Source organism: Burkholderia sp. S-53, assembly GCF_025560745.1.
GTDB lineage: Bacteria > Pseudomonadota > Gammaproteobacteria > Burkholderiales > Burkholderiaceae > Burkholderia > Burkholderia pyrrocinia.
Genome location: NZ_CP090483.1, coordinates 680,536 through 1,134,328, shown reverse-complemented (window position 1 = coordinate 1,134,328; position 453,793 = coordinate 680,536). Strand labels below are relative to the sequence as shown.

The 453,793-nt window shown below is 67.1% G+C and carries 417 protein-coding genes, 8 tRNA genes, 2 other RNA genes, 3 pseudogenes and 2 riboswitches (1 of these 432 cut by a window edge); of the genes and pseudogenes, 211 read left to right on the top strand and 219 right to left on the bottom strand.

Annotation, left to right across the window (positions count from 1 at the left end; translation table 11 throughout):
* The first annotated feature begins 166 nt into the window (after positions 1-166).
* Positions 167-874 (top strand): ArsR/SmtB family transcription factor, encoded by a 708-nt coding sequence (locus tag LXM88_RS10335; RefSeq protein ID WP_262541750.1) that lies wholly within the window; start codon positions 167-169, stop codon positions 872-874.
* Positions 875-1,036: 162 nt separating this feature from the next.
* Positions 1,037-3,589: a DUF6600 domain-containing protein gene (locus tag LXM88_RS10330; protein ID WP_262541749.1), complete on the top strand. Its 2,553-nt coding sequence runs from the start codon at positions 1,037-1,039 to the stop codon at positions 3,587-3,589.
* 105 nt (positions 3,590-3,694) lie between these two features.
* Here LXM88_RS10330 and LXM88_RS10325 read toward each other — a convergent pair whose 3' ends face one another.
* Together LXM88_RS10325 and LXM88_RS10320 are read right to left on the bottom strand one after the other, a co-directional pair.
* A complete protein-coding gene (locus tag LXM88_RS10325; protein WP_262541748.1) occupies positions 3,695-4,666 on the bottom strand; it encodes a thymidylate synthase in 972 nt (323 codons plus the stop codon).
* 41 nt (positions 4,667-4,707) lie between these two features.
* Positions 4,708-6,105 (bottom strand): sigma-54 dependent transcriptional regulator, encoded by a 1,398-nt coding sequence (locus LXM88_RS10320; RefSeq protein ID WP_262541747.1) that lies wholly within the window; start codon positions 6,103-6,105, stop codon positions 4,708-4,710.
* Positions 6,106-6,638: 533 nt separating this feature from the next.
* On the opposite strand from LXM88_RS10320, the gene LXM88_RS10315 reads away from it, so the two are divergent.
* Positions 6,639-6,941: a hypothetical protein gene (locus tag LXM88_RS10315; protein ID WP_262541746.1), complete on the top strand. Its 303-nt coding sequence runs from the start codon at positions 6,639-6,641 to the stop codon at positions 6,939-6,941.
* A gap of 250 nt (positions 6,942-7,191) precedes the next feature.
* On the top strand, positions 7,192-7,692 hold the full coding sequence (locus LXM88_RS10310) for a dihydrofolate reductase (RefSeq protein ID WP_262541745.1): 501 nt from the start codon (positions 7,192-7,194) through the stop codon (positions 7,690-7,692).
* 83 nt (positions 7,693-7,775) lie between these two features.
* Here the strand turns inward: LXM88_RS10310 and pmbA are convergent, their stop codons facing one another.
* Positions 7,776-9,146, bottom strand: coding sequence for a metalloprotease PmbA (gene pmbA, locus LXM88_RS10305; protein ID WP_152855396.1), 1,371 nt, complete (start codon positions 9,144-9,146; stop codon positions 7,776-7,778).
* Between the two features lie 127 nt (positions 9,147-9,273).
* Between pmbA and yjgA the strand changes: the two genes are divergently transcribed.
* Together yjgA and mog are read left to right on the top strand one after the other, a co-directional pair.
* Positions 9,274-9,879, top strand: a complete 606-nt coding sequence (yjgA, locus tag LXM88_RS10300) for a ribosome biogenesis factor YjgA (RefSeq protein ID WP_318654684.1) — start codon at positions 9,274-9,276, stop codon at positions 9,877-9,879.
* The gene (mog, locus tag LXM88_RS10295) at positions 9,860-10,471 is read left to right on the top strand and encodes a molybdopterin adenylyltransferase (protein WP_262541743.1); all 612 of its coding nucleotides are present in this window, start codon (positions 9,860-9,862) and stop codon (positions 10,469-10,471) included. The genes yjgA and mog overlap by 20 nt, the downstream gene beginning before the upstream one ends.
* Positions 10,472-10,505: 34 nt before the next feature.
* Here mog and orn read toward each other — a convergent pair whose 3' ends face one another.
* Entirely contained in the window at positions 10,506-11,126 is a 621-nt protein-coding gene (gene orn / locus LXM88_RS10290; protein WP_034183060.1) for an oligoribonuclease, read from the bottom strand.
* A gap of 117 nt (positions 11,127-11,243) precedes the next feature.
* Here orn and LXM88_RS10285 point away from each other — a divergent pair, with 117 nt between their 5' ends.
* From LXM88_RS10285 to LXM88_RS10275, 3 genes are all read left to right on the top strand, one after another.
* Positions 11,244-12,503, top strand: a complete 1,260-nt coding sequence (locus LXM88_RS10285; protein WP_262541742.1) for a M48 family metallopeptidase — start codon at positions 11,244-11,246, stop codon at positions 12,501-12,503.
* Positions 12,500-13,441 carry a ribosome small subunit-dependent GTPase A gene (gene rsgA, locus LXM88_RS10280; RefSeq protein WP_262541741.1) on the top strand — a complete coding sequence of 314 codons (942 nt, stop codon included), beginning with the start codon at positions 12,500-12,502 and terminating at the stop codon, positions 13,439-13,441. Before LXM88_RS10285 ends, rsgA begins: the two co-directional genes overlap by 4 nt.
* A 62-nt stretch (positions 13,442-13,503) precedes the next feature.
* On the top strand, positions 13,504-13,821 hold the full coding sequence (locus LXM88_RS10275; RefSeq protein ID WP_262541740.1) for a DUF2007 domain-containing protein: 318 nt from the start codon (positions 13,504-13,506) through the stop codon (positions 13,819-13,821).
* 68 nt (positions 13,822-13,889) lie between these two features.
* On the opposite strand, the gene LXM88_RS10270 is transcribed toward LXM88_RS10275, so the two are convergent.
* From LXM88_RS10270 to rpsP, 6 genes are all read right to left on the bottom strand, one after another.
* Positions 13,890-14,828 (bottom strand): CobD/CbiB family protein, encoded by a 939-nt coding sequence (locus LXM88_RS10270; RefSeq protein ID WP_262541739.1) that lies wholly within the window; start codon positions 14,826-14,828, stop codon positions 13,890-13,892.
* A gap of 120 nt (positions 14,829-14,948) precedes the next feature.
* Entirely contained in the window at positions 14,949-15,635 is a 687-nt protein-coding gene (locus tag LXM88_RS10265) for a CoA pyrophosphatase (RefSeq protein WP_262541738.1), read from the bottom strand.
* Between the two features lie 87 nt (positions 15,636-15,722).
* On the bottom strand, positions 15,723-16,115 hold the full coding sequence (gene rplS / locus LXM88_RS10260) for a 50S ribosomal protein L19 (protein WP_006753174.1): 393 nt from the start codon (positions 16,113-16,115) through the stop codon (positions 15,723-15,725).
* Positions 16,116-16,247: 132 nt separating this feature from the next.
* On the bottom strand, positions 16,248-17,042 hold the full coding sequence (trmD, locus tag LXM88_RS10255) for a tRNA (guanosine(37)-N1)-methyltransferase TrmD (RefSeq protein ID WP_262541737.1): 795 nt from the start codon (positions 17,040-17,042) through the stop codon (positions 16,248-16,250).
* Between the two features lies 1 nt (position 17,043).
* On the bottom strand, positions 17,044-17,721 hold the full coding sequence (gene rimM / locus LXM88_RS10250; protein ID WP_262541736.1) for a ribosome maturation factor RimM: 678 nt from the start codon (positions 17,719-17,721) through the stop codon (positions 17,044-17,046).
* A 42-nt stretch (positions 17,722-17,763) separates the two neighbouring features.
* Positions 17,764-18,018, bottom strand: a complete 255-nt coding sequence (gene rpsP, locus LXM88_RS10245) for a 30S ribosomal protein S16 (protein WP_006476550.1) — start codon at positions 18,016-18,018, stop codon at positions 17,764-17,766.
* 152 nt (positions 18,019-18,170) lie between these two features.
* On the opposite strand from rpsP, the gene LXM88_RS10240 reads away from it, so the two are divergent.
* Positions 18,171-19,310 (top strand): PQQ-dependent sugar dehydrogenase, encoded by a 1,140-nt coding sequence (locus tag LXM88_RS10240; protein ID WP_262541735.1) that lies wholly within the window; start codon positions 18,171-18,173, stop codon positions 19,308-19,310.
* A gap of 109 nt (positions 19,311-19,419) precedes the next feature.
* A complete protein-coding gene (locus LXM88_RS10235; RefSeq protein ID WP_262541734.1) occupies positions 19,420-19,887 on the top strand; it encodes a TM2 domain-containing protein in 468 nt (155 codons plus the stop codon).
* Between the two features lie 52 nt (positions 19,888-19,939).
* On the opposite strand, the gene LXM88_RS10230 is transcribed toward LXM88_RS10235, so the two are convergent.
* Both LXM88_RS10230 and LXM88_RS10225 read right to left on the bottom strand, forming a co-directional pair.
* Positions 19,940-21,118 (bottom strand): PA0069 family radical SAM protein, encoded by a 1,179-nt coding sequence (locus LXM88_RS10230; RefSeq protein ID WP_262541733.1) that lies wholly within the window; start codon positions 21,116-21,118, stop codon positions 19,940-19,942.
* Positions 21,119-21,205: 87 nt separating this feature from the next.
* Positions 21,206-21,694, bottom strand: a complete 489-nt coding sequence (locus tag LXM88_RS10225) for an Lrp/AsnC ligand binding domain-containing protein (protein ID WP_027783879.1) — start codon at positions 21,692-21,694, stop codon at positions 21,206-21,208.
* Between the two features lie 145 nt (positions 21,695-21,839).
* Here LXM88_RS10225 and LXM88_RS10220 point away from each other — a divergent pair, with 145 nt between their 5' ends.
* The gene (locus LXM88_RS10220) at positions 21,840-23,126 is read left to right on the top strand and encodes a D-amino acid dehydrogenase (RefSeq protein WP_262541732.1); all 1,287 of its coding nucleotides are present in this window, start codon (positions 21,840-21,842) and stop codon (positions 23,124-23,126) included.
* Between the two features lie 93 nt (positions 23,127-23,219).
* Here LXM88_RS10220 and LXM88_RS10215 read toward each other — a convergent pair whose 3' ends face one another.
* The 6 genes from LXM88_RS10215 to LXM88_RS10190 form a co-directional block, all read right to left on the bottom strand.
* Entirely contained in the window at positions 23,220-25,010 is a 1,791-nt protein-coding gene (locus LXM88_RS10215; RefSeq protein WP_262541731.1) for an acyl-CoA dehydrogenase, read from the bottom strand.
* 97 nt (positions 25,011-25,107) lie between these two features.
* Positions 25,108-26,043 carry an electron transfer flavoprotein subunit alpha/FixB family protein gene (locus LXM88_RS10210; protein WP_262541730.1) on the bottom strand — a complete coding sequence of 312 codons (936 nt, stop codon included), beginning with the start codon at positions 26,041-26,043 and terminating at the stop codon, positions 25,108-25,110.
* A 16-nt stretch (positions 26,044-26,059) separates the two neighbouring features.
* Complete coding sequence (locus LXM88_RS10205; RefSeq protein WP_047900131.1) at positions 26,060-26,809, bottom strand: electron transfer flavoprotein subunit beta/FixA family protein; 750 nt, start codon at positions 26,807-26,809, stop codon at positions 26,060-26,062.
* 228 nt (positions 26,810-27,037) lie between these two features.
* Complete coding sequence (locus tag LXM88_RS10200; protein ID WP_262541729.1) at positions 27,038-27,832, bottom strand: MetQ/NlpA family ABC transporter substrate-binding protein; 795 nt, start codon at positions 27,830-27,832, stop codon at positions 27,038-27,040.
* A 31-nt stretch (positions 27,833-27,863) separates the two neighbouring features.
* Positions 27,864-28,517 carry a methionine ABC transporter permease gene (locus LXM88_RS10195; RefSeq protein ID WP_006486982.1) on the bottom strand — a complete coding sequence of 218 codons (654 nt, stop codon included), beginning with the start codon at positions 28,515-28,517 and terminating at the stop codon, positions 27,864-27,866.
* Positions 28,507-29,541 (bottom strand): methionine ABC transporter ATP-binding protein, encoded by a 1,035-nt coding sequence (locus LXM88_RS10190; RefSeq protein ID WP_262541728.1) that lies wholly within the window; start codon positions 29,539-29,541, stop codon positions 28,507-28,509. The genes LXM88_RS10195 and LXM88_RS10190 overlap by 11 nt, the downstream gene beginning before the upstream one ends.
* Before the next feature lie 216 nt (positions 29,542-29,757).
* Between LXM88_RS10190 and LXM88_RS10185 the strand changes: the two genes are divergently transcribed.
* A complete protein-coding gene (locus LXM88_RS10185; RefSeq protein ID WP_262541727.1) occupies positions 29,758-30,678 on the top strand; it encodes an alpha/beta hydrolase in 921 nt (306 codons plus the stop codon).
* A gap of 31 nt (positions 30,679-30,709) precedes the next feature.
* On the opposite strand, the gene LXM88_RS10180 is transcribed toward LXM88_RS10185, so the two are convergent.
* Entirely contained in the window at positions 30,710-31,633 is a 924-nt protein-coding gene (locus LXM88_RS10180; protein ID WP_011351344.1) for a histone deacetylase family protein, read from the bottom strand.
* 169 nt (positions 31,634-31,802) lie between these two features.
* Here LXM88_RS10180 and mltB point away from each other — a divergent pair, with 169 nt between their 5' ends.
* A complete protein-coding gene (gene mltB / locus LXM88_RS10175; RefSeq protein WP_262541726.1) occupies positions 31,803-33,020 on the top strand; it encodes a lytic murein transglycosylase B in 1,218 nt (405 codons plus the stop codon).
* 67 nt (positions 33,021-33,087) lie between these two features.
* On the opposite strand, the gene cysM is transcribed toward mltB, so the two are convergent.
* From cysM to gyrA, 16 genes are all read right to left on the bottom strand, one after another.
* Positions 33,088-33,990, bottom strand: coding sequence for a cysteine synthase CysM (cysM, locus tag LXM88_RS10170; RefSeq protein ID WP_262541725.1), 903 nt, complete (start codon positions 33,988-33,990; stop codon positions 33,088-33,090).
* A gap of 214 nt (positions 33,991-34,204) precedes the next feature.
* Entirely contained in the window at positions 34,205-34,573 is a 369-nt protein-coding gene (locus tag LXM88_RS10165) for a ComEA family DNA-binding protein (protein ID WP_262541724.1), read from the bottom strand.
* Positions 34,574-34,646: 73 nt separating this feature from the next.
* On the bottom strand, positions 34,647-35,639 hold the full coding sequence (gene rfaD / locus LXM88_RS10160) for an ADP-glyceromanno-heptose 6-epimerase (RefSeq protein WP_047900124.1): 993 nt from the start codon (positions 35,637-35,639) through the stop codon (positions 34,647-34,649).
* 63 nt (positions 35,640-35,702) lie between these two features.
* Entirely contained in the window at positions 35,703-36,653 is a 951-nt protein-coding gene (gene rfaE1 / locus LXM88_RS10155; RefSeq protein WP_262541723.1) for a D-glycero-beta-D-manno-heptose-7-phosphate kinase, read from the bottom strand.
* A gap of 7 nt (positions 36,654-36,660) precedes the next feature.
* Entirely contained in the window at positions 36,661-38,061 is a 1,401-nt protein-coding gene (locus LXM88_RS10150; RefSeq protein WP_262541722.1) for a UDP-glucose dehydrogenase family protein, read from the bottom strand.
* A 90-nt stretch (positions 38,062-38,151) separates the two neighbouring features.
* Positions 38,152-39,324, bottom strand: a complete 1,173-nt coding sequence (gene lapB / locus LXM88_RS10145; protein ID WP_262541721.1) for a lipopolysaccharide assembly protein LapB — start codon at positions 39,322-39,324, stop codon at positions 38,152-38,154.
* A gap of 53 nt (positions 39,325-39,377) precedes the next feature.
* Positions 39,378-39,671 (bottom strand): lipopolysaccharide assembly protein LapA domain-containing protein, encoded by a 294-nt coding sequence (locus LXM88_RS10140; protein ID WP_012328123.1) that lies wholly within the window; start codon positions 39,669-39,671, stop codon positions 39,378-39,380.
* 209 nt (positions 39,672-39,880) lie between these two features.
* On the bottom strand, positions 39,881-40,204 hold the full coding sequence (locus tag LXM88_RS10135) for an integration host factor subunit beta (RefSeq protein WP_011544886.1): 324 nt from the start codon (positions 40,202-40,204) through the stop codon (positions 39,881-39,883).
* Between the two features lie 22 nt (positions 40,205-40,226).
* Complete coding sequence (rpsA, locus tag LXM88_RS10130; RefSeq protein ID WP_262541720.1) at positions 40,227-41,939, bottom strand: 30S ribosomal protein S1; 1,713 nt, start codon at positions 41,937-41,939, stop codon at positions 40,227-40,229.
* A gap of 142 nt (positions 41,940-42,081) precedes the next feature.
* Positions 42,082-42,768 (bottom strand): (d)CMP kinase, encoded by a 687-nt coding sequence (gene cmk / locus LXM88_RS10125; protein ID WP_047900120.1) that lies wholly within the window; start codon positions 42,766-42,768, stop codon positions 42,082-42,084.
* 13 nt (positions 42,769-42,781) lie between these two features.
* Positions 42,782-44,086 (bottom strand): 3-phosphoshikimate 1-carboxyvinyltransferase, encoded by a 1,305-nt coding sequence (gene aroA / locus LXM88_RS10120; RefSeq protein WP_262541719.1) that lies wholly within the window; start codon positions 44,084-44,086, stop codon positions 42,782-42,784.
* A 13-nt stretch (positions 44,087-44,099) separates the two neighbouring features.
* Complete coding sequence (locus LXM88_RS10115; protein WP_262541718.1) at positions 44,100-45,026, bottom strand: prephenate dehydrogenase; 927 nt, start codon at positions 45,024-45,026, stop codon at positions 44,100-44,102.
* Between the two features lie 185 nt (positions 45,027-45,211).
* On the bottom strand, positions 45,212-46,294 hold the full coding sequence (gene pheA / locus LXM88_RS10110; protein WP_262541717.1) for a prephenate dehydratase: 1,083 nt from the start codon (positions 46,292-46,294) through the stop codon (positions 45,212-45,214).
* A 33-nt stretch (positions 46,295-46,327) separates the two neighbouring features.
* On the bottom strand, positions 46,328-47,410 hold the full coding sequence (gene serC / locus LXM88_RS10105) for a 3-phosphoserine/phosphohydroxythreonine transaminase (protein ID WP_262541716.1): 1,083 nt from the start codon (positions 47,408-47,410) through the stop codon (positions 46,328-46,330).
* Positions 47,411-47,583: 173 nt separating this feature from the next.
* Entirely contained in the window at positions 47,584-48,183 is a 600-nt protein-coding gene (locus LXM88_RS10100; RefSeq protein WP_021157463.1) for a DUF2059 domain-containing protein, read from the bottom strand.
* Positions 48,184-48,266: 83 nt separating this feature from the next.
* A complete protein-coding gene (gene gyrA / locus LXM88_RS10095; protein ID WP_047900115.1) occupies positions 48,267-50,870 on the bottom strand; it encodes a DNA gyrase subunit A in 2,604 nt (867 codons plus the stop codon).
* 532 nt (positions 50,871-51,402) lie between these two features.
* On the opposite strand from gyrA, the gene ompA reads away from it, so the two are divergent.
* From ompA to ssrA, 4 genes are all read left to right on the top strand, one after another.
* Positions 51,403-52,074 carry an outer membrane protein OmpA gene (gene ompA / locus LXM88_RS10090; RefSeq protein WP_262541715.1) on the top strand — a complete coding sequence of 224 codons (672 nt, stop codon included), beginning with the start codon at positions 51,403-51,405 and terminating at the stop codon, positions 52,072-52,074.
* Positions 52,075-52,226: 152 nt separating this feature from the next.
* Complete coding sequence (ubiG, locus tag LXM88_RS10085; protein ID WP_174417755.1) at positions 52,227-52,925, top strand: bifunctional 2-polyprenyl-6-hydroxyphenol methylase/3-demethylubiquinol 3-O-methyltransferase UbiG; 699 nt, start codon at positions 52,227-52,229, stop codon at positions 52,923-52,925.
* A gap of 13 nt (positions 52,926-52,938) precedes the next feature.
* Positions 52,939-53,655: a phosphoglycolate phosphatase gene (gph, locus tag LXM88_RS10080; RefSeq protein WP_262541714.1), complete on the top strand. Its 717-nt coding sequence runs from the start codon at positions 52,939-52,941 to the stop codon at positions 53,653-53,655.
* A gap of 16 nt (positions 53,656-53,671) precedes the next feature.
* Positions 53,672-54,041: a transfer-messenger RNA gene (ssrA, locus tag LXM88_RS10075) on the top strand.
* A 275-nt stretch (positions 54,042-54,316) separates the two neighbouring features.
* Here the strand turns inward: ssrA and LXM88_RS10070 are convergent.
* The 3 genes from LXM88_RS10070 to LXM88_RS10060 all read right to left on the bottom strand — a co-directional run bounded on the left by LXM88_RS10070 (position 54,317) and on the right by LXM88_RS10060 (position 56,524).
* A complete protein-coding gene (locus tag LXM88_RS10070; RefSeq protein ID WP_262541713.1) occupies positions 54,317-54,670 on the bottom strand; it encodes a DUF4148 domain-containing protein in 354 nt (117 codons plus the stop codon).
* Positions 54,671-55,046: 376 nt separating this feature from the next.
* On the bottom strand, positions 55,047-55,316 hold the full coding sequence (locus LXM88_RS10065) for a hypothetical protein (protein ID WP_262541712.1): 270 nt from the start codon (positions 55,314-55,316) through the stop codon (positions 55,047-55,049).
* A 101-nt stretch (positions 55,317-55,417) separates the two neighbouring features.
* Positions 55,418-56,524, bottom strand: coding sequence for a helix-turn-helix transcriptional regulator (locus tag LXM88_RS10060; RefSeq protein WP_262541711.1), 1,107 nt, complete (start codon positions 56,522-56,524; stop codon positions 55,418-55,420).
* 131 nt (positions 56,525-56,655) lie between these two features.
* On the opposite strand from LXM88_RS10060, the gene LXM88_RS10055 reads away from it, so the two are divergent.
* Genes LXM88_RS10055 through LXM88_RS10040 form a run of 4 tightly spaced genes read left to right on the top strand, consistent with a single transcriptional unit; the run spans position 56,656 to position 61,958 of the window.
* The gene (locus tag LXM88_RS10055) at positions 56,656-57,156 is read left to right on the top strand and encodes an NAD(P)H-dependent oxidoreductase subunit E (protein ID WP_262541710.1); all 501 of its coding nucleotides are present in this window, start codon (positions 56,656-56,658) and stop codon (positions 57,154-57,156) included.
* Entirely contained in the window at positions 57,153-58,730 is a 1,578-nt protein-coding gene (locus tag LXM88_RS10050) for a formate dehydrogenase beta subunit (protein WP_262541709.1), read from the top strand. The genes LXM88_RS10055 and LXM88_RS10050 overlap by 4 nt, the downstream gene beginning before the upstream one ends.
* Before the next feature lie 17 nt (positions 58,731-58,747).
* Positions 58,748-61,699 carry a formate dehydrogenase subunit alpha gene (gene fdhF, locus LXM88_RS10045; RefSeq protein WP_262541708.1) on the top strand — a complete coding sequence of 984 codons (2,952 nt, stop codon included), beginning with the start codon at positions 58,748-58,750 and terminating at the stop codon, positions 61,697-61,699.
* A gap of 7 nt (positions 61,700-61,706) precedes the next feature.
* Positions 61,707-61,958 carry a formate dehydrogenase subunit delta gene (locus LXM88_RS10040; RefSeq protein WP_096472734.1) on the top strand — a complete coding sequence of 84 codons (252 nt, stop codon included), beginning with the start codon at positions 61,707-61,709 and terminating at the stop codon, positions 61,956-61,958.
* Between the two features lie 9 nt (positions 61,959-61,967).
* On the opposite strand, the gene LXM88_RS10035 is transcribed toward LXM88_RS10040, so the two are convergent.
* The gene (locus LXM88_RS10035) at positions 61,968-63,614 is read right to left on the bottom strand and encodes an FAD-dependent monooxygenase (protein ID WP_262541707.1); all 1,647 of its coding nucleotides are present in this window, start codon (positions 63,612-63,614) and stop codon (positions 61,968-61,970) included.
* A gap of 130 nt (positions 63,615-63,744) precedes the next feature.
* On the opposite strand from LXM88_RS10035, the gene LXM88_RS10030 reads away from it, so the two are divergent.
* Positions 63,745-65,583, top strand: a complete 1,839-nt coding sequence (locus LXM88_RS10030) for a tetratricopeptide repeat protein (protein WP_412524132.1) — start codon at positions 63,745-63,747, stop codon at positions 65,581-65,583.
* A gap of 84 nt (positions 65,584-65,667) precedes the next feature.
* On the opposite strand, the gene LXM88_RS10025 is transcribed toward LXM88_RS10030, so the two are convergent.
* Entirely contained in the window at positions 65,668-66,963 is a 1,296-nt protein-coding gene (locus tag LXM88_RS10025; protein ID WP_262541705.1) for an MFS transporter, read from the bottom strand.
* 663 nt (positions 66,964-67,626) lie between these two features.
* Here LXM88_RS10025 and LXM88_RS10020 point away from each other — a divergent pair.
* Complete coding sequence (locus LXM88_RS10020) at positions 67,627-68,271, top strand: hypothetical protein (protein WP_262541704.1); 645 nt, start codon at positions 67,627-67,629, stop codon at positions 68,269-68,271.
* 77 nt (positions 68,272-68,348) lie between these two features.
* Here LXM88_RS10020 and LXM88_RS10015 read toward each other — a convergent pair whose 3' ends face one another.
* Positions 68,349-69,038 carry a DUF2968 domain-containing protein gene (locus tag LXM88_RS10015; RefSeq protein WP_262541703.1) on the bottom strand — a complete coding sequence of 230 codons (690 nt, stop codon included), beginning with the start codon at positions 69,036-69,038 and terminating at the stop codon, positions 68,349-68,351.
* 115 nt (positions 69,039-69,153) lie between these two features.
* On the bottom strand, positions 69,154-70,329 hold the full coding sequence (locus LXM88_RS10010; RefSeq protein ID WP_262541702.1) for a gamma-glutamyl-gamma-aminobutyrate hydrolase family protein: 1,176 nt from the start codon (positions 70,327-70,329) through the stop codon (positions 69,154-69,156).
* A 279-nt stretch (positions 70,330-70,608) separates the two neighbouring features.
* Between LXM88_RS10010 and LXM88_RS10005 the strand changes: the two genes are divergently transcribed.
* From LXM88_RS10005 to LXM88_RS09985, 5 genes are all read left to right on the top strand, one after another.
* Positions 70,609-71,289, top strand: coding sequence for a GntR family transcriptional regulator (locus tag LXM88_RS10005; RefSeq protein ID WP_262541701.1), 681 nt, complete (start codon positions 70,609-70,611; stop codon positions 71,287-71,289).
* A gap of 7 nt (positions 71,290-71,296) precedes the next feature.
* Entirely contained in the window at positions 71,297-72,673 is a 1,377-nt protein-coding gene (locus LXM88_RS10000; RefSeq protein ID WP_262541700.1) for an amidase, read from the top strand.
* A 138-nt stretch (positions 72,674-72,811) separates the two neighbouring features.
* Entirely contained in the window at positions 72,812-73,324 is a 513-nt protein-coding gene (locus tag LXM88_RS09995; RefSeq protein ID WP_262541699.1) for a disulfide bond formation protein B, read from the top strand.
* Between the two features lie 627 nt (positions 73,325-73,951).
* Positions 73,952-74,956 (top strand): xanthine dehydrogenase accessory protein XdhC, encoded by a 1,005-nt coding sequence (gene xdhC, locus LXM88_RS09990; RefSeq protein ID WP_262541698.1) that lies wholly within the window; start codon positions 73,952-73,954, stop codon positions 74,954-74,956.
* An 18-nt stretch (positions 74,957-74,974) separates the two neighbouring features.
* Entirely contained in the window at positions 74,975-76,000 is a 1,026-nt protein-coding gene (locus tag LXM88_RS09985) for an adenosine deaminase (protein ID WP_262541697.1), read from the top strand.
* 19 nt (positions 76,001-76,019) lie between these two features.
* On the opposite strand, the gene LXM88_RS09980 is transcribed toward LXM88_RS09985, so the two are convergent.
* Entirely contained in the window at positions 76,020-77,111 is a 1,092-nt protein-coding gene (locus LXM88_RS09980; protein WP_262530515.1) for an IS630 family transposase, read from the bottom strand.
* A gap of 79 nt (positions 77,112-77,190) precedes the next feature.
* Here LXM88_RS09980 and LXM88_RS09975 point away from each other — a divergent pair, with 79 nt between their 5' ends.
* The 3 genes from LXM88_RS09975 to LXM88_RS09965 all read left to right on the top strand — a co-directional run bounded on the left by LXM88_RS09975 (position 77,191) and on the right by LXM88_RS09965 (position 79,869).
* On the top strand, positions 77,191-77,610 hold the full coding sequence (locus tag LXM88_RS09975) for a hypothetical protein (protein ID WP_262541696.1): 420 nt from the start codon (positions 77,191-77,193) through the stop codon (positions 77,608-77,610).
* Positions 77,607-78,926, top strand: a complete 1,320-nt coding sequence (gene guaD, locus LXM88_RS09970; protein ID WP_262541695.1) for a guanine deaminase — start codon at positions 77,607-77,609, stop codon at positions 78,924-78,926. Before LXM88_RS09975 ends, guaD begins: the two co-directional genes overlap by 4 nt.
* A 154-nt stretch (positions 78,927-79,080) precedes the next feature.
* Positions 79,081-79,202, top strand: a riboswitch (yybP-ykoY riboswitch).
* Positions 79,203-79,296: 94 nt separating this feature from the next.
* The gene (locus LXM88_RS09965; RefSeq protein WP_131948107.1) at positions 79,297-79,869 is read left to right on the top strand and encodes a TMEM165/GDT1 family protein; all 573 of its coding nucleotides are present in this window, start codon (positions 79,297-79,299) and stop codon (positions 79,867-79,869) included.
* Positions 79,870-79,923: 54 nt separating this feature from the next.
* On the opposite strand, the gene LXM88_RS09960 is transcribed toward LXM88_RS09965, so the two are convergent.
* Entirely contained in the window at positions 79,924-80,625 is a 702-nt protein-coding gene (locus LXM88_RS09960; protein WP_262541694.1) for a DUF4136 domain-containing protein, read from the bottom strand.
* 186 nt (positions 80,626-80,811) lie between these two features.
* Here LXM88_RS09960 and pepN point away from each other — a divergent pair, with 186 nt between their 5' ends.
* From pepN to LXM88_RS09925, 7 genes are all read left to right on the top strand, one after another.
* Positions 80,812-83,505, top strand: coding sequence for an aminopeptidase N (gene pepN / locus LXM88_RS09955; protein ID WP_262541693.1), 2,694 nt, complete (start codon positions 80,812-80,814; stop codon positions 83,503-83,505).
* Positions 83,506-83,784: 279 nt separating this feature from the next.
* Positions 83,785-84,798, top strand: coding sequence for a class 1 fructose-bisphosphatase (locus LXM88_RS09950; RefSeq protein WP_065500519.1), 1,014 nt, complete (start codon positions 83,785-83,787; stop codon positions 84,796-84,798).
* A gap of 209 nt (positions 84,799-85,007) precedes the next feature.
* A tRNA-Thr gene (locus LXM88_RS09945) sits at positions 85,008-85,083 on the top strand.
* Between the two features lie 168 nt (positions 85,084-85,251).
* Positions 85,252-86,061 (top strand): helix-turn-helix transcriptional regulator, encoded by an 810-nt coding sequence (locus LXM88_RS09940; protein WP_262541692.1) that lies wholly within the window; start codon positions 85,252-85,254, stop codon positions 86,059-86,061.
* A gap of 166 nt (positions 86,062-86,227) precedes the next feature.
* Positions 86,228-87,961 (top strand): FAD-dependent oxidoreductase, encoded by a 1,734-nt coding sequence (locus tag LXM88_RS09935; protein WP_262541691.1) that lies wholly within the window; start codon positions 86,228-86,230, stop codon positions 87,959-87,961.
* On the top strand, positions 87,958-88,170 hold the full coding sequence (locus LXM88_RS09930; RefSeq protein WP_262541690.1) for a hypothetical protein: 213 nt from the start codon (positions 87,958-87,960) through the stop codon (positions 88,168-88,170). Before LXM88_RS09935 ends, LXM88_RS09930 begins: the two co-directional genes overlap by 4 nt.
* 262 nt (positions 88,171-88,432) lie before the next feature.
* Positions 88,433-88,687 carry a GlsB/YeaQ/YmgE family stress response membrane protein gene (locus LXM88_RS09925; protein WP_027788093.1) on the top strand — a complete coding sequence of 85 codons (255 nt, stop codon included), beginning with the start codon at positions 88,433-88,435 and terminating at the stop codon, positions 88,685-88,687.
* A gap of 79 nt (positions 88,688-88,766) precedes the next feature.
* On the opposite strand, the pseudogene LXM88_RS09920 reads toward LXM88_RS09925, so the two are convergent.
* The 3 genes and pseudogenes from LXM88_RS09920 to LXM88_RS09910 all read right to left on the bottom strand — a co-directional run.
* Positions 88,767-88,976 (bottom strand): annotated as a pseudogene (locus tag LXM88_RS09920) (TlpA family protein disulfide reductase); the annotation flags it as partial.
* 119 nt (positions 88,977-89,095) lie between these two features.
* Complete coding sequence (locus LXM88_RS09915) at positions 89,096-91,459, bottom strand: TonB-dependent receptor (RefSeq protein WP_262541689.1); 2,364 nt, start codon at positions 91,457-91,459, stop codon at positions 89,096-89,098.
* A gap of 127 nt (positions 91,460-91,586) precedes the next feature.
* Positions 91,587-91,976 (bottom strand): DUF2946 domain-containing protein, encoded by a 390-nt coding sequence (locus tag LXM88_RS09910; RefSeq protein WP_262541688.1) that lies wholly within the window; start codon positions 91,974-91,976, stop codon positions 91,587-91,589.
* Positions 91,977-92,184: 208 nt separating this feature from the next.
* On the opposite strand from LXM88_RS09910, the gene LXM88_RS09905 reads away from it, so the two are divergent.
* A complete protein-coding gene (locus LXM88_RS09905; RefSeq protein ID WP_009690993.1) occupies positions 92,185-92,331 on the top strand; it encodes a hypothetical protein in 147 nt (48 codons plus the stop codon).
* Between the two features lie 223 nt (positions 92,332-92,554).
* A complete protein-coding gene (locus LXM88_RS09900; protein ID WP_262541687.1) occupies positions 92,555-93,148 on the top strand; it encodes a chorismate mutase in 594 nt (197 codons plus the stop codon).
* 37 nt (positions 93,149-93,185) lie between these two features.
* Here LXM88_RS09900 and LXM88_RS09895 read toward each other — a convergent pair whose 3' ends face one another.
* A complete protein-coding gene (locus tag LXM88_RS09895) occupies positions 93,186-94,313 on the bottom strand; it encodes an exonuclease domain-containing protein (protein WP_262541686.1) in 1,128 nt (375 codons plus the stop codon).
* Between the two features lie 141 nt (positions 94,314-94,454).
* Positions 94,455-94,658, bottom strand: coding sequence for a cold-shock protein (locus tag LXM88_RS09890; RefSeq protein ID WP_011351289.1), 204 nt, complete (start codon positions 94,656-94,658; stop codon positions 94,455-94,457).
* Positions 94,659-95,052: 394 nt separating this feature from the next.
* Between LXM88_RS09890 and LXM88_RS09885 the strand changes: the two genes are divergently transcribed.
* Together LXM88_RS09885 and LXM88_RS09880 are read left to right on the top strand one after the other, a co-directional pair.
* Positions 95,053-95,319: a hypothetical protein gene (locus tag LXM88_RS09885; protein WP_262541685.1), complete on the top strand. Its 267-nt coding sequence runs from the start codon at positions 95,053-95,055 to the stop codon at positions 95,317-95,319.
* A 498-nt stretch (positions 95,320-95,817) separates the two neighbouring features.
* Positions 95,818-96,960 carry a porin gene (locus LXM88_RS09880; RefSeq protein WP_262541684.1) on the top strand — a complete coding sequence of 381 codons (1,143 nt, stop codon included), beginning with the start codon at positions 95,818-95,820 and terminating at the stop codon, positions 96,958-96,960.
* Positions 96,961-97,043: 83 nt separating this feature from the next.
* On the opposite strand, the gene greB is transcribed toward LXM88_RS09880, so the two are convergent.
* Positions 97,044-97,604, bottom strand: coding sequence for a transcription elongation factor GreB (greB, locus tag LXM88_RS09875; RefSeq protein WP_262541683.1), 561 nt, complete (start codon positions 97,602-97,604; stop codon positions 97,044-97,046).
* Positions 97,605-97,735: 131 nt separating this feature from the next.
* Here greB and LXM88_RS09870 point away from each other — a divergent pair.
* The 3 genes from LXM88_RS09870 to LXM88_RS09860 all read left to right on the top strand — a co-directional run bounded on the left by LXM88_RS09870 (position 97,736) and on the right by LXM88_RS09860 (position 98,091).
* Positions 97,736-97,812 (top strand) — tRNA-Arg (locus LXM88_RS09870).
* 64 nt (positions 97,813-97,876) lie between these two features.
* A tRNA-Arg gene (locus tag LXM88_RS09865) sits at positions 97,877-97,953 on the top strand.
* Positions 97,954-98,014: 61 nt separating this feature from the next.
* Positions 98,015-98,091: transfer RNA gene (locus tag LXM88_RS09860), tRNA-Arg, on the top strand.
* A gap of 186 nt (positions 98,092-98,277) precedes the next feature.
* Here the strand turns inward: LXM88_RS09860 and LXM88_RS09855 are convergent.
* From LXM88_RS09855 to LXM88_RS09840, 4 genes are all read right to left on the bottom strand, one after another.
* Positions 98,278-100,644: a RelA/SpoT family protein gene (locus tag LXM88_RS09855; RefSeq protein WP_262541682.1), complete on the bottom strand. Its 2,367-nt coding sequence runs from the start codon at positions 100,642-100,644 to the stop codon at positions 98,278-98,280.
* Positions 100,645-100,707: 63 nt separating this feature from the next.
* The gene (rpoZ, locus tag LXM88_RS09850) at positions 100,708-100,911 is read right to left on the bottom strand and encodes a DNA-directed RNA polymerase subunit omega (RefSeq protein ID WP_006025620.1); all 204 of its coding nucleotides are present in this window, start codon (positions 100,909-100,911) and stop codon (positions 100,708-100,710) included.
* A gap of 58 nt (positions 100,912-100,969) precedes the next feature.
* Entirely contained in the window at positions 100,970-101,653 is a 684-nt protein-coding gene (gmk, locus tag LXM88_RS09845; protein ID WP_262541681.1) for a guanylate kinase, read from the bottom strand.
* A gap of 6 nt (positions 101,654-101,659) precedes the next feature.
* On the bottom strand, positions 101,660-102,583 hold the full coding sequence (locus LXM88_RS09840; RefSeq protein WP_262541680.1) for a YicC/YloC family endoribonuclease: 924 nt from the start codon (positions 102,581-102,583) through the stop codon (positions 101,660-101,662).
* A 173-nt stretch (positions 102,584-102,756) separates the two neighbouring features.
* Here LXM88_RS09840 and rph point away from each other — a divergent pair, with 173 nt between their 5' ends.
* From rph to LXM88_RS09795, 9 genes are all read left to right on the top strand, one after another.
* Entirely contained in the window at positions 102,757-103,497 is a 741-nt protein-coding gene (gene rph, locus LXM88_RS09835) for a ribonuclease PH (RefSeq protein ID WP_262541679.1), read from the top strand.
* Positions 103,490-104,116 carry an RdgB/HAM1 family non-canonical purine NTP pyrophosphatase gene (gene rdgB / locus LXM88_RS09830; RefSeq protein WP_262541678.1) on the top strand — a complete coding sequence of 209 codons (627 nt, stop codon included), beginning with the start codon at positions 103,490-103,492 and terminating at the stop codon, positions 104,114-104,116. The genes rph and rdgB overlap by 8 nt, the downstream gene beginning before the upstream one ends.
* A 34-nt stretch (positions 104,117-104,150) precedes the next feature.
* Positions 104,151-105,365: a radical SAM family heme chaperone HemW gene (gene hemW, locus LXM88_RS09825; RefSeq protein ID WP_262541677.1), complete on the top strand. Its 1,215-nt coding sequence runs from the start codon at positions 104,151-104,153 to the stop codon at positions 105,363-105,365.
* Positions 105,366-105,500: 135 nt separating this feature from the next.
* Positions 105,501-105,588, top strand: a tRNA-Ser gene (locus LXM88_RS09820).
* Between the two features lie 138 nt (positions 105,589-105,726).
* Positions 105,727-106,122: a hypothetical protein gene (locus LXM88_RS09815; RefSeq protein WP_047900070.1), complete on the top strand. Its 396-nt coding sequence runs from the start codon at positions 105,727-105,729 to the stop codon at positions 106,120-106,122.
* 210 nt (positions 106,123-106,332) lie between these two features.
* The gene (locus tag LXM88_RS09810; protein WP_262541676.1) at positions 106,333-106,626 is read left to right on the top strand and encodes a hypothetical protein; all 294 of its coding nucleotides are present in this window, start codon (positions 106,333-106,335) and stop codon (positions 106,624-106,626) included.
* Between the two features lie 349 nt (positions 106,627-106,975).
* The gene (locus tag LXM88_RS09805; protein WP_262541675.1) at positions 106,976-107,467 is read left to right on the top strand and encodes an energy transducer TonB; all 492 of its coding nucleotides are present in this window, start codon (positions 106,976-106,978) and stop codon (positions 107,465-107,467) included.
* Positions 107,468-107,758: 291 nt separating this feature from the next.
* Positions 107,759-109,069, top strand: coding sequence for an MFS transporter (locus LXM88_RS09800; RefSeq protein WP_262541674.1), 1,311 nt, complete (start codon positions 107,759-107,761; stop codon positions 109,067-109,069).
* 101 nt (positions 109,070-109,170) lie between these two features.
* Positions 109,171-109,350 carry a hypothetical protein gene (locus LXM88_RS09795; RefSeq protein WP_047900066.1) on the top strand — a complete coding sequence of 60 codons (180 nt, stop codon included), beginning with the start codon at positions 109,171-109,173 and terminating at the stop codon, positions 109,348-109,350.
* A 19-nt stretch (positions 109,351-109,369) separates the two neighbouring features.
* Here the strand turns inward: LXM88_RS09795 and waaC (LXM88_RS09790) are convergent, their stop codons facing one another.
* A complete protein-coding gene (gene waaC, locus LXM88_RS09790; RefSeq protein WP_262541673.1) occupies positions 109,370-110,368 on the bottom strand; it encodes a lipopolysaccharide heptosyltransferase I in 999 nt (332 codons plus the stop codon).
* A 171-nt stretch (positions 110,369-110,539) separates the two neighbouring features.
* Between waaC (LXM88_RS09790) and LXM88_RS09785 the strand changes: the two genes are divergently transcribed.
* Complete coding sequence (locus LXM88_RS09785) at positions 110,540-112,078, top strand: chloride channel protein (protein ID WP_262541672.1); 1,539 nt, start codon at positions 110,540-110,542, stop codon at positions 112,076-112,078.
* Between the two features lie 116 nt (positions 112,079-112,194).
* Here LXM88_RS09785 and LXM88_RS09780 read toward each other — a convergent pair whose 3' ends face one another.
* The 5 genes from LXM88_RS09780 to LXM88_RS09760 all read right to left on the bottom strand — a co-directional run bounded on the left by LXM88_RS09780 (position 112,195) and on the right by LXM88_RS09760 (position 115,495).
* Positions 112,195-112,596 carry a YXWGXW repeat-containing protein gene (locus LXM88_RS09780; protein ID WP_262541671.1) on the bottom strand — a complete coding sequence of 134 codons (402 nt, stop codon included), beginning with the start codon at positions 112,594-112,596 and terminating at the stop codon, positions 112,195-112,197.
* A gap of 158 nt (positions 112,597-112,754) precedes the next feature.
* Entirely contained in the window at positions 112,755-113,009 is a 255-nt protein-coding gene (gene minE, locus LXM88_RS09775) for a cell division topological specificity factor MinE (RefSeq protein ID WP_006486661.1), read from the bottom strand.
* A 12-nt stretch (positions 113,010-113,021) separates the two neighbouring features.
* Positions 113,022-113,837 (bottom strand): septum site-determining protein MinD, encoded by an 816-nt coding sequence (minD, locus tag LXM88_RS09770; RefSeq protein ID WP_034182973.1) that lies wholly within the window; start codon positions 113,835-113,837, stop codon positions 113,022-113,024.
* Positions 113,838-113,894: 57 nt separating this feature from the next.
* Complete coding sequence (minC, locus tag LXM88_RS09765; protein WP_262541669.1) at positions 113,895-114,674, bottom strand: septum site-determining protein MinC; 780 nt, start codon at positions 114,672-114,674, stop codon at positions 113,895-113,897.
* 158 nt (positions 114,675-114,832) lie between these two features.
* Positions 114,833-115,495, bottom strand: coding sequence for a GNAT family N-acetyltransferase (locus tag LXM88_RS09760; RefSeq protein WP_262541668.1), 663 nt, complete (start codon positions 115,493-115,495; stop codon positions 114,833-114,835).
* Positions 115,496-116,014: 519 nt separating this feature from the next.
* On the opposite strand from LXM88_RS09760, the gene LXM88_RS09755 reads away from it, so the two are divergent.
* On the top strand, positions 116,015-117,175 hold the full coding sequence (locus LXM88_RS09755; protein ID WP_262541667.1) for an alkane 1-monooxygenase: 1,161 nt from the start codon (positions 116,015-116,017) through the stop codon (positions 117,173-117,175).
* 114 nt (positions 117,176-117,289) lie between these two features.
* On the opposite strand, the gene LXM88_RS09750 is transcribed toward LXM88_RS09755, so the two are convergent.
* From LXM88_RS09750 to serS, 3 genes are all read right to left on the bottom strand, one after another.
* On the bottom strand, positions 117,290-118,825 hold the full coding sequence (locus tag LXM88_RS09750; protein ID WP_262541666.1) for a methyl-accepting chemotaxis protein: 1,536 nt from the start codon (positions 118,823-118,825) through the stop codon (positions 117,290-117,292).
* A gap of 374 nt (positions 118,826-119,199) precedes the next feature.
* A tRNA-Ser gene (locus LXM88_RS09745) sits at positions 119,200-119,290 on the bottom strand.
* 119 nt (positions 119,291-119,409) lie between these two features.
* Positions 119,410-120,708: a serine--tRNA ligase gene (serS, locus tag LXM88_RS09740; protein WP_262541665.1), complete on the bottom strand. Its 1,299-nt coding sequence runs from the start codon at positions 120,706-120,708 to the stop codon at positions 119,410-119,412.
* A 246-nt stretch (positions 120,709-120,954) separates the two neighbouring features.
* Here serS and LXM88_RS09735 point away from each other — a divergent pair, with 246 nt between their 5' ends.
* Positions 120,955-121,224, top strand: a complete 270-nt coding sequence (locus LXM88_RS09735) for a DUF2164 domain-containing protein (RefSeq protein ID WP_072436110.1) — start codon at positions 120,955-120,957, stop codon at positions 121,222-121,224.
* Between the two features lie 41 nt (positions 121,225-121,265).
* Here the strand turns inward: LXM88_RS09735 and LXM88_RS09730 are convergent, their stop codons facing one another.
* The 3 genes and pseudogenes from LXM88_RS09730 to LXM88_RS09720 all read right to left on the bottom strand — a co-directional run bounded on the left by LXM88_RS09730 (position 121,266) and on the right by LXM88_RS09720 (position 125,787).
* The gene (locus LXM88_RS09730; protein ID WP_262541664.1) at positions 121,266-122,576 is read right to left on the bottom strand and encodes a replication-associated recombination protein A; all 1,311 of its coding nucleotides are present in this window, start codon (positions 122,574-122,576) and stop codon (positions 121,266-121,268) included.
* Positions 122,577-122,741: 165 nt separating this feature from the next.
* Positions 122,742-123,389 (bottom strand): annotated as a pseudogene (gene lolA / locus LXM88_RS09725) (outer membrane lipoprotein chaperone LolA); the annotation flags it as partial.
* Positions 123,390-123,477: 88 nt separating this feature from the next.
* Positions 123,478-125,787, bottom strand: coding sequence for a DNA translocase FtsK (locus LXM88_RS09720; protein ID WP_262541661.1), 2,310 nt, complete (start codon positions 125,785-125,787; stop codon positions 123,478-123,480).
* Positions 125,788-126,187: 400 nt separating this feature from the next.
* On the opposite strand from LXM88_RS09720, the gene trxB reads away from it, so the two are divergent.
* From trxB to LXM88_RS09705, 3 genes are all read left to right on the top strand, one after another.
* Positions 126,188-127,150, top strand: coding sequence for a thioredoxin-disulfide reductase (gene trxB / locus LXM88_RS09715; protein WP_262541660.1), 963 nt, complete (start codon positions 126,188-126,190; stop codon positions 127,148-127,150).
* Between the two features lie 135 nt (positions 127,151-127,285).
* Positions 127,286-128,065 (top strand): Smr/MutS family protein, encoded by a 780-nt coding sequence (locus tag LXM88_RS09710; RefSeq protein WP_262541659.1) that lies wholly within the window; start codon positions 127,286-127,288, stop codon positions 128,063-128,065.
* Positions 128,052-128,675 carry a trimeric intracellular cation channel family protein gene (locus LXM88_RS09705; protein WP_047900052.1) on the top strand — a complete coding sequence of 208 codons (624 nt, stop codon included), beginning with the start codon at positions 128,052-128,054 and terminating at the stop codon, positions 128,673-128,675. The genes LXM88_RS09710 and LXM88_RS09705 overlap by 14 nt, the downstream gene beginning before the upstream one ends.
* 89 nt (positions 128,676-128,764) lie before the next feature.
* On the opposite strand, the gene LXM88_RS09700 is transcribed toward LXM88_RS09705, so the two are convergent.
* The 4 genes from LXM88_RS09700 to LXM88_RS09685 form a co-directional block, all read right to left on the bottom strand.
* A complete protein-coding gene (locus LXM88_RS09700) occupies positions 128,765-129,883 on the bottom strand; it encodes an ABC transporter ATP-binding protein (RefSeq protein WP_047900051.1) in 1,119 nt (372 codons plus the stop codon).
* A gap of 110 nt (positions 129,884-129,993) precedes the next feature.
* On the bottom strand, positions 129,994-130,851 hold the full coding sequence (locus LXM88_RS09695; RefSeq protein ID WP_226154311.1) for a carbohydrate ABC transporter permease: 858 nt from the start codon (positions 130,849-130,851) through the stop codon (positions 129,994-129,996).
* Positions 130,841-131,779 carry a carbohydrate ABC transporter permease gene (locus tag LXM88_RS09690; RefSeq protein WP_262541658.1) on the bottom strand — a complete coding sequence of 313 codons (939 nt, stop codon included), beginning with the start codon at positions 131,777-131,779 and terminating at the stop codon, positions 130,841-130,843. Before LXM88_RS09690 ends, LXM88_RS09695 begins: the two co-directional genes overlap by 11 nt.
* A 138-nt stretch (positions 131,780-131,917) precedes the next feature.
* Positions 131,918-133,165: an ABC transporter substrate-binding protein gene (locus LXM88_RS09685; RefSeq protein WP_262541657.1), complete on the bottom strand. Its 1,248-nt coding sequence runs from the start codon at positions 133,163-133,165 to the stop codon at positions 131,918-131,920.
* 432 nt (positions 133,166-133,597) lie between these two features.
* Here LXM88_RS09685 and zwf point away from each other — a divergent pair, with 432 nt between their 5' ends.
* The 3 genes from zwf (at position 133,598) to LXM88_RS09670 (ending at position 137,742) form a co-directional block, all read left to right on the top strand.
* Entirely contained in the window at positions 133,598-135,067 is a 1,470-nt protein-coding gene (zwf, locus tag LXM88_RS09680) for a glucose-6-phosphate dehydrogenase (RefSeq protein WP_262541656.1), read from the top strand.
* Between the two features lie 88 nt (positions 135,068-135,155).
* Entirely contained in the window at positions 135,156-135,836 is a 681-nt protein-coding gene (pgl, locus tag LXM88_RS09675; protein WP_262541655.1) for a 6-phosphogluconolactonase, read from the top strand.
* Complete coding sequence (locus LXM88_RS09670; protein ID WP_262541654.1) at positions 135,814-137,742, top strand: bifunctional transcriptional regulator/glucokinase; 1,929 nt, start codon at positions 135,814-135,816, stop codon at positions 137,740-137,742. Before pgl ends, LXM88_RS09670 begins: the two co-directional genes overlap by 23 nt.
* 100 nt (positions 137,743-137,842) lie before the next feature.
* Here LXM88_RS09670 and LXM88_RS09665 read toward each other — a convergent pair whose 3' ends face one another.
* Complete coding sequence (locus LXM88_RS09665; protein WP_262541653.1) at positions 137,843-139,060, bottom strand: Bcr/CflA family multidrug efflux MFS transporter; 1,218 nt, start codon at positions 139,058-139,060, stop codon at positions 137,843-137,845.
* A gap of 248 nt (positions 139,061-139,308) precedes the next feature.
* On the opposite strand from LXM88_RS09665, the gene LXM88_RS09660 reads away from it, so the two are divergent.
* The 4 genes from LXM88_RS09660 (at position 139,309) to LXM88_RS09645 (ending at position 143,012) form a co-directional block, all read left to right on the top strand.
* Positions 139,309-139,761 carry a hypothetical protein gene (locus LXM88_RS09660; protein ID WP_174387715.1) on the top strand — a complete coding sequence of 151 codons (453 nt, stop codon included), beginning with the start codon at positions 139,309-139,311 and terminating at the stop codon, positions 139,759-139,761.
* A gap of 186 nt (positions 139,762-139,947) precedes the next feature.
* Complete coding sequence (gene hemL / locus LXM88_RS09655; protein WP_262541651.1) at positions 139,948-141,231, top strand: glutamate-1-semialdehyde 2,1-aminomutase; 1,284 nt, start codon at positions 139,948-139,950, stop codon at positions 141,229-141,231.
* Positions 141,232-141,246: 15 nt separating this feature from the next.
* Positions 141,247-142,368, top strand: coding sequence for a bifunctional diaminohydroxyphosphoribosylaminopyrimidine deaminase/5-amino-6-(5-phosphoribosylamino)uracil reductase RibD (gene ribD, locus LXM88_RS09650; protein ID WP_262541650.1), 1,122 nt, complete (start codon positions 141,247-141,249; stop codon positions 142,366-142,368).
* 14 nt (positions 142,369-142,382) lie between these two features.
* The gene (locus LXM88_RS09645) at positions 142,383-143,012 is read left to right on the top strand and encodes a riboflavin synthase (protein ID WP_262541649.1); all 630 of its coding nucleotides are present in this window, start codon (positions 142,383-142,385) and stop codon (positions 143,010-143,012) included.
* Between the two features lie 91 nt (positions 143,013-143,103).
* Here the strand turns inward: LXM88_RS09645 and LXM88_RS09640 are convergent, their stop codons facing one another.
* Both LXM88_RS09640 and LXM88_RS09635 read right to left on the bottom strand, forming a co-directional pair.
* Positions 143,104-143,787, bottom strand: a complete 684-nt coding sequence (locus tag LXM88_RS09640; RefSeq protein WP_262541648.1) for a GntR family transcriptional regulator — start codon at positions 143,785-143,787, stop codon at positions 143,104-143,106.
* Positions 143,784-144,386, bottom strand: a complete 603-nt coding sequence (locus LXM88_RS09635; protein ID WP_262541647.1) for an O-methyltransferase — start codon at positions 144,384-144,386, stop codon at positions 143,784-143,786. The genes LXM88_RS09640 and LXM88_RS09635 overlap by 4 nt, the downstream gene beginning before the upstream one ends.
* Before the next feature lie 272 nt (positions 144,387-144,658).
* On the opposite strand from LXM88_RS09635, the gene LXM88_RS09630 reads away from it, so the two are divergent.
* The 5 genes from LXM88_RS09630 to LXM88_RS09610 all read left to right on the top strand — a co-directional run bounded on the left by LXM88_RS09630 (position 144,659) and on the right by LXM88_RS09610 (position 148,723).
* Complete coding sequence (locus tag LXM88_RS09630) at positions 144,659-145,177, top strand: DUF1993 domain-containing protein (protein ID WP_262541646.1); 519 nt, start codon at positions 144,659-144,661, stop codon at positions 145,175-145,177.
* 132 nt (positions 145,178-145,309) lie between these two features.
* A complete protein-coding gene (gene ribBA / locus LXM88_RS09625) occupies positions 145,310-146,452 on the top strand; it encodes a bifunctional 3,4-dihydroxy-2-butanone-4-phosphate synthase/GTP cyclohydrolase II (protein WP_262541645.1) in 1,143 nt (380 codons plus the stop codon).
* A 53-nt stretch (positions 146,453-146,505) separates the two neighbouring features.
* Complete coding sequence (gene ribH / locus LXM88_RS09620) at positions 146,506-147,024, top strand: 6,7-dimethyl-8-ribityllumazine synthase (RefSeq protein ID WP_011351235.1); 519 nt, start codon at positions 146,506-146,508, stop codon at positions 147,022-147,024.
* Entirely contained in the window at positions 147,021-147,458 is a 438-nt protein-coding gene (gene nusB / locus LXM88_RS09615; RefSeq protein WP_047900037.1) for a transcription antitermination factor NusB, read from the top strand. The genes ribH and nusB overlap by 4 nt, the downstream gene beginning before the upstream one ends.
* A 68-nt stretch (positions 147,459-147,526) precedes the next feature.
* Complete coding sequence (locus tag LXM88_RS09610) at positions 147,527-148,723, top strand: pyridoxal phosphate-dependent aminotransferase (protein ID WP_262541643.1); 1,197 nt, start codon at positions 147,527-147,529, stop codon at positions 148,721-148,723.
* Positions 148,724-148,850: 127 nt separating this feature from the next.
* On the opposite strand, the gene ltrA (LXM88_RS09605) is transcribed toward LXM88_RS09610, so the two are convergent.
* The gene (gene ltrA, locus LXM88_RS09605) at positions 148,851-150,221 is read right to left on the bottom strand and encodes a group II intron reverse transcriptase/maturase (RefSeq protein WP_412524130.1); all 1,371 of its coding nucleotides are present in this window, start codon (positions 150,219-150,221) and stop codon (positions 148,851-148,853) included.
* 449 nt (positions 150,222-150,670) lie between these two features.
* Positions 150,671-151,780, bottom strand: a complete 1,110-nt coding sequence (locus LXM88_RS09600) for a lytic transglycosylase domain-containing protein (protein WP_262541640.1) — start codon at positions 151,778-151,780, stop codon at positions 150,671-150,673.
* Between the two features lie 596 nt (positions 151,781-152,376).
* Between LXM88_RS09600 and LXM88_RS09595 the strand changes: the two genes are divergently transcribed.
* The gene (locus LXM88_RS09595) at positions 152,377-153,933 is read left to right on the top strand and encodes a UbiD family decarboxylase (protein WP_262541638.1); all 1,557 of its coding nucleotides are present in this window, start codon (positions 152,377-152,379) and stop codon (positions 153,931-153,933) included.
* 58 nt (positions 153,934-153,991) lie between these two features.
* The gene (locus LXM88_RS09590) at positions 153,992-154,660 is read left to right on the top strand and encodes a LysE family translocator (RefSeq protein WP_262541637.1); all 669 of its coding nucleotides are present in this window, start codon (positions 153,992-153,994) and stop codon (positions 154,658-154,660) included.
* A gap of 117 nt (positions 154,661-154,777) precedes the next feature.
* On the opposite strand, the gene LXM88_RS09585 is transcribed toward LXM88_RS09590, so the two are convergent.
* Positions 154,778-155,089 carry a hypothetical protein gene (locus LXM88_RS09585; protein ID WP_262541636.1) on the bottom strand — a complete coding sequence of 104 codons (312 nt, stop codon included), beginning with the start codon at positions 155,087-155,089 and terminating at the stop codon, positions 154,778-154,780.
* 275 nt (positions 155,090-155,364) lie between these two features.
* Here LXM88_RS09585 and LXM88_RS09580 point away from each other — a divergent pair, with 275 nt between their 5' ends.
* From LXM88_RS09580 to LXM88_RS09570, 3 genes are all read left to right on the top strand, one after another.
* Positions 155,365-155,511, top strand: coding sequence for a hypothetical protein (locus LXM88_RS09580; protein ID WP_262541634.1), 147 nt, complete (start codon positions 155,365-155,367; stop codon positions 155,509-155,511).
* 93 nt (positions 155,512-155,604) lie between these two features.
* Positions 155,605-156,534, top strand: a complete 930-nt coding sequence (locus LXM88_RS09575) for a Rossmann-like and DUF2520 domain-containing protein (RefSeq protein ID WP_262541633.1) — start codon at positions 155,605-155,607, stop codon at positions 156,532-156,534.
* 75 nt (positions 156,535-156,609) lie between these two features.
* Entirely contained in the window at positions 156,610-157,173 is a 564-nt protein-coding gene (locus LXM88_RS09570) for a YggT family protein (protein ID WP_262541632.1), read from the top strand.
* 39 nt (positions 157,174-157,212) lie between these two features.
* Here the strand turns inward: LXM88_RS09570 and LXM88_RS09565 are convergent, their stop codons facing one another.
* Both LXM88_RS09565 and crcB read right to left on the bottom strand, forming a co-directional pair.
* Entirely contained in the window at positions 157,213-157,563 is a 351-nt protein-coding gene (locus LXM88_RS09565) for a DUF190 domain-containing protein (protein ID WP_262541631.1), read from the bottom strand.
* A gap of 23 nt (positions 157,564-157,586) precedes the next feature.
* Positions 157,587-157,973: a fluoride efflux transporter CrcB gene (crcB, locus tag LXM88_RS09560; RefSeq protein WP_174379676.1), complete on the bottom strand. Its 387-nt coding sequence runs from the start codon at positions 157,971-157,973 to the stop codon at positions 157,587-157,589.
* 414 nt (positions 157,974-158,387) lie between these two features.
* On the opposite strand from crcB, the gene LXM88_RS09555 reads away from it, so the two are divergent.
* Positions 158,388-159,599, top strand: coding sequence for a S53 family peptidase (locus tag LXM88_RS09555; protein WP_262541630.1), 1,212 nt, complete (start codon positions 158,388-158,390; stop codon positions 159,597-159,599).
* Positions 159,600-159,635: 36 nt separating this feature from the next.
* Here LXM88_RS09555 and LXM88_RS09550 read toward each other — a convergent pair whose 3' ends face one another.
* From LXM88_RS09550 to LXM88_RS09540, 3 genes are all read right to left on the bottom strand, one after another.
* Positions 159,636-160,502, bottom strand: a complete 867-nt coding sequence (locus LXM88_RS09550; protein ID WP_262541629.1) for an SIR2 family NAD-dependent protein deacylase — start codon at positions 160,500-160,502, stop codon at positions 159,636-159,638.
* A gap of 212 nt (positions 160,503-160,714) precedes the next feature.
* Positions 160,715-161,095, bottom strand: coding sequence for a DUF4406 domain-containing protein (locus LXM88_RS09545; protein WP_262541628.1), 381 nt, complete (start codon positions 161,093-161,095; stop codon positions 160,715-160,717).
* Entirely contained in the window at positions 161,092-161,691 is a 600-nt protein-coding gene (locus LXM88_RS09540) for an NUDIX domain-containing protein (protein ID WP_262541627.1), read from the bottom strand. Before LXM88_RS09540 ends, LXM88_RS09545 begins: the two co-directional genes overlap by 4 nt.
* An 81-nt stretch (positions 161,692-161,772) precedes the next feature.
* Between LXM88_RS09540 and LXM88_RS09535 the strand changes: the two genes are divergently transcribed.
* The 3 genes from LXM88_RS09535 (at position 161,773) to LXM88_RS09525 (ending at position 163,833) form a co-directional block, all read left to right on the top strand.
* The gene (locus LXM88_RS09535; RefSeq protein ID WP_096472667.1) at positions 161,773-162,528 is read left to right on the top strand and encodes a DeoR/GlpR family DNA-binding transcription regulator; all 756 of its coding nucleotides are present in this window, start codon (positions 161,773-161,775) and stop codon (positions 162,526-162,528) included.
* 154 nt (positions 162,529-162,682) lie between these two features.
* The gene (locus LXM88_RS09530; protein WP_262541626.1) at positions 162,683-163,294 is read left to right on the top strand and encodes a chromate transporter; all 612 of its coding nucleotides are present in this window, start codon (positions 162,683-162,685) and stop codon (positions 163,292-163,294) included.
* A complete protein-coding gene (locus LXM88_RS09525) occupies positions 163,291-163,833 on the top strand; it encodes a chromate transporter (protein WP_262541625.1) in 543 nt (180 codons plus the stop codon). The genes LXM88_RS09530 and LXM88_RS09525 overlap by 4 nt, the downstream gene beginning before the upstream one ends.
* Positions 163,834-163,878: 45 nt before the next feature.
* Here LXM88_RS09525 and scpB read toward each other — a convergent pair whose 3' ends face one another.
* The 3 genes from scpB to LXM88_RS09510 form a co-directional block, all read right to left on the bottom strand.
* Positions 163,879-164,688, bottom strand: a complete 810-nt coding sequence (gene scpB / locus LXM88_RS09520; RefSeq protein WP_262541624.1) for a methylmalonyl-CoA decarboxylase — start codon at positions 164,686-164,688, stop codon at positions 163,879-163,881.
* The gene (locus tag LXM88_RS09515; protein WP_262541623.1) at positions 164,685-165,908 is read right to left on the bottom strand and encodes a CaiB/BaiF CoA transferase family protein; all 1,224 of its coding nucleotides are present in this window, start codon (positions 165,906-165,908) and stop codon (positions 164,685-164,687) included. Before LXM88_RS09515 ends, scpB begins: the two co-directional genes overlap by 4 nt.
* A gap of 61 nt (positions 165,909-165,969) precedes the next feature.
* Positions 165,970-167,292 carry an MFS transporter gene (locus LXM88_RS09510; RefSeq protein WP_262541622.1) on the bottom strand — a complete coding sequence of 441 codons (1,323 nt, stop codon included), beginning with the start codon at positions 167,290-167,292 and terminating at the stop codon, positions 165,970-165,972.
* Positions 167,293-167,462: 170 nt separating this feature from the next.
* Between LXM88_RS09510 and LXM88_RS09505 the strand changes: the two genes are divergently transcribed.
* Positions 167,463-168,392, top strand: a complete 930-nt coding sequence (locus tag LXM88_RS09505; protein WP_262541621.1) for a LysR substrate-binding domain-containing protein — start codon at positions 167,463-167,465, stop codon at positions 168,390-168,392.
* Between the two features lie 101 nt (positions 168,393-168,493).
* Positions 168,494-169,120, top strand: a complete 627-nt coding sequence (locus LXM88_RS09500; protein WP_262541620.1) for a LysE/ArgO family amino acid transporter — start codon at positions 168,494-168,496, stop codon at positions 169,118-169,120.
* Positions 169,121-169,123: 3 nt separating this feature from the next.
* Here the strand turns inward: LXM88_RS09500 and LXM88_RS09495 are convergent, their stop codons facing one another.
* The 5 genes from LXM88_RS09495 to LXM88_RS09475 form a co-directional block, all read right to left on the bottom strand.
* Positions 169,124-170,290 (bottom strand): enolase C-terminal domain-like protein, encoded by a 1,167-nt coding sequence (locus LXM88_RS09495; protein ID WP_262541619.1) that lies wholly within the window; start codon positions 170,288-170,290, stop codon positions 169,124-169,126.
* 282 nt (positions 170,291-170,572) lie between these two features.
* Entirely contained in the window at positions 170,573-170,917 is a 345-nt protein-coding gene (locus LXM88_RS09490; protein ID WP_176049364.1) for a cupin domain-containing protein, read from the bottom strand.
* 361 nt (positions 170,918-171,278) lie between these two features.
* Positions 171,279-172,355 (bottom strand): Imm72 family immunity protein, encoded by a 1,077-nt coding sequence (locus tag LXM88_RS09485; RefSeq protein WP_262541618.1) that lies wholly within the window; start codon positions 172,353-172,355, stop codon positions 171,279-171,281.
* Positions 172,352-173,824 carry a hypothetical protein gene (locus tag LXM88_RS09480; RefSeq protein WP_262541617.1) on the bottom strand — a complete coding sequence of 491 codons (1,473 nt, stop codon included), beginning with the start codon at positions 173,822-173,824 and terminating at the stop codon, positions 172,352-172,354. The genes LXM88_RS09485 and LXM88_RS09480 overlap by 4 nt, the downstream gene beginning before the upstream one ends.
* Positions 173,821-176,592 carry a type VI secretion system Vgr family protein gene (locus LXM88_RS09475; protein ID WP_262541616.1) on the bottom strand — a complete coding sequence of 924 codons (2,772 nt, stop codon included), beginning with the start codon at positions 176,590-176,592 and terminating at the stop codon, positions 173,821-173,823. The genes LXM88_RS09480 and LXM88_RS09475 overlap by 4 nt, the downstream gene beginning before the upstream one ends.
* 398 nt (positions 176,593-176,990) lie before the next feature.
* On the opposite strand from LXM88_RS09475, the gene LXM88_RS09470 reads away from it, so the two are divergent.
* A tRNA-Gly gene (locus LXM88_RS09470) sits at positions 176,991-177,065 on the top strand.
* A 239-nt stretch (positions 177,066-177,304) separates the two neighbouring features.
* On the opposite strand, the gene LXM88_RS09465 is transcribed toward LXM88_RS09470, so the two are convergent.
* The 5 genes from LXM88_RS09465 to LXM88_RS09445 form a co-directional block, all read right to left on the bottom strand.
* Positions 177,305-177,637 (bottom strand): hypothetical protein, encoded by a 333-nt coding sequence (locus LXM88_RS09465; protein WP_262541615.1) that lies wholly within the window; start codon positions 177,635-177,637, stop codon positions 177,305-177,307.
* Between the two features lie 387 nt (positions 177,638-178,024).
* Positions 178,025-178,492: a nucleoside deaminase gene (locus LXM88_RS09460; RefSeq protein ID WP_262541614.1), complete on the bottom strand. Its 468-nt coding sequence runs from the start codon at positions 178,490-178,492 to the stop codon at positions 178,025-178,027.
* A 23-nt stretch (positions 178,493-178,515) separates the two neighbouring features.
* Positions 178,516-178,851, bottom strand: coding sequence for a hydroxyisourate hydrolase (gene uraH / locus LXM88_RS09455; protein WP_059235698.1), 336 nt, complete (start codon positions 178,849-178,851; stop codon positions 178,516-178,518).
* A gap of 46 nt (positions 178,852-178,897) precedes the next feature.
* Positions 178,898-179,419: a hydroxyisourate hydrolase gene (uraH, locus tag LXM88_RS09450; RefSeq protein ID WP_262541613.1), complete on the bottom strand. Its 522-nt coding sequence runs from the start codon at positions 179,417-179,419 to the stop codon at positions 178,898-178,900.
* Positions 179,420-179,421: 2 nt separating this feature from the next.
* The gene (locus LXM88_RS09445) at positions 179,422-180,762 is read right to left on the bottom strand and encodes an MFS transporter (protein ID WP_262541612.1); all 1,341 of its coding nucleotides are present in this window, start codon (positions 180,760-180,762) and stop codon (positions 179,422-179,424) included.
* Positions 180,763-181,139: 377 nt separating this feature from the next.
* Between LXM88_RS09445 and LXM88_RS09440 the strand changes: the two genes are divergently transcribed.
* From LXM88_RS09440 to trmB, 3 genes are all read left to right on the top strand, one after another.
* Positions 181,140-182,078 carry a LysR substrate-binding domain-containing protein gene (locus LXM88_RS09440; RefSeq protein WP_262541611.1) on the top strand — a complete coding sequence of 313 codons (939 nt, stop codon included), beginning with the start codon at positions 181,140-181,142 and terminating at the stop codon, positions 182,076-182,078.
* Positions 182,079-182,227: 149 nt separating this feature from the next.
* Positions 182,228-182,755 (top strand): 2-oxo-4-hydroxy-4-carboxy-5-ureidoimidazoline decarboxylase, encoded by a 528-nt coding sequence (gene uraD / locus LXM88_RS09435; protein ID WP_262541610.1) that lies wholly within the window; start codon positions 182,228-182,230, stop codon positions 182,753-182,755.
* A 355-nt stretch (positions 182,756-183,110) separates the two neighbouring features.
* On the top strand, positions 183,111-183,878 hold the full coding sequence (gene trmB, locus LXM88_RS09430; protein ID WP_262541609.1) for a tRNA (guanosine(46)-N7)-methyltransferase TrmB: 768 nt from the start codon (positions 183,111-183,113) through the stop codon (positions 183,876-183,878).
* 107 nt (positions 183,879-183,985) lie between these two features.
* Here trmB and LXM88_RS09425 read toward each other — a convergent pair whose 3' ends face one another.
* The 3 genes from LXM88_RS09425 to LXM88_RS09415 all read right to left on the bottom strand — a co-directional run bounded on the left by LXM88_RS09425 (position 183,986) and on the right by LXM88_RS09415 (position 185,938).
* Positions 183,986-184,816, bottom strand: coding sequence for an undecaprenyl-diphosphate phosphatase (locus LXM88_RS09425; protein WP_262541608.1), 831 nt, complete (start codon positions 184,814-184,816; stop codon positions 183,986-183,988).
* 75 nt (positions 184,817-184,891) lie between these two features.
* Complete coding sequence (locus LXM88_RS09420; protein WP_262541607.1) at positions 184,892-185,473, bottom strand: DUF1439 domain-containing protein; 582 nt, start codon at positions 185,471-185,473, stop codon at positions 184,892-184,894.
* Positions 185,474-185,620: 147 nt separating this feature from the next.
* A complete protein-coding gene (locus tag LXM88_RS09415) occupies positions 185,621-185,938 on the bottom strand; it encodes a YkgJ family cysteine cluster protein (RefSeq protein ID WP_262542821.1) in 318 nt (105 codons plus the stop codon).
* A gap of 172 nt (positions 185,939-186,110) precedes the next feature.
* Here LXM88_RS09415 and hemN point away from each other — a divergent pair, with 172 nt between their 5' ends.
* The 4 genes from hemN (at position 186,111) to LXM88_RS09395 (ending at position 188,938) form a co-directional block, all read left to right on the top strand.
* Complete coding sequence (gene hemN / locus LXM88_RS09410; protein WP_262541606.1) at positions 186,111-187,502, top strand: oxygen-independent coproporphyrinogen III oxidase; 1,392 nt, start codon at positions 186,111-186,113, stop codon at positions 187,500-187,502.
* Positions 187,503-187,581: 79 nt separating this feature from the next.
* Positions 187,582-187,839, top strand: coding sequence for a hypothetical protein (locus LXM88_RS09405; RefSeq protein ID WP_262541605.1), 258 nt, complete (start codon positions 187,582-187,584; stop codon positions 187,837-187,839).
* A gap of 104 nt (positions 187,840-187,943) precedes the next feature.
* Positions 187,944-188,600: a protein-L-isoaspartate O-methyltransferase family protein gene (locus LXM88_RS09400; protein ID WP_262541604.1), complete on the top strand. Its 657-nt coding sequence runs from the start codon at positions 187,944-187,946 to the stop codon at positions 188,598-188,600.
* A 14-nt stretch (positions 188,601-188,614) separates the two neighbouring features.
* Complete coding sequence (locus LXM88_RS09395) at positions 188,615-188,938, top strand: rhodanese-like domain-containing protein (RefSeq protein WP_262541603.1); 324 nt, start codon at positions 188,615-188,617, stop codon at positions 188,936-188,938.
* Positions 188,939-189,045: 107 nt separating this feature from the next.
* Here the strand turns inward: LXM88_RS09395 and LXM88_RS09390 are convergent, their stop codons facing one another.
* Positions 189,046-189,201 carry a hypothetical protein gene (locus LXM88_RS09390; protein WP_262541602.1) on the bottom strand — a complete coding sequence of 52 codons (156 nt, stop codon included), beginning with the start codon at positions 189,199-189,201 and terminating at the stop codon, positions 189,046-189,048.
* 204 nt (positions 189,202-189,405) lie between these two features.
* Here LXM88_RS09390 and urtA point away from each other — a divergent pair, with 204 nt between their 5' ends.
* From urtA to ureG, 12 genes are all read left to right on the top strand, one after another.
* Positions 189,406-190,713: an urea ABC transporter substrate-binding protein gene (urtA, locus tag LXM88_RS09385; RefSeq protein ID WP_059235720.1), complete on the top strand. Its 1,308-nt coding sequence runs from the start codon at positions 189,406-189,408 to the stop codon at positions 190,711-190,713.
* A gap of 142 nt (positions 190,714-190,855) precedes the next feature.
* Complete coding sequence (urtB, locus tag LXM88_RS09380) at positions 190,856-192,475, top strand: urea ABC transporter permease subunit UrtB (RefSeq protein ID WP_262541601.1); 1,620 nt, start codon at positions 190,856-190,858, stop codon at positions 192,473-192,475.
* Between the two features lies 1 nt (position 192,476).
* Positions 192,477-193,664: an urea ABC transporter permease subunit UrtC gene (gene urtC / locus LXM88_RS09375; protein ID WP_262541600.1), complete on the top strand. Its 1,188-nt coding sequence runs from the start codon at positions 192,477-192,479 to the stop codon at positions 193,662-193,664.
* Complete coding sequence (gene urtD, locus LXM88_RS09370) at positions 193,661-194,518, top strand: urea ABC transporter ATP-binding protein UrtD (RefSeq protein WP_047900003.1); 858 nt, start codon at positions 193,661-193,663, stop codon at positions 194,516-194,518. Before urtC ends, urtD begins: the two co-directional genes overlap by 4 nt.
* 4 nt (positions 194,519-194,522) lie before the next feature.
* Complete coding sequence (gene urtE / locus LXM88_RS09365) at positions 194,523-195,215, top strand: urea ABC transporter ATP-binding subunit UrtE (protein WP_174420077.1); 693 nt, start codon at positions 194,523-194,525, stop codon at positions 195,213-195,215.
* A 142-nt stretch (positions 195,216-195,357) separates the two neighbouring features.
* Complete coding sequence (locus LXM88_RS09360) at positions 195,358-196,233, top strand: urease accessory protein UreD (protein ID WP_262541599.1); 876 nt, start codon at positions 195,358-195,360, stop codon at positions 196,231-196,233.
* Positions 196,234-196,470: 237 nt separating this feature from the next.
* Entirely contained in the window at positions 196,471-196,773 is a 303-nt protein-coding gene (gene ureA, locus LXM88_RS09355) for an urease subunit gamma (protein WP_006406310.1), read from the top strand.
* A gap of 8 nt (positions 196,774-196,781) precedes the next feature.
* Positions 196,782-197,087 (top strand): urease subunit beta, encoded by a 306-nt coding sequence (locus tag LXM88_RS09350; protein ID WP_034182910.1) that lies wholly within the window; start codon positions 196,782-196,784, stop codon positions 197,085-197,087.
* Between the two features lie 40 nt (positions 197,088-197,127).
* Complete coding sequence (gene ureC, locus LXM88_RS09345) at positions 197,128-198,834, top strand: urease subunit alpha (RefSeq protein WP_262541598.1); 1,707 nt, start codon at positions 197,128-197,130, stop codon at positions 198,832-198,834.
* 17 nt (positions 198,835-198,851) lie between these two features.
* Positions 198,852-199,475: an urease accessory protein UreE gene (gene ureE / locus LXM88_RS09340; RefSeq protein ID WP_262541597.1), complete on the top strand. Its 624-nt coding sequence runs from the start codon at positions 198,852-198,854 to the stop codon at positions 199,473-199,475.
* Positions 199,462-200,142, top strand: coding sequence for an urease accessory protein UreF (locus LXM88_RS09335; RefSeq protein ID WP_262541596.1), 681 nt, complete (start codon positions 199,462-199,464; stop codon positions 200,140-200,142). Before ureE ends, LXM88_RS09335 begins: the two co-directional genes overlap by 14 nt.
* 17 nt (positions 200,143-200,159) lie before the next feature.
* Positions 200,160-200,807, top strand: coding sequence for an urease accessory protein UreG (gene ureG / locus LXM88_RS09330; RefSeq protein ID WP_047899997.1), 648 nt, complete (start codon positions 200,160-200,162; stop codon positions 200,805-200,807).
* Positions 200,808-200,869: 62 nt separating this feature from the next.
* On the opposite strand, the gene waaA is transcribed toward ureG, so the two are convergent.
* From waaA to LXM88_RS09310, 4 genes are all read right to left on the bottom strand, one after another.
* On the bottom strand, positions 200,870-202,225 hold the full coding sequence (gene waaA / locus LXM88_RS09325; protein ID WP_262541595.1) for a lipid IV(A) 3-deoxy-D-manno-octulosonic acid transferase: 1,356 nt from the start codon (positions 202,223-202,225) through the stop codon (positions 200,870-200,872).
* Positions 202,226-202,262: 37 nt separating this feature from the next.
* A complete protein-coding gene (locus LXM88_RS09320; RefSeq protein WP_262541594.1) occupies positions 202,263-203,147 on the bottom strand; it encodes a Kdo hydroxylase family protein in 885 nt (294 codons plus the stop codon).
* Positions 203,148-203,172: 25 nt separating this feature from the next.
* The gene (waaC, locus tag LXM88_RS09315) at positions 203,173-204,168 is read right to left on the bottom strand and encodes a lipopolysaccharide heptosyltransferase I (RefSeq protein WP_262541593.1); all 996 of its coding nucleotides are present in this window, start codon (positions 204,166-204,168) and stop codon (positions 203,173-203,175) included.
* A 174-nt stretch (positions 204,169-204,342) separates the two neighbouring features.
* Positions 204,343-205,737, bottom strand: a complete 1,395-nt coding sequence (locus tag LXM88_RS09310) for a phosphomannomutase/phosphoglucomutase (protein ID WP_262541592.1) — start codon at positions 205,735-205,737, stop codon at positions 204,343-204,345.
* A gap of 245 nt (positions 205,738-205,982) precedes the next feature.
* Here LXM88_RS09310 and LXM88_RS09305 point away from each other — a divergent pair, with 245 nt between their 5' ends.
* Genes LXM88_RS09305 through LXM88_RS09285 form a run of 5 tightly spaced genes read left to right on the top strand, consistent with a single transcriptional unit; the run spans position 205,983 to position 211,419 of the window.
* A complete protein-coding gene (locus tag LXM88_RS09305) occupies positions 205,983-207,239 on the top strand; it encodes an oligosaccharide flippase family protein (RefSeq protein WP_262541591.1) in 1,257 nt (418 codons plus the stop codon).
* The gene (locus LXM88_RS09300; RefSeq protein WP_262541590.1) at positions 207,236-208,060 is read left to right on the top strand and encodes a glycosyltransferase; all 825 of its coding nucleotides are present in this window, start codon (positions 207,236-207,238) and stop codon (positions 208,058-208,060) included. Before LXM88_RS09305 ends, LXM88_RS09300 begins: the two co-directional genes overlap by 4 nt.
* 51 nt (positions 208,061-208,111) lie before the next feature.
* Positions 208,112-209,248 carry a glycosyltransferase family 4 protein gene (locus tag LXM88_RS09295; protein ID WP_262541589.1) on the top strand — a complete coding sequence of 379 codons (1,137 nt, stop codon included), beginning with the start codon at positions 208,112-208,114 and terminating at the stop codon, positions 209,246-209,248.
* A 14-nt stretch (positions 209,249-209,262) separates the two neighbouring features.
* Positions 209,263-210,285 (top strand): UDP-glucose 4-epimerase GalE, encoded by a 1,023-nt coding sequence (gene galE / locus LXM88_RS09290; protein WP_262541588.1) that lies wholly within the window; start codon positions 209,263-209,265, stop codon positions 210,283-210,285.
* A 27-nt stretch (positions 210,286-210,312) separates the two neighbouring features.
* Positions 210,313-211,419 (top strand): MraY family glycosyltransferase, encoded by a 1,107-nt coding sequence (locus LXM88_RS09285; RefSeq protein ID WP_262541587.1) that lies wholly within the window; start codon positions 210,313-210,315, stop codon positions 211,417-211,419.
* Between the two features lie 69 nt (positions 211,420-211,488).
* Here the strand turns inward: LXM88_RS09285 and LXM88_RS09280 are convergent, their stop codons facing one another.
* The 16 genes from LXM88_RS09280 to rfbB all read right to left on the bottom strand — a co-directional run bounded on the left by LXM88_RS09280 (position 211,489) and on the right by rfbB (position 233,524).
* Entirely contained in the window at positions 211,489-213,846 is a 2,358-nt protein-coding gene (locus LXM88_RS09280) for a protease pro-enzyme activation domain-containing protein (RefSeq protein WP_262541586.1), read from the bottom strand.
* Between the two features lie 337 nt (positions 213,847-214,183).
* Positions 214,184-216,064 (bottom strand): polysaccharide biosynthesis protein, encoded by a 1,881-nt coding sequence (locus LXM88_RS09275; RefSeq protein ID WP_262541585.1) that lies wholly within the window; start codon positions 216,062-216,064, stop codon positions 214,184-214,186.
* Between the two features lie 12 nt (positions 216,065-216,076).
* Complete coding sequence (locus LXM88_RS09270; protein ID WP_262541584.1) at positions 216,077-217,093, bottom strand: MraY family glycosyltransferase; 1,017 nt, start codon at positions 217,091-217,093, stop codon at positions 216,077-216,079.
* A 5-nt stretch (positions 217,094-217,098) separates the two neighbouring features.
* Positions 217,099-218,064, bottom strand: a complete 966-nt coding sequence (locus LXM88_RS09265; protein WP_262541583.1) for a UDP-glucose 4-epimerase family protein — start codon at positions 218,062-218,064, stop codon at positions 217,099-217,101.
* Between the two features lie 505 nt (positions 218,065-218,569).
* Entirely contained in the window at positions 218,570-219,760 is a 1,191-nt protein-coding gene (locus LXM88_RS09260; RefSeq protein ID WP_262541582.1) for a glycosyltransferase family 4 protein, read from the bottom strand.
* Positions 219,757-220,833, bottom strand: coding sequence for a glycosyltransferase family 4 protein (locus LXM88_RS09255; protein WP_262541581.1), 1,077 nt, complete (start codon positions 220,831-220,833; stop codon positions 219,757-219,759). The genes LXM88_RS09260 and LXM88_RS09255 overlap by 4 nt, the downstream gene beginning before the upstream one ends.
* A 253-nt stretch (positions 220,834-221,086) precedes the next feature.
* Positions 221,087-222,004 carry an NAD-dependent epimerase/dehydratase family protein gene (locus LXM88_RS09250; RefSeq protein WP_262541580.1) on the bottom strand — a complete coding sequence of 306 codons (918 nt, stop codon included), beginning with the start codon at positions 222,002-222,004 and terminating at the stop codon, positions 221,087-221,089.
* A complete protein-coding gene (gmd, locus tag LXM88_RS09245) occupies positions 221,982-223,022 on the bottom strand; it encodes a GDP-mannose 4,6-dehydratase (RefSeq protein ID WP_105393259.1) in 1,041 nt (346 codons plus the stop codon). The genes LXM88_RS09250 and gmd overlap by 23 nt, the downstream gene beginning before the upstream one ends.
* Before the next feature lie 12 nt (positions 223,023-223,034).
* On the bottom strand, positions 223,035-226,760 hold the full coding sequence (locus LXM88_RS09240) for a glycosyltransferase (protein ID WP_262541579.1): 3,726 nt from the start codon (positions 226,758-226,760) through the stop codon (positions 223,035-223,037).
* Positions 226,760-228,100: a methyltransferase domain-containing protein gene (locus tag LXM88_RS09235; protein ID WP_262541578.1), complete on the bottom strand. Its 1,341-nt coding sequence runs from the start codon at positions 228,098-228,100 to the stop codon at positions 226,760-226,762. Before LXM88_RS09235 ends, LXM88_RS09240 begins: the two co-directional genes overlap by 1 nt.
* Positions 228,067-228,297, bottom strand: coding sequence for a hypothetical protein (locus LXM88_RS09230; protein ID WP_262541577.1), 231 nt, complete (start codon positions 228,295-228,297; stop codon positions 228,067-228,069). Before LXM88_RS09230 ends, LXM88_RS09235 begins: the two co-directional genes overlap by 34 nt.
* A 142-nt stretch (positions 228,298-228,439) precedes the next feature.
* On the bottom strand, positions 228,440-229,885 hold the full coding sequence (locus LXM88_RS09225) for a mannose-1-phosphate guanylyltransferase/mannose-6-phosphate isomerase (RefSeq protein WP_262541576.1): 1,446 nt from the start codon (positions 229,883-229,885) through the stop codon (positions 228,440-228,442).
* 243 nt (positions 229,886-230,128) lie between these two features.
* Entirely contained in the window at positions 230,129-231,025 is an 897-nt protein-coding gene (gene rfbD, locus LXM88_RS09220) for a dTDP-4-dehydrorhamnose reductase (protein WP_262541575.1), read from the bottom strand.
* Positions 231,022-231,573, bottom strand: coding sequence for a dTDP-4-dehydrorhamnose 3,5-epimerase (gene rfbC, locus LXM88_RS09215; protein ID WP_262541574.1), 552 nt, complete (start codon positions 231,571-231,573; stop codon positions 231,022-231,024). Before rfbC ends, rfbD begins: the two co-directional genes overlap by 4 nt.
* Positions 231,558-232,451: a glucose-1-phosphate thymidylyltransferase RfbA gene (gene rfbA, locus LXM88_RS09210; protein WP_262541573.1), complete on the bottom strand. Its 894-nt coding sequence runs from the start codon at positions 232,449-232,451 to the stop codon at positions 231,558-231,560. Before rfbA ends, rfbC begins: the two co-directional genes overlap by 16 nt.
* A gap of 11 nt (positions 232,452-232,462) precedes the next feature.
* Complete coding sequence (gene rfbB / locus LXM88_RS09205; protein ID WP_262542820.1) at positions 232,463-233,524, bottom strand: dTDP-glucose 4,6-dehydratase; 1,062 nt, start codon at positions 233,522-233,524, stop codon at positions 232,463-232,465.
* Between the two features lie 700 nt (positions 233,525-234,224).
* Between rfbB and LXM88_RS09200 the strand changes: the two genes are divergently transcribed.
* Genes LXM88_RS09200 through LXM88_RS09175 form a run of 6 tightly spaced genes read left to right on the top strand, consistent with a single transcriptional unit; the run spans position 234,225 to position 240,936 of the window.
* Positions 234,225-235,778: an FkbM family methyltransferase gene (locus tag LXM88_RS09200; protein WP_262541572.1), complete on the top strand. Its 1,554-nt coding sequence runs from the start codon at positions 234,225-234,227 to the stop codon at positions 235,776-235,778.
* Positions 235,775-236,398 carry an acetyltransferase gene (locus LXM88_RS09195; protein WP_262541571.1) on the top strand — a complete coding sequence of 208 codons (624 nt, stop codon included), beginning with the start codon at positions 235,775-235,777 and terminating at the stop codon, positions 236,396-236,398. The genes LXM88_RS09200 and LXM88_RS09195 overlap by 4 nt, the downstream gene beginning before the upstream one ends.
* 26 nt (positions 236,399-236,424) lie before the next feature.
* Positions 236,425-237,516 (top strand): DegT/DnrJ/EryC1/StrS family aminotransferase, encoded by a 1,092-nt coding sequence (locus tag LXM88_RS09190; RefSeq protein ID WP_262541570.1) that lies wholly within the window; start codon positions 236,425-236,427, stop codon positions 237,514-237,516.
* Complete coding sequence (locus LXM88_RS09185) at positions 237,516-238,550, top strand: glycosyltransferase family 4 protein (protein ID WP_262541569.1); 1,035 nt, start codon at positions 237,516-237,518, stop codon at positions 238,548-238,550. Before LXM88_RS09190 ends, LXM88_RS09185 begins: the two co-directional genes overlap by 1 nt.
* Positions 238,547-239,584, top strand: coding sequence for a glycosyltransferase family 4 protein (locus LXM88_RS09180; protein WP_262541568.1), 1,038 nt, complete (start codon positions 238,547-238,549; stop codon positions 239,582-239,584). The genes LXM88_RS09185 and LXM88_RS09180 overlap by 4 nt, the downstream gene beginning before the upstream one ends.
* Positions 239,581-240,936: a glycosyltransferase gene (locus LXM88_RS09175; protein WP_262541567.1), complete on the top strand. Its 1,356-nt coding sequence runs from the start codon at positions 239,581-239,583 to the stop codon at positions 240,934-240,936. Before LXM88_RS09180 ends, LXM88_RS09175 begins: the two co-directional genes overlap by 4 nt.
* A 187-nt stretch (positions 240,937-241,123) precedes the next feature.
* Here LXM88_RS09175 and LXM88_RS09170 read toward each other — a convergent pair whose 3' ends face one another.
* The gene (locus LXM88_RS09170) at positions 241,124-241,873 is read right to left on the bottom strand and encodes an ABC transporter ATP-binding protein (protein ID WP_262541566.1); all 750 of its coding nucleotides are present in this window, start codon (positions 241,871-241,873) and stop codon (positions 241,124-241,126) included.
* Between the two features lie 10 nt (positions 241,874-241,883).
* Positions 241,884-242,666 carry an ABC transporter permease gene (locus LXM88_RS09165; RefSeq protein WP_262541565.1) on the bottom strand — a complete coding sequence of 261 codons (783 nt, stop codon included), beginning with the start codon at positions 242,664-242,666 and terminating at the stop codon, positions 241,884-241,886.
* Positions 242,667-243,156: 490 nt separating this feature from the next.
* On the opposite strand from LXM88_RS09165, the gene LXM88_RS09160 reads away from it, so the two are divergent.
* Positions 243,157-243,996: a symmetrical bis(5'-nucleosyl)-tetraphosphatase gene (locus LXM88_RS09160; protein WP_262541564.1), complete on the top strand. Its 840-nt coding sequence runs from the start codon at positions 243,157-243,159 to the stop codon at positions 243,994-243,996.
* A gap of 32 nt (positions 243,997-244,028) precedes the next feature.
* On the opposite strand, the gene LXM88_RS09155 is transcribed toward LXM88_RS09160, so the two are convergent.
* The 8 genes from LXM88_RS09155 to LXM88_RS09120 all read right to left on the bottom strand — a co-directional run bounded on the left by LXM88_RS09155 (position 244,029) and on the right by LXM88_RS09120 (position 250,639).
* Positions 244,029-244,886: a lysophospholipid acyltransferase family protein gene (locus LXM88_RS09155; RefSeq protein WP_262541563.1), complete on the bottom strand. Its 858-nt coding sequence runs from the start codon at positions 244,884-244,886 to the stop codon at positions 244,029-244,031.
* A gap of 19 nt (positions 244,887-244,905) precedes the next feature.
* Positions 244,906-246,195, bottom strand: a complete 1,290-nt coding sequence (locus tag LXM88_RS09150) for a dihydroorotase (RefSeq protein WP_262541562.1) — start codon at positions 246,193-246,195, stop codon at positions 244,906-244,908.
* Positions 246,196-246,247: 52 nt separating this feature from the next.
* Complete coding sequence (locus tag LXM88_RS09145; RefSeq protein WP_027783704.1) at positions 246,248-247,279, bottom strand: aspartate carbamoyltransferase catalytic subunit; 1,032 nt, start codon at positions 247,277-247,279, stop codon at positions 246,248-246,250.
* 74 nt (positions 247,280-247,353) lie between these two features.
* The gene (pyrR, locus tag LXM88_RS09140) at positions 247,354-247,869 is read right to left on the bottom strand and encodes a bifunctional pyr operon transcriptional regulator/uracil phosphoribosyltransferase PyrR (RefSeq protein ID WP_262541561.1); all 516 of its coding nucleotides are present in this window, start codon (positions 247,867-247,869) and stop codon (positions 247,354-247,356) included.
* Entirely contained in the window at positions 247,856-248,305 is a 450-nt protein-coding gene (ruvX, locus tag LXM88_RS09135; RefSeq protein WP_027788201.1) for a Holliday junction resolvase RuvX, read from the bottom strand. The genes pyrR and ruvX overlap by 14 nt, the downstream gene beginning before the upstream one ends.
* Complete coding sequence (locus LXM88_RS09130; RefSeq protein WP_006491354.1) at positions 248,302-248,880, bottom strand: YqgE/AlgH family protein; 579 nt, start codon at positions 248,878-248,880, stop codon at positions 248,302-248,304. The genes ruvX and LXM88_RS09130 overlap by 4 nt, the downstream gene beginning before the upstream one ends.
* A gap of 182 nt (positions 248,881-249,062) precedes the next feature.
* The gene (locus LXM88_RS09125; RefSeq protein WP_262541560.1) at positions 249,063-250,364 is read right to left on the bottom strand and encodes a hypothetical protein; all 1,302 of its coding nucleotides are present in this window, start codon (positions 250,362-250,364) and stop codon (positions 249,063-249,065) included.
* 104 nt (positions 250,365-250,468) lie between these two features.
* Positions 250,469-250,639 carry a rubredoxin gene (locus LXM88_RS09120; protein ID WP_004186709.1) on the bottom strand — a complete coding sequence of 57 codons (171 nt, stop codon included), beginning with the start codon at positions 250,637-250,639 and terminating at the stop codon, positions 250,469-250,471.
* A gap of 254 nt (positions 250,640-250,893) precedes the next feature.
* Between LXM88_RS09120 and LXM88_RS09115 the strand changes: the two genes are divergently transcribed.
* Positions 250,894-251,760, top strand: a complete 867-nt coding sequence (locus LXM88_RS09115; RefSeq protein ID WP_048251533.1) for a hydroxymethylpyrimidine/phosphomethylpyrimidine kinase — start codon at positions 250,894-250,896, stop codon at positions 251,758-251,760.
* A 187-nt stretch (positions 251,761-251,947) separates the two neighbouring features.
* On the opposite strand, the gene groL is transcribed toward LXM88_RS09115, so the two are convergent.
* Both groL and LXM88_RS09105 read right to left on the bottom strand, forming a co-directional pair.
* Positions 251,948-253,588, bottom strand: coding sequence for a chaperonin GroEL (gene groL, locus LXM88_RS09110; RefSeq protein ID WP_262541215.1), 1,641 nt, complete (start codon positions 253,586-253,588; stop codon positions 251,948-251,950).
* A 46-nt stretch (positions 253,589-253,634) separates the two neighbouring features.
* Positions 253,635-253,928: a co-chaperone GroES gene (locus tag LXM88_RS09105; protein WP_026044985.1), complete on the bottom strand. Its 294-nt coding sequence runs from the start codon at positions 253,926-253,928 to the stop codon at positions 253,635-253,637.
* 677 nt (positions 253,929-254,605) lie between these two features.
* Between LXM88_RS09105 and LXM88_RS09100 the strand changes: the two genes are divergently transcribed.
* The 6 genes from LXM88_RS09100 to LXM88_RS09075 all read left to right on the top strand — a co-directional run bounded on the left by LXM88_RS09100 (position 254,606) and on the right by LXM88_RS09075 (position 262,377).
* Positions 254,606-256,072, top strand: coding sequence for a carbohydrate porin (locus LXM88_RS09100; RefSeq protein ID WP_262541214.1), 1,467 nt, complete (start codon positions 254,606-254,608; stop codon positions 256,070-256,072).
* A 67-nt stretch (positions 256,073-256,139) separates the two neighbouring features.
* Positions 256,140-257,273, top strand: a complete 1,134-nt coding sequence (locus LXM88_RS09095; protein ID WP_262541213.1) for a hypothetical protein — start codon at positions 256,140-256,142, stop codon at positions 257,271-257,273.
* Positions 257,274-257,284: 11 nt separating this feature from the next.
* Positions 257,285-258,592, top strand: a complete 1,308-nt coding sequence (efeB, locus tag LXM88_RS09090; RefSeq protein ID WP_262541212.1) for an iron uptake transporter deferrochelatase/peroxidase subunit — start codon at positions 257,285-257,287, stop codon at positions 258,590-258,592.
* 71 nt (positions 258,593-258,663) lie between these two features.
* Positions 258,664-259,698: an iron ABC transporter substrate-binding protein gene (locus tag LXM88_RS09085; RefSeq protein WP_262541210.1), complete on the top strand. Its 1,035-nt coding sequence runs from the start codon at positions 258,664-258,666 to the stop codon at positions 259,696-259,698.
* Positions 259,699-259,700: 2 nt separating this feature from the next.
* Positions 259,701-261,299 carry an ABC transporter permease gene (locus tag LXM88_RS09080; RefSeq protein ID WP_262541209.1) on the top strand — a complete coding sequence of 533 codons (1,599 nt, stop codon included), beginning with the start codon at positions 259,701-259,703 and terminating at the stop codon, positions 261,297-261,299.
* A 28-nt stretch (positions 261,300-261,327) separates the two neighbouring features.
* Positions 261,328-262,377, top strand: a complete 1,050-nt coding sequence (locus LXM88_RS09075) for an ABC transporter ATP-binding protein (protein ID WP_262541208.1) — start codon at positions 261,328-261,330, stop codon at positions 262,375-262,377.
* Positions 262,378-262,413: 36 nt separating this feature from the next.
* Here LXM88_RS09075 and LXM88_RS09070 read toward each other — a convergent pair whose 3' ends face one another.
* From LXM88_RS09070 to LXM88_RS09030, 9 genes are all read right to left on the bottom strand, one after another.
* Positions 262,414-262,929: an SRPBCC family protein gene (locus LXM88_RS09070; RefSeq protein WP_262541207.1), complete on the bottom strand. Its 516-nt coding sequence runs from the start codon at positions 262,927-262,929 to the stop codon at positions 262,414-262,416.
* A gap of 44 nt (positions 262,930-262,973) precedes the next feature.
* On the bottom strand, positions 262,974-263,606 hold the full coding sequence (locus LXM88_RS09065; RefSeq protein WP_262541206.1) for a LolA family protein: 633 nt from the start codon (positions 263,604-263,606) through the stop codon (positions 262,974-262,976).
* Positions 263,603-264,022, bottom strand: coding sequence for a quinol oxidase (locus LXM88_RS09060; protein ID WP_262542819.1), 420 nt, complete (start codon positions 264,020-264,022; stop codon positions 263,603-263,605). The genes LXM88_RS09065 and LXM88_RS09060 overlap by 4 nt, the downstream gene beginning before the upstream one ends.
* A gap of 37 nt (positions 264,023-264,059) precedes the next feature.
* A complete protein-coding gene (locus tag LXM88_RS09055) occupies positions 264,060-264,842 on the bottom strand; it encodes an anti-sigma factor family protein (protein WP_262541205.1) in 783 nt (260 codons plus the stop codon).
* A complete protein-coding gene (locus LXM88_RS09050; RefSeq protein ID WP_096473149.1) occupies positions 264,839-265,354 on the bottom strand; it encodes a sigma-70 family RNA polymerase sigma factor in 516 nt (171 codons plus the stop codon). Before LXM88_RS09050 ends, LXM88_RS09055 begins: the two co-directional genes overlap by 4 nt.
* Positions 265,355-265,379: 25 nt before the next feature.
* Positions 265,380-265,739, bottom strand: a complete 360-nt coding sequence (locus LXM88_RS09045) for a COG4315 family predicted lipoprotein (RefSeq protein ID WP_262541203.1) — start codon at positions 265,737-265,739, stop codon at positions 265,380-265,382.
* 313 nt (positions 265,740-266,052) lie between these two features.
* Positions 266,053-268,518 (bottom strand): beta strand repeat-containing protein, encoded by a 2,466-nt coding sequence (locus LXM88_RS09040; RefSeq protein WP_262541202.1) that lies wholly within the window; start codon positions 268,516-268,518, stop codon positions 266,053-266,055.
* Between the two features lie 528 nt (positions 268,519-269,046).
* Positions 269,047-270,291, bottom strand: a complete 1,245-nt coding sequence (locus tag LXM88_RS09035; RefSeq protein WP_262541200.1) for an NAD(P)/FAD-dependent oxidoreductase — start codon at positions 270,289-270,291, stop codon at positions 269,047-269,049.
* A gap of 67 nt (positions 270,292-270,358) precedes the next feature.
* On the bottom strand, positions 270,359-271,138 hold the full coding sequence (locus tag LXM88_RS09030; RefSeq protein ID WP_262541199.1) for an ABC transporter substrate-binding protein: 780 nt from the start codon (positions 271,136-271,138) through the stop codon (positions 270,359-270,361).
* A gap of 382 nt (positions 271,139-271,520) precedes the next feature.
* Here LXM88_RS09030 and LXM88_RS09025 point away from each other — a divergent pair, with 382 nt between their 5' ends.
* The 5 genes from LXM88_RS09025 to LXM88_RS09005 all read left to right on the top strand — a co-directional run bounded on the left by LXM88_RS09025 (position 271,521) and on the right by LXM88_RS09005 (position 276,893).
* Positions 271,521-272,483 (top strand): ornithine cyclodeaminase family protein, encoded by a 963-nt coding sequence (locus LXM88_RS09025; RefSeq protein WP_262541198.1) that lies wholly within the window; start codon positions 271,521-271,523, stop codon positions 272,481-272,483.
* Positions 272,480-273,274 carry a helix-turn-helix transcriptional regulator gene (locus LXM88_RS09020; protein ID WP_318654683.1) on the top strand — a complete coding sequence of 265 codons (795 nt, stop codon included), beginning with the start codon at positions 272,480-272,482 and terminating at the stop codon, positions 273,272-273,274. The genes LXM88_RS09025 and LXM88_RS09020 overlap by 4 nt, the downstream gene beginning before the upstream one ends.
* 215 nt (positions 273,275-273,489) lie before the next feature.
* On the top strand, positions 273,490-274,221 hold the full coding sequence (locus tag LXM88_RS09015; RefSeq protein ID WP_262541197.1) for a DsbA family oxidoreductase: 732 nt from the start codon (positions 273,490-273,492) through the stop codon (positions 274,219-274,221).
* 136 nt (positions 274,222-274,357) lie between these two features.
* Positions 274,358-275,797, top strand: a complete 1,440-nt coding sequence (locus tag LXM88_RS09010) for a DHA2 family efflux MFS transporter permease subunit (RefSeq protein WP_262541196.1) — start codon at positions 274,358-274,360, stop codon at positions 275,795-275,797.
* 307 nt (positions 275,798-276,104) lie between these two features.
* Positions 276,105-276,893, top strand: coding sequence for a sulfite exporter TauE/SafE family protein (locus tag LXM88_RS09005; protein WP_047901150.1), 789 nt, complete (start codon positions 276,105-276,107; stop codon positions 276,891-276,893).
* Between the two features lie 120 nt (positions 276,894-277,013).
* Here LXM88_RS09005 and LXM88_RS09000 read toward each other — a convergent pair whose 3' ends face one another.
* The 5 genes from LXM88_RS09000 to LXM88_RS08980 form a co-directional block, all read right to left on the bottom strand.
* Positions 277,014-277,451 carry a hypothetical protein gene (locus LXM88_RS09000; RefSeq protein ID WP_262541195.1) on the bottom strand — a complete coding sequence of 146 codons (438 nt, stop codon included), beginning with the start codon at positions 277,449-277,451 and terminating at the stop codon, positions 277,014-277,016.
* On the bottom strand, positions 277,451-278,008 hold the full coding sequence (locus tag LXM88_RS08995; RefSeq protein ID WP_262541194.1) for a nucleotidyltransferase domain-containing protein: 558 nt from the start codon (positions 278,006-278,008) through the stop codon (positions 277,451-277,453). The genes LXM88_RS09000 and LXM88_RS08995 overlap by 1 nt, the downstream gene beginning before the upstream one ends.
* A 286-nt stretch (positions 278,009-278,294) precedes the next feature.
* On the bottom strand, positions 278,295-280,130 hold the full coding sequence (locus LXM88_RS08990) for a S10 family peptidase (protein ID WP_262541193.1): 1,836 nt from the start codon (positions 280,128-280,130) through the stop codon (positions 278,295-278,297).
* A gap of 615 nt (positions 280,131-280,745) precedes the next feature.
* Complete coding sequence (locus LXM88_RS08985) at positions 280,746-282,833, bottom strand: D-(-)-3-hydroxybutyrate oligomer hydrolase (protein WP_262541192.1); 2,088 nt, start codon at positions 282,831-282,833, stop codon at positions 280,746-280,748.
* 138 nt (positions 282,834-282,971) lie between these two features.
* Positions 282,972-283,337 (bottom strand): BON domain-containing protein, encoded by a 366-nt coding sequence (locus LXM88_RS08980; RefSeq protein ID WP_262541191.1) that lies wholly within the window; start codon positions 283,335-283,337, stop codon positions 282,972-282,974.
* A 398-nt stretch (positions 283,338-283,735) separates the two neighbouring features.
* On the opposite strand from LXM88_RS08980, the gene LXM88_RS08975 reads away from it, so the two are divergent.
* The 3 genes from LXM88_RS08975 (at position 283,736) to LXM88_RS08965 (ending at position 286,931) form a co-directional block, all read left to right on the top strand.
* Complete coding sequence (locus LXM88_RS08975; RefSeq protein ID WP_262541190.1) at positions 283,736-285,181, top strand: TAXI family TRAP transporter solute-binding subunit; 1,446 nt, start codon at positions 283,736-283,738, stop codon at positions 285,179-285,181.
* 94 nt (positions 285,182-285,275) lie between these two features.
* Positions 285,276-285,914 (top strand): DsbA family protein, encoded by a 639-nt coding sequence (locus tag LXM88_RS08970; RefSeq protein ID WP_262541189.1) that lies wholly within the window; start codon positions 285,276-285,278, stop codon positions 285,912-285,914.
* Between the two features lie 69 nt (positions 285,915-285,983).
* Positions 285,984-286,931 carry a LysR family transcriptional regulator gene (locus LXM88_RS08965; protein WP_262541188.1) on the top strand — a complete coding sequence of 316 codons (948 nt, stop codon included), beginning with the start codon at positions 285,984-285,986 and terminating at the stop codon, positions 286,929-286,931.
* A 16-nt stretch (positions 286,932-286,947) separates the two neighbouring features.
* Here LXM88_RS08965 and LXM88_RS08960 read toward each other — a convergent pair whose 3' ends face one another.
* Complete coding sequence (locus tag LXM88_RS08960; protein ID WP_262541187.1) at positions 286,948-287,349, bottom strand: nuclear transport factor 2 family protein; 402 nt, start codon at positions 287,347-287,349, stop codon at positions 286,948-286,950.
* On the opposite strand from LXM88_RS08960, the gene LXM88_RS08955 reads away from it, so the two are divergent.
* Positions 287,348-287,473, top strand: a complete 126-nt coding sequence (locus LXM88_RS08955; RefSeq protein WP_262541186.1) for a hypothetical protein — start codon at positions 287,348-287,350, stop codon at positions 287,471-287,473. The genes LXM88_RS08960 and LXM88_RS08955 overlap by 2 nt on opposite strands.
* A gap of 33 nt (positions 287,474-287,506) precedes the next feature.
* Here LXM88_RS08955 and xdhC (LXM88_RS08950) read toward each other — a convergent pair whose 3' ends face one another.
* The 3 genes from xdhC (LXM88_RS08950) to xdhA all read right to left on the bottom strand — a co-directional run bounded on the left by xdhC (LXM88_RS08950) (position 287,507) and on the right by xdhA (position 292,245).
* On the bottom strand, positions 287,507-288,124 hold the full coding sequence (xdhC, locus tag LXM88_RS08950) for a xanthine dehydrogenase accessory protein XdhC (RefSeq protein WP_262541185.1): 618 nt from the start codon (positions 288,122-288,124) through the stop codon (positions 287,507-287,509).
* A 188-nt stretch (positions 288,125-288,312) separates the two neighbouring features.
* Entirely contained in the window at positions 288,313-290,676 is a 2,364-nt protein-coding gene (gene xdhB / locus LXM88_RS08945; protein WP_262541184.1) for a xanthine dehydrogenase molybdopterin binding subunit, read from the bottom strand.
* Positions 290,677-290,694: 18 nt separating this feature from the next.
* Complete coding sequence (gene xdhA / locus LXM88_RS08940) at positions 290,695-292,245, bottom strand: xanthine dehydrogenase small subunit (protein ID WP_262541183.1); 1,551 nt, start codon at positions 292,243-292,245, stop codon at positions 290,695-290,697.
* A gap of 349 nt (positions 292,246-292,594) precedes the next feature.
* Here xdhA and LXM88_RS08935 point away from each other — a divergent pair, with 349 nt between their 5' ends.
* Positions 292,595-293,809: an MFS transporter gene (locus tag LXM88_RS08935; RefSeq protein ID WP_262541181.1), complete on the top strand. Its 1,215-nt coding sequence runs from the start codon at positions 292,595-292,597 to the stop codon at positions 293,807-293,809.
* Positions 293,810-293,919: 110 nt separating this feature from the next.
* Here LXM88_RS08935 and LXM88_RS08930 read toward each other — a convergent pair whose 3' ends face one another.
* Positions 293,920-294,810 carry a DMT family transporter gene (locus tag LXM88_RS08930; RefSeq protein ID WP_262541180.1) on the bottom strand — a complete coding sequence of 297 codons (891 nt, stop codon included), beginning with the start codon at positions 294,808-294,810 and terminating at the stop codon, positions 293,920-293,922.
* A gap of 136 nt (positions 294,811-294,946) precedes the next feature.
* On the opposite strand from LXM88_RS08930, the gene LXM88_RS08925 reads away from it, so the two are divergent.
* Positions 294,947-295,882 (top strand): AraC family transcriptional regulator, encoded by a 936-nt coding sequence (locus tag LXM88_RS08925; protein WP_262541179.1) that lies wholly within the window; start codon positions 294,947-294,949, stop codon positions 295,880-295,882.
* A gap of 57 nt (positions 295,883-295,939) precedes the next feature.
* Here LXM88_RS08925 and LXM88_RS08920 read toward each other — a convergent pair whose 3' ends face one another.
* Entirely contained in the window at positions 295,940-297,151 is a 1,212-nt protein-coding gene (locus tag LXM88_RS08920) for a pyridoxal-phosphate-dependent aminotransferase family protein (protein WP_174421147.1), read from the bottom strand.
* Positions 297,152-297,889: 738 nt separating this feature from the next.
* Between LXM88_RS08920 and LXM88_RS08915 the strand changes: the two genes are divergently transcribed.
* The 5 genes from LXM88_RS08915 to LXM88_RS08895 all read left to right on the top strand — a co-directional run bounded on the left by LXM88_RS08915 (position 297,890) and on the right by LXM88_RS08895 (position 303,531).
* Positions 297,890-298,873: a LysR family transcriptional regulator gene (locus LXM88_RS08915; protein ID WP_262541176.1), complete on the top strand. Its 984-nt coding sequence runs from the start codon at positions 297,890-297,892 to the stop codon at positions 298,871-298,873.
* Between the two features lie 30 nt (positions 298,874-298,903).
* Positions 298,904-299,902: a 2-hydroxyacid dehydrogenase gene (locus LXM88_RS08910; RefSeq protein WP_262541175.1), complete on the top strand. Its 999-nt coding sequence runs from the start codon at positions 298,904-298,906 to the stop codon at positions 299,900-299,902.
* 180 nt (positions 299,903-300,082) lie between these two features.
* Entirely contained in the window at positions 300,083-300,865 is a 783-nt protein-coding gene (gene bluB, locus LXM88_RS08905) for a 5,6-dimethylbenzimidazole synthase (protein WP_262541174.1), read from the top strand.
* A gap of 241 nt (positions 300,866-301,106) precedes the next feature.
* Positions 301,107-302,276 carry an MFS transporter gene (locus tag LXM88_RS08900; protein ID WP_262541173.1) on the top strand — a complete coding sequence of 390 codons (1,170 nt, stop codon included), beginning with the start codon at positions 301,107-301,109 and terminating at the stop codon, positions 302,274-302,276.
* 94 nt (positions 302,277-302,370) lie between these two features.
* On the top strand, positions 302,371-303,531 hold the full coding sequence (locus LXM88_RS08895; protein WP_262541172.1) for an MFS transporter: 1,161 nt from the start codon (positions 302,371-302,373) through the stop codon (positions 303,529-303,531).
* Positions 303,532-303,668: 137 nt separating this feature from the next.
* Here the strand turns inward: LXM88_RS08895 and fahA are convergent, their stop codons facing one another.
* Genes fahA through LXM88_RS08870 form a run of 5 tightly spaced genes read right to left on the bottom strand, consistent with a single transcriptional unit; the run spans position 303,669 to position 309,601 of the window.
* Complete coding sequence (gene fahA, locus LXM88_RS08890) at positions 303,669-304,973, bottom strand: fumarylacetoacetase (RefSeq protein WP_262541170.1); 1,305 nt, start codon at positions 304,971-304,973, stop codon at positions 303,669-303,671.
* The gene (hmgA, locus tag LXM88_RS08885; protein WP_262541168.1) at positions 304,970-306,304 is read right to left on the bottom strand and encodes a homogentisate 1,2-dioxygenase; all 1,335 of its coding nucleotides are present in this window, start codon (positions 306,302-306,304) and stop codon (positions 304,970-304,972) included. The genes fahA and hmgA overlap by 4 nt, the downstream gene beginning before the upstream one ends.
* A gap of 15 nt (positions 306,305-306,319) precedes the next feature.
* Positions 306,320-307,681 (bottom strand): MFS transporter, encoded by a 1,362-nt coding sequence (locus LXM88_RS08880; RefSeq protein WP_262541166.1) that lies wholly within the window; start codon positions 307,679-307,681, stop codon positions 306,320-306,322.
* A complete protein-coding gene (locus tag LXM88_RS08875) occupies positions 307,678-307,908 on the bottom strand; it encodes a DUF2783 domain-containing protein (RefSeq protein ID WP_021157152.1) in 231 nt (76 codons plus the stop codon). Before LXM88_RS08875 ends, LXM88_RS08880 begins: the two co-directional genes overlap by 4 nt.
* Positions 307,909-307,936: 28 nt before the next feature.
* Positions 307,937-309,601 (bottom strand): FAD-dependent oxidoreductase, encoded by a 1,665-nt coding sequence (locus LXM88_RS08870; protein ID WP_262541163.1) that lies wholly within the window; start codon positions 309,599-309,601, stop codon positions 307,937-307,939.
* A 364-nt stretch (positions 309,602-309,965) separates the two neighbouring features.
* Between LXM88_RS08870 and LXM88_RS08865 the strand changes: the two genes are divergently transcribed.
* The gene (locus LXM88_RS08865) at positions 309,966-310,769 is read left to right on the top strand and encodes an EAL domain-containing protein (protein ID WP_262541162.1); all 804 of its coding nucleotides are present in this window, start codon (positions 309,966-309,968) and stop codon (positions 310,767-310,769) included.
* Between the two features lie 172 nt (positions 310,770-310,941).
* Here LXM88_RS08865 and LXM88_RS08860 read toward each other — a convergent pair whose 3' ends face one another.
* Together LXM88_RS08860 and LXM88_RS08855 are read right to left on the bottom strand one after the other, a co-directional pair.
* On the bottom strand, positions 310,942-311,352 hold the full coding sequence (locus tag LXM88_RS08860; protein ID WP_262541161.1) for a GFA family protein: 411 nt from the start codon (positions 311,350-311,352) through the stop codon (positions 310,942-310,944).
* Between the two features lie 149 nt (positions 311,353-311,501).
* Complete coding sequence (locus LXM88_RS08855) at positions 311,502-312,293, bottom strand: IclR family transcriptional regulator (RefSeq protein ID WP_072436231.1); 792 nt, start codon at positions 312,291-312,293, stop codon at positions 311,502-311,504.
* Positions 312,294-312,456: 163 nt separating this feature from the next.
* On the opposite strand from LXM88_RS08855, the gene LXM88_RS08850 reads away from it, so the two are divergent.
* On the top strand, positions 312,457-313,644 hold the full coding sequence (locus LXM88_RS08850) for an acyl-CoA dehydrogenase (RefSeq protein WP_152861897.1): 1,188 nt from the start codon (positions 312,457-312,459) through the stop codon (positions 313,642-313,644).
* A gap of 147 nt (positions 313,645-313,791) precedes the next feature.
* Here LXM88_RS08850 and LXM88_RS08845 read toward each other — a convergent pair whose 3' ends face one another.
* A complete protein-coding gene (locus LXM88_RS08845; protein WP_262541160.1) occupies positions 313,792-314,430 on the bottom strand; it encodes a peroxiredoxin in 639 nt (212 codons plus the stop codon).
* A 318-nt stretch (positions 314,431-314,748) separates the two neighbouring features.
* Here LXM88_RS08845 and LXM88_RS08840 point away from each other — a divergent pair, with 318 nt between their 5' ends.
* The 3 genes from LXM88_RS08840 to LXM88_RS08830 all read left to right on the top strand — a co-directional run bounded on the left by LXM88_RS08840 (position 314,749) and on the right by LXM88_RS08830 (position 316,051).
* Entirely contained in the window at positions 314,749-315,051 is a 303-nt protein-coding gene (locus tag LXM88_RS08840) for a DUF883 family protein (RefSeq protein WP_026044969.1), read from the top strand.
* 123 nt (positions 315,052-315,174) lie between these two features.
* Complete coding sequence (locus LXM88_RS08835) at positions 315,175-315,564, top strand: phage holin family protein (protein WP_047899924.1); 390 nt, start codon at positions 315,175-315,177, stop codon at positions 315,562-315,564.
* A gap of 43 nt (positions 315,565-315,607) precedes the next feature.
* Positions 315,608-316,051, top strand: coding sequence for a DUF3318 domain-containing protein (locus LXM88_RS08830; protein ID WP_047899923.1), 444 nt, complete (start codon positions 315,608-315,610; stop codon positions 316,049-316,051).
* A gap of 54 nt (positions 316,052-316,105) precedes the next feature.
* On the opposite strand, the gene LXM88_RS08825 is transcribed toward LXM88_RS08830, so the two are convergent.
* The 7 genes from LXM88_RS08825 to glyA all read right to left on the bottom strand — a co-directional run bounded on the left by LXM88_RS08825 (position 316,106) and on the right by glyA (position 320,918).
* Positions 316,106-316,552 carry a type IV pilin protein gene (locus LXM88_RS08825; protein WP_262541154.1) on the bottom strand — a complete coding sequence of 149 codons (447 nt, stop codon included), beginning with the start codon at positions 316,550-316,552 and terminating at the stop codon, positions 316,106-316,108.
* Positions 316,549-317,022: a pilus assembly PilX family protein gene (locus LXM88_RS08820; RefSeq protein ID WP_412524137.1), complete on the bottom strand. Its 474-nt coding sequence runs from the start codon at positions 317,020-317,022 to the stop codon at positions 316,549-316,551. The genes LXM88_RS08825 and LXM88_RS08820 overlap by 4 nt, the downstream gene beginning before the upstream one ends.
* A 191-nt stretch (positions 317,023-317,213) precedes the next feature.
* Entirely contained in the window at positions 317,214-318,074 is an 861-nt protein-coding gene (locus tag LXM88_RS08815) for a PilW family protein (RefSeq protein ID WP_262541153.1), read from the bottom strand.
* Entirely contained in the window at positions 318,064-318,453 is a 390-nt protein-coding gene (locus LXM88_RS08810; RefSeq protein ID WP_262541152.1) for a hypothetical protein, read from the bottom strand. The genes LXM88_RS08815 and LXM88_RS08810 overlap by 11 nt, the downstream gene beginning before the upstream one ends.
* A gap of 17 nt (positions 318,454-318,470) precedes the next feature.
* Complete coding sequence (locus LXM88_RS08805; protein ID WP_262541151.1) at positions 318,471-319,034, bottom strand: GspH/FimT family pseudopilin; 564 nt, start codon at positions 319,032-319,034, stop codon at positions 318,471-318,473.
* A 153-nt stretch (positions 319,035-319,187) separates the two neighbouring features.
* Positions 319,188-319,667, bottom strand: coding sequence for a transcriptional regulator NrdR (gene nrdR / locus LXM88_RS08800; protein ID WP_006476792.1), 480 nt, complete (start codon positions 319,665-319,667; stop codon positions 319,188-319,190).
* Positions 319,668-319,670: 3 nt separating this feature from the next.
* Entirely contained in the window at positions 319,671-320,918 is a 1,248-nt protein-coding gene (gene glyA / locus LXM88_RS08795; RefSeq protein WP_047899919.1) for a serine hydroxymethyltransferase, read from the bottom strand.
* Positions 320,919-321,055: 137 nt separating this feature from the next.
* Positions 321,056-321,156, bottom strand: a riboswitch (ZMP/ZTP riboswitch).
* Positions 321,157-321,336: 180 nt separating this feature from the next.
* Here glyA and ydfG point away from each other — a divergent pair.
* The 9 genes from ydfG (at position 321,337) to LXM88_RS08750 (ending at position 327,898) form a co-directional block, all read left to right on the top strand.
* Entirely contained in the window at positions 321,337-322,083 is a 747-nt protein-coding gene (gene ydfG / locus LXM88_RS08790; protein ID WP_262541127.1) for a bifunctional NADP-dependent 3-hydroxy acid dehydrogenase/3-hydroxypropionate dehydrogenase YdfG, read from the top strand.
* Between the two features lie 109 nt (positions 322,084-322,192).
* Complete coding sequence (gene ybgC / locus LXM88_RS08785) at positions 322,193-322,678, top strand: tol-pal system-associated acyl-CoA thioesterase (RefSeq protein WP_262541125.1); 486 nt, start codon at positions 322,193-322,195, stop codon at positions 322,676-322,678.
* A gap of 130 nt (positions 322,679-322,808) precedes the next feature.
* On the top strand, positions 322,809-323,486 hold the full coding sequence (gene tolQ / locus LXM88_RS08780; RefSeq protein ID WP_034182824.1) for a protein TolQ: 678 nt from the start codon (positions 322,809-322,811) through the stop codon (positions 323,484-323,486).
* Between the two features lie 10 nt (positions 323,487-323,496).
* The gene (tolR, locus tag LXM88_RS08775) at positions 323,497-323,946 is read left to right on the top strand and encodes a protein TolR (protein ID WP_031399575.1); all 450 of its coding nucleotides are present in this window, start codon (positions 323,497-323,499) and stop codon (positions 323,944-323,946) included.
* On the top strand, positions 323,943-324,989 hold the full coding sequence (gene tolA / locus LXM88_RS08770; RefSeq protein WP_262541119.1) for a cell envelope integrity protein TolA: 1,047 nt from the start codon (positions 323,943-323,945) through the stop codon (positions 324,987-324,989). Before tolR ends, tolA begins: the two co-directional genes overlap by 4 nt.
* 111 nt (positions 324,990-325,100) lie before the next feature.
* Positions 325,101-326,396, top strand: a complete 1,296-nt coding sequence (gene tolB, locus LXM88_RS08765) for a Tol-Pal system beta propeller repeat protein TolB (RefSeq protein ID WP_096472561.1) — start codon at positions 325,101-325,103, stop codon at positions 326,394-326,396.
* A gap of 17 nt (positions 326,397-326,413) precedes the next feature.
* A complete protein-coding gene (gene pal / locus LXM88_RS08760) occupies positions 326,414-326,923 on the top strand; it encodes a peptidoglycan-associated lipoprotein Pal (protein ID WP_034182820.1) in 510 nt (169 codons plus the stop codon).
* A 19-nt stretch (positions 326,924-326,942) separates the two neighbouring features.
* On the top strand, positions 326,943-327,692 hold the full coding sequence (gene ybgF, locus LXM88_RS08755; RefSeq protein ID WP_262541114.1) for a tol-pal system protein YbgF: 750 nt from the start codon (positions 326,943-326,945) through the stop codon (positions 327,690-327,692).
* Between the two features lie 129 nt (positions 327,693-327,821).
* Positions 327,822-327,898: transfer RNA gene (locus LXM88_RS08750), tRNA-Lys, on the top strand.
* A gap of 185 nt (positions 327,899-328,083) precedes the next feature.
* Here the strand turns inward: LXM88_RS08750 and LXM88_RS08745 are convergent.
* The 8 genes from LXM88_RS08745 to LXM88_RS08710 all read right to left on the bottom strand — a co-directional run bounded on the left by LXM88_RS08745 (position 328,084) and on the right by LXM88_RS08710 (position 335,310).
* Positions 328,084-329,031, bottom strand: a complete 948-nt coding sequence (locus tag LXM88_RS08745; RefSeq protein WP_262541113.1) for a fatty acid desaturase family protein — start codon at positions 329,029-329,031, stop codon at positions 328,084-328,086.
* Entirely contained in the window at positions 329,028-329,645 is a 618-nt protein-coding gene (locus tag LXM88_RS08740) for a phosphatase PAP2 family protein (protein ID WP_262541111.1), read from the bottom strand. Before LXM88_RS08740 ends, LXM88_RS08745 begins: the two co-directional genes overlap by 4 nt.
* Positions 329,642-330,799, bottom strand: coding sequence for a hypothetical protein (locus LXM88_RS08735; protein ID WP_262541109.1), 1,158 nt, complete (start codon positions 330,797-330,799; stop codon positions 329,642-329,644). The genes LXM88_RS08740 and LXM88_RS08735 overlap by 4 nt, the downstream gene beginning before the upstream one ends.
* On the bottom strand, positions 330,796-331,545 hold the full coding sequence (locus LXM88_RS08730; protein ID WP_262541106.1) for a hypothetical protein: 750 nt from the start codon (positions 331,543-331,545) through the stop codon (positions 330,796-330,798). The genes LXM88_RS08735 and LXM88_RS08730 overlap by 4 nt, the downstream gene beginning before the upstream one ends.
* Positions 331,542-332,558: a hypothetical protein gene (locus LXM88_RS08725; RefSeq protein ID WP_262541104.1), complete on the bottom strand. Its 1,017-nt coding sequence runs from the start codon at positions 332,556-332,558 to the stop codon at positions 331,542-331,544. Before LXM88_RS08725 ends, LXM88_RS08730 begins: the two co-directional genes overlap by 4 nt.
* Before the next feature lie 50 nt (positions 332,559-332,608).
* Entirely contained in the window at positions 332,609-333,676 is a 1,068-nt protein-coding gene (locus LXM88_RS08720; protein ID WP_262541102.1) for a glycosyltransferase, read from the bottom strand.
* 139 nt (positions 333,677-333,815) lie between these two features.
* Complete coding sequence (gene yiaA, locus LXM88_RS08715; protein ID WP_262541100.1) at positions 333,816-334,259, bottom strand: inner membrane protein YiaA; 444 nt, start codon at positions 334,257-334,259, stop codon at positions 333,816-333,818.
* Positions 334,260-334,362: 103 nt separating this feature from the next.
* A complete protein-coding gene (locus tag LXM88_RS08710) occupies positions 334,363-335,310 on the bottom strand; it encodes a cupin domain-containing protein (RefSeq protein ID WP_262541098.1) in 948 nt (315 codons plus the stop codon).
* A 130-nt stretch (positions 335,311-335,440) separates the two neighbouring features.
* On the opposite strand from LXM88_RS08710, the gene LXM88_RS08705 reads away from it, so the two are divergent.
* The 3 genes from LXM88_RS08705 (at position 335,441) to LXM88_RS08695 (ending at position 338,000) form a co-directional block, all read left to right on the top strand.
* Positions 335,441-335,770 carry a carboxymuconolactone decarboxylase family protein gene (locus LXM88_RS08705; RefSeq protein WP_034182812.1) on the top strand — a complete coding sequence of 110 codons (330 nt, stop codon included), beginning with the start codon at positions 335,441-335,443 and terminating at the stop codon, positions 335,768-335,770.
* Between the two features lie 195 nt (positions 335,771-335,965).
* Positions 335,966-336,799 carry a class II glutamine amidotransferase gene (locus LXM88_RS08700; RefSeq protein ID WP_096473141.1) on the top strand — a complete coding sequence of 278 codons (834 nt, stop codon included), beginning with the start codon at positions 335,966-335,968 and terminating at the stop codon, positions 336,797-336,799.
* A gap of 388 nt (positions 336,800-337,187) precedes the next feature.
* Positions 337,188-338,000, top strand: a complete 813-nt coding sequence (locus tag LXM88_RS08695) for a mechanosensitive ion channel family protein (RefSeq protein ID WP_262541096.1) — start codon at positions 337,188-337,190, stop codon at positions 337,998-338,000.
* 86 nt (positions 338,001-338,086) lie between these two features.
* On the opposite strand, the gene LXM88_RS08690 is transcribed toward LXM88_RS08695, so the two are convergent.
* Positions 338,087-338,770, bottom strand: a complete 684-nt coding sequence (locus LXM88_RS08690; RefSeq protein WP_262541095.1) for a DedA family protein — start codon at positions 338,768-338,770, stop codon at positions 338,087-338,089.
* Between the two features lie 182 nt (positions 338,771-338,952).
* Between LXM88_RS08690 and mutL the strand changes: the two genes are divergently transcribed.
* Together mutL and miaA are read left to right on the top strand one after the other, a co-directional pair.
* Positions 338,953-340,941 (top strand): DNA mismatch repair endonuclease MutL, encoded by a 1,989-nt coding sequence (mutL, locus tag LXM88_RS08685; RefSeq protein WP_262541093.1) that lies wholly within the window; start codon positions 338,953-338,955, stop codon positions 340,939-340,941.
* Entirely contained in the window at positions 340,938-341,912 is a 975-nt protein-coding gene (gene miaA, locus LXM88_RS08680; protein WP_262541091.1) for a tRNA (adenosine(37)-N6)-dimethylallyltransferase MiaA, read from the top strand. The genes mutL and miaA overlap by 4 nt, the downstream gene beginning before the upstream one ends.
* A 21-nt stretch (positions 341,913-341,933) precedes the next feature.
* On the opposite strand, the gene tetR is transcribed toward miaA, so the two are convergent.
* Complete coding sequence (gene tetR / locus LXM88_RS08675) at positions 341,934-342,566, bottom strand: tetracycline resistance transcriptional repressor TetR (protein WP_262541089.1); 633 nt, start codon at positions 342,564-342,566, stop codon at positions 341,934-341,936.
* Between the two features lie 62 nt (positions 342,567-342,628).
* Here tetR and tet point away from each other — a divergent pair, with 62 nt between their 5' ends.
* Positions 342,629-343,822, top strand: a complete 1,194-nt coding sequence (tet, locus tag LXM88_RS08670; protein WP_262541087.1) for a Tet(A)/Tet(B)/Tet(C) family tetracycline efflux MFS transporter — start codon at positions 342,629-342,631, stop codon at positions 343,820-343,822.
* A 34-nt stretch (positions 343,823-343,856) separates the two neighbouring features.
* Here the strand turns inward: tet and LXM88_RS08665 are convergent, their stop codons facing one another.
* Positions 343,857-344,252, bottom strand: a complete 396-nt coding sequence (locus tag LXM88_RS08665; RefSeq protein WP_047899878.1) for a YybH family protein — start codon at positions 344,250-344,252, stop codon at positions 343,857-343,859.
* A 100-nt stretch (positions 344,253-344,352) separates the two neighbouring features.
* Positions 344,353-345,408 carry a phosphoribosylformylglycinamidine cyclo-ligase gene (gene purM, locus LXM88_RS08660; RefSeq protein ID WP_034182804.1) on the bottom strand — a complete coding sequence of 352 codons (1,056 nt, stop codon included), beginning with the start codon at positions 345,406-345,408 and terminating at the stop codon, positions 344,353-344,355.
* A 241-nt stretch (positions 345,409-345,649) separates the two neighbouring features.
* On the opposite strand from purM, the gene hda reads away from it, so the two are divergent.
* The 6 genes from hda to panB are packed head-to-tail and all read left to right on the top strand — an operon-like array spanning position 345,650 to position 350,746.
* Positions 345,650-346,390 carry a DnaA regulatory inactivator Hda gene (gene hda / locus LXM88_RS08655; RefSeq protein WP_279613270.1) on the top strand — a complete coding sequence of 247 codons (741 nt, stop codon included), beginning with the start codon at positions 345,650-345,652 and terminating at the stop codon, positions 346,388-346,390.
* Positions 346,391-346,401: 11 nt separating this feature from the next.
* Positions 346,402-347,079 (top strand): HAD family hydrolase, encoded by a 678-nt coding sequence (locus tag LXM88_RS08650; protein ID WP_262541086.1) that lies wholly within the window; start codon positions 346,402-346,404, stop codon positions 347,077-347,079.
* 5 nt (positions 347,080-347,084) lie between these two features.
* A complete protein-coding gene (gene pcnB / locus LXM88_RS08645; protein WP_262541085.1) occupies positions 347,085-348,626 on the top strand; it encodes a polynucleotide adenylyltransferase PcnB in 1,542 nt (513 codons plus the stop codon).
* Between the two features lie 35 nt (positions 348,627-348,661).
* On the top strand, positions 348,662-349,204 hold the full coding sequence (folK, locus tag LXM88_RS08640) for a 2-amino-4-hydroxy-6-hydroxymethyldihydropteridine diphosphokinase (protein ID WP_262541084.1): 543 nt from the start codon (positions 348,662-348,664) through the stop codon (positions 349,202-349,204).
* Positions 349,201-349,887, top strand: a complete 687-nt coding sequence (locus LXM88_RS08635; RefSeq protein ID WP_262541083.1) for a deoxynucleoside kinase — start codon at positions 349,201-349,203, stop codon at positions 349,885-349,887. Before folK ends, LXM88_RS08635 begins: the two co-directional genes overlap by 4 nt.
* Positions 349,888-349,930: 43 nt before the next feature.
* Complete coding sequence (panB, locus tag LXM88_RS08630) at positions 349,931-350,746, top strand: 3-methyl-2-oxobutanoate hydroxymethyltransferase (RefSeq protein ID WP_262541082.1); 816 nt, start codon at positions 349,931-349,933, stop codon at positions 350,744-350,746.
* A gap of 150 nt (positions 350,747-350,896) precedes the next feature.
* Here panB and LXM88_RS08625 read toward each other — a convergent pair whose 3' ends face one another.
* The 5 genes from LXM88_RS08625 to grpE all read right to left on the bottom strand — a co-directional run bounded on the left by LXM88_RS08625 (position 350,897) and on the right by grpE (position 357,302).
* The gene (locus LXM88_RS08625; RefSeq protein WP_262541081.1) at positions 350,897-352,831 is read right to left on the bottom strand and encodes a bifunctional anthranilate synthase component I family protein/class IV aminotransferase; all 1,935 of its coding nucleotides are present in this window, start codon (positions 352,829-352,831) and stop codon (positions 350,897-350,899) included.
* Positions 352,832-352,835: 4 nt separating this feature from the next.
* Positions 352,836-353,972, bottom strand: a complete 1,137-nt coding sequence (gene dnaJ / locus LXM88_RS08620) for a molecular chaperone DnaJ (RefSeq protein ID WP_262541080.1) — start codon at positions 353,970-353,972, stop codon at positions 352,836-352,838.
* Between the two features lie 265 nt (positions 353,973-354,237).
* Positions 354,238-356,190, bottom strand: a complete 1,953-nt coding sequence (gene dnaK, locus LXM88_RS08615; RefSeq protein ID WP_262541079.1) for a molecular chaperone DnaK — start codon at positions 356,188-356,190, stop codon at positions 354,238-354,240.
* A gap of 148 nt (positions 356,191-356,338) precedes the next feature.
* Positions 356,339-356,746, bottom strand: coding sequence for a thioredoxin family protein (locus tag LXM88_RS08610; RefSeq protein WP_262541077.1), 408 nt, complete (start codon positions 356,744-356,746; stop codon positions 356,339-356,341).
* A 10-nt stretch (positions 356,747-356,756) separates the two neighbouring features.
* Positions 356,757-357,302 carry a nucleotide exchange factor GrpE gene (gene grpE, locus LXM88_RS08605; RefSeq protein WP_047899866.1) on the bottom strand — a complete coding sequence of 182 codons (546 nt, stop codon included), beginning with the start codon at positions 357,300-357,302 and terminating at the stop codon, positions 356,757-356,759.
* A gap of 354 nt (positions 357,303-357,656) precedes the next feature.
* Here grpE and LXM88_RS08600 point away from each other — a divergent pair, with 354 nt between their 5' ends.
* Positions 357,657-357,818 (top strand): hypothetical protein, encoded by a 162-nt coding sequence (locus tag LXM88_RS08600; RefSeq protein ID WP_006476841.1) that lies wholly within the window; start codon positions 357,657-357,659, stop codon positions 357,816-357,818.
* Here LXM88_RS08600 and LXM88_RS08595 read toward each other — a convergent pair.
* The 3 genes from LXM88_RS08595 to hrcA form a co-directional block, all read right to left on the bottom strand.
* The gene (locus tag LXM88_RS08595; protein ID WP_047899865.1) at positions 357,790-358,197 is read right to left on the bottom strand and encodes an RNA-binding S4 domain-containing protein; all 408 of its coding nucleotides are present in this window, start codon (positions 358,195-358,197) and stop codon (positions 357,790-357,792) included. The genes LXM88_RS08600 and LXM88_RS08595 overlap by 29 nt on opposite strands.
* 84 nt (positions 358,198-358,281) lie before the next feature.
* Positions 358,282-359,346: a ferrochelatase gene (gene hemH / locus LXM88_RS08590; protein WP_262541069.1), complete on the bottom strand. Its 1,065-nt coding sequence runs from the start codon at positions 359,344-359,346 to the stop codon at positions 358,282-358,284.
* Positions 359,347-359,481: 135 nt separating this feature from the next.
* On the bottom strand, positions 359,482-360,504 hold the full coding sequence (hrcA, locus tag LXM88_RS08585) for a heat-inducible transcriptional repressor HrcA (protein WP_096472512.1): 1,023 nt from the start codon (positions 360,502-360,504) through the stop codon (positions 359,482-359,484).
* A gap of 131 nt (positions 360,505-360,635) precedes the next feature.
* Between hrcA and LXM88_RS08580 the strand changes: the two genes are divergently transcribed.
* Both LXM88_RS08580 and recN read left to right on the top strand, forming a co-directional pair.
* On the top strand, positions 360,636-361,538 hold the full coding sequence (locus LXM88_RS08580) for an NAD kinase (protein WP_262541068.1): 903 nt from the start codon (positions 360,636-360,638) through the stop codon (positions 361,536-361,538).
* Between the two features lie 19 nt (positions 361,539-361,557).
* The gene (recN, locus tag LXM88_RS08575; protein WP_262541066.1) at positions 361,558-363,207 is read left to right on the top strand and encodes a DNA repair protein RecN; all 1,650 of its coding nucleotides are present in this window, start codon (positions 361,558-361,560) and stop codon (positions 363,205-363,207) included.
* A 105-nt stretch (positions 363,208-363,312) separates the two neighbouring features.
* On the opposite strand, the gene glnE is transcribed toward recN, so the two are convergent.
* On the bottom strand, positions 363,313-366,114 hold the full coding sequence (gene glnE, locus LXM88_RS08570) for a bifunctional [glutamate--ammonia ligase]-adenylyl-L-tyrosine phosphorylase/[glutamate--ammonia-ligase] adenylyltransferase (RefSeq protein WP_262541065.1): 2,802 nt from the start codon (positions 366,112-366,114) through the stop codon (positions 363,313-363,315).
* A gap of 231 nt (positions 366,115-366,345) precedes the next feature.
* Between glnE and LXM88_RS08565 the strand changes: the two genes are divergently transcribed.
* From LXM88_RS08565 to aroG, 4 genes are all read left to right on the top strand, one after another.
* Positions 366,346-370,548, top strand: coding sequence for a YhdP family protein (locus LXM88_RS08565; RefSeq protein ID WP_262541064.1), 4,203 nt, complete (start codon positions 366,346-366,348; stop codon positions 370,546-370,548).
* 51 nt (positions 370,549-370,599) lie between these two features.
* Complete coding sequence (locus tag LXM88_RS08560) at positions 370,600-371,427, top strand: carbon-nitrogen hydrolase family protein (protein ID WP_262541062.1); 828 nt, start codon at positions 370,600-370,602, stop codon at positions 371,425-371,427.
* Between the two features lie 85 nt (positions 371,428-371,512).
* Positions 371,513-372,979 carry a metalloprotease TldD gene (gene tldD, locus LXM88_RS08555; RefSeq protein WP_262541061.1) on the top strand — a complete coding sequence of 489 codons (1,467 nt, stop codon included), beginning with the start codon at positions 371,513-371,515 and terminating at the stop codon, positions 372,977-372,979.
* Positions 372,980-373,424: 445 nt separating this feature from the next.
* Positions 373,425-374,498, top strand: a complete 1,074-nt coding sequence (gene aroG, locus LXM88_RS08550) for a 3-deoxy-7-phosphoheptulonate synthase AroG (RefSeq protein WP_262541059.1) — start codon at positions 373,425-373,427, stop codon at positions 374,496-374,498.
* Positions 374,499-374,572: 74 nt separating this feature from the next.
* On the opposite strand, the gene hmpA is transcribed toward aroG, so the two are convergent.
* Both hmpA and LXM88_RS08540 read right to left on the bottom strand, forming a co-directional pair.
* Complete coding sequence (gene hmpA, locus LXM88_RS08545; protein ID WP_262541057.1) at positions 374,573-375,781, bottom strand: NO-inducible flavohemoprotein; 1,209 nt, start codon at positions 375,779-375,781, stop codon at positions 374,573-374,575.
* Between the two features lie 94 nt (positions 375,782-375,875).
* Positions 375,876-376,427 (bottom strand): cob(I)yrinic acid a,c-diamide adenosyltransferase, encoded by a 552-nt coding sequence (locus LXM88_RS08540; RefSeq protein WP_262541056.1) that lies wholly within the window; start codon positions 376,425-376,427, stop codon positions 375,876-375,878.
* A gap of 136 nt (positions 376,428-376,563) precedes the next feature.
* Between LXM88_RS08540 and LXM88_RS08535 the strand changes: the two genes are divergently transcribed.
* The 6 genes from LXM88_RS08535 to proC all read left to right on the top strand — a co-directional run bounded on the left by LXM88_RS08535 (position 376,564) and on the right by proC (position 383,959).
* A complete protein-coding gene (locus tag LXM88_RS08535; RefSeq protein ID WP_262541055.1) occupies positions 376,564-377,973 on the top strand; it encodes an FAD-binding oxidoreductase in 1,410 nt (469 codons plus the stop codon).
* 41 nt (positions 377,974-378,014) lie between these two features.
* Positions 378,015-379,508: an FAD-linked oxidase C-terminal domain-containing protein gene (locus LXM88_RS08530; RefSeq protein WP_262541054.1), complete on the top strand. Its 1,494-nt coding sequence runs from the start codon at positions 378,015-378,017 to the stop codon at positions 379,506-379,508.
* A gap of 184 nt (positions 379,509-379,692) precedes the next feature.
* The gene (glcE, locus tag LXM88_RS08525; protein WP_262541053.1) at positions 379,693-380,781 is read left to right on the top strand and encodes a glycolate oxidase subunit GlcE; all 1,089 of its coding nucleotides are present in this window, start codon (positions 379,693-379,695) and stop codon (positions 380,779-380,781) included.
* Between the two features lie 285 nt (positions 380,782-381,066).
* Positions 381,067-382,293 carry a glycolate oxidase subunit GlcF gene (gene glcF / locus LXM88_RS08520; protein WP_262541052.1) on the top strand — a complete coding sequence of 409 codons (1,227 nt, stop codon included), beginning with the start codon at positions 381,067-381,069 and terminating at the stop codon, positions 382,291-382,293.
* A gap of 103 nt (positions 382,294-382,396) precedes the next feature.
* Positions 382,397-383,095, top strand: coding sequence for a YggS family pyridoxal phosphate-dependent enzyme (locus LXM88_RS08515; protein ID WP_262541051.1), 699 nt, complete (start codon positions 382,397-382,399; stop codon positions 383,093-383,095).
* 51 nt (positions 383,096-383,146) lie between these two features.
* Positions 383,147-383,959, top strand: coding sequence for a pyrroline-5-carboxylate reductase (proC, locus tag LXM88_RS08510; protein WP_262541050.1), 813 nt, complete (start codon positions 383,147-383,149; stop codon positions 383,957-383,959).
* Positions 383,960-384,159: 200 nt separating this feature from the next.
* Here proC and ubiA read toward each other — a convergent pair whose 3' ends face one another.
* The 8 genes and pseudogenes from ubiA to recG all read right to left on the bottom strand — a co-directional run bounded on the left by ubiA (position 384,160) and on the right by recG (position 393,310).
* Positions 384,160-385,023, bottom strand: a complete 864-nt coding sequence (gene ubiA / locus LXM88_RS08505; RefSeq protein WP_262541049.1) for a 4-hydroxybenzoate octaprenyltransferase — start codon at positions 385,021-385,023, stop codon at positions 384,160-384,162.
* Positions 385,024-385,276: 253 nt separating this feature from the next.
* On the bottom strand, positions 385,277-386,185 hold the full coding sequence (locus tag LXM88_RS08500) for a patatin-like phospholipase family protein (protein ID WP_262541048.1): 909 nt from the start codon (positions 386,183-386,185) through the stop codon (positions 385,277-385,279).
* Between the two features lie 352 nt (positions 386,186-386,537).
* A pseudogene (locus tag LXM88_RS08495) lies at positions 386,538-386,654 on the bottom strand (DNA starvation/stationary phase protection protein); the annotation flags it as partial.
* A gap of 120 nt (positions 386,655-386,774) precedes the next feature.
* Complete coding sequence (locus tag LXM88_RS08490) at positions 386,775-386,939, bottom strand: hypothetical protein (protein WP_262541046.1); 165 nt, start codon at positions 386,937-386,939, stop codon at positions 386,775-386,777.
* A gap of 110 nt (positions 386,940-387,049) precedes the next feature.
* Entirely contained in the window at positions 387,050-389,236 is a 2,187-nt protein-coding gene (gene katG / locus LXM88_RS08485; RefSeq protein WP_262541045.1) for a catalase/peroxidase HPI, read from the bottom strand.
* A gap of 119 nt (positions 389,237-389,355) precedes the next feature.
* A complete protein-coding gene (locus LXM88_RS08480) occupies positions 389,356-389,484 on the bottom strand; it encodes a hypothetical protein (RefSeq protein ID WP_262541044.1) in 129 nt (42 codons plus the stop codon).
* A 394-nt stretch (positions 389,485-389,878) separates the two neighbouring features.
* A complete protein-coding gene (locus tag LXM88_RS08475; RefSeq protein WP_262541043.1) occupies positions 389,879-390,838 on the bottom strand; it encodes a hydrogen peroxide-inducible genes activator in 960 nt (319 codons plus the stop codon).
* A 126-nt stretch (positions 390,839-390,964) separates the two neighbouring features.
* The gene (gene recG, locus LXM88_RS08470; RefSeq protein WP_262541042.1) at positions 390,965-393,310 is read right to left on the bottom strand and encodes an ATP-dependent DNA helicase RecG; all 2,346 of its coding nucleotides are present in this window, start codon (positions 393,308-393,310) and stop codon (positions 390,965-390,967) included.
* A 167-nt stretch (positions 393,311-393,477) separates the two neighbouring features.
* Between recG and queA the strand changes: the two genes are divergently transcribed.
* From queA to LXM88_RS08440, 6 genes are all read left to right on the top strand, one after another.
* Positions 393,478-394,545: a tRNA preQ1(34) S-adenosylmethionine ribosyltransferase-isomerase QueA gene (gene queA, locus LXM88_RS08465; protein WP_262541040.1), complete on the top strand. Its 1,068-nt coding sequence runs from the start codon at positions 393,478-393,480 to the stop codon at positions 394,543-394,545.
* 152 nt (positions 394,546-394,697) lie between these two features.
* A complete protein-coding gene (gene tgt / locus LXM88_RS08460) occupies positions 394,698-395,885 on the top strand; it encodes a tRNA guanosine(34) transglycosylase Tgt (protein WP_262541038.1) in 1,188 nt (395 codons plus the stop codon).
* Between the two features lie 233 nt (positions 395,886-396,118).
* Positions 396,119-396,442, top strand: a complete 324-nt coding sequence (gene yajC / locus LXM88_RS08455; RefSeq protein ID WP_174382411.1) for a preprotein translocase subunit YajC — start codon at positions 396,119-396,121, stop codon at positions 396,440-396,442.
* Positions 396,443-396,548: 106 nt separating this feature from the next.
* Positions 396,549-398,570, top strand: coding sequence for a protein translocase subunit SecD (gene secD / locus LXM88_RS08450; protein ID WP_262541036.1), 2,022 nt, complete (start codon positions 396,549-396,551; stop codon positions 398,568-398,570).
* Between the two features lie 18 nt (positions 398,571-398,588).
* Complete coding sequence (gene secF / locus LXM88_RS08445; RefSeq protein ID WP_034182770.1) at positions 398,589-399,539, top strand: protein translocase subunit SecF; 951 nt, start codon at positions 398,589-398,591, stop codon at positions 399,537-399,539.
* Positions 399,540-399,760: 221 nt separating this feature from the next.
* On the top strand, positions 399,761-401,311 hold the full coding sequence (locus tag LXM88_RS08440; protein ID WP_262541035.1) for a S41 family peptidase: 1,551 nt from the start codon (positions 399,761-399,763) through the stop codon (positions 401,309-401,311).
* A 19-nt stretch (positions 401,312-401,330) separates the two neighbouring features.
* Here LXM88_RS08440 and LXM88_RS08435 read toward each other — a convergent pair whose 3' ends face one another.
* The 4 genes from LXM88_RS08435 to LXM88_RS08420 form a co-directional block, all read right to left on the bottom strand.
* Entirely contained in the window at positions 401,331-402,608 is a 1,278-nt protein-coding gene (locus LXM88_RS08435) for an MFS transporter (RefSeq protein ID WP_262541034.1), read from the bottom strand.
* Between the two features lie 184 nt (positions 402,609-402,792).
* Positions 402,793-403,374, bottom strand: a complete 582-nt coding sequence (locus LXM88_RS08430) for a YceI family protein (protein ID WP_262541033.1) — start codon at positions 403,372-403,374, stop codon at positions 402,793-402,795.
* Between the two features lie 64 nt (positions 403,375-403,438).
* On the bottom strand, positions 403,439-403,999 hold the full coding sequence (locus tag LXM88_RS08425) for a YceI family protein (RefSeq protein ID WP_262541031.1): 561 nt from the start codon (positions 403,997-403,999) through the stop codon (positions 403,439-403,441).
* Positions 404,000-404,007: 8 nt separating this feature from the next.
* Positions 404,008-404,568, bottom strand: a complete 561-nt coding sequence (locus tag LXM88_RS08420; RefSeq protein ID WP_262541030.1) for a cytochrome b — start codon at positions 404,566-404,568, stop codon at positions 404,008-404,010.
* Between the two features lie 257 nt (positions 404,569-404,825).
* Between LXM88_RS08420 and LXM88_RS08415 the strand changes: the two genes are divergently transcribed.
* The 6 genes from LXM88_RS08415 to LXM88_RS08390 all read left to right on the top strand — a co-directional run bounded on the left by LXM88_RS08415 (position 404,826) and on the right by LXM88_RS08390 (position 412,511).
* Positions 404,826-405,500, top strand: coding sequence for a paraquat-inducible protein A (locus LXM88_RS08415; protein WP_262541028.1), 675 nt, complete (start codon positions 404,826-404,828; stop codon positions 405,498-405,500).
* Positions 405,497-406,126, top strand: a complete 630-nt coding sequence (locus tag LXM88_RS08410) for a paraquat-inducible protein A (RefSeq protein ID WP_262541027.1) — start codon at positions 405,497-405,499, stop codon at positions 406,124-406,126. The genes LXM88_RS08415 and LXM88_RS08410 overlap by 4 nt, the downstream gene beginning before the upstream one ends.
* Complete coding sequence (locus LXM88_RS08405) at positions 406,119-407,738, top strand: PqiB family protein (RefSeq protein ID WP_262541026.1); 1,620 nt, start codon at positions 406,119-406,121, stop codon at positions 407,736-407,738. The genes LXM88_RS08410 and LXM88_RS08405 overlap by 8 nt, the downstream gene beginning before the upstream one ends.
* Positions 407,735-408,457 (top strand): PqiC family protein, encoded by a 723-nt coding sequence (locus LXM88_RS08400; protein ID WP_262541024.1) that lies wholly within the window; start codon positions 407,735-407,737, stop codon positions 408,455-408,457. Before LXM88_RS08405 ends, LXM88_RS08400 begins: the two co-directional genes overlap by 4 nt.
* A gap of 472 nt (positions 408,458-408,929) precedes the next feature.
* Positions 408,930-411,053: a site-specific recombinase gene (locus LXM88_RS08395; protein ID WP_262541023.1), complete on the top strand. Its 2,124-nt coding sequence runs from the start codon at positions 408,930-408,932 to the stop codon at positions 411,051-411,053.
* A 156-nt stretch (positions 411,054-411,209) separates the two neighbouring features.
* On the top strand, positions 411,210-412,511 hold the full coding sequence (locus LXM88_RS08390) for a THUMP domain-containing class I SAM-dependent RNA methyltransferase (protein WP_047899833.1): 1,302 nt from the start codon (positions 411,210-411,212) through the stop codon (positions 412,509-412,511).
* Between the two features lie 59 nt (positions 412,512-412,570).
* Here the strand turns inward: LXM88_RS08390 and LXM88_RS08385 are convergent, their stop codons facing one another.
* Both LXM88_RS08385 and LXM88_RS08380 read right to left on the bottom strand, forming a co-directional pair.
* On the bottom strand, positions 412,571-413,035 hold the full coding sequence (locus LXM88_RS08385; RefSeq protein ID WP_262541022.1) for an SRPBCC family protein: 465 nt from the start codon (positions 413,033-413,035) through the stop codon (positions 412,571-412,573).
* Positions 413,028-413,360: an ArsR/SmtB family transcription factor gene (locus tag LXM88_RS08380; protein WP_034182758.1), complete on the bottom strand. Its 333-nt coding sequence runs from the start codon at positions 413,358-413,360 to the stop codon at positions 413,028-413,030. Before LXM88_RS08380 ends, LXM88_RS08385 begins: the two co-directional genes overlap by 8 nt.
* Positions 413,361-413,529: 169 nt before the next feature.
* On the opposite strand from LXM88_RS08380, the gene LXM88_RS08375 reads away from it, so the two are divergent.
* Together LXM88_RS08375 and LXM88_RS08370 are read left to right on the top strand one after the other, a co-directional pair.
* Positions 413,530-413,934 carry a VOC family protein gene (locus LXM88_RS08375; RefSeq protein WP_262541019.1) on the top strand — a complete coding sequence of 135 codons (405 nt, stop codon included), beginning with the start codon at positions 413,530-413,532 and terminating at the stop codon, positions 413,932-413,934.
* A 73-nt stretch (positions 413,935-414,007) separates the two neighbouring features.
* Entirely contained in the window at positions 414,008-414,694 is a 687-nt protein-coding gene (locus LXM88_RS08370; RefSeq protein ID WP_262541018.1) for a helix-turn-helix transcriptional regulator, read from the top strand.
* Positions 414,695-414,791: 97 nt separating this feature from the next.
* Here the strand turns inward: LXM88_RS08370 and LXM88_RS08365 are convergent, their stop codons facing one another.
* The gene (locus LXM88_RS08365) at positions 414,792-415,715 is read right to left on the bottom strand and encodes a carbon-nitrogen hydrolase family protein (RefSeq protein WP_262541017.1); all 924 of its coding nucleotides are present in this window, start codon (positions 415,713-415,715) and stop codon (positions 414,792-414,794) included.
* An 80-nt stretch (positions 415,716-415,795) separates the two neighbouring features.
* On the opposite strand from LXM88_RS08365, the gene LXM88_RS08360 reads away from it, so the two are divergent.
* Positions 415,796-416,716: a LysR family transcriptional regulator gene (locus LXM88_RS08360; RefSeq protein ID WP_262541016.1), complete on the top strand. Its 921-nt coding sequence runs from the start codon at positions 415,796-415,798 to the stop codon at positions 416,714-416,716.
* 87 nt (positions 416,717-416,803) lie between these two features.
* Here the strand turns inward: LXM88_RS08360 and LXM88_RS08355 are convergent, their stop codons facing one another.
* The 3 genes from LXM88_RS08355 to LXM88_RS08345 are packed head-to-tail and all read right to left on the bottom strand — an operon-like array spanning position 416,804 to position 419,732.
* Positions 416,804-418,258 (bottom strand): NAD(P)(+) transhydrogenase (Re/Si-specific) subunit beta, encoded by a 1,455-nt coding sequence (locus tag LXM88_RS08355; protein ID WP_262541015.1) that lies wholly within the window; start codon positions 418,256-418,258, stop codon positions 416,804-416,806.
* Positions 418,255-418,581: an NAD(P) transhydrogenase subunit alpha gene (locus tag LXM88_RS08350; protein WP_034182754.1), complete on the bottom strand. Its 327-nt coding sequence runs from the start codon at positions 418,579-418,581 to the stop codon at positions 418,255-418,257. Before LXM88_RS08350 ends, LXM88_RS08355 begins: the two co-directional genes overlap by 4 nt.
* A gap of 11 nt (positions 418,582-418,592) precedes the next feature.
* Positions 418,593-419,732: a Re/Si-specific NAD(P)(+) transhydrogenase subunit alpha gene (locus LXM88_RS08345; RefSeq protein ID WP_262541012.1), complete on the bottom strand. Its 1,140-nt coding sequence runs from the start codon at positions 419,730-419,732 to the stop codon at positions 418,593-418,595.
* A 286-nt stretch (positions 419,733-420,018) separates the two neighbouring features.
* Between LXM88_RS08345 and LXM88_RS08340 the strand changes: the two genes are divergently transcribed.
* Positions 420,019-420,528, top strand: a complete 510-nt coding sequence (locus LXM88_RS08340) for an NUDIX hydrolase (RefSeq protein WP_049030822.1) — start codon at positions 420,019-420,021, stop codon at positions 420,526-420,528.
* Entirely contained in the window at positions 420,525-421,673 is a 1,149-nt protein-coding gene (mnmA, locus tag LXM88_RS08335) for a tRNA 2-thiouridine(34) synthase MnmA (RefSeq protein WP_262541009.1), read from the top strand. The genes LXM88_RS08340 and mnmA overlap by 4 nt, the downstream gene beginning before the upstream one ends.
* A gap of 65 nt (positions 421,674-421,738) precedes the next feature.
* On the opposite strand, the gene LXM88_RS08330 is transcribed toward mnmA, so the two are convergent.
* Positions 421,739-422,113 (bottom strand): winged helix-turn-helix transcriptional regulator, encoded by a 375-nt coding sequence (locus tag LXM88_RS08330; protein WP_262541008.1) that lies wholly within the window; start codon positions 422,111-422,113, stop codon positions 421,739-421,741.
* 74 nt (positions 422,114-422,187) lie between these two features.
* On the opposite strand from LXM88_RS08330, the gene LXM88_RS08325 reads away from it, so the two are divergent.
* Positions 422,188-422,958 carry an NAD(P)H-dependent oxidoreductase gene (locus tag LXM88_RS08325; protein ID WP_262541007.1) on the top strand — a complete coding sequence of 257 codons (771 nt, stop codon included), beginning with the start codon at positions 422,188-422,190 and terminating at the stop codon, positions 422,956-422,958.
* A 191-nt stretch (positions 422,959-423,149) separates the two neighbouring features.
* On the top strand, positions 423,150-424,769 hold the full coding sequence (locus LXM88_RS08320; RefSeq protein WP_262541006.1) for an FMN-binding glutamate synthase family protein: 1,620 nt from the start codon (positions 423,150-423,152) through the stop codon (positions 424,767-424,769).
* A 105-nt stretch (positions 424,770-424,874) separates the two neighbouring features.
* Here LXM88_RS08320 and LXM88_RS08315 read toward each other — a convergent pair whose 3' ends face one another.
* The gene (locus tag LXM88_RS08315; protein ID WP_096473131.1) at positions 424,875-425,486 is read right to left on the bottom strand and encodes a glutathione S-transferase family protein; all 612 of its coding nucleotides are present in this window, start codon (positions 425,484-425,486) and stop codon (positions 424,875-424,877) included.
* A 185-nt stretch (positions 425,487-425,671) separates the two neighbouring features.
* Between LXM88_RS08315 and LXM88_RS08310 the strand changes: the two genes are divergently transcribed.
* The 9 genes from LXM88_RS08310 (at position 425,672) to LXM88_RS08270 (ending at position 434,919) form a co-directional block, all read left to right on the top strand.
* Positions 425,672-427,057, top strand: coding sequence for an aminopeptidase P N-terminal domain-containing protein (locus LXM88_RS08310; protein ID WP_262541005.1), 1,386 nt, complete (start codon positions 425,672-425,674; stop codon positions 427,055-427,057).
* Between the two features lie 40 nt (positions 427,058-427,097).
* Entirely contained in the window at positions 427,098-428,285 is a 1,188-nt protein-coding gene (locus LXM88_RS08305; RefSeq protein WP_262541004.1) for a UbiH/UbiF/VisC/COQ6 family ubiquinone biosynthesis hydroxylase, read from the top strand.
* A gap of 137 nt (positions 428,286-428,422) precedes the next feature.
* Positions 428,423-429,490, top strand: a complete 1,068-nt coding sequence (dusB, locus tag LXM88_RS08300) for a tRNA dihydrouridine synthase DusB (RefSeq protein WP_262541002.1) — start codon at positions 428,423-428,425, stop codon at positions 429,488-429,490.
* Entirely contained in the window at positions 429,487-429,720 is a 234-nt protein-coding gene (locus LXM88_RS08295; RefSeq protein ID WP_017333386.1) for a Fis family transcriptional regulator, read from the top strand. Before dusB ends, LXM88_RS08295 begins: the two co-directional genes overlap by 4 nt.
* A gap of 44 nt (positions 429,721-429,764) precedes the next feature.
* On the top strand, positions 429,765-431,330 hold the full coding sequence (gene purH / locus LXM88_RS08290; RefSeq protein ID WP_262540994.1) for a bifunctional phosphoribosylaminoimidazolecarboxamide formyltransferase/IMP cyclohydrolase: 1,566 nt from the start codon (positions 429,765-429,767) through the stop codon (positions 431,328-431,330).
* A 151-nt stretch (positions 431,331-431,481) separates the two neighbouring features.
* On the top strand, positions 431,482-432,024 hold the full coding sequence (gene ruvC, locus LXM88_RS08285) for a crossover junction endodeoxyribonuclease RuvC (RefSeq protein ID WP_096472469.1): 543 nt from the start codon (positions 431,482-431,484) through the stop codon (positions 432,022-432,024).
* Between the two features lie 156 nt (positions 432,025-432,180).
* Entirely contained in the window at positions 432,181-432,762 is a 582-nt protein-coding gene (gene ruvA, locus LXM88_RS08280; protein WP_006401679.1) for a Holliday junction branch migration protein RuvA, read from the top strand.
* 108 nt (positions 432,763-432,870) lie between these two features.
* Complete coding sequence (ruvB, locus tag LXM88_RS08275) at positions 432,871-433,941, top strand: Holliday junction branch migration DNA helicase RuvB (RefSeq protein ID WP_262540982.1); 1,071 nt, start codon at positions 432,871-432,873, stop codon at positions 433,939-433,941.
* 24 nt (positions 433,942-433,965) lie between these two features.
* Positions 433,966-434,919, top strand: a complete 954-nt coding sequence (locus LXM88_RS08270; RefSeq protein ID WP_262540980.1) for an oxygenase MpaB family protein — start codon at positions 433,966-433,968, stop codon at positions 434,917-434,919.
* 69 nt (positions 434,920-434,988) lie between these two features.
* Here the strand turns inward: LXM88_RS08270 and LXM88_RS08265 are convergent, their stop codons facing one another.
* Genes LXM88_RS08265 through tyrS form a run of 3 tightly spaced genes read right to left on the bottom strand, consistent with a single transcriptional unit; the run spans position 434,989 to position 437,371 of the window.
* Positions 434,989-435,651 carry a histidine phosphatase family protein gene (locus LXM88_RS08265; RefSeq protein WP_262540978.1) on the bottom strand — a complete coding sequence of 221 codons (663 nt, stop codon included), beginning with the start codon at positions 435,649-435,651 and terminating at the stop codon, positions 434,989-434,991.
* A 23-nt stretch (positions 435,652-435,674) separates the two neighbouring features.
* Positions 435,675-436,133 (bottom strand): D-aminoacyl-tRNA deacylase, encoded by a 459-nt coding sequence (gene dtd / locus LXM88_RS08260; RefSeq protein WP_011350959.1) that lies wholly within the window; start codon positions 436,131-436,133, stop codon positions 435,675-435,677.
* Complete coding sequence (gene tyrS / locus LXM88_RS08255) at positions 436,130-437,371, bottom strand: tyrosine--tRNA ligase (RefSeq protein ID WP_262540972.1); 1,242 nt, start codon at positions 437,369-437,371, stop codon at positions 436,130-436,132. Before tyrS ends, dtd begins: the two co-directional genes overlap by 4 nt.
* Before the next feature lie 142 nt (positions 437,372-437,513).
* On the opposite strand from tyrS, the gene LXM88_RS08250 reads away from it, so the two are divergent.
* Positions 437,514-438,662, top strand: a complete 1,149-nt coding sequence (locus tag LXM88_RS08250; protein ID WP_262540970.1) for an anhydro-N-acetylmuramic acid kinase — start codon at positions 437,514-437,516, stop codon at positions 438,660-438,662.
* 102 nt (positions 438,663-438,764) lie between these two features.
* Here LXM88_RS08250 and erpA read toward each other — a convergent pair whose 3' ends face one another.
* The 3 genes from erpA to rplM form a co-directional block, all read right to left on the bottom strand.
* Complete coding sequence (erpA, locus tag LXM88_RS08245; protein ID WP_034182738.1) at positions 438,765-439,136, bottom strand: iron-sulfur cluster insertion protein ErpA; 372 nt, start codon at positions 439,134-439,136, stop codon at positions 438,765-438,767.
* Between the two features lie 218 nt (positions 439,137-439,354).
* Complete coding sequence (gene rpsI / locus LXM88_RS08240) at positions 439,355-439,747, bottom strand: 30S ribosomal protein S9 (protein WP_006476904.1); 393 nt, start codon at positions 439,745-439,747, stop codon at positions 439,355-439,357.
* A gap of 10 nt (positions 439,748-439,757) precedes the next feature.
* On the bottom strand, positions 439,758-440,186 hold the full coding sequence (gene rplM, locus LXM88_RS08235; RefSeq protein WP_041490553.1) for a 50S ribosomal protein L13: 429 nt from the start codon (positions 440,184-440,186) through the stop codon (positions 439,758-439,760).
* Positions 440,187-440,497: 311 nt separating this feature from the next.
* On the opposite strand from rplM, the gene LXM88_RS08230 reads away from it, so the two are divergent.
* Complete coding sequence (locus LXM88_RS08230) at positions 440,498-440,803, top strand: DUF1090 family protein (protein ID WP_262540948.1); 306 nt, start codon at positions 440,498-440,500, stop codon at positions 440,801-440,803.
* Between the two features lie 421 nt (positions 440,804-441,224).
* Positions 441,225-441,689, top strand: a complete 465-nt coding sequence (locus tag LXM88_RS08225; protein WP_072436316.1) for an OsmC family protein — start codon at positions 441,225-441,227, stop codon at positions 441,687-441,689.
* A 70-nt stretch (positions 441,690-441,759) separates the two neighbouring features.
* Here LXM88_RS08225 and rnpB read toward each other — a convergent pair.
* The 3 genes from rnpB to pyrC all read right to left on the bottom strand — a co-directional run bounded on the left by rnpB (position 441,760) and on the right by pyrC (position 444,123).
* An RNA gene (rnpB, locus tag LXM88_RS08220) (RNase P RNA component class A) lies at positions 441,760-442,171 on the bottom strand.
* Positions 442,172-442,183: 12 nt separating this feature from the next.
* A complete protein-coding gene (locus LXM88_RS08215; protein ID WP_262540946.1) occupies positions 442,184-443,062 on the bottom strand; it encodes a DUF3025 domain-containing protein in 879 nt (292 codons plus the stop codon).
* Positions 443,059-444,123, bottom strand: coding sequence for a dihydroorotase (pyrC, locus tag LXM88_RS08210; protein WP_262540945.1), 1,065 nt, complete (start codon positions 444,121-444,123; stop codon positions 443,059-443,061). Before pyrC ends, LXM88_RS08215 begins: the two co-directional genes overlap by 4 nt.
* A gap of 214 nt (positions 444,124-444,337) precedes the next feature.
* Here pyrC and LXM88_RS08205 point away from each other — a divergent pair, with 214 nt between their 5' ends.
* On the top strand, positions 444,338-445,249 hold the full coding sequence (locus LXM88_RS08205; RefSeq protein ID WP_174421729.1) for a class II glutamine amidotransferase: 912 nt from the start codon (positions 444,338-444,340) through the stop codon (positions 445,247-445,249).
* A 639-nt stretch (positions 445,250-445,888) separates the two neighbouring features.
* Positions 445,889-451,144 carry an autotransporter outer membrane beta-barrel domain-containing protein gene (locus tag LXM88_RS08200; RefSeq protein WP_262540942.1) on the top strand — a complete coding sequence of 1,752 codons (5,256 nt, stop codon included), beginning with the start codon at positions 445,889-445,891 and terminating at the stop codon, positions 451,142-451,144.
* A 95-nt stretch (positions 451,145-451,239) separates the two neighbouring features.
* Here LXM88_RS08200 and ltrA (LXM88_RS08195) read toward each other — a convergent pair whose 3' ends face one another.
* Both ltrA (LXM88_RS08195) and LXM88_RS08190 read right to left on the bottom strand, forming a co-directional pair.
* Positions 451,240-452,607 (bottom strand): group II intron reverse transcriptase/maturase, encoded by a 1,368-nt coding sequence (ltrA, locus tag LXM88_RS08195; protein ID WP_262536617.1) that lies wholly within the window; start codon positions 452,605-452,607, stop codon positions 451,240-451,242.
* Between the two features lie 472 nt (positions 452,608-453,079).
* Positions 453,080-453,793, bottom strand: the 3' portion of a protein-coding gene (locus LXM88_RS08190) for an amino acid ABC transporter ATP-binding protein (RefSeq protein WP_262540941.1). The gene runs 12 nt beyond the window's last position; the window shows 714 of its 726 coding nt (coding positions 13-726); its start codon lies beyond the right edge, outside the window; the stop codon is at positions 453,080-453,082.

Here is a 453,793-nt window from a genome sequence, read left to right as displayed (position 1 = left end):
CCGCGTCCGGCCATTCTACGCGCGCCCCGCGCGAGGCCGCAGTCCGGTCCGCCGCATCGCCCGTGCCCGTGCCGGCGCCGCTGCATCCGACATTTCAGCCGGATCCGAAACATCGAATGCCGGCACCCACTACACTGCAGATCATCCCGCCAGACGAGACACGACGATGACCGATCAAGACGACCACCACTTTCCGGGCCTGAGCCGCATCGGCGCACTGATCGCCGACCCGGGGCGCGCCGCGATGCTGTGGGTGCTGATGGACGGCAGCGCACGACCGGCCGGCGAACTGACGATGATCGCGGGGCTGTCGCCGTCCGCGGCGAGCGCACACCTCGCGCGGCTGACCGATGGCGGCCTGCTTGCGCTCGACGTGCGCGGCCGACACCGCTACTACCGGATCGCATCGTCCGACATCGCGGCATCGCTCGAAGCGCTCGCGAACGTCGCCCGCGCGGCCGCGCCGCACCGCCCGGTTCCGCCGCCGTCGCGCACGGTGCCGGCCGAACTGCGCTACGCACGCACCTGCTACGACCACATGGCCGGCGAGCTCGCGGTGCGCATCTTCGACGGGCTCACTGCGCGCGGCTGGCTGCTCGCCAATGGCGACGCAATCGAGACCACCGAACTCGGCACCCAGGCGCTCGCGCAATGGGGCATCGACGTCGCCCAGCAGCGCGCGCGTCGGCGCCGCTTTGCGTGCGGCTGTCTCGACTGGAGCGAGCGGCGCTCGCATCTCGGCGGCGCGCTCGGCGCCGCGCTGCTCGACAGCTTCTGTGCGCACGGCTGGATCGAGCGTTCCGCACGGCCGCGCGTGCTGCGCGTCACCGTGCCCGGACAGCAGGTTTTCGACGGGTGGCTTACGTCCGCTTGACGCCAGTATTGCGGCTGCACGACAACGGCGCGCGACGGACAGGTTTTGTTACATCGCGTGCCATCCGGCTTACAAAACACCGAGCATTGAAACAGGCCGAGCGGATATTGTGAACTCAACGGCACGAATCGACGCGCCGCGATAACGACGAAGACGCTCACCATGGCCACCCTGTTCACGCTCAAGCGAACCACCCGCTGCACGCTGCTCGCGTTCGTCGCGCTTGCGGCACTGCCCGCCGCATTCGCGCAATCGGCCGATGCCCCGCCGTATGCGGCCGCGGCACGGCAACCGGGCGGCGATCCGCCGGGCCGCGTTGCACGGCTCAATTACCTGTCGGGCGCCGTGACGACCGAACCGGCCGGCACCGATACTTGGTCGTATGCCGCCGTGAACCGGCCGCTGACGACCGGCGACCAGCTCTGGAACGATGCCGGCGCGCGCTCGGAACTGCACATCGGCTCGACCGCGGTGCGGCTCGGCAATTCGACGAGCCTGTCGGTGCTGAACCTCGACGACACGACGACACAGCTGAAGGTCGGCCTCGGCACCGTATCGACGCACGTGCGCGCGCTGCCGGCCGGCAAGTCGTACGAAATCGACACGCCGAACCTCGCGCTCGGCATCACCGGCCCCGGCGACTATCGCGTCGATGTCGCGCCGGACGGCGCAAGCACGACGGTGACGGTGCGCAGCGGCAGCGCGACCGTCTACGGCAGCAACGGGCAGTACCCGCTGTCGCCCGGACAGCAGGTCGTATTCACCGGCACCGACCTGCAGGTCGCGCAGCAATCACCGGTGCCGGACCCCGATGCGCTCGACCAGTGGGGCGCCAGCCGCGACGCGGCCGAGGAGCGATCAGTGTCGGCCCGCTACGTGTCTCGCGACGTTCCCGGCTACCAGGATCTCGACGCGAACGGCACGTGGCGCGAAACCCCGAATTACGGCTCGGTATGGGTGCCGAACGACACGCCGGCCGACTGGGCGCCGTATCACGACGGCCACTGGATCTGGCAGGCGCCGTGGGGCTGGACGTGGGTCGACGATGCACCGTGGGGCTTCGCGCCGTATCACTACGGTCGCTGGGCGTACGTGGACGATAGCTGGGCATGGGTGCCCGGCCCGATGATCGTTAGCGAGCCGCCCGTCTATGCGCCGGCGCTCGTCGCGTTTGTCGGTGGCGGCGGCGGTCCCGACTGGAGCGTCGCGCTGACCGTCGGCGGCGTCGCCGCAGCCGGTTGCGCATGGTTCGCGCTCGGCCCGGGCGAGCCGTGGCACCCGGGCTGGGGCGGCTGGAGCCCGCACTACTACGACCGCGTGAACCGCAACATCGTGGTGAACAACGTCAACGTGAACGTGAACAAAACCGTGAACGTGACGAACATCACCAATATCACCAACATCAACAAGACGTACGTGAACTTCCACGCGCCGCACGCGATCACGGCCGTGCCGGCCTCCGCGTTCGTGCATGGTCAGCCTGTTGCGCACTTCTCGCAGCACGTCGATCCGCAGCAATGGCGCAACGCCCACGTGACGCCGGGTACGCCCGGCATTGCGCCGGTGCGCCAGAGCTTTACCGGCGGGCTGCGCAATGCCGCCTACCGTCCGCCGGAGGCGATCGCGCAGCACCCGTACGTCGCGACGCGCAATCCCGCGGTGCCGGCCGCGTATCGCGACCAGGCCGCCGCCCACCTCGCGCAACAAGGCGGGCGCGTACCGGGCGCCGGCGCCCCTGTCGTGAAGACGAACGTGCCGGCCGACTACACGGCTCGCCCGGTTCGTGTTCCGGGCAACCCGAATGGCGGTGCATGGGCGATGCACAACGTGCAGCTCGTGAATCCGCACGGTCCCGTCGTGCAGCCGTCACGCGCACCGCGTGAAGGCCAGCCGCCGGCCGTGCAGGCCGCCGGACGGCCGGGCGCACCGGTGCCGGTGCCGGGCGTGCCGAATGCCGCACGGCCGGCGAACGGCGAGAACCCCAATGCGCCACGCTTCGCCAACGGCGGCATGCCGCAGGCACCGGGCAACCCGGCGCCGCATCAGGCATTCGGGCCCGGAAACGGCGTCCCGCATCCGCCGGTGGCCGGCAATTTCCCGTCGGCCATCGGCAACGCACACGCAGCCGATGCGCCGTCGCCTGCGTGGATGCAGCCGCACGCGCCGATGGAGCGCCAGCGCCCCACCCCGCCTACCGCGCTTCACGCGGCCGGACAGAATGCGCTGCCGCCCGTGCGCAGCGCGGTGCCGGTACCGCATCCCGACGGCGCGCAGCCCGGCGGGCGGAACGAAGCGCCGCGCGCACTGCCGCAACCGCGGTTCGACAATACGGCGCAGATTCCGCAGCCGCGTCCGCGTCCCGATTTGCCGACGCCGGCCCAGCATGCGCAGCCGCAGCCGCAACCTGAACGGGCCGCCCCCGCGCCGCAGCCGCGCCCCGAATTCGCGCAACCGGCACCGCACCGCGAAGTCGCGCCGCCGCGCGTGAACGAGTACCGCCCGCCGGCCCCCGCCGTGCATGACATGCCGCGCCCGCAGCCGCAGGCGCCGCGCGTCGAGCCACGGCCGTCGATGCCCGCGCCGCACGTGGAACCGCGACCGTCGATGCCCGCGCCCCGGATGGAGCCGCGGCCGCAACCGGCGCCGCACGTCGAGGCGCCGCGCCCGAGCAACCCGCCGCCGCAAGGCGGACACGATGAGCGGCACCGCCAGTAAGTGCCGCAAACGTAAAACAAAAAAGGCCCGACCGGCATCAGCCGGTCGGGCCTTCGTTCCGTGGGGCCCGCGGGTCGGTAAACCCGCACGGCCCGCGCCGTGCGATCAGACCGCCATCAGCGCGGTCAGCGGCTCGTGGTGGCGGTAGCCGACGAGCGAGAAATCGGACGGCTCGATCTGCTCCAGCCACTCGGGCGCATAGACGCCCGTCTTCGCGTAGTCGGGCACGCGCTCGGCAATCTCGAGCCGCGGGCTTTCGTACGGCTCGCGCGTGAGCTGCTGCTGCAGCATGTCGAGCTGGTTCTCGTAGATGTGCGCATCGCCGACGAAATACGTGAACCAGCGCGGCGTGTAGCCCGTCAGCCGGCCGACGAGCGACAGCAGCGCGGCCCCTTCCGTCAGGTTGAACGGCGTGCCGAGCCCGACGTCGTTGCTGCGGATATACAGGCACAGCGAAATCTCGCGCTTCGTCGCGTTCGGCAGGAACTGGTACAGCAGATGGCACGCGGGCAGCGCGATCTGGTCGAGCACGGCCGGATTCCACGCGTGAAACAGGATGCGACGATCGGCCGGATTCTCCATGATCGTGTCCAGGCACTGACGCAACTGGTCGATCGACTTGTACAACAGCACCTTCGGCGCGCCGTCTTCGTCGAAACGCGTGACGATCCGGAAACCGCGGCGCGTCGCGTCGGCAATCTGCGCGTCGGCGCCCGCGTCGAGCACCTTGTAGCCCGGCCACTGGCGCCATTGCACGCCGTACACGTCGCCGAGATCGTCGACGCCCTGGCGATACGGATTCGCGAGCCACTGCGCGTTCTCGTTCGCGTTCGCATCCCACACCTTGCAGCCAAGCGCGCGGAAATCGGCCGCGCTGCGCGACGCGCGCAGGAAGCCGACCAGTTCGCCGATCGCGGACTTGAACGCGAGCTTCTTGGTCGTGACGGCCGGGAAGCCTTGCTGCAGGTCGAAGCGCAGCATCGCGCCCGGCATGCTGATGGTGCGGATCCCCGTGCGGTTCTCCTGCCAGGTGCCGGTATCGAGAATGGTACGAACGAGGTCGAGATACTGTTTCATGCGGGTTCCTTCGGCCGCGAGGGCGGCCGTACCCGCCAATTTTAGCAAGCGTGATGCGGAAGCTCCGGCAACGGCGCCGAAAACCCTGCCAGCGTGTCGCCGCGATCGCGCATTCCGTGCGCGCACATCAGCCGGTAAAGCGTGACGCGCGACACGCCGAGTTCGCGCGCGGCATCCGCGAAACGGCCGCGATGGCGCAGCAGCGCCTGCTCGATCGCCTGCCGTTCGGCCGCCTCGCGCGCCTCCAGCAGCGACACGGGCGCGAGCGTCGCGTAGTCGTTCAGCTCGAGATCGGCCGCGGTGATCATCCGGCCCTCCGACATCACGATCGCGCGGCGCACGCGATTGATCAGCTCACGCACGTTGCCCGGCCACGAATAGCCGTACAGCGAGGCCACCGCATCAGGAGAAAAGCCGCGCAGGCGGCGATGCGCATCGCCCTTGAAACGCTCGAGCATGTGGCGCGCGAGCACCTCGATGTCCTTCCCGCGTGCGCGCAGCGGCGGCTCCTCGATCTTCAGCACGCACAGGCGATGGAACAGGTCTTCGCGGAACCGCCCTTCGCGCAACGCCGTTTCCATGTCCACGTGCGTCGCGCAGATCACGCGCACATCGACCGGTACCGACACGTGCGCACCGAGCCGCTCGATCTTGCCTTCCTGCAGGAAGCGCAACAGGCTCGCCTGGCTTTCGAGCGGCAGGTCGCCGATTTCGTCGAGAAACAGCGTGCCGCTGTTGGCGGCCTCGACGCGGCCGATCTTGCGCTGGTTCGCGCCGGTGAATGCGCCGCGCTCATAACCGAACAGCTCGGCCTGCAGCAGCGTCGACGGGATCGCCCCGCAATTGATCGCGATGAACGGCGCCTGCGCGCGCGACGAGCGCTCGTGAATCGCGACCGCCGTCAGTTCCTTGCCCGTGCCCGATTCGCCGGAGATGAACACGGGCGCATCGGTCGCCGCGACGCGACGGATTGTTCTGAAGAGTCCGAGCATCGCATCGCAGGTGCCGACCATCTCGCCTTCGCTGCGCCCGGCACCGGCGGGCGGCGCAACGGGCTCGGTCAGCGCGACCATCCCGTGTGCATGACCGACGGTCTCGACGATCCGCGACATCTCGTACGGCATCGTCACGTAGTCGAAGCAATAGTCGCGAATGAGATGGCGCAGCGTGGCGTCCTGCAACTGGCCGCGACGCGTCGCGGCAATCCAGCCGATGTGCTGGATGCTCAGGCAGGATTCGAGTTCGCGCAGGTCCGAGGGCTTGAAGCCCGGCGAGAAATCGAGCAGCCCGGCCGTCGCAACGCCGTGCTGCACGACGCGCCGTACGTCGCGTACGGTCTCCGCAAGATCGACGCGCCAACCGCATTCGTCGAAATGGCTGCGCAACGCGTCGTTCGGTTCGCGCGAATAATAGATCACGTGCCGCTGATCGGCTCCCATATGCCCACCCCGTTCATCAACCATCTAACGATTGCTGCGCACGTCAAATCGCGTGCGAAAGGATCGAATCGGGTCAGCCAAAGGTGGCTCGATTCGCCATGCCGATGCGCGGCAACGACAAGGCCTCGCATGATGGCGCTTATCTCGCGTCCGTTTTTTTTGATCAAGACAGCTTAGTTATAGGCACTGAATACGACAAACCGATTTCAATGCCTCAGGCGATGCGGCCGAATCGCTCAGGAAGTCGACGCATGTCAATCATCTGCACATAGCACTTGCGCAGCGAAGTGTTCTTCATCGACACACGCGTCGATTTTCATCCTTGCAGCGTATCGATTGAATCCGCAGTATTCCCAAGCCCCTTCGTTTCAGGCCTGAAACATTTTCAAGCGTTTTCGGCCACAATTCTCAACGCTTGCGCGCGAATCGCAGTCTCGACAACGGTCCCGGCTCGATGGCATGTATTTCGCTGAATAGGGAATACATCGGAGACAGCGACCATGCGACAACATCATTTGCTTTCTTTCGTGCCGATGGCGATTGCGCTCGCGGCCGCCGGCCCGCCCGTGCCGGCGCACGCGGATGAAAACGTGAAGCTGGATCGCGCGATGCTGCTTGCCGAAAACGCGCCCGGCATGCAGTCCGGCAACGGGTTCAGCGTCTTGAACGTGTCGGCACCGCAACCGCTGCCGGCCGGCAAGACTTCGGTGACGCTGTGGGACGAGATCCCGCCTCCGCCCCTGTTGCCGACGCCGCTCCCGGCACCACAGCCAGGCGAGGTGCAACACGCGATGGAACGAAACACGCAAGGCAACACGCACCAATCCATTCGCTGAGGATTCCGTATTTATTCGCATCAGCCGTCCGACATCGATCGCGACCACCCTCACCGATCCCGCAACACAAAACGTTTCTGTGCTCCGTCCCCCGGCGGGCACTCTTTTTATTCAACCCGTCGCCGCGACGCGTTGCATCGCGCGTCGCGGCGCGCAGCACCGGAATGCCGACGCACGCGCGCGGAATCCGGCATGCACCGCCGTTCCGGTAGAATCGGCGCCATTCCGGCTTTCCTCTTTCCCGACCTTCATGACGACGTTGACCCTGATCGTCGCGCGTGCCCGCAACGGCATCATCGGCCGCGACAACCAGTTGCCCTGGAAACTTCCCGAGGATCTCGCGTTCTTCAAGCGCACGACGATGGGTGCGCCGATCGTGATGGGCCGCAAGACCCACGAGTCGATCGGCCGGCCGCTGCCGGGCCGCCGCAACATCGTCGTCACGCGCGACGCAACGCGCCGCTTCGATGGCTGCGACACGGTCACGTCGCTCGCCGACGCACTGGCGCTCGCCGCACGCGACGGCGTGCCCGAGGCATTCCTGATCGGCGGTGCGCAACTCTACGCGGAAGGCCTCGTGCTCGCGGACAAGCTGGTCGTCACCGAGATCGATGCCGACTTCGACGGCGACGCATCGTTCCCTGCGCCCGACGCCATGCACTGGCGGGAAGTCTCGCGCGATGCACACCAGGCTGCCGCGCCGAACACGTTCGGTTATGCGTTCGTCGTGTACGAGCGCAAGCGCGGCTGACGCGTCACGCACGATGAGAAAAGCCCGACCGGCTCGCGCCGGTCGGGCTTTGTCGTTTCGGGGCGGCCTGCGCCGCGCGCGGCTTACTGCCCTGCGATCGTCATCTGCTCGATCAGCACCGAGCCCGTTTCCTTCGTACCGCGCACGATCGAATCCGCACCGATCGCGACGATATGCCGGAACATCTCCTGCAGCGTGCTCGCGACGGTGATTTCCTCGACCGGATACTGGATCACGCCGTTCTCAACCCAGAAACCCGCCGCGCCGCGCGAATAGTCGCCCGTCACATAGTTCACGCCCTGACCCATCAGCTCGGTCAGCAGCAGACCGGTACCGAGCTTCTTCAGCATCGCGTCGAAATCGTCGCCCGGCTGCGTGTTCGAACTGCGCAGCGCGAGGTTGTGCGAGCCGCCCGCGTTGCCGGTGGTCTGCGTGCCGAGCTTGCGCGCCGAATAGGTCGACAGGAAGTAACCTTCGACGACGCCGTCCTTGACGACGCTGCGCGCGCGCGTACGCACGCCTTCCTCGTCGAACGGCGCGCTGCCCATCGCGCGCGGCACGTGCGGATCCTCGACGACCTGAATGTGCGGCGCAAACACCGGCTTGCCGAGGCTGTCGACGAGGAACGACGTCTTGCGGTACAGCGCGCCGCCGCTCACGGCCTGCACGAATGCGCCGAGCAGGCCTGCCGCGAGCGGCGCCTCGAACAGCACCGGTACCTTGCGGGTGTCGAGACGGCGCGCGCCCATCCGCGCGAGCGCACGCTCGGCCGCGTAACGGCCCACCGCTTCGGGTGCCGCGAGATCGATCGCGCTGCGCTTCGACGAATACCAGTCGTCGCGCTGCATGTGACGGCCGCTGCCCGCGATCGGCGCGCACGCGATGTAATGGCGCGAGTACGGGTAGCCGGACAGGAAGCCGCGCGACGTCGCGAGCACGAATTGCGAATGCTGCGCCGACACGCTCGCGCCTTCCGAATTGCGGATCTGCGGGCTGACCGCGAAGGCGGCATCTTCCGCGCGGCGGGCGAGCTCGACGGCCTCGTCGGCCGTCAGCGCCCACGGGTGATAGAGATCGAGGTCGCGCGGGTCGGTTTCGAGCAGCTCGGCCTCGGCGAGACCGGCCGCTTCGTCCTCGGCCGTGAAGCGCGCGATGTTGTACGCGGCGGCGACGGTATCCTTGATCGCGGCCGGCGAAAAATCGGACGTGCTCGCGTTGCCGCGCTTCTTGCCGATGAATACGGTCACGCCGACCATCTTGTCGCGGTTGTGCTCGATCGTTTCGACTTCGCCGCGGCGCACCGACACCGACAGGCCGTCGCCCTCGGAGATTTCGGTCGCGGCGTCCGTCGCGCCGAGTGCCTTCGCATGGCGAAGGATGTCCGACGCGATTTCTTTGAGCTGGTCCTGCGTGTGCGGGAAATAGCGCGCTTGTACGTCGAGATTGGCTGCCATCGTCTTGGTATCCGGTGGCGGGCGGGCGCCCGCATGTTCAAAATGTTGCGTATCCCGCGATCATAGCAAGGTCCGGGGCCGGGCACAGACAAGCTTGGGGTGTCCGCGCCGCGATACAATGCCGCCCATGACACGCAAAACCCGAATCCAGCCGATCGAGCATGCCGTCGAAAACGACGACAACGGCTACGATCGCCCCAGCAAATCCCAACTCAAGCGCGAGATGCACGAGCTGCAGGTGCTCGGCCAGGCGCTCGTCGATCTGCCGAAGGATGCGCTGAAGCGCATGCCGATGCCTGAAAGTCTCTCGGACGCCGTTCGCGAGGCGCGCCGGATCACCGATCACGAAGGCAAGCGCCGCCAGCTCCAGTACGTCGGCCGCGTGATGCGCTCGCTGACCGACGACGAGACGGCCGCGCTGCGCACCGCGCTCGACGCGCAGCGCGGCGTGAACAAGGCCGCGACGGCCCGCCTGCACTGGATCGAGCGCACGCGCGACCAGTTGCTCGCCAACGACGACGCGCTGACCGAATTCCTGCGCCGGCACCCCGAAGCCGACATCCAGGAAGGCCGCACGCTGATCCGCAACGCGCGCAAGGAAGCGCAGCAAGGCAAGCCGCCGCGCTACTTCCGCGAGCTGTTCCAGTGGATCAAGACCGCGAGCGGTACGCCCGGCGGGGATGACGAAGCGGCCGACGACGCCGGAGACGACCATGACGACGACGAAGCCTAACCACCCGGACGAGCTCGTCGTCGGTCTCGTATCGATCAGCGACCGTGCCAGCACGGGTGTCTACGAAGACAAGGGTATTCCGGCGCTGCAGGAGTGGCTCGCCGGCGCGCTGGTCTCGCCGTGGCGCGCCGAAACGCGGCTGATCCAGGACGACGCGCCGACGATCTCCGCCACGCTCGCCGAGCTCGTCGACGTCGCCGGCTGCGACCTCGTGCTGACGACCGGCGGCACGGGCCCGGCGCGCCGCGACGTGACGCCCGAGGCCACGCTGGCCGTGGCGACGAAGGAAATGCCCGGATTCGGCGAACAGATGCGGCAGATCAGCCTGAATTTCGTGCCGACCGCGATCCTGTCGCGGCAAGTCGCGGTGATCCGCGAGACGGCCGACCATGCGGCGCTGATCATCAACCTGCCCGGCCAGCCGAAGTCGATCCGGGAAACGCTCGAAGGGCTGCGCAATGCCGACGGCAAGTCAACCGTGCCCGGCATCTTCGCCGCGGTGCCCTACTGCATCGACCTGATCGGCGGTCCTTACATCGAGACCGACGCCGCGGTGGTCGCGGCGTTCCGGCCGAAAAGCGCGCAGCGCTGAGCGTGTACCAAGCGCTGAGCGCGTGCCGGCCCGCTCAGGCGGCCGGTGCGGACTCGCCTGCCGACGCCGGCGCGGCCGGGATCAGGAAATGCTCGCGGTAGTACTTCAGCTCGTCGATCGACTCGTGGATGTCCGCGAGCGCCGTGTGCATCGCGCGCTTCTGGAAGCCCTTGTAGATCGCGGGCTGCCAGCGGCGGCACAGCTCCTTCAGCGTGCTGACGTCGAGATTGCGGTAATGGAAGAATTTCTCGAATTCCGGCATCCAGCGCGCCATGAAACGGCGGTCCTGGCAGATCGAGTTGCCGCACATCGGCGACTTGCCGGGCGACACGTACTGCGCGAGGAACGCCTGCAGTTGCGCGGCGGCTTCCGCCTCGGTCACGGTCGACGCGCGCACGCGGTCGATCAGGCCCGAGCGGCCGTGCGTCGACTTGTTCCAGTCGTCCATTTTCGCGAGCGTTTCGTCGCTCTGGTGGATCGCGAACACGGGGCCTTCGACGGCAACGTCGAGCGTGGAATTGGTCACGACGACCGCGATCTCGATGATGCGGTCGTTATCCGGGTCGAGGCCCGTCATCTCCATGTCGAGCCAGACGAGGTTCAACTCGTTGCGCACGAGCGCGGGCTGGCTGGCGGAAGCGGCGGTATCGGTCATGAGTCATCCTGGAAAATGGCGGACGGCGCGCGGCGCCGCCCGGGCGGCCGGCATCGCATCAGCGGGCCCGGTCCGCAAGAACATATAATTCTCGCATAGAACCCTTTGGCGCCTTCGATGTCACCCTTTTCGTTCACCCTGCTGTTCGCGCTCTTCGTGCTCGCGATGGTCGTCACCAAGCTGTGGCTCGCGTCGCGGCAGATCCGCTTCGTCGCCGCGCACCGCAACGGCGTGCCCGCGCAGTTCAGCGCAACCATCCCGCTGAGCGCCCACCAGCGGGCGGCCGACTATACGGTCGAGCGTACCCGGCTGACGATGCTCGAGATCGTCGTCAGCGCGGCCGTGCTGGTCGGCCTCACGCTGCTCGGCGGCGTCGGCGCGCTCGACACGCTGCTGACCGGCTGGCTCGGCCGCGGCTACGGACAGCAGGTCGCGCTCGTCGCCGCGGTGCTCGTGATCACGGGCGTCATCGACGTCCCGTTCGAGTATTACCGCCAGTTCGGGATCGAGCAGCGTTTCGGCTTCAACCGGATGACGAAGCGGCTGTTCTTCACCGACATGCTGAAAAACTCGCTGCTCGGCGCCGCGCTCGGCCTGCCGCTGCTGTTCGTCGTGCTGTGGCTGATGAACCAGGCCGGCAGCCTGTGGTGGCTGTGGACCTGGATCGTCTGGGTCGCGTTCCAGATGCTCGTGCTGCTGATCTACCCGACCTTCATCGCACCGCTCTTCAACAAGTTCGAACCGCTGAAGGACGACGCGCTGCGCTCGCGCATCGAGTCGCTGATGAAGCGCTGCGGCTTCGCGGCGAAGGGGCTGTTCGTGATGGACGGCAGCCGCCGCTCCGCGCACGGCAACGCGTACTTCACGGGCTTTGGCGCATCGAAGCGGATCGTGTTCTTCGACACGCTGCTCGCGCGCCTGTCCGGCCAGGAAATCGAGGCTGTGCTCGCGCACGAACTCGGTCATTTCAAGCGCCGCCACGTGATGAAGCGGATGCTCGTGTCGTTCGTGCTGAGCCTCGTGCTGCTCGCGCTGCTCGGCTGGCTGGCGCAGCGCACCTGGTTCTATACGGGGCTCGGCGTCACGCCGTCGCTCGACACGAGCAATGCGGGCGCCGCGCTCGTGCTGTTCTTCCTCGCGATTCCCGTGTTCCTGTTCTTCGCCACGCCGTTCAGCAGCCTCACGTCGCGCAAGCACGAATTCGAGGCCGACGCGTTCGCGGCCAGCCAGACCGACGCGCAGGATCTCGTCAGCGCGCTGGTGAAACTCTACGAAGACAACGCGTCGACGCTGACGCCCGACCCCGTCTACACGGCCTTCTACTACTCGCATCCGCCTGCATCGCAGCGGATCGACCGCCTGATGCAGCACGCATGAGCCGGCCGACCTCCCGCAAGCCGGCCCCGCGCGCGTCGGGCGCGCAACGTGTCGAAGGCCGCGTGATCGCGGCGCACGGCCGCCACTACATCGTCGCGCCCGACGACGGCGGCCCGATGCTGCAGTGCTTCCCGCGCGGCAAAAAGAGCGACATCGCGGTCGGCGACCGCGTCGTGTACGAACACGCGTCGGCCGACCAGGGCGTGATCGTCGAGATCGGCGAACGGCGCAACCTGCTGTACCGTTCCGACCAGTTCAAGTCGAAGCTCTTCGCGGCCAACCTCGACCAGTTGCTGATCGTGCTCGCAACCGAGCCCTATTTCAGCGAGGACCTGCTCGGCCGCGCGCTGATCGCCGCCGAGGCGAACGAGCTGAAGCCGCTCGTCGTGCTGAACAAGATCGACGTCGAGGCCGCGCTGCCGGTCGCGCGCGAGCGCCTCGCACCGTACCGCGCGCTCGGCTACGACGTGCTCGAGCTGTCGGTGAAGGGCTCGCCCGACGACGCGCGCGCGCAACTGATGCCGCATCTCGCCGGGCATTCGACGATCCTGCTCGGCCAGTCCGGGATGGGCAAGTCGACGCTCGTGAACCTGCTCGTTCCCGATGCCGAAGCCGCGACGCGCGAGATCTCGGCCGCGCTCAACAGCGGCCGCCACACGACGACGTTCACGCGTCTCTACCCGCTGGAGGGCGGCGGTGCACTGATCGATTCGCCGGGCTTCCAGGAATTCGGCCTCTACCATCTGACGGAAGGCCGTCTGGAGCGCGCGTTTCCGGAGTTCCGGCCGCTGCTCGCGGACTGCCGTTTCTATAATTGCCATCATCTGCACGAGCCCGGCTGCGCGATTCTCGAAGCGGTCGACGACGGCCGCATCGCGCCGTCCAGGCATGCGCTGTATGCGCAGCTCGTGCACGAGGCGAGCCAGATCGTCCGCTGATCGCGCGACAGGCGCGCGGCGGCCGGTGCCGTTCGGGCCGGCCTTCACCGACAGGAGCCGCCATGCGTTTCAAGGCACCCAATCTTGCGACGGCGCAGCATTGGGCCAACGTGCTTCAGGTGGCCGGTATCGGCTGCGAGCTGCATAACTGCTACGCGACCGGCGCGCTCGGCGGCCTGCCCGCCGATGCGTGCACGCCCGAGCTGTGGCTCGACGACGAGCGCGACGATGCGCTCGCGCGGCGGCTCCTCGATGCCGCATCGAGCGGCCCGTCGGCCGGCGCTGCACCGTGGCGCTGCCGGCAGTGCGGCGAGGCGCTCGAGGCCCAGTTCACGGCCTGCTGGCAATGCGGCGCCGTGCGCGATCCGCTCGACGACTGACCCACAGCAAAAAGGCCGGCGTCGCGCCGGCCTTTGCCTTTCATCGGGCGCTGCGCCGCCCTGTCACGTCACGATACCCAGACGGCAAGCGTCAGCATCAGCAGCAGGATCATCCACAGGATCACCGCACGCCACACGAGGCCAACCGCCGACTGCAGCGTCCGCGGCGTGCAATCGTCACCGACCGTCAGCGGACCGCTGTCGCCGACCGCCAGCGCGTCGAGGCTCGACGGTTCCGCGAGCGGCCCTGCGAGACGTGCGCCGAGGGCCCCGCTGCCGGCCGCCAGCAGCACGCCGTCGTTCGGGTCGGGCCACTGGCGCGTGTGGTTGCGCCACGCGTAGATCGCATCCTCGAAATTGCCGACGATCGCGAAGCCGAGCGCGGTCAGTCGCGCGGGAATCCAGTCGATCACGAAGAACGCGCGCTGTGCGAACGTCGAGAAGGCGGCCGTGCGGTCGTCGCCCGGCGTCGACCAGCTACGTGCGAGGTATTCGGAAATCCGGTACAGCACGGCGCCGGCCGGGCCGATCGGCAGCACATACCAGAAGAACACGCCGAACACGTGGCGATGCGATGCGACAACCGCGTGAATCAGCGTGTGGCGGACGATTTCGCCGACCGGCATGTCGACCGTGTCGATGCCCGTCCACTCGCGCAGGATTTCGCGCGCGCGCGGCACGTCGTCGTTGTTGAGCGCGAGGTGGATGTCGGTGAAGTAGTGGCTGAACTGGCGGAAGCCGAGCGTGAAATACACGACGACCACGTTCCACAGGAATGCGAGCACGAAGCTCACCTTGTACAGCAGGAAATAGACCAGCGCGACGATCAGCACCCACGGCAGCACGACCGCGAGCCACGCGAGGATACCGTGCTTCTGCTTGCCGGCGTCGAGACCATGCGCGACGGTTTCCGCATGAAACTGGAACAGCGCGAACACCGGATTGTTCGGCGACAACGCGCGGACCTGTTCGATGATGAGGGCTAGGAGAACCGAAAAGAAAGTCATGCGTGGCGCCGTCTTCGGAGTTATGTCATTTTTTGCATAACGATAGCACAGCGTAAGCCCCGCATGGCTGCCGGCGCGGTTGCCCGGCGGCCGGCCGCACGCGCCGGCCGGTGTGCGCGCCTATGCGGCGGCCAAGAAGCGGTACAGATTGCGAAACATGCCGGCAGTTGCGCCCCAGATGAAGTAATGCCCGCCTGGTTCGCCGTTCGGATAAGGCATCGCAAAAAAACGACGCTCGCCGCCTTCCCAGCGAAACACGCGGACCTGATGGTTCGCGGGATTCATCAGGAACGCGAGCGGCACCTCGAAGATCTCGGCGACTTCGAACGTGTCGGCCTGCGTCGTGAACGGCGGATGCACGAGCCCGACCACCGGCGCCACGCGAAAGCCGGTGCCGGTCAGGTAGTCGGGCAGCGCGCCGAGGATCTCGACGCGTTCGGCAGCCAGCCCGATCTCTTCCTTCGCCTCGCGCAACGCGGTGGCGGTTGCGTCGCGGTCGAACGGTTCGCGACGGCCGCCGGGAAAGCTGATTTGCCCGGCATGGTCGTTCAGGTGGTCGGCACGCTGGGTCAACAGCACGGTGAGGCCCGACTCGCGGGCGACGAGCGGCACGAGGACGGCCGCACTACGCGGATCGACGCCTTCCTGCAGCCTCGCCTCTCCGGGCTCGACGCTCCAGTCGAGCGTGCGCGCGAAACGGTCGCGCAAGCCGGACGGCGTCATCAGGCCGGGATCGATGGCCGGCAGGCCGGCGCCAGTGCCTTCGACCGGCAGGACTTCGGGATCGATGATGGGGCGGCGATTCAATGGGGCTCTCGGGTTCGTGTCGTATCGAGCATATTGTCGCGCCAGAATGAAAAAAGCACCCGGGTGGGTGCTTTTTCCTTACAGCTCTTACTCTTGGGAAGCTGCTGCGGCGCGATCCTTCGACACCAGCTTTTCCTTGATACGAGCCGACTTGCCCGAACGCTCGCGCAGGTAGTACAGCTTCGCGCGACGCACGTCGCCGCGGCGCTTCACGACGATGCTTGCCAGCAGCGGCGAGTACGTCTGGAACGTACGCTCGACGCCTTCGCCCGACGAGATCTTGCGGACGATGAAGTTCGAGTTCAGGCCACGGTTGCGAATCGCGATCACGACGCCTTCGTAAGCCTGAACGCGCTTGCGGTTACCTTCAACCACGTTCACGTTCACGATCACCGTGTCGCCCGGGGCGAATTCGGGGATCGTCTTGCCGGCGAGCGCGCGCTCGATTTCTTCCTGCTCAAGTTTTGCGATGAGGTTCATCACTGACTCCGATTGCCATCATGTCGGCGTTTGCACCTGCCTGCTTCCAGGCCGGCCCCGATAGAGGATGGGTTCACATCAGGCGCCGCACACGCATGCACGGCACCGCCAATTCCCGCCCGCGACGCCGCCTCAGGAGGCGTCCTTCGCTTCGCGTGCGAGGTTCGCGAGCCATGCCTCGTCGGCACGGCTCAACAACTTTTCGCGCCGCGCCCGGACGATCAGGTCCGGCCGCTTCCGCAACGTATTCCTCAATGCTTCCTGCCGCCGCCACCGCTCGATCTCGGCATGATGCCCGCCGAGCAGCACGTCCGGCACGCGCACGCCATCGTATTCCTCGGGGCGCGTGTAGTGCGGACAATCGAGCAGGCCGTCGACGAAACTGTCCTGCACGGCCGACTGCGAATCGTTCAGCACGCCGGGCAGCAACCGCACGACCGCATCCATCATCGCCATCGCCGGCAACTCCCCGCCCGACAGCACGAAATCGCCGAGGCTGATTTCCTCGTCGACGCACCGGTCGAGCAGGCGCTGGTCGATCGCTTCGTAGCGGCCGCACAGCACGACGACACCCGGCTCCTGCGCCATCCGCACCGCTCGCTCGTGCGTGAGCGGCGCACCCTGCGGCGACATCATCACGACACGCGTGCTCGCGATGCCCTGCTCCGCCTGCGCCGCCTTCGCGGCGTCGATCGCGGCTTCGAGCGGCCTGGCCAGCATCACCATGCCCGGACCGCCGCCGTACGGACGATCGTCGACCGTGCGGTAGTTGTCCGTCGTGAAATCACGCGGGTTCCAGGTGCGCAGCCCGAAGCGCCCCTGCTTGACGGCCCGGCTGGTGATTCCCCAGTCGGTCAGTGCGCGGAACATCTCGGGAAAGAGCGTGACGACGTCGAACTGCACCGCGCTCTCGGTAACCTGGTTCATTTCAGTAATCGGCTTCCCAGTCGACGACGATGCGACGCGCCGCCTGATCCACCGTTTTGACGTAGACGCCGACAAACGGAATCAACCGTTCGTCGGTGGTCGGCTGACCGTCTTTGCCGGTCGCCGGATACTCGACACGCATGATCGAATGCACGCCGTTGTCGATCATCCCGCTCACCTTCCCGAGTGCCACCGATTGCTCGTTGACGACATCGAGACCGATCAGGTCGACCCAATAGAATTCGTCCGCGGCCAGTGCCGGGAAATCTTCCCGGCACACGAACACGCGAAAGCCGCGCATGGCCAGCGCGGCATCGCGGTCGCTGACGCCCGCGGGTTGCGCAACGACGGTGTCGCTGTGCGTCTTCGACTGCATGATGCGGACGGAAAGCCGCTCCGCACCGCGTTCCAGCCACCAGCGGCGCGCATTGAGCAGCGCGTCGCCGCCGCGACCGGCGTCGGCATGCGTCGCCACCTTGATCCAGCCCTTCAGGCCGTAGGCGTCGACCACCGCCCCGACCTCGACAGCATCGTCGGGCCAGGCTTGCGTCGCTTCGAGACTGCCCTGTTCGGCAGCCTGACCGGCGTTCGCGACAACGTCGCGCTCGACCGGCTTGCGGACGAATGCGCCGAATGACGCACGCCCGCGCCTTGCATTACCGGAATCGTGACCCGCCATCAATGCACCTCACAGCCGGCACGACCGGCACACCGTGCCATGTCAGGCAGCCGGTTGCGCCTTTTGCGCTTCCTTCACGAGACGCTGGACGGTCGGCGACAGTTGCGCGCCAACGCCTTGCCAGTACGTCAGGCGGTCCTGAGCGATACGCAGCGATTCGCCCTTCGTAGCGACCGGATTGTAGAAGCCGACGCGCTCGATGAAGCGGCCGTCACGACGGTTACGCGAGTCGGTAGCGACGATGTTGTAGAACGGGCGCTTCTTCGAGCCGCCACGAGCCAGACGGATGATAACCATATGATGTCCTTCGGAAAACCGGGTTCGAAACTACTGAAACACGCGATTATAGCCGGAAACCAGAGGTACAACAAACACTTACGCGGAAAAAATCCGCGGACGGCCTGTCTGCCGGGCATACAATCGTCGTGTCCAGGACGCTCCCGACCGTCATGCCGCTCCTTCGCGCCGCCCCGACGCGCCGCGCGCAGCACGGTTTCATCGCGCTGCTTGCCGGCCTTGCCTGCCTCGCGTCCGCAACGGCGTTTGGCGCGTCGTTGCCGGTCGACGAACTCGTCGTGCCGCCCGGCTTCCACGTGGACGTGCTGACCGACGCGGTACCGACCGCACGCGAAATGGCGTGGTCGCCGCGCGGCATCCTGTATGTCGGCACGCGGGAAGGCCGCGTCCACGCGCTCGAGATGCACGAGGGCCGGATCAGCGCGCACCACGTGATCGCGGCCGGGCTCGACATGCCCGTCGGCGTCGCCTACCGCGACGGCGCACTCTATATATCCGCCGTGTCGCGTATCCTGCGCCTCGATCATATCGAAGACCGGCTCGCCAAACCACCGTCCCCGGTGGTCGTGACCGACGCGCTGCCGACCGAACACCATCACGGCTGGAAATTCATCGCGTTCGGCCCGGACGGCAAGCTTTACGTGCCGACCGGCGCACCGTGCAACGTCTGCCTCGCCGATCGCGGCCGCTACGCGATCATTGCGCGCATGAAGGCCGACGGCAGCGGGCACGCGATTGTCGCCCGAGGCGTGCGCAATACGGTCGGCTTCGCATGGCACCCCGATTCGGGCGAGCTCTGGTTTACCGACAACGGGCGCGACATGATGGGCGACGACGTGCCCGACGACAAGCTGAATCGCGCGCCGCGCACCGGCCTCGACTTCGGCTTTCCATACTGCCATGGAGGCGACACGCCCGACCCCGAATTCGGCAGCGCCGACGTATGCCGCCGCTATGTACCGCCCGTATTGAAACTCGGCGCGCACGTCGCGGCGCTCGGCATGCGCTTCTATACCGGGCCGATGTTTCCGGCGTCGTATCGCAATAACGTGTTCATCGCCGAACACGGCTCATGGAACCGCAGCACGAAGGTCGGCTACCGCGTGATGCGCGTCGTCGTGTCGGCGGACGGCAGCCACGCGCGCCAGACCCCGTTCGTCACGGGCTGGCTGCGGCCCGACGGCACGGTATGGGGACGCCCGGCCGACGTGCTGCCGCTGCCGGACGGTTCGCTGCTCGTCAGCGACGACTACGCGGGCGCAATCTACCGCGTGACCTATGCGGCACCTTGACGCAGGCCGGGGGTGACCGGGCCCGACCGGGCATCGTAGAATGCGTGCCGGGCCGCGCGCCCGCGCCGGCCCGCCGGCCGCCCATGCCAACGACAATACGCCGCCATCCATGTCCAGCAGCACCGCACCGTCCCGCCGCTTCCGTTCCAAGACGCTCACCGCCGCCCTTGCCTTCCTGTTCGGATCGCTCGGCGCGCACCGCTTCTATCTGTACGGCTTTCGCGACGTGTACGGCTGGGCACACCTGCTCGCGACGATCGTCGGCATCCCGGGCTTCCTGCTGCTCGCCGCGACCCAGCGCAGCGCCGGCCTCGGCTGGTGGCTCGCGCTACCCGGTGCGATCTCGCTGCTGGCGGCGTTCCTCGCCGCACTCGTCTACGGGCTGCGCCCCGACGAAAAGTGGGACGCGCAATTCAACGCCGAGACGGGCAAGCACAGCCGGTCGGGCTGGACCGTGATCTTTGTCGTGATCTTCTCGCTGCTGATCGGTGCGTTCCTGCTGATGACCGCGCTCGCGCTGTCGTTCCAGACGTATTTCGAGTCGCAGGTCGAAGCGGCAAAGCAGATTTCGCAGTAAGCGCAACGAACGCGACGCACCGGCGCCGACGGGCACCGGTACGGCGCGCCGGTCAGAACAGGTTCAACTGCATGTCGTCGCGCGACTTCGCGCCGGCTGCGCGAACTGCAACACGCGGCGCCGACACCGCAGCGGCAGGCGCGCCGCGAAACTGCGACAGATCGAGGATGCCGTTCGTGCGTTCGTTCAGCCCGAGCCGCTTGACGGCTTGGCGGAAACGCTGCCGCAACAGGTCGGCCCAAATCCCCTCGCCCTTCATCCGTTTCGAGAAATCCGAGTCGTAGTCTTTGCCGCCGCGCATGTCGCGCACGCGGTTCATCACGCGCTCCGCACGATCGGGGAAATGCGCGGCGAGCCAGTTCTTGAACAGCGGCGCAACCTCCCACGGCAACCGCAGGATGATGTAGCTCGCATGCGTCGCGCCGGCTTCCGCGCACGCTTCGAGCACGCGCTCCATGTCGGGCTCGGTGACGAACGGAATCACCGGCGCAATGCTCACGCCGACCGGCACGCCCGCATCGCGCAGCGCGCGGATCGTGCGCAACCGGCGCGCCGGTGTCGCCGCCCGCGGCTCGAGCGTGCGCGCGAGATCGGCATCGAGCGTCGTGATCGTGACGGCCGCCATCACCTGTCCGCGCTCGGCCATCGGCGCAAGCAGGTCGAGATCGCGCTCGATCAGCGACGATTTGGTGATCGCCGCGAACGGCAACCCGCGATCGTGCATCACCTGGATCACGCTGCGCGTGATGCGCAGGTCGCGCTCGACCGGCTGGTAGGCGTCGGTGTTGACGCCAAGCGCGATCGGCTCGGGCACGTACCGCTTCCGTGAAATCTCGCGCTCGAGCAGTTCGGCCGCGTTGACCTTCGCGTAGATGCGGCTTTCGAAATCGAGCCCCGGCGACAGGCCGAGATAGCTGTGCGTCGGCCGCGCGAAGCAGTAGATGCAGCCGTGCTCGCAACCGCGATACGGATTGAGCGATACGCTGAACGGAATGTCGGGCGACTGGTTGTGCGTCAGGATGCTCTTCGCACGCTCCTCGAACACCTGCGTGCGCAGCGGCGCGGGGAAATCGGCATCGTCCGACTCGTGCGTCCAGCCGTCGTCGACCGCTTCGCGCTGCGCGATCTCGTACCGCCCCTGCAGGTTGTCGACCGCACCGCGCCCCTTGCGGGGCACGGGCGGCGCTATCGGAAATTCGTTGTCGGACCGGTCGTCCATATGCCCACCCATTCGCCAGCACCCAATACTGTATATTTATACAGTATTGGGTGCTGCGTGCCAAGGGCGGGATAAGGGGCCCGACAACGGGCCGGGACATCAGTCGCCGACCGCGATCGTCAGCGTCTCCTTGATTTCTTCCATCACGACGTAACTCTTCGACTGCACGGCGCCGGGCAATTGCAGCAGGATGTCGCCGAGCAGCTTCCGGTAGTCGGCCATCTCGCCGATCCGCGCCTTGATCAGGTAGTCGAAATCGCCGGATACCAGGTGGCATTCGAGCACCTCGTCGATCTTCATCACTTCCCGGCGGAATTGCTCGAACATGTTGCCGCCCTTGTGGCCGAGCGTGATCTCGACGAACACCAGCAACGCGGCACCCAGCTGGCCCGGGTCGACCCGCGCGTGATAGCCGGTGATCACGCCATCCCGCTCCATGCGCCGCACGCGCTCGATGCACGGCGTGACGGTCAGTCCGACCTGTTCCGCGAGGTCTTTCATCGCCATCCGGCCGTCGTCCTGGAGCAGTTTGAGGATGCGCCGGTCGAGCTTGTCGAGCGAGCGTACTGGCTGACGTTGCGTTCTCATTTTTTTATGCTGAAAACCTGAAAAATACGATAACAAAACCTGCACATTCGACAATACCATAGCGCAAAAAACTAGATCAGCTAGAGGTTACACGGAGCCGCGGGTGCATCCGGCCTCGATCTGGTCCCTTCCATCTGGAGCAGCTATGCGAGTCGTCATTCTGGGCAGCGGTGTGGTGGGCGTGGCAAGCGCGTATTACCTCGCGCGCGCCGGTCATGAAGTCACGGTGATCGACCGGGAAGCCGGCCCGGCGCTCGAGACGAGCTTCGCGAACGCAGGCCAGATATCCCCCGGTTATGCCGCGCCGTGGGCCGCGCCCGGCGTGCCGCTGAAGGCCGTCAAGTGGATGTTCGAAAAGCACGCGCCGCTCGCGATCCGTCTCGACGGCACGCGCTTCCAGCTCCAGTGGATGTGGCAGATGCTGCGCAACTGCACGGCCGAGCGTTATTCGGTCAACAAGGGCCGCATGGTCCGCCTTGCCGAATACAGCCGCGACTGCCTGCAGGCGCTGCGCGCCGATACCGGCATCCAGTACGAAGGCCGCACGGGCGGCACGCTGCAACTGTTCCGCACGCAGCAGCAACTCGACGGCGCGGCGAAGGACATCGCCGTGCTGCAGGAAGCGAACGTGCCGTTCGAACTGCTGTCGCCGGCCGACCTGAAGAATGCCGAACCGGCGCTCGCCGCCGTGTCGCACAAGCTGACGGGCGGCCTGCGCCTGCCGGGCGACGAAACGGGCGATTGCCAGTTGTTCACGACGCGCCTCGCGGCGCTCGCCGAATCGCTCGGCGTCAAGTTCCGCTACAACACGCCGATCGATGCGCTCGCGATCGCCGGCGGCAAGATCGCCGGCGTGCAGTGCGGCAGCGAGACGGTGCGCGCGGACGCGTACGTCGTCGCGCTCGGCTCGTACTCGACCAGCTTCATCTCGAACCTGATGAAGATCCCGGTCTATCCGCTGAAGGGCTATTCGATCACCGCACCGATCGTCAACGAAGCGGCCGCGCCCGTGTCGACCGTGCTCGACGAAACCTACAAGATCGCGATCACGCGTTTCGACCAGCGCATCCGCGTCGGCGGCATGGCGGAAATCGTCGGCTTCGACAAGAACCTGCGCGCGGCGCGCCGCGAAACGCTCGAAATGTGCGTGAACGACCTGTTCCCGGGCGGCGGCGACACGTCGAAGGCGACGTTCTGGACGGGCCTGCGCCCGATGACGCCGGACGGCACGCCGATCGTCGGCCGTACGCCGGTGTCGAACCTGTTCCTGAACACCGGCCACGGCACGCTCGGCTGGACGATGTCGTGCGGTTCGGGCCAACTGCTCGCGGACCTGATCTCGGGCAAGAAGCCGGCGATCCAGGCCGACGACCTGTCGGTGCATCGTTACCTGAAGGAAGTGGCCGGCCAGACGCGCCCGGCATACGCATAAGCCAGGCTGCCCGCAGCAATGCGGGCCGGCCGGCATCAGAAAGAAAGGCGCCCCTCGAGGCGCCTTCTTCGTTTCATCGGATACGTTGCGGAATCAGAACTGGTCTTCCGTCAACGCGAGCACGCTCTCGTTGCCCTTCGCGCCGACGATCGACGCTTCGAGCGCGCCGGCCTGCACGAGAATGTGCTCCGCATAGCATTGTGCGATCGCAATCTTCACGTCGAAGAACGCCGGGTCGCTCGCGCGGTTCGCCTGCGCCGCCACCAGCGCGCGTGCCATCTGCCACCCGCACAGCACCACGCCCGCCAGCTTCAGGTACGGCACGCTGCCCGCGAACACCGCGTTCGGGTCCTGCTTCGCGTTCGCCACCACGTAGTCCACCACCGCCGACAGCGCACGCGCGCCCTTCTCCAGCTGCACCTTCATCGATGCCGCCGCCGCGCCGTCCAGCCTGCCCAGCGCCGCCACCGTCGCGTCGATCTCCGCGATCAGCGCCTTCGCCACCGCGCCGCCGTCGCGCATCGTCTTGCGGCCCACCAGGTCGTTCGCCTGGATCGCCGTCGTCCCTTCGTAGATCGCCAGGATCCGCGCATCGCGGTAGTACTGCGCCGCGCCCGTCTCCTCGATGAAGCCCATCCCGCCGTGCACCTGCACGCCCAGGCTCGCCACGTCGTTCACCATCTCCGTGCTCCAGCCCTTCACGACCGGCACCAGATACTCGTAGATTGCCTGATGACGGCCACGCGTCGCCTCGTCCGAATGGCGGTGGGCAAGGTCGCTGTGCGCGGCTGCCACGTACGCCAGCGCCCGCGCGCCTTCGGTCAGCGCGCGCATCGTGCCGAGCATCCGGCGCACGTCCGGGTGATGGATGATCGTCACCGACTGCTTCGCCGAACCGTCAACCGGGCGGCTCTGCACGCGTTCCTTCGCGAATTCCGCCGCCTTCTGGTAGGCCCGGTCGGCCACGCCGATCCCCTGCATCCCGACCCCGAAGCGCGCCGCGTTCATCATGATGAACATGTATTCGAGGCCGCGGTTCTCTTCGCCGATCAGGTAGCCGATCGCACCGCCGTGGTCGCCGTATTGCAGCACCGCCGTCGGGCTCGCCTTGATCCCGAGCTTGTGCTCGATCGACACGCAGTGCACGTCGTTGCGCGCGCCGAGCGAGCCGTCCTCGTTGACCATGAACTTCGGCACGATGAACAGCGAGATGCCCTTCACGCCTTCCGGCGCGTTCGGCGTGCGGGCCAGCACCAGGTGGACGATGTTGTCCGCCATGTCGTGCTCGCCCCACGTGATGAAGATCTTCGTGCCGAACACCTTGTACGTGCCGTCGCCCTGCGGCTCCGCGCGCGAGCGCACCAGCGCCAGATCGGAGCCCGCCTGCGGCTCGGTCAGGTTCATCGTGCCGGTCCATTCGCCCGAGATCAGCTTCGGCACGTAGCGCTGCTTCTGCTCGTCGGTGCCAGCCGTCAGCAGCGCCTCGATCGCGCCGTCGGTCAGCAGCGGACACAGCGCGAACGACAGGTTCGATGCGTTCAACATCTCGATGCACGGCGTCGCGATCAGCTTCGGCAGCCCCTGGCCGTCGTACTCGGCCGGATGCTGCAGCCCCTGCCAGCCGCCTTCGACGAACTGGCGGAACGCTTCCGCGAAGCCCGGCGTCGCGGTCACGACGCCGTCCTTCCAGCTGCTCGGGTTGCGGTCGCCTTCGACGTTCAGCGGCGCCAGCACCTCGCCGCAGAATTTCGCGGACTCGTCGAGCACGGCCTGCGCCGTGTCGTAACCGGCGTCCTCGAAACCCGGCAACTGCGCGACGGCGTCGATGCCCGCGAGTTCCTTCAGCACGAACAGCATGTCCTTGACCGGCGCGACGTAACTCATGGTGTGTCTCCCCTGCTCTCTTGTGTCGATGGCGTAAAAAAAGGGGCGCTCGTCGCGCCCCTTTTCCGTGTGCTTACCGCTGAAGCGTCAAGCCGCGTCAGCCGAGCTCGGCCACGAGCTCCGGCACGAGCGCGAACAGATCGCCGACGAGGCCGTAATCGGCCACGCTGAAGATCGGCGCTTCCGGATCCTTGTTGATCGCGACGATCACCTTCGAATCCTTCATGCCGGCCAGGTGCTGGATCGCACCCGAGATGCCGACCGCGATGTACAGCTGCGGTGCGACGATCTTGCCGGTCTGGCCGACCTGGTAGTCGTTCGGCACGTAGCCTGCGTCGACTGCCGCGCGCGATGCGCCGAGCGCTGCCGACAGCTTGTCGGCCAGCGGCTCCAGCACCTTCGTGTAGTTCTCGCCGCTGCCGAGGCCACGGCCGCCCGACACGATGATGGTCGCCGACGTCAGTTCCGGACGGTCCAGCTTCGTCACTTCACGGCTCACGAACTGCGACTTGCCGGCATCCGCCGCCGCGTCGATCTTCTCGACCGCTGCGCTGCCGCCTTCCGCTGCCACCGGATCGAAACCCGTCGCGCGCACCGTGATGACCTTGATCGGGTCGCTCGACTGCACCGTCGCGATCGCGTTGCCCGCGTAGATCGGACGCTCGAACGTGTCGGCCGAATCGACGGCCGTGATGTCCGAGATCTGCGCGACGTCCAGCTTCGCGGCGATACGCGGCGCGATGTTCTTGCCGTAGGCCGTCGCCGGCGCGAGGATGTGCGAGTAGTCCTTCGCGATGTTCAGCGCGGTCGCTTCGACGTTTTCCGCGAGGCCCGCTTCGAGCTGCGGCGCGTCGGCCAGCAGCACCTTCGAAACACCCGCGATCTTCGCTGCTGCGTCTGCAGCCGCCTGTGCGTTGTGGCCCGCGACCAGCACGTGAATGTCGCCGCCGATCTTCGCAGCCGCTGCCACCGTGTTCAGCGTCGCGGCCTTGATCGACGCGTTGTCGTGTTCTGCAATCACCAGAATCGTCATTTCTTTCCGCTCCCTCTTACAGCACCTTGGCTTCGGTCTTCAGCTTCTCGACCAGCGTCTTCACGTCCGGCACCTTCACGCCGGCCGCGCGCTTCGGCGGCTCGACGACCTTCAGCGTTTTCAGGCGCGGCGCGACGTCCACGCCCAGGTCTTCCGGCTTCACCGTTTCCAGCGGCTTCTTCTTCGCCTTCATGATGTTCGGCAGCGTCACGTAGCGCGGCTCGTTCAGGCGCAGGTCGGTCGTGATCACCGCCGGCAGCGTCAGCGACAGCGTTTCCGCGCCGCCGTCGACTTCACGCGCCACCGTAGCCTTGCCGTCGGCGACCGTCACCTTCGACGCGAACGTCGCCTGCGGCAGGCCGGCCAGCGCGGCCAGCATCTGGCCCGTCTGGTTCGAATCGTCGTCGATCGCCTGCTTGCCGAGGATCACCAGTTGCGGCTGCTCCTTGTCGACCAGCGCCTTCAGGATCTTCGCGACGGCCAGCGGCTCGACGCTGTCGGTCGATTCGACGAGGATCGCGCGATCCGCGCCGATCGCCAGCGCCGTGCGCAGCGTTTCCTGCGCCTGCGTGACGCCCACCGACACCGCGATCACTTCGGTCGCGACGCCCGCTTCCTTCAGGCGCACGGCTTCTTCCACCGCGATTTCGTCGAACGGGTTCATCGACATCTTCACGTTCGCGATGTCGACGCCCGTGTTGTCCGACTTCACGCGGACCTTCACGTTGTAATCGACCACTCTTTTCACTGGCACCAGGATTTTCATGCACACGCTCCAAAGTTACGAATACGACCAGAGGCCATTCTATAGCGAGGCCTCATGACTGCGCGGCCAAGCGGACCCATCCATCGTGGCTGTCGAGGATACCGCTTCTTGGCGACGCGCCAATGATAGCGAACGGTCGTTCTATTTTAAAAGAGAAAAAACCCGGACGCAAAGCCCGGGTTTTCGATCATCGACTCTAATCCCGCCGGGCGCCCCGTGCTCTGCCCGTTACCAGGCGGCAATCACCGCGCCGCCGAACTTGCCTTCGATGAACTGCTTCACGTCAGCCGAGTGATAGGCCGCGATCAGTTTCGCGACCCACGGCTTGTTGCGGTCCGCTTCGCGAATCGCGAGGATGTTCGCGTACGGGCCGTTCGGACCCTCGATCGCGATCGCGTCCTGTTTCGGTTTCAACCCCGCTTCCATCGCGTAGTTGGTATTGATCGCAGCCGCGTCGACGTCGCCGAGCGAACGCGGAATCTGCGCCGCATCGAGCTCGACGATCTTCAGCTTGCGCGGATTGTCGACGATATCGAGCGGCGTTGCCTTCAGCCCCGCATCGGCACGCAGCTTCAGGAGGCCCTGCTTTTGCAGCAACAGCAGCGCGCGGCCGCCGTTGGTCGGATCGTTCGGGACCGCGATGCGCGCGCCGGGCTTCAGTTCCGCGAGCGACTTCACGCGCTTCGAATAGATGCCCATCGGGAACGTGACGGTATCCGCGACCTTGATCAGCTTGTAGCCGCGATCCTTCACCTGCGCCTGCAGATACGGATCGTGCTGGTAGCTGTTTGCATCGAGGTCACCCGACGCGAGCGCCGCGTTCGGCTGCACGTAATCGGAGAATTCGACGATGCGGATCTCGAGGCCGCTCTTCGCCGCGACCTTCTTCACCGCTTCCATGATCTGCGCGTGCGGGCCGCCCGTCACGCCTACCTTGATGGTTTCGGCCTGTGCGTGCGCGCCCGCGAACAGCGCGGCTGCGCCGAGTGCCGCCGCGAACTTCAGCATGAAGCGTCGTTGCATCGTCTCTCTCCCCTAACGGTTCAGTTTCGTCTTATTTGTGGCTCAGCCGGCGGACGAGCCAGTCGCCAAACGACTGTACGATCTGCACGAACACGATCAGGATGGCGACGACCGTCCACATCACTTCCGGCAGATAACGCTGGTAGCCGTAGCGAATCCCGAGATCGCCGAGGCCGCCGCCGCCGATCGCGCCCGCCATCGCCGAATAACCGACCAGCGACACGAACGTGATCGTCAGGCCCGCCACGACGCCCGGCAGCGATTCGGGCAACAGCACCTTGAATACGATCTGCGACGTGGTCGCGCCCATCGATTGCGCAGCCTCGATCAGCCCGCGGTCGACTTCGCGCAGCGCCGTCTCGACGAGACGCGCGATGAACGGCGCGGCAGCGAGCGTCAGCGGCACGACCGCCGCGGCCGTGCCGATCGACGAACCCGTGACGAGCCGCGTAAACGGAATCACCGCGACCAGCAGGATGATGAACGGCGTCGAGCGGACGGCGTTTACGATGCCGCCGAGCACGCGATTCACCGCGAGGTTCTGCAGCACGCCCTGACGATCGGTCAGGTAGAGCAGCACGCCGAGCGGCAGACCGACGAGCGCGCCGACCGCCCCGGAGATGCCGACCATGATCAGCGTCTCCCAGAACGACTGCACGAACATATCGAACATCTCACTCAACATACGAAAGCTCCTCTACCACCACACCTTGCTCGCGCAGGAACGCGAGCGCCTGCCCGACCTTGCCCGGCTCGCCGCCCGCGAGCACCGCGAGCGAACCGAATGCCTGCCCCTGGATCTCGTCGATCTGGCCGTGCAGGATGTTGAAATCGAGTTCGTACCGACGGATCGTCTCCGACAGGATCGGCTGGTCGACACCCGAGCCCGTGAACGCGAGCCGCAGCAGATGCCCGCTGCCCGTCTTCAGCCGCTCGGCCACGCGCGCCTTCAGCGCGGGCGGCAGTTCCTGCGCGATCACGTCGCCGATCAGCGCGCGCGTCACTTCGTGATGCGGCTGCAGGAACACGTCGATCACGCGGCCCTCCTCGACCACGCGCCCCGCATCGAGCACCGCGACGCGATCGCACACCTGCTTGATCACTTCCATCTGGTGCGTGATCAGCACGATCGTCAGGCCGAGCTCGCGGTTGATGCGCTTCAGCAGGTCGAGGATCGACCGTGTGGTCTCGGGATCGAGCGCGGACGTCGCTTCGTCCGACAGCAGCACCTTCGGCTGGCTCGCGAGCGCGCGAGCGATGCCGACGCGCTGCTTCTGTCCGCCGCTGATCTGCGACGGGTAACGGTCCTTCTGCGCGGACAGCCCGACGAGGTCGAGCAGCGGCAGCACGGCGGCCTCGATCTCGGCACGGCTTGTGCCGGCCAGCTCCAGCGGCAACGCGACGTTGTCGAACACCGTGCGCGACGACAGCAGGTTGAAGTGCTGGAAGATCATGCCGATCTCGCGGCGCGCGTCGCGCAGCGCGCCAGCCGGCAGCAGCATGAGATCGCGCCCGCCGACGACGACATTGCCTTCGGTCGGCCGCGTGAGCAGGTTGATGGTGCGCACGAGCGTGCTCTTGCCCGCGCCGCTTCGGCCGATGATGCCGAACACTTCGCCCTGCGGGATCGTCAGATTGACGTTGCGCAGCGCGTCGACCCAGCCGCTCGGCCCCGGGAAACGCTGCGAAAGATTGCGTAATTCGATCATGTAAACAAAACGGTGGCCGACTGGCGAGCAGGCCCGCCAGTCGGCCACCGATGCATCTGGAATAGCCGGCGATTTTACCGCAAACCCCTCATTCCCCTTAATAATCGATTTTGATCTTTTCATAACCACACGAAATTAGAGGAGCGCCGCTGGCCCGCCTCGACAATGCCGCGACTATGATCCGGAACACAGACCAATGCACAGGGGACACGCCAGATGACCGCCACCACCACGCCGGCCGCCGCGCCTGCCACCGCCGGATCGGCGCCTGCGTCGCCGCCCGCGCCGAAAATGGGCCGGCTGCGCACCGCGGACGGGCTCGAACTGGCGTCGTACCGCTGGCCGGCCGGCGACGGCACCGCGCCGCCGCGCGCGACGATCGCGCTCGTGCACGGCCTCGCCGAACATGCGGGCCGTTATGCCGCCCTCGCCGGTCGGCTGAACGCGGCCGGCATCGACGTGCTCGCGATCGATCTGCGCGGGCACGGCCAGTCGCCCGGCAAGCGAGCCTGGGTCGAGCGTTTCGACGGTTACCTGAACGATGCGGATGCGCTGGTTGCGGAAGCCGCGCGCGGCAATGCGCCGCTGTTCCTGATGGGACACAGCATGGGCGGCGCCGTCGCCGCGCTGTACACGATCGAACGCGCGCCGGCCAGCGGCCACGCGCTGACGGGCCTCGTACTGTCGAGCCCGGCGCTCGCACCGGGGCGCGATGTGCCGCGCTGGATGCTCGCGGTGAGCCGCGTCATCAGCCGCGCGTGGCCGACCTTCCCCGCGATCCGGATCGATGCGGCGCTGCTGTCGCGCGATCCGGCCATCGTCGCGGCCAATCGCGCCGATCCGCTCGTGCATCATGGCGCGGTGCCCGCACGCACCGGCGCGGAGATTCTCGATGCGATGGCGCGCATCGAACGCGGCCGCGATGCGCTGCGCGTCCCGGTGCTCGTCTATCACGGCACCGAGGACAAGCTGACCGAACCCGACGGCAGCCGCGCGTTCGGCGCGCGTGTCGGCTCGCCCGATCGCACGCTGACGCTATACGAAGGCGGCTTCCACGAAACGATGAACGATCTCGAACGCGATCGCGTGATCGACGCGCTGATCGCGTGGATTAACGTACGCGTGCCGGCGCGCTGATCCAGCGCACATGCCGGCAGCGGCCAGCCGGTCAGATGCCGGCGAGCACGCGCAGGTGCGCGACGACGCTGCGCCCGAGCGCGGACAGGTTGTAGCCGCCTTCGAGACAGCTCACGATGCGGCCCTGCGCATGACGACGCGCGACGTCGACGATCTGCGCGGTCAGCCATTCGAAGTCGGCCTCGACGAGGCCGAGATTGCCGATGTCGTCCTCGCGATGCGCATCGAAGCCGGCCGACACGAACAGCATCTGCGGCTTGAACGCGTCGAGACGCGGCAGCCAGAACATGTCGACGGCTTCGCGGATCGCCATCCCGTTGCTGCGCGCGGGCATCGGCAGGTTGACCATGTTCGGCGCCTGGTGATCGACGCCCGAGAACGGGTACAGCGGATGCTGGAAGAAACTGCACATCAGCACGCGCTCGTCGTTCGCGAACGCAGCCTCGGTGCCGTTGCCGTGGTGCACGTCGAAATCGATGATCGCGACACGCTCGAGACCGTGTACGTCGAGCGCATGCCGCGCAGCGATCGCGACGTTGTTGAAGAAGCAGAAACCCATCGCGCGCGCGGGCTCCGCGTGGTGGCCGGGCGGCCGGACGCCGCAGAACGCATTCGCGTAGCGGCCTTCGATCACCGCGTCGGTCGCCGCGATCGCGGCACCGGCCGCGCGCAGTGCCGCACGCCACGTATCGCGGTTCATCAGCGTATCGGGATCGATCTCGACGTAGCCGTCGACCGGCGTCATGCTCCGGATGTAGTCGATGTGCGCCTGCGTATGCACACGGCCCAGCGCCACCTCGCTCGCGAACGGCGCGGTTTCGTGCACGATCAGGTCGTCGATGCGGCTCGCAATCAGTTGATCCTGGATCGCCGACAAGCGGGCCGGGCATTCCGGATGCCATTCCCCCATCTCGTGCAGCATGCAGTCGGGGTGCGTATAGAAAGCGGTTGCCATAAGCTGTCATCCGCAGCGCGCGGTGCGCCGCAGGTCTCCCTCAATGATGTCCATCGTCTGCCGCGAATTCGCCGCTAACTTACCACAACGGGGCCCCGCTTAGCCCCGGCGCGCCGGATGCGTCGGGTATACTGCGCCGAACCCAATCGCCCTGTCCGCCCGCTTCGACATGAATTCCAGCAAGCCTGCCGCCCTTCTCTCCGCGCTGCTCCGTGTTCGCGCTCCGCTCGTCGTTGCCGCCGTCGCCGCAGTCCTCGGCGCCGCGCCTGCCGGCGCGCAGACGCAGCCGGCGAAGCCTGCCGGCACGCGCGTCGCACAGGCCCAGCCCCAGCAGCCGGCGCCGCAAGGCCAGGCCTTCGAAGAGGAGATCGTTCCTCAGCGTTACGCGAGCAACGCGAAGGTCGACGCATTCATCGACGAGATGGTGAGCCGCAACGGCTTCGACTCCGCGAGCCTGCATGCGCTGTTTTCGCGCATCAGCTATTCGGCGACGGCGGTCAAGCTCGTGAAGCCCGCCGCGTCGCCGACGGTCAAGAACTGGCGCGTCTATCGCTCGCGCTTCATCGAGCCGATCCGCATCAACGCGGGCGTGAAGTTCTGGAAGGCCAACCAGGCGACGCTGCAGCGCGCATCCGAGGAGTTCGGCGTGCCGCCCGAAGTGATCGTCGGCATCATCGGCGTCGAGACGATCTATGGCCGCTACATGGGCAATTTCCGCGTGCTCGACGCGCTGACGACGCTCACGTTCGACTATCCGGACACACCGAATCGCGACAGCCGCCAGGCAACGTTCCGCAAGAACCTCGAGGATTTCCTGGTCTGGACCCGCGACAACCAGCTCGACCCGACCACCGTGCTCGGCTCGTATACCGGCGCGATCGGGATTCCGCAGTTCCTGCCGAGCAGCATTCGCGAATACGCGGTCGACTTCGACGGCACGGGCCACGTCGATCTGCGCAGCAGTCCTGTCGATGCGATCGGCAGCGTCGCGAACTACCTGAAGCAGCACGGCTGGGAAACCGACCGCCCGGTGGTCTGGCAGATCACGCCCGATACGGGCAGCCTGGGAATCGCACAGGCCGCCGCCGACGGCCAGCCCGAACCGCACTGGGCGCTGTCGCAACTGATGCGCGCGGGCATGACGCTGAACGAACCGGCAGTCAACATCACCACCGAAGCCGGCACGCCGGTCACCGTGGTCGACCTGCCGTCGCCGGGGCGCGCGACCGAATTCATGCTCGGTCTCAAGAATTTCTACGTGCTGACGCGCTACAACCGCAGTTTCTTCTACGCACTCACCGTGTATCAGCTCGGCGAGGCCGTGAAGGCGCAGATGGAAGCGAGCGGCGCGCTGAAGCCGGCCAACGCGGACGAGCAAGCGCAGTAAGCAATACACCCGCGCCAAAGAAAAACGCCGCAACTGCGGCGTTTTTTTTATCGCGTGCGGACCGGGCTCAGGCCGGGAACACGCCCGTGGACAGATAGCGGTCGCCGCGATCGCAAATGATGAACACGATCGTCGCGTTCTCGACCTGACGCGCGATGCGCATCGCGACTTCGCATGCGCCGCCCGACGAAATGCCCGCGAAGATGCCTTCGACAGCCGCCAGCCGACGCGCCATCATTTCGGAGGCGGCCTGGCTCACGTTCTCGACGCGGTCGACACGGCTGCGATCGAAGATCGTCGGCAGATAGGCTTCCGGCCACTTGCGGATGCCCGGAATGCGCGAACCTTCTTCCGGTTGCGCACCGACGATCTCGATCTCGGAATTCCGTTCCTTCAGATACCGCGATACGCCCATGATCGTGCCGGTCGTGCCCATCGCCGACACGAAGTGCGTCACGCGCCCGTCGGTATCGCGCCAGATCTCCGGGCCGGTCGCTTCGTAGTGCGCAACCGGGTTGTCGGGGTTGGCGAACTGGTCGAGGATCACGCCCTTGCCCTCGCGTTGCATCTGGTCCGCGAGGTCGCGCGCCAGTTCCATCCCGCCCTTCACCGGCGTGAGGATGATCTCGGCGCCATAGGCCGCCATGCTCTGGCGGCGCTCGACCGACAGATCCTCCGGCATGATCAGCACCATCTTGTAGCCGCGGATCGCCGCTGCCATCGCGAGCGCGATGCCCGTGTTGCCGCTCGTCGCCTCGATCAGCGTATCGCCCGGCTTGATGCGCCCGCGCGCCTCGGCCTTGCTGATCATCGACAGCGCCGGACGATCCTTCACGGAACCGGCCGGGTTATTGCCTTCGAGCTTCGCGAGCACCACGTTGTTGCGTGCGCGAATCTCGTCGTCCGGCAAGCGGACCAGTTGCACGAGCGGCGTATTGCCGATCGTGTCTTCGATAGTTTTGTAAGCCATGGAGATACCGTGAGTACGAGGCCGATCAATCGATCGATTGTAAACCAGCACCGCCGCTCGCGCCGGCAACCCCTTTGCGACGATGGAATACACATGCGGCGCGATTCGCGACCGCCGCGCACGCGTTGCGCACGCAAAAAACCCGCGGCATGCCGCGGGAAGCCGTCGCAATGACGGCGACTGAAGGAGCCCTTTGTCTGTCGCGCGCGACGCGTTACTTCTGCGCGGTGCGGGCGGGTGCAGCGGCAGGCTTTGCGGCCGCCGGCTTGCCCGCGACCGGTGCGGCCGCGGCGCCTGAACCGCCTGCGCCCGCGCCTGAGCCGGCCGCGCCTATCGTCAGCCCTTCCTGCTGAAGTCGCTCGACGGTATGGCCGCCCATGCCTTTCACGCGTGACGCGAGATCTTCCGCATTCCTGAACGGGCCACGCGCGCCGCGTTCGTCGAGAATTGCCTTCGCCCGCGCCGGGCCGATGCCCTTGATGCCGACGAGCGCATCCTCGTTCGCGGTGTTGACGTCGACGGCCGCCCAGGCCGACGCGACTGCGCCGAGCATGACCGCTGCGGCAAACCATTTCCTGATCATGTGCTGGATCTCCGATGAAAACGGCCGGCGGCTGCCGACCGTGAGACCCAGTCTAGCGATGCAACGCTTCCGCTTAAACCTGGCCGGACAGCCAACGCACGTAACGGTCGACACCTTCCTGCACGGTCAGGAACGGTGCGTCGTAGCCGGCCGCGCGCAGTTTCGTCTGGTCGGCCTGCGTGAAGCACTGGTACTTGCCGCGCAGCGCATCGGGGAACGCCACGTATTCGATCAGCCCCTGCTCGACCTGCTGCGCGAGCGTCAGCGGCGGCAGGTTGTCGAGTGCGCGCAGCGTGTTCACGACCGTCGACGCGATGTCGTTGAACGGCTGCGCACGGCCCGTGCCGAGGTTGAAGATGCCCGACTTCTCCGGATGATCGAAGAAGAACAGGTTCACCTTCGCGACGTCCTCGACCGACACGAAGTCACGCGTCTGCTCGCCCGGTGCATAGCCGTTGTACTCGCCGAACAGCTTCACCTTGCCTTCCGCGCGGAACTGGTTGAAGTTGTGGAACGCAACCGACGCCATGCGCCCCTTGTGCGTCTCGCGCGCGCCGTACACGTTGAAATAGCGGAAGCCGGCAATCTGGCTCTTCGCGGTCGGCAGTACCCGACGGATCACCTGGTCGAACAGGAACTTCGAATAGCCGTACACGTTCAACGGCGCCTCGACGTCGCGCTCCTCGACGAAACGCGTCGAGCCGCCGTAGATCGCGGCCGACGATGCGTACAGGAACTGCGCGCCCTGTGCGAGGCAAGCGTCGAGCACCGCGCGGCTGTAGCGGAAGTTGTTGTCCATCATGTAGCGGCCGTCGGTTTCCATCGTGTCCGAACAGGCGCCTTCGTGGAACACCGCGCGCACCTTGCCGAAATCGCCGCGCGCGAAGCGTTCGACGAATTCCGTCTTGTCGAGATAGTCGTCGATCTCGCAATCGACGAGATTGCGGAACTTGTCCGCGCGCGTCAGGTTGTCGACCGCGATGATGCGCGTCTCGCCGCGCTCGTTGAGCGCCTTGACGATGTTCGCGCCGATAAAACCGGCTGCGCCGGTGACGATGAGGGTCATGATCGTCCTGCCTGAAAAGTGCGAGCCACTCGTGCGACGCGCTCGTCGCGCCGCCGAATGCGCTCAGTGAAACAGTTCGTCGTAGTCCACCGTGGCCGTGCCGAGCTTGCCGACCACGATGCCTGCCGCGCGATTCGCGAGCACGACCGCGTCGACGAGCGGCACGCCTGCGCCGAGCATCGTCGCGACCGTCGCGATCACGGTATCGCCCGCGCCCGACACGTCGAACACCTCGCGCGCGAGCGCCGGCGCGTGCAGTTCGCCGGTAGAGGAAAAGAGCGTCATGCCCTCTTCCGAACGCGTGAGCAGCAGCGCGTCGATGTCGAGTTCCGCACGCAGCTTCGCAACACGCGCGCGCAGATCGTCTTCCGATTTCCACTGCCCAACCACTTCGCGCAACTCCGCGCGATTCGGCGTGATCAGCGATGCGCCGCGGTAGCGTGCCCAGTCGTCGCCCTTCGGGTCGACGAGGACGGACTTGCCGGCCGCACGCGCCTTCTCGATCATCGTCGTGACGTGCGTCAGGCCGCCTTTCGCGTAATCCGACATCAGCACGACGTCGTGCTGCGGCAGCAGCGCGTCGAAGCGCGCGAGCCCCGCGAGCAGCACCTCGTGCGTCGGCATCGCCTCGAAGTCGACGCGCAGCAGTTGCTGCTGGCGCGCGAGCACGCGCAGCTTGATCGTGGTCGGCAACGCCGGGTCGCGCTCGAGATGCGGCGTCACGCCGCTGCTGCCGAGCAGCTCGACGATCCGCTCGCCGGGTTCGTCGCAACCGACGACGCACAGCAGCCCGGCCTGGCCACCCAGCGTCACGGCATTGCGCGCGACGTTGGCCGCGCCGCCGAGCCGCTCTTCCTGACGCTGCACGTGCACGACCGGCACCGGTGCTTCCGGCGAAATGCGATCGACGTTGCCGAACCAGTAACGGTCGAGCATCACGTCGCCGACGACAAGCACGCGCGAACGCGCGAGCTGCTCGCGCGGCACCTGAACGACATCGCGGGGAGTATTCATCGTGCGGTCAACCACGGGAGGACGACTGGGGATCGACATACGGCCGGCCGATCGCATAGTAGTCGATGCCCAGTTCGGCCATCGCGTCCGGCTCGTACAGGTTGCGCCCGTCGAAGATCACCGGCGCCTTCAGTTCGGCCTTCAGGCGCGTGAAATCGGGGCTCCGGAATTCCTTCCATTCGGTCACGATCACGAGCGCGTCCGCACCCGTCACCGCGACGTCCTGCGTATCGACGAGATGCAGCCGCGCGAGCGCGTCCGCATCGTCGCCGAAATCCAGCGCGAACACGCGCCGCGCCTCGTCGACCGCGACCGGATCGTACGCGCGCACGGTCGCGCCGCGCTCGAGCAGCGCGGCGATCAGGCGGCGGCTCGGCGCCTCGCGCATGTCGTCGGTGTTCGGCTTGAACGCCAGGCCCCAGACCGCGAACTCGCGGCCGGTGAGATCGGCGCCGAAGCGCTGCTCGATCTTGCCGATCAGCACGTCCTTCTGCGCATGGTTGGCTGCCTCGACGGCTTCCAGGATGCGCAGCGGCTGGCCGTTCTCGGCCGCGGTGCGAATCAGCGCCTGGACGTCCTTCGGGAAGCACGAGCCGCCGTAACCGACGCCCGCGTACAGGAAGTGGTAGCCGATGCGCGGATCGGAGCCGATCCCGCGGCGCACGGCCTCGATGTCGGCGCCGACCTTGTCGGCGAGATTCGACATCTCGTTCATGAACGAGATACGCGTCGCGAGCATCGCATTCGCCGCATATTTCGCGAATTCGGCCGAACGCACGTCCATGTAGATCGTCCGCTCGTGGTTGCGGTTGAACGGCGCGTAAAGCTTCTTCATCTTCTCGCGCGCGATCGTGCCCGTCTCGTCGCCGTCGACGCCGATGATGATCCGGTCCGGACGCATGAAGTCCTCGACCGCGGCGCCTTCTTTCAGGAACTCCGGGTTCGACACGACCGAGAAGCGATGCGCGACGCTGCCCGCGAGCCCGCGTGCGGCAAGCGCCTCGTCGACCACGCCGCGCACGCGCTGCGCGGTGCCGACGGGCACCGTCGATTTGTCGACGATCACCTTGAAGCCCGTCATGTAGCGGCCGATGTTGCGCGCGGCCTCGAGCACGTATTGCAGGTCGGCCGAGCCGTCCTCGTCGGGTGGCGTGCCGACCGCAATGAACTGGATCTCGCCGTGCGCGACGCTCGCCTCGATGTCGGTCGAGAAGCGCAGGCGCCCCGCCGCGCGGTTCCGCGCGATGATGTCCAGCAGCCCCGGTTCGTGAATCGGCATGCCGCCGTTATTCAGGATGTCGATCTTGCGCGGATCGACGTCCAGACAGAAGACGTCGTGGCCGATCTCCGCGAGGCATGCGCCCGTGACCAGGCCGACATAGCCGGTGCCGATGATGGTGATTTTCATAGATGTTCCGGTACTTCCCGGTAATTGACTAACTTGGCCGCCGGGACAAGCCCGGCGACAACCGCAGCGCGTTGGCTCCGCGTGCCGGGATCAGCTCGACATCGCAGGTTCGACGCGGCGCGGCGCATAGGTTTCCCAGCCGCTGCATCCGGGGCACTGCCAGTAGAAGAGCCGTGCCCGGAAACCGCAATTCTGGCACGTATACCGTGGCAGATTTTTCGTGCGCTGCTTGATCAGCGCACGCATCATTTCAAGTTCCTTACGACGTGGTTCGTCGGCGGCCGCGATCTGCGCATCCAGCAGGTGCAGCATCCCCGACAGGTTCGGCGACTTCTCCATCTGCGCACGCGCGAGCGTGTGCGCAGCGTCCTGGCCGCGCAACCCCGCGATGTGCTGATACGCGACGTCGAGCAGGTCGTTCGACGGATAGCGGTCGACATACCCCATCAGCAGTTCCGCGCCGTCGACGTTCCTGCCGAGCGCGACATAGGCCTTCATCAGCTTGTCGGCGACGAGCGGCAGATACGCCGGGTTCTGCGCTTCGACGCGCTTCCAGTGCTCGATCGCGGCCGCGTGGTTGCCCTCCGCCTCCGCGGCATCGCCGGACAGGATCGTCGCGCGAACGTTCTGCGGGTTCACGGTCAGTGCGAGCCGCAGTTGTTCTGCGGCCGCGGCGGCATTCTTGCGCTGCAGCGCATCCTGCGCGAGTTCGCAGTGAAACTGCGCGATTTCGGTACCGAGCGGTTTGTCGCTCATCGACGCGATGCGCTTCGCGGTATCGATCGACTTGTTCCAGTCCTTCTCGATCTCGTAGATCGTCAGCAGTGCCCGCTGCGCGCCGAGCGCGTAGTCGCCGTCGGCGAGCTTGTGGAACGCCTCCTCGGCGCGATCGAGCAGGCCGGCCTTCAGGAAATCCTGGCCGAGCTCGTAAAGCGCGTGGTCGCGCTCGTTGACCGGCAGGTCCGTGCGGCTCAGCAGGTTCTGGTGCACGCGGATTGCGCGATCGGTTTCGCCGCGACGACGAAACAGGTTGCCGAGCGCGAAGTGCAGTTCGACCGTCTCGGGGTCGAGCTTGGCGACCTCGATGAACGCGTCGATCGCCTTGTCGGGTTGTTCGTTCAACAGAAAATTCAGGCCGCGAAAATACGATCGCGGCAGGTTGGCACTCTCCGACAGGAGATTCTTCAGGTCATAGCGTGACGCTGCCCAACCGAGCGCGAACGCGACCGGAATCGCGAGCAACCACCAGAAATCCAGATCCATGCGAAATATCGAAGCAGAGACGAAAACCGCGCGATTATCGCGCGGCGTCCGTGTTAAATGACGGGCGGCATCGGCGGCTGATCGATGACGGCGGGCGTTTCGCGCGCCGCGCGCAGATCGCGCTTCAGGCGCCCGTTCTCGAGACGCAGACGGAAGATCGAAGGCAGCGCGGACAGCAGGCCAGCCAGCAGGCCCACGGCGAAGAACGCCAGACCGATCAGGATCAGCGGCGCTTGCCATGCGTAGCCGGCAACAAAATTCAGCGTCGCGGTTTGCGTATTGGCCAGCGCGAGCACCAGCAACAGTACGAACACCAGTACCCGGATCAGCCAAACGATAAACTTCATGAAGCCCTCTCTTTGTTGAGGTTTGCCGCGGCGCGCGACTCCCCTTCGTCGCACCGAATCGACCCGTATTGTAAAGGAAGCGTTTCCGCGACTGCGCACATCCTGCGCGCCCCATTGCGCCGCGGTCGCCGGAAATGAAAAAAGCGCCCGCTAGGGGCGCTTTTCTCTTCAGCCTTCGCCGGACAGGTTCCGGGCAAACCGAACGACGTTCAACGATCGTCGTCCGGATCGTCAGCCTTCAGCGGCTCACCGGCGCGGCCGTCGACACGTTCACGCAATTCCTTGCCAGGCTTGAAGTGCGGCACGAACTTCTCGGGCACCTGCACTTTCTCCCCCGACTTCGGGTTGCGTCCGACGCGTGCCGGGCGACGGTTGAGGCCGAAGCTGCCGAAACCCCGAATTTCGATGCGATGCCCTTTCGCCAGGGCATCGGACATCGCATCGAGCATCGTTTTCACCGCGAAATCCGCATCCTTGAGGACAAGTTGCGGAAATCGCGATGCCAGCTGCGCGACCAACTCGGATTTGGTCATACTTCAGCAGACCTCGTGAGGCTTACTGGTTCTGGCCGTCGAGCTTCGCCTTCAGCAGCGCGCCGAGGTTGGTCGTACCGGTCGCAGCAGCGCTGGAGTCCGATTGCAGGCCGCGGATCGCTTCCTGTTGCTCGGCCGAATCCTTCGCCTTGATCGACAGGTTGATGCCGCGCGACTTGCGATCGATGTTGATCACCATCGCGTTGACCTTGTCGCCTTCCTTCAGCACGTTGCGTGCGTCTTCGACGCGATCCTGCGAGATTTCCGACGCGCGCAGGTAGCCTTCGATGTCGCCCGTCAGCGTGACGACCGCACCCTTCGCATCGACCGTCTTCACGACGCCGTCGACGATCGAGCCCTTGTCGTTCATTGCAACGTAGTTGCTGAACGGGTCGCCTTCGAGCTGCTTGATGCCGAGCGAAATACGCTCCTTCTCGACGTCGATACCGAGCACGATTGCCTCGACTTCGTCGCCCTTCTTGTACTTGCGAACGGCTTCTTCGCCGGCTTCGCTCCACGACAGGTCCGACAGGTGGACCAGGCCGTCGATGCCGCCCGGCAGACCGATGAACACGCCGAAGTCGGTGATCGACTTGATTGCGCCCGTGATCTTGTCGCCCTTCTTGAAGTTGCGGCTGAAGTCATCCCACGGATTCGGCTTGCACTGCTTCATGCCGAGGCTGATACGACGACGGTCTTCGTCGATCTCGAGGACCATGACTTCGACTTCGTCGCCCAGCTGGACAACCTTCGACGGAGCAACGTTCTTGTTGGTCCAGTCCATTTCCGACACGTGGACCAGGCCTTCGATGCCCGATTCCACTTCGACGAATGCGCCGTAGTCGGTGATGTTCGTGACCTTGCCGAACAGGCGCGTGCCCGACGGGTAACGGCGCGAGATGCCTTCCCACGGATCGTCGCCCAGTTGCTTGATGCCCAGCGAGACGCGGTTCTTCTCTTGGTCGAACTTGAGGATCTTCGCGGTGACTTCCTGGCCAACCGACAGGACTTCGCTCGGGTGACGCACGCGACGCCATGCGATGTCGGTGATGTGCAGCAGGCCGTCGATGCCGCCGAGGTCGACGAACGCGCCGTAGTCGGTGATGTTCTTGACCACGCCGTTGACGATCGCGCCTTCCTTCAGCGTCTCGAGCAGCTTCGCGCGCTCTTCGCCTTGGGTCGCTTCGATCACTGCACGACGCGACAGCACGACGTTGTTACGCTTGCGGTCGAGCTTGATCACGCGGAACTCGAGCGTCTTGCCTTCGTACGGCGTCGTGTCCTTGACCGGACGCGTGTCGACCAGCGAACCCGGCAGGAACGCGCGGATGCCGTTGACCATCACGGTCATGCCGCCCTTCACCTTGCCGGTGATGGTGCCGGTGACGAGTTCGTTGTTGTCGAGGGCCTTTTCCAGCGACAGCCACGATGCAAGGCGCTTCGCCTTGTCGCGCGACAGGATCGTGTCGCCGTAGCCGTTTTCGAGTGCGTCGATCGCGACGGACACGAAATCGCCCGCCTGCACCTCAACCTCGCCCTGATCGTTCAGGAATTCCTCGATCGGAATGTAAGCCTCGGACTTCAGGCCTGCATTGACGACCACGAAGTTGTGGTCGACGCGCACGACTTCGGCGGAAATCACTTCGCCGGCGCGCATGTCTTGGCGGGTCAGCGACTCTTCGAACAGAGCCGCAAAGGATTCGGTATTCGGGGTGGAGGTTTGCAGGTCGGACATAAAAATCTGATTGTGCATGGGTCGCTGTGCCACGCCGGCCGGAATGGCAGGCTGAAAGGGCCAGATCGAGTTCCACACGGGGTTAAGGGTTCGAAACACGCTCCGCGCTTGCGACGCGGAGCACCTACCGCTGCCCGCCTTCTCAGGCGGGCTGGCCGAGCGCCCGGTACCACTGCAGCACCTGGTCGACTGCTTCATCAACCGAAAGTGCCGACGTATCGAGCAGCCTGGCATCTGCCGCGGGCTTCAGCGGCGCGGCCGCGCGATTGCTGTCGCGCGCGTCACGTTCACGAAGATCCCGGAGCAAGTCATCTATATTAGCAGAAAAACCTTTTTGCATCAATTGCTTATGCCGTCTGGCCGCGCGCGCCTCGGCGCTGGCCGTCAGGAACACCTTCAGCACGGCGTCCGGAAAGATCACCGTACCCATGTCGCGGCCGTCGGCAACAAGGCCCGGCGTCTTGCGGAACGCGCGCTGGCGCGCGACGAGCGCGGTGCGCACGGGCCCGTGCACGGCGATGGCCGACGCACGGTTGCCGACGGCTTCGGCACGGATGTCGTTCGACACGTCGACGCCGTCGAGCTGCGCGCAGCCTTCGCGGAACGTGATGTGAAGATCGTCGATCAGTTTCACCAGCGCGTCGATGTCCTCCTCCGCGATGCCGTAGCGCACGCTTGCAAGCGCCGCGAGACGGTACAGCGCGCCGCTGTCGAGCAGGTGGAAGCCAAGGTGCGCGGCAACGAGCGCGGCGACGGTGCCCTTGCCGGAAGCGGTCGGGCCGTCGATCGTGATGACGGGAGTCGGGTGAAAGGGTCGGGTCGATTTCATCGGAACAGTCGGGTCAGGCTTTGGCGAGCGCGGCGAAGCGGTCGAAATAGTCGGGGAACGTCTTGCCGACGCACTTCGGATCGTTGATCCGCACGGGCACGCCGCCCAGGCTGACGAGCGAGAAGCACATCGCCATCCGGTGATCGTCGTACGTGTCGATCGCGGCGTTCGGCGTGAGCTTTTCCGGCGGCGTGACGACGAGATAGTCGGGACCTTCCTCGACGATCGCGCCGACCTTGCGCAATTCGGTCGCCATCGCGGCGATGCGGTCGGTTTCCTTCACGCGCCAGCTCGCGATGTTGCGCAGCGTGCTCGTGCCTTTCGCGAACAGCGCCGCGACCGCGATGGTCATCGCCGCATCGGGGATCAGGTTGAAGTCCATGTCGATCGGCTCGAGCTTGCCGTGGTCGTGGCCGATGCCGCGGACGTCGATCCAGTCGTCGCCCATTGTCACGTTCGCGCCCATCTGCATCAGCGCGTTCGCGAAACCGACGTCGCCCTGGATGCTCGCGCGCCCCACGCCCTCGACTCGCAGCGGGCCGCCACCAAGCGCGCCGGCCGCGAGGAAGTACGATGCGGACGACGCATCGCCCTCGACCATGATCCGCCCCGGCGAGCGGTAGCGGACGCCGGCCGGCACGACGAAGCGCTGCCAGCCGTCACGCTCGACGACCACGCCGAAACGCTCCATCAGCCGGATCGTGATGTCGATGTACGGCTTCGAGATCAGTTCGCCGTCGACCTCGACCACAATCTTGCCGTCCTTCGCCTTCACGAGCGGCAGCGTCATCAGCAGCGCCGTGAGGAACTGGCTCGACACGTCGCCGCGCACGCGGATCGGCGCATCGACCGAGATCGTCGCGGGCTTGATCCGCAGCGGCGGGTAGCCTTCGTTCAGTTCGTAGTCGATCTGCGCGCCGATCTGCCGCAGGCCGTCGACGAGATCGCCGATCGGCCGCTCATGCATGCGCGGCACGCCGTGCACGCGATAGTCGCCGCCGTTCACTGCGAGCGCGGCAGTCAGCGGCCGCACGGCCGTGCCCGCGTTGCCGAGGAACAGGTCGGCAGTCTTCGCGGTGAACGCGCCGCGCGTGCCCGTGACGACGCAGGTGTCGCCATCGCGCGCGAGCTTCACGCCGAGCTTGCCGAGTGCATCGAGCATCACGCGCGTATCGTCGGAGTCGAGCAGATTGGTGATCGTCGTTTCGCCTTCGGCAAGCGCCGCGAGCAGCAGCACGCGGTTCGAGATGCTCTTCGAGCCGGGCAGGCGCACGGTGCCCGATGCGCTGGAGTACGGGCCGAGATCGAGATAGTCCATGGGAATCGTCCTGTTATTTCTTGACCGGTTCGGCAGCAGGCGCGCCGCCGCGCTCCTGCCATGCCTTGCGTGCGGCACGCGAGCGCGTGAACACGGCTTCGAGCGCGGCGCCGTCGCCGGCGTCGATCGCCTCGCGCAGCCGCGTGAGCACGCGTGTGTAGCCGTCGAGTTCGTCGAGCAGCGCCGCGCGGTTCGCGACGCACACGTCGCGCCACATCTCCGGGCTCGACGCCGCGATGCGCGTGAAATCGCGGAAGCCGCCCGCCGCGTACGAGAATTTCAGTTCCGCGTCCGCCTCGCCGAGGATCTGCTCGACGAGCGCAAACGACAGCACGTGCGGCAGATGGCTGATCGACGCAAACACGCGATCGTGCTGCTCGGTGCTCATCATGCGTACGTCGGCGCCGGTCGCGCGCCACATCGCGTCGATCCGCGCGACCGATTCGGGCGCGTTCTCCGGCAGCGGGCACAGCACGACGTTGCGGCCGACGTACAGGTCCGGCAACGCGGCCTCGACGCCGCTCGACTCGCGGCCGGCGATCGGATGCCCCGGCACGAACTGCGCGATCCGCGCACCGAGCGCTGCGCGCGCGGCCGCGACGACATCGGACTTGGTGCTGCCCGCATCGGTGACGATCGTCGCATCGGCGAGCCACGGCGCGATGCGCGCGAGCAACGGGCCCGTCTGCGCGACGGGTGCGGCCAGCAGCACGAGATCGGCGCCCGCAAGCGCGTCGCGCAACTGCGCGTCGTCGTCGAGCGCCGCCGCGCGGTCGATCACGCCGAGCGACAGCGCACGCTCGACCGAAGCGCGCGAACGGCCCACGCCGACGATCTCGCCCGCGCCGCCCGGCGCGCGCTCGCGCAGCGCGCGGGCCAGCGATCCGCCGATCAGGCCGACGCCGAAGATGACCAGTTTGTTGAATGCAAAGCCTGACACGACAAGAGCCAAGTTACGCGCGCGGAACGACGCCCCGCACACGGAATTCCAGATTCCGGGCAACGGGCCCGCACCCGGCGCAACCTGCACCGGATGCCGCCCGAACCCGCCTTCGACAGCGCCGACCGGCCTGCCCTGCCCGCCGGCCGCCACACCTGCGCGAGCAGGCGCCGGGCCGCTGCGCGTCAGCGTGCGCTCGGATACGAGCCGAGTATCTTCAGGAACGCGGCCTTCTGGCCGAGTTCCGTGAGTGCCGCCGCGACCGCCGCATCGTCGCGGTGCCCTTCGATGTCGATGTAGAAGTAGTACTCCCACGTGCCGACGCGCGCCGGACGCGACTCGAAGCGCGTCATCGACACGCCGTGCCGCGCGAGCGGTTCGAGCAGCTTGAACACGGCACCCGGCTCGTTCTTCACCGACACGATCAGCGACGTCTGGTCGTGACCGCTTTGCCCGGCCGGCTGCTTGCCGATGATCACGAAGCGCGTGCGATTGTGCGGATCGTCCTGGATCAGCGAGAACGCGATCTGCAAGCCGTAATGCGCGGCCGCGCGGTCGCCCGCGATCGCCGCGATGGTCGGATCGGCCGCCGCGAGACGCGCGGCCTCCGCGTTGCTCGCCACGGCCTGCCGCTCGAGCTGCGGCGCATTCGCCGCGAGCCACTGCTGGCATTGCGCGAGCGCCTGCGCATGCGCGCAAACGCGCTTCACGCCGTCGAGCGTGCCGCTCTGCGTGAGCAGGTTGTGATGGATGGGCAGCGCGAGCTCGCCGCTGATCAGCAGTTGCGTCTGCAGCAGCAGATCGAGTGTGCGCGACACGGCCCCTTCGGTCGAATTCTCGACCGGCGCGATGCCGAACGCGGACGCACCGGCCTCGACCGAGCGGAACACCTCGTCGATCGACGGGCACGGCAGCCCTTCGATCGACTGGCCGAAATACTCGAGCATCGCCTGTTCGCTGTACGTGCCGACCGGCCCGAGGAACGCGACGTGGATCGTCTGCTCGAGCGCGCGGCTCGCTGCCATGATCTCGCGCCAGATGGCGCTGATGTGCTCGCTCGCGAGCGGCCCCGCGCTCATGTCCTGCAGCCGCGCGATCACCTGCAGTTCGCGCTCAGGCCGGAACACCGGCGCGTTGAAATGCTTCTTGACCTCGCCCACCTCCAGCGCCACTGCGGCGCGCTGGTTCAGGAGCGCGATGAGCTGCGCGTCGATCGCGTCGATGCGATCGCGCAGCGGTTTCAGGCGGGAATTCAGTTCGTCGTCCATGCGTTTTGCCGTGCTGTTTGAACAGCGCCGCCGTCAGGCGCCGCGCTGCTCGAAATCCTTCATGTACTCGACGAGCGCCTTCACGCCCTCGAGCGGCACCGCGTTGTAGATCGACGCCCGCATGCCGCCGACGGACTTGTGGCCCTTCAGCTGCAGCAACCCGCGCGCCTTTGCGCCGGCAAGGAAGTCTTCGTTGCGCGTTTCGTCGGCCAGGAAAAACGGCACGTTCATTCGTGAACGCGCTGCCGGCTCGACCTTGTTCAGATAGAAGCTGCTCGCATCGATCGTGTCGTAGAGCAGCTTCGATTTTTCGATATTGCGGGCCTCGATCGCTGCGAGGCCACCTTGCCGCTTCAGCCACTGGAACACGAGGCCCGCGATGTAGATCGCATAGGTGGGCGGCGTGTTGTACAGCGAGTTGTTCGCGGCGATGGTCTTCCATTCGAACGCGGACGGGCAGATCGACAGCGCGCGATCGAGCAGATCCTCGCGCACGATCACGACCGTCACGCCGGCCATCCCGATATTCTTCTGCGCGCCGCCGAACAGCACGCCGTATTTCGCGACGTCCATCGGGCGCGACAGGATGTGCGACGAGACATCCGCGACCAGCGGCACGTCGCCGAGATCGGGGATCTCGAACGTCTCGACGCCGTCGATCGTCTCGTTGGTGCACAGATGCACGTAGGCCGGATCGTCCGACAGCTGCCATTCGGCACGCGCCGGCGCACGCGTGAAGCCGTTTTCCGTCTTGCCGGTCGCGGCGAGATGCGGCGTGCAGAACTTCTTCGCCTCGCCGAACGATTTCTGCGACCACGAGCCCGTCACGACGAAATCGGCGGTCTTGCGCGACCCGAGCAGATTCATCGGCACGATCGCGTTTTCCGCGATGCCGCCGCCCTGCAGGAACAGGATCCGGTGGCTTGCCGGCACGCCGAGCAGGTCGCGCAGGTCGGTCAGCGCGGCCTCGTGGATCGACATGAATTCCTTGCCGCGATGGCTCATCTCCATCACGCTCATGCCGCTGCCGTGCCAGTCGAGCATTTCGTCGGCGGCCTGCCGCAGCACTTCCTCGGGCATCGCCGCAGGACCGGCGGAGAAATTAAAGACGCGCATCGTGAAAAACCTCGGGAGGGACGCGACCGGCGGCTTGCCGCCGCATGTCAGTTGCAAATGAGCCGCGCCAGAATAGGAATGGCCGCTTGCGCTCGCGCGCAAACGGCCATTATCGCACTGTCGTCAGGCTCCCGCCAAACCCGGCCGAACGGCCGGGGGCGTGCCCGGACGGCTTACTTGCCCGGCTTGACTGCTGCGACTTCCTTGTCAGCCTGCGTGCGCGTCGCCTGGATCGCTTGCGGCATGTACTTCTGCATCAGGCCGTTGACCACGTCGCGACCGACCTGATCCTGAACCTGGATGAACTTGCGGCCCGTCGGGCTCTTGTAGAACGTCGTCAGATCCTTGATCTCCGACGTGCTGTAGTACTTCGCGTATGCGTCGTACTGAGCCGACATCGCGTCGTTCTGGAACTGCTGCGTACCGAACACCTTGCCCGCGCCGTCGACCAGCTTCGGCACCGCGTTCTTCTGCAGCGTCGGAACGGCAGCCTGCTTCTGCTTGTCGTTCAGCGTCTTGTTTTCCGACAGCGCGTCCGACAGGATCGCCGGCACGAGCTGCTTCGCCTGCATTTCGGCGCTGTTGCCGATTGCCGACACGAGCTTCGGCGCGTCGATCGCGTCGAGCAGATCCTTGATCGCCGCCTTCTTGTCGGCGTCGATCGGCGCAGCTGCCGCGGCGGGCGCCGGTGCGGAATTCGACAGCGCTTGCGCCATCGCGAACGTCGGCACCAGTGCAGCCAGCAGGACCAGTTGCTTGAATTGCTTTTGCATCATCACTCCCTTTTGGAAATATGAATGGTTGCTCGCCGGCCGCGGCGCTTCACGCCCGCGGCGGCCAGAGTCTCATCCGTTCTTCAGGCTTCGCCGTCCGACGCCTCGTCGGCCTCGCCATCGCCCTCTTCGGCCTCCGCGATCTGCTGCAGGCCAGAGAGCTTGGTACCCTCATCGAGACTGATGAGTGTAACACCTTGCGTGGCACGCCCCATCTCGCGGATCTCCGATACCCGGGTGCGAATCAACACGCCGGCCGTCGTGATCAGCATGATCTGATCCTCGGCGTCGACGAGCGTCGCGGCCACGACCTTGCCGTTGCGCTCGGACGTCTGGATCGCGATCATACCCTTCGTACCGCGGCCGTGGCGCGTGTACTCGGTGATCGGCGTGCGCTTGCCGTAGCCGTTCTCGGTCGCGGTGAGCACGGTCTGCTCCTCGCTGCCCGCGACCAGCATCGCGATGACCTGCTGCCCGTCCTCGAGCTGCATGCCGCGCACGCCGCGCGCCTCGCGCCCCATCGGACGCACGTCGTTCTCGTCGAAGCGCACGGCCTTGCCGGCGTCGGAGAACAGCATCACGTCGTGCGCACCGTCGGTGATCGACGCACCGATCAGGAAGTCGCCGTCGTCGAGGCCGACCGCGATGATGCCCTTCTTCATCGGGCGGCTGAATGCTTCGAGCGGCGTCTTCTTCACGGTGCCGAGCGACGTCGCCATGAAGATGAACTTGTCGGCCGAGAATTCCTTGACCGGCAGCACGACGTTGATCTTCTCGCCATCCTGCAGCGGGAACATGTTGACGATCGGGCGGCCGCGCGAGTTGCGCGAGCCCTGCGGCACTTCATATACCTTGACCCAGTACACGCGGCCGCGGTTCGAGAAGCACAGGATGTAATCGTGCGTGTTCGCGATGAACAGCGTCTCGATCCAGTCGTCTTCCTTCATCTGCGTCGCCTGCTTGCCGCGACCGCCGCGCTTCTGCGCGCGGTACTCGGACAGCGGCTGCGACTTCACGTAGCCCGCGTGCGACATCGTGACGACCATGTCCTGCGGCGTGATCAGATCCTCGGTGTTCAGCTCGGTCGCGTTCAGCTCGATCTTCGAGCGGCGCGCGTCGCCGAATTCGGCCTTCACCGAAGTGAGTTCCTCGCCGATCATCGTCGTGATCCGCTCGGGGCGCGCGAGGATGTCCAGCAGGTCGGCGATCTGCGCCATCACTTCGCGATACTCGCCGATGATCTTGTCCTGCTCGAGGCCGGTCAGGCGCTGCAGGCGCATCTGCAGGATTTCCTGGGCCTGCGTGTCGGACAGGCGGTACAGCCCGTCGACCTGCATGCCGAACGCCGGGTTCAGGCCTTCCGGGCGGTACGCGGAGCGGCCGCCGGCCGCCGCGTTCTCGCTCTCGGCGCGCGTCAGCATCTCGCGCACGAGCGACGAATCCCACGGCTTCGCCATCAATTCCTGCTTCGCGATCGGCGGCGTCGGCGCGGCCTTGATGATCGCGATGAACTCGTCGATGTTCGCGAGCGCGACCGCGAGACCTTCGAGCACGTGGCCGCGTTCGCGGGCCTTGCGCAGTTCGTAGATCGTGCGGCGCGTCAGCACTTCGCGTCGATGCGACAGGAAGCACTGCAGGATTTCCTTCAGGTTCAGCAGCTTCGGCTGGCCGTCGACGAGCGCGACCATGTTCATGCCGAACGTGTCCTGGAGCTGCGTCGCCTTGTACAGGTTGTTCAGCACGACTTCCGGCACTTCACCGCGCTTGAGCTCGATCACGACACGCATGCCGCTCTTGTCGGACTCGTCGCGGATGTCGGAGATGCCTTCGAGCTTCTTCTCGTTGACGAGCTCGGCGATCCGCTCGAGCAGCGAGCGCTTGTTCACCTGGTACGGCAGCTCGTCGACGATGATCGCCATCCGCTGGCCGCGGTCGATTTCCTCGAAGTGCGTGGCCGCCCGCATCACGACGCGGCCGCGCCCGGTGCGGTAGCCGTCGCGCACGCCGGCGACGCCGTAGATGATGCCGGCCGTCGGGAAGTCCGGCGCCGGGATGATCTCGATCAGCTCGTCGATCGTCGCTTCCGGGTTGTTCAGCAGGTGCTGGCACGCGTCGACGACTTCGTTCAGGTTGTGCGGCGGGATGTTGGTCGCCATGCCGACCGCGATGCCCGACGAGCCGTTGATCAGCAGGTTCGGAATGCGCGACGGCAGGACCGACGGCTGCGTTTCGTTGCCGTCGTAGTTCGGCTCGAAATCGACCGTTTCCTTGTCGATGTCGGCGAGCAGCTCGTGACCGATCTTCGCCATGCGAATTTCGGTGTAACGCATCGCCGCGGCATTGTCGCCGTCGATCGAGCCGAAGTTGCCCTGCCCGTCGATCAGCATGTAGCGCAGCGAGAAGTCCTGCGCCATCCGCACGATCGTGTCGTAGACCGCGGTGTCGCCGTGGGGATGGTACTTACCGATCACGTCACCGACGATACGCGCCGACTTCTTGTACGCGCGGTTCCAGTCGTTGTTCAGTTCGTGCATCGCGAACAACACGCGCCGGTGCACGGGCTTCAGGCCATCGCGGACATCCGGGAGGGCACGTCCGACGATCACGCTCATCGCGTAATCGAGATACGAACGGCGCATTTCCTCCTCTAGGGAGGTGGGCAGGGTCTCTTTGGCGAATTGATCCATGTATCCGTATCGTTTCGGAGCGAAGACGGCGAACGCCTTTCGCGTGGGCGCTGCATGCGCAACGCAACGCGAGATTCTAACATGCGCCCATCAGCCGCAAATTCGCCTCCCCCTCTATATATAAATAGCGAAAATCGCGGCGGCGAACCGGCCGGAACCGCACACGACTCGACGTCACCGGCGATCGCGCCCGGTTTGTATCACGCGCACGTGTAAACAGTTGTACGGATCCGCGCAATTTCGCCGACACACTCTTGACAATCTCTGAAAGTTGCGGCAGGTCGGTGTTGCGCATGCACCACAAACGTTGAGGCGATCTTAGGGTGGGGAGGATTTTTTTTCGTAGGAAGGGAACGATATGGCAAAATGCCAACGCACTGAAGGTTAGACGCTGCTCGAAGTCTAAAGTCTACACAGAGCGGTGCCGCGTTTTTTGTGCCGCACCAATGTTATACTTCGAGCAATGTATGACTTGTCACCGTCAACAGGCTCGCAGTAAACCTGCGGTAATCTCAATTTCGAGAGGAGAAATATGAATAAACTTTCAAAGCTCGCGTTCATTGCAGCTACCGCAGTTATGGCTGCATCCGCTTCGGCACAGTCGGTGCCGGCGTCGCGTCAAGCCGTCAACGACAACTGGGTGAACGGCACGGGCGAATGGGTGTGGATGAACGGCACGAACGAGCTCTGCTGGCGCGATGCATTCTGGACGCCGGCCACCGCCAACGCGAAGTGCGATGGCGCACTGGTCGCCCAGGCACCGGCACCGGCTCCGGTCGCTCCGGTCGCTCCGGCCATCACGAGCCAGAAGATCACGTATCAAGCTGACGCACTGTTCGACTTCGACAAGGCAACGCTCAAGCCGCTGGGCAAGCAAAAGCTGGACGAACTGGCTTCGAAGATCGAAGGCATGAACACGGAAGTGGTCGTCGCAACGGGCTACACGGACCGCATCGGTTCGGACAAGTACAACGACCGTCTGTCGCTGCGCCGTGCGCAAGCCGTGAAGTCGTACCTGGTCAGCAAGGGTGTGCCGGCCAACAAGATCTACACGGAAGGCAAGGGCAAGCGCAACCCGGTTACGACTGGCTGCAACCAGAAGAACCGCAAGCAGCTCATCTCCTGCCTCGCACCGGACCGCCGCGTGGAAGTCGAAGTGGTTGGTACGCAAGAAGTCCAGAAGACGACCGTTCCGGCACAGTAAGCCGCGGTTTTCGACTGCTTCAAAGCCCCGCTCCGGCGGGGCTTTTTCATTGATGCCCGTCCGGGCGCTCGCTGGCCTCGTCGTCCGCCCGCTTATATACTCGGGGCTGACGAACCGCAGCACCGCCCTCCTTCCGTAGCCCGTTTGCCGACATGACCAACGCCGATCCGCACGAACTCCAGAAATTCAGCGACCTCGCCCATCGGTGGTGGGATCCGAATGCCGAATTCAAGCCGCTGCACGACCTGAACCCGGTCCGGCTCGGCTGGATCGACGCGCATGCGCACCTGGCCGGCAAGCGCGTACTCGACATCGGCTGCGGCGGCGGCATCCTGTCCGAATCGATGGCCGGACTCGGCGCCCAGGTGAAAGGTATCGACCTGTCGACCGAAGCGCTCGGCGTTGCCGACCTGCACAGCCTCGAAAGCGGCATCGCGGTCGACTATGAGGCGATCGCCGCCGAAGCGATCGCCGCGCGTGAACCGGGCACTTACGATGTCGTCACGTGCATGGAGATGCTCGAGCACGTGCCGTCGCCCGGCGATGTCGTCGCCGCGTGCGCGACGCTCGTGAAGCCCGGTGGCTGGGTGTTCTTCTCGACGCTGAACCGGAACCTGAAGTCCTACCTGTTCGCGGTGATCGGCGCGGAGTACATCGCGCAAATGCTGCCGAAGGGCACGCACGACTACGCGCGCTTCATCCGCCCGTCGGAACTGGCCGGCTTCGTGCGAGCGACGGATCTGCACATCGCGGAGATCAAGGGCATCACGTATCACCCGATCGGCAAGCGCTTCGCGCTGTCGAACGATACCGACATCAACTATCTCGTCGCGTGCCGCCGCGGCGCGTGACCCTCCAACCGGCATGACGACTCCCCTTTCGACCGCGCGGGCCGCACTCGACGAACCGCGCCTGCTGCACTGCGATGCCGTGCTGTTCGATCTCGACGGCACACTTGCCGACACGGCGCCCGATCTCGCGGCCGCCGTCAACAAGATGCAGCGCGCGCGCGGCCTGCCCGAAACACCGCTCGACGCACTGCGGCCGCTGGCCTCGGCCGGCGCGCGCGGCCTGCTCGGCGGCGCGTTCGGCATCGATCCGCACACGCCAGGCTACGAAGCGATGCGCGACGAGTTCCTGAACAACTACGCGACGGACATCTGCGTGCATACGACGCTGTTCCCCGGCATCGGAGACGTGCTCGACGAACTCGATGCGCGCGGCGTGCGCTGGGGCATCGTCACGAACAAGGCGATGCGGCTCACGACACCACTCGTCGACCTGCTCGGTCTTGCAACGCGCGCCGCCTGCGTCGTCGGGGGCGACACAACGCCGCACTCGAAGCCGCACCCGGCCCCGCTGCTGCACGCGGCCGACCAGTTGACGCTCGCGCCGGCGCGCATCGTCTACGTCGGTGACGATTTGCGCGACATTCAGGCCGGCAGCGCTGCCGGCATGGCGACAGTCGCGGCCGCGTACGGCTACTGCGGCGACGGCGCCGCGCCGGCCGACTGGCAGGCCCAGCATCTCGTCGATACGACGCAGGAACTGCGCGAACTGCTGCGCGATGTTGGGCTATAATGATCGTCTTATCCGCGGGGGCGACCTGGTTTCGACAGGGGTTGTGAAGCGGCTAGGGCATGTCGAGGACCCGTCACCTCGTTAATCAATGGGAAAATCGTAACTGCAAACGACGATACGTTCGCACTGGCAGCCTAACGGCCGCCGTCCTCTGCCTAGTTCACTGACGGGCTAGTGTCGCAAGACCGGTAGCAATACCGACAGAGGTCATTTACGTCAGTTAAGCCCTGTCGGCGTCGCGACGCCAGGGTCGAAAACCTAGCGAATCGCCGTCGTGCAGCGTGTTCGTCCGCGTCGCTGCGGTTAAATCAAATGACTGAACTAAACATGTAGAACTAGTCGTGGAGCGCTTCTGGACGCGGGTTCGATTCCCGCCGCCTCCACCAAATTCCGCGCTCGTCGCACGAACCCCGCATGACGCAAGTCTGCGGGGTTTTTTGTTGCCGGCGAAACGCACACGTCCCTCTCCTGCCGAAAAAGCGCCCAGCCGCGGACGGGCCGGGCGGAATGCCGCCGGTGCTCCGGCGGCAGGAGGTGACGGATGTTCTGCCGCGCCCGCGCAATCATCGGTCGTGCCGGGCAGCGGCCAGCCCGGTTGCCACCGCGTCGGGCGCGACGTGTCGTCGCACCCTGCGCTCAAGCACACCGGGCAATGTGCGACTTAGCTGCCGCGATACAACGACTTCATTTCTTCAGCACTGGCCGGGCGCACGCCCATTGCACGCGAGCCCGACGCCGACACGCCCCGTGCCTGTGCACCGTACCCGCTGGCGTCGGCACCTTGCGCTTGCGCCAGCGCACTGCGCTGTTGCTCCGCAACACGCGCCGTTGCGGCCTGGATCGCTTCCGGATAGTGCGGATCTTCGCCGCGGGCGGAGTTGTAACCGGCTTGCTGGAGCTGGACCAGCTCGGCACGGACCTGCGCGCGAGTGATCGTCGAACCCGACTGGGCAAACGACACGACCGGAGCAACGAGAGCGGCAGCAACGACAACAGCTTGAACGAGCGACTTCATGATGACCTACCTCCAGATTTGTCTGTTTTCGCGGTGAACACCGTGTTCAGCGCCGACAAACTGAAGTTTATGTAGGCGGATGCTTAAGAATAAGGCAGGTTTCTGGAAGGCATTCTTCCTGATTTACGGGTTAACCCTGAATCGCCTGCCGGGCCGGCGATGCGCGAGCGCCGCTTCGTCCGACATCGCGTCGCACGATGGCTCACCGGAAAGCACGAGCCCCGCGAAGCGGCAACGCTTCGCGGGGCTCGAATGAATTGCACGGCATTCGTGCGTGCGCCGGTCAGGAGGTGGCCAAGCCGATGTGCGTGCGCAGATCACCCGCCTTGTCGAATCGACACTGCACGACCAGCGCGCAAACGCGCCTGTCCGCGCGTTACTGGCTATCCATCGGGCACTTCAGGTTGCAACCGTTCGGGTCGCCCAGGTCGCCCTTGCGGCGCAACGCCGACTTCTTGCTGCCCTGGTATTTCTGCGACGGCGCCGACGCCGCGAACGGCATCTGCGGATGCTCGTTCAGGCGGAACTGTTCGCTCAGGATGCCGCCGGGCACGCCCGGGGAATTCTGCGCGAGCGCAAACGGCGAAGCAGCGACCAGAAGCCCCGCGGTCAACGCTGCCGCGGCGAGGGAAACGGATAATTTCATGGCGGGAAGACGCCTGAACGGCGTGCTTGTTGGAACGTTGATCAAACGCCAAGCGTAGCGCAAATCCCCCGCTGCTGCAGCGCAGTCCGATCGCGTCCCCGTTACCGGGAATTGCCGTCCGGCGCGCTCGTGCCGTCATCGCCGGCCAGCCCCGTCGCGATGCTCGTCAGCGTTCCGCATGCAGCCGGATCGTAGCCGTCGAGATGCGCGACGCGCTCGATGAAGCGCGCATCGCGCAGCAGTGCCAGCACGCCGGCGAGCGGCCGTGCGTCGAGCCGCGCGCGTTCGCACGCGAAGTAATAGTCCTCGTCGACGACCGGGATGAAATCGAGCCCGAAATGATGGGCGGCCGGCTCGACACCGAAGCCGAGATCCGCCATCCCGCTCGCGACGAACGCCGCGATCGCCGAATGCGTGAGTTCGGCCGACGCATAACCGTCGATGCGCTCGGGATCGATGCCGATCGCGCGCAGCGCGAGATCGAGCAGCATCCGCGTGCCCGACCCTGGCTGCCGGTTGACGAAACGAATGTCGTTGCGTGCGAGATCCGCAAGCCCGCGGACCTGCTTCGGGTTGCCGCGCGGCACGAACAGCCCCTGCTGGCGGCGCGTCAGGTGAATCAGAACGTGGCGGGTGTCGTCGAGCCACGGCTGGTAGATCTGCGCGCACTGCGCGCGAAACGCGCCGCGCGGCAGATGGAAGCCGGCCAGGTCGCATTCGCCGCGTGCGAGCGCCTGCACGGCTTCGACGCTCTCGCGATACTTGATGTCGACGGCCGCCTGCGCATCGACGAGCGCGGACACGAGCGTCGCGACCGCATAGCCATGCGACGCGTGGATCCGCACGGCGCCGTCGCGCTGCGCGAGCCGCCGGTTCAGGTCGCTGGCCACTTCGGCCGCGAGCGTACGCAGGTTCCCGTCGAGGCGGCTGCGCGCGAGGCGCTGCGCGTCGACGACCGCCTGCCCGAGCGCCGACAGCGTCGATCCCTTGCCGCGCGCGGTTTCGATCAATTCACCGCCGATGCACGCCTCAAGCGCGCGCAACATGCCCCACGCGTGCCGGTACGACAGCCCTTTTGCCTGGGCCGCCTGCGCAATGCTGCCCGTGTCGGCCACGAGCTCCAGCAGTGGCGCGACGTCAGTCAGGCTGGCCGTACGGCCTTCCGTGTCGCGTACGGTCAGATACGCGTCGCATTCGATTCGAATCAATTATGCACTCCGATTTCCTATTGCGACCGTGAAATCTTCCGCTTATCGTTGGTCGAAATCAATCAGAACGAAGTCACGATGCGCACTATATGAAGCTCGAGCGCATATGAGACTTTGGAGGAGCATAACCGATGTCCCCGAATTCCCATGCGCCCGACGCGCTCGTCGAGCGCCATGCGCACGCCGGCCGGTCGCTGGTCGCGATCCTGCATGCGATCCAGGACGACGCGGGCTACGTGCCGTCGGGCTGCGTCGCGCCGCTCGCGCGGGCGCTGAACCTGTCGCGCGCCGAAGTGCACGGCGTACTGACCTACTACCACCACTTCCGCACCGCGCCGCCCGCGCGCGTCACGATCCAGGTGTGCCGCGCCGAAGCGTGCCGCAGCATGGGCTGCGAAACGCTCGCCGCGCACGCTGAAGCCCGCACGGGCTGCCGGTTCGACGCAGCGCACGACGATGCTGCGGATGCGCACGCGCCGGACGCCGTTGCGCTCGAATCGGTCTATTGCCTCGGACTGTGTGCGCAGTCACCGTCAATGACGGTCAACGGCGTGCTTCATGCGAAGGTCACGCCCGAGAAGTTCGACGCCCTGCTGGCCGATGCGGTCGCCCACACGCCGGAGGCCGCATGACGACCCGCATCTACGTTCCGCGCGATTCGTCCGCGCTGGCCCTCGGCGCAGACGCGCTCGCCGCCGCGATCGTCGCGGAAGCCGAACGGCGCGGCGTCGCGATCGAACTGGTCCGCAACGGCTCGCGCGGGCTGCTCTGGCTCGAGCCGCTCGTCGAGGTCGGCACGGCCGCCGGCCGCATCGGCTATGCGAACCTGTCGGCCGCCGACGTGCCAGCCCTGTTCGACGCAAACTGGCTCGAAGGCGGCGCGCATCCGAGCGGCGTCGGCGTCGTCGACGCGCTCCCCTATCTCGCGCGCCAGCAGCGCCTCACGTTCGCGCGCATCGGCCTGACCGATCCGCTGTCGATCGACGACTACCTGCAGCATGAAGGCCTTGCCGGCCTGAAGAACGCACTCGCGCTCGACGGCGATGCCGCATGCGAGACGCTGATCGAATCGGGCCTGCGCGGCCGCGGCGGCGCAGCGTTCCCGGCCGGCATCAAGTGGCGCACGGTCCGGCATGCGAGCGCCGCGCAAAAATACATCGTCTGCAATGCGGACGAAGGCGATTCGGGCACGTTCTCCGACCGCCTGATGATGGAATGCGATCCGTACTGCCTGATCGAAGGGATGATCATCGCAGGCATCGCGACGGGCGCAACGGTCGGCTACATCTATGTGCGCAGCGAATACCCGCACGCGATCGCCACGCTCGAAGCCGCGATCGTCCGCGCGCGCGACGCCGGCTGGCTCGGCGAACGCGTGCTCGGCTCCGCGCACGCGTTCGAGCTGCACGTCGCGAAAGGCGCGGGCTCGTACGTGTGCGGCGAGGAAACAGCGCTGCTCGAATCGCTCGAGGGCAAGCGCGGCGTCGTGCGCGCGAAACCGCCGCTGCCCGCGCTCGCCGGCCTGTTCGGTCAGCCGACCGTCATCAACAACGTGATCACGCTCGCGACGGCGCCCATCATCTTCGCGCGCGGCGCCGCGTTCTATCGCGATTACGGAATGGGCCGCTCGCGCGGCACGCTGCCGTTCCAGCTGGCCGGCAATGTCCGTCACGGCGGCCTCGTCGAACTTGCGTTCGGCGTCACGCTGCGCGAGCTGCTGTTCGACTTCGGCGGCGGCACCGCAAGCGGCCGGCCCGCACGCGCCGCGCAGGTCGGCGGCCCGCTCGGTACCTACCTGCCCGACCATCAATGGGACGTGCCGCTCGACTACGAGGCATACACGGCGATCGGCGCGGTGGTCGGCCACGGCGGCATCGTGCTGCACGACGACACGTCGAACCTCGCCGAGCTCGCCGAATATGCGATGAAGTTCTGCGCGATCGAATCGTGCGGCAAGTGCACGCCGTGCCGGATCGGTTCGACACGCGGCGTCGAGACGATCGCGCGCATCCGCCACGGCGATACGTCGGAGCGGCAGGTCACGCTGTTGCGCGACCTGTGCGACACGATGCTGGCCGGTTCGCTGTGCGCGATGGGTGGAATGACGCCCTACCCGGTGCTGTCCGCGCTCGACCATTTCCCCGAAGATTTCGGGCTCGCTGCCGGCAAGGATGCCGCGTCGGGCCCGGTCAAGGCTGCGGCCTGACCCAGAAGGAGCCCTGCATGTCCCTCGATACGAACAACGTCCGCCAAGGCGGTTGCGGCTCGGGCCAATGCGCGTGCAAGAGCGCCGCTCAGGCGCGCGCCCGCGACCCGCTCGACGATACCGACTACGGCACGCCGCAACGGCATGCCGACATCGACGTCACGCTCGAGATCGACGGCCAGCCGGTGACGGTACCGGCCGGCACGTCGGTGATGCGCGCGGCGATCGAAGCCGGCGTCAACGTCCCGAAGCTCTGTGCGACCGATTCGCTCGAGCCGTTCGGCTCGTGCCGGCTGTGCCTCGTCGAGATCGAAGGCCGGCGCGGTTATCCGGCGTCGTGCACGACGCCGGCCGAAGCGGGCATGAAGGTACGCACGCAGTCGGACCGGCTGCAGTCGCTGCGCCGCAACGTGATGGAGCTGTACATCTCCGACCATCCGCTCGACTGCCTCACCTGCCCCGCCAACGGCGACTGCGAGCTGCAGGACATGGCGGGCGTCGTCGGGTTGCGCGAAGTGCGCTACGGCTTCGATGGCGCAAATCACCTCAACGACCGCAAGGACGAATCGAACCCGTACTTCACGTACGACCCGTCGAAGTGCATCGTCTGCAACCGCTGCGTGCGCGCCTGCGAGGAAACGCAGGGCACGTTCGCGCTGACGATCGCCGCGCGCGGCTTCGAATCGCGCGTCGCCGCGGGTGAAAGCGAATCGTTCATGGCGTCGGAATGCGTGTCGTGCGGCGCCTGCGTCGCCGCATGCCCGACTGCCACGTTGCAGGAAAAATCCGTCGTGCAGCTCGGGCAGGCCGAACACTCGGTCATCACGACCTGCGCGTACTGCGGCGTCGGCTGCTCGTTCAAGGCCGAGATGAAGGGCACGCAGGTCGTGCGCATGACGCCGAACAAGAACGGCCTCGCGAACGAGGGCCACGCATGCGTGAAGGGACGCTTCGCATGGGGCTACGCGACGCACAAGGACCGCATCACGAAGCCGATGATCCGCGAAAGGATCACCGACCCGTGGCGCGAAGTGAGCTGGGACGAAGCGCTCACCTACGCGGCGACGCAATTCCGCAAGCTGCAGCAGAAGTACGGCCGCGATTCGATCGGCGGCATCACGTCGTCGCGTTGCACGAACGAGGAAACCTACCTCGTGCAGAAGCTCGTGCGTGCCGCGTTCGGCAACAACAACGTCGATACCTGCGCGCGCGTGTGCCATTCGCCGACCGGCTATGGCCTCAAGACGACGCTCGGCGAATCGGCCGGCACGCAGACGTTCGCATCGGTCGACCAGGCCGACGTGATCGTCGTGATGGGGGCGAACCCGACCGACGGCCACCCGGTGTTCGGCTCGCGGCTGAAGCGGCGCGTTCGCGAAGGTGCGAAGCTGATCGTGATCGACCCGCGCCGAATCGATGTCGTCGACGGCCCGCACGTGAAAGCCACGCATCACCTGCAACTGCGCCCCGGCACCAACGTCGCGATCGTCAACGCGCTCGCGCACGTGATCGTCACCGAAGGGCTCGTTGCCGACGCGTTCGTCGCCGAGCGCTGCGAGACGCGTGCATTCGAGCAATGGCGCGACTTCGTGTCGCGCGCCGACAATTCGCCCGAGGCAACCGCCGACGTCACGGGTGTGCCGGCGGAGCTGGTACGCGCCGCCGCGCGCGCGTACGCAACGGGCGGCAATGCCGCGATCTATTACGGGCTGGGCGTCACCGAACACGCGCAGGGCTCGACGACGGTGATGGGTATCGCGAACCTCGCGATGGCAACGGGCAACATCGGCCGCGAAGGCGTCGGCGTCAATCCGCTGCGCGGCCAGAACAACGTGCAGGGTTCGTGCGACATGGGCTCGTTCCCGCACGAACTGCCCGGCTACCGGCACATCAGCGACGAAATCGTGCGCACGCAGTTCGAACAGGCGTGGTCGGCCAAGCTGCAGCCGGAACCGGGGCTGCGCATCCCGAACATGTTCGACGCGGCGCTCGACGGCAGTTTCAAGGGGCTCTATTGCCAGGGCGAGGACATCGTCCAGTCGGACCCGAACACGCAGCATGTGGCGGCCGCGCTGTCGGCGATGGAGTGCATCGTCGTACAGGACATCTTCCTGAACGAGACCGCGAAATATGCGCACGTACTGCTGCCGGGCTCGACGTTCCTCGAGAAGGACGGCACGTTCACGAACGCGGAGCGCCGCATCTCGCGCGTGCGCAAGGTGATGCCGCCGCTCGCGGGCTACGCGGACTGGGAAGTGACGCTGCTGCTGTCGCAAGCGCTCGGCTACGACATGCACTACACGCACCCGTCGGAAATCATGGACGAGATCGCGCGGCTCACGCCGACCTTCTCGGGCGTGTCGTACGCGAAGCTCGACGCACTCGGCAGCATCCAGTGGCCGTGTAACGAGCACGCGCCGGAAGGCACGCCGACGATGCACATAGACGCGTTCGTGCGCGGCAAGGGCCGGTTCGTGATCACCAAGTTCATTCCGACGCCGGAAAAGGTCACGCAGCGCTATCCGCTGATCCTGACGACGGGCCGCATCCTGTCGCAATACAACGTGGGCGCGCAGACGCGCCGGACCGAAAACGTCCGGTGGCATGAAGAGGATCGTCTCGAGATCCATCCGCACGACGCGCAGGATCGCGGCATCCGGACCGGCGACTGGGTCGGCATCGAATCGCGTGCCGGGCATACGGTGCTGCGCGCGCTCGTGACGGAGCGCATGCAGCCGGGCGTCGTGTACACGACGTTCCACTTCCCCGAATCGGGCGCGAACGTGATCACGACGGAAAGCTCCGACTGGGCGACGAACTGCCCTGAATACAAGGTGACGGCCGTGCAGGTGCTGCCGGTTGCGCAGCCGTCCGACTGGCAGCGCGCATACGCGCGCTTCAATGCGGAGCAGATCGACCTGCTCGAGCGCCGCGCGAGCACGCCCGACACCGTGACGACAGGCAAGTGAGACGACGATGGACAACGACCACCTGATCGACATGGCCAACCAGATCGGCGCATTCTTCGAATCGATGCCCGATCGCGACGAAGCGCTGACCGGCATCGCCGAGCATATCCGGCGCTTCTGGGAGCCGCGGATGCGCCGCGCGTTGCTCGCCGCGCTCGACGATCCGTCGAGCGAAGGCGCGCAGCGGGCGGCGCCGATCGTGCGCGACGCGATCGCCACTCATCGTGCATCGCTCGTCCCGGCCGCGGCAACCGCCTGACCGGCGCTGCTACGCAGACGCCGACATGCCCGCGAACCAGCTTTCGCAGTGGCGCAGCAGCGCGCTCGCGTCGGTCGCCGTGCGCCCGCGCGCGGCGACATACCCGTCGGGCCGCAACAGGTAGAACGACGGCCGCGAGCGGCCGTACTGCTGCGCCAGCCCGGCGGCACCGTCGCCTTCGGCATCGGTGACCCGCCACACGCGCACCGCGCCCGGCATGATCCGTTCGAGCCCCTGCACGAGCGCCTGCGCATCGGCCGCCATCGGCGGCGCAGCGCCGGCGTCGGCATCCGCCGGCTCGTCGAGCAGCAGCAGCGTGAAGCTCGCCGGATCGTGCAGATCGTATAGCCGCGCCGTTCCCGGCGCCTGACCGAGCGGGCCGTCGAGCACGTGCACGAGCGCGTCGGGCGCCCGCTCGCCTGCACGCGGGCCGCCGTCGAGCACGCGCTCCAGCGTGAGCGGACTCCTCCGGTACTGCACGCCGAGTTCGCTGACCGTGCGCCGCACCGCGTCGCGCATCGGCCCGAACGACGCGAGCAGCGGCACGACATGATCGCGCAGCAGCTTCATCGCGCCGCGATCCGCCTCGACGACCTGCGTGATGAAACTGGTCTGCCGCAACACGTCGCGCTCGATCGGATGGCGCTCGGCGTGATAGGTGTCGAGCAGCCGTTCGGGCGTACCCGCGCCGAGCACGCGCGCGAGCTTCCAGCCGAGATTGAACGCCTCCTGGATGCCGGTGTTCATGCCCTGCGCGCCGGCCGGGCTGTGGACGTGCGCGGCATCGCCCGCGACGAACACGCGGCCGTGACGCAGCCGGTCGACCATCCGGCTGTGCAGGTGGAAATAGGACGACCACGCGAGATCGCTCGGCGCAATCGACGCGCCGACGCGCGCACGCACGATCGCGTCGCATTCCGCAAGCGACGGGGTCGGCGCATCGGGTGACGCATCGCTGCCGGGCGGCCGATCGGCAACGAGCCGGTAACGGCCGCCGCCCATCGGAAACAGGCCCGCCATGCCGTCGGGCGTCGTGAACAGGTGGATCTCTTCGTCCGGCCAGTCGGGTATCGCCGCGAAATCGGCGAGCAGGAAAGTCTGTTCGAACGCCTGCCCGGTGAAGCTCAGGCCGAGCAGATGCCTGACGGTGCTGTGCGCGCCGTCGGCTGCGATCAGGTACGACGGCGCGAACGATTCTTCGCGGCCGTCGGCACAGCGGATCGTCACGTCGAGCGACGTGCCGCCTGCATCGCACGCGGTCAGCGTCGCGCCGCGCTCGACCGTCACGCCGAACCCGGCCAGATGCTCGGCGAGCAGCCGCTCGGTAATGCTCTGGTCGAGAAACAGCAGATACGGGTAGCGCGTTTGCAGCGGATCGAAATCGAGCCGCGCGATCACGCGGCCGTCGGCATGCAGCGCGGCCGCATGCGCGCGATGGCCGAGCGCGAGAAACGGCTCGACCGCGCGATGCTGCTCCAGCAGTTCGAGCGTGCGTGCCTGGATGCCGATCGCGCGCGAATATGGCGCGGGCGCGGCGAGACGGTCGATGATGCGCACCGGCACGCGGGCCCGCGCGAGGCTCATCGCCGCGGCAAGGCCGGTCGGCCCCGCGCCGACGATCAGCACGGGCGGGATATCGGACAGTGTGTCGGCCATGAGAACCTCGATGACACGCGACCCTGCAAGTCTACGCCGCTACGCGTCACGGGGCCATATGCCGACCGGCCGACGCGCGGGACCCATGCGCAGTGTGGGAAAATACGCGCTTTCCGCCAGTTTTCGCGTCATGGATTCCGCATTCGACCGAGCGTATGCAGCACACCGCGCGGGCCGCCTCGCCGAGGCCGAGCACGGCTATCGCGCCGCGCTCGTCACCAACCCCGCCGACGCCGACGCGCTGCATCTGTTCGGCGTGCTGCGGCACCAGCAGGGCCAGCACGCCGAGGCAGCCGATCTCGTCGGCCGCGCCGTCGCGCTGCGTCCGGACGACGCCGCGCTGCAGCTCAATCTCGGCAACGCGCTGAAAGCGCTCGGCCGGCTCGACGAGGCGATCGACCGCTTTCGCAATGCGCTGACGCTCGCGCCCGAATTTCCTCTCGCGCACTACAACCTCGGCAACGCGTATGCGGCGCTGCAGCGCCACGACGATGCGATCGACGCATTCGGCCGCGCGCTCCGGCTCACGCCCGACGACGCATCGATCCACAACAATCTCGGCAATGCGCTGAACGCGCTCGGCCGCCATGACGACGCGCTCGCCGCGTTCCGTCGCGCGCTCGAGCTGCGTCCCGGGCATGCGGGTGCGCACAACAACCTCGCGATGGCGCTGAATGCGATGGGCCGCGCCGACGACGCGATCGCGCACTTTCAGGCCGCGATCGCCGCACAGCCTCGCTTCGTCGCCGCGCATTTCAATCTCGGCAACACGTTCGATGCGGTCGGCCGGCATGCCGAAGCGGCCGCCGCGTTCGAAGCCGCGCTCGCGCTGCACCCGCCGTTTCCGCTCGCGCTGTTCGGGCTCGCGAACGCACTGTGCGCACAGGCGCGCCACCGCGACGCGCTGCCCTACTACGAGCGCGCCGTCGGTCTCGATCCGTCGTTCAGCCTGGCGTGGCTGAACCTCGGCAACGCGCATCACGCGCTTTGTGCGCACGAGATGGCGCTGCGCGCATTCGACCAGGCGTTGCGCGTCGAACCCGATCTCACGCTCGCGCAGCTGCACCGCGCGGTCACGCTGCTGACGCTCGGCGACTTCACGCGCGGCCTGCCCGCGTACGAAGCGCGCCACGAGACGCCGGGCGCGATCCCGCTCGGCACGCTGCCGCGCTGGCAGGGCGAGCCGATTGCGTCGCGCACGCTGCTGATCCGCGCGGAACAGGGGTTCGGCGATACGTTGCAGTTCGTCCGCTTCGTGCCGCTCGCTCGCGCACGCTGCGCGCACGTCGTGCTCGAAGTCCAGCCGGAACTCGTGCCGCTGCTGGCGCCCGCCGCATCGCGCTGGCGCGTCACGCTCGTCGCGCAAGGCGCCGCCAAGCCGCCGCCGGCAGACGTCGCCTGCACGCTGATGAGCCTGCCGTTCCTGCTCGGCCTTCAGCCGGCGGACATCGTCGGCGGCACGCGCTACCTCGACGCGCCCGACGGCGCTCGCCGGCGCTTTCGCGGCTCGCTCGGCGGGCAGTCGAAGCGCAAGTTCGGCCTCGCGTGGTCGGGGCGCCGGCAGGCGCAGGAAAACCGCTCGATGCCGTTCGACGCGCTCGCGCCGCTGCTCGCGCTGCCGGACATCGACTGGATCGTGCTGCAGCCCGCACTCGATGACTACGAACGTACGCGCGTCGACGCGCATCCGCGCGTGCATCGCCTCGATGGCCGGCTGAACGACTTTGCCGATACGGCCGCGCTGATCGAGCGGCTCGACGGCGTCGTCACGATCGATACGGCAGTCGCGCACCTTGCGGGCGCGCTCGGCAAGCCGCTGTGGGTCATGCTGCCGTTCGCGCCCGACTGGCGCTGGTTCACCGGCGACGACTGCCCGTGGTATCCGCAGGCCAGGATCGCCCGCCAGCCCGCATCGGGAGCATGGCTCGACGTGGCAGCCGCGGTCGCCGGCAAGCTGCGCGAAGCCTGAACGCAGACGAAAAAAGGGAGCGCAGTGCGCTCCCTTTTTCAATCCGATGCATGCGGCCGGCGCCGCGCGATGTGCGAGCGCCGGTCAGGCAGCCTTGTACTGGTTGCGCGCCTCGGGCGTGCGATACAGCACGAGCGTCGCGATCAGCCCGCAGATCGCGGCCACGCTCAGCCACAGCCCCGGCGCTGCCTTGTTGCCCGTCTGGTGGATCAGCAGCGTCGAGATTGCCGGCGTGAAGCCGCCGATCGTCGTCGCCAGGCTGTACGCAAGCGAGAAGCCTGCCGTGCGCACGTCGGCCGGCATCACTTCGGTCAGTGCGACGACCATCGCCCCGTTGTACGACGCGTACAGGAACGACAGCCACAGCTCGACCGCGAGCAGCCGCAGGAACGACGGATCGCCGACGAGCCACAGCACGGCCGGGTAAGCCGACAGCAGCGTCAGCACCGTGAACGCGATCAGCACCGGGCGGCGGCCGATGCGATCGGACAGCGTGCCGGACAGCGGCAGCCACACGAGGTTGGAGATGCCGACGCAGACAGTCACGACGAGTGCGTCGAGCGACGACAGGTGCAGCACTTCCTTGCCGAAAGTCGGCGTGTACGCGGTGATCATGTAGAACGACACCGTCGTCATGATCACCATCCCCATGCCGGCAACCACGACGCCCCAGTTGTCGAGCATCGAGCGCATGATCTCGCCCATCGACGGGCGGTGGCGCTTCGCGAGGAACTCGTCCGTTTCCTTCAGCGAACGACGGATCAGGAACAGGAACGGCACGATCAGGCAGCCGATCAGGAACGGAATGCGCCAGCCCCACGCGGTCATCTCCTCGGCCGGCAGCGCGCGGTTCAGCAACACGCCGACGAGCGCGGCGAACACGACGGCCACCTGCTGGCTGCCCGACTGCCACGACGTATAGAACCCCTTGTTGCCCTTCGTCGCGATCTCCGACAGGTAGACCGACACGCCGCCGAGTTCGACGCCCGCCGAGAAACCCTGCAGCAGCCGGCCGAGCAGCACGAGCACCGGCGCGAGCACGCCGATCGTCGCGTAGCCGGGTATCGAGGCCACCGTGAGCGTGCCGAGCGCCATCAGCCCGAGCGTCAGGATCAGCCCCTTGCGGCGGCCGTGATGGTCGATGTACGCGCCGAGCACGATCGCGCCGACCGGCCGCATCAGGAAGCCCGCGCCGAACACCGACAGCGACAGCATCAGTGACGCGAATGCGTTGCCGCTCGGGAAGTAGGTTTTCGCGATGGCCGACGCGTAATAGCCGTAGACCATGAAGTCGTACATTTCCAGGAAGTTGCCGCTGACGACCCGGAATACGGTGCGGAATTTCGATTCCTGCGCGATGGCGTGTGACGCTGTGGACATGTTTTTCTCGCTCAGCCCGGATGGCGCGAATCCGCGCCGCATGGATCCGACGACGCGCGCGGCGCCGGGCCGGCGCGCACGGGCATCGCTGCCCGCCGGCGGCACCGTACAACGACGCGCGCCCCGGCATGGTTCGCGAATGATGCCACGCGAAGCCGACGTTTGCCTTGTGGCGCCCCCGGCCGTCGCCATCGGCGCATTCGTCTCGTACAAGTCGTCCCAATACTGAAGCAAAAATCAGATCGGTCTGATCGACCGGCTCTCGCCTGCTGACCACAATGTCATGATTCCCGACGATCTTTCCGCGCCGCGGCCGGCACGGTTGCCCGTGTCGCACGGTGTACCGCCCTCATGACCCCATCACCGTTCGTTCCCGTCGAAGGCGCGCTCGCCCGCCCTCGCGTCGCCCCGCTCGATCACGTTCCGCCGTTCGGCCGCGAATGGACCTTTCGCGGCGCACCCGGTGCGAGGCCCGGCAAGCACTGCCTCGCCACGCTGACGACGTCCTGCATCGACGTCGACCGGCCGCACCGCGCCTGCCGCTGGCAGCCACGGCCCGTAGCGGAATCGATGCCGAATTCGGCAGGAGCGCCGATCGCGCCGCCTGCCGTTGCCGGCACGCGCTTCCGACGTACCCTCCGAGGCTCTCGCGACCGACGGGCGATGTACGCAATCTGCTGGAGCATCGGCGCGTTCGGCATCATCGGCTGGCTGATCGCCGCGCACGAACCGTCCACAGGCTTCGAGCCTGCGCACACGATCCAGATGGCCGGCATTGCGCCGGACCACGCCACGTCGTCGACCGGTACCGTGCGGGTTGCCGCAGTTCAGTCCGGTACGTCGACAGACACTTCATCGCAGCGCACGGTGGCGACACCTGTCGCGAACACGGCAGAATCACCACCGGCCCCGCACCACGCCGCGCGTCGTCCGGCGTCGCTTCGCCCGCAGGCAACGTCCGACGTGCAGCACTCCGCCACTGCATCGCCGCGTCGAACCAGCGGCACGCGCTCGACGGCGGCACCGCCCCGGACACCGGCCGTGCCGCGACTGGCTGCACGTCCGGCAGTCCTGAGCGATGCAGCCAACACTCGCGCACGCGATCGGCTCATCCCGCTGCCGCACGCAACGGACACACGCGACACACGCGATATGCTCGACGATCCGCTCACGCTGATCGCAATGGCAAACGCGCTGCACGCCGCGCAGCCTGCCCGTGCGGCGCACGCGCCCGCCGCCGGCTTCGACTGGACATCGCAACTGTCCCATCGCCGCGTGACCGACCTACCGGACGCATTCGCACACTGACGGTCGCCCAATAAAAAACCCGGCGAAGATCGCTTCGCCGGGTTTCGCTCGTCTGTCTCCGTCCGTTCGACGAATCGTTACTTGTGCGAGGGCAGCCCCGTCTCGGTCTGCTTCTCGAGTTGCCGCACCTGCTCCTGCAGATCGCGCAACTGCATCTGTGCGGCCCGCTTCTCGACCTGCAGCGCCTGCGCCTGCTCCTGGGCCGACTTCTGCCGCTGCACGACTTCGGCCTGCTGGCTGCGCGCGACGCTCAGATCGGCCTGCAACTGCTGCGCACGATTCGCCTGCAGCGCGATCACGCGTTCGAGAAACGCCTTCTGCGCCTGCAGCTCGGTACGGCGGATCTCGATATCCGCGAGTTGCACGGTCTGCTGGACGAAGTTCGCATACACCATCTCCGCGCGGTTCTTCTCCTGCGACCGGATCACACGCCACAGATGCTTGTCCTGGAACAACGCGACGTAGTACGTCATCTCGCGCGGGTCGAACATCAGGCTCGCACCATAGCTGCCGTTGTACGTCGTGCGCATCTCGACGATCCGGCCGTCGTGCAGCATCTGCGTCAGCTCGGCGACGTTGCCTTGCGCGCTTGCGTCCGACGCGGATGCCGCCGGCGCCGCATCGCCGCTCAGGCTCGTAACCGCCGGACGCGTACCGGCGACCGGCGCGGTCGCGTCGGCGGACCAGGCCGCACCCGCTTGCGCGCAGGCGGCCAGTGCAACGATCCACGTTGCGCATCGTGCAGGGGAAAAGTTTAGGAAAGCCAACGTCAGACTCCGGCGAACGAATCGGAACTCGCGATTATCGTTCAAAACAAAACGGCCCCATCTCGAATTTATCGGGATGCGGCCGGCCTTCGTGCGATACGAAGAATGTGGCTTGCTACAGGCGGGTTTCGCGCGCCGCGCGCAGGAACGCATCGAGCAGCGGCGTGCAGTCGAGCAGCTCCGAGCCGCCTGCACGATGGAACTCGGGGTGCCATTGCACGCCGACGACGAACGGCGAACGCCGGTGGCGGATGCCCTCGATGATTCCGTCGCCGGCCGATACGGCCTCGATGTTCAGATCGCGGCCAAGATCGCGGATCGCCTGGTGGTGGATCGAGTTGACGATCGCTTCGCTGCGCCCGGGGAACATGCTCGCGAGCGTCGACGAGTCGGGGAAGCGGATCGCGTGGCGATGCTGGTCGTAATGCTCGCTCACGTGCGGATTCGCGGTCGGCACATCGGTGGCGATGTCCTGGTACAGCGAGCCGCCGAACGCGACGTTGATCAACTGGCAGCCGCGACAGACGCCGAGCACGGGTTTGCCGGATTCGACGAACTCGTGCAGCAGCTCGAGTTCGTACATGTCGCGCACGCGATCGCCCGGCCATTCGGGACGAGCGTCCGACGCCGCGTAGGTTTGCGGCGACACGTCGGCGCCGCCTTGCAGCAGCAGGCCGTCGAGATGCTTCGCGTAGTCGCGCAGGCGGATATTGCTCGGGTGAATCATGCCCTCGTGGCCGACGGTCGGAATCATGAACACGAGCACGTCGCGCGACATCACCCAGTGCGCGATCGATTCCTCGAGATACTGCAGCGTCTTGCCCCGCAGCCCCTTCGCGCCCGGTTCCGGATGGAAGATCCGCGCCGACACGCCGATGCGCAGCGTGCGCTGCGTGATGCGCTGGCCGGCGCGATCGAACAGCCGGCGCGCGCGCGCCGCGATGATCCGGCCGAACACCGACCACGGCGTGTCGTTCTGCTTCAGGTAGGCCGGCGGCGCATGCTGCGCACTCGCGGGCGGCGGCCGCGGCGTATCGAAATCGGGCGGCGCGCCGAACCCGGGCGGCGGCGCGCCGGGCTTCGGCGGCGCGGCGGCACCATCGACGGCGGCACCCGTCGCACCCGGTCCGGAGGCGGCCGTCACCGGCGACGCGCCATCCACGGCGACGTTCTGCGCGGCGGCCTGCGTAGCCGGCGCATCGGGCGTTTTCGCCGGATCGGGACGGGGAGAATCGGAAGAAACGGAAGAGGTGCCGGGCAGACCGGCCGGGGAAGGCGTGTTTTCGCTCATGACGATGGTCTGGTACGTCGCTCACGCGTATGGATAAACGAGGAATCATTATGCTTCAGTGCACGATCGAGCGGCAAACCTGCAACATCCTGTCGATATTGTTGCAAGTCGATGGCAAACCGCGCCGGGGAGCGCCCCGATCACGTGACGACGCCGCCGCCACCTCGCCGCGTGTACTGGACACCAGTGATATATCACAATAATATCCACGCATCGTCCACGCTTCCCGATCACCCGCGCCATGATCGCGCCCCCACTGGCCGCCGCGCCGCAACCCGCATGAATGCCCTGACCGACGTCGCCCGCGACCGGCCCGCCGCGTCGGCGGTCAGTCTCGCCGACCGCGCCTACGCGCTGATCCAGCGCGACATCATCACGATGCGCCTGAAGCCGGGCGCCGCGCTCAACGAGGCCGACCTCGTCGCGCGCACGGGGATCGGCCGCACGCCGGTGCACCAGGCCGTGCATCGGCTCGTACTCGAAGGGCTGCTGTCCGTGATGCCGCGCAAGGGCTTGATGGTGCAGCCGCTGTCTCTCGACGACATCGTCGCGGTGATCGACGTGCGGCGCATCACCGAAGCGCACTGCGCCGAACTCGCCGCGCGCCATGCGATGCCCGACGATCTTGCGCGCATGGCCGCGCTGCTCGACGACGGCCAGGCCTGCGTCGACACGCACGACGTCGAAGGCATGATGGAACTCGACCGCGCGTTTCATCAGACGATCGCCGCGGCCGCGCGCAATGCGGTCCTCGCCGAGATCCTGCGCGCACTGCACGAGCGCTCGCTGCGCTTCTGGTTCGTCACGCTGTCCGAGCCCCACCATCTCGCCGACGTCCAGCACGAGCATCGCGAACTGTTCGAACGGCTGTCCGCGCGCGACGCCGCCGGCGCGCGCGCGGCCGTCGAACGCCATATCGATTCGTTTCGCTCCACGCTTCTTCAACATCTTCGCCCCTGAGCCGCCCATGACCACGTTCACGCCCTTCCCCCCGCTCGCCCAGCTCGCCGCCGACCTCTCCGCCGGCCGGACCACGAGCCGCGCGCTCGTCGACGCCGCGCTCGACCGGATCGCCGATCCGTCGGGCCAGGGCGCCGTCGTCTTCACCGAAGTCGATGCCGACAACGCGCGTGCGGCCGCCGACGCGCACGACCGGCTGCGCGCCGCGGGCACCGTGCTGTCGCCGCTCGCGGGTATTCCCGTGTCGGTGAAGGACCTGTTCGACGTCGCGGGCCAGGTGACGCGCGCCGGTTCGCGCGTGCTCGACGGCGCGCCGGCCGCGCGCACCGATGCGGTCGCCGTCGCCCGGCTCAAGCGCGCGGGCGCGGTGCTGGTCGGCCGCACGAACATGAGCGAGTTCGCGTTCTCCGGGCTCGGGCTGAATCCGCACTTCGGCAATCCGCGCTCGCCGTACCACCGCGACGTGCCGGGCGATGCCCGGATTTCCGGCGGCTCGTCGTCGGGCGCGGCCGCCTCCGTCGCCGACGGGATGGCCGCCGTCGCGCTCGGCACCGACACGGGCGGCTCGATCCGCATTCCGGCCGCCCTGTGCGGGCTGACGGGCTTCAAGCCGACCGCGAGCCGGATCCCGACGCAAGGCGGCGTGCCGCTGTCGACGACGCTCGACTCGTTCGGCCCGATCGGCCTGACGGTCGCCTGCTGCGCGCTCGTCGACCGGATGCTCGCGGGCCTCGAACCGCACGTGCCGGCCGCACGACCGCTCGAAGGCGTGCGGCTCGGCGTGCTGACGAACTACGTGACGGACGGCGTCGATGCCGACGTCGCGGCCGCGCTCGACGCCGCGCTCAAGCATCTCGAAGCCGCCGGCGCGATCGTCACCGAGGTCCGCTTTTCGGCACTCGACCGGTTGCCGGACATCAACCGCTTCGGCTTCTCGCCGATCGAGGCATACGCGTGGCATCGCCCGCTGCTCGCACAGCACCGCGACCGGTACGACCCGCGCGTGCTCACGCGGATCCTGAAGGGCGAGCCCGCGAGCGCGGCCGACTATCTCGACCTGCTCGCCGCGCGCGCCGCAATGCTCGACGAAGCCGCACACACGGTCTGGTCGCGCTTCGATGCGCTCGTCGCACCGACGGTGCCGGTCGTGCCGCCGCGCATCGCGGAACTCGAAGCGGACGACGACGCGTTCACGCGCACCAATGCGCTGATCCTGCGCAACCCGAGCGCGTTCAACTTCCTCGACGCGTGCGCGCTGTCGCTGCCGTGCCATCCGCGCGACGCGGCGCCGGTCGGCCTGATGCTCGCGGCGGCACCGCATCGCGACGACGCGCTGCTCGCGATCGGCCAGGCGGTCGAGGCCGTGCTGAACACGATCCGCTGACCGCGCCAGGCGATCGACGGCAGGCGATGCGCGCGGTGCGGCTGGGTGCCGCACGCGCGCTGTCAGTTTCGTGCCAGACCGTTCGCGCTAAAATCGCGCGATTGTTTTCCGGACCGACCCACGAGGAACCCCGCCGACATGAACGACTACACGCTTGCGCTACGCCGCGAACGCCGCCTGCTGATGCTGCTCGGATGGGTGTGCATCGCCCTGCTGGCCGGTGCGCTGTACTTGCAGTACGTGAAGAACGAAGATCCGTGCCCGCTGTGCATCATCCAGCGCTACTTCTTCGCCGCGATCGGGATCTTCGCGTTCCTGGCCGCCGGGATCCGCAACTGGCGCGGCATCTGGGTGCTCGAGCTGCTGATCGCGATCGCCGCGGCCGGCGGCGTCGGCACGGCAGCGCGACACCTGTCGATCCAGATGAATCCGGGCTTCAGCTGCGGCTTCGACACGCTGCAGCCGATCGTCGACAGCCTGCCGCCCGCGCAATGGTTCCCCGGCATGTTCAAGGTCGCCGGGCTGTGCGAGACCGTCTACCCGCCGATCTTCGGCATCCTGCTGCCCGGCTGGGCGCTGATCGGCTTCGCCGCGATCCTGATTGCGGTCGTCGCGAGCCTCTGGCGCCATCGCCGCAAGCTCACGGCCTGACCGGCCGGCCGCATTGGCGGCCCCCGGCGCGCGTGCCCCGATCGATCGGGCCGCGCGCCGCCGGTTCGCCGCCACCCGGCTCTAACTGACGCTTCCGCTGGCCGCGCCTGGCCGGCCGCGTGTAAACACCTACTCCGCCGCCGCCCGGATTTCCGGGCGAACGCGCGTCGCGCGACTTTCGCGCCCACGCCCCGTCACGCCTGCGTTTCGGCCCGATGTGCACGCATCCGCGCCCCGATACCGCGCGACGGGCCTATGATCGACATGATCGCCTCCTGATAGCCCGGATCACCGCCCGGCAATGTTCCCGCCGTATTGCGGTGCTATCTTCGTGACTGGATGGCGATCTACGTGCGCGAGGCCAGGCGGTCTCACCACCCCCTGCGTAACGCGCGCCCGATCCGCAATGTCGAGTGAATTCATCATGACAACGCAAACCATCCGCATCCGTCACCCTCATGGCGTCCGCGATTCCGGCGGCGCCGTTCGCGCGCGTCGTCGGCGCGCCGCCGCCGCACTGCATCGGCCGTGCGGCCGGCCTGCCCCGCTCCCGTCCGTCCTCGTTGCCGCCGCGCCCGCCAGCCCGCGCCGCGTGTCGTGCCGCGTCGTCCTGAACGGAGCGTGCTGATGGAAGCCTGGCTCGGCGATCTGCAGCAACTGCTCGCGCACGGCGAAGCGGCCGTGCTGGTGACGGTCGCGCACACCGACGGCTCCGCGCCGCGCGAAGCCGGCACCAAGATGCTCGTCACTCGCGACATGGCCCGCCATACGATCGGCGGCGGTCATCTGGAATGGAAGGCGATCGAGATCGCTCGGCATCTGCTGAAGGATGGCGCGCACGTGCCCCACGCGCGCAGGCTCGAGCGGCTCGCGCTCGGCCCGAGCCTCGGCCAGTGCTGCGGCGGCGCGGTCGTGCTCGCGTTCGAGCGGCTCGACGTCGGCGATCTCGGCTGGATCATGTCGCTATCGAAGCGTGTCGCGGCCGGCGCCGCGACCGTGCGTAGCGTATCATTCGGCCCCTCGCCGGGCGCGCCGCTGTTGAGCGAGCCCGAATCGGAAGCCGCGCGGGCCGACTGCCTGCTGTGGGAAACCGGCGGCGTGTCGCTGATGACCGAAACGATCGCGCCGTATGCGTTCCCCGTCATGCTGTTCGGCGCCGGGCACATCGGCACCGCGCTCGTGAAGGTGCTGGCAACGCTGCCGTGCCACGTGCGCTGGATCGACGGGCCCGATGCGGTGTTCCCGCCGGCCGACGTGCTCGCCGGCATCGGCAACCTCGCGATCGACGCAGCCGCCGCCCCGGCGGACGCCGTCGACGCGGCGCCGCCGCAGTCCTACTTCGTCGTGATGACGCACGACCACGCGCTCGATTTCGTGCTGGCCGAGCGCATCCTGCGGCGCGGCGACTACGCATACTTCGGGATGACCGGCTCGCATGCCAAGCGCGTGCAGTTCGATCATCGCCTCGCGGCCATCGGCATCGACCCGGCCCAGGTCGCGCGGATGCGCTGCCCGATCGGTGTCGAAGGCATCATCGACAAGGCGCCCGAAGTGATCGCGATCTCGGTGGCCGCGCAGTTGCTGCAGGCCGTCGAGGCGAACGCGAACGCGCAGGCTTCCCCTACCTACTGACCGACCAAGAACGACGCCATGACACCGACATTCAAGGACAAGATTGCCCGCGCGCCGAAAGCGGAGCTGCACATCCATATCGAAGGCTCGCTCGAGCCCGAACTGATTTTCGCGCTCGCGCAGCGCAACGGCGTGAAGCTCGCGTACGACTCGATCGACGCGCTGCGCGCCGCGTACGCGTTCACCGACCTGCAGTCGTTCCTCGACATCTATTACGCCGGCGCGAGCGTGCTGCTGACCGAGCAGGATTTCTACGACATGACGGCCGCGTACTGCGAGCGCGCGCTCGCCGACAATGTCGTCCACACCGAACTGTTCTTCGACCCGCAGACGCACACCGAACGCGGCGTGCCGATCGAGACGGTCGTCGCGGGCATCGAGCGCGCACTCGCCGATGCCGAGCAGCGCGGGCTGTCGAGCAAGCTGATCCTGTGCTTCCTGCGCCACCTGTCCGAAGAGGACGCGCTCGCGACGTTCGAATCCGCGTTGCCGCTGTTCGAGCGCTATCGCCATCGCCTGATCGGCGTGGGCCTCGACTCGTCCGAGCTCGGCCATCCGCCGACGAAGTTCGCACGCGTGTTCGAAAAGGCGCGCGCGCTCGGGCTGAAGCTCGTCGCGCATGCAGGCGAGGAAGGCCCGCCGGCCTACATCTACGAAGCGCTCGACGTGCTGAAGGTCGACCGGATCGACCACGGCGTGCGCAGCATCGAGGACGCGGCGCTCGTCGAACGCCTCGCGCGCACGCGCACGGCGCTCACCGTCTGCCCGCTGTCGAACCTGAAGCTGTGCGTGTTCGACGACATGGCGAAGCACACGCTGAAGGCGCTGCTCGACCGCGGCGTCGCGGTGACGATCAACTCCGACGATCCCGCCTATTTCGGCGGCTACGTCAATGAAAACTACTTCGCGACGGTCGCGGGGCTGCAGCTCACAGATGCCGAAGTCCATGCGGTGATCCGCAACGGCTTCGAGGCGTCGTTCGTCGACCCGGCGCAGCGCGACGCACTGATCGCGCGCCTCGACACGTACTGGCAGGCCGCGTGACGGCCGGCATCGAGGTGCGCTAGTGTCCTGTTCCGCTGATTCGCGAACAAAGTCTGTGCAGCTTTTCGAGGATGGAATCGGCTGACGCGGTCCAGACGAACGGTTTGCAGTTTTCGTTGTAGTGGGAGACGAATTGATCGATACGGTTGATCAGTTGTTTGACCGAGCTGAACGAGCCTCTGCGGATCGCTTTGTCAGTGATCAGCGCAAAGAAGCGTTCGACCTGGTTAAGCCACGAACTGTAGGTGGGGATGAAATGCATGTGCCAGCGGGGGCGGGCTGCCAGCCACGCCTTGACCTTCGGATGCTTGTGACTGCCGTAGTTGTCCACGATGCAGTGCACGTCGAGATCAGCCGGGACAGCCTTGTCGATTTCACGCAGGAACGACAGGAATTCCTGGTGTCGATGACGTGGCTTGCAGGTCGCGAGCACGGCGCCATTGAGCACGTTCAGTGCAGCAAACAGCGTGGTGGTACCGTGACGAACATAGTCGTGCGTGACGCCTTCGACGTAGCCGAAACCCATCGGCAGCATCGGTTGCGTGCGCTCGAGCGCCTGACACTGGCTCTTCTCGTCCACGCACAGCACCAGGGCGTTCTCCGGTGGGCTCAAGTACAAGCCGACCACATCGCGCAGCTTCTCGATGAAGAACTGATCGGTCGAGAGCTTGAAGCTTTCGCTGCGATGCGGTTGCAGACCCAGCAGCTTGAAGTAACGGTGCACGCTCGTTGGCGAGATGGCAGTTTCGGCGGCAATCGTGCGCACGCTCCAGTGAGTGGAGCCATCTGCTGGCTTCGTGTGCAGGGTCTTATGAATCAGTTGAGCCAGCCGCTCGTCGTCGATCGTGCGTGGCTTGCCGGGGCGTACTTCGTCATAGAGTCCGTTGATTCGCTGCTCCAGAAACCGCAGACGCCACTTGCCCACCGTGGCACGCGTGAGTTGCAGGCGTTGCGCGATCGCGCTGTTGGGTTCGCCGTCAGCAGCCGCCAGCACGATGCGCGCCCGCGCGACCAGCGCAGCCGAAATCGAACGAGAACGTGCTATCGACATCAGCTGAGAGCGCTCGTCTTCGCTCAGCACCAGTTCCGCCTTCGGTCGTCCCATCGCCATGCTGACGTCTCCCGTTCCGTTGACGTCAACATGCTACGTGAACATAGATCAGTTAACAACAGAACAGGACACTAGACAGATGAAACACGGCAACGGCATCCGCTTCGCGACTCCCGGCCCGGCCTTGCGCCGCGCCGAACGCATGCATGCGCCCGGCGCGAACGCGCTCGACGCGTTCAACGAGTTCGTCGCCCGCGTGGCAACGGCGCTGTCCGTTGCCGCCCGCTGGCGCGTGCGGTCGCGGCTTGCCGTCCCGTGCGCCGCCGCCGCGGTCGCGATCGCCAGCGCTGCGAGATTCGCCGGCCACCACGCGATGGCGGCCCCGGCCGCCACGCATGCTCGCGCAATCGCATCCGGCCGCGCCGCACGCAGTGTGTCGCGGCGACTCGCGAAGCGCCGTCCCGCACCCGCGCGGGCGGTGCCAACCATGCCGTCGCCCGCGCGGCGTCGATCGCTTTCTTCTGTTCGCCTTACCTTGATGCAGGACCATTCGTCATGACGCAAACCGCTTTTCGTTCCCAACTGCTGACCTTCAACGGCGACCCGGCACAATCGAGCCAGGCCGCGAACCACGAGACCGATGGCCTCCTGATCGTCGACGACGGCAAGGTCGTCGCGGCCGGCCCGTATGCGCAGCTCGCCGCGACGCTCGCGCGCGACGCGATCGTCCATGACCTGCGCGACAAGCTGATCGTGCCCGGCTTCATCGACACGCACATCCACTATCCGCAGACGGACATGATCGCGTCGCCGGCGCCGGGCCTGCTGCCGTGGCTCGACAAGTACACGTTCCCGACCGAGCGCCAGTTCGGCGATCCCGAGCATGCGCGCGAAGTCGCCGACTTCTTCGTCGACGAACTGCTCGCGTGCGGCACGACGAGCGCGCTCGTCTACTGCACGGTGCACAAGCAGTCGGCCGACGCGCTGTTCGCGGCGAGCGACGCGCGCGACCTGCGGATGATCGCGGGCAAGGTGCTGATGGACCGCAACTGCCCCGAATTCCTGCGCGACACCGCGCAATCGGGTTATGACGACAGCGCCGAGCTGATCGACCGCTGGCACGGCAAAGGCCGCCAGATGTACGCGCTCACGCCGCGCTTCGCGCCGACGTCGACCGAGGCACAGCTCGAAGCGTGCGGCGAACTCGCGCGCCGCCATCCGGACGTGTTCGTGCAGAGCCACGTCGCTGAAAACGTCGACGAGGTGAAATGGGTGGCCGAGCTGTTCCCCGGCCATCGCAGCTATCTCGACATCTACGACCGCTACGGGCTGCTGCGTCCGCGCGCGGTGTACGGCCACTGCATCCACCTCGACGACGAGGACCGCCGCCGGATGGCCGAGACGCGCACCGTCGTCGCGCACTGCCCGACGTCGAACTTCTTCCTCGGCAGCGGGCTGTTCGATTTCGACAAGGCCGGCGAATACGACGTGCCCGTCACGCTCGCCACCGACGTCGGCGGCGGCACGTCGTTCTCGATGCTGCAGACGATGAACGAAGCGCACAAGGTCGCGCGGCTGTCGGGCCACCACCTGACCGCGACGCGGATGTTCTGGCTCGCGACGGCCGGCGCCGCGCAGGCGCTCGACCTCGCCGACACGGTCGGCACGCTCGCGCCGCGCACCGAAGCCGACTTCGTCGTGCTCGATCCGCAGGCGACGCCGCTGCTCGCGCGCCGCACGAAGCGCGCGGATTCGCTCGAGGAGTTGCTGTTCGCGTTCGCGCTGCTCGGCGACGACCGTGCGGTGTACCGCACCTATGCGGCCGGCAAGCTCGTCCACGAACGCGGCGCGGCCCGCCGCGCGGCCACCGCGTAACGGCCCGCCGGGCACCCGTCCCGGCATGCGCGGCGCATCCGCCGCCGCGCATGCCGGGTAGCCGAAGGCGGCGCGCGCCGATCGCGCCCCGATACTCCTCGTTGCGCTGCCCGGCCGCTTTCCCGCGCGCGACACGGACACGTCGTGCTAGAATTCGCCGCTCATTGGGGAGTAGCCGCTCCGCTCGATGTCCCGCGCCCCCGGCGCGCATCGTGACGGAGGCGTCCGTCAACAGACTTGGCCGTTCGGCCATGGCGGGCGCAGCCAAGTTGGCCTGGCGAGACCGATGGTTCACAGTGCGCCGCATCAGGGCCCGGCGCGCCGTGGATCGTCGCTCGCACGCACAACATCGGCCCGTGGAACCCCGTCCGTGTCCCAAGCCTTCCTGATTTCCACCGGCGCCGTCGCCCTCGCTGAAATCGGCGACAAGACCCAACTGCTTTCCCTCGTGCTGGCCGCGCGCTATCGCAAGCCGGTGCCGATCATCCTCGGCGTGCTCGTCGCGACGCTCGTGAACCACGGTTTCGCAGGCGCGCTCGGCGAATGGCTCGGCGCGCTCGTCACGCCGTCGATCATGCGCTGGGCGCTCGCGTTCTCGTTCATCGCAATGGGGTTGTGGATCCTCGTGCCGGACAAGCTCGATGCCGACGAAGCCAATGCCAACCGTTCGCGGCTCGGCGTGTTCGGCGCGACCCTCGTGGCGTTCTTCCTCGCGGAAATGGGCGACAAGACGCAGATCGCGACCGTCGCGCTTGCCGCGCGCTTCCAGGACTACATCGGCGTCGTGGCCGGCACGACGTTCGGGATGATGCTCGCGAACGTGCCCGCGATCCTGCTCGGCGACCGCTTCGCGCACCGCCTGCCGACGAAGCTCGTGCACGGCATCGCGGCCGTGCTGTTCGTCGTGCTCGGCGCGCTGGCGCTGCTGGGCATCGGGGCCTGACGGACGGAGGTGGCCGGCGCGGCCGGGCGGCCGCGCCGGGATACTGGCGCCGCGTTACTTCGCGACCGCCGCGCCCGAAGCCGGCGCAGCCGGCGCCGCACGCTCGTTGGCGGCCGGCGCCGCCGGCCCGCCGCGCTTGTCGACCGGCAGCCGGACCGAGCGGACCGCGCCGTTCGACAGCGGGAAATCGGCGAGCGCGCTGCGCGCGAGGAACGGCATCGCGTACAGCAGCGTGCCGTTGTCGCCGGTCGTGCGCGCGGACACGTTGTAGACCTCCTTGCCGGTCGCGCGCTCGGTGATACGGATGCCGAGCGTGTAGTCGAACACCTGGTAAGTCTGCGCGACATAACCGGCCGGCATCGGTCCCCAGGGCCCCCACGGGCCCCACGGCCCGCGCCGCCAGTACGGCCCCGGCCCGACGAACCAGGGATCGTAGTAGACGGGTTGCGGCACCGTCACGAGATCGCTGCCGACCGCATAGGTCAGCCCGACCAGATACCGCGCCTGCGCCTGCGGCACCTGCCGGAACGCATACGCGGACAGCTCGCTCGCGACGATCGGCTCGTAGGTCGACTGCTCGATGCTGTTCTTCTGCGCATCGGTGCGCGTGAACGCATAAGTGCGTGTCGCGTCGCTGCCGCTCCAGTCGGAGAAGGCCGTGACCTGGGTCGTCACATAGCTGGTGCAGCCCGTCAGCAGCGCCACGCACAGCACCACCGCCCAGCCCGCACCGCGAAAAATCCAATCGCGTTTCATGTTGATCCTCGTCGATCCGTCACCCGTTCGTCGCACCGCGCGAACCGGACGGGATGCCGATAATACGCGGACTGCCGAAAGCGGTAAAAAGTTCGCCCGGCACGCAGCCGCTAGCCTTTGTACAATGGCCCGGTTCGCCCGGCCCGTGCCGCGGGCCCGCCCCCCACTCCACCGATCTCGACGACCATGTCCGACAACGCCTCCTCCACCGTGATCCGCCGCGCCGACTACACGCCGCCGGCCTTCCTCATCGATTCCGTCGCGCTCGAATTCGATCTCGCGCCGGCCCGCACGATCGTCAGGAATACGATGCGCGTGCGCCGCAATCCGGACGCCGCGCCCGCGCCGCACCTGGAGCTGATGGGCGAAGCGCTCGAATTCGTCGGCGCACGGCTGGACGGCGCGCCGCACGGCGCCGTGCGCGCGCACGAACACGGGCTGACGGTCGAGAACGTCCCCGACGCATTCGAGCTGACGCTCGAAAGCGCGTGCGCACCCGACCAGAATACGACGCTGTCGGGCCTCTATGTGTCGAGCGGCAACTTCTTCACGCAGTGCGAAGCCGAAGGCTTCCGCCGCATCACCTATTTCCTCGACCGCCCCGACGTGATGGCGTCGTACACGGTCACGCTGCGCGCCGACAAGGCTGCGTACCCGGTGCTGCTGTCGAACGGCAACCTCGTCGATTCGGGCGACCTGCCCGACGGCCGCCACTTCGCGAAATGGGAAGACCCGTTCCGCAAGCCGAGCTACCTGTTCGCGCTCGTCGCGGGCAAGCTCGTCGCGATCGAGGAACAGATCACGACCGGCTCGGGCAAGGAAAAACTGCTGCAGGTATGGGTCGAGCCGGCCGACCTCGACAAGACGCGTCACGCGATGGATTCGCTGATCCACTCGATCCGCTGGGACGAAAAGCGCTTCGGCCTCGAGCTCGATCTCGACCGCTTCATGATCGTCGCGGTCGGCGACTTCAACATGGGCGCGATGGAGAACAAGGGGCTCAACATCTTCAACACGAAGTATGTGCTGGCGAACCCCGAGACCGCGACCGACACCGACTTCGCGAACATCGAATCGGTGGTCGGCCACGAATACTTCCACAACTGGACCGGCAACCGCGTGACCTGCCGCGACTGGTTCCAGTTGAGCCTGAAGGAAGGCCTGACCGTGTTCCGCGACCAGGAATTCTCGGCCGACATGGCCGCGGGCGACGACGTCGAATCGGCGGCCCGCGCGGTCAAGCGCATCGAGGACGTGCGCGTGCTGCGCCAGTTGCAGTTCGCCGAGGATGCGGGCCCGATGGCGCACCCGGTGCGCCCGGAGAGCTACGTCGAGATCAACAATTTCTACACGATGACCGTCTACGAGAAAGGCTCGGAAGTCGTGCGGATGTACCAGACGCTGTTCGGCCGCGATGGCTTCCGCAAGGGGATGGACCTGTACTTCAAGCGCCACGACGGCCATGCGGTGACTTGCGACGACTTCCGTCACGCGATGGCCGACGCGAACGGGCGCGACCTCGCGCAGTTCGAGCGCTGGTACAACCAGGCCGGCACGCCGCGCGTGACGGTGAAGACCGCGTACGACGCGGCCGCGCGCCGCTATACGGTCACGCTCGCGCAAGGCTACGGCGACGCGTCGCCGGCCGCGCGCGAAACGCAGCAGGGGCCGCTGCTGATTCCGTTCGCGATCGGCCTGATCGGCCGCGACGGCCGCGACCTGCCGCTGCGCCTCGACGGCGAAGCCGCCGCGTCGGGCACGACGCGCGTGCTCGACTTCACCGACACCGAGCAGACCTTCACGTTCGTCGACGTGCCGGAACAACCGCTGCCGTCGCTGCTGCGCAACTTCTCGTCGCCGGTGATCGTCGAGTACGACTACAGCGACGACGATCTCGCGTTCCTGCTCGCGCACGACAGCGATCCGTTCAACCGCTGGGAGGCCGGCCAGCGCCTCGCGACGCGCGCGCTGCTGACGCTCGCCGCGCGTGCCGCCGCGAACGAGCCGCTCACGCTCGGCGAGAACTTCGTCGCCGCGTTCCGCCGCGTGCTGTCCGACGCGAACCTGTCGCCGGCGTTCCGCGAACTCGCACTGACGCTGCCGTCGGAAACCTATCTCGCCGACCAGATGGCCGAAGCCGATCCGGCGGCCGTGCATCGTGCGCGCCTGTTCGTGCGCCGCCAGCTCGCGACCGCACTGCGCACCGACTGGCTCGCCGCGTACGAACAGCACCAGACGCCCGGCGCATACGAGCCGACGCCGGAGGCCTCCGGCCGCCGCGCGCTGAAGAACCTCGCGCTCGCGTATCTCGCCGAACTCGACGCCCCGGCCGATGCTGTGCGCCTTGCGACCGCACAGTACGACGCGGCGAACAACATGACCGATCGCGCGGCTGCGCTCGGCGCGCTGCTGTCCGCCGCGGCTGCGGGCGCGAACGAGCCGGCCGAGCATGCGCTCGACGACTTCTACCGTCGCTTCGAGAAGGAGGCGCTCGTGATCGACAAGTGGTTCGCGATGCAGGCGGCGCAACGCGGCACACCCGCGCAGCCGACGCTCGCGAAGGTTCGCAAGCTGCTCGCGCACCCTGCGTTCAACCTGAAGAATCCGAACCGCGCGCGCTCGCTGATCTTCAGCTTCTGCGCGGCCAACCCCGCGCAGTTCCATGCGGCGGACGGTTCGGGCTACGCGTTCTGGGCCGAACAGGTACTCGCGCTCGACGCGATCAATCCGCAGGTCGCTGCACGCCTCGCGCGCTCGCTCGAACTGTGGCGTCGTTTCACGCCCGCACTGCGCGACCGGATGCGCGACGCGCTCGAGCAGGTCGCCGCCGGTGCGAAATCGCGCGACGTGCGCGAGATCGTCGAGAAAGCGCTCGCCTGACGCAAGCGACCGCATCGCGCCCGCACGATAAAGCCGGCGCCGCGTGATGCGGCGCCGGCTTTTTCATTGCGCGAGTGCGGTTGGAACCGGGCGGAATCGCGGGGTCTGACCGCGTGGTTTGCCGCCGCTGCGATGCGCGCGCTGCCCGCCGCCGACGCCGGAAACCGGGCCGATCCGGCCGCCCGGCCTTGTAACCGGACGAAAAAAGCCGGCGGCACGCGAGGCGCGGCGGGTAAAATTGCGGCCATTCAAGGATTCTTTGGCCTTTCGGAGTCTGTCATGTCCATTGCCCGCCGCACCACGCTGTCGAAGTTCCTGATCGAACAGCAACGTGAGACCAACAACCTCCCCGCCGACCTGCGCCTGCTGATCGAAGTCGTCGCCCGCGCGTGCAAGGCGATCAGCTACAACGTGTCGAAGGGCGCGCTCGGCGAAGCGCTCGGTACCGCCGGCAGCGAGAACGTCCAGGGCGAAGTGCAGAAGAAGCTCGACATCCTGTCGAACGAGATCCTGCTCGACGCGAACGAATGGGGCGGCAACCTCGCCGCGATGGCGTCGGAAGAAATGGAAACGTTCTTCCCGATCCCCGCGAACTACCCGCGCGGCGAATACCTGCTCGTGTTCGACCCGCTCGACGGCTCGTCGAACATCGACGTGAACGTGTCGATCGGCACGATCTTCTCGGTGCTGCGCTGCCCGGACGGCAAGCAGGCCACCGAGGAATCGTTCCTGCAACCCGGCACGCAGCAGGTCGCGGCCGGCTACGCGGTCTACGGCCCGCAGACGGTGTTCGTGCTGACGACCGGCAACGGCGTGAACTGCTTCACGCTCGACCGCGAAGTCGGCTCGTGGGTGCTCACGCAGAGCAACATGCAGATCCCGGCCGACACGCGCGAATACGCGATCAACGCATCGAACGCGCGCCACTGGTACGACCCGGTCAAGCGTTATGTCGACGAGCTGAACGCCGGCAAGGACGGCCCGCGCGGCGACAACTTCAACATGCGCTGGATCGCATCGATGGTCGCCGACGTGCACCGGATCCTGAACCGCGGCGGCATCTTCATGTACCCGGCCGACAAGCGCACGCCCGATCGTCCGGGCAAGCTGCGCCTGATGTACGAAGCGAACCCGATGTCGTTCATCGTCGAACAGGCGGGCGGCGCCGCAACGACCGGCACGCAGCGCATCATGGAAGTGCAGCCGACGGGCCTGCACCAGCGCGTGCCCGTGTTCCTCGGTTCGAAGAACGAAGTCGAGCGCGTCACCGGCTATCACGACGAAGCCGAATAATTTGCACTGCAGCACTGGACGGAGGTGCGCGACGCAAGTACAATCGCGCCTCGCGATGTGGCCCTGACCGGCCGCATCGCAGTGAAGTGAAAGCGGGAAGTCCGCCGGATCGATGGTTTCGCGAAACAGCAGCAGCAACAAGCTGAAAAAAATTCGCAAAACCTATTGCCAAGATCTCGGATTTGACCATATAATTTCATTTCTCTGCTGCCGGTGTAGCTCAGTTGGTAGAGCAGCGCATTCGTAATGCGAAGGTCGTAGGTTCGACTCCTATCTCCGGCACCAAGACATAAAGGTCTGACAAGCATCGCTTGTCAGACCTTTTCTCTTTTCCGGCGCCGAAATCGTGCGCCCGCCCTTCCCCGCGCCACCTCCGCTTGCGGGCATCTCCCGACTCACGCGTCGCGCGCCGCCGATTACAATCGCCGGACCACTCCGCCCTCTCCCCGCATCATGCGCACCTGGCGTCTCGAGCGACCGAACCTCACCGGGCAACTGGACGTGTCCCGCGCAACACGCCTCGTCGCCGCGATCGGCGGCAACGAGCCGAACGCATTCGCGGCCGAAGTCCTGAAGCTGTTCGACGACGCGCTGTCCATCACGCAGTGCACGATCTTCGCGTACGAATCCGGCAACCGCCCGCGCACGATGTCGGTCGCCGATCATCGCGGCGGCCGCTATCTGCGCGACCTCGCCGACACCTACGCACGACATTTCTACGCACTCGACGGCAACCAGCAGGTCGTATCGAACGCGCATCGCGGCGCACGCAGCCACGACCTGCTGCTGCACCTGCAGGCCGGCGACGAGATCGGCCACGAAGCGTATCGCGCGGCCTGCTATCGCGGCCCCGATGTGTCCGACCGGCTGGCGCTGCTGATGCAGCCGAACGATGCGAGCTGGCTGTCGATCAACCTGTACCGCGCACATCGCAGCGGCGCGTTCCAGCCGCGCGAGATCGCGGCGATCGAAGCACTCGCGCCGCTGATCGCGCAGGCCGCGAAGCATCACTACGCGCTCGCCGGCGCGACGCAGGCCGGCATCCCGCAGATGATGCTCGCACGGCTGCGCAGTGCGTGCCCGGCGTTGTCCAAGCGCGAACTCGACGTGCTGCGCGGCGTGCTCGAAGGCCAGACCGCGCACGAGATCGGCGAGACGATCGGCGTGAAGGCATCGAGTGTCGTCACCTACCAGAAGCGCGCGTACCGGCGCCTCGGCATTTCGGGCCAGCGCGAACTGTTCGCGATGTGCCTGCGACCTTGAGCCGTCCCGACTCGCGCTGAGCCTGCCGCGATCCCGCCTGCATCCAGTCGCTGTACCCGGAACGGGGACAACGGCGGCCCTGCCGGCTTCCATACTGCAGCGACCTGTTGCCCGCATCGCATCATCGATGCGCACGGTCCGAACCAGCCCCTCCTGGAAGCCAACGATGGACATCGAATTCAAGCCCTACCCGTTCGTCGCCGAGCGCCATCCCGCGCGTCTGCCGGACTGCAACGACGGCATCGATGCGCGCCGGCATCGCGTCGCGATCGTCGGCGGCGGCCCCGTGGGCCTCGCCGTCGCGCTCGGCCTCGCGAACCACGGCATCCGCAGCGTGCTGATCGAGGCCGACGACTCGGTCTGCCACGGCAGCCGCGCAATCTGCATCTCGCGGCGCAGCCTCGAGATCGTCGAACGGCTCGGCGCGCTCGACGACTTCCTGCGCACGGGGCTGCCGTGGACCGGCGGACGCAGCTTCTACCGTCGCGACGAAGTGCTGCATTTCACGATGCCGCAGGACGAGAACCAGAAGCTGCCGCCGATGGTGAATCTCGCGCAGTACCATATCGAGCAGTTCCTGCTCGATGCCGCGCTGCGTCGCCCCGAGCTCGTCGAAATCCGCTGGCAGACGAAGGTCATCGGTGTGACGCGGCAACCGGACGGCGTACGTCTGGACGTCGATACGCCGCTCGGCGGCTACGCACTCGACGCCGACTGGATCGTCGCGTGCGACGGCGGACGCAGCACGATTCGCGACGCGCTCGGCCTGTCGCTCCGGGGCACGAGCTACGAGGGCCGCTACGTGATCGTCGACATCATGCTCGACAGCGACCGGCCGACCGAACGGCTCGCGTACTTCGATCCGTCGTCCAACCCGGGTTCGACGGTCCTCGTCCACAAACAGCCCGACAACGTGTGGCGGATCGACTATCAGTTGCGCGACGACGAGGACGCCGATGCGGCCGTGAAGCCCGAGAACGTGATCCCGCGCGTGCAGAACCTGCTCGACATGATGGGCGAACGCGGCGCATGGTCGCCGATCTGGATCACGATCTACAAGGCGAACGCGCTGACGCTCGAACGCTACCGGCACGGCCGCGTACTGTTCTGCGGCGACGCCGCGCATCTGGTGCCGATCTTCGGCGTGCGCGGCGCGAATTCGGGCATCGACGATGCCGACAATATCGCGTGGAAACTCGCATACGTGATCCGCGGCCTGGCGTCGGACACGCTGCTCGACAGCTATTCGGACGAGCGCGTGTTCGCGGCGCACGAGAACCTGCGCTACGGCACGAAGAGCACCGAGTTCATGGCGCCGCCGTCGTTTGCATTCGAGCTGATGCGCACGGCCGTGTTGACGCTCGCGGTCCGGCATCCGGCGCTGCGTTCGCTGATCAACCCGCGCCAGACCTCGGCAATCGCGTATGCGGCGTCGCCGCTCAACTCGGCCGAGCGCGACACGTTTGCGGCCGGCCCGGCGCCCGGCACGGTGCTCGCGGAATGCCCGCTGATGCGGTACGCGACGCACGGCGGCGACACTCGGCGCGGCCACCTGACCGATCTCGTCGCGCCGCGCTTCACCGCGTTCTGCTTCACGATCGACGGCGTGCCCGATCCGTCGCTGGCCGATCTCGAACGACACCTGCAGGATGCGCGGATACCGTTCGCACTCGTCACGCTCGCACGGCATGCGGCGCCGCGGCAACCGGCCTGCGACGGCCATGACGACGACGGCCGGCTGTTCGACATGTACGGCGCGCGTGACGGCACCGTCTATCTCGTGCGTCCGGACGGGCACGTACTCGGCCGCTGGCACAACGCTCGCGCCGACGACGTGGCCGCCGCGCTCGAACACGCGCTGCATCCGCGCGCATCAACCGATCCTCAGGAGACCGCATGATGACCGACGCCGAACGCGACACGCTCTACACCGACCTGTGCCGCACGATGACCCGTATCGGCGAAACCGACGCGTCGCTCTTTCTCGCCCGTTTCGCACTGCTGTCGATCGAGGCGATCGGCGATACCGCGACCGTCGCACGGCTGATCGCCGACGCAGGCGACGGACTGCCCGATGCGGGCATGCCGGCATCGATGCACAAACGGTAACGTTCGTCGCCGACGGAATTCATCGGCGACCATTGCTTACAGATTCATTTCGCCATGCATCGTCCGCGCACGAGTCGCGCCGTAGGCAGACAAATTCCCTGGAAAATCCGCTTGAGGGTGCATAACATTACTTAACGATTCTGACCCGCCTATCGCGTTACATTGCGTGGGCGGCGCGGCGGTCGCAATGCCGCCTGCACCCAGCTTGCGGCGCGACAGCCGATGTCCGGTCATTTCGACTCAACACAAGGAGAGGACCACCATGACTCATGGCTTGATTATGTGGCTCATCATCGGCGCGATCGCCGGCTGGCTTGCCGGCCTGCTCGTCAAGGGCGGCGGCTTCGGGCTGATCGTCGACATCATCGTCGGGATCGTCGGCGCGGTGATCGGCGGCTGGCTCGCCGGGCTGCTCGGCATCAGCATCGGCAGCGGCTTCATCGGCTCGGTGATCGTCGCGGTCGTCGGCGCAGTGATCCTGCTGTTCGTGATCCGGCTATTCAAGCGAGCGGCCTGACGCATCTCTCCACGCGCCTTCGGGCGCGTTTTCGCATCAGGCCGGCGCGCGGCCCGTTCGCCGCGCGCCACCGGCCCGATCAACGCTTCGCGCGCGGCAACCAGCCGTCGAGCACGTCAGCCGGCAGCAATCCGCTGCGCGCCTCGCGTGCACCATCGCGCCCGATCCACACGGTGCGCAGCATTTCCCCTCTCCATCCCGCATCGAGCACCGCGCGCAGACGCTCGGGCATCGGTTCCGCGTTCGCATACTGCGCGACCGGCGGCGACAGGTTCATCTGCGCGGGCGCGGCCGGCATGCTGATGTGCGTGGCGTGCTGATCGGCGGCTTTCGGCACGTCGCGCGCATCGTGCGCGCCGGCAGGCGGCAGCGCCGCGAACCGCAGCGCGCAGCCGGCCGCGAACGATGTCACAGCGACCATTTGAGTTCTCCATAGAAGGTACGGCCCGGATACGGGTGGAACACGTAGTAGCGCCGGTCCGTCAGGTTGTCGATACCGACCGATGCGGTCCAGTGACGATCGAGGCGGTAGCGCGCCTTCAGGTCGACGACCGTGAACGAGCTCGTGCCGCCGTAGACGTCCGGATTCACGTCGCTGTTGTCGAGCGTGTTGAACTGGCGGCCCGAATAGCGCACGCCAACGCTCGCGAGCCAGTGCTCGTCGAAGTGATACGACGCGAGCAGGTTCGCGCGCATGCGCGGAATGCGCGGGAAACGCGAGCCGACGTAGGCTGGATTCGCGGCATCGGCGAGGATCTGCGCATTGCTCGCCGACACGTTCGCGTCGATCGCGAGACCCTTCAGCCCGACGTTCTCGCCGCTGAACGCGAGTTCGACGCCGCGCACGCGCACGCGGTCGACGTTCGAGATGTTGGTGACGGTCGACGCGCCCGACACGGTCGTCTGGCTGTAGATCGAATCGCGCAGGTCGCTCTGGAACACGCTGCCACGCACGACGCCGATGCCCACGTCGCGTTCGGCGGTGAAGTCCCAGTCGATCGCCTTTTCCGGCCGCAGGTTCGGGTTGTTGTTGACGATCGCGTTGTTCGAGATCGTGCCCTGGAACAGCTCGCCGACCGTCGGGAAACGCGTGCCGGTCGCGAACGACAGCCGGAAGCGCCAGACGTCCGTCGCGTCCCATTGCAGCGCGACTTTCGGCGACAGCGCGTTCGCGCCGCGGTCCGCATAGCCCAACGTACCGCTTGCGTTGCCGAGCGCGCCGCCGTACGCATCCCAGCGCTCGTAGCGCAGCCCCAGCGTCGCGAGCCAACCTGGCGCGAAGCGCCACGCGTCCTGCCCGAACAGCGCCTGCGTGCGCGTGTCGCCGCGATAGACGCTCGACAGTGACGTGGTCGGCCCGGCCAGCCAGTCGGCCGTGTTGTACGTGACGTTGCGCAGGAAGTAATTGTCGTAGTGATAGCCGAACGTGAACGTGTGGCCCTTCACTTCCGGTGCCTCGGCCTTCAGGTCGAGCGTGCGCCAGCCCGTGCCGTCGCCCTGGAACAGCGTGCCCGCACCGCCCTGCACGGTCGACGCAGCACGCAGCACGTCGCGCGACACGTCGTACGCGGACACGACGCCCGACAGCCGCCAGCCGGAATCGAGCCGGCCGTTAAGGCCGAGCGCATACAGCCAGTTCTCCTGGTCGCCGCGCTGCGGCGCGAACGCATTCGGCGCGACGGTCATGTTCCGGCCGCCGATCGACACGTTGCCGCCGTAGACCGGATTGCCGGCCGCATCGCGCAGGAAGGTTTCGCCGTGCTGCCGGTAGTGGTTCTCCCAATGCCCGAGCGTGAGCGTCGCGTCGACATGGTCGGTAAACGCATAGCCCATCCGGACCGTCTCGTTGAGCTGCTCGGTCCGCTCGATCGTCTGCGCGCCGACGATCGTCCGCGGCTTGCCGTTCGGCCCGATGTCGGTCGCAGCGCCCGTCACCGGCACGGCCGCACCCAGCTTCGGGTTGTAGGCCGAATTGGGGCTTGCATACTGCATCGGCTGCCCGTTGTTCTCCAGCCGGTCGAGCGACAGCGCGAACCAGAACCGGCCGACGCGGTTCGCAATCCGCGCGGTCTGGTGATTGCCGCCGAAGCTGTCCGCGAACCCGTAACCGTCGTGGTAGCGCTGCGTAAAGAACTGCGTCGACAGCGACGCCTCGAGTTTTTCCGGGCGGCGCGTCGTGAGCAGCACGGTCGAGCCGATCGAATTGCCCGGATACAGCGCGGAAAAGGGGCCATAGAGCACGTCGACGCGCGCGATGTCGTCGGGCGGAATCAGCGACCAGCGCGGCGGGTACGCGTAGCTCGAGCCGAGCAGGTTCGACAGCAGCACGCCGTCCGCATAGACGAGTCCGCGCGCGCTCTGCAGTTCGTTGAAGTCGCGGCCCGCGAACACGCTGTTGCGGTCGCCGATATAGCGCTTGCGGACCATCAGGTTCGGTGCGTACTTCAGCGCGTCCTCGGTGGTGACGTTGGTGTGCGAGTCGATCCGCTCGCGCGTGATCGACTCGACGACGGCCGGCGTATCCGGATCGACGGGTTGCCGCTGCGCGGTCACGCTGACGGCGGTCAGCGTATCGCCGGCCGAGGCGGTCGACGGGGCCGCGACAGCGGAGGCCGGCGCGGCGGCACCGGCGGAACGATCAACACCGCTGCGGGCCGAATCGACGGGTGCATCATCCGGCGAGGCCGCGTGGGCGGCTGGCCACGCGAAAGCGGCCGCGCACGCGAGCGCGAGCCGGCCGCGCGACGACCGCGCGGCGAAGGTAGACGACATGAATGAATTCCTGAAAACGGGATCGGACGCCGCCGGACACGAGCGGACGCACCGCGCATGAACGGCGCGGCGCGCGGACTCGGCCGCGGGCGGCACGCGCGCCACCGGGACGCGCGGACGACATCAATCAGATCGGGGCGTTTTCAGGCGGGGCGCGCGGCTGCGCGAGCCGGATGCCCTTGCGGGGGAAGTCGGGAACGACCGGCGCGGCCGCGCGGTAGGCGAACGTCCGCACGAAGCCCGGCATCGCGGGCAGGCTCGTGCCGAGTGCGACGTTCGCCGCGAAGCCCGGGCAGTACACGCAGTGCGGCACGCCGGCATGGTCGAACGACGATGTGTCGCGGTCGTCGCCCGACTGCGCGAGCACGACCTGGCGGGCGCCCGCTGCGCTGCACAATTCGAGCGTGAGCGCGCCGGAGCCGCTCGACGCAAGACGCGCATAGCCGATGACAGGCGACAGTACGTTCAGTACCAGCGCCAGCCATACGAAGCCGATCCATCGCGTCGTTCGTTTCATCGCGGTCCAGGAAAAAGTGCGCGCAAGTATAACAAGCGGTCCGATTGTTGCCGATTGCGCAGAGTGCAATAGTCGGCATTGCACTTCATCGCACTTCGCATCCCGGCGCATGTGCCGTTAATACAACAGAGACAAAATCTAACGATTCGCCTCTGGCAAAAATCCAAGCACGAGGTTGATAATCATTGAACCTGCTGGAGAAATGATCATGGACGAAAGACCAACTCGCATGCCACCGCCCGAGCAAGTGATGAGCCCGGATCCGGAACCCGTCGGCGTGGAATTCCTCGCCGAACTGCCCGAGCACGTTCGGGCCTTCTTCGACGAGCAGCACAAGCTGTACTCGCCGAAGTGAACGCCTGTTCGGTTCTGTAACCGCCACGTGTCGATCATCGCTATCGTGCGGTACATCACTGCGCATCGCGCGCAATTCGCCTCGCACCCGGGCCGCAACAGCCTGACGGTGCTGGATCAGCTCGCCTGCTGATTCTCCTGTCGCGTCGCTACGCCGCGCGACCGTCTTCGTCTATTCTTCTGGTTTTCCACGTCCGGCCTGCCCGGCTCTCCCGATCATTCCGATGAAGCAAGCCATTCGTGCCAGCGTCGCTGTCGCCGTGCTCGGTGTCGCCCTCATTTCGTCGCCGCGCATTGCCAGCGCAGACGGCGACGACACCGCCCTCACCAACGTCGTCGCGCTCGCGTCACAGCGCCTCGCGCTCGCCGAACCCGTCGCGCGCTGGAAATGGGCGAATCACAAGGCGATCGAGGACCAGCCGCGCGAAGCGGCGCTGCTTGCCTCGGTCGAAAAACGCGCGGCACAGGCCGGCGTCGATCCCGCGTTCGCACGGACGTTCTTCGAGGATCAGATCGCCGCGAGCAAGGACGTGCAGAACGCACTGTTCGCGACCTGGCGCGCGACGCGGCCGCCCGAGGGCACGCCCCCCGATCTCGCGACCAGCACGCGCCCGGCGCTCGACCGGCTGACGCAGAAAATGCTCGCGGGCCTCGCGCGGGTCGCGCCGCTGCGCGATGCGCCCGATTGCCAGGCACGGCTCGCGCGCAGCATCGCGAACTGGAAGACGCTCACGCGCTATGACTCGACGCAGTCGCAGGCGCTCGACACTGCGCTGTCGCACGTCTGCTCGGCCGGCGGCGCAAGCGCGATCGGCTGACGCAACAGGCGCAGCGGCGCGAATCGCGCCGCTGCGTTCAACCCGCGGGCGTGAGCGCAGCGAGCGGAATCAGTTGGAGCCCGCGCGCGAGGTGCGTCTGCAGCAGGCGATGGGTGAAGGGTTCGAACGTGCCGTCCGCCGCGTCGACCACGAGCCGTGTCGCCGCGTCGAGCGATTCCGCCGAACCGAGGTAGCGCCAGCCGTCGATCACATGAAACAGGCGGCGCTCGCCGTTCGCCTCGAACGCAACGGCGCCCTCGAACGGCCAGGGCGCACCGCCCGCACGGGTCGTATCAGCCGCCGGACGCCGGTTGTACGACGGACGCAGCCGGGCGATCCATTGCGCTTCGGCCAGCATCGCGCCCAGTTCATTACCGGTCTCGCGCCATTCGACGCGCCGCACCTGCTGCGCGAGCCGCATTTCCTTCGACGAGCGCCGCTCGCCCGTCAGCAGCGCGCGCAGCCGCTGCCGCACGCGCACGCTGCGGCCGACATACAGCGCTGCGTCGCCCTCCCCGAACAGCGCGTACGCGCCGCACCCGGCCGGCGCGGTATCGAGCCAGGCTTCGGTCAGGTCGCCGGCCAGACGGAAGTGTCGCGTCGTGCGCGCGATCTGGTCGCGCAGCCGCTCGAGCGGCACGATGTCGTGCAACTGGCGCCAGAACTGCCAGATCAGGTCGGCATCCGCGAGCGCCCGGTGACGCGCAGCCGGAACGAGGCCATGCCGCTCGATCAATGCGTCGAGCCCGTGCCGCGACTCGCGCGGGAACAGCGCGCGTGACAGCCGCACCGTACACAGCACATCGGGATTGAATGCGAAGCCGGCGCGCTCGAATTCGGCGCGCAGGAATCCGCGGTCGAAACTCGCGTTGTGCGCGACGAACAGCTTGCCGTCGAGCCGCTCGAACAGCGCCGGCGCGAGCGACGCGAACGACGGTGCGCCACTCACCATCGCGTCCGAAATGCCCGTCAATTGCTGGATGAACGGCGGAATCGACTGGCCCGGATTGACGAGCGTCGTCCACGTCGACACGCCGAGCGGGCCGATTTCGACCACGCCGATTTCGGTGATGCGATGCTCGGCGGACGAACCACCGGTGGTTTCAAGGTCGACGAAGACGAGCGGCTGTTCGCTGGCGGGATCGGGCGGGCGGGAATCGGACATGAAAAGACACGGAAACGATGCTTCCGTGAGTATGCACCGGCATGCGTGTTCGCGGCCAGCGTGGACGGCAATGATCCGCCCCCGGAAAACGAAAAGCCCCCGCGATGCGGGGGCCGGACGTGATCGGCAATGCGAGGCGCGTCAGACCGCCTGGATATTCGCTGCCTGCTTGCCTTTCGGCCCGACTTTCACGTCGAACGAAACACGCTGGTTTTCCTTCAGCGTCTTGAAACCGTCCATCTTGATTTCGGAAAAGTGCGCAAACAAATCTTCACCACCATTGTCCGACGTAATAAAGCCGAAACCTTTAGCATCGTTAAACCATTTCACGATACCGGTATCCATGTCTTCGTTCCCCACTCGTTTAGATCAAAAAAGCTATTTTTATAGCCGTTTCCCGAAATCCCGAAACATTGCGCCAGCACCCGCACCAGCACGCCGCCCGAGGACGGAGTGCTGACTTTATAAATTGGACAATCCGGGTGCGTCAAGAAAATTTTTAGCGACCTCTTTATCAAAAAAGCGCCAATACCACTGGAATCGGTACACCATCGCCTTTGATTAATTGATTCGCGTCAAAAACCTGTCAATATTACCGGGATCGGATCGTCAATAATCTCGGCCACGAAAATCCTACCGGGGGACAAATCGGCTCGGTAAAATCCTCGGGTTTTTTCCGGGTTGCGGAAATCCGGGGACATTGCGATGCTGGTGTAACGCCGAAAGGAAGGAGAGGGTCATGTGGCTGGACGGAATCAAGCGCTTCGCGAGCCGGCTCGGACGCGTACGCCGCAAGTCCCGCGCGCTGGCCGAGTCCGCTCGTGAAGCCCCGTGCGACACCGAGTTCGATACGACCTGGCACGGCGATCACTGGCAGAACCTGCTCGCATCGCCGCTGGATGCCCGTCACTACGTGATGGAAGACTGGACCTACACGCCGCCGCAAACCGAAACCGAAGAAGCTGCCCCGTCAGGCAAGCGCAAACGGCGCTCGTTCGCGCAATAGCGCACGGTAAGCGGGGCAAAAAAAAGCGCGACTGGGAAGTCGCGCCGACAAAGGTTTGGAGATCTTTTCCGTCAACGAAAAAGTCTGCTTCGGAAAGCAGAGATCGCAGTATAGCGAGAGAACATCCTTTCATTAGCCATGCTCCACACAAACCTCTATTGCCGATGCGTCAATAATCGCTAAGGCTGCCACCGCCTGCCGCTGATCGTCTGTCGCGACCACGCAACGCCCGCTACGTACTCCTGATCGCCATTTTCTTTCGCTGCACCGCCGCAAACCCTTGATGGACAATCGTTTGCGCGCATTTTCCGATCTTTGCGGATTCCAAAATACATTATTGCTTAAAGCGCGCCTCTCGCCTGCTCCGCCCGCTCCGTACACTGCAAACAGCTTTTCGAGAAACGCACCGCCGCCCTGCCGGGCCGGCAACAGCGTCACGCACAACACACCCGTCCGGCAGCAGGTTCGATCGACATCATCCTGTTTGGAGACAGATCCATGAAAAGAACCCTGATCGTCACCGCGTTGTCGGGTGTATTCATTACGGCAGCACACGCACAAAGCAGCGTGACGCTATACGGCCTGATCGACGCCGGCATTACCTACACGAACAACCAGCACGGCCACAGCGCCTGGCAGGAAACGAGCGGGTCGGTCAACGGCAGCCGTTGGGGCTTGCGCGGTACCGAAGATCTCGGCGGCGGCCTGAAAGCGATCTTCACACTGGAAAATGGTTTCGGCATCAACAACGGCGCGCTGAAGCAAAACGGCCGCGAATTCGGCCGGCAAGCGTTCGTTGGTCTCGCGCACGACAGCTATGGCTCGCTGACGCTTGGCCGCCAGTACGACAGCGTCGTCGATTATCTCGGGCCGCTGTCGCTGACCGGCACGCAGTACGGTGGCACTCAGTTCGCGCATCCGTTCGACAACGACAACCTGAACAACTCGTTCCGGATCAATAACTCGGTCAAGTACCAGAGCGCGAACTACAACGGGCTGAAGTTCGGCGCGTTGTACGGCTTCTCGAATTCGACCAACTTCTCGAACAACCGCGCATACAGCGTCGGCGCGTCGTACAGCTTCATGGGCTTCAACGTCGCGGCCGCGTACATGCAGCTGAACAACAACATCAATTCGCTGGCGCTCGCGGCAGCCGATCCGGGTGCGGTCGCCGGCGACTGGACCTTCGCGGCCAGCCGCCAGCGCACCTGGGGCGCGGGCCTCAACTACACGTTCGGGCCAGCGACCGCGGGCTTCGTATTCACGCAGACGCGCCTGACCGATTCGGTCGGCATCAGTGCCGGCCAATCCGGTGTGTCGGCCGGCATTCCGCTGGCGGGCGGCACCCGCTTCAACAACTACGAACTGAACGGCCGCTATGCGCTCACACCGGCGCTGTCGCTCGCGGGCTCGTACACGTATACCGACGGCCGTCTCGACGGTCAGAAGCCGAGCTGGCACCAGTTCAACCTGCAGGCCGACTATGCGCTGTCGAAGCGCACCGACGTGTACCTGCAGGGCGAATACCAGCGGGTGCTGGCGGACGGCCTGCCGATCGGCGCCAACATCAACGGGCTGGGCGCCGCGTCTTCGACCAACAAGCAGATCGCGGTCACGGCCGGCCTGCGCCATCGCTTCTGAGCGACCGGCGCATCCGCTTCACGCCGGATGACGAAGCGCCCCGCCGGGGCGCTTTTTCTTTGCCGGAATACGCAGGCTGCCGCTCAGGCGCCCGCTGCCGGATAACGGACGTCGAGTATGTCGATCGGCTGCGGGCCGGCCGGCGTCATCAGCGTGACGGTATCGCCGATCTTCGCCTTGATCAGCGCACGCGCGACCGGCGAAATCCAGCTGACGCAGCCGCGGTCGAGATCGACCTCGTCGATCCCGACGATCGTGACCGTGTGATCCTCGCCGTCCGGCGTCTCGTAATCGACCGTTGCGCCGAAGAACACCTGGTCGACATTCTCCTGCCGGCTCGCGTCGACGACTTCGGCCAGATCGAGCCGCTTCGTCAGGAAGCGGATGCGGCGATCGATCTCGCGAAGCCGCCGTTTGCCGTAGATGTAATCGCCGTTCTCCGACCGGTCGCCGTTCGACGCGGCCCACGACACGAGCCGCACGACCTCGGGGCGCTCGACGTCGATCAGGTTCAGCAGCTCGTCCCTCAGCCGCTTGTGGCCGGCGGGCGTGATGTAGTTCTTCGCGCCCGCTGGAATGGCGGGTTGAGCCTGGTCGAGATCGTCGTCGTCACCGTCCGACTCTTTGACAAACGCCTTGTTCATGATGCAGATTCAACACGTGGATGACTGATGCTCCAAGGGTACACGAAGGACGCCCCGCCAAGGCCGCGCAGCGTAATTCGCGAATAAGGCTTCCCTTTTTATACAACCCTGCTATAATTTCGCTTCTGCGTGCGGCTGTAGCTCAGTTGGATAGAGTACTTGGCTACGAACCAAGGGGTCGTGGGTTCGAATCCTGCCAGCCGCGCCACCTTTTCGAGGGCCTTCCCAACCGAAGGCCCTTTCAGTTCGAAGTAGTAGTATTTGTTTTGCGTGCGGCTGTAGCTCAGTTGGATAGAGTACTTGGCTACGAACCAAGGGGTCGTGGGTTCGAATCCTGCCAGCCGCGCCACTTTTTTGGGGGCCTTCCCATCGCAGAAGGTTCCGACAGTTGAAGCAGTACCGTTTTGCGTGCGGCTGTAGCTCAGTTGGATAGAGTACTTGGCTACGAACCAAGGGGTCGTGGGTTCGAATCCTGCCAGCCGCGCCACCTTAAAAGGGCTTTCCTCCGGGAAGGCCCTTTTTCTTTTCTGCCCTCCCCTCGCTTACGTCACACCATACTTGCGCCCGACGCGCTTCGGACGAGCGCCGGCAATGCCGCGCCTTCGCTCCGCAACACAAAAATGAAAACGGCGGCCATCAGCCGCCGTTGCACGATCGCCCGCAAGGGTGCGCGTCAATAATCCTGCCGCTCGCGCTCGATGCGCATGCCGCCGTCGTGGCGCGCATGCGCGCCGTCGTCGGTCGAGCGCTCGCGCATGATCCGCATCACGTCCGGATTGGTTCGCACGCGCCGCATCACGTTCGCGAGATGCACGCGGTCGCTGACCTGGATCACGAAACGCAGCACCGTCGATTCGTGCGTCAGATCCTCGTCCATCGCGATATGAACGATGTTCGCGTCGGCCGACGTGATGTCCGCGGCGACGCGCGCAAAGATGCCCTTCGTATTCTTCACGAGCGCCTTCACCGCGACATCGAACAGGCGGCCCGGCTGCGGCGCCCACTCGACGTCGATCCAGCGGCCCGGATCGCGGCGATGGATGCGCTGCGCAACGCGGCAATCGGTCGTATGAATCGCCATCCCCAGGCCGATGCCGATGTAGCCCATGATCGCGTCGCCCGGAATCGGCCGGCAGCATGCCGACAACTGCACGGACATCCCTTCGGTGCCGGTAATCACGACCGGCGGCGCATGATGCGCCGGATGCCGCTCGGACTTCGGCAGGTCGTCGTCCGCGTCGCGGCCGCTCATCAGCACCTCGATGCGCTTGGCCATCACCGCGGCGACGCGGCGGCCGAGGCCGATGTCCGCGAAAATCTCCTGACGGCTCTTGTTGCCCGTCCACTGCACGAGCTTCTCCCACACTTCCGGCGCAACGTCGGCCAGCGCGAGGCCGTAGCCCTTCAGGCTCTGGTCGACGAGCCGCTCGCCAAGCTGCACGGACTCGTTCAGGCGCATCGTCTTCAGGTAGTGACGAATCGCCGAGCGCGCCTTGCCGGTACGCACGAAGCCGAGCCATGCGGGGTTCGGCTTCGAGTACGGCGCGGTGATCACCTCGACGATGTCGCCGCTCTTCAGCTCGGTACGCAGCGGCAGCAGCTCGTTGTTGATCTTCACGGCCACGCACTGGTTGCCGAGATCGCTGTGGATCGAATACGCGAAATCGAGCGCCGTCGCGCCGCGCGGCAGCGCCATGATCTTCGACTTCGGCGTGAACACGTAGACCGCGTCGGGGAACAGGTCGATCTTCACGTGCTCGAGGAATTCGCTCGAATCGCCGGCTTCGCTCTGGATGTCGAGCAGCGACTTCAGCCACTGGTGCGCGCGCTTCTGCACGTCGCTGAGATCCGCACTGCCGTTCTTGTACAGCCAGTGCGCGGCCACGCCGGCCTCGGCAATCTCGTGCATCTTGCGCGTGCGCACCTGGAACTCGATCGGCGCACCGAACGGGCCGACGAGCGTCGTGTGCAGCGACTGATAGCCGTTGATCTTCGGGATCGCGATGTAGTCCTTGAACTTGCCGGGCACCGGCTTGTACAGCGCATGCAGCGCGCCGATGCACGTGTAGCAGTCGAGCGCGCTCTCGACGACGACGCGAAAGCCGTACACGTCGAGCACCTGCGAGAACGACAACTGCTTGTCGCGCATCTTGCGATAGACGCTGTAGATCGTTTTTTCGCGGCCGGTGATCTCGGCGTCGATCTTCGCGTCGGCCATCGCGCGCTGCGCGGCCTCGAGGATCTTGCTGATCACTTCGCGGCGATTGCCGCGCGCGGCCTTCACGGCCTTCTCGAGCGTCGCGTAGCGATGCGGGTTGAAGTTCGCGAAGCTCATGTCCTGCAGCTCGCGATACGTGTTGTTCAACCCGAGCCGGTGCGCGATCGGCGCGTAGATGTCGAGCGTTTCCCGCGCGACGCGACGGCGCTTTTCCATCGGCACCGCGCCGAGCGTGCGCATGTTGTGCAGGCGATCGGCGAGCTTGACGAGAATGACCCGCACGTCGCGCGCCATCGCGAGCAGCATCTTGCGGAAGTTTTCCGCCTGCGCTTCCTCGCGACTGCGGAATTCCATCTTGTCGAGCTTCGACAGGCCGTCGACCAGTTCGGCGACCTTCGGGCCGAACCGTTCGGCCAGCTCGTTCTTGGTCACGCCCTGGTCTTCCATCACGTCGTGCAGCAGCGCGGCCATCACGGCCTGCGCGTCGAGCTTCCAGCCGGCGCAGATTTCCGCGACGGCGACGGGATGGGTGATGTAGGGTTCGCCGCTCTGGCGATATTGACCGAGGTGGGCTTCGTCGCCGAAGTGGAACGCCGCCTTGACCTCTTTGATTTCGTCCGGGGCGAGATACTCGGCAAGCGCGGCCGTCAGTTTCGCGATCGAAACGACGCCGTGCTTGCGCGGCTGCTCCGGAGTGGCGGTCGGCCCGAACAGATGCCGGAAGGACTGTTCGAGGACCGCGTCGATGTACTGGCGCGCAGGCGACTGGGCCGTGACTTCGGTGGTCGGATCCGCGGAGGCGGACGATGGGGTGGTGCTCATATTCGCCTCCAGGTCGAGTCGTTGCGCGCGTGGGTTACATGGCTGGAACGGGCCGGATGCGCGTTACACCGGCACCTTCTTCAGCATCTCGACGCCGACCTGGCCGGCGGCGATCTCGCGCAGCGCGACGACGGTCGGCTTGTCGCGGCTTTCGATCTTCGGCGTATGGCCTTGCGCGAGCTGCCGCGCGCGATAGGTGGCGGCGAGCGCCAGTTCGAAGCGGTTCGGGATTTGCTTCAGGCAGTCTTCGACGGTAATGCGAGCCATGGTGGTAATTCCTTCTGAATATAGTCCTTATTCTACCTTATGTCCCTCGGCCCCCGCGTCATTCCGCGTGGGGCAGATGGATGCCGAGCTCGATGAACAGCTCGGTGTGTCGCGCGTACTGCGAAGCAAAGCGCAGGCGCGTCGCCGCGACGATGCATTCGAGCTCCGCGAGCGCACGCTCGAAATTCTCGTTGATCACCACGTATTCCGCTTCCGACGCGTGCGCGATCTCGCTGCCCGCGGCCAGCAGGCGCCGCGTGATCACGTTCGGTTCGTCCTGGCCGCGCTTCTTCAGGCGCTCTTCTAGCGCGTCGAGCGACGGCGGCAGGATGAAGATGCCGACCGCGTTGCGGAACTGCTTCTTCACCTGCAGCGCGCCCTGCCAGTCGATCTCGAGCAGCACGTCGTGGCCGTTCTTCATCTGCTCTTCGATCCAGACGCGCGACGTGCCGTAGTAGTTGCCGTGCACTTCCGCGCTCTCGAGGAATTCGTGCGCCGCGTGACGCGCGCGGAAATCCTCGACGGACGTGAAGTGGTAATGCTGGCCGTCCTGTTCGCCCGGGCGCGGCTTGCGCGTCGTGTACGAGATCGACAGGCAGATGTCGCTGTCCTTCGACAACAGCGCATTCACGAGCGTCGACTTGCCGGCGCCCGACGGCGCGACGACCATGAACAGGTTGCCGGGATAGACGCCGCCGTGCAGCGAATGCGCGGCGTGGCCGTCGTGGGTGGGGTTGGTCATGTTGCGTTACTCCAGGTTTTGCACTTGCTCGCGCATCTGCTCGATCAACAGCTTGAGTGCCATCGACGCGTCGGCCAGTTCCTTCGCCGCCGCCTTCGAGCCGAGCGTGTTCGCTTCGCGATTCAGTTCCTGCATCATGAAGTCGAGACGCTTGCCGACGCGGCCGCCCTTCTCGATCACATGACGCGTTTCGTTCAGGTGCGCGGTGAGCCGCGACAGCTCTTCCGCGATGTCGATCCGGATCCCGTACATCGTCACTTCCTGACGAATGCGCTCCGCCGCTTCCTCGCGCGTCACGATCGGCGCGCTGCCTTCGGGCGCCGCGATGCCGAGCGCTTCCTGCAGACGCTCGACGATCTTCTGCTGATGCTTCGCGATCAGCTCCGGCACGAGCGGCGTGATGCGCGCGACGATCGCTTCCATCTCGGCGACGTTCGACAGCAGCATCGTCGCCAGTTGCGCGCCTTCGCGCGAACGCACGACGACCAGCTCCCCGATCGCTTCCTTGCCGCACGCGAGCACCGCGTCGCGGATCGCGTCGGCCGACACGCCGCTTTCGGCGATCACGCCGGGCCAGCGCAGGATCTCGCCCGCGCGCAGGCGGCCGACGCCCGGAAACGAGTCGAGCACCGCGCGCTCGAGATCGGCAAGCTGGCCGAGCGCCGACTCGTTCAGCGCGCCCGCACCGATGCTCTGTTCGCCGCGCTGCAGGTTGATGCGTACGTCGACCTTGCCGCGCGACAGCTTGTTCATCAGCATTTCGCGCAGCGCGGGTTCGCACGCACGCACGTCGTCCGGCATCCGGAAATTCAGGTCGAGGAAGCGCGAGTTCACGGTGCGCAGTTCGACCGACACGCTGGTGCCGCCGTTGCCGGTGGCCGTTGCGAGTTCGCGCGTCGCGCTCGCGTAGCCCGTCATGCTGTAGATCATGGTTCGTCTCGCCGTCTGGTTGCCCTCGCGGGCGGGGATATGTCGAGGCGCCCGGCGCATCGAAAGGCGCGGGGCGGGAAGCGCGCATTATCCCATTTTTGCGGACCACCCCGCCGGGCAAGCCGGCCGTTCGGCGCTAAAATCGGGGTTTCCTCTCCTTCCGCGATTCCCACATGACGTCCTCCCTTTCCCGCCCGAGCGGCCGCCGCGCCGACGAACTGCGCAAGGTCGCCCTCACGCGCCACTACACGAAACATGCAGAAGGCTCCGTGCTGGTCGAATTCGGCGACACCAAGGTGCTCTGCACCGCAAGCGTCGCCGAACGCGTGCCCGAATTCCTGCGCGACCGCGGGCAAGGCTGGCTGACCGCCGAATACGGGATGCTGCCGCGCGCGACGCACACGCGCAGCGACCGCGAAGCCGCGCGCGGCAAGCAGACGGGCCGTACGCAGGAAATTCAGCGCCTGATCGGCCGCGCGCTGCGCGCGGTGTTCGATCTCGAGGCACTCGGCCCGCGCACGATCCACATCGACTGCGACGTCATCCAGGCCGACGGCGGCACGCGCACGGCGAGCATCACCGGCGCATTCGTCGCCGCGCACGACGCCGTGTCGAAGCTGATCGCGGCCGGCAAGCTCACGCGCTCGCCGATCACCGACCACGTCGCCGCGATCTCGGTCGGCGTGTACGAAGGCGCGCCGGTGCTCGATCTCGACTACGCGGAAGATTCGCGCTGCGATACCGACATGAACGTCGTGATGACGGGCGCCGGCGGCTTCGTCGAAGTCCAGGGCACGGCCGAAGGCGTGCCGTTCTCGCGCGCCGAGATGAATGCGCTGCTCGACCTCGCGCAGGGCGGGATCGCCGGGCTCGTGCAGTTGCAGAAGGACGTCCTGGGCGCCGGTCATGCCTGACGATCGCACCATCGCGCCGCTGTCGCGCATCGTTCTCGCGTCGAACAACCCCGGCAAGCTGCGCGAATTCACCGCGCTGTTCGCGACGGTCGGCATCGAGATCGTCCCGCAGGGCGACCTTGCGGTTCCCGAAGCGGAAGAACCGTTCGGCACGTTCATCGAGAACGCGCTGACGAAGGCGCGGCACGCGTCGCGGCTCACCGGGCTGCCGGCGATCGCCGACGATTCCGGCCTGTGCGTGCGCGTGCTGCGCGGCGCACCGGGCGTCTATTCGGCACGCTACGCACAGCGCGCGGGCGGCGACAAGGGCGACGCGGCGAACAACGCGTATCTCGTCGAGCAATTGCGCGGCGTCGACGACCGGCGCGCATACTATTGCTGCGTGCTCGCGCTCGTGCGCCATGCGGACGATCCCGAGCCGCTGTTCGCCGAAGGGCGCTGGGCCGGCGAAATCGTCGACACGCCGCGCGGCGAGCACGGATTCGGCTATGACCCGTATTTCTACCTGCCGTCGCTCGGCGCGACGGCAGCCGAACTCGAGCCGGCCGTGAAGAACACGCACAGCCACCGCGCGCTTGCGCTGAAGGCGCTGCTTGCGCGGCTCGCGGAGGAAGCATGACCGTGCCCGATACCCATTCGCTGCGGGAGGCCGCATGAGCCAGGCCGCGGAAACCGGCGCGCGCGTCGTCGCGACGTTCACGTCGCCCGGACAGGTGCGGCTCACGTCGCTGCCGCCGCTCGCGCTGTACGTGCATTTTCCGTGGTGCGTGCGCAAGTGCCCGTACTGCGATTTCAACTCGCACGAGTGGAAAGGCGAACGGTTCCCGGAAACCGAGTATCTCGACGCGCTGCGCGCCGATCTCGAGCAGGCGCTGCCGCTCGTGTGGGGACGGCAGGTGCATACCGTGTTCATCGGCGGCGGCACGCCGAGCCTGCTGTCGGCGGCCGGCCTCGACCGGATGCTGTCCGACGTGCGTGCCCTGCTGCCGCTCGACGCCGATGCCGAGATCACGCTCGAGGCGAATCCGGGTACGTTCGAGGCCGCGAAGTTCGCGCAGTTCCGCGCGAGCGGCGTGAACCGGCTGTCGGTCGGCATCCAGAGCTTCAACGAGGCGCACCTGAAGGCGCTCGGCCGGATTCACGACACCGCGCAGGCGCGCGCCGCTGTCGAGATCGCCGCGAAGAACTTCGACAACTTCAACCTCGACCTGATGTTCGCGCTGCCGAACCAGACGCTCGATGAATGCCGCACCGACATCGAGACCGCGCTGTCGTTCGCGCCGCCGCATCTGTCGCTGTATCACCTGACGCTCGAGCCGAACACGCTGTTCGCGAAGTTCCCGCCCGTCGTCCCCGACGACGACGCGTCGGCCGACATGCAGGAATGGATCCACGCGCGCACGACCGAGGCCGGCTACGGGCGCTACGAAGTCTCCGCCTACGCGAAGCCGAATCATCAGTGCAAGCACAACCTGAACTACTGGCGCTTCGGCGACTATCTCGGGATCGGCGCGGGCGCGCACACGAAGCTGTCGTTCCCGAACCGGATCCTGCGGCAGGCACGCTACAAGCATCCGGCAACCTTCATCGAGCAGGCGATGGCCGGCACGGCCGTACAGGAAGAGCGTGAAGTCGGTGCGCGCGACCTGCCGTTCGAGTTCATGCTGAATACGCTGCGGCTCGTCGAGGGCTTCCCCGTGCACAGCTTTGCCGAACGCACGGGCCTGCCGATGAGCACGATCGAGCCGGCGCTGAAGGAAGCGGAACGGCGCGGGCTGATCGCGCGCGATTTCGCGCAGATCGCACCGACCCCGCTCGGTCAGCGTTTCCTCAACGACCTGCAGGAACTGTTCCTGCGCGACGATTGAAACGACGAGTGCGAAGCTGGGGACGGCACTGAAGTGCCGGCTCCGGTCGACCGCGATGCATGGGACCGGAGTAGGCACTGAAGTGCCAACTCCGGTCGACAGGCGCGGCATTTCGGTTACAATGCCGCCTCGCGTGGAAGCGTGGCCGAGCGGTTTAAGGCACTGGTCTTGAAAACCAGCGACGGGAAACTGTCCGTGAGTTCGAATCTCACCGCTTCCGCCAGCAAGTTCGCCAAACCCCGTCCATTCGCTGAATGACGGGGTTTTTGTTTGTCCGCACGCCCCTCCCCACGTTCCGACGCGCCGCGCCGGATGCCGTTACAATCCCGCGCTCCGATTCGCGAAACGGGAAACCCACGTCATGAAACCCTTCATCGTCTCGTCGCTCGTCGCCATGCTGGCTGCCGTCAGCACGCACGCCGCGGCCGACACCGCCTCCGGCAGCGACGCGCAGGCGTCGTGCGCGATCGCATACGTGACCGGCGTCGGCGGCTCGCCGCGCGGCCTGAGCGAATACCTCGCGAGCCCGTCACCCTACAACTACCTGAAGGACAACGATCTCCAGTGCAAGGTGTCGGACGACGGACGCACGTCGAACTGCACCGGCGTGACCTACCTCCGCAACGAACAGGTCAGCGTGTACGACGATTCCGATCCGGCGACGCTGACCGTCGTGGCGCGCGTCGAGCTCGACCACGGCCAGAAGTACCCGGTGATCGTCGTCGTGCAACGAAAGGACGCACGCTGCAAACAATGACGCAGCCACGCGCGCGCCCGTCAATCGACACGGAACCTGCGCTCGCGGCAGCGCACAACCGAATCCGCGTGACGGCCACCGTCGCACCGTGCCGGCAGTCTCCCGGCCCGCCCCGCGATCACCTAGAATTCGTTCAACACGGCGACACGACCGCCGCCGCGTAGTCGATGCCGCACGCGCCACCCCTGCGCGCGGCACAGGGAGATCGCCATGACCGAACTGTCGACATCGACGGAACACGTCGATTACGAAGGCTTCGAGATTCATGTCGTGCCGGCCACCGCGCCCGGCAACGACACGCGCTACACCTACACCGGCTACGTGTGCCATCCGGGCGCGAATCCGGCACTGCCCGGCCACGCGGTGCCGTTCCACGCGGACGGCGAGGAAAGCTTCGCGAGCATCGATGAAGCGGTCCACGAAGCCGTGCACATCGGCAAGAGCATCATCGACGGTACGCACCCCGACCTGTCGGTGCTGTCGCTCGTCACGCACGGCTTCTGAACCCGGCGGACGGCATCGCATGCGATTGCGCGGACATCGGTCGCGGTGCCGCATTCGGCGACCGCTGCGCGCGGCCGGACGATCGTCGCGAGCCTGCGCGTAATCCGCGTGTTGCGCCTTTCAAGCTTTCAACCTTGCAACACGTACGCCGGCACGCGCATGCGCTGCCGCAACGCGAGCCGGTCGGGCGCGCCGTCACATGTCACGTCACATCGCAACGCGCGGTGCGGCGCCCGGCCGTCATCATCAGCGATCGCAACGCCCGGCAGCGCGCGTTATGCGTTTCTCCCGATATCGGCTTGCGCGCATGCGCCTATCATTTTTTTATAGTCACCTCTGGCTATCTTCCATGCGCCTCCTTCTCCGTCCGCGCGTCGACCGGCTGCGTATTGCTGCGCTGGCCGTCGTCGCCATGCTTGCGGCGTGCACGATCACGCCGCCGCCGTCGCTGCACTCGATCCTGACGATTCCGTCGATCACGCGCAGCGCGAGCCGCGACCAGTATCGCGTCGAGATCGCACAACGCGTTGCCGAACGCAATCCGTCCGGCATGCTGCACGGCACACCGCAGGCGATGCTCCGTTCGCTCGTCGTCGTCGCATTCACCGTCGATCGCAACGGCCGCCTCGTCAACGCCTCCATCTATCGCAGCAACGGCGACAGCGAAGCGGAAGCGCTCGCGCTCGCGTCGCTGCGCCGCTCGGCGCCGCTGCCGGCGCCGCCGTCGCGACTGCTCGACGGCAACGGCCAGATCGAAATGATGGAAGGCTGGCTCTTCAACGACGACGGCCACTTCCAGTTGCAAAGCACCGCGTCCGCGCAGGCGCAGTCGCTCGACTGACCGCCCGCCGCGCCGCGATTGCCGGTGTGCGGCGGCGCTGGCTATAATTTTCCTCGATCGCGCGGCCATCACGCCGCGCGCGCTCGCGCGCCCCACCCGGCATGCGAGCCGACCACGCCGGCACCGGGCGGCGGCGACCTACCCGTCTCCATCGTCGACCGGCGGGTGACGTCCGCACGACGGCGCGCTTCCACGCCACCACCGCATCATCCGCTCGGCTGCCCCCGGCAGGCGTCCGCCTGCCCGACCGCACGCACAGCCGACCGCCCCAACGACAAAACGGAGACATCCATGTCCGCATCCCCCCCGACCGTTGCACACGCAACCGGTTCGGCCGGCGCCGTCAGCCACCGGCGCATCGTGTTCGCGAGCTTCATCGGCACCGCGATCGAGTTCTACGATTTCTACGTGTACGCGACGGCCGCCGCGCTCGTCATCGGCCCGGTCTTCTTCCCGCACGGCTCCGCGACCGCGCAGGCGCTGTCCGCATTCGTCACGTTCGGCATCGCGTTCATTGCGCGCCCGATCGGCTCGTTCCTGTTCGGGCATTTCGGCGACCGCATCGGCCGCAAATCGACGCTCGTCGCGTCGCTGCTCGTGATGGGCGTGTCCACCACCGCAATCGGCTTCGTGCCCGGCTACGACGCGATCGGCACGCTCGCGCCGGTGCTGCTGTGCGTGCTGCGCTTCGGCCAGGGGATCGGCCTCGGCGGCGAATGGGGCGGCGCGGCGCTGCTCGCGACCGAGCACGCGCCGCAGGGCAAGCGCGGCTGGTTCGGGATGTTCCCGCAGCTCGGGCCCTCGGTCGGCTTCCTGATGTCGAACGGCCTGTTCTTCGCGCTCGCGCTGTCGCTGTCCGACGAGCAGTTCCGCAGCTGGGGCTGGCGCATCCCGTTCCTGGTCAGCGCGGTGCTCGTCGCGCTCGGCCTGTACGTGCGGCTCAAGATCACCGAAACGCCCGCGTTCCAGGCGGCGCTCGATCGCAACGAACGCGTGCGCGTGCCGGTCGCGACGCTCGTCACGCAACACTGGCAGCCGACGCTGCTCGGCGCGCTCGCGATGGTCGTCTGCTACACGCTGTTCTACATCTCGACGGTGTTCTCGCTGTCGTACGGCGTGTCGGCGCTGCATATTCCGCGCCAGAGCTTCCTCGGCCTGCTGTGCTTCGCGGTCGTGTTCATGGGGCTCGCAACGCCGCTTTCCGCGTGGGCGTCGGACCGTTTCGGCCGCAAGCCGGTGCTCGTCGTCGGCGCGGTCGCCGCGCTGTTGTCCGGTTTCGCGATGGAACCGCTGCTCGGCAGCGGCTCGATGCCGCTCGTCGCGCTGTTCCTGACGATCGAGCTGTTCCTGATGGGCGTGACGTTCGCGCCGATGGGCGCGCTGCTGCCGGAACTGTTCCCAACCAACGTCCGCTATACGGGCGCGGGTGTCGCGTACAACCTCGGCGGGATCCTCGGCGCGTCGATCGCGCCGTATATCGCGCAACTGCTGGCTGCGCGCGGCGGGCTGTCGTGGGTCGGCGGCTATGTATCGATCGCGGCGGCGATCAGCCTGGTCGGCGTGCTGCTGATGCGCGAAACGCGCGACGCGTCGCTCGTCTGAGACCCCGGGGCGACCCGGGTTGTGCGGCGGCCGGCGCTGCCTATACTCGATCCTGGGCGCGCCGCTGCGCCCCCGGATCCCGCCCCGAAGGAGCCGCCGCCATGAACATCCGCCTCGGCAATGCCGATCTCGTCCTGATCCTCGCGCTCGCGCTGGGTGGCGCGCTGCTGCTCGCGCTGCGCTTCCGGCCGAAGACGTGGCGCGGCCTCCTGTTCGAGGCGCTGCTGGCGAATCTGGCGGCCGTCGCCGCCGTCATCACGGTCGAGGCGCTGCTCGCCTGAACCGGCCCGCCCCGCTGCGTCAGGCGGTCAGTCGCGCGCGCAGCGCGCCGTAGGCGGGGCCGACCGCATCGATCGCGTCCAGCGCCTGCTCGACGGACGGCATCGCGCCCGGCTCGCCGATCGACAGTGCATTCGGTGCGCCGCCGATGCCGCAATGGTGGCGCGACGTCGCGACGAAAATCATCACGGTCGGCCGCTGCAGCGCGTGCGCCATGTGCACGAACCCCGTATCGACGCCCACCACGAGCGCGGCCCGGCCGAGCGCCGCGCCGAGTTCGCGCACCGTCATCGCGGGCAGCACGACCGCGCCCGGCGCGCGCGCGGCGATGTCCTGCGCGTCGTCATGCTCGGCAGCCGATCCCCATGGCAACAGCACGCGCACGCCGCGCGCCATCATCTGCGTGGCGAGCGCGGCCCAGTGGTCGGCCGGCCATTTCTTGTCGGGATTGGACGTCGCATGGAACAGCAGCATGAACGGCGCGCCGTCGGTCACGGCCGCCGGCAGGCTCGCGACCTGCGGCGGGACGACGCCGTACGTGGCAACGCCCTCGGGCACGTAGCCGAGCGCCTCGCCGGCGCTCACTCGCATCCCGTGCCACGCATCGCAGTCCGGCCGCGGGCCGAAGCGATGCGAATACGCGAAGCGTGCGCCCGTTTCGCCGAGATCCTGTGTCTGGTAGCCGACGCGACGCGCGGCGCGCGCCAGCGCCGAAATGATCGCGCTCTTGTAGACGCCGTGCAGGTCGATGACCGCGTCGTAGCGGTGCGCACGCAACGCGCCGATCGACGCCGAGATCGCCTTCAGGTCGCCGGCGTTCCGGAGTTTCTTGAAGCGGCGCAGCGGTGCGCACAGGACGGCGCTCACGCCCGGATGCCAGCGCACGACCTCGGCGCACGATTCGTCGACTGCCCAGTCGACCGTCACGCCGGGAAAGGCGCGATGCAGGTCCGCGACGACCGGCAGTGTCTGGACGACGTCACCTAGCGACGTCACTTTTACGATGAGGATGCGTTTCACGTTTGCGGGGAAGAGCCAACCATTTTGGGATGCTAGCGACGGATGTCCGCCACGCACATTACCCCTGAATTATATTTGTAACGAAATGTTTCAAGCTTGCGAAACACTGACACCCAAGGCGTCGCCCCGGTTCCTTTTTATAATGCGGTCTTTGCCTTCCGGCCCGCGCCGATGCCACGCCCCGCCCTTCCCGCCCTGTTTCCCGCTCTCACCCGCCGCTCGCTGCGAATCTGGCGCCAGTACGGCGTGTTCTGGCTCGGCGCGATCGTCGTCGGCCTCGCGGCCGTGCTTTACGCGCGGCTGATCGACTGGGGCTACGAGACCTTCCGCACGATGCGCGATCACGCCCCGTGGCTGCCGCTGCTGCTGACGCCGGCAATCGCCGCCGCGTCCGTGTGGATCACGCGCCGGTTCTTCCGCGGCGCCGAGGGCAGCGGCATCCCGCAGGTGATCGCAACGCTGCATGCGCGCCCGAGCGCATTCGGCGCCCGGCTGCTGACATTGCGCATCCTGTTCGGCAAGGTGCTGGTGTCGTTCCTGGGCATCCTGGGCGGCTTCACGATCGGTCGCGAGGGGCCGACCGTGCAGGTCGGCGCGGCGCTGATGTTCAACCTGCGGAGATTCTACCCGCGCTCGAACGCGCAGATCGAACGCCAACTGGTGCTGGCCGGCGCGGCGGCCGGGCTGTCGGCCGCGTTCAATACGCCGCTCGCCGGGATCGTGTTCGCGATCGAGGAGCTGACCCGCAGCTTCTCCGCGCGCGCGAGCGGCGTGCTGATCACCGCGATCATCCTCGCCGGCGTCGTCGCGCTCGGCCTGAACGGCAACTATACCTATTTCGGCACGATCGATGCCGGCCCCCATTTCCCGAAGCTGCTGGCGCTCGCGGTGCTGGTCACCGCGATCGTGACGGGCATCGCGGGCGGCCTGTTCTGCTGGCTGCTGCTCAACACGGGACGCTGGCTGCCCGCGCAACTGCTCGGCCTGTATCGCGAGCGGCCGATCGCGTTCGCCGCGCTGTGCGGCTTCGTGATCGCCGTCGTCGGCCTCGTGTCGGGCGGCACGACGTTCGGCAGCGGCTATGCCGAGGCGCGCGGCCTGCTCGACGGCCGCGAGCAGCTGTCGGTGTTCTACCCGTTCCTGAAAATGGTGTCGATGGTCGCGTCGTACCTGCCGGGCATCCCGGGCGGGATCTTCGCGCCGTCGCTGTCGATCGGCGCCGGATTCGGCAACCTGCTGCACATCGTGTTCGGCAACATGAGCCTGCCGATGCTGATCGCGCTCGCGATGGTCGGCTATCTTGCAGCCGTCACGCAGTCGCCGATCACGTCGTTCGTGATCGTGATGGAGATGATCAACGGCCACGCGCTCGTGATTTCGCTGATGGCCACCGCGCTGGTGTCGAGCCGCGTGTCGCGCTTTTTCGCGCCGCCGCTCTACGAAACGCTCGCCCAGCGCTATCTCGCGCCGCCCGTCGCGGCCGCGGAACCGGCCGCGGCAACCGCGGCGGCGACCGGCGTCACCGAGCCGCAGGATGCGACCGCCGCACCCGCCGATCCGCTCGACACGCTGCGCGACGAAGACAGCGACAAGTTGGCCACCACGGCACCGGGCGATGGCGCGGCACACGCGCCGGCGCCGCACGACGCCGGGCCGGCGGCGTCCGGCACCCATGCCCCGGCGCAGCCCGGCCCGCGCGACGCTCAGTAGATCACGACGGGTGCCGGACGATAGTAGACGGGCCGTGCCGGCACGACGATGCACCCGGCCAGCGTGATCGCGACGAGCGCGATGGCGATTGCGGTTCTTTTCATCACGCACCTCCATCATGCCCAGTGGCCGCGGGTCCAGAACCAGTTCGGACCGCGCTGGTCCCAGTGGCCCGGCACCCATTGCATGCCGACGCGCTCGGCTTCCCAGTGCCCGCCGATCCACACGTAGCTGCCATGGTCCCAGTGCCAGTGCCCGCGTTCCCACACATAGCCTACCCGCGTGGTCGGCACGACCTCGTAGCGCACGGGCGGCGGCGCATTCGGCGCGACGACGACGATTTCCTCGGTGCGCACGGCGACCGGCTCGGCGATGACCAGGCGGCCCTGCGGCGCGATCACGGGTGCGCCGACGAGGATCTCGTCCGCATGCGCGGCAAACGGCGCGACGACGGCTGACAGGCCCGCGGCAAACAGCGCGAGCGAAACGATACGACGTTGAACGGTAGAGACAGCCATCACAACCTCCTGGTTGAACAAGTAACGCGAGCGTATTCGTTCAATGCGGGAGGACCGATAACGGCCGACAGGCGTCGTGTTACGGCGTGCCCGAAAGTGCAACAGGGCGTAAGACGCGCACGGCGGCGGGTACCGCCGTGCGGAGGGACAGGCAACGGTCAGGCTTGCGGGATCTCGATCTTCACTTCGAGGACTTCGAGATCGTCCTGGCGCTCGAGGCTCACGCGGATGTCATCGTTCGAAATATGGACGTACTTCGAGATGACCGCGACCAGCTCTTTCTGGAGCGCCGGCAGGTAATCGGCCGGCGGCCGGCCGCCGACCCGCTCGTGCGCGATGATGAGCTGCAGGCGCTCCTTCGCGACCGATGCGGACTTCTTCTTCTCGCCGAGGAGAAACGAAAGGATGGACATGGGCGGCCTCCGTTACTTGCTGCCGAAGAGGCGCTGCAGCAGGCCCGGCTTCTGGTAATCGGTGAAGCGCAGCGGCTTGTCCTCGCCGAGGAAGCGCGCGACGACGTCCTTGTACGCTTCGGCGACATCGGTGCCGTCGATGTGCACGGCCGGCAGGCCCTGGTTCGACGCGTGCAGCACGGCTTCCGATTCGGGCACCACGCCGATCAGCTTGATCCGCAGGATCTCGCTGATGTCCTCGAGCGACAGCATCTCGCCTTCGCTCACGCGCTTCGGGCTGTAGCGCGTGATCAGCAGGTGTTCCTTGATCGGATCCTTGCCTTCGGTCGCGCGCTTCGTCTTCGACGACAGGATGCCGAGAATGCGGTCCGAGTCGCGCACCGACGACACTTCCGGGTTCGTGACGATCAGCGCTTCGTCGGCGAAGTACATCGCGTGCAGCGCACCGGCTTCGATACCGGCCGGCGAATCGCAGACGATGTATTCGAAGTCCATCGCGACCAGGTCGTTCAGCACCTTCTCGACGCCGTCACGCGTCAGCGCGTCCTTGTCGCGCGTCTGCGACGCCGGCAGGATGAACAGGTTCTCGCACTTCTTGTCCTTGATCAGCGCCTGGTTCAGGTTCGCTTCGCCCTGGATCACGTTCACGAGGTCATACACGACGCGACGCTCGCAGCCCATGATGAGATCGAGGTTGCGCAGGCCGACGTCGAAGTCGATCACGGCCGTCTTGTGGCCGCGCAGCGCGATACCGGACGCAAAGCTCGCGCTCGTCGTCGTCTTGCCCACGCCGCCCTTGCCCGAGGTCACCACGATGATTTTTGCCATTTACCCAATACCCTGTGTTCGTCAATGAGAGCCGATCGACCCGGAGCGCCGCGTGGATTACGTCAGGCGCAGCGGTTCGATCATCAGTTTTTCCTCTTCGAGCCGGATCTGCACCGCTTTGCCCAGGACTTCGGCGGGCAACGGGTTCTCGGTTGTTCGATAGATACCCGCGATCGAAATCAGTTCCGGTTCGAGACACGTGCAGAAAATGCGCGCGTCGTGATTGCCGTGCACGCCCGCGAGTGCGCGGCCGCGCAACGGCGCGTAGATGTGGATATTGCCTTCCGCGATGATCTCCGCGCCGTGACTGACCGGCGCGAGCACCACGAGGTCTCCTTTCGCGTAAATCTGCTGCCCCGAACGCAACGGCCGGTCGATCACGAGCGTCTGGCCGCCCGTCTGGCTCGACGCCGGCGCCGGCTCGGATGCCTGCTCGGGCGCCGCCGCGGCTGCTGCAGCGACGACGGCCTCGGCGACCGGCGACGCTTCCGCGCCCTCGGCCGGCTTCACGGCCGGCCCACGGCGATCGCGCGCCTCGAGCAACGGCAGGCCGGCTTCCCCCGCCCAGCCCTGCGTTGCCAGTGCGACCACGCCCACCGGGCGCATCCGCACGTCGTTCAGCATCTGGCGGATATCGGCCAGCGCGACGCGTTCTCCCTCCGCCAGGCGGCGGACGTCGATCGCGACGACGTCGTCGGCAAAAAACTCGGGGGTCGCTTCGAAGCGCTTGACCAGTTCGGTACGCAACGCATCGAGATCGGTCGTCTTCACGGTGAACAGCAACGTATCGACCGATCCGCTGCGCAGCTCGAAGAATGGCGATTTTTTAAGCGACATGGACACTCTGCAAAAATTTTTTGCGTATTTTACAGGCGTCCACGCGCGCGGCCATTATTTTTGGGACTCCGGGTTGCGAAGGCCCGGGCGGGCGCGCAACCGGCAGGCGGGCAGGCAAGCGGGCGACCAGGCCTTCATCGCGCCGCGCGGGCGTCACTTCAGTGCTTCACTTGCGACACGAACAGCGATTTCATCGCGCCGGGCATCCGCGCGATCGGCGCGTGTTCGCCGGTGTTGCCGAAACCCGCGCGTTCGTAGAAACGAATCGCGTTACGGTTTGCATCGGCGATCCATGCATAGACCTCCCGGGCGCCGCGCTCGGCGAGCCACGCGGTGGCCGTTTCAAGCAGCAGCACGCCGCCGCGCAGGTGGCGCACCGCGTGCGCGACCCACAGCTCGCTGACGAACGCACGCCGATCGGGCGTGTTGTCGAAATACGCGCCGATCATGCCGGCCGGATGGCCTTCGGTGTACAGCAGGAAAGTCGTCGACTCGTCGGACACGGCGCGCTGCGCGGCAATCGCCGATGCAGCGTCCGTTTCGACGTTCAGCAATTCGGCCTCCGGCGCTTCGCCGGGCGCATAGGGCTCACGTAGCGATGCGGCGCGGAGTTCGCGATACACGCCGCCCTGGTCGGCAACGATACGACGAACGGTCAAGGTCGAACTCATGCAGGCACAGCCCCCTTCGGACAGCAAGCTACTAGCTTCAACCGAAAGCGGGGCATGAGTCAAATCGTTATTTTCAAATGGCGGCGCGAATCGAAAGGCGGCAGGCGCCGCCGGTGGCGGCGTGCACCAACCGGTGTGCAGGTGCAGCATCGGCGTGTCGATGGGTACCGACGAACGGCCGCCGCTGCGTGGTCGCTCGACGCGCTGCGCCGTTCGCCTTGCGATGCGCGGCAATCGCATTTCGGGCGGCTTCGCATTTCTCCGGGAATGCCGTAATGCTACGTAAGATATGCAACCGAAAAGCGCCGCTGCCGGTACTCGCGCCATTCCATTTATTGCAATGCAACATTTGTTGCGGACCTGCGGAGCCGGTGTCAGCTCTCGTCAAGTCGCACTAATCGTCTGACAAACACGCGGATCGCGCGGGCCGATCCGGTCTCGCGTGCATGTTTCAATCGGCGCGCACCGGCCCTTCCCGGCATGCGTCGCACGCGGTACTCCGTTTGGAGCGTGGCGCCTAGCGCCGGGGATTGGAAAGCGTGCGCACGGGTCGTATAACAGGCAGAACCGGGCGACGATCCGGTGCCGCCGCGCGCGCGTCGCGGACCAACGAGGATTCGAACAACCGTGCATGCGGCCGCCCTCGGGCCGGCCGACTGGAGGGAGACAATGGCAATGACCGACGAATCGGCTTCGGGCTGGTCGGATGGCAAGCGTTACCTGTGGCTGCTCGGCGCACTGACGATCACGCTGCCGATTCTCTCCGCCCAGCTTGCGCTGTCGACCGGCCTTCACGTGTTCTGGTGGTTCGGTCCGCTGTTCGCGTTCGGCGTGATCCCGATCCTCGACACGCTGATCGGCGACGATCGCGACAATCCGCCCGAAGCCGTCGTGCCGCACCTCGAACGGGAGCGTTATTACCGGTTCATCGTCTATCTCGCGACGCTCGTCGAATACGTCGCGTTCTTCGTGTGCGTGTGGATCGTCGGCACGCACACGCTCGCGTGGTACGACTACGTCGGCTTCGCGTTGTCGCTCGGCGCCGCGACGGGCATCTCGATCAATACCGCGCACGAGCTCGGGCACAAGACGAACCGCTTCGAACGCTGGCTCGCGAAGATCACGCTCGCGCCGGTCGCATACGGCCACTTCTATGTCGAGCACAACCGCGGCCACCACGTGCGCGTCGCGACGGCCGAGGATCCGGCGAGCGCGCGCTACGGCGAGTCGTTCTGGGCGTTCCTGCCGCGCACCGTGACCGGCAGCATCCGCTCGGCATGGCGGCTCGAACAAGCTCGCCTCGAGCGGCTCGGGCATTCGCCGTGGACCTGGCGCAACGAGGTGCTGCACGCATGGGCGATGACCGTCGTCGTGTGGGGCATCGCGATCGCGATGGCCGGCAAGGTCGTGATCCCGTTCCTCGTGATCCAGGCCGTCTACGGCGCATCGCTGCTCGAAGTCGTGAACTACGTCGAGCACTACGGGCTCGGCCGCCGCAGGCTGCCGAGCGGCCGCTACGAGCGCTGCACGCCGCAGCATTCGTGGAACAGCAATCACGTCGTCACCAACCTGTTCCTGTACCAGTTGCAGCGGCACGCCGACCATCACGCGAATCCGACGCGCTCGTACCAGGCGCTGCGCCACTTCGACGATGCGCCGCAACTGCCGGCCGGCTACGCGACGATGATCCTGTTCGCGTACGTGCCGCCGCTCTGGTATCGCGTGATGAATCCGCGCGTCGTTGCGCACTATGGCGGCGACATGGCGCAATCGAACATCAAGCCGTCGATTCGCGACAGGGTGCTTGCGCAGTATCCGGCCGCGGCGTGATTGCGGATGACCGAACGGCGGGAGTCGGTGCGCACTCGCCACGTCGCGCGCCGCTGAAAGCCGCCGCCGCGCCGGCATCCGGTTCCTTCGGAACCCGGTGCGACGACCGCGCCGTCATGCCATTTCCGGCAGCCTGAACACGGCCACCGCGTGCCGCAGCGCGCTCGCCTGCTCGGCCAGCGCCTGCGTCGCGGCCGTGGCCTGCTCGACGAGCGCCGCGTTGCGCTGCGTCGCTTCGTCCATCTGCGTGACCGCGACGTTCACCTGCTGGATGCCGCCGCTCTGCTCCTGCGACGCCGACGAGATCTCGCCGACGATCGTCGTGACGCGCTGCACCGCGCCGACGATCTCGTGAATCGATTCGCCCGCGCGACCGATCAGCACGGCGCCCTCGTCGACCCGCTGCGTCGATTGCTCGATGAGCCCCTTGATCTCCTTCGCAGCCGACGCGCTGCGCTGCGCGAGCGTGCGCACCTCGGCCGCGACGACCGCGAAGCCGCGCCCCTGCTCGCCCGCACGGGCCGCCTCGACGGCCGCGTTCAGCGCGAGGATGTTGGTCTGGAACGCGATGCCGTCGATCACCGCGATGATTTCGCCGACCTTTGCCGCGCTGTCGGCAATGCCGTTCATCGTGTGGACGGCGTCCGTCATCACGCCGCCGCCGGCTGACGCGATATTCGATGCGTCGCGCGCAAGCTGTGCCGCGTGCTGCGCGTGCTCGGCCGACTGGCGCACGATGCCCGTCAGCTCGGTCATGCTGGCCGCCGTCTCCTCGAGCGACGCGGCCTGCGATTCGGTGCGCGACGACAGATCGTGATTGCCCGACGCGATCTGCGCGCTCGCCGTCGCGACGGCTTCGGCATGCGTCCGCACTTCGAGCACGACGCCCGACAGGCTCGTCTGCATCGTCTGCAACGCACGCAGCAGATCGGAGATCTCGTCGCGGCCGGTTGCATCGACGTTGCGCGTCAGGTCGCCGCCGGCGACGGCCTGCGCACACGCCACCGCACGGTCGAGCGGACGCAGGATCGCGCGGCTGAACAGGAACGCACCGACCATCGCGACGCCGAGCACGACCAGCATCAGCGCGAGGCTCGCGGTGGTCGCGCGCTGCGCGTCGCGGCTCGCCTGCGCCGACACGGCGGCACTCTCGTCGGCAATCGACTTCGCGGCCCGCTCCAGCAGCGCCGCGGGTTCGCGGTCGACGCCCGCGACGGCGGCATCGCCGGCCGACGGCTCGAAGCCGGCCGCCTTGAACGCGTCGAAGCCGCGCCGGTAGCCGTCGCCCATCGCGGTGTGCGCACGCATGAACTGTTCGACGAGCGAGCGGCTCTCGCCGGGCGGCAACTGACGGACGAGCTGAGCGGCAAGCGAATCGACCGTACGCTCGCGCGTCTGGAACGCCTGCCAGTACCGGTCGAGCTTGTCGGGCTGCTTGCCGCGCAGCAGCGTGTCCTTCCATTCCTGCACCTGCAGCTTGAACTGCACGAGCGTGGCCGACACGAGCCGTTCGTCGCCGACGTTCGTCTGCACGTCTTCGGCGAAGGTGTCGATCGACCGGTTGAGGATGTGGATGCCGTACAGCGCGCCGCAGAACATCAGCAGCAGCGCGACGGCGAACGCGAGGGGAATCTTGTAGCTCAGCTTCATGGGACCTTGGGTCGACGGGGGACGACGCGGCTCGGCACGTGCGCCGGCCGCCGCACCGTGTTAACGGCTCGGGACGAGAAGGCTTAAAACTGAGGAAAGCGACGAAGACGGGTGGCGCAGCAGGCCGTAGCGGGACACGGTCGACGCCGCGTACGGATCGGCGATGCCGAAATGAACGACTGCGCTTTGCGACGGAAACGGTGTCGAGACGAAGACCACGACAAGCAGTGCGAAGCGAACAGCGTGATGAATTCGGCGAGGTCGTCATGCCGCCACGTGATCGCGAGGACGAACGGTACGGCGACCGATGCATCGCGCCGGAGACCCAAAACGAAAAACCCCTTGATCCTTCCGGATCAAGGGGTTCCGTATTCTGGCGGAGAGGGTGGGATTCGAACCCACGGTACGGGGAAACCGTACGCCTGATTTCGAGTCAGGTACATTCGACCACTCTGCCACCTCTCCGTTTTACTGCATTTCCCGGTTGGTCATGTCCGGGAAAGAAAAGATTATAAAACGATCTTTTCTGAGCTGACAAGCCTTTTGCGCAAATTTTTTTGCAAGGGCTTCGGCAGCCGATTTCACTACGCCTGTGCAGGCGCGTCGATCCGCTCCATGCCGCCCATGTACGGACGCAGCACTTCCGGCACCGTGACCGAGCCGTCCGCGTTCTGGTAGTTCTCCAGCACCGCGACGAGCGTACGGCCGACCGCGAGACCCGACCCGTTCAGCGTATGCACGAGCTCGGGCTTGCCCTGCGCGTTGCGGAAACGCGCCTGCATCCGGCGCGCCTGGAACGCCTCGGTGTTCGAGCAGCTCGAGATCTCGCGATAGGTGTTCTGCGCGGGCAGCCACACCTCGAGGTCGAACGTCTTCGCGGCCGAGAAGCCCATGTCGCCCGTGCACAGCGTGATCACGCGGTACGGCAGGCCGAGCTTCTGCAGGATCGCCTCCGCATGGCCGACCATCTCGTCGAGCGCCGCGTACGACGTTTCCGGCGCGACGACCTGCACCATCTCGACCTTGTCGAACTGGTGCTGGCGGATCATCCCGCGCGTGTCGCGGCCGTACGAACCGGCTTCCGAGCGGAAGCACGGCGAATGCGCGGTCAGCTTGATCGGCAGCGCGGACGCATCGACGATCGACTCGCGCACGGTGTTCGTCAGCGAGATCTCCGACGTGGAGATCAGGTATTGCGTGACCGTGTTCTCCGCGCCGCCCTTCTCGACCCGGAACATGTCGTCCGCGAACTTCGGCAACTGGCCCGTGCCGTAGAGGATTTCCGGGTTCACGATGTACGGCGTGTACGTCTCGGTGTAGCCGTGCTGCTGCGTGTGCGTGTCGATCATGAACTGCGCGAGTGCGCGGTGCAGGCGCGCGATCGGGCCGCGCAGCATCGTGAAGCGCGCGCCGGCGAGCTTCGCGCCCGTCTCGAAATCGAGGCCGAGCGGCGTGCCGACATCGACGTGATCCTTCGCCTCGAAGTCGAACTGGCGCGGCGTGCCCCAGCGGCGCGCCTCGACATTGTCGGCTTCGTCGTTGCCGACCGGCACGCTTTCGTGCGCGACGTTCGGCATGCCCAGCATCAGGTCGGACAGGCGCGCCTGGATGTCGCCGAGCTTGGCTTCTCCCGCCTTCATCTCGTCGCCGATCCCGCCGACCTCGGCCATCACGGCCGACGTGTCCTCGCCCTTCCCCTTCATCGCGCCGATCTGCTTCGACAGGCTGTTGCGGCGCGCCTGGAGCTCTTCGGTGCGGGTCTGGATCGCGCGGCGTTCCGCTTCGAGCGCGGAGAACGCGGCGATGTCGAGGGTGTAGCCGCGATCGGCGAGGCGCTTCGCGACGCCGTCGAGGTCTTTGCGCAGCAACTGGATGTCGAGCATGGGAGGACTTGGAAAATCGTTGTGTAAGACGGGAATTCTAACGCACCGCGCGGCCGCCACGGCGTCGGCCTGATGGACGATGCCCGAAAACGGCCGGTCGTGGCAGTATCGACATGCCGGCTCGCCCAGGCGGCCGGAGCGTCACATTGTGCCAAACCATTGCGGACGGCGAAACGCCTGCAACGGCAGCACGCAACGCGACACTCGACGCCCTCGCCTCCGCATCACCGCCCTTCAAGGAACCCGATGGCCATCGAACTGGACAAGGAAGTACGCGACCGCGCGATCGCGTCGCTGCAACGTTATTTCACAGAAAACATGGACGAGCCGATCGGCAACATCCAGGCCGGCGCGCTGCTGCACTTCTTCGTCGAGGAGATCGCGCCCGCGATCTACAACCTCGCGATCGCCGACGCACAGGAACGCCTGCAAGCACGGGTCGCCGAGCTCGACATCGACTGCCACGAGGAGCCGTTCGAGTACTGGAAGAAACAGCAGCCGGGCCGCAAGCGCTGACGCATTCGGAACGGGGCACCAGCCGATCCGCGCGTTGCGTGTCAGTCCTTCTTGCCGGCCTCGCGGTCGAGCTCGCGCAGCCACGCGAGCTTGTCGGCGATCTTCGATTCGAGCCCGCGCGGCACCGGCTTGTACCAGTGCGGCTCGCGCACCCCGTCCGGCAGGTACGTCTCGCCGGCCGCATACGCATTCGGTTCGTCGTGCGCATAACGGTACGCGTGGCCGTAGCCGAGTTCCTTCATCAGCTTGGTCGGTGCGTTGCGCAGATGCACCGGCACCTCGCGCGACTTGTCCTGCTTCACGAACGCCATCGCCTGGTTGAACGCGTTGTAGCCCGCGTTGCTCTTCGCCGCGCATGCGAGATAGATCACCGCCTGCCCGAGCGCGAGTTCGCCCTCCGGCGAGCCGAGCCGCTCGTAGGTTTCGGCCGCGTCGTTCGCCATCTGCAGCGCGCGCGGATCGGCAAGGCCGATGTCTTCCCACGCCATCCGCACGATGCGCCGCGCGAGATACTTCGGATCCGCGCCGCCGTCGATCATCCGGCAGAACCAGTACAGCGCGCCGTCGGGGCTCGACCCGCGCACCGACTTGTGCAGCGCCGAGATCTGGTCGTAGAAGTTGTCGCCGCCCTTGTCGAAGCGCCGCGCATTCAGCGTCATCGCGCTGCTGACGAATGCGGCGTCGATCGTCGCGACGCCGGCCGACGATGCGGCCGTCTGCGCCTGCTCGAGCAGGTTCAGGAAGCGCCGCGCATCGCCGTCCGCATAACCGACCAGCGTATCGATCGCCTTGTCGTCGAACGCGAGGCCGTCGAGCGCGATTTCCTGCGCGCGCTTCAGCAACTGGCGCATCTCGTCGTCGTCCAGCGACTTCAGCACGTACACCTGCGCACGCGACAGCAACGCCGAGTTGACTTCGAAGCTCGGGTTCTCGGTCGTCGCGCCGATGAAGGTCACGAGCCCCGACTCGACGAACGGCAGCAGTGCATCCTGCTGCCCCTTGTTGAAGCGGTGGATCTCGTCGACGAACAGGATCGTGTGGCGGCCGGTGCGGTTCAGCGTGTCCTTCGCCTGCTCCATCGACTCGCGGATGTCCTTCACGCCGCCGAGCACCGCGGACAGCGCAATGAATTCGCAGTCGAACGCGAGCGCGGTGAGCCGCGCGAGCGTGGTCTTGCCGACGCCGGGCGGCCCCCACAGGATCATCGAATGCGGCTTGCCCGATTCGAACGCGAGCCGCAGCGGCTTGCCTTCGCCCAGCAGATGCGTCTGGCCGATCACCTCGGCGAGCGTCTTCGGCCGCAGCGCCTCGGCGAGCGGCCGGCGCGGCTCGACTTGAAACAGGTCGGACATGAACCCTCGCTCCACATCAAACGATGGCGGCCGGACCGGCCGCCGGACCCGACATTATGACAGCCGCGCGACGGCGCCGCCGTGCCCGGTGCCCGGCGCCCGGAAACAACACGGGCCTGCCGTCGCCGGCAGGCCCGTTGCGAAACACGCGGCGCGCGGCGCCGGTCAGCCGGTGATCACGTCCGCGCCCTTCGGCACGACGAACTTGAACGTATCGCCCTTCAGCGGCGGATTCGTCTGGATGTTCGTGAACGTCAGCAGCGTGACGTTGCCGAACACGTCATGCAGCTCCATCGCGGCGAGCGTGCCGTTCCTGAAGCCGATGCCGATCCGCTGGAACTGCGTGTCCTGCGCCTTCGGCAGCATCTCGAGCCATTCGATGCCGCCCTTCTCGCCGGCATCGCGCAGCGTGTAGTTCTTGTCGAGATCGTTGCTGCCGAACAGGATCGCGGCGGGGCTCGCGCCCAGCGCGCCGTTCAGCTTGCGCTCGGTGACCTGGTTCAAATCGCGGTCGTACACGTAGAGCTTGTCGCCGTCGGCCTGCAGCACCTGCTGGTACGGCTTCTGGTACGTCCAGATGAACTTGCCCGGCCGCGCGAACACGAAGGTGCCGCTCGAATTGTCGGTGGGCTTCGGCGCGGCCTGCACGGCGCTCGCGCCCTTGGCCGGCGCCTTGACGATCTGCTGCGTGAAGTCGCCCTTCGCCGAGCGCACCTGCGACACGAAGGCCTTCAGCTGTTCGGTGCCGCCCGCGAACGCGTGCGTCGCCGCGAGCATCAGCGATGCGCCGGCGAACGCCGCGCCGAGCCAGCGCCGCGTCGAACGAAGGGAAGAAACGAACGAAAGTTGCTGCATGATGCGGTTTTCTCCGTGGGTGGCCGGCGCTGCGGGCGCCGCGGACTCATTCCGCGTCGCGCGCCGGCACAAGAATTTCGCGGTTGCCGCTCGACGACATCGCCGACACGAGCCCCGACTGTTCCATCTGTTCGAGCAGCCGCGCCGCGCGGTTATAGCCGATCCGCAGATGACGCTGCACGAGCGAGATCGACGCGCGGCGGTTCTTGATGACGATCTCGACCGCCTGGTCGTACAGCGGATCAGACTCGCTGCCGCCTTCGCCGGTTCCCGCGCCGGCCGAGCCCTCGTCGCCGTCGGCCGTGCCGCCTTCGAGCAGGCCCTCGACGTAGTTCGGCTCGCCCTGCTCCTTGAGCTTCTCGACGACGCGATGCACTTCGTCGTCGCCGACGAACGCGCCGTGCACGCGAACGGGCAGCCCGCTGCCGGGCGGCAGGTACAGCATGTCGCCCATCCCGAGCAGCGATTCGGCGCCCATCTGGTCGAGAATCGTGCGCGAGTCGATCTTCGACGACACCTGGAACGCGATCCGCGTCGGCACGTTCGCCTTGATCAGGCCCGTGATCACGTCGACGGACGGACGCTGCGTCGCGAGGATCAGGTGGATGCCGGCCGCACGCGCCTTCTGCGCGATCCGCGCGATCAGCTCCTCGACCTTCTTGCCGACGACCATCATCAGGTCGGCAAGCTCGTCGATCACGACGACGATGTTCGGCAGGCGGCCGAGCGGCTCGGGATCTTCCGGCGTCAGGCTGAACGGATTCGGGAGCTTTTCCTCGCGCTTCGCCGCATCGTCGATCTTGTTGTTGTAGCCCGCGAGGTTGCGCACGCCGAGCTTGCTCATCAGCTTGTAGCGGCGCTCCATCTCCGCGACCGTCCAGTTCAGCGCGTGGCCCGCCTGGCGCATGTCGGTGACGACCGGGCACAGCAGGTGCGGAATGCCTTCGTAGACGCTCATTTCGAGCATCTTCGGATCGATCAGGATCAGGCGCACCTGGTCGGCGGTCGCCTTGTACAGCAGCGACAGGATCATCGCGTTGATCCCGACCGACTTGCCCGAACCGGTCGTGCCGGCGACGAGCAGGTGCGGCATCTTCGCGAGGTCCGCGCACACGGGCTTGCCGCCGATGTCCTTGCCGAGGCTCAGCGTCAGCGCCGACGAGGCGGCCGCATACACTTCGGAACCGATGATCTCGGACAGGTGCACCGTCTGGCGGCGCTGGTTCGGCAGTTCGAGCGCCATGTAGTTCTTGCCGGGGATCGTCTCGACGACGCGGATCGACACGAGCGACAGCGAGCGCGCGAGGTCCTTCGCGAGGTTGACGATCTGGCTGCCCTTCACGCCGGTGGCCGGCTCGATCTCGTAGCGTGTGACGACCGGGCCCGGATACGCGGCGACGACGCTCGCCTCGACGCCGAAATCCTTCAGCTTCTTCTCGATCAGGCGCGACGTGAATTCGAGCGTATCGGCCGAAATCGCTTCCTGCGTCTTCGGCGCGGGATCGAGCAGCGACACCGGCGGCAGCGTCGAATCGCCCGGCAGGTCGGTGAACAGCGGCACCTGGCGCTCGCGTTCGACGCGCTCGGACTTCGCCGGCGTGACGACCGGCGGCACGATCGTCACGGGCTCGTGATCCTCGATGCGCACGCGCTCCTCTTCGACCTTGCCTTCGCGGCGCACGGCCGCGGCCTCGCCGAGCTTGCGGTCGCGCTCGGCCTCGCGGCGCAGCTTCGCGACGTTGACGGCGGACAGGATCGCGCCGCCGACGCGCTCGGCGACCGACAGCCACGAGAAACGGAAATACAGCGACAGGCCGATCGAGAGCGCGATCAGCAGCAGCAGCGTGCCGCCCGTGAAGCCGAACGCGTGCGACATCGCGCCGGCAACGGCCTCGCCGACGACGCCGCCCGGCGCGCGCGGCAACTGCACCTTCAGCGACCACATGCGCAGCGCCTCGATGCCGTCGCATGCCAGCACGACGAGCACGAACGAGAAGATCTCGGTGAGCCAGCCGATCGGCCGCTCGGGTTCGTCGGGAATCGCCTCGTGGCGCGTGATGCGGCGGTAGTTGACGGCGATGCGCCGCCCGAGCGGCACGATCAGCCAGTAGGCCGACAGGCCGAACAGCAGCAGGATGATGTCGGCCGTCCACGCGCCGACGCGGCCGGCCCAGTTGGAGATGTGGTCCACCTGCGCGGCGTGCGTCCAGCTCGGATCGCGCCGGCTGTAGCTCAGCAGGGCCATCACCAGAAATGCGCAGAGCGCGACCTGGAGAATCCAGCGGATCTCCGTGAGGAGCTTCGACATCCGGTGCGGCAACGCCTGTGCCTGGGCGGAATAAGGAGCTTTTGCCATGAATCCGTATAAAGAGGACGGGCCGTGCGCCCGCCTGTCGTTCGATCCCGCTTATTGTAAACGCTGCACTGGGCCGCCAAGTGTAAATGACGGTTACATAACAGGGACGGGGTCCCGAACCGGGCGCCTCACGCGACCGCAAGCCGGACGGACGGCCGTGCCCTTGCCCGGCCCTGCGACAACGCACCGCCGCATGCCGGCCGCGCGCCCGGCCCGCCGTGCCGGCGCGGGACGCGCGCCGCGAAACGCTATCGGCACGATTGAAACTCTCGTTCGGCAACGCAGCAACGGGGCCTTTATAATGCGCGACTGATACCCATCTATGACGGCATCCCGGTCAACCCGGACCGTACGGCGAGCCCTACCCCGCCCGCCGTGGCCGCTTTTAACGGATTCGCACATGTCCACGCCCAAACACGCCAAAGTCCTGATTCTCGGTTCCGGCCCCGCCGGCTACACGGCTGCCGTCTACGCGGCACGCGCCAACCTGTCCCCGGTGCTGGTCACCGGCATCGCGCAGGGCGGCCAGCTGATGACCACGACCGATGTCGAAAACTGGCCGGCAGACGCGCAAGGCGTGCAGGGTCCGGAGCTGATGGCGCGCTTCCTCGAGCACGCCGAGCGCTTCAACACCGAAATCGTCTTCGACCACATCCACACCGCGAAACTGCACGAGCAGCCGATCCGCCTGATCGGCGACTCGGGCGAATACACGTGCGACTCGCTGATCATCGCGACCGGCGCGTCCGCGCAATATCTCGGCCTGCCGTCCGAAGAAGCGTTCATGGGCAAGGGCGTGTCGGCCTGCGCAACCTGCGACGGCTTCTTCTACCGCGGCCAGGAAGTCGCGGTGATCGGCGGCGGCAACACGGCCGTCGAGGAAGCGCTCTACCTGACAGGCATCGCGAAGAAGGTCACGGTGATCCACCGCCGCGACAAGTTCCGCGCGGAGCCGATCCTGATCGACCGCCTGCTGGAGAAGGAAAAGGAAGGCGCCGTCGTGATCAAGTGGGATCACGTGCTCGACGAAGTGACGGGTGCGGATTCGGGCGTCACGGGCCTGCGCATCAAGAACGTGAAGAGCGGCGCAACGGAAGACCTCAACGTGCAGGGCGTGTTCGTCGCGATCGGCCACAAGCCGAACACCGACCTGTTCCAGGGCCAGCTCGAGATGAAGGACGGCTATATCCTGACGAAGAGCGGCCTGCACGGCAACGCGACGTCGACGAGCGTCGCGGGCGTGTTCGCCGCGGGCGACGTGCAGGACAACGTGTACCGCCAGGCGATCACGAGCGCGGGCACGGGCTGCATGGCCGCGCTCGACGCGCAGCGCTACCTCGAAAGCCTGCACGACAAGAAGTAAGCCGCGAGCCTTGCCGCGCCGGGCGCTACAATGGCGTCCGCTGCCGCGAAGCGGGCTCGACCGGAAAGCCGCTGCCGCCGCGCAGCGGCTTTTTTTTGCCCGCGCGCCCGAACGCGCCTGCCCTGCTACCGAATCATGGCGAAGAACCAGCCCCATCCGAGCGATCCCGCGAAGCGGCAGATCGCCGCCCGTCCCTCGAACCCCGCGCCGGCCGCGCCGCCGCCCGCGCCCGATCCGGCCGCATTGCGCGGCCAGGGCCTCGCCGGCCTCGGCGCGCTGCGCGCGAACCTGAAGGGCGAAGCCGAGCGCCGCGAACGCACGCGCATCGAAACCGCGAAGGCCGAGCGCAAGGCCGAAGCCGACGCGAACCTGTTCCGCAACGAGATCGGCGCGATCCAGCCGCTGAACGCGCCGCCGCGCGCGAAGTCCGGCCGCACGCCGCCCGACCCGGTGCCGAAACAGACGCAGCGCGACGAGGAAGACGTGCTGAACGCGACGTTGTCCGACGAATTCGATCCCGAGACGCTGCTCGACACCGACGACTCGCTGTATTACCACCGCCCCGGCATCAGCCGCGACGTCGTGCGCAAGCTGAGGAGCGGCGCGTGGATCGTGCAGGCGCAGCTCGACCTGCACGGGATGCGCCGCGACGAGGCGCGCGACGCGCTTGCCGAATTCATCCGCGAAGCCGGCAAGAAGGGGCTGCGCTGCCTGCGCGTGATCCACGGCAAGGGGCTCGGCTCGATCGGCAAGGAACCCGTGCTGAAGGGCAAGGTGCGCGCGTGGCTCGTGCAGAAGGAAGAAGTGATCGCGTTCTGCGAGGCGCGCGGCATCGACGGCGGCGCGGGCGCGGTGCTCGTGCTGCTGCAGCCGCTCGCGGCGCCGGCCGACCGGGGGCCGCGTGCCGCATCCTAGGCTGACGCTCGCGATCGCCGTACTGGAGGCGATCGCCACGCTGGCGTTTGCGATTTCGGGTTTCATCGAGGCGCGCAAGAACCGCCTCGACTCGGTCGGTACGTTCGTCGTCGCACTTGCCACCGCGTTCGGCGGCGGCACGCTGCGCGACATCCTGCTGGAGCGCCGGCCGTTCTACTGGGTCGTGCACGACGACTACGTGATCGCGATCTTCGTGCTCGCGCTGTTCGCGCCGTTCGTTTTGCGGATGCTGTCGCGGCTGTCGGCCGAGCGGCTGCTGCTGGTCGCCGACGCGATCGGGCTCGGCATCTTCAGCATCTCGGGCACGGCGATCGCGCTCGATGCCGAAATGCCGCGCTTCATCGCGGTGATGATGGGCGTGATCACGGGCGTGGTGGGCGGAATCGTCCGCGACGTGCTGTGCAACGACATCCCGCTGATCCTGCGCGATTCGCGGCCGTACGCGACCTGTGCGTTCGTCGGCTGCTGGTTCTACCTGCTGCTCGTGTGGCTGCAGTTCGACTCGGTGTACAGCGTGCTGCTCGCGACCGGCTTCATCCTCGCCGCGCGCCTTGCGACGTTCAAGTTCGACGTGCGGCTGCCGCACTGACTGCCGCCGCGGCGCCGACTTCAGCGCCAAAACAAAAGGGGCCGTTCATCGAAACGGCCCCTTCTCCTTCATTCAGCGCGAACGCCGCATCACGCGATCCGCTCTTCCGACGCCGGATCGAACAGCACGGCCTTCGACACGTCGAACAGCAGCGACTGCGTCTGCCCCGGCTGCGGATTCGCGGCCGGATGCACGCGGCTCACGATGCGCTTGCCGTTCACCTGCGCGAACACGTGCGTATCCGGCCCGGTCGGCTCGGTCACGTCGACGCGCACGTCGATCGGCTGCAGGCTCGACGCCTCGCCGTTGTGCGCGTTGCGTGCGTCGGTGATGCGCTCCGGACGCAGGCCGAGGATCACCTCGCGGCCGACGTGGCCGTTCATCCGCTTCGCGTCGAACGGCAGCTTCAGCGCGCTGCGCGCGAGGCCGGTGTCGATCTCGAGCGCGATCCCGCTGCCCTGCTCGACCAGCTTGCCGTTGATGAAGTTCATCGGCGGCGCGCCGATGAAGCCCGCGACGAACAGGTTCGACGGCGAATCGTAGATTTCCTGCGGCGCGCCGAACTGCTGGACCACGCCGTCCTTCATCACCGCGATCCGGTCGCCGAGCGTCATCGCCTCGATCTGGTCGTGCGTCACGTAGACGATCGTCGTGCCGAGGCGCTGGTGCAGCAGCTTGATTTCCGCACGCATCTCGATGCGCAGCTTCGCGTCGAGGTTCGACAACGGCTCGTCGAACAGGAACAGCGACGGATCGCGCGCGAGCGCGCGGCCCATCGCGACGCGCTGGCGCTGGCCGCCCGACAGCTGGCCCGGCTTGCGGTCGAGCAGGTGCTGGATCTGCAGCATCTGCGACACGCGGTCGACGATCTGCTGCTGCTCGCTTTTCGGCACCTTGCGGATGTTCAGGCCGAACGAGATGTTCTCGCGCACCGTCATCGACGGATACAGCGCGTACGACTGGAACACCATCGCGATGTCGCGATCCTTCGGCGACAGGTCGTTGACGACCTTGCCGTCGATGCAGATCTCGCCGCTCGTCACGGTCTCGAGCCCCGCGATCATGTTGAGCAGCGTCGATTTCCCGCAACCCGAACCGCCGACCAGGATCAGGAACTGTCCGTCCTCGATCTCGATGTCGACACCCTTCAAGACCGGCACCCCGTTCGGGTAGGTCTTGTACACGTCACGGATGGAAAGGCTTGCCATGCTGTGAATCCTCAGTCTCGTCTCGCGCGGCGCTGCGGCGCCGCGTCGGGTTCGTTTCGATGCGCCGCGCGACGTGCGCGGCCGGTTCGTCGTATCGGATAAAGCCGCGCTTACCCCTTCACCGCGCCCGCCGTCAGCCCGCGCACGAAGTAGCGGCCGGCGACGATGTACACGAGCAGCGTCGGCAGCGCGGCGATGATCGCGCCGGCCATGTCGACGTTGTACTCCTTCACGCCCGTCGACGTGTTGACGAGGTTGTTCAGCGCCACCGTGATCGGCATCGAGTCGACGCCGGAGAACACGATCCCGAACAGGAAGTCGTTCCAGATCTGCGTGAATTGCCAGATCAGGCACACCATGAAGATCGGCAGCGACACGGGCAGCAGGATCTTCGTGAAGATCGTGAAGAAACCCGCACCGTCGATGCGCGCGGCCTTCACGAGCTCGGCCGGCACGCTCACGTAGAAGTTGCGAAAGAACATCGTCGTGAACGCGATCCCGTACACGACGTGCACGAACACGAGGCCGGGGATCGTATTGGCGAGGCCGAGCATCCCCTGCAGGCGCGCCATCGGCAGCAGGATCACCTGGAACGGGATGAAACAGCCGACCAGCATCATCGTGAACAGCGCGTCCGCGCCGCGAAAGCGCCAGTGCGTGAGCACGTAGCCGTTGAACGCGCCGATCAGCGACGAGATCAGCACGGCCGGGATCACCATCTGCAGCGAGTTCAGGAAGAACGGCTTCATCCCGTCGCAGCGCACGCCGGTGCACGCACCGCTCCATGCCTTCACCCACGGATCGATGGTCCAGCTGGTGGGCGGCGTCAGCAGGTTGCCGGTGCGCAGCTGGTCGAGATCCTTGAACGACGTCGACAGCATCACGTAGATCGGGAACAGGAAATACAGCGCGAACAGGATCAGCGCCGCGTAGATCACTGCCCGGCTGATCGTCATCTTAGGCTGCATTGCGGGTGCTCCTCGATTCCATATACATCAGCGGCACCAGCACCGCGACCACGGTCGCGAGCATCATCACCGACGACGCCGCGCCGAGCCCGAGCTGGCCGCGGTTGAACGAAAACGTATACATGAACATCGCCGGCAGCGACGACGACGTGCCGGGGCCGCCCGCCGTCAGCGCGACGACGAGGTCGAAGGTCTTGATCGTGATGTGGCAGAGGATCAGCAGCACCGAGAAGAACACCGGGCGCATGCTCGGGATCACGATCTTGCGGTAGATCGTCGGCAGCGTCGCGCCGTCGACCTGCGCGGCCTTGAAGATCTCGGCATCGACGCCGCGCAGCCCCGCGAGGAACAGCGCCATCACGAAGCCGGTCGACTGCCATACGGCCGCGATCACCACGCAAAAGATCGCCTTGTCCGGATCGCCGAGCCAGTCAAACGAGAAACTCGTCCAGCCCCAGTCGTGCATCACCTTCTCGAGGCCGAGACCCGGGTTCAGGATCCACTGCCACGCGGTGCCGGTGACGATGAACGACAGCGCCATCGGGTACAGGAAGATCGCGCGCAGCGCGCCTTCGTTGCGGATCCGCTGGTCGAGCAGGATCGCGAGGAACAGCCCGAGCGCGACGCAGACCGCGATGAACGGAATCCCGAACCAGCCGAGGTTCGCGGCGGACGTCCACCACACGTCGTTCTGGAACAGGTCCGTGTAACGGCCGAAGCCGTCGAATTCGTAGTTCGGCAACAGCCGCGAGTTGGTCAGCGACAGATAGCCGGTAATCAGGATGAAGCCGTAGATGAACACCACGGCGATCGCGACGCTCGGCGCGAGCACGAGCTTCGGAATCCAGCGATCGGCGAAGGCCGACATCGGCGACGTACGCCGTGCATCGGCACCACCGGATCCGTTTCCGCTAAGAGGGGCAGCCACTTGATTCGACTCCTGGAACGAGGGCGGCGCAGGCCGGGCCGGCGCCGGGTACGGCACAGGCCCGCGGGCGAGCCCGTTTGCTGCACTTGCAAAAACGCCCGGCCGATGAAGCGGGTCCGGCCGGGCGCCTGTCGCGCGTTACTTGACCTTCGCGGCCTTCGCGAGCGCGGCGACCGCGCTCTTCGAATCCTGCTGCGAGTTCATGAACTTCGTCACGACGTCCGTGATCGCGCCGGCGGTCGCATCGCTCTGCGCCATCCCGTGTGCGAGCGACGGCACGAAGCCGCCCGACTTGATCGCGGTCTGCTCGTCGGCATACGACTTCTTCGCGCAGTCGTCGAACTTGTCCATCTTCACGCCGAGGCGCACGGGCACCGAGCCCTTCAGCAGGCTGAACTGCTCCTGGAAGTCCGGCGTCATGATCGTCTTCGCGAGCGCGAGCTGGCCCGCCGTCGCGGCCTTCTCGCCCTTCTGCTGGAAGAACACGAACGAATCGACGTTGAACGTGTACGAATTCGCGGTACCCGGCACCGCCGCGCAGATGTAGTCCTTGCCCGCCTTCTTGCCCGCGTTCTCGAACTCGCCCTTCGCCCAGTCGCCCATGAACTGCATGCCGGCCTTGCCGTTGATGACCATCGCGGTCGCGAGGTTCCAGTCGCGGCCGTTACGGCCCGTATCGAAGTAGCCCTGGATCTTGCGCACCGTGTCGAACACGGACAGCATCTGCGGCGACGTCAGCGTCGCCTGGTCGAGGTCGACCAGCGCCTTCTTGTAGAACGCCGGGCCCTGCGACAGCACGACGTCTTCCCACAGCGTCAGGTCCTGCCACGGCTGGCCGCCCATCGCGACCGGCTGGATGCCCGCGGCCTTCAGCTTGTCGGCCACCGCGAAGAATTCAGGCCAGGTGGTCGGCACCTTCGCACCGATCTTGTCGAGCGCGGCCTTGTTGATGTACAGCCAGTTCACGCGGTGCACCGAGAACGGCGCGGCAACGGTGTGGCCCTTGTACTTGATGATCTTGTCGATTTCCGGCGGCAGGTTCTGCTTCCAGTCGCCGGCAGCGGAATCGACGTTGACGAGCACGCCCTGGTCGGCCCAGTCCTGGATCAGCGGGCCCTTGATCTGCGCGGCCGACGGTGCGTCGCCGCTGATCACCTTGGTCTTCAGCGCGGTCATCGCCGCGGCGCCGGCGCCGCCCGCGACCGCGAAGTCCTTCCACACATAACCCTGCTTCTGCACGTCGTCCTTCAGCACGCCGACGGCCTTCGACTCGCCGCCCGAGGTCCACCAGTGCAGCACCGTTACATTCTCGGCTGCCTGCGCCGCCACGGCGCCAGCCATCAGACCTGCCGCGCAGAGCGCGCCCATGATCGAGCGAACTTTCATTACTTATCTCCTCCAGACTGAATCAACTCGTGAGGTTCCCTGACCGGGAACCGGCTTCTTGATAACGACGGGGAAATCGAGCCGCGGGACGCATGCAGCGTACGGGGCCGATGACCGGCCGGGCTCTTACAGAAAGCGTGAATCGAGATTCAACGGCGTGTCTCCTCTTTGTGTTTCTGGCCCGCCGCGATGATGCGACGCGAGCCCGGGGCCAACGGTGCGCGGACGATGCGCGCCGTCAATGTCCGATAACATTCGGCACAAGGTGCTCCCGAAGGCGAAGCTCGCGCAGTTCATCGACCGCACTTCTTTTTTTCTTCACCCAGGTGCTACCCCTTGCGGCGGATTGTAGTTAAACTACAATTCAGTGTCAAAAATATTTTTATCGCACTACGGATTGCTTCCCAGCACCCCCCAACCCGGCGGAGACACATGCATACCGATTCGAGCTTTACCTTCGTACTTTTCGGCGGCACCGGCGATCTGTCGATGCGCAAGATCCTGCCCGCGCTGTTCGAAGCGCACCGTGCGAACATGCTGGCGGAAAGCGGCCGGATCATCGCCGTGGCGCGGCACGAATCGGATCGGGCGGGTTATCTCGAGTGGGTCGATACGCATGTGAAGCCGCATGCGGTCAAGGCGGCCGGCAAGGCGTTCGACGAAACCGCGTGGAAGTCCTTCCTCGAACGCATCGAATACGTGAAGCTCGACCTCGGCCGCGCGGAAGACTACGCCGTGCTGCGCGACGCGATCGCATCGCTGCCCGGCATCCGCGTGTTCTATCTGGCGACGGGCCCGTCGCTGTTCGTGCCGATCTGCAACGCGCTCGCGTCGGTCGGCCTGAGCGAAGGCTCGCGTATCGTGCTCGAGAAGCCGCTCGGCTACGACCTGCGCTCGTCGAATGCGATCAACGACGCGGTCGGCGAGATCTTCGCGGAAGGCCAGATCTACCGGATCGACCACTACCTCGGCAAGGAGCCGGTGCAGAACCTGCTCGCGCTGCGCTTCGGCAATGCGCTGTTCGAGCCGCTGTGGCGCCGCGAATGGGTCGAGAGCATCCAGATCACGATCGCCGAGGAACTCGGCGTCGAAGCGCGCGGCGATTTCTACGACAATACGGGCGCGCTGCGCGACATGGTGCAGAACCACCTGCTGCAACTGCTGTCGATCGTCGCGATGGAGCCGCCGCACTCGATGGATTCCGACTCGGTGCGTGATGAAAAGCTGCGCGTGCTGCGCGCGCTGAAACCGGTCGATCCGCGCGACATCGGCAAGGTTGCCGTGCGCGGCCAGTATCATGCGGGCGTGATCAAGGGCGCGCAGGTGCCGGCCTACGCGACCGAGCCGGGCGTGAAGCCCGACAGCCAGACCGAAACCTTCGTCGCGCTGAAGGTCGAGATCGAGAACTGGCGCTGGGCCGGCGTGCCGTTCTTCCTGCGCACCGGCAAGCGTCTCGCCGACCGCGTCGCGGAGATCGTCGTCAACTTCCGCCCGGTGCCGCATTCGGCGCTCGGACCGACCGCGCTGCGCGCCGGTTCGAACCGCCTCGTGATCCGGCTGCAGCCGAACGAGACGATCCGCCTGTACTGTCTGGCGAAGCAGCCCGGCGAAGGGATGAACCTCGCGAGCGTGCACCTCGACCTCGCGTTCGACCAGTTCTTCAAGGAAGGGCAGATGGAGGCATACCAGCGCCTGCTGCTCGACGTGATCAACGGCCGGCTCGCGCTGTTCGTGCGTCGCGACGAACAGGAAGCCGCATGGCGCTGGGTCGAGCCGATCCTGAACGAATGGGCGCGCTCGCTGAAGCCGCCGAAGCCGTACGCGGCGGGCACGTGGGGGCCGGCCGCGGCGAGCGCGATGCTCGCGCAGCACGACACCTGCTGGCTCGAAGAAGAAAACTGATGCAAGCCGTTGCCGTGCGCGCCACCGCGTCCGGCAACGTGCCCCACGATTCCAACGATTTGAACAGACAAAGCAGTCCGGAGGAGATGTGATCGAGATCCACGCTTTCGACACCCAGGAAGCGCAAAGCGAAGCGCTCGCGCGCGCCGTCGGCGATGCGCTGCGCGCCGCGCTCGCCGGCCCCGCGCGCCCGACGCTCGCGGTGTCCGGCGGCACGAGCCCGCGCCCGTTCCTGCAAACGCTGTCGCATGCGGCGCTCGACTGGGCCGGCGTCGACGTGACGCTGGTCGACGACCGCTGGGTGCCGGAGGACGACACGGCCAGCAACGCGACCCTCGTGCGCGACACGCTGCTGCAGCACGCGGCGGCCCCTGCCCGCTTCCTGCCGCTCGTCGACACGCGCGCCACGCTCGACGCGCACGTCGCCGCCCTCAACGCGAACGCCGACTACCGCGTGCCGAACGTCGCGGTGCTCGGCATGGGCGAGGACGGCCACACCGCGTCGATCTTCGCCGATGCGCCCGAATGGGACCACGCGATCGCGACGCCCGAGCGTTTCGTCGCCGTGCACCCGGGCGCCGCGCCGCATGCGCGCGTGAGCTTTTCGCTCGATGCGCTGAAGCGCGTCGACCGGCTGTTCCTGCTGATCGCGGGCGCCCGCAAACGTGAAGTGCTCGACGCCGCGGCCGCGTCGCTGCAGAAGAACGCGATTTCCCAACTGGCCAACGACAAGGGGACCCAGCTCGATGTCTACTGGTGCGCAAAGTAAGGCGGTCGTCGCGGGACAGCATGCCGACGGCCCGCGCCTGCTCGCGGACGTCGGCGGCACCAACGCGCGCTTCGCGCTGGAAACCGGCCCGGGCGAAATCACGCAGATCCGCGTGTATCCCGGCGCCGACTATCCGACGATCACCGACGCGATCCGCAAGTACCTGAAGGACGTGAAGATCAGCCGCGTGAACCACGCGGCGATCGCGATCGCCAATCCGGTCGACGGCGATCAGGTCACGATGACCAACCACGACTGGAGCTTCTCGATCGAGGCGACGCGCCGTGCGCTCGGCTTCGACACGCTGCTCGTCGTCAACGACTTCACCGCGCTCGCGATGGCGCTGCCGGGCCTGACCGACGCGCAGCGCGTGCAGGTCGGCGGCGGCGCGCGCCGCCAGAACAGCGTGATCGGGCTGCTCGGGCCCGGCACCGGGCTCGGCGTGTCGGGGCTGATTCCGGCCGACGATCGCTGGATCGCGCTCGGCAGCGAGGGCGGCCACGCGTCGTTCGCGCCGCAGGACGAGCGCGAGGACCTGGTGCTGCAGTACGCGCGCAAGAAGTTTCCGCACGTGTCGTTCGAACGCGTGTGCGCGGGCCCCGGCATGGAGATCATCTATCGCGCGCTCGCCGCGCGCGACAAGAAGCGCGTCGCGGCGACCATCGACACGGTGGAGATCGTCGAGCGCGCGCATGCGGGCGACGCACTCGCGCTCGAAACGGTCGAATGCTTCTGCGGGATCCTCGGCTCGTTCGCGGGCAGCGTCGCGCTGACGCTCGGCGCGCTCGGCGGCGTGTACATCGGCGGCGGCGTCGCGCTGAAGCTCGGCGAACTGTTCACGCGCTCGTCGTTCCGCGCGCGCTTCGAGGCGAAGGGCCGCTTCACGCACTATCTCGAGAACATCCCGACCTACCTGATCACCGCCGAATACCCGGCGTTCCTCGGCGTGTCGGCGATCCTCGCGGAGCAGTTGTCGAACCGCTCGGGCGGTGCGTCGTCGGCCGTGTTCGAGCGGATCCGCCAGATGCGCGATGCGCTGACGCCGGCCGAGCGCCGCGTTGCCGATCTCGCGCTGAACCATCCGCGCTCGATCATCAACGATCCGATCGTCGACATCGCGCGCAAGGCCGACGTGAGCCAGCCGACCGTGATCCGCTTCTGCCGCTCGCTCGGCTGCCAGGGGCTGTCGGACTTCAAGCTGAAGCTCGCGACCGGCCTGACCGGCACGATCCCGATGAGCCACAGCCAGGTGCATCTCGGCGACACGGCCACCGACTTCGGCGCGAAAGTGCTCGACAACACGGTGTCGGCGATCCTGCAGTTGCGCGAGCACCTGAACTTCGAGCATGTCGAGAACGCGATCGAGATCCTGAACGGCGCGCGGCGCATCGAGTTCTACGGGCTCGGCAACTCGAACATCGTCGCGCAGGACGCGCACTACAAGTTCTTCCGCTTCGGGATTCCGACGATCGCATACGGCGACCTGTACATGCAGGCCGCGTCGGCCGCGCTGCTCGGCAAGGGCGACGTGATCGTCGCGGTGTCGAAGTCGGGGCGCGCGCCGGAGCTGCTGCGCGTGCTCGACGTCGCGATGCAGGCCGGCGCGAAGGTGATCGCGATCACGTCGAGCAACACGCCGCTCGCGAAGCGCGCGACCGTCGCGCTCGAAACCGACCACATCGAGATGCGCGAGTCGCAGTTGTCGATGATCTCGCGGATCCTGCATCTGCTGATGATCGACATCCTCGCGGTCGGCGTCGCGATCCGCCGCGCGTCGACGAACGGCGAGCTGCCCGAGGCCGTCGCGCAGGCGAAGGCTCGCGCCAGCGACGACGAAACGGCCGACGTGCTCGACTGGCTGAGCCACGGCGCGTCGCCGGCGGCGAAGGACGTCGCGCGGGATTGATGCACGGCGCGGCGTCAGCCGCTTCCTGCACCCCAACGAAAAACGCCACCGGCGCATCGCGCGCGGTGGCGTTTTTTCATGGTGCGGCCCGGCTGCCGGCTCAGGCACCCGCTTTCACCGGCCGCCCGTGCCAGCGCAGCACGAGGTAGCGGCCGGCAAAACACAGCACGCCCGTAACGCCGATCGTCACGCCCATCGCGAACGGCGTGCCGTCCGCGAGTGCGCCGATCGCGACGCTCGCGACCGCGCCGAGCGCGAGCTGCATCGCGCCGAACACGGCGGCCGACGCGCCCGCGTTGTGCGGATAACGATGCATCAGGTCGGTCGTGCAGTTCGCGGACAGGATCCCGACCACGCCGACGACGAAGAACAGGCACACGACGATCGACCACAACCCGCCCCACCCGGTCAGCGCGACGAGCGCGACCGCGAGCGACGCGATGCAGCTCACGAGCGACGCGGCCGCGATGATGCGCAGCGAGCCGATGCGGCCGACGAGCCGCGTGTTCGCGAAGTTGCCGATCATGATCCCGACGACGTTCAGCCCGAACAGCAGCCCGTAGTGCTGCGGCGACACGTGGAAATACTCGATGTACACGAACGGCGTCGCGGTGATGTACGAGAACATCGACGCGAACGCCATCCCGCCGCACAGCATGTGCCCCCACGCGACGGGGTCGGACAGGATGCGTCCGTACGACGCGAACGACGCAAGCACGGCCGTGCTCTTGCGCCGCTCCTTCGGCCAGGTTTCGGGCACGCGCAGGTACGCGGTCGCCGCGCACACCGCGCCGAACACGGCCAGCACCACGAACACGCCGCGCCAGCCCGAGAACCGCAGGATCTGGCCGCCGATCAGCGGCGCGAGCAGCGGCCCGACCGCGGTGACGATCGCGACCATCGACAGCACCTTCGCCGCGTCGCTCGGCTCGTGCGCGTCGCGCGCGATCGCGCGGGCGAGCACCGACGCGGCGCCGGCGCCGAGCGCCTGCAGGAAGCGCACGACGATCAGCATGTCGATCGAGCCCGCGACGAAGCAGCCTACGCTCGCGAGCGTAAACAGCGCAATGCCGCCGAGCAGCACGGGGCGGCGGCCCCACGTGTCGGACAGCGGGCCGTACAGCAGCATGCCGACCGAGAAGCCGGCCATGAAGCTCGTCAGCGTGCGCTGCGCGGCGCCGGGGCTGACGGAGAAGCCGGCGGCGATCGACGGCAGGCTCGGCAGGTACATGTCGGTGGCGATCGGCCCGCAGGCGGCGAGCGCACCGAGCAACAGGATCAGCCGGGCATCGGGCCGGCGCCGGACGACGTGAGGCATGGGTATCCGGAATGGAGCCCGCGCGCATCGGGGCGCGCGTGGCGGTGAAAGCGGGAGGCCGCGCCGCGGACGGCGCGTTCAGGCCCATGATTGTACGCGCAACTTTTTTGCGTGCTGCGGGCCGCGTGCGGCGGCGGGCCGGGAAACGCCGGCGCGGCGCGTTTGCCGCGCGAGCCCGTGTGCGGATTCGATTAAGCTTGCTGCTGCCTGCTGTTCTTGTCTGACCAATTCGACGCACGACCGAACCGATGACCGCTTTCCTGCTGATCTGGAGCCCCAAGAAATGGCCATGGCCCGAGCTGCCCGACGTCGCCGCGCGCGTGAAGGCCGGCGAGGCCGTGCATGACGTGTGGGGCTGCGGCTTCGCGCGCGGCATCCTGCCCGGCGACCGCGTATTCCTGCACCGCGTCGCGAAGGAACCGAAGGGTGTGTTCGGCTCCGGCTATGTGACGCGCGCACCGTACGAGGTTGCCGATCCGTCGACGAAGCGCGGTTACCGGCTGTGCATCGACTTCGTGTACGACTGGCTGGTCGACGCGCACCAGGACGTCGTGATCGCGCGCGACGCACTGCGCGTCCACCCGTACTCGGTACAGACCTGGGATGCGCAGAGCTCCGGCACGTCGATCAAGCCGATGGTCGAAGGCCCGCTCGAGAAACGCTGGGCCGAGCTGACCGGCAAGCGCAAGCCGCCGCGATAGCCGGATGGATGGCCGGGTCGAATCGGGCCTCGTTTCCGGTCCCCGCGCATCTCCCCGCGCGCCGAAAGGCCGCAGACCGCCCGGCGGGCCCGCCGCGCGCGTCTCCGGTACAATCAGACGATCGTTCCGCCCAGGCGCCGCGGCCCGTGCACAGGCCCCCGCGCCCTTCTCTCGCAGGTTTCGCCCATGTCCAACAATCAGATCCTCTTCGAACGCGCCCAAAAGACCATTCCCGGCGGCGTCAACTCGCCGGTGCGCGCATTCCGTTCGGTCGGCGGCACGCCGCGTTTCGTCGCGCGCGCGCAAGGCCCGTATTTCTGGGATGCCGACGGCAAGCAGTACATCGACTACATCGGCTCGTGGGGCCCGATGATCGTCGGCCACGTGCATCCGGACGTGCTGTCGGCCGTGCAGAACGTGCTCGCCGACGGCTTCTCGTTCGGCGCGCCGACCGAGGCCGAGATCGAGATCGCCGAGGAAATCTGCAAGCTCGTGCCGTCGATCGAGCAGGTGCGGATGGTGTCGAGCGGCACCGAGGCCACGATGAGCGCGCTGCGTCTCGCGCGCGGCTTCACGGGCCGCAGCCGCATCGTCAAGTTCGAGGGCTGCTACCACGGCCACGCGGACAGCCTGCTCGTGAAGGCCGGCTCGGGCCTGCTGACGTTCGGCAACCCGACGTCGGCCGGCGTGCCCGCCGACATCGCGAAGCACACGACCGTCCTCGAATACAACAACGTCGCCGCGCTCGAGGAAGCATTCGGCGCGTTCGGCGACGAGATCGCCGCGGTGATCGTCGAGCCCGTCGCGGGCAACATGAACCTCGTGCGCGGCACGCCCGAATTCCTGAGCGCGCTGCGCGCACTGTGCACGAAGCACGGCGCCGTGCTGATCTTCGACGAGGTGATGTGCGGTTTCCGCGTCGCGCTCGGCGGCGCGCAGGCGTACTACGGGATCACGGCCGACCTCACCTGCCTCGGCAAGGTGATCGGCGGCGGGATGCCGGCCGCCGCGTTCGGCGGCCGCCGCGACATCATGGCCCACCTCGCGCCGCTCGGCGGCGTGTACCAGGCCGGCACGCTGTCGGGCAACCCGATCGCGGTCGCCGCGGGCCTGAAGACGCTGCAACTGATCCAGGCGCCCGGCTTCTACGACGCGCTCACCGCGCAGACGAAGCGTCTCGCCGACGGCCTCGCGGCCGAAGCGCGCGCGGCCGGCGTGCCGTTCGCGGCCGACTCGATCGGCGCGATGTTCGGCCTCTACTTCGCGGAGCGCGTGCCGACCAGCTTCGCGGAAGTCACGAAGAGCGATACCGAACGCTTCAACCGCTTCTTCCACCTGATGCTCGACGAAGGCGTGTACTTCGCGCCGTCCGCGTACGAGGCAGGTTTCGTGTCGAGCACGCACGACGACGCGGTGATCGACGCGACGCTCGCGGCCGCGCGCCGCGCGTTTGCGGCACTGGCCGCCTGACCCGGGGCCGCGCGCATGTTCTCGGATATCGATTTCGCCCACATGGAGCGCGCGCTCGCGCTCGCGGCGCGCGGCATGTATACGACTGCGCCGAATCCGCGCGTCGGCTGCGTGATCGTCAAGGACGGCGACGTGATCGGCGAAGGCTTCACGCAGCCGGCCGGCCAGGACCACGCGGAAGTGCAGGCGCTGAAGGACGCGCGCTCGCGCGGCCACGACGTCTCGGGCTCGACCGTCTACGTGACGCTCGAGCCGTGCAGCCATTTCGGCCGCACGCCGCCGTGCGCGAACGCGCTGATCGAAGCGCGCGTCGCGAAGGTCGTCGCGGCGATGGAAGACCCGAACCCGCAGGTGTCGGGGCGCGGCCTCGGGATGCTGCGCGACGCGGGCATCGACGTGCGCTGCGGGCTGCTCGCGCATGAAGCCGGCGAGCTGAACATCGGTTTCGTGTCGCGGATGACGCGCGGCCGCCCGTGGGTGCGGATGAAGACCGCCGCATCGCTCGATGGCCGCACCGCGCTGCCGTCCGGCGAAAGCCAGTGGATCACCGGCGACGCCGCGCGCCTCGACGGGCACGCATGGCGTGCGCGCGCGTGCGCGATCCTCACCGGGATCGGCACCGTGCGCGAGGACAACCCGCTGCTGACCGTGCGCGGCATCGACACGCCGCGCCAGCCGCAGCGCGTGCTGGTCGACAGCCGCCTCGACCTGCCGCTCGACGCGCAGCTGCTCGAAGGCGCGCCGCTGCTGATCTTCTGCGGCCGGCTCGACGCGAGCGGCGAAATGCGCGCGAACGTGTTGAAGGCGCGCGGCGCGGAAATCGTGCCGCTTGCGAATGCGCACGGCAAGGTCGACCTGCCCGCGATGCTGGCGGCGCTCGGCGCGCGCGGCGTCAACGAGTTGCACGTCGAGGCCGGCCACAAGCTGAACGGCTCGCTGCTGCGCGAGCAATGCGTCGACGAATTGCTCGTCTATCTCGCGCCGAGCCTGCTGGGCGCCGACGCGGCCGGCATGTTCGACCTCGCCGCACCGGCGAGTCTCGACGCACGCACGCGACTGTCGTTCCACGGTATCGAGCGGATCGGCGACGATCTGCGGATCCTGGCGCGGGTCGCGCCGCCCGACGCCACGCACTGAACGGGATCGTCACGATGTTTACCGGAATTGTCGCGGCCGTCGGCCGCATCGAATCGATCGATCCGCTCGGCACGTCGGCCGATGCGGGCGTGCGCCTGACCGTGCTGGCCGGCGGGCTCGACCTCGCCGATGTCGCGCTCGGCGACAGCATCGCGATCGAGGGCGCGTGCATGACGGTGATCGAAAAGACCGACGCCGCGTTCGACGTCGACGTGTCGCGCGAAAGCCTGAACCGCACGGTCGGCCTCGCGCAACCCGGCGAAGTGAACCTCGAGAAGGCGCTGCGCGCGCACGACCGCCTCGGCGGGCACATCGTGTCGGGCCACGTCGACGGCCTCGGCACCGTGTCGCGCTTCGCGCCGGTCGGCGAGTCGCACGAGCTGCGGATCGTCGCGCCGCGCGAGCTCGGTCGTTATCTCGCGTACAAGGGGTCGATCACGGTCAACGGCGTGAGCCTGACCGTCAACACGATCGACGATCGCGCGGACGGCTGCGAATTCTCGATCAACCTGATTCCGCATACGGTCGAGGTCACGACGCTGCGCCACGTGAAGGCCGGCGACAAGGTCAATCTGGAAGTCGACATGATCGCGCGGTATGTGGAGCGAATGCTGTCGACGTCGCAGGGCACGCATCAGGACTGATCGCGCTCGCGGTCCCGACCGGGCGGCCAACGGCCCGAGTCCGGACCGCCGCCGCTTTTCTTCGTCGTCGTTGGCGTCGCCCGACAGGCGATCACGCATCCGCGCCCTCTCCGCCTGCCCGCGCCAGAATCGTGTCGAGCAACTGCCGGACATGCTCGCGCGCCGCGCGCTCCGCGGCATCCGCATCGCGCTTCGCGATCATGTCGAACACCTGCCGGTGTTCGGCGACATTCCCGCCCAATCGCTCCCAGTCGTCCATCGGACTCGCACCGCCCGCACACATCGTCTGCACCTGCGCATACAGCGCCCTGAGCGACGTCTCGATCGTCGTGTTGCGCGCCGTTGCGAGCAACCCGTGGTGGAAGTCGAGGTTGGCGATGCGGTATGCATCGCCGTCGCGCGTGGCGACCGCGCGCGCCTGTCGCGTCAACGCTTCGTCCAGCGCCGCGTGATCGTCGGGCGTCATGCGCAGCGCCGCCAGGCGCGCGGCCATGCCCTCGAGCGCCTCGCGCGCCTCGAAGATGGCCACGATCCGCGCGCGGTCGAAGGCGATCACGAAGACGCCCTGGCGCGGCACGACCTGCAGCAGCCCCTCGGCTTCGAGGCGCGACACAGCCGCCCACACCGGCGAGCGGCTGATGCCGAGGTCGCGCGACAGCGCTTCGATGCTGATCTTCTCGCCCGCCGCGAAGCGCGCCTCGTCGACCAGCATCTCCCTGATTGCCCCGTATGCGTCGCGCCCCAGTGTCGTGCGCTCGAGCGTCGCGCGCGTCATGCCGGCCTCCGGCGACGGGCGATGTGGAGACCCTTGCCGACCGGCACGATCGTCGTGTCGAACTGCCGTAGCGCATCGACCGCGGCGAGATAGCCGGCGATCTCGTCCGGATGGGACAGCGCATTGTCCGCGACGAGCAGCGCGTCGGGCGTCAGCTTCGGCAACAGGTGCGCGAGCTGCTGCGGCGCGCTCACGCGGTCGGCATCGAAGAACACGCAGTCGAACGGGCCGGTCACGGCCGCGCAGACCTGCGTCGCATCGCCTTCGATCACCTGTGCCCAGTCCTGCAGCGCCGCCGCCCGCAGGTTAGCCCTGGCCTGCTCGGCCTTGTCGGGCGAAAACTCGACGGTGACGAGCGGCTGCCCGCCCGTTTCGCGCAGCGCATGGGCGAGCCAGATCGCGCTGTAGCCGTTGGACGTGCCGATCTCCAGCATGCGCCGGCGCCGCGCGCCGATGACGAGCAGGTACAGCAGTTCGGCCGTGGGCGGCTCGAGGTTCAGCATCTTGCGGCTGCGGTCGGCCATCTGCGCATCGTTTTCCTGGCCGAAGGACGCCAGCCGGGCAAGTACGGCCGACGCGGCGCCGTCGAGTTCGATCATGTCGGTCTCCATCGCTTCATATTTCGTGTTTCGTGTTTCATGATACGACCTTTTACGGATCGACGCGCGGTGCCGGTCAGGTCCGGTATTCCGGCGCAATCATGGCGGCTGCATCGCGCTCGCCGGCCGGTCGCTGTAACGAGAGCCGGCCGAACGGCCAACGACGCGCACGGGTCATGCCGTCGCGCTAAGATGCGTCGACAGCGGTTTCAACGCCGCAACGCACGACGCGCCGCGTACCGCGCCGCCCTCTTCCCACAGGAGTCGTTCCCATGTCCATCTCGATGTACCAGGCTTCGCTGCCCGTCCTGATCCGCGGCCTGACCAACCTGCAGCACATCCTCGGCAAGGCGCAGGCGCACGCGGCCGAGAAGCAGATCGACCCGTCGGTGTTCGTCGGCGCGCGCCTCTACCCGGACATGCTGCCGCTCGTCCGCCAGGTCTACATCGCGACCGACACGGCCAAGGGCTGCGCGGCGCGGCTCGCCGGCGCCGAGATCCCGAGCTACCCGGACGTCGAGCAGACCTTCGACGAACTGCACGCGCGCATCCAGAAGACGATCGACTACCTGAAAAGCTTCGACGCCGCGCAGATCGACGGCAGCGAGGCGCGCCAGATCGTGCTGAAGATGCGCGTCGGCCCGATCGAGTTCACCGGCCAGTCGTACCTGCTGGACTTCGTGCTGCCCAATTTCTTCTTCCACGTGACGACCGCGTACGACATCCTGCGCCACAGCGGCGTCGAGCTCGGCAAGCTCGACTACCTCGGCGGGCGTGACGAGCGCGCATGACGCGTGGTCGGGCCTGCCGCGCAGGCCGGCCGCACCGCCTTCCGGAGCGCTTGCCGATCGAGCGCAACCCGCGCCAGCCGAAACGCCGTCCGGCTGGCGTAAAATACGCACTTTCCTCTTTCTCGCCCCCTTATGACGCTCGCCTCCACGCTCGACATCATCGCCGAGCTGAAAGCCGGCCGGATGGTGATCCTGGTCGACGAAGAAGACCGCGAAAACGAGGGCGACCTCGTGATCGCCGCCGAATTCGTCACGCCGGAAGCGATCAACTTCATGGCCAGGTACGGCCGCGGCCTGGTTTGTCTGACGTTGACGCAGGAACGCTGCAAGCAGCTGCACCTGCCGCTGATGACCTACCGCAACGGCACGCAGTACGGCACCGCGTTCACGGTCAGCATCGAAGCGGCCGAAGGCGTGACGACCGGCATCTCGGCCGCCGACCGTGCGCATACGATCGCCACGGCGGTCGCGCACGACGTGCGTCCCGAGCACATCGTGCAGCCGGGTCACGTGTTCCCGATCATGGCGCAGCCGGGCGGCGTGCTCGTGCGCGCGGGCCACACCGAGGCCGGCTGCGACTTCACCGCGCTCGCGGGCCTCACGCCGGCCGCGGTGATCTGCGAGATCATCAAGGACGACGGCACGATGGCGCGCCTGCCCGACCTGATCGAATTCGCGAAGGAACACGATCTGAAGATCGGCACGATCGCCGACCTGATCCAGTACCGCAGCCGCACCGAATCGATCATCGAGCGGATCGCCGAGCGCACGATGCAGACCGCGCACGGCACGTTCCGCGCGGTGCTGTACCGCGACCAGCCGAGCGGTTCGCCGCACATCGCGCTAGTGCGCGGCGCGCCGTCGCCCGACGTCGATACGCCGGTGCGCGTGCACGAGCCGCTGTCGGTGCTCGACCTGCTCGAAACAGGTGTGTCGACGCACTCGTGGACGCTCGACGCCGCGATGCGCGACATCGCGGAACGCGACCTCGGCGTGATCGTGCTGCTCAACTGCGGCGACACGAAGGAACACCTGATCGACGTCTTCAAGGCGTTCGACGAGGAAGAAAAGGCTGCTGCGCTGAAGCGCCGGCCGGTCGATTTCAAGACGTTCGGCATCGGCGCGCAGATCCTGCGCGATGTCGGCGTCGGCAAGATGCAGGTGCTGTCGAATCCGCGCAAGCTGGGCAGCATGTCCGGCTACGGCCTCGAAGTCACGGGCTTCATTCCGATGCCCGGCGGCGAAGCCAAGTCCTGCCCGGCGTCCCACGCGTAACCCGCCACGGCGCTTTCGCCCTATAACCGTTCATCCACACCACGGACAAGATCATGGAAATCGGACAATACCAACCGAATCTCGAAGGCGACGGCCTGCGTATCGGCATCGTGCAATCGCGCTTCAACGAACCCGTGTGCAACGGTCTCGCCGACGCGTGCGTCGAAGAACTGGAGCGCCTCGGCGTCACCGGTGAAGACGTGCTGCTCGTGTCGGTGCCCGGCGCGCTGGAAATCCCGCTCGCACTGCAGAAGCTCGCGGAAAGCGGCCAGTTCGACGCGCTGATCGCGCTCGGCGCGGTGATCCGCGGCGAGACCTACCACTTCGAACTCGTGTCGAACGAGAGCGGCGCGGGCATCACCCGCATCGGCCTCGACTTCAACCTGCCGATCGCGAACGCGGTCCTGACGACCGAAAACGACGAGCAGGCCGTCGCGCGCATGACCGAAAAGGGTCGTGACGCCGCGCGCGTCGCCGTCGAGATGGCCAACCTGACGATGGCACTCGACCAGCTCGGCGACGACGATGAGGACGAGGAAGAAGACGAAGACGACGAAGAGGAGCGCGCATGAAGAAGAGCGCCCGCCGACAATCGCGCGAGCTGGCGACGCAGGGCCTGTATCAGTGGCTGCTGTCGAACGCGGCCTCCGGCGAGATCGACGCGCAGCTGCGCGGCGCGCTCGGTTACGACAAGGCTGACAAGGAGCTGCTCGAAGCCATCCTGCACGGCGTGATCCGCGAACACGCGACGCTCGTCGAAGCGCTGACGCCGTCGCTCGACCGCCCGATCGAACAGTTGTCGCCGGTCGAACGCGCGGTGCTGCTGATCGCGACGTTCGAGCTCACGCACCATGTCGAAACGCCGTACCGCGTGATCATCAACGAAGCTGTCGAACTCGCGAAGACGTTCGGCGGCTCCGACGGCTACAAGTACGTGAACGGCGTACTCGACAAGCTCGCCGCGAAGCTGCGCCCCGCCGAAACGCAGGCGCGCCGCAACGGCTGATACCGTTTGTTTGTCCACGGGCGCGCAAGCGCCCGTTTTTCATTCTCCCTCCTCCGCCCGCCCGACCGATGAATACCACCGCCGATTCGCTCGTCACGCTCGCCGCACGCGTCGACGCGATCCAGCCCTTCTACGTGATGGAACTGATGAAGGAGGCACAGCGGCTCGAGTCCTCCGGGCGCGATGTTATCCACATGGGCATCGGCGAACCGGATTTCACCGCGCCGGAGCCTGTCGTCGAAGCGGCCGCGGCCGCGCTGCGCCGCGGCGTCACGCAGTACACGAGCGCGCTCGGCATTGCGCCGCTGCGCGAAGCGATCGCCGCGCACTACGCGCGCGCGTACGGCCTCACGATCAGCCCCGAACGGATCGTCGTGACGGCCGGCGCATCGGCCGCGCTGCTGCTCGCGTGCCTCGCGCTCGTCGGCCGCGACGACGAGGTGCTGATGCCCGACCCGTCGTATCCGTGCAACCGGCACTTCGTCGCGGCGGCCGAAGGCCGCGCTGTGCTCGTGCCGAGCGGCCCGGACGCGCGCTTCCAGCTCACCGAGGACGACGTCCGCACGCGCTGGAACGACCGCACGCGCGGCGTGCTGCTCGCGTCGCCGTCGAACCCGACCGGCACGTCGCTCGAGCCGGACGAACTGAAGCGGATCGTCGAAGCCGTACGCGCACGCGGCGGCTTCACGATCGTCGACGAGATCTATCAGGGGCTCAGCTATGACGCTGCGCCCGTGTCGGCGCTGTCGTTCGGCGACGATGTCGTCACGGTGAACAGCTTCTCGAAGTATTTCAGCATGACTGGCTGGCGGCTCGGCTGGCTCGTCGTGCCGCCCGCGCTGGTCGGTACGTTCGAGAAGCTTTCGCAGAACCTGTTCATCTGCCCGTCCGCACTCGCGCAGCACGCGGCGCTCGCGTGCTTCGAGCCAGCCACGCTCGACATCTACGAAGCGCGCCGGCTCGAATTCAAGCGCCGCCGCGATTTCATCGCACCGGCGCTCGAACGGCTCGGCTTCACGGTTCCGGTGATGCCCGACGGCGCGTTCTACGTGTATGCGCATTGCGGCGGCGTCGCGCACCCGGCGGCCGGCGACAGCGCCGCGCTCACGCAGGCGATGCTGCACGACGCGGGCGTCGTGCTGGTGCCCGGCATGGATTTCGGCGTCCATGCGCCGCGAGACTACATCCGGCTTTCCTATGCAACGGCCTACTCGCGGCTCGAAGAGGCAGTCGAACGGCTCGCGACGCTGTTCGGGCAGCACTGACACCGCGGCCCGCACGCCGGCCGTTCCGCGCACCGCAATCGGGATAGGGGCGGCCAGTTGATCTGGCCGATCCCCTCCCACACCACCCGGCATGCGGGTCCGCACCGGGCGGTTCGAGCAGTTGAGGTTACGAGAGCCGAGGCACCCCAAGTCGGTCGAAGTAGGCAACAGGCATCGCTCGGTTCAGCAACAGGCGGCTGTTGTGCCACCAGCTCCGGCTGTTCGCGGCCACCTTGCGAGCGTCCGCCTCCGAGGCACCCAATGCCAACAATTCCCGATACATCGTCGTGCCACGGCGCCAGTGCTTGAGCTGCATCGCGCGCAACCTGTGCCGGATCCACTTGTCGAGTTCGCGGAACACCTTGGGCGTCTGCGCCAACTGGAAGTACGCCTTCCAACCCGGCATGTACGCCCTCAGACGCTCCGCTACCTCTGGCAAGTTTCTCCCGCCCGAGCGGCGGGTCAGTTCCCGGATGCGTTGCTTGAAGGTCTCCAGGGCCTTTCGGGCCACCGCACATTTGATCCGGCCGCCCGCGCCGCGCCACAGTCTGTGGCCCAGGAACTTGCGACCGGTCGCCGGTGCGACCGCCGTCTTCGCCTCGTTGACCTTCAGGTGGAGCCGATCGTAGAGCTTGCGCAGTCCTTCCAGCACCCGTTCGCCCGACCGGCCACTGCGCACGTACACGTTGCAGTCGTCGGCATAGCGCACGAACCTGTGTCCGCGCCTCTCCAGTTCCCGGTCCACCTCGTCCAGCAGCACATTGGCCAGCAGCGGCGAGAGCGGCCCGCCTTGCGGCGTGCCCTCGTATCGCTCACTGACCACTCCGCCATCCATGATCCCGGCCACAAGGTAGAGACGAATCAGCCGCAGCACAGCCTTGTCGTCGATCCGCCTCGATAGCCGCTCCATCAGGATGTCGTGATTGACCCGATCGAAGAACTTCTCCAGATCCACATCGACCACCATCCGGTAGCCGTCCTGTACGTGTCGTTGTGCCATCAGCACCGCGTCGCGCGCTCGACGCCCCGGCCGGAAGCCGTAGCTGTGTTCGGAGAAGGTCGGATCAATGATGGGCTGCAGAACTTGCAGCAGGGCTTGCTGGATCAGCCGATCCGCGACCGTTGGAATCCCCAGTTCACGCATCCCGCCATCCGGCTTCGGAATCTGGACTCGCCGCACCGGCCATGGCCGATAGCTGCCGTCCAGTAATGCTTCCCGAATCCCGGGCCAGTGCGTCTTGAGGTGTTCCGCCGTCTCGGCAATCGACTTCCCATCCACCCCGGCACTGCCACGATTGGCTTTGACGCGTTTCCACGCCATCACCAGATTCGCTCTCGCGAGCGCCTGCGATAGCAGACTGTCTCGCCCCAAGCCTCCAGTTTCGTATCGCGCCGTCCGTGCTTCATCACGCCTCGCTTCAGGCTCGGCTTCACCTCGCCATCCCGCGTTGCGCGCTACCTGCGTAGCCTTCTGATGCCCTGCACGTCCGAGCGACACGTCCTTCGGCCCTCCTGCTCGTTCGGCCCTTTGCCCCCATACCAGCGGCTACTACGGCCTCTGCTGACTTCTCGCTCCGGCTCAGCACCGTCGCCCTTTCAGGCACAAGGCGAGATCTCCCCAGGTAAGAACGCACTCCTTCATCGCACAACCGCTGCATTTACGCCGCCTCGTCTTGATCACGAGAGCTTCGCGGTCTCTTGCCCGCTCGCCCTGCTCGGCAGCGCCTTCTATGCAGTTCTTGTCCATCGGCTCGCGATTTACGCTCCACGCTTCCTCCCCACACTCGGTCGCCCTCATGCAGTTGCGCTTCACTTCATTTGCCGTGATCAGCTTATGGCGGGACTTGCACCCGCAGGAGTGCGCCCATGCTGGGCGCACAAAAACAAAGGCCCTCGCATGAAGCGAGGGCCTTTTCGATTTCCTGCCGGCCGGAACCGTGCGCTACGTTATGCGCCGAGCTCCGAATGGCCACCGTGCGATTGCTTCGCGGTATCGACGCTTGCGTCGTCCTGCGGCGACGTTTCCTTCGGCGCGGCCGTCTTCGCCGACGCCGCGGTTTCGAGCGTCGCATGCACGCGCTTCGCGCCGCCAGCCGCCGTGACGGCCGCGGCCGTCACGATCGGCTTCGCCGGCGCCTGCGGCGCGTTGACCGGCACGCTGCGGCCATGCGACACGTCGCGCAGCCGGCCGCGCTCGGCCATCACCTTCGAACCGTATGCGGTGTCGTCGGGGTTCGTCGAGCCGTTGTACAGGCGCAGGCCGTTCGCCAGCGAGCCGCCGCGGGCGATGCAGTCCTTCAGCACGAGCGCGCCGACCTGGAGGTTCGCGAGCGGCTGCAGTGCAGTATCGGTGCCGCCGAAATACTCGAACTTGTCGGAATGGACCTTCGACATGACCTGCATCAGGCCCTTCGCGCCGACGCCGCTTTCGGCGTACGGGTTGAAGCCCGACTCGATCGCCATCACGGACAGCAGCAGCAGCGGATCGAGGCCGACGTCACGGCCGGTCTGGAACGCGGCCTTCACGAGCTGGCCGACCGGCTCCTGGGCGACACGGTAGCGGCGCGACAGGTAGGTCGCGACGAGCGCCTGTTCGCGGTTCGACGCGAGCGCACGGTCGTCGCGCGCCTCGGCTGCCACCCGCTGGGTCGGAATCAGTTTCGCAAGCGCGACGGGCGACGGGCCGTTGCGGGCCGGATCGGACGCATCGCCCTGCGCGGCGGCTTCCGGTGCGACGTCGAGGCCGACCGCGAGCGCGTCCGTTTCGGGGCTCTCTTCCTGCTGCGGCTGCGCGCCGGCAGGCGCGAAGTTCGGCAGCGGATGACCGGACAGCAGACGGGCCGGCCCGGCCTGCACGGCCGCGGAGACGACCGGCATCAGCTTCGCGGCAAGCGTGCCGCGGACGGTTGGCAGCAGCCACAGTGCAAGTGCAACCGCGACAGCGAGACAGCCGACAACGCTGAATAGATGGTGACTGACACGCGTCCCGCGACGCAGCATGTTGCGCACGATTTGCGCATGCTGCTCAGTGGGACGCCACGATAACCAAGCGTTCATTCAGATCATCTCCCATGAACATGACTCGTGCGGCTCGCTCAGCTCGATGGCGAGACAGAATACGCGCCGCGGAATCACGACGCCGCACGCCTTGGTTGGGACGTGCAAGCATCGGGGAAACGGTATAAGTACCGTTCGAGGCCACGGTGTAAGAAGGCCGACGCCTTCGCACAGTGGGCGAGACGGGCATACGCGGTGGCACCCACGCAAAAAACCAGCGTCTGGTAGCGCTGGTCGGGACTACGACTAAGGCCGTCGAATACGCCGTGCAGGATTCGGCGGACGGTGACGCGCTGCGTCAAAGATCGGTGATTGGCGGCTCGAAGCCTTTTACCCTGCAGCCAATGTGAGCGGATTCTAGCAGGGTTTTATAGATCGTCAACACTATAAAACCTCGAAATTATAACAAAAAGTAATTTAAAGCCGGCCTTCAGATCGGAGGCCCCGTGCCGTAGGGGGTTTGCGCGCGGCCGACTTTTTTCTCGGCCGGGCGTCCGTGCGGCGGGCCGGGTAAAATCGTCGGTCGATTCGGGGCCGCAGCCGGCCGCTGCGCCCGCCTACCGTCGCCCGCCATGCGGGCGGCCCGGACCTTCTTCATGAAATACAAAGACTTACGCGATTTCATCCAGCGCCTCGAGGCGCTCGGCGAACTGCGGCGCGTCACGCAACCCGTGTCGCCCGTGCTCGAAATGACCGAGCTGTGCGACCGCGTGCTGCGCGCCGGCGGCCCTGCGCTGCTGTTCAACGCACCGACCGGCCATGCGTTTCCCGTGCTCGGCAACCTGTTCGGCACGCCGCGCCGCGTCGCGCTCGGGATGGGCGTCGATGCGGGCGACGACGCCGCGCTCGGTTCGCTGCGCGATCTCGGCCGCCTGCTGTCCGCGCTGAAGGAACCCGACCCGCCGAAGAGCCTGAAGGACGCCGGCAAGCTGCTGTCGCTCGCGAAGGCCGTATGGGACATGGCGCCGAAGTCGGTGTCGTCGCCGCCATGCCAGGAGATCGTCTGGGAAGGCGCCGACGTCGACCTGAACAAGCTGCCGATCCAGACCTGCTGGCCCGGCGATGCGGGGCCGCTCGTCACGTGGGGCCTGACGGTCACGCGCGGGCCAAACAAGTCGCGCCAGAACCTCGGTATCTACCGTCAGCAACTGATCGGCCGCAACAAGCTGATCATGCGCTGGCTCGCGCATCGCGGCGGCGCGCTCGACTTCCGCGAATTCGCGCTGCAGAACCCCGGCAAGCCGTATCCGGTCGCGGTCGTGCTCGGCGCCGATCCGGCCACGACGCTCGGCGCGGTGACGCCCGTGCCCGATTCGCTGTCCGAATACCAGTTCGCCGGCCTGCTGCGCGGCAGCCGCACGGAGCTCGCGAAGTGCCTGACGCCCGGCGTCGACACGCTGCAGGTGCCCGCGCGCGCGGAGATCGTGCTGGAAGGCTTCATCCATCCGCAGGACGGCACCCCTGCCCCCGCTCCGGCCGGCGCGCCGCCGCGTCCGGCCGGCAACGCGTCCGCCGCGTACGAGCACGCGCTCGAAGGGCCGTACGGCGACCACACCGGCTATTACAACGAGCAGGAGTGGTTCCCGGTATTCACCGTCGAGCGCATCACGATGCGGCGCGACGCGATCTACCACTCGACCTACACGGGCAAACCGCCCGACGAGCCCGCGGTGCTCGGCGTCGCGCTCAACGAGGTGTTCGTGCCGCTGCTGCAGAAGCAGTTCGCGGAGATCACCGACTTCTACCTGCCGCCCGAAGGCTGCAGCTACCGGATGGCCATCGTCCAGATGAAGAAGAGCTACGCGGGCCACGCGAAGCGCGTGATGTTCGGCGTGTGGAGCTTCCTGCGGCAGTTCATGTATACGAAGTTCATCGTGGTCGTCGACGAGGACGTGAATATCCGCGACTGGAAGGAAGTGATCTGGGCGATCACGACGCGCGTCGACCCCGTGCGCGACACCGTGATGGTCGACAGCACGCCGATCGACTATCTCGACTTCGCGTCGCCGGTCGCCGGTCTCGGCTCGAAGATGGGGCTCGACGCGACCAACAAGTGGCCCGGCGAGACGAACCGCGAATGGGGCCGCCCGATCGAGATGGATGCAGCCGTGAAGGCGCGCGTCGACCGGCTCTGGCAGGAGATCGGACTCTGAGGCCGCACGGCCGGCGCGCGCCGGCCCGTGCATCGCACCCACCACACGAACGACGCAGATGAACTTTCCCCCCGCCTCGATGCTGTCCGACGGCTTCTTTCTGTCGCTGTCGCTGTGTCTCGACATCGGCCTCGTGAACGTCGCGATGCTGTCGCTGACGCTGTCGCACGGCTTCCGGCCGGGCTTCTGGCTCGGCGTCGGCTCGTGCGTCGGCGACCTCCTCTACGCGGCGCTCGCGCTCGCGGGGATGGCCGTGCTGCTGCAGTTCGAGGCCGTGCGGTGGATCGTGTGGATCGGCGGCGGCGCCGTGCTGCTGTTCCTCACGTGGAAGATGACGCGCGAAGCGCTGGCGCCGGCCAGCGCGGCCGACGACGACGTGGACGAGGCGCCGCCGCCGCGGGCGAGCGCGCGGCGCAGTTTCCTGCGCGGGATGCTGCTTGCGATGTCGTCGCCGAGCGCGATCCTGTGGTTCGCGGCGGTCGGCGGCGCGCTGATCGCGAAAGCCGGCGCGACCACGCCGGCCACCGCGTCGGTGTTCCTGTCGGGCTTCTTCCTCGGCGGCCTCGCGTGGACGCTCTTCATGTGCACGCTCGCGACCCAGGGTCGCAAGCGCGCGGGCGCCGGGCTGATGCGGGCGTGCCACATCGCGTCGGCACTGCTGTTCGCGTATTTCTCGTACAGCGTGATCGTCGGCGGCTACCGCGACCTGATCGCGCACGCGGTGTAAGCGAAGCCGACCTGCACGGGCCGCGCGTCGAGCGGCAGCCCCAAAGAAAAACGGCGCAGCGCCCCTCGCGGGACGGTGCGCCGTTTTGCCACGCGCGGTCAGGCCGCGCGGGACGGATCAGCGACGCCAGTAGCCGTGATGGCCCCAGCCGTAACCATGACGCCAGTACGGACGGCCGTAGTAACCGCCGTAACCGCCATAGCCGCCGACGACCACCGCGGGCGGCGGCGCATAGTAGGCCGGTGCCGGTGCGTAGTAGACGGGCGGAGGCGGCGGCGCGTAGTACACGGGCGGCGGCGGTGCATAAACCGGATACGCGGGCGCGACCGGGATACCGATGCCGACCCCGATCGACACGTGAGCCTGCGCGGCGCTTGCGGCACCCAGGCCCAGCGCGGCGGCGGCGATGAACGGAATGAGCTTTTTCACTTCGATTCTCCTGCTGGAGCGGTATTTTATGCGCTCCTGTCGGCAACGGCGGGCATGCACGTCGCATGGAAGCAATGTAGCGAAAACCCACCCCTCGCGTGTTTCGCATTTGTTGCAAATTGCAATCGCACGCGGCCGGAGCCGCCGTGGGGCGTGGCTTCCGGAGCTTGCGGCGACCCTTGCAGGTCGCGCGATTCCGTCCGACGAGTCGGGTCGCAACGCGACGGCCGGTCAGTCTTACCGGATATGGCATGTGCGGCGGGCACGCGTACGTAATGAACGATTACAAATTTGAAACAAGACACCGACAAATCAAGATGAACGCCCGCGCCATGCGTTGCGGGGTCGGATTCGACGATCGCGATTCGACCGCCATGGCGGACGCAAATGCGCGCGTGGATCGCTCCGCATACCGGTCATGACGCCCTGCGTCCGCGCGGCAATCGACCGTCCGCGAACGTGCTTTTATTCCTGCGATACTGGCAACTGCTTCGTTTTCGCTTACATCCGCTGCCATGCCTCTCCCCGACACACCCCGTCTCGGCTTCATCGGCGCCGGCCGCCTCGCGCGCTGCGTCGCGCAGCGCTTCGCGCAGGCCGGCTTTCCCGTCGCCGCGATCGCGAGCCGCACGCCCGAATCGGCCGCGGCCCTTGCCGCGCGCATCGACGGCTGCCAGGCCGTCGACACGCCGCAGCAGGTCGCCGACGCCGCCGACCTGATCTTCCTGACGGTCCCCGACGACCATCTCGCGTCGACCGCCGCGGCGCTCCGCTTCGACGCATCGCGCGCCGCCGCTCAGGCGGTCGTCCACTGCAGCGGCGCGTCGGCGGTCGCGCTGCTCGATCCGGCGCAACGGCAAGGCACGGCCACCGGCGGCTTCCATCCGCTCTACCTGTTCGGCGGCACCGACGCCGACCTCACGCGCATCGACGGCTGCTCGGTCACGATCGAAGCCGACGGCGCACTGCATGCGACGCTGATGCGACTTGCCGCCGCACTCGGCTGCCATCCGCTGTCGATTCCGGCCGGCGGCCGGATGCTCTATCACGCGGCCGCACACTATGCGGCGAGCTTCGCGCTGTGCGGGCTGTCGGAAGCGGTCGAGCTGTGGCGCGGCCTCGGGTTCGACGAGGATGCCGCGCTGCGCGCGCTGCTGCCGATGCTCGCCGGCACGATCGAGACCGCACGCGACAAGGGGCTCGCGAATGCGCTCGCCGGCCCCGTGTCGCGCGGCGATACGGGCATCGTCGAACGCCAGCTCGCGCTGCTCGAAGCGCGCGGCGGCGATCACGCGACGCTGTACGCGTTGATGACGCGCCGCGCGGTCGCGCTCGCGGCGAAGCGTGCGGTGCCGCCGGCGTCGCTGCCGGCGCTCGCCGAAGCCGTCGAAACGTCGCTCGCGCGCACGGCCGCGCCCCCCTCCCCGTCGCGAGACGAGGCGTGATAAGGTGTCGGCCGATGCGCCGCCATCCGGCGTTGGCGGCCGCACGCTACTGACCGTATAAAAAGGATGCCAACGATGTTCGGCGAGATCGCCCGTTTTCTGCTCAATACCGTCTTCACGCTGTTCGGCGCCGCGCTGATCCTGCGCGTCTGGATGCAGGCCGTCCGCGTGCCGCCGTACAACCCCGTCACGCAGGCCGTGCTGCAGGCGACCAACTGGCTGGTGCTGCCGCTGCGCCGCGTGATCGCGGGCGTGCGCGGCATCGACTGGGCCAGCATCGTCGCCGCGCTGCTTACCGCGCTCGTCTACGTCGTGCTGATGGTCGTGATGGCCGGCTTCGATCCGGCCGCGGCGATCCCGACACTCGTCGTGGTCGCGCTGCTCACCGTCGTGAAGTGGGCGCTCAACCTCGTGATCTGGATGACGATCCTGATGGCGCTGCTGTCGTGGCTCAACCCGCGCTCGCCGGCGATGCCGATCCTGTTCCAGCTCACCGCGCCGTTCCTGAACCCGCTGCGCCGAATCATCCCGAACCTCGGCGGCATCGATCTGTCGCCGATCCTGCTGTTCGTGATCGTGCAGGTGCTGCTGATGATCGTCACGCGCGCCGCCGTGTCGCTGACGATGTTCGGCATCTGACGCCCCAGGGCCTGTCCACGCTGATAACGGAAACAGGCCCTACGCCGCCGGCCCCTGCGCCGGCGGTGTGCCGAGCGTGTCGATCACGCCGAAGCGCGCCGGAATCATCGCGTAGCACACGCGCACTTTCTCGTGCGACAGCCGTTCGAGCAAACGCTGCGCTTCGTCCTCGGTGACGATGAATTCGACCTCGATCGCGAGCGAACCCTGCAGTTCGAAGAAGCGGTCCTCGTGCAGCACGCGATGCTGGCCGAAGCCGGCCATCGCGCGAAACGCGGAACCGCCCGCGACGCCCATCCGGTTCGCCTCTTCCAGCAGCCATTCCCACAGCGGCTTCCAGTGCAGCCGGTGCTGCTCGTGCAGGTAGAAGCGCAAGAAGATCCTGTCCATCGCTCCCTCCGATGGCGGCCCGCTCAGGCCGCCGCGAGCCACGCGCGCGCGGTCCACATGCCGAGCGCCGTCAGCGCGAACGATCCAGTCAAGTGTAGGGCAGCCACCGCAAACGCCCATCCGAATTCGCCCTCGAGCGCATGGGTCATCACTTCGACCGAATAGGTCGAGAACGTCGTGAGGCCGCCGAGGAAGCCCGTGATCACGAACAGCCGCCACTCGGGCGGCAGCCCGACGCGGGCCGTGAACACGACGGCGGCAATGCCGATCACGTAGCCGCCGATCAGGTTCGCGGCGAGCGTGCCGAGCGGCACGGCGGGAAAGAATTCGTTGAGCGCGAGGCTCAGGAACCAGCGCAGCAACGCGCCGAGCCCGGCGCCGACGAAGATCGCGACGATCGAATAGAACAAGGGCACTCCTCGCTGACGACGCCGCGTGGCGGATGCGGCTACGCTGAACTGTATGCGGAATCGCGCCGCGGCGGCAATGCCGGCGGAGCGGGCCATCGTGCGCCGGATCGTGTCGCACGGGCGTGACGCATTTCATTAATCCCGCGAGTCCGCCGTACTCGATATTTTCCGGCGCATTACGCAGGTCATTACGAATTGATTCAAAATCGATCGATTATTTATCAGCCTTTAAAAAATCGGAAAAGCAGCTTCGTTCGCCGTATGGAAACCCGGAAAACCCCAAATTCCACGGGGCTTCCGCGTAGTTTCCCTTATCAGACATTCCCGTATCCGGCCGATATTCCATCCAATTGACTTCGCCGATTTTGTAAACTGGTTTCGCCAACCCACTCCATCGACATGGAGACTCGAAAAATGAACAATATCCGCCTGTCAGCCATGTTGATTCCGGCGCTGTGCGCGTCGCTGCTCGCATCGGGTGTCGCGCTCGCCGACGGCAACGGACCGCCGTCCTACGTCGAAGGCAACCGCGCGCCGAAAGGCTTCGCGCGCCCGCCGTTCCACACGAAGCCGCGCGCGAGCACGGCCACGGTATCCGGCCTCACGCCCGCGCTCACCCGACACGCGTACGGGTTCGACACGATCGCCAACCAGGGCGACGGGATGGTCGTCGCGATCGTCGATGCGTACGACGACCCGAAGATCGAGGCCGATCTCGGCGTGTTCAGCAACGCGTTCTCGCTGCCGGCCTGCACGTCGTCGAACGGCTGCTTCACCAAGGTGTACGCGCGCGGCACACGGCCCAAGACCGATTCGGGCTGGGCGCTCGAGATGTCGCTCGACGTCGAATGGGTGCACGCGATCGCGCCGAAGGCGAAGATCATGCTCGTCGAGGCCGCGTCGGCCAGCTTCAACGACCTGCTGGCGGCGGTCGACGTCGCGGTCAAGCGCGGCGCGTCGGTCGTGTCGATGAGTTTCGGCGGCAGCGAGTTCAGCAGCGAGACCGGCTTCGACAGCCACTTCAACGTCGCGGGCGTCACGTTCGTCGCGTCGTCGGGCGACAGCGGCGCCGGGACCGAATACCCGGCCGCGTCGCCTTACGTGGTCGCAGTGGGCGGCACGACGTTGTCCACCGATACGTACGGCAACTACGTCGGCGAGACGGCGTGGAGCGGCAGCGGCGGCGGCGTGAGCACCGTCGAGGCCGAGCCGGCCGGCCAGGCCGGGTGGCCGGTTCCGGTCGCCGGCAAGCGCGGCGTGCCCGATGTCAGCTATGACGCGAATCCGTCCAGCGGCTTCGCGGTGTACGACTCGGTCACCTATCAGGGGCAGGCGGGCTGGTTCCAGGTCGGCGGCACGAGCGCGGGCGCACCGCAATGGTCGGCGCTCGTCGCGATCGCGAATTCGCTGCGCGCGGCGGCCGGCAAGAGCAGGTTGAGCGGCACCTACGACTCGCTCTATACGGTCGGGAAATCCGCGTACGGAACCGACTTTCACGACGTGACGACCGGGTCCAACGGCAGTTGCGGCAGCGTCTGCAACGCAGCGGGCGGCTACGACTACGTGACGGGTCTCGGTTCGCCGCTCGCGCCGTCGCTCGTGCAGGCGCTCGTCGGCCGGCCGTAACCGCGCGGCCGTCGCCGGCCGGCTCGTGGCGTGGCGTCAGCCGCCGCGCCACGTGCGGTCGAGCGCAGTCAGCGTCGCCAGCGCACCGCCCTTCAATCCGATCACGTCCGCGCGGCGCGCATGCGCTTCGCGCGCGTTGATGCGGATCACATCGGCGCCGAGCCGTTCGCTCAGCAGACGCACGGTCGGAATCGCGGTGCCCGCGCCGATCTCGACCACGGCGACGCGCCCGGCCTGCGCGATCCAGTCTTCCAGCGCACGTTCCTGCGCGTCGTAGCGCGCCCCGAGCCAGCCGGTATCGCCGAACATCAGGATGTTCGGCCGCGCAAGGCCGCCGCAGTGCGGACAGCGCGGCGCTTCGCCGACCAGCCGGCAGGTGGCTTCGTCGACGTCCGGCACGAACGGCGCCGCATCCCACGTGTCGTCCGAGCATGGCCGCAGGCACTGCATCGCATGAATCGAGCCGTGGATCTCGACGATTCGCGCCGGATCGAAACCGGCTTTCTGGAACTGGCCGTCGACGTTGCTCGTCAGCACGAAGCCGCCGTTCGGCATCGCGTCGATCCAGCGGCGCAGGATCGCGAAGCCTGCATGCGGCACCGTCGCGCGGTAGAGCGCGAGACGGTGTCCGTAGAACCCCCACGCGAGTTGCGCACGCGCACGAAACGCGTGCGGCGATGCGATCTCGTGGAATTCGAAACGCTCGTGGCGCAGCGCCGGGTAGGCGCGCCAGAAGCCGTCCGTACCGCGGAAATCGGGCAACCCGGAATCGACGCCGATGCCTGCGCCGGCCGTCACGAGCAACGCGTCGGCGCGCGCGAGCGCGTCAACGGCGGCAGCGACGAGATCGGCGGGAAGCTGCGCGGCGGCAACGGTGGAGTCGGCGGAATCGGGGAACGGCATGACAGGGCGGCGGTAACGTCGAACGGTGCGCGGGTGGCGTCGCGATCATACGCCGGTTCGGGCGCCGCGCCGCATGCGCGAAGCATCGGCATGACGCGATCATGCTGTCACGATTCCACGTGGCACCGCGCTTGTCCCGCTGCGGCCGAAGCCGACGTTGGCCGATGCGGGAAGGCGCCAGTGAAGTTGCGCCCCGACACCTCCCCGCCTGCTCAGCTATCCGAATCGTCTTGCACGACCGGAATCTCGTCGATCGCGAAAAAGACCGGCTTGCCGATCTGCCGCGCGAGACTCACATCCGCGTCCGCGCCGCGCGACGCGCCGTCGATCCGCCACACGGCATCGCAGCGCCGCAGCAGCCGGTGCGCGGCCGGATACAGGAACGCCTCGCTGATTTCGTCGCCGACCTGTCGCGACCCGGCCGCGACCGCGAGCGGCAGCGACACCCACTCGCCGATCATCGGCACATGCCCGCGGCGATACACGGCGAGCGCCGCCGCTTCCAGCCGGTGCAGGTTCGCGGCGATGCGCGCGGGGTCGCCATCCGTGCCGCTGCGATAGGGGCCGGCGACCAGCACGAGCAGCGGCGTCACGTCGCGCGCGCGCCGGCGGTTTCCCGCAGCGCGACGTACTGCAGCAGCATGATCGTCTTCGCGTCGACGATCTCGCCGCGCTCGATCGCGTCCAGCGCCGCCTGCAGCGGCATCTCGACGACCTCGAGATCCTCGCCTTCTTCCGCGACGCCGCCGCCGTCGCCGGTGCGCAGCGACGCATCGTATTCGCCGACGAAGAAATGCAGCTTCTCCGTCACGGAACCCGGGCTCATGAACGCCTCGAACACCTTGCGCACGCCGCGCACGCGATAGCCGGTCTCCTCCTCGGCCTCCGCACGGATGCGGGCTTCGGGCGTCGCGTCGTCGAGCAGGCCGGCGGCCGCTTCGAGCAGCATGCCATCATGCCCGCTGACGAACGCCGGCATCCGGAACTGCCGCGTCAGCAGCACGTCGCCCGTGCCGGCATTGCGCAGCAGGATGGTCGCGCCGTTGCCGCGATCGTAGGTCTCGCGGCTCAGGCGCTGCCACGTTCCGTCGCGGCGCAGGAAATCGAACGTCACCTTCTTCAGCACATACCAGTCATCGGACAGCACCGTCGTATCGACGATGCGCACGCGGTCCCGCGTTGCAGCCATCGCAGCCTCCCATTCGACAAAAGACGGCGCCCATGGTAACGTGCATATTCGTGCAACTTCAAGAAATTTCGTGCAATCACGATGCTGACGACGCAACGCAAGAAAGCGATCCTCGACGCGCTCGCACGCGACGGCCAGGTGCTGGCCGTCGAGCTGAGCGCGCAATTCGGCGTGTCCGAAGACACGATCCGCCGCGACCTGCGCGAGCTGGCGGCCGAAGGCCTGCTGCAGCGCGTGCATGGCGGCGCGCTCCCGGCGTCGCCGGCCGTCGCGCCGTTCGCGCAGCGCGAGGCGCTCGAAACGGCGGAAAAACGCCGCATCGCACGGCGGGCCGCGGAGATGATCGCGCCCGGGCAAGTGGCGATCGTCGACGGCGGCACGACGTCGGCGCTGCTCGTCAGCCAGTTGCCGGCCGACCTGCGCGCGACGATCGTCACGCACAGCCCGAGCGTCGCCGTCGCGCTGGCCGCGCATCCGTCGATCGACGTGATCCTGATCGGCGGGCGGCTCTACAAGCATTCGATCGTCGCGGTCGGCGCCGCGGCGATGGAAGGCATCGCACGCATCCATGCGGACCTGTACTTCATGGGCGTCACGGGCGTGCATCCGGTCGCGGGGCTGAGCACCGGCGACTTCGAGGAAGCGGCGATCAAGCGCGCGCTGGCCGAACGCGCGGCCGAGACGGTCGTGCTCGCGTCGCAGTCGAAACTGCGCGCGGCGTCGCAGTTCGTGATCGGCGACATCACGCTGGCACAGACGGTCGTGGTCGAGAAGGAAACCGAAGCCGCGCTGACGAAGCCGATCGAGGCGGCGGGCGTGACGGTCGTGCGCGCATAGCGGCGCCGGTTCGGGCCGTCCGGTGCGCGAAGGATCGTGCCGGTCGAATCGGCGGCGGGCTTTCAGCACGCCGGCGCCGCATCGATGTCAGCGTGCTGACAGGCACCGCTTGCTAACATGGGCGCCCGCCCGATCGCCACGCACCGCCCGCCCGATGCCCCCGTCCTTGACCACCACCACGCCTGCGCCGCCCGCAGGCAATGCGCCGCCGCCCGGCATCCTCGCGCTGTTCGTGGTATTCGCGCAGATCGGCCTGACCAGTTTCGGCGGCGGGCTGAGCGGGCGAATGATGCGCGACTTCGTGTACGAGCGGCGCTGGCTCGACGAAGAGGCGTTCCTCAACGGCCTCGCGCTGTCGCAGGCGCTGCCGGGCGTCAACGTGAAGAACCTCGCGATCTGGATCGGCTACCGGCTCGCCGGATGGCGCGGCGCGGTGGCCGGCTTCACCGGCATCATCGCGCCGCCGGCCGTGCTGATCGTGCTGTTCGGCGTCGCGTTCTCGACCCTCACACGCTTCCCGCTCACGCATGTCGCGCTCGCCGGCGCGGCCGCCGCGGCGATCGGGCTGTCGATCTCGATGGCGATCACGGCCGTGCGCCGGCTGCCGCGCCGCGCTTTGCCGTTCACGGTGGCGACGCTCACCTTCGCGTCGGTGGCGGTGCTCCACTGGCCGCTCGTATGGACCGTGCTGATCGGCGGCACGTTGAGCGTCGCGCTCGAATACCGCCGCGCGGCCGCGGCACCGGCCAGGAGCGACGCGCAATGACCGCATCGCACCGCTACGCCGCGCTGTTCGGCGTGTTCGCGCCGCTGTCGATCGCGACGATCGGCGGCGGGCAGGCGATCATCGCCGACATCCAGCGGCAGGTCGTCGACGTGCATCACTGGATGACGGCCACGCAGTTCGTGAACGACTTCGCGATCGCGCGGATGGCGCCGGGCCCCGGCTCGCTGCTGGCCACGCTGATCGGCTGGCAGGTCGCCGGCTTCTGGGGCGCGGTGATCGCGACGCTCGCGCTGTTCGGCCCGACCGCGTTCCTGATCTACGGCATCGCGCATCTGTGGCGGCGGCACCAGGGCGCGCGCTGGCAGATCGCGCTCGAAGCCGGCCTGCGTCCGGTCGCGGCCGGCATGATCGTCGCGTCGGTGTGGGTGCTGCTGCAGGCGCTCGACGGCGGCTGGCCCGCACGCGCGATCGCGGTCGCATCGACGCTGTGCGTGATGTATTCGCGCATTCACGCGCTGCTGCTGATCGCGGTGGGTGCGCTGCTGCTCGTCGGCGTGCATGCGATCGGCGGCGTGTAACTCACACCGCCGTCGCGCCGCAACGCCGCTGATACATCTGGACATCTAGACGCCGCGAAACACCGGCGCGCGCCGCTCCGCAAACGCCCGCAGCCCTTCGTCGAAATCCACGCCTTCGCATGCTTGCCGGCGCAGCTCGACGATCCGTTCGAACGCGTCGACCGGCAACGGCCGCGCGTCCTGCAGCACGCGCAACTGCTCCTTCACGGCTTGAACCGCGAGCGGCGCCTTCGCGGCAATCGTGCGCGCGGCGTCGAGCGCCGTTTCGTCGACATCGCCCGCCTCCGCCAGCCGGTTCACCAGCCCGTGATGCGCGGCGCGCTCCGCGTCGAGCGGCTGCGCGCAGAAGAACAGTTCCTTCAGCACGTGGATCGGCAGGTTGTCGTAGAAGCGCAGCAGGCCGCTCGTCGAATACGGCAGCCCGATGTTCGCGGGCGTCATCGCGAAGCGTGCGTCGCGCGCCGCGACGACGAGGTCGCAGCTCATCACGAGATCGACCGCCCCGCCCCACGCCGACCCCGCCACCGCCGCGATCACCGCGCCCGGATAGGTCCGCACGCGCCGCAGCGCACGTTCGAGCGGCTTGTCGTAAGCGAGCGGATCGCGGTCGTCGGCCAGTTCGCGCAGGTCGTGCCCCGCGCTCCACACGTCGCCGCTGCCGTCGTTCGACAGGATCACGACGGGCGGCGGCCCCAACGCGGCAAGTTCATCCAGGCGCGCGACCAGCGCATCGAGCAACGGCGCGTCGAGCGCATGCCGCCGCGCCGGATTCGCGAACCGCACGCGCGCGATCCGCTCGCCGATCATGTCGACCGTCACGGTCGACGGCACATCGTGTTTCGTCGTGTCGGTCATTGCACGGCCTCCGCCACGGCTTCCGCCTGGAAGATCGCGCGCTCGGCCAGCAGCGCGTCGATCGCGTCGTCGCCGTAACCCGCTTCGCGCAGCACGTCGACCGTGTGCTCGCCGAGCAGCGGCGGCGCATGGCGCGTGCGCGGCGCCGGCACCGCTTCGCCCATCCCGCCGAGCGGCGTGACGACCTGACGCAGCGTCCCGAGCGTCGGATGCGTGACTGGTTCGACCAGCCCGCAGTGCGCGAGCTGCGGATCGTCGAACACTTCGTCGAGCGTATTGATCGGGCCGGCCGGCAATCCGGCCTCGACGAAACGCTGCGTCCATTCGCGCTTGCCGCGCGTGCGCAGCCGGCTTTCGAGCAGCGCCTTCAGCGCGTCGCGGTGCGCGACGCGCGCATCGTTGGTCGCGAAGCGCGGATCGTTCGGCAACTCGGGCAGGTCCAGCAACCGGCACAGCCGCAGCCACATGTCGGTCGTGATCGGCGCGAGGTTGAGCGGCCCGTCGGCCGTTTCGAACACGCCGTACGGCGCGATCACCGCATGCGCATTGCCGGTGCGGCGCGGCACGTCGCCGAGGCTCAGGTAGCGTTGCCCGTGCACGCTCAGCAGCGCGACGAGGCTTTCGAGCAGCGATGTGCCGACATGCTGCCCGCGCCCCGTGCGTTCGCGCTCGAACAGCGCGGCCATCACGCCGGTCGCTACCCACATCCCCGAGCTGAGATCGCCGATCGCGGTGCCCGTGCGAGTCGGCTCGCCATCCGGAAAGCCGGTGACGCTCATCAGCCCCGCGTAGCCCTGCGCGATCTGGTCGAAACCCGGCCAGTCGCGCAACGGGCCGCGCGGGCCGAACGCGGTGACGCTGCCCATCACGAGCCGCGGATCGCGCGCGCTCAGCGCGGCATAGCCGAGCCCCATCGCGTCCATCGTGCCGGCCTTGAAATTCTCGATCACGACGTCGGCCTGCGCGATCAGCCGCCGCACGACGTCGAGGCCGGCCGGCTGCCGGAAATCCACGCAGATGCCGCGTTTGTTGCGGTTGCAGGACAGGTAGTACGTGCTCACGCCGCGATCGAACGGCCCCCATGCGCGGCTCATGTCGCCGTTCGGCCCCGACTCGACCTTGATCACGTCGGCGCCGAGATCGGCGAGCACCATCGAGCAGAACGGCCCCGACAGCGCGCGACTCAGGTCGACGACCCTGATTCCTTGTAATGCCTGCATTCCGGACTCCTGATATTGATGACTGGGTGTTGCGTGTTTCCGAACGATCGCGGCGCGCCGCTCATTCGGGCAGCGTCTGGTGGCGCGTTTCGACCGCGAACGGCAGGATCAGCATGCCGAGCACGAACACGGCCGCGGTCCATGCAACCGGCACGCCTAGCGAACCGTAGCCGTGAATCGCCGCGCCGAGCAGGAAGTTCACGCCCGCGCCGATGAAGCGGCCGACCGACGCGTTGAACGCGAACGCGGTCGCCCGCACCCGCGTCGGGTACTGCTCGGGCAGCCACAGCGAGAAGATCGCGAAGTTTCCGCCGAAGAAGCCGAGGAACGCGAGCGACACCATGAACGCCGTGAGCCCGTTCGGCTGGTAGAACGCCCAGCCGAACGCGAACACGATCGCACCGGCCATCCCCGCGAAATAGACGCCGAGTGCCGCGCGCCGGCCGAGCCGTTCCGACAGCCACGGCGCGACCAGGCAGCCGGCGATCGTCGCGCACGACAGGATCGCCGCGCCGACCGACGCGAGCCGCAGCGCGCCGATGTGGTCGATGCCCGCACGCGCCGCCAGCGTGGTGACTGCACTCGCCTCGTAGACGGAGCCGGCCCACAGCCCGACAATCGCGACGCCGACGAGGCTCGCGCTCGTCAGCGTACGGCGCCGGAACGCCGGCGCGAAGATCTCGCGCAGCGGATGTGCGCGCCGCGCGTCGGCCACGTCGCCGTCGCGCGCGTCGTGCCGGCGCCACTGCCCCGGCTCCTTCACGCGCATCACGGTGAACACCGCGAGCAGCGCGGGAGCGAGCCCGCACAGGAACATCGCGCGCCAGCCGTAGGTCGCGCCGATCGTGTAGTTCAGGCAGGCCGCGATGAAGAAGCCGAAGTAGTAGCCCGTCTGCAGGTAGCCGGCGCCCATCTTGCGGCGGTCTTCCGGCCAGCTCTCGGCGACGTAGGTGCCCGCGAGCGCCCATTCGCCGCCGACGCCGATCCCGGCGATCAGCCGGCACGCGGCCAGCGCCCACACGTCGTGCACGAACGCGGCCGCGCCGGTGAACACCGAATAGATCAGGATGCTCGCGGCGAGCGTGCGCACGCGGCCGAAACGGTCGGCGAGCGGCCCCCAGATGAACGACAGCCCCCAGCCGATCAGGAACAGCGCGAACAGGATCGAGCCGTACATGCCGAGATTCGCGGGCGTCGCCGCGATGCCGGACGCCGGCAGCAGTTCGGTCAGCGCGGGAATCAGCACGAGCGCGTAGATCACCGAATCCACGCCGTCGAGCACCCAGCCCGCGTACACGGCCCAGAAGCCCTTGACCTGGTCGCGCGTGAGCGGCGTGCGCCGCGGCTTCGCGCCGGCCGCCGGCGCGTCGATCGCCTTGAACATCTTCGTCTCCTTGCCGGCGGTGCCGGCACTGTTGCCGCGTCCGGTCCGGGATGGCCGGCAGGCTGGCTCTTTTGTGTGACGAGTATAGAAACACCATCGATCGCCGAAAAATATGATATTCATCTCGATCGATCGGATTGGCTTATGGCTTGAATCGGGAGACGGCGGCGATGGACTTGAGACAGTTGCGCTATTTCGTGAAGGTCGTCGAATGCGGCAACGTCACGCACGCGAGCGAGGCGCTGCATGTCGCGCAACCCGCGGTGAGCCAGCAGATGCGCAATCTCGAACAGGATCTCGGGATGCAGTTGCTCGAACGGAGCGTGCGCGGCGTCGCGCCGACCGCCGCCGGCCGCACGCTGTACCAGCACGCGCTCGAGCTGCTGCGCCAGGCCGACGGCACGCGCGAGCTGCTGCGCCGCGACGCCGATACGCCGCAGGGCCGCGTGACGGTCGGCATGCCGTCGAGCACCGCGCGCGTGCTGGCGATTCCGCTCGCACGCGCGGTGCGCGACCGCTATCCGGGCATCATGCTGGAGCTGATCGACGCGCCGAGCGCCGATCTCGACACGCTGCTCGAACGCGCGCGGCTCGATCTCGCGATCGTCGTCGACGCGGTCGACACGCGCGGCATCGCGATCCACCGGCTGCTGACGGAAACGCTGTACCTGATCACGTGGCCCGGGTTTCCGGTGCCGGACGATCCCGTACCGCTCGACGCGATCGCGCGGATGCCGCTCGTGCTGCCGAGCGCGCCGAACACGATCCGCAATCGCGTCGACTGGGCGATGCGCGAGGCCGGGCTGTCGTACGAGATCAGCTTCGAGGCAAGCTCGACCGGGCTGCTGTTCGCGGCCGTGATGGCGCAGCTCGGCGTGACGATCCTGCCGTGGACGGCCGCGCACGTCGAGATCGAGGAACGCAAGCTCAAGCTGTCGACGGTCGCGCACCGGCTGTTCGCGCGCGACCTGTCGCTGTGCTGGCACGATACGGCGCTCGTCAGCAATGCGGTGCAGAAGGTGAAGGCCGAGATCGTGCGGTTGTTCGACGCGCTCGGGCGGCGGCCCGAGTGGGCGGACGGTCATCCCGGCCACGCGTGACCGGCGCGGCGCGGGGACATTGACAACGCGCCCCGGCGCCCCTTAACGTTGCTGCCATCGTAACCATCACCGGTTCAGCTTAAGAGGTTGTCGGCCCGCTCGTGCTCGACACCTCCGCCTTCATCGAAGGCCTGCTGCTTGGCGCCGGCCTGTTCACGTCGGTCGGCCCCAAGGACGCCTTCGTCATCAAGCGCTCGATCTCGAGCCCTCATCTGCTCTCCATTGCCCTCGTCTGCGCAGGTAGCGACGCGCTGCTGATCGCGCTCGGCGCGCAGGGGCTGTCGGCACTGCTGTCGCGGCATCCCGGCGTGGTGTCCACGGCGTTATGGGCCGGCATCGCGTATCTCGCCGGTTATGGCCTGCTCGCGCTGCGCTCGGCGATCCTGCGGCAGCAGCCGGAGCACGTCGACGGTTCACCCGCAGGCCGCGAGCCCACGCTGTCGCGCACGGTGCTCGCGACCGCCGCCGCCTCGCTGCTCAATCCGTATGCGTGGATCGACACCGTGCTGCTGCTCGGCACCGTGATCGTGAGCCACACGCCCGCCGCACGCATGCCGTTTGCGATCGGCGCGATGACCGCTTCGCTCGCGTGGTTCCTGATGCTCGCCTATGGCGCGCGTGCGTGCCGCGCGTGGTTCGCACGTGTGCTCGCATGGCGTGTGCTCGATTTTTTCGTCGCGGTGATGATGCTCGGCTTCGCGGTGCGTTTCGCGATCGACGCGCTTTAGGCGTCAACGGCCCGGTACCGATACCGCGCGGAATACTTCGTGCGCGTTGGCATGCAGTTCGAAACCGATGCCCGGCGCCTGCGGCACGCGCGCGTATCCGGCGTCGACGGTTTCGCCATCGGCCAGCCCGCTGAACGGACGGAACGCGAACGGACTGACTTCCGCACCACCGAGACCGAGCGCCGCGACGACGTGTAGCGAAAACAGATGACCGCCATGCGGCCAGAACGCATCGCACCGCCAGCCGCGCGACACGAAGTGATCGACGATCTGCAGATAGCCCGGCAGTCCGTAGCAATGCACGGGATCGAACACGCGCACGTCGCGGTCGTTACGCAGCCCGCCGTAACGGTCGAGCAGCTTTGCTTCGGCGAGCGAGAACAATGCTTCGCCGGCCGCGATCGGTGGTGCGTATCGTGTGGCGAGGTCTGCCTGGAGCGGCAGGTCGAGCGGGTCGCACACGTCCTCGAACCACCAGAGGTCGAACGGTGCGAGCATCTCGGCGGCCGCGCCGACCGTCGTCGCGTCGTACGTGTTCATCGCGTCGACCGCGAGACGTGAACTACCCGCAAGGTGCGCGGCAGCGACTTCGATGCGGCGTCGATCCTGATCGAGATCCGTGCCGCCGATCTTGATCTTCGCGTGCGCGTAGCCGAGATCGACGATACGGCGCATCTCGTCGGACAGGCGCGCTAAATCGTCATGCGGATAGCGGTAGCCGCCGCCCGCGTATACACGGACGCGTGGTGCTGCCGTGCGTCCAAGCCGGTCGGCCAGAAAGCGATTCAGCGGCAGGTCGGCAATTTTCGCGGCAGCGTCCCAGATCGCCATGTCGAGCGTGCCGACTGCGACGCAGCGTTCGCCGTGTCCGCCGGGCTTTTCGCCGGCCATCATCGCGCGCCATGCGCGGAACGGGTCGAGGTTCGTGCCGGCTTCGTCTGCGAGTGTGTCGGCGGCGGCCAGCAGGCGCGGCGCGAACCGTTCGCGGATCAGGCCACCCTGCGCGAAGCGACCGATCGATGCGTAGCCGTAGCCCGTCACCGGGTGGCCATCGCGCACGACGTCGGTCACGACTGCAACAACACTCGTCGTCGGGCCGCCGGATGGAATCGCCGGATCTGCATAGCGGGAGACGGGAATCGCTTGCTCGTGGATCGCGGTGATGCGCATGGTCGGGGTTCCGGGAAAACATTCGGTGTTCGCAGGCCATGCACGCACGGCGGCCGGCACGACTGGCTGATCGCCGCATCATAGGCGCTTGCGCGATGGCTTGCCGGCACCCGCGCGATCGCGCGGGGCGGCAAAGCCGGCCTAGCGTGCGACCACGCTCGGCGAGCTGTTTTCGAACCGGATCGGGTTTTATTGAGCCGGAATCCCCTGTTTGCCTCCCTGCTCCGTGAACCGGGCGGGTGTCGGGCGTAAGACAAGCGTGGCTCGAATCTACCGGTCCGCTCAGGCGAAGACGAAGTACTTGCGCACCGTCTCCACCACTTCCCACGTCCCTTTCATGCCGGGTTCGATCACGAACACATCACCGGCTTTCAGGTGCACCGATTTCTCACCTTCCGGTGTGATGATGCAGTAGCCATCGAGGAAGTGGCAGTACTCCCATTTCTCGTAGTTCACCTCGAACTTGCCCGGCGTGCAGATCCAGGTGCCCATGATCTTGCTGCCGTCCTTGGAGAGGTACGCGTTGAGGTTCACGGTGTGCGGATCGCCGCCGATGCGCTTCCACTTGGTCGCGTCAAGGACGGGAGTCGGGCAGGTTTCGCGCAAAACGGTGATGAAATCGGACATGTCAGCTCCAAACTAACGTTCGTGTAAGAGGCTTGTCACGTTAGTGCGAAAGCGTTGCCGGGACTTGTATGCTTCCGACGCCGACTCGTCTATTTTCGACACCGGCCTGCGGGCAAGCGCACGGCTGGCGCGTTTCGTTCGGCGTTGGCGCTACGGTACCACCTCACGTTACGGTCGGCCCGCTCGCGCGGCCGGCGCGTCGGACGGGCCACCGTCGGGAACTCAAAGCCGTTTGCCAGCCCCCCAAACAACTTCACTTGCCAGATCGCTGCCAACGGACGAAGACACGCGTGGAGACGGATGGGGCAGGAAATAGGTCATCAGGCACTTCATGACCAAGTCGCGAAGCGCCAGCAGCTATTTAATTGTCCGGTTGAGGATCTCCATAGTGCCAAATGACCATCCCCCACGCCGTGCGGTGCGGCCCAGGCATAGGCGCCCCGGCCTCGACATGAACCGGATCCTTCACGGCCGGGCTTTGCCAGTAGCCGGTGCGCGGACAAGGCTCTCCGGGCAGGACCCGTAGCCTCGGTTGCACGACAGGCGCGGGGAAGTAGGTTTCCTCCTCCGCCGGAATGCTGCCGTCCCGGTAACGCTTGTCTTCCCACAGCAGCCGCCAGCGCACCTCATGCTCGTCGTTCGTACCTTCCAACAGGTACTTGTGGGCAATACTGCCTTTGAGGAAGTAGCTCGGACAGCCCACCTTGCCGGACGGAAACCACGGCTCCCAGATACCCTCGACAGGAATCTCCTGGTCACTGCAAACCTCGCCGCTTGCGGATTCGTTCTTCGGCGGACAGGGAGGAAGCGATGCGGGATAGGTGCGACCGGGTGGCCAATACCGCCAAGCAGGAAGGGGCGCATTTTCGAACATGGATTCATAGGTCCAGTGCTCAAATACGCGGGTCCCGCCATCCGCACGTGTTCCGTATGCAAGCATCCCGATATAACCGAATCCGACCGTGCACTTGAGCGCGTAGCAAATCAATCTCTCGATCCACACCCCCTCCGCGAACCCGGTGGCATACACCGGGTCCGAAAAATTGGTGTCCTTCAGTCCCAGTGAATGAAAGAACGGATCGTATTTACGACCGATTTCAAGCGCACTCCGTCCAAACAACAGGTCGCCACCTTGCTGGCTTCCTATAACCAGCGCGTCGTATGCTGCTCGTTTGTCAAGACCTCGGCGCAATGCATCGATGCCCAGATCCATGTGCACCAGTGCCCCCAAGAAATCATGTGTGTAGGCTTCCTCAAGCTCCTCCTGATTTGGGCTCGGTGTGTCCAGTTGTTTTGCGTACGCGCCGAGAAAGTCCCGATATAGTCCAACGGCGTAATCCAGGAACGTGAAACTCGTCCATTTCTTGAGCAGATAAAACGCCTTTGCTCGCGCATCCTGTTCCTGCTCGGGGGTCATGGTCAAAATATTCAACATCATGGAACCTGTTCGTTCGTCGATTGTTTGCCGCCATCGGCTAGCGCTCTCCGCGCGTAACCTTCCTGTCTGATCTTGGCCGATCGCTCGCGCTCGGCCAGCATGAGCGCTCGCGCAGTTGCTTGATCGGGTAGCTTTACGTCAGTCCAATGCGTCCGAAGCGCCTTGAGCTGCCCGTTCGCAAGCTGCGCATCTATCCATTTTTTCACGGGTGCATTGAACTTGTTCTCAAAATCCACGAAGAATTGAAGGTCGCCCCCGACCAGCAAACGCATCGTGGCAACCTCTTTTTCGTCGTCCCATTGCTCAGCAATCCGCCCCTTCCACAGGCGCATCCCGTCCCATCCAGCCGGAACTTCGATGCCGAGCTTTTCCATTGCCTCGCGCGTCGGCACCTTTATCTTCACATAGCTGCCATTCATGCTCCAGGCATGCTTGATCGCGCTTCGTATACGCCACCAAAGCCCGTTGGGAGCAAGGCTATCGGTCCAGAATTTGCCTGGGATTGTCCGTGGGCTGCTCAGGTAACGCGTGTCGACCACACGAATCATCGTCTGGCCCGGCGCCTGAACAACCGCTTCAAGCGGCACCTTGGCGCTGAACGTACCTATGGCCTCCCCCACTTCCCAGTTGCGAAGGTCGGGCCACTCTTCTTTATGCACGTATTGCTTGATGGTCATCGGCTTGTGCCCCAGGCTCTTCGTCTCCTCGGCCAGATGAGCCAGGCGCGCCTCCTCGGTCATCGTCCGAGTGGTCCCGCCTCCCACCTTCACATCCGCCCAGGTGCCCTCCACCAGATGGCCTCTCACATGCTCCAGCAAGCGCATCAGATCCTTGAAGGCCAGCGCGATTTTCGTGTCCCCCAGCTTGCGCAGTTCCTCCAGCATCGGCAGCAGCTTCCGGATATAACTCGCCACCCGCGCCGGGATAACAGACCCGAGCCGGTTCAGAATGAAATTCAGCGCCTTGCCGATGCGATCCAGCAGCATGCCGAACGCGTTGCGCACGACAAACTGATACTTGCTGAAGTCCAGTTGCCTGAACCACTCCACTGCATTGCCAAACCCCGCCTTGCGGATCAGGGCCAGGATTTCCTGGCATAGCTTGACCAGATCTTCGGATTTGCTGACCGCTCGCATCAACAACTTGCCTATGCCCTTGAGCAAACCTCCGACCACCGGAACGACCGCGACAAGGCAAAGCACGAGCGCCACCCACTCCCACCCGTCGTCCCGAACCTTCGGGTCGTCGCACATGCGAAGCGCGATGGCGATCGCGTCGCGCGCGGCCGTAATTTCTCCGGCGACAGGGAACATGCTGATGACGGCATCGACGATGATGGCGCCCGTATTGCGCTTTTGCGAGAATTCCCCCGCGACGGCGCCGACGACGGTATCGCCGACTGCAGTGGCGCCGCTCCACAGATAGTCGCCGACCTCGGATGCCGCCTGGCTGACCCAACTGCTGCTCATGCCCGACCTCCTTGCATCCGGTCCAGGGAGGCTTGCATGTCGAACTCGTCCCAATGAGCCTTGTAGCTGGGATTTTTCTCGGTAGCCTTGATTTCGTAGGGTCGGCTGTCCTCACCCAACTCGATGCGCCCCGGTCCTTGCGGTGCACCTGTCAGATCAGCCATGCCTTTGCTGTCGACGATGCCGGAGAAGGTAGCGCCGCTTTCGTAGTGAATGGTGAACTTGGCGCCTTGCACGGGCGTGTCGTCGTGGTAATGGTATTGCAGCGCTGCAGCACCGCGGGACGTCGGCGCAGGCGACAGCGGATAGTCGATCCGCGTCGGCCCGCTGAATGCATGCTGCGCCCCCTTCACATCGATCTTTCCAGGCGCGTGAATCTCGATGTTGCCGCCCTTGAGCCGGATATAGGCGCCACCCGAGGTCAGTAGAATCTCCTGCTGCGCCGCCACCTCGATATTCTCGGTGGCCGACAGGACCTTGACGGTTTTCTGGGCCGTTATTTCGATATTGTCCGAATGCGCCTGAACCTCAACCTTTCCCTTGGCCGCGATCAGTTTCATCCCGGCGTTCTGCACAAACAGGCTGATCTTCTCCGCCACACTCGCTACCAACGACTTCCCGCTCGCGATGAACGTGCTCTGGCCGCTCACCAGATTCGTTTGCTGATCGCTCGACACATGCACGGATGCCTGCGTCGACAGCGCGATACCGGAAGGACTCGCCACCAGCATGACGGGTGTCTTGAACGCGTTCGCACTCCCGGTACCGCCTCCCGCCGTCCGCCCTCCCGACTGCGAGCCTTGCACGCTGCTTTGCGTCGCATCGGTAAACGTCTTCAGCGCGTCATGCCCCTCTCCCAGGCTTTCCGCCTGATGCATCGTGCTTACCTGCGACATGGCCTCGATCATGCTCTCGGCATTGACGAGCTGCTGCTGCGCTTCGCGAACGTCGAGCGGCTGACTGTTCGCCGACTTCGGATACGTCGAAACATACAGCCCCTGCGAAGCACGCATGGCGCCGTATGCATCCGTCCGCAGATCGAAGCCCGATCCGAGATATGCACCGCGAGTGTTACCGCTTTGTTCGATGAGATAGCCCAGATGCAACAAACTATTCGCGCTGCTGCTCATCAACTGCACGCGGTTCTGGCCCGTCGCGTCGTCCATCACCATCTGGCTATAACCGCTGCCGCCATACTCTTTCGAGCGATGGCCCGACAGGATCCCATTGCTATGCCATTGCGGACCGACCGTACCGTTGTAGACGCGATGCAGCACGATTGGCCGATCACAATCGCCGCCGACGTATCCGACGATGACTTCCTCGCCGACTCGCGGAATATGCACACCGCCGTAGCCGCCGCCGGTATCCGATTGCGCTACTCGGATCCAGCACGAGGCACCGGCATCTCCCGGGTTCTGCCGATCCCAGACGAACATCACCTTCACACGGTTCAATTCGTCGGTATGGACCTCTTCTCCCTGCGGCCCGACGACGATCGCCGTCTCGAGATGCATCTCCGGCTTCAAGTGTTCGAACGGGCTGCGATACGGAACCGTGGTGCGTTGCGCCTCCACTTCGATCAAATAGAAGCCGGTCGAACCGTCATCGTGGTGGACTGACGCGCCCGTGTACCCCGCTTTCGCACGCTCCAAGTCGGATTGCATGCTATGGGGAAAGCTGGTCTCCTGATTCGATAGCGGCAGGTTGTTCTCGATATAGCGTCGAACCTTGATCGCAGCAAACTCGCGTTGCTCGGCCGAATCGCGATCGTGTTCCGGATGGCCCGTCAATCCGAAGCGCTGGCCAGCGTCGATCCCTCGCACTCCCCCCATCCCGACGAATCGCTTGGCGCGCGACTCCCATTCTTCCAGATGGATTTTCGAGAGCTGCTCACCTCGGTCCTGACGTCCATAGGTATAGGCGCCGCTGTACTCGTAGACTTCAGCCTGTTCCGGCAGATTTCCCTGGCCGGCCTTCGTCGGCAACGTCGTTCCATTAGGACTGTCGGCGGACGACGGCGCCTTGTAGTCAAACGTGCGGGTCGTATGGACGGTGCTTTGCAAAGTCCGCGAACCCGCCCACTGCGTGAACGCATCCGTATTGTTGCCTGTGCCCGACCTGTTGAATCCGATCGGGTTGGGCGACACCTCGTCCAACGCATGAATATCGTCGGTCACGATCAGCGTATGCGACTTGCCGTCCTTGCCTTGGCGCCAGAAGCCGTATAGGCCCTCCTCTTCCATCAGCCGATGGACAAAATTCCAGTCGGTTTCGCTCTGACGACAGTACGAGCGCGAGGGCAGAGGCTTCGACAACGCAAACTGATACTGTCCACGAGCCTGCGGATGCACATCGAATACGTCAGCGATGATGCGGTCGGCGCTATTGTCCTGCCAGTACCGCATATCGCGCCGGAATTTGAGGAAGTACATCCATGACGCGACGACAAGTTGATAGCTGGAGAGGCTACCGTCGTCGCCCAGCCTGCGCGCCGTGTGGATATAACCGTTGACTGGCAGATAAGACTTGTTCGCCTGCTGAATCCACAGCGTCATCGGTTGAGCGATCAACGCCTTGAGTTCGATGTCACCTGCCGTGGATACCAGGTCGAGCGTGACGCTAAAGTCGCGGCCGAGCTCGGAATAGGTCACGACCCGGCGCGGTATGAGCGCATTGTCCGGCAACGACGGGATGTCTGTCTTGAGCAAGCGATCTTGTTGGATCAGGCCACCACGAATTGCCTGAGCTAATTCAGTCATGTTCATGCGTTATCCATCTTCTTATTTGTTGCAAGCCCACGGTGGCTCGCGCTCTCACGGGGACGGCTCCCCGATAATGTCGCCGGAATTGTAGCGGAGCCGACAAGTCATGAGAATGTAGCCCGCTGAGGCCAGCAATATATCGAACCGGGAGCTTAAACACGAATCGCCCAAGAAGCATATGCGGTACATCCGTTGGGCCGTTGAAATTCGGCTCCGATCCTACGGCGCGCCGAAGGGATGCGCCTTCAGCTTGAACGGTAGATCCCGTGAATAGCGGGAGGCTCACCCGACACTGCCAGCGACGCCACCGCCCCACCGTCGAGCGATGCCAGTTTCGATGCCACCGCCCAAAACCGATCGCTTGCCATCCCCACCGAAACCCTTGTAGAATTACGCGTTCTGCGGGCGTCGTATAATGGCCATTACCTCAGCTTCCCAAGCTGATGACGTGGGTTCGATTCCCATCGCCCGCTCCAGTCTTTCTCAAACCCTTGCCGCGCAAAGCTTGCAGGGTTCTCAGGCAGCCACTGCCGCACTCCCCTCGATATCCGTCTCGAATGTGTGCCACGGCGCATGTCCGTCGCGGGGCCGTCGCAAGATCTCCCGATAGATCGCCCACGACGAAGAGTCCGGCGCTTGCTCCATCCGCAACTCACTTCCGGCCGCCCTCGCCCAACCTCATGCGAACGCTTGGCCCATGCACGCAACGCCTACCTCATGTCGCCCGCAACATCACGATGAGGACGGGCAAGCACAGCAAGCCGTGAAGCACGATCGCGCAATACGCCGGCATCGCATTCGCTCCGGCATCGCGGTTTGCATTCAGCAACGTACCGATCGCCCAAACGAGACCGCCGAGCGAAACGATTCCGCACAGGACGACAACAGCCAGCGCGGTACCGATCGCGCCGAACCCCGACGCCCCGGCAAAGGCCTCCGGACTATCAAAGATCGACAGGCCGACGATGCCGGCAATCGCACACTCGGCGAGCGCGAGAATCGCGGGGCCGCTACCGATCTTGCGACGCACGGAAGTTGTTTCGCTCATGGCTTTTCTCCCCAAAGGCCATTGGTCGTGGATCATGCCCACCCATCATCTGTCACTATCGTTGCCAGGGCAACCACACGCGTGACATGACGCATCATGGCGGCCGTCATCGCTTCTTGTCATTCTGGCCGCGAGCATTCGAAACGAAACGCGCGCTGTTCATTTTCATCACGTCGCGCACGCGTCTCCCACATCCGGTCATGCCGGTTGTGCGTCAGCGATTCTACTCAATCGCCTGGCAGCAGCCCATCGCCCGAACAATCACGAACCGCCCGAAGAAAAAAGGACACACCTTCCCTCACCAGGAAAGCATGTCCGAAAACCGGCGCCGGGGAGTGCGCCGTTAGCGCCAGCACCGATCAACCCTGCGTTGTGCGAGCCCGTCGTTCAGCTACCGTGCACCGCTTGCCAGGCCTCGTACAGGTCCTGCCCTTCATCGCGCGCACGGTGATAAACGAGCTTCATCTCGCGCTCTTCCGGCGGACGCGCGATCTCCACATACCCGCGCGCGGCCGACAGGTCATACGGTTCGCCGTCCTCGTTCGAGTACGCGTAATACACCTCACTGACGCCCGCCAGATACATCGCCGACAGGCACATCGAACACGGATACCCGCTCGCATACATCACCGAGCCGCTCAGGTCCGTGCTGCCGAGCGCCTTGCTCGCGGCACGCACGGCCTGCATCTCGGCATGCGCGCTCGGATCGCACGTCGCCTCCACTTCATTGACCGAACGCGCGAGCACCTTGCCGTCGCGGACGAGCACGGCGCCGAACGGCCAGGTCTTGCGCTCTCGCACGTTCTCCATCGCGAGGCGGATCGAGTCGACGAGGTAGGTATCGGTTTGAGACATAGAACTACTCCATTCAGGTGAGATCAACTGCCGCGGTACGTCGAGAACGACCACGGCGAGCAGAGCAGCGGCACGTGATAGTGCTGTGCCGGATCGAATACGGTGAAGCGAACCGGCACGACGTCGGACAGCGCACTCGCGTCCTTGAAATGCGCACCGATCGAGAAGCGCAGCTCGAACTGTCCGGCGCGCGCCGCTTCGCTGCGCAGCATCGGCGCGTCGGTGCGCCCGTCGGCGTTGCTGACCGTGCGATTCAGCAATCGGGGCGGCGTGACGCCGAGGTCATAGAGTTCGATCGGTACGCCGCCGATCGGCTTGCCGGTCGTCAGGTCGAGAACATGGGTGCTGATGCCAGCCATTCGCTTGCTCCAATTCTGGTCAAGGGATCCGGAAAGAACCTGCCGCTCAGCTGCCGCGGTAGTACGTGTAGTTCCACGGCCCGAACTGCACGGGCAGGTGCAGCCGTTCCGAGGCATCGGTGACGCGGAAGCGGATCGGCACCTGCGACAGGAACGACGGCGACGGCAGCCGCGCGCCCTTCATCCGGAAGTAATCGTCGACCTGCATCAGCAGCTCGTAGTCGCCTGCGACGTAGGTTTCGCCGATCAGCAGCGGCTCGTCGGTCCGCCCGTTCCGGTTGATGACCGCCTTGCGGATCGGCACGGTCTCGCCTTTCTCGATCCGCGAAAACTCGACGTGCATGCCGGCCGCAGGCGCACCGTGATAGGTATCGAGCAGATGAATGGTCAGGCGCGGGCTCGCGCCATGCTGCGAGATCGGATCGGCCGCCTGCGCGGGCTTCAGCGCATCGCCCTGCGCCACCGACGGCGTCGCGGCCTGTGCGCGGCCAGCCAGCAGCATGCCGCCGGCCGCAGCCATCGACGCCATCACGAATTGCCGGCGCTCACGCTTAATGAGTTCGCTCATGATCAGGACTCCTTCGACTTGCGTGCATGCACGATGCCGGTCACGACCAGCACGGCCGCCATCAGCTCGATCGCGGCGACGAGGTAAAGGCCCGGCGCAAGGCTGCCGGTCGCGCTCTTGACGAGCCCGAGCACATACGGCGCACCGAAGCCGGCCAGGTTCGACACCGAATTGATCAGCGCGACGCCGATCGCGGCGGCGCTGCCGGCCAGATACAGGTTCGGCAACTGCCAGAACACGGGAATCGCGCTCATCGTGCCGGCCAGCGCGACGATCATCGCGGCGATCGTGAACGCGGGTGCCACGCCCGGCATCCCGAGCAGCACGGCCATCACCGCCATCGCCAGCGCACCGCAGCCGGCCGGTATCGCGAAGTGCCAGCGCACTTCCTTGTTCCGGTCGGAACGCGCACCGTTCAGGATCATCCCGGCAGCACCGAACACGTACGCGAGCGCGGCGATCCAGCCGATCACCACCGTGGCGCCGAACCCCGAGTCGCGAATGATCGTCGGAATCCAGAACGTCAGCGCGGAGTTCGCGCACAGCAGGCAGAAGAAGATCGCGATCAGCAGCCACACCTTCGGATTGCGGAACAGCGTGCGCCAGTCGTGGCCGCGCTCGCCGAGTTCGCGCTTGTCCGCGTCCAGCACGTTGCGCACGACCTGCTGCTCGGCAACCGACAGCCACTTCGCCTGCTCGGGCCGGTCGGTCATGTAGAAGTACGCGACGATCCCTGCCAGCACCGACGGAATGCCCTCGATGACGAACAGCCATTGCCAGCCGTGGAAGCCGTGCGAACCGTCGAGCGACGTCATGATGCTGCCGGCGAGCGGGCCGCCGAGCACGCCGGCGATCGCCGACGCCGACATGAACGTGCCGAACGCCTTCGCGCGCCGCGAGCTCGGATACCAGTAGGTCAGGTACAGGATGATGCCGGGATAGAAGCCGGCCTCGAATGCGCCGAGCAGGAAGCGCAGCAGGTAGAACTGCGTCGGCGTCTTCACGAACGACTGCAGGATGCAGATGATCCCCCAGCCGATCGTGATGCGCATGATGGTCTTCTTCGCGCCGATCTTCTGCAGCAGCGCGTTCGATGGCACCTCGAAGAAGAAATAGCCGAGAAAGAAAATGCCGGCGCCGAGCCCGTAGACGGCCTCGCTGAACTTGAGCGTATCGAGCATCTGCAGCTTCGCGAAGCCGATGTTCACGCGATCCAGCCACGCGAGGACCCACAGTGCAGATAAAAACGGCAGAAGGCGCCACGACACCTTGCGATAGACGCGCTCTTCAAGCGTCGGCTCGACCGACGAATAGACTGACGAATGCTGTTCTGTGACAGACACGGGTGTCTCCTGAAATAACTCGGCCTTCCCGAGCCGGCGACGCAACCGCCCGCACGCAGCAGCGACATGCGGCGCTCCGGTCGTGCATCGGCGGCTCGCAGCGCCGTGAGCTTGTTGTGAAGCCTGACCATATAGCAGCGGCCCCGGCGCAGACAGGTTCGGGTTGTTATAGGCCCCATAGCAAACGGCGCTGCAGGCCGCCCCGTACCGCCTCGCGGGGTGTCGCCCGTCACGCGCGGCGGGCGTTGCGACGGCACCGGCGCCGCCATCTCCCGTATCGCCGTTGCCGCGCGGACGATGTGCGCGCCGCCGCGAACCGTTGACGCCGTTCGGCACTCGACGGCAAAGTGGAGCCGGTCAACGAACCCGAAATCACCATGCGCAACGACGATCCGCTGGACACCTACCTTCTTCGCGTCCTGTGCACGCTGGTCGAGGAACGCAGCGTGTCGCGCACGGCAATCCGGCTGAATCAGTCGCAGCCCGCGCTCAGCAGCGCGCTGAAGCGCCTGCGGAAGCTGTTCGACGATCCGCTGCTCACGCGCGAAAAGAACGAGATGGTGCCCACCGAGCGCGCGCTGCAGCTCACGCAGGACGCGCGGGTCGCGCTCAATGCGCTCGACAAGATGTTCAGCGCCGACGACGCATTCGATCCGCAGCGCTCCGACCGCACGTTCACGATCGCGATGCCCGACTACCTCGCGCCGCCGTTCTTCGCGGACCTGGCGCGGCGGTTCCGCCAGCACGCGCCGAATGCAAAGCTCGTCACGCTGCCGATGGGTGCCGAATACGACTACGAGAAGGCGCTGGCCGAAGGGCAGGTCGACGTCGTGATCGGCAACTGGCCGGCGCCGCCCGAGCATCTGCACATGAACGTGCTGCTCGAGGACGAGGTGGTATGCCTGATGTCGAAGGACAATCCGCTCGCGAAGCCCGGCAGGCTCACCGCGGAAAGCTATATCGACGCGTCGCACCTGGTGCCGCTGCCCTATTCGAGCTCGCAGCGCGGCGTCGTGGAAAGTTCGCTCGCGACCTTGCGCCTGAGCCGCGGCAGGCAGATGTCCTGCCCGTACTTCAGTCTCGCGCCCTACCTCGTCAGCGAATCCGACCTGATCCTGACGACCGCGCGGCATTTCGCGGCCTACTACGCGCGCCGCCTGCCGCTGCTGATCCGCCCGGCGCCGTTCAACTTTCCGCTGATGCGCTTCTACGTGCTTTGGCATCCGAACAAGCATCGTTCGAAAGCGCATGCGTGGCTGCGCGGCCTGCTGTCGGACAGCGGCGAGCGGCTGACGTCGATTGCCGGCGCCGCGTGACGCGCGCTGCTCGGCAGGCCCGGAACCGCCGGTGTACGGGGCCGATGCATCGGCTGGTATACGGCCAATAGGAGTTGCCTACTTCTGGTCGCAGCGGCGCGATTCCTATACTCGGAACCTCCATTCCCGCTCGAAGGTTCCTACAGACGATGTCCTCGACTCCACTCGACACCACCACGCTCGCCACGATCAACGCGATGGCGAAGGACCAGTTCGTTCAAGCGCTCGGCGACATCTTCGAACACTCGCCGGACGTCGCCGAGGACGCATGGGAAGCGCGCCCGTTCGATTCGGTCGATGCGCTGCACGACGCGATGATGGCCAGCATCCGCGCACGCGGGATCGATGCGAGAAAGGCATTCTTCGATCGCCATCCCGAACTGTCCGCGCAGGCGGTGCGCGGTGGCGGGCTGACCCATGCGTCGGTCAGCGAACAGACGAGCGCCGGCCTCGACGCGCTGACCGACGACGAGGAAATCCGCCTGCAGCGGATGAACCGCGCATATCGCGAGCAGCATGGTTTCCCGTTCATCATCTGCGTTCGCCACTACACGAAGGCCGGCATCTTCTTCGAACTGGAAAGCCGCGTGTCGCGCGAAACCGCATTCGAACTCGACTACGCGCTGCACCAGATCAAGGCGATCACGCGCCGCAGGCTCGACCAGCGCGTGGGGTGACGCACGCCGCGTTGCCTTGCGCAAGCCTCAGGACAGCGGGCCGAAGCGGCATTCGCTTCGGCCTTCGCACTATATGACCCCAAACCCGGCGCACCGCGATCCGGGACGACACGCACGCGGCCCGCGCCCGCCGCAACCTTGCCAGTCGGATCAAACCAGTCCATAATCCGGCTCTTTCCGGTTGGCTGAACGGGAAATCCTTCAGGATCAACGGCTTGGCGGTGTATCGCCGCGCCCGTCACCACGTTCCGCAACCGCGCGCCAGCCGCCTCGTCGAAGGCGGCTTTTTTGTACCGCGCCGGCGCGTCCCGCGCGCCCGATGCCCTCGCCCGCAACCGAGCCTTTCTCTGTACCGATGATGCACGACGATCCGAACGAAGCCGGCCTGCCGCCGCACGACGACGCCATTCCCGACGAAGCCGCCGACGGCGCCGACGAAGTCAATCCGCTGCACCACCGCCGCATCCGCAGCTTCGTCACGCGCGCCGGCCGCGTGTCGACCGGCCAGCGCCGCGCGCTCGACGAACTCGGCCCGCGCTTCGTCGTCCCGTATGCGCCGGAGCTGCCCGACTGGAATGCGGTGTTCGGCCGCAGCGCGCCGCGCATCCTCGAGATCGGCTTCGGAATGGGCGCATCGACCGCGGAAATCGCCGCGAACCGCCCCGGCGACGACTTCCTCGGCGTCGAAGTGCACGAGCCGGGCGTCGGCGCACTGCTGAAGCTGATCGGCGAGCAGGACCTGCCGAACATCCGCATCATCCAGCACGACGCGGTCGAGGTGCTCGAGCACATGCTCGCGCCGGAAAGCCTCGACGGCGTGCACATCTTCTTCCCCGATCCGTGGCACAAGGCGCGCCACCACAAGCGCCGGCTGATCCAGCCGCCGCTCGTCGCGCATCTCGCGTCGCGCCTGAAGCCCGGTGCGTACATTCATTGCGCGACCGACTGGCAGAACTACGCTGAACAGATGCTGGAAGTGCTCGGCGCGGAACCGACGCTCGAAAACACCGCTGCCGACTTTGCGCCGCGCCCCGACTATCGCCCGGTGACGAAGTTCGAACGGCGCGGGCTGCGGCTCGGCCACGGCGTGTGGGACCTGGTGTTCCGCAAGCGCGCCGGCTAAGCCATTCCGCTGAGGCGGAGCGCTGCCCCGGATGACAAAACGGCCCGACCGGCATTTGCCGATCGGGCCGTTTCCTTATCGGAGGCGCGCCGGCCTCCGTATCTGCATCACGCCCAGTTCAGCCAGCCGCTGTAGCCGACCAGCAGCACGAACAGCCCGAACGCGATCCGGTACCACGCGAACACCGTGAAGTCGTGCGTCGCGACGTAGCGCAGCAGCCAGCGCACGCACACGAACGCGCTGACGAACGCCGCGACGAGCCCGAGTGCGAACAGGCCGAGCGAATCGACGGTGAACGCCTGCCAGTCCTTGACGGTTTCATAGAGCGTCGCGCCGAAGATGATCGGAATCGCGAGGAAGAACGAGAATTCGGTGGCGACGCGCCGGTCGAGGCCGAACAGCATCCCGCCGATGATCGTCGAGCCCGAACGCGACATGCCGGGCACCAGCGCGAAGCACTGCGCGAGGCCGACCTTCAGCGCATCGAGCGGCGTCAGCGCATCGACCGACATCACGCGCGGCGGCTCGCGGCGCTCGCGCTGCCGCGCCTCGGCCCACAGGATGATCGCGCCGCCCACGACGAGCGCGAACGCGACGGGCACCGGCGAGAACAACACGGCCTTGATCTTCTTCTCGAACAGGAGGCCGAGCGCGATCGCGGGAATCGTCGCGATCACGACGTTCAGCGTGAAGCGCCGCGCGTCGGGCCGGCTCGGCAGCCCGGATACGATGGACGCGATCCGTTGCCGGTACTCCCAGCACACCGCGAGGATCGCGCCGAACTGGATCACGACGTCGAAGGTTTTCGCGTGCGAATCGTTGAAATTCAGGAAGCTGCCCGCGACGATCAGGTGACCGGTGCTCGACACCGGCAGGAATTCCGTCAGCCCCTCGACGACGCCGAGGATCAATGCCTTGCAGATCAGGATCCAGTCCATCCGTGGCCCAACTCCGAAATGGTCGAAAGGAAGGGCCAGGTTGCCGCGCGGCCCGCTCGGCCGCGCGGTTCGACGTCATTTTTCGACGATCGCCACGCGTATGCCGTTTGTAAGAATCGTAATTGTACCGGGTTCGTAGTTCACCCCGGCAAATTCCAGTTGTTCGGGCTTGAACGTGTAGATCGGATAGTTGGTCAGCACTTGCGTCGCGAGCAGGCCGGCGGCCGCGCCGACCTGCTGCGCATACATCTGCGCGTCGCCGTCGAGCACGAGGCTGTCGACGGCCGGCGACTTCAGCACGACCGAGCGGCTCGGCGCGTCGTATGCGAGCTGGCCCGACACGGTGAACTTGCCGCTGACGGGCGCGCGCAGGAACGGGCTCGCGAAATGCGCGTCGAGCTGCACGGCGACGCGGTTCTGGTCGGGCAGCAGGTTGACGGCCGGGTTCGCGAGCGACACGTCGACGACCTGCGCGACCGTCTTCTGGTACGGGAACTTGCGCGCGACGGCTTTCTGCACGTCGCCGCGCGAAAACGTGTAGTGATCGGGGATGAACGGGAACGTCGACGCGCACGCGGCGAGCGATACACACACGCCGACGGCGCCAATGATTGCAGCGAGAAAACGGCGCCGGCCGGGCGCGCAAGGTGCGGTCATGCTCAACTCTCTCCTTCCTGTATCGGGCGCAGCGGCGATCGGGTGATCGGCGCCGGGCCATGCCGGACAGCCGACCGGCGTTAGTGCGTCGGCGCGTGCCGCGGGTTCCCTCTGCCGCATCCGCCCCCAAACGCGGGCGGCAACCCGCTACCGCCCGATGCCGCCACGCGGCGGCGGCTGCGTCGCGACCTCGAGGCGCGTGAGCCACGCCAGTGCGTCGTCGCGCGATGCGCCGCACATGTCGGCGGACGGCTGCAACCCCGAACAGCAGGCGGGACGCTCGGGCCGGCCGAAGATCCGGCAGCGCAGGTCGTCGCCGAGCTGCACGCAGCGCACGCCGGCCGGCTTGCCGTCGGGCATGCCCGGAATCGGGCTGGAAATCGACGGCGCGATGCAGCACGCGCCGCAGCCCTCGCGGCACGCGTGCGGCGGCGGGACATCGGCGGGCGCCGGGCGGACAGGCATTTCGACGGACACTCGGTTCTCTCGACGAACAACAAAAAACGGTGCGACAACCGGACGCGGCGTCCGGCAGCCCACCCCGCATTGTGCCATCGCCGGCTGCGACGTTATTACACAATGCAGCCGAATCGCGCGTTTATATACTCGAAAGCATCTAAAAAGCGCGAAGACCGTCATGAGCTCTGGTTCTGCCGACACAATGTTCCGTCCCGATTTGCTCGCGAAATACGGCGCGAACGGGCCGCGCTATACGTCGTACCCGACCGCGCTGCAGTTTCGCGATGATTTCGATCCGGCCGACTACGTGCGTGCGGCGACCGACCCCGGCGCGTCGTCGAGCGAGCTGTCGCTGTACTTCCATATCCCGTTCTGCAACACCGCGTGCTTCTACTGCGGCTGCAACAAGATCGCGACCAACAACCGTCGCCGCGCGCGCCCGTATCTCGACCAGCTGAAGCGCGAAATGGCGCTGCAGGCCGCGCTGTTCGATCCGTCACGCCCGGTCACGCAACTGCACTGGGGCGGCGGCACGCCGACCTTCCTGTCCGACGACGAGACGGCCGAACTGATGGCGGCCACCCGCGAGCACTTTGCGCTCGCGCCGGATGCCGACGCCGAGTTCTCGATCGAGATCGACCCGCGCACGGTCACGCCCGCGACGCTCGTGCACCTGCGCACGATCGGCTTCAACCGGCTGAGCCTCGGCGTGCAGGATTTCGATCCGGTCGTGCAGCAGGCGATCAACCGCGTCCAGCCGCTCGCGATGACGGCCGACCTGCTCGGCGCCGCGCGCACGACGGGCTTCCATTCGGTCAGCGTCGACCTGATCTACGGCTTGCCGCACCAGACGGTCGCCGTGTTCGCGCGCACGCTCGAGACGATCATCGAACTCGCGCCCGACCGGCTGTCGGTGTTCGGCTACGCGCACATGCCGCACCTGTTCAAGATGCAGCGGCAGATCGACGATGCGACGCTGCCGCCGCCCGAAACGCGCATCGCGCTGCTCGGCCTCGCGATCGACATGCTGACGTCGGCCGGCTACGTGTACATCGGGATGGACCACTTCGCGCGGCCGTCCGACGAACTCGTGCGGGCACAGCAGAACGGCACGCTGCAGCGCAATTTCCAGGGCTACAGCACGCGCGCGGATACCGACCTCGTCGGCTTCGGCGTGTCGTCGATCGGCAAGGTCGGCGACGTCTACGCGCAGAACGCGAAGGACCTGCCCGCGTACGGCGCCGCGCTCGACGCGGGCCGGCTGCCGATCGCGCGCGGCGTGCGGCTCACGCCCGACGACCGGCTGCGCCGCGACGTGATCACGCAACTGATGTGCAACCTCGAACTGCCGTTCTCGCATGTCGAGGCCGCGCACGGCATCCGCTTCGCCGATCATTTCGCGCGCGAGCTCGACGCGCTGCGCCCGTTCGAGCGCGACGGGCTGCTGACGATCGCGCGCGACCGCCTGACGATCCATCCGGCCGGCCGGATGGTCGTGCGCAACATCGCGATGGCGTTCGACGCGTATCTCGGCCAGACGCCTCGACAGCGCTACTCGCGTACGGTCTAGCGTCGACGGCAAACCGGCGGCCGCACGCGGGCGGCCGGTTTGATACAGTGTGAGGCTTCCCTCCGCCAGAACCCGCACGATGCGCACCACCAAAGCGACCTACGCGGTCGAACGCCTGAAGACCCGCTCCGGCAACCCGCATTTCGCGGCCGTCGCGATGGCGGGCGGCCTGTTCTATCTCGTCGACCGCTCGGGCGGCACCGCCGAGAAGCGCTGCGAGCCGCTGCCGCTCGACGAGTTCGTCAAGTTCGTCGACGAATTCGGCCCCAAAAAGCCGCGCAAGGCGAGCAAGCTCGACCTCGCATTCGAGGCGCAGATCAAGAAGAGCAAAGAGTAAAGGTCTGTTGCAGGCCGCTTGAAGGCTTGATTGCCGCCCTGTTTGGTACAATCGCGGAGTTTATCTACCCCCGCTGATGGCCGACCAGGCTGCGTGACCACACCATGAATATCGAAAACGCGCGTTTCAACATGATCGAACAGCAGATCCGGCCGTGGGACGTGCTGGATCTGGACGTCCTGGGCCTGCTGTCGATCGTCAAGCGTGAACACTACGTTCCGGCCGAATACCGCGATCTCGCGTTCGCCGATCTCGAACTGCCGCTGCCCGGCGGCGCCAGCAAGATGCTGTTCCCTCGCGTCGAAGCGCGCGTGCTGCAGGAGCTGACGGTCAAGAAGCACGAGAACGTGCTGCTGATCGGCGCGGGCTCGGGCTACCTGGCCGCGCTGTTCGCGCATCGCGCGCAGCAGGTGACGGCCGTCGAGATCGATCCGGCGATCGCGAAGTTCGCGGAAGACAACCTCCGCAACGACGGCGTGACCAACGCGGAAGTCGTGCTCGGCGACGGTTCGCGCGGCTGGGCCGGCAAGGCGCCGTACGACGTGATCTGCGTCGCGGGCGGCCTGCCCGTCGTGCCGCAGGAAATGCTCGAACAGCTGAAGGTCGGCGGCCGCCTGTCGGCATTCGTCGGCGGTCGTCCGGTGATGAAGGCGCAGATCATCACGCGCATCGACGACAAGCAGTACCGCGTCGCCGACGTGTTCGAAACCTACATCGACCACCTCGTCAACGCGATCGAGCCGTCGCGCTTCAAGTTCTGAGCAACGGAGCCTCCATGCAGATCCTGACGCCCGCGATGCTCGCGGAATGGCTCGGCGATAAAGCACGCCCCGCGCCGATCGTGCTGGACGTACGCGAGCCGTGGGAAATCGCGACCGCGCAGATCGCCGGCAGCGTATCGATCCCGATGCAGCAGATCCCCGCGCGCAGCGAAGAGCTCGACGACGAAGCAGAAATCGTCTGCGTGTGCCATCACGGTATGCGCAGCGCGCAGGTCGCGATGTTCCTCGAATCGCGCGGCTTCACGAAGCTGTACAACCTGCAAGGCGGGATCGACGCGTGGTCGCGCGACGTCGATCCGTCCGTGCCGCGTTACTGACCTTGCCGGCGGCGCATCGCGCGCCGCCATACCGGTGACCGGCACCGCGCCGGCCGCACCGATCCGCCGAACGGGCGCGCACTGCGCGCCCGTTTCTCTTTCCCGCCCTACTCCGTTTCCTTCAGCGCGCCGGCGACGAGCGCGAACAACCCGGCAATCTGCGCGTCGTCGATGACGAGCGGCCAGAACGCGAGCATGTCGCCCGCATAGCGGATCGTCGCACCCTTCCGGCAGCGCATGCAGGCACCGGAACGGTGAACCACGACCGTGCACCATTTACGCCCGCGAACCTGCACCGCAACGGACCGCGCATGCTGCACGACGCGTCATCCGCACCACCGCAACGCCCGGCACCGCGCCGCGCAGGCACGCCTGGCGTGCATCCGCGCGACTGGCACATGCCTTGCGTTACCCGATGGCAGGCGCCGCCACGGCGCACGCACATCCAACACGTCAAGGGGAAACAGATGAAACGTCGCAGTCTGTTGAAGTTCGGTTCGATGGCCGGCGCGCTCGCGCTGGCGGGCAAGAGCCCGTTCGCGCAAGCGGCCGATGCGGGCACCGGCCCGATCAAGGTCGGCATCCTGCACTCGCTGTCGGGCACGATGGCGATCTCGGAGACGTCGCTGAAGGACACCGCGCTGATGACGATCGCCGACATCAACAAGAGCGGCGGCGTGATGGGCCGCAAGCTCGAGCCCGTGGTGGTCGATCCCGCGTCGAACTGGCCGCTGTTCGCGGAGAAGGCGCGCCAGTTGCTCACGCAGGACAAGGTCGCATGCGTGTTCGGCTGCTGGACGTCGGTGTCGCGCAAGTCCGTGCTGCCGGTGTTCGAGGAACTGAACGGGCTGCTCTACTACCCGGTGCAGTACGAAGGCGAAGAAATGTCGCGCAACGTGTTCTACACGGGCGCGGCGCCGAACCAGCAGGCGATTCCGGCCGTCGAGTACCTGATGAGCGCGGAAGGCGGCGGCGCGAAGCGCTTCTTCCTGCTCGGCACCGACTATGTCTATCCGCGCACGACCAACAAGATCCTGCGCGCGTTCCTGAAATCGAAGGGCGTGAAGGATGCCGACATTCAGGAGGTCTACACGCCGTTCGGCCATAGCGATTACCAGACCATCGTCGCGAACATCAAGACCTTCTCGCAGGGCGGCAAGACGACCGTGATCTCGACGATCAACGGCGACTCGAACGTGCCGTTCTACAAGGAGCTCGGCAACCAGGGGATCAAGGCGACCGACGTGCCGGTCGTCGCGTTCTCGGTCGGCGAGGAAGAACTGCGCGGGATCGACACGAAGCCGCTCGTCGGCCATCTCGCCGCGTGGAACTACTTCATGTCGGTGAAGAACCCGACCAACACGAAGTTCAAGGATCAGTTCGCCGCATGGGTGAAGGCGAACAACCTGCCGGGCGGCGCGAAGCGCGTGACCAACGACCCGATGGAAGCGACCTACGTGGGCATCCACATGTGGAAGCAGGCCGTCGAGAAGGCGAAGAGCACCGACGTCGACAAGGTGCGCGTCGCGATGATCGGCCAGACCGTCGCCGCGCCGTCGGGCTTCACGCTCGCGATGGACGGCAACCATCACCTGCACAAGCCGGTGATGATCGGCGAGATCCGCGGCGACGGGCAATTCAACGTCGTGTGGAAGACCAAGACCGCGGTGCGCGCGCAGCCGTGGAGCCCGTTCATCGCGGGCAACCAGGGCAAGCCGGACATCGTCACGTCGATCCCCGCGTTCCTGCGCCGGCAGCGCGCGGCGCTGGCCTGACGCGGTGCGGCGCGTCGCGCCTCGGCGTGACGTGCCGCTCGCATGCAGGTGCCGATGCGCCGGCAGCGTGTGCGGTGACGCACCGCACGCGCCGGCGCGTCGCCGCATGAATCCGCTTCCTTCAGCCCGACAGGATTTCCCGATGCCTATTCGCTTTCGCCGAGCCGCCGTCGCGATCGTCGCGTGCGCCGCCCTCGCGGGCGCGCTGCCGCGCGCCGCGTTCGCGCTGACGGCCGCCGATACCGCCGCGCTTGCCGGCGACGACTTCGATGCGAAGACGGCCGCGATCGACCGGCTCGCCGCCGATGCCGATCCGCGCGCCGTCGCCGTGCTCAACGCGCTGTCGGCCGGCGACGCGCTCGCGACCGGCGACGGCCGCCTGCTGATCCAGACCGGCGACACCGCGCACGACGCGCTCACGCAGGCCGCGACGACGGCCGGCGACGCGCAGCCCGTGATGCTGAACAACCTGCTGCGCACGAAGATCGCCGGCACACTGTCGGGGCTCGCGCTCGCATCGCCCGATGTCGCCGCGCGACGCGACGCGATCGATGCGCTGCTGAAGTCGCCCGACCCGGCGCTCAAGCCGATGATCGACCGCGCCCGCGCGAAGGAAACCGATCCCGCGCTGAAGCGTCGCCTCGATGCACTGTGGGCGATCGCCGCGCTGCACGATGCCGATCCGGCGAAACGCCTCGACGCCGTGCAGGTGGTGGCCGCGCGCCGCGACCTCGACATGATCGAACAACTGCGGCCGCTCGTCGCGAAGAACGCGGACGGCAGCTATGCCGAGCCTGACGCGCGCGTGCGCGATGCCGCGCAGCAAGGGCTCGACGCATTGCACTCGCTGCAGCGCCGCGGCGAGATCGTCGGCACGCTGTTCGCCGGCCTGTCGCTCGGCAGCGTGCTGCTGCTTGCCGCGCTCGGCCTCGCAATCACATACGGGCTGATCGGCGTGATCAACATGGCGCACGGCGAATTCCTGATGATCGGTGCGTACGCGACCTATGTCGTGCAGACGCTGATCCAGCGTTACGCGCCCGGCGCATTCGACTGGTATCCGCTCGTTGCCGTGCCCGTGTCGTTCGCGACGGCCGCGCTCGTCGGCATCGTGCTCGAACGGCTCGTGCTGCGCCATCTGTACGGCCGCCCGCTCGAGACACTGCTCGCGACGTTCGGTGTGAGCCTGATCCTGATCCAGGCGACCCGCATGCTGTTCGGCGCGCAGAACGTGCAGGTCGTGAACCCGTCATGGATGAGCGGCGGCGTGACAGTGATGCAGAACCTGATCCTGCCGTACAACCGGCTCGCGATCCTCGCGTTCGCGCTTGCAGTGGTGTTCGTCGCGTGGGCCGTGCTGACGAAGACGCGGCTCGGCCTGTTCGTGCGCGCGGTCACGCAGAACCGCCGGATGGCCGCATGCGTCGGCGTGAAGACCGCGCGCGTCGACGCGTATGCGTTCGCGTTCGGCGCGGGCATCGCCGGCCTCGGCGGCTGCGCACTGTCGCAGATCGGCAACGTGGGCCCCGATCTCGGCCAGAACTACATCATCGATTCGTTCATGGCGGTCGTGCTCGGCGGCGTCGGGCAGATCGCCGGCACCGTGCTCGGCGGCTTCGGGCTCGGCCTCGCGAGCAAGGCGATCGAGCCGTTCTGGGGCGCCGTGCTCGCGAAGATCGCGGTGCTCGTGATGATCGTGCTGTTCATCCAGAAACGTCCTCAGGGCATGTTCGCCCCGAAGGGCCGCAGCGCGGAGGCTTGACGTGACTTTCATTACCGATTCGATGTCGAACCCGGTCGCCGACGCACCGAAGCCCGCTGCCGCCGCACGCGCAGCAGACGGTTTCGCGCTCGGCCTGCCGCCCCGCCCTGCGCTGCTGTCGCGCCGCGCGTGGCTCGCGCTCGTCGCGCTGTGCCTCGCGATCGGCATCGGCGTGCCGCTCGCCGCGCTCGTCGCGCCCGAAGCGAGCGCATTCCATCTGTCCGCCTACGCGATGACGCTCGCCGGCAAGCTGATGTGCTACGCGATCGCCGCGCTCGCACTCGATCTCGTCTGGGGCTACTGCGGGATCCTGAGCCTCGGCCATGGCCTCTTCTTTGCGCTCGGCGGCTACGCGATCGGCATGTACCTGATGCGCGAGATCGGCCGCGACGGCAAGTACGGCAGCGACCTGCCCGACTTCATGGTGTTCCTCGACTGGCATCAGCTGCCGTGGTACTGGAGCGGCACGCAGCATCTCGCGTGGGCGCTCGCGCTCGTCGTGCTCGTGCCGGCGGTGCTCGCATGGGTGTTCGGCTTCTTCACGTTCCGCTCGCGCGTGAAAGGCGTGTACCTGTCGATCATCACGCAGGCGCTGACGTTCGCCGCGATGCTGCTGTTCTTTCGCAACGAGACCGGCTTCGGCGGCAACAACGGCTTCACCGACTTCAAGCGCATCGCCGGTTTCGCGATCACGTCGCCCGGCACGCGCACGGTGCTGTTGCTGCTGACGTTCGCGACGCTGGTGCTCTCGTTCATCGCCGCGCGCGCGATCGTCACGAGCAAGCTCGGGCGCGTCGTCACCGCGGTGCGCGACGGCGAGACGCGGCTGATGTTCCTCGGCTACAGCCCGCTCGCGTACAAGCTGTTCGTGTGGACCGTGTCGGCCGTGCTGTGCGGCATCGCAGGCGCGCTGTACGTGCCGCAGGTCGGCATCATCAATCCCGGCGAGATGTCGCCCGGCAACTCGATCGAGATGGCGATCTGGGTCGCGGTGGGCGGGCGCGGCACGCTGATCGGGCCGATCGTCGGCGCGTTCGCGGTGAACGGCGCGAAGAGCCTGTTTACCGCGTACTTCGCCGAATACTGGCTGTTCTTCCTCGGCCTGATCTTCGTGCTCGTGCCGCTGCTGCTGCCGCGCGGGATCATGGGCCTCGTCGAAACCGTGCTCGCGAAGGGGAAACGTGCATGAACGGAACGGCCCTCTACCAATTCACGCCGCCGCCGGAAGACGAACTGCTGGCCGTCAGCGGCACCGCATCGATGGGGCGCGTCGTGCCGCCCGGCATCGATACGTCGCACGGCACGATCCTCTACCTCGAGGACATCGAAGTGAGCTTCGACGGCTTCCGCGCGCTGAAGAAACTGTCGCTCGCGATCGACGCGGGCGAGCTGCGCTGCGTGATCGGCCCGAACGGCGCCGGCAAGACGACGATGATGGACGTGATCACCGGCAAGACGCGCCCCGATGCGGGCAAGGTGTTTCTCGGCCAGACGCTCGACCTCGCGCGGATGAGCGAGCCCGAGATCGCGCGCACGGGCATCGGCCGCAAGTTCCAGAAGCCGACCGTGTTCGAGCAGCATCCGGTGTGGGAAAACCTCGAACTCGCGATGCAGACCGACAAGGGCTGGCTCGCGTCGCTGCGCGCGCGGCTCGACCGCACCGCGCAGGCGAAGATCGAAGAGACGCTCGCGCTGATCGGCCTCGAAAGCCACGCGTACCGCGCGGCCGGCGAGCTGTCGCACGGGCAGAAGCAGCGGCTCGAGATCGGCATGCTGCTGATGCAGCGCCCCGCGCTGCTGCTGCTCGACGAGCCCGCGGCCGGGATGACCGACCACGAGACGATGGAACTCGCCGAGCTGCTGAACACGCTGCGCGGCACCTGCTCGATGATGGTCGTCGAGCACGACATGGAATTCGTCGCGGCGCTCGCGGGCGACACCGGCCGCGTGACGGTGATGGCCGAAGGCGCGGTGCTCGCGCAAGGCACGCTCGACCAGGTCAAGCGCGACGACGCGGTGATCGAGTCTTACCTCGGACGTTGAAACGATGCTGAAGATCGAAGCACTGAACCAGTACTACGGCGGCAGCCATATCCTGCGCAACGTGAACCTCGCCGCCGACGACGGCAAGCTCACCGTGCTGCTCGGCCGCAACGGCGTCGGCAAGAGCACGTTGCTGCGCTGCCTGATGGGTGTCGTCGCCGCGAAGAGCGGCAGCGTGTCGTGGCGCGGCACGGCGCTCGGCGCGCTGCCGCCGTATGCACGCGTCGCGGCCGGGCTCGCATACGTGCCGCAGGGCCGCGACATCTTTCCGCGGCTGACCGTCGAGGAGAACCTGCTCGTCGGCGCGGCGAGCCGCAAGGCGCCGTCGAAAGTGCCGGACCGCATCTACGACCTGTTCCCGGTGCTGAAGGACATGCGCGCGCGGCGCGGCGGCGACCTGTCGGGCGGCCAGCAGCAGCAGCTCGCGATCGGCCGCGCGCTGATGAGCGAGCCGCAGCTGCTGATCCTCGACGAGCCGACCGAAGGGATCCAGCCGTCGATCATCCAGGACATCGGCCGCACGCTGCGCCAGCTCGTCGACGAATCGAACATGACGGTGCTGCTCGTCGAACAGTATTACGATTTCGCGCGCTCGATCGCGGACCGCTACTGGGTGATGAGCCGCGGCGAGATCGTCGCGGGCGGCGACGCGCGCGACATGGAAACGAACGGCGTGCGCGAACTGATCGCGGTGTGACCCGCGGCAACGCGGCAGGCACGGGCGGCCGGTTCGCGGTGCGGCCGCACGCGGCGCTTTCAACGAACGCGGCATCTGCATTATTGTTCCGGTAGCATCCACGTTCCTCGCGCCCGTTTCCGTCGTTTCCCGCTCGCCGCCGATGTCCGCCTCCGATTCCCACGCCTCGCTGTCCCGCCCCGCTGTCGCCAAGTCGTGGCGCGGCCGCCTCGAACTCGGCTTCGAGCGGCACGGTGCGCGCACGACGCTCGCGCACCGGCTGCACGACGGCCCGCTGCGCGTGCAGCGGCCGCTGTACCCGGAAGGCGACGCGATCTGCCATGCGGTGATCGTCCACCCGCCGGGCGGCGTCGCGGGCGGCGACCGGCTCGACATCGACATCGCGCTCGGTGACGGCACGCACGCGGTGCTGACGACGCCCGGCGCGACCAAGTGGTACAAGTCGAACGGGCTCGACGCGACGCAGCGCATCGGCATCACGGTCGGCGAAAACGCGAAGCTCGACTGGCTGCCGCAGAACGCCCTGTTCTTCGACGCGGCGCATGCGTCGCTCGACTTCACGGTGACGCTCGGCGCAGGCGCGAGCGCGATCGGCTGGGACGCGACACAGCTCGGCCGGCAGGCGGCCGGCGAAACCTGGTCGGCAGGCCGCATCGCGTCGACCTCCGCGCTCGTCGATGCCGACGGCCGGCCGCTGTGGACCGAGCGCGCGCTGCTCGACGCGCGCGATCCGCTGCGCGGCGCGCTGCAGGGCCTCGCAGGCTTCCCCGCGTACGGCACGCTGTGGGCTGCCGGCGCCGCGTGCGACGCCGCGCTCGCCGAAGCGCTCGCCGCGCGGATGCCGTTCGACCACACGCTGCGCGCGGGTGCAACCTGCGTGACGCCCGGCGTCGTGCTCGTGCGCGCGCTGTCGACGTCGATGGAAGCGCTGCAGCGCCACTTCACCGATTGCTGGCTGCAGTTGCGGCCGATCGTGCACGGCGTCGACGCACGACCACTGCGCCTCTGGCAAACCTGAGCGCGCTCGCGCCACGCACCGTTTCGGCGCAGCAGCACGTCCGGCGCTGCACGTTACCCATGCACCGCGCACCACGAACGCGCATCGCACCGCGTTCCATGCACATGGCACGCGCCTTGCTGCTTACATAACCGATACACGGCGCGCGCAAAAACGGCGCGGTGCTACGATGACCTGCACGTCCGCCCGGTTGGGCGCGCACCGATAAAAATTACGTTTTCCTGAACGTTTGCCTTCATGAAACTGACTCCCCGAGAAAAGGACAAGCTGCTGATCTTCACGGCGGCGCTGCTGGCCGAACGCCGTCGCGCGCGCGGCCTGAAGCTCAACTATCCGGAAGCGGTCGCCTTCATCACCGCCGCGCTGATGGAAGCCGCGCGCGACGGCAAGACCGTCGCCGAGGTGATGCACTACGGCACGACGCTGCTCACGCGCGACGACGTGATGGACGGCGTGCCGGAAATGATTCCCGACATCCAGGTCGAGGCGACCTTCCCCGACGGCACGAAGCTCGTGACCGTCCATCACCCGATTCCGTGAGGCCACGCATGATCCCCGGCGAAATCCTCACCGACGACGGCGAGCACGAACTGAACGCGGGCCGCGAAACGCTGACGCTCGTCGTCGCGAACACCGGCGACCGCCCGGTGCAGGTCGGCTCGCACTACCACTTCTTCGAAGTCAACGACGCACTGTCGTTCGACCGCGCGGCCGCGCGCGGCTTCCGGCTCAACATCGCGGCCGGCACCGCCGTGCGCTTCGAGCCGGGCCAGACGCGCACCGTCGAGCTCGTCGCGCTCGCGGGCGATCGCGCCGTCTACGGTTTTCAGGGCAAGGTGATGGGGCCGCTTTGAGCGCACGCCCCATTCTTCAGGTCTTCAGGAACAGCACGAGATGACACTACGCTTGAGCCGCCGCGCGTACGCGGAAATGTTCGGGCCGACGACGGGCGACCGCGTCCGGCTCGCCGATACCGAACTGCTGATCGAGATCGAACGCGACTTCACGACCTACGGCGAGGAAGTGAAATTCGGCGGCGGGAAAGTGATCCGCGACGGGATGGGCCAGTCGCAGCGCGTGTCCGCCGACGTGCCCGACACGGTCATCACGAACGCGGTGATCCTCGATCACTGGGGCATCGTGAAAGCCGACATCGCGATCAAGCACGGCCGCATCGCCGCGATCGGCAAGGCCGGCAATCCGGACATCCAGCCGGGCGTGACGATCGCGATCGGCGCCGCGACCGAAGTGATCGCCGGCGAAGGGCTGATCGTGACCGCGGGCGGCATCGACACGCACATCCACTTCATCAGCCCGCAGCAGATCGACGAGGCGCTCGCATCGGGCGTCACGACGATGCTCGGCGGCGGCACGGGGCCGGCCACCGGCACCAACGCGACGACCTGCACGCCGGGCCCGTGGCACATGGAGCGGATGCTGCAGGCCGCCGACGGCTGGCCGATCAACCTCGGCTTCCTCGGCAAGGGCAACGCGAGCCTGCCCGAGCCGCTCGTCGAGCAGATCGCGGCCGGCGCGATCGGGCTGAAGCTGCACGAGGACTGGGGCACGACCCCCGCCGCGATCGACAACTGCCTGTCGGTTGCGGACGACACCGACACGCAGGTCGCGATCCACACCGACACGCTGAACGAAGCCGGCTTCGTCGAATCGACGGTCGCCGCGTTCAAGGGCCGCACGATCCACACGTACCACACCGAAGGCGCGGGCGGCGGCCACGCACCCGACATCCTGAAGGTGTGCGGCGAGGCGAACGTGCTGCCGTCGTCGACCAACCCGACGCGCCCGTACACGATCAACACGCTCGACGAGCATCTCGACATGCTGATGGTGTGCCATCACCTCGATCCGTCGATCGCCGAGGATCTCGCGTTCGCCGAATCGCGGATCCGCCGCGAGACGATCGCGGCCGAGGACATCCTGCACGATCTCGGCGCGCTGTCGATGCTGTCGTCGGATTCGCAGGCGATGGGCCGCGTCGGCGAAGTGATCATCCGCACGTGGCAGACCGCGCACAAGATGAAGGTGCAGCGCGGCGCGCTGCCCGGGGACGGCGCGCGCAACGACAACTTCCGCGCGAAGCGCTACGTCGCGAAGTACACGATCAACCCGGCGCTCACGCACGGCATTGCGCACGAAGTCGGTTCGATCGAGCCCGGCAAGTGGGCCGACCTCGTGCTGTGGGAGCCAGCGTTCTTCGGGATCAAGCCGTCGATGATCCTGAAGGGCGGGATGATCGCGGTCGCGCAGATGGGCGACCCGAACGCGTCGATCCCGACGCCGCAGCCCGTCCACTATCGCGAGATGTTCGCGACGCGCGGCGGCGCGCTCGCGCGCACGTCGCTGACCTTCGTGTCGCAGATGGCGGCCGATGCGGGCATCGCGGAACGCTACGGCCTCGCGAAGCGGATCGTGCCGGTGCGCAACTGCCGCAACGTGACGAAGGCCGACATGATCCACAACGCATGGCGGCCGTCGATCAGCGTCGACCCCGAAACCTACGACGTGATCGCCGACGGCCAGTTGCTCACCTGCGAGCCGGCGACCGTGCTGCCGATGGCGCAGCGCTATTTCCTGTTCTGATGTCCGGTTCCTGTCTCATGCGCACCCTCGACAAACGCATTGCCCCGAACGTGAAACTCGCCGCGTCGCTCGTCGCGCGCGCACCGACGCTCACGCTCGCGTATGACGCCCGCTGCAAGAGCCGCCTCGCGGCGACGCTCGACACCGGCGAGGACGTCGCGGTCCTGCTGCCGCGCGGCACGGTGCTGCGCGACGGCGACGTGCTCGTCGCCGACGACGGTGCGCTCGTGCGCGTCGCCGCGGCGCCCGAAGCCGTGCTGCTCGTGCGCGCGGACGATCCGCTCACGCTGATGCGCGCCGCGTACCACCTCGGCAACCGTCATACCCCGGTCGAAATCGGCGACGGCTACCTGAAGCTCGAAGCCGATCCGGTGCTCGCAGACATGCTGCGCCGGCTCGGCACGCAGGTCGAATCGTCGAGCGCGCCGTTCCAGCCGGAAGCCGGTGCGTACGGCGGCGGCCACAAGCACGGGCACAACGCGACGTTCGCCGAGGACTACGCGCTCGCGCAGCAGGTGTTCGGCGAACACCACGGGCATTCGCATTCGCACGATCACGATCACGATCACGATCACGATCACGATCACGATCATCAGCATGGTCCCGGATGCACGCACGGCCACGGCCATGACCACCACTGAACTCGTCGCGCTGCTGCACCTCGCGTCGCCGGCGCTGCCGATCGGCGCATACAGCTATTCGCAGGGCCTCGAAGCCGCGCTCGACGCGAACCTGATCCACGACGCCGATTCCGCGCGCGACTGGATCGCGAGCGGCCTGACCGACGTGCTCGCGCACGGCGAGCTGCCGTTCCTCGCGCACCAGCTCGCACGCTGGCACGCGCACGACGCGCACGCGCTCGCCACGGAGAACGCGTGGTTCGTCGCAAGCCGCGAATCGGCGGAACTGCGCCGCGAGACCGAACAGATGGGCTGGTCGCTCGCGCAGCTCTGCGCGTCGCTCGAATGGGGTGATGCCGCGCGCCGCGCGACGCTCGCGTCGATGTCGCCGGTCGCGCTGCCGACCGCCTTCGCATACGCAGCCGCCGCGCACGACGCAAGCGCCGACGCGACGCTCGCCGCGTACGCATTCGGCTGGGTCGAGAACCAGACGTCCGCCGCGCTGAAGGCCGTGCCGCTCGGCCAGCTCGCCGGGCAACGCATCATCGTCGCGCTGCGCGGCGCGATCGACGCGGCCGTGCGCCGCGCACTCGCGACGCCCCCCGACGCCGTCAACACATTCGCGCCGCAGCTCGGCATCCTGTCCGCGCGGCACGAAACCCAGTACTCGCGGTTGTTCCGCTCCTGAACACGACGCTACCCGCCATGAACGCACCTGCTCCCTCCTCCACCCGCCGCACGAAGAAACTGCCGCCGCTGCGCGTCGGCATCGGCGGCCCAGTCGGCTCCGGCAAGACCACGCTGCTCGAAATGCTGTGCAAGGCGATGCGCGACAAGTACGACCTCGTCGCGATCACCAACGACATCTATACGAAGGAAGACCAGCGGTTGCTGACGGTTGCGGGTGCGCTGCCAGAGGAGCGCATCATGGGCGTCGAGACGGGCGGCTGCCCGCACACGGCGATCCGCGAGGATGCGTCGATCAACCTCGAGGCCGTCGACCGGATGCTGTCGCGCTTTCCCGACGCCGACATCGTGTTCATCGAATCGGGCGGCGACAATCTTGCCGCGACGTTCAGCCCCGAACTGTCGGACCTGACGATCTACGTGATCGACGTCGCGGGCGGCGAGAAGATTCCGCGCAAGGGCGGCCCCGGCATCACGAAGTCCGACCTGCTCGTGATCAACAAGACCGATCTCGCGCCGCTGGTCGGCGCGAACCTCGACGTGATGGCGTCCGACACGAAGAAGATGCGCGGCGAGCGGCCTTACGTGATGACGAACCTGAAGGCGCTCGAAGGCGTCGCGGACGTGATCGCGTTCATCGAGAAGAAGGGCTTGCTGACGGTCTGAGCGGCGCGGCGGCGGCACACGGCGCCGCCACGCGTGCCCGGGCGGCATGGCGCCGCCTTCGTCTATTTGTCGGAAGGGTCCTGCGCGTCCTGCTGCGTGCGCTCGCCGCGTTCGGCGGGCGGCAGCAGTGCCGCGAGCACGTCGACCGTGCGCGCGGTCGCGCCGCGGTGACGCGCCGCGAACGCCGCGCCGGCCGCGCCCATCGCGATGCGCCGCGCCTTGTCGGCGAACAGCGCGTCGAGCACGTGCGCGAGATCGAGCGGATCCTCGACCTGCATCGCCGCGCCGGCCGCGACCGCGTCGGCGGTCGCCTGCGTGAAGTTGAACACGTGCGGGCCGATCAGCACCGGCACGCCGACCGCGCACGCTTCGATCAGGTTCTGTCCGCCGAGCGGCAGCAGGCTGCCGCCGATGAACGCGACGTCGGCGGCAGCGTAATACGCGCCAAGTTCGCCCATCGAATCGCCGAGCAGCACCGTCACGTCGCCCGGCAGCGCTTCGGCGGCCGGGTGGCCGGCCGCGAGCGCGGCCGTGTCGGCGGCCCATGTGGAGCGTCGCATGCACTTGAGTCCGCTGCGCCCGACGAGCGCCTCGACCTCCGCAAAACGCTGCGGATGACGCGGCACGAGCACCAGCAGCGCGCCGGGCGTGTTCATCGCCGCGAACGCCTGCAGCACCAGCGCCTCCTCGTTCTCACGCGTGCTGGCGGCGACCCACACGGGCCGCGCGCCGATCGCGTCGCGCCACGCATGGCCGCGCGCCGCGAGTTCCGGCGGCGTCGCCATGTCGAACTTCAGGTTGCCGAGCACGGCCACGTTGCGTGCGCCGAGCGACGTCAGCCGCTCCGCATCGGCCGGGCTCTGCGCGAGCACGCGCGAGAAGCCGCCGAACACGTCGCGCGTCGCCGTGCCGAACTTCGCCGCGCGCCGGAACGAACGCGCGGACATCCGCGCATTGGTCAGCACGAGCGGCACGTCCGCGCGGCGGCACTCGTCGATCAGCGTCGGCCACACCTCGGTTTCCATCACGAGACCGAGCGTCGGCCGCCATGCGTGCAGGAAACGCCGCACCGCGCCCGGCATGTCGTACGGCAGGTAGCAGCGCAGCACGCGATCGCCGAAGATCTGTTCGCCGGTCGCGCGGCCGCTCGGCGTCATGTGCGTGAGCAGGATGCGCGCATCGGGGCGTGCGCGCATCAGCGCATCGATCAGCGGCTGCGCGGCGCGCGTTTCGCCGACCGATACCGCATGCACCCAGATCAGCGGCGCACGGTCGTCGCGCGAGCGGCCGGCCGCGTGACCGAAGCGTTCGCCGATATGCTCGCGATAGCCGCGCTCCTTGCGCGAGCGCACGTAGAGCCGGATGACCGCGACAGGCGCGACGAGCCACCACAGCGCGCGATAGATCGCCCTCAGCATGCTGCGGCCCCCGTCTTGCGTCGAAGCAGGTGTGCGCTCAAACCAGCGCCCTGCCCTTCAGGCGTTCGAGAATGCCGAGCGGCGCGCATTCGCGGCGGACCATCGCGTCGACCGGCAGGAAGAACGTCTGCTCGAGCATGAACTGGCCGGACATCACAGCGTGCGAAGTCTGGTCCGAGAAACATATCCACACGCTGCCCGGCGGGAACGGCATCGTCTGCTGCGGGCTCGTCTTCTGGTAGTCGAGATCGGCCTTCATGCTGTCGTGCAGGTTCAGCATCAGGTGGTCGTACGCGCTGCGCGGCGTCTTCGTCACGTGCAGCAGGTTCAGCAGCCACGCGGACCCGGGGAACTGCGGCTTGATGCGCGGCAGGAAGCGCTTCGCGACGTCCTCGAACGGCTCGCCGACCCGCCACACCCGCGGTGCGCCGGCCGGGTTCACGTTCGTGAACACGCGCAGGATGCGCTCGCCGTAGTTCGGCCGCGACGGGAACGCGTCGACGTGCAGCCGGCTGTCGTCCTTGCGCCACGACGTCTGGCGCGTCTCGACCCGCATCAGCCGCAGGCTCGTCGGCGCGACGCGCAGCTTGCCGCGGTATTCGGGAAACAGGCCGTCGACGAGCGTGCCGGCCTGCTGCTGGAAGCGCGCGACGAGCGCGCGCACGGCCGACTGCGTGACGCTGTCGCCGAGCACGCCGGCGAGCGCGCCGCCGTTCGGCGCGAGGCTGATGTTCTTGCGTTTCGGATCGGCGAGCGCCGGATCGAGCAGCGCTTCCTCGCCGCCTTCGATCGCGAAGCGCAGGTGCGGGAAATACAGCACCTTGCCTTCCTCGACCGCGGCCAGCAGTTGCTCGCGCGGCGCCGACAGGTTGTGTCCGCTCCAGTCGGCGGACGGGACTTCGATGATCTGGGATTCGCTCATGATCGGTTCGCGTAATTGACAGGCGTTACAGGAGACCGAAGCCCGCGAGCGCCGACTTCACCTGCGCGATCGACGGAGGTTGCCCCGCCGTGCCGAGATTGACGACGTTCGGCGACCAGTAGCCGCCGGTCCGCCAGGCCGTCGCGAAATTGTACAGTTCGACCGTCGGACGCTTCAGCGCGGCCGCGATGTGAACCAGACCTGTATCAACCCCGACGGTTGCGGCCGCGCCGTCGATCAGCCCGACCACGGCCGGCAGCGACAGCTTCGGCGGCACGATCGCCGCCGCGCCAAACTCCTTCGCGAGCCGCTCGCTCGTCGCGCGTTCCGCGTCGTTGCCCCACGGCAGCACGAGCGACGCGCCGCGCCGCACGAGCGCCTGCCCGAGCTCGACCCACGCAGCGTCCGGCCACTGCTTGTCGGCACGCGACGTCGCATGGACGAACACCACGTACGGCACCGGCAGGTTCAGGCCGAGCGCGGCCACCGCGAGCGCCGCCGCGCGCGTGTCGACGCCGAACTCGACCGGGTCGGCCGGCGTCGGCACCGGGTCGCCCAGCGCGGCCGCGACGAGTTGCCGCGAGCGCTCGACGACGTGCGTGCGCGGCGCGATCGGCACGCGCTTGCGGTAGAAGAAGCGCACGGGCCATTCGTAGCCGGCGCCGTCGGTGCGGTTGCCGAGCCCGACGAGCGGGCCGCGCGCCCAGCTTGCGACCCAGGCCGTCTTGATGAGGCCCTGGCAGTCGATCACGAGGTCGTACTGCTCCGCCGCGAGGCGCTGGCGGAATGCGCGGATCTCACGCCACGTGGCGCCCGAGAACGGCTTCTTGCGCCAGCGGCGCAGCGAGAACGGCAGCACGTTGCGCACGCCGTCGACGAGCCGCACGAGGTCGACGAAGCTTTCCTCGACGAGCCAGTCGATCTGCGCATCGGGGTGGCGGCGCCGGATATCGGCGATCACCGGCATGTTGTGCACGACGTCGCCCAGCGACGACACGCGCACGATCAGGATCTTTTGCACGCTGAAAAAACGCCGGCTGGCAGCCGGCGACAGACATAAAGGAGCGATTTTATCGCGCCCGGGGAGACAGACAGACAAAAAGCGGCGCACGCCTGTGGCGTGCGCCGCTTTTCGGGGAGGGCGCGACCGCTAAATCGGCCGTCGCGCCGTTGGCGGCCCGCAGGCCGCCGACACTCAGAACGGCAGCTTGACGTCCGGCTTCGCGGCCGTCAGCACGCGGCGGAAGTCCTCCTGGATGCGCTTGAGCCCTTCCTGCGTCTCCGACTCGAAACGCATCACGACGACCGGCGTCGTGTTCGACGAACGCGCGAGACCGAAGCCGTCCGGGTACTCGACGCGCAGGCCGTCGATCGTCACGACTTCCTCGGCGCCGTCGAACTTCGCCTCTTTCTGCAGCTTGTCGATCAGGCGGAAGTTCTCGCCCTCGTCGAGCCACAGCTGCAGTTCGGGCGTGCTCATCGCGTCCGGCAGCCCGTTGAGCAGCGCGCTCGGGTCGGCCGACTTCGTGAGGATCTCGAGCAGGCGCGCGCCCGTGTACAGGCCGTCGTCGAAGCCGTACCAGCGATCCTTGAAGAACACGTGGCCGCTCATTTCACCGGCGAGCGGCGCACCCGTCTCGCGCAGCTTCGCCTTCACGAGCGAGTGGCCCGTCTTCCACATCAGCGGCTCGCCGCCCTTCGACTTCACCCACTGCGCGAGGTTACGCGTGCACTTCACGTCGTAGATGATCTGCGCGCCCGGGTTGCGCGACAGCACTTCTTCCGCGAACAGCATCAGCTGGCGGTCCGGATAGATGATGTGGCCGTCCTTCGTGACGACGCCGAGGCGGTCGCCGTCGCCGTCGAACGCGAAGCCGAGCTCGGCATCGGTGTCCTTCAGCGCCTGGATCACGTCCTGCAGGTTTTCCGGGTGCGCGGGATCGGGGTGATGGTTCGGGAACGTGCCGTCGATGTCGGTGAAGCGCTCGACGAGTTCGCAGCCGAGCGCCTTGAACAGGCGCGTCGCGAGCGGGCCCGCGACGCCGTTGCCGGCGTCGACGACGAGCTTGATCGGCCGCGCGAGCTTCACGTCGCCGACGATGCGCGCGATGTACTGATCGGCGACGTCGACCTGCTCATAGGTGCCGCTGCCCGTCTCGAAGCGCTCGTCGACGATGCGGCGGTACAGTGCCTGGATCTGCTCGCCGTAGATCGCGGCGCCGCGCAGCACCATCTTGAAGCCGTTGTAGTCGGGCGGGTTGTGGCTGCCCGTGACGACGATGCACGAATCGACGCGGCGCTCGCCGCCCTTCAGCGCAAGCGGCACGTTCGCCGCGAAATAGCCGACCGGCGTCGGCACCATGCCGACGTCGACGACGTCGACGCCCGCCGCACGCAAGCCGTCGGCCAGTGCGCCGACGAGTTCCGGGCCGGACAGGCGGCCGTCGCGCGCGACGACGACCGCGTCGCCGCCCTGGGCGCGCACTTCGCTGCCGAATGCCCGGCCGATCCCGCGCGCCGTGTCGACGTCGAGCGTCTTGCCGACTACGCCACGAATGTCATATGCCTTGAAGATGGATTGGGAGATCATCGATTCTCTTCTCTCGGTTGCGTGCATGAAAAATTGTCTGGCCGCGTCTCGCCGGTGCCGCGCATGATACATGCAGGCCCGGCGAAACAAGGAACGGAACGGCTGGAGCGGCCCCGATCCCACTTATAATCGCGGGTTTTGATGACGCGCATGTCGCCCATTTTAATGCCTAGCCGACCCGCCGCCGCCAACCTGCAGCCTCCGGGCACCCTGCCGGCCGCCCTGCGCGCGTGCGCCCGCCGCGCATGCTGAAGCGCTTCGGCAACCCGGATGTCGCGAAGGCCGTCGCGAACCTCGTCTGGCTGGGGCTCGAACGGCTGACGCAGATCGGCGTCGCGATCGCGATCAGCGGTCTTCTGGCCCGTTATTTCGGGCCGGATGTGTTCGGCAAATGGCAGTATGCGAATACGCTCCTCCTGGTACTGGCGCCGCTCACCTGGGTGTGCGGCGCGGAAATCCTCGTTCCGACCATCGTCCAGCGCCCGCCCGCCCAGCTCGGCGCGGTGCTCGGCAGCGCGTTCGTGCTGCGCATCGCCGTATCGGCCGCCGCGCTCGTCGCGACCTGGATCGCGATCGCCGCGGGCGCCTTCGATCCGCTGGTCGGAGCGATGCTCGCGGGCCTGGCGGTCACGATGATCTTCCGCGAGCCGTTCGTCGGCGTGATCAACGCGTGGCTGCAAAGCATGACCTACAGCAAGCCGCAGCTCGTCGCCAGCATGGTCACCGCGCTGGCGAAGGCGCTGCTCGTGTGGCTGCTGGTCCGCGCGGCCGCCGGCCCCGCGCACTTCGGGTGGCTGTGGGCACTCGAGGCCGCCGCGATCGGCTTCGCGCTGCTGCTGTACTACCGGCATCGTAACGGCGGCGCGCTCGGCTGGGCGTTCGATAAACCGCTGTTCAGGCACTTTGCGACCGCCGGCACCGTGTTCTGGCTCGGCCTCATCTGCATGTACCTGTTCCTGAAACTCGACCGCCTGATGCTCGAGCGTCACGTGTCGTTCGCCGATCTCGGCCGCTACTCGGCCGCGCAGCAGCTCAACGAGAACTGGATCACGCTCGCGCTGATGCTCGCGCAGACGATTGCGCCCGCCTTCGTCTACCGCGTGCAGGACGTAGCGCGGCTGCGCCGCAACATCGTCCGGCTGATCGCGATGACGGCCTGCCTGATGACGGCCGGCGCGCTCGTGCTCGACGCGGCCGCCCCGCTGATCGTCGGCAAGGTGTTCGGCCGCGGCTACGAGGCATCGGTCGACATCTTCCGCTGGGCCGTCTGGCTGTCCGTGCCGGCCGGCATCGAGGCGATAGGCAATCTTATCGTTCTCAAATATCAAGCAAAATTCGTGTTGCTGTCGAAATGGCTGCTCGCGCTGGCGATCGCCGCGCTCGTCAACCTGTTCGCGATCCCCCGGCTCGGCCTGTACGGCGCGCTCGTCGGGCTGGCGGCCGGCTACCTGGCCGCCGCCGCCGTCAACTTTTATTACATCCGTTTCAAGCTGCGAACATGACGTCCCCCGCTTGCCCGCCCCCGCTCGACGACGTGGCCGTGCTGATGCCGGCCTACAACGGGCATGAAGACGTCGACCGGACCCTGGCCTCGTTTCGCGAAGACGCGCCCGTGCACGTGCTGATCGTCGACGACGGCAGCACGCCGCCGATCGTCGCGCCCGACCTGCCCGGCCTCGCGATCGAGGTGCTGCGCATGCCGCAGAACGGCGGCATCGAGCGCGCGCTCGCGGCCGGCATCGACGCGCTCGCGGCGCGCGGCTTTCGTTATGCGGCGCGCATCGACGCGGGCGATCTCGCCGCGCCGCAGCGCCTCGCGAAAGAACGTGCGTATCTCGGCGCCCATCCGCGCGTGGCCTGCGTCGGCATGTGGACCCAGGTCGTGTCGCGCGCCGGCGAGCCGCGCTTCATGCTGACGCCGCCCGCCGATCCGCGCACGCTGCGCCGCACGCGCTTCCTGCGCTCGCCGCTCGTGCATCCGTCGGTGATGCTGCGCATCGACGCCGTGCTGGAAGTCGGCAACTATCGCGCGAAATACCGCGCGGCCGAGGATCTCGATCTTTTTTTACGGTTAATGCAACGCTACGATTGCGCGAACCTGCCGGAACTCGGGCTCTATTACGAACTCAACGAGGGCGGGATCAGCGCGACCAAGCGCCGGCGCCAGCTGGTATCGACGCTGTCGCTGCTGCTGCGCCACTTCAACGCGCTGAACCCGTACGACTGGGCCGGCCTCGCCAAGAACCTGCTGCATTTCGTGACGCCGTATCGCACGCTGCAGCGGATCAAGCAGACGCTGTTCGCCGCGCGGCCGTCCGCTTGACGCGGATCCGGCCCCTTCGGCATTTTCGACGCTTTATTTTTTTCTTTTTTCATGTCCGCCACCTCCCCGCTGCGCATCGCGCTCGTCTGCAACACGGCCTGGGCGATCTACACGTACCGCCAGGGTCTGATCCGTGCGCTCGTCGCGCGCGGCGCCGAGGTCATCGTGATCGCACCGCACGACCGCACGGTGCCGCTGCTCGAGCAGATGGGCTGCCGCTACGTGGCGCTCGCGGTCGCGTCGAAAGGCACGAGCCCGCGCGAGGATCTCGGCACGCTCGCGGCGCTGGTGCGTCACTACCGCGCACTGCAGCCCGATCTCGTGTTCCACTACACGATCAAGCCGAACATCTACGGCTCGGTCGCCGCGTGGCTCGCGCGCGTGCCGTCGATCGCGGTCACGACGGGGCTCGGTTACGTCTTCATCCAGAAAAGCCGCGCGGCGAGCGTCGCGAAGCGCCTGTACCGGTTCGCGTTCCGCTTCCCGCGTGAAGTCTGGTTCCTGAACCGCGACGATCTCGCAACCTTCACCGACGAACAGTTGCTCGCGCATCCCGACCGCGCACGGCTGCTGCACGGCGAAGGCGTCGATCTCGAACAGTTCGCGCCCGCGCCGCTGCCCGGCGGCGACGCGCCCGTCTTCATCCTGATCGGCCGGCTGCTGTGGGACAAGGGCGTGCGCGAATACGTCGAGGCCGCGCGCATCGTGCGGGCCCGCTACCCGAACGCGCGCTTCCAGCTGCTCGGGCCGCTCGGCGTCGACAATCCGAGCGCGATCGGCCGCGCGGATGTAGACGCGTGGATCGGCGAAGGCATCGTCGAGTATCTTGGCGAAGCGCACGACGTGCGCCCGCACATCGCGGCCGCCGATTGCGTCGTGCTGCCGTCGTACCGCGAAGGCGTGCCGCGCACGCTGATGGAAGCATCGGCGATGGGCCGCCCGATCGTCGCGACCGACGTGCCGGGCTGCCGCGACGTCGTCGCCGACGGCGAAACGGGCTTTCTGTGCCGCGTGCGCGACGGCGCGAGCCTCGCGGAGCAACTGCTCCGCATGATCGAACTCGGAACGGCCGGACGCGACGCGATGGGTGCGCGCGGCCGGCAGAAGGTCACGGCGGAATTCGACGAGCAGCAGGTCGTCGAACGTTACCGGCAGACCATTCATTCGTTGACAGGCATCACTCTCTGAAGGAGCGCATCAGCATGACCGCTAAAGGCACCATCCTCGTTACCGGCGGTGCGGGCTATATCGGCTCGCACACGGCCGTCGAGCTGCTCGACAACGGCTACGATGTCGTGATCGTCGACAACCTCGTCAACAGCAAGGCCGAGTCCGTGCGGCGCATCGAGCAGATCACGGGCAGGACGCCCGCGTTCCACCAGGTCGACGTGTGCGACGAAGCCGCGCTCGCGAAGGTGTTCGACGCGCACCCGATCACCGGCACGATCCATTTCGCGGCGCTCAAGGCCGTCGGCGAATCGGTCGCGAAGCCGCTCGAGTATTACCAGAACAACATCGGCGGCCTGCTCGCCGTGCTCAAGGTCATGCGCGAGCGCAACGTCAGGCAGTTCGTGTTCAGCTCGTCCGCGACCGTGTACGGCGTGCCCGAGCGCTCGCCGATCGACGAGTCGTTCCCGCTGTCCGCGACGAACCCGTACGGCCAGTCGAAGCTGATCGCCGAGCAGATCCTGCGCGATCTCGAGGTGTCGGATCCGACGTGGCGCATCGCGACGCTGCGCTACTTCAACCCGGTCGGCGCGCATGCGAGCGGGCTGATCGGCGAGGATCCGGCCGGCATCCCGAACAACCTGATGCCGTATGTCGCGCAGGTCGCCGTCGGCAAGCTGGAAAAGCTGCGCGTGTTCGGCTCCGACTACCCGACGCCGGACGGCACGGGCGTGCGCGACTACATCCACGTCGTCGATCTCGCGAAGGGGCACATCGCCGCGCTCGACGCGCTGGCGAAGCGCGACGCGAGCTTCGTCGTGAACCTCGGCACGGGCCAGGGCTACAGCGTGCTGGAAGTCGTGCGCGCGTTCGAGAAGGCGTCGGGCCGCCCGGTGCCGTACGAGCTCGTCGCGCGCCGCCCGGGCGACATCGCCGAGTGCTACGCGAACCCGCAGGCCGCGGCCGACATCATCGGCTGGCGCGCGACGCTCGGCATCGACGAAATGTGTGCCGACCACTGGCGATGGCAGGAGGGGAACCCCCGCGGTTTTGTATAATCCGCTGTCCATTTTTCGAGCGATCCCATGCTCAGCTTCGCGTCCGGCTTCATCGTCTCCCTGCTCGTCACGCTGTTCATCGTGCGCTACGCGCACCTTCACGAGAAATTCTCGATCGACAGCGACCTGGCCGGCGTGCAGAAATTCCACGTGCGGCCCGTGCCGCGGGTCGGAGGCATCGGGATCCTCGCGGGCGTCGTCGCATCGGCGCTGATCCTGCTCGGGCGCTATCCGACGATCGCCGGCAGCATTCTGGGCATCGCCGCCTGCGGGCTGCCGGCGTTCCTGTCCGGCCTCGTCGAGGACCTGACCAAGCGCGTGTCGCCGCGCGCGCGGCTGCTGTGCACGATGGGCGCGGCCGCGCTCGCGTTCGGGGTGATGGGCATCGCGGTCAAGCGCATCAGCGTGCCGCCGCTCGATTTCCTGCTCGGCTACGTCGCCATTTCGGCGTTCGTCACGGTGCTCGCGGTCGCGGCGCTCGCGAATGCGATCAACATCATCGACGGCTTCAACGGGCTTGCGTCGATGGTCAGCTTCATGATGTTCGCGTCGCTCGCGTACGTGGCGTTCCAGGTCGGCGACCCGGTCGTCATGTCCGCGTCGATCATCATGATGGGCGCCGTACTCGGCTTCTTCCTGTGGAACTTCCCGGCCGGGCTGATCTTCCTCGGCGACGGCGGCGCGTATTTCATCGGCTTCATGCTCGCGGAGCTCGCGATCCTGCTCGTGATGCGCAACCGCGAGGTATCCGCGTGGTACCCGGTGCTGCTGTTCATGTACCCGATCTTCGAGACCTGCTTCTCGATCTACCGGAAGAAATTCATCCGCGGGATGTCGCCCGGCATTCCGGACGGCGTGCACCTGCACATGCTCGTGTACAAGCGGCTGATGCGCTGGGCGGTCGGCACGAAGCACGCGCACGACCTGACGCGCCGCAATTCGCTGACGTCGCCGTACCTGTGGCTGCTGTGCCTCGTCGCGGTGATTCCCGCGACGCTGTTCTGGCGGCACACGGTGCACCTGTTCGTGTTCGTCGTGCTGTTCGCGTTGACGTATGTGTGGCTTTATCTGAGCATCGTGCGGTTCAGGGCGCCCAGGTGGATGGTGGTGAGGAAGACGCGACGCGGGCATTGAGCGGCCCTCCGCCAACCGACGCCGGCGGCTTACGGTGCCTCAAGCCCCGCCCACGCAACGAACGAAACACTAACTTCCAGTAGAATTGCTGCTCCAGTGCGGCATTAGCGTATAGATCACGACGTTACCGTCGTCCTGAACGTAGGTGACTGCGCCCGGATTTCCACTGGTGTTGGAATACCAGAGCGGTGTGTGCGTCGAACTGTAGACGACCAGATTGCCATCCGCTTGCATCGTCGCATAGGCACCCGAATGACCGAACGTACCGGAATTCCACTGCGGAACGCCCTGGCGAAGCAGCACCAGATTGCCGTCGCCCTGCATGACCAGCACGTTTGCGCCGTTGCCTGAAGTAAAGCTCTGGCCGTTGCTGATGGTGACGCCGCCCTTCCAGACGGCAGGGCCGCTCGAGGAGTTGACGTATCCCGTCGTCGCGGTCGCGGTGGAAAATGCCGGTACGTACGCGTAGATCACCAGGTTGCCGTCGTCTTGCATCGCAAGAAATTGGCTGTAAGGCGTGCTGTTGGTCGACGAGAACCAGAGTGCCTTGCCGCTCGCGCTGTAGACCACAAAGTTGCCGTCAGGCTGGAAGGCCGCATAGGCTCCGGAGTTTCCGAAGGTTCCGGAATTCCACACCGCGCCGCCATTGGCCACGTTGTAAAGCACGAGGTTGCCGTCGTATTGCATGAGGAGTTGATGGTTCCCGGACGGCGAGTACAGGGTTTGCCCCGGGTTCAGCGTCGTACCTTCATTGACGATACCGCCGTAGATGGGCGACGTCTGCGCGCATATTGCCGAATGCAACACGCTGATATTCGGCGAGCCCCAACCTGTCACGAAGTCCCATCCCGGGCCGGCGCTGTATGCGCCGTTCGTCCCGTAGGTGACATCGCGGAAGATGGCCGGGGTAGTTGCTTGAAAGCTGTATAAGGTGGGCGCGGCGAATCCCAGGTTCGTCACGCAAGGGCCCGAGAGCATGCGCGCCCAGGTTGCCGCAAACAGCGGCGCGGCCAGGCTTGTTCCTCCCACGGTCAGCGATTGTCCGCCGACAATGACCAGCGCACCGCTGTCGGGATCGGCATCGAACGCAAGATCCGGGACGCCCCGATAGGCTCGCCCATTGAGTTGGGATACGTTCGACTGCCACGCGGGAATGGGCTCCACGACGCTGATGCCGCCACCACTGTTGCCCCAGGCCGTCTCGCCGGCGTAGCTTCCATTCGCGTTCGTGTACACGCTTGTGCCGCCCACGGCTACGACATACGGAGAGCTCGCCGGATATTCCACCGAGGTGCCGGAACAGCCATAGCCAACGCTGCCTGAATCCCCCGAGCTGATCGAGAAAGTCTGTCCTTGCGCGACGGCGAGTTTGAGCAGCAGATCGACTGATACGGTTGGCGCCCAGGTCTCGCATCCGCCGATGGACATGTTGATGACCCGGGCGGTATTGTCTGCCACCGCCAGATTGATGGCGGAAGCCATGTCGATCCACGCGAAGGATGACGCAACGTAGAAATTGAGTTGCTTGAGGCCACCGGACATTCCGACAATGCTCTGGCTATCGAGCGACCATTCGATGTTCGCGCTCGTGTCGGCGCTTGGTATCCCGGCATTGATGACCGAGACGGGTACCGCGGGCAGCTGGTTGTTGTTTTCGAAGGTAGTCAGGTCGATGAGCGGCTGTGTCAGGTTTCCTTCGGCAATGATCCCCACCGTGACGTTGCGGGCCGTTGGAGCGCTGCCGACGGAATAGATGCCAGGAAAAGCAGTCGGGTTATGACCTACCGTGATTGCTGCTGGCGACGGCGCGCCTGCTTTTTGCGCACCGCCCGCGAGCGAAGCCCGGACGCTGTGCGTATGCACGCGAGTCGCGGTATCCAGTCCTAACACCGATTGAACGACACCGCTGATCGCATCGGGCACCGTCTCGGCAGTGAGGTTGACATGCGTCCGGCTGCCGTCCGCCATCGCGACCGGCACCAGCGTCGTCCTGAACACGCCGGATACCACATTGGCCGGGGCATCGGCCTCGACGATCATGTTGTTGCCGGCCGCTTTGATGTTCGTGAAGCCATTACTTCGCAGGTAGGCCTTCACGGCCGAGACCTGCCCGGCCGTCGGAGCGTACTGCGCGGCGACCTGCGCCGAGGTCAGCACGGCTCCGAAACTGGCGCTGCCACGCGTCCTTGCTTGCTGCAGAAATCCATCCAATGCGGCTTCGTTGTTGAGCTTGAGTACCAGCGCAACATGGACGGGCGTCGTGGCGCTCAACGGCGCCAAACCCACGACATTGCCCGCGGCCCGCAGTGCCGACAACTTGTACGCCTGTGCCGTGACCGCCGTCGTGCTGTCGCCGCCCCCGCAGCTTGCAAGCACGAACACCGCGAGTGCCGCGATCATCGATCTGGCAATGTGCCCGGTCTTCATCGGAATGGTCTCTCTTTTGGATTATTTATTTAAATTTTTTGCAACTCCTCTTTTTATTTCAGCATCCGATCGTTAATTGGCGTGCTCGCCAAGTTCAATTCCGTTGATAAAACATATGCAGGAATCAGCCAACAGTCAAACACGCTCGGCGAGCGGGCGCGAACGGGTTAAGCCATGCCTTGATTCGAATAATGTCGCCGCGCAAATCCTTCAGGTGACATGCAATCAACGGGCCGGCAAACCCCACAAACAAAAATGCCGTCCAGTACTTCTACTGAACGGCATGGATTTCGCGGGACACCTGGTTTTGGCGATGTACGACACCGGGTCGATTCGATCACTCGCTGGAAACCGCCCGCTTCGGCACGCTCTGCAGCACCGGCGCAACCGCTGTCTGGTACTCCGGCACCCAGCGCCGCAGGTCGCGCCGCACCTCGTCGTCGGTCAGCACGCGGTGCTGCATCAGCCACGGCAGCAATTCATCGAGCAGGTTGTCCGGCACTTCCCGCGCCCGCGCGATCCGCAGTTTCGGGTGCGGCGTGCGTGTCGTCGCCTCGTCGTCCGCGAGCAGTTCCTCGTAGAGCTTCTCGCCGGGCCGCAGCCCCGTGAATTCGATCCGGATCTGTTCTTCCGAGAAACCGTACAGGCGGATCAGGTCGCGCGCGAGATCGACGATCTTCACCGGCTCGCCCATGTCGAGAATGAAGATCTCGCCGCCATGCCCCATGCTCGACGCCTGCAGCACGAGCTGCGACGCTTCCGGGATCGTCATGAAGAAACGCGTGATCTCCGGGTGCGTGACCGTCACCGGGCCGCCCTTCGAGATCTGCTGCTGGAACTTCGGGATCACGCTGCCCGCGCTGCCGAGCACGTTGCCGAAGCGCACGGTCTCGAACTGCGTGCGCCCGCTCGTCTGCTGCAATGCCTGGCAGGTCATTTCGGCGAGGCGCTTGCTCGCGCCCATCACGTTGGTCGGATTGACGGCCTTGTCGGTCGAGATCAGCACGAAGTGACGCACGTCGTGGCGGATCGCCGCGCGGGCCACGCGATACGTGCCGAGCACGTTGTTGCGCAGCGCCTGCCATGCGTTGTGCTCCTCCATCAGCGGCACGTGCTTGTAGGCGGCCGCATGGAACACGATGTGCGGTGCATGGTGCGACATCACCTGGTCGAGCAGCAGCGAATCCTTCGCGTCGCCGATGATCGGCAGAACCGGCAGGTCCGGGAAGCGCTCGCGCAGTTCCTCGGTGAGCCGGTACATCGCGTACTCGGACAGGTCGAACGCGACGAGCTGCGCCGGCGCGAAGCGCAGGATCTGCCGGCACAGCTCGGAGCCGATCGAGCCGCCCGCGCCCGTCACCATCACGACGCGGCCGCGCAGCAGCGCCTCGACGTGCGGCGTGTCGATCGTCACGGCGTCGCGGCCGAGCAGATCCTCGAGATCGATGTTCCGCACCTGCGAAAGGAAGCCCTGCCCCGGCATCAGCGCAGTCAGCGAAGGCAGCACCATCGCCTTCACGCCGGCACGCACGCACAGCGTCGCGACGCGGCGCTGCGTTTCGACCGACGCCGACGGAATCGCGATGATCGCGTACTCGACCTTCATCGCATCGGTCCAGTGCTTCAGGTCGTTGAACGAGCCCAGCACCTTGTAGCCGTAGATTTCCCGGCCCTGCTTCGTGACGTCGTCGTCGAGCAGGCCGACGAGGCGCCATTCGCCGGAGCGCGACAGTTCGCGCGCGAGACTCGCACCGGCGGTGCCGGCGCCGAGCACCAGCACCGGCTTGCCCTTCCCGACCAGGCCGCCGTACAGGTAATACTCCTTCGTCGCGCGATACAGCGCGCGCGCGCCGCCCATCGCCAGGAACAGCATCAGCGGCGACAGGAGCAGTACCGAGCGCGGAATGATCGGTGCCGGCTGGAACATCACCGCGCCGATCATCACGATCACGCCACCGCCGACCACCGCCTTCGCAATGCGCATCAGGTCGGGCAGGCTCGCGAACACCCAAAGCCCGCGATACAGGCCGAACCCGTGGAACATCAGCGCATAGACAGGCAGCACCCACGTCAGCGCCATCAGCGCGCCGCTCAGGAAATCATGCGGAACGCTGCCGTTGAAACGAACGAGATAAGCGAACAACCATGCGGCGACAACCGCCGTCAGGTCGAACAGGAAAGCACTCAGTGACAGCCAGGATGCCTTGGATCGCAACATCGGCAGGAAACCTCAAGAGTTGTTTTCGGCGGCCGACTGAAACCGGCGCCAACGCATGTCGATCAACCATCCGAAGCATGCCAGGACGCCATACCACGCGATGAACGACAGCCATTGCTGCAGCTCGGGGCGGCCCTTTGCCCACACGGCGACAATTATGCCCGCGAGCATGATGAGGTACCAATAAAGAGCGGTCCGACCGTGACCTACGCCCGATCGGACCATCCTTTGATAATAGTGCTCGCGGTGCGCCTGCCAGAACTTTTCTCCGCGTAACAGGCGTCTCGAAAGTGTTACAGATGCATCGGCAATAAAGGGCGCGAACACCATCGCGGGAAACCAGATCGGCCAGACGCCGGTACGCCAGCCCCAGTAGCCCAGCGCGCCAGCCAGGAATCCGAGCGGAATCGAGCCGGCGTCGCCGAGGAACAGCCTGGCCGGGTGGAAATTGAGCAGCAGGAAACCCAGTGCCGCGCCGGCGACCGCCGCGCCCGCCACGACGAGATCGGGCGACGCCTGCGCGCCATTCAGCGCCGCGACCGCGTACCCGCCGAAACCGAACAGCGCCATGCCGCCCGCGAGGCCGTCGGCGCCGTCCATGAAGTTGTACAGGTTCGTCAGCCAGACCATCGCGAAGCCCACGCCGACAAGCAACCACCAGGGCGCGTCGGCCGGAAAGACGACGATCAGCGCGACGACTGCCGCGAGGTGCGCCGAGAACCGCACGCGGGCCGGCAGCCCGCGCCGGTCGTCGATCTGCGACATCGCGGCCAGCCCCGCGGCGGCGATGGCGACGAGCCACAGTCGCGGCGCCAGCGCCAACAGCGCAACGATGGATACCGGCACGATGCCCCATCCGCCGACGCGCGGCGTCGGCAGCGTATGGAGCGAACGGTCGTTCGGAATGTCGGTTGCGAGGCGCCATGCGAGGCCGGTCGCGAGCAGCATGCGCAGGATGGCCGTCGACGCGATGGCGGCGACCAGCGCCACCCCGACCGCAGCAGGCCATGTGGAAATCGGGAAATGCATGTCGACTATTGTTGTGTATCGCGCGAACGATACCATGCGGCGGTCGCTTCGAGGCCCTGGCGGGTCGTATAGGGCGGATGCCAGTCGAGCACGCGCTTGATTCGGCCGGTGTCGAGTTGAAGGCTGCCTGTCAGGCGGTCGATGGCCGCATGGCGGCCAGTCAGTTTCCCGAGCACGCGCAAGAAGGCCGGAGGTACCGCGATCAGCCGCGCCGGCTTGCCGAGCGCGTCGCCGACCAGACGCAGCAGGCCCGCGACCGACGGCGCGTCGTCGTCGGCGACGTGAAAGCATTCACCGGCCGCGCGCGGGTCGATCGCGCAACGCAGCAGCGCATCGGCTAGGTTGTCGACGTAGACGATGCTGCGGCGCGCGGTAACGGCGCCGAGCGGCAACGGCATCCCGCGCGCGACCGCGTCCATCATCCGCAGGAAGTTGGCGCGGACGGTCGGGCCATAGACGAGCGGCGGGCGAACGACGACGACGTCGAGCCCGGCCGACGCGCCGAACTGCGCGAGTTGCCGCTCCGCACGCAGCTTCGAGCGGCCGTATGCATCCTGTGGATCGGGTTCGAGTGCCTCCGACAACGGCACGCCGCCGTCGCCCTCGCCGACCGCCTTGATGCTGCTCGCGAACACGATGCGGCGTACGCCGTGCTTGCGCGCCGCCTCGGCGAGACGCAGGGTGCCGGCGACGTTGGTGGCGTCGAACGCGGCGTCGGGATCGGGCGACTCGTCGCGCATCACGTGCACGCGGGCGGCGAGATGGATCACGCAATCGGCGGCCAGGTCGGCCGGCCACCCTTCATCCAGGCCATCGAAATCGGCGGTGCCGTGCACCCATTCGCGCACGCCGTCGATGCAGCCGCCCGGACGCCGTACCAGTGCGGTAACGGTGTGCCCGGCCTCCAGCGCGCGACGGCAGACCGCACGGCCGACGAAGCCGTTCGCGCCGGTGATGACGAGGTGAGTCATCGCCACCTCCTGCTTTGCCGACTGACGGCTCGGCGAAGCGGCGTGAAGCCGGCGGTGGCACCGACAGGCAGCGCCGGCCAACACACGCGGCCACCCACACACGACCGGCACCGGAAAACTGAAAGGGAGGCAGGGACGAACACGTCAGGATTCCGAAGACGGGGAGCATGCCGATCACCGGTGCCGTCATCGATCGGCGCCGCGCGACTGACATCCGGCGGCACATCGAAGCATGCGCGGCCGGCTACAACCATATGGAAAGACAAAGCGATGTTCGGGTTCCGAATCAGATGAAAACCTCGCGTGGCATGGCTCGCCCGGATCGCGGGACGGCGACTTCGTCACGGCGCAATCCCGCCCGAAGGCCATCGGCCGCAAATGCCGATGGCGCCCCATGGATGCACGGCCATTGTAACCTTGCCGGCCAGCAGCAACCAAGCCGGGCGCCTCGCGTCGATCGCGCGCTGGCGCGGCGCAAACCGGACGCGACCGGGCGCGCCGCCGCTCAGGCCAGCAACGTACCCACCTTGTCGACGAGCGGCGCGATCATCCGCTCCCACCCGTGCTCGTGCTCGACGAAAGTTCGTGCTCGCGCCGCCATCTCGACCGACGCGGCCTCGTCGGCGACGAGTTGCTCGATGCGCTCGACGAATTCCTCCGGCGTATCCGCAATCAACAGATCGCGACCACTTTCCGCACCCAGGCCCTCGTGGCCCAGCGACGTGGTGACGACAGGCAGCCCGAGCGCCATGTACTCGAGAATCTTGTTCTGCACGCCCGCGCCGATGCGCATCGGGCACACACCGATCGCGCCGTCGAATGCGGCTTGCGCTACCGACTCGACCCGGCCGGTGACGTCGACGCCGTCATACGCACGAAACTGTTCGGCCAGTGCGGGCGCGATGGACCCCACGATCCGGAAGCGATAGTCCGCCCGCTTGCGCAGCAACGGCAGCACGGCCCCCGCGAAGAAGTGGCACATGTCCTGGTTCTGGACCGTGCGCATGTCGCCGATGAAAATCAGGATCCGGCTCGCCATGCTGCGCGCCGTGTACGGCAAGTTCGACAGATCCACGCCGTTCGAACACACCATCACCTTCGCGGCGGACGCGCCTGGAAACAGGTAGTCGCGGTCGGTCCTGGAAACCAGCACCGACAGGTCGAAATCGTCGACGATCGTGCGCTCGTAGTCGAGCAGGCGTTTCGCCTCGATGCCGAACACGCGCGACTTCAACCCGCGTGCGTTCTTCAACTGCTTCACACGACTGTAGTTGAGCGAGATCGCGTCGGTCATTTCCAGGATGCGCAGCTTGTCCGACTTGCGCACATACTCTGCACAACGTACGAGATGCACGAAGGCGCCGTCGTGCGACGGCAGCAATCGCGCCACGGCCGCAGCAAACGCGCGGCTCCGGTAGTACGCGACCTGCAGCGGCGTGCGCGTGGGCAGCGCGAGCAGCGTATTGACGTACGACCGCCGGCGGGACAGAAAGACCCGTTCGACCCGGTCGAATACGCCATCGTCCGGCAACGCGGCGTGCATCTCTTCTTCGGTCTCGCACATACTCAGCAGCGTCAGCGAGTAATGGCGGGACAGCACTCGGCAGAGATGGTAGATCCGCAGCTTGTCGCCGCCGATCACCGGATACGGAAACCGGGGTGTCAGCACCAGCAGCTTCTTCTTGCCCTGGCTCATGACAGACGCGCCCAGAATTCCTGAATCGACGGACGAACGGCGGACGCCGAGAAGGTGCGCGCGCGGTCCATGCCGGCGCCGACCGCCACGTCGAATCGCGTACTGTCGTCCCATACCCTGCGGATCTGTTCGGCCATGTCTTCCACCGAATAAGGATCGAACTGCAGGCCGCACTCGCCAACGATCTCGGGCATCGACGTCGTGTTGCTGCATGCGACGGGCGTACCGGACGCCATCGCTTCCAGTAACGGAATCCCGAACCCTTCGAACAACGAAGCAAAAATGAACGCGCGGGCCTGACGGTACTGTTCGCGCAGTTCCTCCCGCGACACGTAGCCCAGCAGTTCGACGACGCCCGCCAGCCCGAGTGCGTCCGCCCGTCCGAGAAAATGCGCGTGATGATCGGACTTGATCCCGGCGATCCTCAGCCGCGCGTCGCCGCCGAGCGCGGGTCGCGCCACTGCAAAGGCCTGCAGCAGACGCTCGACGTTCTTGCTCGGCACCTCTCCCGCCACCGTGAACAGGTACGGCCGGCGCGCGGCCCGGCTCACCGGCGGCGCGAACCAGTCATCCGAAATCATGCACGGAATGACAGGGACATCCGCCTCGCGCAACCCGAACCGCTCCATCAGTTCCCGCTGAGTGAACCGCGAGATGGTCAGCACGGCGTCGGCCCTGCGCACGAGCCGCGGCACCACATGGCGCCGGTAGACGCGCCCGACGGTCTGATACAGCGATCGCGCGGGCGGCAGCACATGCCACGGCTTCATGTAGATCAGGTCATGGACGACCGCGATCACCCGCGTGTTGCCCGTGGACCGCAGCGGTCCGGTGTTATACGGGCATAGCAAATAGTCGAGCTTCTGCTCGCGGCACAAGCGCGGCAACTCGACCTGCTCCCACCACGGGAAGAAACCGCGCCCCCCGCTAACGCACGGCCATTCGTCGGCGCTGACGCCACTTGGCGCCAGGCCCAGCACCGACGCGCTGACCGGCTCCACCAGTTGTCGCGCGAATCGCCCCATGCCGCGGTAATTACCCACCATCCAGGTGATATCCACCCCCAACTTCACGCGGCGCTCCTCATGCGAGCCGACTGATTCATAAGCGACGCGGTTCGTCCGGCACGGCGTCGCAGACGGCGACCGCCTTCTCCGCATACGTCGGCAACACGAACGCTCCCGCCCCGCAATAATAATTGCGCAACCAAACCGAACAACATCAATACCCCGTCGCACCCTGCACGTTCGACAGGCTGCAGACACGCTCCCAGCGAAACGATGTACGCGCTATGCGAGGCCGATGCAGTCATGCCGAAACTAGCCCTCACCCACGCCCCTCTTCGAACATCCAGCGCAACGTTCTCTCCAGCGGAATGTCCTCGAGTGGCCCGATGGCGGCCTGCAATCGCGCACCGTCGCCCTGCAGCCGACGCACTTCGTTCGCACGGACGAATGCGGGATTGACGCGGACCTCAATCGTATAGCCGGCGATCTGCTCCATCATCGCGATCACCGCCTTCAGCGACACCGCGCGCCCCGAACAGACATTGAACACGCCGCCGGCCGGAGCCTGCTCCAGAAGGCGCCGATACGCATCCACCACGCGACGCACGTCCGAAAAATCGCGCTCGACGTCGATGTTGCCGAGTTCGATCACGCGCTCGCCGCGCTGGAAATGACTGACGATCTTCGGCAGCAGGAATTGCGGCGACTGGCCGACACCCGTGTAGTTGAACGGGCGCGCGACGACGATCGGCAGCTTGTCGTGCCACAGGCGTGCCATGTATTCCATCGCCAGCTTGCTGACCGCATAATCGTTCGCCGGATTCGGTTCGACCGATTCGTCAATGATCTCGACCGCCGCGTTGCCATAGATGTTGGCGCTACTCGCCAGCAAAATTGCGCGCGGACGATTCTCCAGATTCGCGAGCGCTTCCAGCAGGTTCCGCGAGCCGACCACATTGGTGCGATAGATCGCGTCCGCATCACCGTGCGCGACGAACGAGACTGCGGCGAGATGCGCGACCACGTCCGGCTGCACGTCCGCGACGACCTTTGCCAGCGCCGCCCGGTCGCACAGATCGACCCGATACATGCCGGCTCCGGTCGCCTCGGAGCCGTGCGTCGTGCCGAACACGCGATAGCCGGCCGCCTGCAACGACTTCGCGAGATAGTCGCCGGTAAAGCCGCCGAGCCCCGTCACCAGGGCGCGCGGAGCATCAGAACGAGAAGCCACGTTCATTTCGACGCAAATCCGCTTCGACCATCATCGCGCACAGCTGCTCGAGTGTCGTCTCCGGTTCCCAGCCGAGCTGCTGCTTGGCCTTCTCCGGATTGCCGATCAGCAGATCGACCTCGGCCGGTCGGTGGAACTTCGGATTGACGCGGACTACCGTCTTGCCGGTGGCGACATCGACTGCGATTTCCTGCTCGTCGCTACCCTTGAACTCCAGGTCGACGCCGGTCGCCTTGAATGCCATGCGCACGAAATCGCGCACGGTCTCGGTGCGGTTCGTGGCCAGTACGTACGTATCCGGCTCGTCGGCCTGCAGCATGCGCCACATGCCTTCGACATACTCCTTCGCGAAACCCCAGTCGCGCTTCGCATCCATGTTGCCCAGTTCGAGTACGTCGAGCTGGCCGAGTTTGATCTTGGCGACGGAGTCGGTGATCTTGCGCGTGACGAATTCGCGGCCGCGCAGCGGCGACTCGTGGTTGAACAGGATGCCGCTGCAACCGAAGATGCCATAGCTCTCGCGATAGTTCACCGTGATCCAGTGCGCATACAGCTTGGCCACGCCATACGGGCTGCGCGGATAGAACGGCGTCGATTCGATCTGCGGGATCGCCTGCACCTTGCCGAACATTTCGGACGTGCTTGCTTGATAAAAGCGGATCTTCGGATTGACGATGCGGATCGCCTCGAGCAGGTTCAGCGGGCCGATGCCGGTGATTTCCGCGGTCGTGACCGGCTGGTCGAAGGACACGCCGACGAAGCTCTGCGCCGCCAGGTTGTAAACCTCCGTCGCGCCGGTCGTCTGCAGCAGGCGGATGCTCGCCGACAGATCGGTCAGATCGTATTCGACCAGATGCAGGTTCGGGTGCTTGGCAATGCCCAGCTCCTCAATGCGCCAGAAATTCACCGAGCTGGTGCGGCGGTAGGTACCGTAAACCGTGTAGCCCTTGTCGAGCAGCAACTGGGCCAGATAAGCACCGTCTTGTCCGGTGATGCCGGTGATGATGGAAGTTTTGTTAGACATAATCGTCCTACTTTAAGAATACGCTTCAGTGCGCGTGAGAATTTTTGCCAAATGGCGGGCACTCTGCGCCCAAGTCAAGAACGGCATGTCGCGAGATGAGGGCTCCTGTTGCTTCGCCTGAAGCTCGAGCCACGCCTTGATCTCGGTCGCCAGATCATGCCCTTCTTGCGCGGAAAAATAAAATGCGTGCTTGCCAGCCACTTCACGAAACACCGGCAGATCACGCGCGATGATCGCCAATCCGTGCTGCGCGGCTTCAATCAGAGGCAAACCGAAGCCTTCACCATAGGATGCCGCGATCAGACACGAACTCGCCCCGTAGATTTTCTCCAGATAACCGTCCGAGGTGTTTTCCAGCCAGAACAGATGGCGCCCCTGTTCCGTATGCGCCCGCAACCGCCCGACCAGATCCTCGACCATCCACCCCTGCCGGCCCACGATGACCAGGTTCACGTTCTGATTCTCGCGCCACAGCCGGTCGAACGCCTCCAGGACCTGAGCATGTCCCTTGCGAGGTTCCAGGGTCCCGACCATCAGAAACGTCGGGCAATTACGCAGTTGTTGAAGTACCTTGCCTCCGTCGCGCGGGATTTCCGAAGACGTCGGGGAACTTTCGATATCCGCACCCAAATGGAACCAATCGATCTCGAATGAACGTACCCGCTCGGGAGCGTGCGTCGCAAGCCACGACGACAGATCCCTGGCCACCGCCTGCGAAATGCACAATGCTCCGTCATTTTCCGCCACGACGTCCAGCCAGCCCGTAAAACCGCCGGCGGCGCCAGGAACAAAGTACTGGGGGAGCAGGACACATAGCAAATCGTAGACGACAAACTTGACCTGCACCCCCTGCAATCGCAGATTTCGATAAAACGCCCGCTGCGCGGGGACGACCCGTGGTTGCAGATCCAGACCGACGAACACGTCTCCTGCCGCATAGTCTATCGGCTCGTCGTACAGACGGCCATCGTCGAACCCCATCATCCTCATCGTGAATTCACGCGCATAGCGATAGGAATCCTTGGTCGTGGCATACACCGGCTCGACCCGAAAACCATCGGGCGGAGACTCCAGCCATTCCTTCAGCAGATTGCGCACCACTCGCTGGATCCCGCTCCTGGCATCCACCTGCACGAGTTCGGAGATATCTACCAGCAATTGCCGCTTGTTGTTGCGCGGAACGAAACTCTTCGCCACGGTCAGCGCCCACGTGCGCAACTCGTCGTCGCTTGCCCGGCCGGCCCGAAGCGCGATTGCGCGAGACAATACGACTGGATTCGCATTGGCCCGGAGATAGAATCGCTCGATGGCATCGCGATACTGTTCGGCACAGACGTCGGGGGCGTGATTGCTCACGATGATGTCCCGTGCGCGCGCGCCCATCCGTTGCCGGCGCGCCGAATCCGAACGCAACGTCTCCAGTGCGTCGATCAGTTGCTCGTCGGAGAACTCGTCCGGCAACATCCATACGGCCTCGGGATCCAGGTCCGCCATGCTTCCGTTTGCATTGACGATCGTTGCCTTGCCGTAATTCATGCAGTCCAGCACGGCTGCCGACGTCTCGCCGCGCGACAGCGTCCGCAACTGGACGCCGACATCGACCGCCGCCAGATACTGGCGGAACAGCTGCGCATCGGCCCATCCGGTAACGCGGATCCTGCCCTTCTGGCCAATTTGCCGGATGCTGCGCGCGAGTTCCTCGCCATACTCGGTCGGCTGATTTTCACCGACAAAGACCAGATGACAAGCCGGATCGCGCGCGAGGGACGATCGGCCCCATGCACGAAGCAACCGATGATTCAGCTTGGACGGCCCGAGCCCGCCGAACGCGCACACCAGGAAATCGTTCCTGCCGATTCCCAGCGCATCGCGCGCGTCGTCGCTGCTCGATACGGCGGTCGCATCACGCACAAGCGGAATCACGGCCCAGTCGGCCGCATCTCCGCCATACCAATGGCGCGCCAGTCGCAGCGAATTGGGCGAGTGAACGATCAGGCCCAAGCCCTTCTGAATCACGCCCAAGCTGCACGGATACTCCCAGATGACATCCGCGATGTCCTCTTTCAGATGCCGCGCCCTCAGACCGACATACCCGTGCGCGTCATACAGCGCCTTGGACCAGCCGTCGGAACGATTCCCGTGAATGGCCATGTGCGCGAGGATGCCCGACAGGAAGAAATCGTGCAGCACGACCACCCCCGGTACGGCTTCCAGCAGCGGAAACATGTACTCGTGGAACGACGAGTTTCCAAATTGATAGAGCACCCGATCGTAGGAATCCGCATGCTTGCGCAGCCACGCCGGCGTTTTCACCGAAACGTGCGCGAACTGACCGGACGGAATTTCCCCCGCTTCATCCGGGTCGACGATGACATCGATATCGTAAAAGCGAGCCAGCTCCGGCAGCAATTCCGCGCTGTAGTCGGCAATCCCCGTGCGAGCCGGCGGCAACGGCGATACGTAAGCCAGCCTGGGACGTCGCGCCTGAACCTCCGGCTCCTGCGATTCGGCCAGCCACGCCTCGCGCCGCCGCTCCATTGCATCGAGCGCGCAACGCCCGCTGCGATCCCACGAGAACTTCGCGGCCCGGCCCTTTCCGTGTTCGATCAGTGCCTGACGATAGTCTTCGTCCGTCAGACCGCGCTGCATGTGCTGCGCAATCGCTTCATCGGATCTGGGATCGAACAGTGCATCCTCCCAGCCGATCACTTCCGGAACGCTCGACGTATTCGCGCCGATCACGGGTGCGCCGCAGCGCATCGCCTCCAGCACCGGCAAACCGAAACCCTCGTGCCATGAAGGAAAGACGAACAAGCGGCACAGGTTGTAAAGCGACAGCAGATCCTCGTCGGGCACGAACCCCGTGCACACGACATCGGCCGCGTCCAGACCGACTTGCCGAGCCAGACGTGCCAGCGCGTCACGGCTGGCCGGCTGAATCGAGCAAACGATCGCCAACTGGTGCGATTTCCGCAACGCGGGCGGCAACAGCGCGAATGCGCGAATCATGCCCTCGACGTTCTTGCGATGGTCGATACCGCCCGTATACAACACGAACGGTTTCGTCAGCCCATACTTGTTCCGCAATGCCTCTTCGCGCTCGGCAGCAATCTGTTCCGGACGAAACCACGCGTCGACGTCGGCAGACATGTTGACCGACCACTCAGACGAGAGACCGAGATGTTCGATCCCCTCCGAACGCGACGATTCGGATATGGCCAGCCACAAATCTGCGCGTCGAAGATGCTCGATTTTTCCGAGGTACCAATCCTTGAATAGAGGATTCTCCAGATAAGGCTTGGCATAGAGGTATGGAATCAGGTCGTACAGCGTAACCGCGACCGGAACGTTCCTCTGAAGCGCGTGAATGCTGGTAATCGAATCGTCGCCGAAACCTTCGAAGTGGCTGGCGATATAAATGAAATCCGGCCGCAGACTCGTCAGAAATGCTTCATAGGTCAATTCGCTTGACTGGCGGCGCCAAAGGTTAGCCTTATCTACATGGGCGACCGGCCCCGCCGCATACCAGACGTAGATGTCCCGCTTCGGAAGCAATGCTTCAAACTGCTCGCGCAGAACCCGAGCGGACTCCTCGAACGCTCCATTCAGGGCAAGTACGATTTCATGGTCACCACGATTCCGAATCATCGCCTTGACGATGGACTCGGTGTAACGGCCCACGCCCCGATTGCGCGAGTTGAGGCTCTGCGCCCCTTGCATGTCAACAACGATACGCATTATTCAATATCCCCATTTTCGGGCGCGAGGGCGGACTTCAATGCCATGTATGCTTCGCGCGCACGGGGCGTCAAACCATCATCATCGATCGGCTTCCTCTTCACCGGCTGCATAGGAGCCCCAACGATAATCCGAACGAGTCGCTGCTTCATTCCTGGCATCGCGCTCAACAGTCGCACGGCCAATCGTCGCAGACGGGGACTACGATTAACGTACGCGACGCTCCTGAACAGCACGCGTTTCATGCCGGATTTGCAAGCCCCTTTCGCGCCACGGGCATACGTTACGGCGCTTCGCATGGGCGCAGTGACACGCCATGACGTGCTGCCATAGGCTGCCTGCAATTGCTCGGCAGTGTGCCGCGCTTCGTCATGGACCCGCCTCAGTTCGCCGTTCACTTGCCCCAAGTCGCCCCGGACTCGCCCCAGTTCGTCGAGGACTTGCGTCAGCTCGCTGCGGGTGCGTGTCAATTCGTCGTGGGCCATGCCCAGTTCGCCGTGAAGGCGCGCCACTTCGTCTTGGGTCCGCTGGATCTGTTCGGCGGCTGCCTCCTGCTCCCGGGCGCGCCCTTCCTCAAAACGGGCAGCAAGCTCGGCCAAGGACAGCCCGTAATCGGCATCGAACGCTTCGTCGAAAAATCCAGCCTCTTCTTCACTGCAGGATTTCCGGGCAACAATGGCGTAATCCGGACTTACGCCGCCCAGCACATCAAGAAGATGGATCCGCGCGCCCTCATCCTGCAACGCAGGGGTTTCCTGCAGTCGAAGCCGCTTGACTCTGGCAAATCCAGCATGCTCGGCAAGGAAACTCAGCAGTTCGGAAGGAATCGGTTGTTTGTGGCTGGGGTCCAGATAGAAATTGCAGCCTGCAACGACGATATTTTCCGGGTTCGGTGTCTCGAGAATCAATAGTCCGCCAGGCTTCAGTACGCGCAACGCTTCGCTAACGATTCTTCGAACTTGCTCAAAGGACACATGCTCGACAACGTGAAAAGCCGAAATAAGGACATGACTATTCGAATCAAGCGCGGCAAGATACTCGATGGCGTCACCCTGAAATACTGGCAGACCGCGCTCCCGACACGCTTCCAGCATATCGGCATCGAGGTCCACACCTACCGGGGTGAACCCTGCTTCGACCATTAACTCCAACCACTCACCGCGACCGCAGCCCAGATCGAATGTCTTCCCGCCCGGATGGAGCGTCGCCAGGGGCGCAATAAACGGCTGGTATTTCGCCAGTCGACTTTTGATCAGTTCCCTCGAGCCTCGATGCTGATCTTCGAACGCGCGATAAAAGCTATCCACTACGGCAAACTCCTCACCTTCGTCTGCAGCCATGCCACACCGACGAAATTATCCATCACCGGCAAGCAGAACCGGGGGAACCTCAGCTGCTTGATCAGGTTGACGTTACCGACGAACGCGTTCCGGGCGCGGCTGACGATTTCCACGAACATGCTCCACGGCAACATGCCTGCATACAGGTGGATGCTGTACGCGAAGCCGTTGTCGGCACCAGGCAGCCAGACATGCATGATCCGCGAGAAGATCATCCTCGGTTGAGGACGGCCCAGGCCGCGTCCGGCAGGGAACTCCGGTACTTGGACTGGAATTCCCGCTTGACGCTTCCTACAACGAAGCCCTGATAGATTCAAAGGACCTTCAGCATTCCCGGCATCAAGCCCGCCCGTACACATCTTCGAAGCGAACGATGTCGTCTTCTCCCAGATATTCGCCGCTCTGCACCTCGATCATCACGAGGTCCAGCACGCCGGGGTTCTCGAGGCGGTGCTTGTGACCGGCAGGAATATAGGTGGACTCATTGGTTCGAACGAAGATTTCCTGATCCCCGTTGACAACCTTGGCCATCCCGCACACGACGATCCAGTGCTCGCTGCGATGATGGTGCATCTGCAGACTGAGGCTCGCGCCCGGCTTGACTTCGATGCGCTTGATCTTGAAGCGCGGCCCTTCCTCCAGCACCGTGTAGGTACCCCACGGGCGGCTCACGGTGCGATGCAGCTTGTACGCGTCGTGATTCTGCTTCTTCAGGCGGGCTACAACCTGCTTCACGTCTTGCGCGCGATCGGGATGCGCAACCAGCAGCGCGTCCGGCGTATCGATGATCATCAGGTCGGTCACACCGACCGCAGCCACGACGCGATCCGGGCTCTGCACGTACATGTTCCGGCTATCGACGAAGATCGCTTCGCCAACGGCCCGATTACTGTCCTGGTCCGGCGCGACCAGTTCGCGCACAGCACCCCACGAGCCGATATCGCTCCAGCCGAAACTGGATGGCACCACCACCACCTTCGACGAACGCTCCATCACCGCATAATCGATCGAGATGTCGGGCATCTTCTGGAACGACTCGGCAGGAATCTCGAGCATGTGCGCAGATCCGTTGTCCGATTGAAGCGAGGCCCAACATGCGTCGGCGGCCGTCGCAACGTCCGGAGCATGACGAGCCATCTCGTCGAGAATGACGCCGGCCTTGAAGCAGAACATGCCCGAATTCCACAGATAATTGCCCGCTGCGACATATTCGGAGGCCTTCACCGCGTCGGGCTTCTCGACGAAGCGCAGCGCAGCGCGACCGTCCCCGACCCTGTCCCCGGCCTCGATGTAGCCAAAGCCTGTATCCGGGCTCGTCGGTACGATGCCGAATGTGACCAGCTTGTCCTGCTTCGCCAGTTCGACCGCGCTCGCGACGGCGGCCGAGAAACCTTGCTGGTCTTGCACCAGATGATCGGCTGCGAGCACCAGCATCAGCGCATCGCGCCCGTACTTGTCCGCCACATGATGCGCCGCCATCGCCACCGCAGGTGCGGTGTTGCGACCGGCCGGCTCGAGCATGAATACACCGGACTGCTGATTGCCGAGCGCGGCATAACCGAACTCATCCTTGCTCATGAAGTAGTAGTCGCGGTTCGTGACCGTCAACAGTTCTCCGCGCTGCGATTCCGCATCGCCGCCAACCACAGCTGCCGCCCGACGGTAGGTTTTAAGGAGCAAGCTCTCGCCATCGGCAAGCTTCATGAACGGTTTGGGATGCCCTTCGCGGGAAACTGGCCAAAGTCGGGTGCCAGCACCACCGGACAGGATGACGGGGATTAACATCACATTCACTCCAGAGATTTAGTATCCGTTGGCAAGGTCGAGGCCTTCGCCATTTGCATCAATACACCGCCGGTATCGGTGTCAGCCGGTCGTACCAGACCGGGCCGAAAGAGGAATTATAGCCGGCGAACTACTTTCCTCGGAAACGGCCGGGGCGCCCGGAGCAACCGCCAGGAAAGGCCCGGACATTCGCGCGGGCAACCGCAACACGTATCGTTCGGCGGCGGACGTCGCCATGACCTGTCATTCGCCCAAGCACAGTTGCAATGCATCGCGCCAATCCGGCATCTGCAAGCCGAATGCTGCCGTCAGCTTCCCCAGCGCCATTCGCGAGTTGGCCGGCCGCTTCGCGGGCGTCGGATAGTCGTCCGAGGAAATCGGCACCACCTTCGGCGCATGCGAAGCCATGCCGATAGCGAATATCGCTTCGGCAAAGCCACACCAGGAGGTCGCTCCGGCAGACGTAAAGTGGTAGACACCGGACCGACGCGCCCACCAGTCGGGGTCAACCGCCGCAGCGCCCTGGGCGACGATGTGCGATGTCGCGGCGGCGATGGTCCTAGCCCAGGTCGGCGCGCCGATCTGATCCGCGACGACCCGCAATTCGGGACGCTCGGCACCAAGCTTCAGCATCGTCAGCAGGAAGTTTCTGCCGCGCCGGCCATATACCCAGCTCGTTCGCAAGATCAAGTGCGCACACCCAGTCGCAGCGATCGCCTGTTCGCCCTCGAGCTTCGTCGCTCCATATACATTCAGGGGATTCGTCGCGTCGGTTTCTACATACGCTCCCGCTTTCGTACCGTCGAACACGTAATCGGTCGAGTAGTGAATCAGCGTGCCACCGCTACGCGCCACCTCTTCAGCGAATATGCGCGGCACGTCGGCATTCAGGCGTCGCGCGAGCTCGACTTCGTTCTCCGCCTTGTCCACCGCCGTATAGGCGGCCGGATTCACGATTAATGATGGCTTCAAATCTCTTACGAAAGCGCGCACACGATCGAGATCTGAAAGATCGAGCATCGACCGGTCACACGGCACCACTCGGCCGAGCCCCTGGAGCGCCCGCAACAATTCGAAACCGATCTGGCCGGTCACCCCGGTCACGAGAATCGTCGGCTTCTGCCTTGCATCCTGTCTCAAGCGTAGACCTCGGCTTCGCTTAGCCGGGCGCCTGCGGCATCTTTGGCCGCCAGCAACGGTTCCACATCGACCGGCCACTCGATCCCAATCTCCGGATCGTTCCATACGATACAGCGCTCGTGTTCGGGATACCAGTAGTCGGTCGTCTTGTACAGGAACTGCGCAGTGTCGGACAGCACGACGAAGCCGTGCGCGAAACCGGGCGGAATCCATAGCTGCCGATGGTTCTCGGCCGACAGCACGATGCCAACCCACTTGCCAAAATTCGGTGAGCGCTTGCGAAGGTCGACCGCGACGTCGAATACCTCGCCCTCCACGACGCGCACAAGCTTCCCCTGCGCGTGCTGAATCTGGTAGTGCAAGCCGCGCAGCACCCCTTTTGCCGAGAGCGAATGATTGTCCTGAAGGAATTCAACACCACCTGCCACGTGTTCCGCAAACTCGCGCGCGTTGAAGCTTTCATAGAAATAGCCACGCGCATCGCCGAACACCTTCGGCTCGAGGAGCTTGACTTCCGGCAGCGCCGTTGACGTTACTTGAATTGCCATGCGACCTGATCCGAAAGAACGTGTTCGAGATAGCGCCCGTAGCTGTTCTTTGCCAGCGGCACGGCAAGCTTGCGCAACTGATCCGCGTCAATCCACTGCTTGCGATAGGCGATCTCCTCAGGACAGGCAACGACGAGCCCCTGACGCTTCTGCAACGTTGCGATGAACGTCGCCGCATCGATCAGCGAATCGTGCGTGCCGGTATCGAGCCATGCATAGCCGCGCCCCATGATCTCGACGTCGAGCTTGCCGTCAGCGAGATAGCGCGAATTCACGTCGGTGATCTCGAGTTCGCCACGCGCGGATGGCTTGATATCGGCGGCGATGTCGCACACCTGGTTGTCGTAGAAATACAGGCCGGTCACCGCATAATTCGAGCGCGGTACGGCCGGTTTTTCCTCGATCGACAGCGCGTGAAATTGCTTGTCGAATTCGACGACGCCATAACGCTCGGGATCCTGCACGTGATATGCGAACACCGTCGCGCCCGACTCCTTCGCGTTCGCGCGCTCCAGTTGTTTCGCCAAATCGTGCCCGTAGAAGATGTTGTCGCCGAGAATCAGCGCCGACGGATCGTTGCCGACGAAATCCCTGCCGATGATGAACGCCTGCGCGAGCCCGTCCGGCGACGGCTGCACCGCGTAGCGGATATTCATCCCCCACTGGCTGCCGTCGCCAAGCATCGCCTCGAAACGCGGCGTATCCTGCGGTGTCGAAATGATGAGTACGTCGCGGATCCCGGCCACCATCAGCGTGGACAGCGGATAGTAGATCATCGGTTTGTCGTAGACCGGCAGGAGCTGCTTCGATACGACATGCGTGATCGGATACAGTCGCGTGCCGGAACCGCCTGCGAGAATGATGCCTTTACGTGCCATCGACCATGCCCTCAAGTGCGTTGCGCGTAATTCGTCTCGACCCACTTGCGATATTCGCCCGACACGACGTCGTCAACCCACGCCTGATTGTCGAGATACCAGCGGACGGTCTTCGCCAGCCCCGTCTCGAACGTTTCCACCGGCTTCCACCCCAGTTCGCGCTCGAGCTTGCGCGCGTCGATCGCGTAGCGGCGGTCGTGGCCGGGACGATCTGTCACGTAGGTGATCTGGTCACGATAGGAGCCCGTCGCCTTCGGCCGCGCGCTGTCGAGCAGATCGCACAGAGTATGCACGACGTCGAGATTCTTCTTCTCGTTCCAGCCGCCGACGTTGTACGTCTCGCCCGGCACTCCGCGCGCGAGTACCTCGCGGATAGCGCTGCAATGATCGCCGACGTACAGCCAGTCGCGCACGTTCTGGCCGTCGCCGTAGATCGGCAGCGGCTTGCCCGCGAGCGCGTTCGCAATCATCAGCGGAATCAGCTTCTCGGGAAACTGATATGGGCCGTAGTTGTTCGAGCAGTTCGTAGTCAGCGTCGGCAGGCCGTACGTATGGTGATAGGCGCGCACAAGATGATCGGAGCCGGCCTTCGTCGCCGAGTACGGGCTGTTCGGCGCGTACGGCGTCGTTTCGGAGAATTGCGGATCGGTCGGGGACAGCGAGCCAAATACCTCGTCGGTCGACACGTGCAGGAAGCGGAATCCGGCCTTGTCGGCATCACTCAGCCCGCTCCAGTGCGCGCGCGCCGCTTCGAGCAGCGTAAACGTGCCGACCACATTGGTCTGCACGAAATCGGCTGGACCGTGGATCGAACGATCAACGTGACTTTCGGCGGCGAAGTGCGCGATGGCGCGTGGCTTGTGCTCGGCAAACAGTGCATCGAGCGCGGCACGATCGCAAATGTCGACACGCGCAAACACATGCTTCGGATTACCACTCAGCGACTGCAGCGTGTGCAGATTGCCCGCATACGTCAGCTTGTCGACATTGAGCACGGGCTCGTCGTTGTGGTGCAGCCAGTCGAGAACAAAGTTGGCGCCGATAAAACCCGCACCGCCCGTCACCAGGATCATGAGACTCCCTCTAGAAATGTGCGGCACGCCCAGTCGGGCGCTCGTCGCATGACATATCGCGGGTGGCAACGCCCGGGCCACGTCAGGCCCGGATTTTAACCGGTCGCCGCGGGTATCAAAGTCAAGAAATGCGAATTTTGCGACGGAACCCAGGATTATAAGAAGTCGCGGCCCGCAAGAGCCATGCCGTTAACAACTCGAAACAACGCTCCGGCCCTGCATCAACGGCAAAAAATCCCGCAAAATCAAGTGGTTGAATCGGATGCCGACCGTGCACCCGAGGGCCGGCTCGGCCGGACGCACAATCACAAAGTGATGCGTATTACGCCGTCGGAGTGGCGCTGCCGCAGGCCCGGATGCACGCTCGGCGCGCGCGCAGCCTGGCGCGCGCCAACGTCCATTGTGGCCTTTTCGCGAGGAGGCAGATCGCCACTTCCTCACACTATCGAGACAAAGCGCGACGATGTGACTCGATGATGACGTCCGCATCCAGGCAAGCCCGTTTGGAGTTCCGGGGAACATAATGAGATAATCGTGGCACTTAAGGATGCGCTGCAATGCACCATTGCCCATCGGACATCTTCGACGCATTTCAGATGCAGGCATGCCATCGAGCTGGTCGTCGGACACGCCCACCCGGACATCGAATGCATCCCCGCACGAAGTTTGAAGGGCTAGACACGCCGGATCGGAATTCCCAATGAGAAAAAATCTGAGGCTTGGCGCTGATGTCGGCGTCGCCTTTGCATCGACACCGAAACGAGGCGCGCGCCCCCATCGGCACGAGGCGGCTGCAGGAGACGCGCCCCCCTCCTCCGCTCATTCGGGCGAAAGCGGCGCCATCGCGTCGACGCACCCAACGCATACCAGCATCCGGCAAGGGGTGAAGAAACTGCTGCGGCCGCTGGCGCAAATCGCATACAGGCTGCTGAAACCGGCTGTCCGTCCGATCGCGCTCAGGGCGCGGCGGTATCTGATCGCAGATCTGCAGCAGGACTTCCGCCAGGAAATTCAGAACTCGCTCTCGGCGAACCTGAACAGGCTGCAGGAGGCTCGCCAGCTGCTCCATCAGGACGTCGTCGCCTCCCAGTCGGCGATCCATCAGGCTCAGTCGGCAATTCATCAGGACTTGCAGAAAGCGACAGCCCATATGGTGCAGGAGCTGCAGAAGGTGCAAGCGTCGATTCAGGCGGATGTGCTGACTGTCCGACAAGCGGTCACCCGCGAAATTCGACAGGCAACGTCGGCAGCCGCACAAGAAATACGGGACACGCAGGCCCCCTTCCGCCAGGAACTGCTTGCTTCGCATCAGGAGGCGCTCGAGTCCCATAGTCTGACCCATCTGCAGACCCAGCAAACGGTGTCCGAAACGACGCAACGGCTCGAAGAGTGGTTTGCCAACATCAGCCCCAAGCTGGACCGCATCGAGATTTACAGCCACGCAACGGCCCGCCGCGTCGCCGTCAACTGCGGCAATGGTGCCGTGCTTGTCAGAACGGAGGCCGGCTTCGCGCTTTGCGCTGAGAACGATCACGCGCTTCTCGCCTCCCTGCTCGAGACCGGCGAATTGGAGCGCGGCACGCGACTGCTCATCGAGAAGTTTCTCGAGCCGGGGAATTGTTTCATCGACGTTGGCGCGAATATCGGACTGCATACGCTTGCCGCCGCGCGATCGATGCAAGGTCAAGGAAAGATCATTGCATTCGAGCCGTTCGGGCCAACCAAGGCGCTGCTCGAACGGTCCGTCTGGATGAACGGCTTCTCGTCGCTGGTTGAGATTCATCAAGCCGCTGTCTCGAACGAGACCGGGCATCACAAGCTGTTTCTCGGTGCGACGAGCGGCCACCATTCCCTTTTCCCACTCGACGAACGCACGAGCACGGACACCGAGCCGGTCGAAGTCTCCGTGGTCAAAATAGACGACATCGTTCCGGCGACACAGAAGGTCGACCTTCTGAAAATCGACGCGGAGGGAGCCGAACTCCAGGTCATCGAATCCGCAGCCGGCCTCATCGAGCGCAATACGGAACTCGCGATCATCGTCGAGTTCGGCCCGGCGCACCTCAAGCGAACAGGCATCGCGCCCAGCGACTGGTTGAACGCCTTTACGGCGCAAGGCTTGCAATATCGAGCAATCAATAGTGTTTCCGGCAAGCTGGAGCACTGGACCATGGAAAATCTGCTCGCCTGCGATTCGATTAATTTGCTTTTCGGTCGAAAAGATGCCGGCGTTTGGGAAAGGTTGGACACATGACGCAGGAAATTGTTGTCGTTGGGGCCGGAGGACATGCGAAAGTCTGTATCGAGTTGCTTCGGGCAGCTGGTGAGCGCGTGGCTTACTGCATTGGCGGAGAAGACAGTCCGGAGAAATGCCTCGGCGTTCCTGTGCTGAAGGGCGACGAGAATCTGGAAACCTTGAGGCGCGAAGGGTACGCGCACGTATTCATAGCCATTGGCGCCAACAGGCTCCGAGACCGCTTGGCGACGCTGGCGCTGCACCACGGTTATGCGCTCGTCAACGCGATCAGCCCGTTGGCAACAATTTCGCCGAGTGCAACGATCGGGGCGGGTATCGCGATCATGGCCGGAGCCGTGATCAACGCAGAGGCAAGCATTGATGACCTATCGATCGTGAATACCGGGGCCACGATCGATCACGATTGCCGGATCGGGCGCGCGGTGCATATCGCGCCTCAAAGCGCTCTGGCTGGCAACGTCGTAGTCGGTGACTACGCCTTTCTCGGCATCGGAACCAAGGTCATTCCGGAAATCGTCATCGGCGAGCGAGCAATCATCGGCGCCGGTGGCGTTGTGGTGAGCGATATTTCCGATGGGTGCACAGCCGTCGGCGTGCCCGCCAAGCAAATAAAGTAACAGGGGTATTTAATATGCAGCGAATCATGGTCGCCCAGCCGAAGATGGCCGGAAACGAGCGCAAGTACGTTCTCGATTGCCTCGACACGAACTGGATTTCCTCGAACGGAAAATACATTCCAGCCTTCGAAGAAGCATTTGCGAAATTTTGCGGCGTCAAGCACGCGATTGCGGCAAACAACGGTACGACTGCCCTGCACCTCGCTCTGGTCGCTCTCGGCCTGCAGCCCGGCGACGAAGTGATCATTCCGACGGTCACTTATATCGCCACTGCAAATGCCGTTCGCTATTGCGGCGCGACCCCGGTGCTCGTCGACGTTAGCGCCGACACGATGAACATCGATCCAAACGACATCGAACGCAAGATCACCACCCGGACCAAGGGCATCATCCCCGTCCATCTGTATGGTCACCCGGCCGAAATGGATGCCGTCAACGAGATCGCGAAAAAGCACGGCTTGTGGGTCGTTGAGGACGCCGCCGAAGCCCATGGCGCGGAAGTGCGCGGCACGCGTGTCGGCAACCTCGGAACCTGCGCGACTTTCAGCTTCTTCGGCAACAAGATCGTCACGACCGGCGAAGGCGGCATGGTCACCACCAACGACGACGAGCTTGCAGCGAAGTTGCGCCTGTATCGTGGCCAGGGCATGGATCCCAAGCGCCGCTACTGGTTCCCCGTCGTCGGCTACAACTATCGGATGACCAACATCCAGGCAGCGATCGGGCTGGCGCAAATGGAAGGCATCGACAGTGCGCTCGCCGAGCGCGAACGCCTGGCAGGCTGGTACAACGAAGCCCTGAACGAGCTGCGCGACAAGCTCGTGCTGCCGTCCGAAGCTTCGTGGGCCAAGCAGGTGTTCTGGATGTACAACGTGTTCCTGCGCGAAGGCGACGAGCACAAGCGGGATAACGTGATGCGAAGCCTCGACGAAATGGGCATCGAAACGCGTCCGGTGTTTTACCCGATGCATGTACTGCCGCCTTACATGGAGGAGTCGACCTATCCGATCGCGGATCTATGGTCGCAGCGCGGCATCAATCTGCCGACGCACCAGGATCTGACGCGTGCCGACGTGGCGCGCATCGCTGACAGCCTGCAGCAGGTTCTTGCCGACTGATGAAGATTGCGCTTGTTTCGTCCTTCGTGCCATTCGTCAACGGCGGCTACAGAAACATCGTCGAGTGGCTTCAGATCATGCTTGAAAGGCAAGGACATCGCGTCGAGCGCGTCTACCTGCCGGAGACAGATGCTCCCGATCTGCTGTTCAAACAGATGATGGCCTATCGGTGGGTCGACCTTGACGCGGCTGACCGGATCATCTGTTTCCGGCCGCAAGCGCATCTGATCCCCCATCAGCACAAGATCGTGTGGTTTATCCATCACCTACGCGCGTTCTATGATCTGTGGGACTCGCCGTACCGGGGTTTTCCGGATGATCAAAAGCATCAGGGCATGCGCGACGCGCTGCGGCAGGTCGACGACGCGGGTCTAAGAGAAGCCAAGGCGATCTTCACGAACAGTCGCGTCGTATCCGAACGCCTGAACAAGTACAACAACGTCGCAAGCGAAATCCTGTACCCGCCGGTATTCGAGCCGGAGCGCTTCCACTGCGCGGATTATTCGAACGATATCGTATGTATCTGCCGGATCGAACATCACAAGCGGCAGCACCTGCTGATCGAAGCGATGCAATACGTCACTACGCCCATCCGGCTCCGCCTTTTTGGCAAAAGTGGATCGCCAGGCTACGCACACGACCTTCAGCGAACCATCTCTGCCCTGACTCTTGAAGAGAAGGTACTACTGGAAGACCGCTGGATTTCCGAAGAAGAAAAGATTGAGCAACTGGCCCATTGTCTCGCTGCCGCCTATATCCCGGTTGATGAAGATTCGTACGGCTATCCGAGCGTCGAGGCCAGTCACGCCGAGAAGCCGATCTTGACCGTGTCCGATTCCGGCGGCGTGCTTGAGCTGGTACAAGACAATGTCAACGGCTATGTGGTAGACGCCAATCCCAAAGAACTCGCGGAAGCGATGGATCGGCTTTATCTCGATCGGAACAAAACGATTCAAATGGGGAAAGCGGCACCCAAACGCCTGAAGGCGCTTAACATCTCGTGGGAACATGTGCTTCAAAGGTTGCTCGCATGAAGGTGCTCGTCGTCAACAATATGGCCCCGTTCGTCTGGGGCGGTGCGGAAGAGTTGGCTGCGCATCTGCAGCGGAACCTAGTGATTGCCGGCCACGAAGCCGAAGTGCTGCGCATCCCGTTTCGATGGGAGCCCGCAACGCGTATTCCGTCGCAGATGCTGATGGTGCGTGCGTTCGAATTGTCGAACGCGGACCACGTCATCGCACTCAAATTTCCGGCGTACCTGATTCGCCACCACCGGAAGTCGCTCTGGCTGCTGCATCAATACCGGCAGGCGTATGACCTGTTCGATGCAGGCCAGACCAATCTTCCGCCCGGCCCGGAAGGTGACGCATTGCGCGAGATGATCCGCAACGCCGATAACGAAAGCTTTGCGGAAAGCCGCCGCATCTTCACAAACTCTACGGTGACTCAACGTCGGCTCAAGCAGTACAACGGCTTCGACGCCGAAGTCTTGCTTCCACCCGTCAATGATCCGGAAATGTTTCCGGGAGGCGAGCCCGGAGGCTACGTATTCGCAGGTGGCCGCGTGAACGACATGAAGCGTCAGTACCTCCTGCTCGAAGCGCTGGCGAAAACCGACCGTGCAGTACGGCTGATCATCGCCGGTCCGCCGGACACGCCGGACGACGGCACGCGCCTGCATCAACTCGTCGAGCAGCTTGGCCTGTCAGATCGCGTCAAGCTCGACTTGCGTTTCCTGCCGCGCGACGTGTACGCCACTTACATCAACCAGGCCTCGGCCGTGGCCTATCTGCCGTTCGACGAAGATTCGCTTGGTTACGTTGCCATGGAAGCCGCGACGGCCGGCAAGGCGCTGATCACGACCGACGATAGCGGCGGTATCCTGGGGCTCGTCAAGCACAACGAGACCGGGTGGGTTGCCCAGCCCGAGGCCGCCTCACTTGCCAGCGTCATGCACGCCGTCGTTCAGAACGTCGCGCGAACACGGACTTATGGGCAGGCAGCCAAGGCATTGTGGGAAAGCATAGGCGTGAATTGGCCGCAAACCGTGGAGGCGCTCCTGCAATGAAGCTCTTGATCTTTACGCCGACGATCAAACGCTCGGCAATCGGTCGCATGGCATCGTTGGTTGTTCGGCAGCTTGTTGCGCAAGGTCACAAAGTCAGCGTCGTGCAAACGGAAGCGGTCAGATTTCTAGATCTTCCAACGCACGAATTCAACGCACCGCTCATTGCGTGGAACGAATTCACAAGCGTACAGCAGGCCGCTGCGTCGGCGGATATGTGCGTCTACCAGATCGGCAACAGCTACGATTTTCATGAGGGTTGCCTGCACTGGGTATCGAAGGCGCCGGGTATCGTATGCCTTCACGATTTCTACCTGGGACATCTGTTTTACGGCTGGGCACAATCACGCCTGCCAGAGGCCAATGCCATCCTGAAGAGCTGGTACGGTGAAGCAATCGCCGCGCGTTTCTTCGCCTACACCAACGGCGACGCATTCATTGACGCCACGTGCGAAGACTCGCCGATGACCGAATGGATCTGCTCGATGGCGCTCGGCGTCGTCACTCACAGTTCGTGGGGATGCAATCGCGTGCTGAAAGCGTGCTCGGGGCCGGTCAGCGTGGCTGCGCTCCCTTATGATGCGCCGACCGCTCAGACCGAATGGCACCCGCCTCACAAGGACAGCGGGCGCATGCAAGTCCTGACCATCGGGCACATCAATTCGAACAAGCGCGTCGAAAGCGTCATCAAGGCGATCGGCTCAAGTGCAACGCTCCGAAACAACATCACTTACAAGCTCGTGGGCCATGTTCAGCCGGAGATAGTGCTGTCGCTGTCTAGTATGGCGCGAGGCCATGGCGTGAATCTGGTGATCGTCGGAGAAGTCGATGACACTGCGCTTGCGCAAGCGATCGCCGAGAGCGACATCGTCAGTTGCCTGCGCTGGCCGACGCTCGAAGCAGCGTCCGCGTCCGCGATCGAGGCAATGCTCTATGGAAAGGCCGTCATCTGTACCGATGCCGGCTTCTATTCGGAGATTCCCGACGAATACGTCCTGAAGGTATCGGTCAAGAATGAAATTAACGACATTTCATCGAGCTTGACCGCACTGATCCGCGATCGGGAGAAAATCAGGACAATCGGCAAAAAGGCGCAGCTTTGGGCCACCGATACCTTCTCGGCAGCCGCCTACGCGCGATCGCTAACGGACATGACACGGCGCGCGCTCGCCGCGAAGCCGGTCATCGACGCATGCCATTCGATCTCGGAAATTGCGGGGCGCTGGTCAGCGACGATTGCGAATCCGCTACGCGAAGAAGATCTGGCGGCGCTGGAGATTTTCAGCGGGCGCCCGGCGGCAGAGGTCGCACCGGCATGGATCGCGCCTCAAGCCAACGATCTGCAACTCACCTGAATCGTTCGTTGCGGGCTCACGCCCGCAACGAACGATTCAGTTCGGTCGATCCGCCCAGCGGTTGCTTTATGCATCCCGACTCGCGGTTGAAGCACGCAGGTCCGCATGGATCGTCGGCATGCCCGCGCGCAGCACGCGTTCGTGGACATTCCGGCTACGGGCAGAATGGCCCACGCCCCGGCATGTGTCACGCCGTTGCCGCTTCGTACGCCGACACGACCTCTTCCGTCGGCCCGAAAGCGCGTACACGGCCACGCTCCATCCAAAGCACCTTGTTGCACACCTTGCGAATTTCCGAGTTCGAGTGCATCGCGAGCACGACGATTTCCGCACGGCTGTGCAGGTCCGCCAGTCGCGCTTCGGCCTTGTGCATGAACGATGCGTCGCCGACTCCCATCACTTCGTCGAGCAACAGGATCTCGGCATCGACCGCCGTCGATACTGCAAACGCGAGCCGAACCTTCATCCCGCTGGAGTACGTACGAATCGGCAGGTCCAGATAATCGCCGAGCTCGCAGAATTCCGCGATTTCACCCTGCTTCGAGCGAATCTCCGCATCGGACATGCCGAGCAATAGCCCTCTGAGCCGAATGTTCTGTATGCCGGTCGAGTTCTCGTCCATACCGAGGCCGATATCAAGCAGCGGCACCACCTTGCCTTCACGCGACAACTGGCCCGCCGTCGGCGGATAGATACCCGCCATCGCACGCAGCAATGTCGATTTCCCCGCGCCGTTGTGTCCGATCAGACCCACGCGATCGCCACGTTCAAAGCGGAAACTCACTTCGTCGAGCGCACGCACGACGATCACGCCGTCGTTGCCCTCGGCGATCCTGTTGCGACGCCCCATGCTGAGCACCTGCTTCTTGAGCGAGCGCCCCTGCACGTCATAGATCGGCAAATCGAGCGTTACGCTCTGCAATTCGATAAACGCCATATCGTCTCTCTCAGACCCAGTACGGAATGCGCTTCAGATAACGTCCAGTCATCAACAGGGCAACAGGCCACCCGATCGCTGCCATTCCGACCGTGACCCCCCAGGTCAATTCACTGGGCATCTGCCCGATCAGAGGGCTCCGCACGAGGTCGATCAGATACGCGAGCGGATTCCACTCGACAATGAACGAAAAGCGATTCAGCGCATTGGGGCGGAAAATGATCGGTGTCACGTAGAACGCAACCTGAAGCAATGCGCTCACGATCTGCGGCAGATCGCGAAAGCGTGCCGACAGCAGGCTCACCAACATCGCGATCCACGTGGCGTTCAGGATATACACCAACAGTGCCGGAATGAACACCGGCAACGTCTCCCAACTCTTCACGCCGTAGATTGCCAGCAGCGCGATGACGATCACGAAGTTGTGGCCAAGGACGATCAGATTCCGCCACACGACCTGCAGGATATAGATCAGTTTCGGCGTGGCCATTTGCCGAATATAGGGCGCGCTGCTGATGTACGCGACGCTGCCTTCCACGATGGTCGTCGAGAACAAGCCCCACAGCACGATGCTTGCGGCAAGAAACGGCAGATACTCGTTCATCTTCTGCCCAAACAACGTGCCGTAGACGACGCCCAGCGACGTAATCATCACGCCCATACTGATCGTCAGCCAGAACGGCCCCAGGCGCGAACGCGCATAGCGTTGCCGAATTTCAAGCCAGCCGAGCAGCGTCCACAACCGCCACGCCGTGATGCTTTTCTTTAGGTCAGCCAGTGAGAGGGTCAGCATGCAAGCTTTCAAAAATGAAGGGATAGAATCACAAGACAAATATCGTCAACCATGTCGGAGCGCTCCGGCACCGGCAATGAACCCATGCAGACCCGGCAGCGACAGCCGCAAATGGGTCAGGCGAGACCACATGATTAGGATCATGTGGCTTCCCCCAGGAGTACACGGCAAGCGCCACCTCGGACCCTGCCACGTCAGATATTGCAAATGGCGACATCATCTGATGTCGCCGCAGGCCCGGCATTTTACCCGGTCACCATGCCCGCCAGAGTCATCTGATGGTAATTTTCACGGGGAAACCGGCAATTATAAGAAGTCTCCTGACACAAAAGCCATGCTGCTAACAACTTGAAACAGCGGCACGAACCCGCATCGACCACGAAAAACACCTGCCCGATCAATCCTTTCGGATGGGATGGCACTTTCGCGAACAGCGCATTTTGTCGAACTTTTTCCTACCGTACGCCCAGATTTGCACTCCATTGACCCTATGACCCCTCCCCCCATCGCCATCGGCGACATCCAAGGCTGTCATTCAGCTTTCCAGTCGCTGCTCGACCGGCTTTCGCCCCCCGCCGACACCCCGCTGTGGATCGCCGGCGACGTCGTCAACCGCGGGCCGGACTCCCTCGCCGCGCTACGCGCGCTCGTCGACCTCGGCCCACGTGCGACCGTCGTGCTCGGCAATCACGACCTCCACCTGCTGGCGGTTTCCGCCGGGCTGCGCACCGAACGCCCGGGCGACACGATCGGCGAAATCCTCGACGCGCCGGATGCCGAAGCGCTGCTCGACTGGGTCCGTCACCGCCCGTTCGTGCATGCCGACAACGGGATGCTGCTCGTGCACGCGGGCGTGCTGCCGCAATGGGATGCCACACTCGCGCTCGAACTCGCCGACGAACTCCAGCGCGCGCTGCGCGCACCCGACTGGCGCGACACGCTGCAGAAGCTGTACGGCAACGAGCCCAATCAATGGAGCCGGGATCTGAAGAAACGCGACCGGATGCGCGTCGCGTTCAACGCGTTCACGCGCCTGCGCTTTTGCACGCCCGACGGCGTCATGGAATTCAAGGCCAACGGCGGCCCCGACAGCGCGCCGCCCGGCTACCTGCCGTGGTTCGACGTGCCGGGGCGCCGCACGGAAGACGTGACGGTCGTGTTCGGGCACTGGGCCGCGCTTGGCCTGATGCTGCGCGAGAATGTCGTCGCGCTCGATTCGGGATGCGTGTGGGGAAACCAGCTGTCGGCCGTGCGACTGACGGCCGATCCGGCGCAGCGCACCGTCACGCAGGTGCAGTGCGAAGCGTGCATCGCGCCGGGCGGCGAATGATTACACGCCGATTCGTACGACCGGGAAGCGCCTCAACCCTCGCGCCCCGGCACCGGTTCGTCGGCCGCCCCGTCGCCTGACGTGCCGGCGCCGAGCTCGGTCGCCGGATACGCATGCTTTGCCAGCTCCGCGAGCGACTCGGCCGACGGCTTGCCGACCTTTTCCTGCAACGTCGCGAGCGCGGCCGCGATCGCGTCGCGCGCCGCGGCGGACGTCGTCCGCCGGTCGCCGCCCGGCGCGATCGGTTCGCACACGTACAGGTGTGCAATGAGCGGGCCGCCGCGCAGCACCATGTCGAGCGACGTGCCGAGCGACAGCTCGCCCGTGTAGGCCGGCGCGACCGACTGCCGCCGCTGCGCGTCCTCGTACATCAGGCAGATCGGCTGCACCGCGCAGCCGGCCGATACCGCGGCCTGGAACAGGTTCGCATGAAACGGCAGCAGGTCCTGCCCGTCGGACGTCGTCCCTTCCGGAAACACGCACATCACGCCGCCGTTGCGCAGGCGCTCGGCCATCTCGTGCATGATCCGCATCGCCTCGGTGCGCTTCTCGCGCTGCAGGAACACGGTGTCGAGCTTCTCGGCGAGCCAGCCGACGACCGGCCACTGCCGCACCTCGGCCTTCGACACGAATGGCGTCGGCCGCCACGCGTTGACCGCATAGATGTCGAGCCACGACACGTGGTTGCCGACGACGAGCGCGCTCGCGTCGAGCCGCGCGCCGTCGTTGTGGACGACGACGCGCATCCCGCAGATCCGCAGCATCTTCAGCGACCAGCGGCGCGTCATCTCGGCGCGGCGCGCGGGCGTGACGTGCGAAAAACGCAGCGCAACGATCGCCATGCCGCGCAACAGGTGAAAGACGAGACGCAGCTTGCGAAAGGCGGTCATGGCAGAGGTCCGGCGTGGTTCAGTTGCGCTCGAACGCGATCTGCCCGGCGACGAGCGTCGTACGCACGCAGGCGGGCAGTTCGTAGCCGAGGAACGGCGAGTTGTGGCCCTGGCTCTTCAGCGCACGCGGCTCGACGCGCCAGTGCGCGCGCGGGTCGAACACGCACAGGTCGGCCGCGCCGCCTTCGGCCAGGCGGCCCGCCGGCAGCTGCAGCACGTCGGCCGGCGCGGACGTGATGCGGCGCAGCGCCTGCGCGAGCGGCGTGCGCGTCTCGTCCGCCCACTTCAGCGTCAGCGACAGCAGCAGCTCGAGCCCCGTCGCGCCGGGCGTCGCTTCGCCGAACGGCAGCAGCTTCTCGTCGTCGTCGACGGGCGTGTGGTCGGAGCAGATCGCGTCGATCGTGCCGTCGGCGAGCGCCACGCGGATCGCTTCGCGATCGCGCTCGCTGCGCAGCGGCGGGTCGAGCCGGAACTGCGAATCGAAATAGCCGATGTCGACGTCGATCAGGTGCAGGTGGTTCACGCCGACGTCGCAGGTCACGGGCAGCCCCTCGGCCTTCGCCGCGCGCACGAGCGCGAGGCCGGCCGCCGACGACAGCCGCGCGAGGTGCACGCGCGCGCCGGTCACGCGCATCAGTTCGAAGATCGTGTGCAGCGCGATCGTCTCGGCCGCGACCGGGACGCCGGACAGCCCGAGCCGCGACGCGAGCGCACCGCTCGCGGCGACGCCGCCGCGGCCGATGAACGCATCGAGCGGGCGCAGCCACGTGGTGTAGCCGTAGGTGCTGGCGTACTGCAGCGCACGAAGCAGCACCTGCGTGTCGCGCACCGGCACGTTGGCATGCGTGAAGCCGACGCAGCCGGACTCGGTCAGCGCGACCATCTCGGTGATCACTTCGCCCTTGAGGCCGACGGTCAGCGCGCCGAGCGGATGGACGTTCGCCTGGTGCAGGTTGCGCGCGCGGTACTTGAGCATCTCGACGAGGCCCGGCTCGTCGAGCACGGGATCGGTGTCCGGCGGGCACACGAGGGTCGTGACGCCGCCCGCGACGGCCGCGGCCATCTCGGATGCGAGCGTCGCCTTGTGCTCGTAGCCGGGCTCGCGCAGCCGCGCGCACAGGTCGACGAGGCCGGGCGCGACGATCAGGCCCGACGCGTCGATGGTCTTCGCGGCGTTGAAATCGGCCGGCGCCGCCGTGCCGGCCTCGGCGATCGCTGCGATCTTGCCGGCCGCGACGAATACGTCGGCCTGCCGCTCGGTGCCGGCGACCGGGTCGATCAGCGTGCCGCCTTTGATATGAATCTTCATGCGCTGTCTGTGAATGCGTTGATTGCGTGAATAAGGATGCGCGAAAGCGGGCTCAGTCGCTGTTGCCGGCGACGATGCCCATCACCGCCATCCGCACGGCGATGCCGAACGTGACCTGGTTGAGGATCACCGACTGCGGACCGTCGGCGACCTGCGAGTCGATCTCGACGCCGCGGTTCATCGGGCCCGGGTGCATCACGATCGCGTCGGGCGCGGCGAGCGCGAGGCGCTCGGGCGTCAGGCCCCAGGTCTTGAAGTATTCCTGCGCGGACGGCAGCAGCGCGCCGCTCATCCGCTCGTTCTGCAGGCGCAGCATGATGATCACGTCGACGCCCTTCAGCCCTTCGTCGAGGTTGTTGAACACCTTCACGCCCATCTGCTCGAGGCCGCCCGGCAACAGCGTGCGCGGGCCGATCGCGCGCACTTCCGGCACGCCGAGCGTGGTGAGCGCGTGAATGTCGGAACGCGCGACGCGGGAATGGAGGATGTCGCCGACGATCGCCACGCGCAGCTTCGTGAAGTCGCGCTTGTAGTGACGGATCGTGTACATGTCGAGCAGGCCCTGCGTCGGGTGCGCATGACGGCCGTCGCCGGCGTTGATCACGTGCACGTGCGGCGCGCAGTGCTCGGCGATCAGGTACGGCGCGCCGCTCGACGCGTGGCGCACGACGAACAGGTCGGCATGCATCGCCGACAGGTTGTTGATCGTATCGAGCAGCGATTCGCCCTTGCTCGTCGACGATGCGTTGATGTTCAGGTTCAGCACATCGGCCGACAGGCGCGTCGCGGCGATCTCGAAGGTCGTGCGCGTACGCGTCGAGTTCTCGAAGAACAGGTTGAAGACGGACTTGCCGCGCAGCAGCGGCACCTTCTTCACCTCACGGTCCGTCACGCTGACGAACTGCTCGGCCGTATCGAGGATGTGGTTGACGATCGAGCGCGGCAGGCCCTCGATCGACAGCAGGTGCTTCAGCTCGCCGTTTTTCGTGAGCTGCGGGTTGCCCTTCAGGAAACCGTAGCGGAACCGGTCGGGGCTCGCGGCCGCAGCGGGATTGCCGGTGCGGCCAGTGGTGTCGGTGGTCATGGTGTGCGTGATTCCAACTATGCAAACGGGCCGCGGTGCAAACCAGCGGCCCGGGATACGGTTTTGCGTGTCGTTCAGGCGCCGTGCGCCTCGATGCGCAGCGTGAACTGCGCGTCTTCGTCGCGCGCGAGCACGAGCGTCGCGCCGGCCGGCACGTCGAGCGTGCCGCCCGCGAAGCGTGCGGCGACCGGCAGTTCGCGGCCGTCGCGATCGGCGAGCACCGCGAGCTCGACCGCGGCCGGGCGGCCATAGTCGAACAGCTCGTTGAGCGCCGCGCGCACGGTGCGCCCGGTGTACAGCACGTCGTCGACGAGCACGATGCGCGCGCCGTCGACGTCGAACGGCAGCGACGTCGGGCTGGCCTGGCTGTGCAGCCCTTTCTTCGCGTAGTCATCGCGATGCAGCGCGACGTTCACGACGCCGAACGCCGGCGCGCCGAGATCGCGCGCGAGGCGCTCGGCGAGCCACGCGCCGCCGCTGTAGATGCCGGCGAGCCGTGGGCCGCCCGGTTCGGCGAAAGCCGTGCCGTACGCAGCGCGGATCTGGTCGAGCAGGACGCGGTAAAGCGCGTCGGCGTCAATGGTGCTCATGGTCGGACAATTGATCGAGATACTGTTGAAGGATGACGCGCGCGGCTTCGGCATCGAGCATCTCGGCGCGTGCGCGGCCGCGCACGTTGCGCTCGCGCAGCCCGGCCTCGGCCTCGACCGACGAATAGCGCTCGTCGACCCACGTGACGGGCAGCCCGAAGCGGCCGTTCAACTGGTTGCCGAAGCGTTTCGCCTGTTGCGTCATGTCGTGCGGCGTGCCGTCCGGATGCATCGGCAAGCCGACGACGAGCGCGTCCGGCCGCCATTCGGCCAGCAGGTCGCCGACCGCCTTGAAGCGGTGCTCGCGGTTCAGGTTCTGGATCACGACGAGCGCGCGGGCCGAGCGCGTCAGCGCATTGCCGATCGCGACCCCGATTCTCTTTTCGCCGTAGTCGAACGCCAGGAGCGTCGCATCGCGCGCGCTCGCGCCACTCATGCGTGCCCTGCCTCGCCGGACAGCATCGACGAGCTGACGCCGAGCAGGCCCAGTGCGGCTTCGAAGCGCTCCTCGGCCGGCGTGTCGAACACGATGCGCGGATCAGCGGCGACCGTCAGCCAGCCGTTGCGGGAAATTTCTTCCTCGAGCTGCCCTGCGCCCCAGCCCGCATGGCCGAGCGTCAGCAGGAAGCGCTTCGGGCCGGTGCCCGTCGCGACCGCCTCGAGCACGTCCTTCGACGTCGTCATTTCCAGCCCGCCGTCGACGGACATCGACGAGTTGTAGCTCGCGCCCTCGACCGGCTCGTGCAGCACGAAGCCGCGCTCGGTCTGGACCGGGCCGCCGAAGTACACGGGGATGTGCAGCAGCGGCTCGATGTCGAGCTTCAGGTCGATGCGGTTGAACAGCGATTCGAGGTCGATGTCGGTGGGACGGTTGATGACGAGGCCGAGCGCACCGCGCTCGCTGTGATCGCAAAGGTAGACCACCGTTCCCGAGAACGTCGGATCGGCCATGTTCGGCATGGCGATCAGGAACTGGTTGGTGAGGTTGATGCGATCGGAAGGCTTTGACATGGTTTGAATTTTAGCAAAGACGCCGCGGCCTGACCGGGCCGCGATCAACAAGCAACGCCGCGCCGCGCTGGCAACGGCGCGCGCGGATCACATGGCACTCTAACACGCGCGCGGGCACTGTCGGCAGCGTGTTGCGGGCCCGTGCGGCAAGGGCCGCGGCCGCGTGTCCGTCCCCTTGTTCGTCAGGTCCGGCCGAGCGCCGCGCCGAGCGCTGCGGACGCCGCGGTCAGGTCCGGCGGCGCCACGCCGGCCGCGATCTTCAGCAGCGCCGCGCGCAACATGTCGGACGCGTGACCGTGCGCGTCGAGGCCGCCGTCGGCGAGCGGTACGCCGTGCGCGGCACGGCGCCACGCGAGGCCGAGCGTGTCGGCCAGCAGCGCCGCGTGGCCGAGCCCGAGCGCGCACGCGGCCGTACCGACCCGGTAGGCGGCGCCGGACGCGTGCCACGCGGCACCCGCGTCGGCCGCGGCCGGATCGGCCGCGAGGTCGACCATCGACGCATCGGCGGTCTGCAGGAAATCCTCATACGCATGCGCATTGACGGTCACGACGCCGAGCGTGCGGGTCGGCGCGACGGCGACCGCGTCCTGCTCGGCCCGCGCGGCATCGGCCTCCCACAGCGCTTCGGACGCCGGCGTGCCGGCGACGTGCCAGTCGACCGTCAGCCCGTAGTCGTGCAGCACGTCGACGAGCGCGACGTCCTCGGCCGCGGCGCCGAACAGCGCGAAATCGCGCCACAGCAGCGCGACCGTCTCGCGCACGAGCTCGGGCGGCGCGCTGCGGCGGCCCTGCGCATGCTCGCCGAGCAGCAGGTTCGTCCGCGCGAGAAAGCGCTTCAGTTCGGGCGCGCCGGTCGCGCGCAGCGCACGCAGGCACGCGGCCGCGAGCCGCCAGAAATCGTACGGCCCATCATCGGCCAGCGCGGCCTGCATCGCATCGAGTTCGTCGAGCGCCGCGTCGGGCGCGCCGTGCTGCGCACGCAGCACGCCGAGCAGCGCCTGTTCGTAGCGGGCGCGTACCCGGGTCGCGAACTCCTCGGGCAGCACGCGCAGCGTGGCCGGCGGCACCGCGCGGCCGACGAGCGCGAGCGCGTCGAGCGGCGTGCTCGCGCGCAGGTCGGCGGCGCTTTGCGCACGCAATGCACGGAAATGATCGAAGAGAACGGGCGAACAGGCGAGCTCGCGCAGGTTGTGGCGGCCGACGGCCGCGCGGAAATCACGCAGCGCGGCCTGCCAGCCGGCCGAAGTCGGCTCGGCGACGACGAGCGGCGCGGCGGCCGACAGTTGCCCGGCGAAACGCGCAGCCGGCAGCCAGCCGGCTTCCGCCAGGACGGCCGCCGCAGCGGACAGCGGCGCGGCCGCGTCGTCGTGCCGCTCGAATGCGTCGGCGGCCGCCGCAAGCCACGCGTCGGCCGCGCGCACGGCCCCGCCGCGCGGGTTGGGCAGTGCGTCAGGGAGGGGAACGTTCGCCGGATCGGACGTCATGGACACGCGCGCCTGTCATCGTCAAGCCGCTCGCGCGAACCTCGGCGCGCGAGCGCCGGGCCGATGCGAGGCCGGAGCGGGATGTCCGTGGGCCGAAGGTCCGGTCAGATCTGGACCATCTCGAAGTCTTCCTTGCGGGCGCCGCATTCGGGGCACGTCCAGTTGATCGGGACGTCTTCCCAGCGCGTGCCCGGGGCAATGCCCTCTTCCGGCAGCCCGGCTTCTTCGTCGTAAATCCAGCCACAAATCAGGCACATCCAGCTCTTGTATTCCATCTTAAGCCGCGTCGGGAAAGTCGGTAAATTCGGGAGCCATGATGGTACCGTGTCGGGGCCGGACTGCCTAGCAATCGCGCTGGAGTACGGCAACTACGTTGCGCTGCGCTAAAAAATCCGTCGTGCGGGCCGGATTCCGCCGCATAATGGCTGAAAAGTGCGGCCTGCCGGGCAACACAGGGCCGAAACAGCCCATTTCGCCTCGCCGTCCGCATCTCCGTCGCTTTCCCGTTTTTCTCTTGCCCCATTTTTACATGTCCAGCAACGCCCCTCCGATCGTCCTCACCTTCGGCCTGTCCGATCCCACCGGCGGCTCCGGCCTCCAAGCCGATCTGATGACCCTGGCGAGCATGGGCTGTCACGGCGTGTCCGTCCTGACGGGCTACACCGTGCGCGACTCGGCCGCCTGCGACGAAGTGACCGGCCTCGATCCCGACGTCGTCGCCGCCCAGGCGCGCATGCTGCTCGAGGACATGCCGGTCGCCGCGTTCAAGATCGGCGCGGCGACACGTGCGGAAGTTGTCAGCGCGATCGCCGAGGTGGTCGCCGACTACGACGGCGTGCCGCTCGTGCTTGCGCCGGACTTCACGCTCGACGACGAACACGTGCTCGCGGCCGACGACCTGCGCGAGTCGATCGCCGACCTGCTGGCGCCGCAAACGACGCTGCTGGTTGCCGACTACGCGACGCTGATCGCGCTCGCGCAGCCGGACGGCGACGCCGAGGCGCCGAATCTCGACGCGGCCGTGTCGCACCTGCTGTCGCAGGGTTGCGAGTACATCCTGTCGTCCGAAATGGGCTCGCACCGGCTCGTCAACACGCTGTACGGCGAGGAAGGCCAGCTCCGCGAGGACATGTGGGATCGCTCGCCGCACCGTCTGATGGGCATCACCGACACGCTCGGCGCGGCCATCGCGGCACTGCTCGCGAACGGCCAGGAGCCGCCCGAAGCGGTCCGCGAGGCGCAGGAGTACCTGTACCAGGCCGTGCGCGACGCGTTCCGGCCCGGCATGGGTGCACATATGCCCGACCGATTCTTCTGGGCGCGCAGCAACGAAGACTCGGACACGCCGCCGGCCACGAAGGTCGACCCGGTGCCGAGGACGTCGCACCGGCATTGAGTCGGGCGGCGGCGGGCATGCTCCGCCGTCGCGCCGGACTCAGCGCTCATCGGGCGCGACGCCCGGCCGGCCGGTGCATGCATTCGGTCCCGCGCGCAAATAAAAAAAGACCCGCATCGCTGCGGGTCTTTTCTTTTGGCTGGAACGCGCATCGCTGCGCGTTCCGGACACCATCGACCGAAGTCGATTACATGTCCATGCCCATGCCGCCCATGCCGCCCGGCATGCCGCCAGCCATCGGTGCATCTTCCTTCGGCAGTTCTGCAACGGCTGCGTCCGTCGTCAGCAGCAGGCCTGCAACCGAAGCTGCGTTCTGCAGTGCGGTGCGCGTGACCTTGGTCGGGTCGACGACGCCGGCTTCGACCATGTCGACGTACTCGCCCGTCGCTGCGTTGTAGCCGTAGTTGCCCGTGCCTGCAGCAACTGCCGCCACCACGACGCTGGCTTCTTCGCCGCCGTTCGTGACGATCTGGCGCAGCGGCTCTTCCATTGCGCGCAGCACGATCTTGATGCCGGCGTTCTGGTCGGCGTTCAGGCCGGTCAGGCCTGCGATTGCGGTGCGAGCGCGGATCAGCGCGACGCCGCCGCCTGCCACGATGCCTTCTTCCACAGCCGCGCGCGTTGCGTGCAGTGCGTCTTCGACACGTGCCTTCTTTTCCTTCATTTCGACTTCGGTCGCAGCACCGACCTTGATCACTGCGACGCCGCCGGCCAGCTTGGCCACGCGCTCTTGCAGCTTTTCACGGTCGTAGTCCGACGTCGCTTCTTCGATCTGCGCGCGCACTTGCTTCACGCGTGCTTCGATGTTCACGGCTTCGCCTGCGCCGTCGATGATCGTCGTGTTTTCCTTGCCCACTTCGATGCGCTTCGCCTGGCCCAGTTCTGCCAGCGTTGCCTTCTCGAGCGTCAGGCCGGTTTCTTCCGCGACGACCTGACCGCCGGTCAGGATCGCGATGTCTTCCAGCATCGCCTTGCGACGATCGCCGAAGCCCGGTGCCTTGACCGCAACGGTCTTCAGGATGCCGCGGATGTTGTTGACGACCAGCGTTGCGAGCGCTTCGCCTTCGACGTCTTCAGCGATGATCAGCAGCGGACGGCCAGCCTTCGCGACTTGCTCGAGTACCGGCAGCAGGTCACGGATGTTCGACACCTTCTTGTCGTGCAGCAGCACGAACGGGTTGTCGAGGACGGCGACTTGCTTGTCCGGGTTGTTGATGAAGTACGGCGACAGGTAGCCGCGGTCGAATTGCATGCCTTCGACGACGTCGAGCTCGTCGGCCAGCGACTTGCCGTCTTCGACGGTGATCACGCCTTCCTTGCCGACCTTGTCCATCGCTTCAGCGATGCGATCGCCGATCGACGAATCGCTGTTCGCCGAGATCGAGCCGACCTGTGCGATTTCCTTGTTCGTCGTGCACGGCTTGCTGATCTTCTTCAGCTCTTCGACAGCCGCTGCGACTGCCTTGTCGATGCCGCGCTTCAGGTCCATCGGGTTCATGCCCGATGCGACGTACTTCATGCCTTCGCGAACGATCGATTGCGCGAGGACGGTTGCCGTCGTCGTGCCGTCGCCTGCGTTGTCGCTGGTCTTGGAAGCGACTTCCTTGACCATTTGCGCGCCCATGTTCTGGAGCTTGTCCTTCAGCTCGATTTCCTTCGCGACCGACACACCGTCCTTGGTGACCGTCGGGCCGCCGAAGCTGCGCTCGAGCACGACGTTGCGGCCCTTCGGACCCAGCGTGACCTTGACTGCGTTGGCGAGAATGTTCACGCCTTCGACCATCTTCGAACGGGCGGAATCGCCGAATACGACGTCTTTAGCTGCCATCTTCTAACTCCTTGAATTCTTGGGAATATGTACCGTCGGTGGACGCTTAGTTAGCGTTGACCACGGCCATGATGTCTTCTTCGCGCATGACCAGCAGTTCCTGGCCGTCGACCTTCACGGTCTGGCCTGCGTACTTGCCGAACAGGACGCGATCGCCGACCTTCACGTCGAGCGCGATCGGTGCACCCTTGTCGTCACGCTTGCCCGGGCCGACCGCGAGGATCTCGCCTTGATCCGGCTTTTCAGCAGCGGCTTCGGGGATGACGATGCCCGAGGCGGTCTTGGTTTCCTGATCCAGACGCTTGACGATCACGCGATCGTGCAAAGGACGAAGGTTCATATTCACTCCTCTCTTGACTGAGATTGAAGAACGCTTAGGGAATCTGCCCGGCAAATCGCCCGGCAGAGAATTGTTAGCACTCTCGTGCAGCGAGTGCTAATTATATGGACGGGTTTTGACAAATTCAAGAAGGGAAACCGGACGAATTTTCAACGCGGCACGGCAGCGGGAAAAGCGCACGAAAACAACAAAAAACCCTTTCAAAACAAAACCCTGACGAACGCTGCACGGCCCGGCCGGCGGGCCCGAGCGGCCCGCGCATCTCATCCAGCCCCGTTTGGACACCGGGTAAGCACGGAGTTCCCGCGGCCGGCGGCATCGCATCGAAAAACCTGCGCCGGCGTCGATCCGGCACGCTGCAACGCCGCCTTCCGGCACGCCGGACGCCCCTGCACCCTCCCCGCGATGCATCGATCCGCATTAAACCATTCATTTTCATTACGCCGATATTTACGTTTTACTTCGTCGCCAAACACGCATCGCGCCCCATTCGTAAGACCTTCCATTACATTCAGTAATCTAGATGCGAATCATTCTCGTTTACATTGACTTTCACATTTAACACTTCTACGATGCGCCGCGTTGCGTTCATCTTCGTGCCCTGGCCAATCGGCGCCGAGCGTTCGGATAGCGCCTTGAAAGCAGGACTCCAGATTAAAGAAAACCAGGGGTTTGATATGAAGTTCGTGTCGTTCCACGGAGACCGCATCCGCGCCCGGATGCGCCCCGCCGCCGTTGCGGCCGTCCTCGCGTGCGCATCGTTCGCGAGCGGCGCCACGTTCGCCGCCACGCCGGTCGACGCGCAGCCCGAAGCGCCCGAGGCCGACCTCGCGATCCAGGCGAAGCCCACCGACATGTGGACCGGCATCTGGACGCGCCAGAGCCTGCTCGGCGACATGGGCGGCATCCGCCCGTGGCTCGGCAAGTACGGCGCGACGCTGCAGATCACCGAAACCAGCGAATACCTCGCGAACCTGCGCGGCGGCCTGAACCGCGGCGGCGCGTACGACGGGCTGACGACGGCGACGCTGACGGTCGATACGCAAAAGGCGATCGGCCTGCCCGGCGGCACGTTCAACGTCAGCGCGCTGCAGATCCACGGCACCAACCTGAGCGCGAGGAATCTCGGCACGCTCAACACCGCGAGCGGCATCGAGGCGCAGGGCACGACGCGCCTCTGGGAGCTCTGGTACCAGCAGTCGTTCCTCGACAAGCGCGTCGACGTGAAGATCGGCCAGCAGAGCCTGGACCAGGAATTCATGGTCAGCACGTATGCGAACACGTTCGTCAATACGATGTTCGGCTGGCCCGCGCTGCCGTCCTACGATTTGCCGAACGGCGGCCCCGCGTATCCGCTCGCGGGTCTCGGCGTGCGTGTGCGCGGGCAAATCACGCCGAAGCTGACCGCGCTCGCGGGCGTGTTCGACGGCGATCCGCTCGGCAACAACCCGAACAACCTGAGCGGCACGAACTTCAACCTGCACAACGGCACGCTCTACATCGGCGAGCTGCAGTACGCGCTGAACCAGCCGTCCGACGGCGAAATGGATACCGGCCGCTCGAACGGGCTGCCGGGCACCTACAAGATCGGCGTCTGGTATCACAACGGCCGCTTCGCAGACCAGAGCACCGGCACCGACGGGCTGTCGCTCGCGGATCCGGCGTCGAACGGCAGCGCGCAGCAGCACCACGGCGACTACAGCTTCTATGCGGTGGCCGACCAGATGATCTGGCGCCCCGACCCGACCGGCCCGCAGAGCCTCGGCGTGTTCGCGCGCGTGATGGGTGCGCCGGGCGACCGCAACCTGGTGAGCTTCGCGGCCAACGCGGGCATCGTGCTGAAAGCGCCGTTCGCGGGCCGCGACAACGACAGCGTCGGCCTCGCCGTCACGTACATCAAGGTCGGCAGCCACGTGACCGACCTCGACCAGGCCGCGCGATCGTTCGCGACCGGCCCGTACGGCGTGCGCACCCGCGAGACGACCGTCGAGGCGACCTACCAGTACCAGGTCAACCCATGGTGGATCATCGCGGCCGACGCGCAGTACACGTTCAACGCCGGCGCGGGCCAGAACCCGAGCGACGCGACCCAGCCGCTGCGCAACACGTTCGTGCTCGGCGCACGCACGACCATCACGTTCTGAGCACCGCGCCGACGCTACCCGTTTTTCGCGCGCCGCTGCGGCGGCGCGTCCCCCAGGAGAGACCCAGATGACTCAATCCGCCCCGCTTCGCCGCCTCGCGACGGGCGCACTGGCCGCCGCCGCGCTGACGGCCGCCGCCGGCGCGTTCGCCGAGCCGCAAGGCTTCCTCGAGACGCTGCATCGCCACACGCTGCTCGTCAACACGGTGCCCGACAACGGCGACCAGAACCCGTACGCGATCACGGTCGCGCCGGTGTCGGCCGGCACGATCCAGGCCGGCGACGTGCTCGTCGACAACTTCAACAACGCGGCGAACCTGCAGGGAACCGGCAGCACGATCGTCAACTACCGCCCGTCGACGAAGCAGATGAGCCTGTTCGCGTCGATTCCGCGCGACCTGAAGGCGTGTCCCGGCGGCGTCGGCCTGTCGACCGCGATGACGATGCTGAAGTCGGGCTGGGTGATCGTCGGCAGCACGCCGAGCAACGACGGCACGACGTCGACGAAGGGCGCCGGCTGCCTGATCGTGCTCGATCCGCAAGGCAAGATCGCATCGACGTGGTCGAGCCCGAACATCAACGACCCGTGGGGCAACATGGCCGTGGTCGACCGCGGCGACAGCGCGACGCTGTTCGTCAGCATGGCCGGCTTCGGCGTCGGCGGCGCGGACGGCAACCCGCCCGTCTACAAGCAGGCGACCGTGCTGCGCATCGACATCGACGTGCCGGCCGGCAAGCCGCCCGTGATCAAGCAGGAAACGGTCGTCGCGAGCGGCCTCGGCGCGCAGGCCGACAAGGGCGTGTTCCTGGTCGGCCCGACCGGCCTCGCGCTGTCGGGCGACCAGAAGAAGCTGTACGTGTCGGACGCGATCGGCAACCGGATCGTCGAGATCGACGATCCGCTCACGCGCGACACGAGCGCGGGCGTGGGCCGCCAGGTCACGGCCGACGGCTTCCTGCGCCGCCCGCTCGCGCTCGCGACCGCGCCGAACGGCCACCTGCTCGCGACCAATGCGCTGAACGGCCAGGTCGTCGAGATCGACCCGGCCGCCGGCAAGCAGCTCTATGCACGCTGGATCGACACCGACAAGGCGCAATCGCCGCCCGGCAACGGCGACCTGTTCGGGATCGCGATGACACCGGAAGGCGACGGTTTCTATTACGTCCAGGACGACGTCAACACGCTGATGCTCGCGAAGTAACGGAGCCGACCATGGCAGACGATCTGAACCCGCCGTCGCGCCCCGCGCGCCGCGGCTTCCTGAAGGCCGGCGGCGCGGCGGTGGCCGCGGGCCTCGCGGCGGGCACGATGCCGGCCGCGCGCGCGGCCGACGCAGCCGACCCGGCCGCCGCGGACGCGCACGCGCACGACGACGACATCGAGCCGTTCTACGGCAAGCACCAGGGCGGCATCGTGACGCCGCAGCAGCGCAACGCGTATTTCGCGGCGCTCGACCTCGCGACCGACAAACGCGCGGACGTGATCGCGCTGCTGAAGACGTGGACCGACGCGGCCGCGCGCCTGACGCGCGGCGACACCGCGCAGCCGCTGCCGGCCACCGGCGGCGACGACGCGGTGCCGGCTGATTCGGGCGACGCGCTCGGCATCGGCGCGTCGCGGCTGACGATCACGTTCGGCTTCGGGCCCGGCCTGTTCGCGGTCGCGGGCAAGGACCGCTACGGCCTCGCGAAGCGGCGCCCGGCCGCGCTCGTCGACCTGCCGCGCTTCAACGGCGACCAGCTGATTCCGGAGAAGACGGGCGGCGACCTGTTCATCCAGGCGTGCGCGAACGACGCGCAGGTCGCGTTCCATGCGGTGCGCCAGCTCGTGCGTCTCGGCGGCAAGGCCGTGCAGATGCGCTGGGGCCAGGCCGGCTTCACGTCCGGCAAGCCGGGCGAGACGCCGCGCAACCTGATGGGCTTCAAGGACGGCACGATGAACCCGTCGCGCGACGACCCGGCCGCGATGAACGAATTCGTGTGGGCCGGCAGCGAAGGCCCGGCATGGATGAACGGCGGCACCTATACGGTCGTGCGTCGCATCCGCATCACGCTCGAACACTGGGACAACACCGAGCTCGGTTTCCAGGAGCAGGTGTTCGGCCGCAAGAAGTACAGCGGCGCGCCGCTCGGCGGCAAGCAGGAGTTCGAAGCGCTCGACCTCGACGCGGTCGACAAGGACGGCAATTCGGTGATCCCGGACAACTCGCACGCGCGTCTCGCATCGCCGCAGGTCAACAAAGGCGCGCAGATCCTGCGTCGCGCGTATTCGTACAACGACAGCGCGAACTTCTACATCGAGCGCTGGCCGCCGTGGCGCCAGCAGACCGAATACGACGCAGGGCTGATGTTCGTTGCGCACCAGCGCGACCCGCGCAAGGGCTTCATCCCGATCAACGAGAAGCTCGCGAAGCTGGACATCATGAACCAGTTCACCACGCACGTCGGCAGCGCGATCTTCGCGTGCCCGCCGGGCGCGCAACCCGGTTCGTACATCGGCGCCGCGCTGTTCGAAGCGTAACGACATAACGACGCAACGACACGCAACGCACCCATTTTCCGGCCTGTCCGGATGCAAACCACGACGACGACATGAACACCTCACCCGTTAGCCGCCCGCTGCGGCACCTGATCTCCGCGGCCGCCGCCGCGCTCATGCTGACCGGCGCGCTGCACGCCACGCGCGCGCATGCCGCGACGCTCACGCTGTACAACGCGCAGCACGAGCAGGTCGTCAACCAGCTCGTCAAGGACTTCGAAGCGCAGAGCGGCATCACCGTGAAGGTGCGCTCGGGCGAAGGCCCGGCGCTCGCCGCGCAGCTCGTCGCGGAAGGCGATCGCACGCCGGCCGACGTGTACTTCACCGAGAATTCGCCCGAGCTCGTGCTGCTGGACCGCAAGGGCCTGCTCGCGAAGGCCGGCGGCGCCGCGCTGCAGGCGGTGCCCGCGCGCTTCAACCCGGCCGACGGCAACTGGGTCGGCGTACTCGCGCGCGAGAACGTGCTCGTCTACAACACCGCGAAGCTCCAGCCGCAGCAACTGCCCGCATCGCTGCTCGATCTCGCGAAGCCCGAATGGAAAGGCAAGATCGGCGTCGCGCCGAGCGATGCGGACTTCCTGCCGGTCGTGAGCGCGGTGCTCGCGCTGCACGGCGAGGCCGCGACGCTGCAATGGCTGAAGGGCCTGAAGACCAACGCGCAGATCTTCGACGACGATGAAGGCGTGACGGCTGCCGTCAACCGCGGCGGCGTGCTGACCGGCATCGTCAACAACTACTACTGGGACCGCCTGCACGCGGAACTCGGGGACAAGTCGACCAAGAGCGCGATCCATCACTTCGCCAACCACGACGTCGGCGCGGCCGTCAACGTGTCGGGCGCCGCGGTGCTGAAGGCGTCGAAGCACCAGGCCGACGCGCAGAAGTTCGTCGAGTATCTCGTCAGCGAGCGCGCACAGAAGCTGATGGCTGGTGGCCACATCAGCTTCGAGTATCCGCTGCACCCGGGCGTCGCACCCGATCCGATCCTGAAGCCGTTCAACGAACTGAGCCCGCCGGCGCTGACGTTCGAACAGCTCGGCGACGACAGCCAGGCCGGCAAGCTGCTTCGCCAGGCCGGCCTGCTCTGAGCATGAGCGACGCCGTGTCCGGCACGGCACGCACCGCACGCGACGGCGCGCGCACCGCGACGCGGCGGCGCCCGTCGCGCGCGCTCGTCGCCGCGGCCGCGTGCGGGCCGCTCGCGATCCTGCTGCCGCTCGGCTTCACGCTGTATCGCGCGGCGACCTTTGGCGTCGACGACGCGATCGAGCTGCTGTGGCGCCCGCTCGTCGGCGAACTGCTCGTCAACACGCTGTCGATCACGCTCGCCGCGACCCTCGCATGTACGCTGCTCGGCACGGCAGTCGCGTGGTTCATCGAGCGCACCGACCTGCCGGCGCGGCCGCTCTGGACCGCGCTCGCCGCCGCGCCGCTCGCAGTGCCGCCGTTCATCACGAGTTATGCGTGGGTGTCGCTGAGCCTCGACCTGCAGGACTTCCTCGGCGCGCTGATCGTGCTGACATCCGCGTACTTCCCGCTCGTCTACCTGCCGGTGGCCGCCGCGCTGCGCGAGCTCGATCCCGCGCTTGAAGAAAGCGCGCGCACGCTCGGCTGCTCGCCGTGGCATACGTTCTTTCGCGTCGTGCTGCCGCAATTGCGGCCCGCGCTGTGCGGCGGGATGCTGCTCGTCGCGCTCGGCGTGCTGTCCGAATTCGGCGCATTCCAGTTGCTGCGCTTTCGCACGTTCACGACCGAAATCTTCGCGGAATACCGCACCGCGTTCGACGGCGGCGGCGCATCGCTGCTCGGCTGCGTGCTGATCGCGCTGTGTCTGTTGTGCCTCGCGATCGAGGCGCGTGCGCGCGGCCATGCGCGCTACGGCCATACGCATCGCGCCGCACGCCGCGTCGCGATGCGTTATCCGCTCGGACGCTGGCGCGCCATCGCCGCCGCGGCATTCACCATGCTCGCGGCCGCGACGCTCGGCGTGCCGCTCGCGACGATCGGCTACTGGCTCACGCAACAGGGCGCGGCCGCCATCACGCCGGCCGACGTATCGCCCGAGCTGCTGTGGCAGACCGCGCTCGCGTCGACCGGCTACGGCCTCGCGGCCGCGGCCGTCACGACGCTGCTCGCGCTGCCGCTCGCCTTCCTGCTGGTCCGTTATCCGGGCCGCGTCGCGACGTTGCTCGAACGCACGGCGATGACCGTGCAGGGCGTGCCGGGCATCGTCGTCGCGCTCGCGATCGTATCGATCACGGTGCGGCTGCTGCAGCCGCTCTACCAGAGCGCGCCGGCGCTCGTCGGCGCGTACGCGATCCTGTTCCTGCCGCTCGCGGTGGTCAGCGTGCGCGCGGCGCTGTCGCACGTGCAGGTCCGGCTCGAGGAAACCGCGCGTTCGCTCGGCCTCGGCTGGCGCGCGACGCTCACGCGCGTGGTGCTGCCGCTCGCGGCGCCCGGCCTCGGCGCGGCCGCGACGATGGTGTTCATCTCGGTCGTGACGGAACTCAACGCGACGCTGCTGCTGTCGCCGATCGGCACGCGCACGCTCGCGACGCAGGTGTGGAGCGATACGGCGACGCTCGCATTCGCGGCTGCGGCGCCCTATGCGGCGCTGCTCGTCGCGCTGTCGCTGGGCGCGTCGGGACTGCTGTTCCTGCTGCTCGGCCGCGCGTCGGTACGCAACTGAGCGCCCCCCTTTTCCCCCGGAACCGCTCATGAGCGAACTACGCATCCACGGCCTGTCCAAATCGTTCGGATCGCATACCGTCCTGCACGACATCGATCTCACGGTGCGGCGCGGCTCGCGCCTCGCGCTGCTCGGCCCGTCCGGCAGCGGCAAGACGACGCTGCTGCGCGTACTGTGCGGTTTCGAGCGCGCCGAGCGCGGCACCGTCGAGATCGACGGGCGCCGCGTGGCCGCGCCCGACGTGCACCTGCCGCCCGAACAGCGTCGGATCGGTTATGTGCCGCAGGAAGGCGCGCTGTTTCCGCATCTGTCGGTGGCCGACAACATCGCGTTCGGGCTGCCGCGCGCGGCACGGCGGCGCCATCATCGCGTCGACGAACTGCTCGAGATGGTCGGGTTGCCCGCGTCGTATGCGAGCCGCGCGCCGCAGCAATTGTCCGGCGGGCAGCAGCAGCGCATTGCGCTCGCACGCGCGCTGGCGCCCGAGCCGTCGCTCGTGATCCTCGACGAACCGTTCTCCGCGCTCGACACGTCGCTGCGGCACGAAACGCGCAGCGCGGTCGCGGATGCGCTCGCCGCGGCGGGCGCGACCTCGGTGCTCGTCACGCACGACCAGCCCGAGGCGATGACGCTCGGCGATGAAGTGGCGGTGATGTGGCAAGGCCGGCTCGTGCAGACGGCCGCGCCGCAAATGCTTTACCGGCAGCCCGTCACGCGCGACGTCGCGTCGTTCGTCGGGCAGGCCGTGCTGCTCGCGGGCCGCGTGCGCGACGGACGCATCGCGTGTGCGCTCGGCAATCTGCCGCTCGTCGCGCCGCTGCCCGACGGGCCGGCCGACGCGATGCTGCGCCCCGAGCAGATCGGCATCGTGCCTGTCACGCAGGTCGACGCGGCGCGCGGCCATACGGCGCGCGTCGAAGCCGCGCAGTTCGCGGGTCAGGACGCCGACGTACTCACGCGCCTCGATGCCGATGCCGACGTGTTCGTGCGCGTACGCGTGCCGGGACACCGGTGTCCGGCAATCGGCGAACGCGTTGCGCTCGTCGTCGACGGTGCGGTGATGGCGTACGCGCGCTGAGCGGCACGGTCGGTCGTCACGCGCCGTCACACGTCGTCACGCATCGGCGCAGCCCGCGCCCGACAGCGGCCGGAAGGTCCGGCCCTCCGTCTCGACCGCCGCACCCAGCAGCCGTGCGAGGCCCTTCGCGCCTTCGCGCATCACGACGTCGTGATTCCATCGGAACAGCGGACGCGCGAACGGCTCCAGCCAGTTCATCCAGCGCACGTGCGTGTGGATGTGCCAGTCGTAGCGCACGACGGTAGATGCGCCGTCGCCGGTGAACGACCAGCATCCGTCGCCTTCGATTGCGCCGCTCGCACGGCCTTCGAGCGCATGCGGCGGCTCGACGCGCCGCACGCGCATGTCGAAGGTCAGCCGGTACGGCAGCGCGCCCTTCCACGTATATCGGTGCAGTGCGCCGACGCCGTGCGCGTCGCCCTGCTCGATCTCGACGGTACGTACCGCGCCCTTCCACCAGTCGGGCCAGCGGTCGACCTGGTAGATCGCGTCCCAGACCGCCACGAGCGGGGCGTCCACACGCCAGGTCGTCGAGAACCGGTATTCCGCCATGCAGCCTCCGGCATGCGTGTCAGGGACATGAATCAGCGCACCGATCAGGGCGCGAAGAAGCGCTCGGGAAACGCGACGTCGATCTCGATATCGTCGAGCGTGACGGTTTCGAGCGGCACGTCGCCATCGTCCGCGAAGCTGACGACCTTCCGCGGAAAGCCGTCCTCGGCGTCCAGCCACAACCGGTAGCGATGCACGCCGTCGACCGCATGCGCGGGTGCGCCCGTGACCGACACGCGCAGCGCGGTCCGGCCGCCGACGGCCTCCTCGCCTTCGGTCACGGTCGCACCGCCCTGCTGCAGCGCATGAACGTTGCGCAACAGTTCGCCGACGTCCGACCGGTCGACCCGGTGGCCGCTGCGGTCGCGCACGAGCGGATTGGACGGCGACAGCGTCAGCGCGGGCGGCGCATGCGCGCCGAACGGGCGCAGCCGCACCTTGCCGTCGTCGGGATCGTATGCAATGACCGCGCCGTGATGAGGCGACACGAAATCCATCCGGACGAAGCCGGGTTTCAGGTACGCATAGCGGATTTCGGTGTGTTCGCCGCCCCGCGCCGACGAGCGGATCGTCGCGCGGTATGAGTGGACGTGGTCGAAATGCGCCTGCGCGACGGTCACGGGATCGGCTGTCATGCTCGCTCCTATCAGGCTCGCGGCCAGCAACGCGGCGATCACGGCGCCGCCTCGACGTCGAGCACGCCTTCCATCCCGCGCTCGCGATGGCTCCTGAAAAACAGCAGCCGATGCGTGCAATAGTAGGCGAACCGGCCCGGCTGCGCCGGCGTGAAGCGAAAGGTCTTCGGCGTCGTGTCGAGGTCGGTGTGGAGGGCGATGCCGGCCTGCGGCGCGTCGATCTCGAAACTGTGCGGCACCACGCCGGGCTCGGCCGACACGGTCAGCTCGACCGGCACGTGCGCACGCACGATCACGTGGTTCGGGCGGAAGAAATAGCTGCCGCCGACGATCGTCACCCGCTGCACGCCGTCGGCGTCGACCGGCACGCGCACCGGCGCGGCGCCGTCCGCCCGCGCGAGTGGGGCACCCACGGCGAGCGCCGCCAGCAGCGGTATCAGCACGAGAATCTTCGTCATCTTCTTCATCGCACGCTCCCTGCCGGCACTGCGCGCGTCATCCTTTCCACGCATCGGTCGAGCCGCCGAGCGCACCGCACGCTTCGATCGCGAGCTCGCGCAGGCGCCGTTCGTCGCCGCGGCCGGACAACGCATAACCCATGCCGCGATCCGACCAGAAATACGTGTAGCGGCCGTCGGCCGACATCGCCTGCGGCGCGAGGTGCCGCGCGTCGTACGCGGTCATGTACAGCGTCACGCGCTCGCCGTCTGCGCGCTGGTACATGAACTGCGCGGCCGGCCCCGCTTCGCCGGGCAGCACCCGGCCGCCCAGCAGCACATAGCCGTATTCGTCGAGCGACGGCGCACGCACGGGCCGCCCGACGCGTGCCGACAGCCACGCGGCAAGATGCGACGGATCGCCCGCGCCGACTTCGACCGGATGCTCGCGATCGGCTGTGTACACCGCATACGCGACATCCGCGCGCGCGGCGAACGCCGGTTCGCTGCCGAACACGGCCCAGCCCGCATGCAGCGCGACGCCGATCAGCAGCCCGGCCGCCAGCCCCGTGAACGCATACGCGAACCCGCGCCGGCGCGACGCGCGGCGCTGCACGAACAGCGCGGGTGCGGCGCCCGGCAACGGAAACAGCGCATGCAGCGCATGACGCTGTGCGCGGAAATGCGCGAATCGTTCGGCTTCCTCCGGATCGGACTGCAGGCGCTCGAGCATCTCGTGCCGCTCGTGCCCGGACAGTTCGCCGTCCAGCAACGCGGACAGCAGTTGCGCCGACGCATCGTCGTCCCGATCGTTCGAAGGCTTGCGCGGTTCGTCCATCATGTCTTCCTGATTACCCGTAACGCGGTCGTGCCGTGCGCCGACGGCTCGTCCGACAGCAGTGCGCGCATCTGCCCACGCGCCCGCGCGAGCCGCGACATCACCGTTCCCACCGGCACGCCCAGCACCTGCGCGGCGTCGCGATAGCTCAGCTCCTCGAGCGCGACCAGCAGCAGCACCTCGCGCTGTTCGACGGGCAGCCGGTACAGCGCCCGCTGCACGTCGCGCAGCACCAGCCCGCCGATCTCGCCGGCCGGCGCGGCCATCGTCTGCCACGGCGCCGTCGCATCGTCGACCGCGATCTCGTGCCGCGCACGCAACTGGTCGATGAAGCGGTGCCGCAGCAGCGTCAGCAGCCATGCACGCAGGTTGCCGCCGTCGCGTGGCGGCCGGTTCAGCGCACGCTCGAGCGTGTCCTGCACGAGATCGTCCGCCCAGGCCCGGTCGCCCGTCAGCGCACGCGCATAGCGCGTGAGATGCGGCAGCCACACCAGCAGGTCCGATTCGTAGCTCATCGATACCTCGCGCGGCGCCGCACGGTCACGGACGCGCAACGTGCCACATGCCGCCGATCCCGTCGCCGCCCGCGTCGCCGGCCTTGTGGTCCATCTTCCAGCGATACAGCGGGCGCCCGTGGTACGCCCATTGCTTCTTGCCGTCGCCGCGCGTGACGAGGCTCCACGCGCCCGACGCCTTGTCGTACGCGTCGGCGATCGCCGGCGGCCAGTTGGACGCGCACGCGCTGTCGCACGCGCTCTTGCCGGGCGCGTCGCGATCGAACACGTACAGCGTCATGTGATCTTCGTCGACGAGTTTCCCGTCGCCGACCTGTGGCGGTTCCGCGGCCGCCGGCCGCACGATCGCCGCCATCAGCGCAGCGGCGAGGAAAATCCGTTTCATTCCCGTTCTCCTTTTGACATGGCATCGCGACACGGCGGCGCCGGACGGGATGATCGGCTTCGTCGCGACCATTATCCCGCCGGGCGGTCGTGCCGGGACTCGGTATGTAAACGGACGGGGGCGGCCGGTTATTCCATGCCGCCCGGCGACGATCGACGGCGGCACGCTATCGGCCATTCATGTGACGAAAGAAAGCGGAAAGCCAAAAAGGACAACGCGGCATGACATCACTGTCATGCCGCGTTGCGCGACCCGTGTCGCACGGCCGTTGCGCACGGCGGCCGATACGGCGCCGCCGTGCGTTTCCGGCTCGTTACTTCGGCAGGGCGCCGGTCAGCGACTGGAGCAGCGTCGTTACCGGTGCGAGCGGGTTGTTCGGCGAGCTATTGCCCGAATGCGGCGTCACCGACAGGCCCGGCGCGGAACCGAGCGCCGTGCCCACCGACGTGCCGACCGCATTGACGACCGTCGCCGTCGAGTTGGCGCCCGTCGACAGCAGCGAGCCGACCGCGCCCGCCGTGCCGCCGGCCGCGTTCGCGCCCGAGCCGAGCAGGCTGCCGCCCGCCGCTGCCGTCGAACCTGCCGCGCCCGACAGCGCGCCGGCCGCCTGGCCGAGCGCCGCCGGACCGTTCCCGAGTGCGCCCGTCACCGAGCCGAGCGCACCGGTCAGTGCGCCGGCCGGGTTGCTGCCGCCCGTCAGGCCGTTCACGAGGTTCGTGATCGGTGCGATCGGGTTGTTGCCCGCCGCGCCCGTCAGCGTGCCGACGACCTGGTTCACGACGCCCTGCGCCGGCGCCAGCGGGTTCGACCCGCCGAGGTTGCCGAGGGCACCCGTCACCGAGTTCAGCGCGCCCGTCAGTGCACCGGCCGGATTGCCGCTGCCGAGCGTACCGACGACCTGGTTGACGACGCCCTGCACCGGCGCGAGCGGGTTCGTGCCGCCCAACGAGCCGAGCGCGCCCGTGACGGAGCCGACCGCGTTGCCGAGTGCGCTCGTGGCCGTGCCGACCGCGTTGCTCAGCGCCGCAGCCGGATTGCTGCCGCCGAGCGTGCCGACGACCTGGTTCACGACACCTTGCACCGGTGCCAGCGGGTTCGAGCCGCCGAGGTTGCCGAGCGCGCCCGTCACCGAACCGAGTGCGCCGGTCAGCGCACCGGCCGGATTGCCGCCCGTCGGCAGCGCGTTCTGCAGGCCGTTGACGAGGTTCGTGATCGGCGTGATCGGGCTGCCGCCGCCTGCGCCGGACAGCGTGCCGACGACCTGGTTCACGACGCCCTGCACCGGTGCCAGCGGGTTCGTGCCGCCAAGCGCGCCCGTCACCGAGTTCAGCGCGTTCGTCAGTGCAGCGGCCGGACTGTCGTTGCCGAGCGTACCGGCGAGCTGCGTGACGACGCCTTGCACCGGCGCGAGCGGGCTCCCCGCGCCGCCGACGTTGCCGAGCGTGCCCGTGATCGTGTTGACCGCGTTGCTCAGCGAGCCGGCAGGGTTACCGCTGCCGAGCGTGCCCGTGACCTGGTCGATGACGTTCTGGATCGGCGCCAGCGGGTTCGCGCCGCCACCGATGCCACCCAGTGCGCCCGTTACCGTGCCGAGGGCACCGGTCAGTGCGTTTGCCGGGTTGCCGCTGCCGAGTGCGCCCGTGACCTGGTTCACGACACCCTGGACCGGCGCCAGCGGGTTCGCACCACCACCGATGCCGCCGAGTGCGCCCGTTACCGTGCCGAGGGCGCCGGTCAGTGCGCTTGCCGGGTTGCCGCTGCCGAGTGCACCCGTCACTTGATTCACGACGCCTTGAACCGGCGCCAGCGGATTTGACCCACCGCCGACGTTGCCCAGTGCACCCGTGACCGTGCCGAGGGCGCCGGTCAGTGCACCGGCCGGATTGCCGCCGCCGAGCGCGCCCGTCACTTGATTCACCACACCCTGAACAGGCGCCAACGGATTCGAAGCGCCCCCTACGTTGCCCAGTGCACCCGTGACCGTGCCGAGGGCGCCGGTCAGTCCGCCTGCCGGGTTGCCGCTGCCGAGCGCGCCGGTCACTTGATTCACGACACCTTGAACCGGCGCCAGCGGGTTCGAGCCACCACCGACGTTGCCCAGTGCACCCGTGACCGTGCCGAGGGCACCGGTCAGTGCACCGGCCGGATTGCCGCCGCCGAGTGCACCCGTCACTTGATTCACGACGCCTTGAACCGGCGCCAGCGGATTCGAAGCGCCGCCGACGTTGCCCAGTGCACCCGTGACCGTGCCGAGGGCACCCGTCAACGCGCCTGCCGGATTGCCGCCGCCGAGCCCGCCGGTCACTTGATTCACGACGCCTTGAACCGGCGCCAGCGGATTCGCGCCGCCACCGACGTTACCCAGCGCACCGGTCACCGTGCCGAGCGCACCCGTCAACGCGCCAGCCGGGTTGCCGCCACCCAGCGCACCCGTCACCTGATTCACCCCCCCCTGGACCGGCGCCAGCGGCTGTACCGTGCCACCACCACCGCCGAGTGCGCCCGTCACCGCCCCCACGGCGCCCGACAGCACCTGGCCGGGATCGCCGAGCGACGTCTGGATCGCACCCGATCCGCCCGCCGTCACGGTAACCGAGCCCAGCGGCGACGTACCCGTCGCGACCAGTCCGACCGACACGCTGTTCGTCGGCGGATTGACGATCACTTGCGGGATCGGCAGCGAATCGAGGGCCCCCGCCATCGCGGAACCCGAAGCCAGTACCCCGAACACCGTCGCGACCGACAGCGCCACACCCGTCAATTTAAGATTTTGTCCCATCCTTATTCACCCCATCTCGGTTGGCACTACGTTGATAAAGCATGGGGACGGATTGCACGAAGCGTGCCAATTCAAAAAGGCGGATTGATTCATCAGCCTCTTGCCGGGCAATAACGCTTTTTTATGGATTTCAGGCGAAATACACGCGTTGCGGAGCCCGAATCATCTGACGAAACAGGCCAACGGAACGCGGATGTAACGTAACGTTTGCGAGCCCCGTAGTAACGTGTTCCGGTACATTCCGCGTAACGCCGGAACGTCCGGTCGAGACGGCGCCCTGCATCGTCAGGACTGGCTGCCCAGTGCGCATTTCAGCAATATGAAAATGCATTGATAAATCGCGAACTTTCCGATTTTATTTATTGCGCGATTTCTTTCTCGGCGATTACGCAGATCATTTCCGATTATCCGGTTTTCGATAATTCGGATAGCAGAATGAAAAAGTGTTGCGGCCGCATCGCAGCCGGAGAACGCGATGCAGCGCGCGCGGCGACGGCCCGGACTGCGCCGCATCGCCGCGCCGCCGGCTCAGCCGAAACGTGCGGGCCGGAACGGATGGGGATCGATATAGGTCGGCGCGCCCGTCATCATTTCGGCAAGCAGGCGCCCGGTCGCGGGGCCGAGCGTGAGCCCGTGGTGGCAATGGCCGAACGCGAACCACAGGTGGCGATGGCGCGGCGCGGGCCCGATCACCGGGCGCATGTCCGGCGTGCATGGCCGCATCCCGAGCCACGGCTCGGCATCGAGCCGCTCGCCGATGCCGAACGCGTCGCGCGCCAGCGGCTCGGCGCGCGCGAGTTGCACGCCGGTCGGCGGCGCGCTGCGCAGCGCGATCTCGACGCCGGTCGTGAGCCGCAGGCGGCCGCCTTCCATCGGCGCGACGACGAAACCTTCCTCGGTATCGCACACCGGCACGTTCAGCGGCGTGCGCGTCGGCCGGTAGTGCATGTGGTAGCCGCGCTTCGCGCGCAACGGAATCCGGTAGCCGAGCGGCGCGAACACGTGATCGGACCACGGCCCGAGCGCGACCACGGCCGAGCGTGCAGAGATCGGCCCATGCTCGGTACTGACACGCCAGCCGCCATCCACCTGGGCGAGCGTCTTCGCGTCGCCGAGCACGAATGCGCCGCCGTCGCGTTCGAACAGCCGCGCGTAGGCTTTGGTCAGCCCGCCCGGGCTCGACACGGTCTTCGGGTCCTGCCAGTGGAATGCGCCGCAGAATGCGTCGCCGACACCGGGCTCGCGTTCGCGCAGCGCACGCGCGTCGAGTACGGTCATCCGCAACCCGTGCGCGTCGGCCACGCGCTGCTGCGCACGCGTTTCCGCGTCGAACAGCGCGGGCGAACGGAATGCCTCGATCCACCCGCCATCGTGCACGAGCGGCTGCGCGTCGGTGCGCGCGAGCAGCGCGTCGTGCTCGACGACGCTGGCCGCGACGAGCGGCAGCATGTCGCGCGCGGCGGCCGCGAGCCGCTGCGGCGACGATTCGCGCCAGAAGCGCGCGAGCCAGCCCGCATACGCGGGCAGCGCGCGGTAGTCCCAATAGAGATCGACCGAGCGGTTGCGCGCATAACGCAGCAGCGTGCCGAGCCGGCGCGGAAACGCGTACGGCACGACCGACGAGCGCTCGATCAGCCCGGCATTGCCGTGGCTCGTTTCCTCGCCGGGCGCGCGCCGGTCGACGAGCGCGACGCGCAGCCCGCGATCCTGCAGATGCAGCGCCGACGACACGCCGACGATGCCGGCCCCCAGAACGATGACGTCGAAATCCATGCTTCCCCGCCCAGCGTCGAGATTCGATGCGACACGCGCCGGCCCCGCGGCCGGCGCGCGGCCGTGCTTACTTCGCGACGATGTCGCGCTTGAAGTACTTCTGCGACAGCGCGCCCAGCGTGCCGTCCTTCTTCAGCGCGTCGAGCGCGCCGACGATCTTCGCCTGCAGCGCCTTGTCGCCCTTGCGCAACCCGAAGCCCGTGCCCTCGCCGAGCGTCGCCGGATCCTTCAGCGGCTCGCCGACGATCTGGTAGTCGCGGCCGGCCGGCTTGTCGAGGAAACCGTCCTGCGCGGTCTGCGCTTCCTGCACGGCCGCGTCGAGACGCCCGGCGACGAGATCGGCGTAGATCTGGTCCTGGTCCTGATACGACACGACGGCCACGCCCGCGTTGGCCCAGTGCGCCTTCAGGAAATCCTCCTGCGACGAGCCCTGCAGCACGCCGACGTGCTTGCCGCGCAGGCTCGCGACGTCGGGCCGCAGCGGCGAGCCGCGTTTGGCGACCATCACGATCGGCACCACGTAGATCGCCGGCGTGAAGTCGATGCTCTGCTTGCGCTTCGCGGTGATGTTCATCGCCGAGTTGATCGCGTCGAACTTGCGCGCCTGCAGCGCCGGGATCAGGCCGTCGAACGAATTCTCGACCCACACGCATTTCATGTTCAGCTTCGCGCACACCGCGTTGCCGATGTCGACGTCGAAACCCTGCAACTGGCCGGCCGGCGTCTTGCTCTCGAACGGCGGGTAGGCGGCTTCGATCCCGAAGCGCAACGTGGTCTGTTCCGCATGGGCCGTGACGGCCGCGCATGCGAGCGCCGCGGCGGCGCAGAGGGAAAGCTTCCAGTTCATGAGACGGTCCTTCAGTTCTGGATTGAGGCGATGAAGATCGGGCGCGCGGCGCCCTCGTCCGGGCGCCGGATCGGCATTCGACACAGGCGGCCGCCGCACGGCGACACGTCGTATCCTGCACGCGAAATATAGACTCAAAGTCTACAATAGACTATAGGGGATACGAGGATCGTGCGCTGTCTCGCTGCGTCGAAATTTCGGCGACTGTCAAAAACACCGTTGATTTTCCAGTGTTTTCTACGAAACCGGCAACGACACAAAGTCTCGAAAAGAAAAATTCTCCAGATTTGGTTTGTCTATATTAGACTTTTCGTCCATCACGAACACCGCCGGACACCGTCTTTCGAGACATTCCTGTCCGGCCCCGACCGGAGATGTCCCCATGACGCAAATCGCCCCGCCCCTGCCGCTGACCGTCGACGAAGCCGCGGTGCGCGCGGCCCTGCCCTCGCTCGACGTGCTCGGCACGCTGCGCCGCATGTTCGCGTCGCTCGCGTCGGCGCGCGCAGTGCAGCCGCCGCAGACCCTCACGCTGTTTCCCGAAAATGCCGGCGACTTCATCACGTATCTCGGCACGCTCGCCGACGAACAGGTGTTCGGCGCGAAGCTGTCGCCGTACGTCGTGACCGGCGGCAAACCGATCGTCACAGCGTGGACCGCACTGATGTCGATGCGCACGGGCCAGCCGCTGATGTGGTGCGACGCGGGGCTGCTGACCGTCGAGCGCACGGCCGGCACGACGGCGCTCGCGGTCGACTGTCTCGCGCCGCGCGACGCGCGCCATCTGGCGATCGTCGGCGCAGGCGCGGTCGGCCTCGCGCACCTGCGGCACACGGCGGCGCTGCGCGACTGGGAGACGATCCGCGTGTATTCGCCCGCACTCGCCGGCGACGCAGCGCTGCAGGCAACGCTCGCCGAACTCGACCCGCGCGTGCGGCCGGCTGCGAGCGTCGCGGCCTGCGTGCGCGACGCGGACGTCGTGATGCTGTGCACGTCATCGGGCACGCCCGTGCTCGGCGACGGAATGCTCACGCGCCCCGCGCTCGTCACGTCGATCAGCACGAACGTCGCACGTGCGCACGAGATCCCGCCCGCGTGGCTGCCCGACATGGACGTGTACTGCGACTACCGGCACACGACGCCCGCGAGCGCCGGCGAGATGCAGATCGCGGCGGCCGATCACGGCTGGGACACCGCGCGGATCGTCGGCGACCTGCCCGCGCTCGTCGCCGGCGCCTGCGCGACGCCGTCGCGCACGCGTCACGCATTCTTCCGCTCGATCGGCCTCGGGCTCGAGGACATCGCCATCGCGCATGCGCTGTACACGCACCTGACGCGCGCATGAGCGGCACGCGAGCACGGGGCCGATACAATGGCGCAACCGCCGCGGCAGCCGCGCGCGGGCGCACGGGCATGCCGGCCACCGGTGCGCCGGCACGCCTGCCCGATGCGCCGCCCGGCCCCCGCCCACCCGAGATGGCGACACCGATGCGCAAGAAGAAATCCCCCGTCAAAGACCTGCTGCTCACCCGTTATGCGCCGATCGCCGACGGTATCGCCGCGCTGTTCTTCCCGTACGCGGAAGTCGTGATCCACGACCTGCACGACCAGACCGTGCTGTATCTGGCGAACAACCTGTCGAAGCGCGAGGTCGGCGACGATTCCGCGCTCGAGGAAATCGATCATTCGGCGCGCGAGCGGGTGATCGGCCCGTACGAGAAGCTGAACTGGGACGGCCGGCGGATGCGCTGCGTCAGCAACGTGCTGTTCGACGACGAAGGCCGCCCGGCCGGGATGATGTGCATCAACTTCAACATCGCGGTGTTCGACGAGGTACGCGCGACGCTCGACCTGTTCATCAAGGGCGCGGGCGTCGTCGCGCAGCCGGACGAGCTGTTCCGCGACGACTGGCAGGAGCGCATCAACACGTTCCTGCACGGCTGGCTGCGCGAGCGGCAGGTCGGGCTCAACGGGCTCACGCGCGAGCACCGGCGCGAGCTCGTCGAGGCGCTTCACGCGGAAGGCGCGTTTCGCGGCAAGAGCGCGGCGAACTACGTCGCGAACGTGCTCGGGATGGGACGCGCGACGGTCTACAAGCACCTCAAGCACCTGAAGGAAACGCAGGGCGACGCGTAAGCGGCAAGCGGCGTGCCCCCGCGTGCGGGTGCGCCGGGCCCCTCCGCCGCGTCCGGCGTCCGGCATCCGCTATCGCTATCGGTCCGAGCCTTCCGTGTCTATGCTTCGTGATACGTCGGGCGCGGGCCCGTTCCGCACGGCCCCGGTCAAGACCAAGCGACGAAGCATAAAGTGATATAGTGCCGGTTACACTTTTTTGCCGCCCCGGACCGCCCATGACGACCGCTCCCGCCCCGACTGCCCGCCCGACCCTGACCGTCGAAATCTGGTCCGACCTGATCTGCCCGTGGTGCTGGATCGGCAAGCGCCGCTTCGACGAGGCGCTCGCCGCGTTCGCGCACGCCGACCACGTCGACGTCGCGCTGCGCGCGTACCGGCTGATGCCGGGCCAACCCGTCGAGCCGGTCGAGGCGATGCTCGCCGGCAAGTACCGGATGGCGCCCGCGCAGGTCGACCAGATGCTGCGCCAGGTGACCGACGCGGCCGCGAGTGTCGGGCTGCGCTACGACCTGCCCGGCACGCTCGTCGGCGACACGCTCGACGGCCACCGGCTCGTGAAGCTCGCGGAATCGACCGGCCGCGCGCATGCGCTGACCGAGCGGCTGTACCGTGCTTATTTCTGCGAGCACGGCTCGCTGTTCGATCATGCGCAACTGACCGAATTCGCGGTCGAAGCAGGGCTCGAGCGCTCGGCCGTCGACGACGTGCTGCGCAGCAACGCGTACCGCGCCGAAGTCGAGGCCGACATCGCACGCGCCGCGCAGATCGGCGGGCGCGGCGTGCCGCTGTTCGTGTTCGGCGGCCGCTACGCGGTATCGGGCGCGCAGCCGGCGGACGCGTTTGCGCAGGCGCTCGACCAGGCGTGGCGCGACGGCATCGTCGAGCTCGACGGCAGCGACGCGGCCGCATGCGGCCCTGACGGCTGCGAACTGCCGGTGCGCCCGTAACACGCACGACGCCCGTCCCGTGCGTCCCGTCCGGACGCGTCACTACGCGTCGCTGCTGCCACAAACCGGCAGGAAGCCCGCGCCGATGACGTCTACAATGCATCCTTTCAAATAACTATCAGAAGGCTGCAGGCCCATGACCCACGGGATCCACGGCGAGAAGCGCTGGTACGCGCTGATCGTGCTCTGCCTCGGCGTGCTGATGATCGTGCTCGACAGCACGATCGTGAACGTCGCGCTGCCGTCGATCAGCACCGACCTCCATTTCACCGAAACGGCCCTCGTGTGGGTCGTCAACGCGTACCTGCTGACGTTCGGCGGCTGCCTGCTGCTCGGCGGCCGGCTCGGCGACCTGTACGGCCAGCGCCGCATGTTCCTCGCGGGCCTCGTCGTGTTCACGCTCGCATCGCTCGCATGCGGCCTCGCGCAATCGCAGACGATGCTGATCGCCGCGCGCGCGGTGCAGGGGCTCGGCGGCGCGGTCGTGTCGGCCGTTTCGCTGTCGCTGATCATGAACCTGTTCACCGAGCCCGGCGAACGCGCGCGGGCGATGGGCGTCTACGGTTTCGTCTGCGCGGGCGGCGGCAGCATCGGCGTGCTGCTCGGCGGGCTGCTGACGAGTTCGCTGTCGTGGCACTGGATCTTCCTCGTCAACCTGCCGATCGGCATCGCGGTCTACGCGATGTGCGTCGCGCTGCTGCCGCGCATGCGCGCGCCGGCCGGCACCGCGCGGCTCGACGTCGCGGGCGCGATCACCGTGACCGCATCGCTGATGCTGGCCGTCTACGGGATCGTCGGCGGCAACGAGGCCGGCTGGCTGTCGACGCAGACCGTCGCGCTGATCGGCGCGGCCGTCGCGCTGCTCGCACTGTTCATCGCGATCGAGGCGCGCGCCGCGCATCCGCTGATGCCGCTCACGCTGTTCGCCGCGCGCAATGTCGCGCTCGCGAACGCGATCGGCGTACTGTGGGCGGCCGCGATGTTCGCGTGGTTCTTCCTGTCCGCGCTGTACATGCAGCGCGTGCTCGGCTACGTGCCGCTGCAGGTCGGCCTCGCGTTCCTGCCGGCGAACCTGATCATGGCCGCGTTCTCGCTCGGGCTGTCGGCGCGCATCGTGATGCGCTTCGGGATCCGCGGCCCGATCGCGGCCGGCCTGCTGATCGCGGCCTGCGGCCTCGCACTGTTCTCGCGCGCGCCGGTCGACGGCGGCTTCGTCTGGCACGTGCTGCCCGGCATGACGCTGCTCGGCATCGGCGCGGGCGTCGCGTTCAACCCGATGCTGCTCGCCGCGATGAGCGACGTCGATCCGGCCGATTCCGGGCTCGCGTCGGGAATCGTCAACACCGCGTTCATGATGGGCGGCGCGCTCGGCCTCGCCGTGCTTGCGAGCCTCGCGGCCGCCCGCACCGACGCGCTCGCGGCCGCGCAGGCCGCACCGCTCGACGCGCTGAACGGCGGCTACCACGCGGCCTTCGCGTTCGGCGCGGCGTTCGCCGCCGCCGCCGCGCTGATCGGGCTTGCGCTGCGCATCCGGCCGCAGAACGGCGTCGAAGGCGTCGGCCCCGCGATGCACTGACCGTCGGCACGCGGAGCCGGTCGCCGGCATCGAACCCGGGCGCGCATTGTCGCGCCCTTTTTTGCGCGTGCCGGGGCGCGGCGCGCATTCCCGGTTCGTCATACCTTTCGGGCCGATCGCCGCGATCGGCCCCGTCGCCGGTCAAACGCCCGTTTCACACCGGTCCGGCCGCCCGCCGCACGGTACTTCGCGGCCGATTTTTAACGCAGTCGTACATCCACCCGCCACATTTGCGACAATGGCGGACTTTGACGCGCGCGCCGCAGCCGCGCGCCGCCGCCGAACGCCGCATAACCGCCTGCTTCCGATGTCGCTTCCCCATATCGATCTGCTGTACTCCCTGTCCGGCCTGTTCGTCGGCATCCTCGTCGGCCTGACGGGCGTCGGCGGCGGTTCGCTGATGACGCCGATCCTCGTGCTGCTGTTCGGCGTCCACCCTGCGACGGCGGTCGGCACCGACCTGCTGTACGCGGCCGCGACCAAGGCGACCGGCACGCTCGTCCACGGCCTGAAGGGATCGATCGACTGGCGCATCACGGGCCGGCTCGCGGCGGGCAGCGTCCCGGCCGCGGCGCTCACGCTGTGGTGGCTGCACACGCACGGGATGAACACGCCGGGCACCGCGCGGATGATCCAGCTCGTGCTCGGCATCGCGCTGCTGCTCACGTCGCTTGCACTGATCTTCCGGCCGCAGCTCACCGCATTCGCCGCGCGCAACCCGCTCGCGCCGAGCCCCGCGCGCACGCTGTGGTCGACCGTGCTGACGGGCGCCGTGCTCGGCGTGCTTGTTTCGATGACGTCGGTCGGCGCCGGTGCGATCGGCGTGACCGTGCTGCTGCTGCTGTATCCGGCGCTCGCGACGACCCGCATCGTCGGCTCCGACATCGCGCACGCGGTGCCGCTCACGCTCGTCGCGGGCATGGGCCACTGGCTGCTGGGCTCGGTCGACTGGTCGATGCTGCTGTCGCTGCTGCTCGGCTCGCTGCCCGGCATCGTGCTCGGCAGCCTGCTGTCGGCGCGCGCGCCCGAGCGGCTGTTGCGCAACCTGCTCGCCGCGACGCTCGTCGCGGTCGGCGTGCGGCTCGTGCTCGCGTAAGCGGCGCTGCGCGACGCCCCGCGGCGTCGCATCGACACCCTCTCGCTCCTGACGAAAAACACCATCCCGGCTCGTAACCCAGCCGTTACTTCTCCGTCTTGACGGACGTCCGAGCGAGTCTCACGGCGTACCGGTCAGCGTACGCGCAACGGGTAAGTATTTAGCCAGGATACTCAGCATGGTGGCGGCCTCTGCCTTCGACACCGGGGGAAACGGTGAAACGTACGACGTCCCGTTGCGACGCTCGTGGGCCTTCGTGATGAAGGCAAATTCCTGGGTATTCACGCCCAGCGAGGTGGACACACGCTGGATGGCCAGGTTACGGCCGGCGTCTTTGGTCCGCACCTCGTAGAACTCCAGGACGGCCTGTACCACCTGAAAATAGCCTTCGTACGCCAAGGTAAATATCTGCAGATATCGGGCGGGGTCCAACTCATCGGCGCTGGCCTTATAGTCTGCGGCATTGCGCAGGAAGCCCGCGATTGCCCCGGGCGTCGGAGCAACCGCATCAAAGGCTTTCGTCTTGATGAGGTTTTCGTATTCAGTTGGGCGCGGCATCACAGTATCCTCAACATGGGGCCTTGGGCGATCTGGGCCATGACGGGGTCGGCGTCTACCAGCGCAGCCCATTCTGCAGGCTCGTACAAAGAGAAGTTGACGGGGCGCAGCAGACTTTGCTCGGCCACGTGCAGGGCTTCAGATAGCTCGAGGAGAGGGACGTTCCCGATGACGATCAGGTCGATGTCGCTATGGCCACTATCGGTACCCTTTGCCACCGAGCCAAACACGAACGCCTTGGAGACATGCGCGGCAAAAGGCGACAAGGCCTCCTTCAACGGCTCCACAACGGCAAATGACTTGCGCGCGATGCCGACCAGTTCCGGATAAAGGACAAATTCCGTATTCGCGCGGATGCTCCGTTGTCGGCCTCGTCGGGCGTCTTCCTTGAGTACGCCGACCTCGACCAGCCGGTCCACCTGCTTTTGAGCGCTGCCGCGCCCACTGTTTGCCAGACGCAGCAGTTCCTGCAGCGTAAAACTACGGTCAGGCTGCATCAGCGTGGCGCCAAGCACACGTTGCATGCCTGGCGTGAAGAGAAAGTCGGCGAGACTCACGGAAATCCTCAATTTAGGGATAAACATCCCCACTATAAGGATTTTTCGGCAAATCCTCAATAGAGGGCTACTCATCCCCTTTTTGAGGATTCTCAACGCCGTCACCGATAACCTCAGGGGGCGACGAGTCAGCCCTCGGACAAGACGATGCCCCGGAAGTCCACGACTCACGGGGCACCTGGGAGAACTGCAGCACCGCCATCAACACACGCCACGCGAAAACCCGGGGCGCGTGACCGGGCGGCGTTTTTACGTCACGTCAGGCGGCGCAAGCCGCCCGCCGCGCTTACTGCCCCTGCTGCTTCAGTTGCTGCTGCTTGAGCTGCTGCGTGCGCGCCTGCAGCTTCAGCACGCGCTGCAGCGCGGTGCGGTTCGCGAGGATGCCGTCGTAGAAGCTGCCGAGATCGCCCTTCAGCGCGGTCCGCGACGCGTCGTTCAGGTAGATCATGTGGCCCGACGGGTAGTTCTTGATCGTCAGGTTCTGCGCCTTGATCGCCGGATCGAGCGGCATCTGCGCGAGCGTCAGCTCCGTCTGGTGGAACGGCGTGACCGCGTCGAAATAGCCGTTCGCCGACAGCACTTTCAGGTCCGGGTTCACGCTCATCGTCGACGCGAGGTCGCCGGCCGTGTACAGCGTATTGCCGCCGCCCCTGTTCGCGCCGGTCGGGTCCGTGTGGCTGAAGTCCCAGTTGTTGAAGACCTGGTCGTTCAGGTCCACGAACGACGACGTCGACGTGTACTGGAGGTCGGTGTTGATGTAGCTGTTCCACAGCACCGTGTACGCACCGCCGACGTTCGTGATCGACGGATCGTTGCTGCCCGAGTTCGGCAGGATGTACGGCGCGATGCCCTTGCCCGTGAAGTTCGCGCGACCGTCGTACTGGCCGATCTGCGTGCCCGGCACGAGCGTCAGGAAGAACGTGTACGGCGGGTTGTCGTTCGACGACGGCACGTTGCCGAGCGCGGCCGGGTTGCCGAAGGTCTGGATCAGCGACGTCGGATCCGTGCCGATGTACGAACCCATCTGCTGCGCGGTCTGCAGGTTCAGGTTCAGCCGCACGTTCACGAAGCCGCCGTCCTGCGGGTTCGGCTTCTGCGCGAGCGGCGCGAGCGTGTTGTCCGCGTACGCGCGGGCCTGGACCATGTACGCGTCGAGATCGCTCGGCGTCGGGTTGACCGTCGTCTTCTTCCAGTAGAACGCATCGGCCGCGAGCGTCGGGAAGATGCCCGGTGCGGACAGCGCGTTCGCGTAGTCGAGGATCGACGACTGCAGCGTGATCCCGTTCAGGTCGATGCCGTCCTCATGCAGCACCCACGACACGACCGCGCTGCGCGCGGTGCCGTACGACTCGCCGAACAGGAACTTCGGCGAATTCCAGCGCGAGTACTTGGTCAGGTAGCGCTGGATGAAGCGGTCGATCGAGCGCGCGTCCTGGTCGGTGCCCCAGAAGTCCTTGTTCTTCGCCGGGGCGATCGCCGCCGAATAACCGGTGCCGACCGGGTTGATGAACACGAGGTCGGTGCGGTCGAGCAGGCTGTCGGGGTTGTCGAGCAGCTTGTACGGTGCGGGCGGCGTGAAGTTCGGGAACGACGACTGCAGCCGCTTCGGCCCGAACGAGCCGAGCAGCAGGTAGACCGACGACGAGCCGGGGCCGCCGTTGTAGAAGAACGTGACCGGGCGCGGCTTCGACGGATCGGGATTGTCCTGCGTGTACGCGACGTAGAACATCTTCGCGTTCGGCGCCGACGTGATCGGATCGATCGTCGTCAGGTGGCCCGTGGTGGCCGTGTACTTGACGGTCTTGCCACCGATCGTGACCTGGCGATGCACGACCGCGGCGCCTTCCGTCGAATCCGTGACCGCGTCGTTCGGCCCGGTGCCGTACACGTCGTTGTCGACGTACGGCTGGTCGGCCGCAGCGGCGGTCGTTGCGTTGGTGCTGGCCGTCGTGCTGCCGTTGGACGTCGCCGCTGCGGCGGCGGCCGACGCGGCCGGGCTCGGCCCGTCGTCGCCGCCGCACCCCGTGACGAGCAGCGCTGCGGCCGCGGCTGCGGCGAGCGGCACGCTCAGAGTCGTTCCGAATAGCGCGAAACCGTCTTTCAAGGACTTCCGTGTCGTCATTATTGCCTCTCGAACAGAACGATAAATACCGCCGGCCGCAAAGGATCATTTGCGCCGGCGCTCCGCACCGGGAATGCATTCGTTATGCGACGCACTCCGAGTTTTTTACCGGATCGGCAAATACCGATCGGCACGATTTACCCCACCCATGTTTTTTTGCGACTGCACAATGGAATCAATTCCATTGCAAACGACAATTCAATAATCCGCAGCAATGCGCATGCATTTCACTTATTCGCACGCGCACAAAATCGACGGCAAAATACATCCCCCGCAAAGCCCGCCTGACAAGGCCGCCTCGCCGCGAACGGACGAACAATCCCCCTCGGCGAGATGCCGATTAATCGCAATACGGCGATCAATCGCAGCTCGAGCCGATTTAATAAAATCGAAAGGATCGATTAACCAAACGGAAAGGAATATCTCGTATCTGGAATTTATTAAATTAAGTGAAAATACCGGCGCATAATAAGTTCCGGATTTACTGCCGTAAAGTAAGAATTTGTTACAGCACTCGCCATTCGGATAAAAGGCAGTCCGGGACCGATTCCATGCGATAGAAAAGAAAAAGCCGGACGGCTGTCCGGCTTCTTGGCGGTGGCGCGGCGAGTGCCGTCAGAGCGGCACGTCGATCGCGCCGGCGCCGGTCGTGATCGCGTTCGCGCCAGGCGCGGCCGAGATCGGCGGCAGGTTCGCACTCGTCAGCGCGGGCGCGGCGCCCGGCGTGCCGCCGCGCGGCACCGTGCGGATCACCTGCGACGGCGGCAGCGGCGCGCCGTTCTTCAGGTGCAGCCACATCAGGTTCAGCGCCTGCAGGTTGTAGTAGTGGACCGGCACGAAGCGCGTGTCGAAGCCCGCGACCGGCAGGAACGCGTCGAAGTGCTGGCCGTTCGTCACCTCGTAGAACACGAGCTGGCTGCGCCCGCCCTCGCTGATGCCGTTTTGCGCGACGTACGCGCGCGATGCATGGTTCACCGGCACGAGCGCGTCGCTGCGGCCCTGCACGATGATCGCCGGCTTGCCCTGCAGGTTCGCGTTCACGCGCACCGCGTCGACGTTCGCGGGCATCCCGAGCATCCCGTTCGTCCACAGCTGGCGCAGGCACAGCGCGCCCGCGAAGCTCGCATCGGGCGTCGCGAGCCGGTGATCGACGCCCGCGCCCGTGTTGAACACGAGGTTGATGCCGGCCGTCGGCGGCACGCCGTTGCCGACGCCGAACACGGCCGGCATCGGCGACGCGGCGGGCGGCGCGACCGCGCCCGTCGCCGCGTTCGTCGTCGCGAAGCTGAAATTGCACAGGTTGTCGGTGACGCGCGAGCGCGTGTACGCGTTCGCATAGGTGACCGCGATCGCCGGAATCGCCTGCGAATCCCACATCGGCGCCTGCAGCAGGTCGGAATCGGCCAGATAGCCGGCCGCGTGGAGCTGCGCGAGCGCGTCGGCGGCCTGGCTCTGCGTATCGGCGCCCGCCACGAGCCCGGCCGCGGCGAGCGTCGCGCAGCGCTGCGTGCGGATCGACTGCGTGGTCGCGGCCGGCAGCGCGCTCAGGTACGGCGCATCGGCAAGCGACGCCGACGCGGCCGCGCACGGCTGCAACAGGTTCGCGAGCGTCGCGTAGTCGGCCAGCGGCCGGCCGAACGACGGCACCGGCTGGCCGCCCGTGCGCACGATCGCGTTCGGCGCCATTCGCACGTTGACCTGCGGTTCGCCGACCACGACCGCGGTGATCCAGCCGCGGCTGTCCTGCTCGGCCGCCGCGAGCGACGCGCCGCCGCCGTTGCTGACGGACGCGGCGATCGTCGTGATGTCGCCCGCGCGATAGCGCACGCCGTGATGCGAGCCGTCGACCAGCGGTCCGAACTGCTCGTTGAGCGCCCAGTACGCGAACTCGACCGACTGCAGCGTCACGCGCCCCCAGTCCTGCTCGGGATTCTGCTGCGAATGCGCGTGCTTGAACGCATAGCGGTTCGGGAAACGGCCGTTGAACGCGGCGAGATCGCCGCTCGTCACGTTCGCGGTGAACAGGCTCGCGGTGCCTGCGAGCACCGCGTTGGCGAGCGTGCCGTCGATCAGCGTGACGGTATCGGAACCGAGCTCGTGCGCGCCGTTGCCGCCGCCCTTGTCGTTGTACGCGACCGCGCAGCCGCGCTTGAGCGCCCATTCGCCGGCCGCGGAGATCGCGCCGTACACGCCGCGCGAGCCCGACGACGTCGCGGTGACGATGCACGGCTGCGCGGGGTCGAAGCTGGCGGGCACCTGCACGAGCAGCGTCACGTTCTTGCTGCCGCTGCCGTCGTCGGAATACGCGAGATATTCGGTGCCGGGGATCTTGCCTTCGCCGAGCGTGTCGTTGCCGGCGAGGTCGACGTTCGGCCCCCAGAAGCGGCCATAGCCGCCGTTCGCGCTCATGTCGACGAGCGCGCGGTAGTTCGACCAGATCGCGAGACGGCGCAGCTCGGCGCTCGTCGGCCGGGACGGATTCGCAAAACCGGGCGCCGCCGCCGCGAGGCCCGTCTTGCCGAGGCCTGCCGTCAGCAGGTCGTCGCTTGCGCCATCGTAGGCCGTCGTGCGCACGCTGCCGGACACGAAGCCGGGCAGCCGGTTGCGCTCGCCCGTGTCGTCGCCGTTGCAGGCGCCGAGCACCGCGACAGCGGCCAGCGCCGCGCCGAAAACCATCCGCCTGCCCCACCCGAGACTCGCCATCGCCGCCCTCTCGATATCGTTATCGGTCCGCCGCCGCGTCGCACGCGGTTCGCGGCCTCTGAAGCGCAAACGGGCCCCGGGATGCCGGGGCCCGCCTGAATGCGGGCGCACGCGGCGCTCGCGCGCCGCCGCCCGGCATTACTGCTGCTGGACCTTCAGCTTGTTCGTGACCGACGTCACGCCCGTCACGCCCTTGGCTGCGGCTTCGGCCTTGTCGATCTGATCCTGGGCCGGCATCGTGCCTTCCAGCGAGATCGCGCCGCCCTTCGAGCGCACGACGAGGTTCGCCACATCCACGCCGCTTTCCTTCGAAATCGCCTTGCGCACCGCGTAGCCCAGCTTGCGGTTCGCCTTCTTCGCGGTTTTCGCGGCGGCCTTCGGCGCGCTCGTCGCGGCCGCCGGCGCTTCGGTGGCCGCCGCATCGCTCGACTGCGCATACACGCTGCCCGACAGACAGGCCGCCACGGCGGCGACGCCCAACGCTCTCAACACGATCGACTTCATGCTATCTCCTTGTAACTCCGGAACGGCCGTGCACAGTACGGCCGGATACCCCCAAAGACAGCCGTCCCGCGCGCGAACGGGCGGGACAGCCGGTGATTTCCACGGCGATGCGAGAGAGGCGAGACGGGCCGGCAGCCGGCGCACGCAATAGCGGGCCGGCCGGGCCGGACAGCCGCCGGCCGGACGCGCCCGGTCTCATTGCGTGCCGGGTCGCGCGCGAATCGGGCGCGGCTGCGTCGCACAATGTAATCCAGCGCCCGCGGAAGCGCAAAGCTTTTGACGCGCCGCGAGGCCCGACTCGCGCATGCAAGGTGAAACCGGGTACCATCGCCGCGAGAATCCGCATCGTCCGCGACGACCGTCATCGATGCGTCACGCCAGCGTCATCCGCCGATCCCATGAAGCCTGCCAGCCCTCGCCCGCCTCGCCGCATCCTCGCCCGCTTCGTCGCGGTGTCGTGGCGCGACCTCGCGCTGTCGATCGGCCCCACCGTGCTACTCGCGGGCGCGGCCGTCTGGCTCGCGGTCAGGCTGATCCAGCCGGCGCCGCCGTCCACGGTCGTGATCTCGGCCGGGCCGCCCGGCAGCACGTACTGGAACGCCGCGCAGAAATACAAGGCCATCCTCGCGAAGAACGGCGTCACGCTCGACGTCGAATCGTCCGAGGGGTCCGCGCAGAACCTCGCGCGGCTGGCGAACCCGGGCGCACCTGTCGACGTCGGTTTCGTGCAGAGCGGCATCGGCCCGAAGGAGCGCGACGAACAACTCATGTCGCTCGGCAGCATCGGCTACGTGCCGCTCGCGATCATGTACCGCGGCCCGATCGTCGCGCGCCTGTCCGACTTCAAGGGCAAGCGGCTCGCGCTCGGTGCGGAAGGCAGCGGCGCGCGCGAACTGAGCCTTGCGCTGCTGAAGATGAACGGCATCGTGCCGGGCGGCCCGACCGAGCTGCTGCCGACCGCCGGCGAGGACGCCGCGGCCGCGCTGCTCGACGGCAAGATCGACGCGGCGTTCCTGTCCGGCGACTCGACGCAGATCCCGGTGATGGCGAAGCTGTTCCGCGCGCCGGGCGTGCACGTGTATTCGTTCACGCAGGCCGAGGCGTACGCGCGGCGCTTCCCGTACCTGACCGCGATCACGCTGCCGATGGGCGTCTACGATCTCGGCCAGAACCTGCCGCCCGCCGACATCCATACCGTCGCGCCGACGATCGAGCTGGTCGCGCGCGACTCGCTGCATCCGGCGCTGTCCGACCTGCTGATCGAGGCCGCGCGCGAGGTACACGGCCACGCGACGATCCTGCAGCACGCAGGCGAATTCCCGTCGCCCGTCACGCGCGGTTTCCCGCTGTCCGACGATGCGGCCCGCTACTACAAGTCGGGCAAGACCTTCCTGTACCGGCGGATGCCGTTCTGGGTCGCGAGCCTCGTCGACCGGCTGCTCGTCGTGATCGTGCCGCTGATCGTCGTGCTGATCCCCGGGCTGCGGCTCGTGCCGTCGCTGTACGGCTGGCGCGTGCGCTCGCGCATCTACCGCTGGTACGGCGCGCTGATCGCGCTCGAGCGCAGCGCGCTCGGCGAGCACACGGCCGAGGAGCGCGTCAAGTTGCTCGACGAGCTCGACGATATCGAGGAAGCCGTGAACCGGATGAAGATGCCGCTCGCGTATGCCGGGCAGTTCTACGTGCTGCGCGAGCACATCGGCTTCGTGCGCGAGCGGCTCACCGCGCACGACCAGGACACGCCGGCGGGCCCGCCGGGCAGCGGCGGCCAGCCGCAGGCACGCGTCGACGCCGCACGGCCGCCGGCCGGCGATCGCCCCCGGGCGACTCCCGGTTCCGCGTGAGCGGACGATCCGCGATCATTGCTGCATGCGCGCGCCACCGCGTAACATGAAGGCCGCCGCCAGGCGCCGCACGCCCCACCCTCTGGAGATCGTCATGACAACCGGCCTCGACACCGCCCAGCCTGCCTGGTTCTTCGACTTCGTGTCGCCGTTCTCCTATCTGCTGCTCGAACAGCACGACAAGTGGCCGGACGTGCCGTTCGAGCCGATCGCCGTATCGCTGCCCGACCTGCAGCGCCACTGGGGACAACGCCCGAGCGCCGACGTGCCGACCAAGCGCGTGTTCACGTACCGCCACGCGCTGTTTCGCGCGGAACAGCTCGGCATCCGCTTCAAGATGCCGCCCGCGCACCCGTTCGATTCCGACAAGGTGTTGCGCCTCGCGATCGCGCTGCGCGCCGATATCGCGACCGTGCTGGAGATATTCCGCTTCATCTGGCGCGACGGCAACGATCCGTCGACGCCGGACGGTTTCGCGGCGCTGTGCGAACGCGTCGGCGTCGGCCACGGCGACGAACTGATCGAATTCGAGGAAACGAGTGCGCAACTGGCCCGCAACAACGCCGACGCGATCGCGCTCGGCGTGTTCGGCGTGCCGACGTTCTGGATGAACCAGCAACTGTTCTGGGGCGAGGACGCGCTGCCGATGGTGCTGTACTGCGCGCGCACGCCGACCTGGCTCGAATCGCGCGAGGTCAAGCGGATCAGCGCGCTGCCGAAGGGTCGTGCGTGATGGCCGGTATCACGCCCGGCAACGCGCGGCTGCGGTAAGGTTACGCTTCCCCCGAATCACCCCGCACCGATGGAAGACGACGACCGTACCGCCTCGCTCGACATCTGGCTCGTGCGCGTATTGCGCACGCTGCTGCTCGAGCGCAGCGTCACGCAGGCCGCGCTGCGGCTGAACCAGACCCAGCCCGCGATCAGCACCGCGCTGCGCAAGCTGCGCGAGACGCTGAACGACCCGATCCTCGTGCGCGGCAAATCCGGGATGGTGCCGACCGAATACGGCGCGTCGCTGCTCGAAGCCGCGCAGCGCGCGCTGCGCGAGGTCGACTTCATCGCGACGCCGCACGGCGATTTCGACCCGTCGTCCGCGCGCCGCACGTTCCGCGTCGCCGCGCCCGACTACCTGAACGATTTCTTCATGCCGACGCTGATCGAGCGCTTTCGCGACGCGGCGCCGCATGCGCACCTGGAAATCGATTCGCTGAATCCCGCGCTCGACCACGCGGGCGCGCTCGAATCGGGCGCGCTCGATCTCGTGATCGGCAACTGGCCGAAGCCCGACCCGCAGTTCGCGCGCCAGGACCTGTTCTCCGACACGATCGTGTGCCTGATGCGCGAAGCGCACCCGCTCGCGCGCGTGCCGCTCACGCGCGAAGCGTATGCGTCCGCCGCGCATGTCGCGCCGACGCCGTACACCGGCGACAAGCGCAACGCGATCGAGATCGGCCTCGCGCGTGCGCGCCTCACGCGGCGCATCGTGACGACGCTGCCTTACTTCGGGATCGTGCCGCAGGTGCTGCTGCAGTCGGACCTGATCTTCACGACGACGCGCCGCTTCGCGACGCACTATGCGCAGTTGCTGCCGCTCGTCGTCGTCACGCCGCCCGTGCCGTTCCCGCGCATCAAGAGCTACCTGCTCACGCATCCGCAGCCCGACCGCCCGACCGACATCGCGTGGCTGTGCGCGCTGATGCAGAGCGTGTCCGACGAACTGACGGTCGCCCGCACTCGCAAGCGTTGATACGCGGCGCGACCGCTCAGGCCGTGCAGAAGGTTTCCTGCAGATGGGTCCAGCGCACGACGCCCGCCGCGTCGCGTTCGAACACGGCGGTCGCGCGGCGCGCGGGCAATTCGCCCGATGCCGCGTGCTGTGCTTCGAGATAGGTGATCACCGCATGCGATGCGTCGGCCGCGAGCACGCGGGTTTCCGACAGCGTGATCCGCAGCCCCGGCTTCGCGCCGGCGAGCTTCGCGAACAGCGCGCGCGTGCCGTCGCGGTCGACTACGCGGCCGTCGGTCAGGATCATCGTGAAATCGGTGGAGAACGGTGCGAGCAGCGCGTCGAGCGCCGCGGGTGCGGTATCGACGCCGGACAGCCAGCGCTCGATGGCGACGAGGCTCGCATCGAGCGCGTCGAGATAGATCGGGTGATCGGACATGGCCCTGCACGGAAAAAAGCGCGGCCCGATGCCGCGCGTCGTCGTGCAGTGTATGCAAAAACGCGCGACCGTGCGCCAGGGCCTGTTCCCGCTCATCACGGGCTTGCGCTGGCCCCGCGAATGACTTTATCCAAGCATGTGAACGTGCGTTGCCGCGTTACCGCGCGCAGGACACGTCGTCGCGCGCGCGCCCTGCCGCGGCCGCCTTCGCGTCGGCCACCGGCATGCCCGAGCGCGCCTGCAGCAGCTCCGCGCACACGGCCACCGCGATCGCGCCCGGTGCCTTGTCGACGATGCCCGCGACGCCGATCGGGCACACCATCTCCGCGAGCCGCGCCGGATCGACGCCGCGCGCCGCGAGCCGGCGTTCGAACTTCACGCGCTTGGTGCGCGAGCCGATCATCCCGAAGTACGCGTAGTCGCGCCGCCGCATGATCTGCGCGGCGAGCGAGAAATCGAGCGCGTGGTTGTGCGTCATCACGAGGAAGTACGCGCCGGGCGGCGCCGCGTCGACGACGGCCTCCGGCGTGTCGGTCGGCTCCGGCTGCACGTTCGGCGGACATTCGTCCGGGAACAGCTCGTCGCGCGTGTCGACCCACTGCACGACGCACGGCAGTGCGCCGAGCAGCGTGACGAGCGCGTGACCGACGTGCCCGGCGCCGAACAGCACGATGTGCATCGGCGCCGGCGCGGCGGTCGCGCGGGGGCGCTGGCCGGTGCCCTGCGCGAACGCGGGGTTCGACGCGGCGCGAAGCGAGCGTGCGGGCCCGTTCATGTCAGCCTCCGCCGGGCCGCCCCACACGCACTGGGATAAGCCATCGGGAGATGGGGGGACTGCGCCCCCCCAAGCGAACAAAGCGAGCGTGGGGGTCGTTTCATCTCAGCCTCCGCCGGGCCGCCCCAAGGAGGCTGACCGCCCCCTCGGAGTGCAGTGAACAAAGCGAGCGCGGGGGTCGTTTCATCTCAGCCTGCCTGACCCGCGCGCGCTGCACGCACCGCACTCACCGCGCGCAGGATCGACTCGCCGGTGGCCGGCGCATCGAGCGGCGGATTGACCTTGTAATCGCCGACCGCAGCAACCGCGTCGCGCACCGCGAAGAACACCGAGAACGGCAGCAGCAGCGGCGGCTCGCCGACGGCCTTCGACCGGTGAATGCTGTCCTCGACGTTGCGGTTCTCGAACAGCCGCACGTTGAATTCGGGCGGCGTGTCGTTCACGGTCGGGATCTTGTACGTGGACGGCGCATGCGTCATCAGCTTGCCGCCCTTGTTCCACCACAATTCCTCGGTCGTCAGCCAGCCCATCCCCTGGATGAACGCGCCTTCGACCTGGCCGATGTCGAGCGCCGGGTTCAGCGACGCGCCCACGTCGTGCAGCGCATCGACGCGCAGCGTGCGCATCTCGCCCGTCAGCGTGTCGATCACGACTTCCGACACGGCCGCGCCGTACGAGTAGTAGTAGAACGGCCGGCCCTGCAGCTTCGACTGATCCCAGTACAGCTTCGGCGTCGCATAGAAACCGTCGGACCACAACTGCACACGTGCCAGGTAGGCCTTCGCGATCACTTCGCCGAACGGCACACCCTGGCCGCCGACCCACACGACGTCGTTGCCGAACCTCACGTCGGCCGCATCGACCTTGCCGTCGCCGTACTGCTTCGCCGCGAACACCGCGAGCCGCTCGCGCAACTGGCGCGCCGCATCCTGCGCGGCCTTGCCGTTCAGGTCCGAGCCGGTCGACGCGGCCGTCGCGGACGTGTTCGCGACCTTGCTCGTGTCGGTCGCCGTCACGCGGATCCGGCCGAAGCGGATGCCGAGCTCATGCGCGACGACCTGCGCGACCTTCGTGTTGAGCCCCTGCCCCATCTCCGTGCCGCCGTGGTTCACGAGCACCGAGCCGTCGGTGTAGATGTGCACCAGCGCGCCGGCCTGGTTGAAGTGCGTGACGTTGAACGCGATCCCGAACTTCACCGGCGTGAGCGCGATGCCCTTCTTCAGCACCGTGTTGCGCGCATTGAATTCGCGCACGCCCGCGCGCCGCGCGCGGTAGTCGCTCGTCACCTCGAGCTCGCCGAGCAGTTCCTGCAGCACGTTGTCCTCGACCGTCTGCCCGTACGGCGTCACGTTGCGTTCGGTCTTGCCGTACAGGTTCGCGTAGCGGACGTCGAGCGGATCGCGGTCGAGCGAGCGCGCGACGTCGTCGAGGATGTACTCGATCGCGAACGCGCCCTGCGGGCCGCCGAAACCGCGGAACGCGGTGTTCGACTGCGTGTTGGTCTTGCCGCAATAACCGGCGATGTCGACGTCACCCAGCCAGTACGCGTTGTCGAAGTGGCACACCGCGCGCGTCATCACCGGGCCCGACAGGTCGGCCGAGAAGCCGCAGCGCGACGTCATGTCGAGCGCCACGCCGTCGAGGCGGCCATCGTCGTCGTAGCCGACGTCGAAGCGATAGTGGAAGTCGTGCCGCTTGCCGGTGATCATCATGTCGTCGTCGCGGTCCGGACGCAGCTTCACCGGGCACAGCAGCTTCCACGCGGCGAGCGCCGCGCAGCACGCGAACAGGCCCGACTGCGATTCCTTGCCGCCGAACCCGCCACCCATCCGGCGGCATTCGACCAGCACGTTGTGCGACGCGACGCCGAGCACGTGCGCGACGAGGTGCTGCATCTCGCTCGGGTGCTGCGTCGAGCAGTACACGTGCATCCCGTCGTCGTCCTTCGGCACCGCGTACGCGATCTGCCCTTCCAGGTAGAACTGCTCCTGGCCGCCGAGCAGCATTTCGCCCGACTCGCGGTGCGGCGCGGCGGCGAGCCGCGCGGCCGCGTCGCCGCGCGCGAGCTTCAGCGGCGGGATCACATAGGTTTCGGCCTGGCGCGCTTCCTGCGCGGTCAGGATCGCGGGCAGCTCCTCGTAGTCGACCTTCGCGCGACGCGCGGCGAGCCGCGCGGTTTCATGCGACGTCGCGACGACGATGAACATCGGCTGGCCGACGAACTGCACGATGCCCTTGGCGAGCACCGGATCGTCGTGGATGATCGGGCCGCAATCGTTGACGCCCGGGATATCGTCGGCCGTGAACACGGCGACCACGCCCGGCGTCGCGCGCACCGCGTCGAAGTTCATCGACACGATCTTCGCGTGCGGCTTCGCCGACAATCCGAGCGCCGCGTGCAGCGTGCCCGCGACGACCGGAATGTCGTCGGTGTAGGTGGCACGCCCGCTGACGTGCAGGTGCGCGGATTCGTGCGCGCGCGATACGTGGACCTGCGCGGCGTCGGCTTGCGGGTCGAGGGTGCTCAGGAACGGTTCTGCTTGCTGGTTCATCTTCGGTGTTCTCCGTCTTCAGACGCGCGCCGCGTCGATGCCGACTTCCGCGGCCACTTCACGCACATTCAGGGCTTGCGGCGGCAGCGGGTCGTGCGGGCGCGTCTCCAGCCAGAAGCGATACATCAGGTTCTTCGCGGTATCGAGGCGATACGTGCTCGTCGCGCGCATGTCGGACAGCGGCTGGTAGTCGCGCTCGAGCGCCTGCATCGCGGCCTGCGCGGTGGCTTCGTGCCACACCGCGCCGTCGAGCACGGCTTCCGTATGCGTCGCGCGCTTCGGCGTCGCGGCCATCCCGCCGAACGCGATGCGCGGCTCGCGGATCGTGTCGCCGTCCGCGATGAACGCGAACGCCGCGCACACGGCCGAGATGTCGGAGTCGAACCGCTTCGACAGCTTGTACGTGCGGAACTGCAGCTTCTCGCGCGCGCCGGTGCGGGTCGGCACCTTCACGCCGACGACGAATTCGTGCGGCGCCATGTCCTTCTGCTGGTAGCCCGTGTAGAGCGCCTCGAGCGGCAGCTCGCGCACCGTGTCGCCGCCGCGCAGCACGACGCGCGCGCCGAGCGCGATCAGGCCGGGCATCGAATCGCCGATCGGCGAGCCGTTCGCGACGTTGCCGCCGAGCGTGCCCGCGTTGCGGATCGGCAGCGACGCGAAGCGCTTCCACATCTCGGTCAGCTCCGGATACGTGAAGGCCAGTGCCGCATACGCGTTCTCGACCGTCACGCCCGCGCCGATCTCGATCCAGTCGCCGCGCTCCACGACGCGCTGCAGTTCGGCGATCTGGCCGACGTAGATCAGGTCGTCGAGCCGGCGCATCTGCTTCGTGACCCACAGGCCGATGTCGGTGCTGCCCGCGAGGATGCGCGCATCGGGCCGCTCGGCCTTCAGCGCGGCCAGCGCGTCGAGCGTGCGCGGCGCCGCGAAGCGCGCGCCGTTGATCGTCGCGTAGTCGAACGTGTCGTCGCGCCTGAGCGACGCGAGCGTGCGGGCGAGCGCAGCCGTGTCGACCGGTGCCGACGGTGCCGGTGCGTCAAACATCTGCACCGCCGCATCGACGATCGGACGATAGCCGGTGCAGCGGCACAGGTTGCCCGTCAGCGCGTCGGCGATCTCGGTGCGCGTCGGCACGTCCTTCGCCTTCGCGCACGCGCCGGCGCTGGCGCAGCCTTCGTGGCCGTGCTTCTCGTACAGCGCCCACATCGACATCACGAAGCCGGGCGTGCAGAACCCGCATTGCGAACCGTGGCAGTCGACCATCGCCTGCTGCACCGGATGCAGCGCGCCGTCCGGCTGGCGCAGGTCCTCGACCGTCAGCAGCGCCTTGCCGTCGAGCGTCGGCAGGAACTGGATGCACGCGTTGACGGCCTTGAACTCGACCGCGCCGGCGTCGGTCAGCTCGCCGACGACGACCGTGCACGCGCCGCAGTCGCCTTCCGCGCAGCCTTCCTTGGTGCCGGTGCAATGTGCGTCCTCGCGCAGGTATTGCAGCACGGTGCGGGTGACGTCCGCGCCGCTGACTTCGCGGATCGCGTGACGATGGTAGAAGCGGATCGGCTCACTCATGTCTCGATGATTCTTCAAATGGGGGGCTAGGCGGCCTGCGCGAAGCGCTCGACCGACGTTTCTCTGACAGTTTGCACGCTATCACCATCAAATTCCGCAACCCATAGCCCATCACGCATGGGGCCCATATAACTGCCGCGATATGAGCGCCGGGGCCGCCCGGCGCCCTTTCCGCACGCCGCGCTGCCGGCCGTTCCGACGTGCCCGCCACGGTCCGTCGGCCGTAAAAGCGGGTCGTAATTAACTAAATGGTACCTGCGTGAAAACCGGTTCCATGGGAAAATCCCGATTCCGTTTTGCGCCGTCTTCCGTTCCGTCACGCTCCGTTTCGCTCATTCGTTCCGACCCCATGTCTACCGATTCCGCCACACCACCGCGCAGCGGGTTCGCGGTCACGCTGCAAATCGTGTCCGTCGTCTGCTTCACGTTCATCTGCTACCTGACCATCGGCCTGCCGCTCGCGGTGCTGCCGGGCTTCGTCCATGACGACCTCGGCTTTTCCGCGATCGTCGCGGGCGGCGCGATCAGCGTGCAGTACTTCGCGACGCTCGCGTCGCGGCCGCTCGCCGGGCGCTTCGCCGATACGCTCGGCCCGAAGCAGACGGTGCTGCGCGGGCTGGTCGGCTGCGGCGTGTCGGGCGTGCTGCTGCTGGTCGCGCTGCTGCTCGCGCACTGGCCGGTCGCGAGCCTCGTGCTGCTGGTCGCGAGCCGGCTCGTGCTCGGCGTCGGCGAGAGCCTGTGCGGCACCGGTGCGATCCTGTGGGGCATCGGCCGGGTCGGCGTCACGCACAACGCGAAGGTGATCTCGTGGAACGGCATCGCGACCTACGGCGCGCTCGCGCTCGGCGCGCCGGTCGGCGTCGCGATCGCGCATACGCTGAATCCGGCGCTGATCGGCGTGATCGTGATCGCGCTCGCCGCCATCGGCTTCTACCTCGCGCGCCTGATCGATTCCGTGCCGCTGGTGCACGGCGAACGGATGTCGTATGCGAGCGTGTTCACGCGTGTGCTGCCGCACGGCCTCGGCCTCGCGCTCGGCTCGGCCGGCTTCGGCTCGATCGCGACCTTCGTCACGCTGTACTACGCGGCGCGCCACTGGCCGAACGCCGCACTGTCGCTGACCGTGTTCGGCACGCTGTTCATCGGCGCGCGCCTGCTGTTCGCGAACACGATCAAGACCTACGGCGGCTTCCGCGTCGCGATCGTGTCGTTCGCGTTCGAATGCTCGGGCCTCGTGCTGCTGTGGCTCGCGCCGGTGCCGCACGTCGCGCTCGTCGGCGCGGCGCTGACGGGCTTCGGTTTCGCGCTGATCTTCCCGGCGCTAGGCGTCGAGGCCGTCGCGCTCGTGCCGCCCGCAAGCCGCGGCGCGGCGCTGTCCGCGTACTCGGTGTTCCTCGACCTGTCGCTCGGCATCACGGGCCCGCTCGCCGGTTATGTCGCGGGTGCATTCGGTTATCCGCAGGTGTTCCTGTTCGCGGCGGCGGCCGCCGCCGCGGGTGTCGCGCTGTCGATGGTGCTGTACCAGCGGCAGGCGCGCGTGGCGGGGAGCGGCGCAGCCGCCTGATTACGCATGCCCGCCGCGTGGCGGCCGGCCGCGCAGGTCGCGGCGCCGCTGCCCAAAAAGAAAACGCCCGCATCGCGCGGGCGTTTTCGTTTGTCCGGAGGACGGCACGCTCAGGCTGTCCGAAGAAACAGCCGGCGCGTCAGGTCGAACGCGACGAGGTTGCCGGCCACCACGAGCAACAGCCCGATCACCGCGAGCGGCGACCACTGGTAACCCTCGAACACCGTCGACACGGCCAGCGCGACGATCGGGAACAGCACCGTGCAGTACGCGGCGCGCTCCGGCCCGATCCGGCCGACGAGCGTCAGGTACGCGGTGAAGCCGATCACCGAGCCCGGCACGGCGAGGTAGACGAGCGCGCCGAGATAACGCGGGCTCATGTCGAGCGTGAACGGCATCCCGGCCACCGCGCTGCCGACGGTCAGGATCGCCGCGCCGATCAGCATCGCCCAGCCGTTGGTCGCGAGCGGGTGCAGCCCCATCGACTGCATCCGGCTCGACAGCAGGTTGCCGGCCGAGAAGCACATCGTGCCCGCGAACGCGATCGCGAGCCCGATCCAGGTCGCGTGGTCGTCGAGATGGCCGGCCATCTGCTGCCAGAACAGGCATGCGATGCCGACCAGGCCGAGCAGCGCGCCGGCAATCGCCGACGGCCGCAGCGGGCGGCCCATGAACAGCCGGCCGTTGATCGAGTTCAGCAGCGGCGCGGTCGAGAAGATCACCGCGACGAGCCCGCTCGGCACGACCTGCTCCGCGTAGTAGAAGCACAGGAAATTCAGGCAGAACAGTGCGAAGCCCTGCGCGACGAGGTAGCGCCATGCTTCGCGCGGCGGGCGGACCGGCCGGCGCATCACGCGCAGCAGCGCGAACAGCACGGCGGCCGCGAGCCAGAAGCGCCACGCGATCGACACGGGCGGCGGCACGGAACCGAGCTGCCATTTGATCGCGATCCAGGTGGTGCCCCAGATCAGCACGGTGACGAAATAAAGCGACAGGTTCATGGCGGTGGCGGTCCGGAAAGCGGATGAAACGGGATCCCGACTATGCCGCCGCGCGGCGCGCGCCGATTGTCCGGAATTGCGGTCTTTTTCGGGCCGCCGCACCCGGTGCCGCGCGCCCGCTTATACTCGTCGCACCATGAGCTTCTCCCTCTCCGCCCCGCCCGTCGACCGCGCCACCACCCTGGCCGGCGGCGATCTGCCGTTCGGCCTGCAGTCGGTCTGCCGCACGCTCGCCGACGCGAACGCGACGCTCGAGCGCTTCGCGTGGCTCGGCGACCATCTCGCGATCGCCGAATGGACGCGGATCACCGACGAAAGCGAGACGATCTACGAGCAGCCCGGCCACCACACGCTGTCGTGCTATCTCGACGGCGGCTACCGGACCGAACGCGAACGCGTGCCGCGCTACGGCGCGCCGAGCCTGCTGTGCGCGCTGCCGGGCGACCACGAATCGCGCTGGTGGGTGCGCGGCGAGATGCACTTCATCCACCTGTATTTCCTGCCCGAGCACTTCACGCAGCGCGCGATCCGCGAACTCGACCGCGAGCCGCGCGAGCTGAAGCTCGCCGACCGCACCTATTTCGAGGATGCGCGCGTCGCCGCGCTGCTGCGTTCGCTCGCGCTGGACGGCTGGGACGATGCCGACGAGCGGCTGCGCGTGAACGAGACCGCGCACGAGGTGCTGAGCCTGCTGCTGCGCGGGCAGAGCACGACGCGCACCGACGCATCGTTCCGCGGCGGGCTTGCGCCGGCCGTGCGCCGCCGCGTGCGCGACTACATCGACACGTACCTGACGCAGCCGCTGACGCTCGGCGAACTGGCCGACGTGGCCGCGCTGTCCGAATATCACTTCTCGCGGATGTTCCGGCTGTCGTTCGGCCGCGCGCCGCATGCGTGGGTCGCCGAGCAGCGGCTCGCGCGGGCGCGCGAACTGCTGCGCACGACGTCGCTGCCGCTCGCGCAGGTCGCGGCCGACTGCGGCTACGCGAACGCCGGCCACTTCAGTCACCGCTTCCGCGACGCGCACGGCACGACGCCGAATACGTACCGGCGCGCGATGCAGGGCCGCTGAGCGCGATCGACCGATCGCGGCCAGCCGGCCACCGAAGCCGGTTGGCCGCCTGCGGCGTTACGCGCCGCGTTGCGACAGTTCCTGTTCGAGCGCCGCGACACCGGCCGGCAGGTCGACCGGCACCTTCAGGTCGACCATCGTGCGGCCGAACGCATGCAGCGTGCGGAACAGGTTGTGTTCGCGGCACTGCTCGCCCATCTGCCCGATCCGCACGATCGGCAACCCGAACGAGCCGGAGATCTCGACCTGGTACTGCTTCGAGATATGGCCGCAGACCATCCCGGGCGTGAGCCCTTCCGGCGTCTCTATCCCGACCACCGAATTGAGCCGGCAGTCCTTCGGCGCATAGAGCTTGAGCCCCATCGACTCGACGCCCGCCTGCAGCGCGAGCGAGCAGCGCAGGTGGCGCGCGAAGCGGCTTTCGAGCGTTTCCGCGCAAACCAGCCGCAGCGCCTCGTGCAGCGCGAGCACGCCCGACACGGGCGCCGTGTAGTGATAACCGGCGTTGTGCCAGAAGTTCTCCGCGAGCGCCATGTCGAGGCACCAGTGCGTGTTCGGTTCGGGGCGATGCTTCATGCGCTCCCATGCGGCGTCGGAAAACGCGATCAGCGATACGCCCGGGATCGACGACAGCCCCTTCTGGCCGCCGGTGATCACCGCGTCGATGCCCCACGCATCCATGTCGAGCGGCATCGTCGACAGCGTGCACACCGCGTCGACGACGACCAGCGCGCCAGCCGCCTTCGCGAGCGCCGCGATGTCGCGCAGGTCGCGGTTCCACACGGTGTTCGACGTCTCGCCCTGCACGATCGTGACGATCTCGGGCCGCTCGCGCGCAATCGCATCCGCGACCTCGTCGAGGCTCGCGACCGCGCGGTCGGCCACTTCGAGCGTCGCGACGTCGGCGCCGACGCGCGTGGCCATCTCGGCCATCCGCGCGCTGAAGAAGCCGTTGCGGATCGACAGCACGCGCGTGCCGCGCCACGCGAGGTTCGAGATCGCCATTTCCATCGCCGCCGAGCCGGGGCCCGCGACGCCGAGCACCCACTTCGTGCGGGTCTGGAACACGTAGCGCGCCATCTCCTTCACCTGCTCGATGATCTTCGCCATCGTCGCGCCGAGGTGGTTGATCACGATCGTGTTCGCCTTCGCGACGGCGGCCGGGATCGGAACCGGGCCGGCCCCCATCATCAGCAGCGGTTCTTCGGGCAGGATCGCGTCGAGCGGCACGACGACGGGACAGGGAATCGGCGAGTAATCGATGGACATGGCTGGTAAAAGTCGAGGAAGGGAAATGCACGGGCGCCCGCCGCGCTGCATGGCGAACTGATCGATCATTCCGCGTTCCGCGGCCCCGCGCAAGAGGCACGCGCGGCCGGACAGCGCGACGGTGGCCCGGTCGCCGGACCGGGCCAGCCGGCCGCGGATGCGTCGCACACCGGTGTTCCGGATTGGAAAGGCATTGCCGGCCGGTTGTGAAACGGTTCCATCTTCATGATTTTCTCCGTCAATATCGCCGCGTTTCATCGATGCCGACGGTTCAACAGACATGCATATCGAAAGAAATAGACCGGCTGCCCGATAAAAATCGCCTCGCGGAATGCGATACGCAAAACCTGCGCACCGCAAAAAAACGTCCATTATCGCGCCACGCATTGGGGATCGATCACCCTTATTACCGGAACGAACCCGATCGAACTGCGAACAACCAATTGATTAACATACGAATTATTCGCCTGCCGCCCCCATAATCCAATACTCCGCCGCCTTTGAACGGCAGACACCGAGACAGCTCGCCATTTAACCGGTACTCGCGATTTCGATTTTCCGCAACCCGCCCCTTTTCTCAGGTTGACGGATATAGCATCTGTATTTAACAATCATCTGCGGAATCGAAAACCGATTTTCGATACGATGGAAAACTGGGCGCCGCGTGATGCGTTTTCGAGGTTGCGCGGCGAAAAATCACAACCATAATCAATCAACCGGGCCAGAAATACGCGAGCCATGAACCAGATTCAGACCATGCGTGTCTTCGTCTGCGTCGCCGAGCAGCAGAGCTTCCGGCGCGCAGCGCACCATCTCGGCGTGTCCAATGCGCTCGTCACGCGTTCGATCGCGATGCTCGAGAGCCACCTGAACACACGGCTGATCCACCGCACCACGCGCAACCTGTCGCTGACCGAGGCCGGCGTGCGCTACCTCGACGGTTGCCGTGCGCTGCTCGAGGAATTCGACCACCTCGAGTCGTCCGTCGCGCATGCCGTGCGCGAACCGGCCGGCACGCTGCGCGTCGTCGCGTCGGGCCTGCTGTCGCCGCTCGCGCTGACGCCGCTCGTCAGCAGCTTCCGGCACCGCTACCCCGAGCTGCGCGTGCAGCTGACCGTCGCCGAAGGGCCGCTCGACGTGCTCGATTCGGGCTACGACGTCGGCATCGTCACAGGCAACCGGCTCGACGGCAACCCGTCGCTGATCGGTCACGCGCTCGCGCCGAACCCGTTCGTCGCCTGTGCGGCGCCGGCCTATCTCGACCGGCGCGGCGAGCCGCGCGCGCCCGACGACCTGCCGGGCCACGACTGGGTCACGCTCGCCCCGCACCAGCACGCGCCCGCGTGGCAGCTGGTCGGCCACGACGGCGTCGCGCATTCCGTCACGGTGCGCCCGGCCTGTACGGTCAACCAGCTCGCGCTCGTGCACGCGGCCGCCGTGGCCGGCGCCGGCATCGCGGTGCTGCCCGAGCCGTGCGTCGCCGACGCGCTCAACAACGGCACGCTCGTGCGGCTGCTGCCGGGCTACCGGATCGACGACCCGGACGCGCAACTGTCGCTCGTCTATCCGAACCGCCAGTACGTGCCGGCCCGCACGCGCAGCTTCGTCGAGCACGCGCTCGACCACTTCAGCGCGCAGGCGGCCCGCGAGCGGAAGGATTACGGTTTCCTGCGTCCGTCTCGCGGCCCCGACCGCTCCGACATCGTCACGGGCCTGCAGTAAACTGCGCGCGTCAGCCATCGGAGGTGCAGCGTGCGCGTGATCCTGTTCAGCAGCCGGCAGTACGACGACGATTCGTTTGCCGCCGCCAACCGGCAGTTCGGCTATCGGCTGCACTTCCAGCCGTCGCACCTCGACGCGGAGACCGCGATCCTCGCGCACGGCTATGACGTCGTCTGTCCGTTCGTCAACGACACGGTCGACGCGGCCGTGCTCGAGCGGCTGGCGGACGGCGGCACGCGCCTGATCGCGCTGCGCTCGGCGGGCTTCAACCATGTCGACCTCGCGGCCGCCGAGCGGCTCGGCATCACGGTCGTGCGCGTGCCCGCGTATTCGCCGCATGCGGTCGCCGAGCACGCGGTCGCGCTGATCCTCGCGCTCAACCGCCGCCTGCCGCGCGCCGTCGCGCGCACCCGCGAAGGCGACTTCTCGCTGAACGGCCTGCTCGGCTTCGACCTGCACGGCAAGACCGTCGGCGTGATCGGCACCGGCATCATCGGCAGCGTGTTCGCGAAGATCATGATGGGCTTTGGTATGCATGTGCTCGCGCACTCGGTGCCGCCGTACAACGACGAGCTGATCGCGTTCGGCGCGCGCTATGTCGAGCTCGACGCATTGCTGCACCAAGCCGACATCGTCAGCCTGCACTGTCCGCTGCTGCCGTCGACGCACCATCTGATCAACGAACAGACGCTCGCGCGAATGAAGCACGGTGCGATGCTGATCAACACCGGCCGCGGCGGCCTCGTCGATGCGCAGGCGCTGATCGACGCGCTCAAGAGCGGCCAGCTCGGCCATCTCGGGCTCGACGTGTACGAGGAGGAAAGCGGGCTCTTCTTCGAGGATCATTCCGACCAGCCGCTGCAGGACGACGTGCTCGCGCGCCTGCTGACGTTCCCGAACGTGATCGTCACGTCGCACCAGGCGTTCTTCACGCGCGAGGCGCTGGCCGAGATCGCGCACACGACGCTGCTGAACATCGAGGCCTGGCATGCGGGCACGTCGCAGAACGTCGTGACGGCGATTCGCTGACAAATCGACGAAATTGGCTCATTTGATAGTTGCCGGCGCCACCGCAATCGTTTGCTTGCGCCCACTGCTGCGCAACCAGCCTTTTTCATGAACAATTTCGCGCTTTGTTTCGACTGATGTAACGATTCCCGCGCGCCGTCTGCTATCGTTGCGCCGACGTTACCCCGCCGCCTCCCGCTCATGCGTTTCGACGACTCCGACATCGCCGCCGTCTACCGCGCCATTTTCGAACGGCGCGACATGCGCCATTTCACGCCGGCGCCCGTCGATCCGGCCGTGCTCGCGCGTTTGCTGCGCGCGGCGCACCACGCGCCGAGCGTCGGCTTCATGCAGCCGTGGCGCTTCATCCGCATCACCGATCCCGCACTGCGCACCGCGATCCATGCGCTGGTCGAGGCCGAGCGCCGCGCAACCGCCGACGCGCTCGGCGAGCGCCAGGACGAGTTCATGCGGCTGAAGGTCGAAGGCGTGCGTGAATGCGGCGAGCTGCTGGTCGTCGCACTTGCCGACGGCCGCGAGCGCCACGTGTTCGGCCGCCGCACGCTGCCGGAGATGGATCTCGCGTCCGCCGCGTGCGCGATCCAGAACATGTGGCTCGCGGCGCGCGCGGAAGGGCTCGGGATGGGCTGGGTGTCGCTGTTCGACGTCGATGCGCTGCGTACGCTGCTGCGGATGCCCGATGGCGCGAAGCCGATCGCCGTGCTGTGCGTCGGGCACGTCGACGCGTTCTATGCAAAGCCGATGCTCGAGCAGGAGCGCTGGGCCGCGCGGATGCCGATCGAAGCGTGCCTGTTCGAAAACGGCTGGGACGATCGGGCCTCGATCGACGCCGCCGGATCGCCCGTGCCGCCTGCGGACACGAACGCCGCATCGGACGCAAACGCGCCACACGCATCGGACGCCAGCGCCGAACCGGCGCGATCGGCCACGCTCCCCGACGAAGCGCCCACGCGCATCGCCTGAAACGCGACCCGGTAGCCGCCATCGTTCCGACCCCGACGCATTCACACGCCGCAAACCGCCGGCGAATCCCACACTGTGAGCTTCCCGCCCGCTGCCGCGTCGCACGCCGGCAACACCCGTTTTGGCCCCAAGCATAGGGGTTTTCACTGAAGTAGAATCGCGGCTGTCGTTCGCCTTCCCGTCCGCCCGTCCCGCGCATCCTGCGCCAGCCCGAGCGGCGGCGTTTCCCGAGCCTACCGCGATGCCCTTGCCCCTTTTCGCCCTTGCCGTCGCCGCTTTTGGAATCGGTACCACCGAATTCGTGATCATGGGGCTGCTGCCCAACGTCGCGCGCGACCTCGGCGTGTCAATTCCGGCCGCCGGGATGCTCGTGTCGGGCTACGCGCTCGGCGTGACGATCGGCGCGCCGATCCTCGCGATCGTCACCGCGAAGATGCCGCGCAAGCGCGCGCTGATGGGCCTGATCGGGCTGTTCATCGCGGGCAACCTGTTCTGCGCGATCGCACCGGGCTATGCGGTGCTGATGGCCGCGCGCGTCGTCACCGCGTTCTGCCACGGCGCGTTCTTCGGGATCGGCTCGGTGGTCGCGAGCAACCTCGTCGCGCCGAACCGCCGCGCGCAGGCGATCGCGCTGATGTTCACGGGCCTCACGCTCGCGAACGTGCTCGGCGTGCCGCTCGGCACCGCGCTCGGCCAGGCATTCGGCTGGCGCGCGACGTTCTGGGCCGTCACCGGCATCGGCATCGCCGCGGCCGCCGCGCTCGCGGTCTGCCTGCCGAAGAACCTTGCGATGCCCGACACCAGCATCACGCGCGAATTCAGCGTGCTGAAGCACCCGCAGGTGCTGATGGTGCTCGGCATCAGCGTGCTCGCGTCCGCGAGCCTGTTCAGCGTGTTCACGTACATCACGCCGATCCTGGAAGACGTGACCGGCTTCTCGCCGCGTCAGGTCACGTATGTGCTGCTGCTGTTCGGCCTCGGGCTGACGGTCGGCGGCACGCTCGGCGGCAAGCTCGCCGACTGGCGCCGGATGCCGTCGCTGATCGCGACGCTCGCGCTGATCGGCATCGTCCTCGCGCTGTTCGCCGGCACGATGCATGTGCCGTTCGCCGCGCTCGCGACGATCTTCGTGTGGGGCATCCTCGCGTTTGCGATCGTGCCGCCGCTGCAGATCCTGATCGTCGACCGCGCGAGCGACGCGCCGAACCTCGCGTCGACGCTGAACCAGGGCGCGTTCAACCTCGGCAATGCGACGGGCGCGTGGCTCGGCGGGATGGCGATCGGCTCCGGCGTGTCGCTCGTGAACCTGCCGTGGGTCGGTGTCGCGATGGCCGTCGCGGCACTGGCGCTCACGCTCTGGTCGGCGTCGCTCGAACGCCGCCCGGTGGCCGCGCCGACCGAATTCGTCTGACGCGGAACCGCGCGCATTCGTTGCGCGCGCAACGCCATTCGATCCTGATGGCCTTCATGGACCTTTCAAGGTCCGCGGTGTAGCATCCCGCCCGATGAAAGCCATTCTTAATCGCGATTTCCTCGCGCTCATCCTGAGCGTCGCGGTCGTCGGCCTCGGGACCGGCGCCACGCTGCCGCTCACCGCGCTCGCACTGACCGAAGCCGGACACGGCACCAACGTCGTCGGCATGCTGACCGCTGCGCAGGCGCTCGGCGGCCTCGCGATCGTCCCGTTCGTCACCGCGCTTGCGCGCCACATCGGCTCGCGCCGCGCGATCGTCGTGTCGGTCGTGCTGCTCGCGGCAGCCACCGCGCTGATGCAGTTCACGTCGAACCTGATCCTGTGGGGTGTGCTGCGCGTGCTGTGCGGCGCCGCGCTGATGCTGCTGTTCACGATCGGCGAGGCGTGGGTCAACCAGCTCGCCGACGATTCGACGCGCGGCCGCGTCGTCGCGATCTACGCGACCAATTTCACGCTGTTCCAGATGGCGGGCCCCGTGCTCGTCAGCCAGATCGCCGGTGCGACGGGCATCCGCTTCGCGCTGTGCGGCGCACTGTTCCTGCTCGCGCTGCCGGCGCTCGCGACGATCCGGCGCGCGCCGCTCGCCGGCGACGACGCGCATCACGCAGAACACGCTCACTGGCTCGCGGTGCTGCCGCGCATGCCCGCGCTGATCATCGGCACCGGGTTCTTCGCGCTGTTCGATACGCTCGCGCTGTCGCTGCTGCCGCTCTACGCGATGGATCACGGCGTCGCGAGCGCGACCGCCGTGCTGCTCGCGTCGATCATGCTGTTCGGCGATACCGCGATGCAGTTCCCGATCGGCTGGCTCGCGGACAAGCTCGGCCGCGAACGCGTGCACCTCGGCGCGGGCTGGATCGTGCTGGCCGGCCTGCCGCTGCTGCCGTTCGTGATCGCGAACCCGTGGCTGTGCTGGCCGCTGTTGTTCGTGCTCGGCGCGGCGTCCGGCAGCATCTATACGCTGTCGCTCGTCGCGTGCGGCGAACGCTTCCGCGGCGCGGCGCTCGTCACCGCGAGCTCGCTCGTGTCGGCGTCGTGGAGCGCAGCGAGTTTTGGCGGCCCGCTCGTCGCGGGCGCATTGATGGAGCAACTGGGCAGCAACGCGCTGGTCGGCGTGCTGGTCGTCTGCGTCGCGGCGTTCGTCGCGGCCGCGCTGTGGGAACGTCGCGCCACGTTGCAACGCGCGGTCTGATGCCGGCGCGCATCGATATGCATCGACGCATCCGCGCTACCGCGCGCCGGCAAAACAAAAGCGGCCCGCGCAATGCGGGCCGCCCTGTCCTTCCAGATTGCGCGTGACGTATCGGGCTGTCGTGCCGCTGTTGTAAGTTACACGCTCCGCGCCGGCAGGATCTTGCCGGCGCAGGTGCCGAAGCCGACACGATAACCGTCGCCCTGGCACCATCCGGCGAGCGTCAGCTCGTCGCCGTCCTCGATGAACGCGCGGCTGCCGCCGCCGTCCAGCGCAACCGGCTCCTTGCCGTTCCACGTCAGTTCGAGCAGGCTGCCGAACGAATCCTTCGTCGGCCCGCTGATCGTGCCCGAACCCATCAGGTCGCCGACCCGCGTGTTGCAGCCTGCAACCGTGTGATGCGCGAGCTGCTGCGCCATCGTCCAGTACATGTGCTTGAAGTTCGTGCGGCAAATCGACGTCGCTTCCGCGGCACCTTCCGCGCGCAGCGTCACTTCGAGCGCGATGTCGAACGCATGCTTGCCCGCGTGCTGCAGATACGCGAGCGGCTGCGGCGACTGCTCGGGCTGCGCGGTGCGGAACGGTTCGAGCGCGTCGAGCGTGACGATCCACGGCGAGATCGTCGTCGCGAAGGTCTTCGCGTTGAACGGGCCGAGCGGCACGTATTCCCACTGCTGGATGTCGCGCGCGCTCCAGTCGTTCAGCAGCACCATCCCGAAGATATGCGCTTCCGCGTCCTCGCACGCGATCGGCTCGCCGAGCGCGTTGCCGCGGCCGACGATGAAGCCCGTCTCCAGTTCGATGTCGAGCTTGCGGCACGCGCCGAACACCGGACGCTCCTGGTCGGGCAGCTTCAGTTGCCCGTTCGGACGCCGCACCGGCGTGCCGCTCACGACCACCGACGACGCGCGGCCGTTGTAGCCGATCGGCATCTCCGACCAGTTCGGCAGCAGCGCATTCTTCGGATCGCGGAACATCGAGCCGACGTTGGTCGCGTGCTCCTTCGACGAATAGAAATCGGTGTAGCCGGGAATCTCGACCGGCAGATGCAGCGTCGCGTCGCGCTGCGCGACGAGCACCTGCGCGCGCAGCGCCGCATCGTCGCGCAGCCGCGCGTTGTCGCGCGAGAACAGGTCCGACAGTTGCACGCGCACGCTGCGCCATGCATCGCGGCCGAGCGCGATGAATGCGTTCAGCGTCGGTGCGGCGAACGCATCGACGCCGGCCGGCAGCGTCACGAGGCCCGCGCGCGCAAGCGCCGCGAGATCGACGATCTGGTCGCCGAGCGCGACGCCCGCACGGCGCGCCGCCTGCGTCGCGTCGCTGAAGATCCCGAACGGCAGGTTCTGGATCGGGAAATCGCAGGCAGGATCGTTCGCCGTGTCGACCCAGCTCTTGCGGGCCGGGTCGAGCGTCGCGCGCCAGTCTTGGGTATCGCTCATCGTTGCTCCGGATTGAAGTGTTTCTTGATGCCTTGCCAGCATTCGAAGTAGTCCGCCTGCAGTTGCGCGGTGTCGAGCGCGTAGCGCGTCGGCCGGATCAGCGTGCGGGTCTCGAACATGAACGCCATCGTCGCGTCGACCTTGTGCGGCTTCGTCGTGTCGCTCGCAGACGCCTTCTCGAACGTGTCCGCGTCGGGCCCGTGGCCCGACATGCAGTTGTGCAGGCTCGCGCCGCCCGGCACGAAGCCTTCCGCCTTCGCGTCGTACGCGCCGTGCACGAGCCCCATGAACTCGCTCGCGACGTTGCGGTGGAACCATGGCGGGCGGAACGTATCCTCGGCCGCGAGCCAGCGCGGCGGGAAGATCACGAAGTCGATCGTGTCGACGCCCGGCGTGTCGCTCTGCGACTGCAGCACGAGGAAGATCGACGGATCGGGATGATCGAAGCTGATCGAGCCGATCGTGTTGAACAGGCGCAGGTCGTATTTGTACGGCGCGTAGTTGCCGTGCCACGCGACGACGTCGAGCGGCGAATGGCCGATGTCCGCGCGCCACAGGCGGCCGTTCAGCTTCGCGATCAGCTCGAACGCGCCTTCGCGATCCTCGTACGCGGCCTGCGGCGTCAGGAAGTCGCGCGGGTTCGCGAGACCGTTCGAGCCGATCGGGCCGAGATCCGGCAGGCGCAGCTGCGCGCCGAAGTTTTCGCAGATGTAGCCGCGCGCGTCGCCGTCCGGCAGCGCGACGGAAAAACGCACGCCGCGCGGGATCACCGCGATCTCGAACGGCTCGACGTCGAGCCGGCCGAATTCGGTCGCGATGAACAGCCGCCCCTGCTGCGGCACGATCAGCAGTTCGCCGTCCGCGCTGTAGAAGAAGCGGTCCTGCATCGAGCGGTTCGCCGCGTACAGGTGGATCGCGCAGCCGTTCATCGCGGCCGCCGAGCCGTTGCCGGCCATCGTCACCAACCCGTCGACGAAATCGGTCGGCTCGACCGGCATCGGCAGCGGATCCCAGCGCAACTGGTTCGGCGGCGTCGGCGGCACGTCGGCCGAGTCACCGAATTCCGACACGAGCCGCTGCGGGCCCGCGTACGGCTCGAACGGCCGATGCACGGCCGCCGGGCGGATGCGGTACAGCCACGAACGGCGGTTGTGGCCGCGCGGCGCGGTAAACGCGGTGCCCGACAGTTGCTCCGCATACAGCCCGTACGGCGCGCGCTGCGGCGAGTTGCGGCCGTGCGGCAGCGCGCCCGGCAGTGCCTCGGTCGCGAATTCGTTCGCGAAACCGCTCAGGTAGCCGGCGTTCGCCGGTTTCGACAGGTCAAGCGTCATCGTTTCCTTTCTCCATCAATTCATCGCGGCATTCGGCGCCTGCGCGCCGTTGCGCCGCGTTACGCCCGCCAGGCCAAGGACGAACAGCGCCGAGCACAGCACGGGCACCGCGGCCGCGTGGAACAGCGCGCCGTTGGTCCAGTTGAGCGCAATCAGTTGCCCGCCGACGAGCGGCCCGAGCACCGAGCCGATCCGGCCGATGCCGAGGCTCCAGCCGATGCCCGTCGAGCGCAGCGACGTCGGGTAATACTGGCCCGCGAGCGCGTTCACGGCCGGCTGCCCGCCGACCACGCAGAACCCGCCCGCGAACACGACGACCAGCAGCCACGGCAGCGCATGCGCGACCGAGCCGATCAGCCCCACCGACACGGCCGCGCACGCGAAGCACGCGAACAGCACGCGCACGAAGCCATGGCGTTCGATGAACCAGCCGAGCGACAGCGTGCCGATCACGCCGCCCGTCTGCAGTACCGTGCCGACGATCACCGCCGTGCCCGGCGAATAACCCGCATCGCGCATCACGGTCGGCAGCCAGTTCGACAGGAAGTACAGATCGATCAGGTTCATGAAGCTGATCGCCCACAGCAGCAGCGTGACCGGCAGGCGGCCGTGGCGGAACAGCTCGGCGACCGGCGCGCCGCTCGCCGCGCGCTCGCGCACGACGAGCCGCGTGTTCGCGTCGATGCCGGCCTGCGGCGCGAAGCGCGCGAGCCAGTCGCGCGCCTGCGCGACGCGCCCTTTCAGCACCAGGAACTGCAGCGACTCGGGCAGCTGCGCGACCATCGCGATCGTGAGCACGAGCGGCACCGCGCCGCCGACGAAGAACACCGAGCGCCAGCCGAGCGCCGGAATCAGCGCGGCGCTGATGAAGCCGCCGATCGCAGCGCCCAGCGTGAAGCCGCACGACACCATCATCATCCGCTTCACGCGATGCACGGCCGGGCTGAACTCGCCGACCAGCGCCATCGCGTTCGGCATGATGCAGCCGAGGCCGAGGCCCGTGACGAAGCGCAGCGCCATCAGCACCGGAATCGAGGTTGCGAACGGCGTCGCGAGCATCGTCACCGCGAAGAACAGCGTCGAGCCGATCAGCACCGGGCGCCGCCCGATCCGGTCGGCCAGCACCGACAGCCCGAGCGCACCGAGCAGCATCCCGAACAGGCTCGCGCTGAACACCGGGCCGAGCGCCTGCTTCGGCACGCCCCATTCGGCGATCACGCTCGGTGCAACGTAGCCCATCGCCTGCGCATCGAAACCGTCGATCACGAGGCACAGCCCGCACAACACGAGCAGCATCCAGTGAAAGCCCGGGCGATGGGTCTCGTCGATCAGGCGCTCGACTTCGAGCACGCGCGCGTCGGCCGGGGCCGCGCTCATTGCGCCACCTCGGCGGCCGGATGCACGGGCGGCGTCACGCCCTGGCGCGCGAGCGCCATCGCTTCGCGCAGCACGTCGGCGTCGCCGATCTGGTTCGCGAGCAGCAGGATCAGCTTCGCGTTGACGAGCTGGCTGTCGGCGTCGGACAGGTCGCGATGCATGTCGATCAGCGCTTCGTAGAACGCGTCCGGATCGGCCAGGCGCGGGCGGGTGTCGAGGGAGGGCATGACGGAGTCTCCGGTGTCTTTATCGTATTCAGCGTGCGCAGGTCGCGCGCACCAGTGCGTCGGTTATCGCCTGACGGTCGAGCGAGCGCGTGCGTGCGCAGACGTGCTGGTCGGGACGCAGAAGGTAGAACGTGCCGGGCTTCGCGTCGTAGCGTTGCGCGGCTAAACCGTCGACGTCCTCCACGACGTCGACGCCGGCCACCGGCTGCGCGTGCCCGGCCGGCACGACGAGCACCGGCCGCACCGGCAGCGCGAGGCCGTCGACCGCCTGCGCGAGCGCGGCCGCATCGCCCGGCAACCCGAACAGCACGCCGGTGAAGCCGCCGCGCAGGTGCTGCAGCAGCCAGCCCGACGCACCACCCTGCACCCGCACCGGCGCATCGGCTGCCGCCGCGCCCGGCCGCATTGCGCCCGCGAATGCGTCGCCTTCGCGGTCCGGCGTGTTCAGCGGCGAATCGGCCAGCACGGCCGGCACCGACAGGCGGCCGCTGTTCACGAGCTTGCGCGCGAATTCGCAATCGCGTGCGAGCTTCAGCGTCGCATCGCGGAACACGCGCGACACCGGGCTCTTCGGCGTGATGAAATCGGTCGAGCGCGTCGAGTTGCGGATGTTCTCGTCGGCCGCGAACTCGCGCTCGCTCGCGTACGTATCGAGCAGGCGGTCGGCCGAGCGGCCGTCGAGCACGAGCTTCAGCTTCCATGCGAGGTTGTCCGCGTCCTGCACGCCGCTGTTCGCGCCGCGCGCGCCGAACGGCGACACGCCGTGCGCGGAGTCGCCCGCGAACAGCACGCGGCCGTGACGGAACGTGTCCATCCGCTGGCAGCGGAACGTATAGACGCTCACCCATTCGAGTTCGAACTCGACGTCCGGCCCGAGCAGCGCGCGCACGCGCGGGATCACGCGCTCCGGCTGCTTCTCGGCGACGGGATCGGCATCCCAGCCGAGCTGGAAGTCGATGCGCCACACGTTGTCGGGCTGGCGATGCAGCAGCACCGACTGGTTCGGGTGGAACGGCGGATCGAACCAGAACCAGCGCTCGGTCGGAAACTCCGCCTTCATCTTCACGTCGGCGATCAGGAAGCGGTCCTTGAACGTGCGGCCATGGCTTTCGAGGCCCATCATCGCGCGCATCGGGCTGCGCGAACCGTCGGCCGCAATCACGTATTGCGCGCGCAGCGTCGCGACGCCTTCCGGCGTCTCGATCGTCAGCACCGCATGCTCGGCCGACTGCTCGATGCCGGTCACCTTGTGCTTCCAGCGGATGTCGAGGTTCGGCAGCTCGAACGCGCGGTCGGCCAGATAACCTTCGACGTAGTACTGCTGCAGGTTGATGAACGCGGGGCGCGCATGCCCTTCCTCGGGCAGCAGGTCGAATGCGTACAGTTGCTCGTCCTGCAGGAACACCTTGCCGACGTGCCAGCTCACGCCCTTGTCGACGAAACGCTCGCCGCAGCCGAGCCGGTCGAAGATCTCGAGCGTGCGTTTCGCGAAGCAGATCGCGCGCGAGCCGGTGGACAGCGTGTCGTCGTCGTCGAGCACCACCACGGGCACGCCCTGCTGCGCAAGATCGATCGCGGCCGACAGGCCCACCGGGCCCGCGCCGACGACGATCACCGGGTGAACGGCCGCGTCATGCCCGCGTGCGCGGTATTCGAACTTCAGCGTCTGGTAATCGATGCTCATGGTCGCCATCCGCTCCTCAACCCTGCCGTGCGCGCACCGGCACGCCCGTCGCCCCGCCCGTCGCCTGCCGGCGCACCGGCCATCCGTCCCGCCCGCCTTTCCTGTGAACCGCCACGTCTCGCTCCTTGCTTCCTGTTGATTCGCGAACGGCGCCGTCGAGCGGCGCCCGAATGCCGCATTTCTTGATCGGCGACAAATCCTGGATTTACGAATAGTAAAACCAATTACGAATAGTGAAATCAACGTAAACCCTAGGCGCCGGCTCGAGAACGGGATAACCATATGAGCGAAACGCCAAGCCGAGCGTGGCGCGCGCTGCTAATATCCAGATACGAGGCGGCCCGTTCGGCCGCCGTTTTTCCTTCTTACGCCGATGATTCCGCCCACCATTCCCGAGCTGGTCGCCCGTGCCGGGCAACTGCCGTATCTGCGGGATCACCTCGCGCTTGCCGAAGGCGGTACCGCGAGCGCGAATCTGCCCGAGCGCACGCTCGGCAGCGCCTACGAACCGATCTACGACGTGACGATGCCCGGCGCGCCGCAATCGACGTCGTTTACCGACGCGATCGAGCGCTACGGCGACGAACTCGGTTTCCAGGCCGTCACGCTCGTCACGGGTGCCGCGCACGATCCGGTCGACTCGGCCGTCGACGACCAGACGCTCGTCGCGATCGACCGCCTGTCGCGCGCGCTGCACGCGATCAACTTCTTCGGCGCGCAGCGCCACGGGCTGCTGTTCCTGCGCGTGCACGAACGGCTGCTCAAGAGCGTGAAGTACGACCACGGCAAGCATTTCTCGTCGGTGCTGCAGCGTTTCGGGCTGCCGACCGAGCGGATCGTGATCGAGCTGCCGGCGGTCGCGGTCGCGCACAAGACCTTCCTCGGCTACCTGACGCGCAGCTACCAGCATCACGGCTTCAAGGTCGCGGACAAGCTGCCCGATCCGGGCCGCATCCTCGCGGTCGAATCGGACATGGCGCGGCCCGACTACATCAAGATGGATGCGGGCATCGCGTTGCGCGACGGTATGGTCAAGGCGCTCGTCGCGTATGCGCAGCGCGTGCGGATTCCGCTGATCTTCGATGGCGTCGTCGACGAAACGCAGTGCGAGCTGCTCCGCCAGCACGACGTGCGGTTCATGCAGGGGCCCGTGTTTGCGAAGGTCGCGACGGCCTGAAAGGATGAAGTAGCCGGCGTGCGCGGGGAGCGGCGCGCCGGGTTCCGGATGCCGGGTTCGAGTGCGAGGAGCTGCTTGCGGAACGGGAGACTCGGGGCGCGTGGCGTGACCCGCTGTCGGACGCCTGCCCGTCGCCTGCCCGTCGCCTGCCCGTCGGCGCGCAGGTTATCGCTTAAGCGCTTCCGCCATCGTCGTACTTGGGCAGATCGTCGTCGATCTCGATGCCCGGGAAACGATCCCCATACCAGACGTGCCACGTCGGACGCAGCCGCGACGGCTCGTCGAGCGTCGCGCAATTGATTTCGACCGTTTTCGGCGCGTCGATCAGCCGGTATTCGAGCTGCGCGCCGCAACGGCCGCAGAAGCGCCGCTCGCCCCACGCACTCGACGCATAGACGGTCGGCTCGCCCTGCAGGTACTCGAACGCGTCGATCGGCACCGATGCCGAGGCGACGACCGCCGCGCCGGTCGTGCGCTGGCAGAGCCGGCAGTGGCAGAAGCCGGCGTCGATCGGCACGCCGGCGATACGGTAGCGGATCGCGCCGCACGCGCATCCGCCTTCCATGGATTCCGGGTGAGACATTGCAAACCTCGTCGTCGGGAAGCTGGCGAACGATGATGAGCGCGGCTCGCTCCGGTTGCAACCGACCGCTGCAGGACTGCCCTCTCGCATTCCCGCGGACGCCGACGTCACACGGCCGCAGCGGTAGCCATTGCCGCGCGCCGCGTTGCTCAGGCCGTCTGCCCGAGCCGCTGCGCGAGCGCCTTCAGCTTCGGCCCGACTTGCGTACGGAACACGTCCTCGTCCATCGACGATGCGGGGCCGCTGCAGCTCAGGATCAGCCAGCGCCCCTCGCGCGGCTCGCGAAACGGCACGGCCGCCGCGTTCACGTCCATATGCCACGCGCGGAACGAATAGCAGCAACCGCCCGCCGAGAACTCGGCCACCGCGTGCTGCGCGGCGGCAACCAGCGCATCGGCGTCGGCCGCGCCGCCGGCCGCGCGGTGCAGTTCCGCATAAAGCGCGCGGCGCACGTCCTCCGGCTGCACGGCCAGGTACGCGCGCCCCATCGAGCTCGTCAGCATCGACAGCCGCGAACCGGGCGCGAGCCCGAGCGTCAGCGCGGTCTCGCTGCGGATCGTCTCCAGATAGATCATGTCGAGCCCGTCGCGGCAGCCGAGCGACACGGCCGCGCCGATCTCGCGCGCGAGCGCCTGCATGTGCGGCCGCGCGAGGTCGATCGTCCCCGAGCCCGACAGCAGCGCGTAGCCGAGCGACAGCACGCCGGCGTCGAGCGCATACTTTCCGAGCGTCTCGTCGTAGCGCAGGTAGCCGAGCACGGTCAGCGTATAGGCGAGCCGGTTCACGGTCGCCTTCGGCAGCCCCGTGCGCTCCGCGAAGTCGCGATTGCCGAGCATCGTCTCGCCGGGCCGGAAGGCGCGCAGCAGGTCGAGCCCGCGCGCGAGCGCGACCACGAACTTGCGTTCGTCGATCGTGGTTTCGTCGATGGTTGAAAGTGTCATCTGGTGCTACACTGGGTTCGATTTGCAAAACATTGTTCCGCACAGCGGAACTCAAGTCAAGCGAACCTTTGGCACGGGGCCCGGCCAAACCGGAGACCGACCGCCAGGCATGGGACCCGCGTAAGCGCTGAAGCGCTGAAGCGGGCCGACAGGAGATGAGACGATGAGTGCTGCAACTTTTCATTGGGACGATCCGCTGCTGCTCGATCAGCAACTGACCGAGGAAGAACGGATGGTGCGCGATGCCGCGCAGGCTTACGCGCAGGACAAGCTCGCACCGCGCGTCACCGAAGCGTTCCGCCACGAGCGCACCGACGCCGCCATCTTCCGCGAGATGGGCGAAGTCGGCCTGCTCGGCCCGACGATTCCGGAGGAATACGGCGGCCCCGGCCTCAATTACGTGAGCTACGGCCTGATCGCGCGCGAAGTCGAGCGCGTCGATTCGGGCTACCGGTCGATGATGTCCGTGCAGTCGTCGCTCGTGATGGTGCCGATTCACGAATTCGGCTCGGACGCGCAGAAGCAGAAATACCTGCCGAAGCTCGCGACCGGCGAATGGATCGGCTGTTTCGGGCTGACCGAGCCGAACCACGGCTCCGATCCGGGCAGCATGGTCACGCGCGCGAAGAAGGTGCCCGGCGGCTACTCGCTGTCCGGCACGAAGATGTGGATCACGAATTCGCCGATCGCCGACGTGTTCGTCGTGTGGGCGAAGCTCGAAGAAAACGGCAAGGACGCGATCCGCGGCTTCATCCTCGAGAAGGGCTGGAAGGGCCTGTCGGCGCCCGCGATCCACGGCAAGGTCGGGCTGCGTGCATCGATCACCGGCGAGATCGTCCTCGACGAGGTGTTCGTGCCCGAGGAGAACCTGATGCCGAACGTGAGCGGCCTGCGCGGCCCGTTCACGTGCCTGAACTCGGCGCGCTACGGGATCGCGTGGGGCGCGCTCGGCGCCGCCGAATCGTGCTGGCACACCGCGCGCCAGTACGTGCTCGATCGCCAGCAGTTCGGCCGGCCGCTCGCCGCGAACCAGTTGATCCAGAAGAAGCTCGCCGACATGCAGACCGAAATCACGCTCGGCCTGCAAGGCGTGCTGCGCCTCGGCCGGATGAAGGACGAAGGCACGGCGGCCGTCGAGATCACGTCGATCATGAAGCGCAATTCGTGCGGCAAGTCGCTCGACATCGCACGGCTCGCGCGCGACATGCTCGGCGGCAACGGCATCTCCGACGAATTCGGCGTCGCGCGCCACCTCGTGAACCTCGAGGTGGTCAACACGTACGAAGGCACGCACGACATCCATGCGCTGATCCTCGGCCGCGCACAAACGGGCATCCAGGCATTCTTCTGATCGTCCGGATGCGGCGCGCCCGGTAGCGCCGCCGCGTACGCGCACAAAGCAACGGCCCGCCCGGCATGACTGCCGGGCGGGCCGTTTTTCCATCGGATTCGCGATCCGGGCCGCCGGCCCGGTACCGCGTTCACACGCCGCCGATGCTTACTTGTTCGGCTGCGGCGTCAGGCGCAGATACGGACGCACCGCGTTGAAGCCCTTCGGGAAACGCTTCTTCAGTTCTTCCGGATCCTGCAGCGACGGCACGATGACGACATCGTCGCCGTCCTTCCAGTTGCCGGGCGTCGCGACCTTGTAGTTGTCGGTCAACTGCAGCGAATCGATCACGCGCAGCACTTCGTCGAAGTTGCGCCCCGTGCTGGCCGGATAGGTGATGGTGAGCCGCACCTTCTTGTTCGGGTCGATCACGAACAGCGAGCGCACCGTCAGCGTTTCGTTCGCGTTCGGATGGATCATGTCGTACAGCTGCGAAACCTTGCGGTCCGCGTCGGCGATGATCGGGAAGCCGACGACCGTCGACTGCGTTTCGTTGATGTCGTTGATCCAGCCCTTGTGCGATTCGACGCCGTCGACCGACAGCGCGATCACCTTCACGTTGCGCTTCTCGAATTCGCCCTTCAGCTTCGAGGTCAGCCCGAGCTCGGTCGTGCACACCGGCGTGTAGTCGGCCGGGTGAGAGAACAGAACGCCCCAGCCGTCGCCGAGCCACTCGTGAAACTTGATGGTGCCCAGGCTCGATTCCTGCTCGAAATCCGGTGCGATGTCGCCAAGACGCAGACTCATGATGTTCCCTCCTCGAACGGTGCTGGTTGAAACCGCGCGCTGAACAGCGCGGGAAAGTCCATCAGCTTACGGGAAGCAATGGGGCGTGCGAACGATTATTCCGTTTGATATTCATACTTTTTTATCATTTTTGCGCGGTGTCGGGGCAGGACGGACGCCCCTGAGGGAAACTTTTCACCCCGTTTGCCGCTCTGTTCATGATTACAAGTCGTTTACCATGCGGTCTTGCACTGCCGCCGTGTGTCTTCCCGGCTCGCCAGCAAGCAGGCGTTTCGCTACGATGTGAACCTGCAGCATGACAGCACGAAGGGAGTTGCAATGTCGGAAATCAACAAGGAGAAACTGATGTCGGATATCAAAACCGTTCTCGCAGACGCCGAAGACCTGCTCAAGCAAGCCGCCAGCAGCACGGGCGACCGTGCGGCCGAGCTGCGCGAGAAAGCCATGTCGCGCCTGAAGCAGGCCAAGGACAAGGCAGCCGACGTCCAGGTCGTGGTCGTCGAGAAAGGCAAGAAGGCCGCTCGTGCGACCGACGATTACGTGCACGAGCATCCGTGGACGTCGATCGGCGTTGCAGCCGGCGTCGGCGTGCTGATCGGCCTGCTGATCAACCGCAAGTAACGCGCGCTGCGCCTTTCCGTTCCGTGGGGCGCGTCACGCGCCCCACGGGCGTCGAAGCCGGCCGGCGGTTGCCGCCGGCCGGCTTTGTCCTAGCTGCTCACTGCACGCGCAAGCATCTCACCCATGACGACAGACACCACCTCGCAGCCGTCCGGCCAAGGACCGCTGCGCCGCCTCGTCGGCTCCGCGATCGGGCTTCTGCAAACGCGCCTCGAACTGGTGGGCATCGAGCTTGCCGAGGAGAAGGAGCGCCTGATGGGCGTGCTGTTCCTCGGGCTCGCCGCAATGATGCTCGCGACGATGGCGCTCATCAGCCTGACCGTGCTCGTCACGATCGCGTTCTGGGATACCTATCGCTGGCAATCGCTGGCGGCGATCACCGCACTGTATGCCGCAGGTGGCATCGTATGCGCGCTGAAGGCGCGCTCGGGCTTCCGCGACGCGCCGACGGTGTTCGAAGCGACGCTCGCCGAACTCGAGAAAGACCGCGAACTGTTCCGCGGCAAGCCGTGAACGCAGTCGTGTTCATCCCTCACTCCTACTTCGCCGACGCGCCATGAGCCAGAACGTCACGGGCAATGCACACCGCCCCCATTCGTCGCGATCGAACTGGAGCGCGTCGCAGCATCGCGCGCTCCGCAAGGAATTGCTGATCCTGCGATCCGAGGTCGAGCGGCTCGAACTCGCGGAAGCCGCCGGCGAAATGCGCCAGGCCGTCACGCGCTTCAGCTGGCTCAAAGTGTTCGTCCCCGGCCTTTCCAGCAACAAGTTCAGCCAGTCCGCGAAAAACCTGAATGCGAGCCTCGGCCACCTCGTCAACCAGTATCCGATGCTGAGTTCGCTCGCGTCGCTCGTGCTGGCGAAACCCGTTCGCTCGCTGCTGCGCGCGAGCGCGGGCCCCGCGCTGAAGTGGGGCACGCTCGGCTTTGCCGCATGGGAGGTCTACCGGATCTGGAAGCAATCGCGCGACGAGCGCGGACTCGACGCGCACGACGACTGACCATCCACATCCCGCGCGCACGGCGATGCGCCGTTGCGCGCCTGTCGTGCGCGTTCAACGCACGCCCCAGCACGCAGCGCCCTGGTCGTCGGTACCGTCCCGCCGCGCATTGCCCTTCGTCCCGTCCGAACGCAGCGTGAAAGCGCCGCAGGCATCGTCGTGCATCGGGCCCGTCTCGAGCGGGCTTGCCTCCAGTTCGTAGCTCACCTGCGAGTCGCCGCCGTCCGGCCGCCTGAGCGTCAATCGATAGACCGCCTGCCCGTCCGGCGGCGCCTGCGCGAACGCGTCCGGCAACGCCGGCGGCGGCGCACCGTCCAGCGTTTCGAGATATTGGGCCGCCCGGTACAGCGCGGACACCGCCGACGCGCGATGGACGCGCACGACATGCTCGCGATACGACGGGATACCCCATCCGGCCAGCACCGCGACGATCGCGAGCACGATCATCAGCTCGAGCAGCGTGAATCCCGCCGATCGATACGCGGACGCGCGCCCGTTCATCGAAGCACCACCGCGACGCGACGCCAGTGCAGCGCAACGATGCGTCCATCGCGGATCGCGACCTGGTGCTGCAGCCAGACGGCGCTCGACGCATGCGCACCGACACCACGCGCGGTGACGAGGTAAGCGCGGCCACCAGCCGGCCCTGCCCCGCGCCAAGCCTCGATCAGGCATCGCGGCGGCTGCGCGGCCATCGGCCATCCGGCGAACGGCGCGAACGCTTCGGCTGCTGCCATCGCCGGCATGCGCCGCCATGCGTCGGGCTCCACATGCGATTCGCCTTCGTTCACATAGGGTACCGAGCCACGGAGCAATCGCGCGGTGCACGCAGCGAGCGCGGTATCGGCCGCGTGGAATGCGATCAGCCGATCCGACAACGCACGCGTACGGCGCGATTCCGTCAGCGCGGATTCGAACCACGTGCCTGTCAGTGCTGCAACGGCGGCACCGACCGCGATCACAGCGGGCAATGCAAGGCCAGCGTCGCGACGCCAGTCGCGACCGGCTGACCGGAAACGGATGCGCGGCTCGCGCAGGCTCGTCGCCACGGCTCCCGTGCGCGCAGCCTGCCGCGATTCGTCGCCGTTCGCCGCGCTGCGCCCTTGCATGTTGCTTGCCGTTACGCATCGCGATATCTCGCGCGCGCACTGCCCTGCTGCACTCATCGCAACACCTCGCGCGCACGCGTTGCGTGCGTTGCGTGCGTTGCGTGCGTTGCGTCGCGCAACGTATCGCCGAATGCGACCGCTGCATTCCTCAACGCGACGACGCGATGCAGCGTCAAACGTGCACGACCGTCCTGCGCAACTGCTGCGCGACCATCGCAGTCGACGTGGCGGGCCGGCTCTCGCATCGGTTCGCCGCGCGCCCGCACGCAGACGTGCACGGCCACGACATCGCGCCAGTCGTCGACACGCATTGCATCGGCATCGACGAACTGCATGCCGCCGCGACGAAGATAACGCGCGCGCATCTGATCGATTCCCGACACGACCGGCTGTGGCGTGCCCGAACGGCCGTTTCCTTCGCAGTACAGTTCGGGCTCGCCCGTCGACGGGCTGACGTGCGCATCGAAACGGTTCTCCACCTGCGCCCGTTCGCCCGACACGCCAACACCCTGCCCGAGACAATCCGACACCTGGCCGCTCACCGTCGGCCACGTCGACACGGCATCGCCAACATACCGGATCAGCAACGCGTCCGACGAGGCGCGTACGGGCTCGCAGCGCACCTGTGCGCCGTCGCCGCGCACGCGCGCCATCGAACAACCGAACACCGGCGGCAACGATGACGCGCCTTCGGCATCGAGCGGCCGGAATCCTGCCATCTGGAGCTGCTGGCCGATCAGCATCAGCGCGGTGCCGGCTGCATCGCGCATCCGGAACCCGTCCTCCGCGCGCCGCTGCGCAACGCGCTGCGCGTGGTACAGCGCACCGGCCGCCGCGATCACGAGGAGACCGACGGTCATCGCGATCAGCACTTCGAGCAGCGTATGCGCACGCATGCGGCGATCAACGTTCATCGGCACCAGCCTCCCGAAACGGAATCCGGACACACGACGGCGGCTGCTCCGACGCACCTGCGGCTTCGCATCTCGGCGACGCCGCGGCATGGCCGCCACGCCAGCCGACAATCGCGTACCGGACGCCACCCGGCCCGTCGTCGAGCGTCATCGCGCCGCCGGGCAACGCTGCAGCCGCCAGCGCCGCGAGACCGTCGTCGGCTCCTGCGCCGGCGCGCGAGCGCTCGATACGCGCATCGGCCAGCCACAGCGCACGTTCACGCCAGATCGTCGCCCGCTGCGTGCGCGCCATCGCGAGCTGGCTGCCGGCCACCGCCAGCATCACGGCGGCGAGCAGCGCGATGGCCAGCATCGCCTCGATCAGCGACGTGCCGTGCATCGCGTTGCGCATGGCCATCACGCCGCATCGCAACGGCCGGCGACAACGCGCGCGCGGCCGCCCGCCGCCATCCGCACGCAACGCGACGCCCGTGCGTCGTCGGCTCCGGACGGGCCGCGTCGCGGACGCAACTCGAACCGCCGGATTCCGCCGATCGCCTGACCGACCGGCGGTGCAAAAGCCAGATCGTGCGCAGCGCCCGCGACGGCCACTTCGGTATCGCGCGGATAGCGTCGCAGCACGCGCGACTGCCCATCGAATTGCCCGCTGACGAGCCAGTCGCATGACCATTCGGCCGGATCGCACCGCTCGCCGGCGCGCAGACAGGTGCCGTCGTTCCCGGCCCGACACAGCGTGACGCGCACGCCGAGACGTGCCGCCTCGGTACGCGCAAACGACAGCGCTCCGAGCAACGCAAGCGAGCGCGCATCCACGCGTTCGCGCATGCGCCACTGCTCGAACGCGGGCGCCGCATGGAGCGCGAGCCCGGCCGCCAGCGCGATTGCGACCATCAGCTCGACGAGCGTGAACCCGCTCGAGCGTCGCACTGCTTTTTTCAAGGATGGATAGCGCAGTCCCATCGCAGTCGTCCTCCGCCAAGGTGATGCGACGACTGTAGCGGCGCGTGCGGACGCACGCCATTTGCCGAACGGCCGACTGGCGACATGCGATCGCGACCGACACAATCGGCGCGAACTGAACCAACGGAGAAGACGATGAACGAACGCAGCGCGTCAGCGCTTACGCGGGGTCTTGGCGGGGGAGGCGCGACGGAACTCTTCGATCACGTCGGCAAATTCGGAAACGTCCTCGAACCGGCGATACACCGATGCGAAGCGGACATAGGCGATCGTATCGAGGCCGCGCAACTCGTTCATCACGAGTTCGCCGAGCTTCTCGCTACGCACTTCACGCTCGCCTGTCGCGAGCAGTTGATATTCGATGCGGGCGACCGCCGCGTCGATCGCGTCGGCAGCAACCGGCCGCTTGCGCAGCGCGAGTTGCATGCTGGCGACGATCTTGCGACGGTCGAATTCCGTGCGGCTGCCGTCCTTCTTCACGACGAACGGCAGGGACAGCTCGACCCGCTCGTACGTCGTGAAACGCTTGTCGCAAGCCGAGCAGCGACGGCGCCGCCGAATCGCGGCGCCATCTTCGGACACGCGCGAGTCAACGACCTGCGTGTCGTCATGCCGGCAGAACGGGCAGCGCATCGATCAGCGATAGACCGGGAAGCGCTTGGTCAGCTCGGCGACCTGTACGCGCACGCGCTCGATCGTCGCTGCATCTTCCGGGTTCTCCAGCACGTCGGCGATCAGGTTGCCCACCTGCTCCGCTTCCGCCGGCCCGAAGCCGCGCGTCGTCATCGCCGGCGAGCCCAGGCGCACGCCGCTCGTCACGAACGGCTTTTCCGGGTCGTTCGGGATCGCGTTCTTGTTCACCGTGATGTGCGCCGCGCCGAGCGCCGCTTCCGCTGCCTTGCCCGTGATGTTCTTCGCGCGCAGGTCGACCAGCATCACGTGGCTTTCGGTGCGGCCCGACACGATCCGCAGCCCGCGCTTCACCAGCGTTTCAGCCAGCACGCGTGCGTTCTCGACCACCTTTTCCTGGTACGCCTTGAACTCCGGCGACAGCGCTTCCTTGAACGCCACCGCCTTCGCCGCGATCACGTGCATCAGCGGGCCGCCCTGGATGCCCGGGAAGATTGCCGAGTTGATCGGCTTCTCGTACTCGGACTTCATCAGGATCACGCCGCCGCGCGGGCCGCGCAGGCTCTTGTGCGTGGTCGTCGTCACGAAATCCGCGTGCGGCACCGGGTTCGGGTACACGCCGGCCGCGATCAGGCCCGCGTAGTGCGCCATGTCGACCATCAGGTACGCGCCCACCGACTTCGCGATCTTCGCCAGACGTTCGAAATCGATCTTCAGCGAGAACGCCGATGCGCCCGCGACGATCAGCTTCGGCTTGTGTTCCTGCGCAAGCTTCTCGGCCGCGTCGTAGTCGATGTCTTCGTTCTCGTTCAGGCCGTAGCTCACGACGTTGAACCACTTGCCCGACATGTTCACCGGCGAGCCGTGCGTCAGGTGACCACCGTGCGCGAGGCTCATGCCCATGATCGTGTCGCCCGGCTTGAGCATCGCGAAGAACACGCCCTGGTTCGCTTGCGAACCCGAGTTCGGCTGCACGTTCGCGGCTTCCGCGCCGAACAGTTGCTTCACGCGGTCGATCGCCAGTTGCTCGACGACGTCGACGTACTCGCAGCCGCCGTAGTAGCGCTTGCCCGGATAACCTTCCGCGTACTTGTTCGTGAGCTGCGAGCCTTGTGCGGCCATCACGGCCGGGCTCGTGTAGTTTTCCGACGCGATCAGCTCGATGTGATCTTCCTGGCGGCGGTTTTCCTGCTCGATCGCTGCAAAGACTTCGGGATCGACGTTCGCGATGGTGCTTTGGGCTCTGTCAAACATACGGTTTCCGTTAAGTGTGTACAGGTTGACCGGAGTGGCCGTGTACGGTGCGTGGCTGGCGGGACCAGCTCGACGTGGCGGAAGAATCCGTATGACGCGAGGCAGGACAGCCACCGGCGATGCACGCGACGGCACACAACGGCTGCCCAGGCGAACGGCAAAAACGGCGCCCCGCGCTTCACGGTGGGATGCTCCACCTTGAACCCGAAGGGTTCTATCGCCAGTCACGCAGGGGTGATGAGCGCGTTAGTGTATTGGATGCGTCATGAATAGGCAACCGCACGGCAGTCCGCCGAAAGCAATTGGGGCCAGACTCTACGCGCCCGTGCCGAAACGCTTTGCCGCCTTGCCGCGGTGCGGCAATCTCAGTAGGCTTGCGGGATACCACCCGCTAGTTTGTCACCGACCAGGAGCAGCAATGATCGTGTTCGTCACAGGCGCGTCCGCCGGCTTCGGCGCCGCCATCGCCCGTGCCTTCGTCAAAGGAGGCCACCGCGTCGTCGCGACCGCGCGCCGCAAGGATCGTCTCGATGCGCTCGCCGCCGAACTCGGCGATGCGCTTCTGCCGCTCGAGCTCGACGTGCGCGACCGCGCGGCCGTCGAAGCCGTGCCGGCCGCCCTTCCCGCCGAATTCGCGGCGCTCGACGTGCTCGTCAACAACGCTGGCCTCGCGCTCGGCGTCGAGCCGGCCCACAAGGCCAGCCTCGACGAATGGCAGACCATGATCGACACGAACTGCTCGGGCCTCGTGACCGTCACGCACGCGCTGCTGCCGGGCATGATCGAGCGCGGCCGCGGCCATATCTTCAATCTCGGTTCGGTTGCCGGCATTTATCCGTATCCGGGCGGGAACGTATACGGCGCAACCAAGGCTTTTGTCCGACAATTCAGCCTGAACCTGCGCGCCGACCTGATCGGCACGCCGGTGCGCGTGACCGACATCGAGCCGGGCCTGTGCGGCGGCACGGAATTCTCGAACGTCCGCTTCCGCGGCGACGACGCGAAGGCGGCGAACGTCTACCAGAACGTCCAGCCGCTCACGTCCGAGGACATCGCCGACACGATCTACTGGATCGCGACGCGCCCGGCGCACGTGAACATCAACACGATCGAGATGATGCCGGTCGCCCAGGCCCCGGCCGGCCTCACGATCCATCGCGGCTGACACCTCGCGCGCAGCCGCGGCCCGGCCGTCGGGCCGGCCCGCGGCGTGCTACGTCATACTACATTCCGTTACGAAACGGTTACGAATCCGGCTCCTGCGTTCCGGTAGAATGCGCGCCATGACTCAGCCAACCCGCTCCCCGGAAGCGCGTTCCGGCTTTACCTGGCCGGTGCGCGTGTACTACGAGGATACCGATGCAGGCGGCATCGTCTTCTATGCCAACTACCTGAAGTTCTTCGAGCGCGCCCGCACCGAGTGGCTTCGCGCCTGCGGCATCGACCAGCGCCAGCTCGCCGACGACACCGGCGCGATCTTCATCGTCCGCAGCACGTCGCTCGACTACCGCGCGCCGGCGCGACTCGACGACACGCTGGCGATCATGAGCCGGCCCGGACGCATCGGCCGCGCATCGGTGGAATTCGCGCAGGAAGCCTGGTGTGGCGACACGCTGCTCGTGGCCGGACATATCCGCCTCGGCTGCGTCGACCGTAACGGTATCCGGCCCGCGGCCATCCCGCCGGCCGTGCTCGACGCGCTGCACCGCGGGCCCGTCATCGACGCCGGGCAGACTGTACTGTCAACGAAGCTCGCATGAGCGCCGTTTAGACAAAGCCTATGAACTTGCCTTCCTGATTCGATACTAAGCAAGGTTCGGCGCCAGGCATGGCCGGCGCGCCGCGCCGCACGCATACCGGGCGCCCCGAAGGGACGTTACTCAAACCTCTATGAACACTTCTCAAGACCTGTCGATCATTTCCCTCGTCCTCAACGCGAGCGTGCTGGCCCAGGCCGTGATGGGGCTGCTGCTGCTGCTGTCGCTGATGTCGTGGACCTTCATCTTCCGCAAGTGGTTTGCGATCCGCCGCGCACGCGCGCAGACCGAACGCTTCGAGAGGGATTTCTGGTCGGGCGGCGACCTGCAGGCGCTGTACCAGAGCGCAGCCAACAACCGCCACACGATCGGCGCGCTCGAGCGGATCTTCGAATCGGGGATGCGAGAATTCCTGAAGGCGAAGGAAAAGCGCCTCAGCGATCCGGGCCTCGTGCTCGACGGTGCGCGCCGCGCGATGCGCGCGTCGTTCCAGCGTGAAATGGACGTGCTCGAAGCGAACCTCGCGTTCCTCGCATCGGTCGGTTCGGTCAGCCCGTACATCGGTCTGTTCGGCACGGTCTGGGGGATCATGAACTCGTTCCGCGGCCTCGCGAACGTACAGCAGGCAACGCTCGCGAACGTCGCGCCGGGCATCGCCGAGGCGCTCGTCGCCACCGCGATCGGCCTGTTCGCCGCGATTCCGGCAGTGGTCGCGTACAACCGCTACGCGCACGACATCGACCGCCTCGCGATCCGCTTCGAGACCTTCATCGAAGAGTTCTCGAACATCCTGCAGCGTCAGGCCCAGTAAGGAGCGCGCCATGGCAGGAAGCCCCATCCGATCCAGCATGCGCGGCGGCCGCTCGCGCCGCGCAATGGCCGACATCAACGTCGTGCCGTACATCGACGTGATGCTGGTGCTGCTCGTGATCTTCATGGTCACCGCACCGCTCGTCGCTCCGTCGATCATCAACCTGCCGACCGTCGGCAATGCCGCGCCGCAGGAGCAGACACCCCCTGTCGTCGTCAACATCAAGGCCGACCGCACGATGAGCGTCAAGTACAAGGGCGACTCGGGCGCGACCCAGGAAGACACGATGACGAAGGCCGAGCTCGACAGCTTCATCGCGGCCCGGCAGGCCGATCATCCCGACCAGCCGGTCGTGATCGCGGCCGACAAGACCGTGCAGTACGATGCGGTCATGACCGTGATGTCGGATCTGAAGGCGCGCGGCGTCAAGCGCGTCGGTCTCCTCGTCAAATCGCAATGAACCGGCAGCAATCCACGCGCAGCACCGGCTATCCGCCTCGGCCTCCCCGCGAGCGCGGCACCTGGCGCGCATTCGCGCTCGCCGCGCTGATGCACGTGCTGCTCGCACTGTTTCTCTATCACGGCGTGCAGTGGCAGAACAGCACGCCGGCCGGCGCCGAAGCCGAGCTGTGGACCGAGGTGCCCGACGTCGCCGCGCCGCGGCCCGTCGTGACGCCGCCCGCGAAGGTCGCGCCGCCCCCTCCTCCGGTGCGTGACGAGCAGGCCGACATCGCGCTGCAGCAGAAGAAGCGGCAGCAGGAAGCGGCCGCGCGCGAAGCGCTGCTCGAGCAGCAGCGCCGCGCGCAGCAACTGAAGGCCCAGCAGGAAGAAGACGCCCGGCGCGCGCAGGTCGCCGCGCAGGCTGCCGCGCTCGCCGCGCAGAAGGCCGCGGAACGCGACAGGCAGAAGCAGGCCGACAGGCTCAAGCAACAGCAGCTCGCCGAGCAGCAGAAGCTCGAACAGCAGAAACTCCAGCAGCAGAAGCAGGCGCAGCTCGAAGCGCAGCAGGCGGCGAAGGCGAAGTCCGACGCGGCCGCGAAGGCAAAGGCGGAAGCCCAGGCCAAGGCGAAGGCCGAAGCCACGGCGCGCGCAAAGGCCGAGGCGGCGGCGAACGCGAAGCTCGACCGCGAACGCAGCGCGCGCCTCGCGCAGATGCAGGGCCTGTCCGGCGCCGGCGAAGGCGGCGGCGAAGGCCTTGCGAAGAGCGGCACGGGCACGGGCTCCGGCGGCAATGCCGCAACGCCCGGCTATGCCGACAAGGTGCGCCGCCGCGTCAAGCCGAACATCGTTTGGGGCGGCGAGCGAGCAGGCCTGACCACCGTCGTCAAGATTCGGTGCACGCCATCCGGTGACGTATTGAGCGCATCGGTCTCCCGCTCCAGCGGGAATTCGGGGTGGGATCAAGCCGTGGTCAGTGCGATCCACGCATCGGTCCCGTTGCCGCCCGATTCTAACGGTCGTACCCCGTCGGACATTACGATTACCTTCAAGGCGGCGGAGTGAAAGGAAATACGCTTACACTCCGGGCGTCGCTGTCAGGCGGGAACGAATCGGGTATTTTTACTGTCTCTCTGCGGTTGCGCAGCGATCCAAGTCATACGGGAATCAAGAAGCATGAGTTTGATGACAAAGCTAGGTTTCAGGGCACTCGTGGCCTCGTGTCTGATTGCGGCGGGCAGCGCCGCTAACGCCCAGGTCAACGTGCTGATCACCGGTGTCGGTTCGACCCAGTTCCCCATCGCCACCGCGAATTTCGCGAACGAGGCAGGCCTGCCGCAGCAGGTCACGTCGATCGTCCGCAGCGACCTCGCCCGCAGCGGCAAATTCACCAACATCGACGCGGGCAGCACGCCCGTGCCCGAGACCGCATCGGTCGATCTCGGCGCATGGAAGGCCAAGGGCGCGAACGCGTTCGTCGCCGGCAGCGTGAACCGCGAGGCGAACGGCCAGTACAAGGTCAACTTCATCCTGTACGACACCGTGAAGCAGCAAAGCCTCGGCGGCCTGTCGCTGACGGCCACCGACACCACGCTGCGCACGGCCGGCCACAAGATCGCCGACTACATCTACCAGAAGCTGCTCGGTGTGCGCGGCGTATTCGCCACGCGCCTGTCGTACGTGATCAAGACCGGCAACCGCTACCAGCTGCAGATTTCGGATTCGGACGGCCAGAACCCGCGTATCGCGCTGTCGAGCACCGAGCCGATCATCTCGCCGGCCTGGTCGCCGAACGGCACGAAGGTCGCGTACGTGTCGTTCGAGCGCAAGAAGCCGATCGTCTACATCCACGACCTGCCGACCGGCCGCCGCTACATCGTCTCCGACCAGAAGGGCAACAACAGTGCGCCGGCCTGGTCGCCGGACAGCAACACGCTCGCCGTCGCGCTGTCGCTCACGGGCAATACGCAAATCTATACGGTCAACTCGACCGGCGGCGGCCTGCGCCGTCTGACGCAGAGCAGCTCGATCGACACCGAGCCGTTCTACTCGCCGGACGGCCGCTGGATCTACTTCACCAGCGATCGCGGCGGCGCGCCGCAAATCTACCGGATGCCCGCACAGGGCGAAAGCGCCGGTGCCGCGCAGCGCGTGACGTTCACCGGCAGCTACAACACGAGCCCGCGAGTGAGCCCGGACGGCAAGCTGCTGGCCTACATCTCCCGCACCGGTGGGGGCTTCAAGCTGTACGTTCAGGATCTGCAATCCGGCGCGGCGAACGCCATCACGAATACGAATCGCGACGAATCGCCGAGCTTCGCGGCAAACGGCCAGTACCTTCTGTACGCTACCCAGTCGGGTGGTCGCAACGTTCTGGCTGCAGTGCCCTCCGACGGCAGCGCGCCGCCGCAAATCCTGTCCGTCCAGGGCGGCTCCGTTCGTGAGCCGTCGTGGGGGCCCTTCATGCAATGACCACAAGGAGAGTAACCATGATGTCGAATAAGGCTCGTCTGGCCCTGGCCGTGATGATGATCAGCGCGCTCGCAGCGTGCAAGTCGGGCGTGAAGCTCGACGACAAGGCAAACGCGGGTGCAGTCAGCACGCAACCGAGCGCCGACAACGTCGCGCAAGTGAACGTCGATCCGCTGAACGACCCGAACAGCCCGCTCGCGAAGCGCAGCATCTACTTCGACTTCGACAGCTATTCGGTGAAGGACGAGTACCAGCCGCTGATGCAGCAGCACGCCCAGTACCTGAAGAGCCACCCGCAGCGCCACGTGCTGATCCAGGGCAACACCGACGAACGCGGCACGAGCGAGTACAACCTCGCGCTGGGCCAGAAGCGTGCGGAAGCCGTCCGTCGCGCAATGGCACTGCTCGGCGTGAACGATTCGCAGATGGAAGCCGTGAGCCTCGGCAAGGAAAAGCCGCAGGCAACGGGTCACGACGAAGCATCGTGGGCGCAGAACCGTCGCGCCGACCTCGTCTACCAACAGTAAGTAACGGATGAATCGCCGTATGACGCACCGTGTAACCTGGCTGCGCGCAGCCGCAGCTTTCTGCGTCGTCGGCGCGGCGTGGTCGGCCGCGCCGGCGCACGCCGGCGTGTTCGACGACAACGAAGCGCGCCGCGCCGTGCTCGACCTGCGCAGCAAGACCGACAACCTGACGAGCCAGTTGTCCGCCGCCCAGCGTACGATCCTCGATCAATCCGGCCGTCTCGACCAGCTTAACCAGCAGGTCGCGACGCTGCGCGGCGAGAACGAGGACCTGACGAACCGGCTGACGACGCTCGAGCGGCAGCAGAAGGAGTACTACCAGGATCTCGACACGCGGCTCAAGAAGTTCGAGCCGCAGCAGGCGACGATCGACGGTGTCGAAGGCACCGTGCAGCCGGGTGAAACGGATGCGCTCAGCGCGGCGCAGCAGCAGTTCCGCAACGGCAACTTCAAGGCGGCGGCGGCTTCGTTCCGCAGCTTCATCGCGAAGTATCCGCAGAGCCCCTACCAGCCGACCGCGCAGTACTGGCTCGGCAATGCGCAATACGCGCTGCGCGATTACCGCGGTTCGACTGCGACGTGGCAAGGGATCGTGAGCAAGTACCCGCAGCATCCGCGCGCGGCAGACGCCCTCGTGGCGATCGGTACGAACCAGCTCGAACAAGGCCAGAAGGCGGCCGCGAAGAAGACGTTCGAGCAGGTGGTGTCGCAATACGCCGGGTCGAACGCGGCGCAGACGGCGCAAGGCAAGCTCGAAACGATCAAATAATTATCGTGGCGGATTGTTGACAGGCCGATAATCCGTCGCTATAATTTTTTGCTCTTTGGGTCGCTAGCCAAGCCGCATCAGCTACAGCCTGAAGCCGTTTTTTTGTTCTCGAGCAGTTTTTGAGGACGTGGGGTGGTAACTCAGTTGGTTAGAGTATCTGACTTTTAATCAGAGAGTCGAGGGTTCGAGTCCCTCCCACCCTACCATCTATCTTTTGATAGTTGCAATTGAAGCCTCCCGCGTGGAGGCTTTTTTGCGTCTGCCTCCTGCCGTGTCGGCCTCGAATTTTCCACTTCCTCTCCGATTGCGTGCGCAAGCATCCGGCATCCTTGCCCGCTCCTCCGCCGTCGCCGCTCCGGCGCACGCAACCGCACGATCCCCCGCCTTCAAGTCAGCGCACGCTCACGTCGCGCAACACCGCACCGTATCCCGCATACAGGTTGCCATCGGGCAGCAACCGCTGCTGCGCGAGCTGCCGGTGCACGACCGACAGGTTATGGAACGGCATCCGCGTGTACAGATGATGTTCGATATGGAAGTGGATCGCGTGCGGGCCGAACAGGAACGTCTGCCACGAACGCCGGACGATCGTGCGCGCGTTGCGGCTCTGGTCGTCGCAAGCCGGCAGCCCCGCGTGCTCGAAGATCGCGCGCACCTGCCCGGCGAGCGGCAACAGCGTGACGGATGGCACGATCCACAACCCGATGTACAGCAGCGGATGTCCGGCCAGCGCCAGCGCGCCGAACAGCACGCCGTTGCCGGCCAGCATCGATGCGACTTCCCACGCCGCATACGCGCGCGACTTGCCGACTTTCGGCAACGCATGCGCAAACTCGCCGCGCGCGAGCTTCACGATGCTCGTCACGTAGCCGATCCCGCACGCGTAGGCGAGCAGCCGGCCGAACAGCCGCCCGCGTGTCACCGGATAGTCGTGAACGCCGAACAGCAGCGCGACGGGATCGTCCGACTGCATCGGCGCGCGATGATGCTTCAGATGGCCCGCGCGATACGTGCGCAGCGACAGCCACAGCGGGCCGGCCGCGAACAACTGACCGAGCGCGTCGTTGACGCGCCGGTTCCGTGCCAGCAACCCGTGCGCGCCTTCGTGCATCATCACCGCGAGCGCAAGCTGGCTGCGCGCGATCACGATCGCCGCTAGCGCGTACACGAGCGGATGCGGGAATGCGATCGCAACCGCGAACGCGGCGGCAATCATCAGCCAGTCGCCTGCCAGCGCCGCGCCGATGCGCGACGCGTTCACGCGAAACAGTGCGGGATCGGGCACGAACCGCGCGAGCTCGGCGTTCGATCCGGCGTGATGAACCTGGGCATCCGTCACGCGAGCCTCCTGTGCAGCGAACGGCGCTCGACCCACAGCGCGCTGGCCATCGCGAGCGCCACGCCGCCCAGCACGTCGGCAACCGTGTGCTGCTTGAGCGTCAACGTCGACCCACAGATCAGCAACCCGATCGCCGTTGCCGCGATCCGGCGCCGGTCCGCGAGCATCCGGCAGGCGAGGCACGTCACCGCGACGTGCAGGCTCGGAAAACCGTTGGCCGCGAAATCGAGCTGCCACATGCGCGCAAGACGTTGGCGCACGAACGCATTGCCGATCTCCGCGACATCCGGCCTCGGCACCGCTTCCGGAAACAGCAGGAAGGACACGATACCGAGCACGAATGCGATCAGCACGGCCTGCTTGAACGCGGCGAACGCGGATGGCCGTGCATACGCGGCAAGCGCAATCACGAACGGAAAGAAGCCGACATAGATGGCCCACGACCACGCGATGAACGGAATCCGCGCATCGATCGCCGTGGCGAACACATAGCGCGGCGTGACGCCGCGCTCCAGCAAAAGGAAGATCGCAAGGCCGGCTACCATGCCGAACGTCGCGGCCAGCATCTGCCGGATATCGAGCCGGCGCTCGTCGCGAAACGACAACGTGTTCATCGCGGCGCCGGCGCCTCGCATCGCGTATCGGCGTCGATCGCCTGCGCCCGCGGGCGCAACGCGAGGACACGCGACGTCCATGCATTCACACGTGCACGCGCATGCTCGCGACCGGCGATCGTTCCCGCCGGTGTGCCGGGATTGCACATCAGCTCGGTTGCGGCCTGCCCGACTTCGTGCCGGAACGCGGCCGCATCGCCGCGCCACGTGACGACGCGGTGCACGAGTTGCAGCCGTGCCGCGCGCGCGGCGTTGCTCGCCTGCTCGGGCTGATCGGTCAGCACGAGCAGGATCGGACGGCGATACACGCGCGCGATCGACAGCGCGGCCATGCCGGGCGCCGATACGATCAGCGGCGCATGTGCGGCGCGCGTCGGCCAGTCCGCGTCGATGCCGGTCCAGCCGTCGTGCCCGGCGTAACCCTCGCCCACGCGGTGCGTGGCGAGCCCCGCGTCGCGCATGCCGGCCGACAGCGCATCGGCAATCGCGACATCGCGAAAGTGCGGGTTCAGATAAATGGCCGCGGCAGCCGGTTCCGAAGCCGGCAGTTCGGCGGCGACCGGCACCGGCGTCGGCAGCCGGCAATGCAGGTGCGAGCGCGGTGCATCGTCGGGGACGTCGTACGCGAAATCGTGCTCGATGCAGCCCAGCGCCGAATCGATCTGCCAGTCGACGATCCGCGCGAAAGTACGCGCCAGCGCGCGCGGCAGCCGCTCGTCGAAGTTCGCGGTCAACGCGCGGCGGAGACTGCCGCCATACACGTGAACGATGCGACGCCGCCAGCCCGGCACCGCGCCCATGAACAGCAGCGCCGGATGAAACGAGTCGTTGATCACGAGATCGGCATCGCGGACGAACGCGCGCAGCCGCGCGATGTCGCGCAGCATGCGCGTCGGCCGGAACACGTAGTGCGCGACGTTGCGATCGGTCGCGTCGCGCAGCATGTTCTGCCGTTCGTCGAACTGCACCGCGTAGTGACGGGACAGCACGGCCGCGTCGATGCCGAATGCCGACAGGAATGCCTGCCCCGCATCGGACGTCGTCAGCACGTCGACCTGCGCACCGGCCGCGCGCAACGCATGCACGAGCAGTTGCGCACGCATCAGGTGGCCGCGCGCGTCGGCCGTCGCGAGATAGACGATGCGCGGCATCATGCGCGCGGCCGCAGTGCCTGGACCCAGCCGACCGCGTACATAGCCAGCGACCACGTCACGCTGAAACCGGCTTCGATCGCACGGATCTGGTCCAGCAACGCGGCGAGATGCGCAACCTCGGACGGCGCAACGAGACGGCGCAGCGTGTCCGAGCAGAGCCGGACGTGCCGCGTTTCGTCGGCGAGCACGCGTGCGAGCAGCGGATACAGCGGATGCGCTTCGCCGATCGTCGCGCAGTGGCGCGCGAGCACGCGCATCGCCATTTGCTCCGCGCACAGGGCCGTCGCATAGAACGGCACCATCACTCCTTGCGCGAATTTCGGCGCGTAACGCTGCGCGAGCCGACGCCATCGCATGATCTTGCGCCGGGTCAGCCAGTCGGGTTCGTGCGGCTCCGTCGAAGCCGCGACACCGCGCACGCGCAGCGCGTCGGCAAACGCGCTCGCGTGACGTCGTTCGTCCGCGAGGTGCTGCTCGAGCCGCAGCGCGAGCCAGCCCGAAGGCTGTTCGGTCCAGTCCTCGTGCAGCGCACACTCGGTCGCTTCTTCGCCGATCAGGTACATGCGCAACAGCCAGCGCTCGCCATGCGGGCTGCGATGCAGCCGCCGGAGCGCCGCCCGCTTGATGCGATCGACGAGATAGGCACGTGCCCGCGCCACGCCGCGCGGCACGGGCGCATCGAGACAGTCGAAGCGCTCGCCGTGCGACGCCTGCGGCGAAGCGGGCAGTTCCCGCGCCGAGGTCATGCGGGCACGCCTCGTGCAGACGCTGATTTCGTCGCGGCCGCCGCAGCAGCAGCCGAATCGCGACGCCAGCCGAGGATCAGGCCGACGAAGCTTTCCTGCATGAACGCATGCGCGGATGCGGCCGCGCCCGCGAATGCCTCCTCGTGGCCGTTCACGCGCAGATAGCCGTTGCCGTCGCGCGCGCCGAATTCGATCCGGTCGTTCTTCCTGAAGCCGCGCTCGCGCACGTCCTTCACGAGTGCACTGCCGTCGAGACCGAACAGGAACAGCTCGCGCTGCGCGACCCACACCGGAATGTGATTGCTCAGCACATCGAAACGGATCGACCACGTGCCGGACGCGAGCGCGCGATCGACGTCGGCATCGTGCGGTGCGTTCGACGTGAAGCTCGCGCGCGCGACCGACTTCGTCAGGCCGCCGACGCCGAGCGCGATCGTGATGTCGTCCGCCGACGGCTGCTTCGGATCGCTCGCGCTCACCTTCACGAGATGGCGCGCGAGCCGCGATGCCAGCGACGGATGCGCGAACAGCGCAAGCGTTTCATCCGGCGTGAGCATGTCGCGCTCGCCGTCGCCCTCCTTCACCCGCACACGATAAGGATCGATCCGGACATCGGTGAACTTGCCGCGCACGGGCGCATGAACGTACACGTCGCGATCCCACTTCGCGCCATCGCGACGCAGCAGCACGTGCACGCTCAACGGCACGCGCCGGCCGTCGCCGTCGACGCCCGTGCCCTGCAACAGCACGTCGCCGAGCACGTCCTTCGTGCGGCGATTCGCATCGCTCGAGAAAACGACCGCGTGTGCGTCGGTATCGATGCTCGCGTGAACGTCGGACGCATCGAGCGCGACGCGATTGCAGTCCGTCGCGGCCGCGCTCGCAAACGGGCAGCCGCTTTGCGACGCGAAGTGGACGATCCCGCGCCCCGCGTGATCGACCGGCGCGGCATGGGCGCCGGCGCTGGCGGCAAACAGGGCGAGGCAGGCAACACGGGTGGCGAGTGAGGGCATGGTCGTCGTCGGGATGGATGCAGGGTGTCGGCGGTCGTGGCGGCACCGCGTCAATGACGGTGATAGGACAGCGCTTCGAGATCGCGCCGGGCCGATGCGCGCCCGGTGAGACCGCAACCGCGCGCGATCGCGCCGAGCGTATCGACGCCGGACGCGACGATCGTGACGCCGACCGCCGCGAGATAGCGGGCGGCGCCGAGCCGCGGCAGCTGCTGGCGATTGAGCGCGCGCAGGCTGTAGCCGAGTCGCATCGCCATCACGCAGAACGGGCCGAGCGGGCCGCTGCGTCCGAACCACTGCCAGTTGCGCGGCAGATACGCGTTCACGAGATACGGCGTCAGCGCGACGCTGTCCTCGCCGCGCATCCAGCGCAGCTTCAGCGATTCGCGATGCGTGTCCGGCAGCCGATGCTCGGTGTGGGCGTCCGGCGCGAATTCGATGGCCACGCCGGCAGCCTGCATCCGCAGCCCCATCACCTGGCAATGCGCGCGATAGACGCCATCGAGCGGCTCGTAGCGGAATTGCGCGAACACGTCGCGCCGGAACGCAACGTTGTTCGCGTAGAAGTTACACGTCGCGCCGTCGCGCAGCGGGCTCGGGAAATACATGAAATCGATCGACGTCAGCGCGATGCCGAGCACGTTCGGCGCATAGCTGGTGCGCCCCGCCACCGCGACGGGCGCATCGCCCGCGTCGCGTGCAAACGGCGCGAGCAGGTGCTCGAGCCAGTCGTCGGCCGGCCGGCAATCGGCATCGCCGAACACGACGATGTCGCAGCGCTCCGCGTCGACGCGGTCGAACCCATCGTTCTTCGCATCGTAGTAGCCGGTGCTCGCGCCGATCTCGACGAAATCGATCGGGCGGCCGGCCAGCGCGGCGATCTGCGCGCACGCATCGGCAGGCAGGCCGTCGTGCGTGATGATCCATTGCGCGAGTGCCGCCGGCGGCACGGTCTGCTTCGACAGCGCCGACACGAGGCGCTTCAGGCTGTCGACGGCCTGAGCAAGGCCGGCGCCGCCGCGCAGGTTGTTCGTCTCCAGCACGAGCGCGGCCCTCGCGGCCACGGAACTGGCGGCCGCGCGCGTGCGCGGAGCGGTTTCTTCTGTGATGTCTGGCATCCTGAATTTCTCCATCGTCATGCGCACCGGCATGGATGAAACGAATCGGCGGGGAGTCCGCAGCGTACCGGCGAATGCGGTTCGCCCACGGCCTTCGTCGCGAAACGGGCGGCCCCGTGGGCGCCCGCCTCGCGTGCCGTCACTCCTGGACGGACGACGCGGAATCGGAGTCGGTAAAGCGCGGCTTCGCGCTCTGCAGGTCGCGCGTGTTCTTCTGCACGGCCACCGCGCCGAACAGCGCGAGCACGAACGACATCGCGTAGAAGCCCTTCTCGCTCAACTGCAGCGTTGCGTTGAAGAGGCCGACGACCAGCAGCGCGATCGACAGCAGCAGCGCGATCCAGCTGAGGCCGTAATAGATGCCCGTGACGGGAATGCCTTCCGCGCGGTCGCGGACGCTTTTCTGCAGCGAGATCGCCGCATAGAGGCCGAACACCAGCACGGTGAAGTAGTAGCCCTTCTCGTTGAGCTGCATGCCGGCGTTCCAGAGTCCGATCAGGAATGCCGCGAAGCCGGCGAGCAGCGCGGCCCACGATGCGGCCACGAACGCGAACGACGGCTGCTGGATGGTGGTCTGGTTCATTGCTTTGCCCTCTCTTTCTTCTTGTTCGAAATCGTTTTCGTTGAACTGCGTTTCGCGCATGGTAGCAGCTTTGGCGCACGCCAAGACGGTCGCGCTTGCAGTCTTACATTGCGCGCTGCGCGCGCCGCCAGCGCCCGGGCGTCGTGCCGAGCACCGCGCGAAACGCCTTGCCGAAGGCCGCCTCGGACTGATAGCCGACCGCCTGGCCAATCTCCGCCTGGCCGCGCTGCGTGTCCTGCAGCAGCGCGCAGGCGTGCATCATCCGGATCTGCGCGACGAACGCGCCGACGCTCATCCCGGCCTTCTCGCGGAAATGCCGCGCATACGTCGCGCGCGACATCGCCGCTGCGTCGCCGAGCGACTCGACCGTCCACGGCTGCTCCGGCGCCTGCAGCACGGCCTGGACCGACGGGCCGAGCCGCGTATCGGCTGCGAGCGCGAGCCAGCCGGACGGCACGCGCGCGTCGCGGCCGTAGGCGCGCAACGCATACGCGAGCAGCGCCTGGCCGAGCGCGTTCACGATCGCGCCGCCGCCCGGCTGCACATTCGACGCTTCGGTGCGCAGCACGCTCGTCAGCAGTTGCAGCGGCGCGAACCCCGACACCTCGCGCAACCCGACGTGCAGCACCTGCGGCAGCGTGCGCATCAGCAGTTCGCCGGCGCCGCGCGCATAGACGAAACGTCCGCAGAGCAGGTCCACGCTCGCGCTGCCCGGTTCGGCCGCATCGAGATTCGACTTGACCGGCAGCACCGCGCCGCCGGCGGTGCCCGATTCGCGCAGCGGTGCGACCGGCCGCGAGCGGCCGGCCCCCGCATCGAGCAGGTCGTGCGCGCTGCCGGCGGGCAGCAGCACGAAATCGCCGTCGGCGAGCTGCAGCGTGCGCCCGTCGGCGGTACGCAGCCGGCACGTTCCGGCCAGCAGCAGGTGGAACGCCGCCTCGCCGGGCGGCAACGGGTCGTGCGGCATCGCGAACGGCCCGTCGAGCAGGCAGCGCACGTCGAGTTCGACATGGCTACGGCCCAGCGACAGCAGTTGACTCAACGCATCCATGAGACGATCGCGCTAAAAATTGACACTCTAGCGTATCGAAACCCTCATCGCGAGCGATCAGAATAGCCCTGCATCGCCCGAGATCGCGGCGTCCGCCGCCCTCCCAACCTCTTCTCGAAAAGGACGCATCATGCTGAACTGGAACGAATACCGGAAGGAACTCTCGACGCGCATCGGCGATATCGCCAAGCTGTCGCCCGATACGCTGGCCGGCTACCAGGCGCTGGCGGGCGCCGGCGCCAAGACGGGCCATCTCGACGCGAAGACGCGCGAGCTGATCGCGCTCGCCGTGGCCGTCACGACGCGCTGCGACGGCTGTATCGCCGTTCACACGGCCGAAGCGACGAAGCATGGCGCAACCAGGGAGGAAGTGGCGGAAGCGCTCGGCGTCGCGATTGCGCTGAATGCGGGCGCGGCGCTCGTGTATTCGGCGCGCGTGATGGACGCGCTCGGCGACTGACCGTGGCGGCCGCGGCGGCGCCGTCGCGGGCCGCCCCGCTGCATGGCCGGGCGGTTGCGCATCGCACGTACGGATGCGGCACGTATGAGGATTGGGCGCCGTGCCCGCCCGGTCGACCGTCCCGGCACGCGCAGGCGCGACCGCCCCGCGAAGTCGGCTACCATGCGCGAACGATCCATCGTGAAGGAGCGCACCATGTGCCGCTGGCTCGCCTATACCGGTAATCCGATCCATCTCGAGACCGTGCTGTTCCGCGCGAAGCATTCGCTGATCGACCAGAGCCTGCATTCGGAGCTCGGCGCCACGACCACCAATGGCGACGGCTTCGGCATCGGCTGGTACGGGCACCCCGACGAACTGCCGTTCCGCTACCGCTCCGTGCATCCCGCGTGGAACGACCGCAACCTGCGCGAAGCCGCGCGCGCGATCCGTTCGCGGATGTTCATCGCGCATATCCGCGCGGCGACCGACACGCCCGTGCAGGAAACCAACTGCCACCCGTTTCGCCACGGCCGCTGGCTGTTCGCGCACAACGGGCTGATCCGCGATTTCCACAAGCTGCGCCGCGACCTGACGATGACGGTCGATCCCGCGCTGTTCCCGACGCTCGAAGGCTCGACCGACTCCGAGCTGATGTTCCGCCTCGCGCTGACGTACGGCCTCGAGCAGACGCCGCTGCCGGCGCTCGAGCGGATGGTCGGCGTGGTCGAGGAAACCGCCGCGCGGCATCGTGTGGCCAACCCGCTCAACATGACGATCTGCGCGACCGACGGCGAACGGATCATCGCGGTGCGCTACTCGAGCGAACGGCAATCGCGTTCGCTGTTCCACAGCACGTCGTTCAAGCACCTGCACGAGCTGTATCCGCATAACCCGCGCATCGCCGAAGCGGGCGACGACGCGTTCATGGTCGTGTCCGAACCGCTCGTCGACCTGCGCGGCGCGTGGGAGGAAGTGCCGGAGGGCATGGCGATCGTCGCGCATGGGGCCGATGTGCAGCAGCGGCCGTTCGGGCCGCGGCACAAGTAGCCGCAGGCACGACAGTGACGCGCGGTCACGCGCGGCGCGAGAACCGCATCCGGACCGAATCGCGTTCGGCAGGCAGCCTGCGCGAGCACGACGTTGTTCGAATCGTACGCGCGCCTAAACCATGCCGATCTCGCGACGCTCGCCCATCAAGCCTTTCGTTGCCCGCCCGATCGCGCATCGTACGCTCTCCATGCGCCGGTTTCCGTCGGACTCCGCAATACGACGAGACGTAAGGAATCTTTGCTGATCGACGTGTCAGGCGAGCGTTGACGAACGCGCCGGCCACCAGGCCCGTTGTCTCATGGCGCCGCGTCGGCTATAAAGGGCCCATCGATCGAGCCCCTTGCGTTCGATCGTCACCCGTCCCCTTCCCACTCCCGGAGACTCCATGATCGATCTCGCCACCGCCCAGCAATTCCTGATGACCCGCGGCCTCGACTTCGGCCTCAACCTCCTCGCCGCGCTCGTCCTGTGGTTCGTCGGCCGCTGGGCGATCCGCATCGCCACCCGCCTGCTCGGCAAGGTCGTACGCCGCAGCGGCAAGGTCGACCCGACGCTGACCGACTACCTGACCTCCGTCGTCAGCGTGCTGCTGACGGTCCTGCTGATCCTCGCGATCCTGCAGATCTTCGGCGTGCAGACCACCTCGTTCGCCGCGCTGCTCGCCGGCCTCGGCCTCGCGATCGGCACCGCCTGGGGCGGCCTGCTCGCGCATTTCGCCGCCGGCGTCTTCATGCAGGTGCTGCGCCCGTTCAAGATCGGCGACGTGATCAACGCGGGCGGCGTCACGGGCACGGTGAAGGAGCTCGGCCTGTTCGGCACGACGATCATCACGCCCGACAACATCGTGACGATCGTCGGCAACAACAAGATCTTTTCGGACAACATCGCGAACTACAGCGCAACGTCGCACCGCCGCGTCGACCTGACCGCGAAGATCGCGAACGGCGTCGATGCGGCCGACGCGATCAACCGCCTGAAAGCGTCGATCCAGCAGATCCCGAACGTGCTGACCAACCCGGCACCGGACGTCGGCGTGTTCCAGTTCACGCCGGAAGGCCCGTTGCTGTTCGTGCGCCCGTCCACGGCGCCCGAGAACTACTGGCAGGTGTACTGCGACACCAACCGCGTGATCCTCGACACGTTCCGCGACGCGCAATACCCGACGCCCGAAACGCCGGTCTCGCATCGCAACGCATAACGGCGGCGCCGAACGAAAAAAAAAGCGTGGCAATTCAAATTGCCACGCTTTTTTATTGCACCGAAAAGGAAGGAGCGCGCGCCCGCTCAGCGCCCGCCCGTCTTCTGCGCATGGTCCGACTGCCGCCCGCGCACGAGCTTCCATACCGCGCCGAGCGCGACCGGCACGATCGCCGCGCCGATCCCGACCAGCACGATCACGTTCAGGTACTGGCGGATGAACGGGATGTTGCCGAAGAAATAGCCGAGCAGCACGAGCAGCAGCACCCACACCAGCGCGCCGATCACGTTGAAGAGCTGGAAGCGCGTGGCGCTCATCGACGACGCACCCGCGACGAACGGCGCGAACGTGCGCACGACCGGGATGAAGCGCGCGAGCACGATCGTCTTGCCGCCGTGCTTGTCGTAGAACGAGTGGGTCTTCTGCAGCGCGGCGCGATCGAGGAAGCGTTCGAGCACCGGGATATGCGTATTGAATACCTTCGGGCCGACCCAGCGGCCGATCAGGTAGTTCACGGTGTTGCCGGAGATCGCCGCGACGAGCAGCAGCACGATCAGCGCGCCGACGTTCATTTCGCCCGTCGCCGCGAACGCGCCGCCGATGAACAGCAGCGAATCGCCGGGCAGGAACGGGAACACGACGAGCCCCGTCTCGCAGAACACGATCAGGAACAGCACGAGATAGACCCATGCGCCGTACTGCCGGATGAAATCGCCGAGGAATGCGTCGATATGCAGGACGAGATTGACGAAATGAAGCAGCGTATCCAAATGCGATCCTCGAAGGCGAAAGGGCCGGAACGGCCGGAACTGGCGGAACTGGCGGAAGCGCCCGCCGGCCAAGGCCGGCGCGCGTGACGGACCCATGATACCGAAACTACCTTAAGGCTCCGTGAAAAAACGTAACCTCGGGTCGCCCCGGCACGCATCCGCCGCCTCGCTATAATTCGGCCATGTCCGATATCACCGAAACGGCCGCAGGCGCCGCGCCCGCCCCCGCTCCGCGCCCGCTGCGCGCGATCCAGCCCCTGCCCGACCAGCTGATCAGCCAGATCGCCGCGGGCGAAGTGGTCGAACGCCCGGCGTCGGTCGTCAAGGAGCTGCTCGAGAACGCGATGGACGCGGGCGCATCCACGCTGCGCATCGTGCTGGAAGAAGGCGGCGTCAAGCGCATCTCGATCACCGACGACGGCTGCGGGATTCCGCCCGACGAGCTGGCGCTCGCGCTGATGCGCCATGCGACCAGCAAGATCCGTTCGCTCGAGGAGCTCGAGGCGGTCGCGACGCTCGGGTTCCGCGGCGAAGCGCTCGCGTCGATCGCGTCGGTCGCCGAGATGTCGATCACGAGCCGGACGGCCGATGCCGCGCATGCGATGAAGATCGATGCGCAGACAGGCGTGCTGTCGCCCGCCGCCGGCTCGACCGGCACGACGATCGAGGTGCGCGAGCTGTACTTCAACACGCCCGCGCGGCGCAAGTTCCTGAAGAGCGAGCAGACCGAGTTCGGCCACTGCCTGGAAATGATCCGCCGCGCGGCGCTCGCACGGCCGGACGTCGCGATCTCGGTGCTGCACAACGGCAAGGCCGTCGAGCACTGGAACGCGACCGAGCCCGCGCAGCGCGTCGCGAAGATCCTCGGCGACAGCTTCGCGACCGCGCACCTGCCGCTCGACGAGCAGGCCGGCCCGCTCGCCGTCTACGGTTGCGCAGGCCTGCCGACCGCAAGCCGCGGGCGCGCGGACCAGCAGTATTTCTTCGTCAACGGCCGTTTCGTGCGCGACAAGCTGCTGACGCACGCGGTGCGCGCGGCCTACGAGGACGTGCTGCACGGCGACCGCTACCCGTCGTACGTGCTGTTCCTCGACCTGCCGCCCGAAGCCGTCGACGTGAACGTGCATCCGTCGAAGATCGAGGTGCGCTTCCGCGATTCGCGCTCGATCCACCAGTACGTGTTCCATGCAGTGCAGCGCGCGCTCGCGCGCCACGCGGGCGCGTCGCCGGAAACCACCGCGGGCGGCCACGCCGCGCATCTCGAACCCGCGCCGCGCGGGCCCGCATCGTTCCTGGACACGCCGCTCGGCCAGAGCCACGGCCCGGCTACCGGTGGCAGTGGCGGCAGCGGCTTCTCGTCGCCGTCGTCGTCATCGGGCAACACCTGGATGCGCCAGGCACGGATGACGCAGGGCACGCTGCCCGTCGCGCAGCCGCTCGCGCTCTACGACGCGCTGTTCGGTCGCAAGGACGCCGGCGCGGGCACGCCGGACGGCACGACGAGCTTCGCCCGCGATTCGGCCGACGCGCCGGGTGCGCCGCTGCCGGGCTTCACCGCATCGCCGATCGCCGCCACCACGCACGACGAGCAGCCGCTCGGCTTCGCGCTCGGCCAGATCCACGGCATCTACGTGCTCGCGCAGAACGCGCACGGTCTCGTGATCGTCGACATGCACGCGGCGCACGAGCGGATCCTGTACGAACAGTTCAAGAACGCGCTCGCCGATCGCTCGGTCGCCGTGCAGTCGCTGCTGCTGCCGGTGTCGATGACGGCCACGCCGATCGAGATCGGCACGGTCGAGGAAGAGCGCGACACGCTCGAATCGCTCGGCTTCGATCTCGCGGTGCTGTCGCCGACGACGCTCGCGATCCGTGCGGTGCCGGCGCTGCTGAAGGATGCCGACCTGCAGTCGCTCGCGCGCGCGGTGCTCGCCGACCTGCACGCATTCGGCGGCTCGCGCGTGCTGACCGAGCGTCAGCACGAACTGCTCGGCACGCTCGCGTGCCACCACGCGGTGCGCGCGAACCGGCGCCTGACGCTCGACGAGATGAACGCGCTGCTGCGCCAGATGGAAGCAACCGAGCGCGCGGACCAGTGCAATCACGGCCGGCCGACGTGGTATCAGCTCACGCTGAACGACCTCGACCGCCTGTTCATGCGTGGCCAATGAGCGCGGCACCGCCCTCCACCCCGACGACGATCGCCTGCCTGCTCGGCCCCACCGCTTCGGGCAAGACGGCCGCGGCGCTGGCGCTCGCCGCGCGCCGCCCGATCGAGATCGTCAGCGTCGATTCGGCGCTCGTCTACCGCGACATGGATATCGGCACCGCGAAACCGACGCGCGACGAGCGCGCGAGCGTGCCGCATCACCTGATCGACATCATCGACCCGGCCGACGCGTACTCGGCCGCGGAATTCCGCGCGGACACGCTGCGCCTGATCGGCGAGATCGCCGCGCGCGGCCGCACGCCGCTGCTCGCGGGCGGCACGATGCTGTACTACAAGGCGCTGGCGCAGGGGCTCAACGACCTGCCGGGCGCCGATCCGGACGTGCGCGCGAAACTCGACGCCGACGCCGCGCGCGACGGCTGGCCCGCGCTGCACGCGCGGCTCGCGCAGGTCGATCCCGACACGGCCGCGCGGCTCGCGCCGAACGATTCGCAGCGGATCCAGCGCGCGCTCGAGATCTTCATGCTGAGCGGGCAGCCGATGTCGGCGCTGCTCGCCGCGCCGCGGCGCGCGGACGATGCCGCAGCCGCGTACCGCTTCGTGCCGGTCGCGCTCGAACCGTCGGATCGCGCGGTACTGCACGCACGGATCGCGCAGCGCTTCGACGCGATGCTCGACGCGGGCTTCATCGACGAAGTCGAACGGCTGCGCCGTCGCGACGATCTCCATCCCGACCTGCCGTCGATGCGCTGCGTCGGCTACCGGCAGGCGTGGGAATTCCTCGACGGCGACACCGACTACCGGACGATGCGCGACAAGGGCATCTTCGCGACACGCCAGCTCTGCAAGCGCCAGCTCACGTGGCTGCGCGCGATGCCGGAGCGGATCGTCGTCGACTGCATCGCGCCGGACTCGACGGCCCGCGCGCTCGACGCGCTCGAACGCGTACTCGACGGCCGCGCGCCGGGCTGAGCGGGCCGCCGGCTGCCCGCGTCAGCCGCGCTGGCGCGCTGCCAGATGCGCGCGGGCGCCATCGACGATCAGCGCGACGCCGCGCTCGAACGCTTCGTCGCCGCCGCGCTCGCGCAGCGCGGCCCATCCCTTCGCGAGCAGCGGATACTCGGCCGCGTCCGGCAGCGGCGCGTCGGCGTCGTCGCCCGCGTCCGCCTGCTCCTCCAGCACCCATCCGACCACGAAGCGACCGAGCGCATACATCACGTCGACCGCTTCATCCGGCGCGAAGCCCGCATCGCCGAGCAGCGCGACCTTGCGTTCGATCGAACCGAAATGCAGCGCGCGCGGCCGCGTGCCGGCATGCAGGCGCGCACCGTCGCGATAGGCGAGCAGTGCGCGGCGGAAACTGCGCGCGTTGTCGGCGAGCCACGCATCCCACGCTTCGCCCGGCCGCGGCAGCGACGCGTCGTGGCGCTCGAGCATGATCGCTTCGGCCATCGCGTCGAGCAGTTCGGCCTTGTTCTTGAAATGCCAGTAAAGCGTCGGCGACTGCACGCCGAGCCGCTCGGCGAGCCGCCGCGTGGACAACCCGTCGATCCCGACCTCGTCGAGCAATTCGAGCGCCGCGCGCAATACCGTGTCGCGCGTCAATCGCGCCCCCGTGTCCTTCATCTCTATCACCGATAGGGAAACCGTGGAATAATCACCACTCTATCATCGATAGAGTGACCTTCTTGAATCCATCCCTGATTGCCATCCTGGCCACGGTCCTGCTCGACGCGATCGGCGTCGGGATCGTGATGCCGATCCTGCCCGGCCTGCTGCGCTCGCTCGCCGGCGCGGGCAGCACCGACACGCACTACGGCGTCCTGCTCGCGCTGTACGCGTTCGCGCAGTTCCTGTGTGCGCCGTTGCTCGGCGCACTGAGCGACCGCTTCGGCCGCCGGCCCGTGCTGCTCGCGTCGCTCGCGGGCGCCGCGCTCGACTACCTGCTGATGGCGCTCGCGCCGACGCTCGCGTGGCTTTACGCGGGGCGCCTGATCGCGGGCATCACGGGCGCGAACGTCGCGGTCGCGACCGCGTACGTCACCGACGTCACGGCCGAACCCGACCGCGCCAAGCGCTTCGGGCAGCTCGGCGCGATGATGGGCATCGGCTTCATCGCGGGCCCGCTGATCGGCGGGCTGCTCGGCGCGCTGCACCTCCGTGCGCCGTTCGTCGCGGCTGCGCTGCTCAATGCGCTGAATCTCGTGCTCGTGTGGCGCGCGCTGCCGGAATCGCGGCCGCGCTCGGCCCGCGAAGGCCGCGCGGTCGCCGCGCTCAACCCGTTCGCGAGCCTGCGCCGGCTGAGCGGCGCACCCGCGCTCGTGCCGCTGATCGGCATCTACGTGATCGTCGCGCTGGTGTCGCAGGCGCCCGCGACGCTGTGGATCCTGTACGGCCGGGAGCATTTCGGCTGGTCGACACCGATCGCGGGGCTGTCGCTCGCGGGCTACGGCGCGTGCCATGCGCTCGCGCAGGCGTTCGCGATCGGGCCGCTGATCGCACGGCTCGGCGAGCGCCGCGCACTCGCGCTGGGGCTCGCGGGCGACGCGCTCGGGCTCGTGGCGATCGCGTTTGCGACGTCCGCATGGGTGCCGTTCGCGCTGCTGCCGCTGTTCGCGGCGGGCGGCATGACGCTGCCGGCGCTGCAGGCGATGCTCGCGCGGCAGGTCAACGATGCGCGCCAGGGCGAACTGCAAGGCACGCTCGCGAGCGTGGCCAGCCTGATCGGCGTCGCGGGCCCGCTGGTCGTCACCGCGACCTATGCGGCGACGCGCACGACGTGGCCGGGGCTCGTTTGGGCCGCGGCCGCGCTGCTCTATCTGCTCGTGCCGCCGTTGCTGGCCGGCGCGCGTCCGGCTGGCGCGCCGCGGCCCTCCGCCTGAACGACGGCGGGCGCCGCCGCGCACATCGCCGCGCTCAGTGCGCGAGCGTCACGAGATTCGCATCGCGCACGAGCTGCCAGCGGCCGTCGGCCTTGCGGAAGATCGTCAGCGTATGGCCCGAGCGGCGGATCGTTTCGCCGCCCGGCGGCGTCGCGTCGATCTCGAGGAAATTGCGCATGTACGCCCAGTCGCCGATCACGCGCAGTTCGTCGATCCGGTAGCGGCCGTCGACCTTCGGTGCGTGCTCCGCACCCGCGTTCGCTTCACGCGACGCGGCCGCGAACGCCGCCTTGTCGAACGGCGGCTTGCCGGCCACCATGAAGATCGCGTCGTCGGCGATCAGGTCGAGCACGGTCGCCAGATCGCCGCGCCGGCTCGACACGAACCAGTTTTCCACGAGCTCGCGGATCGCACGTTCGTCTTCGGTCATCGTCGTCCCTCCTTCATCGGCGCCGCGCGGCGCCCGAAAAAAAAGCCGCCCGGATCGACTCCGGGCGGCTTTCCTTGCTGCATCTGCTGCTGGCGGTGCGTCAGACCACGACCGTTTGCGCCTCGCCTTCGCGGGTCGCACGCACGGTGCCGATCTTCCACACCTGTTCGCCGGCGGCGGTCAGGTCGGCGATCGCTGCGTCGGCATCGGCCGCCGCGACGATCACGGCCATGCCGATCCCGCAGTTGAACACGCGGTGCATTTCCGCATCGGCGACGCCGCCGTGCTCCTGCAGCCACTTGAACAGCGGCGGCAGCGGCCATGCATTCTGGTCGAGCTCGGCGGTCAGGCCTTCGCGCAGCACGCGCGGAATGTTCTCGACGAGGCCGCCGCCCGTGATGTGCGCCATGCCCTTCACCGACAGCTTCTGCATCAGCGCGAGCAGCGGCTTCACGTAGATGCGGGTCGGCGCCATCAGCGCGTCGGCGAGCGAGCGGCCGTGGAAATCGGCCGACAGGTCGGGGTTCGCGCGCTCGATGATCTTGCGCACGAGCGAGAAGCCGTTCGAGTGGATGCCGCTCGATGCGAGGCCCAGCACCACGTCGCCTTCGGCGATCGTGCTGCCGTCGATGATCTTGCTCTTCTCGACCGCGCCGACCGCGAAACCGGCCAGGTCGTATTCGCCGTCCGGGTACATGCCCGGCATTTCGGCCGTTTCGCCGCCGATCAGCGCGCAGCCCGACAGTTCGCAACCCTGCGCGATGCCCTTGACGACCGTGGCGGCCGTGTCGACGTCGAGCTTGCCGCACGCGAAGTAGTCGAGGAAGAACAGCGGCTCGGCGCCCTGCACGAGGATGTCGTTCACGCTCATCGCGACCAGGTCCTGGCCGACGGTGTCGTGTTTGTTCAGATGAAACGCCAGCTTGAGCTTGGTGCCCACGCCGTCGGTGCCCGACACGAGCACGGGCTCGCGATACTTCTTCGGCACCTCGAACAGCGCGCCGAACCCGCCGATGCCGCCGAGCACGCCGTCGCGCAGGGTTTTCTTCGCAAAAGGCTTGATCTTGTCGATGAGCGCGTCGCCTGCGTCGATGTCGACGCCTGCGTCGCGATAGGACAGACCCTGAGCGTCAGGAGCGGATTTCGGAGGATTCATGGGGGAATGCGAGAAGGTCGGTAAAATGCGATTTTACCCGAAGCCGGCCCGTTGGCCGGAATTCCCAGCACCGAATCGTCAGGGATTGCATCTTGGTCAACACGTCCCCGTTTTCATCGCCCAGCGAGCCGCGCCGAAACCCGCGCGCCGCCGTGCGTGCGGTCGCGCGTGCAGCCCACGGAGTGGCAGTCCCCGGCGCGTGCCCGGCGTACGGCACGCGTATCTTCAACCGACCCGCATTGTGACTGTGTCCCGTCAACTGACGCTCGATCTCGGCACGCCGCCGCCCGCCACGTTCGACAACTTCATCATGAGCGAGGAGAACGACGAGCTCATCACGCGGCTGCAAAAGCTCGACCTCGCGCTCGCGGCGGGCCCCGTGCCGGACCGGTCGTTCTACATCTGGGGCGAACCCGGCAGCGGCCGCACCCACCTGCTGCAGGCGCTCGTGAGCGACGCGTCGTACGGCTATGCGCGCTACCTGACGCCGCAGAGCCCGCTCGGCGCGTTCACGTTCGACCCGCGCATCGGCATCTACGCGATCGACGACTGCGACCGGATGACCGACACGCAGCAGGTCGCGCTGTTCAACCTGTTCAACGAAGTCCGCGCGCATCCGTCGAGCGCGTTCGTCGCGGCGGGCCCCGCGGCGCCGCTCGCGCTCGACGTGCGCGAGGATCTCCGCACGCGCCTCGGCTGGGGGCTCGTGTTCCACCTGTCGCCGCCGTCCGACGCCGGCAAGATCGCCGTGCTCAAGCTCGCGGCGAAGGAGCGCGGGATCGCGCTCACCGACGACATCGCCGCCTACCTGCTGACCCATTTCCGCCGCGACATGCCGAGCCTGATGGCGCTGCTCGACGCGCTCGACCGCTTCTCGCTCGAGCAGAAACGCGCCGTCACGCTGCCGCTGCTGCGCCGGATGCTCGCGCGTCCCGGCGACGACATCACACCACCGGGCACGGGCCCGAACCGCTTCGAGTAAAATGCGCTTCCATGACTAATCTGGCACTCTTTGACCTCGATCACACGCTGATCCCGACCGATAGCGACCACGAATGGGGCCGCTTCATGGTGAAGCTCGGCATCGTCGACGCGGAAAGCTTCTCGCGTCAGAACGATCAGTTCTTCGCCGACTACAAGGCCGGCAAGCTCGACATCCACGCGTACCTCACGGCGATGCTCACGCCGCTCGCGAAGTATTCGCGCGCGCAGCTCGCCGAATGGCACGAGCAGTACATGCACGAGGTGATCCGGCCCGCGATGACGCCCGCCGCGCTCGAACTCGTGCGCCAGCATCTCGATGCGGGCGACCTGTGCTGCGTCGTGACGGCGACCAACGAATTCATCACGCGCCCGATCGCGACCGCGTTCGGCGTCGACACGCTGATCGCGTGCGAGGTCGAAACGACCGACGGGCATCCCGATTCGCCGTACACGGGCCGGCCGACCGGCACGCCGAGCTATCGCGAAGGCAAGATCGTGCGTACCGAAGCGTGGCTCGCATCGCTCGGCAAGCACTGGGACGACTTCGCGCACAGCTACTTCTACAGCGACTCGCACAACGACATCCCGCTGCTCGAGAAAGTCACCGACCCGATCGCGACCAACCCTGACGACACGCTGCGTGCGCATGCAAGCAACCGCGGCTGGCGTATCCTCGATTTATTCTGAACGTCGTGATCAAAAAATTCATCCGCAAGCTGCTCGGCCAGGACGAAGCCCAGCAAACGCCCCCCGAAGCGGCTCCGGCCGACGAAGCGGCCCCTGCTGCCCCGCGCGCCGCAAAAGGCGCCCGCAGCGGCGGCACGAAGAAGCCGCGCAGCAACCATGAGCCGACCGTCGTGCCGGCCAGCGTGCACCAGATCGATCCGTCGCTGATCTCGAGGAATGCCGTGCGCGTGACCGACACGCTGCAGCAGGCAGGCTTTCGCGCGTTCATCGTCGGCGGCGCAGTTCGCGACCTGCTGCTCGGCATCGCGCCGAAGGACTTCGACGTCGCGACCGACGCGACGCCGACCGAAGTGCAGCGCCTGTTCCGCCGCGCGCGCCTGATCGGCCGCCGCTTCCAGATCGTCCACGTGCAGTTCGGCCAGGAACTGATCGAGGTATCGACGTTCCGCGCGCTGGTCGATGCGCCGCCCGAGGCTGCGGCATCGGCCGAGCCGCCGAAGCGCCTGAAGCGCGACGAACTCGATCGCCGCACGCACGCGGTCGACGCGAGCGGCCGCGTGCTGCGCGACAACGTGTGGGGCGAGCAGCACGAAGATGCGGCGCGCCGCGACTTCACGATCAACGCGATGTACTACGACCCGTCGACGCAGACGGTGCTCGACTATCACGACGGGATGGCCGACATGCGCGCCCGCCTGCTGCGGATGATCGGCGACCCGGCCACGCGCTTCCGCGAGGATCCGGTGCGGATGCTGCGCGTCGTGCGCTTCGCGGCGAAGCTCGGCTTCGAGATCGAGCCGCACACGCGCGAGCCGATCAACGCGCTGGCCGACCTGATCAACAACGTGCCGGCCGCGCGCCTGTTCGACGAAATGCTGAAGCTGCTGCTGTCGGGCCACGCGCTCGCGTGCCTGAAGCAGTTGCGCAAGGAAGGCCTGCACCACGGGCTGCTGCCGCTCCTCGACGTCGTGCTCGAACAGCCGCAGGGCGAGAAGTTCATCACGCTCGCGCTGAACAACACCGACGCGCGCGTGCGCGCCGGCAAGACGGTATCGCCGGGCTTCCTGTTCGCGACGCTGCTGTGGCACGACATGCGCCAGCGCTTCGAGCAATACACGGCCGAAGGCGAGATTCCGGTGCCGGCGCTCCATCGCGCGATGGACGACGTGATCGACATGCAGACCGAGAAACTCGCGATCCACAAGCGTTTTTCGGCCGACATGCGCGAGATCTGGGGCCTGCAGTTGCGCCTCGAGAAACGCTCGGGCCGCAGCGCGATGCGGCTGCTGGAACACCAAAGATTTAGAGCGGGGTATGATTTCCTCCTGTTACGCTGCGAATCCGGCGAGCTCGATGCCGAAGTCGGACAGTGGTGGACGGATTTCATCGAAGGCGACGCGGCTGCCCGCGAGGCATTGCTCACGCAGGGTGGCTCGAAGGAAAAATCGCCCCGCAAGCGGCGCCGCCGCGGCGGTGCACGAAACCGCAAGCCGGGTGAAGGTGCCGCCGAGCAGGCACCGGACACCGCGGACGGTTCCGACGACTGACGCGCGCGCCGGCGAACGACGTAGGAAGTGATGCCATGACGGTTGCATATATCGGACTGGGGGCGAATCTCGGCGATGCACGCCAGACCCTGAAGGACGCGGTGGTGTGCCTTGCGCAGCAGCGCACCATCTCGGTCCTCGGCAAATCGAGCCTGTATCGCACGGCGCCGTTCGAAGCGGGCGGCGACGATTACTACAACTGCGTCGTCAAGCTCGACACGACGCTGTCGGCCCGCGAGCTGCTCGCGCTCTGCCAGAAGATCGAACATCACTTCGGGCGCGAGCGCCCGTATCGCAACGCACCGCGCACGCTCGACCTCGACATCCTGCTGTTCGGCGCCGACTCGATCGACGAACCCGACCTGATCGTCCCGCACCCGCGCCTCACCGACCGCGCGTTCGCGCTCGTGCCGCTCGTCGAGATCGATCCGGCACTCGACATCCCCGCGCGCGGCCGCGCCGACGCGTTCCTCGCCGCCGTCGCGGACCAGCGCGTCGAGAAGGTGCAGACCTGCCAGTGCCTGATGCAGAAGGCGCTCGCCGCGGCCGACGACACCGACAAGAACCGCTGCCGATGACCCCGACTCCGCTGACCGTCACCGCGCCCGACTTGCGCGCCCCGCACCGCTATCTCGTGATCGAAGGCCCGATCGGCGTCGGCAAGACGACGCTCGCACGCCTGCTCGGCGAGCGCTGGTCGATGCAGCCGCTGCTCGAACGCCCGCAGGACAACCCGTTTCTCGAGCGCTTCTATCGCGACACCGCGCGCTACGCGCTGCCCGTGCAGCTGTCGTTCGCGCTGCAACGCGCGCAGCAGGCGCGCGAGCTGGTCGGCGCGCTCGAAACCGGCCGCCCCGTCATTGCCGATTTCATGCCGCAGAAGAACGACATCTTCGCGCGGCTGAATCTGCCGGAAGACGAATGGCAGCTCTACCGGTCGATCGCGACGCACGTGGACGTGCCGCAGGCGCCGTCGCCCGACCTCGTCGTCTATCTGCAGGCGAGCCCCGAAGTGCTGTTCTCGCGCATCCAGAAGCGCGGGCTGCCGATGGAGCTGCAGATCAGCGACGCGTACCTGCGCTCGCTCGTCGACGCGTACAACGAATTCTTCTACCACTACGACCGCACGCCGGTGCTGACGGTCGCCGCGGAACACCTGAACCCGCTGGATTCCCCCGAAGATCTTGCGCTGCTGATCGAGCGCATCGAGACGATGCGCGGCCGCAAGGAATTCTTCGTCAAGGGCGAGACGACGCGCTGACGCGTCCCGCCTGCCGTTCCTCACCCATCGAACCGAATCTCCCATGACCTATCTCCAGGAATCGAGTCGCCCTGCCGTGACGGTGCCCAAGCTGCAGGCAATGCGCGACGCCGGCGAGAAGATCGCGATGCTGACCTGCTACGACGCGAGCTTTTCCGCACTGCTCGATCGCGCGGGCGTCGACGTGCTGCTGATCGGCGATTCGCTCGGCAACGTGCTGCAGGGCCACACGACCACGCTGCCCGTGTCGCTCGACGACATCGCATACCACACCGCCTGTGTCGCACGCGCGCAGCCGCGCGCGCTGATCATGGCCGACCTGCCGTTCGGCACGTACGGCACGCCGTCCGAGGCATTCGCGAACTCGGTCAAGCTGATGCGCGCGGGCGCGCAGATGGTCAAGCTCGAAGGCGGCGAATGGCTGGCCGACACGATCCGCTTCCTCGTCGAACGCTCGGTGCCCGTGTGTGCGCACGTGGGCCTCACGCCGCAATCGGTGCACGCGTTCGGCGGCTTCAAGGTGCAGGGCAAGACCGAGGCAGGCGCTGCGCAACTGCTGCGCGATGCGCGCGCGGTCGAAGCGGCCGGCGCGCAGGTCGTCCTGCTCGAGGCCGTGCCGACCCTCGTCGGGGCCGAGGTCACGCACATGCTGCGCGTTCCGACGATCGGCATCGGCGCGGGCGCGGACTGCTCGGGGCAGGTGCTCGTGCTGCACGACATGCTCGGGATCTTCCCCGGCAAGCGGCCGCGCTTCGTGAAGGATTTCATGCAGGGGCAGCCGAACATCCAGGCGGCCGTCGAAGCGTACGTGAGCGCGGTGAAGGACGGTTCGTTCCCCGGTCCGGAACATTCGTTCTGACTGGCGGCCGGCAGCTCGTTTGCCGGCACGCGGATGTGAAAAAGCGCGGCGCCCTTTGCGGGGCGCCGCGCTTTTGTTGGTACGCTGCATGAGTGAAGGTTCGCGGCATCGGCACACGCGCGGCGCGCGATCCATCACGTCATCGCTGCATCACTTCAATACCGCGTCGAGCGCGCCGCGCAACGCATTGGTCAGCAACAGCGCCTGCGCGCGTGCAAGATCGTCGCAGGTCACGACGCGCTCCGTCGCGCCGAACGCGCGATCATCGAGCAGCACGCCGCGCATCACGCCCGGCAGCACGCCGGACGCCAGCGGCGGCGTCACCCACTGGCCGTCGAGCTTCACGAACAGGTTCGAGCGCCCGCCTTCCGTCACCTCGCCGCGCTCGTTGACGAACAGCATGTCGAAGCCGCCGAGCGCCTCCGCCGCCTGCCACGCGCGATCGTATTCGGCGCGGCGCGTCGTCTTGTGCAGCAGCAGCGCATCGCTCGCGCGGGTCGCCGCGAAACCGTGGGCGGACGCCAGCAGCACGCCGACCGGCCCCGCCGGCAGCGGCTTGAGCGGTGCCGCAACGATCGCGACCGTGCCGTCCTTCGCGAGCGAGAGCTTCATCCGGTAAGCGCCGTCGCCATCGAGCGCCGCGCAGCGCGCGTCGATCTCGCGGCGCAACGCATCGGCGTCGAAGCGAAAGCCGAGCGCATCCGCGCTGCGCTGCAGCCGTGCGAGATGGCGCTCGAGATGCCGGATGCCGTCCGCACGCGTGGCGGCGGTCGTTTCGAACAACTGGAAGCCGGGATCGGCATCCGTCAGGAATCGCGCTTTCAATTCGCACTCCGCATATTCGTCGGCCGCGACGCTGTCGAGCACGATGCCCGCGCCGACGCCCATCGTGCCGCGGCGCCGGCCGCCGGTTGCCGTTGCCGGATCGCGTGCTTCGGCATCGGCGCCAGCCGCGCCTTCACCGGCAGCACCTTCGCCGGTAGCATCGAGCATCAGCGTGCGGATCGCGACCGACAGGCAGAAATCGCCGCAACCGGCCGCGCGATTGCCGGGCGCATCCGAACCGGCGCCTTCGTTCGGCGCATCGAGCCAGCCGATCGCGCCCGTATAGAGCCCGCGCGGCGTCGACTCGATCGCGTCGATCAACTGCATCGTCATGTGCTTCGGCGCACCCGTGATCGATCCACAAGGAAACAACGCACGCAGCATCTGCGCGAACGTCGTGCCGGCGCGCCAGCCGGCCTCGACCGTCGACGTCATCTGCCACACCGACGCATACGGCTCGACGGAGAACAGCGCCGGCACGCGAACCGTACCGGTGCGCGCGATCCGCGACACGTCGTTGCGCAGCAGGTCGACGATCATCACGTTCTCCGCGCGGTTCTTCGGATCGCTCGCGAGGAACGCGGCGGCCGCCGCATCTTCGCGGGGATCGGCCGAACGCGGCGCGGTGCCCTTCATCGGCCGTGCGCGCAGCACGTCGCCGTGCTTCTCGACGAACAGTTCCGGCGAGCACGACACGACCCACGCGCCGCCGGGCAACGCGATCAGCGCGCCATAACGCACGGGCTGGCGCGCGCGCAGCCGCCGGTACAGCGCGAGCGGCGTGCCGAAGACGTCGAAATTCAGCCGGTATGTGTAGTTGATCTGATACGAATCGCCCGCGCGCAGCGCGTCGTGCACCGCGGCGATCGCCGCGTCGAACGCGTCGCGCGACACGCTCTTCGCGACATGCGCGACACCCGCGATCGACGGCGAGCCGCCGCCGTCCTGCTGCGCGAGCCACGCGTCGACTTCGTCGCGCGACAGGTGCTCGCAGCGCGCGTATAGCAAAAAGCGCAGCGGGGCATCGCCCGGCTGCGCCCGTTGCAGGTTGCGTCCGAATTCGTAAGCGCCGACGACCACCGCATGCAGCCCGTCGCGCAGGTCCTGCGCCACCGCCGCATCGACTTCATCGAGCCGCGCCGGGTCCGTGCACACGCGTTCGCGCACGAAGCCGGAATACAAGCGACTCGACCGCGCGGACGCGGTCGAGTCGCAATCGTCCAAGAGCGCGAACGACGCGCTCTCGCTGCCTTCAGTCATGCGATTACTCGAAGAAGCTCTTCACACGGTCGAACCAGCTCTTGCTCTGCGGGCTGTGACGCGCGCCGCCCTCGGCCAGCGACTTCTCGAACTGCTTGAGCAGTTCGCGCTGGTGGTCGGTCAGCTTCACGGGCGTCTCGACCTGCACATGGACGTACAGATCGCCCGCGATGCTCGAACGCAGCCCCTTGATACCCTTGCCGCGCAGGCGGAACGTCTTGCCCGACTGCGTGCCTTCCGGCACCGGGAACGACGCACGGCCGGCCAGCGTCGGCACCTCGATCTCGCCGCCGAGCGCGGCGGTCGTGAACGGGATCGGCATCTGGCAGTGGAGATCGTCGCCGTCGCGCTCGAACACCGAGTGCGGCTTGATGTGGATCTCGACGTACAGGTCGCCCGGCGGCCCGCCGTTGATGCCCGGCTCGCCGTTGCCGGCCGAGCGGATCCGCATCCCGTCGTCGATCCCGGCCGGAATCTTCACTTCGAGCGTCTTGGTTTCCTTCACCTTGCCCGACCCGTGGCAGTGCACGCACGGCTCGGGGATGTAGGTGCCCGTGCCATGGCACTTCGGGCAGGTCTGCTGGATGCTGAAGAAGCCCTGCGACATGCGCACCGTGCCCTGGCCGTGACAGGTCGGGCAGGTTTCCGGCTTCGTGCCGGGCTTCGCGCCCGACCCGTGGCAAACCTCGCACGACACCCAGCTCGGCACGCGGATCTGCGTGTCGTAGCCGTGCGCGGCCTGCTCGAGCGTGATTTCCATGCTGTAGCGCAGGTCGGCACCGCGATACACCTGCGGGCCGCCGCGGCCGCCGCGCGCAGCGCCACCCGCGGCCTGGCCGAAGATGTCGCCGAAGATGTCGCCGAACGCATCCGCGAAGCCGCCGAAGCCCTGTGCGCCCGCACCGCCCATGTTCGGATCGACGCCCGCGTGGCCGTACTGGTCGTACGCGGCCCGCTTCTGGCTGTCCGACAGCATTTCATAGGCTTCCTTCACCTCCTTGAAATGCTCTTCCGCATCCTTGTTGTCCGGATTGCGGTCAGGGTGATACTTCATCGCAAGCTTGCGATATGCCTTCTTGATTTCGTCGTCGCCCGCATTCTTCGCGACGCCCAGAACCTCGTAGTAATCCCGTTTCGCCATATCGATTCACTGTGCCGCCACGCATCGCGCACGCGGCGGCTCCTTTCGCCTGCAGTAAAGTCTCTCGACTCGTCTGGCGCTGCGCCGTCCGCGGACGGCTCGCGCAGCACCCGCCAAAAAACAAATGTGCCCGGAGGGCCGCGAAGCCCGCCAGGCGTGGAGTCGATCCGGCCATCCGGAAGGAAAGACAGACCGCTTTTCAGTCACTTGTCAGCCGCGCCGCGCGCGTTTGAGCGCGCGGCATGCGGTGCCATCGCAACCCGGCTTAGTCCTTCTTCACTTCCTTGAACTCGGCGTCGACGACGTCGTCGGCAGCCTGCTGCGCGCCACCCGCGTGGGCCGCGCCTTCCGCTGCACCCGCCGCGCCGGCGGCACCCGCCTGCTGGGCCTGCATGTCGGCGTACATCTTCTCGCCGAGCTTCTGCGACACCTTGCCGAGCTCCTCGACCTTCGCGTCGATCGCAGCCTTGTCGGCCGACGTGTCCTTCAGCGCTTCCTCGAGCGACTTCAGCGACGCTTCGATGGCTTCCTTCTCGCTCGCGTCCAGCTTGTCGCCGTACTCGGCGAGCGCCTTCTTCGTGCTGTGGACCAGCGCGTCGCCCTGGTTGCGCGAATCGGCCAGCTCGCGCAGCTTGTGGTCTTCCGCTGCGTTCGCTTCCGCGTCCTTGATCATCTGGTCGATTTCAGCCTCGGACAGACCCGAGTTGGCCTTGATCGTGATCCTGTTTTCCTTGCCGGTCGCCTTGTCCTTCGCGCCGACGTGCAGGATGCCGTTCGCGTCGATGTCGAAGCTCACTTCGATCTGCGGCACGCCGCGCGGTGCCGGCGGGATGCCTTCGAGGTTGAACTCGCCGAGCAGCTTGTTGCCGGCCGCCATTTCGCGTTCGCCCTGGAACACCTTGATCGTCACGGCGCCCTGGTTGTCGTCCGCGGTCGAATACACCTGCGCGTGCTTGGTCGGGATCGTCGTGTTCTTGCTGATCATCTTCGTCATCACGCCGCCGAGCGTCTCGATGCCGAGCGACAGCGGGGTCACGTCGAGCAGCAGCACGTCCTTGCGGTCGCCCGACAGCACCTGGCCCTGGATCGCCGCACCGACTGCAACGGCTTCGTCCGGGTTCACGTCACGGCGCGGATCCTTGCCGAAGAACTCCTTCACCTTCTCCAGGACCTTCGGCATGCGGGTCTGGCCGCCGACCAGGATCACGTCGTCGATGTCCGACACCTTGACGCCGGCGTCCTTGATCGCGATGCGGCACGGTTCGATCGTGCGCTCGACGAGGTCTTCCACCAGCGCTTCCAGCTTCGCGCGGGTGATCTTCAGGTTCAAGTGCTTCGGGCCCGACGCGTCCGCCGTGATGTACGGCAGGTTGATTTCGGTCTGCTGGCTCGACGACAGCTCGATCTTCGCCTTTTCGGCGGCTTCCTTCAGGCGCTGCAGCGCGAGCACGTCCTTCGACAGGTCGACGCCCTGCTCCTTCTTGAACTCGCCGATGATGTAATCGATGATGCGCTGGTCGAAGTCTTCGCCGCCGAGGAACGTGTCGCCGTTGGTCGACAGCACTTCGAACTGCATTTCGCCGTCGACGTCCGCGATCTCGATGATCGACACGTCGAACGTGCCGCCGCCGAGGTCATACACGGCGATCTTGCGGTCGCCCTTCTCGGCCTTGTCGAGACCGAACGCGAGCGCGGCTGCGGTCGGCTCGTTGATGATCCGCTTGACTTCGAGGCCCGCGATGCGGCCGGCATCCTTGGTCGCCTGGCGCTGGCTGTCGTTGAAGTACGCCGGCACCGTGATCACGGCTTCCGTGACCGGCTCGCCGAGGTAGTCTTCGGCCGTCTTCTTCATCTTGCGCAGCACTTCCGCCGAAACCTGCGGCGGCGCGAGCTTTTCGCCGTGCGCTTCGACCCATGCATCGCCGTTGTCGGCCTTGACGATGCTGTACGGCATCAGGCCGATGTCCTTCTGGACTTCCTTCTCTTCGAAGCGGCGGCCGATCAGGCGCTTCACTGCGAACAGCGTGTTCTTCGGGTTGGTCACCGACTGACGCTTGGCCGGCGCACCGACGAGCACTTCGTTGTCGTCCATGTAGGCGATGATCGACGGCGTCGTGCGCGTGCCTTCAGAGTTCTCGATGACCTTGACCTGGTTGCCTTCCATGATGGCGACGCACGAGTTCGTGGTGCCGAGGTCAATACCGATGATCTTTCCCATTTTTTCCTAATCTCCAGAAATGCCTGTTTGCTGCGCGAATCCCCGCATTTTTTGGCGGTTTCGCGCGCCAGAATTCAACTCTGTTCCCGAAATGCGTCCGTCCGGCCCGTTTTCAAGACCCGACAGGCGATGCGGATATTAAATTTTTTCAATCGCCGGCGGCCGGTTCATGGCTCGCCGCCGCGATCTTCGCGCGGGCCGCCGAAACGGCCGCCTGGAACTGCGCGAGACCATGCCAGCCGGTCGCGCGGCCGAGGCGCTTGCCGCGGTGGAAAAAGAACCACGTCGGCACGCCGTGCAGCCCGAAGCGGCGCCCGAGCTGATGGTGTTCGTACACGTTGCAATGGAACCACTTCAGGTCCAGCGCGCGGATCGCGTCGGGCTGGGCGAGCATCGCCTTCTTCGCGATCTCGCAATTGAAGCAGTCGACACCCCAGAAGAACACCACCGCCAGCGCATCGCCGGCGCCGTCGATCCCCGCATCGAACGTGTCGGCGGCCAGCGCCTGCATGTCGAATGCGTCGAACGCGGCCGGATCGACGCCGGCGGGAACCATAGCGGCTGCCTTACTTCGGCTGCGCGACGGTGACGAGCGCCGGACGCAGCACGCGGTCGGCGATCGTATAGCCCTTTTGCAGCACCGTGACGACGGTATTCGGCTCCTGCTCGGCCGGCACCATCGAAATCGCCTGGTGCTGGTGCGGATCGAACTTCTCGCCGACCGGGTTGATCGCGACGACTCGACCCTTCTCGAGCGCGCTCGTCAGCTGGCGCAGCGTCAGTTCGACGCCTTCGCGCACCTTCGCGATGTCGCCGGACGTATCGCTGACGGCCGCTTCCAGGCTGTCCAGCACGGGCAGCAGGTGCTCCGCGAAGCTCTCGATCGCAAACTTGTGCGCCTTCGAGACATCGTCCTGCGCGCGGCGGCGCACGTTCTCGGTCTCGGCCTTCGCCCGCAGGAAGCTCTCCTGCAGCTCGGCGACCTTGGCTTGAGCCTCCGCGAGCGCCGCGTCGGCTGCTTCGGCGGCGGGCGCAGCGCCTTGCGCCGCCTGCTTCTCGCTGCCGATGTCTTCGGCCGATTGGGTAGCCGGGTTCTCTTGCGTGTTTTCCATGTCGCTGAAAGTCGATTAGAGGTTGTAGCCAAATCGGCAACCGCCGGACCGTATAACCGGCGGCACCGCACATCGTTGGTGCAAATAAGGGCGAAAACTGCGATTTCAAGAGGGTTATTCGCCGGCATTCGCCAATGCCGCGAAACAACCGCGCGTCTCGCCGGTGCATGCCCCGCAGCGTTCGCCAGACGGGGCGAAACGGCCTGTAACAACGCTTACCCGGCAAGTACTAGCTCGGCACAGCGCGGCTGCACTACACTCCACTCAAGCGTCGGAAAAGCGTGTTTACCCTAGCTGACTGTCGCCTTACATCCACCTGGCGCCTTTTTCACCCGTCTTCTCGAGGGGAGTACCGTGAAACTGACCTTTGCGATTTCGGTGGTCGCGCTGGTACTCATTGCCGGCACCACCACCATCTGTCTGTCGGGAGCCGTCACCGACCGCACGACCGAATACGGAAGCGCGCGGGCGACATTCGACCAGATGTTCAGCTCCCACCAGAAAATCTGTCGATGATGCGCCGGTCGCGCTTCGTCGGCCGGCCGTGCAGTTCGGCCGCCGGCTCGCGATACGTGCGGCGCCGCTCCAGTTCGGCGAGCCGCGCGGCCCGCCCCGCTTCCGTTTCCGCGTAAAGCGTCTGCGCGACGCTGGCAGGCCCGCGCACGTCGCACACGCCCAGCACGGCAATGTGCCAGACGATGCCGTCGATCGCAATCTCGACCTCGTCGCCGACGCGCACCTCCTTCGCCGGCTTGATCGCCGCGCCGCCGATCTTCACGTGCCCCTTGTCGACCGCATCGGTCGCGAGCGAGCGTGTCTTGAAGAACCGGGCCGCCCACAGCCATTTGTCGATGCGCAGCTTCGCGCCCGGTTCCGTGGAAATCTTGTAGTTCATGTCAGCCTCCGCCGGGCCGCCCCAACGACGCGGATCGCCCCCTCGGGGCGCAACGAATGAAATGAGCGCGGGAGTCGTTCCATGTCAGCTCACCGTTTCGGGCTGCGCGGCCCTGACGGGCCAGCCCTGCAGGTTCTCGGCGACGATTTCGCCAATCGCGCCGAGCCACGCGGGCGCGCCGTTCAGGCACGGAATGCGGTGGAACGCCTTGCCGCCGCCGGCGAGGAATTCGTCGCGCACTTCCATGCCGATCTCCTCGATCGTCTCCAGGCAGTCGGCCGTGAAACCGGGGCAGAACACGTCGGCCCGCCGCACGCCGGCCTCGCCGAACTCGCGCAGCGTCGGCGCGGTGTAAGGCTGCAGCCATTCGGCCTTGCCGAAACGGGACTGGAACGTGACGCGGCATTCTGTCGTCGACAGCCCGAGCACGGCCATCAGCAGCGCGCCCGTCTGCTGGCACTGGTCGTGATACGGATCGCCGAGATCGAGCGTGCGCTTCGGCACGCCGTGAAAGCTCAGCACGAGCTTGTCGCCGGCCGCGAAGTCGGGCCGGCCGTGCTGCGCCCAGTACTGGCGCACCTGCTCGGCCAGCGCGTGGATATAGGCCGGATGATCGGCGTAGTGCCGCACCGTGCGCACCTCCGGCTGGTTGCGCATGCGCGCGAGCGCGGCGAATGCGGCATCGAACGCGGTGGCCGTGGTCGACGCCGAGTATTGCGGATACATCGGCATCAGCAGCACGCGCTCGACGCCCGAGCGCTTGAACTGCGCGAGCGCGTGCGCAATGTTCGGGCTGCCGTAGCGCATCGCGTAGTCGACGAGCACGTGATAGCCGTTCGACACGAGCAGGTGCCGCACGCCGTCGGTCTGGCGCTCGGTGTGCACGCGCAGCGGCGAGCCTTCGGGCATCCAGACGGCCGCATATTTCTTCGCGGACGCGCGGCCGCGCAGCGGCAGGATCAGCGTGCGCAGCAGCACCTGCCACACGGCCTGCGGAATCTCGACGACCCGCGGATCCGACAGGAATTCGGCCAGGTAGCGCCGCACCGCGCGCGGCGTGGGGGCGTCGGGCGTGCCGAGATTGATCAGCAGCACGCCGATGCGATGGGCGGCCGCGATGCTCGAAGGCGGCTCAAGATCGAAACGCATGGGCAAGAACGTGCTCGGGGCACGAGACCGGACGGCTCTCAATTATAGCGGGCCGCCCCGTGCCGTTCGGCCGACTGTCGGCGCAGGCGGCGCTGCGGCACGATGACGGGGCGGGATCGGGCTGGCGATCGCAGCTTACTGCTGGCTCAGCGTGAGCGACAGCAGGCGAGCGGTGATGTCGACGATCGGTATCACGCGGTTGTACGCCATGCGGGTCGGGCCGATCACGCCGAGCGTGCCGACGATCTGCCCGTTCACCTCGTAAGGCGCGGTGACGACGCTCATTTCCTCGATCGGCACGAGCGTCGATTCGCCGCCGATGAAGATCTGCACGCCCTGGGCGTGGCTCGACACGTCGAGCAGTTGCAGGAGGCCCGTCTTTTGGTCGAACACGTCGAACAGCTTGCGCAGCCGCGCCATGTCGGACGAAAGATCCGCCACTTCGAGCAGGTTGCGCTCGCCGGAAATCAGCACGGTGTCCTCGGTGTCGGGCACCTCGGTGCTGGCCGTCACCGCCAGATGCATCAGCGCGGTCATGTCGCCGCGCAACTGGTCGATCTCGTCGCGCAGGCGGCGGCGCACCTCGTCGAACGACAGGCCGGCGAAATGCGCGTTGATGTAGTTGGACGCCTCGGTCAGCTGCGACGGCGAGTAGTCGCGCGGCGTCGCGAGCATCCGGTTCTGCACGTCGCCCTCGGGCGTGACGATGATCAGCAGGATGCGCTTGTCCGACAGGCGCATGAACTCGATCTGCTTGAACACGTGGCTGCGCCGCGGCGTCAGCACGACGCCCGCGAACTGCGACAGGTTCGACAGCACGCTCGCGGCGGCCGCCACCACCCGCTGCTGCGGCTCGCCGGCCTGCAGCGTGTTCTGCACCTGCCGCGCGACGGCCTCGGCGTCGATCGGTGCCTCGACCGTCAGCATCGTGTCGACGAACAGCCGGTAGCCGCGCGGCGTCGGCACGCGGCCGGCCGACGTGTGCGGGCTCGACACGAGGCCGAGCTCCTCCAGGTCGGACATCACGTTGCGGATCGTTGCCGGGCTCAGCTCGAGCCCGGAGTAACGGGACAACGTGCGCGATCCGACTGGCTGACCGTCGGCGATATACCGTTCGATCAGGGTTTTCAGGAGGGTTCGTGCGCGAGGATCTAGCATGGTGGAAAATTTTAGCGCAACCGCGCGACCGCGGCGAGTGGCGTCGGCCACCATTGCGCGGGCCGGCCCGATCCGGCCCCGCCGTCGCACAGCCGGTTCTTTTCGTCAACGAGCTATGGTGTAATGCCGGCATGAAAACCGGTAATCAGTTCAACACTGTCGCGCTCGTCGGCCGGAGCAACACGCCCGGCATCGCCGAGCCGCTCGCCACCCTGGCTGCCAGCCTGGCGAAGCTGGGCTTCGAGGTCGTCTTCGAAGGCGATACCGCGCGCGAGTTCGGCATCACCGGCTATCCGGCGCTCACCCCGGCCGAAATCGGGGCGCGTGCGGACGTGGCGGTCGTGCTGGGCGGCGACGGCACGATGCTCGGCATCGGCCGCCAGCTTGCGCCGTACCGGACCCCGCTGATCGGGATCAACCACGGGCGGCTCGGCTTCATCACGGACATCTCGGCGGCCGACATGCATGCACGCGTCCCGGTGATGCTGGCGGGCAAGTTCGAGCGCGAGGAGCGCTCGCTGCTCGAGGCCCGGATCATGCGCGACGGCGAACCGATCTACCACGCGCTCGCGTTCAACGACGTCGTCGTGAACCGCAGCGGCTTCTCCGGGATGGTCGAGCTGCGCGCGTCGGTCGACGGCCGGTACATGTACAACCAGCGTTCGGACGGCCTGATCGTCGCCACGCCGACGGGTTCGACCGCGTACGCGCTGTCGTCGGCCGGCCCGATCCTCCATCCGCAGCTCCAGGGCATCGTGCTCGTGCCGATCGCGCCGCACGCGCTGTCGAACCGGCCGATCGTGCTGCCCGACGATTCGAAGATCGCGATCCAGATCGTCGGCGGGCGCGACGTCAACGTGAATTTCGACATGCAGTCGTTCACCGCGCTCGAACTGAACGACACGATCGAGGTGCGCCGCTCGAAACACACGGTGCCGTTCCTGCACCCGGTCGGCTACAGCTATTTCTCGACGCTGCGCAAGAAGCTGCACTGGAACGAACACGCATCGAACGAAGACGACAAGGCGTCCTGACGCCCCTCCGCCCGACACCATGCTCCGCCACCTCTCGATCCGCGACTTCGTCATCGTGGCCGCGCTCGATCTCGAATTCGACAGCGGCTTTTCCGTCTTTTCCGGTGAAACCGGCGCCGGGAAATCGATCCTGATCGACGCCCTCGCCCTCGCGCTCGGCGAACGTGCCGACGCGAGCGTCGTGCGCACCGGCTGCGGCCGCGCCGACATCACGGCCGAATTCACGCCGCACGACCGCGTCGCGCGCTGGCTCGACGAACACGCGTTCGACGCCGAGGACACCGTGATGCTGCGCCGCGTGATCGACGCGAACGGCCGGTCGCGCGCGTTCATCAACGGCACCAGCGCGACGCTCGCGCAACTGCGCGAACTCGGCGAAATGCTCGTCGACATTCACGGCCAGCACGCGCACCAGTTGCTGATGCGGCCCGATGCGCAGCGCGAGCTGTTCGACACGCACGCGGGGCTCGTCGCCGATGCCGCGAACGTCGCGCGCGCGTGGCGCGTCTGGCGCGACGCGACGCAGGCGATCGACGCCGCGAAGGCGCACGAGCGCGAGCTGCAGCTCGAACGCGAAAAGCTCGCGTGGCAGCTCGCCGAGCTCGACAAGCTCGCGCCGCAAGCCGGCGAATGGGACGAAGTCAGCAACGAGCACAAGCGCCTGTCGCATTCGGCGAACCTGATCGAAGGTGTGCGCGGCGCGCTCAACGCGCTGTCCGAGTCCGACGACGCGATGCTCGCGCAGCTCGGCGCGATCGTGTCGAAGCTGCGCAGCCTAGCCGACTACGACACCGCGCTCGGCGACGCGCTCGCGTCGCTCGAACCGGCCGAGATCCAGCTGCAGGAAGCCGTCTATTCGCTGTCGCACTATGCGCAGCGCGTCGATCTCGATCCCGAGCGGCTCGCGCAGGTCGAAACGCGCCTCGATGCGCTGCACTCGACCGCCCGCAAGTTCCGGCTGCCGCCGGACACGCTGCACGAAGAACACGCGGCCCGCCGTGCACAGCTCGCCGCGCTCGACGCGGCCGCCGATCTCGGCGCGCTCGAGGCGGTGCAGGCCAAGGCGCGGGAAGCCTATCTCGCCGACGCGAAACACCTGTCGAAGGCACGCGCGCAGGCCGCCAAGGCGCTGGGCACGGCCGTCACGGCCGGCATGCAGGAACTGTCGATGGCGGGCGGAAGTTTCGAAGTCGCGCTCGTGCCGCTCGCCGACGGCGGCCCGCACGGGCTCGAGCAGGTCGAGTTCCGGGTCGCCGGGCACCCCGGCGTGCCGCTGCGGCCGCTCGGAAAAGTCGCGTCGGGCGGCGAGCTCGCGCGGATCAGCCTCGCGCTCGCCGTGATCGCGAGCGCGGCGAGCCCGACGCCGACGCTGATCTTCGACGAAGTCGATACGGGGATCGGCGGCGGCGTCGCCGAAGTGGTCGGCCGCCTGCTGCACCAGCTCGGGCGCGACCGCCAGGTGCTGTGCGTGACGCACCTGCCGCAGGTCGCCGCGCGCGGCGACCACCACTTCCAGGTCGCGAAAGGCGCCGACGACCGCGGCGGCACGGTGTCGACGGTCGTCGCACTCGACCGCGCCAACCGGATCGAGGAAGTCGCACGGATGCTCGGCGGGCTCGAGATCACGGCGACGACGCGCAAGCACGCGAAGGAAATGCTCGCGGCCTGAGCGCGGCCGTGATGCTGTCCCGGCCACGCCGAACGGGTTCGCACCGTTCGGCCTTCACGGCGGCGCGCCCGTAGACGAAGCGCCCGCAACCCGCCCCGCCGTCGTTCAAACGCCCGTTTCAACCGTCCCGAACACCCGCTCCCACAGCGCCGTCACGGCCGCCCGCTCGTCGGCCACCACGGCCGGATCGACGCGCGCCTTCTCCATCCCGTCGAGCCGCAGTTTGTGCTGCAGCTTCCGGTACTTGCGGTAGGCCGCGCCGACGCGTTCGGCCTCGTCCTCGCCCATCAGCCCGAAGCGCGCGACCTCGCGCAACAGCGCGATGTTGCCCGTGTTGCGGATCAGCTCGGCGTCGCTCGACGCGTGCAGCAGCACCCAGTACTGGACGATGAACTCGATGTCGACCATCCCGCCGCGATCGTGCTTCAGGTCGAACAGCTCGGTCTGGTTCGGGTGGCCGGCAAACACCTTGCCGCGCATGTCGACGATCTCCTTCGCGAGCACGCCGCCGTCGCGCGGCGTCGTCAGCACCTGCTGGCGGATCGCCTCGAAGTCCGCGCCGATCTGCGCGTCGCCCGCGCTGTAGCGGGCGCGCGTCAGCGCCTGGTGCTCCCACACCCACGCGGTGTTCGCGGCGTCGCCCTCGCGCAGCTGGTAGCGGCGGAACGCGTCGAGATCGGTGACGAGCAGCCCGGCCTCGCCGTTCGGCCGCAGCCGCAGGTCGATGTCGAACAGCGCACCCGCGCCGGTCGCCGTCGTGAGCCACGTGATGAGCCGCCGCGTGAAGGTCGTGTAGACGTCCGCCGAGCGCTCGTCGGGGTCGTCGTACAGGAAGATCAGGTCGAGATCCGATGCATAGCCGAGCTCCTTGCCGCCCAGCTTGCCGTACGCGATCACCGCGAATTTCGGCACGTCGCGATGGCGCTTCGCGAGCTGCGACCAGACGACTTCGATCGTCACGTCGAGCACCGCGTCGGCCAGCTCGGACAGCCGGTCGCTCACATGCTCGACCGACAATTGCCCGGCGAGATCGATCAGCAGGATCCGGAACACCTCGGCGTGCTGCGCATGCCGCAGCAGGTCCATCTGCTGCTCGGGGCCGTCGGCCGCCGCGAGACGCGCGCGCAGCGCGTCCTTGAACGCGGGCCAGTCGAACGGGCTCGCGATCGCCTCGTCGTCGAGCAGTTCGTCGAGCAGCTGCGGGTGGCGGATCAGGTAGCCGCCGCCCCAGCGCGTCGCGCCGAGCACCGACAGCACGCGGTCGAGCGCGGCCGGATATTCGGTCAGCAGCGCGAGATAGACGCCGCGCCGGCTGACCGTCTCGAGCAGGTCGAACAGGCGCACGATCGTGTCGTCGCGGCGCGCGGCGTCGATCCGCGGCGCGGCCTCCAGCGCGCGCTGCGCGACGCGGTCGAAGCGGTGCCGGCTCTTTTCCGGCAGGCCCGTGTAGCGCGACGATTGCCAGACCGCGCGCAGCCGCGCGAGCACGGCCGCCGGATCGGCGAAGCCGAGGCCGTCGAGGCGGGCCGCGAGCGCGTCGTCCTCGCCGTCGTCGGCAAGCGCGCCGCTCCAGATCCACGCGGCGGCCGTCTCTTCGCCCGCGCCGCAGGGCGCGCCGTTCACCTTGTCGGCGAAGATCTGGTCGAACTGCGCCTCGACGAAGTTCCGGTACTCGTCCAGCACCGTCATCAGCGCCGCATAGTCGGCAAAGCCGAGCGACGCGGCCAGCGCCGCGCGTTCGTCGGGCTCGACCGGCATCGCGTGCGTCTGCGCGTCGTTGCGGTACTGCAGCCGGTGCTCGAGCGTGCGCAGGAAGTTGTAAGCGTCGGTCAGGCGCGCGCGCACGTCCTCGCCGATCAGCCCGCGTGCCTGCGCATGGCGCAGCACCGCGAGCGTCGGCCGCACGCGGAACTCCGCGTCCTGGCCGCCGCGGATCAACTGGAACACCTGCGCGCTGAACTCGATCTCGCGGATCCCGCCGCGGCCGAGCTTGATGTCGTCGGCCTTGTCGGGCCGCATCGACGCGCGGCGCGCGGCTTCCTGCCGGATCTGCTGGTGCAGCGAACGGATCGCGCCGATCACGCCGAAATCGAGATAGCGGCGGTACACGAACGGCTTGACGATCGACTCGAGCTGCGACTCCAGCCGCTGCGCCGCGTCGCTGTCGCCTTCCGACACGAGCCGCCCCTTGATCCATGCATAGCGCTCCCACTCGCGCCCCTGCACGTAGAAATATTCCTCGAGCATCCCGAGGCTGCACACGAGCGGCCCCGAATCGCCGTTCGGGCGCAGCCGCATGTCGACGCGAAACACGTAGCCGTCGGCCGTGACCTCGGACAGCACGCCGATCAGGCGCCGGCCGAGCCGCGTGAAGTATTCCTGCGTGGACAGCGGCGCGCGCGCGCCGCCGGTCGTCTCGCCGTCGTCCTCGTACACGAAGATCAGGTCGATGTCCGACGACACGTTCAGCTCGCGGCCGCCGAGCTTGCCCATCCCGACCACGCCGAGCACGACGCGCTGGCCGTCGGCACCGCGCGGCTCGCCGTACAGCGCCTCGAGCTCGGCCGACAGCAGCGCAAGCGAGCGCTGCACGGCCACCTCGGCGAGATCGGTCATCGCGCCCGTCACCTCGGCGACGTCCGCCAGCCCGCGCAGGTCGCGCTCCGCAACCGCGCCGAACGCCTCGGCACGCAGCTGCCGCAGCGCGCGCTTGAGTTGCTCCTCGGACGGCGCCCCCGCGCCGTCCGGCATCGCGAGCAGTTCGGTGAGGCGTGCATCGAGCTGCGCGCGGGCGAGCGGCGCGGCGGCCCACGCGGCGACCTGCTCGGCCAGCGCGGGCCGCGCGGCGGCCGCGCGCGCGATATAACGGGAATAGGACGTGCTGATCAGGGCGGAAGCGTCGGTCATCGAGAAGCGGGCCTGGCGGTAAGGCCGGCAGGCAGCAGGCAAACGCGTGCGCGCCCCGCTGCCGACCGGCCCCATGGACTCGGCGCGGCATCGCGGGACGCGCGTGCGTCCGCCGCGACACCGCGCGCCGGAAAGCCCGTGCCGTGCTGCCGCAACGGCCGCCGGCACGAACCCGTGTGATACATTTCAACGTCAATCTGCAAAACTACCATATCGTCGCCCTTCCGCCGCATGTCCGACCGTCAGGAATCCGCCGTAGCTGCGCCCGAAGCGGGACCTCCGAAGCACGATCATCCGGTCCTGCGTCGCGTGTTCAAGGTGACGCTGGCAGTCGGGATCGGCACCTACTTCGTTGCGGCCGGCGCGTTCCTCGGGCTGCGCTACGTGCTGCTGCCCCGCATCGACGAATACCGCCCGCGCATCGAGCGCCTCGTGTCCGACAAGCTTCACGCGCAGCTTTCGATCGGCAGGCTTTCCCCGAACTGGTCCGGCATGCAGCCGGGCGTCGAACTCACGAACCTGACGATCCGCGGCCGTGACGGCAAGGTCGCGCTGTCGGTACCGCACGCAACGGCCGCGCTGTCGTGGATGTCGCTGCTGCGGCTGTCGCCCGCGCTGTCGAGCCTGATCGTCGACGAGCCCGACCTCGTCGTCGCGCGCGCGCCCGACGGCTCGCTGAGCGTCGCGGGTGTCGGCGTCGCAACGACCACCCACGGCGGCAACGACACGTTCGGCACGTGGCTGCTGAAGCAGGAAGCGATCGTGCTGCGCGGCGGCACGCTGCGCTGGCGCGATGGGCAGCACGACGCGCCGGAGCTCGTGCTGTCGGGCATCCGGATCGCGGTGCTCAACAACGGCCGCGTGCACCGGGCCGCGCTGCAGGCGCCCGCGAACGGCACGCTGCTGCTCGGTCCGCTCGATTTCCGCGCGCGCTTCACGCACAAGGCGCTCGCGCCGATCGGCAAGCCGTCGAACTGGACCGGCGACGCGTACCTGTCGACCGGCCCCGTCGATCTGCAGACGCTCGGCCGTTATCTCGACATCCCGCTCACGATCCATGCAGGCCGGATCGACAACGCGATCTGGGCGACCTTCCGCGACGGCCGGCTGCGCTCGGCGGGCGGCGACCTGCAGGGCGCCGACGTCGCGCTGCGCGTGCGGCCGACGCAGCCGCGGCTCGACGTGCCTGCGGTCGAGTTCGGCTGGGACATGGCGATGGACACGGGGCACGACTACACGCTGCACCTGTCGCGCTTCCACGCGGAACTCGGCCAGCCGCCGCTCGACGACGGCACGCCGCTCGCCCGCTCGCTCGCGCTGTCGACGCTGACGGCCCGCTACCGCGTGCCGACGGCCAGCCAGGGGCAACTGATCAGCGTCGCCGGCGACCGCGTCGATCTCGGCATCCTCAGCGAATTCATCCGCGGCCTGCCGCTGCCGGCGCACCTGCGCAACGAGCTGATCAAGCTCGACCCGCGCGGGATGGTGTCGAACTATCACATCGAGGTCGAGCGCGCGAAACCGGCGCGGGCCGACCTCGCGGAAGAGGAGCGCCGTACCGGCGCCGCGCCGATCGTCCGCTATCGCTTCCTCGCCGATCTTCAGGGCATCAGCGTCGCCGCGCAGGAGCCGCCGCCCGGCCTGTCCCCGCGCGGCCACCCGCGCGCGGGCTGGCCCGGCATCGAGAACCTGTGGGGCCGCGTCGACGCGAACGAAACCGGCGGCACCGCGAAATTCGATACGGTCAACGCGGCTGTCACGGTGCCCGGCGAGTTCGACGAGCCGCGCCTGACGTTCGACCGGCTGCGCGGCAACGCCAAATGGGCAATCACGCCGGTGCCCGGCGACAAGCACGCGCGTGTCGACGTGAGCTTGCCCGACCTGCTGGTCGTGAACCCCGATGCCGAAATCGCGGTGTCGGGCTCGTACACGAACCCCGGCCACGGCCGCGGCACGCTCGACCTGCGCGCCGAGTTCGCACGCGCGTCGGTGGCGCGCATTCCGCGCTACCTGCCGACCGGGATGTCCGAGCACCTGCGCACCTATCTCGGCCACGCGCTGCAGGACGGCAAGGTGACCAGGGGCGCGTCGATCGTCGCGCGCGGTCCGCTCGAGAAATTCCCGTTCGAACACGAGCCGGACGCCGGCGTGTTCCACATCGTCGCGCCGTTCACCGGCGGCCGCTTCGAACCGACGCCGTATCCGCCGCGCAAGCTCGCGAACGGGACGCCGAGCGTCTGGCCGGCGCTCGACGGCATCGACGGCGTGTTCGAGCTCGCGCAGAACAAGCTGCGCTTCGACATCGAGCGCGCGCACTACAAGCGCGTCGCGTTGACCAAGGTCGCGGGCCGCATCGACGATCTCGGCAATCCGTCCCACTCGCCGCTCGTCATCGACGGCCATGCGCAGGGCCCGCTCGCCGACCTGATCGACTACGCGGACAACAGCTCGCTCGGCACGATGAGCGGGCATGTCGGCCAGCGGATCGACGCGCAGGGGCCTGCCTCGCTCGCGCTCAAGATCACGATTCCGCAGCACGTCCCGCATCCGCACACGCACATCGAAGGCGCGCTCGCGTTCGGCGGCAACACGCTGTCGACCAGCGGCGTGCCGCCGTTGTCCGCGCTGCGCGGCAGCGTCCGGTTCACCGAGGCCGGCGCGTCGCTGCACGAGCTGTCGGGGCGCTTCCTCGGCGGCCCGGTGCGCGCGAACGGCAACTTCCAGTCGCACGGCCCGTACGCGGTGGACGTCGACGGCCGGCTCGCGCTCGACGCCGCGCGCGGCCTGAACCTGCACGGCGCGGCCGCCGCGCTGCTCGAGCACGTGGTCGGCGACGCGCCGTACAAGGTCGCCGTACGCGGCGCGCCGGGCCGCCTGCCCGACGTCACCGCGCGCTCCGACCTGACGGGCGTCGCGCTGAACTTCCCGGCGCCGTTCGCGAAGGCGGCCGGCACGCCGATGCCGTTCAGCTTCACGCTGCAGCCGGCCCCGCAGACCGACGGCAAGCGTCTCGAACACGCCGACCTGACGCTCGGCCCCGTGACGGCGACCTACCTGCTCGACGCGACGCGCGGCCAGCCGCTGCGCGCGGTGCGCGGCGCGATGGGCGTCCACCGGATGCCCGACATGCCGCAGGAAGGCGTGAGCGCGGCCGTCGACGTCGGCGAACTCGATGCCGACGCGTGGCTCGCGCTCGCTCGCACGCTGAAGTCCGACACGCCGCGCGCGCCGGAGCCTCAGGCGCCGTCGCGCGTCGATCTCGCGAGTTTCGCGCCGAAGCGCTTCGCGCTCCACTTCGGCACGCTGAAGCTGCTCAAGCGCAACTGGGAAAACGTGATCGTCGGCGCGTCGCACGTCGACGAGCTGTGGCAGGCGAACATCGCGTCGAACCAGGTGTCGGGCTACCTGTCGTGGGCGCCGGGCGGCGGCCACAACGGCGCGGGCGTACTGAACGCGCGGCTCGCGAAGCTCGTGATTCCGGACAGCGCGCAGCACGACCTGGTCGGCCGCGCGATGAACCTGCCGACGCCGACCGACCGCCCGATACCGTCGGTCGACCTGATCGTCGACCAGGTCGTCGCGCGCAACCACGACATCGGCCGCCTCGTCGTCAATGCGCGCAATATCGACGAAGAAGGCACGCCCGTGTGGCAGCTCGACAAGCTGGAACTGTCGAACCCGGCCGCGAAACTGACGGCGACCGGCAACTGGCGCACGTCGCGCCGCGCGCTCGCCCGCGGCGTCGACGAAAACGACGCGCCGCGCCGCTCCGTGTTCGACTTCAAGCTCGACATCGACAACGCGGGCGCGCTGCTCGACCGCGTCGGCCTGCCGCGCACGCTCGCGGACGGACACGGCACGGTAACGGGCAAGGTCGGCTGGCGCGGCGGCCCGACCGCGGTCGACTTCCCGTCGCTCGGCGGCCAGGTTGCAGTCGACCTCGAACACGGGCAGATCCTGAAAGTCGATCCGGGCGCGGCGAAACTCCTTGGCGTGCTGAGCCTGCAAAGCCTCGCGCGCTTCCTGACGCTGAATTTCCGCGACGTGGTCGGCACGGGGCTGCCGTTCGACAAGATCACGGGCACCGGCCGGATCTCGAACGGCATCGCGCGCACCGACGACTTCTCGATGACGACCGCGCCCGCGAACGTGACGGTGCGCGGCGCGGTCGACCTCGGCACCGAGACGCAGGATCTGCACGCGCACGTCGCGCCGAAGATCGGTGCCGGCACGGCGGCGATCGCGGCCGCGATCATCAATCCGCTGCTCGGCGTCGGCGTGCTGGCCGCGAACTACGCGCTGTCGGAAACGCTGTCGCACGCGTTCGCGCTCGACTACGCGATCACGGGTTCGTGGGCGCACCCGCACATCGAGCGGGTGCGGGGCGATCAGGGTAAGATGAATCACGGTCCGGCCGATGCGACGAGCCACTGAGTGCCGCGCGCTGCCGGGCCGCACCCCATTTATGACGCAATCGATCCCGCGATGACCGACCACACCCGTTCCGCCACGCCCTTCCGGGTCGCCGCGCTGCAGATGGTGAGCACGCCGGACGTCGCGCGCAATCTCGCCGAAGCCCGCCGCCTGATCGCGGAAGCGGCCGGCGAAGGCGCGCAGCTCGTGCTGCTGCCCGAGTATTTCTGCTTCATGGGCCACCGCGATACCGACAAGCTCGCGCTCGCCGAACCCTACCAGGACGGCCCGATCCAGCGCTTCCTCGCGGACGCCGCGCGCCGCCACGGCATCTGGGTGATCGGCGGCACGCTGCCGCTGAAGGCGCCGGAGCCCGATCGCGTGCTGAACACGACGCTCGTGTTCGATCCGTCCGGCAACGAGGCCGCGCGCTACGACAAGATCCACCTGTTCAACTTCGAGAAAGGCGACGAGTCGTTCGACGAGGCGCGCACGATCCGCGCGGGCGATACGGTCGTCGCGTTCGACGCGCCGTTCGGGCGGGTCGGCCTGTCGGTCTGTTACGATCTGCGCTTTCCCGAGCTGTATCGCAGGATGGGCGACTGCATGCTGATCGTCGTACCGTCGGCGTTTACGTATACGACGGGCCGCGCGCACTGGGAAACGCTGCTGCGCGCGCGGGCCGTCGAGAACCAGTGCTACGTGCTCGCGGCCGCGCAGGGCGGCAAGCACGAGAACGGCCGGCGCACCTGGGGCCACAGCATGCTGATCGACCCGTGGGGCGAGATCGTCGCGGTCCGCGACGTGGGCGCAAGCGTCGTGCTCGGCGGAATCGATCCGCAGCGCATCGCCGACGTGCGCCAGAGCCTGCCCGCGTGGCGGCACCGCGTGCTGACCTGAATCCGATGCCCCGCTTGAAACGCCGCGCGGCCAACCCATCTGCCCAGAAGCACCCGACAACTTTTTGAGAAACCCCGATATCCGCATGAACATCATCGAACCCGGCATCCGCAACCTCGCGCTGGCGAAGGACATCCTGCTCACGCCGTACGGCCTCGACGAAAGCCTGCTCACGCGCACGATCGCCGACATCTTCACGCATCGCGTCGACTACGCGGACCTGTACTTCCAGGCGACCCGCAGCGAAGCGTGGAGCCTCGAGGAAGGCATCGTCAAGTCGGGCAGCTTCAGCATCGACCAGGGCGTCGGCGTGCGCGCGGTCGCGGGCGACCGCACCGCGTTCGCATACTCGGACGACCTGTCGCCCGAAGCGATCGCGCAGGCGGCCGCGGCCACCAAGGCGATCGCGGCAGCCGGCGGCGGCCGGCAGAAGATCAAGGCGGCGACGTCGCTGAAGGGCATCTCGGGCCGCGACCTGTACCTGCCGTCCGATCCGCTCGCGTCGCTCGACGCGACGGCCAAGGTCAAACTGCTCGAGCGCATCGAGCAGATGGCACGCGGGCGCGACCCGCGCATCACGCAGGTGATGGCGGGCCTCGCGGGCGAATACGACGTCGTGCTCGTCGCGCGCAGCGACGGCGCGCTCGCGGCCGACATCCGCCCGCTCGTGCGCGTGTCGGTTACCGTCATCGCCGAACAGAACGGTCGCCGCGAAATCGGCTCCGGCGGCGGCGGCGGCCGCTTCGACTACGGCTACTTCACCGATGAAGTGCTGTCGCGCTACGTCGACGACGCCGTGCACGCGGCGCTCGTCAACCTCGACGCACGCCCCGCGCCGGCCGGCGCGATGACGGTCGTGCTCGGGCCGGGCTGGCCGGGCGTGCTGCTGCACGAGGCGATCGGCCACGGCCTCGAAGGCGACTTCAACCGCAAGGGCTCGTCGGCATTCGCGGGCCGGATCGGCGAACAGGTCGCAGCCAAGGGCGTGACCGTCGTCGACGACGGCACGCTGCCGAACCGCCGCGGGTCGCTGAACATCGACGACGAAGGCAACCCGACGCAGTGCACGACGCTGATCGAGGACGGCATCCTGAAGGGCTACATCCAGGACACGCTGAACGCGCGCCTGATGAAGATGCCGGTCACGGGCAACGCGCGGCGCGAGTCGTATGCAGCGCTGCCGATGCCGCGCATGACGAACACGTACATGCTGAACGGCGACAAGGATCCGCAGGAAATCATCGCGTCGGTGAAGAACGGCCTGTACGCGGTGAACTTCGGCGGCGGCCAGGTCGACATCACGAACGGCAAGTTCGTGTTCTCGGCGTCCGAGGCGTACATGATCGAGAACGGCAAGATCACCTACCCGGTGAAGGGCGCGACGCTGATCGGCAGCGGCCCCGAGTCGCTGAAGTACGTGAGCATGATCGGCAACGACATGTCGCTCGACACGGGTGTCGGCGTGTGCGGCAAGGAAGGCCAGAGCGTACCGGTCGGCGTCGGCCAGCCGACCCTGCGGATCGACAAGATGACGGTCGGCGGTACGGCATAACCGCATCGCGGCGCAGACAATCCGCGCATTTTGAAGAAAACGCGCGGATTGTCCGCATTTTCGACGTTTCCCGGTTGCCAGCCGCTCGGCGACGGGGTATAAATTCCGAATCAACTTTTTTGACGAACCGAATCCCCGTCATGTCTGCCAAGTTTTACTTTTATTTTTTTTGGCATCTCAGACCGCTGGCGGATCGAGAGGGTTGATGGCGCGTAAAGCGCAACCGAAATTCCCGAAAAAACCGCCGGCGAACCCGGCGGTTTTTTTTCGCCCTTCGCCACCCGGTCGCCGCCGCAGCGGTCCCGCGGCCCCGACCGAAACCACTGAATCGCTTGAATTGATGAATCTGCCGCACGCGCATTGACCGAACGGCGCCCTCAACCGCTTTGCATGGGACCGGAGTAACCGCTAAAGCGCTAACTCCGGTCGACATAGGAGAAACAGCATGCCCCCGCACAATACCGACGACGTCCGCATTCGCGAACTCAAGGAACTGACGCCGCCCGCCCACCTGATCCGCGAATTCGCGTGCTCCGAAGCCGCGTCCGAGCTGATCTACAACTCGCGCGAGTCGATGCACCGCATCCTGCACGGGATGGACGACCGGCTGATCGTCGTGGTCGGGCCGTGCTCGATCCACGATACGAAGGCGGCGATCGAATACGCGGGCCGGCTCGTGAAGGAGCGCGAGCGCCTCAAGGGCGAATTGGAAATCGTGATGCGCGTGTACTTCGAGAAGCCGCGCACGACGGTCGGCTGGAAGGGGCTCATCAACGATCCGCACCTCGACAACAGCTTCAAGATCAACGAAGGGCTGCGCACCGCGCGCGAGCTGCTGCTGCAGATCAACGAGATGGGGCTGCCGGCCGCGACCGAATACCTCGACATGATCAGCCCGCAGTACATCGCCGACCTGATCTCGTGGGGCGCGATCGGCGCGCGCACGACCGAGTCGCAGGTGCACCGCGAGCTCGCGTCGGGGCTGTCGTGCCCGGTCGGTTTCAAGAACGGCACCGACGGCAACGTGAAGATCGCGGTCGACGCGATCAAGGCTGCATCGCAGCCGCACCATTTCCTGTCGGTGACGAAGGGCGGCCACTCGGCGATCGTGTCGACGGCCGGCAACGAGGACTGCCACGTGATCCTGCGCGGCGGCAAGACGCCGAACTACGACGCGGACAGCGTGAACGCCGCGTGCGCGGACATCGGCAAGGCCGGCCTCGCCGCGCGCCTGATGATCGACGCAAGCCACGCGAACAGCTCGAAGAAGCACGAGAACCAGATCCCGGTGTGCGCGGACATCGGCCGCCAGATCGCGGCGGGCGACGAGCGGATCGTCGGCGTGATGATCGAGTCGCACCTTGTCGAAGGCCGTCAGGACCTGAAGGAAGGCTGCCCGCTGACCTACGGCCAGAGCATCACCGATGCGTGCATCGCGTGGGAGGACAGCGTGAAGGTGCTCGAAGGGCTCGCGGAATCGGTCAAGGCGCGCCGCGTGGCGCGCGGCAGCGGGAACTGATCGCTTGCACCGCAACGAAAAAGCCCGGCTCGCGCCGGGCTTTTTCTATTGGCCGCCGATCATCCGACAGCGCATCACTCGAGTGCGCCCGAGCCGAAGATTTCCGTATTGATGCGCTCCGGCGCGACGCCGAGCGCGACGAGCGCATCGCATTGCGCCTTCATGAACGCGATCGGGCCGCAGATGTAGTAGTCGGCGTCCGGCACCAGCGCGAATTCCTTCACGCGTTCCGGCGTGAGGCGCCCTTCGAGGTCATGGTCGACGCCAGCGCGATCGTTCGGGCCGACCAGTTCGTACACCACCGCGCGCTTGACGTTCGCGTGCTCGCGCACCGTATCGTTCAGCCAGTCGCGGAATGCGTGCACCGCGCCCGAACGGCATGCATGAACGAAGCGCACCTCGCGCTTGCTGCCTTCCGACACCAGCGTCGATGCCATCGACACCATCGGCGTCAGGCCGACGCCGCCGGAGATCAGCACGACCGGCGTATCGACGCCGCGCTTCAGCGAGAATTCGCCCATCGGCGCGGTCACCTCGACGATCGCGCCCTCCTCCACGCCGTCATGCATCAGCGTCGACACCTTGCCGGCCGGGATCGCTTCCGGCTGGCCGACCTCGCGCTTCACCGAGATGCGCAGCCACTTGCCGTGCGGCGCGTCGGACAGGCTGTACTGGCGCGGCTGGTCGACCCCGAGGTCGCCCACGAAGCGCTTCACCGTCACGTACTGGCCCGGCTCGAACTTCGCCGCTTCGCCGCCGTCCGCCGGCGTCAGGTAGAACGACGTGATCTCGTCGCTCTCGCGCACCTTGCGCGCCACCTTGAACGGACGGAAGCCGCTCCAGGCAGCGCCCGCGTACAGGTCGGCCTCGGCACCGATCAGGATCTGCGCGAGCTGGCCATACGCGACCCGCCACGCCTCGAGCGTGTCGGCATCGACCGCGTCGCCGAGCACCTCGACGATCGACGCGAGCAGGTTCTCGCCGACGATCGGGTAATGCTCGGGGCGGATGTTCAGGCTCGCGTGCTTGTGCGCGATGTGCGACACCGCACCGCCGAGTGCGCCGAGATTGTCGATGTTCGCCGCATACGCATAAACCGCCTTCGCGAGCGTTTCCGGCTGGCTGCCGGTCTTCTGGTGCGTCTGGTTGAACAGGTTTTTCAGTTCCGGATGGCGCGCGAACATGCGCTGGTAGAAATGCTTCGTGATTGTCGCGCCGTGCACGGCGAGGACGGGGGCAGTGGCCTTCACGCGAGCCATCTGATCAGCGGTGATGTGGGTCATGTTCGTTCTCCGTTAAACATGCACATACGATACATGTTTAAAAAAACGACTTCACCGGGCAAATTGTCGCAGTGCGCAAAAGCGCGGCGGCGCGCTAGCGTGCGCGCCCACGCTCCCACAGCACGTCCGCCCCGCCGCCCGCGCGGTTCAGCACGCGTGCGAGCACGAACAGCAGATCCGACAGCCGGTTCACGTATCGCCGCGGCGCATCGTTGAGCGTTTCGTTGCGGCCGAGCGCGACGATCGAGCGCTCCGCGCGGCGGCACACCGTCCGGCACACGTGCGCGAGCGACGCCGCGCGCGAGCCGGCCGGCAGGATGAATTCCTTGAGCGGCGGCAGCGTCGCGTTGTAATCGGCGAGCCACCGGTCGAGGCGCGCGAGATGCGTGTCGTCGAGCACCGCATGGCCGGGAATGCACAGCTCGCCGCCGAGATCGAACAGGTCGTGCTGGATCGTGACGAGCGCCGCACGCACGTCGTCCGGCAGCGTCTCGGCGAGCAGCACGCCGAGGTTCGAGTTCAGTTCGTCGACGTCGCCGATCGCCGCGATCCGCGCGTCGTCCTTGCCGATGCGCCGTCCGTCGCCGAGACCGGTGGTACCGTCGTCGCCCGTGCGCGTCGCGATCTTGCTCAAGCGGTGTCCCATGCGAATGTCCTCTCGTGCGCGGCCGCGATGCGGCCCGTTGGGTTGGAACACGATTATCGCAGCCCGCAGCGGGGCTCGCAGCGGGTGTTACAGCGTAGAATGGACCGAAAGTTCGGCAAGCAGTCAGGAGACATTCGTGAATCACCCCGCCCCGCCGGCCGCCACGCGCCGCCCGCTGCCCCCCGCCATGCTCGATGCGCTGCGCGCCGCCTTCGGCGAGCGCGTGTCGACCGCCGACGCGGTCCGCGCCCACCACGGCCGCGACGAATCGCCGTTCGATCCGCAACTGCCCGACGCCGTCGTGTTCGCGCACAGCGCGGACGACGTGCGCGAAGTCGTGTCGCTGTGCTCGCTCTACAGCGTGCCGCTGATCCCGTACGGCGCCGGTTCGTCGCTCGAAGGCCACCTGCTCGCGGTCCGCGGCGGCATCTCGCTCGACCTGTCGGAAATGAACCGCGTGCTGTCGATCAACGCCGAAGACCTGACCGTGACGGTCGAACCGGGCATCACGCGCAAGGCGCTCAACGAAGCGCTGCGCGACACCGGCCTGTTCTTCCCGATCGACCCGGGCGCCGACGCCAGCATCGGCGGGATGACCGCGACCCGCGCATCGGGAACCAACGCCGTGCGCTACGGCACGATGCGCGAGAACGTGCTCGGCCTGACCGCGGTGCTTGCCGGCGGCCGCGTCGTGAAAACCGGCACGCGCGCCCGCAAGTCGTCGGCCGGCTACGACCTCACACGGCTGTTCGTCGGCTCCGAAGGCACGCTCGGCGTGATCACCGAGATCACGCTGCGCCTGCACCCGCTGCCCGAAGCCGTATCGGCCGCGATCTGCACGTTCCCGACGATGGGCGACGCGGTGCGCACCGTGATCGAGACGATCCAGATCGGCGTGCCGATCGCACGCGTCGAATTCGTCGATTCGCTCGCGGTGCGCTCGATCAACCGCCACTCGAACCTGACGCTCACCGAAGCGCCGACGCTGTTCTTCGAATTCCACGGCACCGAAGCCGGCGTGAAGGAACAGGCCGAACTCGTGCAGGCGCTCGCCGGCCAGAATAACGGCCAGGGCTTCGAATGGGCGACGCGCCCCGAAGACCGCACCCGGCTCTGGGCCGCGCGCCACAACGCGTACTTCGCGATGCTGCAATTGAAGCCCGGCTGCCGTGCGGTGACGACCGACGTCTGCGTGCCGATCTCGCAACTCGCCGCGTGCGTCGAGGAAACCGAAGTCGACCTGCGCGCGTCGTCGCTGCCCTGCCCGATCGTCGGCCACGTCGGCGACGGCAATTTCCACGTCGCGATCCTGATCGATCCCGACAAGCCCGAGGAACTCGCCGAAGCCGAGCACATCAACGACCGGATCGTCGAGCGCGCGCTGCGCCTCGGCGGCACCTGCACGGGCGAGCACGGCGTCGGGCTGCACAAGATGCGGTTCCTGCCGAAGGAGCACGGCGACAACGCGATCGACACGATGCGCGCGATCAAGCTCGCGCTCGATCCGCGCAACCTGATGAATCCCGGCAAGATTTTCACGTGCTGAAACGGCGGCGCGACGGCGCGCCGCCTGCTGCAGGAGACCCCATGAACGCTCCCGTCGAACTGTCGAGCGCGGCACGCGCGCAGCGCCAGCGCGAAGTCGTGCAGGCCCTGATGGCCGTGCTGCCGACGCACTGCCTGCTGTACCGCGACGAAGACACGGCGCCGTACGAATGCGACGGCCTGTCCGCCTACCGCCGCCTGCCGCTCGCGGTCGCGCTGCCCGAAACGGAGTCGCAGGTGCAGCGGATCGTGCAGATCTGCCGCCGCATGGAAGTGCCGATCGTGCCGCGCGGTGCGGGCACCAGCCTGTCGGGCGGCGCGCTGCCGATCGCGCTCGGCGTCGTGCTGTCGCTCGCGCGCTTCACGCGCATCGTCGAAGTCGACCCGTACGCGCGCACGGCGACCGTGCAGCCCGGCGTGCGCAACCTCGCGATCTCGGAAGCCGCCGCGCCGTTCGGCCTGTATTACGCGCCCGATCCGTCGTCGCAGATCGCCTGCACGATCGGCGGCAACGTCGCGGAAAATTCCGGCGGCGTCCACTGCCTGAAATACGGGCTGACCGTGCACAACGTGATGCGCGTGCGCGCGGTGACGATCGACGGCGAGATCGTCGAGTTCGGCTCGCTCGCGCTCGACATGCCTGGCCTCGACCTGCTCGCCGTGATGATCGGCAGCGAAGGGATGTTCGCGATCGTCACCGAAGTCACCGTGCGGCTGATCCCGAAGCCGCAGACCGCGCAACTCGTGATGGCGAGCTTCGACGACGTCGTCAAGGGCGGCGAGGCCGTCGCGGCGATCATCGCGTCGGGCATCATCCCGGCCGGGCTCGAGATGATGGACAAGCCGGCCACGCAGGCCGTCGAGGCGTTCACGCATGCGGGCTACGACCTCGACGCAAAGGCGATCCTGCTGTGCGAATCGGACGGCACGCCGGAAGAAGTCGCGGAAGAGATCGTGCGGATGACGGCCGTGCTGCGCGAGCACGGCGCGACACGCATCCAGGTATCGCGCAACGAAAACGAGCGGCTGCGCTTCTGGTCGGGCCGCAAGAACGCGTTCCCGGCCGCCGGCCGCATTTCCGCCGACTATTACTGCATGGACGGCACCGTGCCGCGCCGCGCGATCGGCCCGCTGCTCGCCCGCATCGAACAGCTCGAAACGCGCTACGGGCTGCGCTGCATCAACGTGTTCCATGCGGGCGACGGCAACATGCATCCGCTGATCCTCTACAACGCGAACGATCCGGACGAGCTGCACCGCGCCGAGGAGTTCGGCGCGGAAATCCTCGAATGCTGCGTGGAATTCGGCGGCAGCGTGACGGGCGAGCACGGCGTCGGCATCGAGAAGCTCAATTCCATGTGCGTACAGTTCTCGCCGCAGGAGCGCGACGCATTCTTCGCGGTCAAGCGCGCATTCGACCCGGCCGGGCTGCTGAACCCCGACAAGGGCATCCCGACCCGCGCGCGCTGCGCCGAGTACGGCCGCCAGCACGTGCGCGGCGGGCTGCTGCCGCACCCCGACCTGCCGCGCTTCTGAGCGTCGCGCGCGGCGCACGGCCGGGCCGGCGGCCGGCCGGCGGCGTACCGCCGTGCCCGCGCGGCCGGTTCGCGCGGCGGCGCGGGCATGCGGTCCGCAATACCGGGCTTAGGGATAGTCGCGATGTGGAATCGCGCCACCCCGGTACAATCGACCGAACAACAAATCGAGGCAGCAACCGAACATGGAAGAGGACGACATCGTCGCCGGATGGGCCGAGCGCATCCGCGCGGCCAGTGCCGACGGCCGGCCGCTGCGGATTCGCGGCGGCGGCACCAAGGACTGGTACGGCCAGGCGCTCGAGGGCGAAATACTCGACACGCGCGCGTTTCAGGGCATCGTGTCGTACGACCCGGCCGAACTCGTCGTCACGGTCCGCGCGGGCACGCCGCTCGCGCAGCTTGAAACCGTCCTCGCCGAGTGCGGCCAGATGCTGCCGTTCGAGCCGCCGCACTTCGGCCGCGCGGCCACCGTCGGCGGCTGCGTCGCGGCGGGCCTGGCAGGCCCGCGCCGCGCCACCTGCGGCGCACCGCGCGATTTCGTGCTCGGCGTCACGCTGATGAACGGCCGCGGCGACATGCTGCGCTTCGGCGGGCAGGTCGTGAAGAACGTCGCCGGCTACGACGTGTCGCGGCTGATGGCCGGTGCGCTCGGCACGCTCGGGCTGATGCTCGACCTGTCGATCAAGGTGCTGCCGATGCCTGTCGCCGAAGTCACGCTCAAATTCGAGATGACCGCGACCGACGCAGTGCGCAAGCTCAACGAATGGGGCGGCCATCCGCTGCCCGTCAGCGCGAGCGCGTGGCGCAACGGCACGCTCGTGCTGCGCCTGTCGGGCGCCGAAGCGGCCGTGAAATCCGCGAAGACGCTGCTCGGCGGCGAAGTCGTCGACGCGGTCGAAGCCGAGCGCTTCTGGGCCGGCCTGCGCGAGCATACCGACCCGTTCTTCAACGGCATCCCGCCCGGCTATGCGCTGTGGCGCCTCGCGCTCCCGTCGATCACCGAACCGATGCACCTGCCCGGCACCCAGTTGATGGAATGGGGCGGCGCGCAGCGCTGGTGGATCACCGACGCCGATGCGCAGACCGTGCGCATGAGCGCGAAGCAGGCCGGCGGCCACGCGACGCTGTTCCGCGCGGGCGACGCGTACGACCGCAGCGCGGGCGTGTTCACGCCGCTGCCCGCCCCGATGATGAAAATCCACCGCGGGCTGAAGGCCGCGTTCGATCCCGCGCGCATCTTCAACCGCGGCCGGCTCTACCCCGATCTTTAGGGTCTGTTTACCTATGGAACGCACATGCGAATGCCCGAAATCGCTCGTAGGGCAAGAAGTGAGGAGCGCCGTTTGGCCGAGCCAAACAAGCGACGAGCGACGCCGCCATACGGGCGATTTCGGGCATTCCCGTGGAATGAATTTTTTAATTAGGGGTTGCCACGAGAACGGCCGCTCGCCGCGTTGCGCTCCTTGCGAATACGTCAGTATTCGCGGCGTCACGCTCCTCGCGAGCGGCCGTTCTCGTGGCAACGCATGCGCGTTCCATAGGTAAACAGACCCTAAATGCAAACGAACCTCGCCGATTTCATCCGCAACACGCCCGACGGCGACGAGGCCGACGCGATCCTGCGCAAGTGCGTGCATTGCGGGTTCTGCACGGCAACCTGCCCGACCTATCAACTGCTCGGCGACGAACTCGACGGCCCGCGCGGACGCATCTACCTGATCAAGCAGATGGTCGAAGGCGCGACCGTCACGCGCAGCACGCAGCAGCACCTCGACCGCTGCCTGACGTGCCGCAGTTGCGAGACGACCTGCCCGTCCGGCGTCCAGTATGGCCGGCTCGTCGAGATCGGCCGCAAGCACGTCGAGGCGCAGGTGCGGCGCCCCGTGCAACAGCGTCTCGTGCGCCGCTTGCTCGCGAGCCTCGTGCCGAACGCCGCGCTGTTCTCGCCGGTGATGCGGCTCGGCCAGCACGTGCGGCCGCTGCTGCCGAAGCGGCTGCGCGACAAGGTGCCGCCGCGCACGCGGCTGCTCGAATGGCCGAACCGCACGCATACGCGCAAGATGCTGATGCTCGGCGGCTGCGTGCAGCCGTCGATGCTGCCGAACATCAACATCGCGACCGCACGCGTGCTCGACGCGCTCGGCATCGAGACGGTCGTCGCGCCCGACGCGGGCTGCTGCGGCGCGATCCGCCTGCACCTGAACTATCACGACGAAGCGCTCGACGACGCGCGCCGCAACATCGACGCGTGGTGGCCCCATGTCGAGCAAGGCGCCGAGGCGATCGTGATGAACGCGTCGGGCTGCGGCGCGACGGTGCTCGAATACGCGCACCTGCTGCGCGACGACCCGGCCTACGCGGAGAAGGCGCAGCGCATCGTCTCGTTGACGCACGACATCTCCGACGTGCTGCTCCCGTTCGAGGCCGAGCTCGCGACGATCGCGCGGCGCCGCGCAATCCATACCGTCGCGTACCACCCGCCGTGCACGCTGCAGCACGGCCAGCAATCGCGCGGCAAGGTCGAGCGCCTGCTCGAGACGCTCGGCATCGACGTGCGGCTGCCGGCCGACAGCCATCTGTGCTGCGGTTCGGCCGGCACCTATTCGCTGACGCAGCCGTCGCTGTCGTACCGGTTGCGCAAGCAGAAGCTGCTGAAGCTGCAGGCGCTCGAACCGCAGATGATCGTGTCCGGCAACATCGGCTGCATCGCGCACCTGCAAAGCGGCACGCAGATTCCGGTCGCGCACTGGATCCAGCTCGTCGAGCATTTGCTGTACGGCTGACGCGAGCCGCGCGCGCGGCGTCCGTATAATGGGCGGATCGAAGCGCCGCGTGCCGCGGCGCTTCGGCTTCATGCCTGCTTCCGTGCCTGTCTTCGTGCCCGTCATGTCCGATCTCGCCGCCCGCCTCGAATCCGTTCATCGCCGCATCGCCGACGCCGCCCGCGCGGCCGGCCGCGATCCCGCCACCGTGTCGCTGCTTGCCGTCTCGAAGACGTTTCCCGCCGACGACGTGCGCGCCGCGCATGCGGCCGGGCAACGCGCATTCGGCGAAAACTACGTGCAGGAATCGATCGACAAGATCGACGCACTCGCCGACCTGCGCGCGAGCCTCGAATGGCATTTCATCGGGCCGCTGCAATCGAACAAGACGCGCCCGGTCGCCGAACGCTTCGACTGGGTCCATTCGGTCGACCGGCTGAAGATCGCGCAGCGCCTGTCGGAACAACGCCCCGCGCACCTGCCGCCGCTCAACGTGTGCGTGCAGGTGAACATCAGCGGCGAGGCGTCGAAGAGCGGCGTCGCGCCGGCCGACGTGGCCGACGTCGCGCGCGCGGTCGCCGCGCTGCCGTCGCTGCGCTTGCGCGGCCTGATGGCGATTCCGGAACCGGCCGGCGACACCGAAACGCAACGCGCACCGCATCGCGCACTGCGCGCGCTGTTCGACACATTGCGCGACGACGGCCTGCCGCTCGACACGTTGTCGATGGGCATGTCCGCCGATCTCGACGCAGCCGTGCTCGAAGGCGCGACGATCGTGCGCGTCGGCACCGCGATCTTCGGCGCGCGCGATTACTCGCACTGAACGCCGCGCCCTTTCCGCCTTCCCGTTCACTCACTCGCTCAATCGGACATCATGAAAATCGCATTCATCGGCGGCGGCAACATGGCCGCAGCCCTGATCGGCGGCCTGATCAAGCGCGGCGTCGCCGCTGACGGCCTGTATGCCATCGACATCAACGAGGACGTCCGCGCGCGTGCCGCGCAGCAATTCGGCGTGCGCACCGGCGCGGCCGTCGACGCGACGCTCGCCGATTACGACGCGGTCGTGCTCGCGGTGAAGCCGCAGGTGCTGAAAGACGTCGCGCAGGCGCTCGCGCCGCACCTGAAGTCGCAGCTCGTGATCAGCATCGCGGCCGGCATCCGCGGCACGGACCTCGCGCGCTGGCTCGGCGGCTACGCCCGCGTCGTGCGCACGATGCCGAACACGCCCGCGCTCGTCGGCATGGGCGTGACGGGCCTCGCCGCGCTGCCGGGTGTCGACGCGGCGGGCCGCGAACTCGCATCGAACGTGCTCGGCGCGGTCGGCGAGATCGTGTGGTTCGACGACGAATCGCAACTCGATGCCGTCACGGCCATTTCGGGCAGCGGCCCCGCGTACGTGTTCTATTTCATCGAAGCGCTGCAGGAAGCCGCGCGCCGCCTCGGCATGAATGACGAACAGGGCCGCGCGCTCGCGGTCGCGACGTTCGCGGGCGCCGCGCAACTCGCCGCGCAATCGGGCGAACCGGCGAGCGTGCTGCGCGAGCGCGTGACGTCGAAGGGCGGCACGACGGCCGCCGCGCTCGCGTCGTTCGACGCGCAGGGCGTGAAGGAAGCGATCGTGCGCGGCGCGCTCGCGGCCGACGCGCGTGCGAAGGAAATGGGCGACGAGCTCGGCCGCGCATAAGCGCAGCCGTGGTGCCGGCTGCCCTGGCGCCGGACGTAAAAAAGCGGCCATCTGAACTGCACCCCAAAAGTTGGACATCCGTCCGACCTTTGGGGTGTTCTTCATGAGCCGCCTGGATTTCTTGGACAGTGCCGAGTGTTAGTGCCCGGCCTTGCCGAGCCGCTTTTTTATTCGCAATGCGCGCCGGCGCGCGGCTTGGTTCAGTTGCCGGCCAGCAGGTAATGCACGGCGATCCCCGCGAACAGCACGCCGCCGAGCCAGTTGTTGTGCCGGAACGCCGCGAAGCACGGCATCCGTTCGCGGTCCTTGATCAGCGTGTAGTGATACAGCGCACAGCCGACCGCCGCCGCCCAGCCCGCCCAGTACGCGAGGCCGAAGCCGAGCGTCACGCCGATCCACACGTAGATGCCGAGCGTCGCCGCATAACACGCCATCACCGCCGCGACGTCGAAGCGGCCGAAGGTCAGCGCGGACGTGCGGATGCCGATCTTGATGTCGTCGTCGCGATCGACCATCGCGTATTCGGTGTCGTACGCGACCGACCAGAAAATGTTCGCGACCAGCATCACCCACGCGATCGTCGGCACGGTGTCCTGCACGGCCGCGAACGCCATCGGAATGCCGAAGCCGAACGCGATGCCGAGATACGCCTGCGGAATCGCGAAGAAGCGCTTCATGAACGGGTACGAGCCCGCGACGAACAGCGCGACGACGGACAGCTCCTTCGTCAGCGTGTTCAGCGGCAGGATCAGCAGGAACGCGACGAACGACAGCCCGACCGCGATCGCGACGGCTTCCCATGCATGGATCTTGCCCGACGTCAGCGGCCGGTCGGCCGTGCGCTTCACGTGGCGGTCGAAATCGCGATCGGCGTAATCGTTCATCGCGCAGCCGGCCGAGCGCATCAGCAGCGTGCCGAGTGCGAAGATCACGAGCAGTTGCCAGCGCGGATGGCCGTCCGACGCGATCCACAGCGCATTGAGCGTCGGCCAGAGCAGCAGCAGGCTGCCGATCGGCTTGTCCATCCGGACGAGCCGCAGATACAGGGGAAAGCGGGCAAGCATGGCGAAGCACCGGGAAGATAACCCCGGCATTTTAGAGCCGAGCGGCGCTTCGCGTCATGTCGGAGCGGGCCGCAGCCGGCCGCCGCCGTGCGCGGACTGGCCGCCGCGGCCCGCTGCACATGGTTGCGCCGCGATGCACGTATATCAAGGGACAGACTCGAAGCGAACGCGGATCGAGCCGTTCGGCACACCGGCCGCGGTTTGACCCGATACGGGCGGATCGGCCGGGGCCCGTGCCCGCGTTGGGCGGGCTCTACGCCCCGACATCGCAGGTCGGCCGCTGAGCCGAGTGCGTATGCTCGTGCAACGCCCCCGGAATGAACGTCTGGTCGAGGCCGCCATCGCCGAGCCACGCGCGGGTCCGTTCGGCCGCGAGGTCGATCAAGTCCTTGCAGCGGGTGTAGTCGTACGGCGAGACGTCGAGCGGACAGAGCGGCGGCACCACGCAAATCGTGGCGCGACTTTGGTAGAACTCCAGATCGCGCACGAGCTGGCGCGCGATCACGAGCGTCAGCGCATGCATCGCCTGCGCGATCGCGCTTCCCGGTGGCTTGCGCAGCGCGCACGCGAAGCCGGCCGGCAGCACGACGATGCGCGTCGCGCCGCGCGCGACGGCAATCGAGATCGGCGTATTGTTCGCGACGCCGCCGTCGACCATCAGTCGATCGTCGATCCGCACCGGCGGGAACACGCCCGGGATCGCCGCACTGGCGAGCACGGCGTCGACGACGAGGCCCGACGAAAGCACGATTTCGTTGCCGCTGAGCATGTCGGTCGCGACGACGTGCAGCGGCAGCGACGCGCGCTCCACGTACCGATACCGCAGATTCCTTTCCAGCAGCATGCGCAGCGCGGTCGCCTCGACGAGGTGTGCGCGGTTCTGCAGAATCGTCCTCAACAGGCCGAGCATCGAAAACGGCATGATGTCGCGCCGGCGGATGTTGCACCACAGCGCTTCGAGCTTCGCGACGCCGTCGCCGTCGGGCTGCCCGGCGAAATACGCGGCGTTGATCGCGCCGGCGGACGCGCCGACCACGAAGTCGGGCCGTTCACCGTGATTGAGCAGTTCGCGCAGCATCCCCACCTCGATCGCACCGAGGCTGCCCCCGCCTGCAAAGACGAACGCGGTCCGTTCCGGATGCGCGCTTCGATCGAGGGCCATGGTTGTCTCCCGTACCGGGCCAGTAGAGAAGGATGAACGCCGAAGTCTGCGATACAGATTCGCACAAATCGGCAGGCCGCTCAACGACCATCATGCCGGCTCCGGTCGGCGGCGCGCGAAGCCACCGAGACACGACGCTCGTAGCGACGCGCAGCCGGATGACGCAATTCCGCTCCCCGGAGCGTCCGTGCATGCCGTCTTACATCCGGGCGATCGAGACGGACCATGACGCATGACTGCATTGCTCAGCCAGATCAGCCTATGCGCGCAACGGAAAGCACTTCGGCAGATCTTTTCCCGCAGGGCGGAAGCGCCGATGCATTTCCGGCGGACCATGCCGAAATATCTTGTGCTTCAGGCACAGCGAGAACGGATCGGCCAGCAGGCGCGACAGGCCATCCGCGATTTCCATGCGGCCCCTGTCGCTGATGCCGATCTTGATCTGTGTGGTATTTCGCCTCCCGACTATTGTCAGGATTCCTGACTCATCAGGTCGGGCCACCGAAAACGTGTCGGCCAATCCGCATGCCGCGTGCGTGCGGCATCCGTGCGCGGCTTGCCGTGTCGCTTCGCGCGCGAAACCGTGCACTCAGCTTCCCGCAACCGGCGCGAGCGCGTGCAGCGCCTGCGCGACCAGCACGGCCGCGCCGCCGCCGGCGATCGCAAAGCCGACGAAGCGCCGCACGATCGCGGCCGGCGCTCGCGTCACCGGCGCCGCGAACGCGGCGCGCAGGTCCAGCATCATTTGCGTCATGGTCGTCACTCCTTCGACAAGACCTCGGTTCCAGAAGAAACGGCCGGTCGTTCGACCGGCCGCTTCACGCTACTGCGTTACTGCATCACCGCATCAGGATGCGGCCTCGTTCATGCGAGGTCGAAGCGGTCGAGGTTCATCACCTTGTTCCAGGCCGCGACGAAGTCGCGTGCGAACTTCTCCTTCGCATCCGCGCTCCCGTACACCTCGGCCAGCGCGCGCAGTTGCGCGTGCGAGCCGAAGATCAGGTCGACGCGCGTGCCCGTCCACTTGACCTTGCCCGTCGCGCGATCGCGCCCTTCGAACACGTCGTTCGCGGCCGACACCGGCTTCCATTCCGTGCCCATGTCGAGCAGGTTCACGAAGAAGTCGTTCGTCAGCGCTTCCGGACGGTCGGTGAACACGCCGTGCTTCGCATCGCCGACGTTCGTGCCGAGCACGCGCAGGCCACCGACGAGCACCGTCATCTCGGGCGCGCTCAGCGTCAGCAGTTGCGCCTTGTCGACCAGCAACGCCTCGGCCGGCGTCTTGTACGCATGCTTCAGGAAGTTGCGGAAACCATCCGCCAGCGGCTCGAGCACGGCCATCGCGTCGATGTCGGTCTGCTCCGGCGACGCATCCGCGCGGCCCGGTGCGAACGGCACCGTCACCGCCACGCCCGCATTCTTCGCGGCCTGCTCGACGCCGGCCGCACCGGCCAGCACGATCAGGTCGGCGAGCGACACCTTCTTGCCGCCCGTCTGCGCGTCGTTGAACGCCTTCTGCACGCCTTCGAGCGTCGCGAGCACCTTCGCGAGTTCAGCCGGCTGGTTCACTTCCCAGTCCTTCTGCGGCGCGAGGCGGATGCGCGCACCGTTCGCGCCGCCGCGCTTGTCCGAACCGCGGAACGTCGCAGCCGACGCCCATGCGGTCGACACGAGCTGCGACACCGACAGGCCCGATGCGAGCACCTTCGCCTTCAGCGCCGCGACGTCGGCATCGTCGATCAGCTTGTGGTCGACAGCCGGGATCGGGTCCTGCCACAGCAGCTGCTCCGCCGGCACGTCCGGGCCGAGATAGCGGGCGCGCGGGCCCATGTCGCGGTGCGTGAGCTTGAACCATGCGCGCGCGAACGCGTCGGCCAACTCGGCCGGGTTCTCGTAGAAGCGGCGCGCGATCTTTTCGTACGCCGGATCGAAACGCAGCGACAGGTCGGTCGTCAGCATCGTCGGGCGGTGCTTCTTCGACGCGTCGTACGCATCCGGAATCACGTCGCCGGCATCCTTCGCGACCCACTGGTGCGCGCCGGCCGGGCTCTTCGTGAGCTCCCACTCATAGCTGAACAGGTGCTTGAGGAAGTCGTTGCTCCACTGCGTCGGCGTCGACGACCACGTGACCTCGAGGCCGCTCGTGATCGCGTCCGCGCCCTTGCCGGTGCCGAACGAGCTCTGCCAGCCGAGACCCTGCTGCTCGAGGCCCGCGGCTTCCGGCTCGGCGCCGACGTTCGATGCCGGGCCGGCGCCGTGCGTCTTGCCGAACGTGTGGCCGCCGGCGATCAGCGCGACCGTTTCTTCGTCGTTCATCGCCATCCGCGCGAACGTCTCGCGGATGTCAATTGCGGCGGCGACCGGGTCGGGGTTGCCGTCCGGGCCTTCCGGGTTCACGTAGATGAGGCCCATCTGCACCGCGGCGAGCGGGCTTTCGAGGTCGCGCTTGCCCGAGTAGCGGCTGTTCGGGCCACCGCTCAGTTCCAGCCAGATCTTTTCCGAGCCCCAGTAGACGTCGTCCGGTTCCCACGTGTCGACGCGGCCGCCGCCGAAACCGAAGGTCTTGAAGCCCATCGATTCGAGCGCGACGTTGCCGGTCAGGATCAGCAGGTCGGCCCACGAGATGTTGCGGCCGTACTTCTGCTTGATCGGCCACAGCAGCCGGCGCGCCTTGTCGAGGCTCACGTTGTCCGGCCAGCTGTTGAGCGGTGCGAAGCGCTGCTGCCCGCCGCCCGCGCCGCCGCGGCCGTCGGCCGTGCGGTACGTGCCGGCGCTGTGCCAGGCCATGCGAATGAACAGGCCGCCATAGTGGCCGAAGTCGGCCGGCCACCAGTCCTGCGACGTCGTCATCAGCGCGTGCAGGTCCTTCTTCACTGCCGCGAGGTCCAGCTTCTTGAACGCCTCGGCGTAGTCGAAATCCTTGTCCATCGGATCGGACAGCGCCGAATGCCGGTGCAGGACGTTCAGGTTCAGTTGATTCGGCCACCAGTCCTTGTTCGTCGCGCCGGCGCCGGTGGCGTGGTTGAACGGGCACTTCGTTTCGTTCGACATGCGTTTTCTCCTTGGCTTGCTCGTATGGCCTCCACCTGCTCGCTCCGGCAGCGTGCCGGGCGGTCTGTGGAGTGTCATTGCGGGGATAAGAAACGGAACAGGTTGGTCCTCCTGTCGTACTACGGGATGTCGTGCGGGGCCTTCGGCGCGCATTCCCGCCGCGTGGCGCCGCAGGCGGGGCGGCCGGGCAACCGGCTGCCGGCAGGCGTCGCGCCGGTGAGGCGCGCGGTGTTGAAGCGTTCGGACATGCGATGCTTCCTCATGGCTTGACGGCGGGTAAAGCGGGGGCACACGGGACCGGCATGCGGCGACGTTCATCCACCATACACACGGTCCGCCAGGTACGCGAACGCAATCGGACGCAGGCTGCGAATCGCCACCCGGGCGCGATGTACGACCTCGTCGCACGACGGGATGTTCCGCTGCGCGTACTGCAATACCGATCGCATCATGACACCCTCCTTTGACGCTTGCATTCCACGTGCAAATCGAACCTCGACATGACGCCGATCCATATAGACGATTCTAGTCACATCTATTGATTAATTGAAATTAATTAATTTTATCTATTAGATAGACAAAAATAAACGGGGTCGCAAGACCCCGTTCATCGTGCTGCCACATGGGCATCCCGCAGTTCGCTCAGTTCATCGTTGCCGGCATGTCGAGCTTCGCGACGCCCGGCAGCGCGCATGCGGAAATCGCGTCGCTGATCGCATCGATCGCGGGCATCCGCGTGAAGCTCTTGCGCCACACGAGCACCACACGGCGATCGGGCACCGGTTCGTTGAACGGCACGTACGACAGCAGCTCGGCATCGGGGCCGTTCGCGCGCGGGCCGACCTCGGCGACCGACATCCGCGGCAGCACGGTGATGCCGACGCCGCTCGCGACCATGTGGCGGATCGTCTCGAGCGACGAGCCCTCGAAGGTCTTCTGGATGCCGTCGGCCGTCTGCGAGAAGCGCATCAGCTCCGGGCACACGCCGAGCACGTGATCGCGGAAACAGTGGCCGTTGCCGAGCAGCAGCATGGTTTCCTGCTTCAGGTCCTCCGCGTCGATCTCGTGGCGCTTCTCCCACGGATGGCCGGCCGGCAGCGCGACGACGAACGGCTCGTCGTACAGCGGGCGCACCATCAGCCCGGTTTCCGGGAACGGCAGCGCCATGATCGCGGCGTCGATCTCGCCCTGCTTCAGCAGTTCGAGCAGCTTCAGCGTGTAGTTCTCCTGCAGCATCAGCGGCATCTGCGGGACACGCTGGATCATCTGCTTGACGAGCGTCGGCAGCAGGTACGGCCCGATCGTGTAGATCACGCCGAGGCGGAACGGGCCGACGAGCGGGTCCTTGCCCTGCTTCGCGATCTCCTTGATCGCGAAGGTCTGCTCGAGCACGCGCTGCGCCTGCGTGACGATCTGGTCGCCGATCGGCGTCACACTCACTTCGCTCGCGCCGCGCTCGAAAATCTGCACGTTGAGCTCGTCTTCGAGCTTCTTGATCGCCACCGACAGCGTCGGCTGGCTCACGAAGCATGCTTCGGCCGCGCGGCCGAAATGCCGCTCGCGCGCGACCGCGACGATGTATTTCAATTCAGTCAGCGTCATTGTGGGTCAATCAGAGATATACATGCGATAGGTTTAATTTATACACCCTATGGCACCGGTTCGCCAAGTTTCTCAGCATCGCGATGCATCGATTGGCGCTTCAGGATCCGGCCCCAAACCGGTGGATCAGGCCTTCAGGTACTGCTCGCGCGCGCCGAGCCAGCGCGCGAGATGCTGCGTGACAACGTCCGGGTACCCGGCGATCAGCCGCGTCGCGGCCTCGCGCGCCGGGTCGATCAGCCAGCCGTCGGTCTCGAGGTTCGCGAAGCGCAGCATCGCCGCGCCCGACTGGCGCGCGCCGAGGAATTCGCCGGGGCCGCGGATCTCGAGGTCGCGCCGCGCGATCTCGAAGCCGTCGGTCGTCTCGCGCATCGTCTTCAGCCGCTCGCGACCGGTAATCGACAGCGGCCCCGTGTACAGCAGCACGCACACCGACGCCGCGGTGCCGCGCCCGACGCGGCCGCGCAACTGGTGCAGCTGCGCGAGGCCGAAGCGCTCCGCGTGCTCGATCACCATCAGCGACGCATTCGGCACGTCGACGCCGACTTCGATCACGGTCGTCGCGACGAGCAACTGCATGTCGTTGCGCGTGAACGCCTCCATCACGGCCGCCTTGTCGGAAGGCGACAGCCGGCCGTGCACGAGCCCGACCTTCAGCTCGGGGAGTGCGGCGGTCAGCGTCTCGTAGGTCTCGACGGCCGTCTGCAACTGCAGCGTCTCGCTCTCCTCGATCAGCGGGCACACCCAGTACACCTGGCGCCCCGTCAGCGCGGCCTCGCGCACGCGGGCGATCACCTCCTCGCGCCGCGCGTCGCCGACGAGGCGCGTCAGCACGGGCGTGCGGCCCGGCGGCAGCTCGTCGATCGTCGAGACCTCGAGATCCGCGTAGTACGTCATCGCGAGCGTGCGCGGAATCGGCGTGGCCGACATCATCAACTGGTGCGGCTGGAAATCGCGCGCGCCGTTGGCGGCGTTCGCGGCCTTCGCGCGCAGCGCGAGCCGCTGCTCGACGCCGAAGCGATGCTGCTCGTCGACGATCACGAGGCCGAGCCGCGCGAATTCGACCGTGTCCTGGATGATCGCGTGCGTGCCGATCACGAGCTGCGCGGTGCCGAGCGCGGCCGCCTCGATCGCCGCGCGCTTGTCCTTCGCCTTCAGGCTGCCGGCCAGCCACGCAACCGTGACGCCGAGCGGCTCGAGCCATGCGCGCAGCTTGCGCGCGTGCTGTTCCGCGAGGATTTCGGTGGGCGCCATCAGCGCGGCCTGGTAGCCGGCGTCGATCGCCTGCGTGGCCGCCAGCGCCGCGACGACCGTCTTGCCGCTGCCGACATCGCCCTGCAGCAGGCGCTGCATCGGGTGCGCGAGCGTGAGGTCGTGCGCGATCTCGTCGACGACACGCGACTGCGCGCCGGTCAGCGTGAACGGCAGCGCCGCGTAGAGGCGCGTCGTCAGCGCGCCGGCATCGCTCGCGGTGCGGCGCGGCATCGCGGGCGCCGCGCGCGTGCGGCGCTCCTCGTGCGCGCGCTTGAGCGACAGTTGCTGCGCGAGCAGCTCCTCGAACTTGATGCGCGTCCAGGCCGGATGCGAGCCGTCCATCAGCGCGGCTTCGTCGGAATCGACGCGCGGGTGGTGCAGGATGCGCACGGCCTGCTCGAGCGACGGCACGCCGAGCGGCTGCAGATACGCGCGGTCGATCTCGGGCGGCAGCAGCTCGGGCAGCGGCGTGCGCTCGACCGCGTTCTCGATCGCCTTGCGCAGATAGGCCTGCGACACGCCGGCCGTGCTCGGATAAACGGGCGTGAGCACCTGCGGCAGCGGCGCATCCGCTTCGACCACGCGCACCGCCGGATGCACCATCTCCATCCCGAAGAAACCGCCGCGCACGTCGCCGCGCACGCGCAGCCGCTGGCCGACGGCCATCTGCTTGACCTGCGAGCCGTAGAAATTCAGGAAGCGCAGCACGAGATGCTCGCCGTCGTCGTCCTGGATCTTCACGACGAGCTGGCGGCGCGGCCGGTACGCGACCTCGTTGTCGAACACGACGCCTTCGGTCTGCGCGATGCCGCCCGGCAGCAGCTCACCGATCGGCGTCAGCGTGGTTTCGTCCTCATAGCGCATCGGCAGATGCAGCACGAGATCGATCGAACGCGTGAGTCCGAGCTTCGCGAGCTTGTCGACGGTCTTCACGGGTTTGTCGGCGGCCGCCTTCTTCTTGCGCTTCGCGCCGCTTGCGCCCGCTTCGTCGCTCGCGGCGCCGCCTTCGGCATCGGGCGCGGCGGCGGCCGGCTGCGCGAGCCGCCCGTCGGCGCCGCGCTTCGGGCCGGCCCGGCGCGGCGCGGCGCGCTGCGGCTCGGCAGGCTCCGCTGCGCCGCGCCCCGCCGCGCCACGCTCGGGCAGCGCAACCTCCTCCGTATCGAACGGATCGGTGGAATCGGCAACGGTGGCGGTGGAACGGCGTGGTGACACAGGCATCGGATCGTCTGGGTGCTTCGCAAGGCAAGTACAATAGCGGCTTTCACGTCGTCCGAACGAACGACGCCGGCCAGGCCGCGCATCCCGTCATCATAGCGGCTCGCGCGCCCCATTTACGCGTTTCCGCCCTGCCGGCGACGCCCGCCGGCCGCTTCGAACCAGCCCGCATGTTCACGCTTTCCGATTTCGATTTCAATCTGCCGCCCGAGCTGATTGCACAAACCGCGCTGCCCGACCGCACCGCGAGCCGCCTGCTCGAGGTCGACCGCACCGTCGAGCCCGCGCGCCTCGTCGACCGCCGTTTCGCCGAGCTGCCGTCGTGCATCGCGCCCGGCGACCTGCTCGTGTTCAACGATACCAAGGTGCTGAAGGCGCGCTTCTTCGGCCAGAAGGCCAGCGGCGGCAAGATCGAGGTGCTGATCGAGCGCGTGACGGGCACCCACACGGCGCTCGCGCAGATCCGCGCGAGCAAGTCGCCGGGCGCCGGCACGACGCTGCGTCTCGCCGATGCGTTCGACGTGACCGTCGGCGAGCGCGTCGAGCCGTTCTTCACGCTGCACTTCCCCGAGCCGTGCCTCGTGCTGATCGAGCAGTACGGCCGCCTGCCGCTGCCGCCGTATATCGAGCACGATCCCGACGCGACCGACGAAACGCGCTACCAGACCGTCTACGCGAGCAATCCCGGCGCGGTCGCCGCGCCGACGGCCGGGCTGCACTTCGACCAGCCGATGCTCGACAAGCTCGACGCGATGGGCGTCGAGCGCGCGACGCTGACGCTGCACGTCGGCGCCGGCACGTTCCAGCCGGTGCGCGTCGACAACATCGCCGAGCACAAGATGCACAGCGAGTGGTACGACCTGCCGCAGTCGCTCGTCGACAAGATCGCCGCGACCCGCGCGCGCGGCGGCAACGTGATCGCGGTCGGCACGACGTCGATGCGCGCGCTCGAAGCCGCCGCGCGCACGGCCGACGAAGCGGGCCGCCCGCTCGCGGCGACGCAGGCCGAGACCGACATCTTCATTACGCCCGGCTACGTCTTTCGCGTGGTCGACCGGCTCGTCACGAACTTCCACCTGCCGAAGTCGACGCTGCTGATGCTGGTGTCCGCGTTCGCGGGCGTCGAGACGATCCGCGCCGCGTACCGGCACGCGATCGACGAACGCTACCGCTTCTTCAGCTACGGCGACGCAATGCTGCTCACGCGGCGCGACACGCCGGAGGCGCCGCGCGCGTAAGCGCTGCAGGCACGACGGCACGCACGCAGCACTGCCGCCGTTCGCCCGCCGCGCGCAACGATGGCGCGCCCCCTTTTTCCCCGCCGCCGGCTCGCCGGCGGCGTTTCCAAACATGCGCCGGACTGTTTTCCGGTGGCAAGGAGCACGACACGATGACCGAAGGTTCATCCCACGATACGCACGCCCCCGTGTACGACCGCCCGGCGGGCGGGCTCGAATTCGAACTGCTGACGACCGACGGCCACGCGCGCCGCGGCCGCGTGAAGCTCAACCACGGTGTGGTCGAAACGCCGATCTTCATGCCGGTCGGCACGTACGGCACCGTGAAGGCGATCCAGCCGCGCGAGCTGCACGAGATCAAGGCCCAGATCATTCTCGGCAACACGTTCCACCTGTGGCTGCGCCCGGGCCTCGACACGATCGACGCGCACGGCGGCCTGCACGGCTTCATGGGCTGGAACAAGCCGATCCTGACCGATTCGGGCGGCTTCCAGGTGTTCTCGCTCGGCGACCTGCGCAAGATCACCGAGGACGGCGTCACGTTCGCGTCGCCGATCAACGGCGACAAGCTGTTCCTGTCGCCGGAAGTGTCGATGCAGATCCAGAAGGTGCTGAACTCCGACGTCGTGATGCAGTTCGACGAATGCACGCCGTACGCGACCGACGGCGTACCGACGACGCACAAGGAAGCGGCCGACTCGATGCGCATGTCGCTGCGCTGGGCGAAGCGCTCGCTCGACGAATTCGACCGGCTCGGCAACCCGAATGCGCTCTTCGGGATCGTCCAGGGCGGGATGTTCGAGGACCTGCGCGACGAATCGCTCGCCGGCCTGTCGGAGCTCGGCTTCCACGGCCTCGCGATCGGCGGGCTGTCGGTCGGCGAGCCGAAGGAAGACATGATGCGCGTGCTGCGGCACGTGGGCCCGAAGCTGCCGGCCAACAAGCCGCACTACCTGATGGGCGTCGGCACGCCGGAAGACCTGGTCGAGGGCGTCGCCAACGGCATCGACATGTTCGACTGCGTGATGCCGACCCGCAACGCGCGCAACGGCTGGCTGTTCACGCGCTTCGGCGACGTGAAGATCCGCAACGCGACGCACAAGAACTCGCTGAAGCCGCTCGATGCGAGCTGCACGTGCTACACGTGCCAGAACTTCTCGCGCGGCTATCTGCATCACCTGCACCGCGTCGGCGAAATCCTCGGCGCGCAGCTCAACACGATCCACAACCTGCACTACTACCTGCAGCTGATGAACGAGATCCGCGACGCGATCGAGACCCATACGTTCGACGCGTTCCGCCAGCGCTTCGCGGAGGATCGCGCAAGAGGCGTCGACTGACGGGCCGGCGGGCCGCGTGGCGGCCCGTCACATCGGACGTGTACTAAATAACGCGTCCCGATCGCCCGTCGCGACCACCAAACATTACAATTGCCTTTCCAAACAAGTCGCAATGGTGCCGGTTCGCGCTTTAACAGCTTGATCCGAAAGCGCATTTGCTGCGCCGTTTGCGCATGGGGCCGGTGGTAGAATAACCGGCTTATTTTTCGATCTTCCCCTACGGAGAGACCAACGTGCCGTTCATTTCCAATGCCTTCGCTCAAGGTGCCGGTGGCGCCGAATCGAGCCTGATGAGCTTCCTGCCGCTCATCCTGATGTTCGGCGTGCTGTACTTCATCATGATCCGTCCGCAGATGAAGCGTCAGAAGGAACACCGCAACATGCTCGCAGCCATGGCCAAGGGCGACGAAGTCGTCACGAGCGGCGGCGTCGTCGGCAAGGTGACGAAGGTCACCGAAGGCTACATCGGCATCGAGATCGCCGAAGGCACCGAAATCACGGTGCAGAAGGCTGCGGTCACGACCATTCTGCCGAAGGGCACGATCAAGTCGCTGTAAGCCCTTCACCGAGCGTCCGGCTCCCCGCGCCGTGCCCGCCTGAGAGAGCGGGCCGCCGCGGCGCCGGACGCGACGCTTTCACGCCAACCACCCGTTCGGCCCCCTCATGAATCGTTATCCACTCTGGAAATATGTCGTGATGGTCGTGGCGCTCGCCATCGGCCTTCTGTACACATTGCCCAACTTCTTCGGCGAAGCGCCGGCGGTGCAGGTGTCGAGCGGCAAGGCCACGGTCAAGCTCGACTCGACCACGCTGACCCAGGTCGAATCGGCGCTCGCATCCGCGCAGATCACGCCGGACGACGTCACCTTCGAGAACACGGCGACCAACGCGAACATCCGCGTGCGCCTGAAGGACACCGATACGCAGCTGCGCGTCAAGGACCTGCTGCAGAAGTCGCTGAACGCCGACCCGAACGATCCGCAGTACGTCGTCGCACTGAACCTGCAGAGCGCGTCGCCGCGCTGGCTGACCGCACTGCACGCGCTGCCGATGTATCTCGGCCTCGACCTGCGCGGCGGTGTCCACTTCCTGCTCCAGGTCGACATGACGGGCGCGCTCACGAAGAAGCTCGACTCCGACGCAGCCGACGCGCGCTCGCTGCTGCGCGACAAGAACATCCGCGACGGCGGCGTCAGCCGCGTCGACCAGTCCGTCGTCGTCAACTTCAGCGATGCGCAGACCGCGGAAGACGCGCGCAAGGTGCTCGCACAGTCGGTCACCGAACTGCAATGGGCGACCCAGCCCGGCGGCGGCGGCACGCAGGTCGTCGGCACGTTCACGCCGGCCGTGCAGAAGTCCGTCGAGGACGCCGCGCTCAAGCAGAACCTGACGACGCTCCACAACCGCGTGAACGAACTCGGCGTGTCGGAACCGATCCTGCAGCAGCAAGGCAGCGACCGCATCGTCGTCGAACTGCCGGGCGTGCAGGACACCGCGAAGGCGAAGGACATCATCGGCCGTACTGCGACGCTCGAGGCACGCCTCGCCGACCCGATCAACACGCACCCGAACCCGAACGACCCGGTTCCGCCGGGCGAGGAGCTGTTCACGCAAGGCATCCAGGCGCCCGTGCTGCTGAAGAAGGACGTGATCTTCACCGGCGACCGCATCATCGATGCGTCGGCCGGCTTCGACGAACACCAGCGTCCGTCGGTCAACATCCGCCTCGATTCGGCGGGCGGCCGCGCGGTGCGCACGGTGTCGCGCGACAACATCGGCAAGCCGATGGCGATGGTGCTGTTCGAGAAGGGCAAGGGCGAAGTGCTGACGGTCGCGACGATCCAGTCCGAACTCGGCGACCGCTTCCAGATCACGGGCCAGCCGACGCCGCAGGCCGCGGCCGACCTCGCGCTGCTGCTGCGCGCCGGTTCGCTCGCGGCGCCGATGGACATCATCGAGGAACGCACGATCGGCCCGAGCCTCGGCGCCGACAACATCAAGATGGGCGTCCACTCGGTGATCTGGGGCTTCTGCGCGATCGCCGTGTTCATGATCGCGTACTACATGCTGTTCGGCGTGGTCTCGGTGATCGGCCTGTCGGTCAACCTGCTGCTGCTCGTCGCGGTGCTGTCGCTGATGCAGGCGACGCTGACGCTGCCCGGTATCGCCGCAATCGCGCTCGCGCTCGGCATGGCGATCGACTCGAACGTGCTGATCAACGAGCGCGTGCGTGAAGAACTGCGCGCGGGCCAGCCGCCGCAGCTCGCGATCCAGGCCGGTTACGCGCACGCATGGGCGACGATTCTCGACTCGAACGTCACGACGCTGATCGCCGGCCTCGCGCTGCTCGCGTTCGGCTCGGGCCCGGTCCGCGCGTTCGCGATCGTGCACTGCCTCGGCATCCTGACGTCGATGTTCTCCGCGGTGTTCTTCTCGCGCGGGATCGTCAACCTCTGGTACGGCGGCCGCAAGAAGCTGAAGTCGCTCGCGATCGGCCAGGTGTGGAGGCCGGAAGGCGCCGCTGCCGCCGCGTCGTTCACCGACGCGGACGAATCGACCGACACCGCGCGCGCCGCGAAGCTCGCCGCACCCGCGAAGAGCAATGCGCCGGGTGCCGGCAAGCCGCAGCTGCGCAACCGCGCGCAGCAAGGCGTGTCGCCGAAGAAACCGGGCTCGACCCAATAAGGCCCCGGAGACGAGACCATGGAATTTTTCCGCATCCGTAAAGACATTCCGTTCATGCGGCACGCGCTGGTGTTCAACGTGATCTCGCTGGTCACGTTCCTCGCCGCCGTGTTCTTCCTGTTCCACCGCGGGCTGCACCTGTCCGTCGAATTCACCGGCGGTACGGTGATCGAGGTGCAGTACCAGCAGGCCGCGGAACTCGAACCCGTGCGCGCGACGCTCGGCAAGCTCGGCTACGCCGACGCGCAGGTGCAGAACTTCGGCACGTCGCGCAACGTGCTGATCCGCCTGCAGCTGAAGGAAGGCCTCACGTCCGCGCAGCAGAGCGACCAGGTGATGACCGCGCTGAAGGCGCAAAGCCCGGACGTCACGCTGCAGCGTGTCGAGTTCGTCGGCCCGCAAGTCGGCCGGGAGCTCGCGACCGACGGCCTGCTCGCGCTCGCGTGCGTCGTGATCGGCATCGTGATCTACCTGTCGTTCCGCTTCGAATGGAAGTACGCGGTCGCCGGCATCATCGCCAACCTGCACGACGTCGTGATCATTCTCGGCTTCTTTGCGTTCTTCCAGTGGGAGTTCTCGCTGGCGGTGCTCGCGGCGATCCTCGCGGTGCTCGGCTACTCGGTCAACGAGTCGGTCGTCATCTTCGACCGGATCCGCGAGACGTTCCGTCGCGAACGCAAGATGAGCGTGCAGGAAGTGATCAACCACGCGATCACGACCACGATGTCGCGGACGATCATCACGCACACGTCGACGGAAATGATGGTGCTGTCGATGTTCTTCTTCGGCGGTCCGACGCTGCACTACTTCGCGCTCGCGCTGACGGTCGGCATCATGTTCGGCATCTACTCGTCGGTGTTCGTCGCGGGCTCGCTCGCGATGTGGCTCGGCATCAAGCGCGAAGACCTGATCAAGGACAAGAAGACCGCGCACGATCCGGACGATCCGAACGCAGGCGCGCAGGTTTAAGCGCCGCGCCGTTTCGGCAAACGCTAGAAGGCCAGTCCTGTCGGACTGGCCTTTTTTCATGCGCGCTGGACGCTGCCGTGCGGCGCGCAGCCAGCCCGGCATGCACCGCCACGGGCGTCGGCTACAATCGTCCCCGCCCTGCCCCGTTGCATGCCGGCCGCGCGCCGGCGGGCAAGCACCCTCGCCACCCGTCCGAACGTGCGGTCCCGATGATGCCTCCGATGTGTGTCGTTCGTCGCCTCGCCGCCTGCGCAGCCGTCGCGGCTGCGTTGCTGCCGTGCTCGCAACCCGCCGGCGCACAGTCGGCATCCGCACCAGCGGCCGCATCACCCGTTGTCCCGCCTGCCGCTCCCCCGGCCTCCCCGCCTGCCGCCGCATCGCTATCGCCCTGCCCGCCCGACTGGGAGCCGCAGATCTGCGAACTCAAGGCCGCTGTCGAAGTGCTGAAGCGGCAGCATCTGACCGGCATCGACATCGGCGCGCTGCTCGACGCGACGGTCCACGCCGGGATCAAGACGCTGCCGTACGCACGCTTCTTCGACGCAAGGGAGGAACAGGAGCGGCGCGACGACGAACGACGCGCCCGCGACGGCACGCCGGGCATCGGGATCGTCTTCGAGACGCGGCCCGACGGGCTGCACATCATCGACGTGATTCCCGATGCACCGGCCGAGAAGGCCGGCGTGCGCCCCGACGATCTCGTCGTCGCGATGAACGACAGGAGCGTCGTCGGCATCGACAGCAGCGAGCTCGTGAAACTCGCGAAGGGCGATGCGGGCGTCCCGCTGAAGCTCACGGTGCAGCGCGGCCCGAAGCATGCGGCGCTGAGCTTCGCGCCCGTGCGCGCGATCGTCAAGCCGCATCCGGCGATCGCGAAGCGGCTCGACGGCGACATCCTGTACACGCGGCTGTCGAGCTTTCCGGAACCGGCTGTCGGCGACTACATCGACGCGGTGCAGGCCGCGCGCCGTGCGGGCCCGCCGGTGAAAGGCATGCTTCTCGACCTGCGCATCAACGGCGGCGGCGCGCTCAATGCGGCGATCGGCATCGCCGCGCTGTTCACCGGACGCGACCGCACCGCGATGGTGACGGTCGAGCGCGACGATGCCCACCGCCGCCGCTTCTCGACCAACTGGCCCGACTACGAACTGCCCGTCATGCGCGGGCAGGATCCGCTCGCGCCGCTGCAGGCCGACGACTGGTGGCGCACCGTGCCGCTCGTCGTGCTCGTCGACGGACAGAGCGCGTCGGCGGCCGAAGCGACCGCGGCGGCGTTGAAGGATCTCGGCCGCGCGAAACTGCTCGGCATGCCGACCTACGGGAAGGGGCTCGCGCAGACCGGCGTCGACCTGATCGACGGCACGCGCCTGAATTTCACGTTCGCGCGCAACCTGCGGCCGAACGGCTGCCCGATGGACGGCTACGGCGTCGTGCCGGACTGGCTCGTGCCGCCGCACCGCGACTCGGACGTCGACGGCGTGCTGCTGTGGTACCGGGAAGTCGATCTCGCACGCGCGCCGTATGCGGACCGGCTGGCACCCGACCCGTTCGAGCACGTGCGCAAGGAGCGGCAAAAGCTGCGCGAGCAGCGCGAGCGTGCGAAGGTCGATATGTCGAAGAGCGCGGCGCTGCCGCAACGCGCGTTCGGCACGGCCGGCGACTGGCAGTTGCAGCAGGCGCTCGCCGCGCTCGCGGGGCGGCCCGTGCGGACCGTCGACGCGCCGGCGCAATTGATGCCGGCGCAGCCCGTGTGCGAACGAGGCGGCAACTGACGCGCCGCCGCCCGCCCTTCTACCGGAAACCGAACCGCCGGCGCAGCACGACCAGCGCCGCGAGGCTCAGCACGGCCGCGAACATCAGGTAGAAGCTCGGTGCGGTCTTCATCCCGGTCGCGCGGATCAGCCACGCGATGATGAACGGCCCGAAGCCGCCGAAGATCGTCACCGCGACGTTATACGCGAGCGACATCCCGGTCGTGCGCGTCTGCACCGGAAACACCTCGGACAGCAAGCCCGGCAGCGCCGCGAAGTAGCCGGTCATCAGGAATGCGAGCAGCACCTGCAGCGCGATCAGCGTGCCGAAGCCCGGATGCGCGACGAGATACGCGAAGGCCGGATAAATCAGCACGAGGATGCCGATGGCCGGTGCGATCATCACGCGCACGCGGCCGTAACGATCCGACCAGTGGCCGACGAGCGGCGCGAACGCCATCTGGATCACGCCGACGACGAGGATCGCCGCGAACGCGGCAGACGGTGCGAGGCCGAGCTGCTTCACGCCGTAGGTCGGCATGAACAGCACGAGATAGGTCGCGACGGTGCCGAGCACGACCACGCCCATCGCGGCAACCAGGCGCGCCTTGTGCGATGCGAACGTGTCGCGCAGCGGGTTCGCGGTGCCTTCGGCCGCGAGGAATTCGGGCGTCTCGTCGACCTTGGTGCGGATGTAGTACGCGACGGGCCCGAGCAGCAGGCCGAAGAAGAACGGCACGCGCCAGCCCCACGCGGCCATCTGCGCGGCCGTGAGCTGCGCGTTCAGCACGGTGCCGAAGCCGGCGGCGAGCAGCGTCGTGAGCCCCTGGCTCGCGACCTGCCAGCTCGCGAAGAAGCCGCGCCGGCCCGGCACGTGTTCGGCGAGGAACGCGGTCGCGCTGCCGAACTCGCCGCCCGCCGAAAAACCCTGCATCAGCCGCGCGGCGACGAGGATCACCGGCGCCGCGACACCGATCGTCTCGTAGGTCGGCAGCACCGCGATGATCAGCGTGCCGACCATCATCAGCAGGATCGACAGCGTGAGCGCGGCCTTGCGGCCCGCGCGGTCGGCATACGCGCCGAGCACGATCGCGCCGAGCGGCCGCATGAAGAACGACACGCCGAACGTGCCGAGCGTGAGCAGCAGCGACACTGTGTCGTTGCCGGCCGGAAAGAACAGCTTCGAGATCGTCACCGCGAAGAAGCCGTAGACGACGAGATCGAACCACTCGAGCGCATTGCCGATCGACGCGGCGACCACCGCGCGCCACACGCGCGGCGACGAGGCAATGGAACGGGACTGCGTGGCGGCATGCATCGGCGATCTCCTTGTCGTTGTACGTTCTGTTCGAAGCGGCCGCGGCCGCGCTCGTGCCGTCGGCCCGCCGGGCGCCGCGAGCGGCGCTCGGGCGATTATAGGCGCGCAAAAAAAACCGCCGCGCCCCCGGTAACGGGAGCGCGGCGGTTGGCACGCGGCGGGCCGGCAGGCCCGGCCGGCGGCGTTACTGCTGCTTGACGGCTTCGGCCGAGATCAGCAGCTTCGTCTTCATCTTGAAGCCGTACTGCTTGCCGTAGTCGAGGCCGAAATCGTCGCGGCTGAATTCGCCGACCGCGTCGACGCCGCACACTTCACGCTTGAGCATCGGGTGCGGCATGCACTTGAACGAATCGATCTTCAGCGTCATCGGCTTCGTGACGCCATGAAGCGTCAGGTTGCCGACCACCGACACCGGCTTGTCGCCGTCGAACTTGATCGTGCCCTTGTAGTTCGCCTGCGGGAACTTCGCGACATCGAAGAATTCGTTGGTCTGCAGGTGCTCGTCGAGCTTTGCGCTGCCCGTCTGGATCGAAGCGACGTCGGTCGTCACGTCGACGGTGCCCGTCTTCGCCGCGCGGTCGAGCGTCACGGTGCCGCTCGACTTGTCGAACTTGCCGCGCCAGACCGACAGGCCGCCGAAGTGGTCGGCCTCGAAGCTCGGGTACGTGTGGCTCGGGTCGAACTGGTACGTTGCGCTTTCGGCGAATGCCGAGAATGACAGCGACACTGCCAGCGCGCCCGCGGCGATCATCAGATGCTTTTTCAACTCTTTCTCCTTGGAACAGTGCCGCGCCCTCGCGCGGCATTCAGGTGAGGCAACAGGCCGCCGGTTACTTCGTGGCGACGAGATGGAACTTGATCTGCACTTCGTCGGCGACGATCGACGTGTCCTTCCATTCGCCGGTGCCGACGTTGAACGCCGAGCGCTTGATCGGCAGCACGCCGTCGAACGTCTGCGTCGCACCGCTCTGCGTGACAGTGACGGGCACGGTGATCGTCTCGGCCTTGCCCTTGATCGTCAGCTTGCCGGTCACGTTGAACTTGTTGCCGCCGGCCGGCGCGATCGCCGACGACACGAACGTCGCCTGCGGATACGCCTTCGCGTCGAACCAGTCCTTGCCCGCGACCTGGTCGTTGTACATCTTGTCGCCGAGGTCATAGCTCGCGACGTCGATCGTCATTTGCGCGCTGCCCTGCGCGGCCTTCGCCGGATCGAACTTCACCTGCGCGGAAAATTTCTTGAACGCGCCCTCGGTCGGCACGTTCATCTGCTTCGACACGGCGGACACCTTGCTCTTCGCGAGATCGACATCGGCGAGCGCCGCGCCCGACGCGACAAGTGACACCGCGGCGAACGCGGTCAGCATGGAGCGGGAGAAAGACACTTTCATGGGATCCTTCATTTGGCAAAGGGAAGCATCCGCGACAGCAGGCCGTCGCGGTCCAACAACTGGTGCTTGAACGCCGCGATCACGTGCAGCGACACGAGCGCAAGCAGAATGTAATCCAAAGACACGTGGAGCGTCTTGAAGGTTTCCTTGAGCACCGGATCGGGGTCGATCAGCCGCGGCAGCGGCACGATGCCGAGGTAGACGACCGGGATGTTCGACGCCGAGCTGTACAGGTAGCCCGTCACCGGAATCACCAGCATCAGCACGTACAGCACGATGTGCACGCCGTGCGACGCCGCACGCTGCCACGCCGGCGTGCCGCCCGGCAGCGGCGGCGGCACGTGCGTCGCGCGCCACAGCACGCGCACCACGGCCAGCGCGAATGCCGTCGCGCCGATCCACTTGTGCCACGAGAAGTACTTCAGCTTCGTCGGCGTGAAGCCGGGGATGTCCGTCATCACCCAGCCCAGCGCGAACGCGCTGACGATCAGCAGCGCGATCAGCCAGTGCAGCGCGATCGCGCTCTGCGTATAGCGTACCGGCTTGGCCGGCAGCGAATTCGATGCCATCTTGGATTCCTCAGTTCAGCGAACAGCTACGCCGGCCATGAGTCCGACGCTTGTCAAGGGCGCCATGCTACCGCAACCTTTTGACCTGCGCGGACTCTGAGGACAGGCTTGTCAGCCTGCTGCCCGCTTCCCGCCATGTTACCGATCGGTCACCGAACATGCGATCGTTGACACCGCAAAAAAGGCGTTTTGGTAAGATTGGCGCGGGCTCCGGCCCCGTCGACGCTTTCCCCGGCCGTCGCACAACCGCTTTTTCCATGCAACGAAACGACCTGATTGCCTGTCACGAGTGCGACGCACTGTTGCACAAACCGCGCCTCGGCGGCCGCGAAATCGCGCGCTGTCCGCGCTGCGACGCACTGCTTTATCGCAATAGCGCCGCGCAAATCGAGCGGATCTGCGCACTCGCGCTCGCGGCACTGATCACGTTCTCGATCGCGCAGGCGTTCCCGATCCTCGAAATGGACGTGAACGGCAACCGCGTGCAGACCACGCTGATCGGCGCGATCGACTCGCTGTGGCGCCAGGACATGGCGATCGTCGGCGTGATGGTGTTCTGCTCGACCGTGCTGTTCCCGCTCGTCGAGATGGCCGCCCTGCTGTACCTGCTGCTGCCGATCCGGCGCGGCGTCGTGCCGCCCGGCTTCAACCTGGTGCTGCGCGCGATCGAGCTCGTACGGCCATGGGGCATGATCGAGGTGTTCATGCTCGGGATCCTCGTGACGATCGTGAAGATGGTGAGCCTCGCACGTGTCGTTCCCGATGCCGCGCTGTTCGCGTTCGCCGCACTCACGCTGATGATCGCCGTCGTGCTGATGTTCGATCCGCGCACGCTGTGGGACATCGCCGACGACCTGCGCACCGGGCACGCGCCCGAGCAGCCGGAGCAACCCGACGGCGCCGCACCGCTGCCGGAGGCCGCCCGCCGATGACGACGCCGACCGCCGCCCGCGAAGGCTATGCAAGCTGCCACACGTGCGGACTCGTGCAGACGCTGGACCGGCCGCACGCGCATTGCGCACGCTGCGGCACTGCGCTGCATTTCCGCATCCCGAACAGCGTCATGCGCACGTGGGCGCTGCTGCTCGCGGCCGCGATCCTCTACATTCCGGCGAACCTGCTGCCGATCATGCGCACCGCGTCGATCGTCGGCTCGCAGGAAGACACGATCATGAGCGGCGTCATCTATTTCTGGGTGTCGGGCGACTGGCCGCTCGCCGTCGTCGTGTTCGTCGCGAGCATCCTCGTGCCGATGCTCAAGCTCGGCGTGCTGCTGATCCTCGTGATCAGCGCGCAGCGCCGCACCGCCTGGCGGCCGATGCAGCGCACGCGCCTGTTCCGGATCGTCGAGCGCATCGGCCGCTGGTCGATGCTCGACATCTTCGTCGTGACGCTGACCGTCGCGCTCGTCCATTTCCGTTCGCTCGCCACGATCACGGCCGGCCCCGGCGCGCTCGCGTTCGGCTCGGTCGTGATCCTGACGATGCTCGCGTCGATGCAGTTCGATCCCCGCCTGATCTGGGATCCAGTCGAAAACTCAGGGAATCACCATGAATAGTCCGCAAGGCCCGCAGCACGACCAGCCCCGGCCGCCCGATCCGACGATCTCGACGAAAAGCGGCTGGCTGCCGTCACTCGTCTGGCTCGTGCCGCTGATCGCCGCGCTGATCGGCATCGGCCTCGTGATCAAGTCCGTGCGCGAGCGCGGCCCGGAAATCACGCTGAGCTTCCACACCGCCGAAGGGCTCGAGCCCGGCAAGACCCAGGTCAAGTACAAGGACGTCGAGATCGGCACGGTCAAGACGATCAAGCTGTCGAAAGACCTGTCGCGCGTGCTCGTCCAGGTGCAGCTCAAGAAGGAAGCCGAGGACTTCGCGGTCAAGGGCTCGCGCTTCTGGATCGTGCGTCCGCGCATCGGCGCGACCGGTGTGTCGGGGCTCGGCACGCTGCTGTCCGGCGCGTATATCGGCGTCGACGCCGGCCGCGGGCAGGATACGCAGACCGACTTCACGGGCCTCGAGACGCCGCCCGCCGTCACGGGTGACCAGAAAGGCACGCAATACGTGCTGCGCGGCGATTCGCTCGGCTCGGTCGACATCGGCTCGCCCGTCTACTACCGGCGCGTGCAGGTCGGCCAGGTGGTCGGCTTCTCGCTCGACAAGGACGGCACCGGCGTCACGTTCAACGTGTTCGTCACCGCGCCGTACGACCAGTACGTCGGCGTGAATTCGCGCTGGTGGCAGGCCAGCGGCGTCGACCTGCGGCTCGACTCGAGCGGCCTGAAGCTGAACACGCAGTCGCTCGCGACGGTGATCCTCGGCGGCATCGCGTTCCAGACGCCGCCGAACCAGGGCAGCGGCACGACGGCGCCGAACAACACGACGTTCCGCCTGGGCTCCGACGAGAGCGACGCGATGCGCGACCCGGACGGCCTGCCGCTGCAGGTCGTGATGAACTTCAACCAGTCTCTGCGCGGGCTCGCCGTCGGCGCGACGGTCGACTTCCGCGGCATCGTGCTCGGCGAAGTGACGAATATCGGCATCGACTTCGATCCGAAGTCGAAGAACTTCATGATGCCGGTGACGATGAACGTGTATCCGGAGCGCCTCGGCCGCCGCTTCCGCGAGTCGATCGAGAGCAAGGGCGAACCGGCCCGCCGCGAGATCGTCGAGCGGCTCGTCCAGCACGGGCTGCGCGGCCAGTTACGCACCGGCAACCTGCTGACGAGCCAGCTGTACGTCGCGCTCGACTTCTTCCCGAAGGCGCCGGCCGCGAAGCTCGACACGTCGCGCCAGCCGCTCGAGCTGCCGACCGTGCCGAACACGCTCGACGAGCTGCAGCTGCAGGTCGCCGACATCGCGAAGAAGCTCGACAAGGTGCCGTTCGACCAGATCGGCGCGAACCTGAACAGCGCGCTGTCGAACGCCGACAAGCTGTTCAAGCAGCTCGACACGCAGGTCGCGCCGGAAGCGCGCGACACGCTGTCGGCCGCGAAGCAGACCTTCTCGACCGCCGAAGCGACGCTGCAGCAGGATTCGCCGCTGCAGTCCGACGTACGCGGTGCGCTGAAGGAGCTCACGCGCACGCTGCAGTCGCTGAACGCGCTCGCCGATTATCTGGAGCGTCACCCCGAATCGCTGCTCAAGGGCAAGCCAGGAGATCAACAATGACGACACGCGTGAACGGTTTCGCGAGCGGCGCGGCGGCGGCCATCGCCGCACTCGCGCTCGCCGCGTGCAGCTCGCCGCCCGCGCGGTTCTACACGCTCAGCCCGGCCGACGCCGCCGCCCCGGTGCGCACCGCGCCGGCCAATCCGGCGTTCCTGATCGAGGTGCCGGCCGTCGGCGTGCCCGAGCAGGTCGCGAAGAACCAGCTGGTCGTGCAGAAGAACGCCGCGCAGGTCGACGTGCTCGAGCAGGAACGCTGGGCGGCGCCGCCCGCCGACGAGATCCGCCGCGCGCTGTCCGACGACCTCGCCGCGCAGCTCGGCACGATCGACGTCGCGAATTCCGCGTACCCGCCGGGCGTGCCCGTGTATCGCATCAGCGTGAACGTGCAGCGCTTCGAGTCGTGGCCCGGCAAGCGTGCTGCGGTCGACGCCGTGTGGAGCGTGCGCTCGGTCGGCACGCAGGCCGTGATGACGTGCCGCACGAGCGTCGCGGAACCGGTCGCCGACGGCTACGACGCGCTCGTCGCCGGCCATCGGCGCGCGCTCGACGTGATCGCCACGCAGGCCGCGGCCGGCGTGCGCGCGATGGCCGCACGCCGCGGCACGACACCCGCGGCGGCACCCGCGGCCGGCAGCAAGACGGCCGCCGCGCCGGTCGTGCCGTGCCCGGCCAACCCGACGTCCGGCGCCGCCGGCGCGACGGGCAAGCCCGGCGCATAAGGGGGCTGCGCGCTGGCGAACGTCTGAAGCAGCGTTCGCCGGTGCGGCTTCGTCCGACGCGGCGCGTCCGCCGGCAACCGCCTGCATGACATTGCCGCAGTCGAGCGCACGGCGGCTTCATCGGCCGAACGGCGGCTTTGCATTGTTTGTCAAAGCCGGCCGGAACCGGCGCCATGCAACGCGGTCGGCTTGCGTTTTCCGGCCCGATTGACGATCCTACGCACTTTCATGCTCGCGCCGCCCGTCGTGCGCGCGAGCCGGCGGCGCCGGGCCGCGTTCGGCCCGACCGCCGTGCCTCCGGGCGCACGCACGCGATCGGCGTGCATCGCAGCGGGGCAGCCGCATAGCCGCATCGCGGGTCGCCGCGCATCGTCCGGCAACCGGCCCCGTCTCACCCGTTCTCCCCGGCGCCGCGCCGATTTCCCGGCAGGCATCCCGAACCCGCCCGTCCAGGGCTTTCGCTATTCCGTTTATGTTTCATTCCCTGACGACCCTGATCAAGAAGTGGCGCGCGTCGCGCAATGCCGGTCACCAGCTCGATGCGCTGCTCGCGCACGCCGACGCCGATGCGTCGTACGCCGAGCGCAGCGAATGGCTGATCGAGCTCGCGCACTGGCTGCGCCGCAACGGCACGATGCAGGCCGCGCAGGACGCGCCGTCCGAGCGCGACGCCGACACCCGCACGTATCCGGCCCACGCGCGGCTGCGCTACCTGTTCCACGTGCTCGATCGCAACCCCGCATGGAAAGCGCACGCCGCGCGGATCCTGCGCGGCATCCTGCGCGAGTGCGACGGCATCTCGCTGCTGTGCGACGCCGGCATGCCCGTGCATTCGGGCTTCTTCGGCGCGCTGTTCGAGCGGATCGACTCGTCGCTGATCCCGCCCGCGCCGAACCGCCGCGAGCTGTCGGCGCTGTTCACGCTGATGTTCCCGGCACCCGGGGACGCGCAATGGATCGACGCGCTGCCCGACGACCTGCTCGCACGCCTCGCCGAGCTATTCTCGTTCGACGTCACCGACGAAGAGCGCCACGAGCCCGGCTCGTTCTCGCGCGACCTGCTGGCCGCGCTGCACAACCTGACCTGCCAGATCAGCTCGACCGGCTTGTCGCAGACGGTGCGCAGCCGGCTGTCCGACGACGATGCGCGCCAGCCGCTCGAAACGCAGCCGTTCTACCGCCTCACGCGCGCGATGCTCGCGGTCGAGACCGCGCACGCGGCGGTCGAGGACGGCGGCGACCCGAGCAAGCTGCTGCACGAGGTGAACTACCTGCGCGTGCTGCTCGACGAATGCCGGATCGCGGTCGACAACGTGTTCTCGCACCTGTACCAAAACGGCGTGTCGGTCGACATCGTGTTCCAGGTCGAACGGATGCGCATGCGCATCCTGCGCGCCGAAATGCTGCTGAACGCGTGGATGGCACGCGACGACCTGCACGGGATGGCACGCCTGACGGCCGAGCTGGTCGACGCGAACCAGAACAGCCAGAGCGTCACGCACCTCGTGCGCAGCAACTTCTCGCTGTTCGCGCGCAAGCTCGTCGAGACCAACGCGGACACCGGCGAGCACTACATCTCGCGCGGCCGCGCCGAGTACCTGAAGATGCTGCGGATGGCCGCGGGCGGCGGCCTCGTCACGGTCGTGACCGTGTGCGTGAAGTTCGCGATCACGGGCGCGCACCTGCAGTCGATGCTCGAAGGGCTGCTTGCGGGCATCAACTACGCGGCCAGCTTCATGCTGATGCACTTCCTGCACTTCACGCTCGCGACCAAGCAGCCCGCGATGACCGCGCCGACGCTCGCGCGCGAACTCGACGACACCGGCCACGACGAAGGCGTGAAGGCGTTCGTGGCGTCGGTGATCGCGCTGATCCGCACGCAGGCGGCCGCGATTTCCGGCAACGTGCTCGTCGTGCTGCCCGTGTGCCTGCTCGTGCAACTGTTCGCGGGCAACGTGCTGCACGCGAACCTGATCTCGCCGGAAAAGGCGCACGTGACGCTGCACTCGTTCTCGCTGCTCGGCCCGACGCCGCTCTACGCGGCGCTGACCGGCGTGCTGCTGTGGGCGTCGAGCCTGCTCGCGGGCTGGGCCGACAACTGGTTCGTGCTGCACCGGGTCGGCGACGCGCTCACATACAACCGCCGGCTGCGCCTGACGCTCGGCGTGGCCGGCGCCGCGAAGCTCGCGCACTTCTGCCGGTCGAACGTCGCGGGCGTGGTCGCGAACGTCGGCCTCGGCCTGATGCTCGGCCTCGTTCCGGCGATCGTCACCGTGTTCATGTTCCCGTTCGAGGTGCGGCACGTGACGCTGTCGGCCGGCTCGATCGGGATCGCGCTCGGCGTGCTGGGCAAGGATGCGCTCGGGACGCCCGAGCTGTGGTGGGCCGGCGCCGGCGTGCTCAGCATGGCGATCCTCAACGTGCTCGTGAGCTTCGCGCTCGCATTCACGATGGCCGTGCGCTCGCGCAGCTTGCGCCCGACCAAGGTGCGCGCGCTCGTCGGCGCGATCGTCCGCACGGTGCTGTCCAATCCGCTCGCGCTGTTCTGGCCGGCCGGCGGCCAGGCCTCGCGCACCGGCCAGCCGGGCGCGCACTGAGCCTGCTGCGGCGTGGCGGTGCCCGGCCGGGCGCCGCCGCGCCGGCCTCCCGGCGCGCGAAAGCGGCCGTCGCGCCCGTGCCTTCGCGCCGAAACGCCGGCCCCGGTCGCCCGCGCCGCGTACAATAGTGGACTTTTGCACGTCCTCTCCCGCCTTATGTCCTCGCCCACCCTGTACGAATTCTTCGCCCCCTGCCCGCGCGGCCTCGAAGCGGCGCTTGCCGCCGAGCTGGCCGAAATCGCCGGCCGCCACCTGAACGGCGCGCCGTTCACCGCGGGCGCGCAGGTGCCGGGCGGCGTCCATTTCAGCGGCGGCTGGGCTGCCGGCATGGCCGCGAACCTTCATTCGCGGATCGCGAGCCGGATCCTGCTGAAAATCGCGCACCGCGCGTACCGCAACGAGCAGGACGTCTATGCGCTCGCGCTCGAGCAGCCGTGGGAGCGCTGGTTTGCGGCGACGCAGACGCTGCGCGTCGACATCACCGCGATCAAGTCGCCGCTGAAGAGCCTCGAGTTCGCGACGTTGCGCGTGAAGGACGCGATCTGCGACCGGATGCGCGACAAGACCGGCGCGCGCCCGAGCATCGACACGGGTGCGCCGGACGTGCGCGTATTCGCGTTCCTGACGGCCAACGAGTGCACGCTGTACCTCGACACGTCGGGCGAGCCGCTGTTCAAGCGCGGCTGGCGCCTCGACAAGGGCGCGGCGCCGCTGCGCGAGAATCTCGCGGCCGGCATCCTGCGCCTGACGGGCTGGACGCCCGGCACGGCGCTGTACGACCCGATGTGCGGCAGCGGCACGTTCCTCGCGGAAGCCGCGCAGATCGCGCTCGGCGTGGCACCCGGCGTCGAACGCCGGTTCGGCTTCGAAAAACTCAAGCAGTACGACATCACCGCGTGGCAGGGGCTGAAGGTCCCGGCGCTGGACGCGAAGCGCGCGGCGCGCGGCAAGCGCGGCGACGCACTCGGCGTGTACGGCAGCGACATCTCGGGCGACATGCTCGAGAAGGCGCGCGCGAACCTCGAGCGCGCGGGCGTGCCGTCGGTGTGGCTCAAGCAGGTCGACGCACGCGGGATGACGCCGCCGTGCGACGGGCCGGGCATCATCCTCGCGAACCCGCCGTACGGCGAGCGGATCGAAGTGCGCGGCCGCAGCGCGCGCGGCGAGGTGCGCGAAACCGGCCGCAACCGCGGCAACGACGACGCATTCCGCCGCACGCACACCGACGCGCCGGACAGCGAGTTCTTCAACGCGCTCGGCGACGCGCTGAAGCAGCGCTTCACCGGCTGGCAGGCATTCCTGCTGACGTCCGACCGCTCGCTGCCGGGCCAGTTGCGGCTGCGCGAATCGGCGAAGACGCCGCTGTTCAACGGCGCGCTCGAATGCCGGCTGTTCCGCTTCGACCTGATCGCCGGCAGCGTGAAGGCGCGCCCGGCCGCGCCGGAAGGCGACGCGTAAGCGCCGCAATCGCGCGGGGCCGCCATCGCGGCGCCCGCGCACTCCTCCGCCGGCGCGCGTCAGTGTTTCGACTTCGACCAGCGCTTCGTCGTGAACGGCAGCGCATGCCCCGTCTCGAGCAGCGTCTTCAGGCTCGACAGCACGACCGGCCACCCGCCGCGAATCCCGCGATCCATCTCCGAACCGGGCACGAGCCCGTCGTGCGTGACGGTCAGCTTCACGACATCCTCGAACGGCTCGACGAGATAGGTCACGCGCGACGCCTCGCCCTCCCCTGACGGCGTACGCCACGTGACGACCAGCCGGTGCGGCGGATCGTTCTCGACCACCTCGCCGACGATGTCGACCCGCGACGGATCGTCGTAATCCTGATGTTCCCACCGCGAGCCCGGCCGCCAGTCGGGCGACGCGTTGCGATGCCGTACCCAGTAGTCCTTCGTCAGCTCGGCGTTGGTCAACGCGTCGAACACGCGCTCGGGCGTCGCTGCGATGAAAATCACATACACAAAGGCGGGATTACCCATCGTCGTCTCCTGTGCCGCGGGCCGCTTCCAGCCCGCGCTTGAGGTCCGCCAGCGCCTGCAGGCGCTGACGCTCGAACTTGCCGATCCAGCGTTCCGCGATGTCGTGGATCGGCACCGGATTCAGGTAATGCAGCTTCTCCCTGCCGCGCCACGCGGTCGCGACGAGGTTCGCGGCCTCGAGCAGCGCGAGATGCTTGCTCACGGCCTGCCGGCTCATCGCGAGTCCGTCGCACAGCTCGGACAGGGTCTGGCCGCTTTTCGCATGCAGCAGGTCGAGCAACTGACGGCGCGTGGCATCGGCCAGCGCCTTGAAAACGAGATCCATGCCGCTCCCGGGTCGATGGCCTTATTATGCAACCAAATGGTTGCATGTCAATGGTGACAACTCTACTGACAATACGGTGTCAGCAGGCCGCGATCACACTGCAATCCCGGCGCAATACAACGCCGGTTCCCGCACCGAATCCGAATAACAACGCAACAAGGAGCTCGTCATGACGTCCGCAACTGCCACCGCAACCCTGGAACGTGCAATCGCGTGGTTCGACATTCCGTCCCTCGATTTCGACCGCGCGATCCGCTTTTACGAAACCGTGCTGCAAACGACGCTGCAGCGTGAAGTGATCGGCGGCGTGCCGATGGCCGTGTTCGATCACGAGACGTCGAGCACGGGCGGCAGCATCGTGTTCGATCCGCAGCAGATGAAGCCGAGCGCGAACGGCGTGCTCGTCTACCTGAACGCCGGCGACTCGGTCGTCGCGGCGCTCGAACGCGCGAAGCGCGCGGGCGGCGTCGTGCAGGGCTCGGTCGTCGAGCTGCCGAACAACTACGGCTACATCGGCTACCTGATCGACACCGAAGGCAACCGCGTCGGCCTGCACGCGCCGAAATGCCACTGAACGCATCGGCCATCGGGCCGGCGCGGCGCTATCATCGCGAAGTCCCCTTAGCCGTAGGAATCGAGGTGCTGCCATGACGCGCCGGGCCGACCGCCTGTTCCAGATCGCCGAGCTGTTGCGCGGGCGCCGTCTCACGACCGCGCAGCAGCTGGCCGACTGGCTGTCGGTGTCGCCGCGCACGGTCTATCGCGACGTGCGCGACCTGCAACTGTCAGGGGTGCCGATCGAAGGCGAAGCCGGCATCGGCTACCGGCTGAACCGCAACGCGAGCCTGCCGCCGCTCACGTTCACGGCCGAGGAGCTTGCGGCGCTCGCCACCGGCGCGCGCATGCTCGAGACGTGGGGCGGCGCGCGCTTCGCAAGCAGCGCCCGCTCGGCACTCGCGAAGATCGCGTCGGCGATGCCGGCCGACAAGCGCACGGCGCTCGACCGCCTGCCCGTGTTCGCGCCGTCGTTCCACATCGACGAGACGTTTTGCGCGAAGGTCGACGCGATCCACCAGGCCATCGACACGCGCCACATCGTCAGCTTCGGCTACCGCGACCGGCTGGGCGCGCATTCGCAGCGCCGCGTGTGGCCGCTCGGGCTCGTCTACTGGGGCGGGCGCTGGACGATCGGCGCGTGGTGCGAGCTGCGCGACGATTTCCGCACGTTCGACATCGCGCGGATGGGCGACATTACCGTGCACGAGCAGTTTCCGGACATGGAAGGACGGCGGATCGCCGACTACATGCGGATCGCGGAAGCACCGATGCGTTGACGCGCTGATGCGGCACGACGGCGGGTGCGCACCGCGCGGCTGCGCGCCGCTGCCGTCCATTCCCCGGGCCGCCGCGCGAACCCCGGCCCGCCTTTCCCTACGCGTCGAACACCACCGGCCGCTTCGGCCGCTCGTCGACATGCAGCGAAAACACGTCGGCACGCGCATAGTGGCCGACGACGTCGAAGTCGTAGCGCGCCCGCACGAGCTCGTCGGTATCGATGCGCGCGGTCACGAGCCCGGCCTCGCCGATCAGCGGTTCCGTCAGCAGGTCGCCGAGCGGCCCGACGATCACGCTGCCGCCGCGGATCAGCGGCCGCTCGGGATCCCAGCCCGGCACGTCGATGCCGAGCGCGCGCGGCGACGGCTGCACCTGGCACGCGCTCACGACGAAGCAGCGCCCCTCGTGCGCGATGTGCCGCATCGAGCTTTGCCACAGGTCGCGCTCGTCGACGGTCGGCGCGCACCAGATCTGCACGCCTTTCGCGTACATCGCGCAGCGCAGCAGCGGCATGTGGTTCTCCCAGCAGATCGCGGCGCCCGCGCGTCCCGCTGCCGTGTCGACGACCGGCAGCGTCGAGCCGTCGCCCTGCCCCCAGATCAGCCGTTCGGTGCCGGTCGGCATCAGCTTGCGGTGCTTCGCGACGAGCCCGTCGCGCGGATCGAAGAACAGTGCCGTGCAGTACAGCGTGCTGCCGCCGCGCTCGATCACGCCGACCACGAGGCTCGCGCCGGTACGCTGCGACAGCGCGGCCAGCTCGTCGGTTTCGGGGCCCGGCACGTCGATCGCCTGCGCCGCGTAGCGCGCATACGCGTCGCGGCCCTCGGGCAGCCGGTAACCGAGCCGCGTGCCGAAGATCTCGCCTTTCGGATAGCCGCCGAGCACGGCCTCGGGCAGCACGACGAGCGACGCGCCGCTGTCGCGGATCGCGGTTTCGTAGCCGAGGATCGTGTCGAGCGTGGCGCGTGTGCCGGCGGGCGATGCGCCGATCTGCAGCGCGGCGATGACGGACGTGGACATGAGGGCGTCTCCGATGAATGGGGTGACGCCATCTTTATCGATAAAATCCCATCGATCAAATCGATACAACGATATGTGTCATGAACCAGGATGATATCGCCAGCCTCGACCTGAACCTGCTGAAGGTATTCGAGGCGCTGTACGAGGAAGGCGGCGCGAGCCGCGCGGCGCTGCGGCTCGGCCTCACGCAGTCGGCCGTCAGCGCGGCGCTCGCGCGGCTGCGCGTGATCTATGCCGATCCGCTGTTCGTGCGCACCGGCCGCGGGCTCGCGCCGACGCCGCGCGCGGACGAGCTGAAGCCGATCCTGTCCGACGCGCTCGATCGCTGCCGCGAAAGCCTCGCGATCGCGGCCGACGGTGGCGAGCGCGTCGGCCGCACGATCTCGATCGGACTGTCGGACGACTTCGAGATCGCGCTCGGCCGCGCGCTGATCGACGCGGTCGCGCGGGAAGCCGCGGGCATCCGGCTGATCTTCCGGCAGACGCACAGCGGCATCGCCGGCGACGCACTGCTGCGGCACGGCGTCGATCTCGCGATCGCGTCGGGCGGGTTCTCGGCGAACGGGCTCAGCCGGCGCGCGGTCGCGACGGGCGGCTACGCGTGCCTGATCGATCCGGCCGCCCGCGCGCGGCAGCCGCACACGCTCACGCTCGCCGATTTCCTGCGGCGCGATCACCTGCTCGTGTCGTCGGGCGGCGTGATCGGAATCGTCGACGAGGCGCTGGCCGCGCTCGGCCACAAGCGGCGCGTCGCGGCATCGACCACGCATTTCGCCGCGTTGCCGTACCTGCTCGCCGGCTCCGACGCGGTGGCGACGATTCCCGCGCACGCGGCGCGCGCGATCGCGCAATCGACGCCGCTGCGCGCACTCGCGTGTCCGGTCGACCTGCCGCGCTATCCGGTGGAAATCGGCTGGCGCACGAGCACGCAGCGCGACCCGGCGATCGTGCGCGTGCGGGACACGATCGCCGCGTGCATCGCGAACCTCGTCGCGCCATGAAAAAGGCCCGGCCGGCTTGCGCCGGTCGGGCCCGTCCGGTCGGGCCGCCCTGCATCGAAGCAGGCGCCCGGGTTGCCGGCGCTTGCGTCAATCGACGGCCTTCACCATGTCCTCGATGACCTTCTTCGCGTCGCCGAAGACCATCATCGTCTTGTCCATGTAGAACAGGTCGTTGTCGAGGCCCGCGTAGCCGGCCGCCATCGAACGCTTGTTGACGATCACCGTGCGCGCCTTGTACGCCTCGATGATCGGCATCCCCGCGATCGGCGATTTCGGATCGTTCTTCGCGGCCGGATTCACGACGTCGTTCGCGCCGAGCACGAGCACCACGTCGGCCTGGCCCAGCTCGCCGTTGATGTCCTCCATCTCGAACACGATGTCGTACGGCACTTCCGCTTCCGCGAGCAGCACGTTCATGTGCCCCGGCATCCGCCCGGCAACCGGATGGATCGCATAGCGCACGTCGACGCCCTTCTCGATCAGCTTGTCGGTCAGCTCCTTCAGCGCGTGCTGCGCGCGGGCGACCGCGAGGCCGTAGCCCGGCACGATCACGATCGATTCCGCGTTGCCGAGCATGAACGACGCGTCCTCCGCCGAGCCCGACTTCACCGGCCGCTGCTCCTGTGCGCCCGCCGCGCCGCCGGCCGCCGCCTCGCCGCCGAAGCCGCCGAGGATCACGTTGAAGAACGAGCGGTTCATCGCGTGGCACATGATGTACGACAGGATCGCGCCCGACGAGCCGACCAGCGAGCCGGCAATGATCAGCATCGCGTTGTTCAGCGAGAAGCCGATGCCGGCCGCCGCCCAGCCCGAGTACGAGTTCAGCATCGACACGACCACCGGCATGTCCGCGCCGCCGATCGGGATGATGATCAGCACGCCGAGCACGAACGCGATCGCCGTCATGATGATGAACGGCAGCCACGCCTGCGTGATGACGAACAGGGCGCCGAAGCCGAGCATCGCGATCGCGAGCATCAGGTTGATCAGGTGCTGGCCCGCGTACACGACCGGCGCGCCCTGGAACAGCCTGAACTTGTACTTGCCCGACAGCTTGCCGAACGCGATCACCGAACCGGAAAACGTGATCGCGCCGACGAACGTGCCGATGAACAGCTCGACGCGGTTGCCGTACGGGATGAAGTTCGACGCGACGGCATCCTGCGGCACGAGCCCGAACGCTTCCGGCTCCGACACCACCGCATACGCGATGCACACGGCCGCGAGACCGATCAGCGAGTGCATCGCCGCGACGAGTTCCGGCATCTTCGTCATCTCGACGCGCGCGGCGACGAACGCACCGACACCGCCGCCGATGATCAGCGCGCCGAGCACCAGCGCGAGGCCGAGCGGCAGGTTCGCGCCGAGCCAGGCCGCCTGCTTGACGATCAGCGCGACCGTCGTGAGGATCGCGATGGCCATGCCGACCATCCCGAACAGGTTGCCGCGCCGCGCGCTCTTCGGGTTCGACAGGCCTTTCAGCGCCTGGATGAAGCACACCGATGCGACGAGGTACAGCAGCGTAACGACGTTCATGCTCATCGCGCGCCCTCCTTGCCGCCCTCGACACGCTTGGGCTCCTTCTTGCGGAACATCTCCAGCATTCGCCTCGTCACGAGAAAGCCGCCGAACACGTTGACCGCCGCGAGCGCGACCGCGAGCGTGCCGAAGAACTTGCCGGTCACGCCGACCGTCAACGCCGCCGCGAGCATCGCGCCGACGATCACGATCGCCGAGATCGCGTTGGTCACGGCCATCAGCGGCGTGTGCAGCGCCGGCGTGACATTCCAGACGACGTGGTAGCCGACGTACACCGCCAGCACGAAGATGATCACGTTGATCACCGTGTGATTGATGACTTCCATGGTCTCCTCCGTTATTTGCGCGCGACTTCGCCGTCGCGGCACAGCAGCGTCGCGGCGACGATGTCGTCGGTCAGGTCGATGTTCAGCGTGCCTTCCTTCGCGACGATCAGCTTCATGAAGTCGAGCAGGTTGCGCGCGTACAGCGCCGACGCGTCCGACGCGACCATCGATGCGAGGTTCGTGTAGCCGGCGATCGTCACGCCGTTGTGCACGATCACCTGGTCGGCGACCGTCAGCGGGCAGTTGCCGCTCTTCCTGCCGTCGAATTCCGGGCCGCGGCCGGCCGCGAGATCGACGAGCACCGAGCCCGGCTTCATCGACTGCGCGGTTTCAACCGAGATCAGCGTCGGCGCCGGGCGTCCGGGAATCAGCGCGGTGGTGATCACGATGTCGGCCTGCTTCGCACGCTCGTGCACGAGCGCGGCCTGGCGGCCGAGCCATGACGGCGGCATCGGGCGCGCATAACCGCCGACACCCTGTGCGGCTTCGCGCTCTTCGTCGGTTTCGAACGGGACGTCGAGGAATTTCGCGCCGAGCGACTCGATCTGCTCCTTCACGGCCGGCCGCACGTCGGATGCCTCGATCACGGCGCCCAGCCGCTTCGCGGTCGCGATCGCCTGCAGCCCCGCGACACCCGCGCCGAGAATCAGCACGCGCGCGGCCTTCACGGTGCCCGCGGCCGTCATCAGCATCGGGAAGAAGCGCGGATACAGCGCCGCGGCGACGAGCACGGCCTTGTAGCCCGCGATGTTCGCCTGCGACGACAGCACGTCGAGACTCTGCGCGCGCGTCGTGCGCGGCGCGGCTTCGAGCGCGAAGCCCGTCACGCCGGCCGCGGCGAGTTTCGCCGCCTGCTCGCCGTTGAACGGCTCGAGCATGCCGACCAGCACGGAGCCGCGCTTGAGCGATGGCAGTTCGGTGTCGGTGGGCGCCTGGACCTTCAGCACGATGTCGGCATCAAAAGCAGCCGACTGGTCGGTCAATTCGGCACCGGCGGCCGCATAGGCTTCGTCGGGATAACTGGCTGCGCTGCCGGCCCCTTTCGCGATACTGACGCGATGGCCGGCAGCCGCGTATTTCTTCACGGTTTCCGGCGTCGCAGCCACACGCGCCTCGTTCGCCCGCGTTTCAGCAGGCACTCCAATATGCATCGTCAGTTCCTCCAGTCATTGTCAGTATTTCTTTTCTTGCGATTTTTACTGCACAACGAGCCGGACAGGCTGACTTACCGGCTCACGGGCAACGGCATTCACGCTGCACTTTAACCGAAAGCGGTGGTCGCGCCAGCACATTCCGCACGATCGTGCGCGAATGAGACATTAGCCCGGCCTGCGCCGCCGCGCATCGGCGGGACGGATGATCTGCGAGGGTCGGATTCGTCTATCGTCTGATCAGACGCCGGGCAGCGTTCGGGCGCAACCGGTAAAATGCCGAACCATGAAACCCGAAATCTGGACCCCGCATGTGACGGTCGCCGCGCTCGTCGAGCACGCCGGCCGTTTTCTCGTGATCGAGGAAGAAACCTCGACGGGCCTGCGCATCAACCAGCCGGCCGGTCATCTCGAAGCCGGCGAAACGCTGGCCGACGCCGTGATCCGCGAGACGCTCGAGGAAACCGCGCACCCGTTCACGCCCGACGCGCTCGTCGGCGTCTATCTCGCGCACTACGACCGCCCCGGCACCGCCGGCGCGACCTACCTGCGCTTCACGTTCTGCGGCACGGCCGGCGAGCCGGTCGCGGGCCACGTGCTCGACGACGGCATCGTCCGCACGCTGTGGATGACGGCCGACGAACTGCGCGCATGCAGCGAGCGCCACCGCTCGCCCGCGGTGATGCGCTGCGTCGACGACTATCTCGCCGGGCGGCGCATCCCGCTCGATTTCGTGCACACGCATTCGGTCGCGCCGCGCCCCGAGGCATTCGAACGTCAGGCGGTCAACAAATGAGCAAGCGCCGGGTAGTGGTGGGCATGTCGGGCGGCGTCGATTCGTCGGTGACCGCGTGGCTGCTGAAGGAACAGGGCTACGACGTGGTCGGCCTGTTCATGAAGAACTGGGAAGACGACGACGACGGCGAATACTGCTCGACGCGCCAGGACTGGATCGACGTCGTGTCGGTGGCCGACCTGATCGGCATCGACGTGGAAGCCGTCAACTTCGCGGCGGAATACAAGGACCGCGTGTTCGCCGAGTTCTTGCGCGAATACTCGGCCGGCCGCACGCCGAACCCCGACGTGCTGTGCAACGCCGAGATCAAGTTCAAGGCGTTCCTCGATCACGCGATGTCGCTCGACGCGGAAATGATCGCGACCGGCCACTACGCGCGCGTGCGCGAGCGCGCCGGGCGTTTCGAACTGCTGAAGGCTTTCGATCATACGAAAGACCAGTCGTACTTCCTGCACCGGCTGAACCAGGCGCAACTGTCGAAGACGATGTTCCCGCTCGGCGAGATGCCGAAGACCAAGGTGCGCGAGATCGCCGCGCAGATCGGGCTGCCGAACGCGAAGAAGAAGGATTCGACCGGCATCTGCTTCATCGGCGAACGGCCGTTCCGCGATTTCCTGAACCGCTACCTGCCGACGAAACCGGGCCCGATGAAGACGCCCGACGGCAAGGTCGTCGGCGAGCACATCGGCCTCGCGTTCTACACGTTCGGCCAGCGCAAGGGCATCGGCCTCGGCGGCAGCAAGAGCGGCAGCGGCGAGCCGTGGTTCGTCGCCGCGAAGGACATCGCGTCGAACACGCTGTATGTCGTGCAGGGCCACGATCATCCGTGGCTGCTGTCGCGCCAGCTCGTCGCCGGCAACGTGAGCTGGGTCGCCGGCGAGCCGCCGGCCGAAGGCTTCGCGTGCGGCGCGAAGACGCGCTACCGGCAGGCCGATGCCGCGTGCGTGTTCGGCGCGGCCACGCCCGGCCCGGAGCGCGAAGCGCGCTTCTCGCTCGCGTTCGACGCCGCGCAGTGGGCCGTCACGCCGGGCCAGTCGGCCGTGCTGTACGACGGCGAGATCTGTCTCGGCGGCGGCATCATCGAGAGCGCGGCAACCGGCGACCGGCAGGCGCTCGACGCGCCCGCGCTCGCGGACGCACGCTGACGCGCCGCGGGCGCCGCGCAGGCGGCGCCGACTGAAAGCGGCCGCGCCCGCGGCCGCCCTCCTTTTCAACGCATGTTCTGCACGGCCGCATCGTAGCGCTCGCGCGCCGCGTCGAGCTCGGGGAAATGCCGCTCGGCCCAGCAGTCGAGCGCCACGAGCGTCTCCACCAGCGATCCCGCCACCGGCGTCAGCCGGTATTCGACATGCGCGCGCCGCGCGGCGATCGCGGTGCGTTCGATCAGCCCGTTGCGCTCCAGCTCGCGCAGCGTCTGCGTGAGCACCTTCTGCGAGATTCCGCCAATGCGCCGCAGCAACTCGCCGTTGCGCAGCGGCCGCTCGGCCAATGCCGGCAGGATCAGCAGCGTCCATTTGCCGGCGATCAGCGCGAGCGCGTCGCGCGCCGAGCAGTCCGCCGCATAGACGTCGCCGGGAAAAGCCATGGTTACCTCCGGGTGCGTGATTGCGCGGCCCCGCCGCCGCCCGCCATCATCGTCGCACACTCACGGAGCCCGCCATGCAAGCGCTGATCGTCGTCGCCCATCCCGAACCGCAATCGTTCAACGTCGCCCTCGCCCACGCGGCGGCCGACACATGGCGCGCGGCGGGCCACGCCGCGACGGTCGCGGACCTGTACGCCGACACGTTCGACCCGAGCGAGGCGCCGCGCCACTACGCGAGCCGGCTCGACACGGCGCGCTTCGACGCGCAGCGCGAGCAGCGCCATCACTGGGAACGCGGCATGCTCGCGCCGGAGGTCGCGCATCACGTCGGCCTGCTGCAACAGGCCGACGCGCTGATCCTGCAGTTCCCGCTATGGTGGTTCGGCGCGCCCGCGATCCTGAAGGGCTGGATGGATCGCGTATTCGTCTACGGCGGCCTCTACAGCAGCCGCCGGCGCCACGACCGCGGCGTGCTGCACGGGCGCCGCGCGCTGCTGAGCGTGACGACCGGATCGTCGGTCGCTGCCTGCGCGCCCGACGGCCGCGAGGGCGACACGCGCCTGCTGCTGTGGCCGATCATGTACGCGCTGCGCTACGTCGGCTTCGACGTGCTCGAACCGCACCTGATCCACGATGTTCGCGGCGATCTTGCCGGCGACGCCGCGCGACACCGCGATACGCACCTCGCGCAAGCGCTCGCGGACTACCGTGCGCGGCTGGGCGATTGGCACGCGTGGCCGCAGGTGCCGTTCAACCGCGACGCGGATTTCGACGCCGGCGTCCGGCTGAAGCGCGACGCGCCCGCCTACGGCCCGTTCATCCGCCACACCGGCGCCGGACGCTGAGCGCCGGCTCGGCAACGCGAGCTTCACGGGACCCGTAGTAGACTCTCGACCATCGTGGGCGCCGGCGGCGGCCAGGCACGGTACGGGCGCCACGCCCGCCGGCCCGGCGCGACGCTGCGGGCACCGACCTGCAGGCCGCCGAGCGACCGCTCGCGAGCGGCGGCCATCCGAACAATTACGACGGAGTCCCCATGTTTTCCCGACGCTATCTCGCGATGTGGTGCGCGGTCCTGCTGTTCGTGGCCGTCGCGGCGCTCGCCGCGCGGCACGCGATCGCGTGGCTGTGGATCCTGATCCCCGCCGCCCTCGTCGCGCTCGGCCTGTACGACCTGAAACAGGACCGTCACGCGATCCTGCGCAACTATCCGCTCTGGGGCCACTTCCGCTTCCTGTTCGAGTTCATCCGCCCCGAGATCCGCCAGTACTTCGTCGAGGACGACACCGACGAGAAACCGTTCTCGCGCGCGCAGCGCAGCCTCGTCTACCAGCGCGCGAAGAACGTCGCCGACAATCGCCCGTACGGCACCGAGCTGAACGTGAAGGCCGTCGCGCACGAATGGATCAGCCATTCGCTCGCGCCAACCAAGCTGCCGAACCACGATTTCCGCATCCGCGTCGGCGCGAATCGCGCGCAACCGTATGACATTTCGATCTTCAACATCTCGGCGATGAGCTTCGGCTCGCTGTCCGCGAACGCGATCCGCTCGCTGAACCTCGGCGCGAAGAAAGGCGGTTTCGCGCACGACACCGGCGAAGGCTCGCTGTCGAAGTACCACCGCGAGAACGGCGGCGACATCATCTGGGAAATCGCGTCGGGCTACTTCGGCTGCCGCAACGACGACGGCACGTTCAATCCCGACAAGTTCGCGAAGCAGGCCGCCGATCCGCAGGTCAAGATGATCGAGGTGAAGCTGTCGCAGGGCGCGAAGCCCGGCCACGGCGGCGTGCTGCCGGCCGCCAAGATCACGCCGGAAATCGCCGAGACGCGCGGCGTACCGATGGGCAAGGACTGCATCTCGCCCGCGACGCACTCGGAGTTCTCGACGCCGCGCGGGCTGCTCGAATTCGTCGAGCGGCTGCGCACGCTGTCGGGCGGCAAGCCGACCGGCTTCAAGCTGTGCGTCGGCCATCCGTGGGAATTCTTCGGGATCGCGAAGGCGATGATCGAGACGGGCATCGTGCCGGACTTCATCGTCGTCGACGGCGCGGAAGGCGGCACGGGCGCGGCGCCGCTCGAATTCACCGACCACGTCGGCGTGCCGCTGCAGGAAGGGCTGCTGCTCGTGCACAACACGCTCGTCGGGATCGGCGTGCGCGATCGCGTGAAGATCGGCGCGAGCGGCAAGATCATCACCGCGTTCGACGTCGCGCGCACGCTCGCGATCGGCGCGGACTGGGTGAACTCGGCGCGCGGCTTCATGTTCGCGGTCGGCTGCATCCAGGCGCAGACCTGCCACACGGGCCGCTGCCCGACCGGCGTCGCGACGCAGGACCCGGTGCGCCAGCGCGCGCTCGTCGTGCCCGACAAGGCCGACCGCGTGTACAACTTCCACCGCAATACGCTGCACGCGCTGCAGGAACTCGTGCAGGCGGCCGGCCTCGCGCATCCGTCCGAGCTGCGCGCGCATCACATCGTGCAGCGCATCGCGCCGCACGAGGTCCGGCTGATGTCGCAGTTGCTGAAGTACCTGAAGCCCGGCGCGCTGCTCGACGGCCACACCTGCGGCTTCACGCTGTACGACAAGTGGTGGCCGATCGCGCGCAGCGATTCGTTCACGCTCGGCGAGGCCGTGTACGCGTCGATCGAATAACGCTCGCGACTGCCCCGCTGCCGGGCGGCCCGGCAAAAGGAAAAGCGCCCCGCGGGGCGCTTTTCTTTCGTCTGCCGAATGCGTGGATGCGTGGCCGGCAGCGGCTCAGTTCTGCGGCAGCGTGTCGGCGAACGATTGCCGCTGCAGCAGCTTCACGAAGTGCTTGTCGAGGTTCGGGTGGCGATCGCGCCAGTTGACCTCGGGCATCCGGAAGTCGAGATAACCGAGCGCGCAGCCGAGTGCGATGTCGGCAAGCGAGTAATGATTACCGACGCACCACGTCTTGCCGCCGAGACCCTGCGACATCGCGACGAGCGCATCGTCGATCTTGCGCTGCTGGCGCGCGATCCAGCTCGCGCTGCGCTGCACCTCGTCGCGCATCGTGTGTTCGAGACGAATCGCGACCGCCGCGTCGAGCACGCCGTCGCCCAGCGCTTCCCAGCAGCGCACTTCGACGCGCTCGCGGCCCGACTGCGGAATCAGCTTGCCGACCGGCGACAGCGTATCGACGTATTCGCAGATCACGCGGGAATCGAACACCGCGGCACCATCTTCCATCACGAGGCACGGGACCTTGCCGAGCGGATTCGATGCATGAATATCCGTCTCCGGCGCCCACACGTTCTCGAGCTCCAGCTTGTAGTCGATCTTCTTTTCAGCGAGCACGATCCGCGCCTTTCGGACGTACGGGCTGCTGAGCGAACCGATTAATTTCATCATCTGCCTTTTTAAGGGAACCGCCGAGAGTATACGTTGTCGCCGATCATAACCGGCCAGCGTCGCGCGATAGAAAATCGCCCGGCCGGCCTGTGGATGGTTTGCAACAGCCGCCGCGCGGGCCGTCCGGCGCGGCTTCCCGCCCCTCTCTCACGCGCCGCGTCCCGCGGCGCTACAATCGCACGATGAATGCGCCCCTCGACCCCGCCATCGCCGTCGACGTCTACCGCCAGCGCCGTGAACGCGTGCTTGCCGCACTGCGCGCCGCGGGCGGCGGCGTCGCCATCGTCCCCACCGCGCCGGAACTGCTGCGCAACCGCGATACGGCCTACCCGTACCGGCACGACAGCTACTTCCACTACCTGACGGGCTTCACCGAGCCGGATGCCGTGCTGGTGCTGAACGCGGCCGCGCCGCACGGCGCGCCGGAGTCGATCCTGTTCTGCCGCGGCAAGAACGCCGACCGCGAGATCTGGGAAGGTTTCCACTACGGGCCCGAAGCCGCGCGCGACGCATTCGGCTTCGACGCGGCGTTCGCGGTCGACGTGATCGACACCGAGATGCCGCGCCTGCTCGCCGACGCGGGCACCGTGCATTACCGGTTCGGCGCCTCGGCCGACTTCGACCGTCAGCTCGCGGGCTGGATCGACGCGGTGCGCGCGCTGGCGCGCACGGGCGTCGCCGCGCCGGACGCGATGCTCGACCTCACGCCGCTCGTCGACGACATGCGGCTCGTGAAGGACGAACACGAACTCGCGATCATGATGCGCGCCGCGCACATCTCTGCGCTCGCGCACCGCCGCGCGATGCAGGTGTGCCGCCCCGGCATTCGCGAATACGAACTCGAGGCCGAGCTGCTGTATACGTTCCGCAAGCACGGCGCGCAGGCGCCCGCGTACGGCTCGATCGTCGCGGCCGGCGCGAACGCGTGCGTGCTGCACTACCCGGCCGGCAACGCGGCCGCGCGCGACGGCGACCTGATCCTGATCGACGCCGCGTGCGAACTCGACGGCTACGCGTCGGACATCACGCGCACGTTCCCGGCCAACGGGCGCTTCTCGCCCGCGCAGCGCACGCTGTACGACATCGTGCTTGCCGCGCAGCAGGCCGCGATCGATGCGACGCGCGCGGGCGTGCCGTTCGAGGCGCCGCACGACGCGGCCGTGCGCGTACTCGCGCAGGGGCTGCTCGACACCGGCATCATCCCGAAAGCGCGCTTCTCGAACGTCGACGACGTGATTGCCGAGCGCGCGTACACGCGCTTCTACATGCACCGCACGGGCCACTGGATCGGCATGGACGTGCATGACTGCGGCGACTACCGCGAGCGGCTCGCCGAGCGCGACGGCAACGGCGCGCTGCCGTGGCGCACGCTGAAGCCCGGCATGACGCTGACGGTCGAGCCCGGCCTGTATGTGCGCGCAGCCGACGACGTGCCGCCCGAGTACTGGAACATCGGCATCCGCATCGAGGACGACGCGATCGTGCGCGAGCAGGGTTGCGAGCTGATCACGCGCGGCGTGCCCGTCGAGGCCGCCGAGATCGAAGCGCTGATGCGCGCGGGCGCATGACCGGCCGCCGCCGACCGTTACCCCCGTTTCACGAATCAAGATGACGACCGCTTCCTCCCCGGCCACGCCGGACTACGACCTCGCCATCGTCGGCGCGGGCCCCGTCGGGCTCGCGCTTGCCGGCTGGCTCGCGCGCCGCAGCGCAACGCAGCACGCGTCGATCGCGCTGATCGACGCGCGCGAACCGGCCGCGAGCGTGAGCGATCCGCGCGCGATTGCCGTCTCGCACGGTAGCCACGTGCTGCTCGACACGCTCGCGTGGCCTGCCGACGCGACGCCGATCGAACATATCCATGTGTCGCAGCGCGGCCATTTCGGCCGCACGCTGATCGATCGCGACGAGCACGATCTCGCCGCGCTCGGCTATGTCGTGCGCTACGGCTCGCTCGTGCAGGCGCTCGCGGGCGCCGTGCGCGGCACGCGCGTCGACTGGCTCACGTCGACCACCGCGCGCGCGCCGCAACAGGACGCCGACGGCGTCACGCTGACGCTCGACGGCCCGCAGGGCGAGCGCACGCTGCGCGCGCGCATCGTCATCAACGCCGAAGGCGGGCTGTTCCACGAACAGCACGCCGACGCCGGCAAGCATCGCCGCGACTACGGGCAGACCGCGCTCGTCGGCACGGTCACGGTATCGGCGCCGCGCCCGAACGTCGCGTGGGAACGCTTCACTCACGAAGGCCCGCTCGCGCTGCTGCCGCTCGGCGGGCCGCGCCAGGCCGACTACTCGCTCGTCTGGTGCTGCACGCCCGACGAAGCGGCGCGGCGCGGCGCGCTGCCCGACGACGCGTTCCTGCGCGAGCTCGGCAGCGCGTTCGGCGAACGCATGGGCCAGTTCGTCGCGATCGCGGGCCGCGCGTCGTTCCCGCTCGGGCTGAATGCCGCGCAGACGCTCGTCAGCGGCCGCGTCGCGATCGTCGGCAATGCCGCACAGACGCTGCACCCCGTCGCGGGCCAGGGGCTCAACCTCGGGCTGCGCGATGCGCATACGCTCGTCGACACGCTGTCCGCGCAGGGCTTCGAAGCGACCGCGCTCGCGACCTTCAACGCGCGCCGCGCGCTCGACCGGCGCTTCACGATCGGCGCGACCGACACGCTGGCGCGGCTGTTCACGATCGACGCGGGCCCGCTCCCGCTGCTGCGCGGCGCCGCGCTCACCGTGCTCGAATTCGTGCCGCCGCTCAAGAAGGCGATCGCGCGCCAGATGATGTTCGGCCAGCGCAACTGACGCGCGGCGCACCGTGCGGTGCGCCCAGCCGGACCACACAAACCGGGTCAAATCGGCGGGGCATGGGAATACGGTAAAATGCGCGTTTTCCCTCCGCCCTTTTCATGCCCGCGCCGGTCGCGGGCGGTGCCATTGCGATGCCCGTTATCGGCTCTCACGTATTGCGTAACAACCTGTTCGTCGCCCCGATGGCCGGGGTGACGGATCGTCCGTTCCGTCAGCTGTGCAAGCGGCTGGGGGCCGGTTACGCCGTGTCCGAGATGGTCGCGTCCAACGCGCAGCTGTGGAAAAGCGCGAAGACGATGCGGCGCGCGAACCACGAAGGCGAAGTGGAGCCGATCGCGGTGCAGATCGCCGGCGCCGATCCGGCGATGATGGCCGAAGCGGCCCGCTACAACGTCGACAACGGCGCGCAGATCATCGACATCAACATGGGCTGCCCGGCGAAGAAGGTCTGCAACGTCGCGGCCGGTTCCGCACTGCTGCAGAACGAGCCGCTCGTGCAGCGGATCGTCGAGGCCGTCGTCGCGGCGGTCGGCACGGGGCCCGATGCGGTGCCCGTCACGCTGAAGATCCGCACCGGCTGGGACCGCGAGCACAAGAACGCGATCACGGTCGCGCGCCTCGCCGAAGCCGCCGGCATCTCGATGCTCACCGTGCACGGCCGCACGCGCGCCGACCTGTACCGCGGCGATGCCGAATACGACACCATCGCGGCCGTGAAGGCGGCCGTGCGGATTCCGGTCGTCGCGAACGGCGACATCACGTCGCCCGCAAAAGCGAAGGCCGTGCTCGATGCAACGGGCGCCGACGCACTGATGATCGGTCGTGCCGCGCAAGGCCGGCCGTGGTTGTTCCGTGAAATCGATCATTTCCTGCAAACCGGCGAGCTGCTGCCCCCGCCGCTGATCGACGAGATCCAGCAGGTGATGAACGAACACCTGGAAGACCACTACGCGTTCTATGGCGAATTCACGGGCGTCCGTACTGCGCGCAAGCACATCGGCTGGTACACTCGCGGCCTTTCCGGTGCCAACGGGTTCCGGCACAGGATGAACACGCTCGATTCCTCCCGCGAGCAGCTCGCCGCCGTCAATGAATTCTTCGAGGCGCAAAAAGCGCTGTCGGACCATCTCGTCTACGTCGACGACGAAGAGGAAAACGGCCAGGGCGAGTCGGACGACCATAACCAGTTAGCAGCATGAGCAAGCACAACATCGAACAATGTGTCCGCGAGAGCCTGGACGTGTATTTCCGGGATCTAGACGGCTCCAATCCGCACGACGTCTATGAAATGGTGATGTCCTGCGTCGAAAAGCCGATGCTCGAGGTCGTGCTCGACCAGGCAGGCGGCAACCAGTCGCTCGCCGCGGAGTACCTCGGCATCAACCGCAACACGCTGCGCAAGAAGCTGCAGCAGCACGGCCTGCTGTAGTCGGCCGTCCCGTCCCCGTTTCCCTGGCTATTGGTGGTTCCATCATGATCAAGCAAGCGCTCATTTCCGTTTCCGACAAGACCGGCATCGTCGACTTCGCGAAGTCGCTGTCCGACCTCGGCGTCAAGCTGCTGTCGACGGGCGGCACCGCGAAACTGCTCGCCGACGCGGGCCTGCCCGTTACCGAAGTGGCCGACTACACGGGCTTTCCGGAAATGCTCGATGGGCGCGTGAAGACGCTGCACCCGAAGGTGCACGGCGGCATCCTCGCGCGCCGCGACCTGCCCGAGCACATGCAAGCGCTGGAACAGCACGGCATCCCGACGATCGACCTGCTCGTCGTGAACCTGTATCCGTTCGTCGCGACGATCGCGAAGGACGACTGCACGCTCGCCGACGCAATCGAGAACATCGACATCGGCGGCCCGACGATGCTGCGCTCGGCCGCGAAGAACCACCGCGACGTGACGGTCGTCGTCGATCCGGCCGACTACGCGGTCGTGCTCGACGAGATGAAGGCGAACGGCAACACGGTCGGCTACCCGACCAACTTCCGCCTCGCGACGAAGGTGTTCGCGCACACCGCGCAATACGACGGCGCGATCACGAACTACCTGACGAGCCTGACCGACGAGCTGAAGCACGCATCGCGCAATGCATACCCGGCGACGCTGAACCTGGCGTTCGACAAGGTGCAGGACCTGCGCTACGGCGAGAACCCGCACCAGAGCGCGGCGTTCTACCGCGATATCGCACCGCAAGCCGGCGCACTCGCGAACTACCGCCAGCTGCAGGGCAAGGAACTGTCGTACAACAACATCGCGGATTCGGACGCGGCGTGGGAATGCGTGAAGACGTTCGACGCGCCGGCCTGCGTGATCATCAAGCATGCGAACCCGTGCGGCGTCGCGGTCGGCAACGACTCGGCCGACGCTTACGCGAAGGCGTTCCAGACCGATCCGACGTCGGCATTCGGCGGCATCATCGCGTTCAACCGCGAAGTCGACGAGGCAGCCGCGCAAGCGGTGGCGAAACAGTTCGTCGAAGTGCTGATCGCGCCGTCGTTCTCCGACGCCGCGAAGCAGGTGTTCGCCGCGAAGCAGAACGTGCGCCTGCTCGAAATCGCGCTGGGCGACGGCCATAACGCATTCGACCTGAAGCGCGTGGGCGGCGGCCTGCTCGTGCAGTCGCTCGATTCGAAGAACGTGCAGCCGCACGAACTGCGCGTCGTCACGAAGCGCCACCCGACGCCGAAGGAAATGGACGACCTGCTGTTCGCCTGGCGCGTCGCGAAGTACGTGAAGTCGAACGCGATCGTGTTCTGCGGCAACGGCATGACGCTCGGCGTCGGCGCAGGCCAGATGAGCCGCGTCGATTCCGCGCGCATCGCGAGCATCAAGGCGCAGAACGCGGGCCTGACGCTGGCCGGCTCGGCCGTCGCGTCGGATGCGTTCTTCCCGTTCCGCGACGGCCTCGACGTCGTCGTGGCGGCCGGCGCGACCTGCGTGATCCAGCCGGGCGGCTCGATGCGCGACGACGAAGTGATCGCGGCAGCCGACGAGCACAACATCGCGATGATCCTGACGGGCGTGCGCCACTTCCGTCACTGATCGCACGCGGCCCGCGCGGCTGCGACACGAAAACCCGGCGGCGTCGCACCTGCCGGGTTTTTTATTGCGCGGCGCCGGCGCGCACAGCCGTGCGGCCGGCTCGCCGCACCATTCGTTGTAGTATCGCTGCATCACGCTTCCCTCCTCACTCATGCGAATTCTCGGCATCGACCCCGGCCTGCGCGTCACCGGCTTCGGCGTCATCGACGTCAGCGGCCACCAGCTCGCCTATGTCACGAGCGGCGTGATCCGCACGCCGACGGCCGACTTGGCCACCCGGCTCGGCACGATCTTCCAGGGCGTGTCGACGATCGTGCGCGAACATGCGCCCGACCAGGCCGCGATCGAAAAGGTGTTCGTCAACGTGAACCCGCAGTCGACGCTGCTGCTCGGCCAGGCACGCGGCGCCGCGATCTGCGGCCTCGTCGCGGGCGGGCTGCCGGTCGCCGAATACACGGCGCTGCAGCTCAAGCAGGCCGTCGTCGGCTACGGCCGCGCGACCAAGACGCAGATGCAGGAAATGGTCACGCGGCTGCTCAACCTATCCGGACAACCGGGTTCCGACGCGGCCGACGCGCTTGGCATGGCGATCTGCCATGCGCACGGCGGCAACACGCTCAGCACGCTCGGCGGCCTCGCGCCGGCGCTCGCGAAGAAAGGGCTGCGCGTACGGCGCGGGCGGCTGGTCGGCTGATTCGAGCGCGCGCCCTCGCCCGTCATACCGGATCGGCCGTTTTTGCCCGCACGCGGCACTCACGCGACGCACATCGCCTCGGCCTGACGGCCAGGCCCATCGCATTGCGCCGCGCGTGCGCTACACTCGCGCTTTCTTCCTCGTATCCCGCCCTCCATGATCGGTCGCATCGCCGGCATCCTGCTCGAAAAGAACCCGCCTCACCTGCTCGTCGACTGCAACGGCGTCGGCTACGAAATCGACGTGCCGATGAGCACCTTCTACAACCTGCCGCAGACGGGCGAGCGCGTCGTGCTGCTCACGCAGCAGATCGTCCGCGAGGACGCGCATCTGCTGTACGGCTTCCTGACGCCGCAGGAGCGCACGACCTTCCGCGAGCTGCTGAAGATCACCGGCATCGGCGCGCGCATGGCGCTCGCCGTGCTGTCCGGCATGAGCGTGCAGGAACTCGCGCAGGCCGTGACGATGCAGGACGCCGCGCGCCTCACGCGCCTGCCCGGCATCGGCAAGAAGACGGCCGAGCGCCTGCTGCTCGAGCTGAAGGGCAAGCTCGGCGCCGACCTCGGCGCGCTCGCCGGCGCCGCGTCGGCGTCCGACCACGCGACCGACATCCTCAACGCGCTGCTCGCACTCGGCTACTCCGAAAAGGAAGGCCTCGCCGCGATCAAGAACGTGCCGGCCGGCACCGGCGTGTCCGAAGGCATCAAGCTCGCGCTGAAGGCGCTGTCGAAGGCGTAACGCGCGGCCGAACCGGCCGTTGAAGCCAGTGTCGCGCAGCTGCGCGGCGCTCGCCAGTCGGCCGTTCGGCCAGGTGGGCCGGACAGCGGCGCGCGGTACAATGGCCGCATGATTGAAACCGACAAACTCGCCACCGAGCAGCGGATCATCGCCGCCACGCCCACCTCGTCGCACGAGGAGGTGTTCGAACGCGCGCTGCGGCCGCGCCAGCTCGACGACTACGTCGGCCAGGAAAAGGTGCGCGGCCAGCTCGAGATCTTCATCGAAGCCGCCAAGCGCCGCTCCGAGCCGCTCGATCACGTGCTGCTGTTCGGGCCGCCGGGTCTCGGCAAGACGACGCTCGCGCACATCATCGCGCGCGAGATGGGCGTGAACCTGCGCCAGACGTCGGGCCCCGTGCTCGAGCGCGCGGGCGATCTCGCCGCGCTGCTGACGAACCTCGAAGCGAACGACGTGCTGTTCATCGACGAGATCCACCGGCTGTCGCCGGTCGTCGAGGAAATCCTGTATCCGGCGCTCGAGGATTACCAGATCGACATCATGATCGGCGAAGGTCCGGCCGCACGCAGCGTGAAGCTCGACCTGCAGCCGTTCACGCTCGTCGGCGCGACCACCCGCGCGGGGATGCTGACCAACCCGCTGCGCGACCGTTTCGGGATCGTCGCGCGCCTCGAGTTCTACGATGCCGAGCAACTGTCGCGCATCGTGCGGCGCTCGGCGTCGCTGCTGAACGCGCAGATCGATCCGCACGGCGCGCTGGAAATCGCGAAGCGCTCGCGCGGCACGCCGCGGATCGCGAACCGGCTGCTGCGCCGCGTGCGCGACTTCGCGGAAGTGAAGGCCGACGGCCAGATCACCGCGGCGGTGGCCGATGCCGCGCTCGCGATGCTCGACGTCGATCCGGTCGGCTTCGACCTGATGGACCGCAAGCTGCTCGAAGCGATCCTGCACAAGTTCGACGGCGGCCCGGTCGGCATCGACAACCTCGCGGCCGCGATCGGCGAGGAGCGCGACACGATCGAGGACGTGCTCGAACCGTACCTGATCCAGCAGGGCTTCCTGCAGCGCACGCCGCGCGGGCGCGTCGCGACGCTTCTGACGTACCGCCACTTCGGGCTCTCCGCGCCCGACGCCGGCAGCACCGAACGCGGCATGTGGGATACGCCCGCCGGGAAGTAACCGTCCGCCCGAGCCACGCCAGCCATGACCACGCCGCCTAGCCGCCACCCCGCCGCACCCGCACCGGGCCCGCGCTGGGCCGAGCCGATCCGCAAGCGGCTCGTGGCCGGCGTCACGCACCTGACGGTGGGCGGCGGCGGCCCGTCGCTCGATCTCTCTTCACCGCCCGGCGATCCGGGGCTGTTCGGCCCCGACGCCGTCTGCTGGCGCGTGCATGCCGACTTCACGTCGATGATGACAGGCGGCATCGCCGCGCTGCTGCTGCAGGCGCTCCATCCACTCGCGCTCGCGGGCGTCTGGGATCACTCGTCGTTTCGCACCGACATCCTCGGCCGCTTGCGGCGCACCGCCACGTTCATCACGGGCACGACGTTCGGCAGTCGCGCGGACGCACTCGCGCTGATCGATCGCGTGAAAACGATCCACGCGCGCGTATCGGGTACCGCACCCGACGGTCGGCCGTACCGCGCCGACGATCCGGCGTTGCTGACCTGGGTGCATATCGCGGAAGTATCGAGCTTCCTCGCCGCGCACCTGTGCTACGTGAATCCGGCGCTGTCGGGCGAATTGCAGGACCGCTATTACGCCGAAACGGCCTTGGTCGCCGAACTGCTCGGCGCACACGAGGTGCCGCGTTCGCGCGTCGAGGTCGCCGCGTATCTCGCGCGCATGCAGCCCGAACTCGAGGCCGGGCCGCATACCTTCGAGGTGATGTCCATCCTGCTGAATGTGCCGGTGGCGAAGCCGGCGCTGCGGCCGGCCGCGTCGCTGATGGTGCATGCCGGGATCGACCTGCTGCCGCCGTGGGCGCAGCGCATGCTCGGCGTATCGACGTTCGCGCCGTTGCGACGCGCGGTGGTCCGGCCCGGCGTACGGGCCGTCGCACCCGTGCTGCGCTGGGCGCTCGTCAACGGCGCGTCGAAGCGTGCGCGCCGTCGCGCGACCGCGCCCCCGCCAGACGGCGCCCCGCCCGCCTGACGATCCGCTTCTCGCGCACGAAGAAGGGAAATCCCGGCCGGCCATGCCGGTCAGGCCCTGCGTGCTCGCTCAGAGCACCTTGCGATAACCGTCGTCGTCGCTCTCGGCGTCCAGGTGCGACACGTCGGCCCACTGCACGACCTGCGCGCGGCCATCCACGTAATCGACGACGTTGATGCTCGTATTGAGCAGTTGGTAATTGCGCGGCGCCGACAGTTCGAGACCGTTCGCAAAACGGTACACGCAATCGAGCACGCCGCCATGCGCGACGCACGCGATCCGGCCGCCCGGATGCGCGGCGACGATCGGTTCGAGTGCATGCAGCACGCGGTGATAGAACGCACGCTGCGACTCGCCGCCTTCCGGCGCGAAACCCGGATCGCGCGTCTGCCAGGCTGCGTACGCGTCCGGAAACAGCGTCTCGATCTCGGTGCTGTCGTGCCCCTGGAACGCGCCGTACGAGCGTTCGCGCAACCCGTCGCGCAACTGCAGCGGCAGCCCGAGCGCATCGGCAAAGGGTTGTGCGGTCTGCTGCGCGCGCATCAGGTCGCTCGAATAGACCGTGTCGATCCGTGCGCCCTCGCGCGCCTCTTTCGCGAGCCGCGCGGCCAGCCGCTGCGCCTGCGCGAGCCCCGTGTCGGCCAGCGGGATGTCGATATGCCCCTGGATGCGCTTGATGCGGTTCCAGGCCGTCTCGCCATGGCGGATGAAAAGAATCTGCGTGGTGGCCATCGCGGCGCGTCTCCGGGGAAGCATCAGGGCCGCACTTGCAGCCAGAACGTGACGGGGCCGTCGTTGACGAGCGACACCTGCATGTCGGCGCCGAACTCGCCCGTCTCGACGACGGGATGGCGCGCCCGCGCGGCTGCGACGAAATAGTCGAACAGCCGCGCGCCTTCGTCGGGCGGCGCGGCCGGCGTGAAGCTCGGGCGCAGTCCGCTGTTGGTATCGGCCGCCAGCGTGAACTGCGAGACGAGCAGCAGGCCGCCTGCGCGGCCCTCGCCGTCGATATTCGACACCGGCAGGTTCATCTTGCCGGCCGCGTCGCTGAACACGCGGTAGCCGAGCATCTTCGCGAGCAGCTTGTCGGCCGCCGCGTCGGTGTCGCCGCGCTCCGCGCAGACCAGCGCGAGCAGGCCCGCGCCGATCTCGCCCGTCGTGCGGTCGCCGACGCGCACGTCGGCGCGCTTCACACGCTGGATCAGCGCGATCATGCGGTCAGCGTGACGCGCGCGAAGCGACGCTTGCCGACCTGTACGACGAACTCGCCGGCCTCGACCTTCAGGCCCTTGTCCGACACGGTCGCGCCATCGATCTTCACGCCGCCCTGCTCGATGTTGCGCAGCGCTTCGCTGGTCGACGGCACGAGGCCGGCCTGCTTCAGCAACTGGCCGATCGCGAGCGGCGCGCCCGCGAGCGTGACCGACGGGATGTCGTCCGGCACGCCGCCCTTCGCGCGGTGGTTGAAGTCTTCGAGCGCACGCTCGGCGTCCGGCTGCGAGTGGAACCGCGCGACGATTTCCTGCGCGAGCAACACCTTGAAATCGCGCGGGTTGCGGCCTGCCTCGGCTTCGCGCCGGAAGCCAATGATCTCGTCCATGCCGCGGAACGACAGCAGCTCGAAGTAACGCCACATCAGCGTGTCCGAGATGCTCATCAGCTTGCCGAACATGTCGGTCGGCTTCTCGCTGATGCCGACGTAGTTGCCCTTCGACTTCGACATCTTCTCGACGCCGTCGAGGCCTTCGAGCAGCGGCATCGTCAGGATGCACTGCTGTTCCTGGCCGTACTGCTTCTGCAGTTCGCGGCCGACCAGCAGGTTGAACTTCTGGTCGGTGCCGCCGAGTTCGAGATCGGCGTTCAGCGCGACCGAATCGTAGCCCTGCATCAGCGGGTACAGGAATTCGTGGATCGAGATCGGCACGCCGCCCTGGAAGCGCTTCGTGAAGTCCTCGCGCTCGAGGATCCGCGCGACCGTGTAGCGCGACGCGAGCTTGATCATCCCGTCCGCGCCGAGCGGCATCGACCATTCGCTGTTGTAGCGGATCTCGGTCTTGTCGCGATCGAGCACGAGTGCGGCCTGCTCGAAGTAGGTCTTCGCGTTCGACTCGATCTGCTCGCGCGTGAGCGGCGGGCGCGTCGCGTTGCGGCCCGACGGATCGCCGATCAGCGACGTGAAATCGCCGATCAGGAAGATCACCGTGTGGCCGAGATCCTGAAGCTGACGCATCTTGTTCAGCACGACCGTGTGGCCGATGTGGATGTCGGGCGCGGTCGGGTCGAGGCCGAGCTTGATGCGAAGCGGCGTGCCGGTGGCCGCGCTGCGCGCGAGCTTCTGCGCGAACTCTTCCTCGATCAGCAGTTCGTCGACGCCGCGCTTCGTGACGGCGAGCGCATGCCGGACTTCGTCGGTGATCGGGAAAACGGGCTTGGAACTGGGTTCGGTGCTCATCGGTGCCAGGAAGAATGTCGCAAAAACAGGGATTTTCCCATAACTTGCGCGCGCATCGCTTAACGGCGCGTCACGTTGCGCGGATAATCGGGCGCAAGGCGCGCGGCACGGGCCCGCGCCGCACGATCCAGGAGAACCCAACGTGCCGCAACGACAGCCGCAAAGCGCCCATCCGGCCGACGGCATCTACTTCGGGCTGATGTCGGGAACCAGCATGGACGGCGTCGACGGCGTCGCCGTGCGTTTCGAGGCCGGCAAGGCGCCGGCCGTGCTCGCGGAAGCGTTCGTCGGCTTCGCGCAGTCGCTGCGCGACGCGTTGTTCGCGCTGCAGCAGCCCGGCGACAACGAGATCGACCGCGAATCGCTCGCGGCGAACGCGCTTGTCACGCGCTACGCGGTGTGCTGCCACGAATTGCAGCGCACCGCCGGGTTGTCGCGCGACGAGATCCGCGCGATCGGCGTGCACGGCCAGACGGTGCGCCATCGCCCCGAGCGCGGCTATACGCGGCAACTCAACAACCCGGCGCTGCTCGCCGAGCTGACCCAGGTCGATGTGATCGCCGATTTCCGCAGCCGCGACGTGGCCGCCGGCGGCCACGGCGCGCCGCTCGCGCCGGCGTTCCATGCGACGGTATTCGGTGCGCCGGGCGAGACGCGTGTCGTCTGCAACCTCGGCGGAATCAGCAACATCACGATCCTGCCCGGCGAAGGCGGCGACGTGCGCGGCTTCGACTGCGGCCCCGCGAATGCCCTGATCGACGCATGGGCGACCCGCCATCTCGGCAAGCCGTACGACGACGGCGGCAAATTCGCCGCGCGCGGCACCGTGCACGCGCCGCTGCTCGATGCGCTGCTCGACGAGCCGTATTTCACCGCGCCGCCGCCGAAAAGCACCGGACGCGACCTGTTCAATCCCGCGTGGCTCGACGCAAAGCTCGCCGCATTCGCGCAGGTCGTGCCGGAGGACGTGCAGGCGACCCTCACGGCGCTCACCGCCGTGTCGGTCGCACGCGAGATCGCGCAGCACGCACCCGGCTGCAAGGCCGTCTTCGTGTGCGGCGGCGGTGCGCGCAATCCGGTGCTGCTCGACGCGCTCCGCCACGCGCTGCGCGAGGCCGGCGTGCCGGCCACGGTCGATACGACGGCCGCGCTCGGCGTGCCGCCGCAACAGGTCGAGGCCCTCGCGTTCGCGTGGCTCGCGTACCGCTTCACCGCGCGCCAGCCCGGCAATCTCGCGACGGTCACCGGTGCGGCCGGCGACCGCGTGCTCGGCGCGCTCTACCCGCGCTGACGCGATATCTGCCGCGCGGCGGGCGCCGCGCACAGGCATTAAAAAACGGGGCATGAAGCCCCGTTTTTCATTCCGGCGAACCGGCGCGGATCTGCCGTGCGCTCAGACCGAGAACGACGAGCCGCACCCGCAGGTGGTGGTCGCGTTCGGGTTCTTGATCACGAACTGGGCGCCATTGATGTCGTCCTTGTAGTCGATCTCGGCGCCGACCAGGTACTGATAGCTCATCGAGTCGATCAGGAGCTGGACGCCGTTCTTGTTCATCACGGTGTCGTCCTCGTTGACTTCCTCGTCGAACGTGAAGCCATACTGGAAGCCGGAGCAGCCGCCACCCTGCACGAACACGCGCAGCTTCAGGTCGGGATTGCCCTCTTCGTCGATCAGTTGCTTGACCTTGTCGGCCGCTGCGTCGGTGAAGACGAACGGAAGCGGCATTTCGGTCGTCGTTGCTGCGGATTCGGTAACAGCGTTCATTGCGAACTCTCCAAAAAGCTTTAGCCGCTATTGTAGGGCCGATCAGAAGATCGTGCTGAAGTCCATGAAATCAATAGGTTCTTGTCGATTTCACCAAACCTGCCCGCGCGAGCCGCCGCTGCACGGGCCTGGCAGCGGGCATAAAAAAACCGCCAGCGCGAAAGCTGGCGGTTTTTCCGGCGGACGCCGCCCGGAAGCGGCGCGGCCATGAAGCGGAATTAACGCTTCGAGAACTGCTTGGCGCGGCGTGCCTTGCGCAGACCGACCTTCTTACGCTCGACTTCACGCGCATCGCGCGTCACGAAGCCTGCGCTCGACAGCGACGGCTTCAGCGTCGCATCGTAGTCGATCAGTGCACGGGTGATGCCGTGGCGCACTGCGCCAGCCTGACCCGTTTCGCCGCCGCCGTTCACGTTCACCTTGATGTCGAACGTCTGGCCGTGGTTCGTGAGTTCCAGCGGTTGACGCACGATCATCAGCGACGTTTCGCGCGAGAAGTAGTCAGCGATGGGCTTGCCGTTGACGATGATGTCGCCCTTGCCAGCCTTGATGAAGACACGTGCGACTGCGCTCTTGCGGCGGCCCGTACCGTAGTTCCAGTTACCGATCATGTGGGTCCCCTTAGATCTCGAGCGCCTTCGGCTGTTGAGCCGAATGCGGATGCGTCGCTTCTGCGTAGACCTTCAGCTTCTTGATCATCGCGTAACCGAGCGGGCCCTTCGGCAGCATGCCCTTGACCGCCTTCTCGAGCGCGCGGCCCGGGAAGCGTTCTTGCATCTTGCCGAACGTCGTTTCATAGATACCGCCCGGGTAGCCCGAGTGACGGTAGTACTTCTTGTCCAGCGTCTTGTTGCCCGTGACCTTCAACTTGCTCGCGTTGACGATGATGATGAAATCACCAGTGTCGACGTGCGGGGTGAACTCAGGCTTGTGCTTGCCGCGCAGACGGCGTGCCACTTCGCTGGCAACACGGCCGAGAACCTTATCCGTCGCGTCAATCACGTACCATTCGCGCGTCACCTCATGGGCTTTTGCGGAAAACGTCTTCATGATCGATCCAAAAAAAATGCTTTGCCCGATGTGTTCGTCCTGCTTGTCTGTGTGCGCTTCGAGGCGCGGTGCAGGCTCTCCCTGTTCTTTTTCCGTGGGCATGAATGCGGAAAAGCCCTGAATTATAAAGGAAATACGGCGACGCGGTCAAAGGGAATCCACGTCCCGTGTCCGCGGCGCCCGAAATGGGCCAAAATCCGGTCGTGCCCCGACCAACCAGGCGAACCGAGCGCCCGGGGAGGCACCCATCGACGCGCGGCACATGACCTTGCCGCGCCGGACTGGCCGAACCCGGAAAACAACAAACAAGCATGATGAAACAACGACTTACGCCCTTCTTCGCGGCCGCGCTGCTGGCCGCCGCAGCGCCTGCCCGCTCCGCCCACGCCGGCTGCGAAGCCAAGCTCGACGCGCTCGATGCGCGTATTGCCGAAGCCCGGACCGCCCATGCCGAGGATCGCGTCGCCCGCCTGCGCGCGGTGCGCGAACGCGTCCGCCACTTCTGCGCACGCGGTCACGGCCATGCGTCGGCCGTGCAGGCGCCGGCACCCGATGCACGCTCGCGCGGCACGCCGCCCGACCCGACATTGCAGCCGGTCGCACGGCAACCCGCGTAACGGTTGCCGGGGCGCGCAAGCCGCGCGCCGATGTTTGCATGGGACGAAAAAAAGCCCGAACGGCTGGTTCGGGCTTAATCCACCTTAGGAGGAGGGTGGAGGAGACATTCGGAGGTTGCCGCAGCGCGACAACCAATGAGGCTCATTATACGAACGCGTCGCTGGCTGCACAAGAAAATTTGCATTACGAAATCAAACACCATAATGCGAAATATCGTGCGACCAACGAGAATAATTGATTTTCCCTTTAAAATCAATCACCTGAACTCGATCAGAGCAATCGAAAGTATACCACCCGTAGAGTAAAACCCCTAAATTCCGCAGGGAAATTGCCGTTCGGCACGCGGTCGCGCGCCGCGCGCGCGGCCCCGGCATTGCACGTCGTGCACCGCATCAGCCGACCGAAGCGCTGCGGGCTACAATGCCGGATCGAATCCGAATCAGGCAACGCTGGAGTGCAAGCATGGAATGCAAAGTAAGCTGGATGGGTCAGGACGGCATGGCGTTTTCCGCGCAGACCGGAAGCGGGCATCTCGTCACGATGGACGGCGCGCCCGAAGGCGGCGGCCACAACCTCGCGCCGCGCCCAATGGAAATGGTGCTGCTCGGCACCGGCGGCTGCACGGCCTATGACGTCGTGCTGATCCTGAAGAAGAGCCGTCAGGAAGTCACCGGCTGCTCGGTCACGCTGAAGGCCGAGCGCGCGAGCGAAGATCCGAAGGTGTTCACGAAGGTGCACTTCCACTTCACCGTCACCGGCCGCAACCTGAACCCGGCCACGGTCGAACGCGCGATCAACCTGTCGCACGACAAGTACTGCTCCGCGTCGATCATGATCGCGAAGACGGCCGAACTCACGCATTCGTTCGACATCGTCGCCGCCTGATCGCACGGCACGCGCACATGTAAAAAGGGCCGGCGCTCCGCAAGGAGACGCCGGCCCTTTCGCATTCGAACGGCAAAGCAGGCCGATAAGCCGGATTCTGTGCACGCTGCGCGCCGAAGCGCACAACGCGTGGCAGCCATTCCTCTAGGCGCGCCATTGCTGACGCGCTCAAGCTTCCTACCCGCAGACGAGACGGGGGCCCCATCCTGCATCCGAAGATGCGCGCCTGCCTACTTGGAATTGCTCCGGGTGGAGGTTACCGTGCCGGCGAACGTCGCCGTCGCCGCGGTGCGCTCTTACCGCACCGTTTCACCCTTACCTGATCCCGGCTTGCGCCGGGCCATCGGCGGTTTGCTTTCTGTTGCCCTGTTCCGCGTGTCGCCACGGATGGCCGTTAGCCATCACCCTGCCCTGTGGAGTCCGGACTTTCCTCGCCCCCGCGCACCCGAAGGCGGCGAGGCCGCGACTGCCTGGCCTGCTTTGCGACGCGCATTCTAGCACTGCGCGCCGCCGCCGGCTGCACGCGTACGGCGGCCGCTGCGAAATACGGCCGGATCGTCGTAGAACGCGGCGTCGGCATTCGCGTCCCACCAGCCCGGTACGCCGAGCACCGGCAGCGGCGAGAAATCGCGGCTCGTCAACGCGCGTGTCGCGAGTTCGGCGGCGATATGCGCATCGACATGCGCAATGCGTTGCGCGTCGGGCCACGAAAAATAGTCGGCGCTCACTTCGACGATCCACGTGTGCGCGGTGCAGGATTTGTAAGGCGCGACGAGCTTCTCGAGCAGCGCATGGCCGACGAGCCGCGCTTCGCAGCGCGTGCCCCACGCATCGCGCGCGGCGACCAGCAGCCGCGGCCAGTCGAAGCCGCGCAGCGCATCGGCGAGCGCGCGGTCGGCCGTCACGAACAGCGCGGCATTCTCGTCGAACAGCGTGAGCGCATCGCGCAGCGTGCCGCGCACCGGCCCGACGCCGCCCGCCGCGTCGATCGCGGCGGCCTGGCGCGCGTTCAACGCGGCCTTGATGCGCGGATACGCGAACCAGACGAGCGCATTGAAGAAGTCGTGAAGATTGTGGCGCGTCGGCACGCCGCCGGTGTCGGCAATATGGGTCTCGTACGCGACACCGGGCGGCAGTTCGGCCTGCGGCACGAACCGCAGCGGCCTGCCGCGACCGCTGGCGCGCCCGCCGTCGCGCAACGTGCCGTTCAGCACATCGAGCAGCGCGGCATCGCCCGCCCGTGCGGCCGCCTGCGCGGCGCGGCCCGGCTCCGCATACGGCGCAAGCCACGGCGCGGACCAGTCGATCCGCGCAAAATCCGCCGCCCCGCTGCCGGCCACGTGACCGGCTTCGCGCGGCGGCGCGCCGCTCACACGAGTTTCCAGCCGATCGTCTCGCCGCCGCGCAGCGGCACGACCGGCGTGTCGCCCGCGAAGATCTCGCGCGGCAGTTCCCACGTCTCGCGGTTGAGCGTGACCGTTTCGGCGCTGCGCGGCAGCCCGTAGAAATCGGCGCCGAAGAAGCTCGCGAAACCTTCCAGCTTGTCGAGCGCGCCGGCGTGGTCGAACGCTTCCGCATACAGTTCGAGCGCATGCAGCGCCGTGTAGCAGCCTGCGCAGCCGCACGCGGTTTCCTTCGCGCCGCGCGCATGCGGTGCGCTGTCGGTACCGAGGAAGAAGCGCGGGTTGCCCGACGTCGCGGCCTCGACCAGCGCGACGCGATGCGTCTCGCGCTTCAGCACGGGCAGGCAGTAGTAATGCGGACGAATCCCGCCGACGAACAGCGCGTTGCGGTTGTACAGCAGGTGATGCGCGGTGATCGTCGCGCCGAGCAGGCCCGGCGCCGCATCGGCGTCGCGCACGTAGTCGGCCGCATCCTTCGTCGTGATGTGCTCGAACACGACCTTCAGGCCCGGGAAATCGCGACGCAGCGGCGTCATCACGCGGTCGATGAAGACCTTCTCGCGGTCGAACAGGTCGATCGATGCATCGGTCACCTCGCCGTGCACGAGCAGCGGCATGCCCGTTTCCTGCATCGCCTCGAGCGTCTTCGCGCATTTCGCGAGATCGGTGACGCCGTGGTCGGAGTTCGTCGTCGCGCCGGCCGGATACAGCTTCACGCCGTGCACGAAGCCGCTTTCGCGCGCGCGGCGGATCTCGTCGGGCGGCGTGTTGTCGGTCAGGTACAGCGTCATCAGCGGTTCGAACGTCATCCCGGCCGGCAGTGCGGCCAGGATGCGTTCGCGATAGGCCTGCGCCTGTGCGGTGGTCGTCACCGGCGGCTTCAGGTTCGGCATGACGATCGCGCGGCCGAACTGGCGCGCGGTGTGCGGCAGCACGGCGGCCAGCATGTCGCCGTCTCGCAGGTGCAGGTGCCAGTCGTCGGGACGGGCGAGCGAAAGCGTCGCCGGGGAGGAAGCGTTCGAGGCAGTCATAGGAGGCGTCGTGAGGAACGGACTGGCCATCAGCGGGGCCGGAACGCGCGTGCGCGGGCCGACTGACGGCAAACCGCAACACGAGGCCTTTGGCCAGCGGAATCCGCTTTTTACCGCTCAGGGCTCGGTGATATGCTAGAAACCGCATTGTACCGGGGTTCGCCCGGTCCGTTACCTCGTCGTTACCCCGCTTCAGCCTGCCGCCCCAAGTAAAATGTGCCAACTCCTAGGAATGAACTGCGCCGCGCCGACGGACGTCACATTCTCCTTCACAGGTTTCGCGGCCCGGGGCGGGCTCACCGATCACCATGCCGACGGCTGGGGCATCGCCTTCTTCGAAGACAAGGCCTGCCGCCTGTTCATCGATCACCAGGCATCGGCCACGTCGCCGATCGCCGAGATGGTGAAGCGCTACCCGATCAAGTCCAAGAACACGATCGCGCACATCCGCAAGGCGACACAAGGGCACATCCTGCTCGAGAACAGCCATCCGTTCATGCGCGAGCTGTGGGGCCGGCACTGGATCTTCGCGCATAACGGCGACCTGCAGGACTATGCGCCGAACATGGACGGCAGCGTCTACCACCCGGTCGGCACGACCGACAGCGAACAGGCGTTCTGCGTGCTGATGCAGGGGCTGCGCGAGGCATTTCCCGGCGCACAGCCGCCGCTGCCCGAACTGTTCGAGCGCGTCGGCGAGCTCACGCGCGGCATCACCGATCACGGCGTGTTCAACTTCCTGATGTCGAACGGCCAGGCGCTGTTCGCGCACTGCTCGACGCGGCTGCACTACCTCGTGCGGCGCTGGCCGTTCTCGACCGCGCATCTGGTCGACGAAGACCTGTCGATCGACTTCGCGAAATACACGACGCCCGAGGATCGTGTCGCGGTAATCGCGACGCAGCCGCTGACCGACAACGAGGTCTGGACCGCGTTCGAGCCGGGCGAGCTGATCATGTTCCAGTGCGGCGACGTCGCCGCGCGGATGCAGATCCCGGTGCCCGAACGCGTGCTCGAGAAGCTGCGCAATCCGGCGCTCGACGCGTCGGCCTCGGCGCCGCGCGACGCACGCGAAGCGCTCGCCACCGCCGCCGACGGCGATTCCGACGACGCGATCGACTTCTGAGCGCGGCGGGCCGGCGCTCTTCCTCCTTTCCATTCCCCGCACGGCAAGACCATCGCCCGCAGCGTTCGATCGCGGCAGGCGATTTCGCGCGCACGCGATGCGGCGACTTTCACCGCTGGAGAAAATCGCATGCCGCGTACCGGTTTCGTTTCATCCGGACCACATTCCGGCGCATCGATTCGATGCGACACAACATTCGCTTGATTTTATTAATTTCCAAGCGAAAATAATTCAAATCCAAAACAAATAAACCGGAAAATCCGAAAAATATATAATCCGGAAACCGCATTCTAACGCACTACCGCGATGCGAACCGTGCGCCATCCCACCGATCCGGCAATCACGGATTCACGTCGAAAAAATCGCCCAAAGCCTTATCCATCAAAGCTTTCAGTTCGATTCATCACACAATCAAAAAATACCAAATTAAATCAGCATTATCGCCACACTCACTACTTTTTTAGATAATCGACCGCCCTTCCGATCATTAGACTCCATCCATCCTCGGTGTAACGAATCACGATTGGCGCAGAAACGGCCACGGCCGCTGCACGTCCATTCCGGCCATTACTCCACCGCGGATTGCGATTTCACTGCATCGCGGTGAACACCACTTCAAAAAAGAGAGAGGGGCTTGTCGTGAATCACTCATTTCGATCGATATGGAGCGAAACCACCGGCTGCTGGATCGCGGTCGCGGAAACGACACGGACGCGCGGCAAGCGTTCGGGCGGCGAATCCGGCGCAAGCCGCCGCGCCGCCCACACGGCAACTCGCCGGTCGCCGCTTCGTGTCGTGGCGCTTGGCGCCGCGCTGGCCGCGCTGTCGGCGGGCGCCGCCCAGGCATCGACCTGCGGCAGCGGCGCCACGGTCGCGAGCGGCGGCACCTGCGCGATCGGCAGCTTCGGCCCGACCGCCAACGACAACCTGGCCGGTTCCGCGACCGTCTCGGCCGGCGACACGGTCGGCTTGACGGGTGCATGGGCAGGCGCGGGCGGCGACGCCGGCTACACGCTCACGCCGATCGGCAGCACGACCATCGTGTCGGGCAATCCGAACCAGCCGCTGCTGTCGCTCGGCGGCAAGACGCACAGCATCAGCACGCCCGACTCGATCACCAGCACCCGCACGTCGGTCGCGACCTACGACTCGTCCGCGTTCACCGCGTCGACGGCCGGCGCGACCAACGTGCCCGTCTACAACGACGTGAACGGCAATCAGTATGTGAACACGCGCATCGGCACCGTCGGCCGCACCGGCGGCACGCTCGACGTGTCGATCGGCAATGCGTCGAACGCGCCCGATGCAGCCGGCAACGCGATCTCGATGGCCGCGAAGGCGACCGACCTTACCCTCGCGGACGGCACGGGTTCCGCTAAAAGCACCGTCAACTGGAATTCGCGCAACCAGGTCCGGTTCACTACCGGCAACTATCTTGCGGACGGCGGCGCCGTCGGCAACGTCCAGCTCGACGTGCCAGCCTATGCGGGCACCTTTACCGCGTTCGACGGCAGCACATGGAAGGTCACAGATGCCGCATCGCTCGCCGCGTACAACGACTTTCTCGTGCGCTCGGTGCAAAGCGGCGCGCTCGGCTCGCAGGCCGCCTACGACAAAGCGTTCGGCCAGGCCGTCACGTTCTCGCAGGAAACCTTCCAGTACCGGAACAACGTGTCCGCGGGCGACAAGAACACGCTGTCGATCGATTTCCTGTCGGCGATGCACGGCATCGGCGCGAACGCGACGCTGCATATCGGCAAGGACGGCCAGATCGACTTCCGCGGCACCAATACGATCGTCTCGAGCTCGGCCGTCCTCGCGGAGAGCGGCGCGCACTTCGTCAACGACGGGCGCCTGTCGGGCGACTTCACGTTGGTGCGCCTGCTGAGCGGCGCAAGCGGCGTCAACAACGGCACGATCTCGTCCGGCTACGCGTCCGGCGACAATTTCGACACGAGCGGCAGCGCGCCGCCCGCCAACTTCGGCTTCAACGCGTACACGGAAGGCAACGGCGTGTATGCGAGCGGTATGAGCACCTCGTTCGTCAACAACGGCGTGATGAACGTCGGCGCGTGGACGCTCGACGGCAACCGGCCGGACCTGCAGAACTACGCGGTAGCCGCGACAGGCGGCGCGACGGGATCGAACGCCGGCACGATCAATGTCGGCGTCAATGCGACGACGCTCGACAGCCAGGTGATCGGCGGCCTCGTCGCCGGCAACGGCAGCTTCACGAACCAGGCCGGCGGCACGATCTACCTCGGCCGCTCGGCGCAGTACGCGCCAGGCGGAACGGCAAACGACGTCGCGCTCGCCGCGCACGCGTACGGCATCCTGCTCGGCGATTCCGGCGCCGCGCGCAACCTCGGCACGATCGTGATCGGCTCGCAGACGCAGAACGGCGCCGCGCTGGCAAGCATCGGCTCGTCGTCCGGCACGCTGACCAACGCGGGCACGATCGTCGTCAACGGCGCGGCGCCCGGCACGCCGCTCGCGAACGTCGGCATGCTTGCGGCCGATACCGCCGCGATCGTGACCAACACCGGCACGATCACGCTGAATGGCGTGAACGGCATCGGCATCATGGTCGTCGGGACCGGCACGAACGCGACGGCCGCGACGTCGACCGGCACGATCAACGTGGCCGGCGGCCTCGATCCGGCATCGGGCACGCGCAACTACGGCGTCTGGGCCGAGGGGCCGCTCGCGAAGGCCACGCTCGACGGCGCGCTCAACCTGACGGGCACCGGCGCGATCGGCGCGCATGCGCGCTCGGGCGCGACGATCGACGTCGGCGCCAACGCGGTGCCGGCCTTCATGTCGGGCACGAACCAGATCGGCTTCTACGCGTACGGCACGGGCTCGAAGATCAACGTCGCCGCGCGGCACCTCGGCGTCGACACCGACGACTCGACGCTGTTCCGCGTCGCGGGCGGTGCGGCCTACACGGGCACGTCGGCGGCGGGCACCCTCACGACCGACGTCAACGGCCAGCGTGCGCACGGCGTGCTCGCGACCGACACCGGCACCACGCTGTCGACCGGCAACGCGATCTACAACGTGAACGGCGCGAACGGCATCGCGATCGCGGTCGAAGGCGGCGCGAAGGGCACGATCGATGCGGGCGCGACGATCAACCTGAACGCGGCCGGTGCGATCGCGGGCGTCGTCGACGGCCAGGCGCACGACCTCGCCGGTGCGAATACCGGCGCACCGGTCGCGACGACGCTGACCAACGACGCCGCCGTCACGTCGTCGACGGCCGGCGTGACGGGCTTCGTCGCGCAACACCTCGGCACGCTCGAAAACCGCGACACGGTGCTGCTGACGGGCGCCGGCTCGACCGGCGTCGTGGCCGGCACGCTCGGCACGGTGAACAACGCATCGACGATCCGCGTATCCGACGGCACCGGCGCGCTCGTGCAGGGTGCGTCGGCGACGCTCGCCAACACGGGCTCGATCGAAGCCGACGACGGCATTGCCGGCGTGCGCCTGACGGGCGCCGGCGCATCGGTCGCGCTGTCGGGCGCGGGCACCGTCGTTGCGAACGGCCGCGCCGACGGCGTGCTGATCGACTCGAACGTATCGGGCGGCGGGCTCGCGGCCGGCGCGACGTCGATCGCGGTCGGCGGCTCGGGAAGCGGGATCCACAACCTCGGCGCGAACACGACGATCGCGTTGTCCGGCACGCAGGTCGCGACCACCGGCAACGGCGCCGCCGGCCTCGCGTCGACCGGCGCGGGCGCACGCATCGCGACCGATGCGGCAACGGTCGTCCGCACCGCCGGCGCGAACGCGCTCGGCCTGTTCGTTTCGGGCGCGGATTCGACGTTCGCGGCCAACGGCACGACCGTCGCGACGACGGGCGCCGGCGCGCATGCGATCGCCGTGGACGGCGGCGCGACGGCGCTGCTGTCGGGCGCGAAAGTCACCGCGTCGGGGGCCGCGGCCGACGGCGTCGTCGCGCGCAATGGCGGCCGCATCGGCGATACGGGTTCGTCGATCGCCAGCGCAGCCGGCAACGGCGCGACCGCGGACAGCGGTGGCGTGCTCGCGTTGGCCGGCACGACGCTCAAGGGCGCGACGGCCGGCGTGCTGACATCCGACACGCTCGCGAACGGCGCGACGAGCTCGGTGCTCGTCGACGGCGGCAGCGTGACGTCCGCCGCCGGGCCGGCATTCGCCGCGCGCGGCGGCACGGCCGACATCGCGGTGCGCAACGGCACCGTCGTGACGGCCGGCAACGGCATGCTGCTGAACCTCACGAACGGCAGCAACGTGACGTTCAACGCATCGGCGGTGAACCTCGCCGGCGACATCGTCTCCGACGCGTCGAGCACCGGCAACGTGTTCCTCGCGAACGGCACGACGCTGACCGGCAGGATCGATCCGGTCGCGCTGACGATCGACGGCACGAGCACGTGGCGCATGACGGACAGCTCGGTGCTGAGCAGCCTGAACAACGCGGGCCTTGTCGCGTTCGCCGCGCCGGCCGGCTCACCGACGCTCGCGGGCAGCTACAAGACGCTGACGACCGGCAGCTACATCGGCAACGGCGGCACGATCGCGCTCAACACGTATCTCGGCGCCGATGCATCGCCGACCGACCGGCTGATCGTGAACGGCGGCGCCGCGAGCGGCACGACCGGCCTGAAGATCGCGAACACGGCAGGCACCGGCGCGCAGACGACCGGCGACGGGATTCCCGTGGTCGTCACGGCCAACGGCGGCACGACCACCGCGTCGGCATTCCATCTGGCGGGCCCGGTACAGGCCGGCGCGTACGAATACCGGCTCTATCGCGGCGGGCAAGGCGACGCGAACGGCTGGTACCTGCGTTCGCAACTCGATCCGACGGACCCCGGCGACCCGATCCACCCGTCCAGCGGCGGCGACGGCAGCGGGAATGGCGGCGGCGGCACGCTCGCATACCGCCCTGGTGTCGCCGGTTATGCGCTGACGCCGCTGCTGAACGCCGACTACGGCTTCTCGACGCTCGGCAAGCTGCATGAGCGCGTCGGCGACGTCTACAACCTCGAGAAGCGGCAGCCCGGCAACCGCGACGGCGTGTGGGGGCGCATCGGCGGCCAGAGCCTCGATGCGAACGCGGGCCGCTTCGCGGCCGACGAGCGCACGTTCTTCGCGCAGTTCGGCAAGGACTGGACGCTCGACCAGGCGCCCGCCGGCAGCAGCACGCATGCGGGCGTGACGGCCAGCATCGGCGTGTCGAACGCGAGCTTCAGCGACATGGCGCGCGCCGACTCGCAGAACCTGTCGACGTCGACGGGCTCGGTCGAGATGCATGCGCAGAGCGTCGGCGGCTACTGGACGCGCTATCTGTCCGACGGCACGTATTTCGACAGCGTCGGGCAGGTCACGCACTACGGCAACCGCTATCGCGACAGCTACGGCAACGAGGCGTCGCAGAACGGCTTCGGCATCGCGCTGTCGCAGGAGGTCGGCAAGCCGTTCGGCATCGGCGGCACGCCGATCGCGATCGAGCCGCAGGCGCAACTGATGTACCAGTACCTGAAGCTCAACGGGTTCAACGACAACGTGTCGGCCGTGTCGGGCACGACGACGAACGCGCTGCGCGGCCGCGTCGGCGTGCGCATCTTCCGTCCGAACCTCGAGGCGAACTCGGGCGGCGGCGCCGCGACGCCGTACTTCACGGCCGACGTGCTGCACGACTTCCTGTCGCCAGGGCAGACCGTCGTCGGCGGCACGCCGTTCGCGACGCATCTCGGCCGCACGTGGTACGAACTCGGCGTCGGCGTGACCGCGGGCTTCGGCAAGGCGGGCGAGTTGTACGCGAACGCGAAGATCGCGCGCAACATCGGCGGCGCGTACCGGCGCGGCATCGTCGGGCAGGTCGGCTACCGGTACAGCTGGTAACGGCGGACGATCGGCATAGGGGACGGCCATAAGGCCGTGCCCCTGCCACACCACCCGGCATGCGGGTCCGCACCGGGCGGTTCAGGAAGTTGAGGTTATGAGAGTCGGGGTACACCCAGCCGGTCGAAGTATGCGATGGTCAGCACGCTGTTGAGCAGCCGGTCGCTATTGCGCCACCAGCAGCGACTGTTGGCCGCCACCTGTCGCGCAACGTCATCCGATGCCCCCAGCGCACACAGCTCCCGGTAAATGGTCGTGCCACGACGCCAGTGTTTTAGCTGGATCGCTCGCAACCGGTGCCGCAGCCACTTGTCCAGTTCCAACCAGACACGGGGCGTTTGCGCGAGCCGGAAGTACGCTTTCCACCCTTGCACATAGGTCCGTAGTCGTTCCACCACCTCTGGCAGACTCCGCCCGCCAGATCGACGGGTCAGTTCACGAACGCGGTGTTTGAACGCCAGTAGCGGTTTGGCCGCCACCTTGCGCTTCACGACACCGCCCGGGGCCACCCACAGGCTGTAGCCCAGAAACTTGCGTCCAAACACACTCGCCACTGCGCTCTTGGTCTCGTTGACCTTCAGGCGCAGCCGACCATACAGGCGTCGCAGCAGAGCCATCACCCGCTCGCCCGCCCGACGGCTGCGAACATAAACATTCGCATCGTCGGCGTAGCGCACGAAGCAGTGACCCCGCCGCTCCAGTTCCTTGTCCACCTCATCGAGCAGCACGTTGGCCAGCAGTGGGGATAGCGGCCCGCCCTGCGGCGTGCCCTGACCCCGCTGCTGGACCACTCCGTCATCCATGATGCCGCTGTTCAGATACGCCCGGATCAGCCGGATCACTCCGGCGTCGCCAATGCGTTTCTGTACACGATCGATCAGAATGTCGTGGTTGACCCGGTCGAAGAACTTCTCCAGATCAACGTCCACCACGGTTCGCCGGCCTGACTGCACGTACGATTGCGCGGCTAACACCGCGTCATGCGCACGCCGTCCCGGACGGAAGCCGTAGCTGTACTCGCTGAAGGTAGGGTCCAGAACTGGCTGTAGCACCTGTAGCAGCGCCTGCTGGATCAGCCGGTCCGTTACCGTCGGGATGCCCAGCTCGCGCTCGCCCCCATCCGGTTTCGGAATCGTTACCCGTCGTACCGGACTGGGCCGGTACGTCCCCTTCAGCAACTGTTCACGAATCACAGGCCACGCCGTCACCAGATGACGCGCAGTCTGGTTAATGTCCAGGCCGTCTACGCCAGCGGCGCCCCTGTTAGCCCGCACCCGTTTGAACGCCTGCTTCAGGTTCCCTCTCGTCAGCGCCGCTTCCAGCAGCGCTGACCCCGTGTCCCCGGATTCATGCCGCGGGCCGCAAGCTTCGTCGCTAGCAGATGCACGCGCAGCTTCACCGCGCGCTTTTCCCGCTCGCCCCGTTTGCACGGACATCTGACGCAATGCCTGCCGCATCGACATGACGCTGAACACTCCTTCCCGTTTGGCCCTTCGTCACCAGCTTCAGCCTCACCGGCCTGTCCTGTGACTACTACGGCCTCTGCTGACTTCTCGCTCCGGCTCGACGCCGCTGCCCTTTCAGGCATGAGGCGAGATCTCCCCAGGTAAGAACGCACTCCTTCACTGCACAGCCGCCGGATTTACGCCACCGCTCCTTGATCACAAGAGCTTTGCGGTTTCCTGCCCGCTCGCCCTGGTCGGTGCCGCCTTCTATCCGGTTCTTGTTCATCGGCTCGCAGTTTCGCTCCACGCTTCCTCCCCACGATCGGTCACCCTCTCGCAGTTGCGCTTCGCTTCGCTCGCTGTGATCAACTTACGGTGGGACTTGCACCCACAAGAGTGCGCCCATGCTGGGCGCACAAAAAAAACCGCCCGGCGCTCGGCCGGGCGGTTTCGCATTGGCGCGCACGAAGCGCACGCAGTGCGCGAACGCTCAGTGCAGGATCTTCGCGAGGAAGTCCTTCGCGCGTTCCGATTTCGGATTCGAGAAGAAATCGTCCTTGCGGTCGTCCTCGACGATCGCGCCCTTGTCCATGAAGATCACGCGATGCGCGACCTTCTTCGCGAAGCCCATCTCGTGCGTGACGACCATCATCGTCATCCCTTCCTGCGCGAGTTCGACCATCACGTCGAGCACTTCGTTGATCATCTCGGGATCGAGCGCGGACGTCGGTTCGTCGAACAGCATCGCGATCGGGTCCATCGACAGCGCGCGCGCGATCGCGACACGCTGCTGCTGGCCGCCCGACAGCTGGCCCGGATACTTGTGCGCATGCGCCTTCAGGCCGACGCGATCGAGCAGCTTCATGCCCTTGTCGGTCGCTTCGTCCTTGCCGCGGCCGAGCACCTTGATCTGCGCGAGCGTCAGGTTCTCGGTGATCGACAGGTGCGGGAACAGCTCGAAATGCTGGAACACCATCCCGACCTTCGAACGCAGCTTCGACAGGTTCGTCTTCTTGTCGCCGACCGACTGACCGTTCACGAGGATCTCGCCCTGCTGGAACGGCTCGAGGCCGTTGACGGTCTTGATCAGCGTCGACTTGCCGGAGCCCGACGGGCCGCACACGACGACCACTTCGCCTTTCTTGACCTCGGTCGTGCATTCGGTCAGGACCTGGAACTGGCCGTACCACTTGGAAACGTTCTT

What these genes read in the sequence shown, in the direction of transcription:
- LXM88_RS09720 (WP_262541661.1), bottom strand. Translation starts at nt 125,787, where the DNA reads ATGGCAAAAGCTCCTTATTCCGCCCAGGCACAGGCGTTGCCGCACCGG.
- LXM88_RS09150 (WP_262541562.1), bottom strand. Translation starts at nt 246,195, where the DNA reads ATGAAGATTCATATCAAAGGCGGCACGCTGATCGACCCGGTCGCCGGC.
- rph (WP_262541679.1), top strand. Translation starts at nt 102,757, where the DNA reads ATGACGTCCTCCCTTTCCCGCCCGAGCGGCCGCCGCGCCGACGAACTG.
- tetR (WP_262541089.1), bottom strand. Translation starts at nt 342,566, where the DNA reads ATGAAGGACACGGGGGCGCGATTGACGCGCGACACGGTATTGCGCGCG.
- LXM88_RS10065 (WP_262541712.1), bottom strand. Translation starts at nt 55,316, where the DNA reads ATGAAATTATCCGTTTCCCTCGCCGCGGCAGCGTTGACCGCGGGGCTT.
- LXM88_RS10325 (WP_262541748.1), bottom strand. Translation starts at nt 4,666, where the DNA reads ATGAAACAGTATCTCGACCTCGTTCGTACCATTCTCGATACCGGCACC.
- LXM88_RS08595 (WP_047899865.1), bottom strand. Translation starts at nt 358,197, where the DNA reads ATGAACTACAAGATTTCCACGGAACCGGGCGCGAAGCTGCGCATCGAC.
- LXM88_RS09935 (WP_262541691.1), top strand. Translation starts at nt 86,228, where the DNA reads ATGGACATCGAATTCAAGCCCTACCCGTTCGTCGCCGAGCGCCATCCC.
- LXM88_RS10315 (WP_262541746.1), top strand. Translation starts at nt 6,639, where the DNA reads ATGGCGATTGCGCTCGCGGCCGCCGGCCCGCCCGTGCCGGCGCACGCG.
- LXM88_RS09360 (WP_262541599.1), top strand. Translation starts at nt 195,358, where the DNA reads ATGTCCGCCTCCGATTCCCACGCCTCGCTGTCCCGCCCCGCTGTCGCC.
- LXM88_RS09710 (WP_262541659.1), top strand. Translation starts at nt 127,286, where the DNA reads ATGGCGAAGAACCAGCCCCATCCGAGCGATCCCGCGAAGCGGCAGATC.
- ribD (WP_262541650.1), top strand. Translation starts at nt 141,247, where the DNA reads ATGTTCTCGGATATCGATTTCGCCCACATGGAGCGCGCGCTCGCGCTC.
- LXM88_RS09490 (WP_176049364.1), bottom strand. Translation starts at nt 170,917, where the DNA reads ATGTCCGATTTCATCACCGTTTTGCGCGAAACCTGCCCGACTCCCGTC.
- ydfG (WP_262541127.1), top strand. Translation starts at nt 321,337, where the DNA reads ATGATCGTGTTCGTCACAGGCGCGTCCGCCGGCTTCGGCGCCGCCATC.
- LXM88_RS08395 (WP_262541023.1), top strand. Translation starts at nt 408,930, where the DNA reads ATGTTTCATTCCCTGACGACCCTGATCAAGAAGTGGCGCGCGTCGCGC.
- rimM (WP_262541736.1), bottom strand. Translation starts at nt 17,721, where the DNA reads ATGGCGGGTCACGATTCCGGTAATGCAAGGCGCGGGCGTGCGTCATTC.
- LXM88_RS09260 (WP_262541582.1), bottom strand. Translation starts at nt 219,760, where the DNA reads ATGAGCCAGGGCAAGAAGAAGCTGCTGGTGCTGACACCCCGGTTTCCG.
- LXM88_RS09070 (WP_262541207.1), bottom strand. Translation starts at nt 262,929, where the DNA reads ATGGCGGAATACCGGTTCTCGACGACCTGGCGTGTGGACGCCCCGCTC.
- LXM88_RS08935 (WP_262541181.1), top strand. Translation starts at nt 292,595, where the DNA reads ATGTCTACCGATTCCGCCACACCACCGCGCAGCGGGTTCGCGGTCACG.
- LXM88_RS10200 (WP_262541729.1), bottom strand. Translation starts at nt 27,832, where the DNA reads ATGCAACGACGCTTCATGCTGAAGTTCGCGGCGGCACTCGGCGCAGCC.
- yiaA (WP_262541100.1), bottom strand. Translation starts at nt 334,259, where the DNA reads ATGAACCAGACCACCATCCAGCAGCCGTCGTTCGCGTTCGTGGCCGCA.
- ureC (WP_262541598.1), top strand. Translation starts at nt 197,128, where the DNA reads ATGACACTACGCTTGAGCCGCCGCGCGTACGCGGAAATGTTCGGGCCG.
- ubiA (WP_262541049.1), bottom strand. Translation starts at nt 385,023, where the DNA reads ATGCTTGCCCGCTTTCCCCTGTATCTGCGGCTCGTCCGGATGGACAAG.
- LXM88_RS09530 (WP_262541626.1), top strand. Translation starts at nt 162,683, where the DNA reads ATGCCCCCGTCCTTGACCACCACCACGCCTGCGCCGCCCGCAGGCAAT.
- LXM88_RS09540 (WP_262541627.1), bottom strand. Translation starts at nt 161,691, where the DNA reads ATGGCTGCAACGCGGGACCGCGTGCGCATCGTCGATACGACGGTGCTG.
- LXM88_RS08730 (WP_262541106.1), bottom strand. Translation starts at nt 331,545, where the DNA reads ATGACCTCGGCGCGGGAACTGCCCGCTTCGCCGCAGGCGTCGCACGGC.
- LXM88_RS09580 (WP_262541634.1), top strand. Translation starts at nt 155,365, where the DNA reads ATGAACGATTACAAATTTGAAACAAGACACCGACAAATCAAGATGAAC.
- LXM88_RS09310 (WP_262541592.1), bottom strand. Translation starts at nt 205,737, where the DNA reads ATGATCTCCCAATCCATCTTCAAGGCATATGACATTCGTGGCGTAGTC.
- LXM88_RS08325 (WP_262541007.1), top strand. Translation starts at nt 422,188, where the DNA reads ATGCAAGCGCTGATCGTCGTCGCCCATCCCGAACCGCAATCGTTCAAC.
- LXM88_RS10150 (WP_262541722.1), bottom strand. Translation starts at nt 38,061, where the DNA reads ATGAAAATCACCATCATCGGCACCGGCTATGTCGGCCTGGTCACGGGC.
- LXM88_RS08565 (WP_262541064.1), top strand. Translation starts at nt 366,346, where the DNA reads ATGTCCGACCGTCAGGAATCCGCCGTAGCTGCGCCCGAAGCGGGACCT.
- LXM88_RS08985 (WP_262541192.1), bottom strand. Translation starts at nt 282,833, where the DNA reads ATGGCGAGTCTCGGGTGGGGCAGGCGGATGGTTTTCGGCGCGGCGCTG.
- LXM88_RS09975 (WP_262541696.1), top strand. Translation starts at nt 77,191, where the DNA reads ATGAAACACGGCAACGGCATCCGCTTCGCGACTCCCGGCCCGGCCTTG.
- ybgF (WP_262541114.1), top strand. Translation starts at nt 326,943, where the DNA reads ATGACGCACCGTGTAACCTGGCTGCGCGCAGCCGCAGCTTTCTGCGTC.
- glcF (WP_262541052.1), top strand. Translation starts at nt 381,067, where the DNA reads ATGCAAACGAACCTCGCCGATTTCATCCGCAACACGCCCGACGGCGAC.
- serS (WP_262541665.1), bottom strand. Translation starts at nt 120,708, where the DNA reads ATGCTCGACATCCAGTTGCTGCGCAAAGACCTCGACGGCGTCGCGAAG.
- LXM88_RS09045 (WP_262541203.1), bottom strand. Translation starts at nt 265,739, where the DNA reads ATGAAACGGATTTTCCTCGCCGCTGCGCTGATGGCGGCGATCGTGCGG.
- LXM88_RS09940 (WP_262541692.1), top strand. Translation starts at nt 85,252, where the DNA reads ATGCGCACCTGGCGTCTCGAGCGACCGAACCTCACCGGGCAACTGGAC.
- trmB (WP_262541609.1), top strand. Translation starts at nt 183,111, where the DNA reads ATGATGCACGACGATCCGAACGAAGCCGGCCTGCCGCCGCACGACGAC.
- guaD (WP_262541695.1), top strand. Translation starts at nt 77,607, where the DNA reads ATGACGCAAACCGCTTTTCGTTCCCAACTGCTGACCTTCAACGGCGAC.
- LXM88_RS09405 (WP_262541605.1), top strand. Translation starts at nt 187,582, where the DNA reads ATGCGCACCACCAAAGCGACCTACGCGGTCGAACGCCTGAAGACCCGC.
- LXM88_RS08375 (WP_262541019.1), top strand. Translation starts at nt 413,530, where the DNA reads ATGACGTCCGCAACTGCCACCGCAACCCTGGAACGTGCAATCGCGTGG.
- LXM88_RS09230 (WP_262541577.1), bottom strand. Translation starts at nt 228,297, where the DNA reads ATGCATGTCTGGCTGCCTGGTGCCGACAACGGCTTCGCGTACAGCATC.
- LXM88_RS08955 (WP_262541186.1), top strand. Translation starts at nt 287,348, where the DNA reads ATGGCCCTGCACGGAAAAAAGCGCGGCCCGATGCCGCGCGTCGTCGTG.
- LXM88_RS08990 (WP_262541193.1), bottom strand. Translation starts at nt 280,130, where the DNA reads ATGACGACACGGAAGTCCTTGAAAGACGGTTTCGCGCTATTCGGAACG.
- LXM88_RS09895 (WP_262541686.1), bottom strand. Translation starts at nt 94,313, where the DNA reads ATGTCCGATTCCCGCCCGCCCGATCCCGCCAGCGAACAGCCGCTCGTC.
- mnmA (WP_262541009.1), top strand. Translation starts at nt 420,525, where the DNA reads ATGAGCAAGCGCCGGGTAGTGGTGGGCATGTCGGGCGGCGTCGATTCG.
- LXM88_RS09020 (WP_318654683.1), top strand. Translation starts at nt 272,480, where the DNA reads ATGAGCGGCACGCGAGCACGGGGCCGATACAATGGCGCAACCGCCGCG.
- LXM88_RS09465 (WP_262541615.1), bottom strand. Translation starts at nt 177,637, where the DNA reads ATGAGCGAAACAACTTCCGTGCGTCGCAAGATCGGTAGCGGCCCCGCG.
- LXM88_RS08925 (WP_262541179.1), top strand. Translation starts at nt 294,947, where the DNA reads ATGAGCTTCTCCCTCTCCGCCCCGCCCGTCGACCGCGCCACCACCCTG.
- LXM88_RS08205 (WP_174421729.1), top strand. Translation starts at nt 444,338, where the DNA reads ATGTGCCAACTCCTAGGAATGAACTGCGCCGCGCCGACGGACGTCACA.
- LXM88_RS09635 (WP_262541647.1), bottom strand. Translation starts at nt 144,386, where the DNA reads ATGATCGAACTCGACGGCGCCGCGTCGGCCGTACTTGCCCGGCTGGCG.
- LXM88_RS08355 (WP_262541015.1), bottom strand. Translation starts at nt 418,258, where the DNA reads ATGAGCATGAACGTCGTTACGCTGCTGTACCTCGTCGCATCGGTGTGC.
- LXM88_RS08735 (WP_262541109.1), bottom strand. Translation starts at nt 330,799, where the DNA reads ATGATGCCGCGCATCGTCTATCTCGCGACGGCCGACGCGCGCGGCCAC.
- LXM88_RS10140 (WP_012328123.1), bottom strand. Translation starts at nt 39,671, where the DNA reads ATGAAGTTTATCGTTTGGCTGATCCGGGTACTGGTGTTCGTACTGTTG.
- LXM88_RS09750 (WP_262541666.1), bottom strand. Translation starts at nt 118,825, where the DNA reads ATGAAGCTGAGCTACAAGATTCCCCTCGCGTTCGCCGTCGCGCTGCTG.
- LXM88_RS09250 (WP_262541580.1), bottom strand. Translation starts at nt 222,004, where the DNA reads ATGAACGTGGCTTCTCGTTCTGATGCTCCGCGCGCCCTGGTGACGGGG.
- ybgC (WP_262541125.1), top strand. Translation starts at nt 322,193, where the DNA reads ATGCGCGCCATGACTCAGCCAACCCGCTCCCCGGAAGCGCGTTCCGGC.
- LXM88_RS08650 (WP_262541086.1), top strand. Translation starts at nt 346,402, where the DNA reads ATGACTAATCTGGCACTCTTTGACCTCGATCACACGCTGATCCCGACC.
- xdhC (WP_262541185.1), bottom strand. Translation starts at nt 288,124, where the DNA reads ATGAACGGGCCCGCACGCTCGCTTCGCGCCGCGTCGAACCCCGCGTTC.
- orn (WP_034183060.1), bottom strand. Translation starts at nt 11,126, where the DNA reads ATGACCGATACCGCCGCTTCCGCCAGCCAGCCCGCGCTCGTGCGCAAC.
- LXM88_RS09805 (WP_262541675.1), top strand. Translation starts at nt 106,976, where the DNA reads ATGCGCCTCCTTCTCCGTCCGCGCGTCGACCGGCTGCGTATTGCTGCG.
- LXM88_RS09170 (WP_262541566.1), bottom strand. Translation starts at nt 241,873, where the DNA reads ATGGCGTTTATCGAATTGCAGAGCGTAACGCTCGATTTGCCGATCTAT.
- LXM88_RS08580 (WP_262541068.1), top strand. Translation starts at nt 360,636, where the DNA reads ATGAAAACCGGTAATCAGTTCAACACTGTCGCGCTCGTCGGCCGGAGC.
- rpsA (WP_262541720.1), bottom strand. Translation starts at nt 41,939, where the DNA reads ATGTCCGACCTGCAAACCTCCACCCCGAATACCGAATCCTTTGCGGCT.
- minD (WP_034182973.1), bottom strand. Translation starts at nt 113,837, where the DNA reads ATGGCAAAAATCATCGTGGTGACCTCGGGCAAGGGCGGCGTGGGCAAG.
- uraH (WP_262541613.1), bottom strand. Translation starts at nt 179,419, where the DNA reads ATGAGCGAACTCATTAAGCGTGAGCGCCGGCAATTCGTGATGGCGTCG.
- rsgA (WP_262541741.1), top strand. Translation starts at nt 12,500, where the DNA reads ATGAGCCGGCCGACCTCCCGCAAGCCGGCCCCGCGCGCGTCGGGCGCG.
- recG (WP_262541042.1), bottom strand. Translation starts at nt 393,310, where the DNA reads ATGCCTGTGTCACCACGCCGTTCCACCGCCACCGTTGCCGATTCCACC.
- LXM88_RS09125 (WP_262541560.1), bottom strand. Translation starts at nt 250,364, where the DNA reads ATGACGTCCGATCCGGCGAACGTTCCCCTCCCTGACGCACTGCCCAAC.
- urtA (WP_059235720.1), top strand. Translation starts at nt 189,406, where the DNA reads ATGAAACGTCGCAGTCTGTTGAAGTTCGGTTCGATGGCCGGCGCGCTC.
- bluB (WP_262541174.1), top strand. Translation starts at nt 300,083, where the DNA reads ATGCGTTTCGACGACTCCGACATCGCCGCCGTCTACCGCGCCATTTTC.
- LXM88_RS10240 (WP_262541735.1), top strand. Translation starts at nt 18,171, where the DNA reads ATGCCGCTCCTTCGCGCCGCCCCGACGCGCCGCGCGCAGCACGGTTTC.
- LXM88_RS10310 (WP_262541745.1), top strand. Translation starts at nt 7,192, where the DNA reads ATGACGACGTTGACCCTGATCGTCGCGCGTGCCCGCAACGGCATCATC.
- LXM88_RS09050 (WP_096473149.1), bottom strand. Translation starts at nt 265,354, where the DNA reads ATGAGCTACGAATCGGACCTGCTGGTGTGGCTGCCGCATCTCACGCGC.
- LXM88_RS09515 (WP_262541623.1), bottom strand. Translation starts at nt 165,908, where the DNA reads ATGCAGGCATTACAAGGAATCAGGGTCGTCGACCTGAGTCGCGCGCTG.
- LXM88_RS09905 (WP_009690993.1), top strand. Translation starts at nt 92,185, where the DNA reads ATGGACGAAAGACCAACTCGCATGCCACCGCCCGAGCAAGTGATGAGC.
- LXM88_RS09075 (WP_262541208.1), top strand. Translation starts at nt 261,328, where the DNA reads ATGAGCGAACTACGCATCCACGGCCTGTCCAAATCGTTCGGATCGCAT.
- LXM88_RS10010 (WP_262541702.1), bottom strand. Translation starts at nt 70,329, where the DNA reads ATGAGCGAAAACACGCCTTCCCCGGCCGGTCTGCCCGGCACCTCTTCC.
- tolA (WP_262541119.1), top strand. Translation starts at nt 323,943, where the DNA reads ATGAACCGGCAGCAATCCACGCGCAGCACCGGCTATCCGCCTCGGCCT.
- LXM88_RS08625 (WP_262541081.1), bottom strand. Translation starts at nt 352,831, where the DNA reads ATGACTGAAGGCAGCGAGAGCGCGTCGTTCGCGCTCTTGGACGATTGC.
- cysM (WP_262541725.1), bottom strand. Translation starts at nt 33,990, where the DNA reads ATGGCTTACAAAACTATCGAAGACACGATCGGCAATACGCCGCTCGTG.
- LXM88_RS08740 (WP_262541111.1), bottom strand. Translation starts at nt 329,645, where the DNA reads ATGAACACGTTGTCGTTTCGCGACGAGCGCCGGCTCGATATCCGGCAG.
- LXM88_RS08390 (WP_047899833.1), top strand. Translation starts at nt 411,210, where the DNA reads ATGTCCTCGCCCACCCTGTACGAATTCTTCGCCCCCTGCCCGCGCGGC.
- LXM88_RS08860 (WP_262541161.1), bottom strand. Translation starts at nt 311,352, where the DNA reads ATGTCTCACCCGGAATCCATGGAAGGCGGATGCGCGTGCGGCGCGATC.
- LXM88_RS10195 (WP_006486982.1), bottom strand. Translation starts at nt 28,517, where the DNA reads ATGTTGAGTGAGATGTTCGATATGTTCGTGCAGTCGTTCTGGGAGACG.
- LXM88_RS09660 (WP_174387715.1), top strand. Translation starts at nt 139,309, where the DNA reads ATGACCGCTTTCCTGCTGATCTGGAGCCCCAAGAAATGGCCATGGCCC.
- LXM88_RS09555 (WP_262541630.1), top strand. Translation starts at nt 158,388, where the DNA reads ATGAACAATATCCGCCTGTCAGCCATGTTGATTCCGGCGCTGTGCGCG.
- LXM88_RS09420 (WP_262541607.1), bottom strand. Translation starts at nt 185,473, where the DNA reads ATGACCGCACCTTGCGCGCCCGGCCGGCGCCGTTTTCTCGCTGCAATC.
- LXM88_RS08415 (WP_262541028.1), top strand. Translation starts at nt 404,826, where the DNA reads ATGCAACGAAACGACCTGATTGCCTGTCACGAGTGCGACGCACTGTTG.
- LXM88_RS09565 (WP_262541631.1), bottom strand. Translation starts at nt 157,563, where the DNA reads ATGGACAGGATCTTCTTGCGCTTCTACCTGCACGAGCAGCACCGGCTG.
- LXM88_RS10225 (WP_027783879.1), bottom strand. Translation starts at nt 21,694, where the DNA reads ATGAGAACGCAACGTCAGCCAGTACGCTCGCTCGACAAGCTCGACCGG.
- LXM88_RS08230 (WP_262540948.1), top strand. Translation starts at nt 440,498, where the DNA reads ATGATGAAACAACGACTTACGCCCTTCTTCGCGGCCGCGCTGCTGGCC.
- erpA (WP_034182738.1), bottom strand. Translation starts at nt 439,136, where the DNA reads ATGAACGCTGTTACCGAATCCGCAGCAACGACGACCGAAATGCCGCTT.
- LXM88_RS09480 (WP_262541617.1), bottom strand. Translation starts at nt 173,824, where the DNA reads ATGAGCAGCAGTTGGGTCAGCCAGGCGGCATCCGAGGTCGGCGACTAT.
- LXM88_RS10025 (WP_262541705.1), bottom strand. Translation starts at nt 66,963, where the DNA reads ATGTCCACAGCGTCACACGCCATCGCGCAGGAATCGAAATTCCGCACC.
- LXM88_RS09730 (WP_262541664.1), bottom strand. Translation starts at nt 122,576, where the DNA reads ATGTCCGACCTGTTTCAAGTCGAGCCGCGCCGGCCGCTCGCCGAGGCG.
- recN (WP_262541066.1), top strand. Translation starts at nt 361,558, where the DNA reads ATGCTCCGCCACCTCTCGATCCGCGACTTCGTCATCGTGGCCGCGCTC.
- LXM88_RS08330 (WP_262541008.1), bottom strand. Translation starts at nt 422,113, where the DNA reads ATGGCTTTTCCCGGCGACGTCTATGCGGCGGACTGCTCGGCGCGCGAC.
- pyrC (WP_262540945.1), bottom strand. Translation starts at nt 444,123, where the DNA reads ATGACTGCCTCGAACGCTTCCTCCCCGGCGACGCTTTCGCTCGCCCGT.
- LXM88_RS08425 (WP_262541031.1), bottom strand. Translation starts at nt 403,999, where the DNA reads ATGAAAGTGTCTTTCTCCCGCTCCATGCTGACCGCGTTCGCCGCGGTG.
- ribBA (WP_262541645.1), top strand. Translation starts at nt 145,310, where the DNA reads ATGACGCTCGCCTCCACGCTCGACATCATCGCCGAGCTGAAAGCCGGC.
- gmd (WP_105393259.1), bottom strand. Translation starts at nt 223,022, where the DNA reads ATGTCTAACAAAACTTCCATCATCACCGGCATCACCGGACAAGACGGT.
- LXM88_RS08840 (WP_026044969.1), top strand. Translation starts at nt 314,749, where the DNA reads ATGTCGGAAATCAACAAGGAGAAACTGATGTCGGATATCAAAACCGTT.
- hmgA (WP_262541168.1), bottom strand. Translation starts at nt 306,304, where the DNA reads ATGACGCTTGACCTGTCGAAACCGGCGAACGCCGGCTACCTGAGCGGT.
- LXM88_RS09685 (WP_262541657.1), bottom strand. Translation starts at nt 133,165, where the DNA reads ATGAAAGTTCGCTCGATCATGGGCGCGCTCTGCGCGGCAGGTCTGATG.
- ruvA (WP_006401679.1), top strand. Translation starts at nt 432,181, where the DNA reads ATGATCGGTCGCATCGCCGGCATCCTGCTCGAAAAGAACCCGCCTCAC.
- mog (WP_262541743.1), top strand. Translation starts at nt 9,860, where the DNA reads ATGACGACGACGAAGCCTAACCACCCGGACGAGCTCGTCGTCGGTCTC.
- LXM88_RS10050 (WP_262541709.1), top strand. Translation starts at nt 57,153, where the DNA reads ATGACGACCCGCATCTACGTTCCGCGCGATTCGTCCGCGCTGGCCCTC.
- LXM88_RS09185 (WP_262541569.1), top strand. Translation starts at nt 237,516, where the DNA reads ATGAAGATTGCGCTTGTTTCGTCCTTCGTGCCATTCGTCAACGGCGGC.
- LXM88_RS08295 (WP_017333386.1), top strand. Translation starts at nt 429,487, where the DNA reads ATGAGCAAGCACAACATCGAACAATGTGTCCGCGAGAGCCTGGACGTG.
- galE (WP_262541588.1), top strand. Translation starts at nt 209,263, where the DNA reads ATGACCGCTAAAGGCACCATCCTCGTTACCGGCGGTGCGGGCTATATC.
- pheA (WP_262541717.1), bottom strand. Translation starts at nt 46,294, where the DNA reads ATGGACGACGAACTGAATTCCCGCCTGAAACCGCTGCGCGATCGCATC.
- LXM88_RS10040 (WP_096472734.1), top strand. Translation starts at nt 61,707, where the DNA reads ATGGACAACGACCACCTGATCGACATGGCCAACCAGATCGGCGCATTC.
- LXM88_RS08310 (WP_262541005.1), top strand. Translation starts at nt 425,672, where the DNA reads ATGAATGCGCCCCTCGACCCCGCCATCGCCGTCGACGTCTACCGCCAG.
- uraH (WP_059235698.1), bottom strand. Translation starts at nt 178,851, where the DNA reads ATGGCTGGCATCAGCACCCATGTTCTCGACCTGACGACCGGCAAGCCG.
- folK (WP_262541084.1), top strand. Translation starts at nt 348,662, where the DNA reads ATGACGGTTGCATATATCGGACTGGGGGCGAATCTCGGCGATGCACGC.
- LXM88_RS08810 (WP_262541152.1), bottom strand. Translation starts at nt 318,453, where the DNA reads ATGCACGGCACGTCGCTGATCGAGGCGATGCTGGCCATCGCGCTGCTC.
- LXM88_RS10165 (WP_262541724.1), bottom strand. Translation starts at nt 34,573, where the DNA reads ATGATCAGGAAATGGTTTGCCGCAGCGGTCATGCTCGGCGCAGTCGCG.
- dusB (WP_262541002.1), top strand. Translation starts at nt 428,423, where the DNA reads ATGCCCGTTATCGGCTCTCACGTATTGCGTAACAACCTGTTCGTCGCC.
- dnaK (WP_262541079.1), bottom strand. Translation starts at nt 356,190, where the DNA reads ATGGGAAAGATCATCGGTATTGACCTCGGCACCACGAACTCGTGCGTC.
- urtD (WP_047900003.1), top strand. Translation starts at nt 193,661, where the DNA reads ATGAACGGAACGGCCCTCTACCAATTCACGCCGCCGCCGGAAGACGAA.
- groL (WP_262541215.1), bottom strand. Translation starts at nt 253,588, where the DNA reads ATGGCAGCTAAAGACGTCGTATTCGGCGATTCCGCCCGTTCGAAGATG.
- LXM88_RS09200 (WP_262541572.1), top strand. Translation starts at nt 234,225, where the DNA reads ATGAGAAAAAATCTGAGGCTTGGCGCTGATGTCGGCGTCGCCTTTGCA.
- LXM88_RS08515 (WP_262541051.1), top strand. Translation starts at nt 382,397, where the DNA reads ATGTCCGATCTCGCCGCCCGCCTCGAATCCGTTCATCGCCGCATCGCC.
- LXM88_RS10220 (WP_262541732.1), top strand. Translation starts at nt 21,840, where the DNA reads ATGCGAGTCGTCATTCTGGGCAGCGGTGTGGTGGGCGTGGCAAGCGCG.
- LXM88_RS09425 (WP_262541608.1), bottom strand. Translation starts at nt 184,816, where the DNA reads ATGGACTGGATCCTGATCTGCAAGGCATTGATCCTCGGCGTCGTCGAG.
- uraD (WP_262541610.1), top strand. Translation starts at nt 182,228, where the DNA reads ATGTCCTCGACTCCACTCGACACCACCACGCTCGCCACGATCAACGCG.
- LXM88_RS09665 (WP_262541653.1), bottom strand. Translation starts at nt 139,060, where the DNA reads ATGCCTCACGTCGTCCGGCGCCGGCCCGATGCCCGGCTGATCCTGTTG.
- LXM88_RS09035 (WP_262541200.1), bottom strand. Translation starts at nt 270,291, where the DNA reads ATGGATTTCGACGTCATCGTTCTGGGGGCCGGCATCGTCGGCGTGTCG.
- rfbB (WP_262542820.1), bottom strand. Translation starts at nt 233,524, where the DNA reads ATGATCCTGGTGACGGGCGGTGCGGGTTTTATCGGCGCCAACTTTGTT.
- LXM88_RS09485 (WP_262541618.1), bottom strand. Translation starts at nt 172,355, where the DNA reads ATGATGTTGAATATTTTGACCATGACCCCCGAGCAGGAACAGGATGCG.
- LXM88_RS09575 (WP_262541633.1), top strand. Translation starts at nt 155,605, where the DNA reads ATGCCTCTCCCCGACACACCCCGTCTCGGCTTCATCGGCGCCGGCCGC.
- LXM88_RS09120 (WP_004186709.1), bottom strand. Translation starts at nt 250,639, where the DNA reads ATGGAATACAAGAGCTGGATGTGCCTGATTTGTGGCTGGATTTACGAC.
- proC (WP_262541050.1), top strand. Translation starts at nt 383,147, where the DNA reads ATGAAAATCGCATTCATCGGCGGCGGCAACATGGCCGCAGCCCTGATC.
- LXM88_RS08920 (WP_174421147.1), bottom strand. Translation starts at nt 297,151, where the DNA reads ATGTCCATCGATTACTCGCCGATTCCCTGTCCCGTCGTCGTGCCGCTC.
- ribH (WP_011351235.1), top strand. Translation starts at nt 146,506, where the DNA reads ATGGAAATCGGACAATACCAACCGAATCTCGAAGGCGACGGCCTGCGT.
- LXM88_RS10330 (WP_262541749.1), top strand. Translation starts at nt 1,037, where the DNA reads ATGGCCACCCTGTTCACGCTCAAGCGAACCACCCGCTGCACGCTGCTC.
- tldD (WP_262541061.1), top strand. Translation starts at nt 371,513, where the DNA reads ATGAACATCATCGAACCCGGCATCCGCAACCTCGCGCTGGCGAAGGAC.
- LXM88_RS09100 (WP_262541214.1), top strand. Translation starts at nt 254,606, where the DNA reads ATGAAGTTCGTGTCGTTCCACGGAGACCGCATCCGCGCCCGGATGCGC.
- scpB (WP_262541624.1), bottom strand. Translation starts at nt 164,688, where the DNA reads ATGACCGACACGACGAAACACGATGTGCCGTCGACCGTGACGGTCGAC.
- gmk (WP_262541681.1), bottom strand. Translation starts at nt 101,653, where the DNA reads ATGACCAACCCCACCCACGACGGCCACGCCGCGCATTCGCTGCACGGC.
- LXM88_RS08720 (WP_262541102.1), bottom strand. Translation starts at nt 333,676, where the DNA reads ATGCCAGACATCACAGAAGAAACCGCTCCGCGCACGCGCGCGGCCGCC.
- LXM88_RS09900 (WP_262541687.1), top strand. Translation starts at nt 92,555, where the DNA reads ATGAAGCAAGCCATTCGTGCCAGCGTCGCTGTCGCCGTGCTCGGTGTC.
- ltrA (WP_262536617.1), bottom strand. Translation starts at nt 452,607, where the DNA reads ATGTCGATGCGGCAGGCATTGCGTCAGATGTCCGTGCAAACGGGGCGA.
- LXM88_RS10100 (WP_021157463.1), bottom strand. Translation starts at nt 48,183, where the DNA reads ATGCAAAAGCAATTCAAGCAACTGGTCCTGCTGGCTGCACTGGTGCCG.
- LXM88_RS08725 (WP_262541104.1), bottom strand. Translation starts at nt 332,558, where the DNA reads ATGCCCTCACTCGCCACCCGTGTTGCCTGCCTCGCCCTGTTTGCCGCC.
- waaA (WP_262541595.1), bottom strand. Translation starts at nt 202,225, where the DNA reads ATGCTGAGGGCGATCTATCGCGCGCTGTGGTGGCTCGTCGCGCCTGTC.
- dtd (WP_011350959.1), bottom strand. Translation starts at nt 436,133, where the DNA reads ATGATCGCGCTGATCCAGCGTGTGAAGCGCGCCGACGTGCGCGTCGGC.
- LXM88_RS09735 (WP_072436110.1), top strand. Translation starts at nt 120,955, where the DNA reads ATGGCCATCGAACTGGACAAGGAAGTACGCGACCGCGCGATCGCGTCG.
- LXM88_RS08610 (WP_262541077.1), bottom strand. Translation starts at nt 356,746, where the DNA reads ATGGTTCCCGCCGGCGTCGATCCGGCCGCGTTCGACGCATTCGACATG.
- LXM88_RS08365 (WP_262541017.1), bottom strand. Translation starts at nt 415,715, where the DNA reads ATGTCCACGTCCGTCATCGCCGCGCTGCAGATCGGCGCATCGCCCGCC.
- LXM88_RS09795 (WP_047900066.1), top strand. Translation starts at nt 109,171, where the DNA reads ATGAACATCCGCCTCGGCAATGCCGATCTCGTCCTGATCCTCGCGCTC.
- ruvB (WP_262540982.1), top strand. Translation starts at nt 432,871, where the DNA reads ATGATTGAAACCGACAAACTCGCCACCGAGCAGCGGATCATCGCCGCC.
- LXM88_RS08825 (WP_262541154.1), bottom strand. Translation starts at nt 316,552, where the DNA reads ATGAACGGGCGCGCGTCCGCGTATCGATCGGCGGGATTCACGCTGCTC.
- LXM88_RS08870 (WP_262541163.1), bottom strand. Translation starts at nt 309,601, where the DNA reads ATGGCGACCATGAGCATCGATTACCAGACGCTGAAGTTCGAATACCGC.
- purM (WP_034182804.1), bottom strand. Translation starts at nt 345,408, where the DNA reads ATGAATCCTCCGAAATCCGCTCCTGACGCTCAGGGTCTGTCCTATCGC.
- LXM88_RS09275 (WP_262541585.1), bottom strand. Translation starts at nt 216,064, where the DNA reads ATGTTGCGATCCAAGGCATCCTGGCTGTCACTGAGTGCTTTCCTGTTC.
- dnaJ (WP_262541080.1), bottom strand. Translation starts at nt 353,972, where the DNA reads ATGGCGAAACGGGATTACTACGAGGTTCTGGGCGTCGCGAAGAATGCG.
- LXM88_RS09695 (WP_226154311.1), bottom strand. Translation starts at nt 130,851, where the DNA reads ATGCAGCCTAAGATGACGATCAGCCGGGCAGTGATCTACGCGGCGCTG.
- LXM88_RS09115 (WP_048251533.1), top strand. Translation starts at nt 250,894, where the DNA reads ATGTCCAGCAACGCCCCTCCGATCGTCCTCACCTTCGGCCTGTCCGAT.
- LXM88_RS10185 (WP_262541727.1), top strand. Translation starts at nt 29,758, where the DNA reads ATGACCGCCACCACCACGCCGGCCGCCGCGCCTGCCACCGCCGGATCG.
- LXM88_RS09885 (WP_262541685.1), top strand. Translation starts at nt 95,053, where the DNA reads ATGTGGCTGGACGGAATCAAGCGCTTCGCGAGCCGGCTCGGACGCGTA.
- glnE (WP_262541065.1), bottom strand. Translation starts at nt 366,114, where the DNA reads ATGACCGACGCTTCCGCCCTGATCAGCACGTCCTATTCCCGTTATATC.
- ompA (WP_262541715.1), top strand. Translation starts at nt 51,403, where the DNA reads ATGAATAAACTTTCAAAGCTCGCGTTCATTGCAGCTACCGCAGTTATG.
- LXM88_RS09800 (WP_262541674.1), top strand. Translation starts at nt 107,759, where the DNA reads ATGTCCGCATCCCCCCCGACCGTTGCACACGCAACCGGTTCGGCCGGC.
- LXM88_RS09535 (WP_096472667.1), top strand. Translation starts at nt 161,773, where the DNA reads ATGCTGACGACGCAACGCAAGAAAGCGATCCTCGACGCGCTCGCACGC.
- LXM88_RS10055 (WP_262541710.1), top strand. Translation starts at nt 56,656, where the DNA reads ATGTCCCCGAATTCCCATGCGCCCGACGCGCTCGTCGAGCGCCATGCG.
- LXM88_RS10320 (WP_262541747.1), bottom strand. Translation starts at nt 6,105, where the DNA reads ATGGGAGCCGATCAGCGGCACGTGATCTATTATTCGCGCGAACCGAAC.
- LXM88_RS09440 (WP_262541611.1), top strand. Translation starts at nt 181,140, where the DNA reads ATGCGCAACGACGATCCGCTGGACACCTACCTTCTTCGCGTCCTGTGC.
- LXM88_RS09815 (WP_047900070.1), top strand. Translation starts at nt 105,727, where the DNA reads ATGAAACCCTTCATCGTCTCGTCGCTCGTCGCCATGCTGGCTGCCGTC.
- LXM88_RS08815 (WP_262541153.1), bottom strand. Translation starts at nt 318,074, where the DNA reads ATGAACGTTGATCGCCGCATGCGTGCGCATACGCTGCTCGAAGTGCTG.
- LXM88_RS09475 (WP_262541616.1), bottom strand. Translation starts at nt 176,592, where the DNA reads ATGAACATGACTGAATTAGCTCAGGCAATTCGTGGTGGCCTGATCCAA.
- LXM88_RS08700 (WP_096473141.1), top strand. Translation starts at nt 335,966, where the DNA reads ATGTGCCGCTGGCTCGCCTATACCGGTAATCCGATCCATCTCGAGACC.
- LXM88_RS09015 (WP_262541197.1), top strand. Translation starts at nt 273,490, where the DNA reads ATGACGACCGCTCCCGCCCCGACTGCCCGCCCGACCCTGACCGTCGAA.
- hemH (WP_262541069.1), bottom strand. Translation starts at nt 359,346, where the DNA reads ATGCGTTTCGATCTTGAGCCGCCTTCGAGCATCGCGGCCGCCCATCGC.
- LXM88_RS09785 (WP_262541672.1), top strand. Translation starts at nt 110,540, where the DNA reads ATGCCACGCCCCGCCCTTCCCGCCCTGTTTCCCGCTCTCACCCGCCGC.
- LXM88_RS08385 (WP_262541022.1), bottom strand. Translation starts at nt 413,035, where the DNA reads ATGGGTAATCCCGCCTTTGTGTATGTGATTTTCATCGCAGCGACGCCC.
- rplM (WP_041490553.1), bottom strand. Translation starts at nt 440,186, where the DNA reads ATGAAGACGTTTTCCGCAAAAGCCCATGAGGTGACGCGCGAATGGTAC.
- LXM88_RS09010 (WP_262541196.1), top strand. Translation starts at nt 274,358, where the DNA reads ATGACCCACGGGATCCACGGCGAGAAGCGCTGGTACGCGCTGATCGTG.
- LXM88_RS09300 (WP_262541590.1), top strand. Translation starts at nt 207,236, where the DNA reads ATGACGTCCCCCGCTTGCCCGCCCCCGCTCGACGACGTGGCCGTGCTG.
- LXM88_RS08830 (WP_047899923.1), top strand. Translation starts at nt 315,608, where the DNA reads ATGAGCCAGAACGTCACGGGCAATGCACACCGCCCCCATTCGTCGCGA.
- LXM88_RS10335 (WP_262541750.1), top strand. Translation starts at nt 167, where the DNA reads ATGACCGATCAAGACGACCACCACTTTCCGGGCCTGAGCCGCATCGGC.
- LXM88_RS09155 (WP_262541563.1), bottom strand. Translation starts at nt 244,886, where the DNA reads ATGACCGCCTTTCGCAAGCTGCGTCTCGTCTTTCACCTGTTGCGCGGC.
- LXM88_RS08705 (WP_034182812.1), top strand. Translation starts at nt 335,441, where the DNA reads ATGCTGAACTGGAACGAATACCGGAAGGAACTCTCGACGCGCATCGGC.
- LXM88_RS09810 (WP_262541676.1), top strand. Translation starts at nt 106,333, where the DNA reads ATGACCGAACTGTCGACATCGACGGAACACGTCGATTACGAAGGCTTC.
- LXM88_RS09570 (WP_262541632.1), top strand. Translation starts at nt 156,610, where the DNA reads ATGTTCGGCGAGATCGCCCGTTTTCTGCTCAATACCGTCTTCACGCTG.
- LXM88_RS10030 (WP_412524132.1), top strand. Translation starts at nt 63,745, where the DNA reads ATGGATTCCGCATTCGACCGAGCGTATGCAGCACACCGCGCGGGCCGC.
- LXM88_RS08900 (WP_262541173.1), top strand. Translation starts at nt 301,107, where the DNA reads ATGCCCTTGCCCCTTTTCGCCCTTGCCGTCGCCGCTTTTGGAATCGGT.
- ubiG (WP_174417755.1), top strand. Translation starts at nt 52,227, where the DNA reads ATGACCAACGCCGATCCGCACGAACTCCAGAAATTCAGCGACCTCGCC.
- nusB (WP_047900037.1), top strand. Translation starts at nt 147,021, where the DNA reads ATGAAGAAGAGCGCCCGCCGACAATCGCGCGAGCTGGCGACGCAGGGC.
- LXM88_RS08875 (WP_021157152.1), bottom strand. Translation starts at nt 307,908, where the DNA reads ATGCCCTCCCTCGACACCCGCCCGCGCCTGGCCGATCCGGACGCGTTC.
- LXM88_RS09700 (WP_047900051.1), bottom strand. Translation starts at nt 129,883, where the DNA reads ATGGCAAGCCTTTCCATCCGTGACGTGTACAAGACCTACCCGAACGGG.
- LXM88_RS09030 (WP_262541199.1), bottom strand. Translation starts at nt 271,138, where the DNA reads ATGAACTGGAAGCTTTCCCTCTGCGCCGCCGCGGCGCTCGCATGCGCG.
- LXM88_RS09645 (WP_262541649.1), top strand. Translation starts at nt 142,383, where the DNA reads ATGTTTACCGGAATTGTCGCGGCCGTCGGCCGCATCGAATCGATCGAT.
- secF (WP_034182770.1), top strand. Translation starts at nt 398,589, where the DNA reads ATGGAATTTTTCCGCATCCGTAAAGACATTCCGTTCATGCGGCACGCG.
- LXM88_RS09295 (WP_262541589.1), top strand. Translation starts at nt 208,112, where the DNA reads ATGTCCGCCACCTCCCCGCTGCGCATCGCGCTCGTCTGCAACACGGCC.
- aroA (WP_262541719.1), bottom strand. Translation starts at nt 44,086, where the DNA reads ATGGACTATCTCGATCTCGGCCCGTACTCCAGCGCATCGGGCACCGTG.
- LXM88_RS09640 (WP_262541648.1), bottom strand. Translation starts at nt 143,787, where the DNA reads ATGACGCGCGCGACGCTCGAGCGCACGACACTGGGGCGCGACGCATAC.
- LXM88_RS09780 (WP_262541671.1), bottom strand. Translation starts at nt 112,596, where the DNA reads ATGGCTGTCTCTACCGTTCAACGTCGTATCGTTTCGCTCGCGCTGTTT.
- LXM88_RS09165 (WP_262541565.1), bottom strand. Translation starts at nt 242,666, where the DNA reads ATGCTGACCCTCTCACTGGCTGACCTAAAGAAAAGCATCACGGCGTGG.
- LXM88_RS09550 (WP_262541629.1), bottom strand. Translation starts at nt 160,502, where the DNA reads ATGCCGTTCCCCGATTCCGCCGACTCCACCGTTGCCGCCGCGCAGCTT.
- LXM88_RS09060 (WP_262542819.1), bottom strand. Translation starts at nt 264,022, where the DNA reads ATGACGAAGATTCTCGTGCTGATACCGCTGCTGGCGGCGCTCGCCGTG.
- rpsI (WP_006476904.1), bottom strand. Translation starts at nt 439,747, where the DNA reads ATGATCGGTAACTGGAACTACGGTACGGGCCGCCGCAAGAGCGCAGTC.
- LXM88_RS10070 (WP_262541713.1), bottom strand. Translation starts at nt 54,670, where the DNA reads ATGAAGTCGCTCGTTCAAGCTGTTGTCGTTGCTGCCGCTCTCGTTGCT.
- LXM88_RS08400 (WP_262541024.1), top strand. Translation starts at nt 407,735, where the DNA reads ATGACGACACGCGTGAACGGTTTCGCGAGCGGCGCGGCGGCGGCCATC.
- LXM88_RS09760 (WP_262541668.1), bottom strand. Translation starts at nt 115,495, where the DNA reads ATGCTGCACCTGCACACCGGTTGGTGCACGCCGCCACCGGCGGCGCCT.
- LXM88_RS09335 (WP_262541596.1), top strand. Translation starts at nt 199,462, where the DNA reads ATGACCACCACTGAACTCGTCGCGCTGCTGCACCTCGCGTCGCCGGCG.
- LXM88_RS09980 (WP_262530515.1), bottom strand. Translation starts at nt 77,111, where the DNA reads ATGGCGATGGGACGACCGAAGGCGGAACTGGTGCTGAGCGAAGACGAG.
- rfaD (WP_047900124.1), bottom strand. Translation starts at nt 35,639, where the DNA reads ATGACCCTCATCGTCACCGGCGCAGCCGGTTTTATCGGCGCGAACATC.
- pal (WP_034182820.1), top strand. Translation starts at nt 326,414, where the DNA reads ATGATGTCGAATAAGGCTCGTCTGGCCCTGGCCGTGATGATGATCAGC.
- LXM88_RS09910 (WP_262541688.1), bottom strand. Translation starts at nt 91,976, where the DNA reads ATGAAACGAACGACGCGATGGATCGGCTTCGTATGGCTGGCGCTGGTA.
- LXM88_RS08410 (WP_262541027.1), top strand. Translation starts at nt 405,497, where the DNA reads ATGACGACGCCGACCGCCGCCCGCGAAGGCTATGCAAGCTGCCACACG.
- pmbA (WP_152855396.1), bottom strand. Translation starts at nt 9,146, where the DNA reads ATGGCAGCCAATCTCGACGTACAAGCGCGCTATTTCCCGCACACGCAG.
- rfbC (WP_262541574.1), bottom strand. Translation starts at nt 231,573, where the DNA reads ATGGCAATTCAAGTAACGTCAACGGCGCTGCCGGAAGTCAAGCTCCTC.
- minE (WP_006486661.1), bottom strand. Translation starts at nt 113,009, where the DNA reads ATGTCCATCCTTTCGTTTCTCCTCGGCGAGAAGAAGAAGTCCGCATCG.
- hemN (WP_262541606.1), top strand. Translation starts at nt 186,111, where the DNA reads ATGAGCTCTGGTTCTGCCGACACAATGTTCCGTCCCGATTTGCTCGCG.
- LXM88_RS09305 (WP_262541591.1), top strand. Translation starts at nt 205,983, where the DNA reads ATGCTGAAGCGCTTCGGCAACCCGGATGTCGCGAAGGCCGTCGCGAAC.
- LXM88_RS09160 (WP_262541564.1), top strand. Translation starts at nt 243,157, where the DNA reads ATGACCCCTCCCCCCATCGCCATCGGCGACATCCAAGGCTGTCATTCA.
- LXM88_RS10020 (WP_262541704.1), top strand. Translation starts at nt 67,627, where the DNA reads ATGTACGCAATCTGCTGGAGCATCGGCGCGTTCGGCATCATCGGCTGG.
- ruvX (WP_027788201.1), bottom strand. Translation starts at nt 248,305, where the DNA reads ATGAGTGGCGCGAGCGCGCGCGATGCGACGCTCCTGGCGTTCGACTAC.
- xdhC (WP_262541698.1), top strand. Translation starts at nt 73,952, where the DNA reads ATGGAAGCCTGGCTCGGCGATCTGCAGCAACTGCTCGCGCACGGCGAA.
- LXM88_RS08500 (WP_262541048.1), bottom strand. Translation starts at nt 386,185, where the DNA reads ATGGCCCTCGATCGAAGCGCGCATCCGGAACGGACCGCGTTCGTCTTT.
- LXM88_RS08835 (WP_047899924.1), top strand. Translation starts at nt 315,175, where the DNA reads ATGACGACAGACACCACCTCGCAGCCGTCCGGCCAAGGACCGCTGCGC.
- LXM88_RS09400 (WP_262541604.1), top strand. Translation starts at nt 187,944, where the DNA reads ATGAATATCGAAAACGCGCGTTTCAACATGATCGAACAGCAGATCCGG.
- LXM88_RS09755 (WP_262541667.1), top strand. Translation starts at nt 116,015, where the DNA reads ATGGCAATGACCGACGAATCGGCTTCGGGCTGGTCGGATGGCAAGCGT.
- LXM88_RS09025 (WP_262541198.1), top strand. Translation starts at nt 271,521, where the DNA reads ATGACGCAAATCGCCCCGCCCCTGCCGCTGACCGTCGACGAAGCCGCG.
- LXM88_RS09510 (WP_262541622.1), bottom strand. Translation starts at nt 167,292, where the DNA reads ATGTTCAAGGCGATCGACGCGCCGGCGGCCGGCGCGAAGCCGCGGCGC.
- glcE (WP_262541053.1), top strand. Translation starts at nt 379,693, where the DNA reads ATGGAAGAGGACGACATCGTCGCCGGATGGGCCGAGCGCATCCGCGCG.
- LXM88_RS09350 (WP_034182910.1), top strand. Translation starts at nt 196,782, where the DNA reads ATGATCCCCGGCGAAATCCTCACCGACGACGGCGAGCACGAACTGAAC.
- greB (WP_262541683.1), bottom strand. Translation starts at nt 97,604, where the DNA reads ATGAACAAGGCGTTTGTCAAAGAGTCGGACGGTGACGACGACGATCTC.
- fdhF (WP_262541708.1), top strand. Translation starts at nt 58,748, where the DNA reads ATGTCCCTCGATACGAACAACGTCCGCCAAGGCGGTTGCGGCTCGGGC.
- LXM88_RS10285 (WP_262541742.1), top strand. Translation starts at nt 11,244, where the DNA reads ATGTCACCCTTTTCGTTCACCCTGCTGTTCGCGCTCTTCGTGCTCGCG.
- ruvC (WP_096472469.1), top strand. Translation starts at nt 431,482, where the DNA reads ATGCGAATTCTCGGCATCGACCCCGGCCTGCGCGTCACCGGCTTCGGC.
- LXM88_RS09595 (WP_262541638.1), top strand. Translation starts at nt 152,377, where the DNA reads ATGAAATACAAAGACTTACGCGATTTCATCCAGCGCCTCGAGGCGCTC.
- LXM88_RS08270 (WP_262540980.1), top strand. Translation starts at nt 433,966, where the DNA reads ATGACCACGCCGCCTAGCCGCCACCCCGCCGCACCCGCACCGGGCCCG.
- mutL (WP_262541093.1), top strand. Translation starts at nt 338,953, where the DNA reads ATGTCCGATATCACCGAAACGGCCGCAGGCGCCGCGCCCGCCCCCGCT.
- LXM88_RS09265 (WP_262541583.1), bottom strand. Translation starts at nt 218,064, where the DNA reads ATGACTCACCTCGTCATCACCGGCGCGAACGGCTTCGTCGGCCGTGCG.
- ureG (WP_047899997.1), top strand. Translation starts at nt 200,160, where the DNA reads ATGAACGCACCTGCTCCCTCCTCCACCCGCCGCACGAAGAAACTGCCG.
- pepN (WP_262541693.1), top strand. Translation starts at nt 80,812, where the DNA reads ATGTCCGACAACGCCTCCTCCACCGTGATCCGCCGCGCCGACTACACG.
- pyrR (WP_262541561.1), bottom strand. Translation starts at nt 247,869, where the DNA reads ATGAGCACCATTGACGCCGACGCGCTTTACCGCGTCCTGCTCGACCAG.
- LXM88_RS09395 (WP_262541603.1), top strand. Translation starts at nt 188,615, where the DNA reads ATGCAGATCCTGACGCCCGCGATGCTCGCGGAATGGCTCGGCGATAAA.
- hemL (WP_262541651.1), top strand. Translation starts at nt 139,948, where the DNA reads ATGTCCAACAATCAGATCCTCTTCGAACGCGCCCAAAAGACCATTCCC.
- LXM88_RS10275 (WP_262541740.1), top strand. Translation starts at nt 13,504, where the DNA reads ATGCGTTTCAAGGCACCCAATCTTGCGACGGCGCAGCATTGGGCCAAC.
- LXM88_RS09080 (WP_262541209.1), top strand. Translation starts at nt 259,701, where the DNA reads ATGAGCGACGCCGTGTCCGGCACGGCACGCACCGCACGCGACGGCGCG.
- LXM88_RS09600 (WP_262541640.1), bottom strand. Translation starts at nt 151,780, where the DNA reads ATGAACGCTTGGTTATCGTGGCGTCCCACTGAGCAGCATGCGCAAATC.
- LXM88_RS09175 (WP_262541567.1), top strand. Translation starts at nt 239,581, where the DNA reads ATGAAGCTCTTGATCTTTACGCCGACGATCAAACGCTCGGCAATCGGT.
- LXM88_RS08380 (WP_034182758.1), bottom strand. Translation starts at nt 413,360, where the DNA reads ATGGATCTCGTTTTCAAGGCGCTGGCCGATGCCACGCGCCGTCAGTTG.
- LXM88_RS08915 (WP_262541176.1), top strand. Translation starts at nt 297,890, where the DNA reads ATGAACCAGATTCAGACCATGCGTGTCTTCGTCTGCGTCGCCGAGCAG.
- LXM88_RS09040 (WP_262541202.1), bottom strand. Translation starts at nt 268,518, where the DNA reads ATGGGACAAAATCTTAAATTGACGGGTGTGGCGCTGTCGGTCGCGACG.
- LXM88_RS08665 (WP_047899878.1), bottom strand. Translation starts at nt 344,252, where the DNA reads ATGACCGAAGACGAACGTGCGATCCGCGAGCTCGTGGAAAACTGGTTC.
- LXM88_RS08540 (WP_262541056.1), bottom strand. Translation starts at nt 376,427, where the DNA reads ATGGGACACCGCTTGAGCAAGATCGCGACGCGCACGGGCGACGACGGT.
- LXM88_RS08560 (WP_262541062.1), top strand. Translation starts at nt 370,600, where the DNA reads ATGACCGACCACACCCGTTCCGCCACGCCCTTCCGGGTCGCCGCGCTG.
- LXM88_RS08305 (WP_262541004.1), top strand. Translation starts at nt 427,098, where the DNA reads ATGACGACCGCTTCCTCCCCGGCCACGCCGGACTACGACCTCGCCATC.
- trxB (WP_262541660.1), top strand. Translation starts at nt 126,188, where the DNA reads ATGTCCACGCCCAAACACGCCAAAGTCCTGATTCTCGGTTCCGGCCCC.
- LXM88_RS09270 (WP_262541584.1), bottom strand. Translation starts at nt 217,093, where the DNA reads ATGCATTTCCCGATTTCCACATGGCCTGCTGCGGTCGGGGTGGCGCTG.
- LXM88_RS08420 (WP_262541030.1), bottom strand. Translation starts at nt 404,568, where the DNA reads ATGGCATCGAATTCGCTGCCGGCCAAGCCGGTACGCTATACGCAGAGC.
- LXM88_RS08340 (WP_049030822.1), top strand. Translation starts at nt 420,019, where the DNA reads ATGAAACCCGAAATCTGGACCCCGCATGTGACGGTCGCCGCGCTCGTC.
- LXM88_RS08350 (WP_034182754.1), bottom strand. Translation starts at nt 418,581, where the DNA reads ATGGAAGTCATCAATCACACGGTGATCAACGTGATCATCTTCGTGCTG.
- rpsP (WP_006476550.1), bottom strand. Translation starts at nt 18,018, where the DNA reads ATGGTTATCATCCGTCTGGCTCGTGGCGGCTCGAAGAAGCGCCCGTTC.
- LXM88_RS09960 (WP_262541694.1), bottom strand. Translation starts at nt 80,625, where the DNA reads ATGAAACGCGATTGGATTTTTCGCGGTGCGGGCTGGGCGGTGGTGCTG.
- urtB (WP_262541601.1), top strand. Translation starts at nt 190,856, where the DNA reads ATGCCTATTCGCTTTCGCCGAGCCGCCGTCGCGATCGTCGCGTGCGCC.
- LXM88_RS09145 (WP_027783704.1), bottom strand. Translation starts at nt 247,279, where the DNA reads ATGACCACCGACACCACTGGCCGCACCGGCAATCCCGCTGCGGCCGCG.
- LXM88_RS09095 (WP_262541213.1), top strand. Translation starts at nt 256,140, where the DNA reads ATGACTCAATCCGCCCCGCTTCGCCGCCTCGCGACGGGCGCACTGGCC.
- trmD (WP_262541737.1), bottom strand. Translation starts at nt 17,042, where the DNA reads ATGAACCAGGTTACCGAGAGCGCGGTGCAGTTCGACGTCGTCACGCTC.
- LXM88_RS08880 (WP_262541166.1), bottom strand. Translation starts at nt 307,681, where the DNA reads ATGAGCGCGGCCCCGGCCGACGCGCGCGTGCTCGAAGTCGAGCGCCTG.
- serC (WP_262541716.1), bottom strand. Translation starts at nt 47,410, where the DNA reads ATGCGCGTCTTTAATTTCTCCGCCGGTCCTGCGGCGATGCCCGAGGAA.
- LXM88_RS08960 (WP_262541187.1), bottom strand. Translation starts at nt 287,349, where the DNA reads ATGTCCGATCACCCGATCTATCTCGACGCGCTCGATGCGAGCCTCGTC.
- LXM88_RS09195 (WP_262541571.1), top strand. Translation starts at nt 235,775, where the DNA reads ATGACGCAGGAAATTGTTGTCGTTGGGGCCGGAGGACATGCGAAAGTC.
- hmpA (WP_262541057.1), bottom strand. Translation starts at nt 375,781, where the DNA reads ATGACCCACATCACCGCTGATCAGATGGCTCGCGTGAAGGCCACTGCC.
- LXM88_RS08530 (WP_262541054.1), top strand. Translation starts at nt 378,015, where the DNA reads ATGAACGCTCCCGTCGAACTGTCGAGCGCGGCACGCGCGCAGCGCCAG.
- gyrA (WP_047900115.1), bottom strand. Translation starts at nt 50,870, where the DNA reads ATGGATCAATTCGCCAAAGAGACCCTGCCCACCTCCCTAGAGGAGGAA.
- LXM88_RS09925 (WP_027788093.1), top strand. Translation starts at nt 88,433, where the DNA reads ATGACTCATGGCTTGATTATGTGGCTCATCATCGGCGCGATCGCCGGC.
- LXM88_RS09285 (WP_262541587.1), top strand. Translation starts at nt 210,313, where the DNA reads ATGCTCAGCTTCGCGTCCGGCTTCATCGTCTCCCTGCTCGTCACGCTG.
- secD (WP_262541036.1), top strand. Translation starts at nt 396,549, where the DNA reads ATGAATCGTTATCCACTCTGGAAATATGTCGTGATGGTCGTGGCGCTC.
- tolQ (WP_034182824.1), top strand. Translation starts at nt 322,809, where the DNA reads ATGAACACTTCTCAAGACCTGTCGATCATTTCCCTCGTCCTCAACGCG.
- LXM88_RS10000 (WP_262541700.1), top strand. Translation starts at nt 71,297, where the DNA reads ATGACCACGTTCACGCCCTTCCCCCCGCTCGCCCAGCTCGCCGCCGAC.
- LXM88_RS10135 (WP_011544886.1), bottom strand. Translation starts at nt 40,204, where the DNA reads ATGACCAAATCCGAGTTGGTCGCGCAGCTGGCATCGCGATTTCCGCAA.
- LXM88_RS09855 (WP_262541682.1), bottom strand. Translation starts at nt 100,644, where the DNA reads ATGAGCACCACCCCATCGTCCGCCTCCGCGGATCCGACCACCGAAGTC.
- LXM88_RS08850 (WP_152861897.1), top strand. Translation starts at nt 312,457, where the DNA reads ATGAGTGCTGCAACTTTTCATTGGGACGATCCGCTGCTGCTCGATCAG.
- glyA (WP_047899919.1), bottom strand. Translation starts at nt 320,918, where the DNA reads ATGTTTGACAGAGCCCAAAGCACCATCGCGAACGTCGATCCCGAAGTC.
- LXM88_RS08440 (WP_262541035.1), top strand. Translation starts at nt 399,761, where the DNA reads ATGTGTGTCGTTCGTCGCCTCGCCGCCTGCGCAGCCGTCGCGGCTGCG.
- LXM88_RS10235 (WP_262541734.1), top strand. Translation starts at nt 19,420, where the DNA reads ATGTCCAGCAGCACCGCACCGTCCCGCCGCTTCCGTTCCAAGACGCTC.
- LXM88_RS09630 (WP_262541646.1), top strand. Translation starts at nt 144,659, where the DNA reads ATGTCCATCTCGATGTACCAGGCTTCGCTGCCCGTCCTGATCCGCGGC.
- LXM88_RS09670 (WP_262541654.1), top strand. Translation starts at nt 135,814, where the DNA reads ATGTCTACTGGTGCGCAAAGTAAGGCGGTCGTCGCGGGACAGCATGCC.
- LXM88_RS09525 (WP_262541625.1), top strand. Translation starts at nt 163,291, where the DNA reads ATGACCGCATCGCACCGCTACGCCGCGCTGTTCGGCGTGTTCGCGCCG.
- hrcA (WP_096472512.1), bottom strand. Translation starts at nt 360,504, where the DNA reads ATGCTAGATCCTCGCGCACGAACCCTCCTGAAAACCCTGATCGAACGG.
- LXM88_RS08345 (WP_262541012.1), bottom strand. Translation starts at nt 419,732, where the DNA reads ATGCATATTGGAGTGCCTGCTGAAACGCGGGCGAACGAGGCGCGTGTG.
- LXM88_RS08475 (WP_262541043.1), bottom strand. Translation starts at nt 390,838, where the DNA reads ATGACGCTGACTGAATTGAAATACATCGTCGCGGTCGCGCGCGAGCGG.
- LXM88_RS09590 (WP_262541637.1), top strand. Translation starts at nt 153,992, where the DNA reads ATGAACTTTCCCCCCGCCTCGATGCTGTCCGACGGCTTCTTTCTGTCG.
- LXM88_RS09930 (WP_262541690.1), top strand. Translation starts at nt 87,958, where the DNA reads ATGATGACCGACGCCGAACGCGACACGCTCTACACCGACCTGTGCCGC.
- fahA (WP_262541170.1), bottom strand. Translation starts at nt 304,973, where the DNA reads ATGAGCGATACCCAAGACTGGCGCGCGACGCTCGACCCGGCCCGCAAG.
- rplS (WP_006753174.1), bottom strand. Translation starts at nt 16,115, where the DNA reads ATGAACCTCATCGCAAAACTTGAGCAGGAAGAAATCGAGCGCGCGCTC.
- LXM88_RS09505 (WP_262541621.1), top strand. Translation starts at nt 167,463, where the DNA reads ATGGACTTGAGACAGTTGCGCTATTTCGTGAAGGTCGTCGAATGCGGC.
- LXM88_RS09235 (WP_262541578.1), bottom strand. Translation starts at nt 228,100, where the DNA reads ATGGCTGCAGACGAAGGTGAGGAGTTTGCCGTAGTGGATAGCTTTTAT.
- LXM88_RS10005 (WP_262541701.1), top strand. Translation starts at nt 70,609, where the DNA reads ATGAATGCCCTGACCGACGTCGCCCGCGACCGGCCCGCCGCGTCGGCG.
- LXM88_RS08845 (WP_262541160.1), bottom strand. Translation starts at nt 314,430, where the DNA reads ATGAGTCTGCGTCTTGGCGACATCGCACCGGATTTCGAGCAGGAATCG.
- LXM88_RS08360 (WP_262541016.1), top strand. Translation starts at nt 415,796, where the DNA reads ATGAACCAGGATGATATCGCCAGCCTCGACCTGAACCTGCTGAAGGTA.
- minC (WP_262541669.1), bottom strand. Translation starts at nt 114,674, where the DNA reads ATGTCGCTTAAAAAATCGCCATTCTTCGAGCTGCGCAGCGGATCGGTC.
- LXM88_RS08805 (WP_262541151.1), bottom strand. Translation starts at nt 319,034, where the DNA reads ATGGGACTGCGCTATCCATCCTTGAAAAAAGCAGTGCGACGCTCGAGC.
- LXM88_RS08435 (WP_262541034.1), bottom strand. Translation starts at nt 402,608, where the DNA reads ATGCATGCCGCCACGCAGTCCCGTTCCATTGCCTCGTCGCCGCGCGTG.
- LXM88_RS10190 (WP_262541728.1), bottom strand. Translation starts at nt 29,541, where the DNA reads ATGATCGAATTACGCAATCTTTCGCAGCGTTTCCCGGGGCCGAGCGGC.
- LXM88_RS09610 (WP_262541643.1), top strand. Translation starts at nt 147,527, where the DNA reads ATGAATACCACCGCCGATTCGCTCGTCACGCTCGCCGCACGCGTCGAC.
- LXM88_RS08225 (WP_072436316.1), top strand. Translation starts at nt 441,225, where the DNA reads ATGCCGGATCGAATCCGAATCAGGCAACGCTGGAGTGCAAGCATGGAA.
- LXM88_RS09190 (WP_262541570.1), top strand. Translation starts at nt 236,425, where the DNA reads ATGGTCGCCCAGCCGAAGATGGCCGGAAACGAGCGCAAGTACGTTCTC.
- LXM88_RS08405 (WP_262541026.1), top strand. Translation starts at nt 406,119, where the DNA reads ATGAATAGTCCGCAAGGCCCGCAGCACGACCAGCCCCGGCCGCCCGAT.
- LXM88_RS10180 (WP_011351344.1), bottom strand. Translation starts at nt 31,633, where the DNA reads ATGGCAACCGCTTTCTATACGCACCCCGACTGCATGCTGCACGAGATG.
- tolB (WP_096472561.1), top strand. Translation starts at nt 325,101, where the DNA reads ATGAGTTTGATGACAAAGCTAGGTTTCAGGGCACTCGTGGCCTCGTGT.
- LXM88_RS09840 (WP_262541680.1), bottom strand. Translation starts at nt 102,583, where the DNA reads ATGATCTACAGCATGACGGGCTACGCGAGCGCGACGCGCGAACTCGCA.
- lapB (WP_262541721.1), bottom strand. Translation starts at nt 39,324, where the DNA reads ATGGATCTGGATTTCTGGTGGTTGCTCGCGATTCCGGTCGCGTTCGCG.
- LXM88_RS09000 (WP_262541195.1), bottom strand. Translation starts at nt 277,451, where the DNA reads ATGCCGCGCCCAACTGAATACGAAAACCTCATCAAGACGAAAGCCTTT.
- hemW (WP_262541677.1), top strand. Translation starts at nt 104,151, where the DNA reads ATGAGCCAGGCCGCGGAAACCGGCGCGCGCGTCGTCGCGACGTTCACG.
- nrdR (WP_006476792.1), bottom strand. Translation starts at nt 319,667, where the DNA reads ATGCGCTGCCCGTTCTGCCGGCATGACGACACGCAGGTCGTTGACTCG.
- LXM88_RS08695 (WP_262541096.1), top strand. Translation starts at nt 337,188, where the DNA reads ATGATCGATCTCGCCACCGCCCAGCAATTCCTGATGACCCGCGGCCTC.
- LXM88_RS09055 (WP_262541205.1), bottom strand. Translation starts at nt 264,842, where the DNA reads ATGATGGACGAACCGCGCAAGCCTTCGAACGATCGGGACGACGATGCG.
- tyrS (WP_262540972.1), bottom strand. Translation starts at nt 437,371, where the DNA reads ATGAGCACCGAACCCAGTTCCAAGCCCGTTTTCCCGATCACCGACGAA.
- LXM88_RS08895 (WP_262541172.1), top strand. Translation starts at nt 302,371, where the DNA reads ATGAAAGCCATTCTTAATCGCGATTTCCTCGCGCTCATCCTGAGCGTC.
- LXM88_RS08865 (WP_262541162.1), top strand. Translation starts at nt 309,966, where the DNA reads ATGATTCCGCCCACCATTCCCGAGCTGGTCGCCCGTGCCGGGCAACTG.
- purH (WP_262540994.1), top strand. Translation starts at nt 429,765, where the DNA reads ATGATCAAGCAAGCGCTCATTTCCGTTTCCGACAAGACCGGCATCGTC.
- LXM88_RS10205 (WP_047900131.1), bottom strand. Translation starts at nt 26,809, where the DNA reads ATGAAAATCCTGGTGCCAGTGAAAAGAGTGGTCGATTACAACGTGAAG.
- miaA (WP_262541091.1), top strand. Translation starts at nt 340,938, where the DNA reads ATGAGCGCGGCACCGCCCTCCACCCCGACGACGATCGCCTGCCTGCTC.
- LXM88_RS08490 (WP_262541046.1), bottom strand. Translation starts at nt 386,939, where the DNA reads ATGACGCAAATGATGCTGGACCTGCGCGCCGCGTTCGCGGCGCCGGTG.
- LXM88_RS10215 (WP_262541731.1), bottom strand. Translation starts at nt 25,010, where the DNA reads ATGAGTTACGTCGCGCCGGTCAAGGACATGCTGTTCGTGCTGAAGGAA.
- LXM88_RS09180 (WP_262541568.1), top strand. Translation starts at nt 238,547, where the DNA reads ATGAAGGTGCTCGTCGTCAACAATATGGCCCCGTTCGTCTGGGGCGGT.
- tolR (WP_031399575.1), top strand. Translation starts at nt 323,497, where the DNA reads ATGGCAGGAAGCCCCATCCGATCCAGCATGCGCGGCGGCCGCTCGCGC.
- LXM88_RS09995 (WP_262541699.1), top strand. Translation starts at nt 72,812, where the DNA reads ATGAACGACTACACGCTTGCGCTACGCCGCGAACGCCGCCTGCTGATG.
- rfaE1 (WP_262541723.1), bottom strand. Translation starts at nt 36,653, where the DNA reads ATGAATACTCCCCGCGATGTCGTTCAGGTGCCGCGCGAGCAGCTCGCG.
- aroG (WP_262541059.1), top strand. Translation starts at nt 373,425, where the DNA reads ATGCCCCCGCACAATACCGACGACGTCCGCATTCGCGAACTCAAGGAA.
- LXM88_RS08265 (WP_262540978.1), bottom strand. Translation starts at nt 435,651, where the DNA reads ATGGCCACCACGCAGATTCTTTTCATCCGCCATGGCGAGACGGCCTGG.
- LXM88_RS09985 (WP_262541697.1), top strand. Translation starts at nt 74,975, where the DNA reads ATGACACCGACATTCAAGGACAAGATTGCCCGCGCGCCGAAAGCGGAG.
- LXM88_RS09415 (WP_262542821.1), bottom strand. Translation starts at nt 185,938, where the DNA reads ATGCCTGTCCGCCCGGCGCCCGCCGATGTCCCGCCGCCGCACGCGTGC.
- LXM88_RS08855 (WP_072436231.1), bottom strand. Translation starts at nt 312,293, where the DNA reads ATGACACTTTCAACCATCGACGAAACCACGATCGACGAACGCAAGTTC.
- gph (WP_262541714.1), top strand. Translation starts at nt 52,939, where the DNA reads ATGACGACTCCCCTTTCGACCGCGCGGGCCGCACTCGACGAACCGCGC.
- LXM88_RS08370 (WP_262541018.1), top strand. Translation starts at nt 414,008, where the DNA reads ATGACGCGCCGGGCCGACCGCCTGTTCCAGATCGCCGAGCTGTTGCGC.
- LXM88_RS09105 (WP_026044985.1), bottom strand. Translation starts at nt 253,928, where the DNA reads ATGAACCTTCGTCCTTTGCACGATCGCGTGATCGTCAAGCGTCTGGAT.
- LXM88_RS09915 (WP_262541689.1), bottom strand. Translation starts at nt 91,459, where the DNA reads ATGTCGTCTACCTTCGCCGCGCGGTCGTCGCGCGGCCGGCTCGCGCTC.
- LXM88_RS09950 (WP_065500519.1), top strand. Translation starts at nt 83,785, where the DNA reads ATGTCCATTGCCCGCCGCACCACGCTGTCGAAGTTCCTGATCGAACAG.
- urtE (WP_174420077.1), top strand. Translation starts at nt 194,523, where the DNA reads ATGCTGAAGATCGAAGCACTGAACCAGTACTACGGCGGCAGCCATATC.
- grpE (WP_047899866.1), bottom strand. Translation starts at nt 357,302, where the DNA reads ATGGAAAACACGCAAGAGAACCCGGCTACCCAATCGGCCGAAGACATC.
- LXM88_RS08635 (WP_262541083.1), top strand. Translation starts at nt 349,201, where the DNA reads ATGACCCCGACTCCGCTGACCGTCACCGCGCCCGACTTGCGCGCCCCG.
- LXM88_RS09460 (WP_262541614.1), bottom strand. Translation starts at nt 178,492, where the DNA reads ATGTCTCAAACCGATACCTACCTCGTCGACTCGATCCGCCTCGCGATG.
- katG (WP_262541045.1), bottom strand. Translation starts at nt 389,236, where the DNA reads ATGTCGAACGAAACGAAGTGCCCGTTCAACCACGCCACCGGCGCCGGC.
- LXM88_RS08480 (WP_262541044.1), bottom strand. Translation starts at nt 389,484, where the DNA reads ATGTCCGAACGCTTCAACACCGCGCGCCTCACCGGCGCGACGCCTGCC.
- tgt (WP_262541038.1), top strand. Translation starts at nt 394,698, where the DNA reads ATGACCGAAGGTTCATCCCACGATACGCACGCCCCCGTGTACGACCGC.
- rdgB (WP_262541678.1), top strand. Translation starts at nt 103,490, where the DNA reads ATGCCTGACGATCGCACCATCGCGCCGCTGTCGCGCATCGTTCTCGCG.
- rpoZ (WP_006025620.1), bottom strand. Translation starts at nt 100,911, where the DNA reads ATGGCTCGCATTACCGTCGAAGACTGCCTGAAGCAAATCCCGAACCGC.
- LXM88_RS08975 (WP_262541190.1), top strand. Translation starts at nt 283,736, where the DNA reads ATGAAGCCTGCCAGCCCTCGCCCGCCTCGCCGCATCCTCGCCCGCTTC.
- LXM88_RS09320 (WP_262541594.1), bottom strand. Translation starts at nt 203,147, where the DNA reads ATGAGCGAATCCCAGATCATCGAAGTCCCGTCCGCCGACTGGAGCGGA.
- xdhA (WP_262541183.1), bottom strand. Translation starts at nt 292,245, where the DNA reads ATGAGTGAGCCGATCCGCTTCTACCATCGTCACGCGATCCGCGAAGTC.
- ureA (WP_006406310.1), top strand. Translation starts at nt 196,471, where the DNA reads ATGAAACTGACTCCCCGAGAAAAGGACAAGCTGCTGATCTTCACGGCG.
- efeB (WP_262541212.1), top strand. Translation starts at nt 257,285, where the DNA reads ATGGCAGACGATCTGAACCCGCCGTCGCGCCCCGCGCGCCGCGGCTTC.
- rfbA (WP_262541573.1), bottom strand. Translation starts at nt 232,451, where the DNA reads ATGGCACGTAAAGGCATCATTCTCGCAGGCGGTTCCGGCACGCGACTG.
- LXM88_RS09280 (WP_262541586.1), bottom strand. Translation starts at nt 213,846, where the DNA reads ATGAAGACCGGGCACATTGCCAGATCGATGATCGCGGCACTCGCGGTG.
- LXM88_RS09130 (WP_006491354.1), bottom strand. Translation starts at nt 248,880, where the DNA reads ATGTCAAAGCCTTCCGATCGCATCAACCTCACCAACCAGTTCCTGATC.
- LXM88_RS09225 (WP_262541576.1), bottom strand. Translation starts at nt 229,885, where the DNA reads ATGTTAATCCCCGTCATCCTGTCCGGTGGTGCTGGCACCCGACTTTGG.
- LXM88_RS08320 (WP_262541006.1), top strand. Translation starts at nt 423,150, where the DNA reads ATGTTTTCCCGACGCTATCTCGCGATGTGGTGCGCGGTCCTGCTGTTC.
- LXM88_RS09890 (WP_011351289.1), bottom strand. Translation starts at nt 94,658, where the DNA reads ATGGATACCGGTATCGTGAAATGGTTTAACGATGCTAAAGGTTTCGGC.
- panB (WP_262541082.1), top strand. Translation starts at nt 349,931, where the DNA reads ATGACCTATCTCCAGGAATCGAGTCGCCCTGCCGTGACGGTGCCCAAG.
- cmk (WP_047900120.1), bottom strand. Translation starts at nt 42,768, where the DNA reads ATGAAATCGACCCGACCCTTTCACCCGACTCCCGTCATCACGATCGAC.
- LXM88_RS10230 (WP_262541733.1), bottom strand. Translation starts at nt 21,118, where the DNA reads ATGGGTGGGCATATGGACGACCGGTCCGACAACGAATTTCCGATAGCG.
- LXM88_RS08710 (WP_262541098.1), bottom strand. Translation starts at nt 335,310, where the DNA reads ATGGATGCGTTGAGTCAACTGCTGTCGCTGGGCCGTAGCCATGTCGAA.
- LXM88_RS08980 (WP_262541191.1), bottom strand. Translation starts at nt 283,337, where the DNA reads ATGAAGTCGATCGTGTTGAGAGCGTTGGGCGTCGCCGCCGTGGCGGCC.
- LXM88_RS10210 (WP_262541730.1), bottom strand. Translation starts at nt 26,043, where the DNA reads ATGACGATTCTGGTGATTGCAGAACACGACAACGCGTCGATCAAGGCC.
- xdhB (WP_262541184.1), bottom strand. Translation starts at nt 290,676, where the DNA reads ATGAACCAGCAAGCAGAACCGTTCCTGAGCACCCTCGACCCGCAAGCC.
- LXM88_RS09085 (WP_262541210.1), top strand. Translation starts at nt 258,664, where the DNA reads ATGAACACCTCACCCGTTAGCCGCCCGCTGCGGCACCTGATCTCCGCG.
- yjgA (WP_318654684.1), top strand. Translation starts at nt 9,274, where the DNA reads ATGACACGCAAAACCCGAATCCAGCCGATCGAGCATGCCGTCGAAAAC.
- LXM88_RS09495 (WP_262541619.1), bottom strand. Translation starts at nt 170,290, where the DNA reads ATGCGCATCACCGCGATCCACGAGCAAGCGATTCCCGTCTCCCGCTAT.
- LXM88_RS09240 (WP_262541579.1), bottom strand. Translation starts at nt 226,760, where the DNA reads ATGCGTATCGTTGTTGACATGCAAGGGGCGCAGAGCCTCAACTCGCGC.
- LXM88_RS09005 (WP_047901150.1), top strand. Translation starts at nt 276,105, where the DNA reads ATGTCGCTTCCCCATATCGATCTGCTGTACTCCCTGTCCGGCCTGTTC.
- LXM88_RS08930 (WP_262541180.1), bottom strand. Translation starts at nt 294,810, where the DNA reads ATGAACCTGTCGCTTTATTTCGTCACCGTGCTGATCTGGGGCACCACC.
- LXM88_RS10035 (WP_262541707.1), bottom strand. Translation starts at nt 63,614, where the DNA reads ATGGCCGACACACTGTCCGATATCCCGCCCGTGCTGATCGTCGGCGCG.
- ureE (WP_262541597.1), top strand. Translation starts at nt 198,852, where the DNA reads ATGCGCACCCTCGACAAACGCATTGCCCCGAACGTGAAACTCGCCGCG.
- mltB (WP_262541726.1), top strand. Translation starts at nt 31,803, where the DNA reads ATGAATTCCAGCAAGCCTGCCGCCCTTCTCTCCGCGCTGCTCCGTGTT.
- queA (WP_262541040.1), top strand. Translation starts at nt 393,478, where the DNA reads ATGTTCACGCTTTCCGATTTCGATTTCAATCTGCCGCCCGAGCTGATT.
- LXM88_RS08970 (WP_262541189.1), top strand. Translation starts at nt 285,276, where the DNA reads ATGACAACCGGCCTCGACACCGCCCAGCCTGCCTGGTTCTTCGACTTC.
- LXM88_RS09880 (WP_262541684.1), top strand. Translation starts at nt 95,818, where the DNA reads ATGAAAAGAACCCTGATCGTCACCGCGTTGTCGGGTGTATTCATTACG.
- zwf (WP_262541656.1), top strand. Translation starts at nt 133,598, where the DNA reads ATGCATACCGATTCGAGCTTTACCTTCGTACTTTTCGGCGGCACCGGC.
- LXM88_RS10270 (WP_262541739.1), bottom strand. Translation starts at nt 14,828, where the DNA reads ATGACTTTCTTTTCGGTTCTCCTAGCCCTCATCATCGAACAGGTCCGC.
- LXM88_RS08965 (WP_262541188.1), top strand. Translation starts at nt 285,984, where the DNA reads ATGGAAGACGACGACCGTACCGCCTCGCTCGACATCTGGCTCGTGCGC.
- LXM88_RS08315 (WP_096473131.1), bottom strand. Translation starts at nt 425,486, where the DNA reads ATGAAATTAATCGGTTCGCTCAGCAGCCCGTACGTCCGAAAGGCGCGG.